The organism is Citrobacter freundii complex sp. CFNIH4, from assembly GCF_002934505.1.
GTDB classification, from domain to species: Bacteria; Pseudomonadota; Gammaproteobacteria; order Enterobacterales; family Enterobacteriaceae; genus Citrobacter; species Citrobacter freundii.
Genome location: NZ_CP026231.1, coordinates 2,628,762 through 3,090,134, shown reverse-complemented (window position 1 = coordinate 3,090,134; position 461,373 = coordinate 2,628,762). Strand labels below are relative to the sequence as shown.

The 461,373-nt window shown below is 52.6% G+C and carries 421 protein-coding genes, 9 tRNA genes, 3 rRNA genes, 16 pseudogenes and 1 other annotated feature (2 of these 450 running past the window's edge); of the genes and pseudogenes, 292 read left to right on the top strand and 157 right to left on the bottom strand.

Annotated elements, in window-relative coordinates:
• On the top strand, positions 1–507 hold the 3' portion of the coding sequence (grpE, locus tag C2U41_RS15850; RefSeq protein WP_003031221.1) for a nucleotide exchange factor GrpE. 87 nt of this gene lie to the left of the window's left edge; the window shows 507 of its 594 coding nt (coding positions 88–594); the start codon falls outside the window, past its left edge; its stop codon occupies positions 505–507.
• A gap of 49 nt (positions 508–556) precedes the next feature.
• Here the strand turns inward: grpE and C2U41_RS15845 are convergent, their stop codons facing one another.
• Positions 557–1,846: an HlyC/CorC family transporter gene (locus C2U41_RS15845; RefSeq protein WP_008324538.1), complete on the bottom strand. Its 1,290-nt coding sequence runs from the start codon at positions 1,844–1,846 to the stop codon at positions 557–559.
• A gap of 18 nt (positions 1,847–1,864) precedes the next feature.
• On the bottom strand, positions 1,865–2,656 hold the full coding sequence (locus C2U41_RS15840; protein ID WP_003031224.1) for a cytochrome C assembly family protein: 792 nt from the start codon (positions 2,654–2,656) through the stop codon (positions 1,865–1,867).
• A gap of 165 nt (positions 2,657–2,821) precedes the next feature.
• On the opposite strand from C2U41_RS15840, the gene ffh reads away from it, so the two are divergent.
• From ffh to rplS, 5 genes are all read left to right on the top strand, one after another.
• The gene (gene ffh / locus C2U41_RS15835) at positions 2,822–4,183 is read left to right on the top strand and encodes a signal recognition particle protein (protein ID WP_003031226.1); all 1,362 of its coding nucleotides are present in this window, start codon (positions 2,822–2,824) and stop codon (positions 4,181–4,183) included.
• Positions 4,184–4,432: 249 nt separating this feature from the next.
• The gene (gene rpsP, locus C2U41_RS15830; protein WP_003031228.1) at positions 4,433–4,681 is read left to right on the top strand and encodes a 30S ribosomal protein S16; all 249 of its coding nucleotides are present in this window, start codon (positions 4,433–4,435) and stop codon (positions 4,679–4,681) included.
• Positions 4,682–4,699: 18 nt separating this feature from the next.
• On the top strand, positions 4,700–5,248 hold the full coding sequence (gene rimM / locus C2U41_RS15825) for a ribosome maturation factor RimM (RefSeq protein ID WP_003031230.1): 549 nt from the start codon (positions 4,700–4,702) through the stop codon (positions 5,246–5,248).
• 44 nt (positions 5,249–5,292) lie between these two features.
• Positions 5,293–6,060: a tRNA (guanosine(37)-N1)-methyltransferase TrmD gene (trmD, locus tag C2U41_RS15820; protein WP_003031232.1), complete on the top strand. Its 768-nt coding sequence runs from the start codon at positions 5,293–5,295 to the stop codon at positions 6,058–6,060.
• Positions 6,061–6,099: 39 nt separating this feature from the next.
• Entirely contained in the window at positions 6,100–6,447 is a 348-nt protein-coding gene (gene rplS, locus C2U41_RS15815; protein ID WP_002914145.1) for a 50S ribosomal protein L19, read from the top strand.
• A gap of 131 nt (positions 6,448–6,578) precedes the next feature.
• Here the strand turns inward: rplS and C2U41_RS15810 are convergent, their stop codons facing one another.
• Positions 6,579–7,061, bottom strand: a complete 483-nt coding sequence (locus tag C2U41_RS15810; RefSeq protein WP_032937964.1) for an OmpA family protein — start codon at positions 7,059–7,061, stop codon at positions 6,579–6,581.
• 12 nt (positions 7,062–7,073) lie between these two features.
• Positions 7,074–8,072: pseudogene (gene dgcN / locus C2U41_RS15805) on the bottom strand (diguanylate cyclase DgcN); the annotation flags it as partial.
• 62 nt (positions 8,073–8,134) lie between these two features.
• Here dgcN and C2U41_RS15800 point away from each other — a divergent pair.
• Positions 8,135–9,282 (top strand): IS3 family transposase gene (locus tag C2U41_RS15800; protein ID WP_103849485.1). Its coding sequence is split into 2 segments (ribosomal slippage): positions 8,135–8,372 and positions 8,372–9,282, totalling 1,149 coding nucleotides; the frame shifts between segments, so codons are not numbered across the junction.
• A gap of 19 nt (positions 9,283–9,301) precedes the next feature.
• Here the strand turns inward: C2U41_RS15800 and C2U41_RS15795 are convergent.
• The 3 genes and pseudogenes from C2U41_RS15795 to C2U41_RS15785 form a co-directional block, all read right to left on the bottom strand.
• Positions 9,302–9,532 (bottom strand): annotated as a pseudogene (locus tag C2U41_RS15795) (CHASE sensor domain-containing protein); the annotation flags it as partial.
• A complete protein-coding gene (locus C2U41_RS15790) occupies positions 9,525–10,043 on the bottom strand; it encodes a YfiR family protein (RefSeq protein ID WP_003839843.1) in 519 nt (172 codons plus the stop codon). The gene C2U41_RS15790 and the pseudogene C2U41_RS15795, both read right to left, overlap by 8 nt.
• Before the next feature lie 158 nt (positions 10,044–10,201).
• Positions 10,202–10,576 (bottom strand): DUF2799 domain-containing protein, encoded by a 375-nt coding sequence (locus C2U41_RS15785; RefSeq protein ID WP_103849241.1) that lies wholly within the window; start codon positions 10,574–10,576, stop codon positions 10,202–10,204.
• Positions 10,577–10,790: 214 nt separating this feature from the next.
• Here C2U41_RS15785 and aroF point away from each other — a divergent pair, with 214 nt between their 5' ends.
• Positions 10,791–11,861, top strand: a complete 1,071-nt coding sequence (gene aroF, locus C2U41_RS15780; protein ID WP_003031241.1) for a 3-deoxy-7-phosphoheptulonate synthase AroF — start codon at positions 10,791–10,793, stop codon at positions 11,859–11,861.
• A 10-nt stretch (positions 11,862–11,871) separates the two neighbouring features.
• Positions 11,872–12,993: a bifunctional chorismate mutase/prephenate dehydrogenase gene (tyrA, locus tag C2U41_RS15775; RefSeq protein ID WP_003031242.1), complete on the top strand. Its 1,122-nt coding sequence runs from the start codon at positions 11,872–11,874 to the stop codon at positions 12,991–12,993.
• Positions 12,994–13,089: 96 nt separating this feature from the next.
• On the opposite strand, the gene pheA is transcribed toward tyrA, so the two are convergent.
• From pheA to bamD, 4 genes are all read right to left on the bottom strand, one after another.
• Complete coding sequence (gene pheA, locus C2U41_RS15770; RefSeq protein ID WP_003845846.1) at positions 13,090–14,250, bottom strand: bifunctional chorismate mutase/prephenate dehydratase; 1,161 nt, start codon at positions 14,248–14,250, stop codon at positions 13,090–13,092.
• Between the two features lie 22 nt (positions 14,251–14,272).
• Positions 14,273–14,398: a sequence feature (Phe leader region), on the bottom strand.
• Complete coding sequence (gene pheL / locus C2U41_RS15765) at positions 14,350–14,397, bottom strand: pheA operon leader peptide PheL (RefSeq protein ID WP_100250063.1); 48 nt, start codon at positions 14,395–14,397, stop codon at positions 14,350–14,352. It overlaps the preceding feature by 48 nt.
• 102 nt (positions 14,399–14,500) lie before the next feature.
• A complete protein-coding gene (raiA, locus tag C2U41_RS15760; protein WP_003031244.1) occupies positions 14,501–14,839 on the bottom strand; it encodes a ribosome-associated translation inhibitor RaiA in 339 nt (112 codons plus the stop codon).
• A 269-nt stretch (positions 14,840–15,108) separates the two neighbouring features.
• Complete coding sequence (gene bamD, locus C2U41_RS15755; RefSeq protein ID WP_003031245.1) at positions 15,109–15,846, bottom strand: outer membrane protein assembly factor BamD; 738 nt, start codon at positions 15,844–15,846, stop codon at positions 15,109–15,111.
• Between the two features lie 131 nt (positions 15,847–15,977).
• Between bamD and rluD the strand changes: the two genes are divergently transcribed.
• The 10 genes and pseudogenes from rluD to C2U41_RS15700 all read left to right on the top strand — a co-directional run.
• Entirely contained in the window at positions 15,978–16,958 is a 981-nt protein-coding gene (rluD, locus tag C2U41_RS15750; protein ID WP_003031246.1) for a 23S rRNA pseudouridine(1911/1915/1917) synthase RluD, read from the top strand.
• Positions 16,955–17,686 (top strand): purine nucleoside phosphorylase YfiH, encoded by a 732-nt coding sequence (gene yfiH / locus C2U41_RS15745; protein ID WP_003845843.1) that lies wholly within the window; start codon positions 16,955–16,957, stop codon positions 17,684–17,686. Before rluD ends, yfiH begins: the two co-directional genes overlap by 4 nt.
• A gap of 129 nt (positions 17,687–17,815) precedes the next feature.
• A complete protein-coding gene (clpB, locus tag C2U41_RS15740) occupies positions 17,816–20,389 on the top strand; it encodes an ATP-dependent chaperone ClpB (RefSeq protein ID WP_003845841.1) in 2,574 nt (857 codons plus the stop codon).
• Between the two features lie 441 nt (positions 20,390–20,830).
• Positions 20,831–22,372: ribosomal RNA gene (locus C2U41_RS15730) — 16S ribosomal RNA — on the top strand.
• 85 nt (positions 22,373–22,457) lie between these two features.
• Positions 22,458–22,533: transfer RNA gene (locus C2U41_RS15725), tRNA-Glu, on the top strand.
• A 221-nt stretch (positions 22,534–22,754) separates the two neighbouring features.
• Positions 22,755–25,661, top strand: a 23S ribosomal RNA gene (locus C2U41_RS15720).
• An 89-nt stretch (positions 25,662–25,750) separates the two neighbouring features.
• Positions 25,751–25,866 (top strand): 5S ribosomal RNA (rrf, locus tag C2U41_RS15715).
• Together the 16S, 23S and 5S rRNA genes with 1 tRNA gene alongside form the textbook arrangement of a ribosomal RNA operon.
• Before the next feature lie 353 nt (positions 25,867–26,219).
• Positions 26,220–26,963, top strand: a pseudogene (locus tag C2U41_RS15710) (MFS transporter); the annotation flags it as partial.
• Between the two features lie 72 nt (positions 26,964–27,035).
• A protein-coding gene (locus C2U41_RS15705; RefSeq protein ID WP_100216202.1) for an IS3 family transposase occupies positions 27,036–28,204 on the top strand; the annotation gives its coding sequence in 2 pieces (ribosomal slippage) (positions 27,036–27,285 and positions 27,285–28,204; 1,170 coding nt in all).
• An 8-nt stretch (positions 28,205–28,212) separates the two neighbouring features.
• Positions 28,213–28,770: pseudogene (locus C2U41_RS15700) on the top strand (MFS transporter); the annotation flags it as partial.
• On the opposite strand, the gene C2U41_RS15695 reads toward C2U41_RS15700, so the two are convergent.
• The 5 genes from C2U41_RS15695 to trxC all read right to left on the bottom strand — a co-directional run bounded on the left by C2U41_RS15695 (position 28,767) and on the right by trxC (position 34,489).
• Positions 28,767–29,090, bottom strand: a complete 324-nt coding sequence (locus C2U41_RS15695) for a YfiM family lipoprotein (protein ID WP_048210876.1) — start codon at positions 29,088–29,090, stop codon at positions 28,767–28,769. The pseudogene C2U41_RS15700 and the gene C2U41_RS15695 sit on opposite strands and share 4 nt — an antisense overlap.
• 44 nt (positions 29,091–29,134) lie before the next feature.
• A complete protein-coding gene (gene pssA / locus C2U41_RS15690; RefSeq protein WP_048210877.1) occupies positions 29,135–30,490 on the bottom strand; it encodes a CDP-diacylglycerol--serine O-phosphatidyltransferase in 1,356 nt (451 codons plus the stop codon).
• A 114-nt stretch (positions 30,491–30,604) separates the two neighbouring features.
• On the bottom strand, positions 30,605–33,265 hold the full coding sequence (locus tag C2U41_RS15685; protein WP_103848606.1) for a bifunctional acetate--CoA ligase family protein/GNAT family N-acetyltransferase: 2,661 nt from the start codon (positions 33,263–33,265) through the stop codon (positions 30,605–30,607).
• 36 nt (positions 33,266–33,301) lie between these two features.
• Complete coding sequence (gene tapT, locus C2U41_RS15680; RefSeq protein WP_003847051.1) at positions 33,302–34,000, bottom strand: tRNA-uridine aminocarboxypropyltransferase; 699 nt, start codon at positions 33,998–34,000, stop codon at positions 33,302–33,304.
• Positions 34,001–34,069: 69 nt separating this feature from the next.
• A complete protein-coding gene (gene trxC, locus C2U41_RS15675) occupies positions 34,070–34,489 on the bottom strand; it encodes a thioredoxin TrxC (protein WP_032937941.1) in 420 nt (139 codons plus the stop codon).
• A gap of 207 nt (positions 34,490–34,696) precedes the next feature.
• Between trxC and C2U41_RS15665 the strand changes: the two genes are divergently transcribed.
• Positions 34,697–35,776 carry a tRNA/rRNA methyltransferase gene (locus C2U41_RS15665; RefSeq protein ID WP_003037560.1) on the top strand — a complete coding sequence of 360 codons (1,080 nt, stop codon included), beginning with the start codon at positions 34,697–34,699 and terminating at the stop codon, positions 35,774–35,776.
• A gap of 33 nt (positions 35,777–35,809) precedes the next feature.
• Here the strand turns inward: C2U41_RS15665 and ung are convergent, their stop codons facing one another.
• A complete protein-coding gene (gene ung / locus C2U41_RS15660; RefSeq protein ID WP_003037561.1) occupies positions 35,810–36,499 on the bottom strand; it encodes a uracil-DNA glycosylase in 690 nt (229 codons plus the stop codon).
• 317 nt (positions 36,500–36,816) lie between these two features.
• Between ung and grcA the strand changes: the two genes are divergently transcribed.
• The gene (gene grcA / locus C2U41_RS15655; protein WP_003037563.1) at positions 36,817–37,200 is read left to right on the top strand and encodes an autonomous glycyl radical cofactor GrcA; all 384 of its coding nucleotides are present in this window, start codon (positions 36,817–36,819) and stop codon (positions 37,198–37,200) included.
• 79 nt (positions 37,201–37,279) lie between these two features.
• Here the strand turns inward: grcA and eamB are convergent.
• Positions 37,280–37,686 (bottom strand): annotated as a pseudogene (gene eamB / locus C2U41_RS15650) (cysteine/O-acetylserine transporter); the annotation flags it as partial.
• Here eamB and C2U41_RS15645 point away from each other — a divergent pair.
• Positions 37,686–38,298: pseudogene (locus C2U41_RS15645) on the top strand (substrate-binding domain-containing protein); the annotation flags it as partial. The pseudogenes eamB and C2U41_RS15645 sit on opposite strands and share 1 nt — an antisense overlap.
• Before the next feature lie 17 nt (positions 38,299–38,315).
• Here the strand turns inward: C2U41_RS15645 and srmB are convergent.
• Complete coding sequence (gene srmB / locus C2U41_RS15640) at positions 38,316–39,644, bottom strand: ATP-dependent RNA helicase SrmB (RefSeq protein ID WP_003037569.1); 1,329 nt, start codon at positions 39,642–39,644, stop codon at positions 38,316–38,318.
• Between the two features lie 130 nt (positions 39,645–39,774).
• Between srmB and trmN the strand changes: the two genes are divergently transcribed.
• Positions 39,775–40,512, top strand: a complete 738-nt coding sequence (trmN, locus tag C2U41_RS15635) for a tRNA(1)(Val) (adenine(37)-N(6))-methyltransferase TrmN (protein ID WP_016150783.1) — start codon at positions 39,775–39,777, stop codon at positions 40,510–40,512.
• Here trmN and nadB read toward each other — a convergent pair.
• A complete protein-coding gene (gene nadB / locus C2U41_RS15630) occupies positions 40,497–42,119 on the bottom strand; it encodes an L-aspartate oxidase (protein ID WP_003037572.1) in 1,623 nt (540 codons plus the stop codon). The two genes, trmN and nadB, sit on opposite strands and share 16 nt — an antisense overlap.
• A gap of 263 nt (positions 42,120–42,382) precedes the next feature.
• Here nadB and rseD point away from each other — a divergent pair, with 263 nt between their 5' ends.
• The 12 genes from rseD to acpS all read left to right on the top strand — a co-directional run bounded on the left by rseD (position 42,383) and on the right by acpS (position 52,009).
• Positions 42,383–42,547, top strand: a complete 165-nt coding sequence (gene rseD / locus C2U41_RS29340; RefSeq protein ID WP_049259737.1) for a rpoE leader peptide RseD — start codon at positions 42,383–42,385, stop codon at positions 42,545–42,547.
• On the top strand, positions 42,544–43,119 hold the full coding sequence (gene rpoE, locus C2U41_RS15625) for an RNA polymerase sigma factor RpoE (RefSeq protein ID WP_003037573.1): 576 nt from the start codon (positions 42,544–42,546) through the stop codon (positions 43,117–43,119). The genes rseD and rpoE overlap by 4 nt, the downstream gene beginning before the upstream one ends.
• A gap of 31 nt (positions 43,120–43,150) precedes the next feature.
• On the top strand, positions 43,151–43,801 hold the full coding sequence (gene rseA / locus C2U41_RS15620) for an anti-sigma-E factor RseA (protein WP_003037574.1): 651 nt from the start codon (positions 43,151–43,153) through the stop codon (positions 43,799–43,801).
• Positions 43,801–44,757, top strand: a complete 957-nt coding sequence (gene rseB, locus C2U41_RS15615) for a sigma-E factor regulatory protein RseB (RefSeq protein WP_003847063.1) — start codon at positions 43,801–43,803, stop codon at positions 44,755–44,757. Before rseA ends, rseB begins: the two co-directional genes overlap by 1 nt.
• Positions 44,754–45,218, top strand: coding sequence for a SoxR-reducing system protein RseC (gene rseC, locus C2U41_RS15610; RefSeq protein WP_003037576.1), 465 nt, complete (start codon positions 44,754–44,756; stop codon positions 45,216–45,218). The genes rseB and rseC overlap by 4 nt, the downstream gene beginning before the upstream one ends.
• Positions 45,219–45,488: 270 nt before the next feature.
• Positions 45,489–47,288, top strand: coding sequence for a translation elongation factor 4 (gene lepA, locus C2U41_RS15605; RefSeq protein ID WP_003037577.1), 1,800 nt, complete (start codon positions 45,489–45,491; stop codon positions 47,286–47,288).
• A 15-nt stretch (positions 47,289–47,303) separates the two neighbouring features.
• Positions 47,304–48,278 (top strand): signal peptidase I, encoded by a 975-nt coding sequence (gene lepB / locus C2U41_RS15600; protein ID WP_003037578.1) that lies wholly within the window; start codon positions 47,304–47,306, stop codon positions 48,276–48,278.
• A 269-nt stretch (positions 48,279–48,547) separates the two neighbouring features.
• A complete protein-coding gene (gene rnc / locus C2U41_RS15590) occupies positions 48,548–49,228 on the top strand; it encodes a ribonuclease III (protein WP_003037579.1) in 681 nt (226 codons plus the stop codon).
• A complete protein-coding gene (gene era, locus C2U41_RS15585) occupies positions 49,225–50,130 on the top strand; it encodes a GTPase Era (RefSeq protein WP_003037581.1) in 906 nt (301 codons plus the stop codon). The genes rnc and era overlap by 4 nt, the downstream gene beginning before the upstream one ends.
• Positions 50,131–50,157: 27 nt before the next feature.
• Positions 50,158–50,886: a DNA repair protein RecO gene (gene recO, locus C2U41_RS15580; RefSeq protein WP_003838382.1), complete on the top strand. Its 729-nt coding sequence runs from the start codon at positions 50,158–50,160 to the stop codon at positions 50,884–50,886.
• Positions 50,887–50,897: 11 nt separating this feature from the next.
• Positions 50,898–51,629, top strand: coding sequence for a pyridoxine 5'-phosphate synthase (pdxJ, locus tag C2U41_RS15575; protein WP_003838383.1), 732 nt, complete (start codon positions 50,898–50,900; stop codon positions 51,627–51,629).
• A complete protein-coding gene (gene acpS, locus C2U41_RS15570; protein ID WP_003037588.1) occupies positions 51,629–52,009 on the top strand; it encodes a holo-ACP synthase in 381 nt (126 codons plus the stop codon). Before pdxJ ends, acpS begins: the two co-directional genes overlap by 1 nt.
• Before the next feature lie 29 nt (positions 52,010–52,038).
• Here the strand turns inward: acpS and C2U41_RS15565 are convergent, their stop codons facing one another.
• Positions 52,039–52,299 (bottom strand): YfhL family 4Fe-4S dicluster ferredoxin, encoded by a 261-nt coding sequence (locus tag C2U41_RS15565; protein WP_096756130.1) that lies wholly within the window; start codon positions 52,297–52,299, stop codon positions 52,039–52,041.
• 55 nt (positions 52,300–52,354) lie between these two features.
• The gene (locus C2U41_RS15560; RefSeq protein ID WP_003037593.1) at positions 52,355–53,203 is read right to left on the bottom strand and encodes a MurR/RpiR family transcriptional regulator; all 849 of its coding nucleotides are present in this window, start codon (positions 53,201–53,203) and stop codon (positions 52,355–52,357) included.
• 117 nt (positions 53,204–53,320) lie between these two features.
• On the opposite strand from C2U41_RS15560, the gene murQ reads away from it, so the two are divergent.
• From murQ to tadA, 4 genes are all read left to right on the top strand, one after another.
• Positions 53,321–54,214: an N-acetylmuramic acid 6-phosphate etherase gene (murQ, locus tag C2U41_RS15555; protein ID WP_103848604.1), complete on the top strand. Its 894-nt coding sequence runs from the start codon at positions 53,321–53,323 to the stop codon at positions 54,212–54,214.
• A gap of 9 nt (positions 54,215–54,223) precedes the next feature.
• Positions 54,224–55,588, top strand: a complete 1,365-nt coding sequence (locus C2U41_RS15550) for a PTS transporter subunit EIIC (RefSeq protein ID WP_049002476.1) — start codon at positions 54,224–54,226, stop codon at positions 55,586–55,588.
• Between the two features lie 3 nt (positions 55,589–55,591).
• Positions 55,592–56,227 (top strand): phosphatidylglycerophosphatase C, encoded by a 636-nt coding sequence (yfhb, locus tag C2U41_RS15545; protein ID WP_003037603.1) that lies wholly within the window; start codon positions 55,592–55,594, stop codon positions 56,225–56,227.
• Between the two features lie 89 nt (positions 56,228–56,316).
• Positions 56,317–56,781, top strand: a complete 465-nt coding sequence (tadA, locus tag C2U41_RS15540) for a tRNA adenosine(34) deaminase TadA (RefSeq protein WP_230320583.1) — start codon at positions 56,317–56,319, stop codon at positions 56,779–56,781.
• Positions 56,782–56,793: 12 nt separating this feature from the next.
• Here the strand turns inward: tadA and mltF are convergent, their stop codons facing one another.
• On the bottom strand, positions 56,794–58,344 hold the full coding sequence (gene mltF / locus C2U41_RS15535; RefSeq protein ID WP_003838390.1) for a membrane-bound lytic murein transglycosylase MltF: 1,551 nt from the start codon (positions 58,342–58,344) through the stop codon (positions 56,794–56,796).
• A gap of 256 nt (positions 58,345–58,600) precedes the next feature.
• Here mltF and purL point away from each other — a divergent pair, with 256 nt between their 5' ends.
• The 5 genes from purL to glnB all read left to right on the top strand — a co-directional run bounded on the left by purL (position 58,601) and on the right by glnB (position 67,053).
• A complete protein-coding gene (gene purL / locus C2U41_RS15530; protein WP_103848603.1) occupies positions 58,601–62,488 on the top strand; it encodes a phosphoribosylformylglycinamidine synthase in 3,888 nt (1,295 codons plus the stop codon).
• Positions 62,489–63,123: 635 nt separating this feature from the next.
• Entirely contained in the window at positions 63,124–64,554 is a 1,431-nt protein-coding gene (qseE, locus tag C2U41_RS15525; protein ID WP_003847077.1) for a two component system sensor histidine kinase QseE/GlrK, read from the top strand.
• A gap of 22 nt (positions 64,555–64,576) precedes the next feature.
• Positions 64,577–65,320 (top strand): two-component system QseEF-associated lipoprotein QseG, encoded by a 744-nt coding sequence (gene qseG / locus C2U41_RS15520; RefSeq protein ID WP_103848602.1) that lies wholly within the window; start codon positions 64,577–64,579, stop codon positions 65,318–65,320.
• Complete coding sequence (glrR, locus tag C2U41_RS15515; protein WP_308457690.1) at positions 65,320–66,654, top strand: two-component system response regulator GlrR; 1,335 nt, start codon at positions 65,320–65,322, stop codon at positions 66,652–66,654. Before qseG ends, glrR begins: the two co-directional genes overlap by 1 nt.
• Before the next feature lie 60 nt (positions 66,655–66,714).
• On the top strand, positions 66,715–67,053 hold the full coding sequence (gene glnB / locus C2U41_RS15510; RefSeq protein WP_002914032.1) for a nitrogen regulatory protein P-II: 339 nt from the start codon (positions 66,715–66,717) through the stop codon (positions 67,051–67,053).
• A gap of 101 nt (positions 67,054–67,154) precedes the next feature.
• Here the strand turns inward: glnB and hmpA are convergent, their stop codons facing one another.
• Positions 67,155–68,345, bottom strand: coding sequence for an NO-inducible flavohemoprotein (hmpA, locus tag C2U41_RS15505; protein WP_049002473.1), 1,191 nt, complete (start codon positions 68,343–68,345; stop codon positions 67,155–67,157).
• Between the two features lie 326 nt (positions 68,346–68,671).
• Between hmpA and glyA the strand changes: the two genes are divergently transcribed.
• Positions 68,672–69,925 carry a serine hydroxymethyltransferase gene (gene glyA, locus C2U41_RS15495; protein WP_003037627.1) on the top strand — a complete coding sequence of 418 codons (1,254 nt, stop codon included), beginning with the start codon at positions 68,672–68,674 and terminating at the stop codon, positions 69,923–69,925.
• Between the two features lie 92 nt (positions 69,926–70,017).
• On the opposite strand, the gene hcaD is transcribed toward glyA, so the two are convergent.
• The 5 genes from hcaD to hcaE are packed head-to-tail and all read right to left on the bottom strand — an operon-like array spanning position 70,018 to position 74,235.
• Positions 70,018–71,220: a phenylpropionate dioxygenase ferredoxin reductase subunit gene (hcaD, locus tag C2U41_RS15490; protein ID WP_103848600.1), complete on the bottom strand. Its 1,203-nt coding sequence runs from the start codon at positions 71,218–71,220 to the stop codon at positions 70,018–70,020.
• Positions 71,221–71,229: 9 nt separating this feature from the next.
• The gene (gene hcaB, locus C2U41_RS15485; RefSeq protein WP_016150771.1) at positions 71,230–72,042 is read right to left on the bottom strand and encodes a 3-phenylpropionate-dihydrodiol/cinnamic acid-dihydrodiol dehydrogenase; all 813 of its coding nucleotides are present in this window, start codon (positions 72,040–72,042) and stop codon (positions 71,230–71,232) included.
• Positions 72,039–72,359: a 3-phenylpropionate/cinnamic acid dioxygenase ferredoxin subunit gene (gene hcaC, locus C2U41_RS15480; protein WP_003838408.1), complete on the bottom strand. Its 321-nt coding sequence runs from the start codon at positions 72,357–72,359 to the stop codon at positions 72,039–72,041. Before hcaC ends, hcaB begins: the two co-directional genes overlap by 4 nt.
• Positions 72,359–72,877 (bottom strand): 3-phenylpropionate/cinnamic acid dioxygenase subunit beta, encoded by a 519-nt coding sequence (hcaF, locus tag C2U41_RS15475; RefSeq protein ID WP_103848599.1) that lies wholly within the window; start codon positions 72,875–72,877, stop codon positions 72,359–72,361. Before hcaF ends, hcaC begins: the two co-directional genes overlap by 1 nt.
• Positions 72,865–74,235 carry a 3-phenylpropionate/cinnamic acid dioxygenase subunit alpha gene (hcaE, locus tag C2U41_RS15470; RefSeq protein ID WP_103848598.1) on the bottom strand — a complete coding sequence of 457 codons (1,371 nt, stop codon included), beginning with the start codon at positions 74,233–74,235 and terminating at the stop codon, positions 72,865–72,867. The genes hcaF and hcaE overlap by 13 nt, the downstream gene beginning before the upstream one ends.
• A 135-nt stretch (positions 74,236–74,370) precedes the next feature.
• Here hcaE and hcaR point away from each other — a divergent pair, with 135 nt between their 5' ends.
• Positions 74,371–75,264, top strand: a complete 894-nt coding sequence (gene hcaR, locus C2U41_RS15465; RefSeq protein ID WP_003037638.1) for a DNA-binding transcriptional regulator HcaR — start codon at positions 74,371–74,373, stop codon at positions 75,262–75,264.
• Positions 75,265–75,267: 3 nt separating this feature from the next.
• Here the strand turns inward: hcaR and C2U41_RS15460 are convergent, their stop codons facing one another.
• Positions 75,268–76,461, bottom strand: a complete 1,194-nt coding sequence (locus tag C2U41_RS15460; protein WP_003847091.1) for an ROK family transcriptional regulator — start codon at positions 76,459–76,461, stop codon at positions 75,268–75,270.
• Between the two features lie 114 nt (positions 76,462–76,575).
• On the opposite strand from C2U41_RS15460, the gene C2U41_RS15455 reads away from it, so the two are divergent.
• The 4 genes from C2U41_RS15455 (at position 76,576) to C2U41_RS15440 (ending at position 83,434) form a co-directional block, all read left to right on the top strand.
• A complete protein-coding gene (locus C2U41_RS15455) occupies positions 76,576–79,842 on the top strand; it encodes a DUF5107 domain-containing protein (RefSeq protein WP_103848597.1) in 3,267 nt (1,088 codons plus the stop codon).
• Positions 79,843–79,915: 73 nt separating this feature from the next.
• Positions 79,916–81,355 carry a sugar porter family MFS transporter gene (locus tag C2U41_RS15450; protein ID WP_003838420.1) on the top strand — a complete coding sequence of 480 codons (1,440 nt, stop codon included), beginning with the start codon at positions 79,916–79,918 and terminating at the stop codon, positions 81,353–81,355.
• A complete protein-coding gene (locus C2U41_RS15445) occupies positions 81,355–82,197 on the top strand; it encodes an aldose 1-epimerase (protein WP_103848596.1) in 843 nt (280 codons plus the stop codon). Before C2U41_RS15450 ends, C2U41_RS15445 begins: the two co-directional genes overlap by 1 nt.
• Positions 82,198–82,285: 88 nt before the next feature.
• The gene (locus C2U41_RS15440) at positions 82,286–83,434 is read left to right on the top strand and encodes a 3-phenylpropionate MFS transporter (RefSeq protein ID WP_003037650.1); all 1,149 of its coding nucleotides are present in this window, start codon (positions 82,286–82,288) and stop codon (positions 83,432–83,434) included.
• Here C2U41_RS15440 and csiE read toward each other — a convergent pair.
• The 7 genes from csiE to C2U41_RS15405 form a co-directional block, all read right to left on the bottom strand.
• Entirely contained in the window at positions 83,429–84,706 is a 1,278-nt protein-coding gene (csiE, locus tag C2U41_RS15435) for a stationary phase inducible protein CsiE (protein ID WP_003037652.1), read from the bottom strand. The genes C2U41_RS15440 and csiE overlap by 6 nt on opposite strands.
• Positions 84,707–85,029: 323 nt before the next feature.
• A complete protein-coding gene (locus C2U41_RS15430; RefSeq protein ID WP_103848595.1) occupies positions 85,030–85,629 on the bottom strand; it encodes a KpsF/GutQ family sugar-phosphate isomerase in 600 nt (199 codons plus the stop codon).
• On the bottom strand, positions 85,626–87,263 hold the full coding sequence (locus C2U41_RS15425; protein WP_003838426.1) for an FGGY-family carbohydrate kinase: 1,638 nt from the start codon (positions 87,261–87,263) through the stop codon (positions 85,626–85,628). The genes C2U41_RS15430 and C2U41_RS15425 overlap by 4 nt, the downstream gene beginning before the upstream one ends.
• 17 nt (positions 87,264–87,280) lie before the next feature.
• Complete coding sequence (locus C2U41_RS15420; RefSeq protein ID WP_003037658.1) at positions 87,281–88,234, bottom strand: ABC transporter permease; 954 nt, start codon at positions 88,232–88,234, stop codon at positions 87,281–87,283.
• 1 nt (position 88,235) lies between these two features.
• Positions 88,236–89,225: an ABC transporter permease gene (locus C2U41_RS15415; RefSeq protein WP_003037661.1), complete on the bottom strand. Its 990-nt coding sequence runs from the start codon at positions 89,223–89,225 to the stop codon at positions 88,236–88,238.
• Positions 89,218–90,726 carry a sugar ABC transporter ATP-binding protein gene (locus C2U41_RS15410; RefSeq protein WP_032937901.1) on the bottom strand — a complete coding sequence of 503 codons (1,509 nt, stop codon included), beginning with the start codon at positions 90,724–90,726 and terminating at the stop codon, positions 89,218–89,220. Before C2U41_RS15410 ends, C2U41_RS15415 begins: the two co-directional genes overlap by 8 nt.
• Before the next feature lie 103 nt (positions 90,727–90,829).
• Positions 90,830–91,813 carry an autoinducer 2 ABC transporter substrate-binding protein gene (locus C2U41_RS15405; RefSeq protein ID WP_003037665.1) on the bottom strand — a complete coding sequence of 328 codons (984 nt, stop codon included), beginning with the start codon at positions 91,811–91,813 and terminating at the stop codon, positions 90,830–90,832.
• 420 nt (positions 91,814–92,233) lie between these two features.
• Here C2U41_RS15405 and C2U41_RS15400 point away from each other — a divergent pair, with 420 nt between their 5' ends.
• Positions 92,234–92,872 (top strand): DUF1007 family protein, encoded by a 639-nt coding sequence (locus C2U41_RS15400; RefSeq protein WP_103848594.1) that lies wholly within the window; start codon positions 92,234–92,236, stop codon positions 92,870–92,872.
• The gene (locus C2U41_RS15395) at positions 92,863–93,843 is read left to right on the top strand and encodes a nickel/cobalt transporter (RefSeq protein ID WP_103848593.1); all 981 of its coding nucleotides are present in this window, start codon (positions 92,863–92,865) and stop codon (positions 93,841–93,843) included. Before C2U41_RS15400 ends, C2U41_RS15395 begins: the two co-directional genes overlap by 10 nt.
• Positions 93,844–93,865: 22 nt before the next feature.
• On the opposite strand, the gene C2U41_RS15390 is transcribed toward C2U41_RS15395, so the two are convergent.
• Together C2U41_RS15390 and suhB are read right to left on the bottom strand one after the other, a co-directional pair.
• Positions 93,866–94,741 (bottom strand): alpha/beta hydrolase, encoded by an 876-nt coding sequence (locus C2U41_RS15390; RefSeq protein WP_032937895.1) that lies wholly within the window; start codon positions 94,739–94,741, stop codon positions 93,866–93,868.
• A gap of 159 nt (positions 94,742–94,900) precedes the next feature.
• Positions 94,901–95,704, bottom strand: coding sequence for an inositol-1-monophosphatase (suhB, locus tag C2U41_RS15385; protein ID WP_003037670.1), 804 nt, complete (start codon positions 95,702–95,704; stop codon positions 94,901–94,903).
• A 118-nt stretch (positions 95,705–95,822) separates the two neighbouring features.
• Between suhB and trmJ the strand changes: the two genes are divergently transcribed.
• From trmJ to sseB, 11 genes are all read left to right on the top strand, one after another.
• Entirely contained in the window at positions 95,823–96,554 is a 732-nt protein-coding gene (gene trmJ / locus C2U41_RS15380) for a tRNA (cytosine(32)/uridine(32)-2'-O)-methyltransferase TrmJ (RefSeq protein WP_032937893.1), read from the top strand.
• 173 nt (positions 96,555–96,727) lie between these two features.
• Positions 96,728–97,219, top strand: a complete 492-nt coding sequence (gene iscR, locus C2U41_RS15375; RefSeq protein ID WP_003037674.1) for a Fe-S cluster assembly transcriptional regulator IscR — start codon at positions 96,728–96,730, stop codon at positions 97,217–97,219.
• Positions 97,220–97,331: 112 nt separating this feature from the next.
• Positions 97,332–98,546, top strand: coding sequence for a cysteine desulfurase (gene iscS / locus C2U41_RS15370; RefSeq protein ID WP_003838433.1), 1,215 nt, complete (start codon positions 97,332–97,334; stop codon positions 98,544–98,546).
• A 25-nt stretch (positions 98,547–98,571) separates the two neighbouring features.
• Positions 98,572–98,958, top strand: a complete 387-nt coding sequence (gene iscU / locus C2U41_RS15365) for a Fe-S cluster assembly scaffold IscU (protein WP_002913991.1) — start codon at positions 98,572–98,574, stop codon at positions 98,956–98,958.
• Positions 98,959–98,978: 20 nt separating this feature from the next.
• Complete coding sequence (iscA, locus tag C2U41_RS15360) at positions 98,979–99,302, top strand: iron-sulfur cluster assembly protein IscA (RefSeq protein WP_003037681.1); 324 nt, start codon at positions 98,979–98,981, stop codon at positions 99,300–99,302.
• A 108-nt stretch (positions 99,303–99,410) separates the two neighbouring features.
• A complete protein-coding gene (hscB, locus tag C2U41_RS15350; RefSeq protein WP_003037683.1) occupies positions 99,411–99,926 on the top strand; it encodes a co-chaperone HscB in 516 nt (171 codons plus the stop codon).
• A 15-nt stretch (positions 99,927–99,941) separates the two neighbouring features.
• Positions 99,942–101,792, top strand: a complete 1,851-nt coding sequence (hscA, locus tag C2U41_RS15345) for a Fe-S protein assembly chaperone HscA (RefSeq protein WP_003037687.1) — start codon at positions 99,942–99,944, stop codon at positions 101,790–101,792.
• Position 101,793: 1 nt separating this feature from the next.
• Entirely contained in the window at positions 101,794–102,129 is a 336-nt protein-coding gene (gene fdx / locus C2U41_RS15340; RefSeq protein WP_103848592.1) for an ISC system 2Fe-2S type ferredoxin, read from the top strand.
• A gap of 11 nt (positions 102,130–102,140) precedes the next feature.
• The gene (gene iscX / locus C2U41_RS15335) at positions 102,141–102,341 is read left to right on the top strand and encodes a Fe-S cluster assembly protein IscX (RefSeq protein ID WP_003037694.1); all 201 of its coding nucleotides are present in this window, start codon (positions 102,141–102,143) and stop codon (positions 102,339–102,341) included.
• Positions 102,342–102,402: 61 nt separating this feature from the next.
• Positions 102,403–103,686, top strand: a complete 1,284-nt coding sequence (gene pepB / locus C2U41_RS15330; RefSeq protein ID WP_016150759.1) for an aminopeptidase PepB — start codon at positions 102,403–102,405, stop codon at positions 103,684–103,686.
• 109 nt (positions 103,687–103,795) lie between these two features.
• Positions 103,796–104,572, top strand: a complete 777-nt coding sequence (gene sseB / locus C2U41_RS15325) for an enhanced serine sensitivity protein SseB (RefSeq protein WP_032937889.1) — start codon at positions 103,796–103,798, stop codon at positions 104,570–104,572.
• 43 nt (positions 104,573–104,615) lie between these two features.
• Here sseB and sseA read toward each other — a convergent pair whose 3' ends face one another.
• A complete protein-coding gene (sseA, locus tag C2U41_RS15320) occupies positions 104,616–105,461 on the bottom strand; it encodes a 3-mercaptopyruvate sulfurtransferase (protein ID WP_032937887.1) in 846 nt (281 codons plus the stop codon).
• A 206-nt stretch (positions 105,462–105,667) separates the two neighbouring features.
• Between sseA and C2U41_RS15315 the strand changes: the two genes are divergently transcribed.
• The 16 genes from C2U41_RS15315 (at position 105,668) to C2U41_RS15240 (ending at position 135,286) form a co-directional block, all read left to right on the top strand.
• Positions 105,668–110,602 carry an alpha-2-macroglobulin family protein gene (locus C2U41_RS15315; RefSeq protein WP_104427103.1) on the top strand — a complete coding sequence of 1,645 codons (4,935 nt, stop codon included), beginning with the start codon at positions 105,668–105,670 and terminating at the stop codon, positions 110,600–110,602.
• Complete coding sequence (pbpC, locus tag C2U41_RS15310) at positions 110,603–112,915, top strand: peptidoglycan glycosyltransferase PbpC (protein ID WP_103848590.1); 2,313 nt, start codon at positions 110,603–110,605, stop codon at positions 112,913–112,915. It begins immediately after the preceding gene.
• A gap of 148 nt (positions 112,916–113,063) precedes the next feature.
• A complete protein-coding gene (gene ndk, locus C2U41_RS15305; RefSeq protein WP_003037710.1) occupies positions 113,064–113,495 on the top strand; it encodes a nucleoside-diphosphate kinase in 432 nt (143 codons plus the stop codon).
• Positions 113,496–113,785: 290 nt separating this feature from the next.
• Complete coding sequence (locus C2U41_RS15300; RefSeq protein ID WP_003037713.1) at positions 113,786–114,952, top strand: bifunctional tRNA (adenosine(37)-C2)-methyltransferase TrmG/ribosomal RNA large subunit methyltransferase RlmN; 1,167 nt, start codon at positions 113,786–113,788, stop codon at positions 114,950–114,952.
• Positions 114,953–115,236: 284 nt separating this feature from the next.
• A complete protein-coding gene (rodZ, locus tag C2U41_RS15295; protein ID WP_003838449.1) occupies positions 115,237–116,229 on the top strand; it encodes a cytoskeleton protein RodZ in 993 nt (330 codons plus the stop codon).
• Between the two features lie 26 nt (positions 116,230–116,255).
• Entirely contained in the window at positions 116,256–117,374 is a 1,119-nt protein-coding gene (gene ispG, locus C2U41_RS15290) for a flavodoxin-dependent (E)-4-hydroxy-3-methylbut-2-enyl-diphosphate synthase (RefSeq protein ID WP_003838451.1), read from the top strand.
• Positions 117,375–117,484: 110 nt separating this feature from the next.
• On the top strand, positions 117,485–118,759 hold the full coding sequence (gene hisS / locus C2U41_RS15285; protein ID WP_032937877.1) for a histidine--tRNA ligase: 1,275 nt from the start codon (positions 117,485–117,487) through the stop codon (positions 118,757–118,759).
• A gap of 13 nt (positions 118,760–118,772) precedes the next feature.
• Entirely contained in the window at positions 118,773–119,393 is a 621-nt protein-coding gene (locus C2U41_RS15280) for a YfgM family protein (protein WP_003037727.1), read from the top strand.
• 10 nt (positions 119,394–119,403) lie between these two features.
• Positions 119,404–120,582, top strand: coding sequence for an outer membrane protein assembly factor BamB (gene bamB / locus C2U41_RS15275; RefSeq protein WP_103848589.1), 1,179 nt, complete (start codon positions 119,404–119,406; stop codon positions 120,580–120,582).
• Positions 120,583–120,699: 117 nt separating this feature from the next.
• Entirely contained in the window at positions 120,700–122,172 is a 1,473-nt protein-coding gene (der, locus tag C2U41_RS15270) for a ribosome biogenesis GTPase Der (protein WP_103848588.1), read from the top strand.
• Positions 122,173–122,471: 299 nt separating this feature from the next.
• Complete coding sequence (locus tag C2U41_RS15265) at positions 122,472–124,013, top strand: peptide MFS transporter (RefSeq protein WP_003037736.1); 1,542 nt, start codon at positions 122,472–122,474, stop codon at positions 124,011–124,013.
• A 63-nt stretch (positions 124,014–124,076) separates the two neighbouring features.
• A complete protein-coding gene (locus C2U41_RS15260; protein ID WP_003838460.1) occupies positions 124,077–125,111 on the top strand; it encodes a Gfo/Idh/MocA family oxidoreductase in 1,035 nt (344 codons plus the stop codon).
• Between the two features lie 53 nt (positions 125,112–125,164).
• Entirely contained in the window at positions 125,165–125,383 is a 219-nt protein-coding gene (locus tag C2U41_RS15255; RefSeq protein WP_003838464.1) for a zinc ribbon domain-containing protein, read from the top strand.
• A 205-nt stretch (positions 125,384–125,588) separates the two neighbouring features.
• Positions 125,589–127,787 (top strand): intimin-like inverse autotransporter SinH, encoded by a 2,199-nt coding sequence (sinH, locus tag C2U41_RS15250; protein ID WP_103848587.1) that lies wholly within the window; start codon positions 125,589–125,591, stop codon positions 127,785–127,787.
• A gap of 58 nt (positions 127,788–127,845) precedes the next feature.
• Complete coding sequence (locus C2U41_RS15245) at positions 127,846–128,802, top strand: SinI family autotransporter-associated protein (RefSeq protein ID WP_103848586.1); 957 nt, start codon at positions 127,846–127,848, stop codon at positions 128,800–128,802.
• A gap of 133 nt (positions 128,803–128,935) precedes the next feature.
• The gene (locus tag C2U41_RS15240; RefSeq protein WP_103848607.1) at positions 128,936–135,286 is read left to right on the top strand and encodes an adhesion domain-containing protein; all 6,351 of its coding nucleotides are present in this window, start codon (positions 128,936–128,938) and stop codon (positions 135,284–135,286) included.
• Positions 135,287–135,317: 31 nt separating this feature from the next.
• Here the strand turns inward: C2U41_RS15240 and xseA are convergent, their stop codons facing one another.
• A complete protein-coding gene (gene xseA, locus C2U41_RS15235; protein WP_060855385.1) occupies positions 135,318–136,685 on the bottom strand; it encodes an exodeoxyribonuclease VII large subunit in 1,368 nt (455 codons plus the stop codon).
• Between the two features lie 160 nt (positions 136,686–136,845).
• Between xseA and guaB the strand changes: the two genes are divergently transcribed.
• Together guaB and guaA are read left to right on the top strand one after the other, a co-directional pair.
• Entirely contained in the window at positions 136,846–138,312 is a 1,467-nt protein-coding gene (gene guaB, locus C2U41_RS15230; protein WP_003037756.1) for an IMP dehydrogenase, read from the top strand.
• 63 nt (positions 138,313–138,375) lie between these two features.
• Positions 138,376–139,953, top strand: coding sequence for a glutamine-hydrolyzing GMP synthase (gene guaA, locus C2U41_RS15225; RefSeq protein WP_003037760.1), 1,578 nt, complete (start codon positions 138,376–138,378; stop codon positions 139,951–139,953).
• A 98-nt stretch (positions 139,954–140,051) separates the two neighbouring features.
• Here guaA and mscS read toward each other — a convergent pair whose 3' ends face one another.
• On the bottom strand, positions 140,052–140,930 hold the full coding sequence (mscS, locus tag C2U41_RS15220) for a small-conductance mechanosensitive channel MscS (RefSeq protein ID WP_103848585.1): 879 nt from the start codon (positions 140,928–140,930) through the stop codon (positions 140,052–140,054).
• Between the two features lie 364 nt (positions 140,931–141,294).
• The gene (locus C2U41_RS15215) at positions 141,295–141,498 is read right to left on the bottom strand and encodes a YfgG family protein (protein ID WP_049002457.1); all 204 of its coding nucleotides are present in this window, start codon (positions 141,496–141,498) and stop codon (positions 141,295–141,297) included.
• A 349-nt stretch (positions 141,499–141,847) separates the two neighbouring features.
• Between C2U41_RS15215 and C2U41_RS15210 the strand changes: the two are divergent.
• Positions 141,848–144,117 (top strand): annotated as a pseudogene (locus tag C2U41_RS15210) (sensor domain-containing phosphodiesterase).
• Here C2U41_RS15210 and ppx read toward each other — a convergent pair.
• From ppx to purM, 4 genes are all read right to left on the bottom strand, one after another.
• Entirely contained in the window at positions 144,097–145,638 is a 1,542-nt protein-coding gene (ppx, locus tag C2U41_RS15205; protein WP_003037914.1) for an exopolyphosphatase, read from the bottom strand. The pseudogene C2U41_RS15210 and the gene ppx overlap by 21 nt on opposite strands.
• A gap of 4 nt (positions 145,639–145,642) precedes the next feature.
• Positions 145,643–147,709, bottom strand: a complete 2,067-nt coding sequence (gene ppk1 / locus C2U41_RS15200) for a polyphosphate kinase 1 (protein WP_003037917.1) — start codon at positions 147,707–147,709, stop codon at positions 145,643–145,645.
• 214 nt (positions 147,710–147,923) lie between these two features.
• Positions 147,924–148,565, bottom strand: coding sequence for a phosphoribosylglycinamide formyltransferase (purN, locus tag C2U41_RS15195; RefSeq protein ID WP_003037920.1), 642 nt, complete (start codon positions 148,563–148,565; stop codon positions 147,924–147,926).
• Positions 148,562–149,599 carry a phosphoribosylformylglycinamidine cyclo-ligase gene (purM, locus tag C2U41_RS15190; protein ID WP_103848584.1) on the bottom strand — a complete coding sequence of 346 codons (1,038 nt, stop codon included), beginning with the start codon at positions 149,597–149,599 and terminating at the stop codon, positions 148,562–148,564. The genes purN and purM overlap by 4 nt, the downstream gene beginning before the upstream one ends.
• 295 nt (positions 149,600–149,894) lie before the next feature.
• On the opposite strand from purM, the gene C2U41_RS15185 reads away from it, so the two are divergent.
• The 4 genes from C2U41_RS15185 (at position 149,895) to C2U41_RS15170 (ending at position 154,318) form a co-directional block, all read left to right on the top strand.
• A complete protein-coding gene (locus tag C2U41_RS15185; protein ID WP_057063103.1) occupies positions 149,895–151,325 on the top strand; it encodes a 6-phospho-beta-glucosidase in 1,431 nt (476 codons plus the stop codon).
• A 183-nt stretch (positions 151,326–151,508) separates the two neighbouring features.
• Entirely contained in the window at positions 151,509–152,135 is a 627-nt protein-coding gene (gene upp / locus C2U41_RS15180) for a uracil phosphoribosyltransferase (RefSeq protein ID WP_003037929.1), read from the top strand.
• 96 nt (positions 152,136–152,231) lie between these two features.
• Positions 152,232–153,521, top strand: coding sequence for a uracil permease (gene uraA, locus C2U41_RS15175; RefSeq protein ID WP_003037932.1), 1,290 nt, complete (start codon positions 152,232–152,234; stop codon positions 153,519–153,521).
• A gap of 95 nt (positions 153,522–153,616) precedes the next feature.
• Entirely contained in the window at positions 153,617–154,318 is a 702-nt protein-coding gene (locus C2U41_RS15170) for a DnaA inactivator Hda (protein WP_211924219.1), read from the top strand.
• 33 nt (positions 154,319–154,351) lie between these two features.
• Here the strand turns inward: C2U41_RS15170 and arsC are convergent, their stop codons facing one another.
• Together arsC and bepA are read right to left on the bottom strand one after the other, a co-directional pair.
• Positions 154,352–154,711 carry an arsenate reductase (glutaredoxin) gene (arsC, locus tag C2U41_RS15165; RefSeq protein ID WP_003037937.1) on the bottom strand — a complete coding sequence of 120 codons (360 nt, stop codon included), beginning with the start codon at positions 154,709–154,711 and terminating at the stop codon, positions 154,352–154,354.
• Positions 154,712–154,834: 123 nt separating this feature from the next.
• A complete protein-coding gene (gene bepA / locus C2U41_RS15160; RefSeq protein ID WP_003037939.1) occupies positions 154,835–156,298 on the bottom strand; it encodes a beta-barrel assembly-enhancing protease in 1,464 nt (487 codons plus the stop codon).
• A 226-nt stretch (positions 156,299–156,524) separates the two neighbouring features.
• On the opposite strand from bepA, the gene C2U41_RS15155 reads away from it, so the two are divergent.
• The 4 genes from C2U41_RS15155 (at position 156,525) to iadA (ending at position 160,053) form a co-directional block, all read left to right on the top strand.
• On the top strand, positions 156,525–157,589 hold the full coding sequence (locus C2U41_RS15155) for an AI-2E family transporter (protein ID WP_003037941.1): 1,065 nt from the start codon (positions 156,525–156,527) through the stop codon (positions 157,587–157,589).
• Positions 157,590–157,755: 166 nt separating this feature from the next.
• On the top strand, positions 157,756–158,415 hold the full coding sequence (locus C2U41_RS15150) for a nucleoside recognition domain-containing protein (RefSeq protein ID WP_003847228.1): 660 nt from the start codon (positions 157,756–157,758) through the stop codon (positions 158,413–158,415).
• Position 158,416: 1 nt separating this feature from the next.
• On the top strand, positions 158,417–158,878 hold the full coding sequence (locus C2U41_RS15145; RefSeq protein WP_003037948.1) for a YjiG family protein: 462 nt from the start codon (positions 158,417–158,419) through the stop codon (positions 158,876–158,878).
• Between the two features lie 11 nt (positions 158,879–158,889).
• On the top strand, positions 158,890–160,053 hold the full coding sequence (iadA, locus tag C2U41_RS15140; RefSeq protein WP_103848583.1) for a beta-aspartyl-peptidase: 1,164 nt from the start codon (positions 158,890–158,892) through the stop codon (positions 160,051–160,053).
• A gap of 153 nt (positions 160,054–160,206) precedes the next feature.
• On the opposite strand, the gene bcp is transcribed toward iadA, so the two are convergent.
• Positions 160,207–160,677 (bottom strand): thioredoxin-dependent thiol peroxidase, encoded by a 471-nt coding sequence (bcp, locus tag C2U41_RS15135; protein ID WP_003037951.1) that lies wholly within the window; start codon positions 160,675–160,677, stop codon positions 160,207–160,209.
• Positions 160,677–161,249, bottom strand: coding sequence for a glycine cleavage system transcriptional repressor (locus tag C2U41_RS15130; RefSeq protein ID WP_003037954.1), 573 nt, complete (start codon positions 161,247–161,249; stop codon positions 160,677–160,679). Before C2U41_RS15130 ends, bcp begins: the two co-directional genes overlap by 1 nt.
• A gap of 145 nt (positions 161,250–161,394) precedes the next feature.
• Between C2U41_RS15130 and dapA the strand changes: the two genes are divergently transcribed.
• The 6 genes from dapA to ypfH all read left to right on the top strand — a co-directional run bounded on the left by dapA (position 161,395) and on the right by ypfH (position 167,947).
• A complete protein-coding gene (gene dapA, locus C2U41_RS15125) occupies positions 161,395–162,273 on the top strand; it encodes a 4-hydroxy-tetrahydrodipicolinate synthase (protein WP_003037957.1) in 879 nt (292 codons plus the stop codon).
• A gap of 16 nt (positions 162,274–162,289) precedes the next feature.
• Complete coding sequence (bamC, locus tag C2U41_RS15120; RefSeq protein ID WP_003037961.1) at positions 162,290–163,324, top strand: outer membrane protein assembly factor BamC; 1,035 nt, start codon at positions 162,290–162,292, stop codon at positions 163,322–163,324.
• Between the two features lie 111 nt (positions 163,325–163,435).
• A complete protein-coding gene (gene purC / locus C2U41_RS15115; RefSeq protein WP_003037964.1) occupies positions 163,436–164,149 on the top strand; it encodes a phosphoribosylaminoimidazolesuccinocarboxamide synthase in 714 nt (237 codons plus the stop codon).
• Between the two features lie 128 nt (positions 164,150–164,277).
• Positions 164,278–165,144, top strand: coding sequence for a KPN_02809 family neutral zinc metallopeptidase (ypfJ, locus tag C2U41_RS15110; protein WP_003037967.1), 867 nt, complete (start codon positions 164,278–164,280; stop codon positions 165,142–165,144).
• Positions 165,145–165,159: 15 nt separating this feature from the next.
• A complete protein-coding gene (locus C2U41_RS15105) occupies positions 165,160–167,175 on the top strand; it encodes a tRNA(Met) cytidine acetyltransferase TmcA (protein ID WP_103848582.1) in 2,016 nt (671 codons plus the stop codon).
• A gap of 73 nt (positions 167,176–167,248) precedes the next feature.
• The gene (ypfH, locus tag C2U41_RS15100; protein ID WP_003037972.1) at positions 167,249–167,947 is read left to right on the top strand and encodes an esterase; all 699 of its coding nucleotides are present in this window, start codon (positions 167,249–167,251) and stop codon (positions 167,945–167,947) included.
• A 103-nt stretch (positions 167,948–168,050) separates the two neighbouring features.
• Here the strand turns inward: ypfH and C2U41_RS15095 are convergent, their stop codons facing one another.
• The 3 genes from C2U41_RS15095 to C2U41_RS15085 are packed head-to-tail and all read right to left on the bottom strand — an operon-like array spanning position 168,051 to position 169,766.
• Complete coding sequence (locus tag C2U41_RS15095; RefSeq protein ID WP_003037974.1) at positions 168,051–168,251, bottom strand: membrane protein; 201 nt, start codon at positions 168,249–168,251, stop codon at positions 168,051–168,053.
• A gap of 27 nt (positions 168,252–168,278) precedes the next feature.
• Complete coding sequence (dapE, locus tag C2U41_RS15090) at positions 168,279–169,406, bottom strand: succinyl-diaminopimelate desuccinylase (protein ID WP_003037976.1); 1,128 nt, start codon at positions 169,404–169,406, stop codon at positions 168,279–168,281.
• Positions 169,407–169,409: 3 nt separating this feature from the next.
• Positions 169,410–169,766, bottom strand: a complete 357-nt coding sequence (locus C2U41_RS15085) for an ArsC family reductase (RefSeq protein ID WP_003835078.1) — start codon at positions 169,764–169,766, stop codon at positions 169,410–169,412.
• A 245-nt stretch (positions 169,767–170,011) separates the two neighbouring features.
• Here C2U41_RS15085 and C2U41_RS15075 point away from each other — a divergent pair.
• Both C2U41_RS15075 and ypfM read left to right on the top strand, forming a co-directional pair.
• Positions 170,012–170,709 (top strand): IS1-like element IS1B family transposase gene (locus C2U41_RS15075; protein ID WP_095033700.1). Its coding sequence is split into 2 segments (ribosomal slippage): positions 170,012–170,261 and positions 170,261–170,709, totalling 699 coding nucleotides; the frame shifts between segments, so codons are not numbered across the junction.
• A gap of 221 nt (positions 170,710–170,930) precedes the next feature.
• A complete protein-coding gene (ypfM, locus tag C2U41_RS15065; RefSeq protein WP_001386977.1) occupies positions 170,931–170,990 on the top strand; it encodes a protein YpfM in 60 nt (19 codons plus the stop codon).
• Positions 170,991–171,065: 75 nt separating this feature from the next.
• On the opposite strand, the gene acrD is transcribed toward ypfM, so the two are convergent.
• Both acrD and narQ read right to left on the bottom strand, forming a co-directional pair.
• Positions 171,066–174,179 carry a multidrug efflux RND transporter permease AcrD gene (gene acrD, locus C2U41_RS15060; protein WP_003838507.1) on the bottom strand — a complete coding sequence of 1,038 codons (3,114 nt, stop codon included), beginning with the start codon at positions 174,177–174,179 and terminating at the stop codon, positions 171,066–171,068.
• 184 nt (positions 174,180–174,363) lie between these two features.
• Complete coding sequence (narQ, locus tag C2U41_RS15055) at positions 174,364–176,061, bottom strand: nitrate/nitrite two-component system sensor histidine kinase NarQ (RefSeq protein ID WP_103849021.1); 1,698 nt, start codon at positions 176,059–176,061, stop codon at positions 174,364–174,366.
• A 260-nt stretch (positions 176,062–176,321) separates the two neighbouring features.
• Here narQ and aegA point away from each other — a divergent pair, with 260 nt between their 5' ends.
• From aegA to C2U41_RS15040, 3 genes are all read left to right on the top strand, one after another.
• A complete protein-coding gene (aegA, locus tag C2U41_RS15050) occupies positions 176,322–178,301 on the top strand; it encodes a formate-dependent uric acid utilization protein AegA (protein WP_103849022.1) in 1,980 nt (659 codons plus the stop codon).
• A gap of 156 nt (positions 178,302–178,457) precedes the next feature.
• The gene (nudK, locus tag C2U41_RS15045; RefSeq protein WP_003838513.1) at positions 178,458–179,033 is read left to right on the top strand and encodes a GDP-mannose pyrophosphatase NudK; all 576 of its coding nucleotides are present in this window, start codon (positions 178,458–178,460) and stop codon (positions 179,031–179,033) included.
• A gap of 123 nt (positions 179,034–179,156) precedes the next feature.
• Positions 179,157–180,200 carry a DUF1176 domain-containing protein gene (locus C2U41_RS15040; RefSeq protein WP_103849038.1) on the top strand — a complete coding sequence of 348 codons (1,044 nt, stop codon included), beginning with the start codon at positions 179,157–179,159 and terminating at the stop codon, positions 180,198–180,200.
• On the opposite strand, the gene tkt is transcribed toward C2U41_RS15040, so the two are convergent.
• A complete protein-coding gene (gene tkt / locus C2U41_RS15035) occupies positions 180,190–182,184 on the bottom strand; it encodes a transketolase (protein WP_103849023.1) in 1,995 nt (664 codons plus the stop codon). The two genes, C2U41_RS15040 and tkt, sit on opposite strands and share 11 nt — an antisense overlap.
• Before the next feature lie 280 nt (positions 182,185–182,464).
• Between tkt and maeB the strand changes: the two genes are divergently transcribed.
• From maeB to eutR, 18 genes are all read left to right on the top strand, one after another.
• Complete coding sequence (maeB, locus tag C2U41_RS15025; RefSeq protein WP_103849024.1) at positions 182,465–184,744, top strand: NADP-dependent oxaloacetate-decarboxylating malate dehydrogenase; 2,280 nt, start codon at positions 182,465–182,467, stop codon at positions 184,742–184,744.
• A 160-nt stretch (positions 184,745–184,904) separates the two neighbouring features.
• On the top strand, positions 184,905–185,240 hold the full coding sequence (gene eutS / locus C2U41_RS15020; protein ID WP_003037995.1) for an ethanolamine utilization microcompartment protein EutS: 336 nt from the start codon (positions 184,905–184,907) through the stop codon (positions 185,238–185,240).
• 12 nt (positions 185,241–185,252) lie between these two features.
• A complete protein-coding gene (gene eutP / locus C2U41_RS15015) occupies positions 185,253–185,732 on the top strand; it encodes an ethanolamine utilization acetate kinase EutP (RefSeq protein ID WP_003037998.1) in 480 nt (159 codons plus the stop codon).
• The gene (gene eutQ, locus C2U41_RS15010) at positions 185,710–186,414 is read left to right on the top strand and encodes an ethanolamine utilization acetate kinase EutQ (RefSeq protein ID WP_003847253.1); all 705 of its coding nucleotides are present in this window, start codon (positions 185,710–185,712) and stop codon (positions 186,412–186,414) included. Before eutP ends, eutQ begins: the two co-directional genes overlap by 23 nt.
• Before the next feature lie 9 nt (positions 186,415–186,423).
• On the top strand, positions 186,424–187,227 hold the full coding sequence (gene eutT, locus C2U41_RS15005) for an ethanolamine utilization cob(I)yrinic acid a,c-diamide adenosyltransferase EutT (RefSeq protein ID WP_003838524.1): 804 nt from the start codon (positions 186,424–186,426) through the stop codon (positions 187,225–187,227).
• On the top strand, positions 187,224–188,240 hold the full coding sequence (gene pta, locus C2U41_RS15000; RefSeq protein WP_016150739.1) for a phosphate acetyltransferase: 1,017 nt from the start codon (positions 187,224–187,226) through the stop codon (positions 188,238–188,240). Before eutT ends, pta (C2U41_RS15000) begins: the two co-directional genes overlap by 4 nt.
• A gap of 37 nt (positions 188,241–188,277) precedes the next feature.
• Positions 188,278–188,571, top strand: coding sequence for an ethanolamine utilization microcompartment protein EutM (eutM, locus tag C2U41_RS14995; protein ID WP_003835054.1), 294 nt, complete (start codon positions 188,278–188,280; stop codon positions 188,569–188,571).
• A 114-nt stretch (positions 188,572–188,685) separates the two neighbouring features.
• Complete coding sequence (gene eutN / locus C2U41_RS14990) at positions 188,686–188,973, top strand: ethanolamine utilization microcompartment protein EutN (RefSeq protein WP_003038011.1); 288 nt, start codon at positions 188,686–188,688, stop codon at positions 188,971–188,973.
• A gap of 11 nt (positions 188,974–188,984) precedes the next feature.
• A complete protein-coding gene (locus C2U41_RS14985; protein WP_032937835.1) occupies positions 188,985–190,388 on the top strand; it encodes an aldehyde dehydrogenase family protein in 1,404 nt (467 codons plus the stop codon).
• Between the two features lie 12 nt (positions 190,389–190,400).
• A complete protein-coding gene (eutJ, locus tag C2U41_RS14980; protein WP_003838530.1) occupies positions 190,401–191,240 on the top strand; it encodes an ethanolamine utilization protein EutJ in 840 nt (279 codons plus the stop codon).
• Complete coding sequence (gene eutG, locus C2U41_RS14975) at positions 191,230–192,417, top strand: ethanolamine utilization ethanol dehydrogenase EutG (RefSeq protein WP_032937832.1); 1,188 nt, start codon at positions 191,230–191,232, stop codon at positions 192,415–192,417. Before eutJ ends, eutG begins: the two co-directional genes overlap by 11 nt.
• Before the next feature lie 119 nt (positions 192,418–192,536).
• Positions 192,537–193,769 (top strand): ethanolamine utilization protein EutH, encoded by a 1,233-nt coding sequence (eutH, locus tag C2U41_RS14970; RefSeq protein ID WP_003038023.1) that lies wholly within the window; start codon positions 192,537–192,539, stop codon positions 193,767–193,769.
• A complete protein-coding gene (eutA, locus tag C2U41_RS14965) occupies positions 193,766–195,169 on the top strand; it encodes an ethanolamine ammonia-lyase reactivating factor EutA (protein WP_032937830.1) in 1,404 nt (467 codons plus the stop codon). The genes eutH and eutA overlap by 4 nt, the downstream gene beginning before the upstream one ends.
• 11 nt (positions 195,170–195,180) lie before the next feature.
• Entirely contained in the window at positions 195,181–196,542 is a 1,362-nt protein-coding gene (gene eutB / locus C2U41_RS14960) for an ethanolamine ammonia-lyase subunit alpha (RefSeq protein ID WP_003038029.1), read from the top strand.
• Between the two features lie 20 nt (positions 196,543–196,562).
• Positions 196,563–197,453, top strand: a complete 891-nt coding sequence (gene eutC / locus C2U41_RS14955) for an ethanolamine ammonia-lyase subunit EutC (protein WP_003038033.1) — start codon at positions 196,563–196,565, stop codon at positions 197,451–197,453.
• A 9-nt stretch (positions 197,454–197,462) separates the two neighbouring features.
• Entirely contained in the window at positions 197,463–198,122 is a 660-nt protein-coding gene (gene eutL, locus C2U41_RS14950) for an ethanolamine utilization microcompartment protein EutL (protein WP_003838537.1), read from the top strand.
• Between the two features lie 11 nt (positions 198,123–198,133).
• Positions 198,134–198,679 (top strand): ethanolamine utilization microcompartment protein EutK, encoded by a 546-nt coding sequence (locus tag C2U41_RS14945; protein WP_003838538.1) that lies wholly within the window; start codon positions 198,134–198,136, stop codon positions 198,677–198,679.
• A gap of 48 nt (positions 198,680–198,727) precedes the next feature.
• A complete protein-coding gene (eutR, locus tag C2U41_RS14940) occupies positions 198,728–199,780 on the top strand; it encodes an HTH-type transcriptional regulator EutR (RefSeq protein ID WP_103849025.1) in 1,053 nt (350 codons plus the stop codon).
• A 122-nt stretch (positions 199,781–199,902) separates the two neighbouring features.
• Here the strand turns inward: eutR and hemF are convergent, their stop codons facing one another.
• The gene (gene hemF, locus C2U41_RS14935) at positions 199,903–200,802 is read right to left on the bottom strand and encodes an oxygen-dependent coproporphyrinogen oxidase (protein WP_048217283.1); all 900 of its coding nucleotides are present in this window, start codon (positions 200,800–200,802) and stop codon (positions 199,903–199,905) included.
• A 2-nt stretch (positions 200,803–200,804) separates the two neighbouring features.
• Entirely contained in the window at positions 200,805–201,674 is an 870-nt protein-coding gene (amiA, locus tag C2U41_RS14930; RefSeq protein ID WP_003038046.1) for an N-acetylmuramoyl-L-alanine amidase AmiA, read from the bottom strand.
• 212 nt (positions 201,675–201,886) lie between these two features.
• On the opposite strand from amiA, the gene C2U41_RS14925 reads away from it, so the two are divergent.
• The 10 genes from C2U41_RS14925 to cysM all read left to right on the top strand — a co-directional run bounded on the left by C2U41_RS14925 (position 201,887) and on the right by cysM (position 210,340).
• Positions 201,887–202,312, top strand: coding sequence for a GNAT family acetyltransferase (locus C2U41_RS14925; RefSeq protein WP_003038048.1), 426 nt, complete (start codon positions 201,887–201,889; stop codon positions 202,310–202,312).
• The gene (locus tag C2U41_RS14920; protein WP_003038050.1) at positions 202,299–202,748 is read left to right on the top strand and encodes a DUF2919 domain-containing protein; all 450 of its coding nucleotides are present in this window, start codon (positions 202,299–202,301) and stop codon (positions 202,746–202,748) included. The genes C2U41_RS14925 and C2U41_RS14920 overlap by 14 nt, the downstream gene beginning before the upstream one ends.
• Before the next feature lie 59 nt (positions 202,749–202,807).
• Complete coding sequence (locus C2U41_RS14915) at positions 202,808–203,383, top strand: RpoE-regulated lipoprotein (protein WP_103849026.1); 576 nt, start codon at positions 202,808–202,810, stop codon at positions 203,381–203,383.
• 93 nt (positions 203,384–203,476) lie between these two features.
• Positions 203,477–204,376: a porphyrinogen peroxidase gene (gene yfeX, locus C2U41_RS14910; RefSeq protein WP_003838547.1), complete on the top strand. Its 900-nt coding sequence runs from the start codon at positions 203,477–203,479 to the stop codon at positions 204,374–204,376.
• A gap of 171 nt (positions 204,377–204,547) precedes the next feature.
• Positions 204,548–205,339 carry an SDR family oxidoreductase UcpA gene (ucpA, locus tag C2U41_RS14905; RefSeq protein ID WP_003038057.1) on the top strand — a complete coding sequence of 264 codons (792 nt, stop codon included), beginning with the start codon at positions 204,548–204,550 and terminating at the stop codon, positions 205,337–205,339.
• 157 nt (positions 205,340–205,496) lie between these two features.
• Positions 205,497–206,513, top strand: a complete 1,017-nt coding sequence (cysP, locus tag C2U41_RS14900; protein WP_003038059.1) for a thiosulfate/sulfate ABC transporter substrate-binding protein CysP — start codon at positions 205,497–205,499, stop codon at positions 206,511–206,513.
• Entirely contained in the window at positions 206,514–207,347 is an 834-nt protein-coding gene (cysT, locus tag C2U41_RS14895) for a sulfate/thiosulfate ABC transporter permease CysT (RefSeq protein WP_103849027.1), read from the top strand.
• The gene (cysW, locus tag C2U41_RS14890) at positions 207,347–208,222 is read left to right on the top strand and encodes a sulfate/thiosulfate ABC transporter permease CysW (protein ID WP_003038064.1); all 876 of its coding nucleotides are present in this window, start codon (positions 207,347–207,349) and stop codon (positions 208,220–208,222) included. Before cysT ends, cysW begins: the two co-directional genes overlap by 1 nt.
• Positions 208,212–209,309, top strand: coding sequence for a sulfate/thiosulfate ABC transporter ATP-binding protein CysA (cysA, locus tag C2U41_RS14885; RefSeq protein ID WP_003847288.1), 1,098 nt, complete (start codon positions 208,212–208,214; stop codon positions 209,307–209,309). Before cysW ends, cysA begins: the two co-directional genes overlap by 11 nt.
• A 119-nt stretch (positions 209,310–209,428) precedes the next feature.
• Positions 209,429–210,340 carry a cysteine synthase CysM gene (gene cysM / locus C2U41_RS14880; protein WP_003838552.1) on the top strand — a complete coding sequence of 304 codons (912 nt, stop codon included), beginning with the start codon at positions 209,429–209,431 and terminating at the stop codon, positions 210,338–210,340.
• 91 nt (positions 210,341–210,431) lie between these two features.
• On the opposite strand, the gene C2U41_RS14875 is transcribed toward cysM, so the two are convergent.
• The gene (locus tag C2U41_RS14875; protein ID WP_032937821.1) at positions 210,432–211,148 is read right to left on the bottom strand and encodes a type 1 glutamine amidotransferase; all 717 of its coding nucleotides are present in this window, start codon (positions 211,146–211,148) and stop codon (positions 210,432–210,434) included.
• Between the two features lie 13 nt (positions 211,149–211,161).
• Positions 211,162–212,454, bottom strand: coding sequence for a MocR-like B6 salvage transcription factor PtsJ (gene ptsJ / locus C2U41_RS14870; protein ID WP_048217284.1), 1,293 nt, complete (start codon positions 212,452–212,454; stop codon positions 211,162–211,164).
• Positions 212,455–212,536: 82 nt separating this feature from the next.
• Here ptsJ and pdxK point away from each other — a divergent pair, with 82 nt between their 5' ends.
• Complete coding sequence (gene pdxK, locus C2U41_RS14865; protein ID WP_103849028.1) at positions 212,537–213,403, top strand: pyridoxine/pyridoxal/pyridoxamine kinase; 867 nt, start codon at positions 212,537–212,539, stop codon at positions 213,401–213,403.
• Complete coding sequence (locus C2U41_RS14860; protein WP_003038077.1) at positions 213,400–213,639, top strand: hypothetical protein; 240 nt, start codon at positions 213,400–213,402, stop codon at positions 213,637–213,639. The genes pdxK and C2U41_RS14860 overlap by 4 nt, the downstream gene beginning before the upstream one ends.
• 61 nt (positions 213,640–213,700) lie before the next feature.
• Here C2U41_RS14860 and crr read toward each other — a convergent pair whose 3' ends face one another.
• The 5 genes from crr to cysZ form a co-directional block, all read right to left on the bottom strand.
• Positions 213,701–214,210, bottom strand: coding sequence for a PTS glucose transporter subunit IIA (gene crr, locus C2U41_RS14855; RefSeq protein ID WP_000522253.1), 510 nt, complete (start codon positions 214,208–214,210; stop codon positions 213,701–213,703).
• Between the two features lie 40 nt (positions 214,211–214,250).
• The gene (ptsI, locus tag C2U41_RS14850) at positions 214,251–215,978 is read right to left on the bottom strand and encodes a phosphoenolpyruvate-protein phosphotransferase PtsI (protein ID WP_003038080.1); all 1,728 of its coding nucleotides are present in this window, start codon (positions 215,976–215,978) and stop codon (positions 214,251–214,253) included.
• A gap of 45 nt (positions 215,979–216,023) precedes the next feature.
• On the bottom strand, positions 216,024–216,281 hold the full coding sequence (gene ptsH / locus C2U41_RS14845; RefSeq protein WP_003038086.1) for a phosphocarrier protein Hpr: 258 nt from the start codon (positions 216,279–216,281) through the stop codon (positions 216,024–216,026).
• A 383-nt stretch (positions 216,282–216,664) separates the two neighbouring features.
• Complete coding sequence (gene cysK, locus C2U41_RS14840; RefSeq protein WP_003038091.1) at positions 216,665–217,636, bottom strand: cysteine synthase A; 972 nt, start codon at positions 217,634–217,636, stop codon at positions 216,665–216,667.
• 163 nt (positions 217,637–217,799) lie between these two features.
• Positions 217,800–218,561 carry a sulfate transporter CysZ gene (cysZ, locus tag C2U41_RS14835; protein ID WP_103849029.1) on the bottom strand — a complete coding sequence of 254 codons (762 nt, stop codon included), beginning with the start codon at positions 218,559–218,561 and terminating at the stop codon, positions 217,800–217,802.
• Between the two features lie 230 nt (positions 218,562–218,791).
• Between cysZ and zipA the strand changes: the two genes are divergently transcribed.
• The 3 genes from zipA (at position 218,792) to C2U41_RS14820 (ending at position 222,106) form a co-directional block, all read left to right on the top strand.
• Positions 218,792–219,799: a cell division protein ZipA gene (gene zipA, locus C2U41_RS14830; RefSeq protein WP_003038097.1), complete on the top strand. Its 1,008-nt coding sequence runs from the start codon at positions 218,792–218,794 to the stop codon at positions 219,797–219,799.
• Positions 219,800–219,870: 71 nt separating this feature from the next.
• Complete coding sequence (gene ligA / locus C2U41_RS14825; protein ID WP_060855395.1) at positions 219,871–221,886, top strand: NAD-dependent DNA ligase LigA; 2,016 nt, start codon at positions 219,871–219,873, stop codon at positions 221,884–221,886.
• A gap of 1 nt (position 221,887) precedes the next feature.
• On the top strand, positions 221,888–222,106 hold the full coding sequence (locus C2U41_RS14820) for a DUF3820 family protein (protein ID WP_003038102.1): 219 nt from the start codon (positions 221,888–221,890) through the stop codon (positions 222,104–222,106).
• On the opposite strand, the gene C2U41_RS14815 is transcribed toward C2U41_RS14820, so the two are convergent.
• Positions 222,103–223,101: a bile acid:sodium symporter family protein gene (locus tag C2U41_RS14815; protein ID WP_003038103.1), complete on the bottom strand. Its 999-nt coding sequence runs from the start codon at positions 223,099–223,101 to the stop codon at positions 222,103–222,105. The two genes, C2U41_RS14820 and C2U41_RS14815, sit on opposite strands and share 4 nt — an antisense overlap.
• 89 nt (positions 223,102–223,190) lie before the next feature.
• Between C2U41_RS14815 and C2U41_RS14810 the strand changes: the two genes are divergently transcribed.
• The gene (locus C2U41_RS14810) at positions 223,191–224,117 is read left to right on the top strand and encodes a LysR family transcriptional regulator (RefSeq protein WP_046670126.1); all 927 of its coding nucleotides are present in this window, start codon (positions 223,191–223,193) and stop codon (positions 224,115–224,117) included.
• Here the strand turns inward: C2U41_RS14810 and C2U41_RS14805 are convergent.
• Positions 224,108–224,449, bottom strand: a complete 342-nt coding sequence (locus C2U41_RS14805) for a FlxA-like family protein (RefSeq protein WP_032937809.1) — start codon at positions 224,447–224,449, stop codon at positions 224,108–224,110. The two genes, C2U41_RS14810 and C2U41_RS14805, sit on opposite strands and share 10 nt — an antisense overlap.
• A gap of 291 nt (positions 224,450–224,740) precedes the next feature.
• Here C2U41_RS14805 and xapA point away from each other — a divergent pair, with 291 nt between their 5' ends.
• The 3 genes from xapA (at position 224,741) to C2U41_RS14790 (ending at position 227,870) form a co-directional block, all read left to right on the top strand.
• Positions 224,741–225,574, top strand: coding sequence for a xanthosine phosphorylase (gene xapA, locus C2U41_RS14800; protein WP_003838576.1), 834 nt, complete (start codon positions 224,741–224,743; stop codon positions 225,572–225,574).
• A 56-nt stretch (positions 225,575–225,630) separates the two neighbouring features.
• Positions 225,631–226,887 (top strand): nucleoside permease, encoded by a 1,257-nt coding sequence (locus tag C2U41_RS14795; protein WP_103849030.1) that lies wholly within the window; start codon positions 225,631–225,633, stop codon positions 226,885–226,887.
• A 98-nt stretch (positions 226,888–226,985) separates the two neighbouring features.
• Positions 226,986–227,870 carry a LysR family transcriptional regulator gene (locus tag C2U41_RS14790; protein WP_003838579.1) on the top strand — a complete coding sequence of 295 codons (885 nt, stop codon included), beginning with the start codon at positions 226,986–226,988 and terminating at the stop codon, positions 227,868–227,870.
• Between the two features lie 138 nt (positions 227,871–228,008).
• On the opposite strand, the gene C2U41_RS14785 is transcribed toward C2U41_RS14790, so the two are convergent.
• From C2U41_RS14785 to C2U41_RS14770, 4 genes are all read right to left on the bottom strand, one after another.
• A tRNA-Lys gene (locus tag C2U41_RS14785) sits at positions 228,009–228,084 on the bottom strand.
• A 4-nt stretch (positions 228,085–228,088) separates the two neighbouring features.
• A tRNA-Val gene (locus C2U41_RS14780) sits at positions 228,089–228,164 on the bottom strand.
• Between the two features lie 47 nt (positions 228,165–228,211).
• Positions 228,212–228,287: transfer RNA gene (locus tag C2U41_RS14775), tRNA-Val, on the bottom strand.
• Between the two features lie 46 nt (positions 228,288–228,333).
• Positions 228,334–228,409 (bottom strand) — tRNA-Val (locus tag C2U41_RS14770).
• Positions 228,410–228,667: 258 nt separating this feature from the next.
• On the opposite strand from C2U41_RS14770, the gene gltX reads away from it, so the two are divergent.
• Entirely contained in the window at positions 228,668–230,083 is a 1,416-nt protein-coding gene (gltX, locus tag C2U41_RS14765; protein WP_103849031.1) for a glutamate--tRNA ligase, read from the top strand.
• A gap of 56 nt (positions 230,084–230,139) precedes the next feature.
• Here gltX and C2U41_RS14760 read toward each other — a convergent pair whose 3' ends face one another.
• Positions 230,140–230,532 carry a MerR family transcriptional regulator gene (locus tag C2U41_RS14760; protein WP_088903207.1) on the bottom strand — a complete coding sequence of 131 codons (393 nt, stop codon included), beginning with the start codon at positions 230,530–230,532 and terminating at the stop codon, positions 230,140–230,142.
• A gap of 1 nt (position 230,533) precedes the next feature.
• Positions 230,534–230,896 carry a YfeC-like transcriptional regulator gene (locus tag C2U41_RS14755; protein WP_003028277.1) on the bottom strand — a complete coding sequence of 121 codons (363 nt, stop codon included), beginning with the start codon at positions 230,894–230,896 and terminating at the stop codon, positions 230,534–230,536.
• 221 nt (positions 230,897–231,117) lie between these two features.
• Here C2U41_RS14755 and C2U41_RS14745 point away from each other — a divergent pair.
• Together C2U41_RS14745 and C2U41_RS14740 are read left to right on the top strand one after the other, a co-directional pair.
• A tRNA-Ala gene (locus C2U41_RS14745) sits at positions 231,118–231,193 on the top strand.
• Positions 231,194–231,235: 42 nt separating this feature from the next.
• Positions 231,236–231,311 (top strand) — tRNA-Ala (locus C2U41_RS14740).
• Between the two features lie 145 nt (positions 231,312–231,456).
• On the opposite strand, the gene nupC is transcribed toward C2U41_RS14740, so the two are convergent.
• Positions 231,457–232,659, bottom strand: coding sequence for a nucleoside permease NupC (nupC, locus tag C2U41_RS14735; protein ID WP_003028275.1), 1,203 nt, complete (start codon positions 232,657–232,659; stop codon positions 231,457–231,459).
• Positions 232,660–232,931: 272 nt separating this feature from the next.
• On the opposite strand from nupC, the gene C2U41_RS30165 reads away from it, so the two are divergent.
• A complete protein-coding gene (locus C2U41_RS30165; protein ID WP_418222155.1) occupies positions 232,932–233,006 on the top strand; it encodes a hypothetical protein in 75 nt (24 codons plus the stop codon).
• A complete protein-coding gene (locus tag C2U41_RS14730) occupies positions 233,003–234,241 on the top strand; it encodes an Nramp family divalent metal transporter (protein WP_103849032.1) in 1,239 nt (412 codons plus the stop codon). Before C2U41_RS30165 ends, C2U41_RS14730 begins: the two co-directional genes overlap by 4 nt.
• Positions 234,242–234,273: 32 nt before the next feature.
• On the opposite strand, the gene ypeC is transcribed toward C2U41_RS14730, so the two are convergent.
• The gene (gene ypeC / locus C2U41_RS14725) at positions 234,274–234,600 is read right to left on the bottom strand and encodes a DUF2502 domain-containing protein YpeC (protein ID WP_003028268.1); all 327 of its coding nucleotides are present in this window, start codon (positions 234,598–234,600) and stop codon (positions 234,274–234,276) included.
• A gap of 136 nt (positions 234,601–234,736) precedes the next feature.
• Entirely contained in the window at positions 234,737–235,726 is a 990-nt protein-coding gene (gene mgrA, locus C2U41_RS14720; RefSeq protein ID WP_103849033.1) for an L-glyceraldehyde 3-phosphate reductase, read from the bottom strand.
• A gap of 181 nt (positions 235,727–235,907) precedes the next feature.
• Here mgrA and C2U41_RS14715 point away from each other — a divergent pair, with 181 nt between their 5' ends.
• Positions 235,908–237,560: an alpha-keto acid decarboxylase family protein gene (locus C2U41_RS14715; RefSeq protein ID WP_103849034.1), complete on the top strand. Its 1,653-nt coding sequence runs from the start codon at positions 235,908–235,910 to the stop codon at positions 237,558–237,560.
• Here C2U41_RS14715 and C2U41_RS14710 read toward each other — a convergent pair whose 3' ends face one another.
• On the bottom strand, positions 237,561–238,796 hold the full coding sequence (locus tag C2U41_RS14710; protein WP_103849035.1) for an ion channel protein: 1,236 nt from the start codon (positions 238,794–238,796) through the stop codon (positions 237,561–237,563).
• 204 nt (positions 238,797–239,000) lie between these two features.
• On the opposite strand from C2U41_RS14710, the gene glk reads away from it, so the two are divergent.
• The 6 genes from glk (at position 239,001) to ptsP (ending at position 246,414) form a co-directional block, all read left to right on the top strand.
• Positions 239,001–239,966, top strand: coding sequence for a glucokinase (gene glk, locus C2U41_RS14705; RefSeq protein WP_046670120.1), 966 nt, complete (start codon positions 239,001–239,003; stop codon positions 239,964–239,966).
• A 191-nt stretch (positions 239,967–240,157) separates the two neighbouring features.
• Complete coding sequence (locus C2U41_RS14700; RefSeq protein WP_003028254.1) at positions 240,158–240,484, top strand: PTS fructose transporter subunit IIB; 327 nt, start codon at positions 240,158–240,160, stop codon at positions 240,482–240,484.
• 20 nt (positions 240,485–240,504) lie between these two features.
• Entirely contained in the window at positions 240,505–241,752 is a 1,248-nt protein-coding gene (locus C2U41_RS14695; protein ID WP_003028252.1) for a PTS fructose transporter subunit IIC, read from the top strand.
• A 17-nt stretch (positions 241,753–241,769) separates the two neighbouring features.
• A complete protein-coding gene (gene ypdF, locus C2U41_RS14690; protein ID WP_103849036.1) occupies positions 241,770–242,855 on the top strand; it encodes an aminopeptidase in 1,086 nt (361 codons plus the stop codon).
• Positions 242,855–243,895 carry an aminopeptidase gene (gene ypdE, locus C2U41_RS14685; RefSeq protein ID WP_103849037.1) on the top strand — a complete coding sequence of 347 codons (1,041 nt, stop codon included), beginning with the start codon at positions 242,855–242,857 and terminating at the stop codon, positions 243,893–243,895. Before ypdF ends, ypdE begins: the two co-directional genes overlap by 1 nt.
• A 23-nt stretch (positions 243,896–243,918) precedes the next feature.
• Positions 243,919–246,414 carry a phosphoenolpyruvate--protein phosphotransferase gene (ptsP, locus tag C2U41_RS14680; RefSeq protein ID WP_048217293.1) on the top strand — a complete coding sequence of 832 codons (2,496 nt, stop codon included), beginning with the start codon at positions 243,919–243,921 and terminating at the stop codon, positions 246,412–246,414.
• 43 nt (positions 246,415–246,457) lie between these two features.
• Here ptsP and C2U41_RS14675 read toward each other — a convergent pair whose 3' ends face one another.
• Positions 246,458–246,637: a hypothetical protein gene (locus C2U41_RS14675; RefSeq protein WP_071524306.1), complete on the bottom strand. Its 180-nt coding sequence runs from the start codon at positions 246,635–246,637 to the stop codon at positions 246,458–246,460.
• Between the two features lie 154 nt (positions 246,638–246,791).
• Between C2U41_RS14675 and C2U41_RS14670 the strand changes: the two genes are divergently transcribed.
• Positions 246,792–247,175 carry a cupin domain-containing protein gene (locus tag C2U41_RS14670; protein ID WP_032936527.1) on the top strand — a complete coding sequence of 128 codons (384 nt, stop codon included), beginning with the start codon at positions 246,792–246,794 and terminating at the stop codon, positions 247,173–247,175.
• A 37-nt stretch (positions 247,176–247,212) separates the two neighbouring features.
• On the opposite strand, the gene C2U41_RS14665 is transcribed toward C2U41_RS14670, so the two are convergent.
• Both C2U41_RS14665 and C2U41_RS30160 read right to left on the bottom strand, forming a co-directional pair.
• Positions 247,213–248,076 carry an AraC family transcriptional regulator gene (locus C2U41_RS14665; protein WP_003839254.1) on the bottom strand — a complete coding sequence of 288 codons (864 nt, stop codon included), beginning with the start codon at positions 248,074–248,076 and terminating at the stop codon, positions 247,213–247,215.
• 15 nt (positions 248,077–248,091) lie between these two features.
• A pseudogene (locus C2U41_RS30160) lies at positions 248,092–248,163 on the bottom strand (hypothetical protein); the annotation flags it as partial.
• Positions 248,164–248,279: 116 nt separating this feature from the next.
• On the opposite strand from C2U41_RS30160, the gene C2U41_RS14655 reads away from it, so the two are divergent.
• Positions 248,280–248,912, top strand: coding sequence for a DUF6904 family protein (locus C2U41_RS14655; protein ID WP_001567369.1), 633 nt, complete (start codon positions 248,280–248,282; stop codon positions 248,910–248,912).
• Between the two features lie 28 nt (positions 248,913–248,940).
• Here the strand turns inward: C2U41_RS14655 and C2U41_RS14650 are convergent, their stop codons facing one another.
• The 3 genes from C2U41_RS14650 to C2U41_RS14640 all read right to left on the bottom strand — a co-directional run bounded on the left by C2U41_RS14650 (position 248,941) and on the right by C2U41_RS14640 (position 252,821).
• Positions 248,941–250,344 (bottom strand): ISNCY-like element ISKpn21 family transposase, encoded by a 1,404-nt coding sequence (locus tag C2U41_RS14650; RefSeq protein WP_001567368.1) that lies wholly within the window; start codon positions 250,342–250,344, stop codon positions 248,941–248,943.
• 81 nt (positions 250,345–250,425) lie between these two features.
• Positions 250,426–251,109, bottom strand: coding sequence for a two-component system response regulator YpdB (ypdB, locus tag C2U41_RS14645; RefSeq protein ID WP_103849239.1), 684 nt, complete (start codon positions 251,107–251,109; stop codon positions 250,426–250,428).
• Positions 251,110–251,123: 14 nt separating this feature from the next.
• Complete coding sequence (locus tag C2U41_RS14640; RefSeq protein WP_003028239.1) at positions 251,124–252,821, bottom strand: sensor histidine kinase; 1,698 nt, start codon at positions 252,819–252,821, stop codon at positions 251,124–251,126.
• Between the two features lie 387 nt (positions 252,822–253,208).
• On the opposite strand from C2U41_RS14640, the gene alaC reads away from it, so the two are divergent.
• On the top strand, positions 253,209–254,447 hold the full coding sequence (gene alaC / locus C2U41_RS14635; RefSeq protein WP_003028236.1) for an alanine transaminase: 1,239 nt from the start codon (positions 253,209–253,211) through the stop codon (positions 254,445–254,447).
• Between the two features lie 65 nt (positions 254,448–254,512).
• On the opposite strand, the gene ypdK is transcribed toward alaC, so the two are convergent.
• Positions 254,513–254,584, bottom strand: coding sequence for a membrane protein YpdK (gene ypdK, locus C2U41_RS14630; protein ID WP_010723117.1), 72 nt, complete (start codon positions 254,582–254,584; stop codon positions 254,513–254,515).
• A gap of 343 nt (positions 254,585–254,927) precedes the next feature.
• Here ypdK and C2U41_RS14625 point away from each other — a divergent pair, with 343 nt between their 5' ends.
• The gene (locus C2U41_RS14625; RefSeq protein ID WP_032936529.1) at positions 254,928–255,545 is read left to right on the top strand and encodes a lysozyme inhibitor LprI family protein; all 618 of its coding nucleotides are present in this window, start codon (positions 254,928–254,930) and stop codon (positions 255,543–255,545) included.
• A 41-nt stretch (positions 255,546–255,586) separates the two neighbouring features.
• Here the strand turns inward: C2U41_RS14625 and lpxP are convergent, their stop codons facing one another.
• A complete protein-coding gene (gene lpxP, locus C2U41_RS14620) occupies positions 255,587–256,507 on the bottom strand; it encodes a kdo(2)-lipid IV(A) palmitoleoyltransferase (RefSeq protein WP_032936530.1) in 921 nt (306 codons plus the stop codon).
• A gap of 440 nt (positions 256,508–256,947) precedes the next feature.
• On the opposite strand from lpxP, the gene C2U41_RS14615 reads away from it, so the two are divergent.
• Positions 256,948–257,190, top strand: a complete 243-nt coding sequence (locus C2U41_RS14615; protein WP_003028231.1) for a YfdY family protein — start codon at positions 256,948–256,950, stop codon at positions 257,188–257,190.
• Between the two features lie 106 nt (positions 257,191–257,296).
• On the opposite strand, the gene pgtP is transcribed toward C2U41_RS14615, so the two are convergent.
• Positions 257,297–258,688, bottom strand: coding sequence for a phosphoglycerate transporter PgtP (pgtP, locus tag C2U41_RS14610; RefSeq protein ID WP_003028229.1), 1,392 nt, complete (start codon positions 258,686–258,688; stop codon positions 257,297–257,299).
• 415 nt (positions 258,689–259,103) lie between these two features.
• Between pgtP and pgtC the strand changes: the two genes are divergently transcribed.
• The 3 genes and pseudogenes from pgtC to C2U41_RS14590 all read left to right on the top strand — a co-directional run.
• Positions 259,104–260,303, top strand: coding sequence for a phosphoglycerate transport regulator PgtC (gene pgtC / locus C2U41_RS14600; RefSeq protein ID WP_103790837.1), 1,200 nt, complete (start codon positions 259,104–259,106; stop codon positions 260,301–260,303).
• Positions 260,304–260,314: 11 nt separating this feature from the next.
• On the top strand, positions 260,315–262,309 hold the full coding sequence (gene pgtB / locus C2U41_RS14595; RefSeq protein ID WP_170973537.1) for a two-component system sensor histidine kinase PgtB: 1,995 nt from the start codon (positions 260,315–260,317) through the stop codon (positions 262,307–262,309).
• Positions 262,299–263,252 (top strand): annotated as a pseudogene (locus tag C2U41_RS14590) (sigma-54-dependent transcriptional regulator); the annotation flags it as partial. The gene pgtB and the pseudogene C2U41_RS14590, both read left to right, overlap by 11 nt.
• Here C2U41_RS14590 and C2U41_RS29980 read toward each other — a convergent pair.
• Positions 263,186–263,416, bottom strand: a complete 231-nt coding sequence (locus C2U41_RS29980; RefSeq protein ID WP_308457701.1) for a hypothetical protein — start codon at positions 263,414–263,416, stop codon at positions 263,186–263,188. The pseudogene C2U41_RS14590 and the gene C2U41_RS29980 sit on opposite strands and share 67 nt — an antisense overlap.
• Positions 263,398–264,378 carry an IS5-like element ISKpn26 family transposase gene (locus C2U41_RS14580; RefSeq protein WP_032170067.1) on the bottom strand — a complete coding sequence of 327 codons (981 nt, stop codon included), beginning with the start codon at positions 264,376–264,378 and terminating at the stop codon, positions 263,398–263,400. The genes C2U41_RS29980 and C2U41_RS14580 overlap by 19 nt, the downstream gene beginning before the upstream one ends.
• 25 nt (positions 264,379–264,403) lie before the next feature.
• On the opposite strand from C2U41_RS14580, the gene C2U41_RS14575 reads away from it, so the two are divergent.
• Both C2U41_RS14575 and C2U41_RS14570 read left to right on the top strand, forming a co-directional pair.
• Positions 264,404–266,050 (top strand): hypothetical protein, encoded by a 1,647-nt coding sequence (locus C2U41_RS14575; protein WP_233901268.1) that lies wholly within the window; start codon positions 264,404–264,406, stop codon positions 266,048–266,050.
• Positions 266,047–267,039 (top strand): hypothetical protein, encoded by a 993-nt coding sequence (locus tag C2U41_RS14570; RefSeq protein ID WP_103849261.1) that lies wholly within the window; start codon positions 266,047–266,049, stop codon positions 267,037–267,039. The genes C2U41_RS14575 and C2U41_RS14570 overlap by 4 nt, the downstream gene beginning before the upstream one ends.
• A 792-nt stretch (positions 267,040–267,831) precedes the next feature.
• On the opposite strand, the pseudogene C2U41_RS30155 reads toward C2U41_RS14570, so the two are convergent.
• The 6 genes and pseudogenes from C2U41_RS30155 to C2U41_RS14545 form a co-directional block, all read right to left on the bottom strand.
• Positions 267,832–267,927 (bottom strand): annotated as a pseudogene (locus tag C2U41_RS30155) (replication protein); the annotation flags it as partial.
• Positions 267,928–267,930: 3 nt separating this feature from the next.
• Positions 267,931–269,099 (bottom strand): IS3 family transposase gene (locus C2U41_RS14565; protein ID WP_100216202.1). Its coding sequence is split into 2 segments (ribosomal slippage): positions 267,931–268,850 and positions 268,850–269,099, totalling 1,170 coding nucleotides; the frame shifts between segments, so codons are not numbered across the junction.
• A 70-nt stretch (positions 269,100–269,169) separates the two neighbouring features.
• Positions 269,170–269,597, bottom strand: a pseudogene (locus C2U41_RS29975) (hypothetical protein); the annotation flags it as partial.
• Positions 269,590–270,876, bottom strand: coding sequence for a tyrosine-type recombinase/integrase (locus tag C2U41_RS14555; RefSeq protein ID WP_001535474.1), 1,287 nt, complete (start codon positions 270,874–270,876; stop codon positions 269,590–269,592). The pseudogene C2U41_RS29975 and the gene C2U41_RS14555, both read right to left, overlap by 8 nt.
• Positions 270,877–271,040: 164 nt before the next feature.
• Positions 271,041–271,115: transfer RNA gene (locus tag C2U41_RS14550), tRNA-Arg, on the bottom strand.
• 75 nt (positions 271,116–271,190) lie between these two features.
• The gene (locus tag C2U41_RS14545) at positions 271,191–272,132 is read right to left on the bottom strand and encodes a formate/nitrite transporter family protein (RefSeq protein ID WP_003839292.1); all 942 of its coding nucleotides are present in this window, start codon (positions 272,130–272,132) and stop codon (positions 271,191–271,193) included.
• Between the two features lie 288 nt (positions 272,133–272,420).
• Between C2U41_RS14545 and mlaA the strand changes: the two genes are divergently transcribed.
• Positions 272,421–273,176 (top strand): phospholipid-binding lipoprotein MlaA, encoded by a 756-nt coding sequence (mlaA, locus tag C2U41_RS14540; protein WP_003028190.1) that lies wholly within the window; start codon positions 272,421–272,423, stop codon positions 273,174–273,176.
• A 59-nt stretch (positions 273,177–273,235) separates the two neighbouring features.
• Here the strand turns inward: mlaA and fadL are convergent, their stop codons facing one another.
• On the bottom strand, positions 273,236–274,516 hold the full coding sequence (gene fadL, locus C2U41_RS14535; RefSeq protein ID WP_103848467.1) for a long-chain fatty acid transporter FadL: 1,281 nt from the start codon (positions 274,514–274,516) through the stop codon (positions 273,236–273,238).
• A gap of 371 nt (positions 274,517–274,887) precedes the next feature.
• On the opposite strand from fadL, the gene C2U41_RS14525 reads away from it, so the two are divergent.
• The 4 genes from C2U41_RS14525 (at position 274,888) to sixA (ending at position 279,501) form a co-directional block, all read left to right on the top strand.
• A complete protein-coding gene (locus C2U41_RS14525; protein WP_003834838.1) occupies positions 274,888–275,172 on the top strand; it encodes a YfcZ/YiiS family protein in 285 nt (94 codons plus the stop codon).
• A 177-nt stretch (positions 275,173–275,349) separates the two neighbouring features.
• Positions 275,350–276,660 carry an acetyl-CoA C-acyltransferase FadI gene (fadI, locus tag C2U41_RS14520; protein WP_003028183.1) on the top strand — a complete coding sequence of 437 codons (1,311 nt, stop codon included), beginning with the start codon at positions 275,350–275,352 and terminating at the stop codon, positions 276,658–276,660.
• Positions 276,660–278,807: a fatty acid oxidation complex subunit alpha FadJ gene (gene fadJ, locus C2U41_RS14515; RefSeq protein ID WP_103848468.1), complete on the top strand. Its 2,148-nt coding sequence runs from the start codon at positions 276,660–276,662 to the stop codon at positions 278,805–278,807. The genes fadI and fadJ overlap by 1 nt, the downstream gene beginning before the upstream one ends.
• 208 nt (positions 278,808–279,015) lie before the next feature.
• Complete coding sequence (sixA, locus tag C2U41_RS14510) at positions 279,016–279,501, top strand: phosphohistidine phosphatase SixA (protein WP_003028179.1); 486 nt, start codon at positions 279,016–279,018, stop codon at positions 279,499–279,501.
• A gap of 80 nt (positions 279,502–279,581) precedes the next feature.
• On the opposite strand, the gene smrB is transcribed toward sixA, so the two are convergent.
• Positions 279,582–280,133 carry an endonuclease SmrB gene (gene smrB, locus C2U41_RS14505; RefSeq protein ID WP_003839296.1) on the bottom strand — a complete coding sequence of 184 codons (552 nt, stop codon included), beginning with the start codon at positions 280,131–280,133 and terminating at the stop codon, positions 279,582–279,584.
• Between the two features lie 166 nt (positions 280,134–280,299).
• Here smrB and prmB point away from each other — a divergent pair, with 166 nt between their 5' ends.
• Genes prmB through C2U41_RS14475 form a run of 6 tightly spaced genes read left to right on the top strand, consistent with a single transcriptional unit; the run spans position 280,300 to position 284,850 of the window.
• A complete protein-coding gene (gene prmB / locus C2U41_RS14500) occupies positions 280,300–281,232 on the top strand; it encodes a 50S ribosomal protein L3 N(5)-glutamine methyltransferase (protein WP_003028173.1) in 933 nt (310 codons plus the stop codon).
• Between the two features lie 39 nt (positions 281,233–281,271).
• Positions 281,272–282,357: a chorismate synthase gene (gene aroC, locus C2U41_RS14495; protein ID WP_003028170.1), complete on the top strand. Its 1,086-nt coding sequence runs from the start codon at positions 281,272–281,274 to the stop codon at positions 282,355–282,357.
• 3 nt (positions 282,358–282,360) lie between these two features.
• Positions 282,361–283,185 (top strand): penicillin-insensitive murein endopeptidase, encoded by an 825-nt coding sequence (mepA, locus tag C2U41_RS14490; protein ID WP_103848469.1) that lies wholly within the window; start codon positions 282,361–282,363, stop codon positions 283,183–283,185.
• On the top strand, positions 283,185–283,994 hold the full coding sequence (locus tag C2U41_RS14485; RefSeq protein ID WP_103848470.1) for a sulfite exporter TauE/SafE family protein: 810 nt from the start codon (positions 283,185–283,187) through the stop codon (positions 283,992–283,994). Before mepA ends, C2U41_RS14485 begins: the two co-directional genes overlap by 1 nt.
• Positions 283,994–284,542: an elongation factor P hydroxylase gene (locus C2U41_RS14480; protein ID WP_003834819.1), complete on the top strand. Its 549-nt coding sequence runs from the start codon at positions 283,994–283,996 to the stop codon at positions 284,540–284,542. The genes C2U41_RS14485 and C2U41_RS14480 overlap by 1 nt, the downstream gene beginning before the upstream one ends.
• A gap of 32 nt (positions 284,543–284,574) precedes the next feature.
• The gene (locus C2U41_RS14475; protein WP_003028163.1) at positions 284,575–284,850 is read left to right on the top strand and encodes a YfcL family protein; all 276 of its coding nucleotides are present in this window, start codon (positions 284,575–284,577) and stop codon (positions 284,848–284,850) included.
• 114 nt (positions 284,851–284,964) lie between these two features.
• On the opposite strand, the gene mnmC is transcribed toward C2U41_RS14475, so the two are convergent.
• Positions 284,965–286,965, bottom strand: a complete 2,001-nt coding sequence (mnmC, locus tag C2U41_RS14470) for a bifunctional tRNA (5-methylaminomethyl-2-thiouridine)(34)-methyltransferase MnmD/FAD-dependent 5-carboxymethylaminomethyl-2-thiouridine(34) oxidoreductase MnmC (RefSeq protein ID WP_048240637.1) — start codon at positions 286,963–286,965, stop codon at positions 284,965–284,967.
• A gap of 159 nt (positions 286,966–287,124) precedes the next feature.
• On the opposite strand from mnmC, the gene fabB reads away from it, so the two are divergent.
• Both fabB and C2U41_RS14460 read left to right on the top strand, forming a co-directional pair.
• On the top strand, positions 287,125–288,339 hold the full coding sequence (gene fabB, locus C2U41_RS14465; protein WP_003834815.1) for a beta-ketoacyl-ACP synthase I: 1,215 nt from the start codon (positions 287,125–287,127) through the stop codon (positions 288,337–288,339).
• A gap of 213 nt (positions 288,340–288,552) precedes the next feature.
• Positions 288,553–289,731: an MFS transporter gene (locus C2U41_RS14460; protein WP_003028149.1), complete on the top strand. Its 1,179-nt coding sequence runs from the start codon at positions 288,553–288,555 to the stop codon at positions 289,729–289,731.
• Here C2U41_RS14460 and flk read toward each other — a convergent pair.
• Positions 289,728–290,723: a flagella biosynthesis regulator Flk gene (gene flk, locus C2U41_RS14455; protein WP_103848499.1), complete on the bottom strand. Its 996-nt coding sequence runs from the start codon at positions 290,721–290,723 to the stop codon at positions 289,728–289,730. The genes C2U41_RS14460 and flk overlap by 4 nt on opposite strands.
• A 108-nt stretch (positions 290,724–290,831) precedes the next feature.
• On the opposite strand from flk, the gene pdxB reads away from it, so the two are divergent.
• The 15 genes from pdxB to hisP all read left to right on the top strand — a co-directional run bounded on the left by pdxB (position 290,832) and on the right by hisP (position 305,113).
• Positions 290,832–291,968, top strand: coding sequence for a 4-phosphoerythronate dehydrogenase PdxB (gene pdxB / locus C2U41_RS14450; protein WP_003028146.1), 1,137 nt, complete (start codon positions 290,832–290,834; stop codon positions 291,966–291,968).
• Positions 291,969–292,036: 68 nt separating this feature from the next.
• Positions 292,037–293,050 (top strand): aspartate-semialdehyde dehydrogenase, encoded by a 1,014-nt coding sequence (locus tag C2U41_RS14445; protein WP_003028144.1) that lies wholly within the window; start codon positions 292,037–292,039, stop codon positions 293,048–293,050.
• The gene (truA, locus tag C2U41_RS14440; RefSeq protein WP_003028142.1) at positions 293,050–293,862 is read left to right on the top strand and encodes a tRNA pseudouridine(38-40) synthase TruA; all 813 of its coding nucleotides are present in this window, start codon (positions 293,050–293,052) and stop codon (positions 293,860–293,862) included. The genes C2U41_RS14445 and truA overlap by 1 nt, the downstream gene beginning before the upstream one ends.
• A 24-nt stretch (positions 293,863–293,886) precedes the next feature.
• On the top strand, positions 293,887–294,546 hold the full coding sequence (locus C2U41_RS14435; RefSeq protein ID WP_003028140.1) for a DedA family protein: 660 nt from the start codon (positions 293,887–293,889) through the stop codon (positions 294,544–294,546).
• A 149-nt stretch (positions 294,547–294,695) separates the two neighbouring features.
• On the top strand, positions 294,696–295,610 hold the full coding sequence (gene accD / locus C2U41_RS14430) for an acetyl-CoA carboxylase, carboxyltransferase subunit beta (protein ID WP_003839317.1): 915 nt from the start codon (positions 294,696–294,698) through the stop codon (positions 295,608–295,610).
• Between the two features lie 192 nt (positions 295,611–295,802).
• On the top strand, positions 295,803–297,071 hold the full coding sequence (gene folC / locus C2U41_RS14420; RefSeq protein WP_003839318.1) for a bifunctional tetrahydrofolate synthase/dihydrofolate synthase: 1,269 nt from the start codon (positions 295,803–295,805) through the stop codon (positions 297,069–297,071).
• Entirely contained in the window at positions 297,061–297,723 is a 663-nt protein-coding gene (dedD, locus tag C2U41_RS14415) for a cell division protein DedD (RefSeq protein WP_103848471.1), read from the top strand. Before folC ends, dedD begins: the two co-directional genes overlap by 11 nt.
• 220 nt (positions 297,724–297,943) lie before the next feature.
• Complete coding sequence (gene cvpA / locus C2U41_RS14410) at positions 297,944–298,432, top strand: colicin V production protein (RefSeq protein ID WP_003028129.1); 489 nt, start codon at positions 297,944–297,946, stop codon at positions 298,430–298,432.
• 33 nt (positions 298,433–298,465) lie between these two features.
• The gene (purF, locus tag C2U41_RS14405; protein WP_003028127.1) at positions 298,466–299,983 is read left to right on the top strand and encodes an amidophosphoribosyltransferase; all 1,518 of its coding nucleotides are present in this window, start codon (positions 298,466–298,468) and stop codon (positions 299,981–299,983) included.
• Positions 299,984–300,079: 96 nt separating this feature from the next.
• A complete protein-coding gene (locus tag C2U41_RS14400; RefSeq protein WP_003028125.1) occupies positions 300,080–300,649 on the top strand; it encodes a UbiX family flavin prenyltransferase in 570 nt (189 codons plus the stop codon).
• Between the two features lie 287 nt (positions 300,650–300,936).
• Positions 300,937–301,719 (top strand): lysine/arginine/ornithine ABC transporter substrate-binding protein ArgT, encoded by a 783-nt coding sequence (gene argT / locus C2U41_RS14395; RefSeq protein WP_003839327.1) that lies wholly within the window; start codon positions 300,937–300,939, stop codon positions 301,717–301,719.
• A 247-nt stretch (positions 301,720–301,966) separates the two neighbouring features.
• A complete protein-coding gene (hisJ, locus tag C2U41_RS14390; RefSeq protein WP_103848472.1) occupies positions 301,967–302,749 on the top strand; it encodes a histidine ABC transporter substrate-binding protein HisJ in 783 nt (260 codons plus the stop codon).
• Positions 302,750–302,935: 186 nt separating this feature from the next.
• Complete coding sequence (locus tag C2U41_RS14385) at positions 302,936–303,622, top strand: histidine ABC transporter permease HisQ (RefSeq protein WP_003028118.1); 687 nt, start codon at positions 302,936–302,938, stop codon at positions 303,620–303,622.
• Positions 303,619–304,326: a histidine ABC transporter permease HisM gene (gene hisM, locus C2U41_RS14380; protein ID WP_003028116.1), complete on the top strand. Its 708-nt coding sequence runs from the start codon at positions 303,619–303,621 to the stop codon at positions 304,324–304,326. The genes C2U41_RS14385 and hisM overlap by 4 nt, the downstream gene beginning before the upstream one ends.
• A 13-nt stretch (positions 304,327–304,339) precedes the next feature.
• Entirely contained in the window at positions 304,340–305,113 is a 774-nt protein-coding gene (hisP, locus tag C2U41_RS14375) for a histidine ABC transporter ATP-binding protein HisP (protein ID WP_032936555.1), read from the top strand.
• A 33-nt stretch (positions 305,114–305,146) separates the two neighbouring features.
• Here hisP and C2U41_RS14370 read toward each other — a convergent pair whose 3' ends face one another.
• From C2U41_RS14370 to yfcG, 4 genes are all read right to left on the bottom strand, one after another.
• On the bottom strand, positions 305,147–305,662 hold the full coding sequence (locus tag C2U41_RS14370) for a GNAT family N-acetyltransferase (RefSeq protein WP_071701067.1): 516 nt from the start codon (positions 305,660–305,662) through the stop codon (positions 305,147–305,149).
• Positions 305,663–305,733: 71 nt separating this feature from the next.
• The gene (locus tag C2U41_RS14365; RefSeq protein ID WP_103848473.1) at positions 305,734–306,627 is read right to left on the bottom strand and encodes a TIGR01777 family oxidoreductase; all 894 of its coding nucleotides are present in this window, start codon (positions 306,625–306,627) and stop codon (positions 305,734–305,736) included.
• A gap of 20 nt (positions 306,628–306,647) precedes the next feature.
• Positions 306,648–307,010, bottom strand: coding sequence for a dihydroneopterin triphosphate 2'-epimerase (gene folX / locus C2U41_RS14360; protein ID WP_003028107.1), 363 nt, complete (start codon positions 307,008–307,010; stop codon positions 306,648–306,650).
• A gap of 54 nt (positions 307,011–307,064) precedes the next feature.
• Complete coding sequence (gene yfcG, locus C2U41_RS14355) at positions 307,065–307,700, bottom strand: GSH-dependent disulfide bond oxidoreductase (protein ID WP_003845076.1); 636 nt, start codon at positions 307,698–307,700, stop codon at positions 307,065–307,067.
• A 134-nt stretch (positions 307,701–307,834) separates the two neighbouring features.
• Between yfcG and yfcF the strand changes: the two genes are divergently transcribed.
• The 3 genes from yfcF to yfcD are packed head-to-tail and all read left to right on the top strand — an operon-like array spanning position 307,835 to position 309,697.
• Entirely contained in the window at positions 307,835–308,479 is a 645-nt protein-coding gene (yfcF, locus tag C2U41_RS14350) for a glutathione transferase (RefSeq protein WP_003839339.1), read from the top strand.
• Positions 308,480–308,534: 55 nt separating this feature from the next.
• Entirely contained in the window at positions 308,535–309,086 is a 552-nt protein-coding gene (gene yfcE, locus C2U41_RS14345) for a phosphodiesterase (RefSeq protein WP_016150705.1), read from the top strand.
• A gap of 56 nt (positions 309,087–309,142) precedes the next feature.
• Complete coding sequence (gene yfcD / locus C2U41_RS14340; RefSeq protein WP_003839343.1) at positions 309,143–309,697, top strand: NUDIX hydrolase YfcD; 555 nt, start codon at positions 309,143–309,145, stop codon at positions 309,695–309,697.
• A gap of 56 nt (positions 309,698–309,753) precedes the next feature.
• Here the strand turns inward: yfcD and yfcC are convergent, their stop codons facing one another.
• From yfcC to ackA, 3 genes are all read right to left on the bottom strand, one after another.
• Positions 309,754–311,274, bottom strand: coding sequence for a putative basic amino acid antiporter YfcC (gene yfcC / locus C2U41_RS14335; protein ID WP_103848474.1), 1,521 nt, complete (start codon positions 311,272–311,274; stop codon positions 309,754–309,756).
• Between the two features lie 198 nt (positions 311,275–311,472).
• Positions 311,473–313,617 carry a phosphate acetyltransferase gene (gene pta / locus C2U41_RS14330; RefSeq protein WP_003028094.1) on the bottom strand — a complete coding sequence of 715 codons (2,145 nt, stop codon included), beginning with the start codon at positions 313,615–313,617 and terminating at the stop codon, positions 311,473–311,475.
• A gap of 76 nt (positions 313,618–313,693) precedes the next feature.
• Positions 313,694–314,896 (bottom strand): acetate kinase, encoded by a 1,203-nt coding sequence (gene ackA, locus C2U41_RS14325; protein WP_003839347.1) that lies wholly within the window; start codon positions 314,894–314,896, stop codon positions 313,694–313,696.
• Between the two features lie 339 nt (positions 314,897–315,235).
• Between ackA and yfbV the strand changes: the two genes are divergently transcribed.
• The 4 genes from yfbV to C2U41_RS14305 all read left to right on the top strand — a co-directional run bounded on the left by yfbV (position 315,236) and on the right by C2U41_RS14305 (position 318,849).
• Complete coding sequence (gene yfbV / locus C2U41_RS14320) at positions 315,236–315,691, top strand: terminus macrodomain insulation protein YfbV (protein ID WP_003028087.1); 456 nt, start codon at positions 315,236–315,238, stop codon at positions 315,689–315,691.
• An 83-nt stretch (positions 315,692–315,774) separates the two neighbouring features.
• A complete protein-coding gene (locus tag C2U41_RS14315; protein ID WP_003028086.1) occupies positions 315,775–316,269 on the top strand; it encodes a YfbU family protein in 495 nt (164 codons plus the stop codon).
• Positions 316,262–316,939 (top strand): sugar phosphatase, encoded by a 678-nt coding sequence (locus C2U41_RS14310; RefSeq protein ID WP_085951580.1) that lies wholly within the window; start codon positions 316,262–316,264, stop codon positions 316,937–316,939. Before C2U41_RS14315 ends, C2U41_RS14310 begins: the two co-directional genes overlap by 8 nt.
• A 77-nt stretch (positions 316,940–317,016) precedes the next feature.
• Positions 317,017–318,849: an SLC13 family permease gene (locus C2U41_RS14305; RefSeq protein ID WP_103848475.1), complete on the top strand. Its 1,833-nt coding sequence runs from the start codon at positions 317,017–317,019 to the stop codon at positions 318,847–318,849.
• Positions 318,850–318,950: 101 nt separating this feature from the next.
• Here C2U41_RS14305 and yfbR read toward each other — a convergent pair whose 3' ends face one another.
• Both yfbR and alaA read right to left on the bottom strand, forming a co-directional pair.
• A complete protein-coding gene (gene yfbR / locus C2U41_RS14300; protein WP_003028083.1) occupies positions 318,951–319,550 on the bottom strand; it encodes a 5'-deoxynucleotidase in 600 nt (199 codons plus the stop codon).
• An 83-nt stretch (positions 319,551–319,633) separates the two neighbouring features.
• The gene (alaA, locus tag C2U41_RS14295; RefSeq protein WP_103848476.1) at positions 319,634–320,851 is read right to left on the bottom strand and encodes an alanine transaminase AlaA; all 1,218 of its coding nucleotides are present in this window, start codon (positions 320,849–320,851) and stop codon (positions 319,634–319,636) included.
• A gap of 927 nt (positions 320,852–321,778) precedes the next feature.
• On the opposite strand from alaA, the gene lrhA reads away from it, so the two are divergent.
• From lrhA to nuoN, 14 genes are all read left to right on the top strand, one after another.
• Positions 321,779–322,717 (top strand): transcriptional regulator LrhA, encoded by a 939-nt coding sequence (gene lrhA / locus C2U41_RS14290; RefSeq protein ID WP_044701192.1) that lies wholly within the window; start codon positions 321,779–321,781, stop codon positions 322,715–322,717.
• Between the two features lie 627 nt (positions 322,718–323,344).
• Positions 323,345–323,788 (top strand): NADH-quinone oxidoreductase subunit NuoA, encoded by a 444-nt coding sequence (nuoA, locus tag C2U41_RS14285; protein ID WP_003028077.1) that lies wholly within the window; start codon positions 323,345–323,347, stop codon positions 323,786–323,788.
• Between the two features lie 15 nt (positions 323,789–323,803).
• Positions 323,804–324,466 (top strand): NADH-quinone oxidoreductase subunit NuoB, encoded by a 663-nt coding sequence (nuoB, locus tag C2U41_RS14280; RefSeq protein WP_003028075.1) that lies wholly within the window; start codon positions 323,804–323,806, stop codon positions 324,464–324,466.
• A gap of 85 nt (positions 324,467–324,551) precedes the next feature.
• Positions 324,552–326,354, top strand: coding sequence for an NADH-quinone oxidoreductase subunit C/D (gene nuoC / locus C2U41_RS14275; protein WP_003028072.1), 1,803 nt, complete (start codon positions 324,552–324,554; stop codon positions 326,352–326,354).
• 2 nt (positions 326,355–326,356) lie between these two features.
• A complete protein-coding gene (nuoE, locus tag C2U41_RS14270) occupies positions 326,357–326,857 on the top strand; it encodes an NADH-quinone oxidoreductase subunit NuoE (protein WP_003028069.1) in 501 nt (166 codons plus the stop codon).
• Entirely contained in the window at positions 326,854–328,191 is a 1,338-nt protein-coding gene (gene nuoF, locus C2U41_RS14265; protein ID WP_003839356.1) for an NADH-quinone oxidoreductase subunit NuoF, read from the top strand. Before nuoE ends, nuoF begins: the two co-directional genes overlap by 4 nt.
• An 80-nt stretch (positions 328,192–328,271) precedes the next feature.
• Entirely contained in the window at positions 328,272–330,998 is a 2,727-nt protein-coding gene (nuoG, locus tag C2U41_RS14260) for an NADH-quinone oxidoreductase subunit NuoG (protein WP_146051399.1), read from the top strand.
• Positions 330,995–331,972, top strand: a complete 978-nt coding sequence (gene nuoH / locus C2U41_RS14255; RefSeq protein WP_003028063.1) for an NADH-quinone oxidoreductase subunit NuoH — start codon at positions 330,995–330,997, stop codon at positions 331,970–331,972. Before nuoG ends, nuoH begins: the two co-directional genes overlap by 4 nt.
• 14 nt (positions 331,973–331,986) lie before the next feature.
• On the top strand, positions 331,987–332,529 hold the full coding sequence (gene nuoI, locus C2U41_RS14250; protein WP_003028062.1) for an NADH-quinone oxidoreductase subunit NuoI: 543 nt from the start codon (positions 331,987–331,989) through the stop codon (positions 332,527–332,529).
• Between the two features lie 11 nt (positions 332,530–332,540).
• Positions 332,541–333,095: an NADH-quinone oxidoreductase subunit J gene (gene nuoJ / locus C2U41_RS14245; protein WP_003028059.1), complete on the top strand. Its 555-nt coding sequence runs from the start codon at positions 332,541–332,543 to the stop codon at positions 333,093–333,095.
• Positions 333,092–333,394 carry an NADH-quinone oxidoreductase subunit NuoK gene (gene nuoK, locus C2U41_RS14240; protein ID WP_000612644.1) on the top strand — a complete coding sequence of 101 codons (303 nt, stop codon included), beginning with the start codon at positions 333,092–333,094 and terminating at the stop codon, positions 333,392–333,394. Before nuoJ ends, nuoK begins: the two co-directional genes overlap by 4 nt.
• The gene (gene nuoL / locus C2U41_RS14235; protein WP_103849459.1) at positions 333,391–335,232 is read left to right on the top strand and encodes an NADH-quinone oxidoreductase subunit L; all 1,842 of its coding nucleotides are present in this window, start codon (positions 333,391–333,393) and stop codon (positions 335,230–335,232) included. Before nuoK ends, nuoL begins: the two co-directional genes overlap by 4 nt.
• 183 nt (positions 335,233–335,415) lie before the next feature.
• Positions 335,416–336,945 (top strand): NADH-quinone oxidoreductase subunit M, encoded by a 1,530-nt coding sequence (nuoM, locus tag C2U41_RS14230; protein WP_003027692.1) that lies wholly within the window; start codon positions 335,416–335,418, stop codon positions 336,943–336,945.
• Between the two features lie 6 nt (positions 336,946–336,951).
• Positions 336,952–338,409 (top strand): NADH-quinone oxidoreductase subunit NuoN, encoded by a 1,458-nt coding sequence (gene nuoN, locus C2U41_RS14225; RefSeq protein ID WP_003027689.1) that lies wholly within the window; start codon positions 336,952–336,954, stop codon positions 338,407–338,409.
• Positions 338,410–338,468: 59 nt separating this feature from the next.
• Here nuoN and C2U41_RS14220 read toward each other — a convergent pair whose 3' ends face one another.
• Together C2U41_RS14220 and rbn are read right to left on the bottom strand one after the other, a co-directional pair.
• Positions 338,469–339,473, bottom strand: a complete 1,005-nt coding sequence (locus tag C2U41_RS14220; RefSeq protein WP_003839364.1) for a chemotaxis protein — start codon at positions 339,471–339,473, stop codon at positions 338,469–338,471.
• Between the two features lie 64 nt (positions 339,474–339,537).
• Complete coding sequence (rbn, locus tag C2U41_RS14215; protein WP_003845091.1) at positions 339,538–340,455, bottom strand: ribonuclease BN; 918 nt, start codon at positions 340,453–340,455, stop codon at positions 339,538–339,540.
• Between the two features lie 67 nt (positions 340,456–340,522).
• Between rbn and C2U41_RS14210 the strand changes: the two genes are divergently transcribed.
• The 9 genes from C2U41_RS14210 to pmrD all read left to right on the top strand — a co-directional run bounded on the left by C2U41_RS14210 (position 340,523) and on the right by pmrD (position 348,880).
• On the top strand, positions 340,523–340,984 hold the full coding sequence (locus C2U41_RS14210) for a GNAT family N-acetyltransferase (protein WP_003027684.1): 462 nt from the start codon (positions 340,523–340,525) through the stop codon (positions 340,982–340,984).
• A gap of 63 nt (positions 340,985–341,047) precedes the next feature.
• Entirely contained in the window at positions 341,048–341,353 is a 306-nt protein-coding gene (gene elaB / locus C2U41_RS14205) for a stress response protein ElaB (RefSeq protein WP_003027683.1), read from the top strand.
• 104 nt (positions 341,354–341,457) lie between these two features.
• The gene (menF, locus tag C2U41_RS14200) at positions 341,458–342,756 is read left to right on the top strand and encodes an isochorismate synthase MenF (protein WP_103848478.1); all 1,299 of its coding nucleotides are present in this window, start codon (positions 341,458–341,460) and stop codon (positions 342,754–342,756) included.
• 84 nt (positions 342,757–342,840) lie between these two features.
• Positions 342,841–344,511, top strand: coding sequence for a 2-succinyl-5-enolpyruvyl-6-hydroxy-3-cyclohexene-1-carboxylic-acid synthase (gene menD / locus C2U41_RS14195; protein WP_103848479.1), 1,671 nt, complete (start codon positions 342,841–342,843; stop codon positions 344,509–344,511).
• Positions 344,508–345,266 carry a 2-succinyl-6-hydroxy-2,4-cyclohexadiene-1-carboxylate synthase gene (gene menH / locus C2U41_RS14190; RefSeq protein WP_003027673.1) on the top strand — a complete coding sequence of 253 codons (759 nt, stop codon included), beginning with the start codon at positions 344,508–344,510 and terminating at the stop codon, positions 345,264–345,266. Before menD ends, menH begins: the two co-directional genes overlap by 4 nt.
• A 14-nt stretch (positions 345,267–345,280) precedes the next feature.
• A complete protein-coding gene (gene menB / locus C2U41_RS14185) occupies positions 345,281–346,138 on the top strand; it encodes a 1,4-dihydroxy-2-naphthoyl-CoA synthase (protein ID WP_003027671.1) in 858 nt (285 codons plus the stop codon).
• Positions 346,138–347,100 (top strand): o-succinylbenzoate synthase, encoded by a 963-nt coding sequence (menC, locus tag C2U41_RS14180; protein ID WP_003027669.1) that lies wholly within the window; start codon positions 346,138–346,140, stop codon positions 347,098–347,100. The genes menB and menC overlap by 1 nt, the downstream gene beginning before the upstream one ends.
• Positions 347,097–348,521 (top strand): o-succinylbenzoate--CoA ligase, encoded by a 1,425-nt coding sequence (menE, locus tag C2U41_RS14175; RefSeq protein WP_049015635.1) that lies wholly within the window; start codon positions 347,097–347,099, stop codon positions 348,519–348,521. The genes menC and menE overlap by 4 nt, the downstream gene beginning before the upstream one ends.
• Before the next feature lie 95 nt (positions 348,522–348,616).
• Positions 348,617–348,880, top strand: coding sequence for a signal transduction protein PmrD (gene pmrD / locus C2U41_RS14170; protein ID WP_003839377.1), 264 nt, complete (start codon positions 348,617–348,619; stop codon positions 348,878–348,880).
• A gap of 2 nt (positions 348,881–348,882) precedes the next feature.
• Here the strand turns inward: pmrD and arnF are convergent, their stop codons facing one another.
• The 8 genes from arnF to nudI all read right to left on the bottom strand — a co-directional run bounded on the left by arnF (position 348,883) and on the right by nudI (position 356,969).
• The gene (gene arnF / locus C2U41_RS14165) at positions 348,883–349,269 is read right to left on the bottom strand and encodes a 4-amino-4-deoxy-L-arabinose-phosphoundecaprenol flippase subunit ArnF (protein ID WP_003845102.1); all 387 of its coding nucleotides are present in this window, start codon (positions 349,267–349,269) and stop codon (positions 348,883–348,885) included.
• Positions 349,269–349,604, bottom strand: coding sequence for a 4-amino-4-deoxy-L-arabinose-phosphoundecaprenol flippase subunit ArnE (gene arnE / locus C2U41_RS14160; RefSeq protein WP_003027661.1), 336 nt, complete (start codon positions 349,602–349,604; stop codon positions 349,269–349,271). The genes arnF and arnE overlap by 1 nt, the downstream gene beginning before the upstream one ends.
• Positions 349,601–351,259, bottom strand: coding sequence for a lipid IV(A) 4-amino-4-deoxy-L-arabinosyltransferase (gene arnT, locus C2U41_RS14155; protein ID WP_044701175.1), 1,659 nt, complete (start codon positions 351,257–351,259; stop codon positions 349,601–349,603). The genes arnE and arnT overlap by 4 nt, the downstream gene beginning before the upstream one ends.
• Positions 351,256–352,158 (bottom strand): 4-deoxy-4-formamido-L-arabinose-phosphoundecaprenol deformylase, encoded by a 903-nt coding sequence (gene arnD / locus C2U41_RS14150; RefSeq protein WP_003027653.1) that lies wholly within the window; start codon positions 352,156–352,158, stop codon positions 351,256–351,258. The genes arnT and arnD overlap by 4 nt, the downstream gene beginning before the upstream one ends.
• Positions 352,155–354,137, bottom strand: a complete 1,983-nt coding sequence (arnA, locus tag C2U41_RS14145) for a bifunctional UDP-4-amino-4-deoxy-L-arabinose formyltransferase/UDP-glucuronic acid oxidase ArnA (RefSeq protein WP_103848480.1) — start codon at positions 354,135–354,137, stop codon at positions 352,155–352,157. Before arnA ends, arnD begins: the two co-directional genes overlap by 4 nt.
• Positions 354,134–355,117, bottom strand: a complete 984-nt coding sequence (gene arnC, locus C2U41_RS14140) for an undecaprenyl-phosphate 4-deoxy-4-formamido-L-arabinose transferase (RefSeq protein WP_003027648.1) — start codon at positions 355,115–355,117, stop codon at positions 354,134–354,136. The genes arnA and arnC overlap by 4 nt, the downstream gene beginning before the upstream one ends.
• Positions 355,118–355,119: 2 nt before the next feature.
• On the bottom strand, positions 355,120–356,259 hold the full coding sequence (gene arnB / locus C2U41_RS14135; RefSeq protein WP_003027645.1) for a UDP-4-amino-4-deoxy-L-arabinose aminotransferase: 1,140 nt from the start codon (positions 356,257–356,259) through the stop codon (positions 355,120–355,122).
• A 284-nt stretch (positions 356,260–356,543) separates the two neighbouring features.
• On the bottom strand, positions 356,544–356,969 hold the full coding sequence (gene nudI, locus C2U41_RS14130; RefSeq protein ID WP_003027643.1) for a nucleoside triphosphatase NudI: 426 nt from the start codon (positions 356,967–356,969) through the stop codon (positions 356,544–356,546).
• A 317-nt stretch (positions 356,970–357,286) separates the two neighbouring features.
• Between nudI and C2U41_RS14125 the strand changes: the two genes are divergently transcribed.
• Both C2U41_RS14125 and C2U41_RS14120 read left to right on the top strand, forming a co-directional pair.
• Positions 357,287–357,829: a YfaZ family protein gene (locus tag C2U41_RS14125; protein WP_032936588.1), complete on the top strand. Its 543-nt coding sequence runs from the start codon at positions 357,287–357,289 to the stop codon at positions 357,827–357,829.
• Between the two features lie 79 nt (positions 357,830–357,908).
• Positions 357,909–359,105, top strand: a complete 1,197-nt coding sequence (locus tag C2U41_RS14120; RefSeq protein ID WP_032936590.1) for a nicotinamide mononucleotide deamidase-related protein YfaY — start codon at positions 357,909–357,911, stop codon at positions 359,103–359,105.
• 38 nt (positions 359,106–359,143) lie between these two features.
• Here the strand turns inward: C2U41_RS14120 and C2U41_RS14115 are convergent, their stop codons facing one another.
• The 4 genes from C2U41_RS14115 to glpA all read right to left on the bottom strand — a co-directional run bounded on the left by C2U41_RS14115 (position 359,144) and on the right by glpA (position 363,728).
• Positions 359,144–359,344 (bottom strand): hypothetical protein, encoded by a 201-nt coding sequence (locus tag C2U41_RS14115; RefSeq protein ID WP_080708713.1) that lies wholly within the window; start codon positions 359,342–359,344, stop codon positions 359,144–359,146.
• A 319-nt stretch (positions 359,345–359,663) separates the two neighbouring features.
• On the bottom strand, positions 359,664–360,854 hold the full coding sequence (glpC, locus tag C2U41_RS14110; protein ID WP_003027620.1) for an anaerobic glycerol-3-phosphate dehydrogenase subunit GlpC: 1,191 nt from the start codon (positions 360,852–360,854) through the stop codon (positions 359,664–359,666).
• Positions 360,851–362,110 (bottom strand): glycerol-3-phosphate dehydrogenase subunit GlpB, encoded by a 1,260-nt coding sequence (gene glpB, locus C2U41_RS14105; protein ID WP_003839405.1) that lies wholly within the window; start codon positions 362,108–362,110, stop codon positions 360,851–360,853. The genes glpC and glpB overlap by 4 nt, the downstream gene beginning before the upstream one ends.
• Positions 362,100–363,728: an anaerobic glycerol-3-phosphate dehydrogenase subunit A gene (gene glpA / locus C2U41_RS14100; protein WP_003845117.1), complete on the bottom strand. Its 1,629-nt coding sequence runs from the start codon at positions 363,726–363,728 to the stop codon at positions 362,100–362,102. Before glpA ends, glpB begins: the two co-directional genes overlap by 11 nt.
• A gap of 270 nt (positions 363,729–363,998) precedes the next feature.
• Here glpA and glpT point away from each other — a divergent pair, with 270 nt between their 5' ends.
• Both glpT and glpQ read left to right on the top strand, forming a co-directional pair.
• The gene (gene glpT, locus C2U41_RS14095) at positions 363,999–365,357 is read left to right on the top strand and encodes a glycerol-3-phosphate transporter (protein WP_044701171.1); all 1,359 of its coding nucleotides are present in this window, start codon (positions 363,999–364,001) and stop codon (positions 365,355–365,357) included.
• 3 nt (positions 365,358–365,360) lie between these two features.
• Positions 365,361–366,428: a glycerophosphodiester phosphodiesterase gene (gene glpQ / locus C2U41_RS14090; RefSeq protein WP_003839410.1), complete on the top strand. Its 1,068-nt coding sequence runs from the start codon at positions 365,361–365,363 to the stop codon at positions 366,426–366,428.
• Positions 366,429–366,490: 62 nt separating this feature from the next.
• Here the strand turns inward: glpQ and C2U41_RS29970 are convergent.
• From C2U41_RS29970 to ubiG, 5 genes and pseudogenes are all read right to left on the bottom strand, one after another.
• A pseudogene (locus C2U41_RS29970) lies at positions 366,491–366,580 on the bottom strand (hypothetical protein); the annotation flags it as partial.
• Between the two features lie 21 nt (positions 366,581–366,601).
• On the bottom strand, positions 366,602–366,856 hold the full coding sequence (gene yfaE / locus C2U41_RS14085) for a ferredoxin-like diferric-tyrosyl radical cofactor maintenance protein YfaE (RefSeq protein ID WP_003027609.1): 255 nt from the start codon (positions 366,854–366,856) through the stop codon (positions 366,602–366,604).
• On the bottom strand, positions 366,856–367,986 hold the full coding sequence (gene nrdB / locus C2U41_RS14080; RefSeq protein ID WP_003027605.1) for a class Ia ribonucleoside-diphosphate reductase subunit beta: 1,131 nt from the start codon (positions 367,984–367,986) through the stop codon (positions 366,856–366,858). Before nrdB ends, yfaE begins: the two co-directional genes overlap by 1 nt.
• 110 nt (positions 367,987–368,096) lie before the next feature.
• Complete coding sequence (nrdA, locus tag C2U41_RS14075; RefSeq protein ID WP_003027604.1) at positions 368,097–370,382, bottom strand: class 1a ribonucleoside-diphosphate reductase subunit alpha; 2,286 nt, start codon at positions 370,380–370,382, stop codon at positions 368,097–368,099.
• A 488-nt stretch (positions 370,383–370,870) separates the two neighbouring features.
• Entirely contained in the window at positions 370,871–371,599 is a 729-nt protein-coding gene (gene ubiG, locus C2U41_RS14070) for a bifunctional 2-polyprenyl-6-hydroxyphenol methylase/3-demethylubiquinol 3-O-methyltransferase UbiG (protein WP_003027601.1), read from the bottom strand.
• Positions 371,600–371,757: 158 nt separating this feature from the next.
• On the opposite strand from ubiG, the gene gyrA reads away from it, so the two are divergent.
• The gene (gene gyrA, locus C2U41_RS14065; protein ID WP_103849460.1) at positions 371,758–374,394 is read left to right on the top strand and encodes a DNA topoisomerase (ATP-hydrolyzing) subunit A; all 2,637 of its coding nucleotides are present in this window, start codon (positions 371,758–371,760) and stop codon (positions 374,392–374,394) included.
• Between the two features lie 121 nt (positions 374,395–374,515).
• Entirely contained in the window at positions 374,516–377,362 is a 2,847-nt protein-coding gene (gene rcsC, locus C2U41_RS14060; protein ID WP_003845133.1) for a two-component system sensor histidine kinase RcsC, read from the top strand.
• A gap of 112 nt (positions 377,363–377,474) precedes the next feature.
• Here the strand turns inward: rcsC and rcsB are convergent, their stop codons facing one another.
• On the bottom strand, positions 377,475–378,125 hold the full coding sequence (rcsB, locus tag C2U41_RS14055) for a response regulator transcription factor RcsB (RefSeq protein ID WP_003027592.1): 651 nt from the start codon (positions 378,123–378,125) through the stop codon (positions 377,475–377,477).
• A gap of 16 nt (positions 378,126–378,141) precedes the next feature.
• Positions 378,142–380,811 carry a phosphotransferase RcsD gene (rcsD, locus tag C2U41_RS14050; protein ID WP_003845134.1) on the bottom strand — a complete coding sequence of 890 codons (2,670 nt, stop codon included), beginning with the start codon at positions 380,809–380,811 and terminating at the stop codon, positions 378,142–378,144.
• A 738-nt stretch (positions 380,812–381,549) separates the two neighbouring features.
• Here rcsD and C2U41_RS14045 point away from each other — a divergent pair.
• From C2U41_RS14045 to mgtE, 6 genes are all read left to right on the top strand, one after another.
• On the top strand, positions 381,550–382,650 hold the full coding sequence (locus C2U41_RS14045) for a porin OmpC (RefSeq protein ID WP_003839420.1): 1,101 nt from the start codon (positions 381,550–381,552) through the stop codon (positions 382,648–382,650).
• Between the two features lie 115 nt (positions 382,651–382,765).
• Positions 382,766–383,818 (top strand): FAD:protein FMN transferase ApbE, encoded by a 1,053-nt coding sequence (gene apbE, locus C2U41_RS14035; RefSeq protein ID WP_103848481.1) that lies wholly within the window; start codon positions 382,766–382,768, stop codon positions 383,816–383,818.
• Positions 383,819–383,897: 79 nt separating this feature from the next.
• Positions 383,898–384,962: a bifunctional DNA-binding transcriptional regulator/O6-methylguanine-DNA methyltransferase Ada gene (gene ada / locus C2U41_RS14030; protein ID WP_103848482.1), complete on the top strand. Its 1,065-nt coding sequence runs from the start codon at positions 383,898–383,900 to the stop codon at positions 384,960–384,962.
• Positions 384,962–385,612 (top strand): DNA oxidative demethylase AlkB, encoded by a 651-nt coding sequence (gene alkB / locus C2U41_RS14025; RefSeq protein WP_003027582.1) that lies wholly within the window; start codon positions 384,962–384,964, stop codon positions 385,610–385,612. Before ada ends, alkB begins: the two co-directional genes overlap by 1 nt.
• A gap of 75 nt (positions 385,613–385,687) precedes the next feature.
• A complete protein-coding gene (locus tag C2U41_RS14020; RefSeq protein ID WP_103848483.1) occupies positions 385,688–387,331 on the top strand; it encodes a multidrug ABC transporter permease/ATP-binding protein in 1,644 nt (547 codons plus the stop codon).
• A 105-nt stretch (positions 387,332–387,436) separates the two neighbouring features.
• Positions 387,437–388,873: a magnesium transporter gene (mgtE, locus tag C2U41_RS14015; protein ID WP_003027576.1), complete on the top strand. Its 1,437-nt coding sequence runs from the start codon at positions 387,437–387,439 to the stop codon at positions 388,871–388,873.
• Here mgtE and C2U41_RS14010 read toward each other — a convergent pair.
• Complete coding sequence (locus C2U41_RS14010; protein ID WP_032950910.1) at positions 388,836–390,083, bottom strand: SulP family inorganic anion transporter; 1,248 nt, start codon at positions 390,081–390,083, stop codon at positions 388,836–388,838. The two genes, mgtE and C2U41_RS14010, sit on opposite strands and share 38 nt — an antisense overlap.
• Positions 390,084–390,361: 278 nt before the next feature.
• Here C2U41_RS14010 and mqo point away from each other — a divergent pair, with 278 nt between their 5' ends.
• Positions 390,362–392,023: a malate dehydrogenase (quinone) gene (gene mqo / locus C2U41_RS14005; RefSeq protein ID WP_103848484.1), complete on the top strand. Its 1,662-nt coding sequence runs from the start codon at positions 390,362–390,364 to the stop codon at positions 392,021–392,023.
• Positions 392,024–392,115: 92 nt separating this feature from the next.
• Here mqo and eco read toward each other — a convergent pair whose 3' ends face one another.
• Positions 392,116–392,613 carry a serine protease inhibitor ecotin gene (gene eco / locus C2U41_RS14000; protein WP_003839433.1) on the bottom strand — a complete coding sequence of 166 codons (498 nt, stop codon included), beginning with the start codon at positions 392,611–392,613 and terminating at the stop codon, positions 392,116–392,118.
• Positions 392,614–393,025: 412 nt separating this feature from the next.
• On the opposite strand from eco, the gene napF reads away from it, so the two are divergent.
• From napF to C2U41_RS13925, 15 genes are all read left to right on the top strand, one after another.
• Positions 393,026–393,517, top strand: coding sequence for a ferredoxin-type protein NapF (gene napF / locus C2U41_RS13995; RefSeq protein ID WP_003027564.1), 492 nt, complete (start codon positions 393,026–393,028; stop codon positions 393,515–393,517).
• Positions 393,507–393,770 (top strand): chaperone NapD, encoded by a 264-nt coding sequence (gene napD, locus C2U41_RS13990; RefSeq protein ID WP_032936605.1) that lies wholly within the window; start codon positions 393,507–393,509, stop codon positions 393,768–393,770. The genes napF and napD overlap by 11 nt, the downstream gene beginning before the upstream one ends.
• A complete protein-coding gene (gene napA / locus C2U41_RS13985) occupies positions 393,767–396,253 on the top strand; it encodes a nitrate reductase catalytic subunit NapA (protein WP_003027558.1) in 2,487 nt (828 codons plus the stop codon). Before napD ends, napA begins: the two co-directional genes overlap by 4 nt.
• A gap of 6 nt (positions 396,254–396,259) precedes the next feature.
• Positions 396,260–396,955, top strand: a complete 696-nt coding sequence (gene napG / locus C2U41_RS13980) for a ferredoxin-type protein NapG (protein WP_003027555.1) — start codon at positions 396,260–396,262, stop codon at positions 396,953–396,955.
• On the top strand, positions 396,942–397,805 hold the full coding sequence (gene napH, locus C2U41_RS13975) for a quinol dehydrogenase ferredoxin subunit NapH (RefSeq protein WP_003027552.1): 864 nt from the start codon (positions 396,942–396,944) through the stop codon (positions 397,803–397,805). The genes napG and napH overlap by 14 nt, the downstream gene beginning before the upstream one ends.
• Entirely contained in the window at positions 397,802–398,251 is a 450-nt protein-coding gene (napB, locus tag C2U41_RS13970) for a nitrate reductase cytochrome c-type subunit (RefSeq protein ID WP_003839442.1), read from the top strand. Before napH ends, napB begins: the two co-directional genes overlap by 4 nt.
• A 9-nt stretch (positions 398,252–398,260) precedes the next feature.
• A complete protein-coding gene (gene napC, locus C2U41_RS13965) occupies positions 398,261–398,863 on the top strand; it encodes a cytochrome c-type protein NapC (protein WP_003027548.1) in 603 nt (200 codons plus the stop codon).
• 20 nt (positions 398,864–398,883) lie between these two features.
• A complete protein-coding gene (ccmA, locus tag C2U41_RS13960) occupies positions 398,884–399,504 on the top strand; it encodes a cytochrome c biogenesis heme-transporting ATPase CcmA (protein WP_003027545.1) in 621 nt (206 codons plus the stop codon).
• A complete protein-coding gene (ccmB, locus tag C2U41_RS13955; protein WP_003027542.1) occupies positions 399,501–400,160 on the top strand; it encodes a heme exporter protein CcmB in 660 nt (219 codons plus the stop codon). The genes ccmA and ccmB overlap by 4 nt, the downstream gene beginning before the upstream one ends.
• A gap of 76 nt (positions 400,161–400,236) precedes the next feature.
• Positions 400,237–400,974, top strand: coding sequence for a heme ABC transporter permease (locus C2U41_RS13950; protein ID WP_003027538.1), 738 nt, complete (start codon positions 400,237–400,239; stop codon positions 400,972–400,974).
• Positions 400,971–401,183 (top strand): heme exporter protein CcmD, encoded by a 213-nt coding sequence (gene ccmD / locus C2U41_RS13945; RefSeq protein WP_003027536.1) that lies wholly within the window; start codon positions 400,971–400,973, stop codon positions 401,181–401,183. Before C2U41_RS13950 ends, ccmD begins: the two co-directional genes overlap by 4 nt.
• On the top strand, positions 401,180–401,659 hold the full coding sequence (ccmE, locus tag C2U41_RS13940; protein WP_003834619.1) for a cytochrome c maturation protein CcmE: 480 nt from the start codon (positions 401,180–401,182) through the stop codon (positions 401,657–401,659). Before ccmD ends, ccmE begins: the two co-directional genes overlap by 4 nt.
• Positions 401,656–403,611 carry a heme lyase CcmF/NrfE family subunit gene (locus tag C2U41_RS13935; protein ID WP_003839444.1) on the top strand — a complete coding sequence of 652 codons (1,956 nt, stop codon included), beginning with the start codon at positions 401,656–401,658 and terminating at the stop codon, positions 403,609–403,611. Before ccmE ends, C2U41_RS13935 begins: the two co-directional genes overlap by 4 nt.
• Positions 403,608–404,165 (top strand): thiol:disulfide interchange protein DsbE, encoded by a 558-nt coding sequence (dsbE, locus tag C2U41_RS13930; protein ID WP_003834613.1) that lies wholly within the window; start codon positions 403,608–403,610, stop codon positions 404,163–404,165. The genes C2U41_RS13935 and dsbE overlap by 4 nt, the downstream gene beginning before the upstream one ends.
• Complete coding sequence (locus tag C2U41_RS13925; protein ID WP_032936615.1) at positions 404,162–405,211, top strand: cytochrome c-type biogenesis protein CcmH; 1,050 nt, start codon at positions 404,162–404,164, stop codon at positions 405,209–405,211. The genes dsbE and C2U41_RS13925 overlap by 4 nt, the downstream gene beginning before the upstream one ends.
• Positions 405,212–405,312: 101 nt before the next feature.
• On the opposite strand, the gene narP is transcribed toward C2U41_RS13925, so the two are convergent.
• The 4 genes from narP to C2U41_RS13895 all read right to left on the bottom strand — a co-directional run bounded on the left by narP (position 405,313) and on the right by C2U41_RS13895 (position 409,081).
• Positions 405,313–405,960, bottom strand: coding sequence for a nitrate/nitrite response regulator protein NarP (gene narP / locus C2U41_RS13920; protein WP_003027518.1), 648 nt, complete (start codon positions 405,958–405,960; stop codon positions 405,313–405,315).
• A 462-nt stretch (positions 405,961–406,422) separates the two neighbouring features.
• Positions 406,423–407,049, bottom strand: a complete 627-nt coding sequence (locus tag C2U41_RS13910) for a hypothetical protein (RefSeq protein WP_044701155.1) — start codon at positions 407,047–407,049, stop codon at positions 406,423–406,425.
• A gap of 447 nt (positions 407,050–407,496) precedes the next feature.
• Positions 407,497–408,354: a protein YibB gene (yibB, locus tag C2U41_RS13900; RefSeq protein WP_032936618.1), complete on the bottom strand. Its 858-nt coding sequence runs from the start codon at positions 408,352–408,354 to the stop codon at positions 407,497–407,499.
• A 484-nt stretch (positions 408,355–408,838) separates the two neighbouring features.
• Complete coding sequence (locus C2U41_RS13895) at positions 408,839–409,081, bottom strand: DinI family protein (RefSeq protein WP_003845150.1); 243 nt, start codon at positions 409,079–409,081, stop codon at positions 408,839–408,841.
• Positions 409,082–409,162: 81 nt separating this feature from the next.
• Between C2U41_RS13895 and C2U41_RS30150 the strand changes: the two are divergent.
• The 4 genes and pseudogenes from C2U41_RS30150 to C2U41_RS13875 all read left to right on the top strand — a co-directional run.
• Positions 409,163–409,327: pseudogene (locus C2U41_RS30150) on the top strand (DNA polymerase V); the annotation flags it as partial.
• A gap of 2 nt (positions 409,328–409,329) precedes the next feature.
• A pseudogene (locus C2U41_RS29745) lies at positions 409,330–409,695 on the top strand (HumD family translesion DNA polymerase); the annotation flags it as partial.
• 530 nt (positions 409,696–410,225) lie between these two features.
• The gene (locus C2U41_RS13880; protein ID WP_103848485.1) at positions 410,226–410,996 is read left to right on the top strand and encodes a hypothetical protein; all 771 of its coding nucleotides are present in this window, start codon (positions 410,226–410,228) and stop codon (positions 410,994–410,996) included.
• On the top strand, positions 410,983–411,369 hold the full coding sequence (locus C2U41_RS13875) for a hypothetical protein (RefSeq protein ID WP_103848486.1): 387 nt from the start codon (positions 410,983–410,985) through the stop codon (positions 411,367–411,369). The genes C2U41_RS13880 and C2U41_RS13875 overlap by 14 nt, the downstream gene beginning before the upstream one ends.
• Before the next feature lie 29 nt (positions 411,370–411,398).
• Here the strand turns inward: C2U41_RS13875 and C2U41_RS13870 are convergent, their stop codons facing one another.
• From C2U41_RS13870 to C2U41_RS13820, 12 genes and pseudogenes are all read right to left on the bottom strand, one after another.
• Positions 411,399–412,586: a phage integrase Arm DNA-binding domain-containing protein gene (locus C2U41_RS13870; protein WP_103848487.1), complete on the bottom strand. Its 1,188-nt coding sequence runs from the start codon at positions 412,584–412,586 to the stop codon at positions 411,399–411,401.
• 2 nt (positions 412,587–412,588) lie between these two features.
• Positions 412,589–412,798 carry a hypothetical protein gene (locus C2U41_RS13865; RefSeq protein ID WP_001096408.1) on the bottom strand — a complete coding sequence of 70 codons (210 nt, stop codon included), beginning with the start codon at positions 412,796–412,798 and terminating at the stop codon, positions 412,589–412,591.
• Positions 412,799–412,848: 50 nt separating this feature from the next.
• Positions 412,849–413,412, bottom strand: a complete 564-nt coding sequence (locus C2U41_RS13860; protein ID WP_103848488.1) for a 3'-5' exonuclease — start codon at positions 413,410–413,412, stop codon at positions 412,849–412,851.
• Positions 413,409–413,969, bottom strand: a pseudogene (locus tag C2U41_RS13855) (DUF550 domain-containing protein); the annotation flags it as partial. The pseudogene C2U41_RS13855 and the gene C2U41_RS13860, both read right to left, overlap by 4 nt.
• 470 nt (positions 413,970–414,439) lie before the next feature.
• On the bottom strand, positions 414,440–414,772 hold the full coding sequence (locus C2U41_RS13850) for a hypothetical protein (RefSeq protein WP_103848489.1): 333 nt from the start codon (positions 414,770–414,772) through the stop codon (positions 414,440–414,442).
• Positions 414,765–415,109, bottom strand: coding sequence for a hypothetical protein (locus C2U41_RS13845; RefSeq protein WP_103848490.1), 345 nt, complete (start codon positions 415,107–415,109; stop codon positions 414,765–414,767). The genes C2U41_RS13850 and C2U41_RS13845 overlap by 8 nt, the downstream gene beginning before the upstream one ends.
• Positions 415,106–415,360: a hypothetical protein gene (locus tag C2U41_RS13840; protein WP_103848491.1), complete on the bottom strand. Its 255-nt coding sequence runs from the start codon at positions 415,358–415,360 to the stop codon at positions 415,106–415,108. The genes C2U41_RS13845 and C2U41_RS13840 overlap by 4 nt, the downstream gene beginning before the upstream one ends.
• Entirely contained in the window at positions 415,357–415,533 is a 177-nt protein-coding gene (locus C2U41_RS29520) for a hypothetical protein (protein ID WP_181013967.1), read from the bottom strand. The genes C2U41_RS13840 and C2U41_RS29520 overlap by 4 nt, the downstream gene beginning before the upstream one ends.
• The gene (locus C2U41_RS13835) at positions 415,521–416,060 is read right to left on the bottom strand and encodes a hypothetical protein (protein WP_046669975.1); all 540 of its coding nucleotides are present in this window, start codon (positions 416,058–416,060) and stop codon (positions 415,521–415,523) included. Before C2U41_RS13835 ends, C2U41_RS29520 begins: the two co-directional genes overlap by 13 nt.
• Before the next feature lie 128 nt (positions 416,061–416,188).
• Positions 416,189–417,016 carry a YfdQ family protein gene (locus C2U41_RS13830; RefSeq protein ID WP_103848492.1) on the bottom strand — a complete coding sequence of 276 codons (828 nt, stop codon included), beginning with the start codon at positions 417,014–417,016 and terminating at the stop codon, positions 416,189–416,191.
• Positions 417,017–417,072: 56 nt separating this feature from the next.
• Positions 417,073–417,444, bottom strand: coding sequence for a hypothetical protein (locus tag C2U41_RS13825; protein ID WP_001515608.1), 372 nt, complete (start codon positions 417,442–417,444; stop codon positions 417,073–417,075).
• Between the two features lie 583 nt (positions 417,445–418,027).
• Entirely contained in the window at positions 418,028–418,702 is a 675-nt protein-coding gene (locus C2U41_RS13820) for a LexA family protein (protein WP_053390032.1), read from the bottom strand.
• Between the two features lie 88 nt (positions 418,703–418,790).
• Between C2U41_RS13820 and C2U41_RS13815 the strand changes: the two genes are divergently transcribed.
• The 9 genes from C2U41_RS13815 (at position 418,791) to C2U41_RS13775 (ending at position 424,676) form a co-directional block, all read left to right on the top strand.
• Complete coding sequence (locus C2U41_RS13815) at positions 418,791–418,991, top strand: YdaS family helix-turn-helix protein (protein WP_053390031.1); 201 nt, start codon at positions 418,791–418,793, stop codon at positions 418,989–418,991.
• A 43-nt stretch (positions 418,992–419,034) separates the two neighbouring features.
• Positions 419,035–419,586 carry a YmfL family putative regulatory protein gene (locus tag C2U41_RS13810; protein WP_003826142.1) on the top strand — a complete coding sequence of 184 codons (552 nt, stop codon included), beginning with the start codon at positions 419,035–419,037 and terminating at the stop codon, positions 419,584–419,586.
• Between the two features lie 172 nt (positions 419,587–419,758).
• On the top strand, positions 419,759–419,938 hold the full coding sequence (locus tag C2U41_RS13805) for a DUF4222 domain-containing protein (protein ID WP_103848493.1): 180 nt from the start codon (positions 419,759–419,761) through the stop codon (positions 419,936–419,938).
• Positions 419,928–420,785 (top strand): conserved phage C-terminal domain-containing protein, encoded by an 858-nt coding sequence (locus tag C2U41_RS13800; RefSeq protein ID WP_103848494.1) that lies wholly within the window; start codon positions 419,928–419,930, stop codon positions 420,783–420,785. Before C2U41_RS13805 ends, C2U41_RS13800 begins: the two co-directional genes overlap by 11 nt.
• On the top strand, positions 420,782–422,104 hold the full coding sequence (locus tag C2U41_RS13795) for a phage N-6-adenine-methyltransferase (RefSeq protein WP_103848495.1): 1,323 nt from the start codon (positions 420,782–420,784) through the stop codon (positions 422,102–422,104). Before C2U41_RS13800 ends, C2U41_RS13795 begins: the two co-directional genes overlap by 4 nt.
• A 114-nt stretch (positions 422,105–422,218) precedes the next feature.
• Entirely contained in the window at positions 422,219–422,605 is a 387-nt protein-coding gene (locus C2U41_RS13790) for a RusA family crossover junction endodeoxyribonuclease (RefSeq protein WP_003839221.1), read from the top strand.
• Between the two features lie 13 nt (positions 422,606–422,618).
• Positions 422,619–423,302, top strand: a complete 684-nt coding sequence (locus tag C2U41_RS13785; RefSeq protein ID WP_001704138.1) for a phage regulatory protein/antirepressor Ant — start codon at positions 422,619–422,621, stop codon at positions 423,300–423,302.
• Positions 423,299–424,294, top strand: a complete 996-nt coding sequence (locus C2U41_RS13780; RefSeq protein ID WP_103848496.1) for a DUF968 domain-containing protein — start codon at positions 423,299–423,301, stop codon at positions 424,292–424,294. The genes C2U41_RS13785 and C2U41_RS13780 overlap by 4 nt, the downstream gene beginning before the upstream one ends.
• Before the next feature lie 16 nt (positions 424,295–424,310).
• A complete protein-coding gene (locus C2U41_RS13775; RefSeq protein WP_103848497.1) occupies positions 424,311–424,676 on the top strand; it encodes an antiterminator Q family protein in 366 nt (121 codons plus the stop codon).
• 38 nt (positions 424,677–424,714) lie between these two features.
• Here the strand turns inward: C2U41_RS13775 and C2U41_RS13770 are convergent, their stop codons facing one another.
• The 3 genes from C2U41_RS13770 to C2U41_RS13760 all read right to left on the bottom strand — a co-directional run bounded on the left by C2U41_RS13770 (position 424,715) and on the right by C2U41_RS13760 (position 427,136).
• On the bottom strand, positions 424,715–425,164 hold the full coding sequence (locus C2U41_RS13770; RefSeq protein WP_103848498.1) for a hypothetical protein: 450 nt from the start codon (positions 425,162–425,164) through the stop codon (positions 424,715–424,717).
• A gap of 18 nt (positions 425,165–425,182) precedes the next feature.
• Positions 425,183–425,986, bottom strand: coding sequence for a hypothetical protein (locus tag C2U41_RS13765; protein WP_233901266.1), 804 nt, complete (start codon positions 425,984–425,986; stop codon positions 425,183–425,185).
• A gap of 29 nt (positions 425,987–426,015) precedes the next feature.
• Positions 426,016–427,136 (bottom strand): IS3-like element ISSen4 family transposase gene (locus C2U41_RS13760; RefSeq protein ID WP_085950818.1). Its coding sequence is split into 2 segments (ribosomal slippage): positions 426,016–426,878 and positions 426,878–427,136, totalling 1,122 coding nucleotides; the frame shifts between segments, so codons are not numbered across the junction.
• 795 nt (positions 427,137–427,931) lie between these two features.
• On the opposite strand from C2U41_RS13760, the gene C2U41_RS13745 reads away from it, so the two are divergent.
• The 29 genes and pseudogenes from C2U41_RS13745 (at position 427,932) to C2U41_RS13600 (ending at position 452,651) form a co-directional block, all read left to right on the top strand.
• A complete protein-coding gene (locus tag C2U41_RS13745; RefSeq protein ID WP_233901265.1) occupies positions 427,932–428,198 on the top strand; it encodes a TrmB family transcriptional regulator in 267 nt (88 codons plus the stop codon).
• Positions 428,199–428,348: 150 nt separating this feature from the next.
• Complete coding sequence (locus C2U41_RS13740) at positions 428,349–429,401, top strand: DNA-methyltransferase (protein WP_103848678.1); 1,053 nt, start codon at positions 428,349–428,351, stop codon at positions 429,399–429,401.
• Between the two features lie 146 nt (positions 429,402–429,547).
• A complete protein-coding gene (locus tag C2U41_RS13735; RefSeq protein WP_065944628.1) occupies positions 429,548–429,934 on the top strand; it encodes a phage holin family protein in 387 nt (128 codons plus the stop codon).
• Positions 429,921–430,202: a phage holin family protein gene (locus C2U41_RS13730; RefSeq protein WP_075206718.1), complete on the top strand. Its 282-nt coding sequence runs from the start codon at positions 429,921–429,923 to the stop codon at positions 430,200–430,202. Before C2U41_RS13735 ends, C2U41_RS13730 begins: the two co-directional genes overlap by 14 nt.
• Positions 430,202–430,819 (top strand): glycoside hydrolase family 19 protein, encoded by a 618-nt coding sequence (locus C2U41_RS13725; protein ID WP_065944629.1) that lies wholly within the window; start codon positions 430,202–430,204, stop codon positions 430,817–430,819. Before C2U41_RS13730 ends, C2U41_RS13725 begins: the two co-directional genes overlap by 1 nt.
• Positions 430,816–431,355 carry a DUF2514 domain-containing protein gene (locus tag C2U41_RS13720; RefSeq protein WP_071681467.1) on the top strand — a complete coding sequence of 180 codons (540 nt, stop codon included), beginning with the start codon at positions 430,816–430,818 and terminating at the stop codon, positions 431,353–431,355. The genes C2U41_RS13725 and C2U41_RS13720 overlap by 4 nt, the downstream gene beginning before the upstream one ends.
• Before the next feature lie 215 nt (positions 431,356–431,570).
• Entirely contained in the window at positions 431,571–432,062 is a 492-nt protein-coding gene (locus tag C2U41_RS13710) for a DUF1441 family protein (RefSeq protein ID WP_103848676.1), read from the top strand.
• Positions 432,062–434,164 carry a phage terminase large subunit family protein gene (locus tag C2U41_RS13705; RefSeq protein WP_103848675.1) on the top strand — a complete coding sequence of 701 codons (2,103 nt, stop codon included), beginning with the start codon at positions 432,062–432,064 and terminating at the stop codon, positions 434,162–434,164. Before C2U41_RS13710 ends, C2U41_RS13705 begins: the two co-directional genes overlap by 1 nt.
• Positions 434,161–434,376: a hypothetical protein gene (locus C2U41_RS13700; protein WP_103848681.1), complete on the top strand. Its 216-nt coding sequence runs from the start codon at positions 434,161–434,163 to the stop codon at positions 434,374–434,376. The genes C2U41_RS13705 and C2U41_RS13700 overlap by 4 nt, the downstream gene beginning before the upstream one ends.
• Entirely contained in the window at positions 434,373–435,881 is a 1,509-nt protein-coding gene (locus C2U41_RS13695; RefSeq protein WP_086504787.1) for a phage portal protein, read from the top strand. The genes C2U41_RS13700 and C2U41_RS13695 overlap by 4 nt, the downstream gene beginning before the upstream one ends.
• Positions 435,826–437,850, top strand: coding sequence for a ClpP-like prohead protease/major capsid protein fusion protein (locus C2U41_RS13690; protein ID WP_103848674.1), 2,025 nt, complete (start codon positions 435,826–435,828; stop codon positions 437,848–437,850). Before C2U41_RS13695 ends, C2U41_RS13690 begins: the two co-directional genes overlap by 56 nt.
• A gap of 91 nt (positions 437,851–437,941) precedes the next feature.
• The gene (locus C2U41_RS13685) at positions 437,942–438,268 is read left to right on the top strand and encodes a DUF2190 family protein (protein ID WP_079226142.1); all 327 of its coding nucleotides are present in this window, start codon (positions 437,942–437,944) and stop codon (positions 438,266–438,268) included.
• The gene (locus tag C2U41_RS13680) at positions 438,261–438,536 is read left to right on the top strand and encodes an ATP-binding protein (protein ID WP_086504789.1); all 276 of its coding nucleotides are present in this window, start codon (positions 438,261–438,263) and stop codon (positions 438,534–438,536) included. Before C2U41_RS13685 ends, C2U41_RS13680 begins: the two co-directional genes overlap by 8 nt.
• Positions 438,537–438,544: 8 nt before the next feature.
• Positions 438,545–439,123 carry a phage tail protein gene (locus C2U41_RS13675; RefSeq protein ID WP_086504790.1) on the top strand — a complete coding sequence of 193 codons (579 nt, stop codon included), beginning with the start codon at positions 438,545–438,547 and terminating at the stop codon, positions 439,121–439,123.
• Complete coding sequence (locus tag C2U41_RS13670) at positions 439,120–439,521, top strand: phage minor tail U family protein (RefSeq protein ID WP_086504791.1); 402 nt, start codon at positions 439,120–439,122, stop codon at positions 439,519–439,521. The genes C2U41_RS13675 and C2U41_RS13670 overlap by 4 nt, the downstream gene beginning before the upstream one ends.
• 9 nt (positions 439,522–439,530) lie before the next feature.
• Positions 439,531–440,274, top strand: a complete 744-nt coding sequence (locus C2U41_RS13665; protein WP_103848673.1) for a phage tail protein — start codon at positions 439,531–439,533, stop codon at positions 440,272–440,274.
• A 10-nt stretch (positions 440,275–440,284) separates the two neighbouring features.
• Positions 440,285–440,716, top strand: a complete 432-nt coding sequence (gpG, locus tag C2U41_RS13660) for a phage tail assembly chaperone G (RefSeq protein ID WP_086504793.1) — start codon at positions 440,285–440,287, stop codon at positions 440,714–440,716.
• Positions 440,713–441,030 (top strand): annotated as a pseudogene (locus tag C2U41_RS13655) (phage tail assembly protein T); the annotation flags it as partial. The gene gpG and the pseudogene C2U41_RS13655, both read left to right, overlap by 4 nt.
• On the top strand, positions 441,023–444,166 hold the full coding sequence (locus C2U41_RS13650; protein ID WP_103848672.1) for a phage tail tape measure protein: 3,144 nt from the start codon (positions 441,023–441,025) through the stop codon (positions 444,164–444,166). The pseudogene C2U41_RS13655 and the gene C2U41_RS13650, both read left to right, overlap by 8 nt.
• A 3-nt stretch (positions 444,167–444,169) precedes the next feature.
• Positions 444,170–444,517, top strand: a complete 348-nt coding sequence (locus C2U41_RS13645) for a phage tail protein (protein ID WP_047499067.1) — start codon at positions 444,170–444,172, stop codon at positions 444,515–444,517.
• A complete protein-coding gene (locus tag C2U41_RS13640; RefSeq protein WP_071681972.1) occupies positions 444,514–445,269 on the top strand; it encodes a phage minor tail protein L in 756 nt (251 codons plus the stop codon). Before C2U41_RS13645 ends, C2U41_RS13640 begins: the two co-directional genes overlap by 4 nt.
• A 1-nt stretch (position 445,270) precedes the next feature.
• Positions 445,271–445,987: a C40 family peptidase gene (locus C2U41_RS13635; RefSeq protein WP_071681974.1), complete on the top strand. Its 717-nt coding sequence runs from the start codon at positions 445,271–445,273 to the stop codon at positions 445,985–445,987.
• A gap of 44 nt (positions 445,988–446,031) precedes the next feature.
• Positions 446,032–446,265, top strand: coding sequence for a hypothetical protein (locus C2U41_RS13630; protein ID WP_139239402.1), 234 nt, complete (start codon positions 446,032–446,034; stop codon positions 446,263–446,265).
• 79 nt (positions 446,266–446,344) lie between these two features.
• Positions 446,345–446,953, top strand: coding sequence for a tail assembly protein (locus tag C2U41_RS13625; RefSeq protein ID WP_071681978.1), 609 nt, complete (start codon positions 446,345–446,347; stop codon positions 446,951–446,953).
• A 55-nt stretch (positions 446,954–447,008) separates the two neighbouring features.
• Entirely contained in the window at positions 447,009–450,185 is a 3,177-nt protein-coding gene (locus C2U41_RS13620) for a host specificity protein J (RefSeq protein WP_233901264.1), read from the top strand.
• Positions 450,178–450,495 (top strand): hypothetical protein, encoded by a 318-nt coding sequence (locus C2U41_RS13615; RefSeq protein WP_103848671.1) that lies wholly within the window; start codon positions 450,178–450,180, stop codon positions 450,493–450,495. Before C2U41_RS13620 ends, C2U41_RS13615 begins: the two co-directional genes overlap by 8 nt.
• Entirely contained in the window at positions 450,496–451,170 is a 675-nt protein-coding gene (locus C2U41_RS13610; protein ID WP_046155111.1) for a hypothetical protein, read from the top strand.
• A gap of 109 nt (positions 451,171–451,279) precedes the next feature.
• Positions 451,280–451,519 (top strand): phage exclusion lipoprotein Cor, encoded by a 240-nt coding sequence (gene cor, locus C2U41_RS29740; protein ID WP_071681336.1) that lies wholly within the window; start codon positions 451,280–451,282, stop codon positions 451,517–451,519.
• Positions 451,520–451,577: 58 nt separating this feature from the next.
• Complete coding sequence (locus C2U41_RS13600) at positions 451,578–452,651, top strand: tail fiber domain-containing protein (RefSeq protein ID WP_103848670.1); 1,074 nt, start codon at positions 451,578–451,580, stop codon at positions 452,649–452,651.
• Between the two features lie 67 nt (positions 452,652–452,718).
• Here C2U41_RS13600 and C2U41_RS13595 read toward each other — a convergent pair whose 3' ends face one another.
• On the bottom strand, positions 452,719–452,961 hold the full coding sequence (locus C2U41_RS13595; protein ID WP_038642073.1) for a DinI family protein: 243 nt from the start codon (positions 452,959–452,961) through the stop codon (positions 452,719–452,721).
• Positions 452,962–453,039: 78 nt separating this feature from the next.
• Between C2U41_RS13595 and C2U41_RS13590 the strand changes: the two genes are divergently transcribed.
• On the top strand, positions 453,040–453,429 hold the full coding sequence (locus C2U41_RS13590) for a HumD family translesion DNA polymerase (RefSeq protein ID WP_103848669.1): 390 nt from the start codon (positions 453,040–453,042) through the stop codon (positions 453,427–453,429).
• Between the two features lie 42 nt (positions 453,430–453,471).
• Here C2U41_RS13590 and C2U41_RS13585 read toward each other — a convergent pair whose 3' ends face one another.
• The 4 genes from C2U41_RS13585 to C2U41_RS13570 all read right to left on the bottom strand — a co-directional run bounded on the left by C2U41_RS13585 (position 453,472) and on the right by C2U41_RS13570 (position 457,001).
• Entirely contained in the window at positions 453,472–454,593 is a 1,122-nt protein-coding gene (locus tag C2U41_RS13585; protein WP_233901263.1) for a hypothetical protein, read from the bottom strand.
• 237 nt (positions 454,594–454,830) lie between these two features.
• A tRNA-Pro gene (locus C2U41_RS13580) sits at positions 454,831–454,907 on the bottom strand.
• Positions 454,908–454,981: 74 nt separating this feature from the next.
• A complete protein-coding gene (gene yejM / locus C2U41_RS13575; RefSeq protein ID WP_016150675.1) occupies positions 454,982–456,742 on the bottom strand; it encodes an LPS biosynthesis-modulating metalloenzyme YejM in 1,761 nt (586 codons plus the stop codon).
• A gap of 31 nt (positions 456,743–456,773) precedes the next feature.
• Positions 456,774–457,001, bottom strand: coding sequence for a YejL family protein (locus C2U41_RS13570; RefSeq protein ID WP_003027506.1), 228 nt, complete (start codon positions 456,999–457,001; stop codon positions 456,774–456,776).
• Between the two features lie 134 nt (positions 457,002–457,135).
• Here C2U41_RS13570 and yejK point away from each other — a divergent pair, with 134 nt between their 5' ends.
• On the top strand, positions 457,136–458,143 hold the full coding sequence (gene yejK / locus C2U41_RS13565) for a nucleoid-associated protein YejK (RefSeq protein ID WP_003027504.1): 1,008 nt from the start codon (positions 457,136–457,138) through the stop codon (positions 458,141–458,143).
• Positions 458,144–458,263: 120 nt separating this feature from the next.
• On the opposite strand, the gene rplY is transcribed toward yejK, so the two are convergent.
• Together rplY and C2U41_RS13555 are read right to left on the bottom strand one after the other, a co-directional pair.
• Positions 458,264–458,548 (bottom strand): 50S ribosomal protein L25, encoded by a 285-nt coding sequence (gene rplY / locus C2U41_RS13560; protein ID WP_003027502.1) that lies wholly within the window; start codon positions 458,546–458,548, stop codon positions 458,264–458,266.
• A gap of 124 nt (positions 458,549–458,672) precedes the next feature.
• A complete protein-coding gene (locus C2U41_RS13555) occupies positions 458,673–460,433 on the bottom strand; it encodes a DEAD/DEAH box helicase (protein ID WP_103848668.1) in 1,761 nt (586 codons plus the stop codon).
• Positions 460,434–460,583: 150 nt separating this feature from the next.
• Here C2U41_RS13555 and rsuA point away from each other — a divergent pair, with 150 nt between their 5' ends.
• Both rsuA and C2U41_RS13545 read left to right on the top strand, forming a co-directional pair.
• A complete protein-coding gene (gene rsuA / locus C2U41_RS13550) occupies positions 460,584–461,291 on the top strand; it encodes a 16S rRNA pseudouridine(516) synthase RsuA (protein ID WP_003027496.1) in 708 nt (235 codons plus the stop codon).
• A 15-nt stretch (positions 461,292–461,306) separates the two neighbouring features.
• Positions 461,307–461,373, top strand: the 5' portion of a protein-coding gene (locus tag C2U41_RS13545) for a Bcr/CflA family multidrug efflux MFS transporter (RefSeq protein ID WP_103848667.1). 1,124 nt of this gene lie beyond the right edge of the window; 67 of the gene's 1,191 nt are visible here — the first part of the coding sequence; the start codon lies at positions 461,307–461,309; its stop codon lies off the right edge, out of view.

Here is a 461,373-nt window from a genome sequence, read left to right as displayed (position 1 = left end):
TCAGACGCTTCTGCTGAGCAGGTGGATCCGCGCGATGAAAAAATTGCGAATCTGGAAGCTCAGCTTGCTGAAGCCGAAACTCGCGAGCGCGACAGCGTGTTGCGTATCAAAGCGGAAATGGAAAACCTGCGTCGTCGTACCGAACTGGACGTAGAAAAAGCGCATAAGTTTGCACTGGAAAAATTCGTCAACGAGCTGCTGCCGGTGCTGGATAGCCTGGACCGTGCGCTGGAAGTGGCGGACAAAGACAATGACGCGATGGCGGCGATGGTTGAAGGTATTGAGCTGACCCGTAAGTCAATGCTGGATGTTGTGGCGAAGTTTGGCGTACAAGTGGTTGCGGATATTGACGTGCCGATGGACCCGAACGTGCATCAGGCGATTGCCATGGTAGAGTCTGACGACGTTGCTGCCGGTAATGTGCTGATGGTTATGCAGAAAGGCTATACCCTGAACGGACGTACCATCCGTGCGGCGATGGTCTCTGTGGCGAAAGCCAAAGGCTAATCAGCCTCAGACCGGGTAATGCTGATGCGCTACCCGGTCTGGATTACTCTCACTGGTCCGATACGCTTTCCCGCAGCGGTTTGACGGGCAACACCTGCACCTGTTTAATCATATTGTCCTGCACGTCGAGAATATCGATATCGTACTGCCCAATACGCACACGTGTTCCGGCAACCGGGATCTCTTCCAGCGCTTCAAGAATAATACCGTTCACGGTACGTGCATCATCTTCCGGCAGGTGCCAGTTAAACGCCTTATTGATTTCACGAACGTTGGCGCTACCGTCAATGATCACCGAACCGTCATTCTGCGGTGTGACTTCTTCGGCAAGCGTCGGTGACATTGAGGTCGTGAAGTCACCAACAATCTCTTCCAGGATATCCTCGACCGTAACCAGTCCCTGAATATCACCATATTCATTGACGACCAGGCCCACTTTCTTCTTATTGCGCTGAAATTTAATGAGCTGGGTGCTGAGTGGCGTGCCTTCCGGAACGTAATAAATTTCGTCGGCGGCGCGTAACATGGTCTCTTTGGTGAACTCTTTTTTCTCGGCCATCAATCGCCAGGCTTCACGTACGCGTAGCATACTGATAGCGTCGTCCAGCGAGTCACGATACAGCACAATACGACCGTGCGGAGAGTGCGAAAGCTGACGCACGATTGATTTCCAGTCATCGTTGATATCAATGCCGATAATTTCATTACGCGGGATCATGATGTCATCGACGCTGACTTTTTCCAGATCCAGCACTGACAGCAGCATATCCTGGTTACGGCGTGAGATTTGCGAGCGCGATTCATTCACCAGCGTTCGCAGTTCATCTTTACTCAGCGAACCGCTCACGACGATATCCGTTTTGATGCCCATCATGCGCATCAGCAGCCGCGTGATGGTGTTGAGTAACCATACCAACGGCATCATCAGAATCTGCAGGGGAGCCAGCAGGACACTGCTCGGATAGGCGACTTTTTCCGGATATAGTGCGGCAATCGTCTTTGGCAGTACTTCGGCAAAAACCAGTACCACAAACGTCAGTACCCCAGTGGCAATGGCGACGCCCGCATCGCCATACAGGCGCATACCGACAATAGTACCGAGCGCGGAGGCCAGAATATTCACCAGATTATTGCCGATGAGCACCAGGCTTATCAGGCGATCCGGCTTGCGAAGTAACTTTTCAACGCGTTTTGCCTGTCGATTTCCCTGCTTGGCCCGATGACGTAGACGATAGCGATTCAGGGTCATCATTCCGGTTTCAGAACCGGAAAAATAGGCGGAAATGACCACCATGATGAGGAGCGTGACAATGAGCGTGGTGGTGGAGATGTGTTCCACGTAGGATTCCTTAAAGATTTAACTCACGAACTGCTGCAGGATACGACTGCCGAAATAGGCCAGTGTCAGAATGCCTGCGCCTGCGACGTTAAACCATACGACGCGACGTCCGCGCCAACCTTCATGGTAATGCCCCCACAACAGAACGATATAGACAAACCATGCCACGATAGAGAGAACGGCTTTATCAATGTTCTCGGTACTGAACAGGTTATGCATGTAAAACAGGCCTGTGCACAGGGTGAGTGTCAGCAGAACCACGCCAATTTGGGTGATATGAAACATTTTCCGCTCAATACTCATCAACGGCGGCATCTCATTGCTGAAAGCCAGTTTTTTGTTTTTCAGTTGGTAGTCAATCCATGCAAGCTGTAGCGCATAGAGTGCGGCGATAATCAGCGTGGCGTAAGCGAAAAGCGAAAGCCCGATATGGATCATCATGCCCGGCGTAGCTTCGAGATGGGTGATGAACTCGTTAGGCATAAACGTGGCGAAGGCCAGGTTTATCAGCGCAAAGGCGTAGACAATGGGCAGCAATAGCCAGCCTCGATTGCGGGAAGCGACAATGGTCATTACCGTACAGATCATCAGGCTCACCAGCGAGCCGACGTTCAACAGACTCAGGTTTTGTCCGCTTTCACCGCCGGGCAGAATACGCGCTTCCAGGGCGATAGCATGGCTTACCAGCGCGACAACCGCAGAGAGAATAGCCATACGCCGCCAGCCGCTGTTTTTTTGCAGCAGAGCGGGAATAATCAGCGCGAGGCTGACTGAGTAGGCGACAAGGGCGAGCAGAGCAAAAACGGGCATATAGGTGTCGACAGTTGGCCAGTGATAAAGAAAAGCAGTATAGCGTTACGTGACCGCTGCTCCAACCGTTGCATAACAACAAAGGCGGCTTCATGTTATACTGCGACAAATTTCTGTTGATGTGTCGCTGTTGCGACCGACCGTTTCCACCCCAGGCGAGAGACAATGTTTGATAATTTAACCGATCGTTTGTCGCGCACGCTGCGCAATATCAGTGGCCGTGGACGCCTTACTGAAGACAACGTTAAAGAGACGCTGCGCGAAGTGCGCATGGCGCTGCTGGAGGCTGACGTAGCGCTGCCGGTAGTGCGTGAGTTTATCAATCGCGTAAAAGAGAAAGCGGTTGGTCATGAAGTTAACAAAAGCCTGACGCCGGGTCAGGAATTCGTCAAGATTGTCCGTAACGAACTGGTTGCGGCAATGGGCGAAGAAAACCAGACCCTGAATCTGGCTGCACAGCCGCCAGCCGTGGTGCTTATGGCGGGCCTGCAGGGTGCGGGTAAAACGACCAGCGTCGGTAAGCTGGGTAAATTCCTGCGCGAGAAGCACAAGAAAAAAGTGCTGGTGGTCTCCGCGGACGTTTATCGCCCGGCGGCGATCAAACAGTTGGAAACTCTGGCCGAGCAGGTCGGCGTGGACTTCTTCCCGTCGGATGTTGGCCAGAAGCCGGTCGATATCGTTAACGCCGCGCTGAAAGAAGCCAAACTCAAATTCTATGACGTGCTGCTGGTGGATACCGCCGGTCGTCTGCACGTTGACGAAGCGATGATGGACGAAATCAAACAGGTCCACGCTTCTATCAAACCGGTAGAAACGCTGTTTGTGGTCGACGCCATGACCGGTCAGGATGCCGCGAATACCGCAAAAGCCTTTAACGAAGCGCTACCGTTAACCGGCGTAGTACTGACAAAAGTTGATGGTGATGCCCGTGGCGGTGCGGCGCTTTCTATTCGTCATATTACCGGTAAGCCAATTAAATTCCTCGGCGTCGGCGAGAAAACCGAAGCGCTGGAGCCGTTCCACCCCGACAGGATTGCTTCGCGTATTCTCGGCATGGGCGACGTGCTGTCGCTGATCGAAGATATCGAAAGCAAGGTTGACCGCGCGCAGGCAGAAAAATTAGCCAGTAAGCTGAAAAAAGGCGATGGCTTCGATCTCAATGATTTCCTTGAACAGCTCAACCAGATGAAAAACATGGGCGGTATGGCAAGCCTGATGGGCAAGCTGCCGGGCATGGGTCAGATCCCTGACAATGTGAAATCGCAGATGGACGATAAAGTTCTGGTGCGTATGGAAGCCATCATCAATTCGATGACGATGAAAGAACGCGCTAAGCCGGAAATTATCAAAGGTTCCCGTAAACGCCGTATCGCTGCCGGTTGCGGTATGCAGGTACAGGACGTAAACCGCCTTCTGAAACAGTTCGACGACATGCAGCGCATGATGAAGAAAATGAAGAAGGGCGGTATGGCGAAGATGATGCGTGGTATGAAGGGGATGATGCCGCCCGGCTTCCCTGGCCGCTAATCGGCCTGGCTTGTTTGCCATTTCGGCACCGGGGTGTGCTCGCCATCCTCACGTACTGCGTGTACGCTCCGGTGGCTGCGCGCACACCGGCACCGAACTGACGGCACCGCCGACGGCCTTTTATAGCAGAGTTATCAACTGCTGATTGCATTTTCCCCAGAAATCAGTAAAATTTTCGGGCTTTTAATATGACACCCGGGCTCCGTTCCTCGATGGGGCCTGGGTGTTTTATTCACACAAGAGGATGTTATGGTTACTATTCGTTTAGCTCGTCACGGCGCTAAAAAGCGTCCGTTCTACCAGGTTGTTGTTACCGACAGCCGTAATGCACGCAACGGTCGCTTCATCGAGCGCGTTGGCTTCTTTAACCCAATCGCTAGCGAAAAAGAAGAAGGCACTCGCCTGGATCTGGATCGCATCGCTCACTGGGTTGGCCAGGGCGCGACTATTTCTGATCGCGTAGCTACGCTGATCAAAGCAGCAAACAAAGCAGCTTAATCTGTCACGGTGGTCATGATGAGCAAGCAACTCGCCGCACAGGCTCCTGTAGAACCCATCGTTTTGGGGAAAATGGGGTCTTCTTACGGTATCCGTGGTTGGCTCAGAGTGTTTTCTTCCACTGAAGACGCCGAAAGCATTTTTGACTATCAGCCCTGGTTTATCCAGAAGGCGGGTCAGTGGCAGCAAGTACAGCTGGAAAGCTGGAAGCACCACAATCAGGATCTGATCATCAAGCTGAAAGGCGTTGACGATCGTGATTCGGCGAATCTACTGACTAATTGCGAAATTGTCGTGGATTCCTCGCAGTTGCCAGCGCTGGAAGATGGTTCCTACTACTGGAAAGACCTTATGGGCTGCCAGGTAGTGACCACTGAAGGCTACGATCTCGGTAAAGTCGTCGATATGATGGAAACCGGTTCGAATGACGTCATCGTCATCAAGGCAAACCTGAAAGATGCGTTTGGTATCAAGGAACGTCTTGTGCCGTTCCTCGATGGGCAGGTTATCAAGAAAGTCGATCTCGCTACTCGTACTATCGAAGTAGATTGGGATCCTGGTTTTTAAACCACCGGATAAACGGTAAAAGTCGGCGTTATGGGGATTGGCTTGTGTTTATAGGTATCGTTAGCCTGTTTCCAGAAATGTTCCGCGCAATTACCGATTACGGGGTAACTGGCCGGGCAGTAAAAAATGGCCTGCTGAACATCCAGAGTTGGAGTCCTCGTGACTTTACTCATGACCGGCACCGTACCGTGGACGATCGTCCGTACGGCGGCGGACCGGGGATGTTAATGATGGTGCAACCTTTACGGGACGCCATTCATGCAGCAAAAGCTGCGGCTGGTGAAGGCGCAAAGGTGATTTATTTGTCACCTCAGGGACGCAAGCTTGATCAAGCGGGCGTTAGCGAACTGGCCACGAATCAAAAGCTGATTCTGGTATGTGGTCGCTATGAAGGAATAGATGAGCGCGTGATTCAAACCGAAATTGACGAAGAATGGTCAATCGGCGATTACGTACTCAGCGGTGGTGAGTTACCGGCAATGACGCTGATCGACTCCGTTTCCCGGTTTATTCCGGGAGTTCTGGGTCATGAAGCTTCAGCAATCGAAGATTCGTTTGCTGATGGATTGCTGGATTGCCCGCACTATACCCGACCTGAAGTGTTAGAGCAGATGGAAGTACCGGCAGTGTTACTGTCAGGAAACCACGCTGAGATACGTCGCTGGCGTTTGAAACAGTCGCTGGGCCGGACCTGGCTTAGAAGACCTGAACTTCTGGAAAACCTGGCTCTGACTGAAGAGCAAGCAAGGTTGCTGGCGGAGTTCAAAAAGGAACACGCACAACAGCAACATAAACATGATGGGCAGGCGTAAGCCCCCAATATCAGTTTACCCAGGATAAGAGATTAAATTATGAGCAACATTATTAAGCAACTTGAACAAGAACAGATGAAGCAGGACGTACCTTCCTTCCGTCCGGGTGATACCGTGGAAGTGAAAGTATGGGTTGTTGAAGGTTCCAAAAAACGTCTGCAGGCATTCGAGGGCGTGGTTATCGCTATTCGTAACCGCGGTCTGCACTCTGCATTCACTGTTCGTAAAATTTCCAACGGCGAAGGCGTTGAGCGTGTCTTCCAGACTCACTCTCCGGTAGTTGACAGCATTGCTGTTAAACGTCGTGGTGCTGTTCGTAAAGCTAAACTGTACTACCTGCGTGAGCGCACTGGTAAGTCTGCTCGTATCAAAGAGCGTCTTAACTAAGATTCGCGCAAGCGACATCCTGTTAGAAAAGGGCTGGCCGAAAGGCTGGCCCTTTTTTTATCCCGACGTTTGCTCTGTTGTTCTTTATGGCAATGGAATGACTGCGCGGCGCGCAGCCAGTAGGAGAGTGATTATGGTGTAGCGATCACGACGGCAACGCGGCGGTTTTCAGCACGACCTTTTGATGTCTGGTTGCTGGCAATGGGATATTTCTTCCCGAGTCCCTGAGTCGTCAGGTTGGTGCGGGGAATGTTGGCGCCCTGCGCCCAGGCATCGGCAACCACATTCGCGCGTTTGAGCGACAGAGCTTCGTTATAGCTGTCTTCACCGTAGTTATCAGTATGACCATCCAGGCGAGCATGATTTAGCCCGGTAGCTGCCAGTTTGGATGCCATTTCCTTGATCTGTTTTTCACTTTCAGGACGGAGTTTATAGTCATTTTTGTCAAACAGGATGTTATCAGACAGGCCCAGAGACCAGTCTCCGGAAGCTTCGGTAAATCCGTACGATTTCATGGCTGCAATTTGCTCTGGGGTAAATTTTCCCTGAGGTGCCTGACAGCCTGCCAGAATCAGTAAAAGCAGAAGAAACGGGGATAATAAACGTTTTAGCATGTGTGTAATTCCTTATTTAATAATAGTGCGTTCAGAACGCAAATTTTTGGCCTGATACATATTTTGATCGGCAAGTTCTTGTAATTTCTCGGCAGAGGCATGTTCCCACGTCAGCGCAAACCCAATGCTGAGTGTCATGCTTGCCAGATGACCATTATGTAGGTCAAAAGGTCGGTTAAACTCTTGTGACAGTGCCGCGCAGATTCGCTGAACCTCATATTCAGAATGAACGCTATACAGCACCATCGCGAACTCGTCGCCGCCAAGTCTGTATGGCGAATGTCGATTACCGCCAAATTCGGACAGCCTTTTAGCGACTTCAATCAGAACCCGATCCCCCGCAGCGTGGCCCCAGGTATCATTGATAAATTTAAAATTATCACCATCAAGGAATAACAAAGCGGAGCTGCTGTGGGCGGCATCGTCATTCATCAGCGCGTTAATACTGCTACGAAAAGCGGCGCGATTTGCCAGGCCCGTCAGAGGATCATGTAGCGCGGTACGCAAAAGTTGAGCGTTCTTTGCCTGCAGCCGAAGTTGCCACTCCTCCATCTCGTCCAGCAGACTATTAAAGTCTTGGGCAAAAAGATGAAACTCTTCAATGCGTTCCTCGGAAACGCGTCGCGAAAAGTTACGGTTGGTACGTACATCATGTACCACCTCGGTTATATTTTGCAGGGCTTCCACGACGCCATTGTGTAAATAGCGGGTGAGCATTAATGCTATGCCTGATGCCAACAAAATGCACCCGGTAAGAACGGCCAGCGACAAATAGATGAAACGGCTGATAACGCTATCGCGTGCAGTCAATCGTACTTCGCCTATGACGTTGCCATTATGCAAAATAGGCTGAGTGACCGGTTGTGGGAACAGCCAGTGGCTGATCAGTCCGCTGATCTTCTCCGTGGTGTCTTGCGCGTTATAGCGCCAGGTGGCGATCACCTTCTGGTGTTTATTACGAACTTCCGCAACGGAAAATTGCCCTTGCTGGCCCAGTGCCGCCAGTGTTTTGAATCGACACGGGTTTAACAGACACCTCAGAGTCATTTAAGATGGCTTAAAGAGAGGTGCCCATGAGCGGTAAGCGTTATCCCGAAGAGTTTAAAATTGAAGCAGTCAAACAGGTTGTTGATCGTGGTTATTCTGTTTCCAGCGTTGCAACACGTCTCGATATCACCACCCACAGCCTTTACGCCTGGATAAAGAAGTACGGGCCGGATTCCTCCACTCATAAAGAACAGTCAGATGCTCAGACCGAGATCCGCCGTCTCCAGAAAGAGCTGAAGCGGGTTACTGACGAACGGGACATATTAAAAAAAGCCGCGGCGTACTTCGCAAAACTGTCCGACTGAGGTACGCCTTTATCCGTGACAACGCCCGTTGCTGGCCTGTTCGCCTGCTCTGTCGGGTGCTGGATGTTCATCCCAGTGGCTTTTACGCATGGCTTCAGCAGCCGCATTCACAACGCCATCGGGCAGACCTGAGACTGACAGGACAGATTAAACAGTTCTGGCTGGAATCGGGATGCGTCTATGGTTATCGCAAGATCCATCTGGATCTGCGGGACAGCGGGCAACAGTGCGGAGTCAACAGAGTCTGGCGACTGATGAAACGTGTCGGGATAAAGGCTCAGGTCGGATACCGGAGCCCGTGGGCACGTAAAGGCGAGGCCAGTATCGTGTCGCCCAACAGGCTCCAGCGACAGTTCAATCCGGATGCTCCGGATGAGCGTTGGGTAACCGACATAACCTATATCAGGACCCACGAAGGCTGGCTGTATCTTGCTGTGGTTGTTGATCTGTTCTCACGCAAAATTATCGGCTGGTCCATGCAATCCCGGATGACAAAGGACATTGTCCTGAACGCACTGCTGATGGCTGTATGGCGGCGTAATCCCCAAAAACAGGTGCTGGTTCATTCGGATCAGGGCAGTCAGTACACAAGCCATGAGTGGCAGTCGTTCCTGAAATCACACGGACTGGAGGGCAGCATGAGCCGTCGCGGTAACTGCCACGATAATGCGGTTGCAGAAAGCTTTTTCCAGTTGTTGAAACGCGAACGGATAAAGAAAAAGATCTACGGAACGCGGGAGGAAGCCCGCAGCGATATTTTTGATTACATCGAAATGTTTTATAACAGTAAGCGTCGGCATGGTTCCAGCGATCAGATGTCACCGACAGAATATGAAAACCAGTATTATCAACGGCTCGGAAGTGTCTAGATTATCCGTGGCGATTCATTTCAGTTGCTGCAACACTATCAGAAAAGACTAATGCAGCTTCAAGCGTGCGGGTCATGGTAGCGGCAGTCAGATCCAGATTCTTTTGCGCATACTGTCTTAAGGCCAGCACGGAAGAAATGCTGAGCAGCAGCCAGATCAACGTCATCGTCACCAGGACGCTGATTATGCTGATACGCCGTAATGTCCGTTTAAACGTTGGGCGTGTTACAGGAGAATGGCCCTTATCCATGCTTATTATTCCGTGCAAGCATCAATACGTCAGGACTTACCCTTACGCCGCTGCGTGAAAGGGAATCCATATTTACGGAAAATCTCACATCTTCATCTTTAATTATGAGGCAAAAGGCGCTGCCAATAACGCATTCGGGATTTTGTTCTGCAATTAATAGCAATGCCTTAGTCGGATATTTATTCTTTAATTCCACCTGATAAGTAGGTGATTCTTTTCCAAAATAAAAACCGTCACATTGCGAAACTAATATTTCTTGTTCCGTACGAATGATGACGGGAAGATAGGGTAATGCCCCAGTACTGGTATCTTCCAGAACACTGGAAAAACGCGATGAAGAGAAAATACACAGTTTGGGTGGCCCGGAAAGTGCTGGCCAGCGTGTATAACTGACGATGCCGGAAACCATAGCACGTACAGATTTTGCTTCTTCTGTAACGCTTTGGGCGTACAGCGGTAACCCGGTCAGGAGCAGTGCCAGTAGAAGTATGAGTCGGTAAGAATAGCTCATGAATAGTTACCTACCAGCGTTTGCCGTAAAGCGTCGAAATACATTCAAGATTGTTTAAGACAAAATAACATTATTTTCCTAAGTCGTCATTATTCCAGGGGTAAAGCTGATGGCGATTTAAGTTAAATCCTAGTTGGCTGTAAAATTTAAGCCATTGTTTAGTTTAATCTTATTGAGGCAGTACCTTCGTTTGCTCCTTTTTTCCAGGCATCGTGTAACTGGTCAATATTTTCGACCGTATCACAACTTGCAGGAAAGGTTTTCCCGGCCAGACCTCTGGCGTAAACAAAATCTTGCTGGCAGATTTTGCGTTGTCCTTCGGCGTAACCCTTAAGATATTTCGTACGATCGACTTCGGGATCATTGAAGTTGTCGGCAAGAGTTTCATTATCTTTAACGGCATAGCCCGAAATGGAATCTTGTATCCCGGCGTCATACCAGTCAGTACCAGTCCAGGTGGGGGCATGGGTATAGGGATCTATCTGACATCCGCTAAGAAGGAATAGAAATAAGATGCTGATGAGTTGCTTCATTGCCTGTGCTCCCTTGTTTTTTTAAGCATAGCGGATCTTAAAATTCGTGATGTAAATATAAGTGTACGTTTATAAGGGCTGTTTTTGCCTTAAAATAACGCCGTGTAAATTAAAATTTACGGATTGTGGATTGAAATCTTTACCTGTTGTGGTATCGTTATTTCCTCCTCGCTGAGGATCAACTATCGCAAACGAGCTAAACAGGATCACCATCATGCAAAAAGACGCGCTGAACAACGTACATATTACCGACGAACAGGTTCTGATGACCCCGGAGCAGCTGAAAGCTGAATTTCCGCTGAGCCAGGAGCAAGAGGCGCAAATCGCCCAGTCGCGTAAAACCATCTCAGATATTATCTCCGGTCGCGATCCGCGCCTGCTGGTCGTATGTGGCCCATGCTCCATTCACGATCCTGAAATGGCTATTGAGTATGCTCGTCGATTTAAAGCCCTTGCCGCAGAGGTCAGCGATAGCCTCTACCTGGTGATGCGCGTCTATTTTGAAAAACCCCGTACCACCGTTGGCTGGAAAGGGTTAATTAACGATCCTCATATGGATGGCTCTTTTGATGTTGAAGCAGGTCTGAAAATTGCGCGCCAGCTGCTGCTTGAACTGGTAAATATGGGACTGCCGCTGGCAACTGAAGCGCTGGATCCAAATAGCCCGCAATACCTGGGCGATCTGTTTAGCTGGTCCGCAATCGGAGCCCGTACCACGGAATCGCAGACACACCGCGAAATGGCTTCCGGTCTTTCGATGCCGGTTGGCTTTAAGAATGGTACTGACGGTAGCCTGGCGACCGCCATTAACGCCATGCGTGCGGCTGCGCAGTCGCACCGCTTTGTTGGTATTAATCAGGCCGGACAGGTTGCGCTGTTGCAAACTCAGGGGAATCCGGACGGCCACGTGATCCTGCGCGGGGGTAAAGCGCCGAACTACAGCCCGGCAGATGTCGCCCAGTGCGAAAAAGAGATGGAGCAGGCGGGACTACGACCTTCTCTGATGGTAGATTGCAGTCATGGTAATTCCAATAAAGATTACCGCCGTCAGCCTGCCGTGGCTGAATCCGTAATTGCACAAATCAAAGATGGCAATCGCTCGATCATTGGTTTGATGATTGAAAGTAATATTCACGAAGGCAACCAGTCTTCTGAACAGCCGCGCAGCGAAATGAAATACGGCGTGTCCGTAACCGATGCCTGCATTAGCTGGGAAATGACGGATGCGCTGCTGCGTGAAATTAGTCAAGATTTAAACGGTCAGCTGTCGGCGCGTGTAGCATAAGAGGTTGGTTATGGTTGCTGAATTGACCGCATTACGCGATCAAATTGATGAAGTCGACAAGGCGCTGCTGGATTTACTGGCACGCCGCCTGGAGCTGGTTGCCGAAGTTGGTGAAGTAAAAAGCCGTTTTGGGTTGCCGATTTACGTGCCGGAACGGGAAGCCTCTATGCTTGCCTCTCGCCGGGCAGAAGCGGAAGCCCTTGGCGTGCCGCCGGACCTGATTGAAGATGTGCTACGCCGCGTTATGCGTGAGTCCTATTCCAGTGAGAACGACAAAGGGTTTAAAACGCTTTGTCCTTCTCTGCGGCCGGTAGTGATCGTCGGTGGCGGCGGTCAGATGGGGCGTCTGTTTGAAAAAATGCTCACCCTGTCAGGTTACCAGGTGCGGATCTTGGAACAGCAGGATTGGGATCGCGCGCCGGAGATCGTCTCTGATGCTGGGATGGTGATCGTCAGTGTGCCGATCCACATCACCGAGCAGGTGATCGCCAAACTACCGCGTCTGCCGTCTGACTGCATCCTGGTGGATCTGGCTTCAGTGAAAAATGGTCCTTTGCAGGCGATGCTGGCTGCACATGATGGCCCGGTGGTGGGGTTACACCCAATGTTTGGTCCGGACAGTGGCAGCCTGGCAAAGCAGGTCGTCGTCTGGTGTGATGGACGTCAGCCGGAAGCCTATCAGTGGTTTCTGGAACAGATTCAGGTATGGGGTGCACGACTACATCGGATCAGCGCCGTTGAACACGATCAGAACATGGCGTTTATTCAGGCATTGCGTCACTTTGCGACCTTTGCTTACGGTCTGCATTTAGCGGAAGAGAATGTTCAACTGGAGCAGCTGCTGGCGCTCTCTTCGCCGATTTACCGTCTTGAACTGGCGATGGTTGGCCGTCTGTTTGCCCAGGATCCGCAGCTCTATGCCGATATTATTATGTCGTCTGAGAGCAACCTTGCGCTGATCAAACGCTACTACCAACGTTTTGGTGAGGCGATCGGTTTACTGGAGCAGGGCGATAAGCAAGCGTTTATCGACAGTTTCCGTAAGGTGGAGCATTGGTTTGGCGATTATGCGAAACGCTTCCAGAGTGAAAGCCGTACTTTGTTACGCCAGGCGAATGACAGCCGTCCTTAATTAAGACGCAGAATGGCGGCTTCGACTTATCCGGCCTACAAAAATCGCATGAATTGTAGGCCGGATAAGCGTAGTGCCATCCGGCATTGTCAAACGTTAGCTCGGATCGACCGGCACCACGTTCTCACTCGGATAGCATCCCAGTACTTTCATCGAACGTGTAATCTCACCCAGCTCTTTCAATGCTTTTTGCATTTGGGGCGATTCCAGGTTGGCCTGGATATCAAGATAAAACATCTCTTCCCACGGATTGCCGTGAATCGGGCGTGACTCCAGTTTAGTCATAATCAGATTATGTTTACGCAGCACCAGCAATGCTTCTACCAGCGCACCGGCCTGTTGTCCTGTTGCCATCAGCAACGTGGTTTTTGCCGGAACCTGGTCGGATACATTGATTGCTTTACGTGCCAGCACCACGAAGCGGGTGATGTTTTGCGACTGGTTAGCCTCAATATGCTCGAGAACCTGCAAACCATACAGTACGCCTCCGGCTTCGCTCCCCAGGGCCGCCACATGCGGTGAGTTAGCCTGCGCAACTTTTTCCATTGCCGCAGAGGTGCTTTCAGTGTACTCAATCTTCCAGTGCGGGTAGCGATTCAGGAACTTGCTGCACTGCTGGAACGGCTGCGGATGGCTGTATACCGTTTCAATGGTCTCAAGATCCGTAGTGCCGGACACCAGTACACAGTGGTCTATCGTAATGGTCATCTCGCCAACAATAGACAGGCTGGTGTGCTGCAGCAGGTCGTAAACGTCGTTAATCCCACCGGAGCTGGTGTTTTCAATCGGAACCACAGCATAGTCAGCCTGTCCGGTTTCGACCTGATTAAAGATATCGGCAAATTTTGCGCAGCCGCTTTCAATAAATTGTTCAAAATGGCGGGCGGCGTACTGACGTGCTGCCAGATGGGAATATGATCCTTTTGGCCCCAGGAAGGCCACGCGCGCGGAGTGTGGGTTAATTTTGTTCAGGTGTTGCTGGAGCAGAGCCTGTTGAGTCAGGACGGAGTCTTCGATTATGAGCTGGAACAGGCGGGTAATGTAGTGAGCATCGAGATGATGTGCTTTGCCCAACTGAATCAGACGGTCCAACAGGTCACGTTCACGGTCGATATCTCGTACCGGACGATGTGAAAGCAGTTTGGCTTTACCAACTTCTACGGCCAGTCCACGTCGCTCAGCCAGCAGGGCCAGTAATTTTTCATCCAGCGTGCTGATCTTATCGCGCAGCGCCAGCAATGGGTTTTCCGATGTCATAGTGTTGCCTTTCTTGTTATCAATAAAAAAGGCCCCCCGTTGTGGGAGGCCTTATTGTTCGTCTTCGCATTCTTTATCACACGACGAAACGCCTCCCATTCAGGGGAAGGTAAAAAAGAATGCGAAGAAGAACGGAACAAGTTTCATGTAATTTTCCTTTGGCTACGTCAGTAAAGTACCCGTACTGTTTTCACCCTGTCAACAAAAAACGCGCCCGAAGGCGCGTTGGCGATACACTCAATGTAAGGGACTACTCTTCTTCTGCTTCGACGAAGTTGGCGTCTTTGACTGAAGTTGTTGCACGACGGGCTTCGCCTTTGTGCTGCACTTTATTGAGCTGCCGTTCCAGCTTGTTGATCAAATCGTTAATTGCGGTGTACATATCCTCGTGTTTTGCGCTGGCGACCAGATGTCCGTTCGGTGTATTGATGGTGGCATCAGCAATGAAACCCTGTGGCTCCTTAGACAGAATGATATGTGGATTAATCAGATGAGTTTGCCATTTTTCAAGTTTGGCGAGACGGTCTGCGACATGCTGGCGAATTGCCGGAGTAATTTCCATTTGTTTACTGGTAATGTTCATTGTCATAAATTTTACCTCTTGTCTTTCCCGTCTTGGTGATTCCAGCATACCGTTCCCAATGTCAAAATGCGTGATGTAAATCACATTTTTTTGTCGCTTTTTGTCAAGAAAACCTTTTTGTGAGGCACCGCAGGAACAGGCGATTTTTTACTTGAGGAATACCTGAAAGCAGGCCATATTTGATGGGATGTGTCGGAGCTAAACCGCTTCAGTTGTAGCGTTAACGGATAAAAAAACGGCAGCCCTTGGGCTGCCGTTTTGCATTCTGAGGCAAATCAGGTATTGCTGCTGTTAGCGGCAATGATTTTCGCTACTTTTTCTGCCTGCGCATTCATCTGCATCTGGCGATAAGCTTTTTCCATTAACGGCAGAGCATCACGTGTTGCCTGAGTATCAGGGTAGTCGCGCAGCATGCCTTCCACACGGTTTACCACGGCAACCCATGCACCGCGGGCAGTGTAGTATTCCGCAACAGAATATTCATACTTCGCCAGACGATCTTTCAGGAACACCAGACGTTTGGTGGCATCAGTGGTGTACTGGCTGTTCGGATAGCCACGTACCAGTTTGGAAAAGTCATTAAACGCAGCTCGGGCGTGTTGGGGATCGCGATCGCTGCGATCAACACCAAAGAATCCTTGCAGTGCGCTATCATCCAACGCCATATTGGTCAGGCCACGCATATACATGACATAATCAATGTTAGGGTGTGTCGGGTTAAGACGGATAAAACGATCGATAGCAGCCTGAGCAAGTGGCAGATCGGCGTTTTTGTAGTAGGCGTAGATGAGATCTAATTGCACCTGCTGAGAATACGGTCCAAATGGATAACGGTTATCCAACGCTTCCAATTGCGTTATTGCCTGTTTCCAGTTACCGTCCTGCAGCTTTTGCTGAGCAGTCGCGTAGATTTCATTTGGCGGATTATCGGGCACCTCTTCCTTTGAACCAGAGCAACCCGCCAAAAACAGGCTCAACGTGGCTGCTGCCACCAGATATTTCATGCGCGTCATGACGTTTTGACTTTCCTCAAAATGTAATACGGGAGATTCTCTGTTCCTGCTCCCGGTTAAGACCAGCTACAATAGCACACTATATTAAACGGCAAAGCCGTAAAACCCAACGTTAAACGAAGAAGCAGTTTATGGCACAACGAGTAGAACTCACCGCAACAGTCTCCGAAAATCAGCTCGGTCAACGCTTAGATCAGGCTTTGGCCGAATTGTTCCCTGATTATTCGCGATCGCGCATAAAAGAATGGATCCTCGACCAGCGCGTGCTGGTAAATGGCAATCTTTGCGATAAACCGAAAGAAAAAGTGTTGGGTGGAGAGCGTGTCTCCATCAATGCAGAAATTGATGAAGAGGTTCGTTTTGAACCTCAGGATATCCCACTGGATATCGTTTATGAAGATGATGATATTCTTGTCATCAACAAACCCCGTGACCTTGTAGTGCATCCGGGCGCCGGAAATCCTGATGGTACGGTATTGAATGCGTTACTGCATTACTACCCGCCAATCGCGGATGTTCCTCGTGCCGGTATCGTACACCGTCTGGATAAAGACACGACCGGATTAATGGTGGTGGCAAAAACGGTTCCGGCACAAACACGTCTGGTTGAGTCATTGCAGCTGCGCGAAATTACCCGTGAGTACGAAGCCGTAGCAATTGGTCACATGACTGCTGGCGGAACCGTTGAGGAACCGATTAGCCGTCACCCGACCAAGCGTACGCACATGGCGGTACACCCAATGGGGAAACCGGCGGTAACGCACTATCGCATTATGGAACACTTCCGTGTGCACACGCGTCTGCGGTTGCGTCTGGAAACCGGACGTACGCACCAGATCCGCGTGCACATGGCACATATCACTCATCCGCTGGTGGGCGATCAGGTCTACGGCGGTCGTCCACGTCCACCGAAAGGCGCTTCTGACGAATTTATCTCCGTACTGCGTAAGTTCGACCGCCAGGCGCTACATGCGACCATGCTGCGTTTGTATCACCCGATTTCCGGTATCGAAATGGAATGGCATGCGCCGATCCCACAAGATATGGTGCAATTGATTGAAGTGATGCGCGCTGATTTCGAAGAACATAAGGATGATATTGCCTGGCTATGAGTAAGCTAATTGTTCCGCAGTGGCCGATACCTCAAGGTGTCGCGGCGTGTAGTTCTACCCGTATTGGCGGAGTCAGTATGCCGCCTTACGATTCGCTGAATCTGGGCGCCCATTGCGGCGATAACCCGGAGCATGTTGAAGAGAACCGCAAACGACTGTTTGCTGCGGGCAATCTGCCGTCAAAGCCGGTCTGGCTGGAGCAGGTCCACGGTAAGGATGTCCTGAAACTGACAGGCGGGCCTTACGCCTCCAAACGCGCAGATGCGTCGTATAGCAACACGCCGGGCACAGTGTGTGCGGTAATGACCGCTGATTGTCTGCCGGTGCTGTTTTGCAATCGCGCCGGGACGGAAGTGGCTGCGGCCCATGCGGGTTGGCGAGGATTATGCGCTGGCGTGCTGGAAGAGACGGTGGCGTGTTTTGCCGACGAACCTGAAAACATTATTGCCTGGCTAGGCCCGGCGATAGGCCCAAACGCCTTTGAAGTGGGAGCAGAAGTTCGCGAGGCATTCATGACGAAAGATCCGCAAGCGGACCTCGCATTTGTACCGCGCGGCGACAAGTATCTGGCGGATATCTACCAGCTTGCCCGTCAGCGGCTGGCAAATGTCGGCGTGGAGAACATCCACGGCGGCGACCGTTGCACCTTTAGTGAAAGTGAGACGTTCTTCTCTTATCGTCGCGACAATACCACGGGTCGTATGGCAAGTTTTATTTGGCTGATATAACCTAAAGAATCAAGACGATCCGGTACGTGTAATTTTCTTTTCACATAATTCAGGTCATTCACCTTGAATAATTGAGGGATGACCTCATTTAATCTCCAGTAGCAATTTTGACCTGTTATGGGAGGAGTTATGCGTCTGGATCGTCTTACCAATAAATTCCAGCTTGCTCTTGCCGATGCCCAGTCACTCGCATTGGGGCACGACAATCAATTCATCGAACCACTTCATCTAATGAGCGCCTTGCTGAATCAGGAAGGGGGATCGGTACGTCCTTTATTAACGTCTGCTGGCATTAATGCTGGCCAGTTACGTACAACCATTGACCAGGCGTTGAGCCGTTTGCCGCAGGTAGAAGGTACCGGCGGTGATGTGCAGCCTTCTCAGGAACTGGTGCGTGTACTGAATCTTTGCGACAAGCTGGCGCAAAAACGTGGGGACAACTTTATTTCGTCAGAACTGTTCGTTCTGGCGGTGCTTGAGTCACGCGGTACGCTGACCGACTTATTAAAATCAGCTGGGGCGACGACCGCCAATATCACTCAGGCAATTGAACAAATGCGTGGAGGTGAAAGCGTGAATGACCAGGGGGCTGAAGACCAACGTCAGGCCTTGAAAAAATATACCGTCGATCTGACTGAACGTGCTGAACAGGGCAAACTCGATCCAGTTATCGGCCGTGATGAAGAAATTCGCCGTACCATTCAGGTGCTGCAACGTCGTACTAAAAATAACCCAGTGTTAATCGGTGAACCCGGTGTCGGTAAAACAGCCATTGTTGAAGGGCTGGCCCAACGCATCATCAATGGTGAAGTGCCGGAGGGCTTAAAAGGCCGTCGTGTACTGGCGCTGGATATGGGCGCGCTGGTGGCTGGGGCCAAATATCGCGGTGAGTTTGAAGAGCGCTTAAAAGGTGTGCTGAACGATCTCTCGAAACAGGAAGGCAACGTCATTCTGTTTATCGACGAATTGCATACCATGGTTGGGGCGGGTAAGGCCGATGGCGCGATGGACGCCGGGAACATGCTGAAACCAGCGCTGGCTCGCGGGGAACTGCACTGCGTAGGTGCCACAACGCTTGATGAATATCGCCAGTACATCGAAAAAGATGCGGCGCTGGAACGTCGTTTCCAGAAAGTGTTTGTGGCTGAACCTTCAGTGGAAGACACCATCGCAATCTTGCGTGGCCTGAAAGAACGTTATGAGCTGCACCATCATGTGCAGATTACTGACCCGGCGATTGTTGCGGCAGCTACGTTGTCTCATCGTTATATTGCCGATCGTCAGTTACCGGATAAAGCTATCGACCTTATTGACGAAGCGGCATCCAGCATTCGTATGCAGATTGACTCCAAGCCGGAGGAACTCGACAGACTCGACCGCCGTATTATCCAGCTCAAACTGGAACAGCAGGCATTAATGAAAGAGTCTGATGAGGCAAGTAAAAAACGTCTCGATATGCTCAACGAAGAGCTGGACGACAAAGAGCGCCAGTATTCTGAGTTAGAGGAAGAGTGGAAAGCTGAAAAAGCCTCCCTCTCGGGAACGCAAACTATCAAGGCTGAGCTGGAGCAGGCAAAAATAGCCATCGAACAGGCGCGCCGCGTTGGCGACCTGGCGCGGATGTCTGAACTGCAGTACGGCAAAATTCCTGAACTGGAAAAACAGCTGGAAGCAGCCACCCAGTCTGAAGGCAAAACCATGCGTCTGCTGCGTAATAAAGTCACGGATGCAGAAATTGCTGAGGTGCTGGCGCGCTGGACCGGGATCCCGGTTGCTCGCATGCTGGAAGGCGAACGGGAAAAACTGTTGCGTATGGAACAGGAGCTGCACAGCCGTGTGATTGGTCAGAACGAAGCGGTGGAAGCCGTTTCTAACGCCATCCGTCGTAGCCGCGCGGGCTTGTCCGATCCGAATCGTCCGATTGGTTCATTCTTGTTCCTTGGTCCAACCGGGGTCGGTAAAACCGAACTGTGCAAAGCGCTGGCAAACTTTATGTTCGACAGTGACGACGCAATGGTGCGTATCGATATGTCCGAGTTTATGGAGAAACACTCGGTGTCTCGCTTGGTTGGGGCACCTCCGGGATATGTCGGTTATGAAGAAGGTGGGTATCTGACGGAAGCAGTACGTCGTCGTCCTTACTCTGTCATCCTGCTGGATGAAGTGGAAAAAGCGCACCCGGATGTGTTCAACATTCTGCTGCAGGTGCTTGACGATGGTCGTCTGACTGACGGACAGGGAAGAACGGTCGACTTCCGTAATACGGTTGTCATCATGACCTCAAACCTGGGGTCTGATCTAATCCAGGAACGCTTTGGTGAGCTGGATTACGGCCACATGAAAGATATGGTGCTGGGCGTCGTGAGCCATAACTTCCGCCCGGAATTCATCAACCGTATAGATGAGGTTGTTGTATTCCATCCGTTGGGTGAGCAGCACATTGCTTCTATTGCTCAGATCCAGCTGCAGCGTCTGTACAAACGTCTGGAAGAGCGTGGCTATGAAATCCATATTTCTGACGAGGCGCTTAAACTGCTGAGTGCGAATGGTTACGATCCGGTGTATGGCGCACGTCCATTGAAACGTGCTATCCAGCAGCAGATCGAAAACCCGCTGGCGCAGCAAATTCTGTCTGGTGAACTGATTCCGGGCAAAACGATTCGTCTGGAAGTGAATGACGATCGCATCGTGGCAGTGCAGTAAGTCACAAAACAACAATAAACGAGCCCTGCGGGGCTCGTTTTTGTTTAAAATTCAGGCGAAAATAGACGTATTGATTGAAAAGTAATCGCTTGATAAGTTTTTTATATTTTTAACTTGTCAGCCCGAAATAACTCCCTATAATGCGCCACCACTGACACGGAACAACGGATTACAAACCGCCGGGTCAGCGGGGTTCCACTGAGAACTCCGGCGAAGAAAGCGAAATTGAATGCTTGACTTCGTAGCGGGATGGCGTAATATGCACACCCCGCGCCGCTGAGAAAAAGCGAAGCGGCACTGCTCTTTAACAATTTATCAGACAATCTGTGTGGGCACTCGAAGATACGGATTCTTAACGTCGCAAGACGAAAAATGAATACCAAGTCTCTTGAGTGAACATACGTAATTCATTACGAAGTTTAATTCACGAGCATCAAACTTAAATTGAAGAGTTTGATCATGGCTCAGATTGAACGCTGGCGGCAGGCCTAACACATGCAAGTCGAACGGTAGCACAGAGGAGCTTGCTCCTTGGGTGACGAGTGGCGGACGGGTGAGTAATGTCTGGGAAACTGCCCGATGGAGGGGGATAACTACTGGAAACGGTAGCTAATACCGCATAACGTCGCAAGACCAAAGAGGGGGACCTTCGGGCCTCTTGCCATCGGATGTGCCCAGATGGGATTAGCTAGTAGGTGGGGTAACGGCTCACCTAGGCGACGATCCCTAGCTGGTCTGAGAGGATGACCAGCCACACTGGAACTGAGACACGGTCCAGACTCCTACGGGAGGCAGCAGTGGGGAATATTGCACAATGGGCGCAAGCCTGATGCAGCCATGCCGCGTGTATGAAGAAGGCCTTCGGGTTGTAAAGTACTTTCAGCGAGGAGGAAGGCGTTGTGGTTAATAACCGCAACGATTGACGTTACTCGCAGAAGAAGCACCGGCTAACTCCGTGCCAGCAGCCGCGGTAATACGGAGGGTGCAAGCGTTAATCGGAATTACTGGGCGTAAAGCGCACGCAGGCGGTCTGTCAAGTCGGATGTGAAATCCCCGGGCTCAACCTGGGAACTGCATCCGAAACTGGCAGGCTAGAGTCTTGTAGAGGGGGGTAGAATTCCAGGTGTAGCGGTGAAATGCGTAGAGATCTGGAGGAATACCGGTGGCGAAGGCGGCCCCCTGGACAAAGACTGACGCTCAGGTGCGAAAGCGTGGGGAGCAAACAGGATTAGATACCCTGGTAGTCCACGCCGTAAACGATGTCGACTTGGAGGTTGTGCCCTTGAGGCGTGGCTTCCGGAGCTAACGCGTTAAGTCGACCGCCTGGGGAGTACGGCCGCAAGGTTAAAACTCAAATGAATTGACGGGGGCCCGCACAAGCGGTGGAGCATGTGGTTTAATTCGATGCAACGCGAAGAACCTTACCTACTCTTGACATCCAGAGAACTTAGCAGAGATGCTTTGGTGCCTTCGGGAACTCTGAGACAGGTGCTGCATGGCTGTCGTCAGCTCGTGTTGTGAAATGTTGGGTTAAGTCCCGCAACGAGCGCAACCCTTATCCTTTGTTGCCAGCGGTCCGGCCGGGAACTCAAAGGAGACTGCCAGTGATAAACTGGAGGAAGGTGGGGATGACGTCAAGTCATCATGGCCCTTACGAGTAGGGCTACACACGTGCTACAATGGCATATACAAAGAGAAGCGACCTCGCGAGAGCAAGCGGACCTCATAAAGTATGTCGTAGTCCGGATTGGAGTCTGCAACTCGACTCCATGAAGTCGGAATCGCTAGTAATCGTGGATCAGAATGCCACGGTGAATACGTTCCCGGGCCTTGTACACACCGCCCGTCACACCATGGGAGTGGGTTGCAAAAGAAGTAGGTAGCTTAACCTTCGGGAGGGCGCTTACCACTTTGTGATTCATGACTGGGGTGAAGTCGTAACAAGGTAACCGTAGGGGAACCTGCGGTTGGATCACCTCCTTACCTTAAAGAAACGTTCTTTGTAGTGCTCACACAGATTGTCTGATGAAAAGTAAATAGCAAGGCGTCTTGCGATTGAGACTTATACGTCCCCTTCGTCTAGAGGCCCAGGACACCGCCCTTTCACGGCGGTAACAGGGGTTCGAATCCCCTAGGGGACGCCACTTGCTGGTATGTGTAAGTGAAAGTCGCCGACCTTAATATCTCAAAACTTACCTTCGGGTGACGTTTGAGATATTTGCTCTTTAAAAATCTGGATCAAGCTGAAAATTGAAACGACACACTGTTTCATTTCTCCGTAATAAGAAATGAAAAGCGGTGTGTTCGAGTCTCTCAAATTTTTGCAAGTCGATGATGAATCGAAAGAAACATCTTCGGGTTGTGAGGTTAAGCGACTAAGCGTACACGGTGGATGCCCTGGCAGTCAGAGGCGATGAAGGACGTGCTAATCTGCGATAAGCGTCGGTAAGGTGATATGAACCGTTATAACCGGCGATTTCCGAATGGGGAAACCCAGTGTGATTCGTCACACTATCATTACGTGAATACATAGCGTAATGAAGCGAACCGGGGGAACTGAAACATCTAAGTACCCCGAGGAAAAGAAATCAACCGAGATTCCCCCAGTAGCGGCGAGCGAACGGGGAGCAGCCCAGAGTCTGAATCAGCTTGTGTGTTAGTGGAACGGTCTGGAAAGTCCGACGGTACAGGGTGATAGTCCCGTACACCAAAATGCACAGGTTGTGAACTCGAAGAGTAGGGCGGGACACGTGGTATCCTGTCTGAATATGGGGGGACCATCCTCCAAGGCTAAATACTCCTGACTGACCGATAGTGAACCAGTACCGTGAGGGAAAGGCGAAAAGAACCCCGGCGAGGGGAGTGAAAAAGAACCTGAAACCGTGTACGTACAAGCAGTGGGAGCCTCTTTATGGGGTGACTGCGTACCTTTTGTATAATGGGTCAGCGACTTATATTCTGTAGCAAGGTTAACCGTATAGGGGAGCCGAAGGGAAACCGAGTCTTAACTGGGCGTTAAGTTGCAGGGTATAGACCCGAAACCCGGTGATCTAGCCATGGGCAGGTTGAAGGTTGGGTAACACTAACTGGAGGACCGAACCGACTAATGTTGAAAAATTAGCGGATGACTTGTGGCTGGGGGTGAAAGGCCAATCAAACCGGGAGATAGCTGGTTCTCCCCGAAAGCTATTTAGGTAGCGCCTCGTGAATTCATCTTCGGGGGTAGAGCACTGTTTCGGCTAGGGGGTCATCCCGACTTACCAACCCGATGCAAACTGCGAATACCGAAGAATGTTATCACGGGAGACACACGGCGGGTGCTAACGTCCGTCGTGAAGAGGGAAACAACCCAGACCGCCAGCTAAGGTCCCAAAGTCATGGTTAAGTGGGAAACGATGTGGGAAGGCACAGACAGCCAGGATGTTGGCTTAGAAGCAGCCATCATTTAAAGAAAGCGTAATAGCTCACTGGTCGAGTCGGCCTGCGCGGAAGATGTAACGGGGCTAAACCATGCACCGAAGCTGCGGCAGCGACACTATGTGTTGTTGGGTAGGGGAGCGTTCTGTAAGCCGTTGAAGGTGTATCGTGAGGTATGCTGGAGGTATCAGAAGTGCGAATGCTGACATAAGTAACGATAATGCGGGTGAAAAACCCGCACGCCGGAAGACCAAGGGTTCCTGTCCAACGTTAATCGGGGCAGGGTGAGTCGACCCCTAAGGCGAGGCCGAAAGGCGTAGTCGATGGGAAACAGGTTAATATTCCTGTACTTGGTGTTACTGCGAAGGGGGGACGGAGAAGGCTATGTTAGCCGGGCGACGGTTGTCCCGGTTTAAGCATGTAGGCGGAGGTTCCAGGTAAATCCGGTACCTTTTTAACGCTGAGGTGTGATGACGAGGCACTACGGTGCTGAAGTAACAAATGCCCTGCTTCCAGGAAAAGCCTCTAAGCATCAGGTAACACGAAATCGTACCCCAAACCGACACAGGTGGTCAGGTAGAGAATACCAAGGCGCTTGAGAGAACTCGGGTGAAGGAACTAGGCAAAATGGTGCCGTAACTTCGGGAGAAGGCACGCTGATATGTAGGTGAAGTGATTTACTCATGGAGCTGAAATCAGTCGAAGATACCAGCTGGCTGCAACTGTTTATTAAAAACACAGCACTGTGCAAACACGAAAGTGGACGTATACGGTGTGACGCCTGCCCGGTGCCGGAAGGTTAATTGATGGGGTTATCCGTAAGGAGAAGCTCTTGATCGAAGCCCCGGTAAACGGCGGCCGTAACTATAACGGTCCTAAGGTAGCGAAATTCCTTGTCGGGTAAGTTCCGACCTGCACGAATGGCGTAATGATGGCCAGGCTGTCTCCACCCGAGACTCAGTGAAATTGAACTCGCTGTGAAGATGCAGTGTACCCGCGGCAAGACGGAAAGACCCCGTGAACCTTTACTATAGCTTGACACTGAACACTGGTCCTTGATGTGTAGGATAGGTGGGAGGCTTTGAAGTGTGGACGCCAGTCTGCATGGAGCCATCCTTGAAATACCACCCTTTAATGGCTGGTGTTCTAACGTGGACCCGTAATCCGGGTTGCGGACAGTGTCTGGTGGGTAGTTTGACTGGGGCGGTCTCCTCCTAAAGAGTAACGGAGGAGCACGAAGGTTAGCTAATCCTGGTCGGACATCAGGAGGTTAGTGCAAAGGCATAAGCTAGCTTGACTGCGAGAGTGACGGCTCGAGCAGGTGCGAAAGCAGGTCTTAGTGATCCGGTGGTTCTGAATGGAAGGGCCATCGCTCAACGGATAAAAGGTACTCCGGGGATAACAGGCTGATACCGCCCAAGAGTTCATATCGACGGCGGTGTTTGGCACCTCGATGTCGGCTCATCACATCCTGGGGCTGAAGTAGGTCCCAAGGGTATGGCTGTTCGCCATTTAAAGTGGTACGCGAGCTGGGTTTAGAACGTCGTGAGACAGTTCGGTCCCTATCTGCCGTGGGCGCTGGAGAATTGAGGGGGGCTGCTCCTAGTACGAGAGGACCGGAGTGGACGCATCACTGGTGTTCGGGTTGTCATGCCAATGGCATTGCCCGGTAGCTAAATGCGGAAGAGATAAGTGCTGAAAGCATCTAAGCACGAAACTTGCCCCGAGATGAGTTCTCCCTGAGACTTTAAGTCTCCTGAAGGAACGTTAAAGACGATGACGTTGATAGGTCGGGTGTGTAAGTGTAGCGATACATTGAGCTAACCGATACTAATGAACCGTGAGGCTTAACCTTACAACGCCGAAGATGTTTTGGCGAAGAGACGACATTCAGCTTGATACAGATTACATCAGAACGCATAAGCGGTCTGATAACAGAATTTGCCTGGCGGCTGTAGCGCGGTGGTCCCACCTGACCCCATGCCGAACTCAGAAGTGAAACGCCGTAGCGCCGATGGTAGTGTGGGGTCTCCCCATGCGAGAGTAGGGAACTGCCAGGCATCAAATAAAGTGAAGAAGCCCATCCTGACGGATGGGCTTTTTTGCGTGTGTGCGGGGTAAAAACCGCCGGGCTGAACGTATTGTGCAGGCCTGATAAGCGCAGCGCATCACGCAATTCCGGCGGCAGATTGCTGGATTCGACGTAACCGCCTTAATCGACTAACAAAAGCACACTGTCTCGATCTACTACACGGATCTCTCCCTCGAACATATCTGAATCCTTTCTCTGCTAATTAAAATCGTGATCTTTCCTGCATAATAATATATAACAATTATATAACATTTAATTCACCAAAAAACACACAACCATCATTGATAAATTCATGCGATCGTTGGCAGGGGTACAATTCTAATGGCTGATAGTAGTGTAACTGAGAACGGGGCGCTGGCAGACGGCGATACCCGCCGTCGTATATGGGCGATTGTCGGAGCATCATCAGGGAATCTGGTCGAATGGTTTGATTTCTATATCTACTCTTTCTGTTCTCTTTATTTTGCTCATATCTTTTTCCCATCAGGAAATACCACCACACAACTCTTACAAACCGCCGGCGTGTTTGCCGCAGGCTTCTTGATGCGACCAATTGGAGGCTGGTTGTTTGGCCGTATTGCGGATAAGCACGGGCGTAAAAAGTCCATGTTGCTGTCCGTTTGTATGATGTGTATGGGATCGTTGGTGATCGCTTGTCTACCGGGATATGAAACTATCGGTACCTGGGCCCCTGCGTTATTACTGCTGGCCAGACTATTCCAGGGGTTATCTGTAGGTGGTGAATACGGAACCAGCGCGACCTATATGAGTGAAGTTGCCGTTGAAGGTAAGAAAGGTTTTTATGCTTCATTCCAGTACGTGACGTTAATCGGCGGACAGTTACTGGCATTGTTGGTTGTGGTCATATTACAGCACACGTTAGAAGACTCTGCGCTCAGAGCGTGGGGGTGGCGTATTCCATTTGCGTTGGGCGCCGTGCTGGCTATTGTTGCGCTATGGCTGCGTCGCCAACTGGATGAAACCTCGAAACAGGACGTTCGCGCGCTGAAAGAAGCGGGTTCCCTGAAAGGTCTGTGGCGTAATCGCAAAGCCTTTGTCATGGTGTGTAGTGGTTTACTGAATTTGGCCACCTGAACAGAGGTGATATGCTCACCTCAGAACATTACAGGTGCCTCAATGAAAAAAAGAAATTTCAGCGCAGAGTTTAAACGTGAATCCGCTCAACTGGTCCTTGATCAGAACTACACCGTTGCAGCTGCGGCCAGTGCTATGGATGTGGGTCTTTCTACCATGACGCGATGGGTAAAGCAGTTGCGGGATGAACGACAGGGCAAAATACCTAAAGCCTCCCCTATAACCCCGGAACAGATTGAAATACGTGAGCTGAAGAAAAAGCTACAACGCATTGAAATGGAAAACGACATATTAAAAAAGGCTACCGCGCTCTTGATGTCAGACTCCCTGAACAATTCTCGTTAATCGGGAAACTCAGAGCGCAGTATCCTGTGGTCACACTCTGCCACGTGTTCGGGGTTCATCGCAGTAGCTACAAATACTGGGAGAAAAGCGCCGAAAAGCCAGACGGCTGGCGAGCTGTGTTACGCAGCCAGGTTCGGGAGCTGCATAACATCAGCCATGGCTCTGCTGGCGCAAGAAGTATCGCCATTATGGCAACCCTGAGAGGCTTCAGAATGGGACGCTGGCTTGCTGGCAGGCTCATGAAAGAACTGGGGCTGGTGAGTTGTCAGCAGCCTACCCACCGGTATAAACGTGTTGGTCATGAACACATCGCTATCCCGAATCGCCTTGAGCGACAGTTCGCAGTGACAGAACCTAACCAGGTGTGGTGCGGCGATGTGACGTACATCTGGACAGGCAAGCGTTGGGCTTACCTTGCAGTTGTTCTCGATCTGTTCGCAAGGAAACCAGTGGGCTGGGCAATGTCATTCTCGCCGGATAGCAAGCTGACCATCAGAGCGCTGGAAATGGCGTGGGAAGCTCGCGGTAAACCAGCCGGAGTGATGTTCCACAGTGACCAGGGTAGCCACTATACAAGCAGGCAGTTCCGGCAGTTACTGTGGCGTTGCCAGATCAGGCAGAGTATGAGCCGACGTGGAAACTGTTGGGACAACAGCCCGATGGAACGCTTCTTCCGTAGTCTGAAAAACGAGTGGGTGCCAGTGACAGGTTATATAAACTTTAGCGATGCTGCTCATGCGATCACAGACTATATCGTCGGGTATTACAGCTCGCTAAGGCCGCATGACTATAACGGTGGGTTGCCCCCAAACGAATCGGAAAACCGATACTGGAAAAACTCTAAAGCCGTGGCCAGTTTTAGTTGACCACTACAGTGCTTGGCTTTACCGCCGCGGGTTCGTTGTGTTTTTACACGTTCACAACCTACATGCAGAAATACCTGGTCAATACAGCTGGTATGCATGCCAACGTAGCCAGCGGGATTATGACGGCGGCACTGTGTGTGTTCATGCTGGTTCAACCGCTGTTCGGCGCTTTGTCAGATAAGATTGGTCGGCGTACTTCAATGCTGTGTTTTGGCGCGTTGGCCGCGATTTTCACTGTTCCCATTTTGACCGCGTTGCAAAGCGTGACGTCTCCTTACATGGCGTTTGCTCTGGTGATGTGTGCCTTGTTGATCGTGAGTTTCTATACGTCAATTAGCGGTATTCTGAAGGCCGAAATGTTCCCGGCGCAGGTGCGTGCTCTGGGGGTTGGGTTATCTTATGCGGTGGCTAATGCTTTGTTTGGTGGTTCAGCCGAATATGTTGCGTTATCCCTGAAGTCTGTCGGCATGGAGACATCATTCTTCTGGTATGTCACCGTGATGGCGGTGGTCGCATTCCTGGTTTCGCTGATGTTACACAGTAAGGGAAAAGGTTTACGCCTCTAATGGTGTGCCAGTTGCCAAACGGTATAGCCGGTTGATGCGCCCGCCACATCCCAGGCAAAGTCTTTCCAGCTCCAGCCGCTCCCAGCGGGGCGGCTATCCCACAGCTCTTTTGATGCACCCAGGCTGACTGAGAACATCAAACCGATAGCTGCGCTACGATCGCGATTGTTTCCCTGATGCTGTGCATACTCGTTCCCCGCTGCGGCAAGCATGGCCGAGGCGATAAAGTGTTGAGCTTTGTCTTGCCCACTCCAGCTGTCGTTAGCCATGTGGCTACAACCGGAAAGAAGCAAAACACTGGCAAGAATACACAGACGCATCGTTGCCTCCATAGGAAAAACCCCGTCGCTGGACGGGGTCTTGATTACAGAATACGGCTGATTAATCTGTCGATTCGAATACGGCGTAATCGACGGATGAGCTTACGTACTTTGACTGGATAGTCGGCAATGCTCTGCAGGTCGCGATAGTGTTTCACGACGGTGGTGTGCGTGCGGATAAGCTCCAGCTCTTTATCACGCTGAGGAGTCAGTTCCTGCTGGGGATCATGGATAAGAATGGCGTTTTCCAAATCCAGCCGCCAGGCTCGGGGGTTAAGATTATTGCCGGTAAGCAGCATCCATTTATCATCAACCCACATGCCTTTCAGATGATAGGTGTTGTCATCATCTTTCCATAAGCGCACGACCAACTGGTCGGTGTTCACGTAATACTGCAGTCTGCTCAGGAAACGGCGCAGATTTATTTCATACAGATAAGGCAGCGCACCGATGATCTTGAATGGCTCATCTTCTGGAATGAAAAAGTCGTTGGCTGTTTTATCACCGACAATGATTTCGACCTTTTTCCCTTCACGCAGCAGTTGAATGATATTGCGCACCAGTATGGCGGGCAGGTTGAAATAAGGGGTACAGATTGTGAGTTTGTGCTCCGCGCAGGGCATAAGATGGAAAATAGTCTTATTTAACAGACTGGATTTTCCAAGGCCTACCAGCGGCGTGACCGAAAGCTGTTCGTTATCCGCATCACCCTGAAAATGGAAGGATGCATCGCGCAGTTCTTGGCGGTACAGGCGGATATCATTTTTAATTTCCGGGCTTTTAGGACGATGGATATCATCGAGACGATTAACGCCGCGCCCATTCATCAGGTTCTGCGTAACCCAATCGTACATGATATCGGCCATCTTCGCGTTGCGAATCAGCTGATAGCGGTCATAGCGGTATTTATCATGTTGGTGTAAGTAAACATCGTTCAGACTGGCCCCGCTATACAGGACGCTATCATCAATGATAAAGCCTTTAAAATGCAGAACACCAAGCGCTTCACGGGTGTTAATTGGCACGCCGTAGACAGGGATATCGATACCAGGATTTTCTTGCGCCATGCGGCAATACCAGTCAGCGTTGGTATTGGATGCCGCAACACCAATGCGTCCACGCTGGGCTCGATGCCAGTCGACAAGCACCCGGATATCCAGTTCAGGACGCTGCCGCTTTGCCGCATAGAGCGCGTCGAGTATGCCTTTACCGCCGTCATCCTGTTCCAGGTACAGCGCAATAATGCAGATCCGTCGCGTCGCGCTGGCTATTTTCTCCAGCAGAGTCTCCCTGAAATTTGCGGGAGCATAAAAGAAATCTACATCATCAACTGACTGAGAAATCTTAGGTAGTTGGGCAAGGTGTTGTTGATGTTTATTACGCTTAAATTTTGACAACATCACAGTGCATTTCTTCTCTGTTCATTGAAGGGTCCTCTGTGCTTTGCAGACGACATAAGCGGGCAATGATACCACCAGTACCCATTAATGTGGTCAACATTTCCAGTACCTTACTCACGATTCCTCATATTGGGCCAGATTCAGCGTTAGCCCAACAATTCCCTCTTCGAGCTGGACATCGACATCAAACCCGAGTTTTCGGGCCAGGGCGACCATCCCCCGATTGTTTGGCATCGTAATACCATTTAAACGTCTAAGTCCGTGATCTCGGGTGTATGCAATCAACTTTTCCATCAACCGACGACCTAAGCCCAGCCCTTTGAGATCAGAACGAACCAGCACGGCAAACTCGGCGTCAACGTTATCAGGATCCGAGATTGCCCTCGTTACGCCGAGGATCTCTTGCTGATTATCTTTACAGCGTACTGCCACAAAGGCCATTTCCCGATCGTAGTCGATCTGTGTCATATTGGCTAAATCTTCGTGGGTAAATTCGTTTATCTCACTGAAATAGCGATAATAAAGATCTTCTTTCGTTACCTGAGATATGAACTGCTGCAGATGAGGCTCGTCCTCCGGCAAAATGGGACGGAACAGGCAGCGATCGCCATTTTTCAACTCCACCCATTCTTCAAGCTGATGGGGATAAGGGCGTACCGCCAGCCTGCTTTCGTTATCGCCCGTGAAAGGGGCAATATCCAGTGTGACGTCCAGTGCAGTAAATTCCCCAGCAGAGGCCAGTAGAGGATGGATATCCAGGCGCTGAATTTCCGGACAATCGACGATCAGGTTGGAGACCTGGACCAACAGTTGGCTTAAACCTGCAATATCTAAGGGCCGTAGTGCGCTGCGAGCGCGGATCTTTTTGTTTTTGATCCCCTGGATCACCAGATAACGCGCCAGATTCATGTTCAATGGCGGCAAGGCCACCACGGCTTGCTCGTCTGGACGCCACTCAACCCCGCCTTCGCCCAGCATAATCAACGGGCCAAACACAGGGTCATGTTCAACGACGACGCGCAGTTCCTGAGCGCCAGCGCGATTTGCCATACTTTGTACTAATAAACCGTGAATGCGCGCCTGCGGCCAGGCCATTTTTACCCGATCAAAAATCGCATTGGCTGCCTGCTGCACCTCTGTTGCCGTACGCAGATAGAGCATTACCCCCTGAACTTCCGATTTATGCGGGATATCAGGAGAACGCAGCTTCAGTGCTACCGGGTAACCGATTTGTTCTGCGATATGTACGGCTTCCGCACTGTCGCTGGCGATCCATGTCGGCAGTGTGTGTAAGCCATAGGCGTGTAAAATCGGCTGCACTTCATGGGTATCCAGCGATGTCGCTCCCTCAGCAATCGCCTGCTGTAACAGACTATGCGCTTCGGCGGTGTTAGTGGTCAGGCTATCGGGTAGGGCTGGTGTTTCTCGCAGTTGCTTCTGGTTACGCCGGTACTCCACCATATGCATAAATGCAGTGATAGTGCCTTCCGGCGTACGATAGGTGGGTAATCCGGCTTCACTAAACAGCCTGCGGGCTTCCTGGGATGAAAACTCGCCGCACCAGTTGGTCAGCAACGAGACGAACTTGCCGCGCGGATGGCGCTTTACCGCTTCGATCAACGCTTGCGCGCTTTCGGTTCCGGGGGCGGCTGCGCTGGGTGAGTGAATCACCATCAGTGCGTCGAAATCCTGACTGGCGAGTAAAATATCCAGTGTCTTGACGTAATGTTCGCTGCTGGCATCATCACGCAGATCCAGTGGGTTGGCGATATCCACGTGAGCAGGTAGGGCATCGCGTAATTTCTGGCAGGTTTCTTCACTCAGCGCGGCCAGCTTACCGTTTCGCGACCACAGTTCATCTAATGCCAGCGCCGCGGGAGCGGCCCCATTGCTGATGATCATCAGCCTGTCGCCACGTAGCGGACGCATGTGGCTCAGGGTTTCGACTGCCGAGAAAAGCTCATGAGTGTCCTGAACGCGCAATAAACCAGCGCGTTGAATCGCCGCATCCCAGGCCGGGTCCATTCCGGCACTGGTATGCAGTAAACGCTGCGCTGCAGGGCTGCGACCGCTTTTAATCACCAGAATAGGTTTATTGCGCGAGGCGCTACGCGCGGCGGAGACAAAACGCCTTGCATCGCTTAAATGTTCGAGGTAGAGCAATATCGCGCTGGTTTTGCTGTCGCGGGCCAGGTAATCCAGCAACTCATCAACGTCGATATCCAGGCTGTCACCCAGCGCGATAAACCAGGAAAAACCCATGTCGCGCTGCTGCGCCCAGTCCAGAATGGTGTTGGAAATCGCCGCCGACTGGGAAATAAATGCCAGCTTGCCGCGCTTGATGGGGACGGGGGAAAAGCTGGCGTTAAGCCCCTGCCAGGGCGCGAGAAGTCCCAGGCTGTTGGGACCCAGAAGACGTATGTTGTAGCGTGATGCGCAGGCCAGCAGCTCCGCGTGCTGCGCCGAGGGAGCTGAGAGAATAATGCAGGTTTTACAGCCTTTCTCGCCAAGCGCTTCGAGTAATGCCAGGTTACGGCTGGCATTGGTGCACAACACGGCGAGATCGGGGCTAAAAGGCAGGCTGTTGATATTGGGCCACGCCAGTACGCCCAACACCGCTTTCCATGCGGGCGTCACCGGTAAAACAGGTCCATTGAAACCGCCAGCAAGCAGGTTACGCATCATCAGGTAACCTGCGCGATTAGGCTTCATTGACGCCCCAATCACCGCAATGGATTTCGGTCGCAATAGTGCTTCCAGACCACGCTGACTCATATCGGCTTCCTTAATGACACCAGTGACCGAATGATTTTAAACGTTTTCTGATGAATCTGCTGTGACGTTTCCCTGATGTTGAGTTTTTCCTGCCAGGTAGCGGGTTTTAAAGCGAGTAAAATGATCGCTTAACCCTTCTGCGGCTTGCGTATCTCCCGCCAGATCCAACAAGGCGATGGCCACCTCGGCTGTGCAATATTGCCCTTCGGCGTGAACGCCACGCAGGTGGTAAGCAGAAAGGCGTGATAAATCAACAGAGATCACCGGCAGGTTATCGAGGTACGGGCTTTTGCGGAACATTTTACGCGCCTCAGGCCAGGTGCCGTCGAGCATGATAAACAATGGGGGCTTACCGGCTGGTGGCGTGAAAATCACTTCACGCTCTTCACCCGCATAGGAGGCCGGGAATACAACCATCGGCTGGTAATCCGGATTTTTTACCAGTTCCAGCAGCGCCTGCGGCGGCTCGGTACGTGACCACTGAAAAGCCGTGGTATCGGGCAGAATATCGGCAATTAAACGCCCCGTGTTGCTGGGCTTCATCGGCTCGGTATCAAACATCACCAGACAAAAGCGACTTTTTGCCTCAGAGGGCGCCAGAGTTGCGCACAAGCAGAGCTTCTGCGGCAGCAGGCAGCGTTGACAGCGGCGAACGCGATTACCTCGGGCAAGGAAAGGACGCGTGGCGCGCGCGAGGCGCTCAGCGCGTAACTGAAGAACAGCGTTATCGGTCATGGGGAAACACGTTGAAAAACGCTATTGTCGCAGAGGTGAAAACGGGGCACAAGATGCGCCCCGTAGAGATTATAATGATTCGTTAAGCCAGTTATCAAACGGGGCTTTTGGTACAGCGCCGTTAAGCATGTCGACGATTTCACCTTTTCTGAAGATCATGATGGTCGGAATGCTGCGGATACCGAAACGGGCGCTGAGTTCACGCTCGGCTTCCGTATTCACTTTAACAAAACGCACTTTGCCGCTACGCTCTTCCGCGACATCTTCAAAAATCGGGGCGAAGTTACGACATGGACCACACCAGGGGGCCCAAAAGTCAACGACCACCGGGAGATCGTCTTTTAACAGTTTATCCAGTGTCTCACCGGTCGCATTGATCACCTCCCCATCAAACAGGTCGTGACCACAGCGTCCGCATTTAGCCGCTTCCTGGACACGATCGTCAGGGATGCGGTTGATAGCCTGGCAGCTGGTACAAACGGTATTCATAACTAACCTCTGGATGAGTGGAGTGGACTTCACGGCATAAACGCCAGTATGTTTCTATTATGTTACATATTATCGGAGAGTCTGTTCTAAACAACAATGCGTTTTATTCAATGAGTACAATAGTCCTTAGCTTTTAAATGAAATAATGGCTAACGACGTGCACATCGGGTAATCTGCGCGCTTCGCGCAGAGCAGGTGGAGAAAAACATGAGCGACGAACTGAAGAACAAAAACGGCAAGGTCAAAGTGATGTACGTCCGCAGTGACGATGACTCGGATAAACGCACCCAAAATCCACGTACTGGCAAAGGCGGCGGTCGCCCCGGTACTTCCCGAGCCGAAGGCGGTCGTCGCCCTGCCCGTGATGAACGAAAGGGTCCGAACAGCGAACGTGGTCGTGAACGCGGGCGTGACCGCGATGTAGAACGCGACCGCAGACGTGAAGATTCACCGTGGCGTACCGTTTCCCGCGCACCGAATGATGACGCAGCGGATAAAGCCGATCACGGCGGTATTAGCGGTAAGAGCTTTATCGATCCTGAAGTATTACGCCGTCAGCGCGCGGAAGAAACCCGCGTTTACGGTGAGAATGCCTGTCAGGCTCTGTTCCAGAGTCGTCCGGACGCTATCGTCCGCGCCTGGTTTGTTCAGAGCGTAACCCCGCGTTTTAAAGAAGCATTACGCTGGATGGCGGCAAACCGCAAAGCCTATCACGTGGTTGACGAAGCCGAGCTGGCGAAAGCCTCAGGCACCGAACACCACGGTGGCGTCTGTTTCCTGATCAAAAAACGTAACGGTACTACCGTTAAGCAGTGGGTCGGTCAGGCAGGGGCGCAGGATTGCGTGCTGGCACTGGAAGATATCGCTAACCCGCATAACCTGGGCGGTATGATGCGTAGCTGCGCGCACTTCGGTGTGAAAGGCGTGGTGGTTCAGGATGCGGCGCTGCTGGAATCGGGGGCGGCTATCCGTACTGCTGAAGGTGGAGCAGAGCATGTTCAGCCGATTACCGGTGACAGCATTGTCGATGTGTTGGACGATTTCCGTAACGCGGGTTACACGGTAGTGATGACCTCAAGCGTGAAAGGTAAACCGCTGTTTACTACCACGCTGCCGGAAAAAATGGTGCTGGTATTAGGGCGTGAGCGTGAAGCTCTGCCAGAAGCAGCATGTTCAGCCGACGACCTGTGCGTGGCGATTGACGGTACCGGCAAGGTAGAAACGCTCAATGTTTCTGTCGCGACCGGCGTTTTGCTCGCGGAGTGGTGGCGTCAGAACAAAGCCTGATAATAAAAATGCCAGCGAATCGCTGGCATTTTTTTACTCGCTTTCTGCGGGTAATACCGGCATCCAGTCAATCGGTTTTTCACCTCGTTGTTCCAGCCATTCATTCGCCAGTACAAAGTGATTGCAACCAAAGAAACCGCGATGCGCAGAGAGTGGTGATGGGTGGGGCGCTTTCAACACATGGTGACGCTGCGCATCAATAATCGCGCCTTTCTTCTGTGCGTGAGAACCCCAGAGCAGGAAAACCACGCCTTCCCGATGTTGGTTAATCAGGCTGATGACTTTATCGGTAAATGTTTCCCATCCAAGGCTGGCGTGAGAATGTGCCTGACCGGCGCGAACGGTGAGTACGGTGTTGAGTAACAGTACCCCCTGGCGTGCCCAGCTTTCCAGATATCCGTGCGTGGGGCGGGTGAAGCCGGGAATTGTTGCTTCCAGCTCTTTGTACATGTTCAGCAACGAAGGCGGAGTGGCAATCCCCGGACGAACAGAGAACGCGAGACCGTGTGCCTGGCCTGGGCCGTGGTAAGGATCCTGACCCAGGATGACAACTTTCACGTCACCAAGCTCGGTAAAACGAAACGCGTTAAACACATCTTTTTGCGGCGGATAAATTGTCATTCCTGACTGACGCTCGCCGGCAACAGTATGCAGTGTGTTAACAAAATAAGGCTGCTGTTTTTCTTCAGCCAGCACATCGTGCCAAGTTAATTCGGTGGCCATCTCGCTCTCCTGCGAATTTTCAATCCCCCTAGCTTAACTGCTTCTTTCGACGTCGCAAAATTCTGTACGTTTCTCAATGGTCTACCCCTTAAAGATAGTTGAAAATTTATGTAAAAAGTTTAGCTGTGCATACGGCGTAAGTTGATGTAAAACAATAAAATCCACCTATCACCACTTTTCATGTGTGGTTTTTATTGATTTAAATCAAAGATTCAAGGGTGTGTGAGGGGTATATATACACTCAAGCAACAATGGTTTTACCAATTGGCCGGATGACGGCCAACCGAGATCAAATAATTTTGCCGGGGAGGCATCAAATGATTACAGGTATCCAGATTACTAAAGCTGCAAACGACGACCTGCTGAACTCTTTCTGGCTGCTGGACAGCGAAAAAGGCGAAGCACGCTGCATCGTTGCGAAAGCAGGTTTCAATGCTGATGAAGTCGTTGCTGTCAGCAAACTGGGCGAAATCGAATACCGTGAAGTACCGGTAGACGTACAGCCGGAAGTCCGCGTGGAAGGTGGTCAGCACCTGAACGTGAACGTTCTGCGTCGCGAAACGCTGGAAGATGCAGTTAAGCATCCGGAAAAATATCCGCAGCTGACCATCCGTGTTTCTGGTTATGCAGTGCGTTTCAACTCTCTGACCCCAGAACAGCAGCGCGACGTTATCGCTCGTACCTTTACTGAGAGCCTGTAAGGCTCACGGGGAATAGCCCCGTTTAGCAAAGAATCAAAAAGCGGAAGATGCCAGTGTGTCTTCCGCTTTTTTGCATCCGTTAGTAAAAGATCCTTACCGCGCAATACACCAACAGCAGCGCCAGAATGATATTCAACTGCCGGCCGTAACGGCGAAAAACGCGCTGAAAAAGATGGCCCGCCAGCGCCCAGCAGGCATTTGTGAAGGTGCCGATCAGCGCCAACAGAATACTCACTCCAATCAGCCAGTGTGCGTCCTGAGTGTACGGTAATACAAACGTGGATAACGCGGTAATGCCGTACAAAATGATTTCACGTTAACAAACTGCAAGCCAAAACTCGCCCAGAAGCTAATCGGCTCTGACCGCAAATCATCGTTTGTAGCCGGGCTGGTGGCGATCTTCAGCGCCAGCCACAGGATATAAGCTGCCCCAGCCCAACTGAGCCAATGGATGATGGCAGGATCCATAACCGCCAGTGAAAATGACGGGCGAAACGCTGCTGGCGTATAAAATGCCGCAGGTTTTACAGCGAGTTAAACAACGTGCGCCCCATGTGCGGTTGTCTTTACAGTCACTCAATTGTTATGTAATTCGCGATGCGTTGCTCAGTGATGAGGTCGATCTGGGGGGGGGGTTATCGGGTGGGTAATGACGATGCCCTTGAGTTGATGCCGCTAGGCGATCAGTCACTGGCATTAGTTGCTTCGCCGCTGCTCCAGCACGTTAATTTTACTCAGTATAACCAGCACATTCCCTGCAGTTTTATCATTAATGAGCCGCAATGTATTTTCAGACAGCGCTTCGAGGGGCTACTGCGTAAACGACAGATTACGCTGGAAAATACCATTGAGTTATGGAGCATTGAAAGCATTAAGCAGTGCGTATCGGCAAATCTTGGGGTCAGCTTTTTGCCGCGTTTTGCCGTTGAGAGGGAGCTACGTTCAGGGGAATTGATTGAATTACCGTACAGTGAACAACCTGAGTTAATTACGGCATTGTGTGGTTATCATGCCGGAAAAGTCGTTAGTCCGGCGATGCGTGTGTTTCTTGAGTGTATTGAAGTGAGTTTTGCATCACGTGAAAAAATGCCGGGCTAAACGGCCCGGCATTCGGTTTACTCTTTGTCGGACTGCTGGGTAGCAGCTCCGCTCGGCTTACGACGTTTGCCGATATTTTTTGCATCGCGGTGACGTTTTTTCACCCGCGGCTTCTCTTTCTCTTTCGCTTTTTTCTCGGCGCGCTTCGCCAGCACTTTCTTGGATGGTTTACCGTTGGATTTCTCACTTGGCGCGCGCGTGGTTGGACGCAGTTCGTCGATGACGCGTGCTTTCAGCGGCTCGTCAATATAGCGGCTCGCTTTGCCGAGAAGCAGATGGTCGTGCGCTTCAACCAAAGAGATCGCAGTACCTTTACGACCTGCGCGACCGGTACGGCCAATGCGGTGCAGATAGGCATCGCCACTGCGCGGCATGTCGAAGTTAAACACATGGCTGACGTCAGGAATATCGATCCCGCGAGCGGCAACGTCGGTGGCTACCAGCACGTTCACGCGACCATCGGTCAGGCGTTTGATCGCTTCATTGCGTTTGTTCTGCACCATCTCGCCTTCGAGATAGCAGTTGTTAATGCCCGCCTGGCGCAGCCAGCCTGCCAGCTCGTGCACACGCTCGCGTTTACGTACGAAGACAATCGAGCGGGTCGCTTCCGGCTGTTTTAACAGATGGATCAGCAGGGCAGTTTTGTGCTCGATGTCATCAGCACGGTAGTAAAACTGATGGATCTTCTTGCGTTCGCGGGTGGACGGATCCGCTGAGACTTCGACCGGATCTTCCAACAGACGCTCGGCAAAATCTTTAATCGCATCGCCTTCCAGCGTGGCGGAGAACAGCATGGTTTGCTTACGCCAGCGGGTTTCACCGGCGATATGTTCGATGTCCTGGGCAAAACCCATGTCCAGCATACGATCTGCTTCATCGAGAATTAGCGTCTCAACCGCATGGCAGTCGAAGTTTTCTTCTTTAATGTATTGCAGCAGACGACCCGTGGTGGCAACCACGATGTCCTGGTTTTCGCTAAAGACTTCCATGTGGTTCATGTAAGCCACGCCGCCGGTAATGGTCGCGATATCCAGATGCGTATTTTTCGCCAGCTCACGGGCGTGTTCAGCAACCTGCATCGCCAGTTCGCGCGTTGGCGTCAGGATTAAAATGCGCGGCGGACCGGATTTCTTGCGTGGGAAGTCGAGCAGGTGCTGCAACGCTGGCAGCAAATATGCCGCCGTTTTACCGGTGCCTGTCGGCGCAGAACCGAGTACATCACGGCCATCGAGCGCAGGCGGAATGGCGGCAGCCTGAATGGCGGTCGGGCGAGTGAAACCTTTTTCCTGGAGGGCATCCAGAAGGCTTTCATCGAGTTCAAGTTCGGAAAAAGTCGTTACAGTCATGTTCTACCTCTGAGTGGGGCGCTGATTATAGACGTTACGGCTGCAATCTTCATCTGTTTGTATGGATATACCTTCTCAGGTATTGTTTTTATCCTATGTTATCGTTTTTTTTCCAGGAAGGTTGTTCTTCATGCCCCAGTCTACATCCGTACTGAAACGTAATGGATTTACTTTTAAGCAGTTTTTTGTGGCACACGATCGCTGTGCAATGAAAGTCGGAACGGACGGCATTTTATTGGGGGCCTGGGCCCCCGTTGCGGGCGTAAAGCGGATCCTGGATATTGGTACCGGGAGCGGCCTGTTGGCGCTGATGCTGGCCCAGCGCACTGATGAAAACGTCATCATTGACGCCGTGGAGCTTGATGTCGACGCCGCGCAGCAGGCGCAGGAGAACATCGCGCACTCTCCGTGGATGCATCGTGTGAGTGTTCATACAGAAGATGCGCAACAGTGGATACCGCGTCAGACCGTGCGTTTTGATTTGATAATCAGCAATCCTCCCTATTATGAACAGGGCGTGGAATGCGCTACACCGCAGCGCGAGCAGGCCCGCTATACCACCTCGCTCGATCACCAGGCGTTGCTTACGCTGGCGGCGGACTGCATTACGGAAGACGGTTTTTTTTGTGTGGTGCTACCGGAGCAGATTGGTAACGCATTTACTCAGCAGGCGCTTAGCATGGGCTGGCATCTGCGATTGCGCACGGATGTAGCAGAAACCGAGGCCCGTCTACCGCATCGGGTATTGCTGGCATTCTCCCCGCAGGCCGGGGAGTGCTTTAGCGACAGGCTGGTGATCCGTGGGCCAGACCAACGTTACTCTGAAGGTTATACGGCGCTGACCCAGGCGTTCTATCTGTTTATGTGATGACTGAGCGGCGAGAGAATTGACGGGCCCGCCTCTGGAAGCTGTTCTGGATAATCCAGCGTGTAGTGCAGGCCCCGACTCTCTTTGCGCATCATCGCGCAGCGGACAATCAGCTCGGCAACCTGCACCAGATTGCGCAGCTCCAGTAGGTTGTTCGACACACGGAAATGGGCGTAATACTCGTCGATTTCCTGTTGCAGCATGGTGATACGGCGCAGGGCGCGTTCCAGACGTTTAGTGGTGCGCACAATACCGACGTAATCCCACATGAACAGCCGCAGCTCATGCCAGTTATGCTGGATAACAACCAATTCATCTGGATTTTCTACCCGGCTTTCATCCCAGCCCGGGAGCGTGCTGACGCCGCGTGCATAAGGCATACGCCTGTCGATATCTTCAGCCGCGGACCAACCGTAAACCAGACACTCCAGCAATGAGTTCGATGCCATCCGGTTGGCGCCATGCAGGCCGGTGTAACTCACTTCGCCGATCGCATACAACCCATCGACATCGGTACGGCCAAAGTCATCAACCATCACGCCGCCGCAGGTATAGTGCGCGGCAGGCACGATGGGAACAGGTTCTTTGGTTAGATCAATGCCCAGTCCCAGCAACTTTTCATAAATCATCGGGAAATGCTGACGAACAAATTCTTCCGGTTTATGACTGATATCGAGGAACATGCAATCTGCACCCAGGCGCTTCATTTCATGATCAATGGCGCGGGCGACAATATCGCGGGGAGCCAGTTCGCCACGCTCGTCAAAATCGGGCATAAAGCGTGAACCGTCCGGGCGTTTCAGGTGCGCGCCTTCGCCGCGCAGCGCTTCGGTCAGCAGAAAATTGCGCGCCTGCGGATGATACAGCGCTGTTGGGTGAAACTGGTTAAACTCCAGGTTGGCGACGCGGCATCCCGCACGCCAGGCCATTGCAATTCCGTCACCCGAGGAAATATCCGGATTGGTGGTGTATTGATATACCTTTGACGCGCCGCCGGTGGCCAGCACTACCGACTTCGCATGGCAGGTTTCTACGGCTTCTTTATTACGATTCCAGATCCAGGCACCGACAACCCGACGCGTTCCCGGCAGACCGATTTTATCGGAGACAATCAGGTCGACAGCATTACTGCGCTCGAGAACCCGGATGTTGGGATGATTTTGTGCCTGGCTGACGAGGGTGGTTTCGACTTCTTTGCCGGTAGCATCCGCAGCGTGCAGGATGCGTCGATGGCTGTGACCGCCTTCACGGGTCAGGTGATAGCTCTCTTCACCGTTAGGCTGAACCTGCGTATCAAATAAGACGCCCTGATCGATAAGCCATTGAACGCAGGTACGCGCATTGCTGGCGACAAATTCCACCGCATGGCGATCGCACAGCCCGGCCCCGGCAATCAGCGTATCTTCAACGTGGGAGTCGATACTGTCGGTTTCATCGAAAACCGCGGCAATACCGCCCTGGGCATAAAATGTCGAGCCTTCGCTGACCGGCCCTTTGCTCAGGACAATAACCTGATGCTTTTCAGCCAGGCGCAGCGCCAGTGAGAGTCCGGCAGCCCCGCTGCCAATGATCAGCACGTCACAGGATAATTCAGGAGTCGTATTCATGATTTTTGTTTAATTTACTAAACAGTGTTTGGTCACCATAGCACCACATTGCGCGATACTGCACGTTTTATTTTTAAACGTGTTGCAATGACTAAACATGAAAGAAAAACATGATGAGGGTGAAATAGGCAAAAATATTTTGTGAAGCAGGCCGTTAGCATCAGATTATGTGATGAAATAAAGTGCCCGTTGGGTTACTCTGCAAGCGGTGAAATGGGCATTTCTGTACAGATAGTGCGTTGATCGGGTTATGTAGACTTATAATGAGAGATAAGACCTGTCTACAACATGACAAACAAAAAACAATGCGTAACGGAACTTTACGAAACTTGAGCACTCTAAGCATTTGCTTGCTCATAGTGAAGCTGATGGAATGGCGTTTCGAAGGCGCGTGGAAATTTGGTTTGGGGAGACTTTACCTCGGATGAGCGAGCAGTTAACGGACCAGGTCCTGGTAGAACGGGTCCAGAAGGGAGATCAGAAAGCCTTTAACCTACTGGTAGTGCGCTATCAGCATAAGGTGGCGAGTCTGGTTTCTCGCTATGTACCGTCGGGTGATGTACCCGATGTAGTACAAGAAGCATTTATCAAAGCCTATCGTGCGCTGGACTCGTTCCGGGGGGATAGTGCTTTTTATACCTGGCTGTATCGTATTGCGGTCAATACAGCGAAGAATTACCTGGTCGCTCAGGGGCGTCGTCCACCTTCCAGTGATATAGATGCGATTGAAGCAGAAAATTACGAAAGTGGCGGTGCGCTGAAAGAAATTTCGAACCCTGAGAACTTAATGTTGTCAGAAGAACTGAGACAGATAGTTTTCCGAACTATTGAGTCCCTCCCGGAAGATTTACGCATGGCAATAACCTTGCGGGAGCTGGATGGCCTGAGCTATGAAGAGATAGCCGCTATCATGGATTGTCCGGTGGGTACGGTGCGTTCACGTATCTTCCGAGCGAGGGAAGCTATTGATAATAAAGTTCAACCGCTTATCAGGCGTTGACGATAGCGGGATACTGGAAAAGGTATTAGGCATGCAGAAAGAAAAACTTTCCGCTTTAATGGATGGCGAAACGCTGGATACTGAGTTGCTCAAAGAGCTGGCTCACGACCCGGAAATGCAAAAAACCTGGGAGAGTTATCACCTGATTCGCGATTCCATGCGAGGTGATACTGCCGACGTTCTCCATTTCGATATTTCCGCCCGCGTAATGGCCGCCATCCAGGATGAGCCGGTACGCCAGACGGCGCCATTGATTCCTGAGGCCCAGCCAGCACCGCACCAGTGGCAGAAAATGCCGTTCTGGAAGAAAATGCGTCCGTGGGCCGCGCAGCTTACTCAAATGGGTGTGGCCGCGTGTGTATCACTTGCAGTTATTGTTGGCGTCCAGCACTATAATGGGCAATCTGAAACGTCCCAGCAGCCCGAAACGCCGGTATTTAATACATTACCGATGATGGGTAAAGCCAGTCCGGTAAGCCTGGGTGTACCTTCTGACGCGACGGCCAGCGGCGGTCAGCAACAGCAGGTACAGGAGCAGCGTCGTCGTATTAATGCCATGTTGCAGGATTACGAACTGCAACGTCGACTGCACTCTGAACAGCTTCAGTTTGAGCAGGCCCAGACACAGCAAGCCGCTGTGCAGGTGCCAGGAATTCAAACTTTAGGAACGCAATCGCAGTAATGAAGCAACTTTGGTTTGCCATGTCACTTGTGGCTGGTAGCCTGTTCTTCTCTGTCAACGCCTCGGCCAATCCTGCGTCCGGGGCGTTGTTGCAGCAGATGAATCTGGCCAGCCAGTCGCTCACCTATGAGCTGTCATTTGTCAGCATCAATAAGCAGGGTGTTGAATCCCTACGTTATCGCCATGCCCGCCTGGATAACCGTCCGCTCGCGCAACTGTTGCAAATGGATGGTCCGCGCCGGGAAGTGGTGCAACGTGGCAACGAAATCAGTTATTTTGAGCCAGGTCTCGAACCGTTCACGCTGAACGGCGACTATATCGTTGACTCACTGCCCTCCCTGATTTACACCGACTTCAAACGTCTTGCTCCCTACTATGATTTTATCTCAGTAGGCCGCACCCGTATTGCCGATAGGCTCTGTGAAGTGATCCGCGTTGTGGCGCGTGACGGCACCCGTTACAGCTATATCGTTTGGATGGACACTGAGACCAAGCTGCCAATGCGTGTTGATCTTCTTGACCGTGATGGCGAAACGCTGGAACAGTTCCGCGTCATCGCGTTTACTGTTAACAACGGTGTCAGCGACAGCATGCAGACGCTGGCGAAAGCCAATCTGCCGCCGTTGTTGTCAGTTCCTGCGGGTGAGAAAACCAACTTCAACTGGAGTCCGTCGTGGTTGCCGCAAGGCTTCAGCGAGGTGTCCAGCAGTCGACGTCCGCTGCCGACGATGGATAACATGCCGATCGAATCACGGCTTTATTCCGATGGTCTGTTCAGTTTCTCCGTGAACGTAAACCGCGCGATGCAAAACAGTGCCGATCAGCTGCTGCGCACTGGACGCCGCACGGTTAGCACCAGCGTGCGAGATAATGCCGAAATCACTATTGTCGGTGAGCTTCCGCCGCAAACGGCGAAGCGTATCGCGGACAATATTAAGTTCAGGGCAGCACAATGATTAAAGAGTGGGCGACGGTCGTCTCCTGGCAAAATGGTCTGGCGACGGTCAGCTGTGATGTTAAAGCATCATGTAGCAGCTGTGCTTCCCGGGCCGGATGCGGGAGCCGCGTGCTGAACAAACTGGGACCTCAGACCACACACACCATCGTGGTGCCCTGCGACGAACCCTTGACCCCTGGTCAAAAAGTTGAACTGGGCATTGCCGAAGGTAGCCTGCTCGGTTCGGCGATGCTGGTCTACATGTCTCCGTTGGCGGGACTGTTTCTTTTCGCGGCGCTATTCCAGGTGCTGTTTGGTTCCGATCTTGCGGCATTAAGCGGAGCAGTGCTGGGGGGCGTGGGCGGATTCCTGATTGCTCGTGGATACTCTCGTAAGCTTGCTGAACGCGAAGCCTGGCAGCCGGTCATTCTGAACGTTGCTCTCCCACCCGATCTTATTCGCGTCGAAACCCAGCAGTGATATCTTTGCCTGATGGCACTGCGCTTATCAGGCCTACAGCGTCCTCAGATGCAGGTGTAGGCCGGATAAGGCGTTTATGTCGCCATCCGACAAAAGTTTCATCGACTTTGCAAAGTTGTTTCCAGTTCCCGCTATCCTTGCTCTATGAACATTTCCTCGCCTCAGCGTTGTAGTGTAGAATGCGGCGTTTCACTTAAACAGACGTTAAGCTCAGAACAGCGACTTCTCAGAGCCTGCTCAGGCGGGCGTAAGGCACAATAATTACACTATATGAAGAACATACGTAACTTTTCAATCATAGCTCACATCGACCACGGTAAATCGACGCTGTCTGACCGTATTATCCAGATCTGCGGTGGCCTGTCTGACCGTGAAATGGAAGCGCAGGTTCTCGACTCGATGGATCTTGAGCGTGAGCGCGGTATTACTATCAAAGCGCAGAGCGTGACGCTCGATTTCAAAGCATCTGATGGTGAAACCTATCAGCTTAACTTTATCGACACCCCGGGCCACGTTGACTTCTCGTATGAAGTTTCCCGCTCGCTTGCCGCCTGTGAAGGTGCACTGCTGGTGGTTGATGCCGGGCAGGGCGTAGAAGCGCAGACCCTGGCTAACTGCTATACCGCCATGGAAATGGATCTGGAAGTGGTGCCGGTTCTGAACAAAATCGACCTACCGGCTGCCGATCCTGAACGCGTAGCGGAAGAGATCGAAGATATCGTCGGTATCGATGCGACAGATGCCGTTCGCTGCTCGGCGAAAACCGGCGTTGGCGTCACTGACGTTCTTGAACGTCTGGTACGCGACATTCCGCCGCCGGAAGGTGATCCGGAAGGCCCATTACAGGCGCTGATCATCGACTCATGGTTCGACAACTACCTTGGCGTGGTGTCGCTGGTACGTATTAAAAACGGCACCATGCGTAAAGGCGACAAAATTAAAGTAATGAGCACCGGTCAGGTCTATAACGCCGACCGCCTGGGGATCTTCACGCCAAAACAGGTTGACCGTACCGAGCTGAAATGCGGCGAGGTAGGTTGGTTGGTTTGTGCGATTAAAGACATCCTCGGCGCGCCGGTTGGCGATACCCTGACGCAGGCGCGTAACCCGGCAGACAAACCGCTGCCAGGCTTTAAAAAAGTGAAGCCACAGGTTTACGCCGGTCTGTTCCCGGTCAGCTCTGACGACTATGAAAACTTCCGTGACGCGCTTGGCAAGCTGAGCCTGAACGACGCCTCCCTGTTCTACGAACCGGAAAGCTCTACCGCGCTGGGCTTCGGCTTCCGTTGTGGCTTCCTTGGTCTGCTGCACATGGAGATCATTCAGGAACGTCTGGAGCGTGAATACGATCTGGATCTGATCACTACCGCGCCGACCGTAGTCTACGAAGTCGAAACCACGGCGAAAGAGACTATCTACGTCGATAGCCCGTCCAAGCTGCCGCCGCTGAACAACATCTACGAACTGCGTGAGCCGATCGCTGAGTGTCACATGCTGCTGCCGCAGGCTTACCTTGGCAACGTCATCACCCTGTGTATCGAGAAGCGTGGCGTCCAGACCAACATGGTTTACCACGGTAACCAGGTGGCGCTGACGTATGAGATTCCGATGGCGGAAGTAGTACTCGATTTCTTCGACCGTCTGAAGTCGACCTCTCGCGGCTATGCGTCGCTGGACTATAACTTCAAACGCTTCCAGGCGTCTGACATGGTGCGCGTTGATGTCCTTATCAACAACGAACGTGTCGATGCGCTGGCGCTGATTACTCACCGCGACAACTCCCAGAGCCGTGGCCGCGAACTGGTTGAGAAGATGAAAGATCTAATCCCTCGCCAGCAGTTTGATATCGCGATCCAGGCGGCCATTGGTACGCACATCATCGCGCGTTCAACCGTGAAGCAGCTGCGTAAAAACGTTCTGGCGAAATGCTACGGCGGTGATATCAGCCGTAAGAAAAAGCTGCTGCAAAAACAGAAAGAGGGTAAAAAGCGCATGAAGCAGATCGGTAACGTCGAACTGCCGCAGGAAGCGTTCCTCGCCATTCTGCATGTCGGTAAAGACAGCAAATAATCTTAAGGAGTTGGCATGGCGAACATGTTTGCCCTGATTCTGGTGATTGCCACACTGGTGACGGGCATTTTATGGTGCGTAGATAAATTCATCTTCGCACCAAAACGCCGGGAGCGTCAGGCAGCAGCGCAAGCTGCTGCAGGTGATTCACTGGATAAAGCAACGCTGAAAAAAGTATCCCCTAAGCCGGGCTGGCTGGAAACCGGGGCATCCGTTTTCCCGGTACTGGCGATTGTGCTGGTGGTACGTTCATTTATTTATGAGCCGTTCCAGATCCCGTCAGGTTCGATGATGCCGACGCTGCTTATCGGTGACTTTATCCTGGTGGAGAAATTCGCCTACGGGATTAAAGATCCGATTTACCAGAAAACGCTGATCGAAACCGGTCATCCGAAACGCGGTGATATCGTGGTGTTTAAATACCCGGAAGATCCGCGCCTGGACTACATTAAACGTGCTGTCGGTTTACCGGGAGACAAAGTAACGTACGATCCAGTGGCGAAAGAGGTGACTATTCAGCCTGGATGCCGTTCCGGTCAGGCGTGTGAAAACGCGCTGCCGGTAACGTATTCGGATGTTCAGCCAAGTGATTTCGTACAGACCTTTGCGCGCCGTAACGGTGGGGAAGCGACCAGTGGCTTCTTTGAAGTTCCGCTGAACGAAACGAAAGAGAACGGTATTCGTCTCTCTGAGCGTAAAGAAACGCTGGGTGAGGTCACGCACCGCATTCTGACTGTGCCAATCGCGCAGGATCAGGTGGGAATGTATTACCGCCAGCCTGGTCAGCAACTGGCAACCTGGATCGTCCCGCCAGGGCACTACTTCATGATGGGTGATAACCGTGACAACAGTGCGGACAGCCGTTACTGGGGATTTGTGCCGGAAGCGAATCTGGTGGGTAAAGCGACCGCTATCTGGATGAGTTTCGATAAGCAAGAAGGTGAATGGCCGACCGGTGTGCGTTTAAGCCGTATTGGTGGCATTCACTAATCGCCGATAATCGTTCACGTTGTCGTCATTACGGCGGCAGCGTGAATTATTTCTCGGATAAATTCCCGCAGACTAACGACATCCCTTGTCGTTGTGTATAGAATATTCCCCCGAAGTTTTAGGTTGGCACCGACAGGTTGCCACGGCACACGAAACAGCGTTGGTTTGTATATAAAAGCATGCAGGCGAAGCCAGATGGCTCCGCAAAGTGTGTATATCAGGTCTGTTTCGTGTGCTGAATTGTTGACGCATTCATTTATTGGTATCGCATGAACCCCATCGTAATTAATCGGCTTCAACGGAAGCTGGGCTACACTTTTAATCATCAGGAGCTGTTGCAGCAGGCATTAACTCACCGGAGCGCCAGCAGCAAACATAACGAGCGTTTAGAATTTCTGGGCGACTCTATTTTGAGCTTTGTTATCGCTAATGCGCTGTATCACCGTTTCCCTCGAGTGGACGAAGGTGACATGAGCCGCATGCGCGCAACGCTGGTTCGCGGCAATACGCTGGCTGAATTAGCCCGTGAGTTTGACCTCGGTGAATGTTTACGTTTGGGGCCTGGTGAGCTGAAAAGCGGCGGCTTCCGTCGTGAATCGATCCTGGCCGATACCGTTGAAGCGTTGATCGGCGGCGTCTTCCTCGACAGCGATATTCAAACCGTTGAGCAATTAATCCTGAACTGGTATCAAACTCGTCTGGATGAAATTAGCCCGGGCGATAAACAAAAAGATCCGAAAACGCGCCTGCAGGAATATTTGCAGGGTCGCCACCTGCCTCTGCCGTCTTATTTGGTGGTGCAGGTCCGTGGTGAAGCACACGATCAAGAATTTACTATCCACTGCCAGGTCAGCGGCCTGAGTGAACCGGTGGTTGGCACAGGTTCGAGCCGTCGTAAGGCTGAGCAGGCTGCCGCCGAACAGGCGTTAAAAAAACTGGAGCTGGAATGAGCGAAGAGAAAACTTACTGCGGATTTATTGCCATCGTCGGTCGCCCGAACGTCGGCAAATCCACCCTGTTGAATAATCTGCTTGGGCAGAAGATTTCTATTACCTCACGTAAGGCTCAGACAACACGTCACCGTATTGTTGGCATCCATACTGAAGGCGCGTATCAGGCGATTTATGTTGATACTCCGGGCCTGCATATGGAAGAAAAACGAGCGATCAACCGCCTGATGAATAAAGCGGCGAGCAGCTCGATCGGTGATGTTGAACTGGTTATTTTCGTTGTGGAAGGCACCCGCTGGACGCCGGACGACGAAATGGTGCTCAACAAGCTGCGTGATGGCAAAGCCCCGGTTATTCTGGCTGTGAACAAAGTAGACAACGTTCAGGAAAAAGCCGATCTGCTGCCGCACCTGCAGTTCCTGGCAAGCCAGATGAACTTCCTTGATATCGTGCCGATTTCTGCCGAAACCGGCTTGAATGTCGATACCGTTGCGGGCATCGTGCGTAAGCATTTGCCGGAAGCTATTCATCACTTCCCGGAAGATTACATCACCGATCGTTCTCAGCGCTTTATGGCCTCAGAAATCATCCGTGAAAAGCTGATGCGTTTTCTGGGTGCTGAATTGCCTTACTCCGTTACCGTGGAAATTGAGCGTTTTATCTCCAATGAGCGCGGTGGTTACGATATTAACGGTCTGATTCTCGTTGAACGTGAAGGGCAGAAGAAGATGGTTATTGGCAACAAAGGGGCCAAAATTAAAACCATCGGCATCGAAGCGCGTAAAGACATGCAGGAGATGTTCGAAGCGCCGGTTCACCTCGAACTGTGGGTGAAGGTGAAGTCCGGCTGGGCCGATGACGAACGCGCGCTGCGTAGCCTCGGTTACGGCGACGACGTGTAAACCCATCTTCTGAAACACGGCGATTATATGGAAGGATGGCAACGAGCCTTTGTCTTGCATAGTCGCCCCTGGAGCGAAACCAGTCTCGTGCTGGACGTCTTCACGGAAGAGTCGGGTCGCGTGCGTCTGGTGGCTAAAGGCGCACGTTCCAAACGTTCTAATCTCAAAGGCGCGCTCCAGCCTTTTACCCCGTTGTTGCTTCGCTTTGGTGGGCGTGGAGAGGTCAAAACCCTACGTAGTGCTGAAGCCGTTTCTCTGGCACTCCCTCTTAGCGGTATCACGCTGTACAGCGGCTTGTATATCAACGAGCTTGTCTCGCGCGTACTCGAGTACGAAACCCGCTTTTCTGAACTCTTTTTCGATTACCTGAACTGTATTCAGGCGCTGGCTGGCGTGACGGGTTCGCCAGAACCTGCATTGCGTCGCTTTGAGCTGGCCTTACTTGGACATCTGGGGTACGGCGTCGATTTTACCCACTGTGCGGGCAGCGGCGAGCCGGTAGACGACACCATGACCTATCGTTACCGGGAAGAAAAAGGGTTTATTGCCAGCGTCGTTATTGATAACAACACCTTTACCGGACGCCATCTCAAAGCACTTGAGTCGCGTGAATTTCCTGATGTCGATACGTTACGCGCCGCGAAACGCTTTACCCGCATGGCGTTAAAGCCGTATCTTGGTGGTAAGCCGTTAAAAAGCCGGGAACTGTTCCGGCAATTTATGCCAAAACGCGCAGTAAAAACAAATAATGATTAACGAGGATTGTCATGGCTGAATTACTGTTAGGCGTCAATATTGACCACATTGCCACGTTACGTAATGCACGCGGTACCGCATATCCGGACCCGGTTCAGGCAGCGTTTATCGTTGAACAGGCGGGCGCGGACGGTATTACCGTACATCTGCGTGAAGACCGTCGCCATATCACCGACCGTGACGTGCGCATTTTGCGCCAGACGCTGGATACGCGCATGAATCTGGAAATGGCAGTCACCGAAGAGATGCTGGCGATTGCCGTTGAGACTAAGCCGCATTTTTGCTGCCTGGTGCCGGAAAAACGTCAGGAAGTTACCACTGAAGGTGGTCTGGACGTCGCCGGTCAGCGTGACAAGATGCGCGATGCCTGCAAACGCCTGGCGGACGCAGGCATTCTGGTTTCGCTGTTTATCGATGCCGACGAAGAACAGATTAAGGCCGCTGCGGAAGTTGGCGCGCCGTTTATTGAAATTCACACCGGCTGTTACGCCGATGCGAAAACCGACGCAGAGCAGGCCAGCGAACTGGCGCGTATTGCCAAAGCGGCAACTTTTGCCGCCAGCCTTGGCCTGAAGGTGAATGCGGGCCACGGCCTGACGTATCACAACGTTAAAGCTATTGCACGGATCCCGGAAATGCATGAGTTGAACATTGGCCATGCCATTATCGGGCGCGCGGTGATGAGCGGTCTGAAAGATGCCGTAGTCGAAATGAAGCGCCTGATGCTGGAAGCGCGTGGCTAATGGCGATTTTGGGATTAGGTACGGATATCGTGGAGATTGCCCGCATCGAAGCGGTAATCTCCCGTTCCGGCGACCGCCTGGCAAGACGTGTGCTCAGCGACAACGAATGGGCAATCTGGGAAACGCATCAGCAGCCGGTGCGTTTTCTGGCGAAGCGTTTTGCAGTCAAAGAGGCGGCAGCAAAAGCCTTTGGCACGGGTATTCGCAATGGGCTGGCGTTTAATCAGTTTGAAGTCTTTAACGACGAACTCGGTAAGCCGCGTCTGCGATTATGGGGAGAGGCGTTAAAACTGGCGGAAAAACTCGGCGTCGCGCATATGCATGTGACGCTGGCCGATGAGCGTCACTATGCCTGCGCCACGGTGATTATCGAGAGTTAGATTCTGCACGTTGCCGGATGGCGACGCGGTTAAAGTTTATCGGCGTGGTGCATCAGCACAAACTTATCCCACAACTGCTCTTCTGTTTCGATATGTGCCGGATCTTTCAAAATAGTATTGGGGATCGGGCACACCTTCTGGCAGGTTGGCGTGTCGTAATGGCCTACGCATTCTGTACACTTGTCGCTGTTAATCTCGTAAATGCTATCACCCATCGAAATCGCCTCATTCGGGCATTCGGGCTCGCACATATCGCAATTGATACACTTTTTAGTGATTAACAGGGCCATCAGGAAACTCTCAAAACATCACAAATCGGGCGGGCATTATACGCGCATTCTTTGCTCAGACCAGTTTTTTTACCAGAGCTTCGCTGTGGCGAATACGTTCCGGAGCATGCTCCAGATCCTGCTGCACCAGCGCCATAAACAGTAAATCAGTGAGCATCATTTGCGCATGAGTGGAGGAAATCGCTGCGCTGCGGGTGGCCTGCTCCTCGGCAATCGTGTACAGACAATGACTTGCCCGTTGCTGCAGGGCGTTCGGTGTAAATCCAGTGATGGCGAGGATTTTCGCGCCGGTGCGCAACGTTTCATCTGCAGCCAGGTTGAGCTCGCGGCGCTCTCCGGTATACGAAATGGCCAGCAGCAGATCGTTGGGCGAAAGGGCTTGCACCGTCGCCAGCAGGGCGTGCATATCGCGTTCCACCACCGCGTTAAAACCAATCTTCAGCAACTTCCAGGCAAAATTCTGTGCCACCAGACCCGATGCGCCAATCCCGGTCACGATAATGCGTCGGGCTGAACGCAGCATTGTGACGCTCTCCATCAGTTTCTCTTCGCTGTTGACGTCCAGCGTCGCATGCATCGCCGCCACGTTCTCCTGAATCAACTTTTCCCCCACCAGACGCATAGGATCGTCACCGCGAATCTGATTATGTACCGGAATGGAATGAGGGTTGGGATTGCTGGCCAGCGCTTCGCTGATCGCCAGTTTGAGTGCAGGAAATCCTTTAAAACCCATCTTTTGCGCGAACTTCACCACGCTGGACTGGCTGACGCCCGCCTCCGCGGCCAACTGCTGCGAACTGAGATGACGCGCAGTATCCGGCTGGGAAAGGAGATAATCCGCCAATTTTTTATCGCTTTGCGCGAGGTCCGGGTAACGCTGACGAATGCGAATTAAACAGTTCATGCTGTCTCCTGGCGAAAACGTGATGGCGATTACAAAACAAAATTTCATTCGCCTGGATGAATATAATATTCCATTATGGCAGATTATTATGAATTAAAAATTCCTAAGGAACAAAAAATGAATCTCGGTGCATTAGTTTCAGAAACCCGCAATCCACAGACCATGGACCTGGATGCGCTCTCCACGCTGGAGTTGGTTCATCGTTTTAATCAACAGGATACGCTGGTAGCCGAAGCAGTAAAAGCAACTCTGCCTCAAGTTGCGTGTGCGGTTGATGCGGCAGCTAACGCACTAAAAGCAGGTGGTCGCATTATTTACATGGGAGCGGGGACCAGCGGGCGTCTCGGGGTACTGGATGCGTCTGAATGCCCACCGACCTTCGGCGTTCCACACGGTCTGGTGGTTGGATTGATTGCCGGGGGACCGGGCGCGCTGCTGAAGGCGGTTGAGGGTGCGGAAGATAACCCACAGTTAGGTGAAGACGATCTACGTGCGCTCAATCTTACCGCGCAGGATCTGGTGGTGGGGCTGGCAGCATCTGGTCGCACGCCGTATGTAATTGGTGGGCTGAAATATGCACGTTCGGTTGGCTGTACGACGGTGGCTATTTCTTGCAATCCGGATTCCCCTATCGCGCATGAAGCGGATATCGCCATTTCTCCGGTAGTGGGGCCAGAGGCGCTGACCGGGTCAACACGACTGAAATCCGGCACCGCGCAAAAGCTGGTGCTCAATATGATCTCCACCGGGGCGATGGTGAAGTTCGGTAAGGTTTATCAGAACCTGATGGTGGACATGCAGGCAACCAACGTCAAACTGATCGATCGGGCGTGCCGCATGGTGGTTGAAGCCACGGGCATTGCGTGTGAACAGGCGCAAGCGCTGCTAAAGCAGACTGATTTTGACGTTAAGCCAGCTATTTTAATGGCGCTCACCGGCCTTGACGCCGCTGCGGCCCGCGAAAAGCTTGCCGCTCACCAGGGTTTTTTACGCGCGGCGTTAGAACACTAAGAGGTGTATATGGATAAGACGGCGGTGCTGGCCAGCGATATTCTACTGGGTGTTGGCGGAGAGAAAAATATTCTGCGCCTGGAAAACTGTATGACCCGCGTCAGGGTTGAAGTTCAGGATGATGGACAGCTCGATATCCCTCGTCTCAAGCAACTGCCCGGTGTCAGCGGCTACGTGAAGCAGGGCGCGCAGCACCAGATTATTGTTGGCCCCGGTAAAGCGGCCAAAGTGGTGGATGCCATGCGTTCCCTGATTGCCGATGGCGGCGAGCGAGCAGGTGCCAATGATATCGAGCGCACAAAGTCAGAGGCCAAAGCGAAGTACAAAGCGCCGATGAGCGATGCGCTGCGCAAGCTGGCAAACGTCTTTATCCCTCTTATTCCGGCGTTTATCGCCTCCGGTTTGATTACCGGCATTATTAACATCCTTAAGCGCCCGGACATCGTGGGGGATTTTGCGACCCACTATCCGAATATGCTGGGGTTGATGGGCATATTTGGCAGCGCCGTGTTTGCCATTATGAATATTCTGGTCGGGGTGAATACCGCCAAAGTTTTCGGTGGTTCCCTGGCGATGGGCGGGGTGATGGCGGGGATCCTCTCCAGTCCGCAACTGGCACAAATCACGCTGTTTGGCGAAGCGTTGCAGCCGGGGCGCGGCGGAGTGATCGCGGTACTGCTGGTGGTGGCGTTGATGTGTTGGATCGAACGCAAATTCCGCGAGCTGTTGCCAGAATCACTGGAGCTTATCCTTAATCCGCTGCTGACTACCATCATTACCGGCGTAATCGCGATTGTGGCGCTGCAACCGCTTGGCGGCTGGATTTCTGAGTCTATTGCTCACGGCGCATCCTGGGCTATCGATCGCGGCGGTTTTCTGGTCGGTGCCGTGCTGGCAGGAACCTTCCTGCCGTTGGTGCTCACTGGACTTCATCAGGGATTGGTGCCCATCCACGTTGAGCTGGTTCAGGCACACGGTTATAACGCGCTCTTTCCGATCCTGGCGATGGCGGGCGTTGGGCAAATAGGTGCTGCAATCGCGGTTCTGATGAAAACCCGAAATGCGCGGTTAAAAAAAGTAATCAAAGGTGCACTGCCTGTCGGACTGCTGGGTATAGGCGAGCCGCTGATTTTTGGCGTAACGCTGCCGTTGGGTAAGCCGTTTATCGGTGCATGTCTTGGCGGCGCGGTAGGTGGAGCGCTGATTAGCTACTGGAAGGTGGCGACGGTCATCACATTTGGCATCTCCGGATTACCGCTGGCACTGACGATTGTTGCCGGAAAAGTGATGTTCTATCTGTTAGGCTATCTGGTAGCAGTTATCGCCGGGTTCCTGTTTACTTGGCTATTGGGATTCACTGATCCAGAGGAATAAGGTTTGACCAATCACCAGCGCCGCGTTGTCTTTTTTGATTTGGATGGCACGTTACACCAGCAGGATATGTTCGGTAGTTTTATTCGTTATCTGCTGCGTCGCCAGCCGCTGAACGCGTTGCTGGTGCTGCCTCTGCTACCGGTTATTGCGCTGGCATTGCTGATACAAGGGCGCGCCGCCCGCTGGCCAATGAGCCTGCTGTTATGGGGATGCACTTTTGGTCGCAGCGAGGCGCGTCTGAAAGCGCATCAGGCCGACTTTGTGCGCTGGTTTCGCAGTAACGTGACGGCGTTTCCGCTCGTTCAGCAGCGCCTGACAACCTACCTGTTAAGCTCTGACGCTGACATCTGGCTTATCACCGGCTCTCCGCAGTCGTTGGTCGAGCAGGTTTACTTTGATACTCCGTGGCTACCGCGAGTCAATCTGATCGCCAGCAAAATGGCGCGGGGATACGGCGGCTGGGTGCTGACTCTGCGCTGTCTGGGCCATGAGAAAGTGACGCAACTGGAGCGGCAGATTGGCGCACCGTTGTCTCTCTACAGCGGCTACAGCGACAGTAAGCAGGATAATCCGTTACTCTCTTTTTGCCAGCATCGCTGGCGCGTCACGCCGCGCGGAGAGCTGCAACAACTCGAATAGAGTAAACGATAGCGTCTGTGTATAATGCGCCCGCTTTTATTGGTGGAGTAACCCCTTTGTCAGATGTTGAATTTAGCCACGAATACTGGATGCGTCATGCTTTAACGCTGGCTAAGCGCGCCTGGGATGAGCGTGAAGTCCCGGTGGGTGCGGTATTGGTACATAACAACCGAGTGATTGGCGAAGGCTGGAACCGCCCGATAGGTCATCATGATCCGACTGCCCACGCTGAGATTATGGCGCTGCGTCAGGGCGGCCTGGTGCTGCAAAACTACCGTCTGTTAGATGCCACGCTGTACGTCACTCTGGAGCCGTGCGTGATGTGCGCAGGCGCGATGGTGCACAGCCGTATCGGCCGAGTGGTTTTTGGTGCACGCGATGCGAAAACGGGCGCTGCCGGGTCATTAATGGATGTGCTGCATCACCCAGGGATGAATCATCGGGTTGAAGTGACAGAGGGGATACTGCGGGATGAATGTGCCACGTTGCTCAGTGATTTCTTTCGCATGCGTCGGCAGGAAATCAAGGCCCTGAAAAAATCCGCTAATCAGTAAATACCAATCAGACTACTGGTCCTCTTTCTTCTGTGCCGAAAATAGCAGGGAAGGGGAGTGCGACAGGTAGTTTGACGACGTCTGAGTCAGAAAGGCTGAAAGCGGAAATTTATCTTTACCCAACAGCTCAGCCGGCGACACCGCCGGGTAATCCTGAGCCAGTTGCTGCGTTTCCTGCGCCTGTTTTTCTTTCTCCTGCAGATACCCCACCAGGCTAATCTGGTACTTACGGATATTTTCCACATAGGCGTAAGCTTCGTGGCCACGCGCATAGCCATAGGTCAGCTTGTTGTAATACGGCTTTTGGCTGAGCAGCGGTAGCCGCTGTTTTACGTCGGACCAACTGTTCGGATTGCCTTTGGTTTTCACCGTTAGCGCCCGCGCATCAAGCATGTGCGCATAACCCATGTTATAGGCTGCAAGGGCAAACCAGATGCGTTCTCCTTCGGGGACGGTATCCGGTACTTTACTCATCATATCCTGCAAGTATCGCGCGCCGCCGCTGATACTCTGTTCGGCATCGGTACGGTCGGTCAGCCCGAGACTTTGAGCAGTATTTTTGGTCAACATCATCAGCCCGCGTACGCCGGTTGGAGAGGTGGCCTGCGCGTCCCAGTGTGACTCCTGATATGAGATAGCAGCCAGCAGTCGCCAGTCTATCTCCTGCGCATACTTCTCAAACAGCGGCTTAAGGTCCGGCAACACGCTGTCTACGGCGCGCAAAAAGGTGCGGGTATCGACATAGTCAAAATCATCGCCATGCCCGAGATATTTCTCTTCCAGCCGTGCCAGAGAACCGTCTTCATTCATGGTGTTAAAGAAATCCAACAAGGCGGCAGACAGCGTGTTGTCATCGTCCAGACGACTAAACCAGGTCACCGGCTGTTCGTCAGAGACGTCCAGCGCCACGGCCAGCTCAGGATGCACGCGTTGATATAAGCTGATGGCGACAGAATCTGCAATGGTGTAATCCAGCTTTCCGGCGATTACATCATCGAGCAATTCGGTGGTGCCCTTTTTGTCATCAACTTTCCAGCTCAGATCGGGAAATTTTTTCTCTTTTAGCTGCTGGAGGTCGTTAACCACCACGTGCCCCGGGGCGATAGTCAGTTGGCTTTCGTTCACGGTGGCAAGCGTGCGCGGGCGATATTGCCCAACCCGGTACACCAGCTGTTGTGAAACCGAATAATAGGTCGGGCCTGGCTGGTAATTTTTCACCCGCTCGCTGTTATAGACCAGGCCTGCGGCTAACAGGTCGGCATTGCCGTTATCCAGGTCGTCAAAAAGCTGGCTGATGTTCTGGCGTACGGTAACTTTTAACTTCACGCCTAAGTAGTCGGCAAATTCCTGGGCCAGTTCATAATCCAGGCCGAATTTTTTGCCGTTGAGGGTCGCGTAAGTTAACGGCGAGTCGATGGTACTGACGCGCAGCTCTCCCCGCGACTGAATGGCGGCGATACGATTTTCGGCTTTACCGAACCAGGGAATAGATGGCCAAAGGGCCGCTGCCAACAACAGCGTCAATATGCCGATGAACAGATAATTAATCTTTAATTTTTTCAATTAGTTAATTCTCTGAACCGTACGTTTTCTCTGCCTGCTGTGGTGCTGATTAAGAAGTGAAGTCGTCATTAATGAACGGCATTTTGCTTAAACTTGCGTCAGTTGGCAACTTATTCAGAAATCTGACCGCATTTGATGATAAGTGACGGTCGTGATTTTATTTCGACGCAAACGGTTTCGTCGGCGCGGTAGATTCTTTATAATGACGCCCGTTTCCCCACTTGGGCACACCGAAAGCTTAGAAGACGAGAGACTTATGATGGAAATTCTGCGTGGTTCACCTGCACTGTCTGCATTCCGTATTAACAAACTGCTGGCACGTTTTCAGGCTGCCAACCTCCAGGTCCACAATATTTACGCCGAGTACGTCCATTTTGCCGATCTGAATGCACCGTTAAATGAAGATGAGCACGCGCAGCTTGCACGCCTGCTGAAATATGGTCCTGCTCTGCAAAGCCACGCCCCGGAAGGAAAACTGCTGCTGGTTACGCCTCGCCCTGGCACCATCTCCCCGTGGTCTTCTAAAGCGACTGATATTGCCCACAACTGCGGTCTGCACCAGATTAGCCGCCTGGAACGTGGCATTGCCTGGTATGTAGAAGCCTCTACACTGACCGCTGAGCAATGGCAGATGGTGGCCGATGAACTGCACGACCGCATGATGGAAACGGTTTTCTCTGCGCTGAACGATGCCGAAAAACTGTTTGTCCATCACCAACCGGCGCCGGTCTCCAGCGTTGATCTACTGGGTGAGGGACGTCAGGCGCTGATCGACGCTAACCTGCGTCTGGGTCTGGCGCTGGCGGAAGACGAAATTGACTATCTGCAGGATGCGTTCACCAAACTGGGGCGCAACCCGAACGACATTGAACTGTACATGTTTGCGCAGGCCAACTCCGAGCACTGCCGCCACAAGATTTTTAACGCCGACTGGGTTATCGACGGTAAACAACAGCCTAAGTCGCTGTTCAAGATGATCAAGAATACCTTCGAAACCACGCCGGACCACGTGCTGTCTGCCTATAAAGACAACGCCGCGGTAATGGAAGGTTCTGAAGTGGGCCGCTATTTTGCCGATCACAAAACCGGCCGCTACGATTTCCATCAGGAACCAGCCCACATCCTGATGAAGGTAGAAACTCATAACCACCCGACGGCTATCTCTCCGTGGCCAGGTGCGGCAACCGGCTCCGGCGGAGAAATCCGCGATGAGGGTGCAACCGGTCGTGGTGCAAAACCGAAAGCCGGGCTGGTAGGCTTCTCCGTCTCCAACCTGCGTATTCCTGGCTTTGAACAGCCTTGGGAAGAGGACTTTGGTAAGCCGGATCGTATTGTCACCGCGCTCGACATCATGACTGAAGGCCCGCTGGGCGGCGCGGCGTTTAACAACGAATTTGGTCGCCCGGCGCTGACCGGCTACTTCCGTACCTATGAAGAAAAGGTCAACAGCCATAACGGCGAAGAGCTGCGCGGTTACCATAAACCGATCATGCTGGCAGGCGGGATCGGTAACATCCGTGCCGATCACGTGCAGAAGGGCGAGATCGTCGTTGGCGCCAAGCTGATCGTCCTCGGCGGCCCGGCGATGAACATTGGCCTTGGCGGCGGGGCAGCCTCCTCTATGGCTTCCGGCCAGTCTGATGCCGATCTTGATTTCGCTTCTGTACAGCGTGATAACCCGGAAATGGAACGTCGTTGCCAGGAAGTTATCGACCGTTGCTGGCAGATGGGTGATGCGAACCCAATTCTGTTTATCCATGACGTTGGCGCGGGTGGCCTGTCTAACGCCATGCCGGAGCTGGTAAGCGATGGCGGTCGCGGCGGTAAGTTCCAGCTGCGCGATATCCTCAGCGATGAGCCGGGTATGAGCCCGCTGGAAATCTGGTGTAACGAGTCACAGGAGCGCTACGTGCTGGCGGTTGCTGCTGACCAGCTTCCGCTGTTCGATGAGCTGTGTAAGCGTGAACGCGCGCCGTACGCGGTCATCGGTGAAGCTACCGAAGAACAGCATCTGACCTTGAGCGACAGTCACTTCGACAACCAGCCGATCGACATGCCACTCGATGTGCTGCTGGGTAAAACACCGAAAATGACCCGCGATGTGCAGACGCTGAAAGCCAAAGGCGATGCACTGGATCGTAGTGAAATCTCGATTGCAGATGCGGTTAACCGCGTGCTGCATCTGCCGACTGTCGCGGAGAAAACGTTCCTCGTGACTATCGGTGACCGTACCGTTACCGGTATGGTGGCGCGTGACCAGATGGTTGGTCCATGGCAGATCCCGGTCGCCAACTGCGCGGTCACTACCGCAAGCCTCGATAGCTACTACGGCGAAGCGATGTCTCTCGGCGAGCGCGCGCCAGTCGCATTGCTCGACTTCTCAGCCTCTGCGCGTCTGGCTGTAGGTGAGGCGCTGACCAACATTGCGGCAACGCAGATTGGCGATATCAAACGCATTAAACTGTCGGCCAACTGGATGGCGGCTGCAGGTCACCCTGGCGAAGACGCCGGACTGTACGAAGCGGTAAAAGCCGTTGGGGAAGAATTATGTCCGGCGCTTGGCCTGACCATTCCGGTGGGCAAAGACTCTATGTCGATGAAAACCCGCTGGCAGGAAGGCAACGAACAGCGTGAAATGACCTCGCCGCTGTCGCTGGTGATCACCGCCTTTGCCCGCGTGGAAGATGTGCGCCACACCATTACCCCGCAGCTTTCTACTGAAGATAACGCCCTGTTGCTGATTGACCTTGGTCTGGGTCACAACGCGCTTGGTGCGACGGCGCTGGCGCAGGTTTACCGTCAACTGGGGGATAAGCCTGCCGATGTGCGTAACGTAGCGCAACTGAAAGGCTTCTACGACGCCATTCAGGCGCTGGTCGCACAACGTAAGCTGCTGGCCTACCACGATCGCTCCGACGGTGGCTTGCTGGTGACGCTGGCGGAAATGGCCTTCACTGGTCACTGCGGTATTGAAGCTGATATCCACTCTCTGGGTGAAGATCGTCTGGCGGCGCTGTTTAACGAAGAGCTGGGCGCGGTGATTCAGGTTCGCGCAGGTGATCGTGAAGCGGTTGAGGCGTTGCTGGCTCAACATGGCCTGGCCGATTGCGTGCACTATCTGGGGAAAGCCGTGCAGGGCGACCGCTTCGTGGTCGAAGCAGATGGTCATGTGGTGTTCAGCGAAAGTCGCACCACGATGCGTATGTGGTGGGCGGAAACCACCTGGCAGATGCAGCGTCTGCGCGATAACCCGGAATGCGCCGATCAGGAACACGACGCTAAAACCAACGATGCCGATCCGGGTCTCAACGTCAAACTGACGTTCGATATTAACGACGATGTTGCCGCGCCGTATATCGCCACCGGGGCGCGTCCGAAAGTGGCCGTGCTGCGCGAGCAGGGCGTGAACTCCCACGTTGAGATGGCAGCAGCTTTCCACCGTGCGGGCTTTGACGCCATCGATGTACACATGAGCGATCTGCTGGGCGGACGCATCGGCCTGGGTAACTTCCAGGCGCTGGTAGCCTGCGGCGGCTTCTCATACGGCGATGTACTCGGCGCAGGGGAAGGTTGGGCGAAGTCAATTTTGTTCAACAACCGCGTGCGTGATGAGTTCGAAACCTTCTTCCATCGCCCGCAAACCCTGGCGCTCGGAGTGTGTAACGGTTGCCAGATGATGTCTAACCTGCGTGAGCTAATCCCCGGAAGCGACCTGTGGCCGCGCTTTGTGCGTAACAACTCCGACCGCTTTGAAGCCCGCTTCAGCCTGGTCGAAGTGACGCAAAGCCCGTCTTTACTGCTTGCCGATATGGTGGGGTCGATGATGCCGATTGCCGTTTCTCACGGTGAAGGTCGTGTGGAAGTGCGTGACGGTGCGCATCTGGCTCAGCTTGAGAGCAAAGGTCTGGTGGCACTGCGCTACGTCGATAATTTCGGTAAGGTGACCGAGGCTTACCCGGCTAACCCGAACGGTTCGCCGAACGGTATTACTGCTGTGACCACTGAAAATGGTCGCGTCACCATTATGATGCCGCACCCGGAACGCGTGTTCCGTACCGTGAGCAACTCCTGGCACCCGGAAAACTGGGGCGAGGACAGCCCGTGGATGCGTATCTTCCGCAACGCGCGTAAACAGCTTGGATAATTAGCCTATGATCATCAAGCCCCTCTTCGTGAGGGGCTTTTTTTGTCTGCCGCCTGATGACGCTACGCTTATCAGGCTTACGGGGAAATGCGGTTGTAGGCCGGATAAGGCGTTCACGCCGCTATCCGGCAATAAACTCAGCGCTTGCACCTAAAAGTAAAGTGTCGGGAAATGCCGACATAGGTAAGGTTACATTGTCGCCAAAAAGAGACATTTAATTATTTGATTTAAAACGAATTTATTTTTAAGTGTTACAGGTGTTGCTGATTGGCGACGGTGTGGGTGAAAAATGGACAATATCATTTCTCATATAAATAATCATATTTTCTATATTTATCATTGTGTTAATAAAGTGTTTTGAATATTGGCACAGATGCTGCATAATATTAACCAGTGGCTCATTCACCTTCTTATGTCAGCCCCTTCGGGACGTGCTACATAAACTTCGAATGACGCACAACAAGGTGCCTGCCGTCCAACATCTGATATTAGCGAAGCTCATATCAACCTCCGGGCGAAACGTCGAGTTAGGCACCGCCTTATTCCACAACAAAGCCGGGTTAATCCCGGCTTTGTTGTATCTGGCGTTCCCCTCAGTTAGCATCAACCTATTCCTGTCCATTGAGAGTAACGCCTTGAAGCGCTGGTCAGTTTTCCCCCGATCTTTACGTCAATTGGTGATGTTGGCATTTTTGCTGATCCTGTTGCCGTTGTTAGTTTTGGCCTGGCAGGCATGGCAAAGTCTGAATGCCCTGAGCGCGCAGGCTGCGCTGACGAACCGCACCACGCTGATTGACGCCAGACGCAGTGAAGCGATGACCAATGCTGCGCTGGAGATGGAGCGCAGCTATCGGCAATACTGTGTGCTTGATGACTCAACGTTGGCCAAGGTCTACCAAAGTCAGCGTAAACGCTACAGTGATATGCTGGATGCGCATGCGGGGGTGTTGCCAGATACCAAGCTCTACCAGGCGTTGCGTCAGGATCTTAACGATCTCGCGCAGTTGCAGTGTAAAAACAGCGGTCCTGACAGTGTGTCGGCTGCACGGCTGGAAGCGTTCGCCAATGCCAATACCGAGATGGTGCAAGCGACGCGTACCGTCGTCTTTTCTCGTGGCCAGCAGTTACAGCAGGAAATAGCCGAACGCGGGCAGTTTTTTGGCTGGCAGGCACTGGTGCTGTTTCTCCTTAGCCTGGCGATGGTGCTGTTGTTTACCCGTATGATTATCGGTCCGGTGAAGGGCATCGAACGGATGATCAACCGTCTGGGAGAAGGGCGCTCGCTGGGCGATAGCGTATTATTAACTGGGCCCCGTGAGCTGCGATCCGTGGGGCAGCGTATTATCTGGTTAAGCGAACGCCTCTCCTGGCTTGAGTCGCAACGGCATCAGTTTTTACGCCATCTTTCTCATGAGCTGAAAACACCGCTGGCGAGTATGCGTGAAGGTACCGAATTGCTGGCCGATCAGGTAGTGGGCCCGTTAACACCGGAGCAAAAAGAGGTGGTCGGCATCCTCGATGACAGCAGCCGCAACTTGCAAAAACTGATTGAGCAACTTCTCGATTACAACCGCAAGCTGGCGGATGATGAGGCTGAGCTTGAAAGTGTGGAAATCGCGCCGCTGGTGGAAAGCGTTGTTTCTGCGCATAGCCTGCCCGCTCGCGCCAAAATGATACATACTGATGTTGCGCTTGCGGTGAACGCCTGCCTGGCGGAACCGATGCTGTTGATGAGCGTGCTGGACAATCTTTATTCCAATGCGGTGCACTACGGCGCTGAATCCGGTAACATTTGGATCCGCAGCAGTTTGCATGGATCAACGGTATACATCGATGTAATGAATACCGGCACACCGATCCCTGAAGCAGAACAGACCATGATCTTCGAGCCTTTTTTCCAGGGTAGCCATCAGCGAAAAGGGGCGGTAAAAGGAAGCGGGTTGGGGCTAAGCATTGCCAGAGATTGCATTCGCCGTATGCGGGGCAAACTGTATCTGGTTGATGACCACGCGCAAAACGTTTGTTTTCGCATAGAACTGCCGCTAGCTGCTGCGAAAAATCACTAAAATAAACCTAAGTCTGGTGAGTATGCCATACGTTGTTGCCCGAATGCTTAAACGACATTTTCTTCATCGCGTCATCCTCGCAAGCCTGCCGTGCCTGGCACTGGTTGGTTGCGTCCCGAACGCGGTGAATCATATTATCGGCGATCCTTCGCAGGAGAAAATTCCGCCTAATCAACTGGCGGACTACCTTGCAACCGACTGTACGGATATCTGGTCGCTGTCTGGCCAGTCCACAGAAACCAACCCGCTGTACTGGCTGCGGGCGATGGACTGTGCCGATCGCATGATGCCGGTACAGGCGCGCAGTGAAGCCAGTGCTCAGCTCACGGATACCTGGCAGGGCGCTTTCAAACGCGGGATCCTGCTTGATAACGCCCGCATTACCCCGCCTGAACGGCGAGAGGCAGTTACGCGTCTCGACGCGTTAAGCCCACAAATTCCAAGTCAGGTTCGACCGCTTTATCAGGCCTGGTTCCGTAATCAAATGTTGCAGTTACAGCTTGCCGAAGAGCGCCTGCGCTACAGTAAGCTCCAGCAGTCGTCAGACAGCGATCTCGATACGCTGCGTCAACAGCAACAACATTTGCAGTCCCAGCTCGATCTCACGACCCGCAAGCTGGAGAATCTGACCGATATTGAGCGCCAGCTTTCAACGCGCAAACCTGCCGGTAGCTACAATCCTGATGCGCCGCACGGGAACGATAAACTCACTACGCCTGATAACGAAGAAGGCGCAGCGCCGTCTGCCGATGAGGTTACGCCATGATAAGCCGTAAGCCCGCGCATCTGCTGTTGGTGGATGACGATCCGGGCCTGTTGAAATTACTTGGAATGCGACTGACCAGCGAAGGCTACAGCGTCGTGACCGCGGAAAGTGGGCTGGAAGGTTTACGGGTACTGAACCGTGAAAAAGTGGATCTGGTTATCAGCGATCTGCGCATGGATGAAATGGACGGCATGCAGCTGTTTACTGAAATCCAGAAAGTGCAGCCGGGCATGCCGGTGATTATCCTGACCGCTCACGGCTCCATCCCGGACGCCGTTGCGGCGACCCAGCAAGGGGTGTTCAGTTTTCTCACTAAGCCAGTCGACAAGGATGCGTTATATCACGCGATTGACGGGGCGCTGGAACAGTCTGCGCCTGCTACTGATGACAGTTGGCGTGAGTCCATTGTCACCCGCAGCCCGCTGATGCTACGTCTGCTGGAACAGGCGCGAATGGTGGCGCAATCGGATGTTAGTGTCTTGATCAACGGCCAAAGCGGAACCGGGAAAGAAGTTTTCGCCCAGGCTATTCACAACGCCAGCCCGCGCAGCCACAAGCCCTTTATTGCCATTAACTGTGGCGCGTTGCCGGAACAACTGCTGGAGTCTGAACTGTTTGGTCATGCGCGCGGCGCTTTTACCGGCGCGGTGAGTAATCGTGAAGGGTTGTTTCAGGCCGCGGAAGGCGGCACGCTTTTTCTCGATGAGATTGGCGATATGCCTGCACCGTTACAGGTGAAACTGCTGCGCGTATTGCAGGAACGAAAAGTCAGACCGTTGGGCAGTAACCGCGATATCGACATTGATGTGCGGATCGTTTCTGCGACCCACCGCGATTTACCCAAAGCGATGGCTCGGGGCGAATTTCGCGAGGATTTGTACTATCGCCTCAACGTGGTGAGCCTGAAGATCCCTGCGCTGGCCGAGCGTACGGAAGATATTCCGCTGCTGGCGAACCATCTGCTACGCCAGTCTGCTGAACGGCACAAACCGTTCGTACGCGCCTTTTCAACCGATGCCATGAAGCGGTTAATGACCGCCAGCTGGCCGGGCAACGTGCGTCAACTGGTCAACGTAATTGAGCAGTGCGTGGCGTTGACCTCTTCGCCAGTGATCAGCGACGCGCTGGTGGAGCAGGCGCTGGAAGGGGAAAACACCGCGCTGCCGACATTTGTTGAGGCGCGTAACCAGTTTGAGCTCAACTATCTGCGTAAGCTGCTGCAAATCACCAAGGGCAATGTGACTCACGCGGCAAGAATGGCGGGGCGCAACCGCACCGAATTCTATAAGTTGCTTTCTCGACACGAGCTGGATGCAAACGATTTCAAAGAATAAATCTGCGGATTATGTTAGCTTTATTCGATCAAAAGACAGGCGACCTTTTCAAGGAATAGCATGAAAAAGATTGATGCGATTATTAAACCCTTCAAGCTGGACGACGTCCGCGAAGCGCTGGCAGAAGTCGGTATCACCGGGATGACGGTAACGGAAGTGAAAGGCTTTGGCCGTCAGAAAGGCCATACCGAGCTGTACCGTGGCGCGGAATATATGGTGGATTTTCTGCCGAAGGTAAAAATTGAAATTGTGGTTACCGACGACATCGTCGATACCTGCGTCGACACCATTATCCGTACTGCCCAGACCGGCAAGATCGGCGACGGTAAGATTTTTGTCTTCGACGTGGCTCGCGTTATTCGTATTCGTACCGGTGAAGAAGACGACGCGGCAATCTAAGCCGCGCCGTTAATTTGTCGGCCTGACAAGCGTAGCGCATCAGGCCGAGTGATTGCCGGATGGCGGCGTAAACGCCTTATCCGGCCTACTCGCGTAATACATTACAAGACTTTATGCGGACCGAAGCATTCGTAATGAATGTTCTCGTTTTTCACGCCCAGGCCGACCAGCTGCTTCGCGGCGAACTGCATGAAACCAACCGGACCGCACAGATAAAACTGCATCGCCGGATCGCTGATTGCGCTTTCCAGCTTGTTCAAATCCATCAGACCTACGCTATCAAACGCACCTTTCGCGCGATCGGCTTCGGTTGGCTCACGATACCAGGTGTGCGCACTAAAGCGTGGCAGCGTTTTGCCGAGTTCATTTACTTCATCAGCGAAGGCATGTACATCGCCATTTTCTGCCGCGTGGAACCAGTTAACCTGCGCCGTATGCTTCGCTTTCGCCAACGTGTCCAGCATCGCCAGCATTGGGGTTTGTCCCACGCCTGCGGAGATCAGAGATACCGGGGTGTCGGTCGCGACGTCCATAAAGAAATCGCCCGCAGGTGCGGCCAGGTGAACAACGTCGCCAACATTCGCATAGTTGTGCAGCCAGGTGGAAACCTGACCACCGTCTTCACGCTTAACGGCAATACGATAGCCTTTGCCATCAGGTTTACGGGTCAGTGAGTACTGACGAATTTCCTGATGCGGGAAACCTTCCGGCTTCAGCCAGACGCCCAGGTATTGTCCCGGATGATATTCAGCTACTGCGCCACCATCGACAGGTTCAAACTCAAAGCTGGTGATCAGTGCACTGCGTGGGGTTTTTGCCACGATGCGGAAAGGACGGGTACCTTCCCAGCCGCCATTTTTATTGGCATTTTCGCTATAGATTTGCGCTTCACGGTTGATGAAAACGTTCGCCAGTACGCCATACGCTTTACCCCACGCATCCAGAACTTCCTGGCCTGGGCTGAACATTTCGTCCAGCGTTGCCAGCAAATGACCACCCACGATGTTGTACTGCTCTGGTTTAATCTGGAAACTGGTATGCTTTTGCGCGATTTTCTCAACCGCTGGCAACAGTGCCGCCAGGTTTTCGATATTGCTGGCATACGCGGCAATCGCGTTAAACAGCGCCTCGCGCTGATCGCCATTCCGCTGGTTACTCATGTTGAAAATTTCTTTCAGCTCTGGGTTATGCGTAAACATGCGATCATAGAAATGTGCGGTCAGCTTCGGACCTGTTTCAACCAGCAGGGGAATGGTGGCTTTCACTGTAGCGATGGTTTGTGCGTCAAGCATACGGTCTTCCTTTATCTGAGACTTTAATGATGTATGTCAAATACATCTTATAAAAAATACCCCTGCATTGTAAATGGTTCTTTGTAACTTTGCGTTGTAAAGGTTACATCGTGAAAAATCTGCATCACAAACCTGAAAAGAAATCCGTTGAAATTCAGCAGACCTTTGTTCTCCAAAGCCTTGCGTGCCGTGAAGGTAATCGTTTGCGTAAAATCCTTTGTCAAGACCTGTTATCGAAGAATGATTCGGTTATACTGTTGGCCGTCGTCCAACGGGACTGCCTTTTTAGGCCGAAATTCTATTGTTAGCTGAGTCAGGAGATGCGGATGTTAAAGCGTGAAATGAACATTGCCGATTATGATGCCGAACTGTGGCAGGCTATGGAGCAGGAAAAAGTACGTCAGGAAGAGCACATCGAACTGATCGCCTCCGAAAACTACACCAGCCCGCGTGTTATGCAGGCGCAGGGTTCTCAGCTGACCAACAAATATGCTGAAGGTTATCCGGGCAAACGCTACTACGGCGGTTGCGAGTACGTTGATATCGTTGAGCAACTGGCTATCGATCGTGCAAAAGAGCTGTTTGGCGCTGACTACGCTAACGTACAGCCGCACTCTGGTTCTCAGGCTAACTTCGCTGTTTACACCGCTCTGCTGCAACCGGGCGATACCGTTCTGGGTATGAACCTGGCACAAGGCGGCCACCTGACTCACGGCTCCCCGGTTAACTTCTCCGGCAAACTGTACAACATCATCCCTTACGGTATTGATGAGTCCGGCAAAATTGACTACGAAGACATGGCGAAGCAGGCCAAAGAGCACAAACCGAAGATGATCATCGGTGGCTTCTCTGCTTACTCCGGCGTTGTTGACTGGGCAAAAATGCGTGAAATCGCTGACAGCATCGGCGCATACCTGTTCGTCGATATGGCGCACGTTGCGGGTCTGATTGCCGCTGGTGTTTATCCGAACCCGGTTCCACACGCACACGTTGTGACCACCACCACCCACAAAACCCTGGCGGGTCCACGCGGTGGCCTGATCCTGGCGAAAGGCGGTGACGAAGAGCTGTACAAAAAACTGAACTCTGCTGTGTTCCCAAGCGCGCAGGGCGGCCCGCTGATGCATGTGATCGCAGCGAAAGCCGTGGCGCTGAAAGAAGCGATGGAGCCTGAGTTCAAGGTTTACCAGCAGCAGGTTGCTAAAAACGCCAAAGCGATGGTGGAAGTGTTCCTGAACCGTGGTTACAAAGTGGTTTCTGGCGGTACTGAAAACCACCTGTTCCTGCTGGATCTGGTTGATAAAAACCTGACCGGTAAAGAAGCTGATGCCGCGCTGGGCCGCGCTAACATCACCGTTAACAAAAACAGCGTACCGAACGATCCGAAGAGCCCGTTTGTGACTTCCGGTATCCGTATCGGTTCTCCGGCAATCACTCGCCGTGGCTTCAAAGAAGCGGAAGCGAAAGAGCTGGCTGGCTGGATGTGTGACGTGCTGGACAACATCAATGACGAAGCCGTAATCGAGCGCGTCAAAGGTAAAGTTCTGGATATCTGCGCACGCTTCCCGGTTTACGCGTAAGCCATACTGATTGCTGGATGGCGGTGTAAACACCTTATCCGGCCTACAGGTAACTCACATGTAGGCCGGATAAACGAAGTGCCATCCGGCAGTTATATTGACTTAAGCAAGATTGTTTCATCGACTAAAGCCGCCATTGGTGGCTTTTTCTTTGCCTGAATCCATTTTCTCAATAAACGTATTTCTCGGCCCTGATTCAACGTTACTGCGCCGACAATCACGCCATTCTGCAGGTTAAACCATATTGCTTTATGCGCATCTGAATGGCCGCGTATGAACCAGTTTTCTCCCTGCATATCGCCAACAAATTGTAGGTTGTCATTAAATTGGTCGGTCCAGAACCAGCCAGGTGTCTTCTCCGGCAACGGCAGATTTAGCATTGCGGCGGCGGCAATCTGTGCCTGAAAATTGGCGTTTTCCCAGCTTTCCATGCGTACTAACGAACCGTCGGGCTTGCGCGTTATCGCTACATCACCGGCGGCGAAAATGTCCGGATCGGAGGTGGTGCAGGCGCTATCAACGATAATGCCGTTCGCCGTCTCCAGCCCCGCTTCGCGGGCCAGCGCATCATTGGCCACGATACCGATGCCGTAAACCATCACATCGGCCAGCAGCGTCTCGCCGTTTTGCAGCGTCAGCGAGAGACACTCTCCCGCTTCGGCGTGTTCAATGGCGCTGTTGAGTAACACCCGCACGCCCGCCTGCTGGTGGCGGGCAAGCAGGTAGTCGCGCACCGGAGCAGGTGCGTTACGGCCCATGACCGTTGGTGCCAGCTCCACCACTGTCACCTGACAGCCTCGTTGAGTCGCGCTGGCCGCCAGTTCCAGACCAATGGTGCCCGCACCGACAATGACAATCGACTTACCCGGCAACAAAGTGCCGCGCAGGCGCTCGGCATCAGCGGCATGACGCAGAGTAAAGCATCGATCGCCCAGCTTATCTAACAGCGGAAGGGGGCGTGCCGCAGCGCCCGTCGCAATCAGTAGCCGATCCCACGGATAACTCTGCCCATCAGCCAGCACCAACTGATGCGTTTGGCGGCCGAGCGTCTGTACAGTAACACCCAGATGCAGCTGTACGTTGTGTTCCCGCCACCAGCCAGCGGGGAGTATCGGCTGAAGTTGCGGATTGTCGTCCAGCAGCATCGCTTTGGAGAGCGGTGGGCGTTCATAGGGCTGATGCTGCTCATCGGAAAACAGGTGTAATTCGCCGTCAAATCCCTGCTGGCGCAGTGCGGCAGCAGCCATAGCAGCAGCCTGGCCGCCGCCGACGATAGCGATAGTTTTTTGGTTCATAACGCCTCCTCAGAGATCCAGTCCGGCGGCAACGTGACGAATACCGCGAATACCCAGACCGGCGTCGGCATTGATCATTACGCCACTTAATGTGCGGTTGTTGCGTTTTGACGCCAGCATCACATACGGACCGGTAAAATCCGCAGGCTCAGGGAAAAACTGTAGCGGCAAAATAGCGGCGATTTTTTCTGGCGTCAGCGACTGCATAATCGATGTATCGTTTTGTCCCAACGCCTGCGGGCCGCGTAGATCTGTCGCCATACCGCACGGACCGACACCGTTAACACGTACCTTTGGCGCCAGCTCGTAGGCCAACTGGCGAATCAGCCCGGTAGCCGCATGTTTAGAGGCGGTATACAACGGCCCGCCGCCGCCGGGATACCACGACGCATTGGACAGGGTAAAGATGATGCTGCCTTCGCTGGCGATAAGTGCCGGGGCGCAGGCTTTCGCCCCCAGCAGATAACCCAGCACGTTGACGTTAAACAGCTCATGAAAGCCGCTCTCCAGTGCGTCTGCAGGCGTATTGACCAGCGAGGCGTTGTGATCCCATATGCCCGCATTACCGATAAAACAGTCCAACGTACCGTAATTCATCAGGATTTGATCCACCGCGCGCTGATAGTCGGCGTAGCAGGTGACGTTGCCTTCCACAGCCAGCACATGTTCGCCAAAGCGCTGACGCAGACTGGCAACTTTAGCTGGCGACAGTTCCAGCGTGGCGACCCGCGCACCTTCTTCGATGAAACGCTCGACCAGCGCCAGGCCAAGACCGGAGCCGCCGCCAGTGATAAAGACCACGTTATCGCGTAAATCGCTCATCTGGCGTCCTCCGGAATATCAACAAACACATCGCTACCGTCCACATATACTGCGTAGGTGGTTAGCGGATCGGTGGCGGGTAAACACAACGCCTTGCCGGTTTTCAGGCAGAAGCTGGCGGCATGCAGTGGGCATTCCACCGTAGCGTCTTCTTCCAGATAGCCTTCCGACATCGAGGCGTTACCGTGGCTACAGCGATCGTTAATGGCATAGAACTCGCCGCCAACGTTGAACAGCGCGATGACGGGCGAGGTATCAAGCCGGAGCGCTTCACCCTCCGGCAAATCCCCTACAGGGCAGGCAAATACACGGCTCATCAGAACAGTACACTCAGGTTATGGGAGGTGATCACCGCTTGATCCAGCACGATCTCACGCGCCAGTAAGCGCCACTCATCGCCGGGCAAACGACGGACTTTGTCCACGCGCGTGCCGACGTAAAACGTCTCGTCCCGCTCTTTTTGCGCGCGATACAGCAGATAGTTGAGGCGCACGGCGAACACGTCGGGCACGTCGGTTTCGCTGATTTGTAAGTTACTAATCAGATGACGGGTACGCGACGGCGGTTCTTCCGCCCAGGCCATGCCGGTTTCCAGCCGCGCGATGCGGCGCTCAAGCTGGTCTTTGTTGTCGTTGAAAATCCAGGTAGTCGGCGGCTGCACGCCTTTGCGACGGTCGCGCGTCTGGGCGTTCACCGTGGTACGCATGGTGTAGCGAATGTCGTCATCCAGCTGCGCCAGCCAGTCGCGAAACTGCCAGTCGTCGAGCATACGCGCTTCTTCATACAGAAACTGGCTGATGCGATGATGCAGTTCGAGAGAAACTAAAGTGCCCATTTCATCACCTCCTGCTGGTAGGCGGCGGTTTTCTCGTGCACTTCCTGCCAGCTTTCGCTGCTGAGCAAATCGGCCCAGCGTTGGTACATGCCACGCGCGGCGGTTTCAGAAAAGATGTAGTTGGTGATCCCCGGAATGCCGTCTTCACGACGTTTCTCCTGGCCAAGCCCCATTTCCAGACACAATTTCGTGTTGCGTGCGCGATGACCTTTCAGCAGTTTTTGAATTTCACACCAGTTTTCCGAGTCGTCCTGCTCCAGGAACCCGGCGGGGCCAAAAGCCCGCGTGGCGCTGTTTTCAAACGCGGCTTTCACTTCATCAGAGGCGGCTTTATCGGTAATACAGAACGCCCACACCTCAACCTGGTCCGGCCCACGCGGGTGCCAGACGCGCAGCGTGGCGGTACCGTTGAGCCAGGAAAGCGTGGGGAAAATGTTGTTGTGACCGGCCAGACGCAGGGCGCGAACTTTACCCAGACGCTGCTCGGCTTCCGCGTAGGTGTCGCGGTAGTAGCTGGAGACCTCACCGTCGACCCAGACGTTGGCATCGGGATTCTCAGTAAAGAAAAATCCGCTGCCGTGCCCATCCTGACCGAACTGTAGCGCGTCTTTGGCAGTTTCCCACACCGGGCGGGCGGTCTGACCATCGCCGAGGCGCTTATCGCTACCGTCGTCTTTCGCTCCCAGCACCTGCACCGCAGAGGCATGGCTGAACAGCGCGTGATACTGGTCGCTGGCAAACTGTTCGGCGGGGAATTTCCAGTTGCAGTCGATGGTCCACTTCTGGACGCCACCGACGATTTCGGTGCCGCCTTCACGACGATCGAGTACGCCGTCGAGATACCAGGCGATGTCGCCGAGATAATCGCCAAGCGCAGGCGCGGAGGTATCCCAGTTACCGAAAATCAGTCCCTTGTAGCTCTCCACGCCAGGCACTTCGTTCAGCCCCCAGTGCGATTTGCATAAACCTTGCGGATAAGCGCGCGGCTCCAGCGGGACGTCGATCAGCTCGCCGTTAATACCGTAAGACCAGCCGTGATACGGGCAGGTGAAGGCGCGGGTATTGCCGCAGTCGGCGTAGCTGACGCGCATCGCACGGTGGCGACACTGGTTGAGAAACGCTTTGATGCTGCCGTCTTTCTGGCGAATCACCACCACCGCATCCTCGCCCATGTAGGTGTTAAAAAAATCACCGGGTTTGGGGATTTGGCTTTCGTGGGCGAGAAATAGCCAGCAGCGTCCGAAGATGCGTTCCAGCTCCAGTTGGTAAATTTCAGGGTCGGTATAAATTCGTGGGGTTACGCGACCGTTTTGCGTGTCGATCAGTTGGTAGATGTCTAAATTTGAGGGTGTGGTCATATTTTTTAATCCTGAAAGCTAAGATGTATTGACCTTCTTTTTTTGTACCCTAAGGATGTTGCTGGTTAGTTATCAATCTGTGAAATAGTAAATTTCTACCAGTTGAGACATTTTTTCGATAACAAGGAGCAGGGCATGGAACTGAGGCACTTACGCTATTTCGTAGCAGTGGCGCAGGCGCTGAATTTCACCCGAGCGGCAGAAAAGCTGCATACCTCTCAGCCGTCGTTAAGCAGCCAGATCCGCGATCTTGAAACCTGCGTGGGCGTTCCGTTGCTGGTGCGGGATAAACGAAAAGTTGCGCTGACGGCGGCCGGTGAGTGCTTTTTACAAGATGCGCTGGCGATCCTCGAACAGGCGGAAAACGCCAAAGTTCGTGCCCGTAGAACGGTGCAGGAAGATAATCATTTCTCCATTGGCTTTGTCCCTTCCGCAGAGGTCAATCTGTTGCCGAAGGTGCTGCCTTTGTTTCGTTTAAAACAACCGGATACGCACATTGAACTGGTGAGTCTGATCACCACCGAGCAGGAAGAGAAGATCCTCAGCGGAGAGCTGGACGTTGGCTTAATGCGCCACCCGGTGTACAGCCCGGATCTCGATTATCTGGAGCTGATTCATGAGCCGTTGGTAGTTGTGTTACCGGTGAATCATCCGTTAGCTGATGAGCAGGCAATCTCCGCAGAACAACTACACGGCGTGAATTTTGTCAGCACCGATCCGGCCTATTCCGGCGCGTTAGCGATGATTGTCAAAAACTGGTTTCAGCAGCAAAAAAGCCAGCCTAACATTGTGCAAGTGGCAACCAACATTCTGGTGACCATGAACCTGGTCGGCATGGGGTTGGGGGTGACTTTGATACCCGGTTATATGAATAATTTTAATACCGGACAGGTGGTTTTTCGGCCAATTATTGGTGATGTCCCAACCATCGCGTTGCTGATGGCGTGGAAAAAAGGATCTCTCAAACCGGCACTGACCGATTTTATCGCCACGGTACATGAACGTTTGGCCGTGAGTCTGACGGTGTAATGGTTACAACTCGCTGAGCTGTGACTCGACATACAGATAGCCAATTCCCATGAGTTGCTGGGCACGATTGAGCTGACCGAAGCTTATCTGAGTCGCTCTGGCGCGCGGGTTATCACCGTGATCAAACGGGTTAAACCCAGTTTGCTGCACCAAGGTATTGAGCCAGCTATCGCCAAAAGCACAGCTACGACCGTACAACCATATCTGATTAATATTCAGTATATTCAGAAAGTTATATAAACTAAGCCCAATGGCGTTGGCTGCATGCTCGGCCCAGGCCTGAATACGAACATCACCGTTCTGCCAGGCAGTAATAAGCTGGTCGGTGGTGAGCGTTTCCGGATCGTAAAGGGACGTCGGCTGCGATTTCATCCACACGCGGGCCTGTTTTTTCAACGCGCTCAATGACGCCACCGTTTCCAGACAGCCATAGCGACCGCAGTCACAGGCAATTCCATCGGGATGAACGATGGTGTGTCCAATCTGGCCGCTGCCATACAGACTACCGCGCCAGATATTGTCGTTAATCACAAACGATGAGCCGATACCGTAATCAACGTTAATCACGCAAAAATCACCGTTAGCCGCTGGGTTTTGCCATTTTTCGGCCAGCGCCAGCATCACGCAGTCATTGTCCAGGCGGACCTGTACGCCGAGCATCTCTTCCAGCAGATATTTTATTTCCACCGGTGTTTTCCACGGGGCCTGGGGCATGGTTTTTGATGCGCCGGTGATCGGATCAACCTGGCCGTGAACGCCGAGCGCCAGATTAATCGTGACCTCGGGAAATTGTCGACGGTATTCCCGCCAGTGTGCAGCCAGGGCTGACAGCAGCGCTTTGGGGGTTTCCGGCTTAATGACTTCATGACGCCAGTCGCCGATGGCAACCAGCCGTGCGTCCGCCAGTTGGCTGGTGATACTGGTAGGGGTGACGTTGATACATAGCGTCCATGCGCCTTTTTCTGGCAAATGATAGCTGCCGCTGCTCAAACCGCGCTGGCTTAAGGTTTTTCGCGAATGACTGATTCTCCCCTCATCCATCAGCTCTTCGAGGATATTGCTGACCGCCGGGATCGACAGGCTGGTGAGCTGCGCCAGCTGTGACTTGCTGAGCTGCTTTTCCCGCCACAGGTGCGACAAAAAGATCTGCTTATTCGCCTGACGAACCCTGGCGTTGTTGAACCCCGAACGCTGCATTCACTTAACTCCCTTAACTATATTGCGTGAGCATTGCGCATTTTAGCGCCACTTAACTGCCGCAGAATAGCATCAAGTTGAATTTTTACTTTTGCTTATTGAGTGGAGAGCGGCATGTACGGTTCAGTTAAAGTCTGGCAAGAAACGATCACCCTCCCAACGTGGACGGCGGGTGAAGAAGATGCCAACCCAATGTTTCTGGAAAAGCGGGTTTACCAGGGATCTTCTGGCGCGGTGTATCCGTATGGCGTGATTGATACGCTGACCGGCAAACGTGAAATGCGCGACTATCAGGCGGTGTGGATGGAGAATGACTTCATTCGCGTCATGCTGTTGCCGGAGTTAGGCGGGCGTATTCATCGAGCGTATGACAAAGTACAGCAACGCGATTTTGTCTACTACAACGAAGTGGTGAAGCCCGCTCTGGTTGGTTTGCTTGGGCCGTGGATCTCTGGTGGCATTGAATTTAACTGGCCGCAGCATCATCGCCCAACCACTTTTATGCCAGTCGATTTTACGCAGCAGCAGGGTGAGCATGGCGAATATACCGTATGGATGGGTGAGGTAGAACCTATGCGCGGTTTACAGGTGATGACCGGATTTACGCTGTATCCGGATCGCGCCCTGATCGAGATAACCGGGAAGGTGTTTAACGGTAACGCTACGCCGCGCCATTTTTTATGGTGGGCGAATCCAGCGGTGAAGGGCGGCGACGATCACCAGAGCGTGTTTCCGCCGGATGTGACCGCAGTATTTGACCACGGTAAGCGTGATGTTTCTGCGTTTCCTATCGCCACCGGCACATACTATAAAGTGGACTACTCGGCTGGCGTGGATATCTCGCGCTACAAAAACGTGCCGGTACCGACCTCCTACATGGCTGAAAAATCAGATTATGATTTTGTTGGCGCATGGCATCACGGTGAGCGAGGCGGGCTGCTACATGTGGCTGACCACCACGTTTCGCCAGGGAAAAAACAGTGGACCTGGGGCTATGGCGACTTTGGCGTTGCCTGGGATCGTAACCTTACCGATGACAACGGTCCTTATATTGAACTGATGACCGGGGTCTTTACCGACAACCAGCCGGATTTCACCTGGCTTGCGCCGTACGAAGAGAAAGTCTTCGTACAAAACTTCCTGCCCTACAGCGAACTGGGCATGGTGCAAAACGCCAGTACGCAGTTGGCGCTTCGTCTGGTACGTGAGAGTAACCAGCTTTCTGTGGGCATTTATGCGATTGCGCCGCTGCACGACGTGCAGATTACCCTTTCTGCCGATGGACAACCGTTCTATGAGCATACGCTGACCCTGGAGCCCGGACAAAGCTGGCTGGCTGATGTGTCTGACGATAATCATGCGCGGGTAACGATGACTGTCACTGGCGCCGATGGCACTACGCTTTTGCAGTACGAAGAGCACATCGCGCAAGAGTTACCACTGCCATCGGCGGCCGTCGCGCCAGCGCTGCCAGAAGCGCTTTCTAATACCGATGAACTCTATTTTATTGGTCAGCATCTGGAGCAGTACAACCATGCCAGCCGCTATGCCGAAGATTATTATCGCCGCGCGCTGGACGTTGATCCGCTGGACTACCGCAATAATGTGGCCCTGGGGACGCTGGCGCTAAACCGCGCGGACTGGGCGCTGGCGGCAAAATGTGCCGGCAAGGCGCTGGAGCGGGCGCATAAGCTCAATAAAAATCCGCGTGATGGCGAGGCGAGTATGCTGCTGGCCGCCGCACAGGAACGTCAGGGCGATGATGACAGCGCGTGGGATAATTATTATAAGGCCAGCTGGAGCGGCAACTGCCGGGATGCGGCTTTCTGGTCGTTAGCGCGTCTGGCGATGAAGCGTCAGGACTACGCTGGCGCATTGGAAAAGGTGGAGCAGAGCCTGCGCTTTAACGGCAGTAATAACCTGGCGATGGGATTGAAAGCGCTGGCGCTGGCAAAGCTTGATCGCAATGCGCAAGCGCTGGACTACATTCGCCAACAGCTGGTGGATTATCCGCTGAGCTATACCCTGCACTATGCGCGCTGGGCTATCTGCCAGGACGAGGCGACAGCGCTTGCGCTGATCTCGATTACCGGGCGTCGCGGGACCAACGCGTGTGAACTGGCAGGCTGGCTGACCTCTTTGGGGCAAAAGGATGCTGCCCGTGGCGTGCTGGAACTGCTCGACAGCCAGGAAACGCTGCCGATGCTGTGGCGCGCCTCGCTGAGCGATAATCCACAACCCTTCATTGAACGTGCTCGTGAGTGTCTGCAAAACCGCGTGCGTTTCCCCAATACGCTGGATGAAGTGCAGATGCTGCAAACTCTTGAGCAAAGCGCTTTTGCCCGCTTTTTACTCGGCTGTTTCTGGTACAGCAAACGGCGTTATGCCGAGGCGGTTTCCTGCTGGCAGTTCACGCTTGCGCAGGAAGCGGATTTCGCTCCGGCGCATCGTTTACTGGGGATTTACGCCTGGAACAAACTGCACGATGCGCAGCAGGCGAAACAGTATCTGTCGCAAGCCGTGGCGCTGGAGCCGCAAAATGCCCGCTTCCTGTTTGAACTCGACTATCTCAACAAGCTGATGGCACAACCGGCTGAACAGCGTCTGCAGCGGCTGGAAGCCAGCAAAGAGATTGTCTTCCAGCGTGATGATCTGACGGTGGAACTGCTCAGCTTGTGGAATGGGTTGGGGCGCTATGACGATGCCGCCGCAGTATTACGTGAGCGGGTGTTCCATCCGTGGGAAGGCGGTGAAGGTAAAGCCACCGGGCAATATCTGCTTAATCAATTACATCGCGCGCTGGCTGCCGTGCAGTCCGGCGACCCGCAAACTGCTATTACGCAACTGCAACAGGCGCTGCACTATCCGCAAAACCTCGGGGAAGGCCGTTTGCCAGGGCAAACGGATAACGACATCTGGTATTTGCTGGGGTATTGCGCGCAGCTGCAAGGCCATTTCGAAGAATCTCAGCGCTACTTCTCCCGTGCGACGCGCGGCGGAAGCTCACTGGATGCCGGACGTTACTACAACGACCAGCCAGTGGACTATCTCTTCTGGCAGGGTATGGCGCAGAGAAAACTTGGCGATGATGCAGAGGCGGACGCTCTGTTCAATAGCTTCCTGCAATGGGTTGAGTCGCATCACGACAACGTGCCGGATGTCGATTTCTTTGCCGTATCGCTACCCGACCTGGTGGTGCTGGATACCTCAGCAGAAGCAAAACACCAGCAACACTGCCTGTTTATCAATGCGCTCGGGCATCTGGGGCTAGGAAATAGCGCCGCCTGTCAGCGTGAACTTGATGAACTCCTGCAACTCAATCCGGCACATGACAAGGCATTACTGCTGCGTCACGCCATTAACGTAAGGCTTTTCCAGTAATACCCTAAACGGGTGGGGGATAACCTCACCCGAAACCTACTGTACCCTGCGTTTCCCTGAAAGAGGAATCATAATGAATAACGCGCAGACACATTTAAAGATTGGTTATGTCTGGACTATCTGCCTGGTTGCGGCCTGCGGAGGTTTACTGTTTGGCTATGACTGGGTGGTGATCGGCGGGGCAAAACCCTTCTATGAAGCATATTTCTCGATTACCGATCCGGCGCAATCCGGCTGGGCGATGAGTTCCGCGCTGGTTGGTTGTATCTTTGGCGCACTGATTTCCGGCTGGTGCGCCGATAAATTTGGCCGAAAAATGCCGCTGATTCTTTCAGCGATCCTCTTTAGCGCTTCTGCCTGGGGAACTGCCGTCGCCAGCAATTTCGACATGTTTATTGTCTATCGCATTGTGGGTGGCGTGGGGATTGGTCTGGCGTCTGCGCTAAGTCCGCTGTATATCGCCGAGGTCAGCCCCGCTGAAAAGCGTGGTCGCTTTGTTGCCGTTAACCAGCTCACCATCGTCATTGGCGTGCTGGCGGCGCAGCTTATCAACCTGATGATTGCCGAACCTGTTGCCACAGGCGCTACGCAGCAGGCAATTGTTGAAAGCTGGAACGGTCAGACAGGCTGGCGCTGGATGTTTGGTGCTGAATTAGTGCCTGCGGTAATTTTCCTGGTGCTGATGTTCTTTGTACCTGAATCGCCGCGCTGGCTGGTGAAAGCGGGCAAAGCCGATCGTGCGCGTGCCATGCTGCAGCGCATTGGTTCGGCGGAATATGCCGGGCAAACGCTGAAAGAGATTGAACATACGCTGCAAAAAGATAATCACAAGGTCGCGTGGTCAACGCTGTTACAACCGCAGATCAAACCGATCGTGATTATTGGCATGGTGCTGGCAGTGTTCCAGCAGTGGTGTGGGATCAACGTTATTTTCAACTATGCGCAGGAGATCTTCGCCTCTGCCGGATTCGACATCAACGGTACGTTAAAATCGATCGTGGCGACAGGGATCATCAATCTGGTCTTTACCCTTGCCGCTCTGCCGTTAGTGGACAAAATTGGCCGTCGTAAACTGATGCTGTTCGGCGCGTCAGGATTGACGGTTATCTACGTACTGATTGCCGGGGCGTACGGGTTGGGCATTATGGGCTGGCCGGTTCTGGTTCTGGTGCTGGCGGCAATCGCGATTTATGCTCTGACGCTGGCGCCGGTGACCTGGGTGCTGCTATCAGAAATTTTTCCCAACCGCGTGCGCGGGCTGGCAATGTCGCTGGGGACGCTGGCGCTGTGGATTGCTTGTTTCCTGCTGACCTATACCTTCCCGCTGCTCAATGCGAGTCTGGGCGCGTCGGGAAGCTTCCTGCTGTACGGTGTGATTTGCGCGATGGGCTTCATCTATGTTCTGCGTAATGTACCGGAAACCAAAGGCGTGACGCTGGAAGCGCTGGAAGAACAGCTGGCGGCGCAGCATACAAAAGTTGGTGCATCAACCCAACCGCGAAGCGCCCGCTAATGGATGGTCTGCTGACGCTACAAAACGCACATCTGCGGATGTGCGTCGATCCGCAGGGCGGTTCTCTATTAAGCCTGGTTTCGTTACAACATCAACAGGCCATTTTACGCGAAGGTCATGGTCAGCAGCCTGGTGATTGCGGCCTGTTCCCGATGCTGCCGGTCGCGAATCGGGTGGCGGGAAATCGTTTTATGCTGCGCGGTGAAGATGTGGTTTTACCTCAGCATCGCGCAGACGACACTTTCTTCCTGCACGGTGACGGCTGGCTGCAACGCTGGCAGATTATTACCGCTACCCAAAGCGGCTGTTTGCTGCAGTTGCGCAGTTGGCACCCCTGCGGCTACGACTATACGGCGCGGCTTTGTTATCAACTGGAAACCTCAAGCCTGCACGCCTCGTTGACGCTCACTCATTGCGGTGAACAGCCAATGATCTATGGCTGCGGGTTCCATCCGTTTTTCGCCTTTGATAAGCGCAGCACGGCGCAGTTCACCGCCGGCGGTTACTGGCCGGAGGGGGAACAGCATCTGCCGCTGGAATGGCAACGCGATATCCCTTCAGCGGCGGATTTCATGCATGCGCAATACGGTGAGGATAGCTGGCTGAATGTCGGATATTCTGGCTGGAGCGGGCGGGCCGTTATTCAGCGAGATGTGATGAAAGTCACGATTTTAGCGCAAACTCCGTGGTTGATGCTGTTCAGAATGTCGGGTGAGGAGTTCCTGTGCCTGGAGCCGCAAACGCATCCGGTGAATGCCCACAACATGCAGGGGCAGCCGGGATTGCAGGTTTTAGCGCAGGGAGAACGCTGCCATTTTGCGATGCAAATTAGCGTCGAATAGGGCAAAAATCATGTTATCTGCCTGTTAATGCTCTCTTGCGCCAGCCTGCGTTTGTCGCCAGACTATCGCCTCCAAACGGGAGGGATTCATGGCTTTGCATTCCACGCGCTGGCTGGCGCTCGGTTATTTCACCTACTTCTTTAGCTACGGTATCTTTCTGCCTTTCTGGAGCGTCTGGCTCGAAGGGTTAGGGCTGACGCCGGAAACCATCGGCTTACTGCTGGGCGCGGGGCTGATTGCCCGTTTTCTCGGTAGCTTGCTGATTGCACCGCGTGTGAGCGATCCCTCTCGGCTGATCTCAGCGTTACGTATTCTGGCCTTGTTGACGTTGGTGTTTGCGCTGGCCTTCTGGGCGGGGACTAACGTGGCGTGGCTGATGGTGGTGATGGTCGGCTTTAACCTGTTTTTCTCGCCGCTGGTGCCGCTGACCGACGCACTGGCCAACACCTGGCAAAAACAGATAACCATGGATTACGGTCGGGTGCGACTGTGGGGATCCGTGGCCTTTGTGATCGGCTCTGCGTTGACCGGCAAACTGGTGAGCCTGTTCGACTATCGGGTGATCCTGGTCCTGTTATCGCTTGGCGCCGCCTCAATGCTGCTGGGCATGATGATTCGCCCGAGCGTGCAACCAGCGGGTGAAAACCGTCAGCAGGAGAGCGCAGGATGGCCCGCCTGGCGCGCGCTAATAACCCAAAGCTGGCGTTTTCTGGCCTGCGTGAGTCTGCTGCAGGGCGCACATGCAGCTTATTACGGTTTCAGCGCCATTTACTGGCAGTCTGCCGGGTATTCCGCTTCGGCGGTGGGCTATTTATGGTCATTAGGCGTGGTGGCGGAAGTGATTATTTTTGCGCTCAGCCACAAGCTGTTCCGCCGCTTTAGCGCTCGCGATCTTCTGCTGCTTTCCGCCGTTTGCGGCGTGGCGCGTTGGGGGCTGATGGGCTGGAGCACAGAGCTGCCATGGCTGATTGTGGTGCAAATCCTGCATTGCGGAACGTTTACCGTCTGCCACCTGGCGGCGATGCGTTACATTGCTGCGCGACAGGGCAGTGAAGTGATTCGTCTGCAGGCGGTATATTCTGCGGTGGCGATGGGCGGCAGTATCGCCATCATGACCGTTTTCGCCGGCTATCTGTACCAGAACCTGGGCAGCGGCGTATTCTGGGTGATGGCGCTGGTGGCGCTACCAGCTATCGTTCTGCGCCCGAAAGTCGTGGCGCAGCCTGCGACGTTATGATTCAAGGATTTTGCGGATTTGCTGCTGCTGGTGAGACGTAAGCGCCAGATCCGCATGAATCAGCGGGGGAGAAAACAGCGGTAGCGGCGTGGTGTACGGTGTAATAATCAGCGTTACGCCACGCGGCGCTCCCTCTTTTTGAAAGTCCTGCATCGGCATGTGTTTTACGTTGAGCGGCAGCAGCGTCAGTTCGCGCAGCTGTTGTTCTATATGCGCTTCAAGTTGTTCGTTACTACCGGTCAGCAGGATAATCTGCTTTTCGTGCAAATCCTTCTCCTGCATCAGCCAGGCGCCGAAAATAACGGCGACCAGGCCGATCTCTTCTTCTGAAAACTGGACATCGTATTCCGCTTCAAAGCCGTGAATCGCCTCGCGGGTAGTTCGAACCAGCCGGGGATAAAGTCGGCTGAACTCCTCCGGTAGCGTGTTATCAATGCCGATGGCAAATACGCTGCGGTTTAGTGCCTGGGCCAGGTGGATATACAACTGGTCATTCAGCCCTTGCTCGTCGCTGAAGCGCACGTTGCCATACTCGCGAAAACGCAACACCAGCCGCGCAATAGCAAGGCGCAAGCGGCGATCCTGCTGGTGATTATCGCGGATCGGGTCGGGGATGCGGATCATTGAGAATAACAACGCCATAAACAGCGATTCGCCCAGCGGCGCACTTTGCATGACGTGGCGCTGCCAGTGGCGGCCAATTTCCTCGGCGAGCGGATACTCCGCGCAGGATTGCGCCCACCGTTGCTGGAGTGGATTAAACTCCGGGGTGATCCCCGCGTGGTGCTGTAGCAGACAATATTGTAAATACAAGCGCAGGAACTGGATGTCACGACACTCAAACGGCTTCTGTAAGCGCCGGGAGCACAGATTGATGAGCGCATGCAGATTGGTGTCGTCATACAGAGTACGTGCGATACCTTGTTGTTTAAGAGCAATTTTTAAAGTGGGCGTGAAATGCTGAGCGATAAAAGTAGGGCAAATCCGCAGGCCACGGCGCAGCCACTGCAACAGACACAGACGCTGATTTAGCGGGGTTCCTTCGATCGCATAGCCACCATTCTGCGCGGTGGCTATCGTGAGCCGGTGATAGCGCTGGATTTCGAGCCCTGCGCCAATAATATCTTCCTGAACCGTGGCATCATCGACACCGTTGAGGCTGCTGAAGGTTTGTGTAGTCGCGATTTGCCCCGGCAGGAAAAGCGTCAGCAGAACCTGGCAACGGCGCTGGGGAGCGGAAAGTACAGATGGCGGAGCAAGCGTTGACATCATCTGTAGGGTCTCCCGTAAGTATGTTTGATAAGAATAGCTAAAGTTTGCTCATAGATTTGAGGAATGGAATACTTTCCACCAGGAATGCTGGAGAGCGTCACAGAATTTTTAACGTGCGGAACAGATAGCGGGAGTGGAACGCAGCGCGTTAATCCGTTTTTTCACTGTTTTATCTTTTTGTTGAGATATAAAAAATGCCAGAGGTGGTAATGCCGGAGGAGGGAGGTATGAACATGCTCTCTCAGAGAAGTGAAAAACCTAAAGTGAACGTAGCAATACGACGGAGGCAACAGATTCATTACCTCCGTAACAGCTGTCTGGCGTTACTTCTCACGACTCAGCGTTAATCCCACATCGCCGCCCGGATGTACCGCCAGCAGCGTTTCCTTTGAGTAGCCGCTCTCGCTCATCAGACAGGCGCAGGCGGCGTCAAAGATAGCCAGCACCAGTAAAATAGAGGTGGTAGCCAACATGTTCAGCGGGTCGGCCTCTTGCTGAACGCCAGTGGAAATCACTAGCTTCGATGCTTTAGCGATGGCCGAATCCGCGTTTTCAGTCACGCTCAGGATGGGCACATTCCTCGCAGCCAGCCCGGGCAGCAGCCGGGTGAGCTCGTCCGAATTACCCCCGCGCGACAGCATAATCACCAGGTCGTCGGCGCGTAAAAAACCGAGATCGCCATGCGCTGCATCCGTCGCGTTGAGGTAAATCGCCGGACGTTCCACGCAGGCAAGCATATGTGCGACTTTACGTGCTGCAATGCCAGAGGTACCGACGCCGGTGACGACGATTTTGCCCTGACAACCGCGCAGCTCCGCCATCAGCGACTGCCAGACAGGTTCAGTCAGATGCTGCCCCAGCCCCGCCAGGGCATCGCTATAGAGCTGGAATACGCCGCTGGCCTGAGACCAGGAGTTACTCATGCGTCCTCCTGCATCAACTGGCGGTATTTCATATGATCCTGATACATCTCGTGGAATACCCGATATTTGCGATCGTAGTACTGCTTAATGCGATTAGTCTGCGGGGTAACCGTTTTACCAATCCGGCTCATCGCTGACATTGCTTCCGGGAAGGTATCGAACACGCCCGCGGCGATAGTTCCCATCATGGCGCCACCCAGCAGCATGGCTTCGCTCTCTTCAGGCAGCAGCATCGCACAGCCGGTGGCGTTGGCATGCTCCTGAACGAAGATCGGGTTTTTCGTCCCGCCGCCGCTGGCCATAATGGTATCGATGGTGTAGCCGCTTTGATTCATCGTTTCAATGATATGACGGGTTCCCAGCGCAATGGACTGGATGGTCGCGAGGTACTGTAAAGCCATATCTTCCGGCGTGCGCGACAGCTTCAGTCCGGTGATTGCGCCTGTGAGCGTTGGGTTGGCGCGAGGTGAACGGTTGCCGTGGAAATAGGGCAGGATGTGCATGTCACGGGTTAAAAATGCGATATCTTCCGGCTCACCGGCCATTTTACGCAGCAGCGCATTCAGCACTTCATAAATGGTCTGCCCTTGAGATTTCGCCTGGGTCAACAAGGTTTCGTAACAAGGATGCGACTGAATAACGTGGTCGATTAACGCCCCGGTTGCCGACTGTCCACCTTCGTTAAGCCAGTATTCTGGCAGCACTGCTGAGTAGTAAGGACCCCAAACGCCGCCGATAAAACGCGGCTCTTTGGAAATCGCCATGTGTCCGGTAGAGGTGCCGCCAATCAGCGCGACGCGGCGGTCAAAATCCGCCACCTCGCCAGAGACACCGCTCGCGCCGAGCGTGCCGAGCGTACCGGCGTGGGCATCGATGATCGAGACGCTGACAGCGGTCCCCGGAATCAGCCCCATTTCGCTGGCGGCGCGCGCAGAAAGGCCATGACCGAGCGGTTCGCCCATGGTTTTCACGTAGCGACCAATTTTGGCAGCATCATGTTCCAGCAAGTCTTCCAGCCCAATCTGGCGGAAATAGCTGTCATCCCATTTGTCTTCATGGCCCATATAGGTCCATTTACACACCGTCGAGCACAGTGAGCGCGTGTCATCGCCCGTTGCGCGCCAGGTCAGGAAATCGGGCAGGTCAAAGTAGTATCCCGCATTGGCCCAGGTGTTGGGCATATGTTGCTTCAACCACAGCAGTTTGGGCGTTTGCATTTCCGGGGAGATAATACCGCCAACGTAGTCCAGCACCCGATGATGCAGGGCGTTAATGCGCTCAGCCTGAGTAATGGCGCGGTGATCCATCCACACAATGATATTCTGTTCGCTGCGCCCGGACGGACTAATGGTCAGCGGTTTACCTTCTTTATCCAACACCACCAGTGAACAGGTCGCGTCAAAGCCCAGACCTTTCACCTGGATAGGGTTGATATCCGACTGGTTAATCGCATCGCGAACCGCGTTACACACCGCCTGCCAGATGTTATCGGAAGACTGCTCAACAAAATCGGCCTGCGGACGGTAAATCTCGATGGCCCGACTGGCCTGGCCGACCATTCTGCCGTTGAGATCAAACACGCCAGCACGGGCGCTTCCGGTTCCGACATCCACACCAATAAAGTAACTTGCCATTATTTTTTCTCCTGAAATCAGGCTTTACGATTCTGTAATGCGATAAAGAGGATCAGCACCGCGCCCCACAGCGCCATCGTCAGATAGCTGCTGACCCCCAGCAAGTTAAGGCCGCTTTCCAGCATTTGCAGCACAATCAGCGCCAGTACCAGGCCGATAATGCGTCCGAAGCCGCCATCCGGATTGATGCCACCGAGTACGGAGGCAAGGATGGTGACCAGCAGGTAGGACTCACCGTATCCGGCTTTTGCCGAGTTGAATTTCGCCATCATAAGAATGGCGGCGACCCAGCCGAGCAGGGCTGAAATCACGTACACGGAAATTTGTACCCGTACGGTATTCACACCACTGTAGCGGGTAGCCTGTTCATTGGAGCCGACGAGATAAAGACTGCGCCCCAGCGTGGTGTGCTCCAGCAGTACCCATAGCAGGATTGCCACCAGGAAAAAGAGCAACAGCGCCACCGGAATACCCGCAATCGTGGCGTTGCCAAGGTACTGAATGGCGGTCGGGAAACCCGAAATCACCGTCCCGTTGGAGAGCAGAATATTCAGCCCGGAGATAAGTGTCATCGTGCCGAGGGTAGCGAGAATCGGTGAGACGCCGACCCAGGCAATCAGCGCGCCGTTGAGCGTACCGATAGCCACCGCCACGGCTGCACCTGCCAGCAGCGCCAGCACCAGAAACAGCGGGTTATCCGGATGGGTAACGATAATCGCTGCCATTACCAGCGAGCAGGCGTTCGCCCCGGCAATAATTGACAGGTTAATGCCGCCGGTCAGCATGGTCATACCCATCCCGAGGGCCAGCATACCGAGGATCGGTAACTGTGAGCCTATCGACTGGAAGTTAGCGACGCTAAAAAAACGGCTGCCGAGCAGGGCTGAGAAAACCAGGGCGACGACCACAATAATGACGCATTGCAGACGAATGATGGCATCACCGGGTAAAAATCTGGCGATTGTTTTCATCTCAAAGCTCCCTTGCCAGTTTGCGTTTTTCGTTCCAGGCCGTGGCACTGATGCTGACCAGGATAATGGCGCCGCTGAATACGGTGTGCCAGTAAGAGGAGACGCTGAGTAGCGTCAGACCATTTTGTAAGAAGGCGAGCAAGACAACGCCGAGCAGGGTTCCGGTCAACGTACCGCGCCCGCCGCTCATGCTGGTTCCGCCGAGTACGACCGCCGCCAGCACCGTCAGCTCAAAGCCGAGCAGCGAATTGGGTGCAACTGACTGGGTGATTTGCGCCTGAACCACGGCGGCAACACCTGCCAGAATGCCCATATAGCCATAGACGTAGAAATGCAGCTTCAGCAGATTCAGCCCCAGGCGTGAGGCCGCGTCGCGGTTGCCGCCCATGGCGTAAACCTGACGGCCAAGACGGGTATAGTTCATCAGCACTGCGGTAAAGACGATCACCGCCGCCAGGCACAGCAGGGGCAGGGTCAGGCCGTAGTCGTAGCCATCTGCCGCGGTGAAGGAGAACCAGTTAATGCCGTTCATAAACCAGTCAGGGAAACCGTACAGCCAGGTACCTTTGGTGGCGTAAACCAGAAGACCGTAGTAGACGTTCAGCGTGGCGATGGTAATGATGATTGCCGGAACGCGCAGCCAGTAGACCAGGAAGCCATTAATCAGTCCAAGCAGCAGGCCCACCGCAATCGCAATGGTTAACGCCAGAGCGAAGTTGCCGCCGTGGCCGATCACCCAACTGGCCATCGCATACTGGGCAATCGCGGTCATCGCCGGAAATGAGATATCGATCCCACCGGAAATCAGCACCACAAACAACCCGCAGGCGAGAATGCCGAGAATCGCGTAGCTGGTGGCCACATCTGTTAGATTGCCGAGCGAGAGGAACTCATCGGTGCTGACACTTAGCCCAACCGCCAGCGCCACGACCAGCAGGCCCAGCCAGAATTCATGTTGCCCGATTAAACGGGACAGATGCATCTTATTCATTGATTACCTCGACCACTTCAGCAATCTCCTCTTCACGGCAGTGATGAGGATTAAATTCCGCCACCAGTCTGCCGCGACGCATCACCAGCACGCGGTGGCTGTTGTAATATGCTTCTGGAATTTCATCGCAAATCATCAGCACCGCCATACCTTGTTCCGCCAAATCGCGGGCTATCTGGTAAATGCCCTCTTTGTTGGCGATATCCACGCCGACGGTAGGCGAGTCGAGGATCAGGATGCGGGGATTGGTCGCCACCCATTTGGCAATGGCGATACGCTGGGCATTGCCGCCGGAAAGGGTTTTGACCGGCAGGTGCGGATCGGACACTTTGATATTCAGTTCGCGGATTAAATCGGCGACCAGCTTTTGCGCTTTACGATGATCGAGCAAGCCGCTACCGGTGTGCAGTTGATCAAACACCGTGACGATGGTGTTGTCGTAAATCGACTGCTCCATGATCAGCCCCTGCGTCAGGCGATCTTCTGAGACGTAACCGATCCCGTGCTTAATGGCGTCGTGGTTATTACGAAGCGTGACCGGCTGACCGTTAATACGCATCTCGCCGCTTTCCGGCTGGGTCATGCCGAACAAACTGAGGCAAAGTTCGGTACGCCCGGCGCCCAACAGGCCGACAATCGAGACAATCTCGCCGCCATGTAGCGACAGATTAATGTTCTGGTATTTGCCTCTGCGGCTGAGGTTGCGCAGCTCCAGCAGGGGTTCTCGATCGTCGAATGATTTCTCCGGCAGCGGGCTGTAGTGGAAGCGTTGTCCGGTCATCAGGAAAGCCAGCTCGTGACTGTCCAGTTCGCTGGCAGGATATGTGCCCACCAGTTTGCCGTCGCGCATGACGCTGATACGGTCTGCCACTTCCATCACTTCATCCAGACGATGGCTGACAAACACCACGCAAATGCTGGCTGCTTTCAGTTCGTTAACCACCTTCAGCAGGCCATTGACCTCCTGGCGGGTTAGCGAGGCGGTGGGCTCGTCCATAATCACCAGACGCGCATCTGCGGCAATTGCCCGGCAAATAGCGACCAGCTGTCGGTCGGCAATCGAGAGTTTTTCTACTTTTTTATCGGGATCGATATTCACCCCGATACGTTTCATGGCTGCCAGCGCCTGCTGTTTCATAGCACCACGACGCACCCAGATATCACCGCCCGGCAGATAGCGGTTGACCGCGATATTTTCTGCGACGCTAAAGTTGGGGAACAGCGACAGGTCCTGATAAATAACCTGAATGCCATAATGGGAAGAGAGCTGCGGCGTCAGGTGATGGAACAATTTTCCGTCGAGTAAAATCTGCGCGCCTTTTTCCGGGTGATAAACCCCGGAGATCACTTTAATAATGGTACTTTTACCACAGCCGTTTTGACCCGCCAGACAGTGAACTTCGCCTTTTCTCAGCGTCAGATTCACGTTATCCAGCGCCAGCACGCCCGGGAATTGTTTGCTGATATTCTCAAGAGTGATAAATGCGGTGGTGTCTGCCATGGACAATACCCCTGCGAGCGCCCTGACGGACGCTGAGTGTTAGTTTGGTTGATAGCGCCGACCAGACGGTCGGCGTTAAGGTTCCCTGGTGTTGGCTAAAGCCTTAGAAACCAAGTGATTGTGCGTTGTCTTTGGTGACTTCGAGGATCTTGTTAAAGCGGATCACTTTCTTCTCCGTGTCGATATCGGCTTTCCCTAAACCGTCGATACTCAGATCTGCATTGACTTCTTTGCCCTGCAACAGCTGATCGGCAACCGTTACCAGCGCATAGCCCGCATCTTTTGGATCCCACAGCAGCGCTTTTTTGATATCTCCACGCATCAGGTAAGGCGCAGCCTGCGCTGGCATGGCGATCCCGACAACGGCGATCTTATCTTTGGCGCGTTTTTTCTGCACAGCCTGACCCGCACCAATTGGACCCAGTGAGCCGAAGCCGATAATGCCCTTCATCTGCGGATAGGTTTTCATCAGATCCAGCGTTGTGGCGTAGGATTTATCAATGCTTTCCGCGACCGGCAGGCGTGAAGTGACCTCGAACATTTCCGGATATTTTTCTTTCTGGTACTTAATTGCATAATCCGCCCACGCGTTATGCAGTGGGACCGTCAGCGAACCAACATAGATTGCATACCCGCCTTTGCCGCCCATATTTTTCGCTAACTCATCGACGTTGGCTTGTGCGTATTTTTCACTATCGATGGTTTCGATATCCCACTGACCGATTTGCTCGTCCGGGGATTCGTGCGTCAGGACCACAATGCCTTTATCGCGCGCTTTTTTCAGTACTGGCTCAAGAACCTTGGCATCGTTCGGTACCACGATGATTGCGTTGACGTTTTTGGCGATCAGATCCTCAATCACTTTGACCTGCTGTGCCGGGTCCGGCGTAGATGGACCGGTCTGGTAAGCGTTCACATCCAGTTTTTTTGCTGCTTCGTTAACGCCGGTTTCCATGCGGTTAAACCAGGGAATACCGGTGACCTTTGCAACCACAGCAATTTCATATTTTTCCGCCGCAAAGGACGTGCCGGACAACATGCATGCAGAAACCAGGGTTGCACTGAGTAATGCGAGTTTGAATTTCATAGTTGTACCTTTCGTAGGGGGCAGGACATGTCACGGCGTGAAGTTAACAACGAATGGAAGAGGGAATGAATCATAAGTTTGGAGAATGTGATATACGCCCACTATTGTGAATTTATAGAAATAAAATGGTTAATAATTAGTTAAATTTGAATGATTTTGCATTCAAGTGTTCAAACTAAGTGTTAACTAAACATTAAAGTGAAACTTTTAATTAACATTTTATTATCATTTGACTTAGGCTTTGACGCCGAAAAGGTGTTTGGGTGGAATTTCCCGAAGAAGAAATTATCGAAATTGAGAACTGAATCGATACCGGAAAAGGGTGCTCATCTTTTTTTCGTTCAATGATATCCTCGGCACACTTGCGCCAAATACGGCATCATTATTTGTGGCGGTGTTGATTTTTATCGTGGAGAACTCATGCAAGGCGTTAAACGTATCTTTATGACGTTGTTTCTCGCTGTCCTGTCTTTTGGCGCAGGTGCGCATCCCCACAGCTTTATTCATCTGAAAACCGAAGTTGTGAGCGAAAATGATCGGTTCGTCGCGCTAAAAATGCGCTGGACGATGGATGAAATCACGTCGGCGGATCTGCTTTACGACGCGGGGGATGCTAAACCTGGTGATGAAATTTGGAAAAAACTGGCGGCGGAAGTGATGGCCAACGTTCTCGGGCAGCACTATTTCACCGAAGTGTGGCACGATGGGAAAAAGGTAAAGTTTAAAAACAGACCGACGGAATATGGCATGGCGCGTGAAGAACACCAGGCGGTGCTGACGTTCGTTCTGCCGCTGGCCGAAGCTCAACCACTGAGCGGTCAAAAATATACTATTTCAACCTTCGATCCGACCTACTACGTCGATATGAGCTATGACAAAGACAGCGACTCCCGACTTTCGCAGACCATAAGCCAGCAATGCCATATTTCAATGCATACGCCGACGCCGAATGAACACATGTTAAGTTTTGCGCAGTCGCTGGATAAAGAAGACGCACCGCCGGAGGATATGGAGTTGGGTAAACAGTTTGCACAGACGGTGACGCTGCAATGTCAGTAGTTTATCAACAACGCGCAGCCAGACGCCGTTGGCTCACGCTATGGCCGCTGGCGGTCTTTTTGTTGCTGGCGACAGGCGGGGGGCTGTGGTTGTGGCAAGCCTGGCCTCAGGTAATGATGCACAGTGTCGTCTGGCAGCGCGACGTTAACCAGCAGATGAGCGGGTTGCTGAAAGCGGTTGCCGCGAACCCCACACGTGCGGGCGGATCTCTGCTGTTGTTTAGCTTTATATATGGGGTATTGCACGCATTGGGGCCGGGGCACGGCAAAATCGTCATCACGACCTGGCTTGCGATGCATCCGTCGAAGCTCAAGTCGAGCATTGGGCTGACGCTGGCGTCTTCCCTATTGCAGGGGCTGGTGGCAATAGGACTGGTGGTTGTAGTGCTCACGGTGCTGCAACTGCCTGCCCGACAGCTGCATATGAGCAGTTTCTGGCTGGAGAAAGGAAGTTATGCGCTGGTTGGCATGTTGGGCGTTTTATTGTGTGTCCGTGCACTAAAGAAATTGCGCCAGCTGCTGATGCGCCCGAAATTCACCGCCTTTACGCCGCACCATGTGCATCACGAGGGCTGCGGCTGCGGGCATCAGCATTTGCCCAAGCCGGAACAACTGCAAAGCGGCGATGACTGGCGCGCCCGGTTGATGATTATTCTCTCTATGGGCATGCGTCCCTGCTCTGGCGCAATTATGGTGCTGCTGTTCAGTAAAGTGGTTGGCGTCTTTAGCTGGGGTATGGCGTCGGCGTTGGCGATGGCGGCAGGAACTTCTTTGACGATTACGTCACTGGCTTTGCTGGTACATAGCTTTCGCTCATTGGCGGTGAAAATTAGCGGGCATAAAGCGCCGGTGCTGTGGCGACAGATTGGCTGGACGACGCTGGCGTTAGCCGGTGGTGCGGTGCTTATTGTTGCTGCGGTAGTGATGTGGATGAGCGCGGTGCCGGTAGGGCGAGGGATAAGACCGTTTTAAATCCCCATCCGTAGCGTAATTGTTATTGCGTCACTGCTTTACGAATAAAATCTATCGCTGCGTCACGATAATCATCGCCGTGGCGGCCAGAGAACGCATCAATATGTTCTCCTTCGGGAATAATGATTAGCTGTTTGGGTTCACGCGCCTGGGAAAACAGTTTTTCACTCTGTTGCCATGGAATGACGTGATCTGCCGTACCGTGGATCAGCAGTAACGGGATCGGCGCAATGCTGCTGATATTACGATCTGCGCTATAGCGATCGTCGAGTAAAAATCCGCTCCCTGGGATCATGTGGTTGGCAATGGCAGAGTACGATGAAAACGTTGAATCGAGGATAATGGCTCGCACGCCCGCGCGATCGCCGTGTTGTTGATTTGCACAATCCATGCAATTGCCCACGGCGGCTAATACATTATTGCCCCCAAGACTTTGCCCCAGCAGCACCAGTCGCTCAGAGTCGACATCGGCGCGATGCCGCACATAGTCCATTGCGCTTTGCGTATCGTCCTGCAGGCCTTTTTGTGATGGCGTGCCCTCTGATTCGCCGAAGCTGCGGTAATCAAACATAAACACGTTAACGTTGCGTTCTGGCAACCAACTGACTAACGGCCAGTGCGCTGACATATTGCCGACGTTTCCATGGGCATGGACGACGGTGGCGATGGCGTTTTCTGCCGGCCCCGTAGCGGAAGGAATAAACCAGCCGTGTAAACGGGTACCGTCTTTGGCGGTAAAGAAAACGGATTCAGCAGTTGTGGGAGTTGGGCCGTATATTTCATTATCGGGATAATAAAAGGTATTGATCGCCACGCGGGGGAGTAAATAAATGCAGGCCAGGACGATAAACAACATAAAGAGATATTTGGCGCTGCGACGGATGCCCGGGATGGTCATGTGACTTCCTTGTTGCTTTCAGACAGTGGTAGTTCTGCCATTGGGTACAAAGAAATATCGTGTTAAAGCGTGAGGGGAAAGTAAAGCAAGAGGACGTTATTTAGGAAAAACGCTCGAGGAAAAGCACGGCGAATGAGAGGTCTCATCCGCCGAAGAGACTTAGCGCTTCAGCGCATCGCTCAGTTCGTCACGCATGTTAGCCAGCATGGCTTTAACAACGCGCGGGTTACCTGCAACGATGTTGCCGGTTGCCAGGTAGTTATGACCACCGGTGAAGTCGCAAACCAGTGCGCCAGCTTCACGTGCAATCAGCTCACCTGCTGCGAAATCCCATGGTTTCAGACCGATTTCGAAGTAACCGTCAACGCGCGCAGCGGCAACGTAAGCCAGATCCAGCGCAGCAGAACCTGTGCGGCGGAAGTCAGCGCACTCGGTAAACATTTTACCAAGAATTTTCATGTAAGAAGCGGCGTGCTGCTTCGCTTTGAACGGGAAACCGGTGGCGATGATGGTGCCGTCCAGATCGCGGGCGGTGCTGCCACGCAGACGATAGCCGTTCAGCTGTGCGCCCTGGCCGCGAGTGGCGGTGAACAGTTCGTTACGCATTGGATCGTAAACAACGGCGACTTCAGTACGGCCTTTAATGCGTACTGCGATAGATACCGCGAAGTGCGGCAGACGTTTTACGAAGTTGGTAGTGCCATCCAGTGGATCGATAACCCATTGAACATCCTGATCTTCACCTGCGTGCTCACCGCTTTCTTCGGTGATGATGGTGTGCTGTGGGTAAGATTTGCGAATAGTTTCGATAATAATCGCTTCGGCGGCTTTATCGACGTTAGTCACGAAATCATTGCTGCCTTTCTGGCTGGTTTCTACAGAGTCTGGGGTTTCGTAGTGTTTGGCAATTACATTACCCGCCTTGCGCGCTGCGCGCACGGCGATGGTCAGCATCGGATGCATCGGTCTCTCTCACTGGATGTTAAAGAACGGGAAAACGGCGCAGAGTATAGCAGCGAGTTCGGAATATGTCTTCGTTTTATGATAATATGCCCGAATAATCTTTAGCCGAAGAAATACAATGCTGCAAAATATTCGAATCGTGCTGGTGGAAACCTCTCACACTGGCAACATGGGCTCTGTAGCCCGCGCAATGAAAACCATGGGTTTAACCAATCTGTGGCTGGTAAATCCACTGGTTAAACCGGACTCTCAGGCCATCGCTCTGGCGGCAGGTGCCAGTGATGTAATCGGCAGCGCGCAGATCGTCGATACTCTTGATGAAGCGCTGGCAGGTTGCAGCCTGGTAGTAGGCACCAGTGCGCGCTCCCGTACGCTACCGTGGCCGATGCTGGATCCGCGTGAATGCGGTTTAAAAAGCGTCTCTGAAGCGACGATTTCGCCCGTAGCGCTGGTGTTTGGTCGTGAACGTGTTGGCCTGACGAATGAAGAACTGCAGAAGTGCCATTACCACGTCGCTATTGCCGCGAACCCGGAATACAGTTCGCTGAACCTGGCGATGGCGGTGCAGGTCATCTCTTATGAAGTGCGCATGGCCTGGCTGGCAACGCAGGAAAGCGAGAAGACCGCAGAATACGAAGAAGCTGAGTATCCGCTGGTCGATGATTTAGAGCGTTTTTACGGTCATCTGGAACAAACGCTGCTGTCGACCGGGTTTATCCGTGAAGGGCATCCGGGACAGGTGATGAACAAGCTGCGCCGTCTGTTTACGCGTGCGCGTCCTGAGAGCCAGGAGCTGAACATTTTGCGCGGAATTTTAGCTTCAATTGAGCAACAGAATAAAGGCAAGTAAACGTAACGCCTCCGGCAAGTAAAAATGGCACTGAAGGTTAAATACCTGACTAAATTAGTCAAGTAAATAGTTGACTGATTTAGTCGGGAATGTCAGACTTGCCCCTGCTATGCAATACCCCCATTTTACAATAAAAAACCCCGGGCAGGGGCGAGTTTGAGGCTAAGTAAGACATGAGACTGACATCAAAAGGGCGTTATGCCGTGACCGCAATGTTGGACGTTGCGCTCAACTCCGAAACGGGCCCGGTACCGTTGGCTGATATTTCTGAACGTCAGGGAATCTCCCTGTCATATCTGGAGCAGCTGTTTTCCCGTTTGCGTAAAAACGGTCTGGTTTCCAGCGTACGTGGACCAGGCGGCGGGTATCTGCTGGGTAAAGATGCCGGCAGCATCGCAGTAGGTGAAGTAATCAGCGCTGTGGACGAGTCTGTAGATGCGACCCGTTGCCAGGGCAAAGGCGGTTGTCAGGGCGGCGATAAATGCCTGACCCACGCGCTGTGGCGCGATCTGAGCGATCGTCTGACCGGTTTCCTCAACAACATTACGTTGGGCGAACTGGTGAATAATCAGGAAGTCCTGGATGTGTCTGGTCGCCAGCACACCCATGACGCTCCACGCACTAATCGTGCACAAGACGCGATCGACGTTAAGTTACGCGCATAATAAAAGTATTTTAGAATCAGGCCGGGGTGCTACACACCCCGTTAACTCGGTCGTACATCCAGCCGGTTGCCTGATTCCTTGCATTGAAGCGATGTACGGAGTTTATAGAGCAATGAAATTACCGATCTATCTCGACTACTCCGCAACCACGCCGGTGGACCCGCGTGTTGCCGAGAAAATGATGCAGTGTCTGACCCTGGACGGAAACTTTGGTAACCCAGCGTCTCGTTCACACCGTTTCGGCTGGCAGGCTGAAGAGGCGGTAGATATCGCCCGTAACCAGATTGCTGACCTCGTGGGCGCTGACCCGCGTGAAATCGTCTTTACTTCCGGTGCGACTGAATCCGATAACCTGGCGATTAAAGGTGCAGCCAACTTTTATCAGAAAAAAGGCAAGCACATCATCACCAGCAAAACCGAACACAAAGCCGTGCTGGACACCTGTCGTCAGCTGGAGCGCGAAGGGTTTGAAGTCACCTACCTCGCCCCGCAGCGTAACGGCATTATCGACCTGAAAGAACTTGAAGCGGCAATGCGTGACGACACTATCCTCGTGTCCATCATGCACGTGAATAACGAAATCGGCGTGGTGCAGGATATCGCGACTATCGGCGAAATGTGCCGTGCGCGCGGCATCATCTATCACGTTGATGCGACCCAGAGCGTGGGCAAACTGCCTATCGATCTGAGCCAACTGAAAGTTGATCTGATGTCCTTCTCCGGCCACAAAATCTATGGTCCGAAAGGTATCGGTGCGCTGTACGTGCGTCGTAAACCGCGTATTCGTATTGAAGCGCAGATGCACGGCGGCGGTCACGAGCGCGGTATGCGTTCCGGTACGCTGCCTGTGCACCAGATCGTCGGCATGGGTGAAGCCTACCGCATTGCCAAAGAAGAGATGGAAACCGAGATGGCGCGCCTGCGCAGTCTGCGTAACCGTCTGTGGGACGGCGTGAAAGATATGGAAGAAGTGTATCTTAACGGCGATCTCGAGCAGGGTGCACCGAACATTCTCAACGTTAGCTTCAACTATGTTGAAGGCGAATCGCTGATTATGGCGCTGAAAGATCTGGCTGTATCCTCCGGTTCTGCATGTACTTCTGCAAGCCTGGAGCCATCCTACGTGCTGCGCGCGCTGGGGATGACCGACGAGCTGGCACATAGCTCAATTCGTTTCTCTTTAGGTCGTTTCACTACCGAAGAAGAGATTGACTACGCCATTAATCTGGTTCGCAACTCCATCGGCCGCCTGCGTGACCTTTCTCCGCTGTGGGAAATGTACAAACAGGGCGTGGATCTGAACAGCATTGAATGGTCACATCACTAATCGGTACCGATAAGGAGAATTCAGCATGGCTTACAGCGAAAAAGTAATCGATCATTATGAGAATCCACGTAACGTGGGTTCTTTTGACAACAGCGACGAGAACGTGGGCAGCGGCATGGTGGGTGCACCAGCCTGTGGCGACGTGATGAAGTTGCAGATTAAAGTCAACAATGAAGGTATCATTGAAGACGCGCGTTTCAAGACTTACGGCTGCGGTTCCGCTATTGCTTCCAGCTCTCTGGTTACCGAATGGGTAAAAGGGAAATCTCTGGACGAAGCACAGGCGATTAAAAACACCGATATCGCCGACGAGCTTGAACTGCCACCGGTGAAAATTCACTGCTCTATTCTGGCTGAAGACGCGATTAAAGCCGCGATTGCGGATTACAAAAGCAAACGTGAAGCAAAATAATTAAGAGTTGAGGTTTTATTATGTCGATTACCTTAAGCGACAGTGCAGCAGCGCGTGTAAATACCTTCCTGGCAAACCGCGGTAAAGGGTTTGGTCTGCGTCTGGGCGTGAGAACCTCCGGCTGCTCAGGTATGGCCTATGTACTGGAATTTGTTGACGAGCCGGCGGCTGAAGATACCGTGTTTGAAGACAAAGGCGTTAAAGTTGTGGTCGACGGTAAGAGCCTGCAATTCCTCGACGGTACGCAGTTAGACTTCGTCAAAGAAGGTCTGAACGAAGGGTTTAAGTTTACTAACCCGAACGTGAAAGACGAATGTGGATGCGGCGAAAGCTTCCACGTGTAACGCGCTTACCGATAACCCCACCGTGGTCGCCTGCGCGTGGGGTTTGTTTTACCTGACTCTCTGGTTTTGCTCCCGTGAACAACAGAGAATCGATGCCCTGAGAATGTTATGGACTACTTCACCCTCTTTGGCTTACCGGCCCGTTATCAGCTCGATACTCAGGCGCTGAGCCTACGTTTTCAGGATCTACAACGTCAGTATCATCCTGATAAATTTGCCAGCAGTTCCCAGGCGGAACAACTTGCTGCGGTTTCGCAGTCCGCCACTATCAACCAGGCCTGGCAAACGCTGCGTCATCCTTTGATGCGCGCCGAATACTTATTGTCTTTACACGGCTTTGACATCCGTAGCGAGCAGCACACGGTGCGCGATACCGCGTTTCTGATGGAACAACTGGAGCTGCGGGAAGAGCTGGACGAAATTGAGCAGGCAAAAGACAGTCAACGTTTAGATGCGTTTATGCAACGCGTCAGCGAAATGTATAACGTTCGTCATCAACTGATGGTGGAACAGCTGGATAGCGAGACGTGGGACGCAGCGGCAGATACCGTGCGTAAGCTGCGTTTTCTCGATAAACTGCGAAGCAGTGCAGAACAACTCGAAGAAAAACTGCTCGATTTTTAATTTCCGGAAGCGAAAATGGCCTTATTACAAATTAGTGAGCCTGGTCTGAGCGCCGCGCCGCACCAGCGTCGTCTGGCGGTAGGTATCGATTTAGGCACCACCAACTCCCTGGTTGCGACCGTACGCAGCGGCCAGGCCGAAACGTTGGCAGACCATGAAGGTCGCCACCTGTTGCCGTCAGTGGTTCACTATCAGCAGCAGGGTTATTCTGTCGGTTACGATGCCCGCGCCAATGCTGCGCTGGATACGGCAAACACCGTCAGTTCGGTAAAACGCATGATGGGCCGCTCTCTGGCGGATATCCAGGCGCGTTACCCGCATCTGCCATATACGTTCCAGGCAAGCGAAAACGGCTTGCCGATGATTGAAACCGCTGCCGGATTGCTTAATCCGGTGCGTGTCTCCGCGGATATTCTGAAAGCGCTGGCCGCGCGGGCAACCGAATCACTGTCCGGCGAACTGGACGGCGTGGTAATCACCGTTCCGGCTTACTTTGACGATGCACAGCGTCAGGGGACCAAAGACGCCGCGCGTCTGGCGGGCCTGCACGTATTGCGTCTGTTGAACGAACCGACCGCAGCTGCGATTGCCTATGGTCTGGACTCCGGTCAGGAAGGCGTGATTGCGGTCTACGATCTTGGCGGCGGTACTTTTGATATTTCTATTCTGCGCCTGAGCCGCGGCGTGTTTGAAGTGCTGGCGACCGGCGGTGATTCCGCGCTCGGCGGCGACGATTTTGACCATCTGCTGGCCGATTATATTCGCGAGCAGGCTGGCGTGGCCGATCGTAGTGATAACCGCGTACAGCGTGAACTGCTGGATGCCGCGATTGCCGCGAAAATCGCGCTTAGTGACGCTGATTCTGTAACGGTTAACGTGGCGGGATGGCAGGGTGAAATCACCCGTGAAACCTTTAATGAACTCATTTCCGCACTGGTCAAGCGTACGCTGCTGGCCTGCCGTCGCGCGCTGAAAGATGCGGGCGTGGAGCCGCAGGATGTGCTGGAAGTGGTGATGGTCGGTGGTTCAACTCGCGTGCCATTGGTGCGTGAACGCGTCGGTGAATTTTTTGGCCGTACGCCGCTGACTTCTATTGACCCGGACAAAGTGGTCGCTATTGGTGCGGCAATCCAGGCAGATATTCTGGTCGGAAATAAACCAGACAGCGAAATGCTGCTGCTGGACGTTATCCCGCTGTCCCTGGGACTGGAAACCATGGGCGGTCTGGTGGAGAAAGTGATCCCACGTAACACCACGATTCCGGTGGCGCGCGCGCAGGACTTTACCACCTTTAAAGATGGCCAAACCGCGATGTCCATTCACGTAATGCAAGGCGAGCGTGAGCTGGTGCAGGACTGCCGTTCACTGGCGCGTTTTGCGCTGCGCGGCATCCCGGCATTGCCAGCTGGCGGCGCACACATCCGCGTGACCTTCCAGGTGGACGCGGATGGCCTGCTGAGCGTCACCGCCATGGAAAAATCCACCGGCGTAGAGTCCTCAATTCAGGTCAAACCGTCCTACGGTCTGACCGACAGTGAAATCGCCTCCATGATTCAGGATTCGATGAGTTTTGCCGAGCAGGACGTTAAAGCCCGTATGCTGGCAGAACAGAAAGTCGAAGCGGCACGCGTACTGGAAAGTTTATCCGGTGCGTTGAACGCTGATGCCGCGCTGTTAAGCGCCGCAGAACGTCAGGCTATCGACACCGCCGCCGCGCATTTGAGCGAGGTTGCACTGGGTGACGATGTTGACGCGATAGAACAAGCCATTAAAAACGTAGACAAACAAACCCAGGAATTCGCCGCTCGCCGCATGGACAAATCCGTCCGTAGCGCGCTGAAAGGCCATTCCGTGGACGAGGTTTAATATGCCAAAGATTGTTATTTTGCCTCATCAGGATCTCTGTCCCGATGGCGCAGTTCTGGAAGCTGAGACCGGCGAAACCATTCTTGACGTTGCCCTGCGTAACGGTATCGAGATTGAACACGCCTGTGAAAAATCCTGTGCCTGCACAACCTGCCACTGCATCGTACATGAAGGTTTTGATTCTTTGCCGGAAAGCACAGAAGAAGAAGACGACATGCTGGATAAAGCCTGGGGACTGGAGCCGGAGAGCCGTTTAAGCTGTCAGGCACGTGTCACCGAGGACGATTTAGTGGTCGAAATCCCACGTTACACAATCAATCATGCACGTGAGCATTAACAGAGGGTAGTATGGGACTGAAGTGGACCGATAGCCGTGAAATCGGCGAGGCGCTGTACGACGCGTTCCCCGATCTCGACCCCAAGACCGTTCGTTTCACCGATCTGCACCAGTGGATCTGTGACCTGGAAGAGTTCGATGATGATCCACAGGCATCGAACGAAAAAATCCTTGAGGCCATTTTGCTGGTCTGGCTGGACGAAGCCGAATAAGTCAACGGGCTGCCCACGGGTGGCCCGTTTTCCTGTATGCGCGAAAATAAGGATAAATAAAATGACAGAAGCCATGAAAATTACGCTTTCCACGCAACCCGCTGATGCCCGCTGGGGTGAAAAGGCGACATACAGCATTAATAATGATGGCATTACCCTGCACCTGAACGGAAAAGATGACCTCGGCCTTATCCAGCGCGCCGCCCGTAAAATTGACGGCCTGGGTATTAAACATGTCCAACTGGACGGTGAAGGCTGGGATACCGAACGTAGCTGGGCGTTCTGGCAGGGCTACAAAGGACCAAAAGGCACCCGTAAAGTTGAGTGGGCCGCTCTGGATGAGGCGCAGTGCAAAGAGCTGGATAACCGCCTGAAAATTATTGACTGGGTGCGCGATACCATTAACGCCCCGGCAGAAGAGCTGGGCCCGGAACAGCTGGCGCAACGCGCAGTAGACCTGCTGTGCTCTGTTGCCTGCGATAACGTCTCTTACCGCATCACTAAAGGCGAAGATCTGCGCGAGCAGAACTACATGGGATTGCATACCGTAGGTCGTGGCTCCGAACGTCCTCCGGTGCTGCTGGCGCTGGATTACAATCCAACTGGCGATAAAGAAGCCCCGGTTTATGCCTGCCTGGTGGGTAAGGGAATTACCTTTGACTCCGGCGGATACAGCATCAAGCAAAGCGCATTTATGGACTCGATGAAGTCTGATATGGGCGGCGCGGCAACGGTGACCGGCGCGCTGGCGTTCGCCATCACCCGTGGTCTGAACAAGCGCGTGAAGCTGTATCTGTGCTGCGCGGATAACCTGATCAGCGGCAACGCCTTTAAGCTCGGCGATATTATTCACTATCGCAATGGTAAAAAAGTTGAAGTGATGAATACCGATGCCGAAGGGCGTCTGGTACTGGCCGATGGACTGATTGACGCCAGCGCGCAAAAACCAGAATTGATCATTGATGCTGCGACGCTGACCGGCGCGGCGAAAACTGCGCTGGGCAACGATTACCATGCGCTGTTTAGCTTTGACGATCAACTGGCTGCCCGTCTACTGGCAAGTGCGGCGCAAGAAAACGAGCCGTTCTGGCGTCTGCCGTTGGCAGAGTTCCACCGTAGCCAACTGCCGTCTAACTTTGCCGAGCTGAATAATACCGGCAGTGCGGCCTATCCGGCGGGTGCTAGCACCGCGGCGGGTTTCCTGTCCCATTTCGTGGAAAACTATCAGCAAGGCTGGTTGCACATCGACTGCTCTGCAACCTATCGCAAAGCGCCAGTTGAGCAGTGGTCTGCGGGCGCAACTGGTCTGGGTGTGCGCACGATTGCAAATCTGCTGATTGCCTGAACGGTGTTTTTGTAGGCCGGGTAAGCGAAGTGCCACCCGGCATTTTGCCTGATGGCGACGCCGTGCGTCTTATCAGGCCTACAACCCATATACATAATTTGTGATCTCTATGTCCGAAACGAAAAACGAATTAGAAACCCTGCTGGAGCAAGCGGCGACAGAGCCTGCGCATCGTCCGGCATTTTTCCGTACTTTACTGGAGTCTACCGTCTGGGTGCCGGGTACAGCCGCAGAAGGCGAGGCGGTGGTTGAAGACAGCGCCCTCGATCTTCAGCACTGGGAAAAAGAAGACGGCACGACCGTGATCCCGTTCTTCACCTCCCTGGAAGCTCTGCAGCAGGCGGTTGAAGATGAGCAGGCATTTGTCGTCATGCCGGTGCGTACATTGTTTGAAATGACGCTCGGCGAAACGCTGTTTCTCAACGCGAAACTGCCGACCGGCAAAGAATTTATGCCGCGTGAAATCAGCCTGCTGATGGGGGAAGAAGGGAATCCGCTCAGCACCCAGGAAGTACTGGAAGGCGGAGAATCGCTGATCCTCTCTGAAGTCGCTGAACCTCCGGCGCAGATGATTGACTCGCTGACTACGCTGTTTAAAACCATTAAGCCGGTAAAACGCGCGTTTCTCTGCTCGATCAAAGAAAGTCCGGATGCCCAACCCAACCTGCTGATTGGCATTGAAGCCGATGGCGATATTGAAGAGATTATTCATGCCACGGGGAGTGTTGCAACGGATACGTTACCGGGTGATGAACCGATTGACATCTGCCAGGTGAGGAAAGGTGAGAAGGGCGTGAGCCACTTTATCACTGAGCATATCGCACCGTTCTACGAACGTCGCTGGGGCGGTTTCCTGCGCGACTTTAAACAGAATCGGATTATCTAAATTGTAAGCCGGATAAGCGAAGCGCTATCCGGCATTTCCAGCTTTATAATACCGGTTCTACCGGTAAATCGTTGCGAGCACCCCACTCGCTCCATGCGCCGTCATACAATGCGACGTTAGAAACGCCCAGCGTGGCAAGTGCCAGCACCACCACGGCAGCCGTTACGCCGGAGCCGCAGCTGGCGATAATCGGGCGGTCAAAGCTCACGCCGTGGCTGAAGAAAATAGCATCCAGTTCGTCGGTAGTTTTCAGCTCGCCGTCACGAACCAATTCTGTCCACGGTACATTAAGCGCACCGGGCACATGACCACGTTTCAGGCCCGGGCGAGGTTCGTCAACTTCTGCGTTAAAACGCGCAGCCGGTCGCGCATCGACAATCTGTGCGGTTTTTTCATGACTGGCCAGCAGTACATCGGTAACACGCACAACAGCGCCAGGCGTAAAGGCCACGTTAAATTCACCTTCAGGTAAATCCTCATCGCCTTCCTTGAGCATTAGATCATCGCGCTTCCAGCCTGCCAGACCGCCCGCCAGAATGGAGACATTTTCGACGCCAAATGTCCGCAGCATCCACCATGCGCGTGGCGCGGAAAACAGATTACCGTCATCGTAGATAACCAGATGCTTATCCTGATCAACGCCCAGTTCGCGCATCGCAACGGCAAAAGCTTCCGGGCGCGGCATCATATGCGGTAGCGGTGAGGTATGATCGGAAAGCGCTTCAATATCAAAAAAGACTGCGCCAGGAATATGGCCCGCACGATACTCCTCGCCAACGTCGCGATCTTCCTGTCCTGGAGGTGCCATTCGGGCATCAAGAATTTGTATTTCCGGGTCGTCAATGTGTTCGGCAAGCCAGTCGGCAGCGACAAAGAAGGCGGTGGTCATAGGCATCTCCATTTTTACCAGGTTTTGGCAAATTGTCGGATGTTTACCGTCAAGCGACAAGTAAAACAGGCTGATTTGTCAGGTGAATCCACATTAATCACTAAAATTAAGACAACGTTGTTCAGTTACTGACTTCCACCGCCGGAAATCTGACGCATAATAGTTGTTCTACGTAGCTAACGGGCCACTACGGCCAGGGATGAAAAATGAAACATTTACGCGTAGCGGCCTGCATGCTGATGCTGGCACTGGTCGGGTGCGATAATAATAACGAAAAATTACCGACGGCTGCGAAGCCTGATGCGCCTGCGCCACAGACAGCGCCAGCAAAAGATAAGGCTCAATTACAAAAACTGATGCAGCAAAGCCAGGGCAAGTCGCTGACGCTGCTGGATGCCTCAGAGGTCCAACTCGACGGTGCGGCAACGCTCGTGTTGACCTTCTCCATTCCCCTCGATCCGGAACAAGATTTTTCCCGCGTCGTGCACGTTGTTGATAAAAAAAGCGGCAAAGTGGATGGTGCCTGGGAGCTGGCGCCAAATCTGAAAGAGCTACGCTTACGCCATCTGGAACCTAACCGGGAACTGGTCGTTACCATTGAGCGTGATTTGCTGGCGCTGAATAAAGCGACGTTCGCTATTGATTATGAAAAAAACATTACCACTCGCGACGTCCAGCCAAGCGTAGGGTTTGCCAGTCGCGGCTCGCTGCTGCCGGGAAAAGTGATTGAAGGGCTGCCGGTGATGGCCCTTAACGTTGATAGCGTAGATGTGAACTTCTTTCGCGTGAAGCCTGAGTCACTCGGTGCGTTTGTCAGCCAGTGGGAATACCGCAATTCGTTGACTAACTGGGAATCTGACAATCTGCTGAAAATGGCGGAACTGGTGTATACCGGACGCTTTGACCTCAATCCTGCGCGCAACACCCGTGAGAAGCTGCTGTTGCCGCTGAGCGATATCAAGCCGTTGCAGCAAGCTGGTGTTTACATCGCGGTGATGAATCAGGCTGGACAATACAACTACAGTAATGCCGCTACGCTGTTCACGCTCAGCGATATTGGTGTGTCTGTACACCGTTACCATAATCAACTGGATGTCTTTACGCAGAGTCTGGAAAACGGCGCCGCGCAGCAGGGGATTGAGGTCACGTTACTCAATGAAAAAGGACAGACGTTGGCGCAGGCTACCAGCGACTCTCAGGGTCATGTCAAACTGGAGACTGATAAAGACGCGGCTTTATTGCTGGCCCGCAAAGACGGGCAAACCACGCTGCTGGATCTGAAGCTCCCGGCGTTGGATCTGGCTGAATTTGATATTGCCGGTGCGCCGGGATACAGCAAGCAGTTCTTTATGTTTGGCCCACGCGATCTCTATCGTCCTGGCGAAACGGTGATCCTCAACGGATTACTGCGTGACAGCGATGGCAAAACGTTGCCCGACCAGCCGGTGAAGCTGGAGGTCGTGAAGCCCGACGGACAAGTGTTACGTTCGGTAGTTAGCCAACCGGAAAACGGCTTGTACCGCTTTAGCTGGCCGCTGGACACCAACGCGCCAACCGGCATGTGGCATATTCGGGCTAATACCGGTGATAACCAGTCGCGGATGTGGGATTTCCACGTCGAAGACTTTATGCCGGAGCGAATGGCGCTCAATCTCTCCGCCAATAAGATCCCGGTGGCACCAACTGATGAAGTGAAGTTTTCGGTAGTGGGCTACTACCTGTACGGCGCGCCCGCTAACGGCAATGCTCTGCAAGGGCAGCTTTTCCTGCGCCCGCTGCGCGAAGCGGTGCAGGCATTGCCGGGGTTCCAGTTTGGTAATATTGCCGAAGAAAATCTTTCCCGCAGCCTCGATGAAGTTCAGCTCACGCTGGATGACCACGGACGCGGCGAAGTGACCACCAACAGCCAGTGGCAGGAGACGCATTCCCCGTTACAGGTGGTTTTGCAAGCCAGTCTGCTGGAGTCGGGGGGCCGCCCGGTGACGCGTCGGGTTGAGCAAGCCATCTGGCCTGCGGATACGCTGCCGGGCATTCGTCCGCAGTTTGCAGCGAAAGCCGTCTATGACTACCGCACCGATACCACCGTGAATCAGCCTATCGTTGATGAAAACAGCAACGCCGCTTTCGACATTGTGTATGCCGATGCGCAAGGCGAGAAAAAAGCGGTGTCCGGTTTGCAGGTGCGTTTGATCCGCGAGCGACGAGATTATTACTGGAACTGGTCTGAAGGCGAGGGCTGGCAATCACAGTTCGATCAAAAGGATCTGGTTGAAGGTGAGCAGACTCTGGATCTTAAGGCCGATGAAACCGGTAAAGTCAGCTTCCCGGTTGAGTGGGGCGCCTATCGTCTGGAAGTGAAAGCTCCGAATGATGCGGTGAGCAGCGTACGCTTCTGGGCCGGTTATAGCTGGCAGGATAACAGCGACGGCAGTGGGGCTGTGCGTCCCGATCGCGTGACGCTGAAACTGGACAAACCCAGCTATCGTCCCGGTGATACCATGAAGCTGCACGTTGCCGCTCCCGCTGCTGGCAAAGGTTATGCGATGGTGGAATCCAGCGAAGGCCCGCTGTGGTGGCAAGAAATAGACGTACCGGCGGATGGTCTCGATATCTCCATCCCAATCGATAAAACCTGGAATCGCCACGATTTGTATCTTAGTGCGCTGGTGGTTCGTCCTGGCGACAAGTCCCGTTCGGCAACGCCAAAACGGGCGGTCGGTTTACTGCATTTGCCGTTAGGTGACGAAAACCGTCGTCTGGCGCTGGCGCTGGAAAACCCGGCGAAAATACGTCCAAACCAGCCGTTGACCGTCAAGATTAAAGCCAGCGTCAAAAATGGCGACGTACCAAAACAGGTTAACGTGCTGGTCTCTGCCGTTGATAGCGGGGTGCTAAACATTACCGATTACGCCACGCCGGATCCGTGGCAGGCGTTTTTCGGGCAAAAACGCTATGGCGCGGATATTTATGATATTTACGGCCAGGTGATCGAAGGGCAAGGACGCCTGGCGGCGCTGCGCTTTGGTGGTGATGGCGATGAATTAAAACGCGGCGGTAAGCCACCGGTTAATCACGTCAATATTGTGGCGCAACAGGCGCTGTCGGTCACGCTTAACGATCAGGGCGAAGGTACGGTGACGTTACCTATCGGTGATTTAAACGGCGAGCTGCGGGTAATGGCGCAGGCCTGGACGACGGATGACTTTGGCAGCAGCGAAAGCAAAGTGATTGTCGCCGCACCAGTAATTGCTGAGCTGAATATGCCGCGCTTTCTGGCGGGGGGAGATACGTCGCGCCTGACGCTGGACGTGACTAACCTGACTGACAAACCGCAAACGCTGAATATTAAGCTCGCGGCCAATGGTTTACTGGAGCTGATGGGGCAAGATCCCGCACCGGTAAATCTGGCGCCAGGCGTAAGGACTACGCTGTTTATTCCGGTGCGCGCGCGGGAAGGGTTTGGCGATGGCGAAATTCAGGCAGAAATTAGCGGTCTGACTTTACCGGGTGAAACGCTGCCTGTTCAGCATAAACAGTGGAAGATTGGCGTGCGTCCGGCGTTCCCGGCGCAAACCGTTAATAATGGTGTCGCACTTCAGCCGGGCGCGACCTGGCAGCTTCCGGGCGAAGAACTGACCAATTTCTCCCCTGTGACGATGCAAGGGCAACTGCTGTTCAGCGGTAAGCCGCCGCTAAACCTGGCGCGCTATATCCGCGAACTGAAAGCGTACCCTTACGGTTGTCTGGAGCAAACGGCGAGCGGGTTGTTCCCATCCTTATACACCAACGCAACGCAATTGAAGGCGTTAGGTATTGTGGGCGACAGCGATGAAAAACGTCGCGCGGCAGTTGATATTGGGATTTCCCGTTTAGTGCAGATGCAGCGTGATAACGGCGGTTTTGCGCTGTGGGATAAAAACGGGTCGGAAGAGTACTGGCTGACCGCGTATGTCATGGATTTCCTCGTCCGGGCAAATGAACAGGGCTACAGTGTCCCGGTAGAGGTGATTAACCGGGGCAACGAGCGGCTACTGCGCTATTTGCAGGATCCGGGCATGATGTCGATTCGCTATACCGACGACTCTTCAGCAAGCCGGTTTGCCGTACAAGCCTACGCCGCGTTGGTTCTGGCACATCAGCAAAAAGCTCCGCTCGGCGCATTGCGTGAGATCTGGGAGCGTCGTGCGCAAGCAGCCTCTGGTTTACCGCTGTTACAACTGGGGATCGCGCTGAAAAATATGGGCGATGCCAACCGCAGTGAACAGGCGTTGACGCTGGCCCTGAATACACCGCGCCGCGATACGCAACAGTGGATGGCGGATTACGGCAGTGCGTTACGGGATAACGCGTTGATGCTGGCCTTGCTCGAAGAGAACAAGATCAAACCTGACGTGCAGAATACGCTGCTGAACACGTTGTCAGAACAGGCCTTTGGACAGCGCTGGCTCTCGACGCAGGAAAATAATGCGTTGTTCCTTGCCGCGCGTACGTTACAGGATTTGCCTGGTACGTGGCAGGCGCAAACGTCACTCTCGGAACAACCATTAGCAGGGGATAAATCGCTAACCCGCAATCTGGATGCCGATGCGCTGTCTACGCTGAGCGTCACCAATACCGGTAATCTACCGCTGTGGTTGCGTCTGGATGTGAGTGGTTATCCACAAACCGCACCGACGCCTGCCAGCAACGTTCTGCATATTGAGCGGCAAATCCTGGGAACTGACGGAAATAGCAAATCGCTGGATTCGCTGCGTAGCGGCGAACTGGTGCTGGTCTGGCTGGAGGTAAAAGCCAGCCAGAACGTGCCGGATGCGCTGGTGGTCGATTTACTGCCAGCAGGACTGGAACTGGAAAACCAGAATCTGGCCAACGGCAGCGCCAGCCTGCAGGATAGCGGCAGCGAAGTGGCGAATCTGCTTAATCAGATGCAGCAGGCAGATATCCAGCACGTTGAGTTCCGTGACGATCGCTTTGTCGCCGCGGTGGCGGTCAACGAAGGACAGCCAGTTACGTTGGTGTATCTGGCGCGGGCGGTAACGCCGGGGACCTACCAGGTTCCTGTCCCGCAGGTGGAATCAATGTATGTTCCGCAGTGGCGCGCGACCGGTGCGACAGAGGGACTTTTGATTGTCAGACCGTAAATGATACGCGGGTTGGGTAAACGCGGCTGCTGGCTCTGGCTGGCAGCCGTTGCACTATTGTTTGTGGCGGCGGTTTGGGCAGCAGATAAAATCTGGCCGCTGCCGCTGCACGAAGTCGATCCGGCGCGGGTCGTGGTGGCGCATGATGGTACGCCGCTGTGGCGCTTCGCCGATGCGGATGGTATCTGGCGGTATCCGGTAACGATTGATGAGGTGTCGCCCCGCTACCTTGAGGCGTTAATTAACTACGAAGACCGCTGGTTCTGGAAGCATCCCGGCGTCAATCCGTTTTCAGTACTGCGCGCGGCATGGCAAGACCTCTCCTCTGGGCGTGTGGTTTCTGGCGGCAGTACGCTCACCATGCAGGTCGCACGATTACTCGATCCCCATCCGCGAACCTTTGGCGGCAAGTTTCGCCAGCTCTGGCGCGCATTGCAGCTGGAATGGCATCTCTCCAAACGCGACATCCTGACACTGTATCTCAACCGCGCGCCGTTTGGCGGTACGCTGCAGGGCGTGGGGGCGGCAAGCTGGGCTTATCTTGGTAAATCACCCGCGCAATTGAGTTACTCCGATGCCGCGCTGCTGGCTGTTTTGCCACAGGCGCCGAGCCGTCTGCGTCCGGATCGCTGGCCGGACCGTGCTGAAGCGGCGCGTAATAAAGTGCTCGAACGTATGGCGACCCAGGGCATTTGGCCTGCCAGACAGGTGCAGGAGTCGCGTGAAGAACCGGTCTGGCTGGCGCCCCGGCAAATGCCGCAGTTAGCACCGTTATTCTCGCGCATGATGTTGGGAAAAAGCCGAAGCGATAAAATCGTGACTACCCTTGATGCCGGATTGCAGCGTCAACTGGAAGAGCTGGCGCAAAACTGGAAGGGGCGCTTACCTGCGCGCAGTTCGCTGGCGATGATCGTGGTCGATCACACCGATATGAGCGTGCGTGGCTGGGTGGGGTCGGTAGATATGAATGACGACTCTCGTTTTGGTCATGTGGATATGGTGAATGCGATCCGTTCGCCTGGCTCGGTGCTGAAGCCGTTTGTTTATGGCCTGGCGCTGGATGACGGACTCATCCATCCCGCTTCGTTATTGCAGGATGTCCCGCGGCGAACCGGGGACTATCGACCGGGGAATTTTGACAGCGGTTTTCATGGCCCGGTGAGCATGAGCGAAGCGCTGGTGCGCTCGCTGAATTTACCCGCCGTGCAGGTACTCGAAGCCTATGGCCCGAAGCGTTTTGCCGCATCGTTACGTAACGTCGGCTTACCGCTGTATCTGCCCGCAGGGGCTACGCCGAATCTGTCGCTGATTTTGGGCGGTGCGGGGGCAAGGTTGGAAGATATGGCTGCAGCGTACAGCGCCTTTGCCCGCCAGGGAAAAGCGGGAAAACTGCGTCTGCAGCCGGGTGACCCACTACTGGAACGTCCGTTGATGTCGGCGGGCGCGGCGTGGATTATTCGCCGCATTATGGCTGACGAAGCGCAACCGCTGCCGGATAACGCGCTGAGCAGAGTGGTCCCTCTGGCGTGGAAAACGGGTACCAGCTATGGCTATCGCGATGTCTGGGCGATTGGCGTTAATGCGCGTTATGTGATCGGTATCTGGACCGGCAGGCCCGACGGTACGCCAGTTGTGGGGCAGTTTGGTTTCGCCAGTGCCGTGCCGTTGCTCAATCAGGTCAACAATCTTTTGCTCTCTCGCGGGACAAATCAGCCGGAAGATCCACGCCCTGAATCCGTGAGTCGTGGTGTGGTGTGCTGGCCGGGCGGGCAATCTCTTGTCTCCGGTGACAGCAACTGCCGTCGCCGTCTGGCAACCTGGTTACTGGATGGCAGTCAGCCGCCAACGTTATTATTGCCCGAGCAGGAAGGGGTTAATGGCATTCGTTTTCCTGTCTGGCTGGATGATGAAGGCAAACGTGTGGCGGCGGATTGCCCGCAGGCGCACGAGCAAACGTTAATCGTTTGGCCGTTGCCGCTGGAGCCATGGCTACCGGAATCAGAACGTCGTGGGGCGAGATTACCGCCAGTTTCTGCCACATGTCCGCCGCTGGGACAAGACGCTTCGCAGCCGTTGCAGTTGACAGGCATTCGTGATGGCGCGATTGTGAAGCGTTTACCCGGTTCTGCTCAAGCCTCATTGCCGGTGCAAACCAGCGGTGGGAGCGGTGAACGCTGGTGGTTTCTTAACGGTGAAAGGCTGGATGAACGCGGACGTCGTCTTACGTTACGGCTGGCGACTAAAGGGGATTATCAACTGCTGGTGATGGATGATGCAGGCCAGGTAGCGACGGTGAGATTTTCGATGCAGTAGACCAGTTAGTGACTGTTTGTTGCTAAAATTCATCTTATTTTAAAGAAATGTTACCTTCATCAATAGTCAATTGCCGGGATGCTCTTTATAATCCGCGCCAGGTCGTACATCTATATAGACAACAACAGAACACATTACAGAGGTTATCATGGCTATTGAACGTACTTTTTCCATCATCAAACCAAACGCGGTGGCAAAAAACGTTATTGGGAGCATCTTTGCGCGCTTTGAAGCAGCAGGGTTCAAAATCGTCGGGACTAAAATGCTGCACCTGACCGTTGAGCAGGCGCGTGGTTTCTACGCTGAGCACGATGGCAAACCGTTCTTTGACGGTCTGGTTGAATTCATGACCTCTGGTCCGATCGTTGTTTCTGTTCTGGAAAGCGAAAATGCCGTACAGCGTCATCGCGATCTGCTGGGCGCAACCAACCCAGCGAATGCGCTGGCCGGTACTCTGCGTGCAGACTATGCTGACAGCTTCACCGAGAACGGTACTCACGGTTCCGACTCCGTTGAGTCAGCGGCGCGCGAAATCGCCTATTTCTTTGGTGAAGGTGAGGTTTGCCCGCGCACTCGCTAATCTCCCGCGTCTTTCACGTCGCAGATGCGTTGGCTGCATTCGTTTACCCCGGTCACATAGTTTTCTATGCTCCCGGGGATGCTTGAACTTGCCGCCTTCCTGCGACGCGAAATCCTTTGGAGATGAATTAGCGATTTACATATTATTTTCGCTAATGCTTCGTGCAAACGTGGCATCCCTGCGCCAGACTTTGTACAATGCAACGCCCCAGAAGAGCAGATCGCTTGCCGGGGCGTTTCTTTTTAACCCTCCACGGGCCACAACGTGTAACAACGAGGCCGGAAAAAATTATGTCTGAATTAGTTAACACCTCTGAAGTCGTCATTCCTGCGGTTCCAAATAAAAATGGAAAAATTAACCTGCTGGATCTGAACCGTCAGCAAATGCGCGAATTCTTCAAAGAGATGGGCGAAAAACCGTTTCGTGCCGATCAGGTCATGAAGTGGATGTACCACTATTGCAGCGACAACTTTGATGACATGACTGACATCAATAAGGTGCTGCGTAACAAGCTGAAAGAAGTGGCTGAAATTCGCGCCCCGGAAGTGGTGGAAGAGCAGCGTTCTTCTGACGGTACGATCAAATGGGCTATCGCTGTTGGCGATCAGCGAGTTGAAACGGTGTATATCCCGGAAGACGATCGTGCGACCCTGTGTGTTTCTTCACAGGTCGGTTGCGCATTAGAGTGTAAATTCTGCTCTACGGCGCAACAGGGCTTTAACCGTAACCTGCGGGTATCGGAGATCATTGGCCAGGTCTGGCGCGCGGCGAAAATCGTCGGCGCGGTCAAAGCAACGGGCGTGCGTCCTATCACCAACGTGGTGATGATGGGGATGGGTGAGCCGCTGCTCAACCTGACCAACGTAGTGCCGGCGATGGAAATCATGCTGGATGACTTCGGTTTTGGGTTGTCCAAGCGTCGCGTCACGCTCTCCACCTCGGGCGTTGTCCCTGCGCTGGATAAGCTAGGTGATATGATTGACGTCGCGCTGGCGATTTCTCTGCATGCGCCGAACGATGAAATTCGTGACGAAATTGTACCGATCAACAAAAAGTACAATATCGAAACATTCCTTGGCGCGGTTCGTCGTTATCTGGAGAAATCCAACGCTAACCAGGGCCGTGTGACCATTGAGTATGTGATGTTAGATCACATCAATGATGGCACTGAACACGCGCATCAGCTGGCAGAACTGCTGAAAGATACGCCGTGTAAGATCAACCTGATCCCGTGGAACCCGTTCCCGGGCGCGCCGTATGGCCGTAGTTCTAACAGCCGTATCGATCGTTTCTCCAAAGTGTTGATGAGCTATGGTTTCACCACCATTGTGCGTAAAACACGTGGCGATGACATCGATGCAGCCTGTGGTCAGTTGGCGGGCGACGTTATCGACCGTACCAAGCGTACTTTGCGTAAGCGTATGCAGGGCGACGCTATCGACATTAAGACCGTTTGATGTTGGCGCACTACGGTATAATTCTTGTACCGTAGTGCAACGTAAGCCATATGAGGTTTTTTGTTGTCGTCGTCAGGTCAATAATAACGGTGCGTTTTTGTCGACTTTAAGGCAGTATGTAACGGCGTAACAAGTGTTTAGCCCTCAGGTTTACGCCGTTTTGTCATTGATAGTCTGACCGTTTTATACTGTCTGACGAAGGTTAACTGACCAGATGTTTCGCGGTGTGGGTGAGCATTGTGGCTCGCCGGCATCAGAACCCAAATATTACGCAGCTGTAGCGAATGAATACTGAAGCCACGCACGACAAAAATGAAACACTATCCACCGGCATTCGTCTGCGCAATGCCCGTGAACAACTCGGATTCAGCCAGCAGGCAGTCGCGGAGCGACTTTGCCTGAAGGTCTCCACGGTACGCGATATTGAAGAAGATAAGGCGCCAGCCGATCTTGCTTCAACATTCCTGCGCGGGTATATCCGTTCTTATGCGCGTCTGGTGCATATTCCTGAAGAAGAACTGTTGCCAGGGCTGGAAAAACAGGCTCCGATTCGTCCTGCCAAAGTCGCACCGATGCAGAGCTTCTCGCTCGGTAAGCGTCGTAAGAAACGCGACGGCTGGTTAATGACCTTTACCTGGCTGGTACTGTTTGTCGTTGTCGGACTGACTGGCGCCTGGTGGTGGCAGAACCATAAAGCGCAGCAGGAAGAGATCACCACCATGGCCGATCAATCCTCCGCTGAGTTGAATGCCGGTAAAGAGGGTGCGCAGAATGTACCGTTAGATACCAGCGCTGCAGCAAGCCAGGATACCACGTCGGCTGCTGAAAATGGCGCGGTAACGGATTCAGCGCCAGCGCAACAAGATACCGCAGCGGCTCAGGCCCCGGCTGCTGATGCGCAACAAAACGCCGTCGTTGCCCCTTCTCAGGCTAACGTCGATACTGCAACCACAGCGCCAGCTACCGCGGCACCGCTGCCGACCGATCAGGCAGGTGTGACTACACCTGCAGCCGATCCTAACGCGCTGGTGATGAACTTTACCGCCGATTGCTGGCTGGAAGTCACCGATGCGACCGGTAAAAAACTGTTCAGCGGGATGCAGCGTAAAGATGGCAATCTGAATTTGACCGGTCAGGCACCGTACAAACTGAAGATTGGTGCTCCGGCGGCAGTGCAGATTCAGTTCCAGGGTAAACCTGTCGATCTGAGTCGTTTTATCAGAACTAACCAGGTTGCGCGTCTGACCGTTAATGCCGAACAATCACCGGCTCAGTAACAGACGGCAATGCGGGAGATTTTTTAATGCATAACCAGGCTCCAATTCAACGTAGAAAATCGACACGCATTTACGTTGGGAACGTGCCGATCGGCGATGGTGCGCCCATCGCCGTACAGTCTATGACTAATACGCGTACCACGGACGTGGAAGCGACGGTTAATCAGATTAAAGCGCTGGAACGCGTAGGCGCAGACATTGTTCGTGTCTCTGTACCGACAATGGATGCCGCAGAAGCGTTCAGGCTTATCAAACAGCAGGTTAACGTCCCGCTGGTTGCCGATATACACTTCGACTATCGTATCGCACTGAAGGTGGCGGAATACGGCGTTGATTGCCTGCGTATTAACCCAGGTAATATCGGCAGTGAAGAGCGTATTCGCATGGTGGTGGATTGCGCTCGTGATAAAAATATTCCTATCCGTATCGGTGTCAACGCCGGATCGCTGGAAAAAGATCTGCAGGAAAAATACGGTGAACCGACGCCTCAGGCGCTGCTGGAATCCGCGATGCGCCACGTGGATCACCTCGATCGTCTGAACTTCGATCAATTCAAAGTTAGTGTTAAAGCGTCTGACGTTTTCCTCGCCGTAGAATCCTATCGCCTGCTGGCGAAACAGATCGATCAACCGTTGCATCTGGGGATCACCGAAGCTGGTGGCCTGCGTAGTGGTTCGGTGAAGTCCGCGATCGGCCTTGGCCTGCTGTTATCTGAAGGGATCGGCGATACGCTGCGTGTTTCTCTGGCGGCCGATCCGGTGGAAGAGATCAAAGTTGGTTTCGATATCCTGAAATCGCTGCGCATTCGCGCGCGCGGGATCAACTTCATCGCTTGCCCAACCTGTTCGCGTCAGGAGTTTGACGTTATCGGTACGGTTAACGCGCTGGAGCAACGCCTGGAGGATATCATTACGCCAATGGACGTTTCGATCATCGGCTGCGTAGTAAACGGCCCTGGTGAAGCGCTGGTTTCTACGCTGGGCGTGACGGGCGGTAACAAGAAAAGCGGCCTGTATGAAGACGGCGTGCGTAAGGACAGACTCGATAACGACGACATGATTACGCAGCTTGAAGCCCGCATTCGTGCCAAAGCAAGTATTCTGGACGAAGCGCGTCGTATCGACGTGCAGCAGCTTGAAAAATAACAACGTGATGGGAAGCGGCATGCTTCCCGTGTATGATTGAACCCGCATGGCGCCCGCATTGTTCGGGTTAGCGCTGAGGGTTCATTTTTATATTCATAAAGAGAATAAACGTGGCAAAAAACATTCAAGCCATTCGCGGCATGAACGATTATCTGCCTGGCGAAACCGCCATCTGGCAGCGCATTGAAGGCACTCTTAAAAACGTGCTCGGCAGCTACGGTTACAGTGAAATCCGCTTGCCGATTGTAGAGCAGACCCCGTTATTCAAACGCGCGATCGGTGAAGTCACCGACGTGGTTGAAAAAGAGATGTATACCTTTGAGGACCGTAATGGCGACAGCCTGACGTTGCGTCCTGAAGGGACTGCGGGCTGCGTACGCGCCGGCATCGAACATGGTCTCCTGTACAATCAGGAACAGCGTCTGTGGTATATCGGGCCGATGTTCCGCCACGAACGTCCGCAGAAAGGACGCTATCGTCAATTCCATCAGCTGGGTGTCGAAGTGTTTGGCCTGCAAGGCCCGGACATCGATGCAGAACTGATTATGCTGACCGCTCGCTGGTGGCGCGCGCTGGGTATTTCTCAGCATGTCAGCCTGGAGCTGAACTCGATCGGTTCGCTTGAAGCCCGCGCTAACTACCGTGATGCGCTGGTTGCCTACCTGGAACTGCACAAAGAGAAACTGGACGAAGACTGCAAGCGCCGTATGTACACCAACCCGCTGCGCGTTCTCGACTCCAAAAACCCGGAAGTACAGGCGCTGCTCAACGACGCGCCTGCACTGGGCGACTATCTGGATGACGACTCGCGCGAGCACTTCGCGGGTTTGTGCAAACTGCTGGAGTCCGCAGGCATTGCCTACACCGTCAATCAGCGTCTGGTTCGTGGTCTTGATTACTACAACCGCACCGTATTTGAGTGGGTCACCAGCAGCCTGGGCTCTCAGGGTACCGTGTGTGCCGGTGGTCGTTACGACGGTCTGGTAGAGCAACTTGGCGGTCGTGCAACGCCTGCCGTGGGCTTTGCTATGGGTCTGGAACGACTTGTTTTGTTAGTTCAGGCAGTTAATCCGGAATTTAACGCAGATCCTGTTGTCGATATATACCTGGTCGCTTCAGGGGCGGACACGCAGTCGGCAGCAATGACGCTTGCAGAACGTCTGCGCGATGAAGTTCCTGGTGTGAAACTGATGACAAACCACGGTGGCGGCAACTTTAAGAAACAGTTTGCCCGTGCCGATAAGTGGGGCGCCCGCGTTGCACTGGTACTGGGCGAGTCCGAAGTGGCTGACGGTACTGTTGTAGTGAAGGATTTGCGCTCTGGTGAGCAAAAAGCAGTAGCGCAGGATAGCGTTGCCGCGCATTTGCGCACTTTACTGGGCTAAGGAGAAGGACAGCGTGGAAATTTACGAGAACGAACACGACCAGGTTGATGCGGTAAAACGCTTCTTTGCTGAAAACGGCAAGGCGCTGGCTGTTGGGATCATTTTAGGGGTTGGCGCGCTGGTTGGTTGGCGTTACTGGACCAGCCATCAGACGGAGTCCGCACGCTCTGCTTCTCTGGCGTATCAAAATACGGTAACTGCGGTTAGCGCGGGTAAACCGGACAGCATTCCTGCCGCTGAGAAATTTGCTGCAGAGAATAAAAATACCTATGGCGCGCTGGCTTCACTGGAACTGGCGCAGCAGTTTGTTGACCAAAATGAACTTGAGAAAGCCGCAAGCCAACTGCAACAAGGCTTGGCTGCGACCAGCGATGAAAATCTCAAAGCAGTGATAAACCTGCGTCTGGCTCGTGTTCAGGTTCAGCTTAAACAGGCTGATACCGCGCTGAAAACACTCGAAACCATTAAAGGTGAAGGGTGGGCGGCCATTGTTGCCGATCTGCGTGGTGAAGCGTTGTTGAGTAAAGGCGACAAACAAGGTGCGCGTAGCGCATGGGAAGCGGGTGTGAAAAGCGATGCCTCTCCTGCTCTGAGCGAAATGATGCAGATGAAAATCAATAATTTGTCCATCTGAGAGGGACCCGATGCAATTGCGTAAATTACTTCTGCCAGGGCTGCTTTCCGTTACCCTATTGAGCGGCTGTTCACTGTTTAGTGGCGAAGAAGATGTCGTTAAGATGTCCCCATTACCGGTGGTTGAAAACCAGTTTACTCCGTCTACGGAATGGAGCACCTCTGTAGGAAACGGTATTGGTGATTTCTATTCCAATCTTCATCCTGCGCTGGCGGATAACGTTGTCTATGCTGCCTCTCGCGCTGGTGTAGTTAAAGCGTTGAACGCAGGCGACGGCAAAGAAGTCTGGTCTGTGAATCTGGGTGAGAAAGATGGCTGGTTCTCCCGTGCATCTGCACAGCTTTCTGGCGGTGTCACCGTGGCCGGCGGTCATGTTTATATCGGCAGTGAAAAAGCACAGGTTTATGCGCTGAACACCAGTGACGGTACTACCGCATGGCAGACGAAAGTCGCTGGTGAAGCGCTGTCTCGTCCTGTTGTGAGCGATGGCGTGGTATTGATCCACACCAGCAACGGTCAGTTGCAGGCCTTAAACGAAGCCGACGGCGCCATCAAATGGACCGTTAACCTCGACATGCCTTCTCTGTCTCTGCGTGGCGAATCCGCTCCGGCAACCGCCTTTGGCGCAGCTATTGTTGGCGGTGATAACGGTCGCGTAAGCGCCGTGCTGATGCAGCAGGGCCAGATGATTTGGCAGCAGCGTATCTCTCAGGCGACAGGCCCAACGGAAATTGATCGTCTGAGCGACGTTGATACCACGCCGGTTATCGTCAATGGCGTTGTTTACGCGCTGGCTTATAATGGTAACCTGACGGCGTTGGATCTGCGCAGTGGTCAGATCATGTGGAAACGCGAACTGGGCTCGGTGAATGATTTCATCGTCGACGGTAACCGTATCTACCTGGTTGACCAGAACGACCGCGTGCTGGCACTGACCACCAATGGCGGCGTGACGCTGTGGACGCAAAGCGATCTGCTGCACCGTCTGCTGACGTCCCCGGTATTGTATAACGGCAATCTGGTCGTCGGTGATAGCGAAGGCTACCTGCACTGGATTAACGTTGACGATGGCCGTTTTGTTGCCCAGCAGAAAGTTGACAGCTCAGGTTTCCTGACCGAGCCGGTCTCTGCTGATGGTAAACTGCTGATCCAGGCGAAAGACGGTACGCTGTACTCTATTACGCGTTAATCGTCGCGGCCGCTCGCTTTGAAAAACGGCTCCTGGTGCAGGGGCCGTTTTACTGTTTTTAACAACGGAGCAAAAATGTGCCCGTTGTCTGATGATTTTTTAAATGAGGCTTTAAACATGGTACCTGTGGTCGCGCTTGTCGGGCGCCCTAACGTTGGCAAATCCACGTTATTTAACCGTCTAACTCGCACCCGAGATGCGCTGGTTGCGGATTTCCCGGGTCTGACTCGTGACCGTAAGTACGGTCGTGCGGAAATTGAAGGCCGCGAGTTTATCTGTATTGATACCGGCGGTATTGATGGCACCGAAGACGGTGTTGAAACCCGTATGGCGGAACAGTCGCTGTTGGCTATCGAAGAAGCGGACGTTGTGCTGTTCATGGTGGACGCGCGTGCTGGCCTGATGCCAGCGGATGCAGCTATTGCGAAACATCTGCGCTCGCGCCAGAAACCGACGTTCCTGGTAGCCAACAAAACTGACGGACTCGATCCTGACCAGGCGGTTGTTGATTTCTACTCTCTGGGTCTGGGTGAAATTTATCCGATCGCGGCGTCCCATGGTCGTGGCGTTCTCAGCCTGCTGGAGCATGTTCTGCTGCCGTGGATGGATGACGTTGCTCCGCAGGAAGAAGTCGACGAAGACGCGGAATACTGGGCGCAGCTGGAAGCCAAAGAAAATGGCGAAGAAGAGCCTGAAGATGATTTCAATCCGCAGGATTTGCCGATCAAACTGGCGATCGTGGGTCGCCCGAACGTAGGTAAGTCCACACTTACTAACCGTATTCTTGGCGAAGATCGTGTGGTGGTTTACGACATGCCGGGGACCACGCGTGACAGTATTTATATTCCGATGCAGCGCGATGAGCGCGAATATGTGCTTATCGATACCGCGGGCGTGCGTAAGCGCGGCAAAATTACCGAAGCGGTAGAAAAATTCTCAGTTATCAAAACGCTGCAGGCGATTGAAGATGCCAACGTGGTGATGCTGGTGATTGACGCGCGCGAAGGGATTTCCGATCAGGACCTGTCGCTGCTGGGCTTTATCCTCAACAGTGGGCGCTCACTTGTTATCGTTGTGAACAAGTGGGATGGTCTGACGCAGGAAGTAAAAGAGCAGGTCAAAGAGACGCTGGACTTCCGTCTGGGCTTTATTGATTTTGCACGCGTACACTTTATCTCTGCGCTGCACGGCAGCGGTGTGGGTAATCTGTTTGAATCGGTCCGTGAAGCGTATGACAGCTCCACCCGTCGCGTGAGCACCGCGATGCTGACGCGCATCATGACCATGGCAGTAGAAGATCATCAGCCGCCACTGGTGCGTGGTCGTCGTGTGAAGCTGAAATACGCCCACGCGGGCGGTTATAACCCGCCAATTGTGGTGATTCACGGTAACCAGGTCAAAGACCTGCCGGATTCCTACAAGCGTTATCTGATGAACTATTTCCGCAAATCTCTGGACGTAATGGGGACGCCGATCCGTATTCAGTTCAAAGAAGGGGAAAACCCGTTTGCCAACAAACGCAATACGCTGACTCCGACTCAGATGCGTAAACGTAAGCGTTTGATTAAACACATTAAAAAAAATAAGTAATCGTTGCTGATGCAGATGAAAACCCGCGCTTGTCGCGGGTTTTTTTCGTTATTCCAACGTCAACCTCAGCCCGCGCAATGTCAATCACTATTCGTTTTTTACCAAGTTTAAATCTAAGAAAGTAGACAATTGTCGAGTTTTCATCTTAAAGTCCCCCGGTTGGTACTAGACAAAACTACTGCCAGGTTATCAAATGGTTAAATAAATCTTCGCCGCATGTAAAAAATCGACCAGCTACGTAACTGGTCGGCGTACATCGCGGTGTTTACACGCACGACGACATAACTTTCGGGAGAATTATGCAATCCTCTGTTAATCAAAAAGAAAGCCGAACTTTCTTCGGTCACCCTTATCCGCTCGGCTCATTGTTCTTTACTGAGATGTGGGAGCGTTTTTCGTTTTATGGCATTCGTCCGTTACTGATCTTGTTTATGGCGGCTACCGTTTATGACGGCGGCATGGGACTGGCGCGTGAAAATGCCTCGGCGATTGTCGGTATCTTTGCCGGTACCATGTATCTTGCTGCGCTGCCAGGTGGCTGGCTGGCGGATAACTGGCTTGGTCAACAAAAAGCGGTATGGTATGGCTCCATCCTGATAGCACTTGGTCACCTGTCGATTGCACTCTCGGCCATCATGGGTGACAACCTGTTTTTTATTGGCCTGATGTTCATTGTGCTCGGTTCTGGCCTGTTCAAAACCTGTATCTCGGTGATGGTGGGTACGCTGTATAAAAAAGGCGATGCGCGCCGTGACGGCGGTTTCTCGCTGTTCTACATGGGTATCAACCTGGGTTCCTTCATCGCGCCATTGATCTCCGGCTGGCTGATTAAAACTCACGGCTGGCACTGGGGTTTTGGTATCGGTGGTATCGGAATGTTGGTGGCATTGCTCATCTTCCGTATCTTTGCCGTTCCGGCGATGAAACGCTACGATAGCGAAGTGGGCCTGGACTCGACCTGGAACAGCCCGGTTGTGAAACGTAATGGTGTAGGCGCGTGGCTGCTGGCGCTGGCAGTTGGTGTAGCAATTGTTGTTACCCTGATTGCGCAGGGAGTGATTGTGATTAACCCGGTCGCGGTTGCCAGCATGCTGGTGTACGTGATTGCCGCGTCAGTTGCGCTTTACTTTATCTATCTGTTCGTCTTTGCGGGGCTGAACCGTAAAGAACGCGCCAGGCTGCTGGTTTGCTTTATCCTGCTGGTTTCCGCTGCGTTCTTCTGGTCTGCCTTTGAGCAGAAACCCACCTCGTTCAACCTGTTCGCCAACGACTACACTAACCGTATGATCGGCGATTTTGAAATCCCGGCAGTATGGTTCCAGTCGATTAACGCTTTGTTCATCATTCTGCTGGCCCCGGTATTCAGCTGGGCATGGCCAAAACTGGCGAGCATGAATATTCGCCCAAGCAGTATCACCAAGTTTGTCATCGGCATTCTCTGCGCAGCGGCGGGCTTTGGCGTGATGATGCTGGCGGCGCAAGACGTGCTGGCAAATGGCGGCGCGGGTGTTTCTCCATTCTGGCTGGTAGGCAGTATCCTGATGCTTACGCTCGGCGAGCTGTGTCTGAGCCCAATTGGTCTGGCGACCATGACGCTGTTGGCACCGGAAAGAATGCGTGGACAGATGATGGGTCTGTGGTTCTGCGCCAGTGCGCTGGGTAACCTGGCCGCGGGTCTGATTGGTGGTCATGTGAAGGCCGACCAACTTGATATGCTGCCAGATCTCTTCGCGCGCTGCTCGATTGCGCTGCTTATCTGCGCCGCGGTACTGATCGTTCTCATTGTTCCGATTCGTCGCATGCTGGAGAATACACAGACTAAACCGGCAACTAGCGCCTGATAGCACCTCGATGATGCCGGGGCAGACGTTATGCCCCGGTAATTCAACTTTTGAGGTGAGAACATGCTGTTAGGGTTTGTTGGGCTGGGCGCAGTCGTTGAAACGGCATACTTGCCCGCATTACGTAGCCTCTTCGGTGATTCATTACGCTGTGTGGGGTTTGATGTTCAACCCACAAAACAGCCAGCAGGCGTGACGCGTTGTACGTCGCTCGAAGAGCTGCTTACTCAGCCTCTTGATACCCTGTTCATCACGACCGCATCCTTGCATCACCTTGAGGTGCTTGAACAGGCCCTGGCCTCTCCCATCGCACGTATCGTGGTTGAAAAACCTATTGTCGCCACGCTCTCCCAAATTGAAAAACTGAAAATGCTGCTGGCTCAACCAGGCGCTGCTGATCGTGTACTGGCACTCGACCACTGGATGGCGCGCATCGAAACGGTGAAACGAGGGTTGGTCAGCACTTTTGCCGAGATTGTGAAAATCGAAGGTTTTTTGCAGGAGCCAAGTGGATTTAACGCTGCAGGGGAGCCGATAGCGCTTAACTTTGCCACCGGTGAACCGGACACGCGTGAACTTCGCCACCCGGATGGCGTGATTCTGGATATCGGTACGCACGTGTTAGCAATGCTGCGGGAAACGGTACGGTATCTGGGAGGGAATAATGAGATGGTGCTGCGGTTAGTGAGTGCTAAAGACCGTCTGGGACGTGATATCCCCCAGAGTGACCTGACCACGGCAGAAGGCGAGGCGCATCTTCAGGGGCAGATTAGCGGCATTCCACTGGATATCTGGCTCAACAAATATGCAGGGCCAGCTGGTGGGCAAAAAGGTCTGCGGCTTTATCTGCATGACGGACGTATTATCAGCCATGACCGACGCGGTACAGAAGATGTACTGGAAGTGATTGACGGCGAGGTGGTACAACGCTGGAGCATTACTGGTACGATTTACGCCCATTGTCTCGCTGAGCAAATTCTGGGAGCGCAAAGTTTGTTTGAACGTTGTCCGCAGGAGGTGAGCCAAACGACACTGCGCAGGCTGGAAGAAGTGGAGTGCCTGTTAACATTGCAGCAGCAGTTACGTGGGCCACATTAAGCGCATGGTGTTAAAATAAAAGCAGCAATACATTTTCTGTATAAGGACACGATATGTCGATTACCTGCCCGGATTGTCATGCAGAGCTGGAGCCGCAAAATGGTGTGGCGCACTGCGAGCATTGTCACAAAGATATTCAACTGGAAGCGCGTTGTCCGGAATGCCATCTGCCACTGCAAGTATTAAAAGCCTGCGGAGCGGTGGATTATTTCTGTCAGAACGGCCATGGCCTTATTTCGAAGAAACGCGTGGAATATAATGTCATAATATAAATTATATTATGAATAATTTTTGCTGATTAATATTTATTATGAATGCTAATCAGCTTTAATCATTATTATTACAAATATTTTATCTTGCTTTGATAATCTGGCTGATTTTTTAGGATTATATTTAGGTTATAAAGGCATTCATTAGGTTGAATCATAAATATAATGTTCCTGTTGTACAGCAACTTTGTTAATACAGGAACATGTTATGGCCCGAAGGGCGCGCTTTGTTATCTTGCTTGTTCTATTCGTTTCTGGTGCAGTTATTGCCGGGGACAATATTGTTGCGCCTGCAGCAACCAATAACATAAGTGAGTCTACGTTGCCCGATCTCGGCAGTGAGTCGGTACTAAAAGAACAGCATAATAACGAAGATCAATCCATTAAAGAGAAAGGTGCCGACTATTTTATTAACTCTGCGACACAAGGCTTTGAAAACCTGACGCCTGACGCGTTGAAATCACAGGCGCAAAGCTATTTGCAAAATCAAATTACCTCCTCCACGCAATCGTATATAGAAGGGTTAATGTCACCGTACGGAAAAGTACGGACAAGTTTATCTGTTGGCGAAGGTGGCGATCTTGATGGTAGCTCTCTCGACTATTTTGTTCCCTTATACGACAACCAATATACATTGATTTTTAGCCAAATCTCCGCGCAGCGTAAAGAGGATCGGACCATTGGAAATATCGGTTTTGGCTTGCGTCAAAATGTGGGGGATTGGTTACTCGGCGGCAACGCTTTTTATGACTACGATTTTACCCGTGGGCACCGTCGCTTAGGTTTGGGCACTGAGGCATGGACAGATTATCTGAAGCTCTCTGGCAACTATTACCATCCACTTTCTGACTGGAAAGAGTCTGAGGATTTCGAGTTTTATGAAGAGCGCCCTGCCCGGGGATGGGATATTCGGGCTGAAAGCTGGCTGTCATTTTATCCACAGATCGGTGGGAAATTAGTCTACGAGCAGTACTATGGCGATGAAGTGGCATTATTTGGTACCGACAATTTACAAAAAAATCCCCATGCGGTAACCGTTGGTCTCAATTACATGCCTGTGCCGATGGTCACGTTGGGTGCAGATTACAAAGCCGGTACCGGAGATAATGCCGACCTTAGCATCAACGCAACCGTCACTTATCAGTTAGGTACGCCCCTGGCGGCTCAGCTTGATCCGGAAAACGTAAAAATTCAGCGCTCTTTAATGGGCAGTCGTACCGATTTTGTCGAGCGTAATAATTTTATCGTTCTTGAATACCGTGAAAAAGATCCCCTTGATGTTGCATTATGGCTCAAAGCCGATGCGACCAATGTCCATCCTGAATGCGTAATTGAAGACACGCCTGAGTCTGCGGTGGGACTGGAGAAATGTAAGTGGACGATCAATGCGCTTGTCTCTCATCACTACAAAATCATCTCCGCCTCCTGGCAGGCAAAAAATAATGCCAATCGCACATTAGTGATGCCAGTAGTAAAAGCTGATGCCCTCACTGAAGGGAATAATAATCGCTGGAATCTGGTCCTCCCTGCGTGGGTCAATGCGGATACAGAAGCACAGCGTACAGAGTTAAATACCTGGAAAGTGCGCATGACCCTGGAAGATGAAAAGGGGAATAAGCAAAACTCGGGTGCTGTGGAAATTACCGTCCAGCAGGATCGTAAAATCGAATTGATTGTCGATAACGTCGCTGACGCCGATCGTACCGATCATAGCCATGAGGCCAGCGCTTTGGCGGATGGCATCGATGGTGTTGTGATGGACCTGGTGCTGACCGATTCATTTGGGGATACGACCGATCGTAACGGTAAAGTGCTGGTGGATGAGGCTATGGCGCCTGAACTCTATGACAGCAATGACAAAAAGGTGTCGCTTTCTTCCACCGCTTGTACCGCCGAATTGCCCTGCGTCTTCATTGCCAGCCGTGACAAAAAGGCGGGAACCGTCACGCTCTCCAGTACGCTTCCTGGTACGTTTCGCTGGAAAGCGAAGGAAGACGCCTACGGCGACAGTAACTATGTTGACGTGACGTTTACCGGTGATGCGTTTGATGCGTTGAATGCGCTCATTTATCAAATGAAAACATTTTCTCCTGTTAATTTGAGCGGCAAACAAGATAGGCATCCTGTCGTTAATAATACCTATCGATTTGTACTGTGGCGTGATGCCAATAAAGACGGCGTTTTCCAGATGTCAGAACAACTGGCAGAAGATGAAATGGCGCTTTATGACTATCAATGGGAATTTACCGGGCAAAGCGTAACGGGAAATACCGGAGCACAAGCCAATACCCGCAATGAAGATCTGGTGTTGCCAGCAACAAATAGAGAGGCTGCGCAAAAATTCGCTGCTCATGAGCAGGATGGTATTCAGGGCTATGGCATACGCGTGGTGTATAGCCAGAAATAGTGTCAGCGTAGTGGCTGACCAGCCAGTCGCTGAATGTTGAAGAAAAAGGAGAGTCTTGATGCAATTAGTATTAAAACGGCGGCTGACGAAGGTCGCACTGGCGTTGGCTGTGGCAGGGTATTGTGCTGTGCCTTCAGTCGCGGCTAATGGGAATCTGAAAGCCGGTCAGTGGCAAAGCGCGACAGAAAGTACCGGTACTATTCAAGGGACTATCCCGTGGATTACACGGGCTGCAGATAAAACGGCGGAAACGGATAAAGCACATGTCACGGTGACGATTGACCGTGGTAGTCGAACCGTGGCAACTGAAGGTGACCGGCAGTTTCACGCTGGCGACAAAGTGAAGGTCAACTGGGCTATCGGCGATACGGAAGGTGACCTGGATGCGGATAACACGGCGACCAAAGCGACTGTGCAGTGGATGAGCTATAGCGATCAGAATGGCGGCGATGCACAAGAGATAGGTACAAAAGGCAGCGACACCTATGAAATTCAGGCTGCGGATGCCGATCGCTACATCGGTATTAAAATTACGCCTACCACAACTACCGGCGATCCGAATGTTGCCACAGAATTGCTGCTAAACGATCTGTCGACCAACGCTGGCGGTGGTTCTGACGATGATGACATTCCGGAAGGTCCGGTGGTCGATGCAAATGTCCACGTCGTCATCTACGAGGCGGGTACAACAACCAATCTGTTGGGCACGAGCACCAAACTTAAAACCAACACCACCTATAAAGTGCTGCTGTGGAAAGATAAAAACGCCAGTCGCTCTTACGATGCAGGTGAAGAAGTTACCAGTGATTACAACTACCGCTGGAAATTCACCGGTAACAGTCTGCAGTTGGGCACTGTGGGTGGGATTGTCAACGCTACCTACAACAATAGCGATCTGGTTATTCCGCTTACCAACGCCGAAGCGAAGGCTGCCTTCGATAATGCCGATGGCGTTACCCTCGGCAACGATGGCGTCCAGGGATATGGCTTGTCTATCGACTACCAACGTAAATAAAACCGTGCAAGACCGCTTCCTTGGGGAGCGGTTTTTCCGCGCCCTTTGTTTAGCTCGGGGTTAAGCAAAGTGTGTTGAAACGCGAACACAGAATAAATGGGTAGTGACTGCTCAAGGATGGGGGATCTGGCAGGTGAATAAAGTTTATCGCTCTTTACTGGCGTTAGCTCTGTTAATGGGTGCAGTGCCGGTACTTTCTGCACTAAAAAGTGGGGCATGGCAGGAGTTGCGCACAGCTACGGATGCGATAAACGGCACCCCGCCGACGGCGGACAGCGCGTTCGTTCCGGTTTATCAGGGCAGCGTTGTGCTCTCTCCCGGTGAAGCGCACGCTGTGGCCTTCAGCGCGATGCCCCGCGACTTCAGCGTTGACGATTCAGCTAGCGCACTGCAGCTGGCTAATCCGCTCGATACCGAGGGCGATCTGTTCGCCATACCGCCGCTGCGCTGGGAAAGCGAACAGACGCCCGCTATCAGTTTAGTCTGGGCAGATGCCGCCACACCGGATGAACCGCTTAACCCGCAGCCGGTCGCCAATAAAACGTTCTGTGCGCAGAATATGGCCGGCGGGCATTACGTGGTCTGGCCGCAGCTGGAAGATAGCAGTGCGCTACCCGCGCTTTACCTCATTACGTCGACGGGAACACCGCACAGCAATACGGTTGCTTTAACCGAACAAAAAGTGGCGATTGACGTAGCTACCGCCGTGGGCGAGCCACTGTCACTCAGCGCCGTGCCGATGAACGACACGTTAAAAGCAGCCAGGGTCAAAGCAGGGGAAAGTATCACGCTGACCGTTACCACCCGCGATTGCGCCGGTAACGTGGTGGGCAATACCGCATTTATTATTACCCGCAGCGATGCGCTTAACCGCCAGAACATCGTCAACAATAATGCACCGGTACACGTTGGTGATACGGAACTGACCACCACGGCGACGGAATACCACGGTGTTACGGGCGCTGACGGCAAAGCGATAGTGACCGTCACCCAGGCAAACGGCCCCGGCGTAAAAACTACCCTGACGGTGATGCCGGCAAACAATATGGCGCTAAAAGACAGCGTCGATGTCATTTTCACCACCCTGACCAGCCCGGACAGCGACAAAGCGGCGATGTGGGGGCATATGGAAGAAAGCGCTACGGCAAACGTCGATGGCGTCACCTATACCTTCACGCGTCCAAAACTGGCGGCGGAAACCAGTGGCACTAGTGCTACTTTTGCTGCCAGCAATGAAAGCTGGGCGCAGTTTACCTGGGATAGCGCGGATAACCACTGTGCCATTTTGCCGGATGCCGAACAGCTGGTGGCGCTGCGGGCCGCCCACAGCACCGCGGCGGCCTATCCCGGTTGGCCAATTGATACCTACTGGTCGTCCACGAAAGATCAGCTCGATATTTATCACTACGCTACCAGTATGGGGAGTGGGGCGGTGATACGAGAAAGCAACAGTACGGCTTTACTGGTGAGCTGCGTGGATAAAGCGCTGCCTTTAGCGTATCCACAAATCACGCTTTCTCCCGATGCGCCATACAAGGCGGAAGTCGGCGAGACGATTGATGTGATAGCCAGCGTGGTTGACCGGAATACCAATAAACCGTTGCCTTATCGTTATCTTGAACTGTTTGTCGACCCCGCCTCTAACCGTAAAGGGGAGCATAAAGATGAGTGGGCTAATCTGCGGGTCGTTGCCCGTAGTGATGATATGCGTGCATCGTCCCCGGAACACTATACCGGGGTAACGGACGCGAACGGTCAGGTACATTTGTCGTTAAGTCATGACAATGGGATAGGGGTAGAAACGCCGATCCGCATTGTGATGGCGGATGATGAAGGCGCAAGCATCACGTTCCCCTTTAATGTGATTTTTACGGTGATAACCAGCCCGGACGTTGACGGGGCGAATATGTATGGCCATATGCAACGGGGTATTGTGGAGAAGGGTAATCTCTACAAGCGTCCGCTATTGGCGTTCGAAACAAGTCATAAAACCGGTCAGCAAAGTGAAAATAGCGAAGAATGGGCCACCTTCGATTCTCTGATCTCTGCCACGAATCAGTGCGGCGCAGGTCAAGTCCCCGACACGGGTTCTCTTGAAACGCTCTACAGTGCACATCCTGATAATAAAATCCTGACAGAACACGGCTGGCCGACGGCGTCTGATGCTTATATGGCCGATGATGCCACGCAGATGGCGTACTTTAATCTGGACGATGGTAGCAAGGGGGTCGGTGGCTCAGCCCACTATCTGACCTGTTCAGCCAATGAAATGGTGGCTCAACTGAGTGTCTATTTCAATGACGATGTCTCGTTACGCCTGCCCGTCGCCAAAACAGGCGAGCAAATCAAAATGAACGTCCATTCACAAAATGCGTTGAACGGAGCAACGATAGCGAATGTGAAGTTTTCAGTCACCATGGGGCTCGGCAAAAATCGCAGCGGGATGACCACCGGCTTTACTGACCCAAGTCAGGGGGAATTGCTATTTGACAGCGTTGCCTATGGCGCGGGTACATCTTCCATGACGTATGAGGGGATGACGGATGCGAACGGTGACGCGCAAATTATTCTTGAGCAGCCACGCGGCGTGGGGTTAATCACACAGCTAAGCGTAGTACCGATTGATTCACTGCTGAACTCGCCTATCTCGCGTAGCGTGAAGTTTACCGTTCCGACAAGCCCGGATACGCCAAAAGCCCATATGTGGGGGCATATGGCGGACGCCGTAACCGTGGATAATCTCACGTTTGAACGCCCGAAACTGGCGGCAGAGTCAGGGGCAACCCGAACCCAGGATGAAGCGAATGAAACCTGGGCTCGCCTCACACATGCCGATGCGCTGGGAAATACCGCAGCCGGGGGATGTGCGCTTAATCGTCTGCCACGTATCGACCAGCTTACCACTTTGTACAATGCCAACAATGACGGCGAGATACATACGGTTGCCGGATGGCCTGTGGGGCTGGACTACTGGTCCGTCACGTACGCCAGCCAGTCCAGCTGGCAACAGATATCGTTGTCGGGTGGTGAGGTGACGGCGGGGGGCGATGTTTCGGATTACGTCAGTTGCCTGACCAGCGATAACCCGGCGGCGGCGTCCATCACCATTGAACCGGTGGATGCGTCGCAGTGGTATGACAACAACGTTAATAGTGTACATGCGGTAAGAGTGAAGAAAGGCGAGACGCTACAACTGAAGGTCACGGTGAAAGATGCCAATGGAAACCCTGTGCCGCAAGCGCCTTTTGTCATGAGCCGTGGTGATGGTTTTACCCGACAGAATGTTAAACATGCCGCTGGCAGCGGTGATGGTATTGTGTCGCCGGTGGTCATTGACGGCGAATCTGTTAACGACACGGCGACGAAAATCGGCGGCCTGACGGGCGTGGACGGCAGCAAAATCATCAATGTGACCCGCCCGGATACGCATGGCACTAAAGTGGCGATAACGGCGGCGCTGTACGGCAATGCCAGCGTGAGTGCCAGCCTCGACACCATCTTTACGGTGGTCACCAGCCCCGACTCGGACAAGGCGACGCTGTGGGGGCATATGACGGACACGCTGACGGCGGCAGACGGTACGAGCTACCACCGGCCGCTGCTGTACGCGGAGCTGAGTAATACCCTCAATGTGATGAGTTATACGGAAGATAACGAGGCGTGGGCCGGGTTCTATGGGCCTGATAGCGGTAAGAGCAATCCGGACAGTTGCGCCAAAGGCTACTATCCCACGGTCAGTTCGCTGGATTCTCTGTACAGTAAATATCCTGACAGAAGTATCAAAACAGTGCAGGGCTGGCCTATTGACCGTTCTTACTGGAGCGGCACCTACAGTAGTTCGTTCTCGACTGAAACGTTCTCACGTTATTCGGCTGTTGACCTGGATGATGGCAGCCATCAGACATTATCCGCGACGGACGCTAACGGGAGACAGTACCAGATTTGTTCGGATACGCAGACGGCGCAGGCGGCATTGATTACGCTCACGTCAACGCTGACGCAGGATGCCACTGCGCAGGCGGTGAAGGTAAAAACGGGCGATACCATTCCACTGCTGATCACCACCACCGATGCCGCTGGCAACCCGGTGGGGAATATCCCATTTACCCTTAAACGTGACAAAGGAACAGCCCGTACCACTACTTATACCACCTGGAGTACGCCAACGATGCAACTGACGCAGAGCGGGCAGGCGTCGCAGAGCTGGAGTTTCAATGGAACATACTACGGCGTGACGGGCGCAGACGGTACGCTGGCTGTCGATTTGGCTGAGAGTAGTGGGCCAGGCGTCAAAAACGTGCTGACCGCCGGTCTATATAACAGCACAACGGTTACTGCGTCGCTACCTGCGGTGTTTACGACAATCACCAGCCCGGACAGCAATAAAGCCAATATGTGGGGCCATATGCCGGAAACCTTCACCGCCAGCAACGGCACTGAATTTATGCGTCCCAGACTTATGGATGAGCTGGATTCAGCCACTGATACGACTGCCGTTATAGAGAATAATGAAAAGTGGTATACGGTGAAAAACATCGAGAAAGGACGTGGCGCCTGCGCAATGAACCGGATGCCGCGAGCCGCTGATTTGACCTCATTGTCTCAAGGTCATCCGAATGGCGCGTTAGCGACAGATTTAGGCCTCCCGATGATAACGTCGAAATCATGGTGGGCGGGTGATATGGCGATAAAAAGTCAAACCTCGCTGGCGTATCAATATATGAGTCTGAAGACGGGTGTTATCAACACGAACTCAGCATCGACCGTAAGTAATGTTGCACAATTGTGTCTGACCACGGCGCATGAGTCGTTCATCTCCCTTGACTCCAGCGCGTGGAATGAAGAAAAACAGGCTTTTGTGGCGAAAAAAGGCGAGGCGATACCGGTAACCGTAACCGTGATGGACGCAGCCGGCAGGCCGCAGGCGAATACGGTTGTGAGGGTGATGCGCGGCTTTTCATCCTCCCGCAGCAATACATCGGTATCCACCAGTGCGGCAACCATGGCGCTCACCCCCACTTCGCCATTGGGGACGGTACTGACCAACTTCACTGGCAACAGTAGCTTGTATGAAGCGACCGGTGAGGATGGTATGTTGCAGTTAACATTAAATCAGGACAATACCACCGGGCTGAGAACGACTATTACTGCCAGCCTGGCAAGTGACAGCCTGGTGAAGGCCAGCAAAGACACCACCTTTACCGTCATTACCAGCCCTGATGTGGCGTCAGCAGATTACTGGGGGCATATGCCGGAGACGGTGCCGGGACCGGATAACGTTGTTTATCAGCGTCCCCACTTGCAGGCAGAAGCACCGTCGGGGGTAGGTTATCTCCTGTACAATAACGAAAAATGGGCCGCGCCGACGCCTGGGCAGGTGCTTTCGACGGATAAATCCGTATGCGGTATTGCGTTTACGCCGATGATGAGCGACCAACAGGCGCTGTATCAGCGTTATCCTCATGGTACGCTGGAAGCGCAGTATGGCTGGCCGGTGAAATCCGATCAGCTCTGGTGGCCGGCTGATTTAAAGTCAGGAAATGCCTATCACACTCTGAACCTGAATACTGGTCAGGTATCCAAGCAGACGAATTCCTCAACGAAAGAGATGCAGGCTTGTCTGGTTGACGCGCGTAATATCCCTGGCTTAATCACGCTGACCTCGACGGTGATGGATGTGGCGAAAGCAGCAGCTGTAGTGAAGAAAGGCGAAGCTATTCCGCTGACGGTGACGGTGAAAGACCGCTCTGGTAATCCAATGCCAAATGAGCCGTTTACCCTGAGTCGATCTGATGCGGAAAGTCGGAACGGTACTGCATACACAGTGAATGGCGCAGACGATTTAACATTGCAGGCGCTGTCTCCTTCGTTGTCAACGACATCAATGACGACAACCAGCGTCGTGTTTAGCGGTGTAACTGGGGCTGACGGTACGGCAACCTTTACGGTGCGCCAGGATGCGAGCCTGGGGTTAAAAACGGCGCTAACGGTTACCGCGACCAATGATGTGTTGCTAGCAACCACCTCAACGCTTGACGTGATATTTACCGTAATAACCAGCCCGGACAGCAACAGCGCCGCTATGTGGGGTCATATGCCGGACACTCTAAGTGTTGATAGCATAACGCTACGCCGGCCGCTGCTGTATAGGGAATCCCCTGGAGCAACGGACCAGAGGACGGATAATTATGAATCATGGGCCGGTGTCTATTCTCGAGATACTGGTACTGGCTATGATATGAGCAATAACTGTGGTGGGGTGGCCTATTTCCCGGAAAAAAGTTTACTGGAGAAAATGAGAGACGAACAGATAGCAACAGCTAACGGATGGCCTGTGTCTGTACTGCGTTATGTGAGCCGTACACCTTCGACGTATAACTATTGCGAGGTTTCGTTAAATGAAGGGGGCATCACAAATTGCCCAACAACCCCGACGGGGTCGAATTCGGGCGGGATAGGCTATGGGGCCTGTTTTGTGCCGTAAATGCTCACATAGAACGAGGCAAGTAAGAACGTTATTGCGACCGGCGTGGCTTTTTAGTTGGGGTAATGTTGTGAACTTCGCTGGTAATCCAGCCGTCCTCCAGTCGGGTGGTCAGTAGATCGCCCGCTTTCACCTGTTTTACTTTTTTCAGCACCTCTCCATTCTGTGCGGTGGAGACGCTATAGCCGCGCGCTAACGTTGCCAGTGGGCTGACGGCTTCCAGATGGGTGACCGCGTTGCCGAAACGCTCGCGCTGCTCGCTTAGCCGCGCACGGATATTTTCCGCCAGTCGATATTCCAGTTGCTGCACCCGTGACTGCGCGCGATGAATGCGCGGCTGTGGGCTCTGCTGGTTCAGCCGCTGCAGCATGCGCTGCTGACGCTGATTGGCCTGTTTAATTTTATTCTCAAGTGCGAAGTTCATTCTCTGACGCAGTCGTTCCAGCACGGTCTGCTGACGGGCCAGACGCAGCTGCGGATGCTGCTGTTGCAAGCGGTGATTAAGCTGGGTAAATCGGCGAGTTCGGTTGGCGAGATAGTAATCCATCGCCATTTCCAGACGTTGCTGACCATGCTGAATTTGACGCAGCAGTTCGAGCTGATTACGGCTGACAATTTCTGCGGCCGCCGACGGCGTTGGCGCGCGCAGGTCGCCGACAAAATCGGCAATGGTCACATCGGTTTCATGGCCGACGGCACTCACCACCGGAATACGGCTGGCAAATATCGCCCGTGCTACGCGCTCGTCGTTAAAGCTCCACAAATCTTCCAGCGAGCCGCCGCCGCGCCCGACAATTAATACGTCACACTCGCCACGGGCGTTTGCCAGCTCAATTGCGCGCACAATCTGCCCCGGCGCATCGTCGCCCTGGACAGCGGTTGGATAGATAATAACGGGCAGGGAAGGGTCACGACGCTTCAGCACGTGGAGAATATCGTGTAGCGCTGCCCCGGTTTTCGAGGTGATCACCCCGACGCAGTGGGCCGGTGAGGGCAGTGTTTTTTTGAACTGCTGATCGAACAGCCCTTCAGCCTGTAGTTTGGCCTTCAGTTGCTCATACTTCTGTTGCAACAGACCTTCACCCGCAGGCTGCATGCTCTCAACAATTATCTGGTAGTCCCCACGCGGCTCATACAATGTAATGTTGGCGCGCACCAGCACCTGTTGCCCGTGCTGCGGGCGGAACGTTACCCGGCGGTTGCTGTTGCGAAACATCGCGCAGCGAACCTGAGCGGTGTCATCTTTGAGCGTGAAGTACCAATGACCCGAGGACGGCTGAGTGAAATTGGAGATTTCACCGCTGATCCACACTTGCCCCATTTCCTGCTCAAGCAGCAAACGAACTGTCTGATTCAGGCGGCTTACGGTAAAAATTGAGGTGGTCTGAGAGGATAACATGTGAGCGGGATCAAATTCTAAATCAGCAGGTTATTCAGTCGAAAGTAACATGCTCACAGAGGAGCGCAAGGTTTTTTTGCAAAAAAGTGTGGATGCAATCGGTTACGCTCTGTATAATGCCGCGGCAATATTTAATAACCTCCCAGGTGAGATATTGCCCATGCTACGTATCGCAAAAGAAGCCCTGACGTTTGACGACGTCCTCCTCGTTCCCGCTCATTCTACCGTTCTGCCGAATACTGCTGACCTCAGCACCCAGTTGACGAAAACCATTCGCCTGAACATTCCTATGCTCTCCGCAGCAATGGACACCGTGACGGAAGCGCGCCTGGCAATTGCCCTGGCCCAGGAAGGCGGCATCGGTTTTATCCACAAAAACATGTCCATCGAGCGCCAGGCTGAAGAAGTTCGCCGCGTGAAGAAACACGAATCTGGCGTGGTAACTGACCCACAGACCGTACTGCCAACCACTACTCTGCGCGAAGTGAAAGAACTGACCGAGCGTAACGGCTTTGCAGGCTACCCGGTGGTGACTGAAGATAACGAACTGGTCGGTATCATCACCGGCCGTGACGTGCGTTTTGTGACTGACCTGAACCAGCCGGTTAGCGTATATATGACGCCAAAAGAGCGTCTGGTGACCGTTCGTGAAGGCGAAGCGCGCGATGTCGTTTTCGCCAAAATGCACGAAAAACGCGTTGAGAAAGCGCTGGTTGTTGATGACAGCTTCCATCTGCTCGGTATGATCACCGTTAAAGATTTCCAGAAAGCTGAACGTAAACCTAACGCCTGTAAAGACGAGCATGGTCGTCTGCGCGTGGGCGCTGCGGTTGGCGCGGGCGCAGGTAACGAAGAGCGTGTTGACGCGCTGGTTGCCGCGGGCGTTGACGTACTGCTGATTGACTCCTCTCACGGCCACTCTGAAGGCGTACTGCAGCGTATTCGTGAAACTCGCGCTAAATATCCTGATCTGCAGATTATCGGCGGGAACGTTGCTACGGGCGCAGGTGCTCGCGCTTTGGCTGAAGCTGGCTGCAGCGCTGTTAAAGTGGGTATCGGCCCTGGCTCCATCTGTACTACCCGTATCGTGACCGGCGTCGGTGTTCCGCAGATCACCGCCGTTTCTGATGCCGTTGAAGCGTTGGAAGGCACTGGTATTCCAGTTATCGCCGATGGCGGTATTCGTTTCTCCGGCGACATCGCTAAAGCGATTGCCGCTGGTGCTGCCGCAGTGATGGTTGGTTCCATGCTGGCGGGTACTGAAGAATCCCCGGGCGAAATCGAACTGTACCAGGGCCGTTCTTACAAATCTTACCGCGGTATGGGTTCTCTGGGCGCGATGTCCAAAGGGTCTTCTGACCGTTACTTCCAGAGCGATAACGCCGCTGACAAACTGGTCCCGGAAGGTATCGAAGGCCGCGTAGCCTATAAAGGCCGCCTGAAAGAGATCATTCACCAGCAGATGGGCGGCCTGCGCTCCTGTATGGGGCTGACCGGCTGTGGTACTATCGACGCGCTGCGAACGAAAGCAGAGTTTGTACGCATCAGCGGTGCGGGTATTCAGGAAAGTCACGTTCACGATGTGACCATCACCAAAGAGTCCCCTAACTACCGCATGGGCTCCTGATAAGTTTCCGCGCCCGGCTATATGCCGGGCGAATTTGTTTCACTTGCCTCGGAATTAGCGTCAATGACAGACAATATTCATAAACATCGCATTCTCATCCTCGATTTCGGCTCGCAGTACACTCAGCTGGTTGCACGTCGCGTACGTGAACTGGGCGTCTACTGTGAACTGTGGGCATGGGATGTTACGGAAGCACAAATTCGCGAATTCAACCCAAGCGGTATTATTCTTTCCGGTGGCCCGGAAAGTACCACCGAAGAAAACAGCCCGCGTGCGCCGGAATACGTTTTCAATGCGGGCGTGCCGGTGTTCGGCGTGTGCTACGGCATGCAGACCATGGCAATGCAGCTCGGTGGTCATGTTGAAGGTTCTAACGAACGTGAATTTGGCTATGCGCAGGTTGAAGTTCAGACCGACAGCGCGCTTGTCCGCGGTATTGAAGACTCCCTGACCGCAGACGGCAAACCGTTGCTGGATGTGTGGATGAGCCACGGCGACAAAGTGACTGCCATTCCGGAAGGTTTCGTGACTGTTGCCAGCACCGACAGCTGCCCGTTTGCTATCATGGCGCACGAAGAAAAACGCTTCTACGGCGTGCAGTTCCACCCGGAAGTTACCCACACCCGTCAGGGCATGCGCATGCTGGAGCGTTTTGTGCGCGATATCTGCCAGTGTGAAGCGCTGTGGACGCCGGCAAAAATTATCGATGACGCCGTTGCCCGCATTCGTGAGCAGGTTGGCAATGACAAAGTTATCCTCGGTCTGTCCGGTGGCGTTGACTCCTCTGTGACTGCGATGCTGCTGCACCGTGCAATCGGAAAAAACCTGACCTGCGTGTTCGTCGACAACGGTCTGCTGCGCCTGAACGAAGCCCAGCAGGTAATGGATATGTTTGGTGACCATTTCGGCCTGAACATCGTTCACGTTGAAGGCGAACAGCGTTTCCTCGACGCGCTGAAAGGCGAGAACGACCCGGAAGCGAAACGTAAGATCATCGGCCGCGTATTCGTTGAAGTGTTCGACGAAGAAGCGCTGAAGCTGGAAGACGTTAAGTGGCTGGCACAGGGCACTATCTATCCGGACGTGATCGAATCCGCGGCATCTGCCACCGGTAAAGCGCACGTTATCAAATCTCACCACAACGTGGGCGGTTTGCCGAAAGAGATGAAGATGGGTCTGGTTGAGCCGCTGCGTGAGCTGTTCAAAGACGAAGTGCGTAAAATCGGTCTGGAGCTGGGCCTGCCGTACGACATGCTGTACCGTCACCCGTTCCCGGGACCGGGGCTGGGGGTACGTGTGCTTGGCGAAGTGAAGAAAGAGTACTGCGACCTGCTGCGTCGCGCGGATGCTATCTTCATTGAAGAACTGCACAAAGCTGACCTGTACAACAAGGTAAGCCAGGCGTTCACCGTGTTCCTGCCGGTACGTTCCGTTGGCGTCATGGGCGATGGCCGTAAGTACGACTGGGTTGTTTCCCTGCGTGCAGTAGAAACCATCGACTTTATGACCGCGCACTGGGCGCACCTGCCGTATGATTTCTTAGGCCGCGTCTCTAACCGCATCATTAACGAAGTGAACGGCATTTCCCGCGTCGTTTATGATATCAGCGGTAAGCCACCGGCTACCATTGAGTGGGAATAATAGCCCTTTCTGTTAGCGGTTTCTGAACCGGTAATATGTAAAAAAAACCCTCTTTTTATAGAGGGTTTTTTATTGCGCTCATACCGAAGCGCTGTGAATTAATCAACCAACTGTAGCTGGGGTTGAGATTGGGGGGCTACGTTCTCAACGCGAATATCCATCTGCGGATACGGCAGGGAGATATGGTTGGCGTCCAGGGCTTCTTTAATGTTTTCCAGCAAATCGTAATAGGTATTCCAGTATTCGATGTTGGGCACCCATACGCGGACGTAAAAATTCAATGCTGAAGCGCCCAGTTCGCCCAGACGAACGGTTACCCCACGTTGCTTATCGATGCGGGTATCCTGAACGATAATATGGTTAATCACGCGCTTAACGTCAGCTATCCGGCTCTGATAGCCGACGCCAATCACCAGATCGATACGGCGGAAAGGGTGGCGGGAATAGTTAATGATATTGTCAGCGATGATCTTACCGTTTGGAATGACCACTTCTTTGCTGTCGGCGGTGAGCAAGGTGATGGAGAAAATATGCACCTTTTCCACCGTTCCGGTGACTGCCCCAATTTGTACCACTTCTCCGGCGCGGAATGGACGCAGGGAGACCAATAGTACGCCAGCGGCAAAGTTGGAAAGCGATCCTTGTAGCGCGAGTCCAATGGCCAACCCGGCAGCACCAATGACGGCAATAATGGAGGATGTTTCGATACCGACGCGACCCAATGCGGCAACAACGGCAAAGGCGAGGGTAATGTAACGTACCAGCGCGGTGAAGAACTGGATAATGGTTCGGTCAACTTTACGTTTTAACATTAATTTTTCCAGACCACTGGAGATCAGGCGAGAGACAAATTTACCGACAAACAGTAAAATTACGGCGGCAACGATATTCCAGCCGAATTGAATAACCGCATCGCTGTGTCCAGCGATCCATTCAAGACCGCTGCTTATTTTCGGAAATAATGAAAAACCACTCATGGTATTACCCTGTAGAATTTAAAATGGTAATGATTCAAATAAGTATTTAATTTCATACATAATATTAATGCTTTCACCTGTGATATTTTCTGGTGATATTAATTGGCGTCTATTTGAACACAGTGTGTCTTTTTATACCCAGTAAATCGGAACGTAAAAATGAGCGCGAATGGTGCAGTGAAGTGAGATTAAAAGATTGTGAATTTGTGCGAAAAACACGGTATGTTATCGGATAACTCCGTGCTTGTGGTGGGTAAGGCAACGTATTTTTTCATCACTCAAATCCCTTACCGGATGGTTAAATGTCAGGCGATTAGCCATCCGGTAAGGAATCTTAATGCTGAGATATTACAGGCGCGAGCGATCAGCGCGCGTCGGTTTGAGCAGGAGATGCCTGTTGCGGCTGGGTGATCTGCTGAGAGTCTTTTTTGTTCTGGTGGTGGTGCCACGCACCTATAGCGGAGTAGACGAAGCGTCCGAAGAAGAAGAGAAAGCTGATAAGCAGTACGATCCGGATCATGCGACTATTAAATCGGTGTCGTTTGCGTAGGCTGGTAACCTGGCTCACAAAAGGTTCCTTGTAGTGTACCCAACTGAGGGCGATACTCACATTAAGGCATACTGTGAGGCAATGGTCAATTTTTCGTTATGTAAAATTGCTTCAGTTGTTTTATCCTCATATGTTATGAAAATTAATATTATTATTTGCATTAATAATGAATTAACGATAAGAAACGATGAAAATAGTAATAATTGATTAATGAGGGGCTTTTTTTTGATATATATCAAACGTCACCCTTTACTGATAACTAAAATCGATGAGACATAGTAATGTATTTAACTTCATCGTTTTAGAGTCAGGTGGGATGCCTGTCTGAATACCCCCTGCAGGATGTGCGGGATTCTACTGAGCATCTATGAAACTCAATAAAAATTATATTTGTATGAGAGATAGATGGTGGGCGTTACCTCTCATCATACCATCTTTGCTGTTGCCTATATTGAGCACTGCCAATACCTATGCCCATATTAGTACTGGGACCGTAATTCTTTTCTACATGCCTTTGGCGTTGATGATTAGCCTGATGCTATTTTTTGGCTGGGCGGCATTGCCGGGAATTATCATTTCCATTATCTGCTACAAATATCCGCAGGTTGGGTTATTTGAAACGCTCTCAATAATTTCGCACTTTATTGTAACGATAGTGCTGAGTTGGGGAGGGTATAAAGTATTTGCACCCCGGCGGAACAACGTGTCTCACGGTGACTCCCACCTGATGTTTCAGCGCATGTTTTGGCAGGTCTTTTGCCCGGCGACGCTGTTTCTGATCCTCTGCCAGTTTGCCGCGTTTGTGGGCGTTTATGAGAGTAAATCCGGCATGGTGGGGGTTATGCCCTTTAATACTGGCACGTTGATCAACTATCAGGCTATGCTGGTCGGGAATCTGATTGGGGTTCCTTTGTGCTACTTTATTATTCGCACGATCCGCAACCCTTTGCATGTCAGAGGCTATTTTTCTCAATTAAAGCAGCAGTTTGATACCAAAGTTACCAAAACTGAGGTTGCGGTCTGGCTGATTATATTGGCTGTACTTATGGCATTGCTGTGTATGCCGTTAAATGAACAAAGCTCAATATTCAGCACAAATTATACTCTGTCGTTGTTGCTACCTGTCATGCTCTGGGGAGCAATGCGTTACGGTTACAGATTTATTTCGCTGATATGGTCTGTCGTACTTATTACCGCAATTCATTATTACCAGCGCTATATGCCCTGGTATTCTGGCTACGATACCCAGCTTGCCATTACCTCATCGAGTTATCTTGTTTTCTCCTTCATCGTGAACTTCATTGCCGTACTGGCAACGCGCCAACGCTTTGTTACCCGGCGCAACCATCGTCTGGCATTCTTTGATCCGATGTGCATCTGCCAAATTTGCGCGCATTGAACCGGGATTTGAAAAAAACGCCATGGTCAGTGCTCTGCTTTTTGCGTGTTCCGGGCATGGAGCTACTGGTAAAAAATTACGGCATTATGCTGCGTATCCAGTACAAGCAAAAACTCTCACAGTGGATAACGCCACTGTTGGCACAGGATGAGCATGTCTATCAGTTATCGGGTAATGACTTAGTTTTGCGTTTTAACACTGAGTCGTATCAGGAGCGCATTGAAGCCCTGGACAGGCATATCAAGCAGTTCCGTTTTATTTGGGATGGCATGCCATTACAGCCGCAGGTGGGGATCAGTTTTTGCTATGTCCGTTCTCCTGTTAACCATATCTATCTGTTACTGGGAGAGTTAAGCACCATTGCCGAGCTTTCTCTGGCGACCAATTCACCAGAGAACTTGCAGCGCCGAGGCGTCATGCACTTGCAACGAGACCTGAAAGATAAGGTTGCGATGATGAATCGTCTGCAGCTGGCGTTGGAGCACAATCGTTTTTTCCTGATGGCGCAGCCGATTTTTGGCGTACGCGGCGACGTTTATCATGAAATCCTGCTGCGCCTTGAGGGAGATGACGGTGAAACCATCCCGCCTGATTGCTTCTTGCCGATCGCACATGAGTTTGGCTTGTCGTCCAGCATCGATATGTGGGTGATTGAAAATACGCTGAAGTTTATGGCACAGAATCGGGAAAAAATGCCCGCCCGTCGGTTTGCCATTAACCTGTCACCCACGTCGATATGTCGCGCCCGACTTCCGCATGACATCAAGCAGCTACTGGTTAAGTACAAGGTTGAAGCGTGGCAGTTGATTTTTGAAGTCACGGAAAGCAACGCCTTAACCAATGCGGAACAGGCACAGGCAACGTTACTGCAGCTGCAATCACTGGGCTGTCAGATTGCGATTGATGATTTTGGGACGGGTTACGCCAGCTATGCGCGGCTGAAGAATGTGAGTGCCGATATCCTGAAAATTGATGGCAGCTTTATTCGCAGTATCGTTTCGAATAGCCTCGACTACCAAATCGTGGCCTCTATTTGCCATCTGGCTCGGATGAAAAGAATGCTGGTGGTTGCAGAGTACGTCGAAAGTGAAGAAATACGCAGTGCGGTAATTTCGCTGGGGATTGACTACATGCAGGGGTACTTGATTGGTAAACCACAGCCATTGCATGAAACGCTGGAAGAACAGGCGCCAGACGCGCTGGCACCTGTTCTGAGTTTATGCGGCGATATCGGGTGAGGTTTCTTCTTCAATTTTGAGACGCCAGCCGGTTACGCCCTCCCAGTATTGCTGCTCTTTTTCCAGATCGAGCAGCACCAGCGCATTTTGGCTAAACCAGTCATGCGGGAAACGTAAGGTCCAGTGGTTGTCGTCGGTTATCAGAGTCAGGGTTGGCGGCGTGGTGGTCGCCTGACGCTGATTATTCAGCAGCACGCCCAGGCGTAACAGTTGAATTAACGGCAGAAACTGTTTTTTCTTGAACAGTGTAAAGCGGGGCAAGTCATCCAGTTTCACCGCTTTGCGATGATAACGAACTAAGGTTGCCATCATCAGTTGTTGTTCCTGATTAAACCCCGGTAAATCGCTGTTTTGTAAGATATAAGCAGAGTGGCGATGTAAGCCGCTGTGGTTGATGTTCAGCCCAACCTCATGCAGCATCGCTGCCCAGCGCAGTAATGCTTCCAGTTGAGGATTGGCCAGTTTGGGCTGTTGCGTATGCCACTGGTCGTACATTTGCATCGTTGTTTCCAGCACGCGCCGGGCCTGTTCACTGTCAATGTTGTACTGGTTCGCCAGACTACTGGCGGTACGGCTGCGAACGTCCTGGTGGCGAAAACGTCCTTCCATCTCGTACAGTACGCCTTCGCGTAGCGCGCCATCAGAAAGGCGAAGTTCGCGGATAGCCAACGCGTCAAAAACGCCGCACAGAATCGCGAGCCCAGGAACAAATACCGCTTTTCGCTCCTCTGACAGCCCCGGCAGGCTGAGCGCATCAAATGACGCATGCTTCAGCACTTCAGATGTCAGTTTGTCCAGGCGTTCGGGGGTGATAAAACCGTCTTTTTCACCCATCTCCAGCAGCACTTCGTGTGCCGCTTTAATCGTGCCTGACGCGCCCATTGCGACGTTCCAGCCCTGAATGCGAAACTGCCACGTTAAGGTTTCAAGCTTTTGCGCTGCCGCCATGCGGGCTCGCTGGAAGTTTTCCCGGCTGATAACACCGCCCGGGAAATACATCTGGGCAAAACTGACGCAGCCCATACGGCGGCTTTCAACCAGCTTGGGTTCGAAATCTTCGCCGATCACCAGTTCTGTTGAGCCACCGCCGATATCGATAACCAGCTTGCGGCCTTTTTCCGGCTGAGTGTGCTCCACGCCCATAAAAATCAGTCGGGCTTCTTCGTTACCGGAGATAATCTCAATCGGGTAGGGGATGACTTTTTCCGCTCGCTTGAGAAAATCGGTCGCATTCAGCGCCTGACGCAAAGTATGGGTTCCCACGATGCATACGCTTGACGGGGGAAAGCCCTGCAGGCGTTCGGCGAACAGCGACAGGCAGCTTAATCCGCGTTCCATTGCCTCTTCGCTCAGCTTGTTATCTTCGCCGAGACCATCCGCCAGATGAACGCGCTGTTTCAGCCGCCCGATAATCTGCATTGCGCCATCTACCACGCGGGCAATGACCATATGGAAACTGTTTGAACCAAGGTCGACCGCAGCAAATTCCTGCGGTCGTGGAGTCTTGTCGTGTATTGGCATAGCGTTAGTCAGGTTGCTCGAGTGATTTGATGTAGTCGTAAATCGCCAATTGTGACTGAACTTTACGGCGGTTTCCGCGTGGTACGTAGCGATTACTGAGTTCTTTATCGATGAAGCGAGCCTTCACCGTGTCGCTGAACAGGATATCGATAATATCCAGCACGCGCTGCTTAAGGCGCGGGTCCAGCAGCGGAGTGGCGACCTCGATACGATAGTCGATATTGCGGGTCATCCAGTCTGCAGAGGAGAGGTATACCTGCTTATCGCCCCCGTTCTCGAAGATGTAGACCCGGTCATGTTCAAGATAGCGGTCGACAATGCTTATCACGCGAATATTGTCGCTAATGCCTTCCAGGTTTGGAATCAGTGAGCACATTCCGCGAATCAACAAATTAACCGGTACGCCTGAGCTTGAGGCCGCATAGAGACGATCAACCAGGCCTTTATCGACCAGGTTGTTCAGTTTTAGCGTGATACCGGAAGGCTGGCCTTGCTGCGCATTGGCGATCTCTTTGTCGATCATCGCGTACAGCAGACGGCGTGAGTTCTGCGGAGAAACCAGCAGATAATCGAACGTCACCGGACGATACGGGTTTTCGATGAAGTTGAACACTCGACGAACCTCGTTGGTGATGCGTGAATCAGCGGTAAGCAACGAGTAGTCGGTGTACAGCCGCGCCGTTTTTTCGTTGAAGTTGCCCGTCCCGATATGCGCATAGCGCACGACTTCATCACCTTCTTTACGCGAGATAAGGAACAGTTTGGCGTGAATTTTCAGACCCGGCGCGGAGAAGATGACGTGAACGCCCGCTTCGGTCAGACGCTTGGCCCAATGAATGTTGGCTTCTTCATCAAAGCGCGCCTGTAATTCCACTACCACGGTGACTTTTTTACTGTTATGCGCGGCATGGATCATCGCGTCGATGATGCGCGAGTCTTTCGCCACACGGTAGATGTTGATCTTTATTGCCAGTACGCTCGGGTCGAAAGACGCCTGGCGCAACAGTTCAAGAACGTGCTCAAAGGTGTGGTACGGGTAATACAGCAGCACATCGCGCTCGCGGATTGCATCAAATCCGTTACGGAATTTCTCATTGTCGAACCAGATGTGGCGCAGACGCGGCAGCGGCTTATTCACCAGGTTGGCTTTGCCAACGTTGGGGAAGTTAATAAAGTCTTTGAAGTTATGGTAACGGCCGCCGGGAACAATCGAGTCGTAGCGAGAAATCGTCAGTTTTTCACGTAGCACCTCGACCAACGCATTGGGCATGTCGCGCTGATAGACGAAACGCACAGGCTCTGCGGTCAGACGCTGTTTCAGGCTGGAGGACATCAGCTCCATCAGGCTCGATTCCATCTCGTGCACCAAATCGTATTCGGCGTCACGGGTCATTTTCATCGAATAGGCGTTAAGTGCGTCGTAATCAAAGAACCCTTTGAAAATATCGTCCAGGCAGTAGCGTAAGATGTTGTCCAGCAGGATCATCGGTTTGCGACGCCGCGGGGTTTCCGGCGGCAAATTCACAAAACGGGGAACCTTGTCGGAAGGGATTTCCAGCAGCGCGTAGCGGATTGTATCGCCGCGGATAATCTCTACCGCCAGATAGGTGTAGTCATCTTTCAAAAACTGGACTAAATCCGTCTCGCGGTTAATCAGGATCGGCGTGATGTGCTGGCGAAGATATTGCTTGAAGTAATGACGCAACCAGCTCTGCTGATTGGCCGATAGCTGACGTTCGTTGATTAAGAAAATCTGATTGCGCGCCATCTCCAGCAGCAACTCGTTGTACAGACCGTCAAATTCCTGATCGGCTTTTAATACGCGGGCCTGGATTTTGCCTAACAGATGGCGGGAGTGAGAGTTTGAACCCTGTTCTTCGCTAATAATGATTCGGCGCTTCAGTTCGGCAAAACGAACCTTATAAAACTCGTCGAGGTTATTGGAATAGATGCCTAAGAAACGCATCCGTTCGATCAACGGGTTTGACTTATCAGCAGCTTCCTGGAGTACGCGTTCGTTGAACGCTAACCAACTGAGTTCTTTCTCGATGTATAGCTTTTCCTGACCCATTACCACTTTTACTCCGTTTCATTCACGGGACACTACCGATTTATTATGGCGAGCATTGCTCTCAGATGTCCAACTGTGCCAGAAAAATATGACAATAAACCGTCTGATAGCAAAGAGAAAGGGGGAGCGTAGATGAATACCGGTGGTATTAACCGGAAAAGGTAGTTATGCCTGTAAGCCGGATGGTGACATGCGGCTTACAGGTTGAATTTTATTATTCGTCGGCGGCGTAGCCTTGCGGCGGCAGACGAACGCCATCCAGCCATGCAGCGTTATCACGCATCTTCAGGCGACCATCAATAAACCAGCTTACCACCAGTGGGTAAATGGTATGTTCCTGAGCCTGAACCCGTGCCGTGACATCATCTTCGCTGTCGCCTTCAAATACCGGAACTTTGGCCTGAAGAATAACCGGTCCGCCGTCCAGTTCATCAGTGACGAAGTGGACTGAGGTACCATGCTCTTCATCGCCGTTTTCCAGTACCTGGCGGTGCGTATGCAGGCCGGGATACTTTGGCAATAAAGACGGGTGGATATTCAGCAATCGTTCAGAATAGTGCGCGACAAACGCCGGGCTGAGAATGCGCATATAACCGGCCAGCACCACGACATCCGGCGCCCAGGCGTCAATTTCTTGTATCAGTTGGCGGTCGAAGGCTTCGCGACTGGCAAACTGGGCGGCTTCCAGCGAGTACGCTGGAATATTCGCTTCGCGTGCGCGTTCAAGGCCGAACGCATCGGCCTTGTTACTGAATACTGCACGTATGGTGCCATTGATTTTTTTCTGTTCGCAGGCGTCTATTATCGCCTGCAAATTGCTTCCGTTACCGGAAATGAGCACCACAATGTTTTTCATTCAATGACCACACGCTGTTCGGAATCAGAAGCTTTGATGATACCGATTTTCCATGCGTTTTCACCTTTCTCATTGAGCAAAGCCAGGGCTTTGTCCACTTCCGAAGCTGGCAGGGCGATAACCATACCTACGCCGCAGTTAAAGGTGCGATACATCTCATGCTGGCTGACGTTACCCGCCGTTTGCAGCCAGTTGAAGACGGCTGGCCACTGCCAGGAAGACTCGTCGATCACGACCTGCGTGTTGTCTGGCAGAACGCGTGGAATATTTTCCCAGAAGCCGCCGCCGGTCAGGTGGGCAATGGCGTGCACATCAACCTTCTCGATCAGTTCCAGAATGGATTTTACGTAAATGCGGGTCGGAGCCAGCAAGTGGTCGGCCAGCGACTTGCCTTCAAGCTCGGTGGTTTCCGGGTCACAACCGCTGACTTCAACGATTTTACGCACCAGAGAGTAACCGTTAGAGTGTGGACCGCTGGAGCCGAGCGCAATCAGTACGTCGCCGTCAGCCACTTTAGAACCGTCGATAATCTCTGATTTCTCGACGACGCCAACACAGAAACCTGCCACGTCGTAATCTTCGCCGTGGTACATCCCCGGCATTTCAGCTGTTTCCCCACCGACCAGCGCACAGCCAGACTGCAGGCAGCCTTCGGCAATCCCGTTAATGACGCTGGCTGCGGTGTCCACATCCAGTTTGCCGGTTGCATAGTAGTCGAGGAAGAACAGCGGCTCAGCGCCCTGAACCACGAGGTCGTTGACGCACATTGCGACGAGGTCAATGCCGATAGCGTCGTGGCGTTTCAGATCCATCGCCAGACGCAGTTTTGTACCAACGCCATCAGTGCCGGAAACCAGTACCGGTTCACGATATTTTTGCGGCAATGCGCACAGCGCACCGAAGCCACCCAGACCACCCATAACTTCCGGACGACGCGTTTTCTTTACTACGCCTTTGATTCGATCAACCAGAGCATTACCTGCATCAATATCAACACCGGCATCTTTGTAGCTAAGAGAGGTTTTATCGGTCACTGCCTGCTTCCCCACATGTTTACTTGCAGTAAAAGTTAAATTCGGCGCAATTCTAACAGGGAAAGCAAACGTTTGCGAGTCTGCTCTGCATCAAGTTTTATCTGCTGGTTTTTTCAGCATTTTACAATCATTTATCTATTTGTTTGAACTGCGCCACGAAAATGAAACCGGGTACAGCCTTGTGCTTGAAACCTGCCAGCCGAATGCACAGTATCGTACTGAAACCGGTTTCTGTTTTCTGTTGCGGGCCTCATTTGGAGCGTTTTGCGCAGAGTCATCACGATAGGGGAAGGGGATGTCAGGATTTAAAGCAGATTTCATGTGGGGTGGCGCTGTCGCCGCTCATCAACTGGAAGGTGGCTGGCAGGAGGGCGGTAAAGGAATTAGCGTTGCCGATGTCATGACGGCGGGGGCGCATGGCGTGGCGCGTGAAATTACTGACGGTGTGATTGCCGGTAAAAACTACCCTAACCACGATGCCATCGATTTTTATCATCGCTATAAAGACGACATCAAGCTGTTTGCCGAAATGGGGTTTAAATGTTTTCGCACTTCTATTGCCTGGACGCGGATTTTCCCTTTAGGTGACGAAGCGCAACCCAATGAAGCTGGCCTGCAGTTCTATGATGATCTGTTCGACGAATGTCTGAGATATGGCATTGAACCGGTGATTACGTTGTCGCACTTCGAGATGCCCTACCATCTGGTGACGGAGTACGGCGGCTGGCGCAACCGTAAGCTTATCGACTTTTTTGTCCGTTTTGCCCGGGTGGTTTTCACTCGTTACCAGCACAAAGTGAAGTACTGGATGACGTTTAATGAGATTAACAATCAGGCAAATTATCACGAAGACTTCGCGCCCTTTACTAACTCTGGCCTGAAATATCTGCCTGGTGAAGACCGCGAGCCGGTCATGTTTCAGGCTGTGCACTACGAGCTGGTGGCAAGCGCGCTGGCGGTGAAGGTCGCGCGTGAAATTAACCCGGCGCTGCAAATTGGCTGCATGATTGCGATGTGCCCAATTTATCCGCTGACCTGTGCGCCGAACGACATGATGATGGCGATGAATGCTATGCACCGGCGTTACTGGTTTACTGACGTCCATGTGCGCGGCAAATACCCGCAGCATCTTCTCAATTACTTTACCCGTCGTGGCTTTGAACTGGATATCACCGAGGAAGACCGTCAGGCGCTGACCGAGGGCTGCGTTGATTACATCGGCTTTAGCTATTATATGTCTTTCGCGACCCAGGCAACGGCGGACAACCCACAGCTGGATTACGACGAGTCGAAAAGCCTGGTTTCTAACCCGTACGTGCAGAAGTCGGACTGGGGCTGGCAGATTGATCCCGTCGGTCTGCGCTATTCGCTGAACTGGTTCTGGGATCATTATCAGTTGCCGCTGTTTATTGTAGAAAACGGCTTTGGGGCGATTGACGTGCAGCAGGCCGACGGTTCGGTGGATGATTCCTATCGTATTGACTATATGGCCGCGCATATCCGCGAAATGAAAAAAGCGGTGGTGGAAGATGGCGTGGATCTGATGGGTTATACCCCGTGGGGCTGTATTGATTTAGTCTCGGCCGGGACGGGGGAGATGAAAAAACGCTACGGCTTTATCTATGTTGATAAAAATAATGACGGGAGTGGGACATTAGCACGCTCGCCGAAGAAATCTTTTTCATGGTATCAAAACGTCATCCAGAGTAATGCTGAAAATCTATAAAATTCATAGCATTGATAACAACCCCCGCACTTATTGTGGGGGTTGTTTTATACTCATCATCCAGACGCAAACGATTTTGGTTGATCCATATCAATCGTATGCAGTGTTGCGCCAGAGACGAAAAGCGGTATAATCCGGCGATTTTTTTTGTGGTTGCCACTCGTCTGAGGAAAGGAGAAGAGTATGAAGATCGTGGAAGTCAAACACCCACTCGTCAAACACAAGCTGGGACTGATGCGTGAAAACGACATCAGCACTAAACGCTTTCGTGAACTCGCCTCGGAAGTTGGCAGCCTGCTGACTTATGAAGCAACCGCCGGTCTGGAAACCGAAAAGGTGACCATCGAAGGCTGGAACGGCCCGGTTGAAGTTGACCAAATCAAAGGTAAAAAAATCACCGTTGTGCCAATCCTGCGTGCGGGCCTGGGCATGATGGAAGGCGTTCTGGAAAACGTTCCGAGCGCGCGTATCAGCGTGGTCGGTATGTACCGTAATGAAGAGACGCTTGAGCCGGTTCCGTACTTCCAGAAGCTGGTTTCTAACATTGATGAGCGTATGGCGCTGATCGTTGACCCGATGCTGGCAACCGGCGGTTCCGTTATCGCTACCATCGACCTGCTGAAAAAAGCAGGCTGCAGCAGCATTAAAGTCCTGGTGCTGGTTGCAGCGCCGGAAGGTATCGCGGCGCTGGAAAAAGCGCACCCGGATGTTGAGCTGTACACTGCCTCCATCGATCAGGGACTGAACGAGCACGGATACATTATTCCGGGGCTCGGCGATGCCGGCGATAAGATTTTTGGTACCAAGTAAACGAATAAGTGAAAAGAAGCCGACTTTAAGAGTCGGCTTTTTTTTGAATAAAACAACCCAATCGCTAATAACAAACAACACTCAGAGGAAAACACTATGACGCGCCGTGCTATCGGGGTGAGTGAAAGACCGCCGCTTTTACAGACAATCCCGCTTAGTTTACAGCACCTGTTCGCCATGTTTGGCGCAACGGTACTGGTGCCAGTCCTGTTTCATATCAACCCAGCTACCGTTCTGCTGTTTAACGGTATTGGTACTTTACTGTATCTCTTTATTTGTAAAGGTAAAATTCCAGCTTACCTCGGTTCAAGCTTTGCGTTTATTTCCCCGGTTCTGCTGCTGCTGCCGCTAGGGTATGAAGTGGCGCTGGGCGGTTTCATTATGTGTGGCATCCTGTTCTGCCTGGTTTCGTTCATCGTTAAGAAAGCCGGTACTGGCTGGCTGGATGTAATGTTCCCGCCTGCGGCGATGGGCGCAATCGTTGCCGTTATCGGTCTGGAGCTGGCGGGTGTCGCTGCGGGTATGGCGGGATTGCTGCCTGCGGAAGGACAAGCGCCAGACTCAACAACCATCATCATCTCAATGGTGACGCTGGCTGTGACGGTATTTGGTTCCGTGCTGTTCCGTGGCTTTATGGCGATTATCCCGATTTTGATTGGGGTGCTGGCCGGGTACGCGCTCTCCTTCGTGATGGGCGTCGTGGACACCACGCCGATAGCGCAGGCCCACTGGTTTGCTCTGCCAACGTTCTACACGCCGCGCTTTGAATGGGTCGCTATTCTGACCATTCTGCCTGCGGCGCTGGTGGTTATTGCTGAACACGTCGGCCACCTGGTGGTAACGGCGAATATCGTGAAAAAAGATTTGATTCGCGATCCTGGCCTGCATCGTTCTATGTTTGCTAACGGCCTGTCGACGGTGATCTCCGGCTTCTTCGGTTCTACGCCGAACACCACGTACGGCGAAAACATCGGCGTCATGGCGATTACCCGCGTTTACAGTACCTGGGTTATTGGCGGTGCGGCGATTTTCGCCATTCTGCTCTCCTGCGTGGGTAAACTGGCTGCGGCGATCCAAATTATTCCACTGCCGGTCATGGGCGGTGTGTCTCTGCTGTTGTACGGCGTGATTGGCGCTTCCGGTATTCGCGTGCTGATCGAGTCAAAAGTTGACTACAACAAAGCACAGAACCTGATCCTGACCTCGGTCATTTTGATCATCGGCGTCAGCGGCGCGAAAGTTCACATCGGTGCTGCTGAGCTGAAAGGCATGGCGCTGGCGACCATTGTGGGTGTCTGTCTGAGCCTGATTTTCAAAGTTATCAGCCTGCTGCGTCCAGAAGAAGTGGTGCTCGACGCCAAAGATGCCGACACTGAGCAACAGTAAACCTTTGACCGGGCGGCGATGCTGCCCGGTTCTATCGCGACGCATTTCTGTGTTAAACTCAACGCGATTTTATGAAATCCTGGGTTGAGGTATCTCTGAACACACCGGCACAGCTCTCTTTGCCACTTTATCTTCCTGACGACGAAACTTTCGCAAGTTTCTGGCCGGGGGATAACTCCTCTTTACTGGCTGCACTGCAAAACGTGCTGCGTCAGGAACATAGCGGGTATATTTATCTCTGGTCGCGTGAAGGCGCTGGCCGTAGTCATTTGCTGCATGCAGCCTGTGCGGAACTGTCCGCGCGCGGCGATGCGGTAGGCTACGTGCCGCTCGACAAACGCACCTGGTTCGTCCCCGAGGTGCTCGACGGGATGGAGCATTTATCGCTGGTATGCATCGATAACATCGAATGTGTGGCTGGTGATTCGCTGTGGGAAATGGCGATCTTTGATCTCTACAACCGTATCCTGGAGTCGGGGAAAACACGCCTGCTGATCACCGGCGATCGTCCACCAAGACAGCTGAATCTGGGATTGCCAGATCTCGCTTCGCGTCTGGACTGGGGGCAAATCTACAAGCTGCAACCACTTTCCGATGAAGATAAGCTGCAGGCGTTGCAATTACGCGCCAGACTTCGCGGATTTGAACTGCCGGAAGATGTGGGCCGCTTTCTGCTTAAGCGTCTGGATCGGGAAATGCGTACGCTGTTTATGACGTTGGATCAGCTTGATCACGCATCGATCACCGCCCAGCGTAAGCTGACCATTCCGTTCGTAAAAGAAATTCTGAAGCTGTAAGCGCCGCAGCCAAATGACTGCGGCAGGTTTCGGTTAACCGACGATTTCCAGTACCTGCTCCGGCGGGCGTCCAATTCGAGCCTGACCTTTGGCAACTACGATTGGGCGCTCCATCAGTTTCGGGTTTTCCACCATTGCCTGAATCAGCGCATCTTCACTCAGATTTTTGTCCGCCAGGTTAAGCGATTTATAGAGATCCTCTTTCTGGCGCATCAGCTCACGCGCGCTGGACATACCCAGCATCTGCAGAAGTTCACGCAGGGTCGCGGCGTCAGCCGGGGTTTCCAGATACAGCACCACTTCCGGGTCCACGCCATTGGACTTCAGTAATTCCAGCGTTTCACGGCTCTTGGAGCAGCGTGGGTTATGGTAGATTTTAATCGCGTCTGACATGACTTCTCCTTGCATAACAATATTGCCGGATGGCGGCCAAAAGACCTTATCCGGCCTACATATCGCGTCTGACGTAGGCCGGATAAGACGCTACAGCGTCGCCATCCGGCAAGTGTTCGATAATTACATCTTCGTGTAGGGTTTAAAGCGTTCTTGCAGCTGGCGTAGCTGGTCGATACGGGCATCGTATCTGGCCTGTTGCTGGCTACCCAGTTTCACCTGAGAGCTTGCGCTGCTGAGCATCGAAATCGCCTGATCCAGACGTCCGGCGAGGGCATACCCCTCCGCCCGCGCCGCCAGCTCCTGATCGCGGTTGTTCAGGTTGGCTTCCGTTTGCGCTAACAGATCCCAGCCGTTAGGGTCGTCCTTATGGTTAAACGTATAGCGATTCAGGATGGTTGCCGCCTCTTTGGCTTGCCCACCCTGTAAATACGCATTCGCCAGGTTGAGCTGCAGTACCGGGTTAGTGCGCAGGTCGCGGGCGTTTTTCAGGCGGTTAATGGCATCACTGGTTTTCTTCTGGCCGAGATCGATATCCGTTGCCAGGTCGAGATACCAGGCATTGTTCGCGTCTGCAGCCAGCAGCGGTTGCAGCGCTTTACGCGCCTCGTCATATTTGCTGGCTTCCATCGCCTGCAATGCCCGACCATATTGCGCCGCACGTTGCTCACGTACGTTGCCTTTCGACCAGTTACTCAGCAGGTCATCGGTCAACTGGTTACGACCAGAGTTGTACATGCCCAAGGTTCGTGCCTTAGCCAGATAAAAATCTTCTGACGACTGGACGACCACCGGACGCATCTGGTTGGCGCGGTTACGGGCATCCGACAGGCGGCTTTCAGGCAGGGGGTGAGTCAGCAAAATTTCCGGCGGACGCGAAGAGTAACGGGCCTGATCGAGCAGTTTTTCGAGGAACGTCGGCATGGCCTGGGGATCGAATCCCGAGCGTTGCAGCACCTGAATACCGATGCGATCTGCTTCCTGTTCGTTTTGTTGCGTAAAGCTAATCATCCCCTGACGTGTTCCCGCCAGCGTACCGGTCAGCGCCGCCATACCCGCCTGCGGGCTAGCCATCGCTAATAAAATTGAACCTAACGCACCTACCCACGTTAGCGGCGCACTGCGTTTCTGATCTTCCATTGCACGCGCCAGGTGGCGCTGAGTGACGTGGGAGATTTCGTGCGCCATGACCGATGCTAACTGGCTTTCGTTGTCGGAATAGCGGAACAATGCGGAGTGCAAGACAACGTTGCCGCCAAAGAAAGCAAAGGCGTTGATTTCATCGTTGTTGATCAAAAAGAATGTGAAGGGTGTTTTTACCGAGTCGGCGTGCGAGACCAGACGCATCCCCAGCGCATTAATGTATTGGGTGAGCAATGGATCATTAATTAATGGAGCACTGCCGCGCAGTTGGCGTACGTAATAATCGCCCATCTGCATTTCCTGTCCTATGGAAAGCGTACTGCCTGCCGACGTTCCCATATCAGGCAGGGTGTCCGCAGTATCAGCAAATGCGGGCGCAACCTGACCGATAGTCAGTGCGGCAATGAGGGTAGCAACCAGGTTTTTTTTCAACTGCCTGAACATAACCTCTGTCCTGTATTCTTTTTTGAGATAGCCATTTGACCAATGCTGTGAAGTATCGTTCACACTCCGCAAGCTTACGGAGTGTAACTGCGAAACCTGACGATGAACACCCAGGAAAAATGTCTTTTCACTTTGCGTAATCAGCCATAAAAAGCGAAGTCTTTTTTGTGACATTTCGATACAATTCGGGATCGCAATCCCGCTATTGGGTTCATGGAAGGGTTTTATGCTCGAAATGTTGATGCAATGGTATCGTCGCCGCTTTAGCGACCCCGAAGCCATCGCCCTGCTGATTATTCTGGTTGCCGGTTTTGGCATCCTGTTCTTTTTTAGCGGTCTTCTGGCGCCGCTACTGGTCGCCATAGTGCTGGCGTACCTGCTTGAATGGCCGACTGTGCGGCTGGAACATATTGGGTGTTCACGGCGTTGGGCGACATCGATTGTGCTGGTGGTGTTTGTCGGTATTTTGCTGCTGATGGCGTTTGTGGTGATGCCCGTTGCATGGCAGCAGGGGATCTATCTGATCCGCGACATGCCTGGCATGCTTAATAAATTGTCTGATTTTGCTGCCACCTTGCCGCGGCGTTATCCGGCGCTGATGGATGCGGGCATCATTGATGCGATGGCGGAAAATATGCGCTCGCGAATGCTCACCATGGGCGATTCGGTGGTGAAATATTCGTTAGCCTCACTGGTTGGATTGCTGACCCTGGCGGTCTATCTGGTTCTCGTCCCGTTGATGGTGTTCTTCCTGATCAAAGATAAAGGACAGATGCTGAACGCCGTGCGCCGGGTGCTGCCGCGTAATCGTGGGCTGGCGGGGCAGGTGTGGAAAGAGATGAACCAGCAAATCACCAACTATATCCGCGGAAAGGTGCTGGAAATGGTGGTGGTCGGCGTGGCGACCTGGCTCGGCTTCCTGCTGTTTGGTCTCAACTATTCGCTGCTGCTGGCGGTGCTGGTAGGGTTCTCTGTGCTGATCCCGTATATCGGCGCTTTTGTGGTGACGATTCCGGTAGTTGGCGTGGCGCTGTTTCAGTTCGGGCTTGGCACCGAGTTCTGGAGCTGTTTTGCCGTGTACCTGATTATCCAGGCGCTGGACGGCAATCTGCTGGTTCCCGTGCTGTTCTCCGAGGCGGTCAATCTGCATCCACTGGTGATTATTCTCTCCGTGGTGATTTTCGGCGGTCTGTGGGGATTCTGGGGCGTATTCTTTGCGATCCCTCTGGCGACGTTAATCAAAGCGGTAATGCACGCCTGGCCGGATGGTCAGGTCGTTGACGAACCCTAATCTGCAAGATCCGGCGATATCATGTCGCCGGATCCGAACTTGTCTGACCTCTATCCACACTTTCTGAATAATCTCTTCTGCTGTCGTTTTTCTCCGCATTTGTCTTTAACTTGACCTGCGTGATGTCTTTCTGTCACGCAAGGAATAAGACCAACAGGAGAACAAAATGGGTCACAACACACACACGCAGCAAAAGGTGGGATGGGGCGGTTATCTCGCTTTTTTTATTACGATTATCCTTTTTTCCGGCATGTTTGCGAAAAGTACCGAATGGTGGCGGGTCTTTGACTTCACCGTCCTCAACGGCGCGTTTGGGCAGATTAATGCCGCAGGCGATACGGCGGTCTCTTTTCGCGGCTCTGGAGGGATGGGAGCCAAAGACGGCTTCTTATTCGCGCTTGAGCTGGCACCTTCCGTCATTCTTTCACTCGGGATTATTTCCGTCACCGAAGGGCTAGGTGGTTTACGTGCGGCACAACAGCTGATGACGCCGGTCCTGCGCCCGTTACTCGGTATTCCGGGAGTTTGTTCGCTGGCGCTGATTGCGAATTTGCAAAATACCGATGCCGCGGCCGGGATGACCAAAGAGATGGCGGAAGAGGGCATTATTACTGAACAGGAGCGTGCCATTTTTGCCTGCTGGCAAACCAGCGGCAGCGCGTGTATTACCAACTATTTTTCCTCTGGCGCTGCGCTGTTTACGGTGGTTACCGTTCCGGTGATTACGCCGCTGGCGGTGATCCTTGTCTTCAAATTTGTGGGTGCGAACCTGCTGCGTTTGTGGATTGCGCAGCTGGAAAATCGCCGTCTGCAGCAGGAGGTCTGAGATGACAACGCAGGTACGTAAAAACGTCATGGATATGTTTATCGATGGCGCGCGGCGCGGGTTTACAATTGCTACTACCAGCCTGTTACCTAACGTGGTGATGGCGTTTGTGATTATTCAGGCGCTGAAGGTGACGGGATTGCTCGAGATTGTCGGGCGGGTGTGCGAACCGGTGATGGCGTTGTGGGGGCTACCAGGGGAATCTGCCACCGTGCTGCTGGCGGCGGTGATGAGTATGGGAGGCGGCGTCGGCGTTTGTGCGAGTCTGGTTGTTGCTGGTACGCTTTCGGGACATGATGCGACTGTATTGCTACCGGCAATCTACCTGATGGGCAATCCGGTGCAAAATGTGGGACGCTGCCTGGGAACTGCGGGGGTCCATCCCCGTTACTACCCGCTGATTATTGCGGTATGCGTCATTAATGCGCTGCTCTCTATTTGGGTTATGCAGGTAATTGCCTGACAAGGAAGGTTATGAACTGTTCAATTCTTAATTTGACGTTGTTCCAGCAGGGACACGTGTACGCACCGGAAGATTTAGGGCGACAGGATATACTGGTCTCCGGCAGTAAAATTGTTGCCATCGCCCCGTCAATTTCTCCTGGAGACTTTCCCGGTTGCGAGTGTATCAATCTTGACGGCGCGATTGTGTGCCCAGGATTTATCGATCAACACGTCCATCTGATTGGCGGAGGCGGGGAAGCAGGGCCGCATACCCGCACGCCGGAAGTACGCTTGTCACGCCTGGTTGAAGCTGGTGTAACTTCGGTGGTGGGTTTGCTGGGTACCGATGGCATTACCCGTCATCCGGAATCGCTGCTGGCAAAAACCCGCGCGCTGGAGTTTGAAGGCATCAGCGCATGGATGCTTACTGGGGCGTATTCTCTGCCTTCCCCGACGATCACCGGCAGCATCGATCGTGACGTGGCGCTGATCGATAAAATCATTGGCGTGAAATGTGCGATTTCGGACCATCGTTCCTCAGCCCCAGATACCTCGGTGCTGGCAAACATGGCAGCGCAGTCGCGCGTCGGTGGATTGTTAGGACGCAAACCGGGGATCAGTGTATTCCATATGGGCGATAGCCCGCGCATGCTGGAACCGTTGTACCAGATCCTCAACTGCTGCGATGTGCCGATTACTAAACTGTTGCCGACACACGTTAACCGTGCGGAACCGTTGTTCCAGGCGGCGCTGGAGTATGCCTGTAAAGGCGGTTATATCGACATTACCAGCAGCATTGAGGAGCCCGTCGACCCCGCCACGGCTATCGCCACGGCGCTGCGGCAGAACGTGCCACTGTCGCGCATTACCCTTAGCTCGGATGGCAACGGCAGCCAGCCGGAATTTGATGAGTTAGGTAATCTCATCGGTATCGGTGTCGCGGGGTTTGAATCACTGGCTGAAACGGTGCGCCAGTTGGTGAAAGTTCATGCTATACCGCTGGAACAGGCGCTCTGTCCGCTGACGCGTACGGTCGCAGAATTTTTGGGGCTCGAACATAAGGGGCGCCTGGCGGTGGGATGCGATGCGGACATTCTGGTGCTTAACGATGCGTTGGAGGTTAATCATCTTTGGGCGAAGGGAAAAGCCGTGGTCAGAGAGAAGAAAGCCTGCGTAAAAGGGACGTTTGAATAAACGTTTATGCGGATGTCAGCCTGAAAAAGTACAGATTCACGTTTATGCCGGGTGGCGGCTACGCCTCACCCGGCCTACAAGTTTCGCAATATTAATAAGCTGCGTAGGCCTGATAAGCGAAGCGCCATCAGGCTTTTTCCAGCAAAACGTAAATCAGGCGTTCTCTTTCAGCCAGTTCAGTACCACGTCGTGGTGATTGCTGGTTTTGAAGTCATCGAACACGTGCTCAATTTTGCCTTCGGCATCAATCAGGAAGCTGATGCGGTGGATGCCATCGTAGGTTTTGCCCATAAATGACTTCTCACCCCAGACGCCGAACTGCTCGCAAACCTGGTGATCTTCATCGGACAGGAGCGTGAAATTCAGGACTTCTTTCTCCGCGAATCGGGAAAGCTTCTCTGGTTTGTCGGTGCTGATCCCCAGCACCTCAACACCAGCTTTTTTTAACTCATCCATGTTATCGCGCAAGCCGCAGGCCTGTACGGTACAGCCGGGTGTCATGGCTTTCGGGTAAAAATAAACCAGAACACGCTGTCCCTGGAAGTCGGTTAAATTTACTTGTTCTCCGTCTTGATCCGGCAAGCTAAATTTCGGTGCGATATCACCGGCTTTCAGTGGGTTCATTACTTAACTCCATCCTGTTCATCATGCTGTGAGTAATTGACGACGTTAATACTGCCTTGCGCATTGAGTTCTGTACAGAGTGCTTTAAACGCATCTTCAATATTTGCCGAATCATGTGACGCAGGACTATGTGCGGTAATTTGAATAAACAACTGCGCCGCCTTTCCATTCTCAGCCGGTTGCGTGCGTGAAACCAGTTCCGCAATATTCATTTGGTGGCTGTCAAACAGTGCGGTGAAGCGTTCAATCAAATGGGGAGAATCAGGGACATCGACCTGCACCCATACCGTAGCAGGCATCGCCGGACGAGGGCGCGCGGTCGTGCGCTTCATCACAATGAGTAAATCCAGCTCTGCGCCTTTTAATGGCAGGGTTGATTCAATCAGGGTGATGGCATTCCAGGTGCCCGACAGCAACATGATAAACGTGAACTCATCACCCAGCATGGCCAGTCGGCTGTCTTCGATATTACAGCCGCAACTGCTGACATGACGTGTGATGGTGTTCACAATTCCTGGGCGGTCGGCACCCAGCGCAGTAATGACCAGATAGTGTTGCGATGACGATGTCAAACCTGTTCTTCCTTTGAGCGGTGAGGTAATCATAAGGAAAGCATAAAAAAAACATGCATACAACAATCAGAACGGCTCTGGTCGCTTGCTTTTATTGTCGTACCAAACGTACCATTGAGACACTTGTTTGCACAGAGGATGGCCCATGTTCACGGGAAGTATTGTCGCGCTTGTTACGCCGATGGATGAGAAAGGTAAAGTCTGCCGGTCGAGCCTGAAAAAACTGATTGATTATCATGTCGCCAGCGGCACCTCGGCGATCGTTTCTGTTGGCACCACCGGTGAGTCCGCCACCCTGAGTCATGATGAACATGGCGATGTGGTGATGATGACGCTGGAGCTGGCTGACGGGCGTATTCCGGTTATTGCCGGAACCGGCGCCAATGCGACCGCGGAAGCCATTAGTCTGACGCAGCGTTTCAACGACAGCGGTGTTGTTGGCTGCCTGACGGTGACGCCTTACTACAACCGCCCAACCCAGGAAGGTTTGTTCCAGCATTTCAAAGCCATCGCTGAGCATACTGACCTGCCGCAAATTCTGTATAATGTGCCGTCCCGTACTGGCTGCGATATGCTGCCGGAAACCGTTGGTCGTCTGGCGAAAGTTAAAAATATTATCGCTATTAAAGAGGCCACGGGGAACTTAAGTCGCGTTCACCAGATCAAAGAGCTGGTTTCGGACGACTTTATTCTGCTCAGCGGTGATGACGCGACCGGACTGGATTTTATGCAGCTCGGTGGTCATGGCGTGATTTCCGTAACGTCTAACGTTGCGGCACGTGATATGGCTGAAATGTGCAAACTGGCGGCAGCCGGGCAATTTGCCGAGGCGCGGGTGATTAACCAGCGTCTGATGCCGTTACACAACAAACTATTTGTCGAACCCAATCCTATTCCCGTGAAATGGGCGTGTAAGGAGTTGGGACTTGTGGCGACCGATACGCTACGTCTGCCGATGACGCCAATCACGGACAATGCTCGTGAAATCGTCAAAGCGGCACTTAAGCATGCCGGTTTGCTGTAAAGTTTAGGGAGATTTGATGGCTTACTCAGTACAAAAGTCGCGCCTGGCCAAGGTTGCGGGTGTTTCGCTTGTTATGTTGCTCGCGGCCTGTAGCTCTGACTCGCGCTATAAGCGCCAGGTGAGCGGTGATGAATCCTATCTGGAGGCCGCACCGCTTGCTGAGCTTCATGCTCCAGCTGGGATGATTTTGCCGGTTATGTCGGGCGACTATAATATCCCAGTAACCAACGGCAGTGGTGCCGTGGGTAAAGCGCTGGATATTCGTCCACCGGCTCAGCCGTTAGCGTTAGTCACTGGCGCTCGCACGCAAATCGCAGGCGATACCTCAACGTTGCTGGTGGAAAATGGTCGTGGCAACACGCTGTGGCCGCAGGTCGTGAGCGTCATTCAGTCTAAAAACTACACGATCACCAAACGTGATGATGCCAGCCAGACGCTGACCACCGACTGGGTTGATTGGAACCGTCTGGATGAAGACGAGCAGTACCGTGGACGTTATCAAATCTCGGTTAAACCGCAGGGCTATCAGCAAGCGGTAACGGTGAAACTGATTAACCTCGAGCAGGCGGGTAAACCCGTAGCCGATGCGGCATCAATGCAGCGTTACAGCGCTGAGATGATGAACGTTATCTCTGCTGGTCTGGATAAGAACGCCACCGACGCCGCGAATGCCGCGCAGAACCGCTCTGCAGCCACCATGGATGTTCAGAGCGCAGCCGATGACACCGGTTTACCAATGCTGGTGGTACGCGGGCCGTTCAACGTGGTGTGGCAGCGTTTGCCAGCAGCGCTTGAGAAAGTGGGGATGAAGGTAACCGACAGCACCCGTTCTCAGGGTAGCATCGCGGTGACCTACAAACCTCTGTCTGATAGCAGCTGGCAGGAGCTGGGCGCAAGTGACCCAGGTCTGGTATCCGGCGACTATAAACTGCAGGTCGGTGATTTAGACAACCGCAGTAGCTTGCAGTTTATCGATCCGAAGGGGCATACCCTGACGCAAAGCCAGAACGACGCGCTGGTCGCTGTCTTTCAGGCAGCGTTCAGTAAGTAAAAATAAAGGGCTGGATAACTCCAGCCCTTTTTTTCTGATATGATACGCAAACGTGTGCGTCGGCAGAAAAACGCAATATTTATCGTTAATTCACACCCAGGAGTAATAAAGATGCAAAAGCAAGCTGAGTTGTATCGTGGTAAAGCGAAGACCGTATACAGCACGGAAAACCCGGACCTGTTGGTGCTCGAATTCCGCAATGATACGTCAGCAGGGGATGGCGCGCGCATTGAACAGTTTGACCGTAAAGGCATGGTGAACAACAAATTCAACCATTTCATTATGACTAAACTGCAAGAAGCGGGTATTCCTACCCAGATGGAGCGACTGCTTTCTGATACCGAATGTCTGGTGAAAAAGCTGGATATGGTACCGGTTGAATGTGTGGTACGTAACCGCGCAGCAGGCTCTCTGGTTAAGCGTTTAGGCGTTGAGGAAGGTATTGAACTGAATCCGCCGCTGTTTGATCTGTTCCTGAAAAACGATGCTATGCACGATCCAATGATTAACGATTCCTATTGCGAAACTTTTGGTTGGGTGAGCAAAGAGAATCTGGCACGTATGAAAGAGCTGACCTACAAAGCTAACGACGTGCTGAAAAAGATGTTTGATGATGCTGGTCTGATTCTGGTCGACTTCAAACTTGAGTTTGGTTTGTATAAAGGTGAAGTCGTCCTGGGTGATGAATTCTCACCGGACGGTAGCCGCCTGTGGGACAAAGAAACGCTGGATAAAATGGACAAAGATCGCTTCCGCCAGAGTCTGGGCGGCCTGATCGAAGCCTATGAAGCTGTCGCGCATCGCCTGGGTGTGAAGTTAGACTAATCTTCCCCTGAGCCGGCGATCGCTCTCCGGCTCATTAACCCCACCTGATTTGATTACTATTTCTTATGGTAATCCTGTTCCGAACCGCCTACGATCATCATCATAATGAATAAAAAGTTGAGGTGATTATGCGCTGGCAAGGGCGTCGTGAAAGTGACAACGTGGAAGACAGACGAAACAGCTCTGGCGGCGGCCCCTCTATGGGTGGGCCTGGTTTTCGTCTGCCCAGTGGTAAAGGCGGTATCATCCTGCTGATTGTGGTGCTGGTGGCGGGTTATTATGGCGTGGATCTCACCGGATTAATGACCGGCCAGCCGGTCTCCCAACAACAATCATCACGCTCCATCAGCCCAAACGATGATGAAGCGGCAAAATTTACCTCGGTGATTCTGGCTACAACAGAAGATACCTGGGGACAGCAGTTTGAAAAAATGGGCCGCACCTACCAACAGCCGAAGCTGGTGATGTACCGGGGCGCGACGCGCACCGGCTGCGGCGCGGGGCAGTCTGTGATGGGGCCGTTTTATTGTCCGGCAGATGGTACGGTATATATCGACCTTTCATTCTATGATGACATGAAAAACAAGCTGGGCGCTGATGGTGATTTTGCGCAGGGCTATGTTATCGCCCATGAAGTGGGTCACCACGTGCAGAAACTGCTGGGTATTGAACCGAAAGTTCGCCAGATGCAACAAAATGCCTCACAGGCAGAAGTGAACCGTCTTTCCGTTCGAATGGAACTGCAGGCAGACTGCTTTGCCGGTGTCTGGGGCCACAGCATGCAGCAGCAGGGCGTGCTGGAGTCTGGTGACCTGGAAGAGGCACTAAACGCCGCACAGGCCATTGGTGACGATCGTCTGCAACAGCAGGGGCAAGGACGCGTCGTACCGGACAGCTTTACTCACGGAACCTCTGAACAGCGTTTTACCTGGTTCAAACGCGGTTTTGATAGCGGCGATCCGGGACAATGTAATACTTTTGGTAAAGGTATTTAAGATACAGAGGCAGGGATGTCCGATAACACGGCGCTGAGGGCGTTAACCGAACAGATGGCTCGTGAGGGGATCCGTCGCTTGCTGATTATCAGCGGCGAGGAGAACTGGTGTCAGGGGCAGGCGTTAGCGCTACGCGACATATTACCCGGCGACTGGTTGTGGGTAGGGGCGAATGCCCCTGCTGAACCGAACTGTACGCCACAGGCGCTGCAAACGTTACTGGGGCGCGAGTTTCGTCATGCAGTTTTCGACGCCGGGCAGGGATTTGACGCTGCGGCGTTTGCCGCCTTAAGCGGTACACTGCTTGCCGGCAGTTGGCTGGTTTTTCTGACCCCACCCTGGCATTCCTGGCACACGCATCCGGACGTGGATTCACTACGCTGGAGCGATTGTGCTGAGCCCATTCCCACACCGCACTTTGTTGAGCACGTCAAACGGGTGATTTCCCTCGATAGACAGGCTCTGCACTGGCAGCAGCATCAACCGGTTTCCTGTCCGCACTTTCCTGCTCGCGCAGCCTGGCTCGCGGCAACCGGCGAACCCCAACCAGAACAGGCGATGATATTAAATCATTTGCTGGCTATGCCTCCCGGTGTGGTTGCGGTGACGGCCGCACGGGGTCGGGGCAAATCCGCTCTGGCAGGGCAACTCATAGCGCGGATTAACGGCACTGCGATTGTGACCGCACCTGCCAAAGCTGCAACGGATGTGCTGGCACAATTTGCCGCAGAGCGTTACCGCTTTATGGCGCCAGATGCACTATTAAGCAGTTCTGAAACCGCAGACTGGCTGATTGTGGATGAAGCCGCCGCGATCCCCGCGCCGCTGCTACACCAACTGGTGGCGCGTTTTCCTCGTACGCTGTTAACCACTACAGTACAAGGCTACGAGGGAACGGGTAGAGGCTTCTTGCTGAAATTCTGCGCCCGCTTCCCTAATCTTCGACGCTATGAGTTGCAACAACCCGTGCGCTGGGCGCAGGGATGTCCGCTGGAGCAAATTGTCAGCGATGCGCTGGTGTTTGATGATGAAACGTTCACGCATGCCCCATTGGGGGAGCTTCACTTCTCGGCATTTGAGCAACAGTCCCGGGATGCTGGCCCGGCGCTGCCGTTAGCGGTATACCAGTTGCTTTCCGGAGCGCATTATCGCACCTCGCCATTAGACCTGCGGCGAATGATGGACGCGCCTGGTCAGCATTTTCTTCAGGCATCAACCGCTGACTCAGTGGTGGGGGCTGTCTGGCTGGTCGATGAAGGGGGACTATCCGCAGAATTAAGCCAGGCCGTCTGGGCCGGATATCGTCGACCGAGGGGGAATTTGGTTGCGCAGTCGCTGGCGGCGCACGGTGGTGACCCGTTGGCGGCGACGCTCGTCGGGAGACGAGTCAGTCGAATTGCGGTTCATCCTGCGCGCCAAAGAGAAGGTATTGGGCAACAGCTGATTGTGCTGGCCCACCACTATTCCACATCGTGTGACTATCTGTCGGTCAGTTTTGGGTATACGGCTGAACTATGGCGTTTCTGGCAGCGCTGCGGTTTTGTGCTGGTGCGAATGGGGAATCACCGGGAAGCCAGCAGCGGCTGTTATACCGCCATGGCGTTGCTGCCGATCAGCGAAGCGGGAAAGCGCCTTGCCGAGCGGGAGCACCAGCATTTGCGGCGTGACGCGGAAATCCTTGCGCGATGGAACGATGAGAGCATTCCGCTGGTCCCGCTGAAAGAGACTACGCTTAATGAGGATGACTGGGCTGAGCTGGCTGGGTTTGCCTTCGCGCATCGGCCATTATTGACGTCGCTAGGCTGTCTGAATCGTCTGCTTGAGCACAGTGAATTACCTCTTCCGGCATTGCGCGGACGTATACAGGCTAAACGCAGCGACGCCGAATTATGCCAACAGCTGAAGATCTCAGGTCGTAAAGCGCTGCTGGTCGTTCAGCGCGCCGAAGCGGCGCAAGCGTTAAATCAGCTGGATGCTGAACGTGAACAGCGGCTACATAATCGCATTATGCAATGGCAATTTTTTCACTAACATCTTCAATTTCCTGGCATGGTCATTGCGGTTAAGCGGCGTAGAATGATTCTCATCAGTTAAGGAGATCGCCATGAAACATGACCATTTTGTTGTTCAAAGTCCCGATAAACCCGCTCAACAGCTACTGCTGCTGTTTCATGGCGTCGGCGATAACCCGGTTGCCATGGGTGAAATTGGCTCCTGGTTTGCGCCGCTGTTTCCGGATGCGTTAATCGTCAGCATTGGCGGGGCAGAGCCTTACGGTACGACTTCCGGACGTCAGTGGTTTTCGGTACAGGGCGTAACGGAAGAGAACCGCCAGGCGCGTATTGACGCGATTATGCCGGTGTTTATCGAAACCGTGCGCTACTGGCAGAAACAAAGCGGCGTTTCACCGCAGGCCACCGCGCTGATTGGTTTTTCTCAGGGTTCGATTATGTCGCTTGAGAGCATCAAAGCCGAGCCGGGGCTGGCGTCGCGGGTCATTGCCTTCAATGGTCGCTATGCCACCTTACCGGAGGTTGCAACTACCGCAACGACGGTGCATTTGATTCACGGTGGTGAAGACCGGGTGATAGAGCTCTCCCATGCCGTTGCCGCGCAGGAGGCATTAATTGCTGCGGGTGGGGATGTGACGCTGGATATCGTCGAAAACCTGGGGCACGCCATTGATGAACGCAGCATGCAGTTTGCGCTCGATCATCTGCGTTTTACCGTACCGAAGCACTATTTTGATGAAGCGCTGAGCGGCGGTAAGCCTCACGATGATGATGTGATTGAGATGATCTGATTGATAACCGTAGGCCGGATAAAACGCGAAGCGTTGCCATCCGGCACTTAACGCCCGGTGGCGCTAACGCTTACCGGGCCTACGTGACTTATCGGCCTGGAAATTATTTCTTCGGTTGATCCTTGTTCGGCCAATCGTCGTCGTCATCCCATTTATCGTTAAAGTCACGATGCGGGGGAAGCTCCGGTTTGTTGGCCAGATATTTCTTTGGATCGACGCGCTTGAGATCTTTGATAACGTTAAGCAGCACGCCTACCAGAAACACCAACACCAGAATCCACCAATATTTTGCTAGCCAGTCCATGTATTTTTCCTCTTGCAGGAACACTCATCAGGCGACGAGTTGCTCCATGATACGTTGATACATACGGGCAAGCAGCTGCAGGTCGGCGGCATTAACACATTCATTTATTTTATGAATAGTGGCGTTGACCGGCCCAAGTTCGACTACCTGTGCCCCCATGCGGGCAATAAAGCGCCCGTCGGACGTCCCGCCTGTAGTCAGTAACTGCGGTTTAATTTCATTATAGTGCTCAATGGCGTTCACTACTGCATCCACCAGTTTACCGCGTTCAGTCAGGAACGGCTGACCGGAAAGCCACCAGTCGACGGTATAGCGCAACTGATGTTTCTCCAGCAGCGCGTGAACCCGTGCTTTAATCATCTCATCGGTCAGCTCAGTGCTGAAACGGAAGTTGAACTGGATAAACAGTTCTCCGGGGATAACGTTGTTGCTGCCGGTACCTGCCTGAATATTGGCAATCTGCATGCTGGTCGCCGGGAAGAACTCGTTACCTTGGTCCCACTCAATCGCCACCAGTTCGTTGAGCATTGGCGCCGCGCGGTGTACCGGGTTATCGGCCAGATGCGGATAGGCTACGTGCCCCTGCACGCCATGAATGGTCAGGTTGCAGGTCAGTGAACCACGACGTCCATTCTTGACCACGTCGCCAACGATTTCCGTGCTGGACGGTTCGCCAACCAGACAATAATCCAGTCGCTCATTACGCGCCATCAGTGCTTCAACCACCTTTACGGTGCCGTTTTTGGCGCTGGCTTCTTCGTCGGACGTTATCAAAAATGCCAGACGACCCTGATGGTTTGGATGCTGGGCGACAAAACGCTCTGCGGCCACGACCATCGCTGCCAGTGAGCCTTTCATATCGGCAGCGCCACGCCCGAACAGCATGCCATCGCGAATGGTCGGTTCGAACGGTGGATTGATCCAACGATCGACATCGCCGGCGGGCACTACGTCGGTGTGACCGGCAAATGCCAGGGTCTCACCTTTACCGCGCCATGCCCAAAAATTCTGTGTGTCACCAAAATCCATACGCTCAACGGTAAAACCTACCGCGCGCAGGCGTTCAATCATTAACGCCTGGCACCCGGCATCATCCGGGCTCAGGGAAGGACGGCGAATAAGCTGCTGTGTCAGCTCAATAACCGGGCACGACATAGACTACACCTCATTAAAAAACAGAGTATAACTGGATTCACTGAAACCAAGCAGCATAGGCTTACCCGGCGCACAGAGCAATGGGCGTTTGATAATTGCTGGCATTTCAATCATCAATGCGGCGGCGGAAGCCGCATCGGTGATTTGACTGCGCGTGGATTCATCGAGTTTACGCCAGGTGGTTCCACGTGTATTGAGCAGCGCTTCCCAACCTAATTCGCTGATAAAGGACTGTAATAGCGTATTGTCAAGACCGTCGACGCGATAATCATGAAAGCGATAGTCAATACCTTGTGCTTCCAACCAGCGTCTGGCTTTTTTAATCGTGTCACAATTCTTAATGCCGTAGAGGGTGATCATTTGAATCCTTATTGACGTAATTTGAATATTTATTCTTTTATTATGTGGCAATGAATAATACATATTGTCATTCAATCGTTATAGAAAAATATAACATTGTTGAACAACAGTGAATAATGATTCCTGAAAGCTCCAAAAATACCGTATAACTAAAAATCAGAATCTGCCTGTTTGCATCAGCCTGTTTTTCGGTGATGCTGCCAACTTACTGATTTAGTGTATGATGGTGTTTTTGAGGTGCTCCAGTGGCTTCTGTTTCTATCAGCTGTCCCTCCTGTTCAGCTACTGACGGGGTGGTGCGTAACGGCAAAAGCACCGCCGGACATCAGCGCTATCTCTGCTCTCACTGCCGTAAAACATGGCAACTGCAGTTCACTTACACCGCTTCTCAACCCGGTACGCACCAGAAAATCATTGATATGGCCATGAATGGCGTTGGATGCCGGGCAACCGCCCGCATTATGGGCGTTGGCCTCAACACGATTTTCCGCCATTTAAAAAACTCAGGCCGCAGTCGGTAACCTCGCGCATACAGCCGGGCAGTGACGTCATCGTCTGCGCGGAAATGGACGAACAGTGGGGATACGTCGGGGCTAAATCGCGCCAGCGCTGGCTGTTTTACGCGTATGACAGGCTCCGGAAGACGGTTGTTGCGCACGTATTCGGTGAACGCACTATGGCGACGCTGGGGCGTCTTATGAGCCTGCTGTCACCCTTTGACGTGGTGATATGGATGACGGATGGCTGGCCGCTGTATGAATCCCGCCTGAAGGGAAAGCTGCACGTAATCAGCAAGCGATATACGCAGCGAATTGAGCGGCATAACCTGAATCTGAGGCAGCACCTGGCACGGCTGGGACGGAAGTCGCTGTCGTTCTCAAAATCGGTGGAGCTGCATGACAAAGTCATCGGGCATTATCTGAACATAAAACACTATCAATAAGTTGGAGTCATTACCTGTTTTTCCATCAGAATTGCAAAAGTAGTAGATGATGTATGAATATTTCAAAATATTGCAATAAGTCACATAAAATTTATGGGTATGGCGCATAGTGATCACATAAACCCCAAACACGGGAGGATGTAATCACAACCATCGGTTAAATGTTCTTCTTTTGATGATGATGATTTTGTAGAATGCTCATAATAATAAGAGAGGTTGTTATGATTGAACGTGAACTGGGGAACTGGAAAGACTTTATCGAAGTGATGCTTCGTAAATAATTTTCTGGAAGAAATTCATATCCTGTAAAGGATAAAAAAAGGCGACTCAACGTAAGTCGCCTTTTTTGTGCCCGATTATTCCGGGCGCGGTTTCAACGGGAAGCGTCTGCGTACCAGCACAAAGAACAGGGGCACGAAGTAAATCGCCAGGATAGTGGCTGAAATCATTCCACCCATTACGCCTGTCCCCACCGCATGTTGACCGCCAGAACCTGCGCCACTGCTGATGGTCATCGGCAGAACCCCAAAGATAAACGCCAGCGAGGTCATCAGAATCGGACGCAAGCGCTGGCGACAGGCGTGGAGCGTGGCATCGAGCAGATCGTGTCCTTTCTCGTTCATCTCATTGGCGAATTCAACAATCAAGATTGCGTTCTTCGCCGATAGCCCGATAACGGTAAGTAACCCGACCTGGAAGTACACGTCGTTTTCCAGACCGCGCATCCAGGTCGCCAGCAGAGCACCAATGACCCCCAGCGGCACAACCAGCATGACGGAGAAGGGAACTGACCAGCTTTCATACAGGGCCGCCAGACACAGGAATACCACCAGCAGAGAAATGGCGTACAGGGCGGGGGCCTGAGAACCCGACAGCCGTTCCTGATAAGACATCGCAGTCCATTCGAGGCCGAATCCGGTCGGCAACTGGCGCACCAGCGATTCCATTATGTCCATCGCTGTACCGGTACTGACGCCGGGCGCGGCTTCTCCGACAATCTCGACCGCGGAGTAGCCGTTGTAGCGTTCCAGACGCGGTGAACCGGTTTCCCAGCGCGACGTGGCAAAGGCCGAGAAAGGCACCATGCCACCGTTGTTATTACGGACGTACCACAAATTGATGTCGTCAGGGAGCATGCGATATTTTGCTGCCGCCTGCACGTAAACCTTCTTCACGCGACCGCGGTCCATAAAGTCATTGACGTAGCTGGAACCCCAGGCCGTTTGCAATGTATCGTTGATGTCGTCGATGGAAACGCCCAGTGCCTGGGCTTTGCGCTGATCGATATCAATTTGCAACTGCGGGCTGTCGTCCAGACCGTTATGACGAACGCGGGTCAGGGAAGAATCCTTCCCGGCCAGCTCAATCAGCTTGTCGCGCGCGGCCATTAACGCGTCATGTCCCGCTCCAGCGTGATCCTGCAGCTCCATATCGAAACCGGCAGAGCTTCCGAGGCCACTGATAGCCGGAGGGCTACTGGCGAAGACGCGGGCTTCTTTAATCTTATTAAAGGCTTTGGTCGCACGTTCAATGATGGCGAAAGAGGTTCCGGTAGTGGTGTCGCGCTCATCCCAGTCTTTTAAACGGACAAACATACGCGCCACGTTTTGACCGTTCCCGCCAGGGCCTGAACCGACCGTGGAAAAGACCGACATAATGTTGTCTTTCTCATGGGTGAAGTAATACTTCTCTACTTCCTCAACCACTTTCAATGTTTGTTGCTGTGTGGAGCCGCTGGGCAGCTGTACCGAGGTGGTAAACATGCCGCGGTCTTCCAGCGGCAGGAAGGAGGTTGGCAGGCGCAGGAACAGGAAAACCATTCCGCCGAGCAGCAGGCCGTAGATCAGTATCCAGCGCAGGCTGCGGTGCAGGATCCTGGCAACGCCTTTTTCGTAGCGCTCGGCGTTGCGATTAAACATTCGGTTAAACCAGCCGAAGAAACCGGTTTGTCCGTGATGCTCGCCCTTATGCAGCGGTTTGAGCAGGGTGGCGCACAGAGCAGGAGTGAGGATCATCGCCACCAGAACAGACAGCACCATTGCGGAGACGATAGTAATCGAGAACTGGCGGTAAATAGCCCCGGTAGTGCCGCCGAAGAAGGCCATCGGGATAAATACCGCCGACAGCACCATGGCAATACCAACCAGCGCGCCCTGGATTTGCCCCATCGATTTCCGCGTCGCTTCCCGCGGTGTGAGCCCTTCCTCACTCATAATACGCTCGACGTTTTCCACTACCACAATGGCGTCATCGACCAGCAGGCCGATCGCCAGCACCATCGCAAACATCGTCAAGGTGTTAACGCTATAGCCAAAGGCGTAAAGCACGGAGAAGGTACCCATCAGGACGACGGGAACGGCGATGGTGGGAATCAGCGTGGCGCGGAAGTTTTGCAGGAACAGGTACATCACGAGGAATACCAGCGCGATCGCTTCCAGCAGGGTTTTTACCACGTCGATGATTGAGGCTTTGACAAAGGAGGTGGTTTCATATGCCACCTTATATTCCAGCCCATGTGGAAAATACTGTGACAGTTCGTCAAGGCGGTTGAGCACCAGCTCTGCCGTTGCCATTTCATTGGCGCCGGAGGCCAGTTTCACGCCCAGACCGGAAGCCGGGTTGCCGTTAAACCGGCTGAGGTAGTCGTACTTCTCGGCCCCCATTTCGACCGTTGCCACATCGCCCAGTTTAACTTCTGAGCCATCCTGGTTGACACGTAGAGTAATGGCGCGGAATTCATCCGGAGTCTGCAGTAGCGACTGGGCGTTGATCGTCGCGTTCAGCGCCTGCTTGTCCACCGAAGGCGTACCGCCAAGTTGTCCGACCGCAATCTGCGCATTCTGTGACTCGATAGCGTCGGTCACATCTTTAGCGGTCATCTGGAAACTGTTCAGTTTGGCCGGGTCAAGCCAGATTCGCATGGAGTACTGTGAGCCGTAAGCGTCAATATCCCCCACGCCGTTAATACGGCTGAGCGGATCCTGAATGTTACTGGCGACATAGTCGGCGATGTCCTGCTTATCCATTGAGCCATCGGTGGAGACAAAGGCGATTGTCAGAATATTGGTGTCCCCGGTCTTACGCACCGTGACCCCCTGATCCTGTACCGCCTGCGGTAGTTTACGCATTGCCGATTGCAGCTGGTTTTGCACCTGCTGGACGGCCTCATCAGGATCGGTTCCGGCGACAAAGCTCAGCGTAACTGATGCCTGACCTGTCCCGCTGCTCTGTGACGACATGTACATCAGGTTATCGAGACCGGTCATGTTCTGCTCGATCACCTGGGTGACGGTGTTTTCCAGAGTCTGAGCCGAGGCGCCAGGATAGTTGGCGGTGACCCGTACATTTGGCGGCGCCAGATCGGGATATTGCTCAACGGGCAGTGAAAAAATAGCCAGGGCTCCTGTCAGGCACAACAGGATAGCTAACACCCAGGCAAAAATGGGGCGATCGATGAAAAAATTCGCCATTAAAAGAGGACCTCGTGTTTCTGCGTATCGTTATGGGTATGGCTTGCTTCACTTTAGCGGCAAGGTACGGGTCAAACGTGGAGAAAAAAAGAAGATAATGTAAATTATCATGCCCGTTTACAGCATACCTTTCGTGCCAACGCCGTCAGGCCAGGATCCAGACCCGACGGCGCTTTGCGGTTCTTTACGTTAGATAACTGTCTGATTCAGCCGATCGGAAACTGATGCTTACCAACGTTCCTCCTCCGGAAGGTTGAGAGAAGGTCAACGTGCCGCTTAGTCTTTCCGCCCGCTCACGCATAATATTTAGTCCATAGTGCCCTGTAGGCTCATGCGGCTCGCCAATGCCGATGCCGTTATCGCGGATATAAACCGTGTGGTTGCCGTCCGGAGCCGTTACGCAACTGACGGCAATTTCGCTCGCACTGGCATGCTTAATGGCGTTCAGCACCGCTTCGCGGATGATCTGCAACAGGTGCACTTGCATTTGCGCATCCAACGCCAGCGTGGGTAACCGACAGTCGAGTGTGAGTTTAGCTGAGGTTTGATTTTGCAGCGTTTCCAGCATTTCATGCAGGGCGGAGGGTAAGTCTGCCTGTTGTAAGGTCAGACGGAAGGTGGTGAGCAGTTCGCGTAGCTGACGGTAGGCATCGTTCAGCGCCTGGGAGAAATCCGCCATGATGCTTTGCGCTGGGGCGTTATCTTCCGGAATTGAACGCTTCAGCAGCGTCAACTGAATGCGTAAATAAGAGAGCACCTGTGCCAGCGAGTCGTGCAGTTCGCGTGCAATCGTCGCTCGCTCCTCCATTAACAACAGTTGCTGAAAATGTTTTTGTGCCTGGTTGAAGTACAACCCGCGTCCCAGCATTGAGGAAACGCTGTTAAGCAGCGGAGTAGAAGCATTGACGTTTGGACTTTGCCAGTGCAGTTCGCCGTAGACGGTTTCCTGCATAGTGACCGGCAGGATCTGCATCGGCAGCTCCAGGCTTTTAGTCCCTTCGCTAATCCGCCAGTTATCACCGACGGTGAGCTCAAGGAAATACGCGGCGTCATGTTCGCGGACGATCTGTAAAATATGGCGGAAGCAGTGCACGTCAATCTGGCTGGTATTTAACGCCTGGGAGCACTGATACAACACCTCCAGACGGCGATTGGCTTCATGGAGATCGTGAGTTTTCTCGGCAACAGACGCTTCCAGCGAGCGATACAGCTTGTGTAATTCACTCGACATCTGGCTAAACGTTTTGCCCAGCAACCCCAGTTCATTGGGCAAACCGGTATCCAGCGGTGGGATATTAAACTGACCGTGTTCAATTTGCTGACTGGCCATCACCAGTTTATTCAGCGGACGCACCACCTGCTGGCGAATGCGCCGCAGGGTAAAGAAGACGAGGGTGAATATGCCGATCCCGCCCGCCAGCGAGATGCCAAATACCAGCATGACTTTACGCTCGGCATAATGTTGCAACGCCAGCACGAAGAGATCGATTTGATCGACGTAGTTGTTGATATTGGCCTGATACCATTTTAAATCGCCGTCGATCAGGCGGGCATTCATTTCCAGCCAGTTAGCATGCAGACGTCCATAGCGGCTTTTTACCGCTTGTGGCACATACCACGCATTCAGATTCTGTAATGCCGGTGCGTTTAGCGCCTGCTGGAAAAGCTGGCGGTGGGCGTTAAGCTGCGAGCTCTGGCTTTGCAGATCGTAACCCAGACGGTAGCTTTGCATGCGCAATGAGCCAGCAACGTTGATGGCTTCGGCATCTCGCAAGCTGCTGGTCAGCGTGAGCAGCGCAATACCTGTTGAGAGAATTGACAGCAGCACTATGTAGAAAAAAGCTTTAGCCAGACTGGCCGAGACCGGACGCTTTACCGTCACTTGTGCATCCTCACACAATACACGTCGCGCCTGAAAACAGCGTGAACGATGCGGTGTATTTGATAAAGGTTAATAAAACGCCATGAAACTGGATGGTAACTGAAACACAATTTCATATGCGATGAAATAAATTGATCTGCCACAGGTTCTGCATAAATAGTTGTGCTTCCTGGGCAAATGAACATTGCCGCTTCCTTCCGTGTCGGTTAATAACACTCTTATAAAGAATAAGGTTTTTGCAACCAAAAAAGAAGGAAGCCATGAATCGTTTTATTATGGTCAATAGCCAGCAGTGCCTGGGATGCCATGCCTGTGAGGTCGCTTGCGTCATGGCTCACAATGGCGAACAGCATGTCCTGAGCCAACGGCATTTTCAGCCCCGAATTACCGTCATTAAACATCAGCAGCAGCGCAGCGCGGTGACCTGTCACCACTGCGAAGATGCACCCTGCGCCAGAAGTTGCCAAAATGGGGCAATTAGCCATGATAACGACAGCGTTCAGGTGAACCCGCAAAAGTGCATTGGCTGTAAATCGTGCGTCGTTGCCTGTCCTTTCGGCACGATGCAGATCGTACTCACTCCCGTCGCCAAAGGGAAGGTGAAAGCCACCGCGCACAAATGCGATCTGTGCCAGGGGCGTGAACAGGGGCCCGCCTGCGTAGAGAACTGCCCGGCGCAGGCGTTACAGTTGGTGACGGAAAATTCGCTTACCGGTCTGTCAAAAGCGCGCAGGCTGCGTACCGCAAGTCTGGAAAGCCAGCCATGGCACGCCAGCACTACCGATTTTGTTCCACATGTCATCACCAAACGTGAGCAAATGCAGGCGACGCCTGCGCGTGGTGAACCGGATAAACTGGCGATTGATGCCCGGAAAACCAGCTTTGAAGAGATCTATCTGCCGTTTCGTACGGCGCAGGCGGAGCGGGAAGCCTCTCGCTGCCTGAAATGCGGCGACCACAGTATTTGCGAATGGACCTGTCCATTGCATAACCACATTCCGCAGTGGATTGAGCTGGTCAAAGCCGGAAACATCGATGCCGCGGTTGAGCTTTCACATCAAACCAACTGCTTGCCGGAGGTGACCGGGCGTGTATGCCCGCAGGATCGACTCTGCGAAGGGGCATGCACGGTGCGTAGTGAGCATGGCGCAGTCACCATCGGTAATATTGAGCGTTACATCTCCGATCGGGCGCTGAGTAAAGGGTGGCGACCGGACTTAAGCCATGTGCAGAAAGTGGACAAGCGTGTTGCCATTATCGGCGCGGGTCCGGCGGGTCTGGCCTGCGCGGATGTGCTGGCGCGTAGCGGTATCAGTGCCACCGTTTACGATCGCCATCCTGAAATTGGCGGTTTGCTGACATTCGGTATTCCGGCCTTCAAACTGGACAAATCGCTGCTGACGCGTCGCCGTGAAATCTTCAGCGCTATGGGGATTCATTTCGAACTTAACTGTGAAGTGGGTAAGGACGTCGCACTTGAAAAGTTGCTGGAGGATTACGATGCCGTGTTCGTGGGGGTGGGAACCTATCGTTCCATGAAGGCGGACCTGCCAAATGAAGACGCGCCAGGCGTGTATGACGCGCTACCGTTCCTGATTGCCAACACCAAGCAGGTGATGGGGCTGGATGAGTTGCCTGAAGAGCCGTTTATCGATACCGCCGGACTGAACGTGGTGGTTCTGGGCGGAGGCGATACGGCCATGGACTGTGTACGTACCGCGCTGCGCCACGGTGCAAGCCAGGTAACCTGCGCCTATCGTCGTGATGAAGCCAACATGCCGGGTTCGAAAAAAGAGGTGAAGAACGCCCGGGAAGAGGGGGCAAACTTCGAGTTTAACGTCCAGCCGGTTGAGCTGGTGTTGCATGCCGATGGGCGAGTCAGCGGCGTGCGTTTCTTACGTACCCAACTTGGCGAACCTGATGCGCAGGGGCGTCGTCGCCCGGTTCCCATCGCCGGGAGTGAGTTTGTGATGCCCGCAGATGCGGTGATCATGGCGTTTGGTTTTCACCCACACGGCATGCCGTGGCTGGAGTCGCATGGCGTTAAGGTCGATAACTGGGGGCGCATTGCCGCCGATGTTGAAAGCGCATACCGTTACCAAACCAGTAACCCGAAAATCTTTGCCGGTGGCGACGCGGTACGCGGTGCGGACCTGGTGGTGACGGCCATGGCGGAAGGGCGGCACGCCGCCCAGGGGATCGTCGACTGGCTGGGCGTAAAATCAGTCAAATCTCACTAATCGGCGTCCAGGCCGGATAAAACGCGTTAGCGTTGCCATCCGGCAATGTGCCGCATGAATGCCTGATGGCGCTTTGCTTATCAGGCCTACATTGTTCCAAGACAAACCCGGTTTCACGGCGTAGTATTATTTCTCACTTCTTGCTGTGGAGCCGGTATGTCGCAAAAAATTACCCTCATCAAAGATAAAGTCCTCTCCGATAACTACTTCATCCTGCGCAATATCACTTATGACCTGACCCGTAGCACTGGGGAGGTGATTCGTCATAAACGCGAGGTTTACGATCGCGGTAACGGTGCCACAATCCTGCTGTATAACCCGGAGAAGAAAACGGTGGTCTTAATTCGCCAGTTCCGCGTCGCCACCTGGGTCAACGGTAATGAAGATGGTCAACTGATTGAAACCTGCGCCGGGCTGTTGGATAACGACGAACCGGAAGCGTGCATTCGCAAAGAGGCCATTGAAGAGACCGGCTTTGAAGTAGGCGAAGTGCGCAAACTGTTTGAGTTATACATGTCGCCGGGCGGCGTGACGGAAATAATCCACTTCTTCATTGCACAATACAGTGACAGCCAGCGAGCAAACGCGGGTGGCGGTGTGGAAGATGAAGATATTGAAGTTCTGGAACTGCCGTTCACCCAGGCGCTGGAAATGATCAAAACGGGTGAGATCCGTGACGGTAAAACGGTGCTATTGTTGAACTATTTGCAGTCGTCCCATCTCATGGACTAATGCGTGGGATTTATATTTCTTTACAAATTTACGGCCAATCCGACAATTCTTATTGAGCCACATCAGTCGCGCAAGGAAGATACCGCTTAGGCTGTGTGTTTTGACTTCGGGGTTGTACCGTCCATGCGCTATCGCGTTATTCTCCTTTTCCTGCTCTGGTTGCTACCAGCCCGATTGCTCTGGGCTGCGCCCGCGCAACAGGCGTTTTCTGACTGGCAGGTGACGTGTAATAACCAAAATTTTTGCGTGGCGCGCAATACCGGAGAGCACCACGGCCTGGTCATGACCTTGAGCCGCAGCGCCGGGGCACATACTGACGCCGTGTTGCGTATTGAGCTGGGCGGGCTGGAATCGTCCAACGTCAAAGAGAGCGATATTGCGCCGCGTCTGTTGTTGGATGGTGTGCCGCTCTCGCTGAGCGGCGAGCACTGGCGTGTTACCCCATGGCAACTGATGACCGATGATCCCGCCACCATTAGCGCATTTTTACAAACCGTACAAGACGCGAAGGCGATTACCCTGCAAAAAGGTGCGCAAAATCTTTCGCTGGTCGGGCTAAAAGCCGCATTGTTGTTTATCGATGCCCAGCAAAAACGGGTTGGCAGCGAAACCGCATGGATCGAAAAAGGTAACGAGCCTCCGCTCAGTGTACCTCCTGCCCCCGCGCTGAAAGGCGTAGCGGTCATTAACCCAACACCAACGCCTCTCACACAGCAAGAGCGCAGTGAACTGCTGGACTATGGTAACTGGCGAATCAACGGTATTCGTTGCTCTATCGATCCGCTGCGTCGCGAGATGCGCGTCACGGCCCTAACGGATGATAAAGCGCTGCTGATGATTGGCTGTGAGGCCGGAGCGTATAACACTATCGATCTGGCGTGGGTGGTTTCACGTACAACCCCGCTGACTTCACGCGCGGTACGGTTAAGCCTGCCTTTTAAAACGGATGCGGAAAGTCGCGATATGGAGCTGACCAACGCTACGTTTGACGAGAAGTCGCGGGAGTTGGTAACCCTCGCCAAAGGACGAGGGATGGCAGATTGCGGGATCCAGACCCGCTGGCGCTACGATGGTCAGCGTTTTCGTCTGGTGCGTTATGCCCAGGAGCCAAGCTGCGATAACTGGCATGGGCCAGACGCCTGGCCCACGCTGTGGATCACACGTTAAGCACCTTGTGTGCTTTGTCGACGATGTTATCTACCGTAAAGCCGAAGAACGGGAACAGCTTGTCTGCCGGTGCCGACTCCCCATAGCCCGTCATCCCAACAATCGCCCCTTTCAGCCCAACATATTTGTACCAGTAGTCGGCAATACCGGCTTCTACCGCCACGCGCGCGCTGACGTTTGCCGGCAGGACCGACTCCCGGTACGTCTCATCCTGGGCGTCGAAGATATCGGTTGAAGGCAGAGAAACTACACGTACGTTACGGCCTTCGCCGGTCAGTTTTTCCGCTGCCAGCAGTGTGATTTCCATTTCTGAACCGGTAGCAATCAGGATAACATCCGGCTTACCGCCGCCGTCCTTCAGCACATAGCCGCCGCGGGCAATTTGCTGCACCTGCTCAGGTGTGCGCTCAACCTGCGCCAGATTCTGCCGCGAGAGGATCAGCGCCGTTGGCCCGTCATGGCGTTCGACCGCCAGCTTCCAGCCTACTGCCGCCTCAACCTGATCGCATGGTCGCCAGGTACTGAAATTAGGCGTCAGGCGCAGGCTGGCGAGTTGTTCGACGGCCTGGTGCGTGGGACCATCTTCCCCCAGGCCAATCGAGTCGTGGGTATAAACCATGATTTGTCGGGCTTTCATCAGCGCCGCCATGCGCGCGGCATTACGGGCATATTCAACAAACATCAGGAACGTTGCGGTGTACGGTACGAAGCCCCCGTGGTGCGCGATACCATTGGCAATGGCGGTCATGCCAAATTCCCGCACGCCGTAGTGGATGTAGTTTCCTGCATGATCCTCTTTAAGAGAGGAGGAGCCTTTCCAGATGGTCAGGTTGCTGGGTGCCAGATCAGCCGAGCCGCCGAGCAGTTCTGGCAGTATCGGCCCATAGGCGTTCAGGGTATTTTGCGAAGCTTTACGGGTGGCTATTTGGGCTGGGTTGGCTTGCAGGTCGGTAATATATTTCTGGGTTGTTGCTTCCCACTCCTTAGGCAGTCCGCCGCTCATCCGGCGAGTAAACTCTGCCGCCAGTTCCGGGTAGGCTTGTTCGTAAGCTGCGAATTTCTCCTTCCAGCCCTGTTGCGCTTTTTCGCCTTTCTCGCGTGCGTCCCACGCCCGGTAAATCTCTTTGGGGATTTCAAAAGCAGGATGATGCCACCCCAGTTTCTGCCGGGTCAGCGCCACCTCTTCTTCGCCCAGCGCAGCGCCGTGCGCTTCCTCTTTCCCGGCTTTATTCGGTGAGCCAAAACCAATCACCGTGCGGCAGATAATCAGCGACGGTTTATCAGTAACAGCCTGCGCTTCCTGAATGGCTTTTTTCACCGCCTCAGGGTCATGACCGTCAATATCGTGCACTACATGCCAGTGGTAAGCCTCAAAGCGTTTTGCAGTATCGTCGGTAAACCAGCCGTCGGTTTCGCCATCAATTGAGATGCCGTTGTGATCGTAGAAGCCGATGAGTTTGCCAAGCCCCAGCGTGCCCGCCAGCGAACAAGCCTCGTGTGAAATACCCTCCATCAGACAGCCGTCGCCCATAAAGACCCAGGTAAAGTGGTTAACAATCTCATGGTCCGGCTGGTTAAACTGCGCTGCCAGCGTGCGCTCGGCAATGGCCATGCCGACGGCGTTGGCCAAACCCTGGCCCAGCGGTCCGGTGGTGGTTTCCACGCCCGGCGTGTAGCCAATTTCCGGGTGACCTGGCGTCTTCGAATGGAGCTGACGGAAGTTCTTTAATTCTTCGATCGGCAGGTCGTAACCGGAAAGATGCAATAGGCTGTAAAGCAGCATTGAGGCGTGGCCGTTGGACAGAATAAACCGGTCACGATCGTACCAGGTGGGATCGGTCGGGTTATGGCGTAGAAAATCGTTCCACAGCACTTCGGCGATATCGGCCATCCCCATTGGTGCTCCTGGGTGGCCGGAGTTAGCTTTTTGGACGGCATCCATACTCAGCGCACGAATGGCATTGGCAAGCTCTTTACGGGTCATAGGAAATACTCCTTGAAAAGTAAAGTGTTAGATGCGTGTTGTGATTCACACTTTTGGGAAAATTGCGGGCGTTGTCAGCAAAAAGCATAGCAGACAGGCATGGTATTGCTGGATTAAGCAGGTAACATGGCTGTTATAAATTGATAACAAATTCTTTCTTTGAATGGTGAGAGTTTGGGGACCTTCAAAGTTTGTGCCGTTGACTGAGGTGATAATGTGCGGCTCAGTAGAATGGTTACCCGCGCCACTTTTTTGATAGATACGTGAAAGGAACAACAAGATGGATGACCAGTTAAAACAAAGCGCCCTCGATTTCCACGAATTTCCGGTACCCGGCAAAATCCAGGTTTCTCCGACCAAGCCTCTGGCAACGCAGCGCGACCTGGCGCTGGCCTACTCGCCGGGCGTGGCTGCACCGTGTCTTGAAATTGAAAAGGACCCGCTGGCAGCCTACAAATACACCGCGCGCGGCAACCTGGTTGCGGTTATTTCCAACGGTACGGCGGTGCTGGGCCTGGGCAATATTGGCGCACTGGCCGGCAAACCGGTGATGGAAGGTAAAGGCGTTCTGTTTAAGAAATTCGCCGGGATCGACGTGTTCGACATTGAAGTCGATGAACTCGATCCGGATAAATTTATCAATGTGGTTGCGGCCCTGGAACCCACGTTTGGCGGTATCAACCTCGAAGATATCAAAGCGCCGGAGTGCTTCTACATTGAGCAAAAGCTGCGCGAACGCATGAATATTCCGGTCTTCCACGATGACCAGCACGGTACAGCAATCATCAGTACTGCCGCAATTCTGAACGGTCTGCGGGTGGTTGAGAAAAATATCTCCGACGTGCGCATGGTGGTGTCTGGCGCAGGCGCGGCGGCGATTGCCTGTATGAACCTGCTGGTAGCGCTGGGTATGCAGAAACACAATATTGTGGTCTGTGACTCCAAAGGCGTGATTTACAAAGACCGCGAACCGAACATGGCGGAAACCAAAGCGGCTTATGCGGTGGTGGATGACGGTAAGCGTACGCTGGATGATGTCATTGACGGCGCAGATATTTTCCTCGGTTGCTCCGGTCCGAAAGTGCTGACGCAGGAAATGGTTAAGAAGATGGCGCGTGCGCCAATGATTCTGGCACTCGCTAACCCGGAACCGGAAATCCTGCCGCCGTTGGCAAAAGAGGTGCGTTCCGACGCAATCATTTGTACTGGCCGTTCAGACTACCCGAACCAGGTTAACAACGTCCTGTGCTTCCCGTTCATCTTCCGCGGTGCGCTGGATGTCGGTGCAACGGCCATCAACGAAGAGATGAAACTGGCGGCGGTGCACGCAATTGCTGAGCTGGCGCATGCCGAGCAGAGTGAAGTGGTGGCCTCTGCTTATGGCGATCAGGACCTGAGCTTCGGCCCGGAATACATCATTCCGAAACCGTTCGACCCGCGTCTGATCGTCAAAATCGCCCCTGCTGTGGCGAAAGCAGCGATGGACTCTGGTGTGGCCACGCGTCCGATTGCCGACTTTGACGCTTACATCGATAAGCTGACTGAATTCGTCTACAAAACCAACCTGTTCATGAAGCCAATTTTCTCCCTGGCACGCAAAGCGCCGAAGCGTGTGGTGCTGACGGAAGGGGAAGAAGCGCGTGTACTGCATGCTACTCAGGAGCTGATTACTTTAGGACTGGCAAAACCAATCCTGATCGGTCGTCCGAGCGTTATTGAAATGCGTATCCAGAAACTGGGGCTGCAGATCAAAGCGGGCGTCGATTTTGAGATCGTCAACAACGAATCCGATCCACGCTTTAAAGAGTACTGGAGCGAGTACTACCAGATTATGAAGCGCCGTGGGATCACCCAGGAGCAGGCGCAGCGTGCGGTGATTGCCAACACTACGGTGATCGGTGCAATCATGGTGCAGCGTGGCGAAGCGGATGCGATGATCTGCGGTACGATTGGTGACTACCATGAGCACTTCAGCGTGGTGAAAGAGGTGTTTGGCCATCGTGACGGCGTGCATACTGCTGGGGCGATGAACGCCTTGCTGCTGCCAAGTGGTAACACTTTTATCGCCGATACTTACGTCAACGACGATCCTACGCCTGAGCAACTGGCGGAAATCGCTGTGATGGCGGCAGAGACTGTGCGTCGCTTTGGTATTGAACCGAAGGTGGCGTTGCTGTCGCACTCCAACTTTGGTTCCTCTGACTGCCCGTCGGCCAGCAAAATGCGCGAAGCGCGGGAGCTGATTAAGGCGCGCGCGCCAGAGTTGATGATTGACGGCGAAATGCACGGCGACGCCGCGCTGGTGGAAAGTATCCGTAATGACCGCATGCCGGACAGTCCGCTGAAAGGCTCAGCGAATATTCTGGTGATGCCGAATATGGAAGCGGCCCGTATTAGTTACAACTTACTACGCGTTTCCAGTTCTGAAGGCGTAACGGTTGGCCCGGTGCTGATGGGGGTTGCGAAACCTGTTCATGTATTAACGCCGATCGCCTCTGTTCGTCGTATCGTTAATATGGTGGCGCTGGCGGTTGTAGAAGCCCAAACGCAGCCGCTGTAATTTCACTTTAATTAATTTCCGGCGCGGGTTTCTCTCGCGCCTTTTTATTTTCCCTTTCTTAGTGATCTACTTCACCTTTTAAACCTGGTTGCCGAATTTTGTTATTTACTCTGACAAAAAATTGCTACGATAAGGGCAGTTTTAGCGGAGGCGGTGAGCAATGGAAAAAGAACGCATTATTCAGGAATTTGTGCCGGGGAAACAGGTCACGCTGGCGCATCTCATTGCGCACCCCGGCGAGGAATTAGCGAAAAAGATCGGCGTTCCCGAAGCGGGCGCTATCGGCATCATGACGCTGACGCCAGGCGAAACCGCGATGATTGCCGGTGACTTAGCCATGAAGGCGGCGGATGTACATATCGGTTTTCTCGATAGATTCAGCGGCGCACTGGTGATCTACGGCTCGGTAGGCGCAGTAGAAGAAGCGTTATTACAGACGGTAAGCGGTCTGGGTCGATTATTAAATTTCACTTTGTGCAACCTGACAAAAAGTTAATCAGAGGCGGCGATGAAACGTATTGCGTTTGTCGGTACGGTGGGGGCGGGGAAAACAACGCTCTTTAATGCGCTACAGGGGAATTATTCCCTCGCCAGAAAAACACAGGCCGTGGAGTTTAATGAAAATGGCGATATCGATACGCCAGGGGAATATTTTAGCCATCCGCGCTGGTATCACGCCTTAATTACCACGCTGCAGGATGTTGATACGTTGATTTATATACACGCGGCAAATGATAAAGAAAGTCGCTTACCTGCCGGGCTGTTGGATATCGGTGCCAGTAAACGACAAATCGCCGTTATCAGTAAAACGGACATGCCGGATGCCGACGTCGCCGCAACGCGACAACTACTTCGCGGGATGGGGTTTCAGGAGCCGATTTTTGAGCTCAATAGCCATGACCCGCGCAGTGTGCAGCACCTGGTGGATTATCTGACTGAGCTCAGCCAAAAGGAGGAAAGGGCAGGTGAAAAAACTCATCACAGCTAACGATATTCGTGCGGCCCACGCACGCGGCGAACAGGAAATGTCGGTTGTTCTGCGCGCCAGCATCATCACCCCGGAGGCGCGCGAAGTTGCGGAGCTGCTGGGCGTTACCATCAGTGAATGCGATGAATCCGCGCCAGGCGCCGTCGCTGCTGCTCCGGCTGCGGTGACTGATGGCAAAACGGAAAGCCAGCGCATTCGCGAAACCATCATTGCGCAGTTACCGGAAGGGCAGTTTACCGAAAGCCTGGTCGCGCAGTTGATGGACAAAGTCATGAAGGAAAAGCAGTCGCTGGAGCAGGGCGGAATGCAGCCGAGCTTTAACTCGGTGACCGGCAAAGGCGGTGTGAAAGTCATCGACGGCAGCAGCGTGAAGTTTGGTCGTTTTGACGGCGCGCAGCCGCACTGCGTGGGCTTAACCGATCTGGTGACCGACCAGGACGGTAGCAGCATGGCCGCCGGGTTTATGCAGTGGGATAACGCCTTTTTCCCATGGACGCTGAACTACGACGAAATCGACATGATTCTGGAAGGAGAGCTGCATGTTCGCCACGAAGGCGAAACCATGATTGCAAAAGCCGGGGACGTGATGTTTATCCCGAAAGGCTCCAGCATCGAATTTGGTACGCCATCGACGGTGAAGTTTCTGTATGTGGCCTGGCCTGCGAACTGGCAGTCCTGCTAAGGCGGATGTATGAAGGATTTCATTACCGAAGCATGGCTCAGAGCGAATCATACGCTCAGCGAAGGGGCTGAAATTCATCTCCCCGCTGACGCTCGCCTGACGCCGTCTGCCCGGGAATTACTGGAAAGCCGACATCTGCGCATTAAGTTTATTGACGAGCAGGGCAGCCTGTTTATTGATGACGAAGAACAGCAGCCGCAGCCGGTGCATGGGTTAACCAGCAGTGATACGCATCCACAGGCCAGCTGCGAACTGTGCCATCAACCGGTGGCGAAGAAACCGGACACCCTGACGCATCTGACGGCGGACAAGATGGTCGCCAAAAGTGACCCTCGGCTGGGATTTCGCGCCGCGCTGGACAGCACCATCGCCCTGGCCGTGTGGTTGCAGATTGAGATGGCAGAACCATGGCAGCCGTGGCTGGCGGATATCCGCTCGCGCCTGGGCAATATTATGCGCGCAGACGCCATGGATGAGCCGCTGGCAGCACAAGCTGTCGTGGGTTTAAGTGACGAAGATTTACACCGTCTTTCGCATCAACCGCTGCGCTATCTGGACCACGACCATCTGGTGCCTGAAGCCAGCCATGGACGTGATTGCGCGTTACTTAATCTGCTGCGTACCAAAGTCCGTGAAACGGAGACGGTGGCGGCCCAGGTATTCATCACTCGCAGTTTTGAGGTTATACGACCGGACATTATGCAGGCGCTCAACCGCCTTTCCAGTACGGTCTACGTGATGATGATTCTGAGTGTTGCAAAGCATCCGCTGACGGTTAGTCAAATTCAACAGAGACTGGGGGAGAAGCAATGATCATTGAACGTGCTCGTCAACTCGCCCAACGCTCACCTGCACGAGTAGTGTTCCCGGATGCGCTGGATGTCCGGGTGCTGAAGGCGGCGAATTACCTGCATCAGCACGGTCTGGCACGCCCCATTCTCGTCGCCAGCCCGTTTGCGCTACGCCAGTTTGCGCTCAGTCATCGCGTAGCCATGGATGGTATTCAGGTTATTGATCCACAAAGCAATGTACAGATGCGTGAAGAGTTTGCCCTGCGCTGGCTGGCGCGTGCGGGTGAAAAAACGCCGCCGGATGCGCGGGAGAAGCTCAACGATCCGCTGATGTTTGCCGCCGCGATGGTCAGTGCCGGTAAAGCCGATGTGTGTATTGCGGGCAACTTGTCATCAACGGCAAACGTGCTGCGTGCAGGATTGCGCATTATTGGATTACAGCCTGGTTGCAAAACGCTGTCGTCAATTTTCCTGATGCTGCCGCAGTATCTCGGGCCGTCATTAGGATTTGCAGACTGTAGCGTTGTGCCGCAGCCCACTGCTGCACAGCTGGCGGATATCGCCATCGCCAGCGCTGAAACCTGGAAGGCGATCACAGGTGAAGAGCCGCGCGTGGCCATGCTGTCGTTTTCAAGTAATGGCAGTGCTCGCCATCCTAACGTCGCTAACGTGCAGCAGGCGACCGAGATCGTTCGTGAGCGTGCCCCGCAGCTTACCGTGGACGGTGAACTGCAATTTGATGCCGCCTTTGTTCCGGATGTCGCTGCGCAAAAAGCGCCAGCAAGTCCGTTAAAGGGCAATGCCAATGTGATGGTCTTCCCATCGCTGGAGGCGGGCAATATTGGCTACAAAATCGCTCAGCGTCTGGGAGGGTATCGCGCAGTAGGGCCATTGATTCAGGGGCTTGCCGCACCGCTTCATGATCTCTCTCGTGGCTGTAGCGTACAGGAAATTATCGAACTGGCGTTGGTGGCAGCAGTGCCGCGCCAGACTGACATGAGTCGTGAAAACGCCTCGCACACACTGGTTGTATAAGGTCCCGTTCAGGACCCCTTAATGAGAGGAAAACACAATGGAAGCATTAGGAATGATTGAAACCCGGGGCCTGGTTGCACTGATTGAGGCTTCTGACGCAATGGTTAAAGCGGCACGTGTGAAACTGGTTGGCGTGAAGCAGATCGGTGGCGGTCTGGTCACTGCCATGGTCCGTGGCGACGTAGCGGCATGTAAAGCTGCAACGGACGCAGGTGCTGCGGCAGCACAGCGTATTGGCGAGCTGGTTTCAGTGCACGTGATCCCGCGTCCGCACGGCGATCTGGAAGAAGTGTTCCCGATCAGCTTTAAAGGCGACAGCAACGACATGTAAGTCGTCCATGTGACGCCACAGACTTCATTGCTGGCGTCACCCTCTCTCCTTTTCACATTACCTTCTGCGGAGGGTAGGGGGAGGTTTTACCTGAAATATGCCACGGAGGCGCGTATGAAACTGGCAATCGTTACAGGACAAATTGTTTGTACCGTACGCCATCAGGGGCTCGCGCACGACAAGTTGCTGATGGTGGAAATGATTGACGCCCAGGGAAATCCCGACGGGCAATGTGCTGTTGCTATCGACAGCATCGGGGCGGGAACCGGAGAGTGGGTGCTGCTGGTCAGCGGAAGCTCCGCCCGTCAGGCGCACCGGAATGAATCATCGCCTGTCGATCTGTGCGTGATTGGCATTGTCGATGAAGTGGTGGCAGGTGGTCAGGTGATCTTCCATAAATAAGGCAGAAAATCATGAATCAACAGGATATTGAACAGGTCGTGAAAGCGGTACTGCTGAAAATGAAAGACAGCAGCCAACCCGTCAGTGCCGTTCAAGAAATGGGCGTTTTTGCCTCCCTGGATGACGCAGTGGCGGCAGCAAAACTGGCCCAGCAGGGGCTGAAAAGCGTCGCTATGCGCCAACTGGCTATCACGGCGCTACGTGAGGCGGGCGAAAAGCACGCCAGAGAATTAGCGGAACTTGCCGTCACTGAAACCGGCATGGGACGCGTCGAAGATAAATTTGCCAAAAACGTGGCGCAGGCGCGCGGCACTCCGGGTGTGGAATGCCTGTCTCCACAGGTTCTGACCGGCGATAACGGTCTGACGCTGATTGAAAACGCGCCGTGGGGCGTGGTGGCCTCGGTAACCCCATCCACCAACCCGGCCGCGACCGTTATTAACAACGCCATCAGCCTGATTGCCGCTGGTAACAGCGTGGTTTTCGCACCGCATCCGGCGGCGAAAAAAGTCTCTCAGCGCGCTATCACTCTGCTTAACCAGGCGGTAGTTGCCGCAGGCGGTCCGGCAAACCTGTTGGTGACGGTTGCCAACCCAGATATCGAGACTGCCCAACGTCTGTTCAAGTACCCTGGTATCGGCCTGCTGGTGGTGACCGGTGGTGAAGCCGTAGTAGATGCCGCGCGTAAGCACACCAACAAACGTTTGATTGCCGCTGGCGCAGGTAATCCGCCGGTGGTGGTTGATGAAACGGCTGACCTGGCACGCGCGGCGCAGTCGGTAGTCAAAGGCGCATCGTTTGACAACAACATCATCTGCGCTGACGAAAAAGTGCTGATCGTGGTCGATAGCGTCGCTGATGAACTGATGCGTCTGATGGAAAGCCAGCATGCGGTGAAACTCACCACGGCCCAGGCAGAACAGCTGCAGCCGGTGCTGCTGAAAAATATCGATGAGCGCGGTAAAGGCACGGTCAGTCGTGACTGGGTAGGTCGTGACGCAGGCAAAATCGCTGCGGCGATTGGTCTGAACGTACCGGATCAAACCCGTCTGTTATTCGTCGAAACCTCCGCGAGGCATCCGTTTGCCGTCACCGAACTGATGATGCCGGTTCTACCAGTCGTGCGGGTCGCTAACGTCGATGAAGCCATTGAACTGGCGGTCAAGCTTGAAGGCGGTTGCCACCATACGGCGGCGATGCACTCGCGCAATATCGACAACATGAACCGTATGGCAAACGCCATTGATACCAGCATCTTCGTTAAGAACGGACCGTGCATTGCCGGTCTTGGACTGGGCGGTGAAGGCTGGACCACGATGACCATTACCACACCAACCGGGGAAGGGGTGACCAGTGCGCGTACGTTTGTGCGTCTGCGTCGCTGTGTGTTGGTAGACGCCTTCAGAATTGTATAAGGAGTAAATGAGATGGCGCACGACGAACAACGTTGGTTGACACCCAGACTGCTAAAAGCGGCAACGCTATGTAACCAGACGCCCACAAAGAGCGATTCACCGCTGTGGTTGGGCATTGATTTGGGAACGTGTGATGTGGTGTCGATGGTTGTGGACAGTGACGGACAGCCGGTCGCGGTTTGCCTGGACTGGGCCGATGTCGTGCGCGATGGCATCGTCTGGGATTTCTTTGGTGCGGTGACCATCGTTCGTCGCCATCTCGATACGCTCGAACAACAGCTGGGTTGCCGCTTTACCCATGCGGCAACCTCATTTCCACCGGGAACTGACCCTCGCATCTCTATTAACGTGCTGGAGTCTGCCGGGCTTGAAGTGAGCCATGTGCTCGACGAACCGACAGCGGTGGCGGATCTGTTGCAGCTCGATAACGCCGGCGTGGTGGATATTGGTGGTGGCACTACCGGGATTGCGATCGTTAAACAAGGCAAGGTGACCTACTCCGCTGATGAAGCAACCGGTGGGCATCATATCTCTCTGACGCTGGCCGGGAACCGTCGTATCCAGTTAGAAGAAGCCGAGCAGTACAAGCGTAGCAATGGCAAAGAAATCTGGCCGGTGGTGAAGCCTGTTTACGAAAAAATGGCGGAAATCGTGGCTCATCATATTGCGGGTCAGGGCGTTACCGATTTATGGCTGGCCGGTGGTTCCTGCATGCAGCCGGGCGTTGATGAGCTGTTCCGTAAGCGTTTCCCGGAACTGCAGGTGCATTTACCCCAGCACAGCCTGTTTATGACCCCGCTGGCGATTGCCAACAGCGGAAAAGAAAAAGCGGAAGGAATCTATGCAAGCTGAATTGCAGACCGCGCTCTTTCAGGCATTCGATACCCTGAATCTGCAACGCGTAAAAACGTTTAGCGTTCCACCGGTCACCCTTTGTGGGCTGGGAGCGCTCAGTACTTGCGGACAGGAAGCACAAACGCGCGGATTGACGCATATGTTCGTCATGGTGGACAGCTTCCTGCATCAGGCGGGGATGACCGCCGCGCTGGAACGCAGTCTGGCGATGAAAGGCGTGGCGATGACGCTGTGGCCATGTCCGGTAGGCGAACCGTGTATTACGGACGTCTGCGCGGCGGTCGCGCAATTGCGTGAATCGAAGTGCGATGGCGTTGTGGCCTTTGGTGGTGGCTCCGTACTGGATGCCGCCAAGGCAGTGGCGTTGCTGGTGACCAACCCCACTCAGACGCTGGCAGACATGGACGAGCGCAGCGCGTTACGCCCACGTCTGCCGCTGATTGCCGTACCGACTACCGCCGGAACGGGCTCAGAAACCACCAACGTCACGGTAATAATCGACGCCGCGACTGGACTCAAAAAAGTGCTGGCCCACGCAACCCTGATGCCGGATGTGGCGATCCTGGACGCTGCATTGACGGAAGGCGTGCCTGCACATGTAACGGCAATGACCGGGATTGATGCACTGACGCACGCCGTTGAAGCGTATAGCGCGCTGAACGCGACGCCATTTACCGACAGTCTGGCGATTGGCGCGATTGCGATGATAGGTAAATCGCTGCCGAAGGCCGTCGGCTACGGTCAGGATCTGGCGGCGCGCGAAAGCATGCTGCTGGCTTCCTGTATGGCCGGGATGGCGTTTTCCAGCGCAGGGCTGGGCCTGTGCCATGCGATGGCGCACCAGCCGGGAGCGACGTTGCATATCCCACACGGACAGGCTAACGCCATGCTGCTTCCTACGGTAATGGGGTTCAACCGCATGGTGTGTCGTGAGCGCTTCAGCCATATCGGACGCGCGTTAACCAACAAGAAATCGGACGATCGTGATGCTATCAACGCGGTCAGCGAGTTGATTAGCGAAGTGGGCCAGACCAAACGACTCTCAGACGTTGGAGCAAAACCCGAGCATTACAGCGCATGGGCACACGCCGCGCTGGAGGATATTTGTATTCGCAGTAACCCACGCATCGCCACGCAGGAACAGATTATCGACCTGTACGCGGCTGCCGGGTAATGCCTGTAGGCCGGATAAGGTGCTTGCACCGCCATCCGGCAATAACACGGCGTTAATGCCGGAGGCGACGTAAACGTCTTATCCGGCCTACAAATCACAAATGACAGGGAGTAGGGGCTATGGGAATTAACGAAATCATCATGTACATCATGATGTTCTTTATGCTGATTGCCGCCGTGGACAGGATCCTGTCGCAGTTCGGCGGTTCGGCGCGCTTCCTCGGTAAGTTCGGTAAGAGCATTGAGGGATCGGGCGGTCAGTTTGAAGAAGGCTTTATGGCAATGGGCGCGCTGGGTCTGGCGATGGTCGGTATGACCGCGCTGGCGCCGGTACTGGCGCATGTGCTCGGGCCGGTAATTATTCCGCTGTATGAAATGCTGGGCGCGAACCCGTCGATGTTTGCCGGAACGCTGCTGGCGTGCGATATGGGCGGCTTCTTCCTGGCGAAAGAGCTGGCGGGCGGCGATGTGGCGGCGTGGTTGTACTCTGGCCTGATTCTCGGCGCGATGATGGGGCCGACGCTGGTGTTCTCCATTCCGGTTGCGCTGGGAATTATTGAACCGTCTGACCGTCGTTATCTGGCGCTGGGCGTGCTGGCCGGTATTGTCACCATTCCGATTGGCTGTATTGCGGGTGGTCTGGTGGCGATGTACTCCGGCGTGGAAATCAACGGTCAGCCTGTGGAGTTCACCTTCGCGCTGATCCTGATGAACATGATCCCGGTGCTGATCGTAGCCGTGCTGGTGGCGCTGGGACTGAAATTCATCCCGGAAAAAATGATCAACGGCTTCCAGATCTTCGCCAAGTTCCTGGTAGCGCTGATCACCCTCGGTCTGGCTGCGGCAGTCATCAAGTTCCTGCTCGGCTGGGAGCTGATCCCAGGTCTTGATCCTATTTTCATGGCGCCAGGCGACAAGCCGGGTGAAGTGATGCGCGCCATCGAAGTTATCGGTTCTATCTCCTGTGTGCTGCTGGGTGCCTACCCGATGGTGCTGCTGCTGACCCGCTGGTTTGAAAAACCGCTGATGAGCGTCGGCAACCTGTTAAAAGTCAATAACATTGCTGCTGCGGGTATGGTGGCAACGCTTGCCAACAACATCCCAATGTTCGGCATGATGAAAAACATGGATACCCGCGGCAAAGTGATCAACTGCGCCTTTGCGGTTTCCGCGGCCTTCGCTCTGGGTGACCACTTAGGTTTCGCCGCTGCCAACATGAACGCCATGATCTTCCCGATGATTGTCGGCAAGCTGATCGGCGGCGTGACGGCGATTGGCGTGGCTATGCTGTTAGTACCGAAAGACGAAGATGTTCCGGCACCAGCAGAAACCAATCCGGAGGCGCAATCGTGAATACTCGCCAGCTACTCAGCGTCGGTATCGATATCGGCACCACCACCACTCAGGTGATCTTCTCACGCCTTGAGCTGGTCAACCGTGCGGCAGTGTCGCAGGTGCCGCGCTACGAATTCATCAAACGCGAAATTAGCTGGCAAAGCCCGGTGTTCTTTACCCCCGTTGATAAGCAGGGCGGGTTGAAAGAGGCCGAACTGAAAGCACTGATCCTCGCCCAGTATCAGGCGGCGGGCATTGCGCCGGAAACGGTTGATTCCGGCGCGATCATCATTACCGGGGAAAGTGCCAAAACGCGCAACGCGCGCCCGGCGGTGATGGCGCTCTCCCAGTCGCTGGGGGATTTCGTGGTTGCCAGCGCCGGTCCGCATCTGGAATCGGTGATTGCTGGTCACGGTGCGGGGGCACAAACCCTGTCCGAGCAGAAGTTGTGCCGCGTACTGAATATCGACATCGGCGGCGGTACGTCGAACTACGTTCTGTTCGATGCCGGAAAAGTCAGCGGATCGGCCTGTCTGAACGTCGGCGGACGGCTACTGGAAACGGACGGTCAGGGGCGCGTGGTGCATGCGCATCAGCCGGGACAAATGATTGTGGATGACGTATTTGGTCCAGGCGCTGATGCCCGAACCCTCAATGCGGCGCAGCTTGTTCAGGTGGCCCGACGGATGGCGGCGCTGATTGTGGAGGTGATTGACGGCACGCTTTCACCGCTGGCACAGGCGCTGATGCAAACCGCTCTGTTACCGGCGGGCGTGAAGCCGGAAGTGATTACGTTGTCCGGCGGGGTGGGCGAGTGCTACCGCAACCAACCTGCCGATCCGTTCTGTTTTTCCGACATTGGGCCGCTGTTAGCGACGGCGCTGCATGAACATCCGCGCCTGCGTGAGATGAACGTGCAGTTCCCGGCGCAAACCGTGCGCGCCACGGTGATTGGCGCCGGTGCGCATACGCTATCGCTTTCGGGCAGCACTATCTGGCTGGAGGGTGTGGCGCTTCCGCTGCGTAATCTGCCAGTGGCGATTCCGGTTGATGAGGCTGATCTGGTGGCCGCCTGGCAACAGGCGCTAATGCAGCTCGATCTGGACCCACAAACGGACGCCTACGTGCTGGCGCTGCCCGCTTCTCTGCCGGTGCGCTACGCCGCGCTGTTAACGGTGATTGATGCGCTGCTGGCCTTTGTCGCGCGCTATCCGAATCCGCATCCCCTGCTGGTGGTAGCCGAGCAGGATTTTGGTAAGGCCCTGGGCATGCTGTTACGCCCACAGTTACAGCAACACCCGCTGGCGGTCATCGATGAGGTGGTTGTCCGGGCGGGGGACTATATCGACATTGGTACGCCTCTTTTTGGCGGATCGGTTGTGCCGGTGACGGTGAAATCACTCGCATTTCCTTCCTGAGGGAACGACTTATGAAACTAAAGACCACATTGTTCGGCAATGTTTATCAGTTTAAGGATGTTAAAGAGGTGCTGGCAAAAGCCAACGAACTGCGTTCGGGGGATGTGCTGGCAGGTGTCGCTGCAACCAGTTCGCAGGAACGCGTGGCGGCCAAGCAGGTGCTGTCGGAAATGACGGTAGCGGATATCCGTAATAACCCGGTGATTTCCTATGAAGAGGACTGCGTGACGCGTCTGATTCAGGATGACGTCAACGAAACGGCCTATAACCGCATCAAAAACTGGAGTATCAGCGAGCTGCGCGAGTACGTGCTGAGCGATGAAACCTCTGTTGATGATATTGCGTTTACGCGTAAAGGGTTAACGTCGGAAGTGGTCGCTGCGGTAGCAAAAATCTGCTCTAACGCGGACCTGATCTACGGCGGTAAGAAAATGCCGGTGATCAAAAAGGCGAACACCACCATCGGTTTACCGGGCACCTTTAGCTGCCGTTTGCAGCCGAACGATACCCGTGACGATGTACAGAGTATTGCGGCGCAAATCTATGAAGGACTGTCCTTCGGAGCGGGCGATGCGGTGATCGGTGTCAACCCGGTCACAGATGACGTGGAAAACTTAAGCCGCGTGCTCGATACCGTGTATGGCGTTATCGACAAGTTCAATATTCCGACCCAGGGCTGCGTACTGGCGCACGTCACCACCCAGATTGAAGCAATTCGTCGCGGTGCGCCGGGCGGGCTGATTTTCCAAAGTATCTGCGGTAGCGAAAAAGGCTTGAAAGAGTTTGGCGTTGAGCTGGCCATGCTGGATGAAGCGCGTGCAGTGGGTGCTGAGTTCAACCGTATCGCCGGGGAAAACTGCCTGTACTTTGAAACCGGGCAAGGGTCTGCGCTCTCCGCTGGCGCTAACTTTGGTGCCGATCAGGTGACGATGGAAGCGCGTAACTACGGGCTGGCGCGTCACTACGATCCGTTCCTGGTGAACACCGTGGTGGGCTTTATCGGGCCGGAATATCTCTACAACGATCGTCAGATTATTCGCGCGGGCTTAGAAGATCACTTCATGGGCAAGCTGAGCGGCATCTCAATGGGCTGCGACTGCTGCTACACCAACCATGCTGATGCTGACCAGAACCTCAACGAAAACCTGATGATTCTGCTCGCCACCGCTGGCTGCAACTACATCATGGGCATGCCGCTCGGTGACGACATCATGCTCAACTACCAGACCACCGCCTTCCACGACACCGCGACCGTGCGCCAGTTGCTGAACCTGCGCCCGTCGCCGGAGTTTGAACGCTGGCTGGAAACCATGGGCATTATGGCAAACGGTCGCCTGACCAAACGGGCGGGCGATCCGTCACTGTTCTTCTGATGACGCGGGGATGACACACGATGGATCAAAAACAGATTGAAGAAATTGTACGCAGCGTAATGGCGTCAATGGGAGAGCCGCAGGTTCAAGCGCCATCAGCGGAAGTGAAATGTAGCACTACGCAGTGCGCCGCGCCGACCGGTGAAAGCTGTGCGATGGACTTAGGTTCAGCTGAAGCGAAAGCGTGGATTGGCGTTGAGAATCCGCATCGTGCAGAGGTATTGACCGAACTGCGCCGTAGCACCGCTGCGCGTGTATGTACCGGTCGTGCCGGTCCACGTCCGCGTACCCAGGCGCTGCTGCGCTTCCTTGCTGACCACTCGCGTTCGAAAGATACGGTATTGAAAGAAGTGCCGGAAGAGTGGGTAAAAGCCCAGGGACTACTGGAAGTGCGCTCGGAAATCAGCGACAAAAACCTGTATCTGACGCGCCCGGACATGGGACGTCGTCTGAGTGCGGAAGCCATTGAAGCACTGAAATCACAGTGTGTAATGAATCCGGATGTGCAGGTGATTATTTCTGATGGCCTGTCTACTGACGCCATCACCGCCAACTACGAAGAGATCCTGCCGCCGCTGTTGTCGGGTTTAAAACAGGCCGGATTGAAGGTCGGGACGCCGTTCTTTGTTCGCTATGGGCGCGTGAAAATTGAAGATCAGATCGGCGAACTGCTGGGTGCAAAAGCGGTGATCCTGCTGGTTGGTGAACGTCCGGGCCTCGGCCAGTCGGAAAGTCTTTCTTGCTACGCCGTCTATTCGCCGCGTGTGGCAACCACCGTTGAGGCTGACCGTACCTGCATCTCGAACATTCACCAGGGCGGTACGCCACCGGTTGAAGCGGCGGCGGTGATTGTGGATTTGGCCAAGCGCATGCTGGAGCAAAAAGCATCCGGCATCAATATGACCCGTTAAGGAGGCATCATGCCAGCATTAGATTTGATTAGACCTTCAGTCACCGCGATGCGTGTGATTGCCTCGGTAAATGACGGTTTTGCCCGCGAACTTAAATTACCGCCACATATACGTAGCCTCGGACTCATCACAGCAGACTCTGATGACGTGGCGTATATTGCCGCAGATGAAGCGACAAAACAGGCGATGGTGGAAGTGGTTTATGGCCGCTCGCTGTATGCCGGTGCGGCGCACAGTCCCTCTCCAACCTCGGGCGAAGTGCTGATTATGCTCGGTGGACCAAACCCGGCCGAAGTTCGCGCGGGTCTGGACGCGATGGTGGCCAATATTGAAAGCGGTGCGGCATTCCAGTGGGCGAATGACGCAGAAGATACCGCCTTCCTGGCGCATGTGGTTTCGCGTACCGGTTCGTATCTTTCCGCGACCGCGGGATGCCGACTGGGCGATCCGATGGCGTATCTGGTAGCACCGCCGCTGGAAGCGACATTTGGTATTGATGCCGCGCTGAAATCTGCCGATGTACAACTGGTAACCTATGTACCACCGCCGTCAGAAACCAACTATTCAGCAGCGTTTTTGACCGGTAGCCAGGCCGCTTGTAAAGCCGCATGTAACGCCTTTGCCGATGCCGTTCTGGATATTGCCCGTAATCCAATCCAGCGCGCGTAAGAGAGGTAGTGATGATCAATGCACTGGGATTACTGGAAGTGGATGGCATGGTGGCTGCCGTGGACGCGGCCGATGCCATGCTGAAAGCCGCGAATGTGCGCCTGCTTAGCCACGAAGTGCTCGATCCTGGTCGGCTGACGCTGGTGGTGGAAGGCGATCTGGCGGCATGCCGAGCAGCGCTGGATGCTGGCAGTGCAGCTGCAGCGCGTACAGGCCGTGTTATCAGCCGTAAGGAAATAGGCCGGCCGGACGATGACACCCAGTGGCTGATCGGCGGTTTTAAACGCCAGCCGAAGAAACCAGAACCGAAGAAACCAGAGCAGAAGCCTGAAGTGAAGTCAGATGTGGCCCCAGAGAAGACGCAGGAAGCACCTGTGTCATCTGAATCCTCTGATGAATTGCTGGCGCTGTTAACATCGGTCCGTCAAGGAATGACGGCAGGGGAAGTGGCTGCCCACTTTGGCTGGTCACTTGATGAAGCCAGAAATGCGCTGGAACAGCTCTTTTCTGACGGAGCGTTGCGTAAACGCAGTAGTCGCTATCGCTTAAAAAATTAACCTGTCGGAGGGCCGGGGGCTTCGTTGAAGCTTCCGGCTTAAAAGATCATGAAAAAGAACCGTACTGCAAACTTGCACCATCTTTATCATGAAGTATTACCCGAAGACGTTAAATTGACGCCGAAAGTGGAAGTGGACAACGTTCATCAACGGCGAACAACGGATGTGTATGAGCACGCGCTGACGATTACAGCCTGGCAGCAGATCTACGACCAGCTGCATCCGGGAAAATTTCATGGCGAGTTCACGGAAATCCTGCTCGATGATATTCAGGTGTTCCGTGAATACACCGGACTGGCGCTGCGTCAGTCATGCCTTGTCTGGCCAAACTCATTTTGGTTTGGCATTCCGGCCACGCGCGGCGAGCAGGGATTTATTGGTACTCAGTGTTTGGGTAACGCTGAAATTGCCACCCGCCCAGGCGGGACGGAGTTTGAACTAAGTACGCCGGATGACTACACCATTCTGGGTGTCGTCATTTCTGAAGAGGCCATTGCTCGTCAGGCCAACTTCCTGCATAACCCGGAAAGGGTGTTGCATATGCTGCGCAACCAGTCGGCGCTGGAAGTGAAAGAACAACACAAAGCCGCGCTATGGGGCTTTGTGCAGCAGGCGCTGGCGACGTTTAGCGAAAACCCGGAAAACCTTCGCCAACCTGCGGTACGCAAAGTGTTGGGCGATAACCTGCTGCTGGCGATGGGGACTATGCTGGAAGAAGCGCAGCCGATTATGACTGCGGAGAGCATCAGCCATCAGAGCTATCGTCGCTTGCTGTCGCGTGCGCGCGAATATGTACTGGAAAATACGTCAGAGCCGCTGACTGTGCTCGACTTATGCAATCAACTGCACGTTAGCCGCCGGACGTTGCAAAACGCCTTTCACGCGATCCTCGGTATTGGCCCCAATGCCTGGTTGAAACGTATTCGCCTGAACGCCGTGCGCCGTGAGTTGATAAGCCCGTGGTCGCAGAGTGCGACGGTGAAAGACGCCGCCATGCAGTGGGGATTCTGGCATTTAGGGCAGTTTGCTACCGACTACCAGCAACTGTTTGCGGAGAAACCGTCGTTGACGCTGCATCAGCGTATGCGCCAGTGGGCGTGATGGTATAGCTTGAGTAGGCCTGATAAGGCGTTAGCCGCCATCAGGCAATTGTGCTTGCTGCGCTGCCGGATGGCGACGCCTTGCGTCTTATCCGGCCTACGAATTGTGTCGCTATCAGGCCATTACACCCAGTCGCGGACCTGAATAAACTCGCTAAGGGCGGCTTCCGGGCTGTTCGCTTCTGGCTGCCAGTCATACTCCCAGCGTACCAGCGGCGGCATCGACATCAGAATCGATTCCGTGCGCCCGCCGGTTTGCAAACCAAATAATGTGCCGCGATCCCACACCAGGTTAAATTCCACATAGCGTCCGCGACGATAAAGCTGAAAATTGCGTTCACGCTCGCCCCAGCTCATTGCTTTGCGGCGCTCGACGATGGGCAAATACGCCTCGGTATAACCCTTTCCAACAGCCTGCATAAAGGCGAAGCAGTGGTCGAAATCTGGCGTATTCAAATCATCGAAGAACAGCCCGCCAATGCCGCGCTGCTCGTTGCGGTGCTTGAGGAAGAAGTAGTCATCGCACCACTTTTTGTAACGGGGATAAATATCTTCGCCGAACGGCTGGCATAGATCCCGCGCCGTGCGGTGCCAGTGAACTGCATCCTCATCAAAGCCGTAGTAGGGAGTTAAGTCAAAGCCGCCGCCAAACCACCACACCGGGTCGGCGTCAGGTTTCTCCGCGATAAAAAAACGTACGTTGGCATGGCTGGTCGGAATGTAAGGATTCTGCGGATGCACCACCAACGAGACGCCCATCGCTTCAAAGCTACGCGCGGCAAGCTCCGGGCGATGCGCAGTAGCCGAGGCCGGCATTGCATCGCCATGGACATGAGAGAAGTTGACGCCTGCTTGCTCGAAAATACCGCCGTTACGCAACACTCGACTGCGCCCGCCGCCGCCCGCTTCGCGTTGCCAGTTATCCTCAACAAATTCGGTGCCGTCTACGGTGGATAACTGCTGACAAATCTCATCCTGCAGGCTGAGCAGGAACTGTTTTACGCGTTGTACATCGGGCTTCATGGTTAACGTTTCTTCGAGTGTGCTTTCTGGTTATCAAACCAGTGGAAGTAGCTGATGATGCCATTGGCGATAGCGGTGGCGATTTTCTGACGAAACGCAGCCGTCCCCAGTAATCGTTCTTCTTCCGGGTTGGTGATGAACGAGGTTTCGACCAGGACCGACGGAATCGAAGGTGATTTTAGCACCACGAAGGCGGCTTGTTCCGTGCTGCGACTATGCAGACGGTGTACCGGCTTGATCTTCTTAAGAATATGCGAGCCTAACGTCAGGCTGTTTTTTATGGTGTCAGTTTGCACCAGATCGAACAGCACCTGCTGCAACAAATGATCTTTGTCGGTGGCCTTCTTCCCGGCGACTTCATCGGCCCGGTTTTCACGATCGGACAGATATTTCGCCATGGCGCTACTGGCACCGCGATTGGATAAGGCAAAGACCGAAGCACCCGCAGCGCTCGGATTGGTAAAACCGTCGGCGTGGATCGACATGAAAAGATCTGCGCCATGTTTGTGGGCGATCTCGACGCGATCGTAGAGCGGAATAAACGTATCGCCGGAGCGGGTCAGGCGTGCATCAATCCCCTGGTTGCGTAGGATTGAGCGCACGTTTTTGGCAATCGCCAGCACCACGTGCTTTTCTTTCGATCCGTTGCGACCAATTGCGCCGGTATCAATCCCGCCGTGCCCCGGATCAAGAACAACAACACGCTTAGCGCCTGATTTTTTCGCTTTCGGTTTGCTGTGTCCATTACTGGTCTTTAGCGCTTCTTCTTTAGCGATGGCTTGCGACATGCCTGACAGCGTCAGGGCGGCCAGCCCGGCTTTCAGCACCTGGCGGCGCGATGTGAGTGTTTTTAGTGGTTTAAAAGTGCTCATACGGCCTGAGTTGTAAAAAAAAGGTTCTAAACGTTATATCGTATCGCGTAGTCCGTTGCGACGGATCGAGATAAGAATTGTTTTACTTTTCATTTCAATACGTGACAATTCCGTATTATGCCATTTTTTCCGCCGCTTCGCGTCAGATATTGGCTAAATCAGCCGTTCGCGCCATAATCGCTTTTTAACGTCCTGAAAAGGTAACCAATACCATGGAAATACGCGTTTTTCGCCAGGAAGATTTCGAAGAGGTGATCACCCTCTGGGAGCGTTGTGATTTGCTGCGTCCATGGAACGACCCTGAAATGGACATCGAACGTAAAGTCAATCATGACGTCAGCTTGTTCCTCGTCGCTGAAGTGAACGGTGAGGTGGTCGGTACGGTGATGGGCGGATACGACGGGCATCGCGGTTCCGCCTATTACCTGGGCGTGCATCCTGAGTTTCGCGGTCGCGGTATCGCTAATGCGCTACTCAACCGGTTGGAGAAAAAGCTCATTGCCCGCGGTTGCCCGAAGATTCAAATCATGGTGCGTGACGATAACGATGTCGTACAGGGCATGTATGAACGTCTGGGCTATGAACATGCGGATGTACTCAATCTGGGCAAGCGTTTGATTGAAGATGAAGAGTACTGAGTTTCATCCGGCCGACTATGACGGTCATGGGCGTCTGCGCCTGCCTTTTCTATTCTGGTGCGTACTGTTGTTACAGGCACGCACCTGGGTTTTGTTTGTGATAGCCGGTTCTTCTCGTGAGCAGGGCAACACGTTGCTGAATCTGTTTTATCCCGATCATGACGCATTCTGGCTGGGTTTGCTCCCCGGCGTTCCCGCCGTGTTGGCGTTTTTACTCAGCGGGCGACGCTTTGCGTTTCCGGTAATCTGGCGCTGGCTGCGCGGATTATTGATTCTCGCTCAACTGGTGCTGCTGTGCTGGCAGCCGGTGATGTGGCTGACAGGCGATCCGCTCAACGGTGTCGGGCTGGCGCTGCTGGTGGCGGATATCGTCGCACTGATCTGGCTGTTAACCAATCAACGTCTGCGCGCCTGTTTTTCCCTTGAGAAAGAATAACGGCACTTTTTGGGGAAACCGGACTCCAAGCAACGTTGATAAATAAGGAAGGAAGTGAAATGAAATCACTGCGTTTGACTTTATGCGCGATGCCGCTGCTACTGGCCGGGTGTTCAACGTTGTCCTCGGTGAACTGGTCTGCCGCCAATCCGTGGAACTGGTTTGGTTCTTCAACGCAGGTCACAGAGCAGGGCGTCGGAGCGTTAACGGGCGCGACACCGCTGGATGAAAAAGCCATTGCTGATGCGCTGGACGGTGATTACCGCCTGCGTAGCGGGATGAAGACTGATAACGGAAATGTGGTGCGCTTCTATGAAGCGATGAAAGACGACAAGCTGGCGATAGTCATCAATGGCAGCCAGGGAACCATTAGTCGTATTGATGTGTTAGACCACGATATTTCGTCAGTCGCGGGTGTCGAAATCGGTACACCGTTTAGCGACCTTTACACTAAAGCTTTCGGTAATTGCCAAAAGGCAACCGGCGATGACAGCGCGGACGTTGAGTGTAAAGCTGAAGGAAGTCAACATATTAGCTATATTTTTTCCGGTGAATGGAGCGGGCCTGAAGATATAATGCCGTCTGACGACATGCTGAAAGCGTGGAAAGTAAGCAAAATTATCTGGCGGCGTTAATTTGCGTCTGAACAAATCGGCTTGTTAAAAAAACAGGTAGAATAGCGCCCATCAATGCCACGATGTCGTGGCATCTTTTTTTCAGGAGGAACAATGTCTCAGGTTCAGAGTGGCATTTTGCCAGAACATTGCCGTGCGGCGATTTGGATTGAAGCCAATGTTAAAGGCGACGTTGAGGCCCTGCGTGCGGCCAGCAAAACCTTCGCCGATAAGCTGGCGACCTTTGAAGCTAAGTTCCCGGATGCGCATCTGGGCGCGGTTGTCGCTTTTGGCAACAACACCTGGCGTGCATTGAGCGGCGGCGTCGGTGCTGAAGAGTTAAAAGACTTTATCCCTTACGGTAAAGGTCTGGCACCAGCAACCCAATATGACGTGTTGATCCATATTCTATCTTTGCGTCATGACGTGAATTTCTCCGTTGCGCAGGCGGCAATGGAAGCATTTGGCGACTGTATTGAAGTCAAAGAAGAAATCCACGGTTTCCGTTGGGTCGAAGAGCGCGATCTCAGCGGCTTTGTTGACGGTACGGAAAACCCGGCAGGCGAAGAAACGCGCCGTGAAGTCGCCGTTATCAAAGATGGTGTGGATGCCGGTGGCAGCTATGTGTTTGTGCAGCGTTGGGAACATAACCTGAAGCAGCTTAATCGCATGAGCATCCATGACCAGGAAATGATGATTGGCCGCACCAAGGAAGCCAACGAAGAGATCGACGGTGATGACCGTCCGGTCACCTCTCACCTGAGCCGTGTTGACCTCAAAGAAGACGGTAAAGGGCTGAAAATTGTGCGCCAGAGCCTGCCATACGGCACTGCCAGCGGCACGCATGGTCTCTATTTCTGCGCCTACTGCGCCCGTCTGCACAACATTGAACAACAGTTGCTGAGCATGTTTGGTGACACCGACGGTAAGCGTGATGCAATGCTGCGCTTCACCAAACCGGTAACCGGCGGCTATTACTTTGCACCGTCGCTGGACCGTTTAATGGCGCTGTAATGGCGATCTGATCCTGTTATCGGCCACGAAATAGACATCCCCGCATCGTCGGGGATTTTTTTACCTGAGATTAACCTGATTTAGTGAGCTATTCCTCAGCACTAATTTGTTATTGCTGTATCTTCTGCGTGAATGAAGCGAAGGCTTCATATTCAAAAGGAGAATATTGAAATGGGAAAACTCACGGGCAAAACAGCATTGATTACGGGCGCATCTCAGGGTATTGGCGAGGGTATCGCCAGAACGTTTGCCCGCCATGGTGCGAACTTAATTCTGCTGGATATCTCCGATGAGATTGAAAAACTGGCGGATGAGTTGGCTGGGCGAGGGCACCGTTGCACAGCCGTTCACGCTGACGTCAGAGATTTTGCGTCGGTCAAGGAAGCGGTGATGCGCGCGAAGCAGATTGAAGGCAAAATCGATATTCTGGTGAACAATGCCGGCGTATGCCGCCTCGGCAACTTCCTTGATATGAGCGATGAAGATCGCGATTTCCACATTGATATCAACATTAAAGGCGTCTGGAATGTGACGAAAGCCGTTCTGCCGGAGATGATTGCGCGCAAAGATGGGCGCATCGTGATGATGTCATCGGTGACCGGCGATATGGTTGCCGACCCGGGCGAAACGGCCTACGCACTGTCGAAAGCCGCAATCATCGGTTTGACCAAATCCCTGGCGGTAGAATATGCGCAGTCAGGCATTCGCGTTAATGCCATTTGCCCAGGCTACGTTCGTACGCCGATGGCGGAAAGCATTGCGCGTCAATCTAACCCGGAAGATCCTGAATCCGTATTAGTCGAAATGGCGAAAGCGATCCCGATGCGTCGTCTGGCCTGTCCGCTTGAGGTCGGTGAACTGGCGGCGTTCCTGGCCTCGGATGAGTCCAGTTACTTAACTGGCACGCAAAACGTGATTGATGGCGGTAGCACCCTGCCAGAAAGCGTTAGCGTCGGCGTCTGATTGATGCCGGTCTCCTCCTCACTCGATGTGGGGAGGGATTCTCTTATTCTCTTTTCAACTTTCAAATCATCAAACGGTATATAAAACCGTTACTCCTTTAGCACTGGTTATAAATATGATGACCATAAGAAAGTCATTAAATTTATAAGGGTGCGCAATGGCCGTTAACTTACTGAAAAAAAGAACACTGACGCTTGCAGCCATGCTGTTGCTGGTGGGGCAGGCGCAGGCAACGGAACTGCTGAACAGTTCATACGATGTTTCCCGTGAGCTTTTTGCCGCCCTTAATCCGCCGTTTGAACAGCAATGGGCGAAGGATAACGGCGGTGACAAACTGACGATTAAACAATCTCATGCCGGGTCATCAAAACAGGCTCTGGCGATTCTGCAGGGGCTGAAAGCCGATGTGGTGACCTATAACCAGGTCACCGACGTGCAGATCCTGCATGACAAAGGCAAACTGATCCCCGCCGACTGGCAAAGCCGCCTGCCGAACAACAGCTCGCCGTTCTATTCCACCATGGGTTTCCTGGTGCGTAAGGGGAACCCGAAAAACATTCATGACTGGAATGACCTTGTGCGTTCTGATGTGAAACTGATTTTCCCGAACCCAAAAACCTCCGGTAACGCGCGCTATACCTATCTGGCGGCGTGGGGTGCTGCGGATAAAGCTGACGGTGGTGATAAAACCAAAACCGAACAGTTCATGACCCAGTTTCTGAAAAACGTCGAAGTGTTTGATACCGGCGGTCGCGGTGCTACCACCACCTTTGCAGAGCGCGGTCTGGGCGATGTGCTGATCAGCTTCGAATCAGAAGTGAACAACATTCGTAAACAGTATGAAGCGCAGGGTTTTGAAGTGGTTATCCCGAAAACCAATATCCTCGCCGAATTCCCGGTGGCCTGGGTAGATAAAAATGTGCAAGCCAACGGTACTGAAAAAGCAGCTAAAGCGTACCTGACCTGGCTGTACAGCCCGCAGGCGCAAACCATTATTACCGATTTCTACTACCGCGTGAATAACCCGCAGGTGATGGACAAACAGCAAGATAAATTCCCGCAGACCGAATTGTTCCGTGTGGAAGATAAGTTTGGTTCGTGGCCTGAAGTGATGAAAACACACTTTGTCAGCGGTGGAGAGCTGGACAAACTGCTGGCGGCGGGGCGTAAGTAAATGTTTGCTGTTTCTTCCCGACGCGTGCTGCCCGGCTTCACCTTAAGCCTGGGCACAAGCTTACTGTTTGTCTGCCTGATATTGCTGCTGCCGCTGAGCGCGCTGGTGATGCAACTGGCGCAAATGAGCTGGGCGCAATACTGGGATGTGATTACCAATCCGCAGGTGGTGGCGGCTTATAAAGTGACGCTGCTGTCGGCGTTTGTCGCGTCGATTTTTAACGGCGTGTTCGGTTTGCTGATGGCGTGGATCTTAACCCGCTATCGCTTTCCGGGCCGTACGCTGTTGGATGCACTGATGGATCTGCCGTTTGCGCTGCCTACAGCGGTGGCGGGTCTGACGCTGGCGTCGCTGTTTTCGGTTAATGGCTTCTACTGCGAGTGGCTGGCGAAGCTGGATATCAAGGTGACCTACACCTGGCTTGGTATCGCGGTGGCGATGGCGTTTACCAGCATTCCGTTTGTAGTGCGTACCGTCCAGCCGGTGCTGGAAGAATTAGGTCCCGAATATGAAGAAGCCGCAGAAACGCTCGGTGCTACGCGCTGGCAGAGTTTCCGTAAAGTGGTGCTGCCGGAGCTGTCCCCCGCGCTGGTGGCGGGCGTTGCGCTTTCGTTTACCCGAAGCCTCGGTGAGTTTGGCGCGGTTATCTTTATCGCTGGGAACATCGCATGGAAAACGGAAGTAACCTCGCTGATGATTTTTGTTCGCTTGCAGGAGTTTGACTACCCGGCCGCCAGCGCGATTGCTTCTGTGATCCTCGGGGCTTCGTTGTTGCTGCTGTTTTCAATTAACACCCTGCAAAGTCGCTTTGGTCGACGTGTGGTAGGTCACTGATGGCAGACATTACCCAATTGAAACGCTATGGCGCACCCCGCATCAACTGGGGTAAATGGTTTCTGATCGGCACGGGCATGCTGGTCTCCGCGTTTATTTTGCTGGTGCCGATGATTTACATCTTCGTGCAGGCGTTCAGCAAGGGATTAATGCCGGTATTACAGAACCTGGCAGACCCGGACATGCTGCATGCCATCTGGCTGACGGTGCTGATTGCGCTGATTGCGGTGCCGGTGAACCTGGTGTTTGGTGTGTTGCTGGCCTGGCTGGTGACCCGTTTTAACTTCCCAGGACGCCAACTTCTGCTGACGTTACTGGATATTCCGTTTGCCGTCTCGCCGGTGGTTGCCGGCCTGGTGTATCTGCTGTTTTACGGCTCTAACGGTCCGCTGGGTGGATGGCTGGATGAGCATAATCTGCAAATTATGTTTGCCTGGCCGGGGATGGTGCTGGTGACGGTATTCGTGACCTGTCCGTTTGTGGTGCGCGAGTTGGTGCCGGTGATGTTAAGCCAGGGCAGTAATGAAGATGAAGCGGCTGTGTTGCTGGGCGCGTCCGGCTGGCAGATGTTCCGCCGCGTTACGCTGCCGAATATTCGTTGGGCGCTGCTGTACGGCGTGGTGTTGACCAACGCCCGTGCGATTGGCGAGTTTGGCGCGGTGTCGGTGGTATCCGGCTCGATTCGCGGCGAAACCCTATCGCTACCGCTACAAATTGAATTACTGGAGCAGGACTACAACACGGTCGGCTCTTTTACCGCCGCGGCGCTATTAACGCTGATGGCGATTATTACCCTGTTTTTGAAGAGCATGTTGCAATGGCGTCTGGAGAACCAGGAGAAACGCGCGCAGCAGGAGGAAAATCATGAGCATTGAGATTGCCAATATTAAGAAGTCTTTTGGTCGCACCCAGGTGCTGAACGATATCTCGCTGGATATTCCTTCAGGTCAGATGGTCGCGCTGCTGGGGCCATCCGGCTCGGGCAAAACCACGCTGCTGCGCATTATTGCCGGGTTGGAGCATCAGTCCAGCGGGCATATCCGTTTTCACGGCACCGACGTCAGTCGTTTGCATGCTCGCGACCGTAAAGTGGGATTCGTATTCCAGCACTATGCGCTGTTTCGTCATATGACCGTTTTCGACAATATCGCGTTTGGTCTGACGGTCCTGCCACGGCGTGAGCGTCCAAATGCGGCGGCCATCAAAGCAAAAGTCACCAAACTGCTGGAGATGGTTCAATTGGCTCATCTGGCGGACCGCTTCCCGGCGCAGCTTTCTGGTGGGCAAAAGCAGCGTGTGGCGTTGGCGCGTGCGCTGGCGGTAGAGCCGCAGATCCTGCTGCTCGATGAGCCGTTTGGCGCGCTCGATGCGCAGGTGCGTAAAGAGCTGCGTCGTTGGCTGCGTCAGCTGCATGAAGAGCTGAAGTTCACCAGCGTGTTTGTTACCCACGACCAGGAAGAAGCGACGGAAGTTGCCGATCGCGTGGTGGTGATGAGTCAGGGTCATATCGAGCAGGCTGATGCACCGGATCAAGTCTGGCGCGAACCGGCTACCCGTTTTGTGCTGGAGTTTATGGGGGAGGTTAACCGCCTGCAGGGGACGATTCGCGGCGGCCAATTCCACGTGGGCGCACACCGCTGGCCACTGGGTTATACGCCTGGTTATCAGGGACCGGTTGATCTGTTCCTGCGTCCGTGGGAAGTGGACGTGAGCCGTCGTACCAGCCTGGATTCGCCGTTGCCGGTACAGGTACTGGAAGCCAGCCCGAAAGGACACTACACCCAATTAGTTGTGCAACCGCTGGGGTGGTATAACGAACCGCTGACGGTCATCATGCAGGGCGATGATTCCCCAAGCCGCGGCGAGCGGCTGTTTGTCGGGCTGCAAAATGCGCGTCTGTATAACGGTGACCAGCGTATTGAAACGCGTGAAGAGGAACTTGCTCTGGCGGAATCTGCCTGATAGGTTAATTTGCAGGTTTATCGCCCGGTGGCGCTATGCTTACCGGGCCTACCGCATATGCCGTGATTTTGTAGGCCGGGTAAGCGCAGCGCCACCCGGCTTTTTATTGGACAGCACTCATGAACACATTAGAACAAACAATTGGCAATACGCCTCTGGTGAAACTACAACGTCTGGCGCCGGATAACGGCAGTGAAATTTGGGTCAAGCTGGAAGGGAATAATCCCGCGGGTTCGGTGAAAGACCGGGCTGCGCTGTCGATGATTGTCGAAGCGGAAAAACGTGGAGAAATTAAGCCTGGTGATGTGCTGATCGAGGCTACCAGCGGTAATACCGGAATTGCTCTGGCAATGATCGCCGCGCTGAAGGGCTACCGCATGAAGCTGCTGATGCCAGACAACATGAGCCAGGAGCGCCGAGCGGCGATGCGTGCTTACGGGGCTGAACTGGTTCTGGTGACCAAAGAGCAGGGGATGGAAGGCGCGCGTGACTTAGCTCTTGAAATGGCGCAGCGCGGAGAAGGTAAACTTCTCGACCAATTTAATAATCCGGATAACCCGTACGCGCATTACACCACCACCGGACCGGAAATCTGGCAGCAGACGTCAGGTCGTATTACCCACTTTGTCTCCAGTATGGGAACAACAGGCACCATTACTGGTGTGTCGCGTTTTCTGCGTGAGCAAGAAAAAGCGGTTACTATCGTTGGCCTGCAGCCGGAAGAGGGCAGTAGTATTCCGGGAATTCGCCGCTGGCCTGCGGAATATATGCCGGGCATTTTTAACGCCTCGCTGGTGGATGAGGTATTGGATATTCATCAGAACGATGCGGAAAACACCATGCGCGCGCTGGCGGTGAAAGAGGGTGTGTTCTGCGGCGTCAGTTCCGGCGGCGCAGTAGCCGGAGCGATTCGCGTGGCCGAACAAAATCCGGGAGCGGTGGTGGTGGCGATCATCTGCGATCGCGGCGATCGCTACCTTTCAACCGGCGTGTTTGGCGAAGAGCACTTTAACCAGGGATCAGGGATTTAGTTTGTAGGCCTGATAAGCATATTGCCATCAGGCAAACGTACGACACGATCGCCGGATGACGACGTAAAGCGTCTTATCCGGCCTGCCATAATCAATCGTTACGTTTTTCCACAAGCTTATCAAGGAATTGCCACAGCTTCTCATTCATCTGCTGATAATCCCATGCGCGCATCTCTTCAACGGAGCGGATGAAGCGCTTGCCTTTAGCTTCCGCCAGTTCTTGTTCGGAGTGTTGAATAAGCCCTTCTATAGCATCAGCCGTAAATTCCATATGGCACTGAAAACCATAGACGAAATTACCGTATTGTACGATTTGTCGCGGGCAGCCCTCGCTTGTGGCGAGAATTGTCGCCTGGTCGGTTAATCCAGGCATATCGTTGTGCCAGTGACCGACGGTAAGCGGTGAACCAAAATGGCTGAACAACGGATGCTGTTGGCCTGCTTCGGTCAGGGTGATCGGGTAGTGACCAATCTCTTTTTCCGGACTCTGGCACACCTTCGCACCCAGCGCTTCGCCGATTAACTGTGAACCCAGGCAGATCCCCACCACAATTTTACGTGCCGCAATCGCCTGATTGATCAGATGCTGCTCGGCCTGAGAATCAAAGTACGGGCACTCTGCCAGCGTGGTCCGGGGGGACTGCGGACCGCCAAACACCACCAACATATCGAAGCCATCCGCGTTCGCAGGGACCGTTTCCCCGGCGTAAACGTGCGACCAGGTGATGGTATAGCCGCGTGATTCAGCCCACGGCAGATACGCGCCAGCAGATTCAAAAGACTCATGAATAACAAAATGAACTCGCACTTTTTCTCTCCTGTTAGCGCTTTAGCGCCTGATGGATATCAGTCGCCAGCTTATCAATGTCGCTGTCTGATAATGTTGACAGCGTAATGCGCAGGCCGTGGGCAGGCGTATTGACGCCAAACACTTCGCCTTCGCGTACCAGCCAGCCGGACTTTGCCAGCGCAAAAGCGATCGCCTGGCTGTTATCTTCCAGCGGTAGCCACATATTCAGACCGTCACCAACGGGCAACTCAATGCCATGTCGCCGCAGAGCTGCCGTCAACTTTTGCTGCTGGGCGGCGTAAAATTGCTGAGTTTGCGCCAGCGTGTGTTGGTAAGTCTCGTCATTCAGGCAGGCGCAGGCCAAATCCTGCAGCAGATGGCTGACCCACTGACTGCCGGAGTTAAGCCTTAAACGTAGCTTCCCTGAAGTGAGCGGATCGCTGGCCACAATGGCCAGGCGTAAATCTGGTCCTAACGTTTTTGACATCGAGCGGACAACCGCCCAGTGCGTGGTTTCCTTCGCAATCACCGGATACCAGTGGCAAGCAGATAGCAGCGCAAAGTGGTCGTCGACAATCACCAGCGTCTGCGGATAGCGGGCCAGAATTTCCTGCAATTGCGCCGCGCGTGAGGCGCTCAGGCTGCATCCTGTCGGGTTATGCGCGCGCGGTGTCAGAATTACTGCCCGCGCGCCTTTCTGTAACGCGAGTTCCAGCTGGCCCGGCAGCATGCCTTCGCGGTCAACGCTGGCCGGGTTTGCTGAGAACCCGGCATAGCGCAGCATGTTGATGCTGCTTAAAAAGCATGGATCTTCTACGACAACGCTATCACCAGGCAGCAAATGGGCGCACAGTAGCCGTTCGATAGCATCAATGGCACCGCTGGTAATATCAATTTCCCCTTTGCCGGGCATTGCATTTTGCATCCATTCTGATGCCCACGCCTTAAGTCCAGGTGACACAGCGGCATCGCCGTACAAGCGCGGACTCTTATTTATCTTCGCAAAATAATTACTCAGGTCAGGAAGTCGCGAGGGCGCTGGATTACCGCCGGAAAGATCGATAAGCGGGGTATCCGGATTACCACCTTCCAGTGCTACGGGGGCAGTAATCCCCTTAATCACCGTACCGTTGCGTCCCAGGCTTTGTGCCAACCCGGAGGTGACCAGGCGTTTGTAAGCCGCCGCGACAGTATTGCGGTTCACGTTTAATTCCGTTGCCAGTTCCCGCACTGGCGGTAACGTTTCACCCACTGCCAGCGTGCCTGTAGTGACATGTTGACGGATACTGTCAAAAATTTCGTTAGCGGTTTTTCCGTCGATCATTATTGACCTATGACAAAATGAATTTTAGCATATGACGATAATAGTGAGGCGTAGTCCCGCTGTCCAGCGAGAGGAGAAATTTATGGAGCAGGAGAGTGATATCCAGTCAGTGCTCTTCGACGACACGCATCGGGCGTTACAGACCGATATCGTCGCCGTTCAGTCACAGGTGGTTTATGGCAGCGTAGGTAACAGCATCGCCGTCCCGGCCATTAAAGCGCAGGGATTACGTGTGACGGCAGTACCTACGGTGCTGTTCAGTAATACTCCGCATTATGAAACCTTCTACGGCGGCGTTATTCCAGCAGACTGGTTTAGCGGTTATCTCCGCGCCTTAAACGAGCGTGATGCCTTGCGCGAGCTAAAGGCGGTGACGACAGGTTACATGGGCAGCGCGGAACAAATCGCCTTGCTGGCACAGTGGCTGAAAACCGTTCTGACCACGCATCCGGACCTGTGCATTTTGGTCGACCCCGTGATTGGCGATACGGATAGCGGTATGTATGTTAAAGCCGAAATTCCGGAGGCTTATCGTCAGCACCTGCTGCCGCTGGCTCAGGGGCTGACTCCAAATGTGTTCGAGCTGCAAATGCTGAGCGGAAAGCCGTGTCGTACGCTTGACGAAGCCATTACGGCGGCACAATCACTGCTCACTGACACCCTGAAATGGGTGGTGATCACCAGTGCGCCGGGGGATACGGAAGAGATTATTCATGTTGCGGTGGTGACGGCTGAAACGGTTGAGGTGTTAGCTCATCCGCGAGTGAAAACGGATCTGAAGGGGACTGGCGATCTGTTCTGTGCCGAGCTGGTGAGCGGCCTTGTGATGGCGAAAGCGCTGACGACCGCGACGCACGATGCTGCACAGCGGGTGCTGGACGTGATGACGTGGACGCACCAGTGCGGTTGTGATGAATTAATTCTGCCACCGGCAGGGGAGGCGCGATGAAGAGTTACCGGCTGGTAGTTCGCCAGAATGGGCGTATGGTTGGACACTTTGATACCTGCGGGACAGCGGCACTGGAAGATATCTGCGTGGCGCGGGCTATGTTCGGCATTGCGGGTGGTTACGACTGTGAGTTGTTAGTGGCGGATTCGGAACGACGGATGCTGGAGAGCGGGCCGGAGGGCATGAAAATCCTGATGCGCGAGGCGTGTTATCGCCCGGTGACTGCACACATTTAATGGCGGATGAAGTGTATAAAAAAATGGCGCCAATCGGCGCCATTTTTCTCTGCGGCAAGAATTACTTCTTGATGCGGATAACCGGGGTTTCACCCACGGTCACGCTACCGGACAGTTTGATCAGTTCTTTGATTTCGTCCATGTTGGAGATAACAACCGGAGTCAGGGTAGACTTGGCTTTTTCTTCCAGCAGCGGCAGATCGAATTCAATAACCGGGTCGCCCACTTTCACGCGCTGACCTTCTTCAGCGATGCGTTTGAAGCCTTCGCCTTTCAGTTCAACGGTATCAATACCGAAGTGAACAAACAGCTCAATGCCGCTGTCGGATTCGATAGAGAAAGCGTGGTTGGTTTCAAAGATTTTGCCGATGGTGCCGTCAACAGGAGCAACCATTTTGTTACCGGTTGGTTTGATAGCGATGCCATCACCAACGATTTTTTCAGCAAAAACTACATCCGGCACGTCTTCGATGTTGACGATCTCGCCAGAGAGCGGAGCAACAATCTCAATAGTTCCGGTGTCTTTCTTATCATCAGAAACCAGAGATTTCAGTTTATCGAACAAACCCATGATCTTCTCCTAAGCAGTAAATTGGGCCGCATCTCGTGGATTAGCAGATTGTTTTTTCTTCAATGAACTTGTTAACCAGCGTCATTAACTCGTCCGTTGTCGGTTGAGCAAGAGCCTGCTCTGCTAACACCTTCGCATCTTCGAAGTTCGTGTTACGGATAATCTTCTTAATGCGCGGGATAGAAATGGCGCTCATAGAGAATTCGTCCAGACCCATCCCCAGCAACAGAAGTGTAGCACGTTCGTCGCCTGCAAGCTCACCACACATGCCAGTCCATTTGCCTTCAGCATGAGAAGCATCAATAACTTGCTTGATCAGCGTCAGCACAGATGGCGACATCGGTTGGTAAAGGTGTGAAATCATATCATTACCACGGTCAACTGCCAGGGTGTACTGCGTTAAATCATTGGTGCCGATACTAAAGAAATCAACTTCTTTGGCTAAATGACGCGCAATTGTTGCCGCAGCCGGTGTTTCCACCATCACGCCAATCTCAATGCTCTCGTCAAATGCTTTACCTTCGTCGCGCAGTTCCTGTTTGTAGATTTCAATCTCTTTGCGCAGTGCACGCACTTCTTCAACAGAGATGATCATTGGGAACATAATGCGCAGTTTACCGAAAGCAGAGGCGCGCAGAATCGCGCGAACCTGGTCACGCAGGATCTCTTTACGATCCATGGCGATACGCACGGCACGCCAGCCCAGGAACGGGTTCTCTTCTTTCGGGAAATTCATGTACGGCAGTTCTTTATCGCCGCCGATGTCCATGGTGCGAACGATGACCGCCTGAGAGCCACAGGCTTCAGCAACGGCTTTATACGCAGCAAACTGTTCTTCTTCAGTTGGCAGCGATTCACGGTCCATGAACAGGAATTCGGTGCGGTACAGACCCACACCTTCAGCGCCGTTACGTTCAGCGCCTTCAACGTCACGAACGGTACCGATATTGGCGCAAACTTCAACCTGATGTCCGTCCAGCGTGATAGCCGGCAGATCTTTCAGCTTAGCGAGTTCCGCTTTCTCGGTTGCAACCTGCTCCTGAACGGCACGCAGTTGCTCGATAACGTCGTTGGTCGGATTGACGTAAACCTGATTGTTTACGGCATCCAGAATCAGATAGTCGTCGTTTTTAACCTGAGAGGTGACGCTACCCGTACCGACGATGGCAGGCAGTTCCAGAGAACGCGCCATGATAGAGGTATGGGAGGTACGTCCGCCCGCGTCAGTAATGAAACCCAGCACCTTGTTCAGGTTCAGCTGTGCGGTTTCTGACGGGGTCAGGTCTGCGGCTACCAGGATAACTTCTTCCTGAATAGCGCTCAGGTCGATAATTGCCAGACCCAGGATGTTACGCAGCAGGCGTTTACCGATGTCACGTACGTCAGCCGCACGTTCTTTCAGGTATTCATCATCCAGCTCTTCCAGGGCTGTGGCCTGACCTTCGATAACTTCATGCGCGGCTGCATCAGCCGTCATGTGCTTATCTTTAATCAGGGCTATGATTTCCTGCTCCAGCTCCTCATCTTCGAGCAGCATGATATGCCCTTCAAAGATGGCTTCTTTTTCTTCACCGAACGTTTCACCAGCTTTGGTTTTGATCGCTTCCAGTTGCGCAGATGCCTTGGCACGACCGCTCAGAAAACGTTCAACTTCCTGATCAACCTTGTCGGCAGAAATTTTTTTCCGGTCAATGACGATTTCGTCTTCTTTCAGTAGCAATGCTTTACCGAAAGCGATACCCGGGGATGCTAAAATGCCTGAAATCATAACCCTACCTTACTTGTGACTGATATTTAAAAGAACTCGTTGAACTTACTCGAGTTCAGCCATCAGTTTAACCAGATGCTCAACTGCTTTCTGCTCGTCTTCACCTTCTGCGGACAGGGTAACAACGGTACCCTGAGTCAGGCCCAGAGTCTGCAGTTTAAACAGGCTTTTGGCGCTAGCGCTTTTGCCGTTGGAAGTCACAGTAATATCAGAAGTAAAGCCTTTTGCTTCTTTAACAAACTGAGCAGCAGGGCGAGTATGCAGACCGTTCGGAGCGGTAATGGTAACTTCTTGCTGGAACATTATATTTCCCCAACTTATAGGTTTAGTGTTGTGGAACTAAAGTCTAGCCTGGCGGTTCAACTTTAGCCTGTATTGTTAGCATCGGCGTAAACTGGACGCGACACAAAAGGAGTTCGGTGCAATCCGTTGCTGGCAACTTCTTGCCGCTGACGTTTCGTTCGTCATTAAACATTATGCCGCGAAAGGAAGAGTTGAACCAAATCATAAAATCGATTCAGCTAGCGCTTTTCCTGTAACGATTAATTTCGCGCATCAAAATAATTAGCTTGGTTAAATACCAGTTCTGGTGGGTTGAATCAATGCCAGGCGAGTTGAAACTTTGAAGCAGGCCACAAAAAAGCACCCAAAAGGGTGCTTTTTTACGCGTTTTTAACATGCTGGCATTACTGTTGCAGTTCTTTCTCTGTGAAAAGATCGGCAAACAGTGCAGTGCTCAGATAACGCTCACCCGATGACGGTAGAATAACCACTATATTCTTATTGGTAAAGGTTTCATCTTCCTGCAGCTTAAGCGCGGCAGCAACAGCAGCGCCGGAAGAAATGCCCGCCAGAATACCTTCTTCTTCCATCAGGCGACGTGCAGTAGAGATTGCTTCATCATTGGTGATGGCGACGACTTTATCGATAAGTTTCAGATCAAGGTTGCCTGGAATGAAACCCGCGCCAATCCCCTGAATTTTATGTGGGCCCGGTTTAAGTTCTTCACCCGCCAGCGCCTGGGCGATAACCGGGGAGTCGGTAGGTTCAACCGCGACGGTGATCAGATCGGTTTTACCTTTAGTGCCTTTGATGTAGCGGGTCACACCAGTCAATGTACCGCCGGTACCGACGCCGGAAATAAAGACATCAACCTGGCCATCGGTATCTTCCCAGATTTCCGGGCCGGTGGTTTTTTCGTGAATTTCCGGGTTCGCCGGGTTGCTGAACTGCTGCAGCAGCAGGAACTTCTCCGGATCGCTGGCGACAATTTCTTCCGCTTTCTGGATTGCACCCTTCATCCCTTTTGCGCCTTCGGTCAGCACCAGATTCGCACCCAGAGCTTTCAACAGCTTGCGGCGCTCAATGCTCATCGTTTCCGGCATGGTCAGAGTCAGTTTGTAACCGCGGGCTGCGGCAACGTAGGCTAGCGCAATCCCCGTGTTGCCGCTGGTCGGTTCTACCAGCTCAACACCCGGTTTAAGTACACCACGTTTTTCGGCATCCCAAATCATATTGGCACCGATACGGCATTTGACGCTAAAGCTCGGGTTACGAGATTCCACCTTCGCCAGAATGCGTCCGTTACCGATACGGTTCAGTCGAACCAGCGGCGTATGACCGATAGTCAGCGAGTTGTCTTCAAAAATCTTACTCATGGCCTGTCCTTAACTGTATGAAATTGGGATACCGCTTCAGCATACCTGTTGAGAAAGTATGGGGAAGTAAGGAAATCGCATATCTATATGCTGATGGGAAATAATGCCTTGCAGTATGGAATAAGAGCGGGCATAAGCCAGCCCGCATTTACACATTTTTGCATTACTTCCATAACGCGTGCTTAGCACGATAGCAGTCTACCCACATCGCCGTGGCACCACAAACCGCGACCGGCATGATGAACAGATTGAGCACCGGAATCATGGTGAACAGGCTGGTCAGCGCGCCGAACTGCATATTGGTGACCTTGCGTGTACGCAGCGCGACGCGCATCTCCTTAAAAGGCACCTTATGGTTATCAAACGGATAATCGCAGTACTGAATGGCCAGCATCCATGCGCTGAACAGGAACCACAGCACCGGGGCGACGGTCTGCCCAATACCCGGAATGAAATAGAGGATCAGCAACACGATGGCGCGCGGGAGATACCACGCCAGCTTTTGCCATTCACGTTTCATAATACGGGGAACATCTTTCATGATGCCGAGAACACCGGTGTCAGGCGGTGTTGCGCCCGTTAAGCGCGCTTCCAGTTGTTCAGCCAGCAGACCGTTAAACGGCGCGGCAATCCAGTTGGCTATGGTGGAAAAGAGGTAGCCGAACACCAGTAGTACGGAGATAGTGACAATCGGCCACAGCAAGTAGCTGAGCCACTGAAGCCAGTCAGGGACGTGACTCATCAGCGCGGGGATCCAGCTATCGAGTTGTGTGAATAGCCACCAGAATGCGCCGCCCATCAGCAGGATATTCACCAGCAAAGGCAGGATGACAAAGCGACGAATGCCCGGTTGGGTGATGAGCCTCCATCCCTGTGAAAAGTAATAAAGGCCGCTGCGAGGTACGACTGCAGATGATGAAACCATGGTCAGGACATACTCCTTGTTATATAAGCTCTGGTAAACTTTGCGTATCTTACCGGGTTGTTGAGCGTTAAGCTGTTCAGAAATGTTCGAAAAAAAAGCAAAAAGCACAATTTTGTTCATCTTTATGCCGTGAAAGCCAAGAGTGCACTTGCACTTGGCGTAATCGACAAATACTCTTAGTGAGTAAATGTTTGCCGTGGTGGCAAGGTGTTAGAACAACAGAGAATATAATGATGCAGGATTTGCGTCTGATATTAATCATTGTTGGCGCGATCGCCATAATCGCTTTACTGGTACATGGTTTTTGGACTAGCCGTAAAGAGCGGTCTTCTATATTCCGCGATCGCCCACTGAAACGCATGAAGTCTAAACGTGAAGACGAGGATTCGTTCGACGACAACGTCGAGGAAGACGAAGGCGTGGGCGAAGTTCGCGTTCATCGTGTGAATCATGCTCCCGGTAACGCGCAGGAACATGGTGTTCCTCCTCAGTCGCCGCAACACCAGTACCAGCCGCCTTATGCGTCGGCTCAGCCGCGTCAACCCGCGCAGCAGCCTGCACAAGCGCCGGTACCGCCGCCGCATGCTCAGCCGCAGCCTGTACAACCGCAGCAGCCGGTGCAACATCAGCCTGTTCAGCAACAACCTGTACAGCAGCCGATGCAGCATCAGCCCGTTGCTCCGCAGGTTCAGCAGCCCGTGCAGCAAGCACCGCAACCTGCGCCGCAGACTTTCCAGCCCGCAGAGCCTGCCGTTGAACATCAACCGCAGCCTGAGCCGGTAGTTGAAGAAGCGCCTGCTGCTGAAAAACCGCAGCGTAAAGAAGCGGTCATTATTATGAACGTTGCGGCGCATCACGGTAGCGAGCTCAACGGTGAAGTGCTGCTCAATAGCATTCAGCAAGCCGGCTTTAAATTTGGCGATATGAATATTTTCCATCGTCATTTGAGCCCGGATGGCAGCGGTCCGTCGCTGTTCAGTCTTGCCAATATGGTTAACCCAGGAACGTTTGACCCCGAAATGACGGGTGATTTCAGCACCCCTGGCGTAACTATTTTTATGCAGGTTCCGTCCTATGGGGACGAGCTGCAAAACTTTAAGCTGATGCTGCAGTCCGCACAGCACATCGCCGATGAAGTGGGTGGTGTGGTGCTTGACGATCAACGTCGCATGATGACGCCGCAGAAACTGCGCGAGTATCAGGACCGCATCCGCGAAGTTAAAGAATCTCGCGCCTGATTCTCCTTTGGCGTGACATCTCCTTGCTAAACCCCCGCCTGTCGGGGGTTTTTTATCATTGATGGTGCGATATGGAATCAATCGAACAACAACTGACAGAACTGCGAACCACGCTTCGCCATCATGAGTATCTCTACCATGTGATGGACGCGCCGGAAATTCCCGATGCGGAATACGATCGTCTGCTGCGCGAACTCCGCGAGCTGGAAGCGCAGCATCCGGACCTTATTACCCCTGACTCGCCAACTCAACGCGTTGGCGCCGCCCCGTTAACGGCGTTCAGTCAGATTCGCCATGAAGTGCCGATGCTGTCGCTGGATAACGTGTTTGATGAAGAGAGTTTTCTCGCCTTTAACAAGCGCGTACAGGACCGACTGAAGAGTACGGACAAACTAACCTGGTGCTGTGAGCTGAAGCTTGACGGGCTGGCGGTGAGTATTCTCTATGAAAACGGCGTGCTGGTTAGCGCCGCAACGCGCGGCGATGGCACCACCGGGGAAGACATTACCTCGAACGTGCGCACCATTCGTGCGATCCCGTTAAAGCTGCGCGGCGATAACATTCCGACGCGTCTGGAAGTGCGCGGCGAGGTGTTCCTGCCGCAGGCCGGGTTTGAAAAAATCAACGAAGAGGCCCGCCGTACTGGCAACAAAGTGTTTGCTAACCCGCGAAATGCGGCGGCTGGGTCATTACGCCAGCTCGATCCGCGTATCACAGCGAAGCGACCGCTTACTTTCTTCTGCTATGGCGTTGGTGTGCTGGAAGGTGGTGTGTTGCCCGATACCCATCTGGGCCGTCTGCTGCAATTTAAAGAGTGGGGATTGCCGGTGAGCGACAGAGTGGCGCTTTGCGACTCTCCGGAGGAAGTACTTGCTTACTATCATAAGGTTGAAGAAGACCGACCGACGCTGGGCTTCGATATCGACGGCGTGGTGATTAAAGTCAACTCCATGGCGTTGCAGGAGCAACTGGGCTTTGTTGCTCGCGCGCCGCGCTGGGCGGTGGCCTTTAAGTTCCCGGCACAGGAGCAGATGACCTTTGTCCGCGATGTTGAGTTTCAGGTAGGACGTACAGGGGCGATTACGCCTGTCGCCCGCCTTGAGCCAGTTCAGGTTGCCGGGGTGTTGGTCAGTAACGCCACCTTGCACAATGCGGATGAAATTGAGCGTCTTGGTTTGCGTATTGGCGATAAAGTCGTCATTCGCCGTGCGGGCGATGTCATCCCGCAGGTAGTGAACGTCGTGATTTCCGAGCGTCCGGACGATACCCGCGAAATCGAGTTTCCCACCCACTGTCCGGTATGCAACTCTGACGTTGAGCGTGTGGTAGGCGAAGCGGTTGCTCGCTGTACCGGAGGTTTAATCTGCGGGGCACAGCGGAAGGAATCATTGAAACACTTCGTTTCCCGCCGTGCGCTGGACGTCGACGGCATGGGCGACAAAATTATCGATCAACTGGTCGAGAAAGAGTATGTCCATACGCCAGCGGATCTCTTCACGCTGACCGCAGGTAAGCTGACCGGTCTTGATCGCATGGGGCCGAAGTCTGCGCAAAACGTAGTGAATGCGCTGGAAAAAGCGAAAGAGACCACGTTTGCCCGTTTCCTCTATGCGCTGGGTATTCGTGAAGTTGGCGAAGCGACGGCTGCAGGTCTGGCTGCATATTTCGGCACGCTCGACGCGCTGGAAGCCGCCTCTGTTGAAGAGCTGCAAAAAGTGCCGGATGTCGGCATCGTGGTGGCGACCCACGTGTTTAATTTCTTTGCCGAAGAGAGTAACCGCGAGGTGATCGTCCAGCTTTTGGAGCAGGGGATTCACTGGCCAGCGCCGGTGGTTATCAACGCTGAAGAAATCGACAGCCCCTTTGCGGGTAAGACGGTGGTGCTGACCGGGAGCCTGAGCCTGATGTCACGCGATGATGCCAAAGCACGACTGACCGAGCTCGGGGCAAAAGTGGCCGGTAGCGTGTCGAAGAAAACCGATCTAGTGATTGCGGGGGAAGCGGCGGGCTCTAAACTGGCAAAAGCGCAGGAGTTGGGCATTGAAGTGATCGACGAAGCTGAAATGATCCGCTTACTGGGTGCCTGAGATGGAAAAAGAGCAGCTGGTTGAAATCGCCAATACCGTGATGCCCTTTGGCAAATATAAAGGGCGTCGGCTGATTGATGTACCGGAAGAGTATCTGCTGTGGTTTGCCCGTAAGGATGAATTCCCGCCGGGCAAGCTCGGCGAACTGATGCAAATCACGCTGCTGATTAAAACTGAAGGGCTGACGCAACTGGTGCAGCCCCTGAAACGCCCGCTTTAAGCCTTTGCGGCGCGGCTTTTCTGCTGCGCCTGCAATGCGTCCGTCTGTTGCTTGTAGCGACGTGCCAGCACGGCACAAACCATCAACTGAATTTGATGGAAGATCATCAGCGGCAGCACCATCATTCCTATCACTGACGTCGGGAACAGAATATTTGCCATTGGGATCCCATTCGCCAGGCTCTTTTTCGATCCGCAAAAGACAATGGTGATCTCATCGGCCTTGTTGAAGCCGCATTTACGCGCAACAAAGACGTTGATGCCAATCACGATTGCCAGCAATACGATGCTGACCACCACGATAAACAGCAGTGAGCCAATCCCCACTTTGTGCCAGATCCCGTTAACCACGGCTTCACTGAAGGCGGAGTAAACCACCAGTAAAATGGATGATTGATCCGTTTTTGCAATCCATTTTTTATGTCGGGACACCCAGTTACCAATCCACGGACGCGAAAGATGTCCCAGTACGAACGGCAGCAGCAGCTGCAGCATGATTTTCCCCACCTGCTCCAGGCTGCCTTCTGCGCCATGCATATTCATGACCAGGCCAACCAGCAACGGCGAGAGAAAAATACCCAGCAGGCTGGAGGCCGAAGCGGAACACACGGCGGCGGCAACGTTCCCCCCCGCCAGCGACGTAAAGGCGATTGCCGACTGCACCGTGGCCGGCAAAATACACAGGTACAGGAAACCGGTGTACAGCATCGGGTCAACATTAACCGGCGCCCACCAGGCGAACAGAACGCCCAGCACCGGGAAAACAACAAACGTGCTGCACATCACCCACAGATGCAAACGCCAGTGACTACCGCCGGCAATAATTGCCTCACGAGAGAGCTTGGCCCCGTGCATAAAAAACAGCAGGGCAATGGCGGCGGTGGTTAAGCCTTCAAAGAAAGGCACAAAGCCACCTTCGGCTGGGAAAAAGGACGCCAGTAATACGACCGTAATCAACGTAATCGTGAACGGATCAAGGATACGAAAAAGTTTCATAAAAGCTCCTGAAATTCAGTAGCAACATTTTGCGTTTTTCCATTTGAGAAATAAAATTGATTTATTGCATCCATATATGAATCGAATAGATGAATTACTCTCTGCGTCAGCTCCGTATCTTTGTTACCGTCGCTCAGGCCAAAAGCTTTAGCCGGGCGGGGGATATTATTGGCTTAAGCCAGTCTGCGGTCAGCCACAGCGTTAAAGAGCTTGAAGCTCAGACGGGGGTGCGGTTGTTAGATAGAACAACGCGGGAAGTGGTGCTGACGGAAGCGGGGCACCAGTTGGCGACGCGCCTGGAACGTATTCTGGATGAACTGCACAGCACGCTGCGTGAAGCAGGCCAGGTGGGGACACAGTTAACCGGAACGGTGCGTGTTGCCGCCAGCCAGACAATCTCTGCTCACCTTATTCCACAGTGTATTGCCCAGAGTAATGAGCTTTATCCTGCGATCGATTTTGTGCTGCACGACAGGCCCCAGCAGTGGGTGCTGGAAAGTATTCGCCAGGGAGAAGTCGATTTTGGCATTGTGATTGATCCCGGAGCGGTGACCGACCTGCAATGTGAAGCCGTACTGTCCGAACCGTTCCTGCTGCTGTGTCGCGAGGATCATCCGTTAGCCCAACGTGAGTGGGTGAACTGGCAGGATTTGTATCACGAACGTTTGGTGTTACAGGATTACGCTTCCGGTAGTCGACCGCTGATCGATGCGGCGTTGGCCCATTTTTCCATTGATGCCAACATCGTTCAGGAGATTGGTCATCCCGCCACGCTGTTCCCGATGGTGGAGGCGGGGATTGGCATCAGTGTGCTGCCCGCGCTGGCGCTCCCCTTACCGCAGGGCAGTCACTTGCAGGTTAAGCGCCTGACGCCGGTAGTTGAACGGCAACTGATGCTGGCTCGACGTAAAAACCGCTCTTTATCAACCGCGGCTCAGGCGCTGTGGGACGTGGTGCGTATGCAGGCCAGTGAATTAACCGCTGGTCGTGCCCGTGATCCGTTGTATCAGATATAAATATCGACCTGACGTTGGTCGGAAGCCGTGTTGATGCCCTCAGCTTTTCTCTGATCGGCGCTTTGCTTTTGCTGTGACTCCTCAGCCTGGCGTCGCAACAGTTGAGCCAGCTGTGCTTGTAACATCTTGATTTGTGTCTGAATAAGTTCCTGCTGTTCGCGCTTCTGCTCAACACTGCCACTACTATTGGGAATATCTTTGAGCTGCTGAGTTAGCTTGGTTATCTTTTGGGTGACTTGTGCAATCTGAGCGGAGATGTCATTCCCGGCTGGGGCTTTTCCACCACCACTACTGCTTTGAACAGTTGGGGTGGAAACGTTAATCGTTGTCATACGGATTCCTCACGCCATAAAACATGAGTATCGGCATTAGTGAACAGAACTTCAGTTACAATATGGCGGAGCGGAGTTTAATAATACAAGTTCCAAATCTTCATGTATCTCTATTCCTGTGCCATTTCTGGCCCGAAAAAAATGTGATTTCAGGCTGGTTTAGTGCGACTCATCGATACCGATTTACTATCGGTTGTCGGGATAAACGGTATTGGTAATCGATTGCGTAGTCTCGCTATAACAGTGCGGTACGCGACATTATTTTCGACTACTCAGTATTAAGGATATCTCATGAGTCACTCTCTTTTCTCGCAAAATCCCTGGTATAGCGCCGACATCATTCGTAGTTACAAACCCGATTTCACCCCGCGCGTAGCCTTTATTCTTGGCTCTGGCCTCGGTGCTCTGGCGGATCAAATCGAGGATGCAGTGGCCATCTCTTACGAGAAATTGCCGGGATTCCCTGTCAGTACTGTACATGGTCATGCCGGTGAGCTGGTGCTGGGAAATCTGGCGGGTATTCCGGTGGCTTGTATGAAAGGGCGTGGGCATTTTTATGAAGGTCGCGGCATGACGGTGATGACCGACGCCATTCGCACCCTGAAGCTGCTGGGCTGCGAACTGTTATTTTGTACTAATGCCGCAGGTTCTTTGCGCCCCGAAGTCGGACCAGGTAGTCTCGTTGCGCTTAGCGATCACATTAATACGATGCCAGGTACACCAATGGTCGGACTAAACGATGAGCGTTTTGGTGAGCGATTCTTTTCGCTGGCGAATGCCTATGATGCTGACTATCGTGCGATCCTGCAAACCGTCGCCGCAGAAGAAGGGTTTCCGCTGAGCGAAGGGGTGTTTGTTTCTTATCCGGGACCGAACTTTGAAACGGCGGCAGAAATCCGCATGATGCAAATTATTGGCGGTGACGTGGTGGGGATGTCGGTGGTGCCTGAAGTTATCTCTGCGCGTCACTGCGGTCTGAAAGTGGTTGCGGTGGCTGCCATCACCAACCTGGCGGAAGGTTTGGGGGATGTGAAGTTATCTCACGCACAGACGTTGGCTGCAGCGGAACTCTCCCGGCAGAACTTCATCAATCTGATCTGTGGCTTCTTGCGCAAACTGGCCTGAATAATTAAAACATGACCCCGCTTGCGGGGTCTTACTTTATGGCAAGGAACGGAAAAATGGGTATCGCATCTCGCTTAAAGCTCATGTCGTTTTTGCAATATTTCATCTGGGGAAGCTGGCTGGTAACCCTGGGTTCTTACATGATTAACACCCTGGATTTTACCGGCGCGAATGTGGGTATGGTCTACAGCTCGAAAGGGCTGGCAGCGATTATTATGCCGGGCATTATGGGGATCATTGCCGATAAGTGGCTGCGTGCCGAGCGCGCTTATATGCTGTGCCATCTGGTGTGTGCTGGCGTGTTGCTGTACGCCACAACCGTTACCGATCCACAGACCATGTTCTGGGTAATGTTGGTTAACGCTATGGCGTATATGCCGACGATTGCGTTATCGAACAGCGTCTCATATTCATGCCTTGCACAATCGGGTCAGGATCCGGTCACCGCGTTCCCGCCAATTCGTGTATTTGGCACGATAGGTTTTATTGTGGCGATGTGGACGGTCAGCTTAATGGGACTGGAACTGAGCAGCGCACAGCTTTATATCGCTTCAGGCGCATCGCTGCTGCTGGCTCTGTATGCGCTGACGTTACCAAAAATACCGGTTGCGGAGAAAAAAGAGTCCGCCACGTTGGCCAGTAAACTGGGGCTGGATGCGTTTGTTTTGTTTAAAAATCCGCGTATGGCAATTTTCTTTTTGTTTGCCATGATGCTGGGGGCGGTGCTGCAAATCACCAACGTCTTTGGCAATCCGTTCCTGCATGATTTTGCCCGTAACCCTGAGTTTGCCAACAGCTTTGTGGTGAAATATCCCTCCATTTTGCTGTCAGTTTCGCAGATGGCGGAAGTGGGTTTTATCCTCACTATTCCATTCTTCCTTAAACGCTTTGGCATTAAAACAGTGATGCTGATGAGTATGCTGGCGTGGACGCTGCGCTTTGGCTTCTTTGCCTTTGGCGATCCATCTCCGTTTGGCTTTGTGCTACTGCTGATGTCGATGATCGTTTACGGCTGCGCGTTTGATTTCTTCAACATCTCCGGATCGGTATTTGTCGAGCAGGAAGTTGACTCAAGCATTCGCGCCAGCGCCCAAGGGTTGTTTATGACGATGGTAAATGGCATTGGCGCGTGGGTGGGTTCAATCCTGAGCGGGATGGCGGTGGACTATTTTTCTGTCGATGGCGTCAAGGATTGGCAAACTATCTGGCTGGTGTTTGCCGCTTACGCGCTGGTCCTGGCGGTTATCTTTGCATTGTTCTTTAAATATAAGCATGAGCCTGAACGACTGGCGCAGAAATCACTGGCACATTAATGCTCCTTTAGCGGCGGGTTCTGATACCCGCCGTTTCATTTTCTGCGATGCAATGTGGTAACTTTGCGCATTAATCTTCACTCAGGAGCGCATTATCCATGGAACGCACGCACCGCATCGATCTGAAGTTACTGCGTTATTTTCTTGCCGTCGCAGAAGAACTGCATTTTGGACGCGCTGCTGCTCGCCTGAATATGTCGCAACCGCCCCTCAGTACGCATATTAAAGAGCTGGAACAACAGCTCGGCACGTTGCTATTTATCCGTCATTCCCGCAGCGTGGCGTTAACCCATGCCGGAAAAATTTTGATGGAAGAATCGCGCAGACTGTTATCCAGTGCTAATCAGGCGCTGGCACGAGTGGAACAGATTGGTCGCGGTGAGGCAGGGCGAATTGAGCTAGGCGTCATTGGTACCGCAATGTGGGGAAAAATGCGTCCGGTGATGCGGCGTTTTCTGAAGGAAAATCCCAACGTTGAGGTGCAGTTTCGCGAGAACATGCCCGCAATGCAGATGACGATGCTGGAAAGACGTGAACTGGATGCGGGGATTTGGCGCATGGCTACTGAACCCTCTCCCGGATTTACCAGCCTGCGCTTACATGAATCCTCATTTTTGGTGGCCATACCGGAAGAACATGCTCTTACCGCCTGTGAATCCGTACCGCTGGAAGCGTTGAGAAATGAATATTTTGTCACGATGCCCTCCATTCATACCGACTGGGCATTTTTGCAGCGAGTTTGCCTGAGCGCTGGATTTTCCCCGATGATTATCCGTGAGGTGAGGGAGCCGCAAACGGTGCTGGCGATGATCAGCATGGGGATTGGTATTACGTTAATTGCTGACAGTTATGCGCAGATGAGTTGGCCAGGCGTGGTATTCCGACCGTTAGAGGAACGTATTCCGGCGGATTTATATATTGTGTATGACCAACAGCAGGCGACACCCGCGCTGGAGAAACTGGTAGCGGCATTGACGATGTGATATCTGTGCCGGATGGCGACTAACGTCTTATCCGGCCTACGAAGGGAGTATTGTCGGTAGGCCTGATAAGCGTAGCGCATCAGGCAGTTGTATAAATCGCAGATAGCAAAAAAGCGCCTTTAGGGCGCTTTTTTACATTGGTGGGTCGTGCAGGATTCGAACCTGCGACCAATTGATTAAAAGTCAACTGCTCTACCAACTGAGCTAACGACCCGAAGTGGTGGGTGATGACGGGATCGAACCGCCGACCCCCTCCTTGTAAGGGAGGTGCTCTCCCAGCTGAGCTAATCACCCACTTCGGTACTTCAATTTTATTGTAAGAAATCCAGCTGGCGAGAAAGTGGTGGGTGATGACGGGATCGAACCGCCGACCCCCTCCTTGTAAGGGAGGTGCTCTCCCAGCTGAGCTAATCACCCACTTCTCAATTTCTTACTCTACACGGCGGAGACTACATAAAGTAGTTGGTGGGTGATGACGGGTTCGAACCGCCGACCCCCTCCTTGTAAGGGAGGTGCTCTCCCAGCTGAGCTAATCACCCCCGCTGTGTGGAGTCGCATTATAGGGAGAGTTGAAAATGAGTCAACGCATTTTCTAAAGAATTTGTTCGTTCGTCGTAAATTTAAACAAAACGATCGCAAATCAATCCATGCGGCATGATTTGTATACGAAAATGGCAAAGCGTGATGTTCCAACCTGAACAACATTGAGGAATCAGACCACAGTGATAGAATACGAGCCTGATAATCTTCCCAGGATTTGCCGGTTGTCGGCATCTTTATAAACGTAAGGCCATTTCATGAAAATCAAAACTCGCTTCGCGCCAAGCCCGACAGGTTACCTGCACGTCGGTGGTGCGCGTACTGCTCTATATTCCTGGCTTTTTGCACGTAACCATGACGGTGAGTTTGTGCTGCGTATTGAAGACACCGATCTCGAACGCTCCACTCCGGAAGCTATTGAAGCCATTATGGATGGCATGAACTGGCTGAATCTGGAATGGGATGAAGGTCCGTACTTCCAGACCAAACGTTTTGATCGCTACAACGCCGTGATTGATGAGATGCTGGAAGCCGGTACTGCGTATAAATGCTACTGCTCCAAAGAACGTCTGGACGCGCTGCGTGAAGAGCAGATGGCAAACGGTGAGAAGCCTCGTTACGACGGTCGCTGCCGCCACGGTCATGAACATCATGCTGCTGATGAACCATGCGTGGTGCGTTTTGCCAACCCGCAGGATGGATCCGTTATTTTTGATGACCAGATCCGTGGGCCGATCGAATTCAGCAACCAGGAGCTGGACGATCTGATCATCCGCCGTACCGACGGTTCCCCGACCTACAACTTCTGTGTGGTGGTCGACGACTGGGATATGGAAATCACTCACGTTATTCGTGGTGAAGACCATATCAACAACACTCCGCGTCAAATAAACATCCTGAAAGCGCTGAATGCGCCGGTGCCGGTTTATGCACACGTGTCGATGATCAACGGCGACGATGGTAAAAAACTTTCTAAACGTCACGGTGCGGTCAGCGTTATGCAGTATCGCGACGACGGTTACCTTCCGGAAGCGCTGCTGAACTATCTGGTGCGTCTGGGCTGGTCCAGCGGCGATCAGGAAATCTTCACCCGTGAAGAGATGATCAAACTGTTCTCCCTTGGTGCGGTGAGCAAGTCTGCCAGTGCGTTCAACACCGAAAAACTGCAGTGGCTGAACCATCACTACATTAATGCGCTGGCACCGGAATATGTGGCAACGCATCTGCAATGGCACATTGAGCAGGAAAATATCGATACTCGCGTCGGCCCGCAGCTGTCGGAGCTGGTTAAACTGCTGGGTGAGCGCTGCAAAACGCTGAAAGAGATGGCGCAGAGCTGCCGTTACTTCTACGAAGATTTTGCTGAGTTCGACGCGGACGCCGCGAAGAAACACCTGCGTCCGGTAGCACGTCAGCCGCTGGAAGTGGTTCGCGATAAACTGGCTGCTATCAGCGAGTGGACGGCAGAAAACGTGCACCACGCGATTCAGGTGACCGCTGATGAGCTGGAAGTGGGTATGGGTAAAGTTGGGATGCCGCTGCGCGTAGCCGTAACCGGTGCGGGTCAGTCTCCGGCGTTAGACGTCACAGTGCATGCGATTGGTAAATCCCGCAGCATTGAGCGTATTAATAAAGCGCTGGCGTTTATTGCTGAGCGTGAAAGCCAGCAGTAAGCTCGGTTGAGCGATGAAACAACGGCAGGAGCGCATCCTGCCGTTTTTTTTGCCTGTTATTCAGACTCATCAATACCCAGACGGGTAAGGAAAGTGCGAATACCTTCGCGAGAAATATACATTGCCAGCTTTTCTTGTTCAGTTGGGGACATGTTGTCCAGTGCGCTAATTATCTGGCGACAGGCGTGGCTACGCACCACGTGGTTGTATTCTGCCAACGGTTCCTCTGCCTGATAAATTTCAGGTACTTTGCGAAAAGCCGGAATATTGAGCAGAAACGTGTGGACGCTGGAGTCGATATGAATCAGCCTTGCACGACCCCCTTTAACGCCGGGAAACTTTTCGGTGGTCCAGTTTTGTTCTCTGATCCAACGATTGACGGTTTGTTTGGCAACTCCGAGACAGTCCGCCAGTTCTTCGGTCGTCATTTTGCTGCGTAATTTTTTCATATTATTTGTTGTCGCGGATCCCTAAGCGTTGTAATAAACCCGTAATGCCTTCACGCAGGATCAGTGACGTAAACATTTTCTGTTCTGACGGAGTCATCTCTTTGGCGAGCCTAATCAGTAGAGCTTCGATAGAGGTATCGCCTGATAACGATAAATTATCTGATAAACCTTCGGCTGAACGCTCAGCGCTGCGAATGTATTCACGAACTTGTTCGGTGACGTGAACCAGACGCGCTTTACCGCCCTGTACGCCTGGTTTTGGTGATGTAGCCCAACCCTCCTTGCGCACCCATTTATTGATGGTCTGTCGGCTGTATCCGGTCAGATTAGCAAGTTCTTCTGGCGTCATCCGTTCCTTGAACATAACGATTCCCTGAATAGTCGTGGGGTTAATTAGTGGCTCATTTTATAGCACCATTTTAGTAGAAACCGTGACGCGTTTAACTACTGAATGCGAGTTGTTACGCAATGTTCTTCATTTGACTGCTTTTTCAGCGATTGAATTCTATGAGTTAATTTTGCCGTTGACACACGCGAAGGGAATTCATATGATGCCGCCCGTCAACTCGACAAGCTTTACGTAATGGGGCTATAGCTCAGCTGGGAGAGCGCTTGCATGGCATGCAAGAGGTCAGCGGTTCGATCCCGCTTAGCTCCACCAAATTTTATCCCAACGAATTTGGTATATACGTAAAAGCATCGTGGGGCTATAGCTCAGCTGGGAGAGCGCTTGCATGGCATGCAAGAGGTCAGCGGTTCGATCCCGCTTAGCTCCACCAAAATTTAAACCCTCGCTGAAAAGCGGGGGTTTTTTGTTTCTGCATCCTGTCGATTCTTACCGGTATCTCTCTGCTCTGCTGAATAGCAGGCATAAAAAAAGCCGGGGAAATTCCCCGGCCTTATCACTACGACGTTGTCTTACGCTTACAGCACTAGTGCTGCGATAGATGCAGACAGTACGCTCACCAGCGTAGAGCCATACACCAGCTTCAGACCAAAGCGGGAAACTACGTTACCTTGCTCTTCGTTCAGGCCTTTAATCGCACCGGCGATAATACCGATAGAAGAGAAGTTAGCGAAGGAGACCAGGAACACAGAGATGATGCCTTCAGCGCGCGGGGAGAGCGTAGAGGCGATTTTCTGCAGGTCCATCATCGCAACGAATTCGTTGGAAACAAGTTTTGTCGCCATGATACTGCCCACCTGCAGCGCTTCGCTGGACGGAACACCCATTACCCATGCAACCGGATAGAAGATGTAACCCAGGATGCCCTGGAAGGAGATGCTGTAGCCAAACCAGCCGGTCACGGTGGCAAACAGTGCGTTCAGGGCAGCAATCAGCGCGATGAAACCAATCAGCATCGCCGCAACGATAATTGCCACTTTGAAACCTGCCAGGATGTATTCACCCAGCATTTCGAAGAAGCTCTGACCTTCATGCAGGTTAGACATCTGGATATTTTCTTCGCTGGCATCAACGCGGTAAGGGTTGATCAGCGACAGCACGATAAAGGTGCTGAACATGTTCAGTACCAGCGCCGCAACAACGTACTTCGGCTCCAGCATGGTCATGTACGCGCCGACGATAGACATGGAAACGGTAGACATCGCCGTTGCAGCCATGGTGTACATACGGTTGCGAGACATTTTGCCGAGAATATCTTTATAGGCGATAAAGTTCTCGGACTGACCCAGGATCAGAGAGCTGACGGCGTTGAAGGATTCCAGCTTGCCCATACCGTTCACTTTGGAAAGCAGGTAACCAATTGCGCGGATAATAACCGGCAGCACACGGATATGCTGAAGGATACCGATCAGGGCGGAGATAAAGACGATAGGGCACAGCACTTTCAGGAAGAAAAATGCCAGGCCTTGATCATTCATGCTGCCGAAGACGAAGTTCGTCCCCTCGTTGGCAAAACCGAGCAGTTTTTCGAACATTTCGGAGAAGCCTTTTACGAAGCCCAGGCCGACGTTGGAGTTCAGGAAGAACCACGCCAGTAACACTTCAATAACAAGCAGTTGAATAACATAACGAATGCGAATCTTTTTACGGTCACTGCTTACCAGCAGCGCAAGGATCGCAACAACGGCCAATGCCAATACAAAATGAAGGACGCGGTCCATATTTGCTCCAAATATGAGGCAGGTTTAGTTTTCGTGCACATTCTATGTAACAACCATAAAGAAAACGAGATCAAACACACACTATAATAAGGACCTGTGACGAGATTCAAAATTAGTGATCGGTGATACACTTCCGTTATGCTTTGTATCGAAGTGAAAAGTTATGTCATTGTGCTAATCTATAACAATAATTAAACATCTTACCGTTTTTCCCAGAATCCTTATCGATCCATAGACAAACACTATCAGAGAAATCAACTTCACCCATCAAAATGAAGTTGATAATCATTCTCAATAGGCGTAGCTTGAAACATAGCAAAGGCTATGTTTCTGAGGCACTAAAATGACTAACGATCGCGTTGAGAGTAGCAGTGGACGGGCAGCGCGCAAGTTGAAGCTCGCATTAATGGGACCTGCGTTCATCGCGGCGATCGGCTATATCGATCCGGGCAACTTCGCCACCAACATCCAGGCAGGGGCCAGCTTTGGCTATAAACTGTTGTGGGTGGTGGTCTGGGCAAACCTGATGGCGATGCTGATCCAGGTGCTATCGGCAAAGCTTGGCATTGCCACGGGTAAAAATCTGGCGGAACAAATTCGCGATCATTATCCGCGTCCGGTGGTGTGGTTTTACTGGGTGCAGGCCGAAATTATCGCCATGGCGACAGACCTTGCCGAGTTTATCGGTGCGGCGATTGGCTTCAAATTGATTCTTGGCGTTTCGCTGCTGCAAGGGGCTGTACTGACCGGGATCGCCACTTTCCTTATTCTGATGCTGCAGCGCCGCGGGCAAAAACCGCTGGAAAAAGTGATTGGCGGCTTGCTGCTGTTTGTGGCTGCGGCTTACATTGTGGAATTGATCTTTTCCCAGCCGAACTTCGCGCAACTTAGCAAGGGGATGGTTATCCCGAGCCTACCTAATTCCGAAGCGGTGTTCCTCGCCGCTGGCGTGCTCGGCGCGACTATCATGCCGCATGTCATTTATCTGCACTCTTCCTTAACCCAGCATCTGCACGGCGGAACACGTCAACAGCGCTATGCGGCCACGAAATGGGATGTGGCTATCGCCATGACGATTGCCGGATTTGTCAATCTGGCGATGATGGCGACGGCTGCCGCTGCATTTCATTTTAGCGGGCATACCGGTATTGCCGATCTCGATCAAGCGTATCTGACCCTTGAACCGCTGATGAGTCACGCTGCGGCGACAGTGTTCGGTTTAAGCCTGGTGGCTGCGGGACTTTCCTCTACCGTGGTCGGTACGCTGGCGGGGCAGGTGGTGATGCAAGGGTTTATCCGTTTTCACATTCCGCTTTGGGTTCGCCGTACGGTCACCATGATGCCATCCTTTATTGTGATTCTGATGGGATTAGATCCAACGCGTATTCTGGTGATGAGCCAGGTGTTGCTCAGTTTTGGTATTGCACTGGCGCTGGTGCCGCTGTTGATCTTCACCAGCAACAGTCAACTGATGGGCGATTTGGTGAATACCCGATGGGTAAAACAGGTAGGCTGGGTGATTGTTGTGCTGGTGGTGACGCTCAATATCTGGCTGTTGGTAGGAACTGCACTCGGTTTGTAAAAACAAAAGGGCCCACAGGCCCTTTTGTTACATTAATGGTGGTGTCCGTGACCACGCCCGCGACCGCGGTGGTCGTCACGGTCATTCCAGCCTTCACGGTAGCCGCGCTCATAAGCTTTGCGTTTATCCCAGCCCCGATGATAGCCATTGTCATGACGCCACCAGCGATTTTTACGCCACTCATAGTTATTGTGCCAGTAATCCCGGTCGCGCCAGCGACCGCCATCCCAGTAGTTACCGTAGTTATCGCGATCGCCAATTTGCAATTTTATTGATGGCAGCAGGGTGATTTCGCCAGCGTTCGCGGCCAGCGGTGTAAAAGCCAATAAGACTGCCGCCAGAATCAGTGACCTGAACATGTTTTCTCTCCTTCACGATCGAGCCGTAGCCGGCCTGTTAACGTAATATTACGGGCAGTAAAGCCCCGTTTCATCGCCTTAACTCTTAAATCGTAAGTGAGAGCACTTTTTGTTAATAAATGTGTCTTTATTTCAATCAACTCAGGATAGCATCAATCTCCGCGCACTCTTCAGACGTAAAGTGACGGTTTGCCAGCATGCCGACAGCGTCTTCAATCTGCGCCGTTTTACTCGCGCCAATCAGCACTGACGTGACTTTGTCATCCCGTAACACCCATGCCAGCGCCATCTGGGAAAGCTTTTGCCCGCGTCGTTCTGCCAGCGCATTCAGCGCCCGCACCTTCTCCAGTTTCTCTGGCGTAATGTGATCCGGGTTCAGGAAACGGCTGCCGCTTGCCGCACGAGAATCCGCAGGAATGCCGTTCAGGTAGCGGTCGGTTAACTGCCCGCCTGCCAGCGGTGAAAAGGCGATACTGCCGACGCCTTTTTCCTGTAACAACGACAGCAGACCGCCTTCGACCCAACGTTCAAACATGGAATATTTGGGCTGGTGAATAAGGCATGGCGTACCTAAATCGTCGAGTATTTCAATCGCCTGCCTGGCAAGATCTGCCGGATAGTTAGACAACCCGACGTACAGGGCTTTGCCCTGACGGACGATGTGATCCAGTGCGCGCATGGTTTCTTTGAGCGGTGTTTCAGGGTCGGGGCGATGGTGGTAGAAAATATCGACATACTCCAGTCCCAGGCGCTTCAGGCTTTGATCGAGACTGGCAATCAGATATTTGCGTGAACCCCAGTCACCGTAGGGACCTTCCCACATGGTGTAGCCCGCTTTAGTGGAGATAATAAGCTCATCTCGCCACGGTAAAAAATCTTCCTGCAGGATCCGACCAAAATTCCGTTCTGCCGAACCCGGCGGTGGACCATAGTTATTTGCCAGATCAAAATGGTTGATCCCCAGATCGAATGCGCGCTGTAATAATGCCCGACTGTTTTCGATCTGTGTGGTATCGCCAAAATTGTGCCACAAACCCAGCGAGACAATCGGCAGTTTAAGGCCGCTCTGACCGCAGCGGCGGTACTCCATTGTCTGATAACGATTTTCATCTGCGTGATAAACCATGTCACCCCCTTCCACAATGCGTGTGTCTTTCAGTGTATACGGTTACACCGTCTATTCTTCAATGAATTTTTACCGCCAAAACTGTAAATCCTGCTTTCCACCCCTTCACAGCGACTTTCCTGGACAGTCATCACAGTTCTTCGATACTCAACATGAGGTTACCGTCAGAAGGATAGCTGTCATGCAAACCCCGTATTCCGTTGCTGATTATCTGCTGGACAGGCTGGCAGGCTGTGGCGTCGGCCATCTCTTTGGTGTGCCTGGCGATTATAATTTGCAGTTTCTTGACCACGTGATTGAACATCCCAACGTATGTTGGGTCGGGTGTGCGAACGAGTTGAATGCGGCTTATGCGGCAGATGGCTATGCACGGGTCTCCGGGGTAGGGGCGCTGCTCACCACGTTTGGTGTGGGCGAGTTAAGTGCGATTAACGGTATTGCAGGAAGTTATGCGGAATATGTTCCTGTTTTGCATATTGTTGGCGCGCCCTGTCGCGGTGCACAGCGTCGTGGGGAGTTGATGCATCACACGCTGGGCGATGGTGACTTTCAACATTTTTACCGTATGCAGCAGGCGGTGACGACGGCGAGCGCGGTACTGGATGAACAAAACGCCTGTTATGAAATTGACCGCGTGTTGCGAGCAATGCTCATCGAACGCAGGCCGGGCTATCTGATGTTACCTGCTGATGTGGCAAAACAGCCCGCCACACCACCGAATGACATCCTGATTGTTCCTCTGAGCGAGCCGGAGAGCAGTGTGGCAGAAGCGTTTCGCTACCATGCCCGTGAACGATTGCTGGACAGCCCGCGCGTCGCGCTGCTCGCGGACTTTCTCGCGCTACGTTTTGGTCTGCAGCCGGTTTTACAGCGCTGGATGGCGGAAACGCCGATGGCCCACGCCACGTTGTTGATGGGCAAAGGGCTGTTCGATGAACGTCATCCGGCGTTTGTTGGCACATACAGTGCCGGAGCCAGTAGCGATTATGTTCGTCTGGCTATCGAAGATGCCGACACGATATTTTGTGTCGGCACACAATTTGTCGACACCCTGACCGCCGGGTTTACGCAACAGCTACCGCAGGAGCGCACCATTGAGGTTCAGCCACATGCCTCACGGATTGGAACCAGCTGGTTTAACATCCCGATGGAGCAGGCGGTCACCACATTGCGGGAGCTGTGTCTGGAAATGTCGTTTTCACTGCCGCCAGAACGTCCGCCAGTTGCGCGCATTCAGGTTGAGAAGGGGCCTCTGACGCAGGAAAACTTCTGGCATACGGTGCAGCAGTATCTGGCGCCTAATGATATTATCCTCGTCGATCAGGGAACCGCCGCCTTTGGCGCGGCTGCGCTCTCATTACCTTGCGGGGCGGAAGTACTGGTTCAACCGTTGTGGGGATCGATTGGCTACGCGCTACCGGCGGCATTCGGCGCGCAAACGGCCTGTCCGGACCGTCGGGTGATCCTGATTATTGGCGATGGCGCGGCGCAGCTCACCATTCAGGAGCTGGGCTCCATGCTCAGAGACGGGCAATCACCCGTTATTTTACTCCTCAACAATGACGGCTATACCGTGGAGCGGGCTATACACGGGGCAAATCAGCGCTATAACGATATCGCCGCCTGGAGCTGGACGTTGGTGCCGCAGGCGTTTAGTCGTGAATGTCAGGCGGAATGCTGGCGGGTGACGCAGGCGGTACAACTGGAGGAAGTTTTGGCCAGGCTGTCCCATCCGCAACGATTGTCGTTAATTGAGGTGGTGCTACCGAAAGCCGATCTTCCTGAATTATTGCGCACGGTGACCCGTGCGCTGGAATCTCGCAACGGCGGATAGCTATTTATCAGAGCGTTCAGCGACCATCAACGGCTTGCCTGCCAGCAGCAGCCAGGCGGGCAGCATAACGATGCACAGCAGCGGCAGCAGGGTGGTATCTGGTACCACCACTGCTGCCATAAACAGACTCAGCCAGGCGTCGCGGGTGACGACCAGCACCAGCCCGAGGATAGAGCAAGAAACCGTGATGGCAGCCGGCACCGCTTCAACATGGGCGTGCAGCATCAGACCCAAGGCGACACCAACGAATACCGCCGGGAAGATTCGCCCTCCGCGAAAACCACTCGCTGCCGCAACTACTAACGCCGCCAGCTTAATTACGGCGAGCATGAAATAATCCGATGTCCCCAGCGTTTGGCTAAACGCCATCTGCTGCATTTCGTCCAGTCCCTTAAACAAGGTAAGCGGCCCGCCGATAACACCCAAAATTCCAAGGATAAAACCGCCTGCCCCGAGGATCAGTACCGGGTGTTTTAATCGATGCATTAAATGGTGCAAACGTGGCAGACACCAGACGGCTACCATTCCGGCAGCAATAGCGATTGCGGCAACAACCGCGCCGCTGAGGATATCGATCAAGTGCATCTGCGTGTAGTGCGCGATGGGCAGTGAAAAATGGGGGTGAAAAAACAGGCTGGTGGTTAGCGAACCCGCGGCCGCGGCCATTAACGGCGCGAACAGGCGATCCCACAAGGGCACATCGTTTGAGCTATTCAGCGTTTGCGAAAATATCAGCGCAGCGGCAACGGGGGTGCCAAATAGCGCGCCGATGGTGCCGGCAGAGGCGAGAATGGTCCAGTCCAGTTTCGCAATGCGGGGAAACATGCGGCTACCAAGTGCCACTGCCAGAGCGATATTTACGGTCATGATGGGGTGTTCCGGACCCAGACTGACGCCACCCGCGAGGCCAAGGATTAGCGCTGCCAGCAGGCCCGGTAGTGCTGACGTTGGCACCGGCATACCAATTAACGGTTCACAGGCCGGATCCGGACCTGCGTGACCATGGCTGTAACGGATAACTAACCCGACCATGATCCCCGTGAGCGTCAGCATACCGATAATCCAGACCGGAGAGTCTTGGGCTATACCGATGCTAACAGGCAGACGTTCCCACAAAAACTGCTGTAAAACGGAAGCCACTTTCATCACAACGATCAACACCAGGCTGGACGCTATGCCAATGATTAGCGCTGGGGTTGATAGCAAGAGCATCGTTCTGGCTCGCGGATGGAGCATTTTCTATTCCTTAAAACAGAGTCATAGCCATAGTTTGCACAGCATGCCTGACGGCATCGCTGCAAATGGTGCTGAAACGATAAAGTAATTGTGTGATCTGGATCGATTTTCCACGGGCATCAGCCTTCAGACCGTTGTTGTTATGTCCCCATGAATTTACAGTGTGGCAAAGATTTAATCTGACTTTAGCGGAGCAGTGGAAGAATGACAAAATATGCTTTAGTAGGGGATGTTGGCGGCACCAACGCGCGTCTTGCTCTGTGCGATATTGCCAGCGGCGAGATTTCGCAGGCAAAAACCTATTCCGGGCTTGATTACCCCAGTCTGGAAGCCGTGGTGCGCGTGTACCTGGATGAGCATAGCGTCAGCGTCGAAGATGGCTGCATTGCCATTGCCTGTCCGATTACTGGCGACTGGGTGGCAATGACCAACCATACCTGGGCATTCTCTATTGCTGAGATGAAAAAAAATCTGGGCTTTAGCCATCTGGAAATCATCAATGATTTCACCGCCGTGTCGATGGCGATCCCGATGCTGAAAAAAGAGCATTTGATCCAGTTTGGTGGCGCGGAACCTATTGAAGGTAAACCGATAGCCGTCTATGGCGCAGGAACCGGGCTCGGTGTGGCGCATCTGGTGCATGTGGACAAACGCTGGGTAAGCCTGCCCGGTGAAGGCGGTCATGTAGATTTTGCGCCTAACAGCGAAGAAGAAGGAATTATCCTTGAAGTCCTGCGCGCCGAAATTGGCCATGTTTCCGCAGAACGTGTGCTGTCTGGTCCGGGGCTGGTGAATCTGTATCGCGCCATCGTCAAATCAGACGGGCGGTTGCCGGAAAATCTGCAGCCGAAGGATATCACCGCACGGGCGCTGGAAGATTCCTGCATTGACTGTCGTCGGGCGCTGTCGCTGTTCTGCGTCATTATGGGGCGTTTTGGTGGCGATCTGGCGTTAACCCTTGGGACGTTTGGCGGTGTGTACATCGCCGGTGGTATCGTACCGCGCTTCCTCGACTTCTTTAAGGCTTCAGGCTTCCGCGGTGGTTTTGAAGATAAAGGCCGTTTTAAAGCCTACGTGCAGGATATTCCGGTGTACCTGATTGTGCACGATAATCCTGGACTACTTGGCGCAGGTGCGCATTTGCGTCAGACGCTGGGCCATATTCTTTAATTCTTCAATCAGAAATCTGCAAAACCGCGTAAATCACGCGGTTTTTTTATGCCTGCCGCCCACCTTTCCGACCTTCGTCACACTTCCTGATTGCTGGATTATTTGTCCAGTAAAAGCATTATTTGTCTGATAACGGTTGTTACTTTCCTCGGACCATAATTTCACTCGTTAACTATTACGAGGAAATAATTATGAGCAAAAAATTAATTGCCGTCTGCGCGTGCCCAATGGGGCTGGCCCACACCTTTATGGCGGCTCAGGCGCTGGAAGAAGCCGCGGTTGAAGCCGGTTATGAAGTGAAAATCGAAACCCAAGGCGCTGACGGAATACAAAATCGCCTGACGGCGCAGGATATTGCTGAGGCGACGTTAATCATCCATTCAGTTGCCGTAACTCCGGAAGATAACGAGCGTTTTGAGTCGCGTGATGTCTACGAAATTACGCTACAGGACGCGATAAAAAATGCTGCCGGCATCATTAAAGAGATCGAAGAGATGGTTGCCGCTGAACAACAATAATCATCGACAGGGAATTACGTATGGCCATTAAAAAACGCAGTGCAACCGTTGTGCCTGGCGCATCTGGTGCGGCAGCGGCAATAAAAAATCCACCGGCCTCCCGCAATAGCTTCTGGGGCGAACTTCCGCAACATGTGATGTCGGGTATTTCACGCATGGTGCCGACGTTAATTATGGGCGGGGTAATTCTCGCCTTCTCGCAACTGATCGCCTATAGCTGGCTCGATATTCCTGCTGACACTGGCATCATGGATGCGCTGAACAGCGGAAAATTTACCGGTTTTAATCTCTCATTACTGAAGTTTGCCTGGCTGTCGCAATCTTTTGGCGGCGTGCTGTTTGGTTTTGCTATTCCGATGTTTGCCGCGTTCGTTGCCAACTCCATAGGCGGCAAGCTGGCGTTTCCGGCGGGGTTCATCGGCGGGCTGATGTCTACTCAGCCGACACAGATACTGAATTTTGACCCATCAACGCTGCAATGGGTAACCAGTGCTCCGGTTCCGTCAACCTTTATTGGTGCGCTGATTATCTCGATTGTCGCCGGGTATCTGGTGAAGTGGATGAACCAAAAAATCCAGCTGCCTGATTTCCTGCTGGCATTCAAAACCACCTTTTTACTGCCCATTCTCTCCGCCATTTTCGTCATGCTGGCGATGTATTACGTGATAACGCCGTTTGGCGGCTGGATTAACGGCGGGATCCGTACTTTGCTGACGGCGGCTGGCGAGAAAGGCACGCTGATGTACGCGATGGGGATTTCCGCGGCAACGGCGATTGACCTCGGCGGCCCGATTAATAAAGCCGCAGGTTTTGTCGCCTTCAGCTTTACTACCGATCACGTTCTGCCGGTCACCGCGCGCTCTATTGCGATTGTCATTCCGCCGATTGGCCTCGGACTGGCCACGCTTATTGACCGTCGCTTAACCGGCAAACGCCTGTTCAGCGCACAGCTTTACCCGCAGGGGAAAACGGCAATGTTCCTCGCATTTATGGGAATCAGCGAAGGGGCGATCCCGTTTGCACTGGAAAGCCCCATCACCGCAATTCCTTCTTATATGGTTGGCGCCATTGTTGGGTCGACGGCTGCCGTCTGGCTGGGGGCCGTGCAGTGGTTCCCGGAATCCGCTATCTGGGCGTGGCCGCTGGTGACTAACCTCGGCGTCTATATGGCGGGGATCCTGTTAGGTGCGGTGATTACGGCGCTGATGGTGGTGTTCCTTCGCCATCTGATGTATCGCAAAGGCAAGTTGCTGATTGAAAGCCTCTGATTAAAAGGATTGTAACTATGAGCTTACTTGCTTCACTTCGCGACTGGTTAACGGCGCAACAACTCGACGCGATGCTGTTGTCATCACGGCAGAACAAACAGCCGCATATGGGGATCTCCAGCAGTTCAGGGTTTGTGTTTATCAGCCATGAAAGTGCGCATATCCTGGTTGATGCCCGTTACTACACCGATATTGCCACGCGTACTCAGGGCTATCAGATCCATCGGCTCGATGGAGCGCAGACGCTGTTTTCGCAGGTGAATCACATTATTGCGCACGAAAAGCTGCAGACGGTGGGATTCGAAGGTGAGCAAGTAAGCTGGGAAACGGCGAACGCGTGGTCGGACAAACTGCGCGCCCGACTGGTGAGCGCCGTACCGGATGTGCTCCGGCAGGTGAAAACGGCGCAGGAAATAGCCTGTATCCGCGAAGCCTGCCGGATAGCTGACCTCAGCGCGGAACATATACGACGCTTTATTCAACCCGGTCTCAGTGAGCGCGAAATTGCCGCTGAACTGGAGTGGTTTATGCGCACGCTCGGCGCAGATAAAGCTTCTTTTGACACCATTGTCGCCAGCGGCTGGCGCGGCGCGCTGCCACACGGCAAAGCCAGCGACAAACGTGTTGAGGCGGGTGAGTTCATCACGCTGGATTTTGGCGCGCTGTATCAGGGTTATTGCTCGGATATGACGCGAACCTTTCGCATCCCCGATGCGAACCAGCCAGCGGAAGAAAACGCGCTGTTTGCCGTGTACCAGATTGTCCTTGCGGCGCAGCGTGCCGCGGTGGCGGCAATTCGACCAGGTGCGCGATGCAATGAGGTAGACGCCGCAGCCAGGCGGGTCATTACCCAGGCGGGCTATGGCGATGCATTTGGTCACAACACCGGACATGCTATCGGCATTGAAGTGCATGAAAATCCACATTTTTCCCCCGCTGACACAACACCTCTGGTCGCTGGCATGCTGCTCACCGTTGAGCCGGGTATTTATCTGCCGGGGCAGGGGGGGGGGCGTATTGAAGATGTTGTGCTGGTTACGCCTGACGGCGGAGAGGTGCTCTATACCATGGCGAAAACATTGCTACACACGGGAGAGGCGTAATGGATTTATCGTTACTAAAGGCGCTGAGCGAGGCGGACGCGATCGCCTCGTCAGAACAGGAAGTGCGGCAGATCCTGCTTGAGGAGGCGGATCGTCTTAATAAAGAGGTGCGCTTTGATGGTCTGGGATCGGTGCTGATCCGTCTCAATGAATCAACCGGTCCGAAGGCGATGATCTGCGCGCATATGGATGAAGTGGGATTTATCGTGCGTAGTATTTCCAGCGAAGGGGCGATCGATGTATTGCCGGTGGGAAATGTGCGTATGGCGGCCCGACAACTGCAGCCGGTGCGGATCACCACCCGTGAAGAGAGCAAAATTCCCGGTCTGCTCGACGGAGAGCGCTGCGGTAATGAGGTCAATACGCTGCGGGTAGATATTGGCGCGCGATCTTATGATGAGGTACTCCAGGCCGGCGTACGCCCCGGCGATCGCGTCACATTCGACACAACCTTTCAGGTCTTGCCGCACCAGCGAATCATGGGCAAAGCCTTTGATGACCGTCTTGGATGTTATTTGCTGGTGGCGCTACTGCGTGAATGGCATAACGCCATCCCTCCTTGCGAGGTCTGGCTGGTGGCCAGTTCCAGTGAAGAAGTGGGACTGCGCGGAGGACAAACGGCTGCACGCGTTGTCGCACCGGATGTGGCATTTGTGCTGGATACCGCCTGCTGGGCCAAAAACTTTGATTACAGTGTGGCCAACCATCGGCAGCTCGGCAAAGGTCCGATGCTGGTGCTGAGCGATAAATCGCTGATTGCACCGCCAAAGCTGACGGTGTGGGTTGAAAGCGTGGCCGCTGACGCGGGTATTTCCCTGCAGCTCGATATGTTCAGTAACGGCGGCACCGACGGCGGGGCGGTGCACGTACGCGGCACAGGGATCCCAACGGTTGTCATGGGACCTGCCACACGGTATGGACATTGCGCGGCGTCGATTGCCGACTGCCGGGACATCATCCAGACGCAGCAGCTGTTGTCGGCTCTTATTTCACATCTTACGTGCGAAACCGTGGCTCATCTGACGGATTTCAGGTGCTGATTTCGCGCTAATCAGGAGTTGTTATGCTAACGATTCAATTTCTTTGCCCGTTACCCAATGGTCTGCATGCGCGTCCGGCGTGGGAGCTGAAAGAACAGTGCAGCCAGTGGCAAAGTGAGGTGGTATTTATTAATCATCGCCAGAATGCGCGGGCGGATGCGAAAAGCTCGCTGGCGCTGATAGGTACCGGAACGCTGTTTAACGACAGTTGCAGCCTGACCATTACTGGTCGCGATGAAGAACAGGCCCGGCGAGCGCTGGAGGAGTACCTGCAGCACCGGTTTATTGACAGCGATAGCGTTCAGCCGACCCCGGCGGAACTGGCGGCGCACCCGTTGCCGCGTTCGCTGATTCGCCTCAACCCGGACCTGCTGTACGGCAGCGTGCTGGCAGGGGGCGTGGGAGCAGGTACGCTCACGCTTTGGCAGAGTGATAACCTGGAAAGTTATCGTGAGATTGCGGCGAGTGCGGAAGACAATACCCGGCTGGAGCATAGTCTGGCGACGCTTGCCGAACAGCTCAATCAGCAGCTGCGCGAGCGCGACGGCGAGAGTAAAACCATCCTTAGCGCGCATCTGTCTCTGATTCAGGATGACGAGTTTGCCGGGAATATTCGCCGCTTAATGCTGGAGCAACATCTGGGGCTAGGGGCGGCAATCATTGCCAATATGGAGCTGGTGTGCGACAAGCTGTCGGCCTCCGGTAGTGATTACCTGCGCGAACGCGTTAGTGATATCCGTGATATCAGCGAACAGTTGCTGCACATCACCTGGCCTGAAAGACGACCGCGCAATACGCTGGTGCTGACTAAACCAACGATTCTGGTTGCTGAGGATCTGACGCCCAGCCAGTTTTTAAGCCTCGATTTGCAGCATCTGTCTGGCATGCTCCTGGAGAAAACGGGGCGCACTTCGCATACTCTGATCCTTGCCCGTGCGTCAGCTATTCCGGTACTTAGCGGCTTGCCGCTGGCGGCCATTAACCGGTATTCCGGGCAGCATGCGGTACTGGATGCCCGATGTGGGGTATTAGCCATCAATCCAGACGATGCCGTTCGCGGCTATTACGCGATTGCGCAGAAGCTGGCCGATGAATGCCAGCGGCGGCAGGCGCTTGATGCCGCCCAGCCTGCGTTGACCAAAGATAATCAGCGTATTGATGTTGCAGCGAATATCGGTACCGCGCTGGAAGCGCCGGGAGCGTTTGCCAATGGTGCGGAAGGGATTGGGCTGTTTCGTACTGAAATGCTGTTTATGGACCGCGACAGCGCACCTGATGAGCAGGAACAGTTTGAAGCCTACCAGCAGGTCTTACTGGCCGCGGGCGACAAGCCGGTTATCTTTCGCACCATGGATATCGGCGGCGATAAGAACATCCGCTATCTTAATATTCCGCAGGAAGAGAATCCGTTCCTGGGCTATCGCGCGGTGCGGATTTATCCGGAGTTTGCCGGGCTTTTTCGCACTCAGTTGCGCGCGATTTTACGGGCGGCGACCTTCGGCAATGCGCAACTGATGATCCCGATGGTGCACAGCCTCGACCAGATTTTATGGGTAAAAAGCGAACTGCAAAAAGCGTTGGTGGCGCTGAAAGCGGACGGCTTACGTCATGCTCCGACAATCTCATTGGGGATTATGGTTGAAGTCCCTTCGGTGTGTTACATCATCGACCATTTCTGTGATGAGGTGGATTTCTTCAGTATTGGCTCAAATGACATGACCCAGTATTTGTACGCCGTTGATCGCAATAACCCGCGCGTTTCGCCGCTGTACAACCCGATTACGCCGTCGTTCCTGCGCATGTTGCAGCAGATTGTTCGCGTGGCGCACGAACGCGGTAAATGGGTGGGTATTTGCGGCGAACTGGGCGGTGAAGGACGTTATTTACCGCTGCTTCTGGGCCTCGGGCTGGACGAGCTGAGCATGAGCAGCCCACGTATTCCGGCGGTAAAAAGCCAGCTTCGTCAACTGGACGGTCGGGCATGTCGTGAGCTCGCCATGCAGGCCTGCGAATGCCGTAGCGCTCAGGAGATAGAAGATCTGCTAAACCAGTTTGCACCGCAGAAAGATGTGCGTCCGCTGCTGGCGCTGGAGAACATCTTTGTCGGCGAATCTCTGAGTAACAAAGAGCAGGTGATCCAGTTCCTGTGCGGCAATCTTGGCGTTAATGGACGGACTGAACATCCGTTTGAACTGGAAGAGGATGTCTGGCAGCGCGAAGAGATCGTCACCACCGCCGTCGGCTTCGGTGTGGCTATTCCGCACACGAAATCCCAGTGGATCCGCCATTCCAGCATCAGCATTGCCCGGCTTCTGCAGCCCGTTGACTGGCAGTCTGATATGGGTGATGTGGAACTGGTGATCATGCTGACGCTGGGTGCTGATGAAGGCATAAACCACGTGAAGGTCTTCTCGCAGCTGGCGCGCAAGCTGGTGAACAAGCAGTTCCGCCAGTCGTTGTTTGCCGCTGAAAATGCTGAGAGCATTCTTGCGCTGCTGGAGGCAGAACTGACGTTTTAAGTTTGACAGCAAGAGTGGATAAGCGGGTCAGAAAGGGAAATTATCAATCAGAGAACGGTAGTTTCCCGGCCCTCAACAGAGTCATCTCTTGCTTGCAGAGCAGAACTACCGCCTGGCGACCTTTAACACGGCGGGAGGTCAGGGCTCTTTTCACGGTCCGACGATCCGCACCTGATTCCAGCATCTGAAAACACATCAGGGAGAGTGCACGTCTGTTCTTCATCGTATATTCACTTTATTGAGTAAGCCTGCAGGGTTTAGCTAAAGGCCGTTATTTTACAACGATCCTGGCTGAGATTACGAATCGTACAATAAATGACCGCTGCTGATATAATTTAAGAGCGGCCATGCGCGTAATCAACCTAAGGAGGTGCGCAATGGACAAAGCAGAAGTGAAGTCATTTGGTCTTCCAGACGAAGTTCGTGAGTTCCCTCACGGGCGACTGGAGCTTCTCGATGTGGGAGGTGCAATCGTCGGCCGTGCGGTCCTGGAACCAGGCTGGCGGTGGTCTACGTCAGTTCAACCTATCGCTGGAACGAAGAGTTGCGAAGCCCCTCATTTTCAGTACCACGTTTCCGGTGTGCTGCGGGTAAAAATGGATGATGGCAGCGAATTTGATTGTAAGCCCGGTGAGCTGTCGCGCATTCCTCCAGGCCATGATGCCTGGGTGGTTGGCGATGAATCCGTGGTGATTGTTGATTTCCAGGGAATGGTCAATTGGGCTAAACACACAGGCATCGGCTGTAACGACTCACCATAAAGCAAAGATGCGGCGGCCCTGGCAGGTGTTGACATAATCAACGCGCTGACTGAAAACGCGCGCCGTACTCTCCCGGCGTCAGGCCAAACTGACGCCGGAACAGGCGGCAGAAATAATCACTGTCATGGTATCCACACCGCTGTGCGACTTCGCTAATCGACAGATGGTATTTCTGCAAGATAATGCGCGCCTTCGCCATTCTTACCCACCGCAGATACTCGACGAACCCCATAGTGCCGTGCTGGGCAAACACTTTTGACAGGTGATTGGGTGTGATATTAAAAAACTGCGCCACGCTTTCGCGAGTCAGCGGCTGGGCATAGTTATCTTGTATCCAATTACACATACTATGATAGAGAAATTCAGCGCGTGGGCGCTCAGTGTCTGGGCGGGTATTCACCACGCTACGACACAGATGCAGCAGACTAAGCACCAACGGCTGAATGATATCCTGGGCCTGAGGAGAGCGGCTTAAATGCGTTAATGCGGTGAGCATCGCCTCGCCTTCGCCGCGCTGTGGATGGGGTAACTCAATACGGCGTACCGGACGAAGCAGCGATGCGGTTCGATTATCGTAAAAAGAGAGTCCCAGCCATGCCGGAGAAAAAACCAGGCTCAGCAGCATCACGGGTTTGTCGCCGCCGGGCAGATTGGCCGCTTTCGCCGGGATAAACAGCATGTCGCCTTCTGCCAGGTTATGCTGCTGTTTTTGCAGTTGGTTGCTGTATTCCCCACGTAGCACGATATCAAGGCGCGGAAGATCAATACATAAACTGCCGGTCGGTAACGTGGTGGGCTGGGTTGCGAACCACACGTGCCCCAGACGCTGTGGGTTTAACACCAGGCCACTGAACAGATCGGCGAAAAACTGTTGGTCTGCGGGAAGGCCTGGCTCTTTCATCGCTCTTTCTCTGCGCTATAAGTGCATTAACTGTCTGAACTCTTTCACTTTACTCCGACTAACCGGGATTTCAAATTCCAGATCTTTTGTCAAGGCTCAATTGAAATGTCCGTTATCCAGCTCAATTAAAATGACCACTTTGATCTCTCATTCTCTTTACTGATAGACTTTCCTCCGACTGAAACAACAGGATGATTGAGCCCATGCTTCGATACGAGTTAACGCCGAACAATGCAGGTTTTATACTGTGGGGAGATTCAGAAGCCCTGAATGAATTACATGAACTCATTCATTACATCGTGGATGAAAGCCCACTGATTAAAGTTAAAGACGGATTTATGTTATCCCTTGCCTATGATATTCGTAAAGCACGGGAAGGTAATCGTCGTGTTGAGCAACATCAGTATGATCAACATGATACATATAAGCTTTATGGTGTTGAGCTTTTATGGCCTCTGGTCCTGGTACAGTCCTCAATACTCAGAAACTCAATGGGTTATATTCAGACAGACAAAAACCAGCTGTCTGTCATGTATGCCTTTGAATACCTGATAGAATCAGCATTAACAGAGTCTGAGAGAACAACGTCGAATGATATTATGCTAACAGTAAAATATGCATCAGACTCTGATTTTAATTTCATTGAGGATAATATTGACAGCAGGTGCTGCTATTTTATCAGCCTATCTCCGGAGCAAAGAAAAAAGCAGTTAATCAGTATTGTTCGTTCTTTTCATTCATTATGGGGTAAGTATGCCCGTGAAAAGCAGGACATAAAGATGCTGAACGAAATGAATAATACATCATGGGTCTGGCCGGACAATATCAACTGGTGAGCAACCACTGTCCGGCCAGTGAGTACCATCAGCGGGCTCTTTTACCAAAAATGTCCTCTGAACGTGACTGAAGCTGTTTGAGTGCTTCGAGCATGTCATCATTATCCAGTGAGCGCTGGGATTTCTTCCCTTCCTGCTTTGGCCGTCGTCGGGAAGGGCCATCTCCAGCGGGAATTGACTGAGAGCGCGTGTTATCCCGCTTGCTCTGCACCAGACTGATAAACTCCAGGGTTCGGCCAAGACGCTTGTTATCGACAATCGCGCCCTGGTCGATTTCTGACAGTCGGTCGTAGGTAGAGTAGGGAAGTAGCGTACCGTTCAGGCGCAGCTCTTTTCTGCCATCAGGATAGTGATACACATCGATATATTTACCTATTGCACGGCGACTCAGTTCGCTGTCTTCAATCAGGTACAACATTTTATCATATTGTATCGTCAACGATTTTGAGACTTTACGTTTTTCACGAACAGTGAAAATAAGCCCCAGGTCCTCATCATGTTCTACAGCACGGTGTACGTCAAAATCATGTCGCGGTACTTTGCCAAAACGGCGGTTATAGTCAGCCATATAGGCCTCAGCGAAGTCATTTGCAGCCTCCATTGAACAAATGCCCTGTAACCGCAGCTCTTTGACCAGACGATCCTGTAAAGTGAGGTGAGCTCGTTCTACACGCCCTTTGGCGGGACTGGTTTCTGCACAGATAGTCTGGATGTTCAGTTCATGCATGGCTCGCCCAAACTGAGTATGCCCGTCTCCGCCTGTGGCGTGTTTATTGTTAACACGAAAAACACCGGCTTTATCGCTGTACAGTGCCAGCGGTTTACCATGCTTATCGATATAGCGCCGCGTGGCTTCGAAGTAAGAAAACGTGGACTCCGATTTAACAAACAACAGTTCCATCAGTTTGCTGGTTGCATCATCAACATAGACCAGCGCGGTGCAGGCCGGGCCACGGCCTTCAAACCAGTCGTGATCACAGCCATCTATTTGTATCAGCTCACCAGTACACGGACGCCGGTACCGTGGTTGAGGGATCCTTGCGGCACGTTGTTTACGGGGAACCCATAAGCCAGCCCGCACCATGATGCGCCGGACAGTTTCTTTGCCAAGAAACAGTCCGTGGAGTTCTTCGAGCTTTTCACGCGCCAGAGTCGGACCGAAATCAGCATAACGCGTCTTGATCAGTTCCAGAGCCTGATCTGCGAGCCCGGGTGGCAACTGGCGGTTACCACGCATGCCACATCGTCTGCTGGCCATACCAAGCGGTCCGCCTTCACGGTAACGGGCAAGAAGTCTGCGGCATTGCCTGTCGCTGATACCGAGGTGCTCGGCCGCACGGCGCGTTGTGATGCGACGTTCAATGACGTCCTGTATAATCTTGATCCGGTTGATCTCTTTCAAAGTAAACACTCCTGAGCTTTCTGCGCTCATGATATGCCTCCCGGTAGTTTAAACGGACCAGTGAAGCTTACCATAGCGCGGACATCTGAATTGAGCCACAGGCGGACATTACTATTGAGCCATTACATCTTTTAAGCGCAAAATATAGGTATTGTTAAACCAGGGTTCGATCTCGCGGATTTTATTCAGATTCACGCAGAACGAGCGGTGGCAGCGGAAGAAATGCGAAGCCGGCAGTTTGCTGCAAAATTCGGTGATGTTCATCGGCATCACGTACGATTCGCGCCGGGTGTAGACAAACGTCATCTTTTCATGGGCTTCTGCGTAGTAGATGTCGTTGATCGGGGTCACGATGATCCGCTCATCTTTGATCAGGTTGATCGTATCGTTTTCGCGGGCCACCGGACTGGCGGGCGAAGTTCCCGTTTGCTGCTGTTGCCAGGCGGCTTCCAGCTTTTGCAGCATGCTGACAATGCGTGATTCCTGGTACGGCTTCAGAATGTAGTCAAAAGCTTCCAGTTCGAAGGCTTCAACGGCGTGCTCTTTCCACGCGGTAATAAACACAATAAAGGGTTTATGCGCGAACTGGCTGATATTTTGTGCCAGTAATACGCCGTCCAGCGAGGGAATATTAATATCCAGAAAAATGGCGTCAACGCGGTTGTGCTGGAGATATTTCAGCACGTCCAGACCATCGTCAAACGTGCCGACAATCTCCATCTGGCTGTGCTCTTTTATCAGCCAGCTCAGTTCCTGTTGGGCCAGGAATTCATCTTCAACAATGATGACTTTCACGACTTCACTCCTGGTTAAAGCAACAATGTGGCCGGTGCGGCTGCGGGCGAATGCTGATTCGGTACATAAAAGGCAATCTCAGTGCCTGGCTCCAGACGGCGGATATGTAATCCCTCACCGTAGAGCAGCTTAACGCGATGGTGCACATTCAACAGACCAATTTTATTGCCCGGCATTTCATTGGATTCGACCCGTTCAATCACTTTTGGATCGATACCGTGGCCCGTATCCCGCACGGCTATCCGTACCCGGTTACCACACTCCGCCACGCTGATGGTGACCACACCTTTCCCTTTGCAGGGCTGAATCCCATGGACGATAGCGTTTTCTACCAGCGGCTGAATCAGCAGGCTGGGAATATAACAGCTTACCTCTTCATCGATATCATAAATAACCGTTAGTTTGTCGCCAAAACGCGCTTGTTCGATGGCGATGTAATCCTTGATTTGATACAGCTCTTTTTTGATGTCGATCTGCTCATCGTCTTTTAATTCGATATTGTAGCGAAGATAACGCGACAAATTAAAAATGAGCTGGCGTGCGGTGTCCGGGTTAAGTCGCACCGACGACGAAATTGCGTTCAGGGCGTTAAACAGGAAATGAGGATTTATTTTACTTTGTAGTGCGCGTAGCTCTGCCTTATTTGCCATTTCACGTAGCTGTTCCGCCCGGGAAACTTCAAGCTGAGTCGAGATAATTTGCGACAGGCCAATAGCCATTTCCTGCAGCGAGGAGGTTATCTGGTGGGCGTGACAGTAGTAGATTTTTAGCGTACCGGTGACAACGCCTTTCTCCCACAGCGGGATCACCAGCATGGAATGTATTTCCGGTGTGCGATGCGCTTCATCATTGTTTTTAATGATGATTTTTCCGTAATTGATCGCCTGCTGAGTGGTAGGACTGACGAAATCATCGTTATCACGGTAGTTAAGTTCCCCCACGCCAACGTAGGCCAGAACGTGCTGGGTATTGGTAATTGCGACGGCGTCCGCATGGATGTCATGGCGAATAATTTCGCATACCTGGCGGAGCGACTCGCTGTTAACCTGCCGAAAAAGCGGCAAGGTTTTGTTGGCAATATCCAGCGCCAGCTTGGCCTGCTTTGCGGCGCTGGCCTCTTTCTCGCCCTCCACGCTTTGCACTAGCATGACGATAAAGCCAATGCAGACGCTGCCCAGGATCATTGGGATACCGATTTTTGAGACAATATCCAGTCCCAGTGCGGTAGAGGGGGCCCAGACGACGACGAGGATCATCGTCAGGGATTCGCACAGCATTCCGCCTAAAATGCCAGCTCGCCAGTGCTGCGCTTTAGGGATCTTACGGTTGATCCACCCGGCAATACAGCCTGCCAGAATACTGGTGATAAAACAGGGCAGGGCGGTGACGCCGCCGATGTCGATCAGATAGCGGTGGGTACCCGCGATGAGGCCTGTAATGATACCGACCCACGGACCAAACAGAATCCCCCCTGACATGACCGCGATAATACGCACGTTAACCAGTGAGCCTTCAACCGGTACGCCGGACCAGGTACTGAACAGGGCAAACATTGAGAAAATCGCGGTAACGGCGAGCAGCTCTTTTGGGGAGTGGGCTGATTTGTGCAACAGTTCGCGGAACAGGCGGATACGAATCAGGAAAAACAGACAGAACAGCATCAGTGCTGCCCGGTCAAATACCGCCAGCAGCATATTGAATATTTCGTGCACGGGTGACTCTTGCGCAAGGGTTAAACCTCTATGATAGGTAACCTGGGCCAGGATGACCAGTGCCCACGCAGCCTGTGCCTAATGAGGAAAAACCATAATATTAAAAGGGGATTGTTGCATGATTGTTGTATTTACAATACCTGTCCTGTCAGCGCTGTGTTCAAGGTAATGTATTTAACAACAAAATGTTAAATGATGGTAATTTTAAGCGGGTTGTGAAAATGAATATTTCCTCATTTTACTATGTTGTTCCTCTTTTTTGTCAGGAAAAAATATTTTGTTTTGCCTCTCGACAGAAGGAAATTATTCAGGCTATTTTCTAAACGTGCCACCATCGTGGCAGCGTCGCTCGGACGGTCCGGGCGCTAACGTTAATCTGAGGATATTATGGCTGACTCCCGCCCTGAACGTCGCTTTACGCGTATTGATCGCCTTCCCCCGTACGTTTTTAACATCACGGCTGAACTGAAGATGGCTGCGCGTCGGCGCGGCGAAGATATTATCGACTTCAGCATGGGGAACCCGGATGGGGCCACGCCTCCTCACATTGTTGAAAAACTGTGTACCGTGGCGCAGCGCCCGGATACGCACGGTTATTCCACCTCTCGCGGTATTCCGCGTCTGCGTCGGGCGATTTCCCGCTGGTACCAGGAACGCTATGACGTTGAGATCGATCCTGAATCCGAAGCCATTGTGACCATCGGTTCCAAAGAGGGACTTGCGCACCTGATGCTGGCAACGCTCGATCACGGTGATACGGTCCTCGTACCCAACCCAAGTTATCCCATCCATATTTATGGCGCGGTGATTGCCGGCGCGCAGGTACGATCTGTGCCGCTGGTCGAAGGCGTCGATTTCTTTAATGAGCTGGAGCGCGCGATTCGCGAAAGCTATCCGAAACCGAAGATGATGATCTTAGGTTTCCCGTCGAACCCGACGGCACAATGCGTCGAGCTGGAGTTTTTCGAAAAAGTTGTGGCTCTGGCTAAACGCTATGACGTGCTGGTGGTTCACGACCTGGCCTACGCTGATATTGTTTATGACGGCTGGAAAGCGCCGTCGATTATGCAGGTACCGGGCGCTCGCGATGTCGCAGTTGAATTTTTCACCCTGTCGAAAAGCTACAACATGGCGGGCTGGCGTATCGGTTTTATGGTGGGCAATAAAACGTTGGTAAACGCGCTGGCGCGAATTAAGAGCTATCACGATTACGGAACCTTTACACCGTTACAGGTTGCGGCCATCGCCGCGCTGGAAGGCGATCAGCAGTGCGTGCGAGATATTGCAGAGCAATATAAACGTCGTCGTGATGTGCTGGTCAAAGGGCTGCATGAAGCTGGCTGGATGGTCGAGGTGCCAAAAGCCTCGATGTACGTTTGGGCGAAAATTCCAGAGCAATACGCCGGGATGGGGTCACTTGAGTTTGCCAAGAAACTGCTGAACGAAGCGAAGGTATGCGTTTCACCGGGGATTGGGTTTGGTGATTATGGTGATACGCATGTGCGTTTTGCGTTGATTGAAAACCGTGACCGTACCCGCCAGGCTATTCGCGGTATCAAAGCAATGTTCCGCGCAGATGGCCTGTTACCGACCAGTGCAAAATCGACTTCTGAAAGTACCGACTGACCGAATGTTCCCCCAAAATGCAAACAGGAGCCTTATGGCTCCTGTTTTTTGCTGCGTCTTTTAATTTAGATCATCAGGGCGAAAGTACCGGCCCAAACGATGACCATAAAAGAAATGCCCATAAAGAAATATTTCACTTTTCATCTCTCCGCATACCTTGGGTATGTCTAAATGAACATATGCTTACCTGACAGAGAGCTGATGCACGCATAAACGAAATGGAGAATTCCCCTCGTTTACTTGGCTGCATCACCTCAGAATTCTGAGCTTTAATGCTCCAGACGGCGCTAATGTACGCCTAAAAATGAGGTGAGACAAGAGGCATTTTTTTATTTAATTTTAATAACTTACAAGTGTCGTGATTCGGCGACAGTTTAATTTCTCTCGGTAATAAATTGCTATTGAGCGACGGAATGCTTACTCGGATAGTTCTCATATCGCCATGATGTTAATGCGGTTAATTTTTCGCGGAATTTAATAATGAAAAGGTTAAAAATGACCAGGTTAATGATGTTAGCACTCGCTCTTACGCCGTTGACGTCGATGGCGGCTTCGCCGCTGGCGTTCAATTTCAGCTGCGCAAGTATTGGTGGTGTGAATAGTGATGGTAAAGGCAATGTCTGGATCGATGGCGCGAAGGCGACGGTGAAGGCTTTCGATGAAAACTATTGGGAGGCGACAAGTGGTAAAAATACCGTTTCTATCTCCCGCAAAGATGACGGAAATCCGGACGTATCCTGGACTGGACCTAATCGTAAGCACGGGGTTTGCCTGCCGGAGGACAATATTGATTACTCTCCAGCGAAAAAATCGACCAACGCTGGTCCGTCTTACTCCTGCTCTGCTGTTCAAAAGGGAAGTGCGGAAGATATTATTTGCCAGAGCCCATCGCTCTCTGCAATGGATCTGAAATTGAACGAAATTTTTAAACAGGCACTGGCTAAATCGAAGAATGATCCGATGTTAAAAGCAGAGCAGCGCGGTTGGATCAAAGGACGCAACGAGTGCTGGAAGGAGAAGGATGATGAGCCAGCCTGCATTGCCCGAAGCTATAGCGAACGAATGACTGAACTCCACAATAAATGGGGCGTGAAGTAATTCAGCCGTAGAAAAAAAGAAAGGCCTTGCGGCCTTTCTTTTCAGATATACAACGAGGCTTCACCCATCGGGCGCGTTTTGAAGCGACGGTGGATCCAGAGATACTGCTCGGGCGCGCGCATGATCTCTTTTTCGATAATTTTATTCATATAGGCCGCTGCCTGGCACTCATCAGCCGGGTAACCTTCCATTTCAGGCGTGATGAACAGGCGATAACCAGAGTTATCTGCTTTTCTCACCATGGTTACGGTCAGCATCGCTGCACCCGACAAACGCGACAGCACGTAGGTACCGTTGGTGGTTGCCACATCTTTGACGGCAAAGAAGGGGGCAAACGAGCTTCCTTTACGACCGTAGTCCTGATCGGGGGCAAACCATACGGCTTCTCCTTTTTTCAGAGCGCCGACAATACCACGCAGATTATTTCTGCCGATCATCGCCTTGTTGGAGCGCATACGACCGCGGGTTTGGATCCACTCCATCAACTTATTGTTGTGCGGGCGATAGGTCGCCATCATTGGCTGACAAAGCCCCATTACGCGGCCACCCAACTCGAGCGACATAAAGTGTACGCCTACAACCATCACGCCACGATTTTGCAACTGGGCGCGTTTCAGGTTGTCCAGTCCTTCTACATCAAACCATTTACGCACCCGACGGTCCGGCCAGAACCAGGCCATACCTGTTTCAAGTAGCCCCATGCCGAGTGAACGGAAATTCTCATCGACCAGTTTGTCTCTTTCTTCCTGCAACAAATTTGGGAAACAGAGTTCGAGATTTTTACGTGCAATAGATTCACGGCGTTTTAAAAATGGACGAGCCAGCGTTCCTGTACGGGTACCAAGAAAACACAATACGGGATAGGGAAGCTGTACCAGTAACCAGAGCACTCCAACACCAAACCACGTGAGCCAGTAGCGCGGATGCAAAAACGCGCGTGAAAATTTACATTGGGGGAACATAAGCACCTGTTGTTGATACGAAATAGATGTATCGCGAAGATTCTTTGTCTTTCGCTTTACCCTCTGTACTGATCGTTAGGCCGCCATGAACGACATTGGTTCCTGTAAAGAGTGTAAAACTGAGTCAGGACAAAACCACGAGGGGGCATGAATGATCGGACGCACAATGTACACCCGAAAATTAATGTCAGCCAGAAATAATTACTCAAGATTCGTAAATGTTTTTAAGGCGATTAAGAACAAAAATTAACCTATATATAATCCGTTGTTTTTATGCAGATTAAATAAATGTCTGCCCGAGAGAGTAATAGTATGCAGGTGAAGGATTTTTGTAACTAAGATGTTGCTGAAATTGCACGAGGATAGGAATTGTCTTAGAATATAAAGTTAAGGGAGTGTAAGGACTTACGTTAAGTTTACGGCAAACAGGAGGTATCGCTATGCTCTATTTCTGGATCTTTCTCGCTCTGAGCATTTTGTGCGTCAGTTGCTATATCTGGCAGGTTATGGGCGCTGCGGCGTCAATCAGCGCTTTTCTCGGCATGGCCATCCTTACGGCATTAATTTACTTTTTTACTATGCGATTGACCAACGGTAACGAAATGGTAACCGGGTTATTCCTGTTTCTTGCTCCTGCTTGCGGTTTGATTATTCGCTTTATGGTGGGTTACGGTAAGCAATAATTTGGAATGTTACGTTTAGCAATAAATTATCACGTTGAGCTTTTTTATTTATCTGAGTTATTGAAGTGCCAGCATCGCTGGCACTTTTTTGTGAGAGCGAAATGAATTACCGGGCATCCGCCAACTGGAGTGAGGCTTCCTCTTGCTGAGCATTTTTTCGCTGCTGTTCGAGCTCCAGCGCGCCACGATGAGAGAGGTAGCAAAACAGGATGCAGCAGACAATCCCACCCATCAACAGATAGAATCCGCCATGCCATCCCATTTTGTCGACCATTACGCCAAACAGGCTGGTTCCCAGCGACGCGCCAAAAATGTAGCTCATAAATCCGCGTAAACCTACCGCTGACCCCACTGCGAAGCTGGGGACGATTTCCATCGTCTGAACAGAAGCGAGGAACTGTGGAACATAGATCAGGCAACCCACAATGGCGGCAAAAATAGTGACCATCAGCAGGGATTCACTTTTCCAGTAGCCGATCAAACAGACGAAAATCAGCGCCATACAAATCATGGCCAGCGGCATGCGACGGCCTTTAAACAGTTTATCGGTAAGCCAACCCGCCAGTAATGTGGAAGGGATTGCCGCCCATTCAAAAAACAGAAAAGCGATGCTCATTTGCTCTTTCGAAAAATGTTTTTCGGTTAACAGATAAATAGGCAACCAGCTAATCATGCCAAAACGCACCATATAGACGAAGACATCTACCAGTGAAACATACCAGGCATTCTTATTACGCAGCACATAAGTGCAGAAGATCTGGAAGGCACTCATATTTTCTGGCGCCTGGACAGCGTGTCGGGAATTTAATACGACTTTTTCTTCCGGCATCATTTGTTCCAGAGCCGGTAAGCCTTCCTGGCGTGGTGAACCTTTCCCCAGCATTAGCACAATAAAAGCGAACAGGACGGCCACACCGGCCGGAACAATATAGCTGGCACTTTGCCAGTGCTCGCTCCCCAAAATGGCAAAGGCGGCACCCACGATCGGGGCAACAATACCACCGCCAACATTGTGAGAGATATTCCAGAATGCGCCAACGCGTCCACGTTCTTTACGCGGAAACCAGTTGGCAATGGTAATAAATGAAGGGCCAACGCCCATACCCTGGAACAAACCATTGAAAACGACCAGAGCGGCAAAAATCCAGAATCCGGTACTGAATCCTAAACCGACGTTTACAATGGCGCACAGAATCAGGCCGCATGCCATAAAGACCTTAGGGCTGGCCTTGTCTGCCAGGCTGCTCATAATGCCTTTACTGATCCCATAAGCAATAAGCATGCAGCTGCTGAGTAGACCAATTTGTGTGGCACTGAGATCCAGATGTTCCTTCAGGTACGGTGTTGAGAGCGTGAAGTTATTGCGCACAATATAGTACGCAAGATAGCCAAGAAATACGCTGAGTAATGCCTGAATGCGGTATCGGCCATAAGTTTCCTGGACTTTCTCCGCCGGGACTTTATTTGCCGCTGGCCCTGCTTTAAATATTGATAACATATCATCACCTAAATTTATATTGATGTGAATATCAGGATTTTTCGCAGTGAAGAGTGAAATAGACGGCAGAGAAACTCAAGTTGATGAAATGAGTCACTATTGACACAATTTGTGGATTGCGTGGCTGATTTTGACTCTTTTTAAATAATGGATTTTAAATTCTATTCTTTTACGGACGTTTTTATCATCAGCGTGTGCGGATATTAACAAATTCAGGCTGCATTTTCGGGTATTCTTTACCGATGCCGTCACTTTCCGTTTGGTTATTCTACGAATAACCTTATTCTTCACTCTGGCAGTGATAAACGGGTAAGTTTTGTCTCAATATTATTTTTTGCACATGTTGGTATTTATGAACGGGATCACAAACAGACTTTTGGACCGGGGGCGTTGTTGGGCGGTCTCGCTCTGTTTTATGTCGCTGTCGGTGAGTTGTCTGGCGCAGGGTAAAGAGCTGGTAATGGCAACAACCTTTTCACCGGGGGCAACGGCCTGGATTATTCAGCGTTGGCAGACGGAACCGGGGTCGGTGATGATTCGCACATTAAACCGGACCAGCAGTTCACTGGAACAACTGCTTGATACTGCCAATGCGGAGAACGTCGATTTGATTTTGACCTCGTCGCCCATGCTGTTGCAGCATCTTCAGGAGCATCAGAAGCTGGCGCCCTTCGATAATGTGCTGCCGGAAAGCCAGCGGCTGGTGCCGGACTCGATTCGTTCTACCTCCGTGGCTGTTGCGATATCTGGTTTTGGCCTATTGATTAACCGTTCTGCGCTGGCGGCGCGTCATTTGTCGCCTCCTGCTGACTGGGGGGATTTAACGCATCCTAAATATCAGAACGCTTTGTTAATGAGTAGCCCGTCGCGTTCCGATACCAACCATCTGATGGTTGAGTCGTTGCTACAGCAAAAAGGGTGGGAAGAGGGCTGGGCGACATTACTGGCGAGTGCTGGAAATCTGGTGACGATTTCATCACGCAGTTTTGGCGTAGCCGACAAAATTAAGAGCGGCCTTGGCGTTGCGGGGCCGGTCATTGATAATTATGCTAACTTGTTGCTTAACGATCCTCACCTGGCGTTTACCTATTTTCCACGCTCGGCAGTATCGCCAACCTATGTTGCTGTTCTCAATAACAGCCAGCACCCCAATGAAGCGCGTCGTTTTATCCGCTATTTGTTAAGCCCGGAGGGACAGCGGATCCTTGCGGATGCTAATACGGGGAAATACCCGGTAACGCAGCTCGCATCTGATAATCCCCGCGCTGCTCAGCAGGCTATTTTAATGAACCAGCCTGCGCTTAATTATCGGCTGATCCTTAAGCGGCAACAGTTGGTGCAGCGGATGTTTGATACCGCAATCAGTTTTCGTCTTGCGCAACTAAAGGATGCATGGCGGGCGCTATACAGTGCGGAAGCTCGCCTGAAACGCCCGCTACCCGAAATCAGAGCCTTACTGACCAGCGTTCCGATAGATGCCAAAAGTAGTGAAGATGAAGCCTGGCTTGCGCAGTTTGATAATAAAAGCGTTGCCGAACAGCAGATGATGGAGTGGCAGCTCTGGTTTCTTAAAAATCAGCGTCAGGCGATATCAAAACTGGAAGAATTAAAATGAAAGGTGGATCGATACTGCACCGTCTGCGTCAGCTCAGCATCAGCAGCAGTCTGCGAGGAGCCTTTCTGACGGGCGCATTACTGACGTTGAGCGTAAGCTGCGTCAGTTTGTACTCCTGGCATGAGCAGAGCTCGCAGATACGCTATTCGCTTGATGATTACTTCCCGCGCGTGCATTCCGCTTTTTTGATTGAAGGGAATCTCAACCTGGTTGTGGACCAGCTTAATGAATTCCTGCTGGCTCCCAATACGACGGTAAGGCTGCAACTGCGCAATCAGATAATCTCGCATCTGGATAAAATCGAAGTGCTGAGCAGGGGGTTACAACCAGCAGAACAGCAGCAGCTGGCGGTGATTTTGCAAGACAGCCGGGCGCTGATGGCAGAACTGGACCGGGTGCTCTACAACATGTTCCTTGTACGCGAAAAAGTGAGCGAACTTTCCGCGCGCATTGATTGGCTACATGATGATTTTACTACTGAGCTGAATTCACTGGTGCAGGATTTTACCTGGCAGCAGGGGACGTTGCTGGATCAAATCGAGGCCAAAAATGGTGATGCGGCGCTGTATCTCAAACGTGCCCGAGAGGTGCAAAACGAGCAGCAGCAGGTTTACACCCTGGCAAGAATTGAAAACCAGATCGTTGATGATTTACGCGACAGGCTTAATGAACTGAAATCGGGCAGCGACGACGGAATGCTGGTGGAGAATCACATCCGCTACCTGGAAAATCTGAAGAAAACGGCGGATGAAAATATCCGTACCCTTGATGACTGGCCCAGCACTATCACACTGCGACAAACTATCGATGAGCTGCTGGAAATCGGGATGATGAAAAATAAAATGCCCGATACCATGCGCGATTATGTCGCCGCGCAAAAAGCGCTCGTTGATGCCAGCCATGCCAGAGAGGCCACACTTGGGCGCTTTCGAACACTGCTTGAAGCGCAACTGGGGAGTAGCCATCAGCAAATGCAGACGTTTAACCAACGGCTGGAACAAATTGTTCGTGTCAGCGGTGGACTTATCCTGCTGGCGACGCTGCTGGCGCTACTTCTCGCCTGGGGGCTTAATCACTACTTCATTCGTTCGCGTCTGGTGAAACGTTTTACTGCGCTCAACCAGGCCGTGGTGCAAATTGGTCTTGGCAGAACGGATGCCACTATCCCGGTATATGGACGCGATGAACTGGGGCGTATCGCAGGCTTGCTGCGCCATACTCTGGGCCAGTTGAGCGCGCAAAAAAATCAGCTGGAGCAGGAAGTGACCGAGCGCAAAGAGATTGAATCCGATCTTCGCGCAACGCAGGATGAGCTGATCCAAACCGCAAAACTGGCGGTGGTCGGCCAGACTATGACCACGCTGGCGCACGAGATTAATCAACCGCTGAATGCGCTGTCGATGTACCTGTTTACGGCGGGGAGGGCAATTGAACAGGGGCAATCCGCTCAGGCCAGAAGCACATTAACCAAAGCGGAGGGACTGATTACTCGCATTGATGCCATTATCCGTTCGCTGCGTCAGTTTGCGCGCCGAGCCGAGCCAGGTACGCCTCTGCATCCGGTCGATCTCCGACAAACGTTCAATGCTGCCTGGGAACTGTTGTCCATGCGGCATAAGCCACAGCAGGGTACGCTGACGCTCCCAGATCGGAGCGTGTGGGTGGCTGGTGATGAAGTGCGTATTCAGCAGGTGCTGGTAAACGTCCTGGCAAATGCGCTGGATGCCTGTCCGGTAGCGGCGAAAATAGATGTTCACTGGCAGGCCGAAGGCAGCCGGTTGTGCGTATTTATCAGCGATAACGGCCCCGGCTGGCCTGGGGCATTATTACCATCACTGTTAAAACCGTTTACCACCAGTAAGGATGTTGGCCTCGGTATTGGCTTATCGATTTGTGTATCGTTAATGATGCAAATGAACGGCGAACTGCGCCTGGCGTCAACCCCGGGGCGCAATGCCTGCGTCGTTCTGCAATTTAATCTGACGGATGTAAACGATGTTGAGTGATGAATATTCTGTTCTGCTTATTGATGATGATGCCGATGTTCTCGACGCTTACACCCTGTTGCTTGAACAGGAGGGATATCATGTATTCGCATGCAGTAACCCTTTTGATGCCCGAAATTGGTTGCAGGCCGACTGGCCAGGGATTGTCCTGAGCGATGTGTGTATGCCTGGCTGTAATGGAATCGACCTGATGACGTTGTTTCATCAGGATGACAATCAGCTTCCGATTCTGTTGATCACCGGGCATGGCGATGTTCCGATGGCGGTGGACGCGGTGAAGAAAGGGGCGTGGGACTTTCTGCAAAAACCGGTTGATCCTGGCAAACTGCTGGTGTTGGTAGAGGATGCATTGCGTCAGAGAAAATCTGTGATTGCACGTCGTCACTATTGCCAGCAAAAGCTACAAGTTGAACTGGTCGGCTACAGTGACTGGGTTAATCAGTATCGCCAGCGTTTACGGCAACTGGCGGAAACGGATATTGCCGTCTGGTTTTATGGCGAGCCGGGAACCGGGCGTATGACCGGGGCCCGTTATTTACATCAACTTGGGCGCAGCGCTGAAAGCGCGTTTATTCGCGGTGAATTGACGCCCGGGAACTCTGAACAACTCAATGACCTTATTGCCCAGGCGCAAGGGGGAACGCTGGTTCTGAGCCATATTGAGTGCCTGACGCGTGAACAGCAGCACCATCTGGTGCATTTGCAAAGCCAGGAGCGACGTCCGTTTCGCCTAATTGGCATTGGCGCCACTTCGTTGGTGGAACTGGCGGCAACCAACCAGATTGTGGCCGAACTCTATTACTGTTTTGCGATGACGCAAATTGGTTGCCAGCCGTTGTCTCAGCGCCCGGATGATGTTGAACCGCTGTTTCGCCATTATCTGCAGAAAGCCTGTCTGCGTCTGAACCATCCTGTACCTGAGATTGACGGGGAATTACTAAGGAAGGTGCGAATAAGCAGGTCATTTCTTCCCAAGCTGACTCGCTGATTAAAATTTCGCGGATCTGGGCCGATTTTTTTCCCGCAAACACATCGAATCAGCCTATTTAGGCTATTTTTTCCACCATTTCTGGCGTTATTTCCGGTTTTTACTGAGATCTCTCCCACTGACGTATCATTTGGTCCACCCGAAACAGGTTGGCCAGGGTGAATAACATCGCCAGTTGGTTATCGTTTTTCAGCAGCCCCTTGTATCTGGCTTTCACGAAGCCGAACTGCCGCTTGATGATGCGAAACGGGTGCTCCACCTTGGCACGGATGCTGGCTTTCATGTATTCGATGTTGATGGCCGTTTTGTTCTTGCGCGGATGCTGCTTCAAGGTTTTTACCTTGCCGGGACGCTCGGCGATCAGCCAGTCAACATCCACCTCGGCCAGCTCCTCGCGCTGTGGCGCTCCTTGGTAGCCGGCATCGGCTGAGACAAATTGCTCCTCTCCATGAAGCAGATTACACAGCTGATTGAGGTCATGCTCGTTGGCCGCGGTGGTAACTAGGCTGTGGGTCAGGCCACTCTTGGCATCGACACCAATGTGGGCCTTCATGCCAAAGTGCCACTGATTGCCTTTCTTGGTCTGATGCATCTCCGGATCGCGTTGCTGCTCTTTGTTCTTGGTAGAGCTGGGTGCCTCAATGATGGTGGCATCCACCAAAGTGCCTTGGGTCATCATGACGCCTGCTTCGGCCAGCCAGCGATTGATGGTCTTGAACAATTGACGGGCCAGTTGATGCTGCTCGAGCAGGTGGCGGAAATTCATGATGGTGGTGCGATCCGGCAGGGCGCTATCCAGGGATAATCGGGCAAACAGGCGCATGGAGGCGATTTCGTACAGGGCATCTTCCATGGCACCGTCGCTCAGGTTGTACCAATGCTGCATGCAGTAAATACGCAGCATGGTCTCCAGCGGATAGGGCCGTCGGCCATTGCCCGCCTTGGGATAAAACGGCTCGATGACAGCGGTCATATTCTGCCATGGCAGAATCTGCTCCATGCGGGAGAGGAAAATCTCTTTTCGGGTCTGACGGCGCTTAGTGCTGAATTCACTATCGGCGAAGGTGAGTTGATGGCTCATGATGTCCCTCTGGGATGCGCTCCGGATGAATATGATGATCTCATATCAGGAACTTGTTCGCACCTTCCCTAGACGAATAAAACATAAGCAATGGTTCTTAGCTGGCGACAGTGTAACATCCATTGCTTTAAAAACAAGGAGCCAATTAACGGTTGAAGAAGAACCAAATTATCTTTGGTTAGAGAATGAAATTATCAATAGGTTGGTAGGCCATATTGAACTTGCATTCAAAGCCGGTGATTTCAAGCTCGGGTTGGATCTCATCAGTCTATTCTCATCTCGTATATTAACTTATGCACAACAGTTTCAGTTCGATATTGGTATACGTGAACTTCGGAAAATGAAGACGATCATTGAAAAAGCCTTTACACCGTCTGATGTCGTTAATTATTTTGAGGAAAAGGTGATAAAAGTTGGAATTGCGGATGCATGGGCTGCATTAGGCAGCAATCTTTGCCTTGAAATGTTACGCCGCATGATTACTTTTGAGAAAGAATTGGAGCAGTTCTTTAAAGATGATATCTGGACAGAGACCTCTCTACACACTTTGCCTGCTTTTCTGCAGGTTGAGTTGGCCTTTATCGTAGAACGTATCGAATTCGAAAAAGAGATTGAAGGACAGAGATTATCCAAACCAAAGTACGTCCAGCAGTTGGCGGTTCAGAAGTTATTACAACAATATTCTAAAATTCTGCCAGAAGTATGCGATTTTCACGTAAACATGGTTCCAGATTTCGTTAACTCACTGATAAAAATGAAGATGCCGGAAGCCGCAACGCAAGTCGTTCTCGCTAGCCTACATAATCATTTGAAGTTTCCCCATTGGTTTAATGAACTTTCTCTGCTCTTGGAGAGATACAGAAAGTACGAGCACTACTCTGAAAAGCTATACGCATTACCAGAAATTAATATTGCTGAAATGCTCAAACAGTTTGTCGTTACACAGGATGAAGCTATAGCTATTCTTGGTAGGGAGGAAATTGTGGGACATATCATTGAACAAGAGCAAGATGATGAACTACCGGATCATTTTGGACAGATATATTTTGAGTTGGCTGAGGAATGTATACATGCGCTTGAACAGAATGATGAAAATAAACTGAGCAAGGTATTCCCTATGTTCATGGTTCTCTCATTGCTGGCATCAGATACCAAATTTGTAGATCCGAAACTCGATATAAACAACGAGTTTCGACTGCATCTCCTTTCATCCGCGATCAACGACCTGATGTCAGTTCTAGGTTTTGCTATCCTTTACAGTGCTTATTTCGATAATGCAAAACTATCTAAAACAGTACTTGATAGGTTTAAGTCTTGGCTCGAGTCTGTTCCCAACAAACAGCAGTATTTGAAGAGAATGATGATTCTTTCAAATCCGCGCAATTTCAGCTTGTGCGCATCACCGAGAGATATGATTCGTCTTAACTGGAAAATGGAATTTGAGCGCCGCGCAAGACATGATGGCTTTAGCGATCAAATGGGTATGAATAGAGGGAAATCTCATACGAACAAAGTTGTCAGAGAGTTCTTAAACTCCCATTCAGATGCATCGCATCTCTTTTGTGCTCTCGAAATTTTCCCGCAACTCGAGCAAATTGACTTCAAGATCGATTACCATGTTAGTGAGTTGGCTCGTCGTTTTGGCGTGGAATACGATAAGGATTTTGAATGAAAATTATCAAGAATATACCCCTTTACGATTATAGCGTCGATCCTGAGCAATTAAGTTTTGTTGATAGACTATTGACCAAGTCTAAGAATGAACGGCCAGGTTTCTATCAAAGGATGTTTTATGAGGATTTTGCTAGAGTTTTTAATTTTGTAAATCACGGTGATACCAATTTGTTTCAAGTCGAAACTAACGACGAAGAACTCACACGTAAAATGTTTGGAAATTTACAAGCTAGATATAGGAAATACTCGGTAGATGAAACAATACGTGAATTGGTGGAGGCAGTAGCGCAATCGTTGATTTGGCAAGGAACGGCATACTATTTTGTTCAAAACGTTCCTGAGCAAGAAAAAATACATATTACTCCTCTCGTTTCTGATAATATATTTTGTTTTTTTTCAGTGTATTTTCAGTATGTGCCGAAACGGTGTGAAAGATATTTAGAACGGGATCATGAGATGCTTCCAAGAGAATTAAGAATCTTGGATAAAAACAAACTAATGCGTTTCGAAATTCCTAGGTCCTTAAGGCGGATGTTGTCTGAACAAAATCGGACTTTAAAGATCATTGACAAGCATCAATTTGGTGTTACTAATTTTTATCCTCAAGCAACATACGAAAATCCTAACCCGAAAAGTCACTTTGATTTTAGCATTTGGAAAAATACGCAAGAGCAAGCATTATTCCGAGCTACGAGGAAAACCGGGTGGAATGGTAGAAATTATGATTCATCAAAATGTTCTGATTTCTTCCATTACTATCGTCTTATTCGATTTAGACGGAATCAACTTATTTTACGTGATTATATATTGTTGCAATTAGGTAAAGAGCTCACAAGGGTAGGTCACCGATATAATGAGGACTTTAATGTTGTGATTTCACCAACAAGTGTTTTGCCTCAAATCGATAAACTAGATGAGATGGAATCATTACTTTCTAGGGAGGAAATAGATTTTACTGAGGTGTCGGATTACTATTACGAACGTTGAGCTTAGAAAAGTAACTATCGAACATTTAACACTATCATTTCGTTTCAATCTGGAGACTTATGGTGAACGTGCCCACATTTCGCTCAGAGCAGACTGTCAGATTCAATCGTACCTTTTAAGTTGATAACGCAATTTTGCGTTATGCTTGTTTTTTGGATGGAGATGTATTTATCTCATTGATTTATATATAAATATAACGTTTATGTTGTTAGTCGTGCACGGTAAAGTTCTAGTATATGTCTCAGAATCTTCTTCAATACCTCAGGTATATTAAATGGTTAAAAGATAAAAAGCCTTTCAGAGTCGTGCTTACGCGCTCAAATTTCATGGTTGGGGATTTATACGTGTATTCAACCCAAAAAGTGACTGAAAAAGTGCTTACAGAGTGACGTTACGTTGACGTTGTTTTCTGGTGATCTTTGCTCAGTAGTTGTTATTATATGTTTGATTATTATATATATTTTTAATATGTTGCTCACTTCAAACTCACGTCAACTCACTCTTATAGAGTGATTAATTTCTATAAGTACTTTATCTCAAAATTTGATTTTTACGGATGGAAGCCCTTCAAAGAAACGTCATTTTTTTCTAAGACTTTGATCTTTCGTTAACGGTGTTAGTGGGGACTTCGGTCATCGAGCGCGATGCGCTCTTCTGACCGTTTCAATGGATAGGTTCGCCTTCTTGCGCCTCTCGCGGCGCTTGCCGCGCTCCGCGCTTTTGGCGATTGGGCAGGGATATTTCTCTTATTATTGGTCGTTTTTTGCTCTGCCTTGTCACGATCTGTCACTACTAGTAGTAATGGTCATAACCTCCGCTTTCTCTTCTGGCTCTGGATGCTCTCACTCGTGCTTTTCTTAACATCCTTAACAGCGGGTGGGTTTGTAGTGGTCAACTAAAACTGGCCACGGCTTTAGAGTTTTTCCAGTATCGGTTTTCCGATTCGTTTGGGGGCAACCCACCGTTATAGTCATGCGGCCTTAGCGAGCTGTAATACCCGACGATATAGTCTGTGATCGCATGAGCAGCATCGCTAAAGTTTATATAACCTGTCACTGGCACCCACTCGTTTTTCAGACTACGGAAGAAGCGTTCCATCGGGCTGTTGTCCCAACAGTTTCCACGTCGGCTCATACTCTGCCTGATCTGGCAACGCCACAGTAACTGCCGGAACTGCCTGCTTGTATAGTGGCTACCCTGGTCACTGTGGAACATCACTCCGGCTGGTTTACCGCGAGCTTCCCACGCCATTTCCAGCGCTCTGATGGTCAGCTTGCTATCCGGCGAGAATGACATTGCCCAGCCTACTGGTTTCCTTGCGAACAGATCGAGAACAACTGCAAGGTAAGCCCAACGCTTGCCTGTCCAGATGTACGTCACATCGCCGCACCACACCTGGTTAGGTTCTGTCACTGCGAACTGTCGCTCAAGGCGATTCGGGATAGCGATGTGTTCATGACCAACACGTTTATACCGGTGGGTAGGCTGCTGACAACTCACCAGCCCCAGTTCTTTCATGAGCCTGCCAGCAAGCCAGCGTCCCATTCTGAAGCCTCTCAGGGTTGCCATAATGGCGATACTTCTTGCGCCAGCAGAGCCATGGCTGATGTTATGCAGCTCCCGAACCTGGCTGCGTAACACAGCTCGCCAGCCGTCTGGCTTTTCGGCGCTTTTCTCCCAGTATTTGTAGCTACTGCGATGAACCCCGAACACGTGGCAGAGTGTGACCACAGGATACTGCGCTCTGAGTTTCCCGATTAACGAGAATTGTTCAGGGAGTCTGACATCAAGAGCGCGGTAGCCTTTTTTAATATGTCGTTTTCCATTTCAATGCGTTGTAGCTTTTTCTTCAGCTCACGTATTTCAATCTGTTCCGGGGTTATAGGGGAGGCTTTAGGTATTTTGCCCTGTCGTTCATCCCGCAACTGCTTTACCCATCGCGTCATGGTAGAAAGACCCACATCCATAGCACTGGCCGCAGCTGCAACGGTGTAGTTCTGATCAAGGACCAGTTGAGCGGATTCACGTTTAAACTCTGCGCTGAAATTTCTTTTTTTCATTGAGGCACCTGTAATGTTCTGAGGTGAGCATATCACCTCTGTTCAGGTGGCCAAATTCAGTAAACCACTACAGTTCTGGGAAGAAGTTCACAACCTCGGAGCGCTTGAAATAAAACGAATCGTAAGACCCATACCAATCATCCTCATCATCGTGATATAAAAAGTCTTCCCCTTTCCTAACGTTGAAAGTCCCTTCTTCCCCCGGTATCGGGCTCTCCCTGTATTCATGCCCCATAGCCAGAAGACCTAAAAACTCCACACACTGCTTTTCAAAGTCTTCATTAGTTGTAAAACCTGATACCCAATCGAACTGATAAAAGCCCAGCCCCCTAAAGTATCTGGTTTAGCTTTGCTCAATCTGTAGTTACTTAAGATAGCGGCAGCGATCATTCTTTCATTTTCATTGTTTAGTCTTGCCAGTTCGCTGATCAGATTACCAAACCAGATTTTATCTTCTGACTCGTTATAAAACGCATCTAGTCCTGTCATCTTAGTCACGGCGTGTTCTCCTTCCGAACTCGTAAGGGCTTATATGTATTTCTCGATTGGCGTCCAGATAATCTGCCCACCATTGAAGCATTAGTTTGCGCTCTTCTAAGTAATCAGCCTTGTGCTTGTAGGCTCTTTTAACGTCTTTATATTCTTTGTGGCTCATCTGGCGCTCTACTGCGTCCTCCTGCCACAAACCGGACTCCATCAGGGAACTACAGGCTGTGGCACGGAATCCATGTCCAGTTACGTCCTCTTGCGTGTTATAGCCCATTAAGCGTAATGCCTTGTTTACCGTGTTTTCACTCATCACGCCTTTGGTGTTTCTTTCATTCGGAAACACAACATCGTAGCTTCCGCTTAGTTCTCTCAACTGCTTTACAATAGAAACAGCCTGACGGCTAAGAAGCACGATATGTTCGTCTTTTCCCGTTTTTGTGCCACGGGTGGAAAACCTCACACCATCGATAGGCTCTCTTTTTTTAGGGATAATCCACTCAGCCCGATCAAGGTCAAACTCTTTCCAACGGGCAAACCTTAACTCGCTTGAACGAACAAATGTCAACATGGTTAGCTCAATGGCAAGGCGGGTAAGAGGATTACCTTTAAAGCTGCCCAATCGAGTGAAAAAGTCTGGTAAATCTCTGGGATGTAGTGCGGCATGATGCTTAGTTTCATATTGCATTAACCGGACATCGAGATCATTCGTGATGATTTCTGTCTTAATGCCGCTCAGACGGGCGCTATGTATGATGTCCTTAACTCGTTGTTTAAGTCGGTTGGCTGTATCGTGTTTCCCGGCGTCATCTACCTTCTTAAACAAAGGTAAAATTGTCATCGCCTCCAGTTTGCGAATATCCGAAGTGCCAATGTGAGGGAAAATATACATTTCAAGGCTTCTAAGTACGCGTTTTCGGTGGTCTTCGTTCCACATCTGGTGGCTTTCAACCCATTGACGTCCTATTGTCTCAAAAGTGAATGCACCTTTTTCTTCTGCTTTTGCTGCTCTTTGCTCTGCTTTGGGATCTATCCCCTTGACTAACAACTTTTTGGCGTTGTCTCGTTTTTCTCTGGCGTCTTGTAAGCTAATGGTTGGATATACACCAAAAGCAAGTCTGTCTTCTTTCTTATCTGATGGGCGGCGATACTTCATTCGCCAATACTTCGACCCGGTCTGGGATACTTCAAGATAAAGACCACCACCATCAGACAATTTATAAGTTTTGTCTCGTGGCTTAGCTGCTTTGCACTGACGGTCTGTTAATTTGTTGAGGGTATTTCTGGACATGTTGGGGGCACATATACAATCGAACCAGCAATGCCCCTAATTATGCCCCATAGATTTACTTGATTTCAATAGACGGAAATGGACGTCATGAGAATAAAATCTCTTTATTTTTATATGTTTACATGGGATTTATAGACAATGGTAGACGTTGGTGTACAGCGGGATGGTGTCCCCTGCAGGAATCGAACCTGCAACTAGCCCTTAGGAGGGGCTCGTTATATCCATTTAACTAAGGGGACGAAGCGGCACGAGTATAGCGTTTTTTACTCACAACGGTAAGTCTCAGGCCGCCCGACTGCTCAAACAGTCACCATTCAGGCCTGTTTTTTCTGGTTTTTCTGCGTTTGCTCATCACGCTTTGCTTGTAACCGGGCTTCTTCCTTGCGTTTGTTGCTCATATCATTGCGGATCTGCGCATGGCTCATCAGCGCGAAAATAAACGTTCCGCCACAGATATTCCCGGCGAGCGTTGGTAGCGCAAAGGGCCAGAAAAAATCACTCCAGTGCAGCGTGCCATTAAAGACCAGATAGAGAATTTCCACCGAGCCAACGACGATATGTGTGGTATCGCCTAACGCAATCAGCCAGGTCATCAGAATAATGACCACAATTTTTGCCGCTCCGGCGGCGGGGAACATCCACACCATCGTGGCAATTAACCAGCCAGAAATGATGGCGTTGGAAAACATCTCCACAGGAGAGTTTTTCATCACATCCATGCCAATTTTGACGAAAGCATCGCGGGTCTCTTCATCAAAAATCGGCATATGTTCAAACGCCCATGCTGCAACCCCGGTGCCAATAATATTACCCAGTAGTACCACGCTCCACAGGCGCATCAACAGGCCAAAATTGCCGAGGGTAGGGTTTTGCATCACCGGCAGTACGGCGGTGACGGTATTTTCGGTAAAGAGTTGTTGGCGGGCCATAATGACAATAATAAAGCCGAAGGTATAACCGAGGTTCTCGAGTAAAAATCCCCCTGGCACACCTTCCAGCTGTACGTGAAAAATCCCTTTAGCCAGTAGCGAGGCACCCATCGACAGTCCTGCTGCGATGGCTGACCACAGCAGGGCCATTGCGTCGCGCTCCATCTCTTTCTCCCCATCCTGGCGAATATGTTCATGGATCGCCATGGCGCGGGAGGGGAGTCTGTCCTCATCAAGCTCTATCTTTTTCCCTGTTAGTTTTTCATCGCTTTCCACTTCGAGTTCGTCGCTGTGTCGATCAATCTTATCTTTCTTGATGTCATTCATGGCCGAATCCTGAATAAGCACGTATTGCTAAAGCGTAGCGGCTTTTCTCTGAAAATCAGCGGGAGAAAGTCTGAGATAGCAAAAATGGTAACGTTTGTTTTTATCGGGTTAGTTAGAATAGAACCGCCGCGGAGTGCGTATTACCAGGCTATGATCAAATCAGTAAGACAGGGTATATAGACATCATTTGACGTGCTGTTACAATCGCTCACATCTAAACAGGCGGATACGTCATCGTTCCGTCATGGATGGCAATCAGCGATAGCCATAAAACACAGGGAGATACTTATGAAGCTTCGCCTGTCGGCGCTTGCGCTGGGAACCACACTTTTGGTGGGGTGTGCGAGCTCCGGTACTGAACAGCAGGGGCGTTCGGACCCATTTGAAGGGTTCAACCGTACCATGTACAACTTCAACTTTAACGTGTTGGATCCCTATGTTGTTCGACCGGTAGCAGTGGCCTGGCGTGATTATGTTCCGCAGCCGGCGCGTAATGGTTTAAGCAACTTTACGGGGAACCTTGAAGAACCGGCCGTCATGGTCAACTATTTCCTGCAAGGCGATCCTTATCAGGGGATGGTGCACTTTACCCGTTTCTTCCTGAATACCCTGTTAGGTATGGGCGGCTTTATCGATGTGGCAGGTATGGCTAATCCGAAGTTGCAGCGCGTTGAACCACACCGCTTTGGCAGTACGTTAGGCCACTATGACGTGGGTTACGGGCCGTATATGCAGCTTCCGTTCTACGGTAGTTTCACACTGCGTGATGACGGCGGCGATATGGTCGATACCCTGTATCCGGTACTGTCCTGGCTGACCTGGCCGTTGTCGATAGGCAAATGGACGGTTGAAGGGATTGAAACTCGCGCGCAATTGCTCGATTCTGACGGTCTGCTGCGTCAGTCTTCTGATCCTTACATTATGGTGCGTGAAGCTTACTTCCAGCGTCATGACTTTATTGCGAATGGTGGGAAACTCAAACCAGAAGAAAACCCGAACGCGAAAGACATTCAGGACGATTTAAAAGAGATCGATTCTGAGTAAGGAATTGGGCAAATAAAAAGGTGAGCTAAAAAGCTCACCTTTTTTACGTCTGAAGAAAATCAGAATGCGTAGTTGAAGTTTGTACCAAACAGCCAGGCTTTACCTTCAGAATCGAAAGTATACGGGCCTTCTTTAACGGTCACTTTCTGGCCGTGCATATAAGAAACGCCGACGTCAATGGATGCGTCATCATTGAATGCGTAAGTCGTACCCGCACTCAGCCACAGACGATCCTGGTCCGGAATGGAGATGGAACGCTTGCTTGCAGGAACCGGGCTATCGTCATAAGCAATACCGGTACGGAACGTCCAGCTTTTATCCATATAGTAAGTTGTACCCAATGCAATGCGGTAAGAATCTTTGAAGCCTTCTTCTTTATAGAACAGTGTCTGTCCATTGGAACCTGTGGCTTTCAGCTCCTGGAACTGACTCCAGCTGGTATAGGCCATGCTGTAGTGGATAGCCCACTGTGGTGCAATACGGTTATAACCTGACAATTCCCACATTTCAGGCAGGTTAAGTGTCAGAGAACCCGGGACGGTGGCATTGGTCGTTCCCCATGGGAATGTAGTGCCAGCGCCAGGTATGGCGTTCGCCTGGGTACGGATGCCACTCTTATAATCGCCATCAAAATCAATTTTAACTTCAGAACGGTACGTTAAACCATAACGGTTATTTTTATCCAGTTCGTACAAAATCCCGGCGTTCCAGCCGTAGCCCCATTCGTCCCCTTTCAGGCTGGCAATTTTGTTGCTGACCTTCGGTAATGCAGCCGTTTGCTCACCAGAATAACGTTCAATTTTTGCATCAGCATAAACGGCGTTAAAACCGAGACCGAAGCTCCAGCTATCATTCAGACGGTAGGCACTGCTCAGGTTAAGGTTGACCGTTTTAAGGTCGGTCTTACCGCCGTATTCACCAACGATGTAGCTGTCGTTAAATTCGGTAGCCAGACCATAGTTTGAGGTAACGGAAGCACCCCAACCAAACTGTTCGTTGATAGGCATCACGAAGTGAGCATTGGGAACCCACGCCGTAGGCGCGATGTTGTCCGCATCAGTGCTGCGTCCGGTGTATGGCGATTTACCGGAAATATTAACGTCTGGATCGATATACACCGCACCTGCTGAGAAAGTAGGGCGATCGAACATCATAATCAGTGCCGGGTTACGACTGGCGTTTCCTGCATCATCCGCAATTGCGCCTTCACCCGAATATGCCCGGCCAAGGCCAGAGGAAGAAAATTCGTTTAACTGAAAGCCTGCAGACCAGGCCTGTGTGGAGATAATTGCCACTGCGACTGCGAGAGCAGACTTTGTAAACAGGGTTTTCTGGCTCATGACCATAACCTCATAGATTTATTTTTATACAAACAATGTTACATACCGTAACAGGAGCGCGAAGTGTAGGGTCTGAGGTACGACTTAGAAATCAGACCAGTGGCGTGAGTATAGGTCGGACCAGCTGGAATGTTGCAAGTATGTTTATAAATATTTTCAAATTTGATCAGAGAAACGCGATCCAGCTGGCAAAATTGCGGAGGTGCGCACTCACCTGTTTGGGCGATTTTTGTTTTAGATCATTTTTAAGTGTGATTTCGGTCACTTATCGCATTTCGTACAATTAACGACTGGAGAGGCGAATAATGGGAGCGTAAAATATCCCCATCGTTTATCTGGCACCTCAGGTGCGAATACAGAGGAAATCTACAATGAGTAAATGCAGTGCTGATGAAACCCCGGTTTGCTGCTGTATGGATGTTGGCACCATCATGGACAACTCCGATTGCACCGCGTCCTACAGCCGTGTGTTCGCGAATCGCGCAGAGGCAGAAGAAACACTGGCCGCTCTGACTGAAAAGGCACGTGGCGTGGAATCTGAGCCTTGCCAAATCACTTCGACCTTTACTGAAGAGTCAGAAGGTGTGCGTCTGGATATCGACTTTGTTTTTGCCTGTGAAGCTGAAACGCTGATTTTCCAGCTGGGCCTGCGTTAATCCCCCTCTGCAAAAGCCCTTGCTATCTGATAGCAAGGGCTTTTTCGTAACTGTCAGTGATTATTCACTGTGTCTTAGCTCCCACTTTCTTTTCTCCCCGCTTGGCTAAATGTAAAAAATTGGTTAAGACTATGATCAGGTCAGACCACTTATTTTATTTTTTTACAGGGGAGTGTTATGAGTCAGGCTTTACCGCTGGTTACCCGCCAGGGCGACCGTATTGCCATTGTAAGTGGATTACGTACGCCATTTGCTCGTCAGGCTACCGCGTTTCATGGCATTCCCGCCGTTGATTTAGGAAAGATGGTCGTCGGTGAGCTGCTGGCGCGCAGCGAAATTCCTGCCGATGTGATCGAGCAACTGGTTTTTGGCCAGGTGGTGCAAATGCCTGAAGCACCAAATATTGCTCGTGAAATTGTGCTGGGAACCGGCATGAATGTACATACCGATGCATACAGCGTGAGCAGGGCCTGCGCGACCAGTTTCCAGGCGGTGGCGAATGTCGCGGAAAGCCTGATGGCGGGGTCTATTCGTGCTGGAATTGCGGGTGGTGCGGACTCCTCGTCAGTCTTGCCTATTGGCGTTAGTAAAAAGCTGGCGCGGGTGCTGGTGGATGTCAATAAGGCCCGGACAACCGGTCAACGCCTTAAACTCTTTTCCCGATTGCGCTTACGTGACCTGATGCCTGTGCCGCCGGCCGTCGCAGAGTATTCCACCGGTTTGCGTATGGGGGATACGGCTGAGCAAATGGCCAAAACCTATGGTATTACCCGAGAGCAGCAGGATGCTCTGGCGCACCGCTCTCATCAGCGTGCCGCTCAGGCATGGGCTGAAGGAAAGCTGGCTGATGAGGTAATGACTACCTACGCGCCACCGTTTAAAGATCCTTTTTCAGAAGATAACAACATTCGCGGTAACTCTACGCTGGCCGATTACGCCAAACTACGTCCGGCGTTTGACCGTAAGCACGGCACCGTCACCGCGGCAAACAGTACCCCGCTAACGGACGGCGCAGCCGCCGTGATCATGATGACGGAGTCGCGTGCGAAAGAGTTGGGGCTGGTGCCGCTGGGGTACTTGCGTAGTTTTGCTTTTACCGCCATCGATGTCTGGCAGGACATGCTGCTGGGACCGGCGTGGTCAACACCGCTTGCCCTGGAGAGAGCCGGTCTGACGATGGCAGATTTAACCCTGATCGATATGCATGAAGCCTTTGCCGCGCAAACGCTGGCGAATCTTCAGCTGTTGGGTAGCGAACGTTTTGCCCGCGACGTGCTGGGCAGGGGGCATGCCACTGGCGAGGTTGATGACAGTAAATTTAACGTGCTGGGTGGATCGATTGCCTATGGACACCCCTTTGCTGCCACCGGTGCGCGCATGATCACTCAAACCCTCCATGAGCTGCGTCGTCGTGGCGGCGGTTTTGGTTTAGTGACAGCCTGTGCAGCTGGTGGTCTGGGTGCGGCAATGGTTCTGGAGGCGGAATAATGGAAATGACATCGGCTTTTACACTAAACGTACGTCTGGATAACGTTGCTGTTGTCACCATTGATGTGCCCGGAGAGAAAATGAACACCCTGAAAGCAGAGTTTGCTTCTCAGGTGCGGGCCATTCTGAAACAAATCCGCGACAACAAAGCATTGCGTGGTGTGGTGTTTATTTCGGCTAAACCCGATAACTTCATTGCCGGGGCGGATATCAACATGATTGGTAGCTGTCGCAGCGCGCAGGAAGCCGAAACGCTGGCCCGTCAGGGGCAGCAGATGATGGCGGAAATTAATGCTTTACCGATCCCGGTTATCGCCGCGATTCATGGTGCATGCCTCGGCGGTGGCCTGGAGATGGCGCTGGCGTGCCACAACCGTATTTGTACCGATGATGCTAAAACCGTACTGGGTTTACCGGAAGTACAACTTGGCTTGTTGCCCGGCTCCGGTGGTACGCAGCGGCTGCCGCGCCTGATTGGCGTCAGTACCGCACTGGATATGATCCTCACCGGAAAACAATTACGCGCAAAACAGGCGCTGAAAGTTGGTTTAGTGGATGAAGTTGTACCGCATTCCATTTTGCTGGAAGCGGCCGTTGAACTGGCTAAAAAGGACAGTTCTGCGCAACGAACACTGCCCGTAAGAGAGCGAGTGTTGGCGGGGCCGCTGGGGCGGGCGCTGTTGTTCCGCATGGCCAGTAAAAAGACGGCGCAAAAAACGCAAGGTAACTACCCTGCAACAGAACGTATCCTTGAGGTCATCGAAACCGGGCTAGCGCAAGGCAGCAGTAGTGGTTACGACGCGGAGGCCCGCGCGTTTGGTGAGCTGGCGATGACATCCCAGTCTCAGGCGCTACGGCACATCTTTTTTGCCAACACCGACGTGAAAAAGGATCCGGGAAGTGATGCGAAACCTGGCCCGCTAAACAGTGTAGGTGTTTTGGGCGGCGGTCTGATGGGCGGCGGTATTGCCTACGTGACGGCCTGTAAAGGTGGCTTGCCTGTGCGCATCAAAGATATAAACGTTAAGGGAATCAACCATGCGCTGAAGTATAGCTGGGATCAGCTTGAAACGAAGGTTCGTCGCCGTCATATCAAAGCCAGCGAACGCGATAAACAACTGGCGCTGATTTCGGGATCGATCGACTACCGTGGCTTTGCGCATCGCGATTTGATTATTGAAGCCGTGTTTGAAGATCTGTCGCTAAAACAACGGATGGTGGCAGAAGTTGAGCAAAATTGCGCACCTCATACCGTTTTTGCTTCTAACACCTCATCTTTGCCCATTGGCGATATTGCTGCGAATGCTACCAGGCCTGAACAAGTGATTGGTTTACACTTTTTTAGTCCGGTGGAAAAAATGCCGTTGGTCGAAGTGATCCCACATGCCACGACCTCCGAGCAGACGATTGCAACTACCGTTAAGTTAGCGAAAAAACAGGGCAAAACGCCGATAGTGGTCAGAGATAAGGCCGGCTTTTACGTTAACCGCATTTTAGCGCCTTACATTAACGAAGCGATTCGTATGTTGACCGAGGGCGAGCGGGTCGAAACCATAGACGCCGCGCTGGTTAAGTTTGGTTTTCCAGTTGGGCCAATCCAACTTTTGGATGAGGTCGGAATTGATACGGGCACTAAAATTATACCAGTGCTTGAGGCTGCATATGGAGAACGTTTTAGCGCGCCTGCAAATGTTGTTGCTTCAATTTTGAATGACGATCGCAAAGGTAGAAAAAATGGTCGGGGTTTCTATCTTTATGGTGTGAAAGGGCGTAAAAGCAAAAAACAGGTCGACCCTGCAATTTATACGCTTATTGGCGTTCAGGGTCAGGGCCGACTTACCGCTGCACAGGTAGCAGAGCGGTGCGTCATGTTAATGCTCAATGAAGCTGCTCGTTGTTTCGACGAGAAGATAGTCCGTAGCGCACGTGATGGCGACATCGGCGCTGTATTTGGTATTGGTTTTCCGCCATTCCTCGGCGGCCCGTTCCGGTATATGGATTCACTTGGCGCGGGAGAAGTGGTTGCGACTCTGCAACGGCTGACCACGCAATACGGCTCGCGGTTTGCGCCGTGTGAACAGTTATTGCAGATGGCGGCACACAGTGAAAAATTCTGGAATATTGGGGAAACTGACCTGAATTCATGAGGTCAAAGGTAGGATGAATCCGCACTGAATGTATGGCTCGCGCTCAAAATGTAAACAGAGATTGACTATACTTACGCCGTTGAGGTAAAAAACAGCGTTTCATTCGGTGAATGGATAAGGCACAATGCCGGCCACCATATCGTTAGCACGGCCAATAGGGGCTGTGAATAAAGGTATTGGTGATTCTGGTTAACAAAAGCGGTGCAATATGCAAGTTTTTATCATGCGTCACGGCGACGCGGCCCTCGATGCCGCCAGTGATTCGGTTCGTCCCTTAACTTCCTGTGGTTGTGACGAATCTCGCCTGATGGCGAACTGGCTGAAAGGTCAAAAAGTGGATATCGAACGTGTTCTGGTGAGCCCGTTCCTACGAGCCGAACAAACGCTGGATGTGGTGGGGGAGTGTATGAACCTGCCAACCGGTGTGGATGTTTTGCCGGAGTTGACTCCTTGCGGCGATGTCGGTCTGGTCAGTGCCTATTTACAGGCTCTGGCCAATGAAGGTATCGCCACGGCACTGGTTATCTCTCACTTGCCTTTAGTGGGGTATCTGGTGTCTGAGCTTTGCCCAGGTGAAACACCGCCGATGTTTACCACATCAGCGATTGCCAGCGTAACGCTTGATGAGAGCGGGAAGGGGACTTTTAACTGGCAGATGAGCCCGTGTAACCTGAAAATGGCAAAAGCGATTTAAAAAGGTTGGTATCGGATAAGGCGCAGCCGTCATCCGAAAATGCAAAGAGCCGCAAACGCGGCTCTTTCTGTTTTTCTGCATCACGGAAGTTCGGGCGGTAGCCACTCTTCTACTTCAATTAGCACCAGCAGCGCGGCGTCGCCACCGTACTCTTTCGGTGCCTGATGAAAAGCCATCACGTGCGGATGCTGGGCCAGCCAAAGCGGCGTTTGCTGTTTCAAAATATGTTTTCCGTGGCCATGCATCACGCAGGCGCAAAATACATGCTCACGACGACAGGCGGCAATCAGCGCGCCTAACTCTTGTTTGGCCTGCTGCTGGGTCAGCCCATGCAGATCGAGAAACAGCTCCGGAGAGTAATCGCCACGGCGCATTTTCTTCAGTTCGAAATGGCTGACGTCGGCACGCAGGTATCTTACCGGGCCGTCCGTATTCAGCAGCGGCTGAAACTCATCCGAGAAATAGTGGCTGGCATCAGCCTGCTCCTGTAGCAGTCTTTTAACCGGAACCTCGGCAATTTTTTTACGTGGAGGTCGGTGAACAATGGTGTCCTGTTTAATTTTACGCGTGCCGGTCATCAGCTGGCGAAACAGCGTCTGATCCTCCTCGCTGAGCGATGTTTTCTTTTTCATTCGAGAGTCTCAACTTTTATTTTCCATTAGTTTAACCCGACTCGGCGGGCATCCGATCGCTTAAAACGCAATTTTCGCGCTCAGGCCCTGTGTGAATGCTGATTTATCGCCGTCTTCGTGGCAAACTAGCCGCCGAAATTAATACGAGCATGCCCTGGAGGAATACGTGGATAAAATTTTCGTCGATGAAGCAGTGAGTGAACTGCATACCATTCAGGACATGTTGCGTTGGGCGGTCAGCCGTTTTAGCGCGGCGAACATCTGGTATGGCCATGGCACGGATAACCCATGGGACGAGGCCGTACAACTGGTGCTGCCGTCACTTTATTTGCCGTTGGATATTCCGGAAGACATGCGTACAGCGCGTCTGACCTCCAGCGAGCGTCATCGTATTGTTGAACGCGTGATTCGCCGCGTCAACGAGCGCATTCCGGTTGCTTATCTGACCAACAAAGCCTGGTTCTGCGGGCATGAGTTTTATGTTGATGAACGCGTGCTGGTTCCGCGTTCACCGATTGGCGAGCTTATCAATAACCGCTTTGCGGGCCTTATTAATGAGCAGCCGCAGCATATCCTCGATATGTGTACCGGCAGCGGTTGTATTGCCATTGCCTGCGCGTATGCCTTCCCGGAAGCCGAAGTTGATGCGGTGGATATCTCCACTGACGCGCTGGCGGTGACCGAACACAATATTGAAGAACACGGCCTGATCCATCACGTCACGCCGATCCGTTCCGATCTGTTCCGCGATCTGCTGAAAGTCCAGTATGACCTGATTGTGACCAACCCGCCGTATGTCGATGCGGAAGATATGTCCGATCTGCCAAACGAATATCGTCACGAACCTGAGCTGGGTCTGGCGTCCGGCAGTGATGGGCTGAAACTTACCCGCCGCATTCTGGGGAACGCCCCAGACTACCTGTCAGATAACGGTATTCTGATTTGTGAAGTCGGAAACAGCATGGTACATCTGATAGAGCAATATCCGGATGTACCGTTCACCTGGCTGGAGTTCGACAACGGCGGTGACGGCGTATTCATGCTGACCAAAGAGCAGTTAGTTGCTGCTCGTGAGCACTTCAGCATTTATAAAGACTAATTACACGCGCACATACACAACACTCATAACGGAGCCGTGATGGCAGGAAACACAATTGGGCAACTCTTTCGCGTAACCACTTTCGGCGAATCACACGGGCTGGCGCTCGGTTGTATTGTCGATGGTGTTCCGCCGGGCATTTCTCTGACAGAAGCTGACCTGCAGCACGATCTCGACAGACGGCGTCCAGGCACATCGCGCTACACTACGCAGCGTCGTGAGCCGGATCAGGTGAAAATCCTCTCCGGGGTGTTCGAGGGCGTTACCACTGGCACCAGCATTGGCCTGCTGATCGAAAATACCGATCAGCGTTCACAGGATTACGGCGCGATTAAGGACGTTTTTCGTCCAGGACACGCCGACTATACCTATGAGCAGAAATATGGCCTGCGCGACTACCGTGGTGGCGGGCGTTCGTCCGCACGTGAAACAGCGATGCGCGTGGCGGCCGGAGCGATTGCCAAAAAATATCTGGCGGAAAAGTTCGGCGTTGAGATTCGCGGTTGCCTGACGCAGATGGGTGATATTCCTTTGGAGATCAAAGACTGGTCCCAGGTGGAACTTAACCCGTTCTTTTGTCCGGACCCGGATAAACTCGAAGCGCTGGACGAACTGATGCGCGGGCTGAAGAAAGAGGGCGACTCCATCGGGGCGAAGGTGACCGTTGTTGCAAGCGGTGTGCCTGCGGGTCTTGGCGAACCTGTATTCGACCGCCTGGATGCCGACATCGCCCATGCGCTGATGAGCATTAACGCCGTTAAGGGCGTTGAGATTGGCGACGGATTTGACGTTGTTGCGCTGCGTGGCAGCCAGAACCGAGATGAAATCACCAAAGAAGGTTTCCAGAGTAACCATGCGGGCGGCATTCTGGGTGGGATCAGCAGCGGGCAACAAATCATTGCTCATATGGCGCTGAAACCGACGTCCAGTATTACCGTTCCAGGGCGCACCATTAACCGCTTTGGTGAAGAAGTCGAAATGATCACTAAAGGTCGTCACGATCCGTGCGTTGGGATCCGCGCCGTACCGATCGCCGAGGCGATGCTGGCGATCGTATTGATGGATCACCTGCTGCGTCAGCGGGCGCAAAATGCGGACGTGAAGACCGATATTCCACGCTGGTAAGAGATGAAAAAAACGGCACTTGCGGCGCTGGCTCTGTTTGCCAGTACCGCCTGTCTGGCGGCGACGCCCTGGCAGAAAATTACCCATCCGGTTGCGGGCAGCGCGCAGTCTATCGGCGCGTTTTCCAATGGCTGTATTGTTGGCGCAGATACGCTGCCTGTACAGTCAGAACATTATCAGGTGATGCGCACCGATCAGCGTCGTTACTTTGGCCATCCGGATCTGGTGAGGTTTATCCAGCGTCTGAGTAATCAGGCTAATAGTCAGGGGCTAGGCACGGTGTTAATCGGCGATATGGGTATGCCGGCCGGTGGGCGATTCAATGGCGGTCACGCCAGCCACCAGACGGGACTGGATGTGGATATTTTCCTGCAACTGCCGAAAACGCGCTGGACCCAGTCGCAACTGCTGCGGCCGCAGGCGTTAGATCTGGTCTCACAGGACGGCAAACGTGTTGTGCCATCACTGTGGAAAACGGAGATTTTTAGCCTGGTAAGGCTGGCTGCAAAAGATAATGAAGTAACGCGTATTTTCGTGAATCCGGCGATTAAGCAACAACTTTGTCTGGATGCAGGGACCGACAGGGACTGGTTGCGTAAAGTGCGGCCATGGTTCCAGCATCGTGCGCATATGCACGTGCGGTTACGTTGCCCTGCCGACAGCCTTGAGTGCGAAGATCAACCGTTACCGCCACCGGGTGACGGCTGTGGCGCAGAGCTGCAAAGCTGGTTCGAACCTCCAAAACCTGGAACCACCAAGCCTGAGAAGAAGACACCGCCGCCGTTGCCGCCTTCCTGCCAGGCGCTACTGGACGAGCATGTACTCTAATGGATCATTTTGCCTCTCTGTTTATGGTGTCGCCACTGCTGTTAGGTGTGCTTTTTTTTGTGGCGATGCTGGCAGGTTTTATTGATTCTCTGGCCGGAGGCGGTGGTCTACTCACCATCCCGGCATTGATGGCGGCCGGGATGCCACCAGCGCAAGCGCTGGCGACCAATAAGTTGCAAGCCTGCGGGGGATCTATCTCTTCCTCCCTCTATTTTATTCGTCGTGGCGCGGTTAATCTGGCGGATCAGAAGCTCAATATCTTCATGACGTTTGTCGGATCAATGAGCGGGGCGCTATTGGTTCAGCACGTGCAGTCAGATGTTCTGCGCCAGATCCTGCCGGTTCTGGTTATCTGTATTGGCCTTTACTTTCTGTTGATGCCGAAAGTGGGGGAAGAGGACCGACAGCGTCGATTGCACGGTTTACCTTTCGCGCTGGTGGCGGGAGGCTGCGTCGGTTTTTACGATGGCTTTTTTGGTCCGGCGGCAGGGTCGTTCTACGCGCTGGCCTTTGTCATGCTGTGCGGATACAACCTGGCGAAATCGACGGCCCACGCCAAAGTATTAAATGCCACATCGAATATCGGTGGGTTGTTGTTGTTTGCCCTCGGCGGCAAAGTGATTTGGGCGACAGGTTTTGTGATGCTCATTGGCCAGTTTATTGGCGCACGGATGGGCTCTCGACTGGTGCTCAGCAAAGGACAAAAACTCATTCGGCCAATGATCGTTATTGTCTCCGCCGTGATGAGCGCCAAGCTACTTTATGATAATCATGGACAGGAGATTCTCCACTGGCTGGGGATGAATTAATGAATAATACGCACCACTACGAACAGTTAATTGAGATTTTTAACGGCTGCTTTGCCGATGAATTTAATACCCGTCTGATTAAAGGCGACGACGAACCGATCTATCTTCCTGCGGATGCGGAATTACCGTATCACCGTATCGTTTTTGCGCATGGTTATTACGCCAGTGCGTTACACGAAATTTCACACTGGTGCATCGCCGGTAAAGCTCGTCGTGAGCTGGTCGATTTTGGTTACTGGTACTGCCCGGACGGACGCGACGCGAAGACACAATGCCAGTTTGAAGATGTGGAAGTGAAGCCGCAGGCGTTTGACTGGTTGTTTTGCATGGCGGCGGGGTACCCGTTTAACGTCAGTTGCGACAACCTCGAAGGGGACTTTGAACCGGACCGCGTGGTATTCCAGCGCCGTGTTCATGCTCAGGTAATGGAGTACCTGGAAAAGGGGATCCCTGAACGTCCGGCGCGTTTTATTAACGCGTTACAGAATTATTATCACACGCCTGAACTTACGGCGGAACAATTCCCGTGGCCCGAAGCGCTCAACTGAAGCCGCTGCCACGTTTACAATGAGGAAAGAAGATGATCGCGGAGTTTGAATCACGCATTCTGGCATTAATCGACGATATGGTAGAGCACGCCAGCGATGATGAGTTGTTTGCCAGTGGCTATTTGCGTGGGCACCTGACGCTGGCTGTGGCTGAGTTGGATGCTGGCGAGGACCATTCCGCTGAGGCATTGTACGCCAATGTGACCAGCAGCCTGGAAAAAGCCATCAGCGCAGGCGAACTCTCGCCGCGTGACCAGGCGTTAGTGAAAGAGATGTGGGACACTTTATTTCAAAAGGCAACGCAATAATAATTGCAGTGGATTGTGCCGGATGGCGACGCGAAGGCGTCTTATCCGGCCTACGTGGACGGGGGTTGTTGGCCTGATAAGCGTAGCGCCATCAGGCAATGATGAGATGGTATCTTATTTCACCGCTTTACCCTTCAATAACTTCCTTACCCACAGACGATTAGGATTCAGCGCAGTCAGCGTGCTGGCATCCATAGGGATAGGTTCATCGCTCATTTGCGATGCCAGAATTTCTGCACACAGCGGGGCAGTACACAGCCCGCGCGAGCCCAGCGCACCCAACATAAATAAATCGGAATAAACCGGGGCGTTTACGGCGTGCTCTCTGTCTTCGGCAAGAGTGGCATACTGGCTGAGCGTGGCGTCATAATCCGCGACGTTGCCGACTATCGGCATGTGATCGCGCGTGGCGCAGCGCACTCCACAACGGGCGGCATTGCCACTAACGTCTACTTCTTTTGCCCACGCGGCATTCGGGAAACAATCTATTAAGCGCTGACGGTTTTGCTGCTGATCGTCAGCACGATACACCGTTTCTTCACTTCCGCGATGATAACTGGCGCCAATGCAGTGCTGCTGATTTTGCGGGTTGTGCGGCGTGAGGTAGCCGTCATAGCACAGCACCTGACGCAGCGCTAAAAGCGAAGGCGTAGTAGGAATGTGACTCACCTGACCGCCTACGGAGTACACCGGTAGCGACTGCGTCTGTTCAACGCTGTTAATGCGATGCCCGTTAGCCAGCACTACCGCAGCGTGAGTGGCGGTTGATCCACTGGCAAACGCCAATTTCCAGTTTTCTGTCTGTCGAGACAGTGAGGCCAGCGTATGTTGATACCGGGTGCGTAATCCCAGCGTTGCGGCATAGTCGAATACGGCGGCGGTTAACTGTGCTGGACACAGCCATCCTCCGGCGGGGTACTGAATCCCGCCGCATCCGGTTTTTACGCCGGTCGTTTGTAAAACCTGCTCTGCGTCAACTCCGACGGCGAGCGCATCGGGCAATTCAAGGGACAACATTTGGTCGATTTTTTGCTGGCTTTTCTCATCCCACGCCAGTTGCGTCACGCCGCACCAGTCATGCGCGAACTCAACGGGGAGGGCGTCATACAGCCGGCGGGCGAAGGTAAACGCGGTGGGGAAAAAGAGATTAATGGCCGCGTCATGTTTGCTCAGTAGCGGATAAAGAGCGCCCTGGCGATTGCCGGATGCACCCCCGGCTGGGTTATCGTCGGCGCAATAGAGCGTGACCTGCCAGCCGCGGCGCAGTAACGCCAACGACAGCAATGCGCTGGCAATCCCCCCGCCAATAATGGCGGCTTCGCGTTTATCTGTTCCGGTACGTGCAAACCAGGGTGCCGAGGAGGGGAGCGCCAGCGTCTTATCCATTACGCCACAAAGCATTTCTCGTTTGCGACCAAAGCCTTTGCATTTTTGCATCGTAAACCCGGCTTCCTGCAATCCCCGACGCACAAAGCCTGCTGAGGTGAAGGTCGCCAGCGTGCCGCCGGGGCGAGCCAGACGGGCCATTGCGTTAAACAGCGTTGGCGTCCACATATCCGGATTTTTTGCCGGCGCGAAACCGTCCAGAAACCAGGCATCCACTTTTTGATTCAGGGAGTCATCCAGCTTGCTGGTCAGTTCGTTAATATCGCCAAACCACAGATCCAGCGTGACGCGTCCTTCATCAAGGAGCAGGCGATGGCATCCCGCCAGCGGCAGCGGCCATTGCTCTTGCAGCGCCGTGGCCCACGGGGCAAGTTCTGGCCAGTGCTGATGGGCTAAGGTCAGATCTTCACGCGTCAGCGGAAATTTTTCAAAACTGATGAAATGTAATCTTTCCAGGGTAGCGTCAGGGTGGGTATCGAGGAATTCGGCAAACGCCTGCCAGAGTGTCAGGAAGTTAAGTCCGGTGCCAAACCCGCTTTCGGCCACCACGAAGAGGGGACGTGAATGCGCAGGGAATCGCTGGGCGAGATGATTCCCGCCGAGAAAGACGTAACGTGTCTCTTCCAGCCCGTTATCATTAGAAAAATAGACATCGTCAAAATCTCGGGAAACAGGTGTACCCTCAGCGTTGAATTCAAGGTTGGCAGGTTGTATAGCGTATTGTTTCACGTAAGTTACTCGTCTGGCAGGCTGTGCCCCGATCTTAGCGATGAGTGCCTGGCTGCGCAAATTTCCACATTAAATGGCTGATCGGACTTGTTCGGCGTACAAGTGTACGCTATTGTGCCACTCGAAACTTTAAAATAGTGCGACTTACAGAGGTATTGAATGAAACGTGCAGTGATTACTGGCTTGGGCATCGTTTCCAGCATCGGTAATAACCAGCAGGAAGTCCTGGCATCTCTGCGTGAAGGACGTTCAGGGATCACTTTCTCTCAGGAGCTGAAGGACTCCGGCATGCGTAGCCACGTTTGGGGCAACGTAAAACTGGATACCACTGGCCTCATTGACCGCAAAGTAGTGCGCTTCATGAGCGACGCATCCATCTATGCATTCCTTTCTATGGAACAGGCAGTGGCTGATGCCGGCCTTGCAGCAGAAGATTACCAGAACAACCCGCGCGTTGGCCTGATTGCAGGTTCCGGCGGCGGCTCCCCGCGTTTTCAGGTGTTCGGTGCTGACGCAATGCGTAGCCCGCGTGGCCTGAAAGCGGTTGGCCCGTATGTGGTCACCAAAGCGATGGCGTCCGGCGTTTCTGCCTGCCTCGCAACGCCGTTCAAAATCCACGGCGTAAACTACTCTATCAGCTCTGCCTGTGCGACATCTGCGCACTGTATCGGCAACGCAGTAGAACAAATTCAGCTGGGCAAACAAGACATCGTTTTCGCTGGCGGCGGCGAAGAGCTGTGCTGGGAAATGGCGTGTGAATTCGACGCCATGGGCGCGCTGTCTACCAAATATAACGACGATCCATCCAAAGCTTCCCGTACCTATGACGCACACCGTGACGGTTTCGTTATTGCTGGCGGCGGCGGTATGGTCGTGGTCGAAGAGCTGGAACACGCTCTGGCACGTGGCGCGCACATCTATGCGGAAATCGTCGGTTATGGCGCAACGTCCGATGGCGCAGACATGGTTGCTCCGTCTGGCGAAGGCGCAGTACGTTGCATGCAGATGGCGATGCACGGCGTAGACACGCCGATCGACTACCTGAACTCCCACGGTACCTCTACTCCGGTAGGCGACGTCAAAGAGCTGGGTGCGATTCGTGAAGTGTTTGGCGACAACAGCCCGGCAATCTCCGCAACCAAAGCGATGACCGGTCACTCACTGGGCGCGGCTGGCGTTCAGGAAGCTATCTACTCTCTGCTGATGCTGGAACACGGTTTTATCGCGCCAAGCATCAACATTGAAGAGCTGGACGAGCAGGCGGCAGGTCTGAACATCGTGACCAAACCGACCGAGCAGGCGCTGACGACTGTAATGTCCAACAGCTTCGGTTTTGGCGGCACCAACGCCACGCTGGTTATGCGTAAGCTGTAAGCGTAAGACTGAAAGATTATGCAAGAGGGGAGCCTGATGGCTCCCTTTTTTATATCGTTGACAACCGCTCTGGTTTACAGGCAGACTCCAGCTTCAACATTATCCTCTTGATAATGCGTAAGCGTTTAACGTTATCCAACGCACCTTAATCCTGATAGTCAGGTAGAGGGGGCGTGGGCATTCCTCGCCTTACTCTGCATTTTGGAGTAACGCATGACAGCTGTAACCCAACAAGAAAAAACACCTTCGGCGAACTTTTCGCTGTTTCGCATCGCTTTTGCGGTTTTCCTGACCTATATGACGGTCGGTTTACCTTTGCCCGTCATTCCTCTGTTTGTGCACCAGGAACTGGGCTATGGCAATACCATGGTCGGCATCGCCGTCGGCGTACAGTTTCTGGCGACGGTATTAACACGCGGCTACGCCGGGCGGTTAGCCGATCAATATGGTGCCAAACGCTCGGCGCTGCAGGGGATGTTTGCCTGTGGGCTGGCGGGTGCGGCGTGGCTGTTAGCCGCGCTATTGCCCGTTTCTGTTCCCGTAAAATTTGCGTTGCTAATCGTCGGTCGTTTGATCCTCGGTTTTGGCGAAAGCCAACTGCTCACCGGAACGCTGACCTGGGGGCTGGGGCTGGTCGGCCCAACACGCTCCGGTAAGGTGATGTCATGGAACGGAATGGCGATTTACGGCGCGCTGGCCGCCGGTGCACCGTTGGGCCTGTTGATCCACAGCCACTTTGGCTTCGCGGCGCTGGCGGGAACCACGATGGTATTACCGCTGCTGGCATGGGTATTCAACGGCACCGTGCGTAAAGTGCCTGCACATGCAGGAGAACGTCCTTCGTTATGGAGCGTGGTAGGGCTTATCTGGAAACCGGGCCTGGGCCTGGCGCTGCAGGGCGTTGGCTTTGCGGTGATCGGTACATTTATTTCACTCTATTTTGTCAGCAACGGCTGGACGATGGCGGGGTTCACCCTGACCGCGTTTGGCGGGGCGTTTGTGCTGATGCGCATTCTGTTTGGCTGGATGCCGGACCGGTTCGGCGGCGTGAAGGTTGCCGTTGTCTCTTTGCTGGTGGAAACCGCAGGACTGATTCTGCTGTGGCAGGCCCCAACAGCCTGGGTTGCACTGCTTGGAGCGGCATTAACCGGGGCCGGGTGTTCGCTTATCTTCCCGGCCTTGGGCGTCGAGGTGGTGAAGCGAGTACCCGCGCAGGTTCGCGGTACGGCGCTGGGCGGGTACGCCGCATTTCAGGATATCTCCTACGGCATAAGCGGGCCGGTCGCCGGGGTGCTGGCCACCGCGTACGGTTATCCCTCAGTGTTCCTTGCCGGGGCGATATCCGCCGTGGTGGGGATTATTGTAACGTTGCTTACGCTGCGTAAAGGTTAAGCGACCAGCCAGAAAATGGCTAACGCAATCATCAATGCAACAAACAACAGTCCCGGTCGTGCCGACAGAGATTTAACCGTTTCAATCATCGGCGCGAACGGGCTGTAAATGGGTTGCAGATGACGCGGATCGCTGAGCTCGCGTTCCACGCGACGCAGGAAAATTTGATTGAGCAAGTCCTGCACCTGCACCGTGGTCAGAATCGATTGTGGTTGGATCTGATACGTCTGCTGCGCGTACTCTTTTATTGCTGTCAGCTCATTCGGCTCTAATGGCAGCTTCAGCGCAGCCTGGAGCGTTTGTAGCGTCGGGGCGCTTTGCAGGCTGAGCGTCTGGCGCGCCTGCAGCCAGGTGACCAGGTGCGTAAACTGTTTGGCAGGGATCAGCTCACCGCTTTTTACGCCAGACAACTCCAGCATCGACTGCCAGATCATCTTCCCGGATTCTCCCGTGGCCGCCGCCAGTTTGGTAACTAACTGGTTTAGCGTATTGTGCTCTGCGGGGAGCAACGGGCGATCGGTTGCCGGGCGCTGCTGCGGCTGTGGTATCGACAGCTGCCCTTGCTGCAGCAGTGTGAGTACGTTCTTCAACTGCTCAGGCGTGAGCTGACTGAGTGCCGTTTGCCCATACTGCTGACGGATAAAATCACTCACCGCCTGGCGATTATTTCCCTGGCTCAGTAATTCAGTGAGCTGCGAAAGCACCTGACGATTAACATGATTTTGCTGAGCAACCCCCAGCCGTTGGTTCAGGTTTTGCTCAGCGGCTGGAAAGTGACGTGACTGCAGCTGCGTATCACTTTTGACGCCCAGATCGTGCTTCATTCCGGCCCACACCTCAGCACTTTGCTGCTGGGTGAGTGAAATCAAACGGGTAATTAGTCGTTCCAACACAGTACGTTGTTGCGTGGATAACGGTTGTTCACCCGCAGCGGAAGGGGCATTTTGGCCTTCGCCGGGAGGGCGTGCGGGCGTACCTGAAATGGGCTGCATCATCTCTGTTCCTTAAATCTGTGCTGACCAGGTCTCGCAGTATGCCTGGCGGCGAGATTATGGCACACTTGCCCGGTTAACTCTCGTTCTCAAACAGGTGCGAAAGACGTGAAAATCCTCGTTGATGAAAATATGCCCTATGCCCGCGAACTGTTCAGTCGTTTGGGGGAGGTCAAAGCGGTTCCAGGTCGTCCGATTCCCGTTGCTGAACTGGATGATGCGGATGCTTTAATGGTGCGCTCGGTGACGAAAGTAAATGAATCACTGCTTGGAGGCAAACCGGTTAAATTTGTCGGTACGGCAACCGCTGGCACAGACCATGTGGATGACGCCTGGCTTGCGCAGGCTGGGATCGGTTTTTCCGCCGCGCCCGGTTGTAACGCGATAGCGGTCGTAGAATATGTTTTTTCAGCGTTGCTGATGCTGGCGGAGCGTGATGGGTTTGCGTTACGCGATCGCACCGTAGGCATTGTGGGTGTGGGCAACGTGGGTGGGCGTTTGCAGGCGCGTCTGGACGCGCTGGGGATCCGCACGCTGCTGTGCGATCCACCGCGAGCCGATCGCGGTGACGAGGGCGATTTCCGCTCGCTGGATGAACTGGTAGAGCAAGCCGATGTGCTGACTTTCCATACGCCACTGTTTAAAGACGGACCCTACAAAACGCTGCACATGGCGGATGATGCGCTGATTAGCCGACTGAAGCCGGGCACTATTCTGATCAACGCCTGCCGTGGGCCGGTCATCGACAATACAGCATTGCTGAACCGGTTGAATGCCGGTCAGTCGCTGAGCGTTGTGCTGGATGTCTGGGAAGGAGAGCCGGATCTCAATGTGGCGTTGCTGGAGAAAGCCGATATCGGCACGGCGCACATTGCCGGGTATACCCTCGAAGGAAAAGCGCGTGGCACCACGCAGGTCTTTGAGGCCTATAGTAAGTTTATTGGTCACGAGCAGCACGTTGCGCTCAGTACCCTGTTACCTGCGCCGGAATTTGGTCGTATCACCCTGCATGGCCCGTTAGATCAGCCAACGCTGAAAAGGCTGGCGCATTTAGTGTATGATGTGCGCCGCGATGATGCGCCGCTGCGTAAAGTCGCTGGAATTCCGGGTGAGTTTGATAAACTGCGTAAAAATTACCTTGAGCGTCGTGAATGGTCGTCTTTATATGTGATGTGTGACGACGCAACGGCTGCTGCCTTATTGTGTAAGCTGGGTTTTAACGCTGTTCATCATCCGGCACATTAATGTCTTCTTAATGCTCCCTGTCGAATAATGCGACAGGGACGCTTACGTATTTCTTGGAGTAAATCACCATGTCTGAAGGCTGGAATATTGCCATTCTGGGCGCAACGGGCGCCGTAGGCGAAGCCCTGCTCGATACGCTGGCTGAACGCCAGTTCCCGGTCGGTGAAATTTATGCGCTGGCGCGTAATGAAAGCGCCGGTGAGCATCTGCGTTTTAACGGTAAATCGGTCATAGTGCAGGACGTTGCAGACTTTGACTGGACGCAGGCACAGTTGGCATTTTTTGTTGCGGGCACTGAAGCCACCGCCGCATGGGTAGAAGAAGCAACAAATGCGGGTTGCCTGGTGATTGACAGTAGCGGTCTGTTCGCGCTTGAGCCAGACGTTCCGCTGGTGGTTCCGGACGTTAACCCGTTCGTGCTGGCGGATTACCGTAACCGCAATGTGATTGCGGTACCAAACAGCCTGACAAGCCAGTTGCTGTCTGCGCTGAAACCATTGATTGATGACGGCGGGCTGTCACGGATTACGGTGACCAATATTATTTCGGCTTCCGCTCACGGCAAAAAAGCCGTAGACGCACTGGCCGGACAAAGCGCGAAATTGCTTAACGGCATCCCGATTGACGAAGATGATTTCTTTGGTCGTCAGCTGGCGTTCAATATGCTGCCGCTGCTGCCCGATCGCGAAGGCAGCGTGCGTGAAGAGCGTCGTATTGTTGATGAAGTGCGCAAAATTATGCAGGATGACGGTCTGCTTATTTCAGCCAGCATCGTGCAGTCCCCGGTATTTTATGGTCACGCGCAGATGGTGAATTTTGAGGCTCTGCGCCCGTTGGCGGCGGAAGAAGCACGTGATGCGTTTTCACGCGGCGAAGACGTGGTGTTGTCGGAAGAAACCGACTTCCCGACCCAGGTTGGCGATGCATCGGGCACGCCGCACCTTTCTATTGGCTGCGTGCATAACGATTACGGTATGCCGGAGCAAGTTCAGTTCTGGTCTGTGGCAGACAACGTACGCTTTGGCGGCGCGTTAATGGCGGTGAAAATTGCGGAAAAACTGGTGCAGGAGTACCTGTACTAATGTCTGACCAGCAACAGCCGTCAACCCATAAAATTGCGCTGGGCATTGAGTATGACGGCAGCAAATATTATGGCTGGCAGCGCCAGAACGAAGTGCGTAGCGTTCAGGAAAAACTGGAAAAAGCGCTTTCTCAGGTGGCGAACGAACGCATTAATGTTTTTTGTGCAGGTCGCACGGATGCGGGCGTTCATGGCACTGGGCAGGTCGTGCATTTTGAAACCACTGCTCAGCGTAAAGATGCGGCCTGGACACTGGGGGTAAATGCGAATTTACCTGGTGACATCGCCGTGCGCTGGGTGAAAGCTGTACCTGATGATTTTCATGCCAGATTTAGCGCTACGGCTCGCCGTTATCGCTACATCATCTACAATCATCGGTTGCGCCCTGCGGTTTTGGGTAAAGGGGTAACCCATTATTATGAACCGCTGGACGCTGAGCGTATGCATCGTGCAGCCCAGTGTCTGATTGGCGAAAATGATTTTACCTCGTTCCGTGCGGTACAGTGCCAGTCGCGCACACCGTGGCGTAACGTGATGCACATTAACGTTGAACGTTTCGGTGCATATGTGGTGGTGGATATTAAAGCGAATGCCTTTGTACATCATATGGTCAGGAATATTGTCGGCAGCCTGATGGAAGTTGGCGCCAACAACCAGCCGGAGAGCTGGATAGCAGAACTGTTAGCGGCAAAGGACAGAACGCTGGCAGCGGCAACGGCGAAAGCGGAAGGACTGTATCTGGTTGCAGTAGATTACCCGGACCGGTTCGACCTGCCAAAACCGCCTATGGGCCCGCTATTTCTGGCGGACTAATTTGAGTCGTATAAAGGCAAAACTATGGACCTGATTTACTTTCTTATCGATTTTATCCTGCACATTGATGTGCACCTGGCGGAGCTGGTTGCGGAATACGGTATCTGGGTATACGCCATTCTGTTTCTGATCCTGTTCTGTGAAACCGGGCTGGTGGTGACACCATTCCTGCCAGGAGACTCGCTGCTGTTTGTTGCTGGTGCGCTTTCTGCGCTGCCGACCAATGATCTCAATGTTCATCTGATGGTGGCACTGATGATTGTGGCGGCGATTGTGGGCGATGCAGTGAACTACACGATTGGCCGATTGTTCGGGGAAAAACTTTTCAGTAACCCGAACTCCAAAATTTTCCGCCGCAGCTACCTGGATAAAACCCATGCGTTCTACGAGCGTCATGGCGGTAAGACGATTATCCTGGCGCGTTTCGTGCCTATCGTGCGCACATTTGCGCCGTTTGTTGCCGGTATGGGACATATGTCCTACCGTCACTTTGCGATGTATAACGTCGTAGGTGCATTGCTGTGGGTATTGTTGTTCACCTACGCAGGCTACCTGTTCGGCGATCTGCCGATTGTCCAGGAAAACCTGAAATTACTGATTGTGGCGATTATCGTCCTTTCCGTATTGCCGGGGGTGATTGAAGTAATTCGCCATAAGCGTGCTGCGTCACGGGCTGCAAAATAGAAAGTAACTCAGCGGTTCGACCACTTTTTTATCCAAAGTTTCGGGCTGTTATGTTTTAATGTGCAACATTCATGGTCTGTTAGGGGCAAAAATGGCATTATGCGCCCCTTATAACAAAGCTGACTAGGGTTCAGGCAGAAAGGTCACCAATGAGCTGGATTGAACGAATTAAAAGCAACATTACTCCCACCCGCAAGGCAAGCATTCCTGAAGGGGTGTGGACCAAGTGTGATAGCTGCGGTCAGGTTTTATACCGTGCTGAGCTGGAACGTAATCTTGAGGTCTGTCCGAAGTGTGACCATCATATGCGCATGTCGGCGCGCAATCGCCTGCATAGCCTGTTAGATGAAGGTTCTCTTGTGGAACTGGGTAGCGAGCTTGAGCCGAAAGACGTGCTGAAGTTTCGTGACTCCAAAAAATACAAAGACAGACTGGCTTCTGCGCAGAAAGAAACCGGCGAGAAAGATGCGCTGGTGGTGATGAAAGGCACGCTGCATGGTATGCCGGTCGTCGCTGCGGCATTCGAGTTCGCGTTTATGGGCGGCTCCATGGGCTCTGTGGTCGGTGCGCGTTTTGTCCGTGCCGTTGAGCAGGCACTGGAAGACAACTGTCCGCTGATCTGCTTCTCCGCTTCTGGCGGGGCGCGTATGCAGGAAGCGCTGATGTCTCTGATGCAGATGGCAAAAACCTCTGCTGCGCTGGCGAAAATGCAGGAACGCGGTTTACCGTATATTTCTGTACTGACCGACCCAACAATGGGTGGTGTTTCCGCAAGCTTCGCGATGCTGGGCGATCTCAACATTGCAGAACCGAAAGCACTGATCGGCTTCGCGGGTCCGCGTGTTATCGAGCAAACCGTACGTGAGAAACTGCCGCCGGGATTCCAGCGCAGCGAGTTCCTGATTGAAAAAGGCGCTATCGATATGATCGTCCGCCGTCCAGAAATGCGCCTGAAACTGGCAAGCATCCTGGCGAAGCTGATGAATCTTCCTGCGCCGAATCCGGATGAGCCGCGTGAAGGCGAGGTGGTATCTCCGGTACCCGATCAGGAATCAGAAGCCTGATAACTTACTCTATGGATTTCGAGTTGCAGGAAGACGGCAAGAGAGTGAACCCCGATGAGCTTGCACGGGCAAGTGATTCGGGTGAGCGAGAGCAGCCAACACACCTGCAGCTTGAAAGACGACGAGTAAAAAAGGGCAGGGCCAACTGGCGCTGCCTTTTGCTTTAATCTACGTAATAAAATTACAGGCATCATGGACAATAAACGTATTCCTCAAGCCGCGTCGCCCCTGGCGTCGTGGCTTTCTTATCTGGAAAACCTGCACAGTAAAACCATCGATCTTGGCCTTGAGCGCGTAAGCCAGGTAGCGCGCAAACTGGGTGTATTGAAACCCGCGCCATTTGTGTTTACGGTGGCAGGAACCAACGGAAAAGGCACGACCTGTCGTACGCTGGAATCTGTGCTGACTGCGGCAGGATATAAAGTTGGGGTATATAGTTCGCCTCATCTGGTGCGCTACACGGAACGCGTACGCGTGCAGGGGGGGGAACTGCCGGAATCAGCCCATACCGCCTCGTTTGCTGAGATTGAAGACGCTCGTGGTGATATTTCCCTGACTTACTTTGAATACGGTACGTTATCGGCACTCTGGCTGTTTAAACAGGCCCAACTGGATGTCGTTATTCTCGAAGTGGGATTAGGCGGCCGCCTTGACGCCACCAATATCGTCGATGCCGATGTCGCTGTAGTCACCAGTATTGCGCTTGACCATACTGACTGGCTGGGCCCGGATCGCGAAAGTATTGGTCGTGAGAAGGCGGGCATTTTCCGTGCAGAGAAACCGGCTATCGTCGGCGAGCCTGAAATGCCTTACACCATCGCGGATGTGGCGCAAGAGTGCGGGGCGATTTTGCAACGCTGCGGCGTAGACTGGCGCTATGCGGTTACTGAGAACGACTGGTCGTTTACGGATGCTCATGGAACGTTGGCGCATTTGCCGTTGCCGCAGGTGCCACAACCTAATGCTGCTACCGCGCTGGCCGCGCTGCGCGCAAGCGGGCTGAACGTTAGCGAGCAGGCGATTCGTGACGGCATCGAACGCGCGATTTTACCGGGGCGCTTCCAGATTGTGAGCGAGTCGCCGCGAGTGATTTTCGATGTTGCCCATAACCCGCATGCGGCAGAGTATCTGACCGGACGTCTGAAAAAGTTAGTGAAAAGCGGGCGTGTACTTGCGGTTATCGGTATGCTACATGATAAAGATATTGCCGGTACGTTAGCCTGGTTAAAAAGCGTGGTTGACGTCTGGTACTGTGCGCCCCTGGAAGGGCCGCGTGGCGCAACGGCAGAACAACTGCTGGAGCACCTGGGCAAAGGCAACGCTTATGACAGCGTGGCGCAGGCATGGTCTGCAGCACTTGCTGAGGCGAAGCCAGAAGATACCGTGTTGGTGTGTGGATCCTTTCACACTGTCGCACATGTCATGGAAGTAATAGACGTGGGGAGAAGCGGTGGCGAGTAAGTTTCAGAATCGATTAGTCGGCACAATTGTGCTAGTCGCGCTCGGGGTAATTGTGCTTCCCGGGCTGCTTGACGGGCAGAAAAAGCATTATCAGGATGAATTTGCAGCGATCCCACTGGTGCCTAAACCCGGTGATCGCGATGAACCAGACATGATGCCTGCAGCAACGCAGGCGCTGCCGACTCAGCCGCCGGAAGGGGCGGCAGAAGAGGTGCGTGCGGGTGATGCTGCCGCGCCATCGTTGGATCCATCACGTTTGACGACGACAAACAGCGCGGAATTAGATCCTGTCCCTGCGCCTGTGGAACCACCGAAACCTAAACCGAAACCGCAGCCTGTTGCCGTCGCTCCGGCGCCGACACCGACTCCTGCGCCGAAACCGGCCGCTGAAGAAGCGCCAGCCCCAACCGGCAAAGCGTACGTTGTACAGCTCGGTGCACTGAAAAATGCGGATAAGGTCAATGAGATCGTGGGTAAACTTCGTGGCGCGGGCTTCCGGGTATATACTTCCCCGTCAACGCCGGTGCAGGGTAAAATAACCCGCATTCTCGTCGGGCCGGACGCCTCCAAAGATAAGCTAAAGAACTCGCTGGGCGAGCTGCAGAAGATCTCTGGTCTGAGTGGCGTCGTGATGGGGTACACCCCTAATTAAGGGATTGCGCTGTTTACGGCGCAGCTCTGATTCAGGCCGGATACGGTGTTTTCACCGCTATCCGGCAGTGCCCGAAGAGGCATAAAACGGTATGGCGTTGAAGATTTTTTCAGCGCCATTTTTATTTACGCGTGGAAAGGAAATCCCTACGCAAACGTTTTCTTTTTCTGTTAGAATGCGCCCCGAACAGGACGACAGGGCGTAAAATCGTGGGACACATATGGTCTGGATTGATTACGCCATTATCGCGGTGATTGGTTTTTCCTGTCTGGTTAGCCTGATCCGTGGCTTTGTTCGTGAAGCATTATCGTTGGTGACTTGGGGTTGTGCTTTCTTTGTCGCCAGCCATTACTACACTTACCTGTCTGTCTGGTTTACGGGCTTTGAAGACGAACTGGTTCGAAATGGGATTGCTATCGCGATACTGTTCATCGCGACACTTATCGTCGGCGCTATCGTTAACTTTGTGATAGGCCAACTGGTAGAGAAAACAGGACTGTCGGGTACCGACAGGGTGTTGGGGATCTGCTTCGGTGCTTTGCGTGGAGCGTTGATCGTTGCCGCCATACTGTTCTTTCTCGATACCTTTACCGGTCTGTCGAAAAGTGAAGACTGGGGTAAGTCGCAGCTGATTCCGCAGTTCAGTTTCATCATCAGATGGTTCTTTGACTATCTGCAAAGCTCGTCAAGTTTCTTGCCCAAAGTATAAACTTTGGGTCGTTGCTGAACGAGGAAAAGACGTATGTGCGGTATTGTCGGTATCGCCGGTGTTATGCCGGTAAACCAGTCGATTTATGACGCGTTAACGGTGCTCCAGCATCGTGGTCAGGATGCTGCGGGCATCATCACCATTGATGCCAACAACTGCTTCCGCTTGCGTAAAGCAAACGGAATGGTGAGCGATATTTTTGAAGCGCGCCATATGCAGCGTTTGCAGGGCAATATGGGCATCGGTCATGTGCGTTACCCAACGGCTGGCAGCTCCAGCGCCTCCGAAGCTCAACCTTTTTACGTCAACTCACCGTATGGCATCACTCTTGCCCATAATGGCAACCTGACCAACGCGCATGAGTTGCGTAAAAAGCTGTTTGAAGAAAAGCGCCGCCACATCAATACCACTTCAGATTCTGAAATTCTGCTGAATATTTTCGCCAGCGAGCTGGATAACTTCCGCCATTACCCGCTGGAGGCCGACAATATTTTTGCTGCCATTGCGGCAACCAACCGCCAGATTCGCGGCGCCTATGCTTGCGTGGCGATGATTATCGGTCACGGTATGGTTGCCTTCCGCGACCCTAACGGTATCCGTCCGCTGGTAATGGGCAAACGCGATATTGGCGATGGCCGTACCGAGTACATGGTGGCGTCTGAGAGCGTAGCGCTGGACACGTTGGGCTTTGAATTCCTGCGCGACGTAGCCCCTGGCGAAGCGGTGTATATCACCGAAAAAGGCCAGCTGTTTACCCGTCAGTGTGCTGATAACCCGGTGAGCAATCCGTGTCTGTTTGAATACGTTTACTTCGCTCGTCCTGACTCCTTTATCGACAAGATTTCCGTCTACAGCGCCCGTGTGAATATGGGGACTAAGCTTGGCGAAAAAATTGCCCGTGAGTGGGAAGATCTGGACATCGACGTAGTAATCCCAATCCCGGAAACCTCCTGCGATATCGCGCTGGAAATTGCCCGTATTCTCGGTAAGCCGTACCGTCAGGGGTTTGTGAAAAACCGCTATGTGGGACGCACCTTTATCATGCCGGGCCAGCAGTTGCGCCGTAAATCAGTGCGCCGTAAGCTGAACGCTAACCGTGCGGAATTCCGTGATAAAAACGTGCTGCTGGTGGATGACTCCATCGTGCGCGGCACCACTTCAGAACAGATTATCGAGATGGCGCGTGAAGCCGGAGCGAAGAAGGTGTATCTGGCCTCTGCCGCCCCGGAAATTCGCTTCCCGAACGTTTATGGCATCGATATGCCTACCGCGACGGAGCTGATTGCGCATGGTCGTGAAGTGGACGAGATTCGCCAGATAATCGGCGCAGATGGTCTGATCTTCCAGGACCTGAACGATCTGATTGAAGCTGTCCGTGCTGAGAATCCGGATATTCAGCAGTTTGAATGTTCAGTGTTTAACGGTGTGTACGTCACCAAAGACGTCGACCAGCAATATCTCGATTTCCTCGACTCCCTGCGTAATGATGATGCCAAAGCGGTATTGCGTCAGAACGAAGCGGAAAACCTTGAAATGCACAACGAAGGTTAATGTTTGCTCGCAAGCAAGGGCGCAACCTGCACCCTTGCTTGCAACTCACCGTAATTTCCTGCAAAGTCGGCCCTGAGCAAGTAAGGGCTATTACACATGAAACGACTCATCATTGGTATTTCTGGCGCAAGCGGGGCAATTTACGGCGTGCGCCTGCTGCAGGTTTTGCGTGACGTTACCGATGTGGAAACCCATCTGGTGATGAGTGCCGCTGCCCGGCAGACGCTGGCACTGGAAACGGACCTCTCTGTGCGCGACGTGCAGGCGCTGGCAAATGTGAATCATGATACGCGCGATATCGCCGCCAGTATCTCCTCCGGCTCTTTTCAGACCGCCGGCATGGTTATCCTGCCGTGTTCAATCAAAACCCTTTCCGGCATTGTCCACAGCTACACTGATGGGTTGCTTACCCGTGCGGCAGATGTGGTGTTGAAAGAACGTCGTCCGCTGGTACTGTGTGTACGCGAAACGCCGCTGCATCTGGGGCATCTGCGCCTCATGACCCAGGCGGCAGAAATTGGCGCAGTGATTATGCCACCAGTCCCGGCGTTCTATCATCGTCCACAAACGCTCGATGATGTGATTAATCAAACGGTTAATCGCGTGCTTGACCAGTTTGATATTACCCTTCCGCAGGACCTGTTCACCCGCTGGCAAGGGGCGTAAGCCGTTCCATCAGCGTGCAAAGAAACATCCGTTGCCCTGTTTCAGGGCAATTTTGTAACCGCGATCATATCCTCAACATTTAATTCGTTAAAACTCAACGAAACGCTGCGGTTCGACCGTCAGACCTGCTATCTTCAAAATCAGGACATTATTGCAACGTTTTATTAACATATTTAACGTCGAATATCCTCATCGACGCGAAAATGGCATAAGACCTGCATGAAAAAGTCTGCAAACACACAACACAACGTAAAACATAATAAAATTACGCCACTTGAGGGTTATGTATGAAGAAGACGGTTCTTGCTTTGTCTTTGCTGGTAGGACTCTCCGCCACCGCGGCCAGCTACGCAGCACTTCCGCAGACGGTTCGTATTGGTACAGATACAACGTACGCACCTTTTTCCTCTAAAGATGCCAAAGGCGACTTTGTCGGCTTTGATATCGATCTGGGAAATGAGATGTGTAAGCGCATGCAGATCAAATGTACCTGGGTTGCCAGCGACTTTGATGCGCTGATCCCGTCGCTGAAAGCGAAAAAAATTGATGCCATTATCTCCTCGCTTTCTATCACCGAGAAGCGTCAGCAAGAGATTGCATTCTCAGACAAACTTTACGCAGCAGACTCACGGCTGATCGCCGCGAAAGGTTCCCCAATTAAACCGACTCTGGACTCCCTCAAGGGTAAACACGTTGGCGTGCTGCAAGGCTCTACTCAGGAAGCCTATGCCAATGACAACTGGCGTAGCAAAGGCGTGGATGTGGTGGCCTATGCGAACCAGGATCTTATCTATTCTGACCTGACGGCGGGTCGTCTCGACGCAGCGCTGCAGGATGAAGTCGCGGCCAGCGAAGGCTTCCTGAAGCAACCTGCCGGTAAGGACTACGACTTTGCAGGTCCTTCGGTGAAAGATAAAAAATACTTTGGCGACGGAACCGGGATTGGTTTGCGCAAAGATGATGCAGAGCTGAAAGCCGCTTTCGACAAAGCGCTGGGTGAACTGCGTAAAGACGGCACCTACGACAAAATGGCGAGCAAATATTTTAATTTTAATGTCTACGGCGATTAATACAGCGGCGTGGGGAATTGACTGCACCATTGCGGGTAACCATTACGGTGCATAATACATTCAGTGCACTGTTTTGGTGCTTTTATCGCTGACTTAATAAGCATGAGTGCATACTTAAGCGCTTTTCATGCAAATAAATACCGCCGGCAGGGTAGAATACTTTGCCTTGTCGGCCTGATTAATGGCACGATAACTGCACCTGGTCCTGTAAAGATCCCCTATAAAAGACAGTCTGTTGAGGATAGTTATGAAAAAACTGGTGTTGTCTCTTTCTCTGGTTCTGGCTTTCTCCAGTGCTACCGCAGCATTTGCAGCCATTCCGCAAAAAATTCGTATCGGTACCGATCCTACTTATGCGCCGTTCGAATCGAAAAATGCACAGGGTGAATTAGTCGGTTTTGATATCGATCTGGCTAAAGAGCTGTGCAAACGTATTAATACGCAATGTACTTTCGTGGAAAACCCGCTGGACGCGCTGATCCCTTCGTTAAAAGCGAAGAAAATCGATGCCATCATGTCCTCGCTTTCCATTACTGAAAAACGTCAGCAGGAAATCGCTTTTACTGACAAGCTTTATGCAGCCGACTCGCGTCTGGTTGTCGCTAAAGATTCAGCTATTCAGCCGACCATTGAGTCGCTGAAAGGTAAACGTGTTGGTGTGCTGCAGGGCACCACCCAGGAAACGTTCGGCAACGAACACTGGGCGCCAAAAGGTATTGAGATTGTCTCTTATCAGGGGCAGGACAATATCTATTCTGACCTGACTGCCGGGCGTATTGACGCCGCGTTCCAGGATGAAGTCGCGGCCAGCGAAGGCTTCCTGAAACAGCCAGTCGGTAAAGATTACAAATTCGGCGGTCCGTCTGTGAAAGACGAGAAGTTGTTCGGCGTGGGTACCGGTATGGGGCTGCGCAAAGACGATAACGAGCTGCGCGAAGCGCTGAACAAAGCCTTTGCCGAAATGCGAGCTGATGGGACTTACGAGAAGCTGGCGAAAAAGTACTTCAATTTTGATGTTTACGGCGGTTAATTACCGCAGGTGCTGATAAAGCCCGTAGATTTTTGACGCGTTGAATTTATGCCTGATGGCGCTGCGCTTATCAGGCCTACGGTGATTTTGTAGGCCGGATAAGGCAAAGCCGCCATCCGGCATTTAACGGTTAGTCTGAAATCAAAAGAGGCTTACTACTCCACCACACACGACAGGACAGGCAGCATGTTGTATGGCTTTTCAGGTGTTATTTTACAGGGCGCAATTGTTACGCTGGAGCTGGCACTCAGCTCGGTGGTACTGGCGGTTCTGATAGGTCTTGTCGGCGCAGCAGCAAAGCTGTCGCAAAGCCGGGCAATGGGGCTTATTTTCGAAGGGTACACAACGCTAATCCGCGGCGTGCCCGATCTGGTCTTAATGCTGCTCATCTTCTACGGATTACAAATCGCGCTGAATACCATTACCGATGCCATCGGTATCGGCCAGATTGATATCGATCCGATGGTTGCGGGCATTATCACCCTTGGATTTATCTACGGTGCCTACTTTACCGAAACTTTTCGCGGTGCGTTTATGGCTGTACCAAAAGGCCATATTGAAGCCGCGACGGCGTTTGGCTTTACCAGCTCACAAATATTTCGTCGCATTATGTTCCCGGCGATGATGCGTTATGCCTTACCGGGAATCGGTAATAACTGGCAGGTTATTCTTAAGGCTACGGCACTGGTGTCGCTGCTCGGCCTGGAAGACGTGGTGAAAGCGACCCAGCTTGCCGGGAAGAGTACCTGGGAGCCGTTCTATTTTGCCGTCGTGTGCGGGGTCATCTATCTGGTGTTTACCACTGTTTCTAATGGTGTGCTGCTGTACCTTGAGCGCCGCTATTCCGTGGGTGTAAAGAGGGCTGACCTGTGATCGAGATTATTCAGGAATACTGGAAGTCCCTGCTGTGGACCGACGGATATCGCTACACTGGCGTCGCTATCACCCTGTGGCTTTTGATTTCGTCAGTAGTGATGGGCGGAATACTTGCGCTCTTTTTGGCTATTGGCCGCGTTTCCAGTAATAAATTTATCCAGTTTCCTATCTGGCTGTTCACCTATATTTTTCGTGGCACGCCGCTGTACGTTCAGCTACTGGTGTTTTATTCCGGGATGTATACGCTGGAGATAGTTAAAGGCACGGACTTCCTCAACGCGTTTTTCCGCAGCGGGCTGAATTGCACCGTGCTGGCACTGACGCTGAATACCTGCGCCTATACCACTGAGATTTTCGCCGGGGCTATCCGTTCCGTGCCTCACGGTGAGATTGAGGCTGCTCGCGCATACGGTTTCTCGTCATTCAAACTGTATCGATGCATTATTTTACCTTCCGCGCTGCGTATTGCGTTGCCGGCTTACAGCAATGAAGTCATTTTAATGCTGCACTCCACGGCGCTGGCGTTTACCGCAACGGTACCAGACCTGTTGAAAATCGCCCGCGATATCAACTCGGCAACGTATCAGCCGTTTACCGCCTTCGGTATTGCCGCTGTACTGTATTTGATTATTTCGTATGTCCTGATCAGTCTGTTCCGTAAAGCGGAAAAACGCTGGTTGCAGCATGTATCCTCTAAATGATTCGAGTAACACGATGTCTGAAAATAAATTAAACGTTATCGATTTACATAAGCACTACGGCGAACATGAAGTGCTGAAAGGGGTGTCGCTGCAGGCCAACGCGGGTGATGTTATCAGTATTATTGGCTCATCAGGTTCCGGTAAAAGTACCTTCCTGCGCTGCATTAACTTTCTTGAGAAACCAAGCGCTGGGTCGATTGTAGTCAGTGGTCAGAATATTGGTCTGGTGCGCGACAAAGACGGTCAGCTCAAGGTTGCGGATAAAAACCAGCTGCGCCTGCTGCGCACGCGTCTGACGATGGTCTTTCAGCACTTTAATCTGTGGAGCCACATGACGGTGCTGGAAAACGTCATGGAAGCGCCGATCCAGGTGTTGGGGCTGAGCAAACAGGAAGCCCGCGACCGTGCGGTGAAGTATCTGGCTAAAGTGGGCATTGATGAGCGCGCGCAGGACAAATATCCGGTGCATCTGTCCGGTGGTCAGCAGCAGCGTGTTTCCATAGCCCGTGCGCTGGCGATGGAGCCGGAAGTGTTGCTCTTTGATGAACCCACGTCGGCACTAGATCCTGAGCTGGTGGGTGAAGTGCTGCGCATTATGCAACAGCTGGCCGAAGAGGGGAAAACCATGGTGGTGGTGACTCACGAAATGGGGTTTGCCCGTCATGTTTCCACGCACGTGATTTTCCTGCATCAGGGGAAAATTGAGGAAGAGGGCGACCCGGAGCAGGTATTCGGTAATCCGCAAAGTCCACGTTTGCAGCAGTTCCTCAAAGGTTCGTTGAAGTAAATCACCTGCCCGGAGGCGTTATGTTTTCCGGGCTTACAATTTTAGCGCGTCGCGCTCCAGCCGAAACACCCAGTCGTCGTAGGCGATGCCATCAATCTCATACGCCTTTTCCAGTACCTGCGTATGCACAAACCCCGTTTTTTCCAGAATACGAACAGAACCCTTATTCTCCGCGAGTGCGTAAGCGTTTATCGCCGTGACGGCCGTGCGCTCGAAAGCGTACTGGCACACTGCCGTCACGGCTTCGCTGGCAATCCCTTTCCCCTGAGCTTCTGGCAAAATGGCGTAGCCGAGGTCGGCCTCGTGTGGATATAAATGGCTGATTTGCAGACCAATATCACCGAGAGGTGTTGATTTGTTATGCTCGCGGATGACAAAAGTATGCTGTGCAGCCAGACGTCTGGCGAATAACAGCCGCGTATCTTTCGCCGGGGCAATATCACCCATATAGCGCATGACTTCCGGGGATTCACGTAATCTCTGGAAAAATGACCAGTCAGAAAATTTAAATAAGGAGAGGGTAAGTCGGGGAGTCGAAATTATCGCCATAACGTCGCCATTGCGGAAATCTGGCCTATAACCTTACCACCACAACAGCGACCGTGAATAGAGCTACGGGATTATCGGATCACATCCGCCAGCGCTTCTTCTAAATCGTACCAGCGAAATGCAAAACCGGACGCTTCCAGGCGTTTGGGTAATGCTCGCTGCCCGCCGAGGACCAGTACTGAAGATTCCCCCATCAGCAGCCGCATAGCGGTGGCGGGAATGCGCAGAATGGCAGGGCGGTTTAGAGCGTGTCCCAGCGCGTGGGTAAACTGCTCATTGTGCACCGGGTATGGCGAAACCATATTGAAGGGACCGCGTAGATCATTATTCAGCAGCCAGATAATTCCGTTGACCATATCATCAACATGGATCCAGGCCATATACTGTCGTCCGTTACCGATTGGGCCGCCTAAGCCAAGACGAAATGGCGGGACCATTTTCGCCAGAATACCGCCAGCAGAGGCTAGTACCACGCCGGTACGCAGCATACACACGCGAGTTTTGTCGCTTTGCGCAGTGCTGGCAATTTGCTCCCAGCGGGCGCACAGCTTATGGGTAAATTCATTATGCGGTGGCTCTTCTTCCGTAACCACAACTTCGCCCAAATCGCCGTAGTAACCGATAGCGGAACCGGAGATTAACACTGAGGGCGGCGTCTCGCTGGCATTGATTAAATCGACCAGTTTCTGCGTAATGCCCCAACGGCTCTGGCACAGGCGTTCCTTTTGCTGTGCGCTCCAGCGCTTATCTGCAATAGGTTCTCCGGCAAGGTTAATCACGGCATCAATGTCATTGAGATGCTGCCGCTCTTCCAGTCCTTTCCATAACGTGACCCGAGAGTCGAGAATCTGACGAGCCTTATCAGGGGTACGTGTCACTACAATTATCTGATGCCCCAGTTCCAGCAGGCAGGGGATCAGATGACGTCCAATCAGGCCAGTACCGCCGGTAATCAGAATCTGCATGTCGCCTCCCGGGTTACGTTTTAGCGCTGCCAGCTCAGCGTCATAGAAACTGAGTCGGCGTAACGCAATGCGTGAAGTTTATCTATCTCCACTTCAGCATAAGTGACCCAGTGATGTTCGCGTGCGATATCGAGCACATCTTGAGTTAATTTTTCTAATAATGAGAAGCGGTTACCCTCCACGTGGGCAATGATGCTTTTGGTGATTGTGCGATAATTCAGCGCGTCGTTGATATCTTCGCTGGTACGGGCTTTGTCTGCCGGATAGTGAATGGCAATGTTGATGACGATATCCTGGCGGTTAAGGATCTCCTCTTCTTTGATGCCGATAAAAGTGCGCAGACGAAGGTTTTTTATACGAATAATAGCGTCAGGTTGTGACATTGCAGGTTTCCTCCATGTATGAACCTTTGCATGATACACGAGAACCGAATTGCGTCATCGCTTCTCGCTTTGTGCGTGCTGCATGGCGCGTTCAGTCGCGGGACGCGTACGGATGCGTTCGTGCCAGTTATTGACCGCCGGATAGTTGTCGAGGTCGATGCGCTGACGCTGATGGGCGTGGATCCACGGCCAGCTGGCAATGTCGGCAATGCTGTAGTGATCGCCTCCCAGCCAGGGTGACGATTCCAGACGTTTATTCATCACGTTGTACAGGCGCTGGGTTTCAACCTGGTATCTTTCAATGGCGTAAGGGATCGTTTGCGGAGCGTAATGACTGAAATGATGATTCTGCCCCAGCATAGGACCCAGACCGCTGACCTGCCAGAACAGCCACTGCAGCGTGGTGTGGCGTTCGCGTAATTCACCGCTGAGCAGCTTACCGCTCTTTTCCGCCAGATAGAGTAAAATTTCTCCGGACTCAAACAAGCTGATGGGCCTTCCGCCGTCCACCGGGGCATGATCGATAATGGCCGGGATTTTATTGTTCGGCGAGATCTGCAGAAAATCGGGGTGAAACTGGCTACCTTTGCTGATATCGACATGAATCAGACGGTATTGCAGCTGCGCCTCTTCAAGAAACAACGTGATTTTGTGACCGTTTGGCGATGGCGTGTAATAGAGATCGATCATTTTCAGCATCCGTTTTGTCATGAACCGGGTCATAACAAGTATAGAGCCTGTTGGCGTGCTTGAGTTTTCATCAAGTGACAGCGAGAGAAAGACTCTATATTTTGAAGGCAAGCTAATACACTTCAGAGGACATTATGAGCAAACCTGCAATTACGCTGTGGTCAGATGCCAATTTTTTCTCCCCTTACGTGCTGTCTGTTTATGTCGCTCTGCAAGAGAAAGGGCTGCCTTTTACGCTGAAAACTGTTGATCTCAACAGTGGCGAACATTTGCAACCTTCATGGCAAGGTTACGCCTTGACGCGCCGCGTGCCGGTTCTTGAGATCGATGGTTTTGAACTGAGCGAATCATCAGCGATTACGGAATTCCTGGAAGAGAGCTTCGCGCCGCCACAGTGGGAGCGTATCTATCCGCACGATGTGCAAAAACGCGCGCGGGCGCGCCAGGTTCAGGCGTGGATCCGCAGCGATTTAATGCCTATCCGTGAAGAACGCTCAACGGATGTCGTTTTTGCTGGCGTGAAGAAAGGACCGTTAAGCGAAGCGGGAAAAGCCAGTGCGGAAAAATTGTTCGCTACTGCCGGCAGTTTACTGAGCCACGGTAAGCAGAATTTATTTGGCGAATGGTGTATCGCTGACTGTGATTTAGCGCTAATGCTTAATCGCCTGGTCCTGAATGGCGATGAGGTTCCGGAAGCGCTTGCGGAATACGCCACCTTCCAGTGGCAGCGCGCTTCAGTACAGCGTTTTATCGCGCTTTCAGCGAAGCGTTCCTGCTGAAAAACGGGCCGTAATCCAGTATCATTACAAGGTACTTTTCAGCGAGGAGTGAGTGATGAAACTGATGTTCGCATCGGACATTCATGGTTCGTTGCCAGCCACGGAACGCGTACTCGAACGGTTTGCTGCAAGCGGTGCGCAATGGCTGGTGATATTGGGTGATGTTTTAAACCACGGGCCGCGTAATGCGCTTCCAGAAGGCTATGCACCTGCGCAGGTTGCAGAACGGCTGAATGAACAGGCATCGCGAATTATTGCGGTGCGTGGTAATTGCGACAGCGAAGTGGATCAGATGCTCTTGCATTTTCCGATGACTGCGCCGTGGCAGCAAATTCTGACAGAAAACCTGCGACTCTTTTTGACGCACGGACATCTTTTTGGCCCGCAAAATATTCCGGCGCTCAATGCGGGCGATGTTCTGGTTTATGGGCATACTCATCTGCCGGTTGCTGAGCTGCGCGAGGATATCTATTATTTCAATCCCGGCTCGGTAAGCATCCCTAAAGGGGGCTTTGCGGCAAGTTACGGGATCCTGGATGATAATGTTCTCAGCGTAATGGCACTCAATGATCAAAGTGTTATTGCACAGGTCGAGATTAATCCGTAATTTACCCCACAAACATAAACGCGCCGTAAGAGCGCCAGAAAAAAGAAGGTTTCCTGATGGTGGAACAGCGTCGTTTGGCAAGTACTGAATGGGTGGATATTGTGAATGAAGACAACGAAGTCATTGCACAGTCCAGCCGGGAACAAATGCGGGCGCAACGCTTACGCCATCGTGCAACGTATATCGTTGTGCATGATGGTATGGGCAAAATTCTGGTTCAACGTCGCACTGAGACAAAAGATTTTTTGCCCGGTATGCTGGATGCCACCGCAGGCGGTGTTGTTCAGGCTGACGAGCAGATGCTGGAATCAGCGCGCCGTGAAGCAGAAGAGGAACTGGGGATTGCGGGCGTGCCGTTTGCCGAGCATGGTCAGTTTTACTTTGAAGACCAGAACTGTCGCGTATGGGGCGGGCTGTTTAGCTGTGTTTCCCACGGACCGTTCGCGCTACAGGAAGAAGAAATTAGCGAAGTTTGCTGGCTGACGCCGGAAGAAATTACCGCGCGTTGCGACGAATTTACACCGGACTCCCTGAAAGCCCTGGCGCTGTGGATGACCCGCAACGCCAAGAATGAAGGGGCGAAAGCCGAAAAGCAGGAAGAAGCTGAGTAACCTCTGTTCATCCGGCCTACTGCGTCGAGAAATCGAGTAGGCCGGACGTGCGCTTTTTAATGGTAACCCATTATCTGCGCACCAATCACCACCACGCTGGACATAATAAACAGCAGCCCCAACAGCGTAGCACCTACCTTCAGCCAGTTACGAAAATCCACCCGACAAACACCTAACGTAGCCATCAGAGATGCCGACGTCGGATAGATAATATGGCTGAATCCGTCGCCAAACTGGAAGGCCAGCACGGTAACCTGACGGTTGACGCCAACCAGATCGCCCAGCGGCGCTAACAGCGGCATAGTCAACGCTGCCTGACCAGAGCCGGAGGTGACGAAGAAATTAAACACCGCCTGGAACAACAGCATAAACCACGCCGCGATGGCGTTATCCAGTCCGCTGATGCCATTGGCAATACTGTGCAGCAGAGTGTTTAACACGCTGGCTTCACCCGCCTCTCCATTACCGACCAGCAGTAAAATGCCCTTGGCAAAACCAACCAGCAGGGCTGGGGCAATCATCATTCGTGCTCCCTCAGTAAATGAGGAGGCCATGATGTTGACCGTCATGCCGTTGAGCCGAAACACGACGCCGATAATGCCAATCAACAGTCCCATGGTGAAGAACTGGCTGGCGATCTCAGGAATGAACCATGCGTGGACGATAACGCCCCAGATGACCCACACGATCACGCCCGTCAGCACCATCAGCACCAGCCAGTCGCCGAGCGTGAAGCGGCGCTCAATGACTTCATCCTGCTGTTCGCGGAAGAAACGGTCTGATTCATGCACGCGCGACAGCTGCGGATTCTTTTTGATGCGCGCCGCATAGGCCAGCGTGAAGGTCAGGCCAATCATTGTGGCAACGACCCACACCACGATACGCAAACCTGAGCCGGAGAGCACCGGAACGCCCGCAATACCCTGCGCGACCACCACGCAAAATGGGTTCATCCATGAGCTGGCGAAACCAATCTGAGTCGCGATATAGGTCACCAGAACGGTGGTGATACTGTCGTAACCTAGCCGGACCATCAGCGGCGCGATGATAATGGCAAAGGCAACCGCCTCTTCCCCCATGCCAAACACCGCGCCGCCTAAGGAGAAGAGAATAAACAGCACTGGGATAAAGAGGACCTCGTTGCCCCGCGTATGGCGGATGAGCGCCAGGATGCCGTTATCAATGGTGCCGGTACGCATAACGATGCCAAATGCGCCGCCAATGACCAGCATAAACATAATGATGCCGACCGCAGTGCCGAATTTCGAGCCGGAGGTTAAGCCTTCGAACGGAAAATTCATCAGGCCTGGGCGCTCATCTCCGGTGGTAAAGAACTTAACTGGGTGATACTGCTCTTCACCAGCTTCATTGGTCAGAATACGAAAGGAATGAGGGTCAACCACCTTACGGGTTTTGGTTTGTCCATCAACCTGATATTGCACTTCCTGGCTGTCGAACAACCCGACGGGAACAACCCATGTCGCCAGACTGGTTAAAATGTCGACGAAAAAAATAATCACCAGCGTGTCGGGCATCGCCCATTTTTTGGCTGGCTGTGATTCTGTTACTGCTGACATGAAAGACTATCCCTGTTGCAACGCAAAGAGGGTAAGTATGCGAACAGAAGAATAGTTATTCATTGATGCAGCGCATTCAGGCAAATATTTCAGATTATGCCAAAGGGGAAACAGACATAAAAAAACCGGAAATATCAGCTATTTCCGGTTTGATAAGTAGATGTGTTGCCGGATAAGAGATCCGGCACACTCGGCAGATTATTGCTGCTGCTGGGAAGACTGGATCGCGGTCAGTGCGATGGTATAGACGATATCGTCTACCAGCGCGCCACGAGACAGGTCGTTCACCGGCTTGCGCATACCCTGCAGCATCGGCCCGATGGAGATCAGGTCGGCAGAACGCTGTACCGCTTTGTAGGTGGTGTTACCGGTGTTCAGATCCGGGAAGATGAACACGGTAGCGCGACCTGCAACCGGAGAGTTCGGCGCTTTGGATTTCGCAACGTCAGCCATAACGGCGGCGTCGTACTGCAGCGGGCCGTCGATCATCAGGTCAGGACGTTTTTCCTGCGCCAGACGAGTCGCTTCACGAACTTTCTCTACGTCGCTACCTGCACCAGAGGTACCGGTGGAGTAGGAGAGCATCGCAACGCGCGGTTCGATACCGAAGGCGATCGCGGATTCAGCGGACTGAATAGCGATTTCTGCCAGCTGTTCTGCGGTTGGATCCGGGTTGATCGCGCAGTCGCCGTAAACGTAAACCTGATCCGGCAGCAGCATGAAGAACACAGAAGACACCAGGGAACTACCCGGTGCAGTTTTGATCAGCTGCAGCGGTGGACGAATGGTGTTCGCAGTAGTGTGAACGGCACCGGAAACCAGACCGTCAACGTCGTCCTGTTCCAGCATCAGGGTACCGAGAACCACGTTGTCTTCCAGCTGTTCGCGGGCAACGGTTTCGGTCATGCCTTTGTTCTTACGCAGTTCGACCAGACGAGCAACGTAGCTTTCGCGAACCACATCTGGATCAACGATTTCTACGCCAGCGCCAAGTTCAACGCCCTGAGAGGCCGCAACGCGGGTGATCTCATCCGGGTTACCCAGCAGTACGCAGGTTGCGATACCACGTTCAGCACAGATGGCTGCCGCTTTAACGGTACGCGGTTCGTCGCCTTCCGGCAGAACAACGCGTTTGCCCGCTTTACGTGCCAGCTCGGTCAACTGATAACGGAACGCTGGTGGAGACAGACGACGGCTGCGCTCAGACGTTGCGGTCAGAGATTCAATCCAGTCAGCGTTGATGAAGTTAGCAACGTATTCCTGAACTTTTTCGATACGCTCGTGATCGTCAACCGGAACTTCCAGGTTGAAGCTCTGCAGGCTCAGAGAGGTCTGCCAGGTGTTGGTGTTTACCATGAATACCGGCAGGCCGGTTTCGAATGCACGTTCGCACAGTTTGGTAATGCGCGCGTCCATTTCGTAGCCGCCGGTCAGCAGCAGGGCGCCAATTTCTACGCCGTTCATGGCCGCCAGGCATGCTGCAACCAGCACGTCAGGACGATCGGCAGATGTTACCAGCAGAGAACCAGCACGGAAGTGCTCGAGCATGTGCGGAATGCTGCGTGCGCAGAAAGTCACAGACTTCACGCGGCGGGTGTTGATATCGCCTTCGTTTACGATGGTGGCGTTCAGGTGACGCGCCATATCGATTGCACGGGTAGCGATCAGATCGAAGCTCCATGGCACCGCGCCCAGAACCGGCAGCGGGCTGGATTCTTGCAGTTTAGCCGGATCAACTTTGATCACTTTCGCTTTGGAAGAGTCGTCGAAAATCTCGGACAGATCCGGGCGAGTACGGCCCTGCTCATCAACCGGTGCGTTCAGTTTGTTAACGATTACGCCGGTGATGTTGGTGTTTTTCGCGCCACCGAAGCTGCTGCGAGTCAGTTCAATACGCTCGTTCAGTTGTTCCGGGGTATCGGTGCCCTGAGACATAACGAAGACGATTTCTGCATTCAGCGTTTTCGCGATTTCGTAGTTCAGAGACTGCGCGAACTGATGTTTACGGGTTGGGACCAGGCCTTCAACCAGGACAACTTCAGCGTCTTTAGTGTTCGCGTGGTAGTTCGCGATGATCTCTTCCATCAGCACATCTTTCTGATTGCTGGACAGCAGAGATTCAACGTGGCTCATCTTCAGCGGCTCAGCGGCTGGCAGAGAAGAGTTAGCACGGACGATGCTGGTAGTCTGGTCTGGCGCATCGCCACCGGCACGCGGTTGAGCGATCGGCTTGAAGACGCTCAGACGAACGCCTTTGCGTTCCATTGCGCGGATCACGCCAAGGCTGACGCTGGTCAGACCGACGCTGGTTCCGGTAGGGATCAGCATAATAATACGGGACACGGTTTATCCTCTTTCGTTACCGCCCGTTTCAGGCGGGTTACAAAACAGCACCGCCAGCTAGGCTGGCGGTGTGAAATCAGGCGGTCAGACGGCTCGCGTCTTGCGCGATAACCAGTTCTTCGTTGGTTGGGATAACCAACGCAGGACGGGTACCTTCTTTGTTGATGAAACCAGATTTGCCGAAACGCGCGGCCAGGTTACGTTCGTGGTCTACTTCAAAGCCCAGAACGCCCAGTTTGCCCAGAGACAGTTCACGAACCATCGCGGCGTTTTCACCGATACCACCGGTGAAGACAACGGCATCCAGACGACCATCCATCAGCGCAGTGTAAGAACCGATGTATTTCGCCAGACGGTGGCAGTAAACGTCCATTGCACGTTTAGCGTCTTCTTTAGTCGCGTAGTTATCTTCAACATAGCGGCAGTCGCTGGTGACTTCGGTCAGACCCAGCAGGCCGGACTCTTTGGTCAGCATTTTGTTGATCTGGTCAACGCTCATGCCCAGGGTGTCGTGCAGGTGGAAGATGATCGCCGGGTCGATGTCGCCGGAACGCGTACCCATCACCAGACCTTCCAGTGGGGTCAGACCCATGGAGGTATCAACACATTTACCGTTACGGATAGCAGATACAGAACCGCCGTTGCCCAGGTGGCAAGTGATGATGTTCAGCTCATCAACCGGTTTGTTCAGCACTTTAGCCGCTTCCTGAGTAACGAAGAAGTGGCTGGTACCGTGCGCGCCGTAACGACGAACGCCATGTTCTTTGTACAGGCTGTACGGCAGGGCGTAGAGGTAAGATTCTTCCGGCATAGTCTGATGGAACGCGGTGTCGAATACGGCCACGTTTTTGTCTTTCAGATTCGGGAAGGATTTCAGCGCTTCAGCGATACCGATCAGGTGTGCAGGGTTGTGCAGCGGTGCAAAAGAGGCTGCATCTTTGATACCCTGAATAACGGAATCGTCGATAACTACAGAGCCGGTGTATTTTTCGCCGCCGTGAACAACACGGTGACCAATCGCAGTCAGCTGAGCAGACAGTTCTGGTTTTTGTGCCAGAATAGTATTAACGATAAAATTCAGCGCTTCACTGTGAGCGGCGCCTGCACCTAAAGCCGCTTCTTGTTTACCGCCATCCATTTTCCATTTGATACGTGCTTCTGGGAGATGGAAACATTCGGCTAAACCAGAAAGGTATTCTTCACCGTTTACTGCATCGATGATGGCAAATTTCAGTGAGGAGCTACCGCAGTTCAGAACCAGTACTAACTTACTCGACATGGAAGTACCTATTTATGATACGTGGCTAAAAAAACGTCAGGGAGTCATAGAGCGTAGCGCATGATGACACCGACGTTTATGATTAACATCATGCGCCATGGTCTTTTTGGGCACGATGGAATAAATACCTTTGAGTCTATGTCATTTTGCGTATTTTTCAGCCAATGGCATACTATGTGTCAATTTGACGACTCAATGATTTTGGACTAAAGGCCTTACAGGCCGGCACAGGATACCTGAATGTGGGTATCAAAGACAAAATGTTTTGAACGATGTCCCTTGTAGTTGTTGTTTTGCACAAATTTTTTAATTTTTATATGTGAAGTTGAGGTAACCGCCATGTCGACACCGGATAATCGTTCCGTCAATTTTTTTAGCTTGTTTCGCCGGGGGCAGCACTACGCGAAGACGTGGCCAATGGAAAAGCGCCTCGCGCCCGTGTTTGTAGAGAACCGCGTGATCCGTATGACACGTTACGCAATCCGTTTTATGCCGCCTATCGCCGTCTTCACCTTATGCTGGCAAATTGCGCTAGGGGGACAGTTGGGACCGGCCGTGGCGACCGCGCTGTTTGCGCTCAGCCTGCCGATGCAAGGCATGTGGTGGCTGGGTAAACGTTCCGTAACGCCGCTGCCGCCTTCAATACTCAACTGGTTCTACGAAGTTCGGGGTAAATTGCAAGAAGCCGGGCAGGCGCTCTCTCCGGTAGAAGGAAAGCCGGATTACCAGGCGCTGGCTGACACGCTTAAGCGCGCCTTCAAACAACTGGATAAAACTTTCCTTGATGATTTGTAATTGACCCCTGATTACGCATATAAAAGAAGGCACAAGATGCCTTCTTTTTTTTCATCGCAGTAGTAGTGATACAGGAGTCCCAAATGGAAATGACCAACGCTCAACGTCTGATTTTGTCGAATCAGTACAAAATGATGACTATGCTCGACCCAACTAACGCCGAGCGTTATCGTCGTTTGCAGACGATTATTGAACGCGGTTACGGCTTGCAGATGCGTGAGCTGGATCGTGAGTTTGGTGAACTGACGGAAGAAACCTGTCGTACGATTATCGATATTATGGAGATGTATCACGCATTACATGTGTCCTGGACTAATCTTAAGGATGCACAGGCTATTGATGAGCGCCGCGTGACTTTCCTCGGTTTTGACGCCGCAACGGAAGCCCGTTTCCTCGGATACGTTCGCTTTATGGTGAATGTGGAAGGTCGCTATACCCACTTTGATGCGGGTACGCATGGCTTCAACGCCCAGACCCCGATGTGGGAAAAATATCAGCGTATGTTGAACGTCTGGCACTCTTGCCCGCGCCAGTATCACCTGAGCGCGAATGAAATTAACCAAATCATTAATGCCTGAGGGGGCGAGCGTGCAGTGCAAAGGTTTTCTGTTTGATCTGGATGGAACGCTGGTCGATTCCTTACCCGCAGTAGAGCGTGCGTGGTGCAACTGGGCCGATCGTTTTGGCCTCGATCACGCCGAGGTGCTCGGCTTTATTCATGGCAAGCAGGCCATTACCTCCCTGCGACACTTTATGGTGGGCAAATCTGAGGCAGAGATCGCCGCGGAGTTTACCCGTCTGGAGCAGATCGAAGCGACGGAAACCGCCGGGATCACTGCGTTGCCTGGGGCTGTTGATTTACTCAACCATCTCAATAAAGCGGGTATTCCATGGGCGATTGTGACCTCCGGCTCTATGCCGGTCGCACGGGCGCGCCATCGTGTTGCTGGGCTTCCTGCTCCTGAAGTGTTTGTCACCGCCGAGCGGGTAAAAAGAGGGAAACCAGAGCCAGACGCGTATCTGTTAGGCGCTCAGCTTCTGGGCCTGGCACCGCAGGAATGTGCCGTGGTGGAAGATGCCCCCGCCGGGGTGCTTTCAGGACTGGCAGCTGGGTGTCATGTCATCGCGGTCAACGCGCCAGCGGATACGCCGCGTCTGAACGAGGTTGATTTTTCGCTGACCAGTCTGGAACATATTTCTGTGACCAAACAACCCAACGGAAATGTGGTCGTTATAAGAAATACCTGATCATGATTTAGCCCCAGATTGTTGGGGCTTTTTTATGGCAGAATCAGTCCATCCCTCTCATTTAACAAGGATATGTTGTGAACGGTGAATTGATATGGGTTCTCTCATTGCTGGCGATTGCCGTCGTCTTGTTTGCAACTGGCAGAGTGCGTATGGACGCGATCGCTTTGCTGATCATTATTGCCTTTGTTCTGAGTGGAACATTGAGCATCACAGAGGCTTTTTCCGGGTTCAGCGATCCTAACGTTATTTTGATAGCGGCTTTATTCATTATCGGTGACGGTCTCGTGCGTACCGGTGTGGCGACAGTAATGGGCGCCTGGCTGGTGAAGGTCGCCGGTAGCAGTGAAGTCAAAATGCTGGTGTTGCTGATGATAACCGTAGCTGGACTCGGTGCATTCATGAGTTCGACCGGTGTGGTCGCCATCTTTATTCCGGTTGTCTTAAGTGTTTCCATGCGCATGGAAATTTCCCCTTCACGCCTGATGATGCCGCTAAGTTTTGCCGGCTTGATAAGCGGCATGATGACGCTGGTGGCAACGCCGCCAAACCTGGTCGTCAACAGTGAGCTGTTACGTGAAGGACTTAATGGTTTTAGCTTTTTTAGCGTAACCCCACTGGGATTGGTGGTGTTGGTACTTGGCATAATTTATATGCTGGTGATGCGTTTTATGCTGAAGGGTGAAGACTCCGGGCAGCCGGGCGACGGCTGGAAGCGCCGGACTTTTCGCGATCTGATTAAAGAATATCGCCTGACCGGGCGCGCGCGTCGCCTGGCGATTCGCCCGGGTTCTCCTATGATAGGCCAGCGTCTGGACGACCTGAAACTGCGTGAGCGCTACGGGGCAAACGTGATTGGCGTGGAGCGCTGGCGTCGCTTTCGTCGCGTGATCGTTGACGTAAACGGGGTTTCTGAGTTTCGTGCTCGTGACGTATTGCTGATTGATATGTCTGCGGCCGATGTCGACCTGCGTGAATTTTGCGCTGAGCAACTGTTGGAACCGATGGTGCTGCGTGGAGAATACTTCTCCGAGCAGGCGCTTGATGTGGGCATGGCCGAAATCTCTCTGATCCCTGAGTCGGAATTGATCGGCAAAACGGTACGGGAAATCGCTTTTCGTACGCGTTACGGGCTGAATGTCGTTGGGCTGAAGCGCGATGGTACGGCGCTGGCCGGGGCGGTGGTTGATGAGCCGCTGTTGATGGGCGATATCATTTTAGTGGTGGGCAACTGGAAGCTGATCACGCTGCTTGGACAAAAAGGGCGCGATTTTGTGGTGCTAAATATGCCTGTGGAAGTCAGTGAAGCTTCTCCGGCGCACAGCCAGGCGCCGCATGCGATTTTCTGTCTGGTACTGATGGTCGCGTTAATGCTCACCGATGAAATCCCTAATACGGTTGCCGCGATTATCGCTTGTTTGCTGATGGGAAAATTCCGCTGCATCGATGCCGAAAGCGCCTACAAAGCCATTCACTGGCCAAGCATTATTTTGATTGTCGGGATGATGCCTTTTGCGCTGGCGTTACAGAAAACGGGCGGCGTCGATCTGGTGGTGAAAGGGCTAATGGACGTTGGTGGTGGGTACGGCCCGTATATGATGCTGGGCTGCCTGTTCGTGCTGTGCGCGACCATTGGGTTATTTATCTCTAACACCGCGACGGCGGTACTGATGGCGCCGATTGCGCTGGCGGCGGCAAAGTCGATGGGCGTTTCGCCGTATCCGTTTGCGATGGTGATTGCGATGGCGGCTTCCGCAGCCTTTATGACGCCAGTGTCTTCACCGGTAAACACACTGGTGCTCGGGCCGGGTAACTACACCTTTAGCGACTTCGTGAAGATTGGCGTACCGTTTACGGTGATTGTCATGGCAGTGTGCGTGGTGATGATCCCGATGCTGTTCCCGTTTTGACCGCCGCAGTAAACGCCTGATGGCGCTGCGCTTATCAGGCCTACGGATATCACGTTACCTGTAGGCCGGATAAGGCGTTAGCCGCCATCTGGCAAAATCATTTAAAGCGGTGAATCCTGGCTGATTTCATCTAATGAAAGGTGAAAGCTTGGGACAAACACGTCCATAAAGTAGTCCATCTCTTCGCTGCGTCGTGACTCCAGCGTTTTTTCCAGACGTGTTTTCGCCAGCAGAAATTCGTTGTTACCGGCGGAGAGTTCTTCCAGGCACTTCAGATACGCGCACAGGGCATCGGCCTGTTTAACAATCGATCTTTCTTCTTCACTTAAGGCATGTTCATCAATGAGCGGTGCAAAAATATCGCGCAACTCATCGGGAACCATATCGACCAGTTTTTGCTGGGCAATTTTCTCTATCGCTTTATATTCCTGAGCAATCTGCGAGTTGAAATATTTCACTGGGGTAGGGAGATCGCCGGTTAACACCTCTGACGCATCGTGGTACATCGCCAGCAGGGCAATACGCTCAGCATTTACCTGACCACCAAATTTACGGTTTTTGATCGCGGCCAGCGCATGAGCAACCATGGCAACCTGCAGACTGTGTTCGGACACGTTTTCGGTGCGCACGTTGCGCATCAGCGGCCAGCGGTTAATGAGTTTCAGACGGGAGAGGTGGGCAAAAAAGTGGCTCTGCTTCATAACGACCCTTACTCAGTGACTTCAGTAACGGTATTTTGCGCAGAGAGTGCTACCGGATGCAAACCCGGTAGCACTTTGCGTGGTTACAGCTGGCGATACCCTGACAGGAAACGCTCAAATTTACTCAACGACATTTCGATATCATCAATTCGCGGCAGCGTAACGATGCGGAAATGATCCGGCCACGGCCAGTTGAATGCTGTCCCCTGGACCAGCAGTACTTTTTCCTGCAACAGGAAATCGAGCACCATCTTCTGGTCGTCATGAATATTGAAGCGCTTGGCGTCAATTTTCGGGAACATATACAGTGCACCGCGCGGTTTTACGCAAGAGACGCCAGGGATATCATTGAGCAGTTCCCAGGCGCGGTTACGTTGCTCATACAGACGTCCGCCAGGCATGATGAATTCGCTGATGCTCTGATATCCACCCAGCGCAGTCTGAATGGCATGTTGTGCAGGGACGTTCGCACACAGGCGCATAGAAGCCAGCATCTCAAGGCCTTCGATATACCCTTTGGCATGTTTCTTCGGTCCGTTCAGTACCATCCAGCCCTGACGGAAACCGGCAACACGATAGGTTTTTGACAGGCCGTTAAAGGTAATAGTCAGCAGATCCGGGGCCATTGCCGCAATCGAGTGGTGCTCGGCGTCATCGTAGAGAATTTTGTCGTAAATCTCATCTGCAAAGATGATGAGGTTGTTCTGGCGAGCAATCTCAACAATCTCCATCAGCAGCTCTTTAGAATAAACAGCGCCGGTTGGGTTGTTGGGGTTGATGATGACGATCCCACGCGTGCGCGGCGTAATTTTGGCGCGGATATCACCCAGGTCCGGGAACCAGTCTGACGATTCATCACACAGGTAGTGCACGGCATTACCACCAGAGAGCGAAACCGCCGCCGTCCACAGTGGATAATCAGGTGCAGGAACCAGCATTTCGTCCCCACTGTTCAGCAATGCCTGCATGGCCTGCACAATCAATTCGGATACGCCGTTACCGATATAGATATCTTCTACGGTTACATCGCGCATCCCGCGGGCCTGGTAATGCTGCATGATTGCTTTGCGGGCTGAATAAAGGCCTTTGGAATCGCAATATCCTTGCGCAGTTGGCAAATTGCGGATCACATCCACTAAAATTTCATCTGGTGCTTCAAACCCGAAAGGCGCAGGGTTGCCGATGTTCAGTTTCAGAACTTTGTTGCCTTCTTCTTCCAGGCGCTTTGCTTCCTTCAGAACCGGGCCGCGAATGTCATAACAGACGTTTTCTAATTTGCTGGATTTTTCAATGGGGGACATGAACGTTGACCTTTTTAGCTGTGAATGCCACTCCCTGCCGTGGAAGTCAGCCCAGCACAATGTACTCCCACGACGGTGAGTTTTGAAGGGTCTTTAGTAGAAGATTTTGGAAAGCAGGAGGACGATAATTAACTTTTAATAACTAAATTATGCAATTATTACAGTGTAATAATCTGGATTGTTGTGTTTTTTATGGTTTATGTTTTGCTTTGTTGGCTTTGGTATGGTGATTTGTCTGGTCGAAAAAAGTTACCCCTATAAAACAAAATGCAGTCGATATCTGTGTGATACGGCGCGATTCGAAAATACTGAGGTTTCATCAACGAATTCTGTTATCGGTCTGATCCCTACGTGATGCGGTGTGAATCCATTGTTAAGCATAATTAATGAATTGAGAGATTCTTAATTAATTATTATTTATTATTTAAACGACATCAAATTGAGTGGGCTAATAATACGAAAACCGTTGCACTGACATAACACCAATTCGCCCGGAATTATTCGCAATAACACTTATAAATATAGTGGTTTTAGGTTAAGATAACTCCTATGAAATGGTTTGTAGTACGAGTTTTACGATAATTCAAATGTTTGTTGGTTGTTCATAACATACTGAAAAGTTAGTTTTTAATGTGTAAATTATTGTTCGTTAACTATTTTTTAAATTTACAAAATTTACATGTTTTCCATTAGTCAGAATCATCCGGCAGCTAAAAATACGGCTCTTTCTCGTTGCTATATTCCGATGAATATCACGGGTTTTAAAATAGCTCAGAAAGAGAATTGTTTCGTTTGTTAAACCAAATACATCCTTATTTTCACTTGGTTACACTAAGCGAAACTGAAGGGAGGCACATTACAAATGGAGTTGTTTGATTCTGAATGCACAGCATTAACCCGGTATGACCCGCGAGTAAGTGAAAAACTATGATAAATGCGAATCGTCCGATAATTAACCTCGACCTCGATCTGCTGAGAACCTTTGTTGCTGTTGCCGACCTAAATACCTTCGCGGCTGCGGCAGCTGCAGTATGTCGAACTCAGTCTGCGGTAAGTCAGCAAATGCAGCGCCTTGAGCAACTTGTGGGGAAAGAGTTGTTCGCGCGTCATGGACGCAACAAACTGCTGACCGAACATGGTATCCAACTGTTGGGTTACGCCAGGAAAATACTGCGATTTAATGATGAGGCATGCTCATCATTGATGTTTAACAATCTTCAGGGGGTGTTAACTATCGGTGCTTCTGATGAATCCGCCGACACCATACTCCCATTTCTGCTTAACCGCATTAGTTCGGTTTATCCGAAACTTGCGCTTGATGTAAGAGTGAAACGCAATGCTTACATGGTGGAGATGCTTAAGTCGCAAGAAGTGGATTTAGTGGTCACCACGAATCGCCCTGACGATTTTGAATGCCTGAATTTGCGGACTTCACCGACGCACTGGTATTGCGCAGCCGAATATATCCTGCAAAAAGGCGAACCGGTGCCGTTAGTTCTGCTGGACGATCCCAGCCCGTTTCGCGATATCGTGCTGGCGACGTTGAATGCCGCACAGATCCCGTGGCGTCTGGCTTATGTCGCTTCAACATTGCCTGCGGTCCGCGCGGCGGTAAAAGCAGGGCTTGGCGTCACTGCGCGTCCTGTAGAAATGATGAGCCCGGATTTACGCGTACTGGGTGCGGCGGACGGATTGCCACCTCTGCCTGATACCGAGTATCTGTTGTGCAGCGATCCGGGCACGCAAAATGAATTAGCTCAGGCTATCTTTAAGTCGATGCAGACATATCAAAATCCTTGGCAATACAATCAGTTTACCCCTGAAGGGGGAGATGACTCGCTGATTGTTGAAGGCGACTTTGAGTAAAGCGTCACAAAAAAACGTTTAAAAATGTAAGTGTAAAAAAGAGCCACTGATGATGAAAAAACATCCAGCGGCTCTTTTTTTATGCAAATATTACTGCTTTCTGTTCATTCATATACTAAAACTTAACAAAATCAGCAGGTAAAAAAACAGACTGACAATAGGGTGAAAAATAATCAGCCGCGTTGCTAAATGTTTCCATGTTAAAAAACTAGAGAAATTGTTGCTGTTTTTTATGGTGAATTAACAAAAGCGTGTCACAGATCAAGAAAATACTCCCATTTAGGGGGAGGCATCTGGGTGAATTCCTGTCAAAATAGACGTGTATTATCTTTTTTACTTCACTACGGACACGATTCAACAACATTAAAAATGACCGATGATGCAATCGAAATGGGTCTAAAGAGCACTTTATGTTAATGAAGTTGGATTAGTGTAAAATAATGTGAGGAAACTTTTGTTAAAGTTGACAAAAGGTTATAGAAAGGAGTAAAAAACCCCATCAATTAGCTGTATAAAATGATTTTTCACAGTGATTGTAAGGTTTTTTTTATTCCTCCCCATGAATCGATGTGGCGTTCATCTGCCGAAAAGAGCAGAGAATTTGGCGCTACTTTTGATGAGTAAGCAATGAGTATGTCAACATCCACTGAAATCATCGCTCATCACTGGGCATTCGCTATCTTTCTTATCGTTGCCATTGGCCTGTGCTGCCTGATGCTCGTCGGCGGCTGGTTTTTAGGGGGTCGCGCACGCGCGAGATCTAAAAACGTGCCGTTTGAATCAGGTATCGACTCGGTCGGCACCGCCCGCCTGCGCCTGTCTGCCAAGTTTTATCTGGTAGCCATGTTCTTCGTTATCTTCGACGTTGAAGCGCTGTATCTGTTCGCATGGTCAACTTCTATCCGTGAAAGCGGTTGGATTGGCTTTGTGGAAGCTGCAATTTTTATTTTTGTGTTACTGGCAGGTCTGGTTTATCTGGTGCGTATTGGCGCGCTGGACTGGACGCCCGCGCGTTCACGCCGCGAGCGTATGAACCCGGAAACGAACAGTATCGCTAATCGTCAACGCTAACCGCGAGGCATTAAGATGGATTATACGCTCACCCGCATAGATCCTAACGGTGAGAACGACCGTTACCCCCTGCAAAAACAGGAGATCGTAACCGACCCCCTGGAACAAGAAGTTAACAAAAACGTGTTCATGGGCAAACTGCATGACATGGTTAACTGGGGCCGTAAAAACTCAATTTGGCCATATAACTTTGGCCTTTCCTGCTGCTACGTTGAGATGGTGACCTCGTTTACCGCCGTGCACGATGTGGCCCGTTTTGGTGCGGAAGTACTGCGTGCATCGCCGCGTCAGGCTGATCTGATGGTCGTAGCCGGAACCTGCTTTACCAAAATGGCGCCAGTTATTCAGCGCCTCTACGATCAGATGCTGGAACCGAAATGGGTTATTTCCATGGGCGCATGCGCCAACTCCGGCGGGATGTACGACATCTATTCTGTGGTGCAGGGCGTTGATAAATTTATTCCGGTCGATGTGTACATCCCGGGATGTCCGCCGCGCCCAGAAGCGTATATGCAGGCTCTGATGCTGCTGCAAGATTCCATTGGCAAAGAACGCCGTCCGCTCTCCTGGGTGGTTGGCGATCAGGGCGTTTATCGCGCCAATATGCAGTCAGAACGCGAGCGTAAACGCGGCGAACGTATTGCTGTAACGAATCTTCGTACACCAGACGAGATTTAATTTGCGCCTGTCGGCAGCAGCACTTCCTTCGCTTATCACTACATAAATAGCGCGAAGCACTGCCGACCACCACGGACCATTTGCAATGGTGAACAATATGACCGACTTAACCGCGCAAGACGCCGCATGGCAAACACGGGATCACCTTGATGACCCGGTCATTGGCGAACTGCGCAACCGTTTTGGGCCGGATGCCTTTACCGTTCAGGCGACTCGCACCGGGGTACCCGTTGTTTGGGTCAAGCGTGAACAACTACTGGAAGTTGGCGATTTCTTAAAGAGACTGCCGAAACCTTACGTCATGCTGTTTGACTTACACGGCATGGACGAACGTCTGCGTACGCACCGCGAAGGGTTACCCGCCGCGGATTTTTCCGTTTTCTATCACCTGATCTCCATTGAACGCAATCGCGATATCATGCTCAAGGTGGCTTTGTCTGAAAACGATCTGCGCGTACCGACTTTCACCAAACTGTTCCCGAACGCCAACTGGTATGAGCGTGAAACCTGGGAAATGTTTGGCATCGACATCGAAGGTCACCCGCACCTGACGCGTCTGCTGATGCCGCATACCTGGGAAGGCCATCCGCTGCGTAAAGACTACCCGGCGCGTGCAACCGAATTCGACCCGTTTGAGCTGACTAAAGCCAAACAGGATCTGGAAATGGAAGCGCTGACCTTCAAACCTGAAGATTGGGGCATGAAGCGTAGCACCGAAAATGAGGACTTCATGTTCCTCAACCTCGGTCCTAACCACCCGTCTTCCCACGGTGCATTCCGTATTGTGCTGCAGCTTGATGGCGAAGAAATCGTCGACTGCGTACCTGACATCGGCTACCACCACCGTGGCGCTGAAAAGATGGGCGAACGTCAGTCCTGGCACAGTTACATTCCGTACACCGACCGTATCGAGTACCTCGGCGGCTGCGTTAACGAAATGCCTTACGTACTGGCGGTTGAGAAACTGGCAGGCATCACCACGCCGGATCGCGTCAACGTGATTCGCGTCATGCTGTCTGAATTGTTCCGTATCAACAGTCATCTGCTGTACATCTCCACGTTCATTCAGGACGTCGGCGCGATGACCCCGGTATTCTTCGCCTTTACTGACCGTCAGAAAATCTACGACGTCGTGGAAGCGATCACCGGTTTCCGTATGCACCCGGCCTGGTTCCGTATCGGCGGTGTGGCACACGATCTGCCGCGCGGTTGGGACAAACTGCTGCGTGATTTCCTCGACTGGATGCCAAAACGTCTGGATTCTTACGAGAAAGCCGCGCTGCGTAACACCATCCTGAAAGGCCGTTCGCAGGGTGTTGCCGCTTACGGTAAGAAAGAAGCGCTGGACTGGGGTTGTACCGGTGCTGCGCTGCGTGCGACCGGTATTGATTTCGACGTGCGTAAAGCGCGTCCGTACTCTGGTTATGAAAACTTTGACTTTGAGGTCCCGGTTGGCGGCGGTGTGTCCGACTGCTATACCCGCGTGATGCTGAAAGTTGAAGAGCTGCGCCAGAGTCTGCGCATCCTTGAGCAGTGCCTCAATAACATGCCGGAAGGCCCGTTCAAAGCGGATCACCCGCTGACGACGCCGCCACCGAAAGAGCGCACGCTGCAACATATCGAAACCCTTATCACCCACTTCCTGCAGGTTTCGTGGGGTCCGGTTATGCCGGCAAACGAGTCCTTCCAGATGGTAGAAGCGACCAAGGGTATCAACAGTTACTACCTGACCAGCGATGGCAGCACCATGAGTTACCGTACCCGTATCCGCACCCCGAGCTATGCACACCTGCAGCAGATCCCGGTAGCGGTACGTGGCAGCCTGGTGTCCGACCTGATCGTCCATCTGGGTAGTATCGATTTTGTTATGTCAGATGTGGACCGCTAATTATGCACGAGAATCAACAACCACAAACCGAGGCTTTTGAGCTGAGTGCGGCTGAGCGTGAAGCGATTGAGCACGAGAAGCACCACTACGAAGACCCGCGTGCGGCGTCCATTGAAGCGCTGAAAATCGTTCAGAAACAGCGTGGCTGGGTGCCGGATGGGGCGATCTATGCGATCGCTGATGTGCTGGGTATTCCGGCAAGCGACGTAGAAGGTGTTGCTACGTTTTATAGCCAGATCTTCCGCCAGCCGGTAGGTCGCCACGTGATCCGCTATTGCGACAGCGTGGTGTGCCATATCAACGGCTACCAGGGGATCCAGGCCGCGCTTGAGAAAAAACTCAACATCAAGCCGGGGCAGACGACTTTTGATGGTCGCTTTACGCTGCTGCCGACCTGTTGCCTGGGGAACTGCGACAAAGGGCCAAACATGATGATCGATGAGGATACTCATGCTCATCTGACCCCGGAAGGCATTCCTGAACTGCTGGAGCGGTATAAATGAAAGACATTATCCGTACTCCCGAAACCCATCCGCTGACCTGGCGTCTGCGTGATGACAAACAGCCAGTCTGGCTGGACGAATACCGTAGCAAGAACGGCTACGAAGGTGCGCGTAAGGCCCTGACCGGGCTGTCACCGGACGAAATCGTTAATCAGGTAAAAGACGCTGGCCTGAAAGGGCGCGGCGGCGCGGGCTTTTCCACCGGTCTGAAGTGGAGCCTGATGCCGAAAGACGAATCCATGAACATCCGTTACCTGCTGTGTAACGCCGATGAAATGGAGCCGGGCACCTATAAAGACCGTCTGCTGATGGAACAGCTGCCGCACCTGCTGGTGGAAGGCATGCTGATTTCCGCGTTTGCGCTGAAAGCGTACCGTGGTTACATCTTCCTGCGCGGTGAATATATCGAAGCAGCCGTGCATCTGCGTCGCGCTATTGCCGAAGCGACCGAAGCCGGTCTGCTTGGCAAAAACATTATGGGCACCGGTTTCGACTTCGAACTGTTTGTCCACACTGGGGCAGGGCGTTACATCTGCGGTGAAGAAACCGCGCTGATCAACTCCCTCGAAGGTCGCCGTGCTAACCCACGCTCCAAGCCGCCGTTCCCGGCAAGCTCTGGCGCATGGGGTAAGCCGACCTGCGTAAACAACGTCGAAACCCTGTGTAACGTACCGGCTATCCTCGCGAACGGCGTGGAGTGGTACCAGAACATTTCGAAGAGCAAAGACGCGGGCACCAAGCTGATGGGCTTCTCCGGTCGTGTGAAGAACCCTGGCCTGTGGGAACTGCCTTTCGGTACCACCGCGCGTGAGATCCTCGAAGATTACGCGGGTGGCATGCGCGATGGCCTGAAGTTCAAAGCCTGGCAACCTGGCGGCGCGGGGACTGACTTCCTGACCGAAGCACACCTCGATCTGCCGATGGAATTCGAAAGCATTGGTAAAGCAGGTAGCCGTCTGGGCACCGCGCTGGCAATGGCTGTCGATCACGAGATTGGCATGGTTCCTCTGGTGCGTAACCTCGAAGAGTTCTTTGCCCGCGAGTCCTGTGGCTGGTGTACGCCGTGCCGTGATGGTCTGCCGTGGAGTGTGAAAATTCTGCGCGCGCTTGAGCGTGGCGAAGGCCAGCCTGGGGATATCGAGACACTTGAGCAACTGTGTCGTTTCCTCGGCCCGGGTAAAACCTTCTGTGCACACGCACCGGGTGCAGTGGAACCGCTGCAGAGCGCCATTAAATATTTCCGCGAAGAATTCGAAGCTGGCATCAAGCAGACCTTCAGCAATACCCACGCTATTGGTGGTATTCAGCCGAACCTGCTGAAAGAGCGCTGGTGATCACAGGGTTAGCCCTGTGTCGCGATAAGAAATTCGATTAACGCTCGGTTACGACCGAGCCAACTGGAAGCATGCTGACTATGGCTACGATTCATGTAGACGGCAAAGAATATGAGGTCAACGGAGCGGACAACCTGCTGGAAGCTTGTCTGTCTCTTGGCCTTGATATTCCGTACTTTTGCTGGCACCCGGCGCTGGGAAGCGTCGGTGCTTGCCGCCAGTGTGCGGTGAAGCAATATCAGAACGCGGAAGACACGCGTGGTCGCCTGGTGATGTCTTGTATGACACCGGCCACCGAAGGCACCTTTATTTCTATTGATGACGAAGAAGCGAAGCAGTTCCGCGAAAGCGTCGTGGAGTGGTTGATGACTAACCACCCGCACGACTGTCCGGTCTGTGAAGAGGGCGGCAACTGCCACCTGCAGGATATGACCGTCATGACCGGTCACAGCTTCCGTCGCTACCGCTTCACGAAGCGTACTCACCGTAACCAGGACCTGGGGCCGTTCATCTCTCACGAAATGAACCGCTGCATCGCCTGCTATCGCTGTGTACGTTACTACAAAGATTACGCCGATGGTGCGGATCTGGGCGTGTATGGCGCACATGACAACGTCTACTTCGGTCGTCCGGAAGACGGTTCGCTCGAAAGCGAATTCTCTGGCAACCTGGTCGAAATTTGTCCAACCGGCGTCTTCACCGATAAAACGCACTCCGAGCGTTATAACCGTAAATGGGACATGCAGTTTGCGCCGAGCATCTGCCAGCAGTGTTCCATCGGCTGTAACACCAGCCCGGGCGAGCGCTACGGTGAACTGCGTCGTATCGAAAACCGTTATAACGGTACCGTTAACCACTACTTCCTCTGCGACCGTGGTCGTTTCGGCTATGGTTACGTGAATCTGAAAGACCGTCCGCGTCAGCCGGTACAGCGTCGTGGCGATGACCTGATCACGCTGAACGCCGAGCAGGCGATGCAGGGCGCGGCAGATATTCTGCGTCAGTCGAAGAAAGTGATTGGTATCGGCTCCCCGCGCGCCAGCGTTGAAAGTAACTTCGCGCTGCGTGAACTGGTCGGTGCGGATAACTTCTATACCGGTATCGCTCAGGGCGAACTGGATCGTCTGCAACTGGCGTTGAGCGTACTGCGTGACGGCGGGATTCATACTCCGGCACTGCGCGAAATCGAATCTTATGATGCGGTTCTGGTGCTGGGCGAAGATGTCACCCAGACCGGCGCACGCGTTGCGCTGGCGGTGCGTCAGGCGGTGAAAGGTAAAGCGCGTGAAATGGCGGCGGCACAGAAAGTGGCTGACTGGCAGATCGCAGCAATCCTTAATATCGGCCAGCGTGCTAAGCATCCGCTATTCGTTACCAACGTCGATAACACCCGTCTGGACGATATCGCCGCTTGGACCTATCGCGCACCGGTTGAAGATCAGGCGCGTTTAGGTTTCGCTATCGCCCACGCGCTGGATAACAACGCGCCGGCGGTTGACGGTATTGACCGTGACCTGCAGAACAAAATTGACGTTATCGTTCAGGCACTAGCCGGGGCGAAGAAACCACTGATTATTTCCGGCACCAACGCCGGTAGCGCCGAAGTGATTCAGGCGGCTGCCAACGTGGCGAAGGCGCTGAAAGGCCGTGGCGCAGAAGTCGGCATCACCATGATTGCTCGCTCTGTTAACAGCATGGGCCTCGGCATGATTGGCGGTGGTTCCCTTGACGATGCGCTGACCGAGCTGGAAACAGGCCGCGCTGACGCCGTTGTGGTGCTGGAAAATGACCTGCATCGCCATGCTTCAGCCGCTCGCGTTGATGCCGCGCTGGCGAAAGCGCCGCTGGTACTGGTCGTTGACCATCAGCGTACGGCAATTATGGAAAACGCCCATCTGGTGCTTTCCGCTGCAAGCTTCGCCGAAAGCGATGGTACGGTGATTAACAACGAAGGCCGCGCCCAGCGTTTCTTCCAGGTCTATGACCCATCCTACTACGACAGCAACACCGTAATGCTGGAAAGCTGGCGCTGGCTGCACTCGCTGCACAGCACCGTGCAGAGCCGTGAAGTGGACTGGACGCAGCTCGACCACGTTATCGACGCAGTCGTTGAGAAGTTGCCGCAGCTGGCGGGCATTAAAGATGCCGCGCCGGACGCAAGCTTCCGTATCCGTGGACAGAAGCTGGCGCGTGAACCGCACCGCTACAGTGGGCGTACCGCAATGCGCGCCAACATCAGCGTACACGAACCGCGTCAACCGCAGGACAAAGACACCATGTTCGCTTTCTCTATGGAAGGGAACAACCAGCCGTCTGCACCGCGTTCACAAATTCCGTTTGCCTGGGCTCCGGGCTGGAACTCCCCACAGGCGTGGAACAAGTTCCAGGATGAAGTGGGCGGTAAACTGCGTCATGGCGATCCGGGCGTGCGCCTGATCGAAGCTTCTGCGGATGGTATGGATTACTTCACTACCGTTCCGGCGAGCTTCCAGGCTCAGGATGGTCAGTGGCGTGTCGCGCCGTACTACCATCTGTTTGGTAGTGACGAAATGTCCCAGCGTGCGCCGGTCTTCCAGACCCGTATGCCGCAGCCGTACATCAAACTCAACCCGGCTGATGCCGCGAAGTTGGGTGTTAATGCCGGTACGCGCGTTTCTTTCAGCTACGATGGCAACACGGTTACGCTGCCGGTTGAAATCGCTGAAGGATTAACGGCAGGGCAGGTTGGTTTGCCGATGGGCATGCCTGGCATCGCGCCGGTTCTGGCAGGTGCGCGTCTTGAGGATCTGCAGGAGGCACAACAATGAGTTGGATTACACCCGATCTGATTGAGATCCTGCTGAGCATTCTCAAAGCGGTGGTGATCCTGCTGGTGGTGGTCACCTGCGGGGCATTCATGAGCTTTGGCGAACGTCGTCTGCTGGGTCTGTTCCAGAACCGTTACGGACCGAACCGTGTTGGCTGGGGCGGTTCGCTCCAGCTGGTTGCGGACATGATCAAGATGTTCTTTAAAGAAGACTGGATCCCGAAATTCTCGGATCGCGTCATCTTTACCCTGGCACCGATGATCGCCTTCACCTCGCTGCTGCTGGCTTTCGCCATCGTGCCGGTGAGTCCGAACTGGGTGGTTGCTGACCTGAACATCGGGATCCTGTTCTTCCTGATGATGGCGGGCCTCGCGGTATACGCAGTGCTGTTCGCCGGCTGGTCCAGTAACAACAAATACTCCCTGCTCGGTGCGATGCGTGCGTCTGCGCAGACCCTAAGCTACGAAGTGTTCCTCGGACTTTCCCTGATGGGCGTGGTGGCGCAGGCCGGTTCATTTAACATGACCGACATCGTCAACAACCAGGCTGATATCTGGAACGTTATTCCGCAGTTCTTTGGTTTTGTCACCTTTGCCATCGCGGGCGTGGCGGTGTGTCACCGTCACCCGTTTGACCAGCCAGAAGCCGAGCAGGAACTGGCCGACGGTTACCACATTGAATATTCCGGTATGAAATTCGGTCTGTTCTTCGTGGGTGAATACATCGGTATCGTCACCATTTCTGCACTGATGGTTACCCTGTTCTTCGGTGGCTGGCATGGCCCGTTCTTACCGCCATTCGTCTGGTTCGCGCTGAAAACCGCGTTCTTCATGATGATGTTCATTTTGATTCGTGCGTCGTTACCGCGTCCTCGTTATGACCAGGTAATGTCCTTCGGCTGGAAAGTCTGTCTGCCGCTGACGCTCGTCAACTTGCTGGTAACTGCGGCTGTCATTCTCTGGCAGGCGCAATAAGGGACACAAAGACCATGACCTTAAAAGAATTGTTCGTAGGTTTCGGCACCCAGGTACGCAGTATCTGGATGATCGGCCTGCATGCGTTCGCGAAACGCGAAACGCAGATGTACCCGGAAGAGCCGGTCTATCTACCGCCCCGTTTTCGTGGTCGTATCGTTCTGACTCGTGATCCAGACGGTGAAGAGCGCTGCGTTGCCTGTAACCTGTGTGCGGTAGCGTGTCCGGTAGGCTGTATCTCTTTGCAAAAAGCAGAGACCAAAGATGGCCGCTGGTATCCGGAGTTTTTCCGCATTAACTTCTCACGCTGCATTTTCTGCGGCCTGTGCGAAGAAGCCTGTCCGACAACGGCTATTCAGCTGACTCCAGATTTCGAGCTGGGTGAGTACAAGCGCCAGGACCTGGTTTACGAGAAAGAGGATCTGCTGATCTCCGGTCCGGGCAAATACCCGGAATATAACTTCTACCGGATGGCAGGTATGGCAATCGACGGCAAAGATAAGGGCGAAGCAGAGAACGAAGCCAAGCCTATCGACGTCAAGAGCCTGTTACCGTAAGGAGAGGGGCAATGGAGTTCGCTTTTTATATCTGTGGCCTGATAGCCATTCTCGCAACCTTGCGGGTGATCACCCACACCAATCCGGTACACGCGCTGCTGTATCTGATTATTTCGCTGCTGGCGATTTCCGGGGTGTTCTTCTCGTTAGGCGCTTACTTCGCCGGTGCGCTGGAAATTATCGTCTACGCGGGCGCTATCATGGTGCTGTTCGTATTCGTGGTAATGATGCTCAACCTCGGTGGTTCTGAAATTGAACAGGAACGCCAGTGGCTGAAACCTCAGGTGTGGATTGGTCCGGCGATTCTGTCGGCCATCATGCTGGTGGTCATTGTTTACGCCATTCTGGGCGTAAACGATCAGGGCATCGACGGGACGCCAATTAGCGCGAAAGCAGTCGGTATTTCCCTGTTCGGACCGTATGTACTGGCGGTCGAACTGGCTTCGATGCTGCTGCTGGCGGGCCTGGTTGTGGCCTTCCACGTGGGGCGCGAAGAGCGTTCAGGTGAAGTGCTGAGCAATCGCACTGATGACCGCGCGAAAAGAAAAACGGAGGAGCACGCATGATCCCCTTACAACATGGACTGATCCTCGCTGCGATTTTATTCGTCCTGGGTTTGACCGGTCTGGTTATCCGTCGCAATCTGCTGTTTATGCTGATCGGGCTGGAAATCATGATTAACGCCTCCGCGCTGGCCTTTGTGGTCGCCGGAAGCTACTGGGGCCAGACCGATGGTCAGGTGATGTACATTCTCGCCATCAGCCTTGCGGCTGCGGAAGCGAGCATTGGACTTGCGCTGTTGCTGCAACTTCATCGCCGTCGCCAGAACCTGAACATCGATTCAGTAAGTGAGATGCGTGGATGAACATGCTTGCCTTAACCATTATTCTGCCATTTATTGGCTTTGTATTACTGGCGTTTTCCCGTGGTCGTTGGTCAGAAAATCTGTCCGCTACCGTGGGTGTCGGGTCGATTGGTCTGGCCGCGCTGGTGACTGCGTTTGTTGGCGTTGATTTCTTTGCCAATGGCCAGCAGGCTTATAGCCAGCCGCTGTGGACCTGGATGTCAGTCGGCGACTTCAACATCGGTTTTAACCTGGTGCTGGATGGCCTGTCGCTGACTATGCTCTCCGTGGTGACCGGCGTTGGTTTCCTGATCCACATGTTCGCCTCCTGGTATATGCGCGGAGAAGAGGGCTATTCTCGTTTCTTCGCCTACACCAACCTGTTTATCGCCAGCATGGTGGTTCTGGTGCTGGCGGATAACCTGCTGCTGATGTACCTCGGCTGGGAAGGCGTGGGCCTGTGCTCCTATCTGCTGATTGGTTTCTACTATACCGATCCGAAGAATGGCGCTGCGGCAATGAAAGCCTTTGTGGTAACCCGTGTTGGTGACGTATTCCTGGCGTTCGCGCTGTTCATCCTCTACAACGAGCTGGGCACGCTGAACTTCCGCGAAATGGTGGAACTGGCGCCTGCGCACTTTGCAGATGGTAACAACATGCTGATGTGGGCAACCCTGATGCTGCTGGGCGGTGCGGTCGGTAAATCTGCGCAGTTGCCGTTGCAAACATGGCTTGCTGATGCGATGGCCGGCCCGACGCCTGTCTCTGCGCTTATCCACGCTGCGACGATGGTTACCGCCGGTGTCTACCTGATTGCACGTACGCACGGCCTGTTCCTGATGACCCCAGAAATCCTGCACCTGGTGGGGATTATCGGTGCCATCACTCTGGTGCTGGCGGGTTTTGCTGCGCTGGTACAGACCGACATCAAACGCGTTCTTGCGTACTCCACCATGAGCCAGATTGGTTATATGTTCCTGGCTCTCGGTGTACAGGCGTGGGATGCGGCGATTTTCCACCTGATGACGCACGCCTTCTTTAAAGCGCTGCTGTTCCTGGCATCCGGCTCGGTTATCCTGGCTTGCCACCACGAACAGAACATCTTCAAGATGGGCGGACTGCGTAAGTCAATTCCGCTGGTGTATCTCTGCTTCCTGATCGGTGGCGCGGCGCTGTCGGCTCTGCCGCTGATTACCGCTGGCTTCTTCAGTAAGGATGAGATTCTGGCCGGTGCAATGGCGAATGGTCATATTAATCTGATGGTTGCAGGTCTGGTCGGTGCGTTCATGACCTCTCTGTACACCTTCCGTATGATTTTCATCGTGTTCCACGGTAAAGAACAAATTCACGCTCATGCAGGGAAGGGGATTACCCATCATCTGCCGCTGATTGTGCTGATGATCCTGTCCACCTTCGTTGGCGCGCTGATTGTGCCACCGCTGCAGGGTGTACTGCCTGCGACGACCGAGCTTGAGCATGGTCGCGTTATGACGCTGGAAATTACCTCCGGTATCGTAGCGATTGCGGGCATCCTGATCGCAGCATGGCTGTGGCTGGGTAAACGCCAGCTTGTGACATCGATTGCCAACAGTGCGCCGGGCCGCCTGCTGGGTACCTGGTGGTATAACGCCTGGGGCTTCGACTGGCTGTACGACAAAGTGTTCGTCAAGCCGTTCCTGGGTGTTGCCTGGTTGCTGAAACGCGATCCGCTCAACTCAATGATGAACATTCCGGCGATCCTTACCCGCTTTGCAGGTAAAGGCCTGCTGTTGAGCGAGAACGGTTATCTGCGCTGGTATGTGGCATCAATGAGCATCGGCGCCGTCGTTGTGCTGGCACTGTTGATGGTACTGCGTTGAGTTTGAGGATTGTGGGGTTGATGTCGGATGGCGCTGGTGCTTATCCGACCTACGGGAATCTGTAGGCCCGGTAAGCGTTCGCGCCACCGGGCAAAAAAAGCCGCAATCCGAAGTGAATTTTCTGTTTGAGAATTCGTTGAAAATCAGGTCCTGATGGGACTTTAACAAGGAATAAAGATCGCCATGTTACTACCCTGGCTAATATTAATTCCCTTTATCGGTGGCTTCCTGTGCTGGCAGACCGAACGCTTTGGCGTGAAGGTGCCGCGCTGGATCGCGCTGATTACCATGGGATTGACGCTGGCGCTTGGCCTGCAACTGTGGTTGCAGGGCGGCTATTCACTGACGCAATCCGCTGGCATTCCGCAGTGGCAGTCTGAGTTTGTCCTGCCGTGGATCCCACGTTTTGGCATCTCTATTCATCTGGCTATCGACGGTCTGTCGCTGCTGATGGTAGTGCTGACCGGTCTGCTCGGTGTTCTGGCGGTACTTTGCTCCTGGAATGAAATCGAAAAATACCAGGGCTTCTTCCATCTGAACCTGATGTGGATCTTAGGCGGCGTGATCGGCGTGTTCCTTGCCATCGACATGTTCCTGTTCTTCTTCTTCTGGGAAATGATGCTGGTGCCGATGTACTTCCTGATCGCGTTGTGGGGGCATAAAGCCTCTGACGGTAAAACGCGTATCACGGCGGCGACCAAGTTCTTCATTTATACCCAGGCGAGTGGTCTGGTGATGTTGATTGCCATCCTGGCGCTGGTGTTTGTGCACTATAAAGCGACCGGTGTGTGGACCTTCAACTATGAAGAGCTGCTGAATACCCCGATGTCCCACGGTGTGGAATATCTGCTGATGCTGGGCTTCTTCATCGCCTTCGCGGTGAAAATGCCGGTGGTTCCGCTGCACGGCTGGTTGCCGGATGCACACTCCCAGGCGCCGACCGCAGGTTCCGTTGATCTGGCGGGGATTTTGCTGAAAACCGCAGCCTACGGTCTGCTGCGCTTCTCCCTGCCGCTGTTCCCGAACGCGTCGGCGGAGTTTGCACCTATCGCAATGTGGCTGGGCGTTATCGGTATCTTCTACGGCGCGTGGATGGCCTTTAATCAGTACGATATCAAACGCCTGATCGCTTACACCTCCGTATCGCACATGGGCTTCGTACTGATTGCTATCTACACCGGCAGCCAGCTGGCGTACCAGGGTGCGGTTATTCAGATGATCGCGCACGGTCTGTCCGCAGCCGGTCTGTTCATTCTGTGTGGTCAGCTGTACGAACGTCTGCACACGCGTGATATGCGTATGATGGGCGGCCTGTGGGGCAAAATGAAATGGTTGCCTGCGCTGTCAATGTTCTTCGCCGTGTGTACGCTGGGTATGCCGGGTACAGGTAACTTCGTTGGCGAATTTATGATTCTGTTCGGCAGCTACCAGGTGGTTCCGGTCATTACCGTGATCTCGACCTTTGGTCTGGTGTTTGCCTCTGTTTACTCGCTGGCGATGTTGCATCGCGCTTACTTCGGTAAAGCGAAGAGCCAGATTGCCAGTGTTGAACTGCCAGGGATGTCGCTGCGTGAGCTGTTTATCATCCTGTTGCTGGTCGTGCTTCTGGTACTGCTTGGCTTCTATCCGCAGCCGATTCTGGATACCTCGCATTCTGCGATGAGCAACATCCAGCAGTGGTTTGTTAATTCCGTTACTACTACAAGGCCGTAAATCGCCATGACAATAACTCCACAACACCTGATTGCGCTGCTACCGCTGCTGATCGTCGGCTTGACGGTGGTGGTTGTGATGCTCTCCATTGCGTGGCGACGCAATCACTTCCTCAATGCCACGTTATCGGTCATTGGGCTTAACGCCGCGCTGGTTTCGCTCTGGTTTGTTGGCCAGGCGGGCGCCATGGACGTTACCCCGCTGATGCGGGTTGACGGTTTCGCCATGCTCTACACCGGACTGGTGCTGCTGGCCAGTCTTGCCACCTGTACCTTTGCTTACCCGTGGCTGGAAGGCTACGACGACAACCGGGAAGAGTTCTACCTGTTGGTGCTGATTGCCGCACTCGGCGGTATTCTGCTGGCTAACGCTAACCATCTGGCGGCGCTGTTCCTTGGTATTGAGCTGATCTCTCTGCCGCTGTTTGGTCTGGTTGGCTATGCGTTCCGTCAGAAACGTTCGCTGGAAGCCAGTATCAAATACACCATTCTGTCTGCCGCAGCGTCTTCCTTCCTGCTGTTCGGTATGGCGCTGGTGTACGCGCAGTCTGGCAATCTGTCGTTTGTTGCGCTCGGTAAGAGCCTCGGCGACGGCATGCTGCACGAACCGCTGCTGCTGGCGGGCTTCGGTCTGATGATTGTTGGCCTCGGCTTTAAACTTTCGCTGGTTCCGTTCCACCTGTGGACGCCAGACGTTTACCAGGGCGCTCCGGCTCCGGTTTCCACCTTCCTGGCGACGGCGAGCAAAATCGCTATCTTCGGCGTGGTGATGCGTCTGTTCCTGTACGCACCGGTAGGGGATAGTGAAGCGGTACGTATTGTACTGGGCGTGATTGCCTTTGCTTCCATCATCTTCGGTAACCTGATGGCGCTGAGCCAGACCAATATTAAACGTCTGCTCGGTTACTCTTCTATCTCTCATCTCGGCTACCTGCTGGTGGCGCTGATTGCTCTGCAGAGCGGCGAGATGTCGATGGAAGCGGTTGGCGTTTACCTGGCCGGTTACCTGTTCAGCAGCCTCGGCGCGTTCGGTGTGGTCAGTCTGATGTCCAGCCCGTACCGCGGCCCGGATGCGGACTCTCTGTTCTCCTACCGTGGTCTGTTCTGGCATCGTCCGATCCTCGCGGCAGTGATGACGGTAATGATGCTGTCTCTGGCCGGTATCCCGATGACGCTGGGCTTTATCGGTAAGTTCTACGTACTGGCAGTCGGTGTGCAGGCTAACCTGTGGTGGCTGGTTGCCGCTGTGGTGGTCGGTTCGGCGATTGGTTTGTACTACTACCTGCGTGTTGCCGTGAGCCTGTACCTGAGCGCACCGCAACAGCTGAACCGCGATGCGCCATCCAACTGGCAGTACAGCGCGGGCGGTATCGTGGTGCTGATTTCTGCCCTGCTGGTACTGGTGCTGGGTATTTACCCGCAACCGCTGATCAGCATTGTGCAGTTAGCGACTCCGCTGATGTAAGGCTACATGCAGTAACGAAAAAACCCGCCTCGGCGGGTTTTTTTATGCGTGAAATACGGTCAGTTCAATAGCTGACGGCTCACCAGCGGACCGCTGATGCCTTTTGCTGTGCGATCCATCACTTCCTGGATCACTGAAGAAAGCTCATTGACTTCGAATTTGGCCACGTAGCCATCCGCTTTTACTCGGCGAACGTGATCTTCGTTCGCACTACCGGAAAGCGAAGAGTGGATAACGACCGGGATTTTCTTCAGGCGTTCGTCGGTTTTTATTTTGCGGGTAAGCGTAAAACCGTCCATCTCCGGCATTTCGAGATCGGTGAGTACCAGGGCGATCTTCTCGCTAATAGGCTTGCCCTCCGCCAGTGCTTCTGCGGAAAGCTGCTGTATTTTTTCCCACGCATCCTGGCCCGTTACATGCATCAGATGCGGGATTTCCATGGCGTTAAGCCCTTTTTCCAGCATTGCGCGGGCCACTTTTGAATCATCTGCCACAATCGCCACCGCACCCGGCGTGATGTTGAATTTATTGGTTTTCAGATCGGTTGCACGCAGGTCGTGGTTCGCCGGTACGATGTCATACAAGATCTGCTCAACGTCGAGCACCAGCGCCAGGTTGTTGGTCTCTTTGTTGTCGTCAAGGCAAGCGATACTGGTGATATAGCGACCATTGACGGCTTTCTCGGCGGTATGCACCTGTTGCCAGTCCAGGCGCATAATGTTTTCCACTGACTCCACCGCAAACGCCTGGACGCTGCGGGCATATTCTGTGATCAACAGGATGTTGAGTCCGGTCTCTGGTTTACAGCCCGCGACGGCGGGCAGGTCAATCACCGGGATCACCTGATCGCGAATATTAACCATACCCAGCAGCGGGGCCTTCATACCAGCCGGACGCGTAAAGGTCGGCATCGGCACGATTTCACGCAGCTTGAATACGTTGATGCCAAATAGCTCTGATTTCTGCTCCTCAACAGATTTGCCGAGGCGAAATAGCAGCAGTTCAAAACGGTTAGACAGGGTTAGGTTTGTCCTGTCATCAATATCTTTCTGGAAATTGTTCATCCTGTCCTCAGTGTGAAAGCCAGCCTTTCCACTGTTATCGGCACTGAGGCGGAAAAATAAAGCGTTAAACGCTGAAAATGGCGAAATCGTGTGCCAGTTCCGTGTCTGGAAAAATCGCTTTGCACTCTTCAAGCAAACGCTGACAGCCTTTTTCATCATAGCGTGAGCTAACGTGGGTCATGATCAGGCGTCCCACTCCGGCATCCAGCGCCAGCTGTGCTGCTTGTCGGGTTGAGCTGTGCCCGCGACTGTTCGCTTTCTCCTCCATTGAGGCATCCAGCGTGGTTTCGTGTACCATGACATCTACACCTCGAGCCAGTTCAATGGCGGACGCGCAGGGTCCTGTGTCACCGAAAATAGCGACTGATTTTCCCCTGGTGGCCGGGGCGAGGAAGTCGGCGCCGTGGATCGTACGTCCATCCTCCAGCACGATAGTTTTCCCGGCTTTCAAATCCTGAAACCACGGGCCCGCTTTAACACCTGCCGCCTTCAGGGCGCTAGCGTCAAGCGCACCGGGTTTGTCATGCTCTTGAATGCGAAAACCGTAGCACTCCAGCGGATGCGCCAGCGGGTACGCCGTGACTTTACGCAGGCCGTCATCGACAATCTCACCTGCGGTGATTTCCACAATTTCCATCGGATAATCGGTCCAGGAGCCGCTCAGACGTAATGCGGTTTCGGTAAACTCTCGCAACCCTTTTGGCCCGTAAAGCGTCAGAGGCTGGACATTGCCGGCCATTGAGCGACTGCACAGTAGTCCCGGTAAACCAAACAGGTGATCGCCGTGCAGATGGCTGATAAAAATACGATCGAGTTTTCCTGGATTGAAAGGAGTGGTGAGCATCTGATGCTGCGTCCCTTCACCGCAATCAAAAAGCCACAGCCCCGCCTGAGTCGGGTGTTGCAGATTCAGTAAAATTGCCGTTACATTGCGTGAGCGAGTGGGGACTCCCGCTGACGTGCCTAAAAATAGTAATTCCATCTTCGCGTTACACTTTTCGCCATCAATAAGGCAGGGTGTTCAGGTTATCACAACATAGGGGCAGACAATGATTCACTGGCAAGATCTCCACCATGCAAAGCTGAGTACCCAACAACTGTACGCACTACTTCAGTTGCGATGCGCGGTGTTTGTAGTTGAGCAACAGTGTCCGTACCAGGATGTGGATGGCGATGACCTGGTTGGAGAGAATCGCCATATTCTGGGCTGGCATAACGATGAGCTAGTGGCGTATGCGAGGATTCTGAAAAGCGATGACGAACTGGAGCCGGTGGTGATTGGTCGGGTGATTGTAAGCGAAGCGCTGCGCGGTGAAAAACTGGGGCAACAGCTGATGGCCCAGACGCTGGCATCCTGCGCGCAACACTGGCCACACAAGGCGTTATATCTGGGCGCGCAGGCGCATCTGCAATCGTTCTATGCGCGCTTTGGCTTTGTTCCGGTAACGGATATCTATGACGAAGACGGTATTCCACACGTCGGAATGGCGCGGGAAGCACATCAGGCGTAAACAGGCACAAACAGTCCAGGTTGTCTATAGTTAGCGGGTACGTCAATTGAAAGGGAGAATATAATGTCTTTTCATTCTTATGAATCACGTATCGATGATGATCTGGAATTATTGAGTGAAACGCTGGAAGAGGTGCTGCGTTCTTCTGGCGACCCAGCAGATCAAAAATACCTTGAGTTAAAAGCGCGGGCAGAGCGGGCGTTAGAAGAGGTGAGAAATCGCGTCAGCCATGCTTCTGATAGCTACTATTACCGTGCGAAAAAAGCTGTTTGTCGGGCGGATGACTATGTGCACGAAAAACCCTGGCGCGGGATCGGTGTTGGCGCCACAGTCGGTTTAGTGATGGGATTATTGTTAGCACGGCGATAAATTCCGTTCTGTCATCGCATTTGTACGTACTCCCTAACTGGGGGTACTGCTTTTTCTGCTCAGTACCCCGTATAATGTGAGGTTTTTAACAGGGAGAGGTCCGCGTGCATTCAATCACTACTGCGCTGGAAAGTCTGATGCGTCATTTGTCGCAAGAGTTACCAGCCGCACCTGGAATTCGTATTTACGACATACCTTTCCCACTGAATGATGCGTTTGACGCTTTAGGATGGCTGGCTAGCCAACCCGTCTGGCCCCAGTTTTACTGGCAGCAGCGTAACGGCGACGAAGAGGCCGCCGTATTAGGGGCCGTCGCCGCATTTTCCTCACTGGAATCAGCTCAGCAGTTTTTACGTCAGCATGATAATCATCCCGACCTGCGCATCTGGGGCCTGAATGCCTTTGAGCCACAGCGTGGCAATTTGCTGCTGCCGCGGCTGGAGTGGCGACGTTGCGCCGGAGTGGCGAGCTTACGCTTACATCTCTACAGCGACGTATCGTTACGTGACGACGCCGCGCAGGCGGTGGCGTTTATCTCATCGCTCGCCAATGTTAAGCCGCTACCAGCGTTGCGTCTCAGTTTGACGGGAGAACAGAACTGGCCAGATAAAGCGGGCTGGACAAATCTGATAAAACTCGCCACGCAAACGATCGCAGGAGAAGACCTCGATAAGGTCGTGCTGGCGCGGGCGACCGACTTACAGTTTTCTCAGTCGGTTAATGCCGCGGCCGTGATGGCTTCCAGCCGTCGCTTAAACCTGAACTGCTACCATTTCTTTATGGCATTCTCTGCCGACTCCGCTTTTCTTGGCTCTTCCCCTGAGCGTCTGTATCGGCGGCGAGACACGGCGCTGCGCACCGAGGCGCTGGCCGGAACCGTTGCTAACCACCCTGAGGATCATCGCGCCTGGCAGTTGGGTGAATGGCTAATGAAAGATGATAAAAACCAGCGTGAGAATATGCTGGTGGTTGAAGATATTTGCCAGCGCCTGCAAGGCTGTACGCAAACTCTTGATGTGCTGCCGCCACAGGTGCTGAGACTGCGTAAAGTGCAGCACCTGCGCCGTTGCATCTGGACGGAACTGAATCAGGCCGACGATACGCTTTGCCTGATGCAACTCCAGCCCACGGCGGCTGTCGCCGGTATTCCGCGAGAGCTGGCACGTGAATTCATCCAACAAAATGAACCCTTTGAACGTGAGTGGTATGCCGGTTCTGCGGGTTATCTTTCACTGCGCCAAAGTGAGTTTTGCGTGTCACTACGTTCGGCGAAAATTAGCGCAAACGTGGTGCGCCTGTATGCCGGAGCAGGGATCGTACGTGGTTCAGATCCTGAGCAGGAATGGCAAGAAATAGACAACAAAGCGGCGGGTTTACGTACTTTATTACAGATGGAAGCCTAATGAGTCACACATTACCGACTCATATCAAAAATCCATTTATTCGATTCTTTATACTGTGTCGCAATATTGATACCGGACAATCTCATGTCAGTAAGCGCATTTAACCGACGCTGGGCGGCGGTCATTCTGGAAGCACTCACTCGCCACGGCGTCAGGCATGTCTGCATTGCCCCTGGCTCTCGTTCTACACCGTTGACGCTGGCGGCAGCGGAAAACCCCGCATTCATCCACCACACCCATTTTGACGAGCGTGGTCTTGGGCATCTGGCCTTAGGTCTTGCAAAAGTTAGCCGTCAGCCTGTCGCCGTGATTGTGACGTCCGGTACCGCGGTGGCGAATTTATATCCCGCGTTGATTGAAGCGGGCCTGACCGGTGAAAAACTAATTTTACTTACGGCAGACCGACCGCCAGAGCTTATCGACTGTGGCGCGAACCAGGCAATTCGTCAGGCCGGAATGTTTGCCTCACATCCATCGCAAACGCTCTCTTTACCGCGTCCGACTCAGGACATTCCGGCAAGCTGGCTGGTGTCCACTATTGATAATGCGTTAGCAACCCTGCATAGCGGGGCGGTTCATATCAATTGCCCGTTTGCGGAACCGCTGTATGGTGATATGGACGAAACGGGGATTGCCTGGCAGCAGCGCCTCGGCGACTGGTGGCAGGACGATAAACCCTGGCTGCGAGAAGCGCGTCGGCTGGAAAGCGACAAACAGCGCGACTGGTTTTTCTGGCGACAAAAACGCGGCGTAGTCATTGCGGGCCGCATGAGCGCTGAAGAAGGTAAGAAGGTTGCGCAGTGGGCGCAGACGTTAGGCTGGCCGCTGATTGGTGATGTTCTGTCGCAAACCGGACAACCGCTGCCGTGCGCCGACCTGTGGCTGGGAAATGCGAAAGCGGTAGCTGAGTTACAGCAGGCGCAGATTGTGGTGCAGCTTGGTAGCAGCCTGACCGGAAAACGACTCCTGCAATGGCAGGCCAACTGCGATCCGCAGGAATACTGGATTGTCGATAATATCGAAGGCCGCCTCGATCCGGCTCACCATCGTGGCCGCAGGCTGGTGGCGAAAGTTGGCGACTGGCTGGAGCTGCATCCGGCGGAGAAACGTCAGCCCTGGTACGTGGAAATCCCTCGCATGGCACAACTGGCCTGGCAGGCGGTAGAAGCCCGTCGTGAGGCGTTCGGTGAAGCGCAATTAGCCCACCGTATTCACGAATACTTGCCGGAGCAGGGGCAGCTGTTCGTGGGTAACAGTCTGGTGGTACGCCTGATTGATGCGCTGTCGCAGCTTCCGGCTGGTTACCCGGTCTATAGCAACCGTGGCGCGAGCGGTATTGACGGCCTGCTGTCTACGGCAGCAGGTGTACAGCGTGCCAGCGCGAAATCGACGCTGGCGATTGTTGGCGATTTATCTGCATTGTATGACCTGAATGCGCTGGCGTTATTGCGTCAGGTTTCTGCACCGTTTGTCCTGATAGTGGTCAACAATAACGGCGGACAGATTTTTTCTCTACTGCCGACGCCAGCCAGCGAACGCGAACGGTTCTATCTGATGCCGCAGAACGTACATTTCGAGCATGCTGCCGCCATGTTTAACCTTAAATACCAGCGCCCGGAAAACTGGGAGCAACTGGAGAGCGCGTTGACTAACGCCTGGCGTACTCCTGCGGCCACGGTGATTGAGCTGGTGGTGAATGAAACTGACGGGGCGCAAACCTTGCAGCAACTGCTGGCGCAGGTAAGTCATCTATGATCCTGCATGCGCAGGCGAAAGAGGGCCAGACGGGATTTCCCTGGCTGGTTTTCCTGCACGGTTTTTCTGGCGATTGTCGGGAATGGCAGACGGTCGGCGAAGCGTTTCAGGATTATTCGCGGCTATACATCGATCTGCCGGGACACGGTGGCTCCGCTGACATCAGCGTGAGCGGATTCGATGACGTAAACGTTTTGCTGCGTAACACTCTGCTTAGTTACAACATACACAACTACTGGCTGGTGGGATACTCTCTTGGTGGCAGAGTCGCGATGATGGCGGCCTGTCAGGAGATGCCTGGGCTTTGTGGTCTGGTGGTTGAAGGTGGACATCCAGGCTTGCAAGGCGAAGAGGCGCGCGTTCAGCGTCGTCTCTCGGATGGCCGCTGGGCTGCGCGTTTTCGCGCAGAGCCGCTACGTGAGGTGTTTAATGACTGGTATCAACAGCCCGTTTTTTCCTCGCTGAACACGGTACAAAGAGAGGCGCTGGTCGCTCTGCGTAGCCAGAATAATGGGCAAACGCTGGCGGCAATGCTGGAGGCCACCTCGCTTGCCGTACAACCTGATTTACGTGCGCAACTCACGACGTGCACATTTCCGTTTTATTATTTATGTGGTGAACGTGACGATAAATTCCGCGCTCTGGCGGCGGAAATATCAGTACCAAACCATGTGATTCGTAATGCCGGACACAACGCGCATCGGGACAACCCCGCGGGTGTAGTGGACTGTCTGGCTCAGATTCTGCGTCGCTGACTATAGGACATTTTATGATCTATCCTGATGAAACAATGCTTTACGCACCGGTAGAATGGCACGATTGCTCTGAAGGCTATACCGACATTCTTTACGAGAAATCCACCGACGGTATCGCAAAAATCACCATTAATCGTCCGCAGGTACGCAATGCCTTCCGTCCGGTCACCGTGAAAGAGATGATCCAGGCGCTGGCGGATGCTCGCTATGATGACAACATCGGCGTAATTATTCTGACCGGTGCGGGCGATAAAGCGTTCTGTGCAGGCGGCGATCAGAAGGTACGTGGCGACTACGGCGGATACCAGGATGACTCCGGTGTGCATCACCTGAACGTACTGGACTTCCAGCGTCAGATTCGTACCTGTCCGAAACCGGTCGTGGCGATGGTTGCAGGTTTCTCCATTGGCGGCGGTCATGTGCTGCACATGATGTGTGACCTGACCATTGCGGCTGAAAACGCCATCTTCGGTCAGACCGGTCCGAAAGTCGGTTCCTTCGACGGCGGTTGGGGCGCTTCCTATATGGCGCGTATCGTCGGTCAGAAAAAGGCGCGTGAAATCTGGTTCCTGTGCCGTCAGTACGATGCGAAACAGGCGCTGGATATGGGGCTGGTCAACACCGTGGTTCCGCTGGCGGATCTGGAAAAAGAGACAGTACGCTGGTGTCGCGAAATGCTGCAAAACAGCCCAATGGCGCTGCGCTGCCTGAAAGCTGCACTGAACGCCGACTGTGATGGTCAGGCAGGTCTGCAGGAGCTGGCAGGTAACGCCACTATGCTGTTCTACATGACGGAAGAAGGTCAGGAAGGCCGTAACGCCTTTAACCAGAAACGTCAGCCTGATTTCAGCAAATTCAAACGGAATCCGTAATGCGTAGCGCGCAGGTATACCGCTGGCAGATCCCCATGGACGCGGGGGTGATTCTGCGCGACAGGCGGTTAAAAACGCGTGACGGGTTATACGTATGTCTTCGTGACGGTGAGCGTGAAGGGTGGGGAGAAATCTCCCCGCTGCCGGGCTTCAGTCAGGAAAGCTGGGAAGAAGCGCAAACCGAGTTGCTGGCCTGGGTGAAAGGCTGGCTGCAAGGGGATGCCTCCTTACCGCAACTGCCTTCAGTCGCCTTTGGCGTAAGCTGTGCGCTGGCCGAACTGGCTGGCGTATTGCCACAGGATGCAGACTATCGTGCTGCACCGCTGTGTACGGGCGATCCTGACGATCTGGTACTGCAACTGGCGGACATGCCGGGCGAAAAAGTGGCGAAGATTAAGGTCGGTTTGTATGAAGCGGTTCGCGACGGCATGGTAGCCAATCTGTTACTTGAGGCGATCCCGGAGCTGCATTTGCGACTTGACGCCAACCGGGCCTGGACGCCGTTGAAAGCTCAGCAGTTCGCGAAATACGTTAATCCGGAGTATCGCGGACGCATTGCCTTCCTCGAAGAACCGTGCAAAACCCGTGATGATTCTCGTGCCTTCGCGCGTGAAACCGGCATTGCCATCGCCTGGGATGAAAGTCTGCGTGAAGCGGATTTCACCTTCGAAGCCGAAGAGGGCGTCAAGGCTGTGGTTATCAAACCTACGCTGACCGGCAGTCTCGATAAAGTCCGTGAACAGGTGGCAGCGGCGCATGCGCTTGGTCTTACTGCCGTTATCAGTTCGTCAATCGAGTCGAGTCTGGGCTTAACCCAGCTGGCGCGAATTGCCGCCTGGTTGACGCCGCAAACCATCCCGGGTCTGGATACCCTGAGCCTGATGCAGTGCCAGCAGGTACGCACCTGGCCCGGTAGCGCATTGCCGTGTATCGACGTTGATGCGCTGGAACGTCTGCTATGACCCAGCAGGAAATGCCCGATAGCGTGAGCTTATCGGGCCTGATACAACCCAGTGACTGGCCGTGGCGTCACTGGCGACAGGTTCGTGCGAAGGCGCCAGCCTTACGCCTCAACGATGAGGCATTAAGCTGGAGCGAGCTCTGCGCGCGCATCGACCATCTGGCCTGCGGTTTTGCCGCTCAGGGCGTGGAAGAAGGCGATGGCGTCCTGCTTCGCGCCTGGAATCATCCGCGCGCTTTGCTGGCCTGGCTCGCGCTGCTGCAGTGTGGGGCGCGGGTTTTACCTGTGAACCCACAGTTGCCTCAGTCGCTGCTTGATGCGCTGGTCCCGGACTTAACGCTACGTTTTGCGCTGGATCTGGAGGCTGCTATCGCACTCCCGGAACTCAGTCCGTTACAGATGCAGTCGTTGCCAGGCGATCACGCCGCCGCATGGTTGCCCGAGCGTTTGAGCACGATGACGTTAACCTCAGGTTCTACCGGATTACCAAAGGCGGCGGTGCATACCTGTCAGGCGCATCTGGCAAGCGCGCAGGGCGTACTGTCATTAATGCCGTTTGGTGCTGAGGATGACTGGCTGCTCTCATTGCCGCTGTTTCATGTTTCCGGGCAGGGCATTTTGTGGCGATGGTTGTTCGCCGGAGCGCGAATGACCGTGCGCGACAAACAGCCGCTGGATCAAATGCTGGCTGGATGCACTCACGCTTCACTGGTGCCCACGCAACTGTGGCGCTTACTTGTTAATAACACGCCAGTCACGCTAAAAGCGGTGCTGCTGGGCGGTGCGGCAATTCCTGTTGAGTTGACGGAACAGGCGCGTGAACAGGGGATTCGTTGCTGGTGCGGTTACGGATTGACGGAGTTTGCTTCTACGGTTTGTGCGAAAGAGGCAGATGGCCTGGCGGATGTGGGCTCTGCTTTACCGGGGCGGGAAGTCAGGATCGTTAATGACGAAGTTTGGCTACGAGCCGCCAGCATGGCGCAAGGTTACTGGCGTAACGGACAGCTTATGCCTTTAGTGAACGCGGAAGGCTGGTTTGCAACCCGCGATCGCGGCGTGTTGAAGGACGGCAAGTTAACCATTGTCGGTCGTATGGACAATCTGTTCTTTAGCGGCGGGGAAGGCATACAGCCGGAAGAGGTGGAACGCGTGATTGTCGCACATCCACATGTTCTGCAGGCCTTTATTGTGCCGATAGAAGACAAAGAATTTGGCCATCGCCCGGTGGCGGTCGTTGAGTATGACGCTAATGCTGGAGAAACTAATCTGGCAGAGTGGGTAAAAGATAAGCTGGCACGCTTTCAGCAACCGGTATGTTGGTTGACATTGCCACCCGAGCTTAAAGCCGGAGGGATTAAAATCTCGCGTCGTGCGTTGTCGGATTGGGTAAGTGCTTCATCATTAACATTAAGAAAGCATTAATTACATTTCTCATTTTTGTCATTCCGCAGCTATTGTCCTTTTGTTTATCTGCTGAAGTGTAACCTATTGTGAAATTTTTTAACAAAAGGTGCGCTATGGAATGGCATGTGAAGAAGTCTTGCTGTCACAAGAAAGCAGAGAGGCTCTATATTGTACTTTGCGATAGTGGTGGTTCGCTTAAGATGCTCGCTGAGGCGCAATCTTTCGAGCGGGTTAAACCTGGCGATCTTCTTTCACCGCTGAAAGATGCGCAGTATTGTGTTAATCGCGATGTATCCCGCGTGATTAAAATAATCGATGCCAGACAGTACATATGTGACGAATGGGAGCGCCTGTTACGACTGTCGGCAGACAAATGAGCTCAGCGCCGGTGCTTGTCTGCAGGCAGAAAAATCGTCATTAAACCCGCCATGATGCACAGTACCCCAACCAGCGCCTTTACTGAAAATGTTCCCTGCCAGCCGGGCAGAATCATTGATGCAACCCAAACCAGCACATAGCTCAGGCTGAGCAGGGCATAAGCTTTGCTCAGCGCGAGCTGGTGCAGGGCTTTATGCCAGCAAATAACCGACAGCAAATAGCCTGCCAGCCCGGCAGATAAAGCAAACGCTCCAATACTGAGAGATAATACGGCGGAGATGAACTCCAGCAGCTGCATCATTGGCGGCAGATTATCCATTGCGAAGCCGAGGCTCAACTGGGCTGCGGAGGTGATAATAACGCTACATAATCCCCAAAAGATGCCCATTACACTGCGCTCCCAAGAATAAAGATGCCGGTAATGATCAGCCCAACCCCCAGCCAGTGGCGTGTAGTGACGGGTTCGCGCCAGATTTTCCACGCGGCCAGCGTCACCCATACAAAGTTAAGACTCAGCATGGGGTAGGCGATGCCGACAGGAATGTTCTGCAGTACCGCCAGCCATAGCAGCATGGCCAGACCGAGGCTTGCCAGAGCAAGCCCAATCCATTGCGTGACGTGGCGTTTTCGCGCACGAACGGACACCGGTCGGGTCGCCTGCTTCTGGCATAGCTGGCCGCAGACGCTGAGCAGGCTGGCGAGAACTAAGGCTATCCAGATCATTTTGGCCGATACTGAATCAGGACCAGTCGCCCCTGATTATCAATGTAATCAGCGGGAGGGATAGCGAGATGATTAATATCTTCATCCTTATCAATCGTGAGCACGAGCGTAATATTTCCTTGCTGACGATGTTGCGCTAACCAGTCGGCAAAGTCTTCCCGACTGACAAAGCGCCCCTGAGCATCCGGGTAGTTGAGGCCATATTTTAACTCGCCCGTTTGGCCGTACATCATGATGTCGTCACGCTTCAGGCTCCAGGCCAGCCCTGCGGCAACGCCAACGTTGTCGGTGAGAATGTAACGGCTCGACTCCAGCGACTCTTTAGTCATCTCGACAAAAAACTGCGGCTGTTTAGACTCCATCACCCGGTCAGGGACTGAGAAACCAAACAACAGCGCGAGTCCCAGCGGGCACAGCGCGGCGAATTTCCAGTTCTTCTCGCGGTTATTTAGCGTATACCAACCGAACAGTGCCCAGGTGATAAAAATGCCCCACGCGCAAAACACCTTATACGTTTCGATATGCGACCAGACTGGCGTCTTTAACGGACCCAATGTGGAAACAATAAATGTGGCGACAATGCCGGTCACGCCGAACAGCACGTTGATCCAGCCATTCACACGCAGTGCGGCGGAGCCTTTTTCCGCGGCCTGCAGGCCGAAACGCGCCGTTAATATCGCCAGCGGGGCGAAGCAAGAAAGAATATAGGTTGGCAGTTTTCCTTTGGCGATGCTGAAAAACAGGATTGGCATGACAATCCAGCTTAACAGGTACAGCGCGCTGCGCGGAACATCCCGCTCACGCCAGCCCGTACGCAGCGCGCCGGGGAGCAGCCCGAGCCATGGTAATGCGCCAGCCACGAATACCGGAATGTAGTACCAGATGGGAGCCTTGTGTTGGGCATCATCCTGTGCGAAGCGTTGAATATGTTCAACCCAGAAGAAGTAATGCCAGAAATCCGGCTCACGCTGGGCAATCGCTATTCCCCACGGCAGCACAATCACGACGCAGCCGATAACCGCCAGCAGACCGTAGAGCATGAGATCTTTCCAGCGCTTTTGCGCGAAAACCCACGGCAGTACGCTGAGCACAGGAACGGCAAGCGCCAGGAAGCCCTTGGTCATCACGCCCATACCGCAGGTTAACCCTAACAGCAAAAAAGCGATGATTTTGCGCGTTCTGGTGGTGGCCTGCATGCCTTCCCAAAAACAGCACATGCCCGCCATCAGCCAAAGCGCAATTATGGGATCAAGTACCGCGTAGGTACCGATGCTGTAAACTGAAAAGAACGTTAAAAAGATAGCAGAAGAGAGTACGGCGGTACGCTTATCCTGCCATAACCGCATGGCAAGCCAGGCTACCAGTAGCGCCGTCAGCAAGGTGGCAAAAATAGCCCCCGCTCTGACGCCAAAATTATTAGCACCAAATAGCCATTGTCCGATGCTGTTTAACCAATATCCGGCAATCGGTTTTTCGAAGTAACGGAGTCCTAAAAAGTGCGGCACGATCCAGTCGCCGGACGTCAGCATTTCCCGACTGATTTCGGCATAGCGCGTTTCATCAGGCTGCCAGAGCAGGCGACTGTTGATAGGGAGAATAAAATACAGCGCAATAAACGCGATACAGGCCAGAGTGTAGCGGGCAGCAGGTTTCATTGTGTCGCACTCACCGGTTGTTGGCAGCCGAGCCATCCCTCTCTGCCCGGTATTTTTCCCCGCACGATCTGCCCTGTTGGCAGCGTGCTGATATCGTCTGGTAACAGCTCGCCAAGCGGGCAAAATGTCATCCCCATGTCGGCGGCGCGAGTAAGCAGCTCGTCAAAATTCTGATGAAAGGCGATGCCTTCAACTTCCGCATGAATGGTGTACACCGGTGTTCCTCTGCTCATCTGGATGTGGGAGAGAATATAAGCGTTGAAGTCCACCGCCTGGACCTCCTGACCAACCACTTCATCCCATGTTGGTAACGTGACGGGAATTTGCGGCGTACCTGTTTTCCCGGACGCCAGTACAGGACGAAATAAAGACGTTCCCCGACAGTCGCTGTTATAGCGTAAATGGAACGTTTCTTTTGCCTCGACGACGCGGTTGTCGGCACGCCATCCGGCAACCGCAGAACAGGTAACCGGTTGTCCGATGATGGCTTCAAGGGCGGTAATGCCTCGTGAAATATCATCAATCAGCTGTTTATCATTCCAGTTTCCGCTTCGCGCTTGCCAGGCATGGTGATCCCAGGCATGCAAACCGGTTTCATGAATCAGGGCGGTTTGCGCAATGATCGCCGCATTGGCCTGGCCAATCTCTTTTCCCGGCCATGCGGTTCCCGCGAGCAATATATCCCATCCGTAGAGCGATGCTGCGTTTGAGCGCAGCATCTTCCACAGAAATTGTGGCTTCACAAGACGCCAGAGATGGCGCCCCATGTTGTCAGGTCCAACGCTAAAGAAAAAACTTGCCCGAACATTATGCCGGTTCAATGTCTCCAACAGGCGGGGCACACCTTCGCGCGTCCCCCGGAAAGTATCGACATCAATGCGCAAGCCTACTTTGGTCATGATGTGTGTTCCGTGATATCCACACTGCGTAAGAAGAAGTCCAGCGTCTCTTCTACCGTTTCCTGCATCTCAATGGTGGGCTCCCAGTTCAGGCAGCGTTTTGCATTACGAATGTTGGGCTTACGATGCTCAACGTCCTGATAACCTTTACCATAGTAGCTGTTGCTTTCGACGTCACGGAAACCGGCAAACGGTGGGAAGTGGTTACGCAATGGATGTTTTTCAAAACAGGTAAGCAGCATTTCTGCCAGTTCCTGAATACTGGCTTCATTCTCCGGGTTACCGATGTTGATAATTTCGCCATCGCAGCGTCCGCCTTCGTTTTCAATGATGCGATACAGGGCTTCGATACCATCGCGAATGTCGGTAAAGCAGCGTTTTTGCTTACCGCCTTCAATCAGCTTAATCGGTGAACCTTCCACCAGATTGAGGATCAATTGAGTAATGGCGCGTGAGCTGCCGATACGCGCGGCGTTAAGGCTGTCCAGACGCGGTCCCATCCAGTTAAACGGACGGAACAGGGTGAAGCGCAATCCCTCTTTTTCGCCGTATGCCCAGATTACGCGGTCCAGCAACTGCTTGGAAACGGAGTAGATCCAGCGTGGTTTATTCACCGGGCCGACGATCAGGTTCGAGCTGTCTTCATCAAAAACTTTGTCGGTACACATGCCGTAGACTTCGGAGGTTGACGGGAAAATGATGCGCTTACGGTATTTCACGCAGTAGCGAATGATTTTCAGGTTCTCTTCAAAATCGAGCTCAAACACGCGCAGCGGGTTGCGGGTATATTCGATTGGCGTGGCGATCGCTACCAGCGGCAGCACGACGTCGCATTTTTTCACATGATATTCAATCCATTCGGAGTGAATGCTGATATCGCCTTCGACGAAATGGAATCGTGGATGCTGCAGAAAACGACTAATGGCGTCGCTGCCAATGTCGAGTCCATACACTTCGTAATTGTCTTCTTGCAACAGGTGTTCGGTCAGATGGTTACCAATGAAGCCATTGACGCCAAGGATCAGCACGCGAGTACGGCGTTTAGCGGTAGTAACTGACTGGCTGTTCAGGCGAGAACCTGGTACCAGGCCCAGAACCTGCGCCAGCTGTGACCCCTGCATGGCAATACCATCGCCAGCTTGCCCGGTAATAATCTCCAGTGCGCCATCAGCGCAGGCGATCAGCAAAGGAGAAACGGAGATGACGGTTCCTGGCTGGGCTGCGCGGTCATTTTTGCAAACACGTGACGACCAGACGGTGAATTTTTGCGTACCAACATAGCTAAATGCGCCCGGCCATGGATCGCTGACGGCACGTACCTGGTTATGCAACTCTGCGGCTGGTTTGTTCCAGTCGAGGAAGCTATCTTCCGGCGTACGGCGACCAAAACAGGTCGCTTCTGCTTCCTGTTGGGGGTGTTCTGCATAATCTCCCGTTTTAATCGCGGGCAGCGCCTCTTCCAGTAACTGACGCGCAGCCTGGCACAACTTATGGTGCAGCGTTAACGCCACATCATCGGGCGAAATAGCAACCCGCTGCTGGGCAACAATGGCACCGGCATCCGCGCGTTTGACCATCCGGTGAAGCGTGACGCCGGTTTCGGTTTCACCATTGACCAGTACCCAGTTCAGCGGCGCGCGGCCACGGTATTTGGGCAGTAGCGAGCCGTGCAGATTAAATGCACCCTTAGGGGCAATGCTGAGGATCTCATCACTCAGTAAATGGCGATAGTAGAACGAGAAGATAACATCAGGTGCCAGTTGGCTAATGCGCTCAATCCACAGGGGATGATTAACCTCGTCCGGGGCGTAAACCGGAATACCGGCGCTGGCCGCGAGGCGGGAAACAGATCCAAAAAACGCTTTTTCACCCGGATTGTCGGTGTGCGTAAAAATGGCAGCGATTTCATAACCTGCATCCAACAAGGCCTGGACACCCTGACATCCCATATCGTGATAGGCAAATACGACGGCTTTCATGCGCGGTTTTCCTCGGTTGACTGCGTGGTTTGTGGGCGGATAACGTGTTGAACAAAATAGCGGGGGCGGGCGCGGACATCGTTATAGATGCGACCGATATATTCGCCGAGTAAACCCATGCCAATAAACTGTGCGCCGATAAAGGTAAACAGGACGGCAAACAGCATGAATACCCCTTCCGCTGCCCACTGTGGGCCGAGCGTCAGGCGCAGAACAACAAGCAAGACTGATAAGGTAAAGCCCGTGGCGGCGATCACGCTGCCCAACAGACTCAGCATGCGAAGCGGTGTTGTGGTAAGGCAAGTCACCAGGTCATACATCAGGTTGATCAGACGCATGAAGCTGTATTTGGAATCACCAAATTCGCGCTCTGCATGATGTACCGGGATCTCCGTCGCGCGACGGGCAAAAATGTTGGCCAGAATCGGGATAAAGGTGCTGCGCTCCTGGCAATGCAGCATGGCATCGACGATGTGACGGCGATAGGCGCGTAGCATGCAACCGTAGTCACCCATCGCTTTTCCGGTGGTGCGCTGAATCAGATGGTTGATCATGCGTGAGGCGGTCTTACGAAATACGCTGTCCTGCCGGTTCTGGCGCACCGTGCCCACCACATCAAACCCCTCATCTGCTGTGGCGACCAACCGAGGGATCTCCTCCGGCGGGTTCTGCAAATCGGCATCCAGTGTGATGATCAAGTCGCCAGTGACATGGCTGAAACCGGCCATAATCGCCGAGTGCTGTCCGTAATTGCGATTCAGCAAAATAGAAACAATATGGCTGTTTGGTGCCTGGGAGGCATTCATCATCAACTGAGCGGAATTGTCACTGCTACCGTCGTCGATTAGCAGAATTTCATAGTCTTTACCCAATTTCTCGCAGGCGGCGCTGGTGCGTCTGATTAACTCTGGCAGGCTTTCCTGTTCATTAAAAACGGGAATGACCACCGAGACTTTTTTGATTGGTGCTGCTTCAAACATGATTATTGTCCTGCAATCTCGCGAAGTGCCGTAATGACCCGCTGGGTATCCGCTTCGGTCATGTCTGGGAATAACGGCAGCGAGCAGATGCGCGCGCTGTTCCATTCAGTATTTGGGAGCGAAAGGGTAGTGAAGCGTTCGCGATAATATTTTTGCGTATGGGCTGCACGAAAATGCAGACCGGTGCCGATATCTTTAGTCTTCAGCGCTTCCATCAGGGCATCTCTGCTCAGCCCGCAGCGGGTTTCGTCAACACGAATGATGAATAAGTGCCAGGCATGAACGTGCGGCCACCGGGGCAGGTCCAGCGGTTGAAATGGCGTATCAGCCAGCGCCTGCTGATATTGCTGGGCAATTTGCGCCCGGCGTGAATTCAGTTGCTCCAGCTTATTCAGCTGTACCAACGCAATAGCGGCATTGATATCCGTCAGGTTGTATTTGTATCCTGGCGCAAGCACTTCGGCCTGCGGTGCCCGGCCATAGGTTTGTCGATCAAAAGCATCAACGCCCAGACCGTGAAACTTCAGGCTGCGAAGCCGCTGGGCAAGCTGGCTGTCGTCGGTAACAATCAGTCCACCTTCTGCGCAGGTGATATTTTTGATGGCGTGAAACGAGAAGATTGCCGTACCGCGCGCCCCGACATGACGGCCCTTATACAATGTCCCTACGGCATGGGCCGCATCTTCTATTACCGGGATGCCATAACGCTCGCCAATGGCATAAATTGCGTCAAGATCGGCGGGGGCGCCTGCGTAATGTACTGGAACAATGGCTTTGGTTCGTGGGGTAATGGCGGCTTCAATTTGCTCAGGTGTGACCATAAGTGTATCGCGGTCGACGTCGACCATGACTGGCGTCGCACCCAGCAAGACAATCATGTTGAGGGTGGAAACCCACGTCATCGACGGCGTAATGACCTCATCGCCTGCACCTATGCCCAACGCCATCAGTGTGATGTGCATACCTGCCGTGGCAGAGCAGACGGCGACAGCGTGTTGATTTCCTGTGAGCTGACAGAAGGCTTCTTCCAGCTGTTGGTTCTTCGGGCCAGTGGTTATCCATCCAGAGTCCAGCACCGCTTTTACAGCGGCAAGCTCTTCAGCACCCATTGCCGGGCGAGAGAAAGGCAAAAAGTCAGACATCATTATTCCTTCAAGCCATTTAACGCTACCGAAGTTTTATTTTTAGGACTAAACAGGGGCGTCGTTAATTATTTCATCAGGCTACAAAGGTTAATGGCCGAAGGTTAATTTATCCTTAAGGGTTTAAGGTTTGGGAGATAATAACAAAGACAGTGGGGAGTGGTTTATTTGTTTGAATATAAAGAGTTTTTAGTCATTATGGCGGTATTGTTCTCTGTTGCTGAATGCTGAGAGCAATACCGCTAATGTGATCATTGTTTATATTACGTTTAAACTCGGGGGACTTACAGTAACCCTTTCAAGGTTAACGTTTTACGTGTGGCGATATTTAAGTCGTAGGTGCCGAGATCTTCCGCTTTAACCCAGGCGAACGCCTGGAACTCTTCGTTAATGTTCACTTCACGATTAGCTGCCACACAATCGAAGATGAGATAAATCATATAAATCTCTTCCTGGCTGCCATCCGCGTACGTTTTAGTACGAATATCGTCACTGAAAGTCCATGGCGTAATTTCTGATAACACCAACTGCTCGCCCAGCTCCTCTCTCACTTCCCGGCGCAAAGCTTCTTCGATGCGCTCACCCGGCTCAACGCCACCGCCAGACAGCGCCCACTGACCGGGAAACACGCCGCGGTCGTCAGCCATTTTGCAGAGTAAATAGCAGCCATCGTTTTGAATTAATGGGCAAACAATTGTTCTTTGGCGCATAGGTCAAGTCCTTGCAGGGGCGGGTATTAAGAATTCCATCATCCACCTATCTTACCTTTTGCTGACTGGAGAAAAAACGCTTCATCGACGATTAAGTCCGTACGGGCGAGGAAAAATTGATTGTTGTTGAAAATGGCGTTCAGGGATGCGAATGATAGATTACATAAAAAAATTTAACCTTATCTAATCTCATTAAGTAGTATTTAGTTACAATATGGTCTTGCATCGCTTTTTTAGCTCATTGATTCCTCGTCATCTGACAGTACAATTCACCGGTTTTGGGGCTATGTTTTGATTCTTGCAGGAAAGGATAGAAAATGAAAATAAGTTTACTGTTGGGTTTTGCCGGAATGCTGTTTGTTTCTGCTTCGGCAAACGCGATTAGCATCAACGGTCAGGCTGGCGAAGACTACACCAACCTTGGATTCGGTATGGGTACTGAGACCACCGGTCTGGCCGTCAGCGGCAACTGGATGCATAATGATGACGACGGCGATGTTGCTGGGCTGGGCCTGGGGCTGAATATCCCGCTGGGTCCACTGTTGGCGACCGTTGGTGGTAAAGGTGTATATACCAATCCAAACGATGGCGATGAAGGTTATGCTGCGGCTGTCGGTGGTGGTTTACAGTGGCCGATCGGCGACAGCATTCGTCTGTTTGGTGAGTACTATTACTCGCCTGATTCGCTTTCCAGCGGTATCGACAGCTATGAAGAAGCAAATGCCGGTGCGCGTTTGACTATTATGCGTCCGCTGAGCATCGAAGCCGGTTATCGTTACCTGAACCTGGCAGGTAAAGACGGTAACCGTGATAACGCAATTGCTGATGGCCCGTACGTTGGGGTTAACGCCAGCTTCTAACATTTCTGGCGCGGCGTTCAGTCGCGCCTTCCCCCCTCCATGCGTTATAGTGTTTTCATCATAAAAGCAGGAGAACACGATGTTAAACGTGGAGATGCTATCCACCGGGGATGAAGTGTTGCACGGACAAATCGTCGACACCAATGCCGCCTGGCTGGCCGATTTTTTCTTTAATCAGGGTTTACCGCTAACACGCCGCAACACGGTAGGTGACAATCTTAACGATTTAGTCTCCGTTTTGCGTGAGCGTAGCGAACACGCCGATATACTGATCGTTAATGGCGGTTTGGGGCCAACCAGCGATGATTTGAGCGCGCTGGCAGCGGCAACGGCAAAAGGCGAAGGGCTGGTGCTGCATGAAGCATGGCTGACCGAGATGGAGCGATATTTCCGCGATCGTGGCCGCGTGATGGCGCCGAGCAACCGCAAACAGGCTGAACTTCCCGCCAGCGCGGAGTTTATCAATAATCCGGTGGGTACCGCGTGCGGGTTCGCCCTGAAGCTTAACCGCTGCCTGATGTTTTTTACACCGGGTGTACCGTCAGAATTCAAAGTCATGGTTGAGCATGAGATTCTGCCGCGTTTGCGTGAGCGTTTCTCTTTGGCTCAGCCCCCGTTATGCCTGCGATTAACCACCTTTGGCCGTTCTGAAAGCGAGCTGGCACAAAGCCTGGATCCGCTAACTTTGCCACCGGGTGTAACAATGGGATATCGCTCCTCAATGCCGATTATTGAGCTGAAGCTGACCGGGCCGGATTCCCAACGCGAAGCGATGCTGGCGCTGTGGCCTGAGGTGAAAAAGGTTGCCGGGCAAAACATGATTTTTGAAGGTACGGAAGGTTTGCCTGCGCAAATCGCCCGCACGTTGCAGGAACGGCAATATAGCCTGACGCTGAGCGAACAATTTACCGGTGGTCTGGTCGCGTTGCAGCTTTCTCGCGCTAATGCTCCGTTGTTGGCGAGCGAAGTTGTTCCGCCTCAGGAAGAAACGCTGGCGCAAACGGCGCATTGGGTAACCGAGCGACGTAGCAAACATTATGCCGGGCTGGCTTTGGCGATATCAGCTTTCGAAAACGAACATATTAACTTTGCGCTGGCCACCCCCAATGGGACATATGGTTTGCGCGTTCGGCTGAACGCTAATCGCTACAGCTTGTCGATTCGTCAGGAAGTGTGCGCAATGATGGCGCTAAATATGCTGCGCCGTTGGCTTAACAATCAGGATCTTGCCAGCGAGCACGGTTGGATCGAAGTGGTTGAGTCGCTCACGATTTAATTATTAACAGGGAAGGTTACAAACCTTCCCAATCTGACTCATTCTGTGACATCGTCAGGCAATAGCCCAGTAATTAACCGAACCAAATCACGATCAATTCGATTTTCCAGCATCATGCGCGCGATACGTAAGGCTTCTTCTTGCGTTCCTTTTTGCACCCCTTTCTCTAACCCTTGTTGTAGCCCTTGTTGTAGCCCATTGTGGTGACCTTCTTGTTTTAGCCTCCCTGCGATTGTCATCAACCTCTCCTTATGATGGGGGGAACGTTCGGCAACTTCATGGATAAATTCGCTGACGTGAGAAACGTCACCGTACCGTAGCAGGTAATTAAATAGCGTTTGTAGCTGGCTGTCATTAGCGGTGCTTGTAACTAATGGTGCTTGTAACTGATAGAGAAGATGGCGTGACGGTATCCACTTTTAATATGCGCTGCATGCGGGAAATGGGGTCTTTGCGTGGATGAATCAGAGATAAATATGTCCGACTGCAACGTATTCAATTAAGCGGAACGGGCTACGCAAAAAAATGCCCGGTAGCAAATACCACCGGGCAACAGGTTTAACCCAACGCTTTGGCAAGCAGGGTGATGGGATGTTCGCAACGCTTACTGGTAGACATCTCAATCTGCCATTTACAGGTTTCGCAGTCGGTGACGACGATATCAGCGCCGCTTTCTTCAATTTGGCGGAATAACGGTGCGCCAATAGACTGTGAAGTCGGATAGTTTTCCTTTTTAAAGCCGTAAGTCCCGGCAATCCCACAACACTGAGAATCCAGCACTGTCAGCTCCAGCCCCGGAATTTGTCGCAGTAGTTCCAGCGTGTAAAGCGTCCAGCCCATTTTCTCCATATGACATGGCGTGTGATAGACCACCTTCAGTGGCAGCGTTTTCAGCGGCAGCGTTTTACCTTCATCCAGCTTGCGCCACAGCCAGCGGGTTGCCAGTTCAATGTGTTCTCGCAGGCCTGAGTTGTCGACATCCAGCACTTCCGGATATTCATCACGTAGCGCAAAGGTACAGGTTGATGAGGTGGCGATCACCGGAATGCCTTTGCCATCAATCGCTTCCCGGAGTGAGGCCACGTTGCTGACCGCCTGTTTACGCGCTTTATCTGTAAATCCGTTAGCAATCAGCGGTACGCCACAGCATTTCTCTTTACTCAGCAGTTGCACGCCGGTTCCCATCGCATTCAACACCTTGATCAGGTCTTTGCCAAGCTGGGGATGGTTGTAATTCACAAAACAGCCGTGGAAAAAGGCGACCTGATCCTGATACTGCGCCTGCTGTGCGGCAATGCTGCGATACCAGCGGCGGAAGGTGCCAAAGGAGTACTTCGGCAGCGTACGGCGATGATCGATTTTTAGCGCGTAATCCAGCAACTGACGTACCGGTTTTAGTGAGGTGGCGGTATTCACTATTGGGGCGAAGGGGGTGGAAACGCTCCCCATTAAATCGGTATGGCTTAAGACGAAGTTACGCAGCGATGGGCGCGTCGTGTCGTATTTGGCGCGCGCGCGCTGGATGATATCGCCGATTTTCACGTCTGACGGACAGGCCACTTCGCAGCGTTTACAGTTGATGCAGTATTTCAGCGCATCGTCATATAGCGCGCCATCTTTCAGGCGCAGACGTTCACCGTCCGGGCCGGCCTGCTTAGGGCCCGGGTAGCTCGGGTTGACGCGGCTTACCGGGCAGGCGGTGGTGCACACCGTACATTTGATACAACTTTCAAAACGTGTGTCGCTCATTGCTGTCCTCCTGCACGTTTCGCAATATGATGTGCGGCATGTAAGGCGCTGACTGCGCACACGCCGCCTCCGCAACCCTGGGCGATAGGGTCGAATCCGCCGAGGACGGAACCGATGGCGTACATGTTCTCTATCGTTTTTCCCGCCAGTGATGGGCGCAATGTGGCATCGGTTGTGACGCCAAACAGTTGCCACGGTTGTGGATCGAAAACGTCACGCTGATACCACTCGGCGCGGGTAGCTGTTTGCTGTACATCCAGTCCCAGGATTGGTTCGTGGATTGCCTCACGCGTGGCGACCAGCCCGCTGCTGAAAAAACTGCCGCTGGCGAGCACGGCGAAACGTGGCCGCAAGGGGATATCGGCATGATTTCGGGTCCAGATTTCGCTGACCACGCCGTCCTGACAGGTGATTTTCTTCACTTCATCACCCGGCATCCACACACCGCCCTGGCGCACAAACTGGCGCTGCAATTTGTTGTGTAAACGCATGCCCAGTACCGAAGGAGGTAGGGTCGGTAACAGTGTCAGCGAGCAGGGGAGGCGCTCGTTAAGCCACTGCCAGAGCCGCTCATCTGCCAGACCAAAGCAGGCCGGCATGATTATCATGTCGCAGGTTTTTGCCATTGGCAGCAATGCGTCATAGAGCAGCGACCATTTATCTTCGTTATCCAGCAGGCGCGCAATATTAACGGCGCGAAACTCGGTTGGGTTATCACGCAGGACATCCAGTTCCGGCAGTTCGATTTCTGCCGTCTCGACGCTGAGATTACGTTGGCGTAATGACGCCGCGGCGAGATGCGCCTGAAAATCCAGTAACCCGCTAATCCCTACAACGCATATACGCTGCGCGGACAGCGGCCAGACCGGCACTTCCGGGGAACTTAACCAGGTTGAGCGCAGGGTGCCCAGCGGGGTAACACGTTGATGTGCCTGATGCACGTTGCCTTGCAAATGCGTTCCGCATTCTTCCAGTAAATTTTGCGCCTGCTGGGCCAGTTCCAGAACGTTCTGCGTTCCGATGGTGCTATACGGATGTGCGGGTGCCTGAGTGTGCAGCGCATTCAAACCCGCTTCTATATCCGTCACCGGTTGACCATCGGGTAAGCTGCTGAGCAAATCCAGTGAGCCGGAGGAAAAATGCAGGGCGCTTTGGCCGCGGGTAACAATCGTGCAGCGCAGTCCGCTTTTTTGCAGTTGCAGGCCGCATAGCAGTCCAGCGAGGCCGCCGCCGATAATGACGGTATCAAATTTCATCCTGGTGCTCCTTTTCCAGACCACACAACCCTTGATAAACCCAGCGAGTGAATTCGCTTTCGCGCAGTGCATCTCCCCAGGCGATAGGCTGCACACCTTTCCAGCGTTCGTTGAGGAAGTCGGAAAGCTGAGTAATGGATTGTGCTGCGGTAGTGACATTAAAACGTTGCAGCAAACCTGCAGCGCGACAGGCACACAATTCGCCCTGGCAGGTCCCCATTCCGACGCGGGTACGGCGACGTAAATCGAGCAGACTGTTGACGGTTAGATTCTCGACGGCGTATTGCACTTCGCCTGCGGTGACCGCTTCGCATTCACAGACCAGGCTGCGATGTTGACGGCCTTCGCTCAGCCACGCTGGGGTACGATCCCCATGGCGATAGACTGCCGAACCGCGTAGCGGCGCAGGTAACGAAATAACGCGTTTAAGCGTATGCTCGGTAGATTCCTGTGAGCCAGGCAACGCGGTGTCTGCGGTTGTGCAAGGCTGGGTATTGCCCAGCTTACGGCAAACAGCATCGGTAGCCCATTCCGCCATTAGGCGGTAAGTCATCAGTTTGCCGCCGGTAATGGTGATAAACCCTTCCAGTCCGTCACGCTCTGCGTGATCGAACAGTACAATCCCACGGCTGACGTTACGACCGGTGGGATCGTCGTCGCTGGCCACCAGCGGACGTACGCCGGAGTAGGCGCGTAAAATGCGCGTTTTCGCCATAATCGGCGCCAGTTTCTCGCCTTCACGCAGCAGAATGTCGACTTCTTCTGCGGTGACGCGGTTGCTGTCGATATCATCGTAATCAATGTGCTGCGAGGTGGTACCGATCAATGAGATGGTATCGCCTGGCACCAGAATATCGGCGTCAGACGGTTTACGGCAGCGGTTGATGACATGCTGGTTAATGCGATGATCCATAATCAGCAACGAACCTTTGGCCGGGAACATACGGATGCTCAGATCGGCATATTCCGCAATGCGTTGACCCCAGATCCCGGCGGCGTTAACGACAACCGGTGCATGCAGGGACTGCATTTCGCCCGTCAGATGATTGCGCACATTAACGCCGCAAACCGTCGCGCCTTCGCGAATCAGCCCTGTCACTTCATGCGCCGTTAAGATAACCGCGCCATGCTCACGCGCATCCAGCATGTTGGCGGCGGTTAAGCGGAAAGGATCAACCGTGCCGTCAGGCACTTTTACCGCACCAATCAGCTGTGGATTCACGGAAGGTTCGATAATACGTGCCTGCTGAGGGTCAATCGCTTCTGCGCGAATCCCTGCTTCTTCACAGGCGCGAATAAAGGTCGCCTGAAAGGAGAGCTCATCCTCCGGCAGGGTAATAAACAGACCGTCCGTTGGCTCAACGCAATGGCGGGCGATACGTTTCAGAATTTGGTTTTCGCTGATGCACTCACGGGCAGATTCAGCATCGGTGACGGCGTAGCGTGCACCGCTGTGCAGCAGGCCGTGGTTGCGCCCGGTCGCACCTGTGGCGATATCGTGGCGTTCCACTAAGATGACGCGCAACCCGCGCAGCGCACAATCGCGTGCGATCCCTGCACCTGTTGCTCCTCCACCAATGATAATCACGTCACTTGTTTGCGAGTCGCGAGTTTTCATTGTTTTTCCTCACAGTTCGTTTTTTATCATTTAGCCACATAAAAAACATGGATTGTTTGATTTCGCGCATAATCGCTCATTATTCGAAAATGAAACGTGATTTCGTGCGCCTTTATGAACATTTGTCATAAATCTGTAACAATATGTGCTGCGTTTCACATTTTTGTTATGTATCTTTCCTTAACATCGCGGCCACACTGGGAGCGGTAGGGTAGTAATGACGAACTGCAGTGTTTACTTCGAATGAAAGACGGCCACGGAGGCTACACTATGTTGAGCATTTTTAAACCAGCGTCACACACGGCGCGTTTGCCTGCAGCGGAGATCGACCCGACATATCGTCGATTACGTTGGCAGATTTTTCTGGGGATTTTCTTTGGTTATGCCGCGTACTATCTGGTACGTAAGAACTTTGCCCTTGCGATGCCGTATCTGGTTGAGCAGGGGTTCTCGCGTGGCGATCTGGGTTTTGCGTTGTCCGGTATCTCCATTGCTTACGGATTTTCGAAATTCATCATGGGGTCCGTTTCGGATCGCTCGAATCCGCGCGTTTTCCTGCCAGCGGGTCTGATACTGGCTGCGGCAGTGATGTTGTTTATGGGCTTTGTGCCGTGGGCGACATCGAGCATCGCGGTAATGTTTGTGCTGCTGTTCCTCTGCGGATGGTTCCAGGGGATGGGCTGGCCGCCGTGTGGTCGTACCATGGTGCACTGGTGGTCGCAGAAAGAGCGTGGCGGCATCGTTTCCGTTTGGAACTGTGCGCATAACGTGGGTGGCGGTCTGCCTCCTCTGTTGTTCCTGCTGGGTATGGCCTGGTTCAATGACTGGAAAGCGGCGCTGTACATGCCTGCTTTCGGTGCGATCGTTGTCGCGCTGTTTGCTTTTGCTTTGATGCGTGATACGCCGCAGTCCTGTGGTCTGCCGCCAATCGAAGAGTACAAGAACGATTATCCGGACGATTACAACGAGAAAGCGGAAGAAGAGCTGACTGCGAAGCAGATCTTCATGCAGTACGTACTGCCGAACAAACTGTTGTGGTACATCGCTATCGCCAACGTGTTTGTTTATCTGCTGCGCTACGGCATCCTGGACTGGTCGCCGACTTACCTGAAAGAAGTGAAGCATTTTGCACTGGATAAATCATCCTGGGCCTACTTCCTGTATGAATATGCGGGTATTCCGGGCACGCTGCTGTGTGGCTGGATGTCGGATAAAGTCTTCCGTGGAAACCGTGGCGCGACCGGCGTGTTCTTTATGACGCTGGTGACGATTGCGACCATCGTTTACTGGATGAACCCGGCAGGCAACCCGAACGTAGATATGGCTTGTATGATTATCATCGGCTTCCTGATCTACGGCCCGGTCATGTTGATTGGTCTGCATGCGCTGGAACTGGCACCGAAAAAAGCGGCAGGTACGGCGGCTGGCTTTACTGGTCTGTTCGGTTATCTCGGCGGTTCTGTGGCTGCGAGCGCCATTGTCGGCTACACCGTTGACTTCTTCGGTTGGGACGGCGGCTTTATGGTGATGATTGGCGGTAGTGTGCTGGCGGTTATTCTGCTGGTAGTCGTCATGATTGGCGAAAAACGCCATCACGAAGAGATCCAGCTCAAGCGTAACGGGGGCTAATAGATGAAAACCACATTGAAAAGTCTCAGCGTGGCGCTGATGCTGGCAGGTATGGTTGTGAGCAGCGCGGCGGTTGCCGCAGATAAAGTCGTGATTGCGCACCGTGGCGCCAGCGGTTATCTACCGGAGCATACGTTACCTGCGAAAGCGATGGCCTATGCTCAGGGAGCGGATTACCTGGAACAGGATTTGGTGATGACTAAGGACGACCATCTGGTCGTCCTGCATGACCACTATCTTGACCGCGTCACCGATGTTGCCGAGCGTTTCCCGGATCGCGCGCGTAAAGATGGGCGTTACTACGCTATCGACTTTACGCTGGATGAGATCAAGTCGCTGAAGTTTACTGAAGGCTTTGATATCGAAAATGGCAAAAAGGTCCAGACCTACCCGGGGCGTTTCCCGATGGGTAAATCTGATTTCCGTGTGCACACTTTCGAAGAAGAAATTGAGTTCGTTCAGGGATTAAATCATTCAACCGGTAAAAACATCGGCATTTACCCGGAAATGAAAGCGCCGTGGTTCCATCATCAGGAAGGGAAGGACATTGCGGCTAAAACGCTGGAAGTACTGAAAAAGTACGGGTACACCGACAAGAACGATAAGGTCTATCTGCAGTGTTTTGATGTCGCAGAGTTAAAGCGCATTAAGAATGAACTGGAACCGAAGATGGGGATGGATCTCAATCTGGTACAGTTGATTGCGTACACTGACTGGAATGAAACTCAGGAGAAAAAGCCAGACGGCAGTTGGGTTAATTACAACTACGACTGGATGTTTAAACCGGGTGCCATGAAGCAGGTTGCGCAGTATGCGGACGGCATTGGGCCGGACTACCACATGCTGATTGATGAGAAGTCGAAGAAGGGCAATATCTCGTTAACTGGCATGGTGCAGGACGCACATCAGAATAAGATGGTGGTGCATCCGTATACCGTTCGCGCCGATCAACTGCCGGATTACACCACTGACGTAAACCAGCTGTATGACATTCTTTATAACAAAGCGGGTGTTGACGGGCTGTTCACCGATTTCCCCGACAAAGCAGTGAAATTCCTGAATAAAGAGTAATGGCATAAGGCCTGTGATGCACCTCCGGTCACAGGCCTTATTGGACGAAACGTGATTAACTGCTAGATAAGGCCGTCTGCTGTTAACGTTTTCCTACATGCCTGCAGGAGAAATAAAGGGCTGCCGTTCATCGGCGGCTCTTTTACCAGTAACAATTTTTATCCCGCCTTGCGTTACAGCTCTATTTCAATATCGCCTTTTGCCCGGCAACAGCAGGGCAATATTTCACCCGGTTGAATGAAGGCCAGAGGTTCGGCAATCCAGTCAACCTGTCCCGCCACCAGGCGGGTACGACAGGAGCCGCAGTAGCCTTCACGACACTGATATTCGACTTCAACATCGTGCGACTCGAGTGCGGCAAGTAGGGAAGGATGTTCATCCTGGCACAGCAGTTGTGTGCCAGAGATGCGCAAAGTCACGCGGCCCATCAGAGCTGGAAGTTACTCAGGTCGTCGGTATCAACTTCCGAATCGATCTGACCGACCAGATAAGAGCTGACTTCCACTTCCTGCGGTGCGACCTGGACGTTATCAGACACCAGCCAGGTATTGATCCACGGGATCGGGTTAGAGCGGGTCTGGAAAGGCAGATCGAGTCCGACAGCCTGCATACGGATGTTGGTGATGTACTCAACGTACTGGCACAGAATGTCTTTGTTCAGGCCAATCATTGAGCCATCACGGAACAGATAATCCGCCCACTCTTTTTCCTGCAGCGCGGCCTGTACGAACAGGTCGTAACATTCTTGTTTGCACTCTTCGGCAATTTCCGCCATCTCCGGATCGTCTACACCGCTGCGCAGAAGGTTCAGCATATGCTGAGTACCGGTCAGATGCAGGGCTTCGTCGCGGGCGATCAGACGAATAATTTTCGCGTTGCCTTCCATCAGTTCACGTTCGGCGAATGCGAAGGAGCAGGCGAAGCTGACATAAAAGCGGATCGCTTCCAGCGCGTTGACGCTCATCAGGCACAGATACAGCTTCTTCTTCAGCTCACGCAGGTTTACGACAACCGTTTTGCCATTAACGGTATGCGTACCTTCACCGAGCAAATGCCAGTAGCTGGTCATCTCGATCAATTCGTCGTAGTAGCTGGAAATACCTTCTGCGCGTTTCTGGATTTGCTCATTAGTGACGATATCGTCAAACACCACCGCCGGATCGTTAACGATATTGCGAATAATATGAGTGTAGGAGCGGGAATGGATTGTTTCAGAAAACGCCCACGTTTCCACCCAGGTTTCCAGTTCAGGGATCGAGATTAACGGCAGCAGCGCGACGTTTGGACTACGTCCCTGAATGGAGTCCAGCAGCGTCTGATACTTCAGGTTGCTGATGAAGATATGTTTTTCATGTTCCGGCAATGCCTGGAAATCGATACGATCGCGAGAAACATCGACCTCTTCCGGACGCCAGAAGAAAGAGAGCTGCTTTTCGATCAGTTTTTCAAAGATGTCATATTTTTGCTGATCGTAGCGGGCGACGTTCACCGGCTGGCCGAAGAACATCGGTTCCAGAAGCTGATCATTTTTCGTCTGTGAAAAAGTGGTGTATGCCATTGATGTGAATCCTGTCTGGAATGTACTGCCGGATGCGCTTTGCTTATCCGGCCTACAATACCGCGAATTAATTTGTAGGCCGGGTAAGCGCTACGCCACCCGGCAAAAGATTAAATCTTACATGCGCCGCTTTCGCAGCCATCGTCCTGAATGGACGGTACCAGATCGTCCTGAGAGTCTTCCGCACCGTCACGGGTGTTCTGATAATACAGCGTTTTGACACCAAATTTGTAGGCGGTGAGCAGGTCTTTCAGCAACTGCTGCATCGGTACTTTTCCGGACGGGAAGCGCGACGGATCGTAGTTGGTGTTGGCAGAAATCGACTGATCGATAAATTTCTGCATGATACCTACCAGCTGCAGGTAGCCGTCGTTGTTCGGCATTTCCCACAGCAGTTCATATGCGTCGTGCAGGTGTTCGTAGTCCGGCACGACCTGACGCAGAATTCCATCTTTCGATGCTTTGATGCTCACGTAACCGCGTGGTGGTTCAATACCGTTGGTGGCGTTGGAGATCTGCGAAGAGGTCTCGGACGGCATCAGAGCGGAGAGCGTGGAGTTACGCAGACCGTGAGTTTTAATTGATTCGCGCAGGCTTTCCCAGTTGTAATGCAGGGATTCGCTGACGATAGCATCCAGGTCTTTTTTATAGGTATCGATCGGCAGAATGCCTTTCGCATAGGTGGTTTCGTTAAACCACGGGCATGCGCCTTGCTCTTTCGCCAGCTCGTTAGACGCTTTCAGCAGGTAATACTGAATCGCTTCAAAGGTTTTGTGAGTCAGGTTATTGGCGCTGCCGTCAGAGTAGCGTTTACCGTTTTTCGCCAGCCAGTAGGCATAGTTGATAACGCCAATACCCAGCGTACGACGCCCCATCGCACCGCGTTTGGCGGCCGGAATCGGATAATCCTGGTAATCGAGCAGCGCATCCAACGCACGTACCGCCAGTACGGCCAGCTCTTCCAGTTCGTCCAGACTTTCGATAGCGCCCAGGTTAAATGCGGACAGCGTACACAGCGCAATTTCGCCGTTTTCATCGTTAACGTCGGTCAGCGGTTTGGTCGGCAGGGCGATTTCCAGGCACAGGTTGGACTGGCGTACCGGCGCGACAACCGGATCAAACGGGCTATGGGTGTTGCAGTGGTCAACGTTCTGAATATAGATACGACCAGTAGAGGCACGTTCCTGCATCATCAGTGAGAACAGCTCAACCGCTTTCACGCGCTGTTTGCGGATGCTGTCGTCGTTTTCATATTGGGTGTACAGACGTTCGAACTCATCCTGATCGGCGAAGAACGCGTCATACAGACCCGGGACGTCGGACGGGCTAAACAGGGTGATGTCGCCGCCTTTCAGCAAACGGGTGTACATCAGTTTGTTGATCTGTACGCCGTAGTCCATGTGACGAACGCGGTTGCCTTCGACGCCACGGTTGTTTTTCAGGACCAGCAGGCTTTCAACTTCCAGGTGCCACATAGGGTAGAACAGCGTGGCTGCACCGCCGCGTACGCCACCCTGAGAGCAGGATTTCACCGCAGTCTGGAAATGCTTGTAGAACGGAATACAGCCGGTGTGGAACGCTTCACCGCCGCGAATCGGGCTACCCAGCGCACGGATGCGACCGGCGTTAATGCCGATACCGGCACGCTGAGAAACGTATTTCACAATCGCGCTGGAGGTTGCGTTGATGGAGTCAAGGCTGTCGCCGCACTCGATCAGTACGCAGGAGCTGAACTGACGCGTTGGGGTACGCACGCCGGACATAATCGGCGTCGGCAGCGAGATTTTGAACGTAGAAACGGCGTCGTAGAAACGTTTTACATATTGCAGACGTGTTTCACGCGGATAGTTAGAAAACAGGCAGGCTGCTACCAGAATGTAGAGGAACTGTGCGCTTTCATAGATCTCACCGGTAACACGGTTTTGCACCAGATATTTGCCTTCTAACTGCTTCACCGCAGCGTAGGAGAAGGTCATATCACGATCGTGTACGATGAACGAGTCCATCTGCTTGAACTCTTCTTCCGTGTAGTCTTCCAGCAGATGATTGTCGTATTTGCCCATTTCAACCATTTTCACGACATGGTCAAACAGTTTTGGCGGTTCAAACTCGCCATAGGCTTTTTTGCGCAGATGGAAAATCGCCAGACGGGCGGCCAGATACTGATAATCCGGCGCTTCGCGGGAGATCAGGTCGGCGGCAGCTTTGATGATTGTTTCATGGATATCGGAGGTCTTGATACCGTCATAAAACTGAATGTGGGAGCGCAGCTCGACCTGAGAGATCGATACGTTATTCAGTCCTTCTGCCGCCCAATCCAGAACTCGGTGGATTTTGTCGAGATTGATGCGCTCTGTACTACCATCACGCTTTGTCACCAGCAGACTCTGATTCATGTGGTTTTTTACCTGTCCGTGAAAGAAAAAATATCCCCCATATTATCCACAGAGTCATGTTGTGACTAAGTCTGTGGATAAATACTATATGTAGGGGTTGTTTGATAAAATAGACGCTATATGGTGAGTATTCTAGTAGGGATTCTTTTCAGCACAAGAGTTGATTTTGAGGTTAAATTGAGGTTGCAAAAGGGTGAGAATCGCTAAGTGCGCGTCTTATAAGGCCTGGCGGGGATGTCAATAATTGAGAAAAAAAATAGAAATTTTGATCGAGTGCTGATTTCTTCATCTAAGGTAAGGAAAGTTCTTATGATCTGGCGCAAAAATTGCTGTACCGGTACTACTCAGGATTGGTAGGCGATGCGTAATAACGTAGGCCTGATAAGCGAAGCGCCATCAGGCGTTAAAGCCCGGAGTCGTGCCGGATGGCGGCGCTGGCGCGCTTTATCCGGCCTACAATCCAGCGTCATAAGGCCATGAGCGCTGGTTTATTCGCTTTTGGCGGTGGTATGCACCATATAGTTCACATCAACGCCCGGACCGAGTTTGAAGGTGTTAGTGATGGGGTTGTAGTGCAGGCCGGTCATATGACGCTCTTTCAGCACGGTCTGATCAACCCACTCTAACAGTTCAGCGGGCTTAATGAATTTTTTCACATCATGCGTGCCTTTCGGCACCATCCGCAGAATATATTCTGCTCCGACCACCGCCATCAGCCAGGATTTGCCGTTGCGGTTAAGCGTGGAAAAAAAGACTTCGCCGCCCGGTTTAACCAGCCTGGCGCAGGCCCTGACCACCGACTGCGGATCTGGTACGTGCTCCAGCATTTCCATGCAGGTCACAACGTCATACTGATGCGCATGCTTATCCGCATGTTCCTCGACAGTTTCTTGTACGTACTCCACCTGGATGCCGCTCTCCAGCGCATGCAGTTTTGCGACCTGTAACGGTTCAAAGCCCATGTCCAGCCCGGTGACGGTTGCGCCTTCGCGCGCCATGCTTTCCGCCAGAATGCCGCCGCCGCAGCCGACGTCGAGAACCTTTTTACCAAACAGGCCGCCTGAGCGTTCAGTAATGTAGCCCAGACGCAGCGGGTTAATACGGTGCAGTGGCTTAAATTCACCCTCAAGATCCCACCAGCGTGACGCGACTGCTTCAAACTTGGCAATTTCTTCATGGTCAACGTTGTGAGTAACCGGGGGTTTTTCGGCATTCATTGGGGCTTCTACTCCTAAATTTGCGATGCAAATGAGTATATCAGCCTGACGGGATGAATAAAGCCTCTGTCAGGGGGAATCCATTTACCTGAATCTTCACGTATGTGTTATAATTTGCGACCTTTGAATCCGGGATACAGTAGAGGGATAGCGGTTAGATGAGCGACCTTGCGAGAGAAATTACACCGGTCAACATTGAGGAAGAGCTGAAGAGCTCCTATCTGGATTATGCGATGTCGGTCATTGTTGGCCGTGCGCTGCCAGACGTCCGAGATGGCCTGAAGCCGGTTCACCGTCGCGTACTTTACGCCATGAACGTATTGGGCAACGACTGGAATAAAGCCTATAAAAAATCTGCCCGTGTCGTTGGTGACGTAATCGGTAAATACCACCCTCATGGTGATACCGCCGTTTACTACACCATTGTTCGTATGGCGCAGCCATTCTCCTTGCGTTACATGCTGGTAGATGGTCAGGGTAACTTTGGTTCTGTCGATGGCGACTCCGCAGCGGCGATGCGTTATACGGAAATCCGTATGTCGAAAATCGCCCATGAGCTGATGGCTGACCTGGAAAAAGAAACGGTTGATTTCGTCGATAACTACGACGGCACCGAACAAATTCCTGACGTCATGCCGACCAAAATTCCTAACCTGCTGGTGAACGGTTCGTCCGGTATCGCGGTAGGTATGGCGACCAACATTCCGCCGCACAACCTGACTGAAGTGATCAACGGCTGTCTGGCATATATTGACGATGAAGACATCAGCATTGAAGGGCTGATGGAACATATTCCGGGTCCGGACTTCCCGACTGCAGCGATCATCAACGGTCGTCGTGGTATCGAAGAAGCCTACCGTACCGGCCGTGGCAAAGTGTACATTCGCGCACGCGCGGAAGTCGAAGCGGATGCCAAAACGGGTCGTGAAACCATCATCGTCCACGAAATTCCGTATCAGGTAAACAAAGCGCGCCTGATTGAGAAAATCGCCGAACTGGTAAAAGACAAACGCGTAGAAGGCATCAGCGCGCTGCGTGACGAGTCTGACAAAGACGGTATGCGCATCGTGATTGAAGTGAAACGCGATGCGGTCGGGGAAGTGGTTCTGAACAACCTTTACTCCCAGACCCAATTGCAGGTTTCCTTCGGTATCAACATGGTTGCATTGCACCATGGCCAGCCGAAGATCATGAACCTGAAAGATATTATTGCCGCGTTCGTTCGTCACCGCCGTGAAGTCGTAACTCGTCGTACTATCTTTGAACTGCGTAAAGCCCGCGACCGTGCGCACATCCTTGAAGCGCTGGCGATTGCGCTGGCGAACATCGATCCGATCATCGAACTGATCCGCCGTGCGCCGACCCCGGCAGAAGCGAAAGCCGCGTTGGTTGCGCGTTCGTGGGAACTGGGCAACGTTTCCGCCATGCTGGAACGTGCTGGTGATGACGCCGCGCGCCCTGAGTGGCTGGAGCCGGAATTTGGCGTGCGTGACGGTCAGTACTACCTGACTGAACAGCAGGCTCAGGCTATTCTGGATCTGCGTTTGCAGAAACTGACCGGCCTTGAGCACGAAAAACTGCTCGACGAATACAAAGAGCTGCTGGAACAGATCGCTGAACTGCTGCACATTCTGGGCAGCGCAGATCGTCTGATGGAAGTTATCCGTGAAGAGATGGAGCTGATTCGTGAACAGTTCGGCGACGCGCGTCGGACCGAAATTACCGCGAACAGCGCTGACATCAACATCGAAGATCTGATTAACCAGGAAGATGTTGTCGTGACCTTGTCTCATCAGGGCTACGTGAAATATCAGCCGTTAACCGATTACGAAGCGCAGCGTCGTGGCGGTAAAGGCAAATCTGCAGCACGCATTAAAGAAGAAGACTTTATCGACCGCCTGCTGGTGGCCAACACCCATGACACGATCCTCTGCTTCTCCAGCCGTGGTCGTCTGTACTGGATGAAGGTTTATCAACTGCCGGAAGCGAGCCGTGGTGCGCGTGGACGTCCAATCGTTAACCTGCTGCCGCTGGAAGCGAACGAACGTATCACCGCAATTCTGCCGGTACGCGAGTACGAAGAGGGCGTCAACGTCTTCATGGCAACCGCCAGCGGTACCGTGAAGAAAACGGCATTGACCGAATTCAGCCGTCCGCGTTCTGCCGGTATTATCGCCGTCAACCTGAACGAAGGCGACGAACTGATTGGCGTTGATCTGACGTCCGGTAATGACGAAGTTATGCTGTTCTCTGCTGCCGGTAAAGTGGTGCGTTTTAAAGAGAACGCAGTTCGCGCGATGGGTCGTACGGCGACCGGTGTTCGCGGGATCAAACTGGCAGGTGAAGACTCCGTTGTTTCCCTGATCGTTCCACGCGGTGAAGGGGCAATCCTGACCGTCACGCAGAACGGTTACGGTAAGCGTACAGCGGAAAGCGAATACCCAACCAAGTCTCGTGGTACGCAGGGTGTTATCTCCATCAAAGTCACCGAGCGTAATGGCTCCGTTGTTGGCGCAGTACAGGTTGAAGATACCGACCAGATTATGATGATCACCGATGCAGGTACGCTGGTACGTACTCGCGTGTCGGAAATCAGCGTGGTAGGGCGTAATACCCAGGGTGTTATCCTTATCCGTACTGCGGAAGACGAAAACGTTGTGGGTCTGCAACGCGTTGCTGAACCGGTTGATGATGAAGAGCTCGACTCCATCGACGGAAGTGCAGCTGAAGGTGACGAGGATATCGCGCCTGAAGCGGAAAGCGATGATGATGCAGCGGATGACGCTGAAGAGTAATTAAAACGTAATAAGAAGGGCCGGAGAACTCCGGCCCTTTTTTTAATGGCATTGCGACAAAAGACATTTACCGCTACCTTAACCACACTCTATTAATGCCCTGAGGCGGAGCTTCGCCCCTTTGAAATACCTTGCTTCCGTTCATTCAACCCTAAAAGTCTCACGCTACCTGTTCAGAGCGCTGGCGCTCGTTATCTGGTGTCTGATTGCGTTTGCCTCCGTGTTCTACATTGTGAATGCGCTGCACCAGCGAGAGTCTGAAATCCATCAGGAGCTTAATCTCAGCTCCGATCAGGCCCAACGTTACATTCAGCGCACCTCTGATGTGATTAAAGAGCTGAAATATATTGCCGAAAATCGCTTAACAGCGGAAAACGGCGTGATGTCGTTGCGGGCGCGAGATGATAAAACCGTCGTGCCTAATTTTGAGCCGCTGTTTGCCGACTCCGATTGTTCCGTAATGGGCAACGCCTGGCGAGGTTCCCTGGAATCACTGGCATGGTTTATGCGCTACTGGCGCGACAACTTTTCCGCCGCTTATGATTTAAATCGAGTGTTCCTGATCGGCAGCGACAACCTCTGTATGGCCAATTTCGGTTTGCGTGATATGCCCGTCGAACGAGACGAGGCCCTGAAGGCTCTGCATGAGCGCATTATTAAGTATCGCAATGCTACGCAAGAAGAAAACGGCAACAACTTGTTCTGGATTAGCCAGGGGCCGCGTCCGGGAGTAGGGTATTTCTATGCACTGACGCCGGTTTACCTCGCCAATCGTCTCCAGGCGCTGTTGGGCGTAGAGCAGCCTATTCGCATGGAGAATTTCTTCACACCGGGTAGTTTACCGATGGGCGTGACCATCCTCGACGAAAATGGCCATGCGCTAATTTCTCTCACCGGCCCTGAAGGGAATATTAAGGCTGAGCCCCACTGGATGCAGGAGCGCTCCTGGTTTGGTTACACGCCAGGTTTCCGCGAGCTGGTACTGAAGAAAAATCTGCCTCCGTCCTCCCTGAGCATCGTGTACTCCGTTCCTGTCGACCTGGTGCTGGAGCGGATCCGCATGATGATCCTGAACGCTATCTTGCTGAACGTGCTGGTCGGGGCGGCATTGTTTATGCTCACGCGCATGTATGAACGGCGCATTTTTATTCCAGCGGAAAGTGATGCTCAGCGGCTGGAAGAACATGAGCAGTTTAACCGTAAAATCGTGGCTTCTGCGCCGGTGGGTATTTGTATTCTGCGCACGATGGATGGCATTAATATCCTGAGTAACGAACTGGCGCACACCTATCTGAACATGCTGACGCATGAAGACCGTCAGCGGTTAACGCAAATTATTTGCGGCCAACAGGTCAATTTTGTTGATGTGCTGACCAGCAACAATACCAATCTGCAAATCAGCTTTGTACACTCGCGCTATCGTAATGAAAACGTGGCAATTTGTGTCCTTGTTGATGTCAGTGCGCGCGTTAAAATGGAAGAGTCGTTGCAGGAGATGGCACAGGCGGCGGAACAGGCTAGCCAGTCAAAATCGATGTTCCTTGCGACGGTGAGCCATGAGCTACGTACACCGCTGTATGGCATTATCGGTAACCTTGATTTGTTGCAAACCAAAGAGTTACCGAGTGGGGTGGATCGTCTGGTAACGGCGATGAATAACTCTTCCAGCCTGCTGCTGAAAATTATCAGCGATATTCTCGACTTCTCAAAGATTGAATCTGAACAACTGAAGATTGAACCGCGAGAGTTTTCACCGCGTGAAGTCATGAACCATATTACGGCTAACTATTTGCCGCTGGTGGTCCGCAAGCAGTTGGGGTTGTACTGCTTTATCGATCCGGATGTGCCTGTGGCGCTGAATGGCGATCCGATGCGTTTACAACAGGTGATTTCTAATCTACTGAGTAACGCAATCAAGTTTACCGATACCGGTTGTATTGTGTTGCACGTGCAGTGCAGCGGCGACTACCTGAGCATTCGAGTGCGTGATACCGGTGTAGGGATCCCAGCCAAAGAGGTGGTTCGGTTGTTCGATCCTTTCTTCCAGGTGGGGACTGGCGTACAGCGTAATTTCCAGGGAACGGGACTTGGTTTGGCGATCTGTGAAAAACTGATCAGCATGATGGATGGGGATATTTCCGTCGATTCCGAGCCGGGAATGGGGAGCCAGTTTACGCTGCGTATTCCGCTTTATGGCGCACAGTATCCGCTGAAAAAGGGTGTTGAAGGATTGGCTGGCACGCGTTGCTGGCTGGCAGTACGTAATGCGTCACTGTACCACTTTCTCGAATCCAGCCTGACGCGTAATGGGATGAAGGTGCTGCGATATGAGGGACAACAGCCCGATGCGGATGACCTGTTGGTGGCCGACGATGTGCTGGAACAGGCCTGGCAGGGGCGAGCAGCGGTGATTTTCTGCCGCCGACATATTGGCATTCCGCTGGAAAGAGAGCCTGGAGAATGGGTACACAGCGTGGCGTCACCGCACGAACTGCCTGCGCTGCTGGCACATATCTACAGTGTAGAGTTGGGGAGTGAAGATCTCTCCACGGCGCTGCCAACCCCGGATAAAGCCGGTGCGACGAACGATGACATGATGATCCTGGTTGTTGACGATCATCCTATAAACCGGCGCTTACTGGCCGATCAATTGGGATCGTTGGGATATCAGTGTAAAACCGCGAATGACGGTGTGGATGCGCTCAATGTGCTCAGCAAAAATCATATCGACATTGTGCTGAGTGACGTCAACATGCCAAACATGGATGGTTATCGCCTGACCCAGCGTATCCGCCAGTTAGGGTTAACGCTGCCGGTTGTCGGCGTGACGGCCAACGCGCTGGCCGAAGAGAAGCAGCGTTGCCTGGAATCGGGTATGGATAGCTGTCTGTCTAAGCCAGTGACGTTGGATGTATTGAAGCAAACGCTGACGGTCTATGCGGAAAGGGTGAGGAAGGCGCGGGAATAACAGATGCCGGATGGCGGCGCTTGCCTTATCCGGCCTACGGAACACGCACCAAGCAGTGTCATTCGTAGGCCTGATAAACGGCGTGCCATCAGGCACTTTGGTGTTAAAAGAATTACTCTTTGTCTGAGGGACTCAGCGTTACGGAAGAGAGGTAATTCAACAGGGCGATATCGTTTTCCACACCGAGTTTCATCATTGCCGACTTTTTCTGGCTGCTGATGGTTTTAATACTACGGTTGAGTTTTTTCGCGATTTCAGTAACCAGGAAACCTTCGGCAAACAGACGCAGAACTTCACTCTCTTTCGGTGACAGACGTTTGTCGCCATAGCCGCTGGCGCTGATTTTTTCCAGCAGACGAGACACGCTTTCCGGGGTGAATTTCTTACCTTTCTGCAGTGCGGCAAGCGCTTTCGGCAGATCGGTTGGCGCACCTTGCTTCAGTACGATCCCTTCAATATCGAGATCCAGTACCGCGCTCAGAATAGCCGGATTGTTGTTCATGGTCAGAACGATAATCGACAGGCTCGGGAAATGACGCTTGATATATTTAATTAACGTGATCCCATCACCGTATTTATCTCCCGGCATGGAGAGGTCGGTAATCAACACATGCGCATCCAACTTAGGCAAATTGTTGATTAGTGCAGTGGAGTCTTCAAATTCGCCGACAACATTTACCCACTCGATTTGCTCAAGTGATTTACGAATACCGAACAGTACAATCGGGTGGTCATCGGCAATAATTACGTTCATAGTGTTCATGTATTGGGCTACCTTGCTACAGCAAGCTCTTGACGTAAACGTCAATGTCGCTGATGTATTTTTCTATACCTGGAGCATCTTTCTCTTGAATAAGATGTTCCAGCGCTTCACATAACTGCTTGCCGGGTACCAGATTAAGCATGGCAAACACGCCTTTCAGGCGATGGGCCGTTTGGGCTAACGCAGCGAAATCGCTGATAGCCGCCTCAGTATACAACCTCTTAACATCATCCGGTACTGTGTCTACAAAGAGAGCGTAGTAACCACTGGCATGAAGTTCGGCGTTTTCATCTCCGCCGAGGGGGAGTTCCTGGAACCCTTCTTGCGCCAGTTGCTCTTCAATCAGCTCAAGGACAGCTTCCTGCATAGCATTGCTCATATTAAAGTTAACGCGCAGTTGGCCAGGGCCAATTTTCCGCACGCCAGACTCATCATCGCTTAAAAGTAGGCCTGAAGCAGTAAGATTAGACGGATTATCCGTTAAAAAGAGATCATATTCTTGACTATTCAACCGTTCATCGGGCGTGATGCAGGTTGCCCCCCAGTTTTCCAGCTGACGTAATACAATGCTACGTACGTCATTTGAGGTGACATCAACCATTACGCAGACGTCATCCAACAGGCGCTCTTCACTATCAGCATGTTGATCGTGCAGCGGCATTTTAACATGGACGATATAACGTGTTCCAAGTTCTTCCCGCGCTTTGATATTCAGGTGTCCGCCAAGCTTACGGGCTAACTGATCGCACAACCAGAACGTCAGAGGGTTGGCTTTGCCATACCGATCGCCCTGCGTGTCATTGATGAACGGGAAATGGAGATTATCAACTTCATTCAATGTGACGCCTTGCCCGGTATCCAGAATGCGGAAGGTCAGGCGTTCAGCCTCTGACTCATCCTGGTCGACTTCCAGCGTTATTTTACCAATCTGCGTGGTGGTTACCGCATATTGGATCAATAGCAGCAAAATACGGCGCAAGGCATCGCGATCGCCACGGCGTTCATCATGGGCGCTAAGGTGATTTTTAATCAGTAGCTGCAGCCCCTTACGCTTAATGGCTGGCAGAACCTCCGGAACTACGTCGTCAATTAATGCCTGCACGGAAAACAGTGTGGATTCACCTTTCCAGGCATCGTTCTCCAGCAGGTTGGCTAGCTGGATTTCGTCCACCATTCGCACCAGAACGTCGGCCTGATTTGCCAGTTTCTGGCTGTCCGGTGTATTGAGCGCGGCGGCATTGGCAGCCAACGTTTTCGCGGGGTCTTTCAGCGCGCTGCCAATATTCTGCATAAAGGCCGCGCGGGCCTGCTGATTTTTCTCATACAGCCGCTGCGCTTGTTTCAGCTTCTTATTGACCAGCACTTCGCGGTCCTGGTCACGAATGATAAAGATCTGCGTTCTCGGGGAGATCTGGCTGCGAAACAGTCTGATTTCATACAGTTCATTATTGATGGTGGCTTGAATGATTCCCTGATGCTGCTCTGCCATGTTGGTAATGTTTTGCAGATTTAAATGCGGCAGCAGGTGATCGGCAATTTTGTTGCTGATAACCGTACGATTTGCTTCCTGATCGTGCACCAGTAATCCCAGTGGCAGAAGGGAAACAATCTCTTCATTGATTGCGCGAAGAACGCGCAGTTCATTATTTGCCGCAAGGTTTGGCGCCACTTGGGTGGAACGGACTGGGAGGTGGCGAAAAGTGGTATAGCCAAATAGCGCCAGGGCCAGCAACGCAATGTTCAGCAAAAGCGGTAGCAGAATGCTTTGCAATGTATCGAGCAGCAATGAGCCAAACGGAACCTGCCATACCAGCCGCATATCCGTTGAGTTTAGCGCCGAAGAGATCTCAATTTTACTGTTGTTGAAATTAATGCTGACGCTGTCAGGCGACTCTTTTTCATTCAGGTGCTCGGTCGTTGAGGTGGCATCTGGTTCCAGATAGAAACTGTCCAGCGGCATACCGGGCGGGATCAAGTCATTAATCGGCAGGTCAAAGGCGACAACCGTTGCCAGATGTCCTGGCTGATTAAAGGTCGTGCGTAGCGTGAAGTAATGCCCGTTCTGCCAGGCCAGACGGCGCAGTGAAGAGAAGCTTTCACGTTCATCTAGCGCATTAGCCTGTTGCAGCATCTCAGCGCGCCGGGAATCGACAATATTCCCAATCGTCGATTCTTTAAAACCGGAGGTAAGATCTTTCAGCGGTAACGTCGAGATTAGGATCAGACTGTTGTCCTGACCATTCAGGTAATACATTGACCATGGGACATTCTCTGCGCCCCACAACGTATCCAGATATGTTGAAATGCGCTGGGTCATTTCCAATGTAGAACTGTCATGCGAGCCGAAAATCAGCGCCTCGGTCTTTCTGCGCGGCTTCTCAAGATAATAGACGTCTTGTTTCAGACGCGTTTCCTGCAGCCCTTCTGCACCCGGCGAACTGGTTGAGGCGGCAATGTTGTCATAGATTTGCCAGGTCACGTATCGCCAGGTATCGACCCTTTTATGAATGGCATGGGTAATATCGACGATCTGATAGCTCTTATCTTTTAACCAGGTGTTGACGGCGCTCTGGACCATAACACCCATCATCACCAACAGCACAACGATCAGTAATAAGAAGAAACGGGTAATACTTCCTGGCAACAGGGAGAATCGGGTGGAAACCGTTGTGTCAGACTGACTCATTCGTGTTTATGACCTGTTAAACGACGCGAAAGATGAAGGGGCAGTATAAAGGGTAATGTATGAATTACCACACTTACACCGCGCGGCAGAGGTTGCATTTTTTACGCCTCATTTGGTTGCACCCGTGACGGTGCAAAGGTGTACAGTGGATAACGGCGGGTACAAATATTCGTACGGAAAGTATACATTTAGCATTAAATAACAATCAATTATTTGTCAGGCTTATATCTGAGCGCAGTGCTATGAGATAGTTAATAGTCGTTATAGTTTTGCATCGGTAGCACAGAAAGGTAAGTTTTGTGTAAAGAAGGGTAAAAAAAAACCGAACGCTGAGCATTCGGCTGAAATAGGGGTAAACAGACATTCATAAATGAATGACGGTAATAAATAAAGTTAATGATGATAGCGGGTCTATTTTAGTTGCGAGTGAAGATTTTTTTTTGTCATTCAGTGCTATAAGAATTTTTCGTGTAATCTGTTGATTTTAAAGATTATTGATATGATTCTTGATTATTTGTGCTTATTTTGCTTATTTTTTGATTTTAAAAAAGTTCCCTTTCATTAATATTTTGAAACATCTATGCAGATAAATGAAACACCTTAAAAGTTTTAGTATCATATTCGTGTTGGATTATTCTGTGTTTTTGCGGAGAATGAAGTTGCCGACTGGTTAATGACCTTAATCAGTATGCAGTGTCATAAAAAAGCAATAAAGGCATATAACAGAGGGTTAATAACATGAAAGTTAAAGTACTGTCCCTCCTGGTACCAGCACTGCTGGTAGCAGGCGCAGCGAATGCGGCTGAAATTTATAACAAAGACGGCAACAAATTAGACCTGTACGGCAAAGTCGACGGTCTGCACTATTTCTCCGATGACAAAAGCGCTGATGGTGACCAAACCTATATGCGTATCGGCTTCAAAGGCGAAACTCAGGTTAATGACCAACTGACCGGTTACGGCCAGTGGGAATACCAGATTCAGGGTAACGCGCCTGAATCTCAGAACAACTCCTGGACGCGTGTGGCGTTTGCGGGTCTGAAATTCGCAGACGTGGGTTCTTTCGACTACGGTCGTAACTACGGCGTAGTTTACGATGTAACGTCCTGGACCGACGTTCTGCCGGAATTCGGCGGCGACACCTACGGTTCTGACAACTTCATGCAGCAGCGTGGTAACGGTTTCGCGACCTACCGTAACACCGACTTCTTCGGCCTGGTTGATGGCCTGAACTTTGCCCTGCAGTATCAGGGTAAAAACGGTAGCCCGGAAGGCGAAGGCATGACCGGCGTGACCAACAACGGTCGTGAAGCACTGCGTCAGAATGGCGACGGCGTTGGCGGATCTATCACTTATGATATCGGCGAAGGCTTCTCCCTGGGTACTGCAGTCACCAGTTCCAAACGTACCGACGAACAGAACCGTTTGAACTTCGGTACCGGCGATCGTGCTGAAACCTATACCGGTGGTATTAAATACGACGCGAACAACTTCTACTTTGCAACTCAGTACACTCAGACCTACAACGCAACGCGTGCAGGCTCCCTGGGTTGGGCTAACAAAGCGCAGAACTTCGAAGCGGTTGCTCAGTACCAGTTCGACTTCGGTCTGCGTCCGTCCGTGGCTTACCTGCAGTCTAAAGGTAAAGACCTGGGCCGTGGCTATGGCGACGAAGACATCGTGAAATATGTTGATGTTGGCGCGACTTACTACTTCAACAAAAACATGTCCACCTATGTTGATTACAAAATCAACCTGCTGGATGACAATCAGTTCACCCGTGACGCAGGTATCGGTACCGATGATATCGTAGCGCTGGGTCTGGTTTACCAGTTCTAATCTACATTTATTGTTATCAAAGGCCCTGCGGGGCCTTTTTTAATGCTGTTTTTCCGCCGTACAAACAACGATTTTTGGTGTACTCTTGCGCGCGTTCGCATGAGGATAATTACGTATGGAAATGAAATTTTATCGCGCAGCGCTGCTGGCGGTGACGATTTTTTTTGTCGGGTGCGATGAAGCCCCGAAACCTGCTCAGACCACAACGCCAGCCACCGTTCTGGAAGGTAAAACCATGGGCACTTTCTGGCGGGTCAGTGTCGTGGGCGTCGATGCAAAACGCGCCGCAGAACTACAGGTGAAGATCCAGACTCAGCTTGATGCCGATGATCAACTGCTCTCCACCTATAAAAATGACTCTGCATTGATGCGCTTTAACTTATCGAATAGTTTGTCACCATGGCCGGTTAGCGACGCCATGGCGGATATCGCGACCTCGGCGCTACGCATTGGCGCAAAAACCGATGGGGCTATGGATATCACCGTGGGGCCGTTAGTCAATCTGTGGGGCTTTGGCCCGGATCAGCAACCGTTGCATATTCCCACCCAAGAGCAAATTGACGCTGCAAAAGCGCAAACCGGACTTTCACATCTGAAGGTCGTGAATGAAGCGCATCAGAATTACCTGCAAAAAGACTTGCCGGATCTGTATGTGGATCTCTCTACCGTTGGCGAAGGGTACGCCGCCGATCATCTGGCACGATTAATGGAGCAGGAAGGGATCGCCCGTTATCTGGTTTCCGTTGGTGGTGCGCTAAACAGCCGCGGTATGAATGCTGAAGGGCATCCGTGGCGTGTCGCAATTCAGAAACCGACCGATCGTGAAAACGCGGTGCAGGCGATTGTAGACATTAACGGGCATGGCATTAGCACCTCCGGCAGCTACCGTAACTATTATGAGCTGGATGGCAAGCGTCTTTCCCATGTTATCGATCCGCAAACCGGTCGTCCGATTGAACACAACCTGGTGTCCGTAACGGTCATTGCACCAACGGCGCTGGAAGCTGACGGCTGGGATACTGGATTGATGGTGCTCGGCCCGGAAAAGGCCAAAGAAGTTGTGCGTCGTGAAGGGCTGGCGGTCTATATGATTATGAAAGAGGGCGAGGGGTTTAACACCTGGATGTCGCCGCAGTTCAAAAGCTTTCTGGTCAGCGAAAAAAATTAAAAAGCAAGATTGCGGGTTTTTGTATCCGGCTATGGGGACACACTGAGGCTAAGCGCTATGCTTAACAAAGGAGTCCGAAATGAAAAATCGTTTACGCATCACTGACGATGACCGTTGGCAGTCCGTTTTGGCTCGTGACGCCGACGCCGACGGTCATTTTGTTTTTGCCGTCCAGACCACCGGTATTTTCTGCCGTCCGTCCTGTCGGGCAAAACATGCGCTGCGCAAAAATGTCTGCTTTTTCTCTGATGCTCAGCAGGCGCAGGCTGCCGGGTTTCGCCCCTGTAAGCGCTGCCAGCCGGATAAAGACAGCGCGCAACAGCATCGACTGGACAAAATTGCCCGCGCCTGCCAGTTGTTGGAGCAAGAGTCACCTCTTACGCTGGACGAGTTGGCACAACAGGTGGCAATGAGCCCGTATCACTTACATCGCTTGTTCAAAGCTACGACAGGCATGACCCCGAAAGCGTGGCAGCAGTCCTGGCGTGCCCGCCGTCTGCGCGATGCTCTGGCGAAAGGTGTTCCGGTTACGCAGGCGATTCTCAACGCCGGATTCCCCGACAGCAGCAGCTATTACCGCAAAGCGGATCAGACATTAGGCATGACCGCAAAGCAATTTCGTAAAGGTGGCGACAACGTTTCTGTACGCTATACCCTCGCAGATTGCGCTCTGGGTCGTTGTCTGGTGGCAGAAAGCGAGCGGGGTATCTGTGCGATCTTACTTGGTGATGATGACGCCACGTTAGTTGCGGATCTGCATGAGCTGTTTCCCGCCGCGCAGGATGTTCCTGCAGATGCCGATTTTCAGCAGCGCGTGCGCGAAGTGATCGCCGCGATCAACTCGCGTGACGCGTCGCTATCGCTACCCCTGGATATCCGGGGCACCGCATTTCAGCAGCAGGTGTGGCAGGCGCTGCGCGCAATTCCGTGTGGCGAAACAATGAGCTACCAACAGCTGGCCAGCGCCATCGGCAAACCGAAGGCGGTACGCGCGGTGGCCAGTGCCTGTGGGGCCAACAAACTGGCGGTTGTTATTCCGTGTCACCGGGTGATCCGTGGTGATGGCGCACTTTCGGGCTACCGATGGGGTATTGCGCGCAAGGCGCAGTTACTGCAACGGGAAACTACTGGCGAGGAAACATAATGCTCGATCTTTTTGCGGATGCTAAACCCTGGCAGGAGCCGCTGGCTTCAGGTGCGGTTATTCTGCGACGTTTCGCTTTTGACTCTGCACCCACTTTACTGCAGGCGATAGCGGCTGTCGCCAGACAGTCGCCATTTCGTCAGATGGTAACGCCCGGCGGCTATACGATGTCGGTGGCAATGACCAACTGCGGCCATCTGGGCTGGACGACGGATCAGCATGGCTATCTTTATTCTCCGTTTGATCCACTCACCGGCGTGCACTGGCCGCCGCTGCCGGATGCATTTGCTGACCTGTGTCAACAGGCGGCGACGGCGGCGGGCTATGCTGATTTTCAACCCGATGCCTGCCTGATTAACCGCTACACGCCAGGGGCAAAACTGTCCTTACATCAGGATAAAGACGAGCCCGACCTGCGGGCGCCGATTGTCTCTGTATCGCTGGGGCTACCGGCCATCTTTCAATTTGGCGGATTGCGCCGTAATGACCCTTTAAAGCGTTTGCTGCTGGAACATGGCGATGTCGTGGTGTGGGGCGGTAATTCGCGGCTGTTTTATCATGGGATCCAGCCGCTTAAAACGGGGTATCATCCGTTGACCGGAGACTGTCGTTACAATCTGACGTTTCGTCAGGCAGGTAAAAAAGAATAAAAATAAGAATTATTATTGCTGTCAGCGAAGAGATGTTTAAACTGCGGGCTGTTATTACTTGTCCGGGTTGTGTGCATGGAACTTTTACTTCTTGTCTGGCGGCAGTATCGCTGGCCATTTATCAGCGTGATGGCGCTCAGCCTCGCCAGCGCCGCGTTGGGGATTGGGCTGATTGCGTTTATCAACCAGCGTCTGATTGAAACGGTCGACACCACGCTGATGGTGCTACCGGAGTTTCTTTGCCTGCTGCTGTTATTGATGGCCGTCACCCTCGGTTCACAACTGGCGCTCACCACGCTGGGACACCACTTTGTCTACCGACTGCGTAGCGAATTTATCAAACGGATTCTGGACACCCACGTCGAGCGCATCGAACAGCTTGGCAGCGCCTCGTTGCTGGCGGGTTTAACCAGTGATATCCGCAACATCACCATCGCCTTTGTTCGTCTGCCTGAGCTGGTACAGGGGATTATCCTGACAGTCGGATCGGCGGCGTATCTGGCGATGCTGTCGACTAAAATGCTGCTGGTGACAGCAATCTGGATGGCAATCACCATCTGGGGCGGATTTGTGCTGGTGGCGCGGGTGTATAAACACATGGCCACCTTGCGCGAAACTGAAGATAAGTTGTACAACGATTATCAAACGGTGCTGGAAGGGCGCAAAGAGCTGACGCTCAACCGTGAACGTGCCGAGCATATCTTTAATCAGATGTACGTCCCGGATGCCAAAGAGTACCGTCACCATATTATTCGCGCCGATACTTTCCACCTGAGCGCAGTCAACTGGTCGAACATTATGATGCTGGGCGCCATTGGTTTGGTGTTCTGGATGGCCAACAGTCTGGGCTGGGCGGATACCGCCGTGGCGGCGACCTATTCGCTGACGCTGCTATTTTTGCGCACGCCGCTGCTCTCTGCCGTTGGCGCGCTACCGACGCTGCTCACCGCGCAGGTAGCGTTCAACAAGCTGAACAGGTTTGCCCTTGCGCCCTTTAAGGCCGAATTCCCACGTCCAAATGCGTTTCCGAACTGGCAGACGTTGGAGTTACGTAACGTGGTTTTCCACTATCAGGATAACGCCTTCTCCGTTGGACCCGTGAATCTGACGATTCATCGCGGTGAACTGATCTTTCTGATTGGCGGTAACGGTAGCGGGAAATCTACGCTGGCGATGTTACTGACTGGTCTATACCAGCCGCAGTCAGGCGAAATATTGCTTGATGGTAAGGCCGTTGCCGTTGAAAAACCGGAAGACTACCGCAAGCTATTCTCCGCCGTGTTTACCGACGTCTGGCTGTTCGACAAACTGCTGGGGCCGGAAGGTAAAGAGGCTAAACCGCAGCTGGTCGCGAAGTGGCTGGAACATCTGAATATGGGGCACAAGCTGGAGCTGAGCGATGGCCGTATCCTCAATCTGAAACTGTCGAAAGGGCAGAAGAAACGCGTGGCGCTGCTGCTGGCTCTGGCGGAGGAGCGCGACATCATTCTGCTGGATGAATGGGCTGCCGATCAGGATCCCCATTTCCGCCGGGAGTTCTATCAGGTGCTATTGCCTTTGATGCAGGAAATGGGCAAAACCATTTTCGCCATTAGCCACGACGATCACTATTTTATTCATGCCGACAGGCTGCTGGAAATGCGTAACGGACAGTTGAGTGAACTGCTGGGCGATGAACGTGAAGCCGCCTCGCGTGACGCGGTGGCTCGCACAGCCTGATCCTACGTGCCGCCGGTTTTTTAGCCACCCGGCGGCACTGTTTATTGTTATTTACATAAATCGGCATCATGATTAATGATATTTCATATCATGGATTTATGATTAATGTCCGTAATAAACAAAAACAGCGCCAGGCTGCGTGATGAAGAGCGTGCGCGCCTTATCTGGCTGCTGACCACTGATAAAGCCATTATTTCAACACTGTTGGGCAAGCTTACCCTGGCTGAGCAATATGACGTCGGTACGTTAGCCGACGATATTGCTGAGGTAGGGGCGCTGGTCGCCCACCTGCCGCCTCCCGATTTAGCCGATACCCTCGAAGCATTACCTTCAGAAGAGCGTCACGCCCTGTGGCGACTGGTCGAAAGTGAAAAGCGTGGTAACGTCCTGCTTGAGGCGTCTGAAAACGTCTGGGACGACCTGATCGATGAGATGAGTGACCGCGAAATACTGGATGCGCTGCAATATCTCGATATCGATGAACAGATTTATCTGGTGCAGCATCTCCCGCGTAACCTCACTGGACGGTTGCTGGCGACGTTACCAGCCGAAGAGCGGGCGCGTGTCCGCCAGGTAATGCATTACGAGAAGAATCGCGTCGGCGCGATTATGGAGTTCGAAGTCATCACCGTGCGTCCGGACGTGACGCTGGAAGTGGTGCAACGCTACCTGCGACGGTTGGGCAAAATGCCGGAGAACACCGATAAACTCTTCGTGACCGATCGCAATAAAGTGCTGGTTGGAGAACTGACGCTAACCTGCATTCTGCTCAATGATGTGCAACGCAAAGTCAGCGAGGTGATGGAAGATGACCCGCTCACCTTTTCTCCGGACGATATCGCTGAAAACGCTGCACGTACCTTCGAACGTGACGACCTGGTCAGTGCTGCAGTCGTTGATCCTTCAGGTAAGCTGATGGGCCGCTTAACTATCGATGAGATCGTCGATGTGGTTTATGAAGAAACTGATACCGATTTGCGTCGAATGGGGGGCTTAAGCGCCGGAGAGGATGTGTTTGCGCCCGTTACCAAAGCGGTAAAAACCCGTTGGGCATGGCTGGCCGTTAACCTCTGTACCGCCTTTATCGCCTCGCGGGTGATCGACGGTTTTGAACATACGATTTCGCAACTGGTGGCACTGGCCTCGCTGATGCCAATTGTGGCGGGAATTGGCGGCAATACCGGGAATCAAACCATCACCATGATCGTCCGCGCGCTGGCGCTACAAAATATTCAGCCGGGGAATCTGACGTTTTTGATCCTGCGCGAAATGGGCGTTGCAGTGATTAATGGCCTCGTATGGGGCGGAATTATGGGCGGTATTACCTGGTGGCTGTACGATGACATGGCGCTTGGCGGAGTAATGACCCTGGCGATGATGCTTAATTTGTTGATGGCGGCATTAATGGGGGTCATCATTCCGATGACGATGGTAAAGCTCGGGCGCGACCCGGCGGTCGGCTCGAGCGTCATGATTACGGCTATTACCGATACCGGCGGTTTCTTTATTTTTCTCGGTCTGGCAACGCTGTTTCTGATGTAGCTGCGCGTTTGTTTCTGACGATACGCGGCAGAATGAGCATCGCCATTACCCCGGCAACCACGCCAATCGCCAGGTTGCCGGTGGACACCGTGGCAGCGACGGTCACCAGCATCACCAGCGTTTCAGTGACGGGGAGTTTCCTCAGCGTGGTGGGCTGAATGCTGTGCCAACTGAAGGTTTTTACCGCCACAATCGCCATAATTCCCGCCAGCACCGACATGGGTATTTCTGCCATCACTTCGCTTAATCCAGTGACTAACAGTAGTAATACCAGTCCGGCGGCAACCGTCGAGACGCGGCTGCGTCCTTTGCCCATCTCGACGTTAACGATGGTTTGACCAATCATCGCGCACCCGGCGATGCCGCCATAAAATCCGGCCAGAATATTGGCTATCCCCAGCCCAGCACTCTCGCGATTCTTATTCGACGGCGTCACCGTCAGGTCATCCACCAGACGGGCAGTTAACAGCGACTCCATCAAACCAACAAAAGCGATGCTCAGCGCGCAGGGCCAGATAATCGCCAGCGTTTGCAGGTTGAGCGGAACCAACAACTGGGTGAAACCCGGCAGGCCGCCGCTCATCGAACCTTCGTCACCGACGGTCGGTAACAGTTGCCCGCTGGTGACAGTGAATAAGGTCAGTAGCACGATGGCGATAAGCGGTGCGGGGATAGCTTTAATAAACCGCGGAACCCACAGCACAATCAGCAGCGTCAGGACAAACAGCCCCCAGATGAGCGGGCTTTTCCCCCAGAAATGAGGGACCTGGGCAAAGAAAATCAAAATACCTAGTGCGTTGACAAATCCGGTCATCACGGCCGTAGGGATGAATCGCATCAGACGTGCCATTCCCAATACACCAAACAGGATCTGAATCATCCCGGCCAGCACCACTGCAGGCAGGATGTATTGCACGCCGTGTTGATGCACCATCGGACCAATCACCAGCGCAACCGATCCTGCAGCGGCGGTAACCATTGCGGGACGACCACCTAAAAAGGACATCGCCAGGCACAGTACGACGGAGGCGATCAGACTGACTTTAGGATCAACGCCTGCGATAACGGAAAACGAGATCACTTCCGGGATCAGCGCCAGGGCGGTTACCACACCGGCCAGTGTTTCGCGAACCAGCAGACGGGGTTGGCGGAGCACGGCACGGGTCGCGTTTTCCGCGACTGCGACAGAGGAATGTTGAGTTGCAGACATAGTTACACTCAGGTCAAAAATGGCCTGATACAGCAGACCGACAGGCATCCGTGCGGTGAATAGCAAAGCGCAGCATAGTACCCGTCTGCCGGGCCGGTTTCCAGAAATGATTGCCAATAACCCTATAAAATATCAACGTATTTATAACATTTTTAAAAATTAAATATAATTTATAAACAATATTTAATTATTTTTACTTAAGTGTTACCGTTGATGCCGCTCGATTTTCACCTGCATTAAAAGCAAAAAAGCGATACTAAAAGTAAGGCATTAACATTATGAAAAAAGTGACTGCCATGCTCTTCACCATGGCTGTAGGGCTGAATGTTGTCTCGATGGCGGCAAAAGCGAAAGCGGCGGAAGAGCAGGAAACGGATGTACTGTTGATTGGCGGCGGCATCATGAGCGCCACGCTGGGAACCTATTTACAGGAGCTGGAGCCGCAATGGTCAATGACCATGGTTGAACGACTGGATGGTGTAGCGCAGGAAAGCTCAAATGGCTGGAATAACGCCGGAACGGGACACTCCGCACTGATGGAGCTGAACTACACGCCTAAAAAGGCAGACGGTAGCATCAGCATTGAAAAGGCAGTCGACATTAACGAAGCCTTCCAGATTTCCCGCCAGTTTTGGGCATATCAGGTTAATAATGGCGTGATGCATGAACCACGCTCGTTTATCACTACCGTTCCGCACATGAGTTTTGTCTGGGGTGACGAGAACGTCAACTTCCTGCGTGCCCGTTACGCCGCATTGCAACAGAGCACGTTATTCCGCGGTATGCGTTATTCTGAAGATCACGCGCAGATTAAAGAGTGGGCGCCGCTGGTCATGGAAGGTCGTGATCCAAAACAGAAAGTCGCAGCAACGCGTACCGAGATTGGTACTGACGTGAACTACGGCGAAATCACGCGCCAGTTGATTACCTCATTGCAGAAAAAGCCCAACTTTGCGCTGCAGTTGAGCACCGAAGTGCGCGGTTTTAAGCGTAATGCCGACAATAGCTGGACGGTCACGGTCGCCGATCTGAAAAATAACGAAACGGAACATGATATCAAGGCGAAGTTTGTCTTTATCGGTGCCGGTGGCGCTGCGCTGAAGCTGTTGCAGGAAACCGACATTCCGGAAGCGAAAGGCTATGCCGGATTCCCGGTGGGCGGGCAGTTCCTGGTTGCGGACAATCCGGACGTAGTCAACCGCCACCTGGCGAAAGTGTACGGTCAGGCCTCCGTTGGCGCGCCGCCGATGTCCGTACCGCACATCGACACGCGTATCCTTGATGGCAAGCGCGTTGTGCTGTTTGGGCCATTCGCGACATTCTCCACCAAGTTCCTGAAAAACGGTTCATTGTGGGATCTGCTCAGCTCGACCACCACGTCGAACTTTATGCCGATGGTCAACGTGGGTCTGGATAACTTCGATCTGGTGAAATATCTGGTGAGCCAGGTGATGCTCAGCGACGACGACCGTTTTGCTGCGCTGCAAGAGTACTATCCGCAGGCGAAAAAAGAAGACTGGCGTTTATGGCAGGCGGGCCAGCGTGTGCAGATCATCAAAAGCGATGCGGAGAAGGGCGGCGTGTTGCGTCTGGGTACTGAAGTCGTCAGCGATAAAGAAGGCACGATTGCTGCGCTGCTGGGAGCTTCTCCGGGCGCATCAACCGCGGCACCGATCATGCTGCATCTGATGGAAAAAGTGTTTAAAGATAAAGTGGCCAGCTCCGAGTGGCAGGCGAAGCTGAAAACCATCATTCCGTCTTATGGTACTAAGCTGAACGGTAACGTTGAGGCTACGGAACAAGAGTTGCAGTACACCAGTGAGGTTCTGGGTCTGAAATATGACAAGCCGCAGGTTGCTGATGAGGCACCGAAACCACAGCTGAAACCTCAGGCACAACCGCAGCCTGAACAGAAAGCCGTCGCGGATATCGCACTGTAAATACAATGCCGGATGGCGCTGCGCTTATCCGGCCTGTTTTATGCGTCTGTATGCCGGATAAGGCGGTACGCCGCCATCCGGCACATCCTGACTTAGCGCGCGACTGCGTCTTGAATTTTATCTTCTGCTTTCCAGATACGGTATTTAACGTCCACGTTTTCCGGGGTGTAGACCACAATCGGCAGCTTGCTGTTGTAACGGAGCATGCCGTCATCACCCAGATACGCAGTAATGAATTTCTTCTCTTTCTTACCGTCCGGGCAGGCCATCATGGTTGAAACCGGAGATGTGACTTTGTCGAAGACGTAGTAGTCATATCCCCAACCTTCCAGCGTTTTGCTGTCCAGTTCGCCACCCAGGCGGTGTTGGTTGCAGTCAACTTCCAGCGTTTGTCCGATCAGCAGTTCTACTTTCAGAGTAGATTCATCTTTCTCTGGGGTAAGCTGGATAACCTGGCGCTTCATACCCTTTTCCGCCTTAGGATAAGGGGCGACTTTTTCCAGCGGCTGAGCGGCGCTATCGTTACTGGCAGCCAATGCAGAAGTGCTGGTAAAGGCGGCGAAAAGTACGGCAGGGACAATTGTCTTCATCTTATTGTTCACAGTGTTTCCTTTCTTCTGTCTTTTGAACGAGTCAGGGGCAGGTTAACATATTCGCATCATCAATTAATCTGTATTTACTTATATTTTAAGTGTATCCAGCAATGGTTTACGTTCAATGTAGCGATATATTCTAAGAATCATCTTAAACATGAGATTATTATCTTAATATTGAATCGCTATATACGTGGCTATATAACTCATTGAAATGTGAGCAAAAGCGCATTTTTTCCCGCCAACTCAACACTCCTTTGATCCGGCAACAGCATTTACCCCAATTGGGGTATGCACCTCTAACACATCCTGAAATATCTTACGGCTAAAAATAACTACTCATAAATAGTGCAGTTTTTTATGTCGTTCAACCCGCCGAGGGAGGGCGTCATTATGGAAGGACAATGTCATGGTTGATTTATCCCGTCGAGGCATGTTGACAGGCAGTTGGCGAAACGCCAGCGCAGGGATCCGTCCGCCGTGGAGCAAGGAAGACTCTCACTTTCTGGCCCATTGCCTCCGTTGTGACGCCTGCATCCAGGCGTGCGAAACCGACATCCTGCAGCGAGGCCAGGGTGGTTACCCGAGCGTAAATTTCAAACACGGCGAGTGCAGCTTTTGCTATGCCTGCGCAGAAGCCTGTCCCGAATCACTTTTTCTTCCGCGCCACACCAGGGCATGGGATCTGAACTTTACGATTGGGGAAAACTGTCTCGCACATCAGTCCGTTGAATGTCACCGCTGTCAGGATAGCTGTGAGCCCATGGCAATAACCTTTCGCCCCACGCTGTCCGGCATTTATCAGCCGCAGCTCGACAATCAGGACTGTAACGGATGTGGCGCCTGTGTCGCTATCTGCCCGGTATCAGCCATTAACGCGGAGTACAACCATGGACAATAACTGGCAGGTCTGCAGCCTGGTCGTTCAGGCCAAAAGCCAGCATATCAACGATATCGCCACGCAGTTGCGTTCCTTTCCCGGTTGCGAAGTTGCCCTCAGCGATGTGGAAAGTGGTCAGTTGATTGTGGTGGTGGAAGCTGATCAAAGTGAAACGCTAATGAAAACAATTGAGTCAGTGCGCAACGTTGCGGGCGTGCTGGCGGTGTCGCTGGTTTATCACCAGCAGGATGAGCAAGGTGAGGAAACACCATGAAACTCAGTCGTCGTAGCTTTATGAAAGCTAACGCCGTTGCGGCCGCTGCGGCGGCTGCCGGGTTAAGCGTGCCGGGCGTTGCCCGCGCGGTAGTCGGTCAGCAAGAAGCCATCAAATGGGACAAAGCCCCGTGCCGTTTTTGCGGGACGGGCTGCGGCGTATTGGTCGGAACGCAGCAAGGGCGTGTTGTGGCATGCCAGGGCGATCCGGATGCGCCGGTTAACCGTGGGCTTAACTGCATCAAAGGTTATTTCCTGCCGAAAATCATGTACGGAAAAGACCGTTTAACGCAGCCGATGCTGCGCATGAAAGACGGCAAATATCACAAAGAAGGCGAGTTCACCCCGATTAGCTGGGACCAGGCTTTTGACGTGATGGAAGAGAAATTCAAAACGTCGATGAAAGAGAAAGGCCCGGAATCTATCGGCATGTTCGGCTCTGGCCAGTGGACGATTTGGGAAGGTTATGCTGCTGCCAAATTGTTTAAAGCGGGTTTCCGTTCCAATAACATCGACCCGAACGCACGTCACTGCATGGCCTCAGCGGTAGTCGGCTTTATGCGTACCTTCGGTATGGATGAACCGATGGGCTGCTATGACGATATCGAACATGCAGACGCCTTCGTCCTGTGGGGCGCGAATATGGCAGAGATGCACCCGATCCTGTGGTCGCGCATCACCAACCGTCGTCTGTCCGATCCTAACGTCAACGTCGCGGTTCTCTCCACTTTCCAGCACCGCAGCTTTGAGCTGGCGGATAACGGTATGGTCTTCACGCCGCAAACCGATCTGGTGATCCTCAACTACATCGCGAACTACATCATTCAAAACAATGCGATTAACCAGGATTTCTTTAGCAAGCACGTTAACCTGCGTAAAGGCGTGACAGACATCGGCTACGGTCTGCGTCCGACCCATCCGCTGGAAAAAGCGGCGAAAAACCCGGGATCCGATGCCTCTGAACCGATGAGCTTTGAGGATTACAAAGCCTTCGTTGCTGAGTACACGCTGGATAAAACCGCCGAAATGACCGGCGTACCAAAAGATCAGCTGGAACAACTGGCGCAGCTGTATGCCGATCCGAAGAAAAAAGTCATCTCCTACTGGACGATGGGCTTTAACCAGCACACCCGCGGTGTATGGGCCAACAACCTGGTCTATAACCTGCACTTGCTGACTGGCAAAATCTCCCAGCCAGGCTGTGGCCCGTTCTCTCTGACCGGCCAGCCTTCCGCATGCGGCACCGCGCGTGAAGTCGGTACATTCTCCCATCGTCTGCCTGCGGACATGGTGGTGACAAACGAAAAACACCGCGATATCTGCGAGAAGCACTGGAATATTCCGTCAGGGACCATTCCGGCAAAAATCGGTCTGCACGCCGTGGCACAAGACCGCGCGCTGAAAGATGGCAAGCTCAATGTCTACTGGGCGATGTGTACCAACAACATGCAGGCTGGTCCGAACATCAATGAGGAGCGTATGCCGGGCTGGCGCGATCCGCGCAACTTCATCATTGTCTCCGATCCGTACCCGACGGTCAGCGCCTTGTCTGCTGACCTGATCCTGCCGACTGCGATGTGGGTAGAGAAAGAAGGTGCCTACGGTAACGCTGAACGCCGTACACAGTTCTGGCGTCAGCAGATTAAAGCACCGGGCGAATCGAAGTCGGATCTGTGGCAACTGGTGCAGTTCTCTCGTCGCTTCAAAACAGAAGAAGTGTGGCCCGAAGAGCTGTTGGCACAAAAACCGGAGCTGCGTGGCAAAACGCTGTATGACGTGCTGTTTGCCACGCCAGCAGTGACAAAATTCCCGGTGACTGAACTGGCTGAAGATCAACTGAATGATGAATCCCGCGAGCTGGGCTTCTATCTGCAAAAAGGGTTGTTCGAAGAGTACGCCTGGTTTGGTCGCGGTCACGGGCATGACCTTGCGCCATTTGACGATTACCACAAAGCCCGCGGTTTACGCTGGCCGGTCGTCGAAGGCAAAGAGACCCAGTGGCGCTACAGCGAAGGCAACGACCCTTACGTGAAAGCAGGTGAAAGCTACAAGTTCTACGGTAAACCGGACGGTAAAGCGGTTATCTTCGCGCTGCCGTTTGAGCCTGCTGCTGAAGCGCCGGATAAAGAATATGACCTGTGGCTATCCACCGGACGTGTTCTGGAACACTGGCATACCGGCAGTATGACGCGTCGTGTGCCTGAACTGCACCGCGCTTTCCCGGAAGCCGTGCTGTTTATCCACCCGCTGGATGCAAAAGCACGCGATCTGCGTCGTGGCGATAAGGTCAAAGTGATTTCCCGTCGTGGCGAAGTGATTTCGATTGTTGAAACACGCGGTCGTAACCGTCCGCCGCAGGGGCTGGTGTACATGCCGTTCTTCGACGCCGCACAGCTGGTGAACAACCTGACGCTGGATGCGACGGATCCGCTCTCCAAAGAGACGGATTTCAAGAAGTGCGCCGTGAAACTGGCGAAGGTGTAACGCGTTATGTCCCGGTCAGCAAAACCCCAAAATGGCCGCCGCCGCTTTCTGCGCGATATGGTTCGCGCAGCGGGCGGGCTGGCCGTCGTTGGCGTGGCGCTGGGGTTGCAACAACAAACCGCACGCGCAACCGGCGTGCGGTTGCGCCCGCCAGGTGCACTGAGCGAGGAGGCATTTGCCAGCGCTTGCGTACGTTGCGGTCAGTGCGTTCAGGCATGTCCGTATGACACGCTGAAGCTGGCGACGCTGGCCTCCGGGCTGGCGGCTGGTACGCCATATTTTATCGCCCGTGATATTCCCTGCGAAATGTGTGAGGACATTCCATGCGCCAAAGTCTGCCCCAGCGGTGCGTTGGACAGAGAAATTGAATCCATTGACGATTCGCGTATGGGGCTGGCGGTACTGCTGGATCACGAAAACTGCCTCAACTATCAGGGATTACGCTGTGACGTTTGCTATCGCGAGTGCCCGAAAATCGATGAGGCGATCACCCTGGAGCTGGACCGTAACATGCGTACCGGCAAGCATGCGCGGTTTATTCCTACCGTGCACAGCGATGCCTGTACCGGCTGTGGGAAATGCGAAAAAGTCTGCGTACTGGAGCAGCCAGCAATAAAAGTGCTGCCGTTGTCGCTGGCGAAAGGGGAGTTAGGACACCATTACCGCTTCGGTTGGCTGGAGGGGAACAATGGCAAATCGTAAACGTGATGCCGGGCGTGAAGCGCAGGCAAAAAAAGGATGGTGGAAGAGTCATCGTTGGCTGCTGCTGCGTCGTCTGAGTCAGTTTCTGATACTGGCGATGTTCCTTAGCGGCCCGTGGCTTGGTGTTTGGATTCTGCATGGCAACTACAGTAGCAGCCTGTTGCTGGACGCTATCCCGTTCACCGATCCGCTGATTACTCTGCAAAGCCTGGCCAGCGGGCATCTGCCAGCGACGGTGGCGTTAACGGGGGCAGCCATCATTACGGTGCTGTATGCCCTGGCCGGTAAGCGACTGTTTTGCAGTTGGGTTTGTCCTATGAACCCGGTCACCGATTTAGCCAGCTGGTTGCGCAGAAGGTTTGACCTGAATCAGTCTGCGACCCTGCCGCGCCATATACGGTACGTCCTGCTGGTGGTCATTCTGGTCGGTTCAGCGCTGACTGGTACGCTGCTGTGGGAGTGGATAAACCCGGTTTCTTTGCTGGGACGTAGCCTGGTAATGGGATTCGGTAGCGGAGCGTTGCTGATCCTCGCGCTGTTTTTATTTGATTTACTGGTCGTTGAGCATGGCTGGTGCGGGCATCTCTGCCCACTGGGTGCGCTGTATAGCGTGGTGGGAAGTAAAGGTGCATTAACCGTTTCGGCAAAAGAACGTAACAGATGTAACCGCTGTATGGATTGTTTTCATGTTTGCCCGGAACCGCATGTGCTACGTGCGCCGGTGCTGGATGAGCAAAGTCCGGTGCAGGTAACCAGTCGCGATTGCATGGCCTGCGGTCGCTGTGTGGATGTCTGTTCTGAGGATGTTTTTACAATAACAACACGATGGAGTTCGGGAGCGAAATCATGAAAAGCCATGACCTGATTAAAGCGCTGAGTCAATGGATGGCCGCGCTGGCCTTGCTAGTCAGTGGGGCAGTTTGGGCTGCAAACGGAGTGGATCTGAGCCAGTCACCTGAAGTCTCAGGAACACAGGAAGGGGCGATTCGCATGCCGAAAGAGCAAGTGCGTATGCCGCTGAACTATGTGAATCAGCCGCCGATGGTTCCGCACAGCGTTGAAGGATATCAGGTGACGACTAACACCAACCGCTGCCTGCAATGCCACGGTGTGGAAAGCTATCGTACCACCGGTGCGCCGCGCATCAGTCCGACGCACTTTATGGATAGCGACGGCAAGGTATTGGCTGAAGTCGCGCCGCGTCGTTATTTCTGTCTGCAATGTCACGTTCCGCAGGCTGACGCCGCGCCGATTGTTGAAAATACCTTCACCCCCTCGAAAGGTTACGGGAAATAAGAGGTCATTATGGAAAATTCTAACCGTAAACCAGGCTGGATTAAGCGCGTCTGGCAATGGTGGCGTCGCCCCAGCCGTCTGGCGCTCGGCACGCTGTTGTTAATCGGCTTTGTGGGCGGCATTATTTTCTGGGGCGGCTTTAATACCGGTATGGAAAAGGCCAATACAGAAGAGTTCTGCATTAGCTGTCACGAAATGCGCAATACGGTGTACCAGGAATACATGGAAACCGTACACTACAACAACCGCAGTGGTGTGCGAGCGACTTGCCCTGATTGCCACGTCCCACACGAGTGGGGCCCGAAAATGATCCGTAAGATCAAGGCCAGTAAAGAGCTGTACGCGAAAGCACTGGGGTTAATAGATACACCGCAGAAATTTGAAGATCATCGTTTAACGATGGCGCAAAATGAGTGGCGGCGTATGAAAGATAACAATTCGCAAGAGTGTCGAAACTGTCACAACTTCGAGTTTATGGATTTAACCGCCCAGAAAGGCGTCGCGGCCAAAATGCACGACCAGGCCGTGAAAGACGGGCAAACCTGTATTGACTGCCATAAAGGGATAGCGCACAAACTGCCTGATATGCGCGAAGTCAAACCGGGCTTTTAACAGGATGTAGATAACCAGGTATGCTTGAAGCCAGAGAATTACTTTGCGAGCGGGATGACAGAATACTGTTCAGCGAGTTGTCATTTCGCGTCAACGCAGGGGAATGGGTACAAATTACCGGCAGCAACGGCGCAGGGAAAACCACTCTGCTGCGGTTGCTTACCGGGCTGGCGCGTCCCGACGCAGGGGAGGTTTGCTGGCAAGAGCAACCGCTGCATCACGTGCGGGACAGCTACCATCAGCAACTACTGTGGATTGGACATCAGCCGGGGATAAAAACCCGGCTTTCGGCGTTGGAGAACCTGCGTTTCTTCCATCATGACGGCGACATCGCGCAGTGTCTGGCTGCGCTGGCGCAGGCGGGACTTGCCGGATATGAAGATATCCCAGTGAACCAACTTTCCGCCGGACAACAGCGGCGCGTGGCGCTGGCCCGTTTGTGGTTGACCCGCGCCCGACTGTGGATCCTCGATGAACCCTTTACCGCCATTGATGTGAACGGCGTTGAGCGACTGACTCAGCGTATGGCGCAGCATACGGAGCAGGGCGGTATTGTTATTCTCACCACCCACCAACCGCTCAATGTTGAAACCGATAAAGTGCGACGTATTGCGCTGACCAGTGAGAGGGCAACGCAATGATGTGGCGAATCTTTCGTTTAGAACTGCGAGTTGCGTTTCGTCATAGTGCGGAAATTGCTAATCCTTTATGGTTCTTCCTGATTGTTATTACGCTGTTCCCCCTGAGTATTGGGCCGGAGCCACAGCTGCTGGCGCGCATAGCGCCGGGCATCATCTGGGTTGCGGCGCTACTGGCGTCATTGCTGGCGCTGGAACGGCTATTTCGTGATGACTTACAGGATGGCAGCCTTGAGCAACTGATGCTGCTGCCGTTACCGCTACCGGCCGTGGTGCTGGCGAAAGTGATGGCGCACTGGGTCGTGACAGGTCTGCCGCTGCTGATCCTCTCGCCGCTGGTGGCGCTGTTGCTGGGCATGGATATGTACGGCTGGAAAATTATGGCGCTGACCTTGTTACTCGGAACGCCGACGCTGGGTTTTCTCGGCGCGCCGGGCGTGGGGTTGACGGTGGGCTTAAAGCGCGGCGGCGTGCTGTTAAGCGTGCTGGTACTCCCGCTCACCATACCCTTACTGATTTTTGCGACCGCCGCGATGGATGCGGCTTCTATGCACTTACCGGTTGAAGGGTACATGGCGATTCTGGGGGCGTTGCTGGTCGGCAGCGCCACGTTAAGCCCGTTTGCCACAGCCGCGGCGTTACGGATAAGCGTGCAGTAACGAGAATTAGATGTGCAGGCCGGGCAAGGCGCTCCGGCACAACGGATTTTAATTTATGGAGTCTGGTGACTGAACTATGTGGAAAACACTTCATCAATTGGCGATGCCCCCTCGGCTCTATCAGATCTGTGGCTGGTTTATCCCGTGGCTGGCGATTGCCAGCGCGGTGGTACTGATAACGGGATGGGTCTGGGGCTTTGGTTTTGCGCCTGCAGACTATCAGCAGGGGCAGAGCTATCGCATTATTTATCTGCACGTTCCGGCGGCAATCTGGTCGATGGGCATTTACGCCTCGATGGCCGTTGCCGCGTTTATCGGCCTGGTCTGGCAGATGAAAATGGCCAATCTGGCGCTGGCTGCGATGGCGCCGATTGGTGCAGTGTTTACCTTTATTGCGCTGGTGACAGGTTCCGCATGGGGCAAACCGATGTGGGGAACCTGGTGGGTTTGGGATGCCCGACTCACCTCTGAACTGGTGCTGCTGTTTCTCTACGTTGGCGCCATTGCGCTGTGGCATGCCTTTGATGACCGCCGTCTGGCAGGTCGTGCCGCCGGTATTCTGGTGCTGATTGGCGTGGTCAACTTACCGATTATCCACTACTCGGTTGAGTGGTGGAATACGCTGCATCAGGGTTCTACCCGCATGCAGCAAAGCATCGATCCGGCGATGCGTACGCCGCTGCGTCTGGCGATCGTCGGCTACCTGTTACTGTTTGTCACGCTGGCGCTGATGCGCATGCGTAACCTGATTTTGATGATGGAAAAACGCCGCCCGTGGGTGAGCGAACTGATCTTAAAAAGAGGCCGCCAATGACCCCTGCATTTGCATCATGGAGTGATTTTTTCGCGATGGGCGGCTACGCCTTGTATGTCTGGCTTGCCGTAGCGATGAGCGTTATCCCGCTGGTGGTGCTGGTAGTGCATTCCACGTTACAGCATCGCGCAATTTTACGCGGTGTAGCGCAGCAGCGGGCGAGAGAAGCACGTATGCGTGCGGCGCAAGTGCAACGGGAGGCGGCGTGAATATTCGACGTAAAAATCGGTTATGGATAGCCTGTGCGGTACTGGCGGGTCTGGCTTTGACCATTACGCTGGTGCTTTATGCGCTGCGTTCCAATATTGACCTGTTCTATACGCCGGGAGAGATACTCTACGGTAAGCGCGAAACGCAGCAGATGCCTGAAGTCGGTCAGCGCCTGCGCGTGGGCGGTATGGTGATGCCCGGTAGCGTAAAGCGCGATCCGCAGTCATTGAAAGTGAATTTCAGCATCTATGACGCCGAAGGTGTGGTGGATGTAACCTATGAAGGTATTCTGCCGGATCTGTTCCGCGAAGGGCAGGGTGTTGTTGTTCAGGGCGAACTGGACGAGGGAAATCATGTACAGGCCAAAGAGGTTCTGGCCAAACATGATGAAAATTACACCCCGCCGGAAGTTGAAAAAGCGATGCAGGAAAACCATCGTCGTCCGGAAAGCGTGTATAAGGATAAAACGTCATGATGCCTGAAATTGGCAATGCGCTGTTGTGCCTTGCGCTAGGCGTGGCGTTACTGCTGTCGGTCTATCCGCTGTGGGGCGTAGCGCGCGGCGATGTGCGGATGATGGCTTCCGCGCGGCCCTTTGCCTGGGTGTTGTTTATCTGTGTGATGGGTGCATTCCTGATTCTGGTCAACGCCTTCGTGGTTAATGACTTTACCGTCACCTACGTTGCCAGCAACTCCAATACCCAGCTTCCGGTCTGGTATCGGGTGGCAGCAACCTGGGGCGCGCATGAAGGCTCTCTGCTGCTGTGGGTACTGCTGATGAGCGGCTGGACGTTCGCCGTTGCGGCATTCAGCCAGCGTATGCCGCTGGACATCGTCGCCCGCGTGCTGGCGGTGATGGGGATGGTCAGCGTTGGCTTTCTGCTGTTTATTCTGTTTACCTCCAATCCATTTGCCCGTACGTTGCCCAACTTCCCTATTGAAGGGCGCGACCTGAACCCGCTGTTGCAGGATCCGGGGCTGATTTTCCATCCGCCGTTGCTGTACATGGGGTATGTCGGTTTCTCCGTGGCCTTTGCGTTTGCGATTGCCGCGTTGATGAGTGGCCGTCTGGACAGTACCTTCGCCCGTTTTTCGCGTCCGTGGACGCTGGCGGCGTGGGTGTTCCTGACGCTGGGTATTGTGCTCGGTTCCGCCTGGGCCTATTACGAGCTGGGCTGGGGCGGCTGGTGGTTCTGGGATCCAGTTGAAAATGCCTCGTTTATGCCATGGCTGGTGGGAACGGCGCTGATGCACTCGTTGTCGGTCACCGAACAGCGTGCCAGCTTTAAAGCCTGGACGCTGCTGCTGTCAATCTGCGCATTCTCGCTTTGCCTGTTGGGGACTTTCCTGGTGCGCTCCGGCGTGCTGGTGTCGGTGCATGCTTTTGCCTCCGATCCGTCGCGCGGGATGTTTATTCTCGCCTTTATGGTATTAGTGATTGGCGGCTCCCTGCTGCTGTTTGCGGTTCGCGGTCACAAGGTCCGCTCGCGGGTAAATAACGCGCTGTGGTCGCGTGAATCTCTGCTGTTGGGCAACAACGTTCTGCTTATTGCCGCCATGCTGGTGGTGCTATTGGGTACGCTGCTGCCGTTGGTGCACAAACAGCTGGGGCTGGGCAGCATTTCGATTGGCGAGCCGTTCTTCAACACCATGTTTACCTGGCTGATGGCACCGTTCGCGCTGTTGCTGGGAATAGGGCCATTAGTGCGCTGGGGCCGTGACCGACCGCGTAAACTGAAAACGTTACTGATTATCGCGTTTGTCACCACGCTTGTTATGTCGCTGCTGCTGCCGTGGCTGTTTGAGGATCGCATTGCCGCTATGACGGTGGTGGGTCTGGCGATGGCATGCTGGATATTCGTGCTGGCGGTGTCCGAAGCGTTCCTGCGTGTTTCCCGCGGAACGAAGTTAACACCAAGCTATTGGGGCATGGTGTCGGGCCACGTTGGGCTGGCGATTACTATTGTCGGTATTGCCTTTAGCCAGAACTACAGTGTTGAACGCGATGTGCGCATGAAGGCAGGTGATAGCGTCAGTATCCATAACTATCAGTTCACGTTCCGCGAAGTGAAAGATATTACCGGACCTAACTACCGGGGCGGTGTCGCCATTATTGGCGTTACCCGAGATGGTAAACCAGAAGCCACGCTGCATGCGGAAAAACGCTTCTATAACAGCACCAGTTCGATGATGACTGAAGCGGCAATTGACGGCGGATTCACACGCGATCTGTACGCTGCGCTGGGTGAAGAACTGGATAACGGCGCATGGGCTGTGCGTCTGTACTACAAACCGTTTATTCGCTGGATTTGGGCCGGAGGATTGCTGATGGCGCTGGGCGGATTGTTCTGCCTGTTTGATCCACGCTATCGTCAGCGCACGCGTCCTCGCGCCGCGGTGCAAAAAAATGCGTCGGAGGCTGTATGAAGCGCAACGCACTGTTAATTCCGTTTATTATTTTTCTGATCATTGCGGCGGCGCTGCTGTGGCAACTGGCGCGTAACGCTCAGGGGGACGATCCCACTAATCTGGAGTCGGCGCTGATCGGCAAACCCGTTCCGACATTCCGCCTGGAGTCGCTGGAAAATCCGGGGCAGCATTATCAGGCCGATGTGCTGACCCAGGGCAAACCGGTACTGCTGAACGTCTGGGCGACCTGGTGTCCGACCTGTCGCGCCGAACATCAGTACCTGAATCAGCTGTCTGCGCAGGGCGTGCGGGTGGTGGGGCTGAACTATAAAGACGATCGTCAGAAAGCCATTGTCTGGCTGAAAGAGCTGGGCAATCCTTACTCATTAAGCCTGTTTGACGGCGACGGTATGCTTGGTCTGGATCTTGGCGTGTACGGTGCGCCGGAGACGTTCCTGATCGACGGGAAAGGTATTATTCGCTATCGCCATGCCGGCGATTTGAATGCCAGGGTGTGGGAGAGCGAGATCAAACCGTTGTGGGATAAGTACAGTAAGGAGGCTGCGCAATGAGATTTTTACTGGGCCTGCTGATGCTGGTTATCTCTGGATCCGCGCTTGCGACCATCGATGTGATGCAGTTTAAGGATGAAGCGCAGGAGCAGCAGTTCCGTCAGCTTACCGAACAGTTGCGCTGTCCTAAATGTCAGAACAACAGTATTGCCGATTCTAACTCGATGATTGCCACCGACCTGCGTCAGAAAGTGTACGAACTGATGCAGGAAGGAAAAAGTCAGAAAGAGATTGTCGACTACATGGTGGCCCGCTACGGCAACTTCGTCACTTACGATCCGCCGTTGACGCCGCTTACTATACTTTTGTGGGTGATGCCGGTGGTTGCGATTGGTCTGGGTGGCTGGATTATTTTCGCCCGTACTCGCCGACGTGTCCGGGTAAAACAGGAAGAGTTTCCTGATGACGTTATCCCGGATGGCAAACGCGGTGGGTTCGGGTTGTTTGTGCCCGGCATCGTGGTGGCGCTGGGGGTTGGCGCAGTGAGCTATTATGAAACCGGCAACTATAAGCAGGTTCAGGTCTGGCAACAGGCCACCGCTCAGGCACCTATGCTGCTGGAGCGGGCGTTGGATCCAAAAGCTGATCCGCTCAATGAAGAAGATATGACGCGTCTGGCGTTGGGTCTGCGCACTCGCTTACAAGCCGATCCTACCAACGTTGAAGGTTGGATCATGCTTGGGCGAATTGGCATGGTACTTGGTAACGCCAGTACGGCCACTGAAGCCTATGCCAATGCTTATCGACTGGATCCGAAAAACAGTGATGCTGCGCTGGGCTATGCGGAAGCGCTGACCCGTTCTTCCGATCCTGATGATAACCGTCGGGGAGGGGAGCTGCTACGCCAGTTGGTACGCGGCGAACATGCCAACGTGCGGGTTCTCAGCATGTATGCGTTTAACGCTTTTGAACAGCAGCGCTTTGGCGAGGCGGTTGCGGCGTGGGAGATGATGCTGAAATTATTACCGGCCAATGATACCCGTCGGGCGGTGATAGAACGCAGCATTAAGCAGGCGATGGAGCAGCTAACGCCGCAGGAGAAGTAAGAGTGAAAGATGCCGGATGGCGACGCAAAGCGTCTTATCCGGCCTACTGATGCACGTGACTTGTTGGCCCGATAAGCGTAGCGCCATCGGGCAATATCTGATTACTGCATGCCGCGTGTTTGTAAAAATAGAATGGTGGCAGCTACACGAGAACGCACGTTGAGTTTGCGCAGCAGATTGCGAATATGCACCTTCACCGTCTGTTCAGAAATATTCAGCACTGATGCAATCTGTTTGTTCGATAGCCCCTGAGCAAGTTCATGTAACACATCCAGTTCGCGTTCGGTGAGAACGCTGAATGGGTCTTCCTGGGCGCCAAACAGGTCGCGCTCGCGCAAATATTCGCTGACGCGGGTACTAAAGGCTTTACCACCTTTGGCACCACTGCGAATAGCCTCCAGCAGGACTTCAGGATCGCTGTCTTTAAGTAAATAACCATCCGCGCCGGCATCAATTAGAGCGTACACATCGTTGGCGGCATCCGATACGGTAAGAATAATAATTTGCGCGGTGACGCCGTCCCGACGCAGCGCATTCAGTGTATCCAGTCCGCTCATCCCTTTCATATTGAGATCCAGTAGGATCACATCAAGGTCCAGGCGGTTTGCCAGGTCGATAGCGCTGGCACCATCACCCGCTTCCGCGACTACGTTAAAGGCGGGATCAAGTTGCAATAATTGACTAATTCCTCGCCGCATCAGTGGGTGGTCGTCAACAATCAGCACCCGAAAAGGCGTTGCTTCAGGCATACTATTCTCCTGAGTTTTTATTAGTATCATTATTGTTTTCAGCGCATCAATCGTCCAGATTCATCACGCTGATGAGAGGATAAATTTTACCCCAATTTGTGCATGGGTAAGTAGTAAAACCTGTACTGAAAGCCGTAGTAATACTCAGGAATGATGAATCTCAGACATAAAAAAACCAACCCTAAGGTTGGTTTTTTTGGGATTTTTGGTCGGCACGAGAGGATTTGAACCTCCGACCCCCGACACCCCATGACACCGCTTATGAAACACTGAGAGCCGCGCCATTGCTGGTTCTAATTGCTATTTGCATGTGTAAACAAACAGTGCTTTTATGACAAAATCTGCTCTATATACATCAATAGGTTAGGGGACGTTTCTCCCATGTTGTTTAGATGCTTTAGATCAGATTAGACCTTTATGTTTCTAAAAAGGAGCTTAATAACATTGAAACTATAACCTTCCTTATAACAAAGTCATGTCTGGAAATGGTGCATTTGGTGGGTTAGCAAGCACTTTACCAATGGCATTTAAGACGGGAATCAAGGTATAGATCATATTTGAGTCTTTTGGAACACCATAGATGAATTCTTGGAATTCATAACGCTTATCAACAAAGTAGTTCCTAATAGTGTCAAGGAATTGCAATAGATCCGTAGCGGTCTGGATCGTGTTACATGTTTGCAAAATCTCTTGTGTGACACATTTTTTTTGTGTGTCGCTAAGTGCATTGAAAAGCTTTTTTAAGTTGTGCGTTTTATGTTCTTCAAGAAGATCTAGGCGTGAATGCCAATTAGTCGCGCGGTTTTCATCATCGAATTCAGCTTTTGTAGCCTGGCCATTTTCGATGGTGAAATCGTAAGGTGCAGGAATTCTTTTGACCAAGAATGCTTTAAAATAAAGCTCAATTGCTAAAGTTGCGTTGGTATAAAGGACATTCCGTCTAACATCGTGTACGTCTAGATAGCCGTTATTAAGGCTATTTACCACTTCACGAAATGCATTGGCTGTATTGGCAATTTGCTGCGGTTCAACAAAGATTGTTGAGTCAAGACCGGGATTTTCGTAAATTTTAGACTTACGTTTAGACATTTAACTTTAGCTCCGTGTGAAAAAAATGAAAAAAAGTCAATATCATCATATATATGCACTTCCCTTAATATAGTGATGTCGGTCTTAAACGACGCAGATCATCGTTGAGAAGTAAATATTGATATGTACACTGTCTACTCCCTGCACCATAAATTAAATTTAGTTATGTGTGATAGCCTTACTCAGACTTGGTCTGAGTAACATAAATGAGTGGCTCACAACTTTTAACCGGCTCTAATTTCCCCATGTGGGTTGAGACGCTGGGGTCCCTGCCTGATAATGTTGTATCAGTGGCTCCCGAAGGGGGATACGTTAAATGGGACGGCACACAATAGGTTCATGATGCAGAGGCGGAAAAAGCATTTTTTCAGGGACAGGCTGCGCAGGAAAAAGCAAAACAATGCCGGGGCTGGTTAGAATCGGCATTGTTCATACCTCAATTAAAAATTATTTACCTATAAGAGAGACCTTTAATCTTCTTAATAAAGTAATTAAATCTTTTCTTCCGAATAGTTTAAATAGATTAAACCAGCGGTTCTTACCCAGGTAATTTAGTTTTATTAATTTAGGGTTGTAATAATAGCACATTATAAAAACACCCTGATCGTCATCAACTATATTATTTCTGAGTGTTTTTATTTGGCACTGACAAACCAGTTTGTAAAACTCTTTCCATTTCTTTTGTGTTGCTACAATTGCCCCACCAATAATATAGGAACGATTGTTAATCATGTGGTCAAAAACCTGATGGATAGTTTTGACGGTCAAACCTTTTTTAACTGTAAAGAAATTTACTTTGTTGCGGTCAAAAGGATAGTCCCATCGAGATAACCCTCTGGTTACGTCTGCACTACGACAGTAACCAAAGTCAACCCATGCAACCATATCATCATTCACAAGATTTAACTCTATAGCTCTGTTTACAAAATATGTTTTTAGATTGCAAACCAGTGCATAGTCTGGGGACCAGTATTCGGGATTTATCAACTGGCGAGTTTCAAGTTTGCTTATGAACTCATTATCTTTTTGAATTCGTGCAATTCTTTTTTTTATGCTTTGAAATTTCTTATTAATATCTAAAGCCACTACAACAGTGTTTTTCCCATTTCTAATTGCTTCAATTTTGGGTTTAAGTTCACTGGATGTAAAAATGACCATGTCATTATCCAATTTAGACAGATTTTCAAAGTACTGAATATAGGTATCAGCTGTTCTCTCTAAGTGAGGAGAGAAACCTTTATTACTCGTCCAGTCTCCTCGTCCTATATCGAAAAATGCTGTAACAATGGTAATAGAAGAGTTCATTTTTAAGCAATCCGTGTTTTATACCTATCCAATAACTACAAGAATGTTGAATACATATTTTTTGATATCAGTCACATGGAAACATTCTATCAGTATCAACATGAGGCGGGAAGGATCATGTGATATTAAAACTGATAAGCAACGGATATACAAAATAACTGGTTGTTGCAAAGGATTGTTCAATGGTGAATAATTTTCATTGATATTATTTTTTTTGAAATTGTCGTTTTGTTCCAATATATGATAACCATAGGTTACTGAATCATATCAAGCAGTGTTCCTTTGCCGATATTTGGCGTAATAACGGAAATCATTAAAGATGACCTGGCTGGCCAATTGATGGTGAACTGTAACAAGAGTTGCCGCAACCACACCGTATGCAAGAGCATTATTGCGGCCGACTGGCGAACGTTCGATAGTGCGAGTATTGAATGATTGCCAGTCACGGCGGATTGTACTTAAGCAATATGACGGTTCAAGGCGTTTAATCTGAAACTAGCCACATATCAGCCTCTTCAAACATTTCCTGAACAGTACGGCTTATCTGCTCCTTCTCATGTTTGCTGGCGTCAGTGTTGATCGCCGGTAGTGTCATCATCGGTTTAACCCGAACATCAGCATCGGGGAAGATCCGCTGAACCCTCTTCGTCAATTCTCCCAGAATGATATCTTTTGCTCCGGGCAAACCATCAAAATTCCTTTTGTCATAAACGAGTTCCACGAACATTGCTTGTAGCCTTTTGCTGGATGTATATACAGTATTTATACTGTGTTTTTATCCGGTATTCAAGAGGGGTTAATTGATGCCACCACACAGCGGTTTGTCCAGGAACTGAGCAAGGTTAACTGGAACTGGACGATGAAGCAGCCTAACGAATGGATCGAGTGGTATGTGACAACATTCCGCGATGTATCAACGCAGGAAGGGGAGAACCGTACCTTTCAGCTGTTCAATCCAAACGGAGGACTATAGCCATGGGCTTCCCTTCACCTGTCAATGATTACGTTGAAACAAGGATCTCCCTCGATCAGCAGCTAATCAGCCAGCCCGCAGCGACTTATTTCATACGGGCATCGCGTTCACATTTCAGGGAAGGGATAATCCAGGGGGCGCTACTTGTTGTGGATGCGTCGCTTTCAGCCTGTGATGGTTCGCTGCTGATATGCGCGATAGATGGGGAATTCAGGATCAAGTGATACCGAACTCACCCTCAGCCCCACCTGGTTAATCTGGAGAACGGGAGAAGGGAAGCGCTGTCAGAAGATGGTGATGGCTACAATTCCTCACACGCAATATTTGGAGTTATCACGTACATCATTAATGATGCCAGGAACGCGGAGCGCTCAGAAAACAGGCATAAAAAAACAGCCGTAACAGGCTGTTTTTTTGGGGATTTTTGGTCGGCACGAGAGGATTTGAACCTCCGACCCCCGACACCCCATGACACCGACTATAAAACGCTGTAAGCCGCACCGTTGCTGGTGGTAGGTACTATTCGTATGTATAAACAATCAGTGCTTTTTTAGCAAAATCTGCTCTATATACATCAATTACTTAGGTAGTAGTTTCTCCCCATGGTATTTAGGTTTCATGGCTTATAAGAAAAGTTAAAAGGGCATTTTTTTGTGTTGTACTTATAAATTCACTTGTGGATAAAATAGAGTTATCCACAAAGTTGCCCCCTGTTTTAGTGCTTAAATTTATTGGTGATTTAATAAATTAGCACTAATCTATAAGTCAATGCTTGACATGTGAAAAAAGGTAGTTTTCACATTGGAAATTACAGTGGCGGTGCTGTAATCTTACCCGACAAATGAAGATTGCTTGTACCAAAGCGACTGTGTAAACGACTAGTTCGAAGGAAAACTTGATGCCTAAGGCTGTACCTAAATCCTTAGAGATTTCAATTCAACTGATTGATTATCTGCGACTTAGAAAGAAATTGGATGATTTCAACTTTCGTAGGTATATCCGTCAGATTGAAGGGTTGAATGATCGATTTTCCCAAGATTACCTTTTGGCGTTAGCTTATGCTGCTAATGGCCGTAAGGATGAGGCTGTTTCGTTTTTCGAAGAGTCCTTGAAGGTTGGCGTTGATACTTATGCGCTAAACTATGCCGTTTACCTTGAAGAATATGGACTTCACCGGGAGCTTTATGAGGTTGTTAATCGACTGATTTCTCGGTATGGATGCAAATCTATGCTTAGGTTCGGTTGGGAAACTAATCTGTTCACAGGCAAAATTGATGCAGCTTTGTTTTATGCTGAACGTTTCATTACAGCAGCAAAAGGAAAGGAAGCTGAAGAGATGGCTGACGATGCAAGCGGCATTATTCGTGACACAAAAAGATTTAAAGAATGTACGGGACTTACTGATGATGAATACATCGATATGGCGCAACGTATTGTTGATGTCGCTGACAGCTATGGTGTTCGTCCCGCAGCTATAGAATTTATCTTTGTTCCTGAAGAAAAATCAGCATCTTACATTATGAGAGTGAAAACTGAAGATGTTGATATTCTCTCAGATATGAATATTGATATTGCATTTTCTCTTGCGGAAAATGATTCTCTTGCTGGTAAAAAACTAGGTGTTTGGTATCGGGGTTATAGCGAGGAAGCTAGCAATGCCTGTAACTAGTTCTGACTTTATAGAATTAGCAAAGTTCTGCGCATCACGTAAAGATGAAATTGGTTACAGGAATGCTGTAGCTAGGGCGTACTATGGTGCTTATCATCATGTACTACCTCACTTGGAGCATGGTCCGAAGGATAATCACCAGGGATTGATTGATTATCTAACTACAATGGCCTGGAGAGGGGATGCTGAACCTTATCCTAAAAAAACTCTAGTTGCTTTAGGTATCGCATTACAGTCCTTGAAGGATCAGCGAATAATAAGCGATTATAAATTGGATGCGACAATTTCAGAGCTTGATTCAAATGTTGCCATCAAAACAGCTGAAAAATTATTACTGAAATGTAACGAGATGGCCAAAGCTAAAGCATCTTGAACAAAGGGACCTGAGAGGTCCCTTTTTCGTTACCTACCCAAGCTGTATATAATCTCTCCATGAGGTACCACAACCCAATCGATATGGTTTTGGGTGTATATCTTTGTCGACTTCGCATCGCTATGTGCCATTCGCCCTTGTGGATCGATTCCCTGCTGATCGAAAAGATGCGCTGCCAGCGCTCTGATTTCGTGAAAGGTTGGTCTTTCGTCCATCGGTAGATTGTCGTATAAACCTAGCTTGTCACGAGTAGCTGAAAACGACCGACTCAAATAATCCGGTGCAACTTGAGTGGGATGTGAAACCTCTTTGCTGCGTTTAACCTGCCGTTCCGGGAGCCTGTGAACTATAAACGGACTGGCCACATTATCGCGGCTATCGTCAATTATTCGTTTCAACTCTTCCCCAATAGGTATTGCAACATGTGATGCCTCTTTTTTTTGCACCTTCTGCCTGTGGATATAGAGAGTCCCATATATGCCATTTTCTGGCTGTTCTAACCAAACGCACCCGCATACTCCGTCTTTGGGTTCTTTGATGGAGTAGCGGATCCTTGATACCTCCAGTCGCGCGTGTGTAGTTTGCAATGCCAAATCCATCGCGGTTCGTAACCATGGTTCGGCTGCACGCCTGATAGCTTTAAAGTTATCAAGTGAGAGACGCTGGCGTTTCTTCTCTTCTGTCCTACGCATTTTTTTACGGGTTGCCGGGTTATCGAACATTAGCGATTCATCGACCGCATATGAGAATAGTTTTTTAAGAAAGCTGACTTTCCTGTTTTGTACGTTTGCTGAAGCTTCGGCATGGTAGTGGTTTATATAGGCATTCACATGCTCCAGCTCAATATCGCAAGCTGGTGTGCTGATGAAGAATTCTTTCACCCTCAGAGCATCGTTGTTCCAATCGTCGAGTGTATTCTGTGAGGGGCGCTCATTCTCAATCGCCCGCTCCATAATATGATCTACGTGTTCAGTAAATGGTTTTGCTTCCCCCGTTACACCGCCAGATTCACGGACAAGTATTTCTACTGATGGTACGTTTGTAGGTCTCATTCTTAGGTTGTATTCACGGGCTATAGCGATCGCTACAGCCCTGTCTTTACCAATATTCTTTTTTTTCCCAGTTATGAGCGTAAATTTATAAACGCCGCGATCTTTATCGAATATTAGATATTCGGGTAGATGGCGGTATTCTCTTTTTCTTGGCCTGGCTGCCATGGTTAACCCTCACTGATAAGCTGGCGAACCGTATGATTAACCATTGAGTCGACCCCCCATTTTTCAGACTCGCAGACCCAAACAGAACCGTCTACGATTTTGCCTGTGAGAAGTCCGTTTTCAACCCAACGTTTAATGGTCCGATTATCCGGGATCGAGTCTTTGGTAAATTCGCGTTTACCCCACTGACTCGCCTTCATAAGTTTTGCCATGACAGATTCTCCATACAGCCCGGCTGCACCCGGGCTTACATATTTATAAATTATTGCTGGTGGGGCAGTAGACGTTGCCAAATTGCTGAAACGTATTTGGCCTGGTGGCGGGCATCGGCCAGTGCGTTATGTGCAACCCCATCGAATGGCATATCTCGCTTTGGATCGAAACCCACAACTCTGCCTAATGTGACGATGGTTCTGACGTCGTGATCGTTCCAAAATTGCCACGGGCAAACCTGGCCGGCGCGCTCATATGCGCCGCGCAATATAACGTTGTCGAAAGTAGCTCCATTGCCCCAAACTTTTAAATATTTCGGATTATCAGAATGCCGGTTAATGAAATGGCTCAGTTCAGATAGGGCAGACGATATCGGCATCGCATCATCAACACAGATTGCTGATCGTGCTTCTGAGCTTTGTCTTAACCACCACAGAATAGTGTCACCATCCGGCACAGCTCCTTGTTCCATAGAACTTTCAAGGCTAACAGCGGTGTAAAACTCCTGACCCAGTTCACCGTTTTGCGGATCGAAGAACACGGCACCAATTGAGACAATAGGGGCATTCGGTTTTTTGCCCATGGACTCGAGGTCGATCATTAAATTGTTCATGCTATTTTATCCTGAGTTTGTCCAGTTGGCAGCGCGCACACTTCAACTGCTCTGCGGTAGATTTCTTTAATAGTTGTCCAGTCGATAGCCTGGTCCTCGTACCAATCGCCTCTTCCGTCGCAATCACTGCAACCATCACCTTCACACTCAGGACAGGTAACTTCGCGTGCGGTACTGAACTCACCAGACAAGGCCCATTTCGCGCCATTTTTGGCAGTCAGCGCTACAGGCATGATGCAGTAACCATCTGGCACAACCGGCGCAGGCTGCTCTTTGATATGCAGTCGCGGCTCACCATCTTTCGGCTCAGGCCATTTGCGCTGTTTGTTAACCGCCAGCTTTTCTACCATCGCCTGGGTAATCTGCTCATCACTGATACCGGTTCGACGTTGCGCATCCCATAACAGGAATTGCATGTCAGCCCATTCGCTAAGGTCGCCGGGTTCAGCAGCAGCCTCGAGCGCTTCTTTGGAAAGGTGCTTCAGCGGACCAACTGGACCGACATTACCGAAGGTGTCCTGTGACCACTTCGCATGCTCCCTGCGTACCTGTTCGCGGTCATTGACGCTATCGGCGATAGCGAATACTTCGCGGACCTCACAACCCTCACGAACGGCTTGATTTTTCCCGTGTTCGTCAATAAGTCCCAGCCAGTCACCGTTTACTGATTTGAATTGCCAGCCTGCCAATTCAAGTCTTTTTGCTGGCTGCGGGACGCGATATTTATCAACGATTCGAGCCAGCGAGTTGAAGTTGATAAAAGGAACAGCCTGGTGCCCCTTATAAATATCACCCCATTCCATTGCTGGCCCGCCAGAAACTTCAGCGACGGCATCACGTAGAGCATCAAAAGGCACAGGCTCCGCACCAAACGCTGCAATAGCCCCATCAATCACCTTCACAGCATCAGCCATTGCGTAGCCGAGATTACCGCCGTCGCTTTGTGCGGATGCTTTGCTGAGAATTCCGTGTATCTGGTGCAGGCGCTCGAGTGATACAGGACCGTTCGCCGGGTGGTTGTTAGTTGTCATGCTGCCCACCCCCTACGTTGATGGCCCAGTGCGTAACGCGCTTCTATCGGGTCCTCTTCTTCGTATTCACCATTGACGCTTTTCACCATCGCCACGCAACATTCGTTGCAGCACCGATAGGACATAAGTTCGCCGTCGAATTTCCACGTCGTACTACGATGGTTTTCACCCTTCAAAATTTCGCCAGCGCAAATGTGGCATTTGTATTCACCTCGAGAGGTAACGATTTTGTTCGATAGTTCTGTATCGCATGGCGTACCGAAATCACCTTCGAAAAGATCAAAGTCCAGTGCGTTGTCTAAATCCTGTTTGTTGAGTGGGTTAGTCATTCCAGGCCTCCAGCTCGTTCTGTATTTCCTCGTCGATCTCGTCATTGGTGGCGTTCTTATTGAGTGTGCGCCGGGCTTCTTTCAGATATGACTCACGGCGTTCATCGTACCAGGCTGAGAATTCAGGCGACCAGCCGTACATGTACCCGAAAAAAGCAACCCTGGCATTGTCCTCAGCTGTGCGCTCTACCATGCAATCAGCTGTAGTCAGTGCAGCCTCACGGATGTAACCGCGCAAGTCACGCTTGCGCCAATACGGGCTATGTTTCGAGTCGCAGCGGTCTTTAAATTCGACGGTCCAGCGACGGATGCAACGTGCGTTCAGTGATTTACTCATTGTGCAGCTCCCTGTCTGGCTCTATTTAATAGCTGGTTAAACATCATGGTTAGTCTGTTACTGCAACCGAACGGCATATCGTTAACACGGTATGTTGGTATGCCCTTGCGAACACCAGACTTCACGATCCGGCCTGTGCCATAGAGTTGCGATAATGCTCCGGCGACCGCGGGTGTCTTTTTGTTCATACCTTTGGCGATTTCACCGCTGGTGGTATTCGGATGAGCCTGGAGATATTCAAATACGGTCATGGCGTTTTACCTTTGCGTTCCTGTTCCAGTTGCATCAGAGACTCTTTTAATGCTGCGAACGTAGCGTCCAGTCTGGTGGCGACTTCACGCATAAGCAGTGCATGTTTTGGTGTTAATTCATCAACGGAGGCAAAAGCCTCCGCTACGAGCTCTTTTACCTTCATGCGGCGCATTGGCGCAGCTCCACCAGTTCGTTAAAGCGGTTCATGAAAAGACCATAGGCTTGACCAGGACGGAGAGGGATAACCTGAACGAGATCAGAACAGGGAATACCTTCGAGAATTTCCCACTTCGAACCGTCATCGATTTCCAGATCACGGCGCTCGGTAGCTAACATGGTTAGATCGGCATATTTCACGACAGCAGCTTGTTCAAGAGAGATACCGAATTTAAAGCGGATAAGACCATCAATATAAGTTTCCATGCGCTGGTAGTCAGGCAGCAAGGCTTTGAGCGGGGCTGGAATATCCTGGCAATATGCCTCCGCAGCGTCGTGCATCAGCGCTTCAAAGGCGAACTCTGGCGGCACAATCTGGCTTACAAGCACAGAGTGCTGGGCCACGCTGTAGAACTCTGGGAGATGCCCAGCGAATCGACAGATGTTGGAAAGAGCCGTCGCGATATCCTCAACATCGATATCGTCGATTGTGGCGGTCAGGTAGTTAAATTTTTTACCGGATAATGTCTGAATGTAGCTCATGTCTTTCTCCATATTGGCGCGCTGCACCGCGCAGATTTTGGTTGCACGAATCCCTCGCCGGGTGGCGATAATTAATGGAATTACGCTTCAATAAATCCCCGCGGCGCCGGGGATTTAATGCAGAGCAATTAGGCTTTAAAATTACCGATGAAAGTTTCCACTGATTCACCTTCGAACTTGCTGATCAGCAAATCGCGGAATTCGTTGGCGATCGCTTCTTCCTGGGCTTCAAGTTGGACAATGCGCAGAACAAAGCAGGGTTCATCGCTGGTCAGCAGACTGTTACGCAAGCTAAAGCGGCGTTCGCCCAGGCCTTCATACGGCATACATTTGAACTCGAACGCCACAGGCATTACGTCTTTGCTGCTAGCTTCAACGCTTTGCATCAGGGATTTTTTACCAGCGAAATCTCCAGTTTCATGGTCCTGCTGGGTTGCTTGTTGAATAGTGATACGACGTACAGCCTGAGCCGCCTGGGAAATCTGCATCGTATTGCCATCAGCATCAAACGCCAGAAGGTAATCGCTCCAGTCTTCAAGCCATTCGGCGATTTGCTTTTGCTTCAGACGTTGACCGTCGATCTGCAGTAACGCGCGGAACGGGGCTGTTTTCTTCAGGGTGATTGAAGCCACGTTATCGGCGTGACCGGGATTATCCAGGGTGCCGATGTTGAACACTGAACGGGCGGTCATGTTGTCAGCGTCAATGAAGCAACGAGCTGGCTCACTGTCGCTGGCGTAACCTTTAGAATAACGTGTGAAGTCGTCAATACTGGTTGTGGTCATTGCGCCACGAAAGCGGAAACGCTCCAGAGAAAAGCGCTCGAGGCTTTCAACGCCAGTACCCTCTGGCAGTAATGCGGTCGGGCAAGCCAGGCCATGAATATCATTCAGGTGATAACCGGAAAGAACCAGGTCTTTGACCTGCTTGAAGGTACCGCTGTCTAACTGAGACATAAAAATTCCTTATTAACTGATGATCAAAGTGGTATCAGTGAGTTTGTTGTTGCGGATCACTGAGCCGCTTTAAGCTTTCCATCCACCGCGCCAGTGATCCCGAACAGCTGACCCTGATCTTCCTGCAGGATGGTGAGCTTCCCGCCTTTGTTGACCCACATCGGGGTTTCGGTTGTGTCCTCCTCGGAGGCTTTACCACGCGGTGTCGGGGTGCTGTAGTTCAGCTTGTGCTTGATCTTGACGCGCTTCTCTTCAACGGAATTACCCATGCGCTCAAAATCAAATGTGAGGACTACTTTGCCTTTGTTGCCGTTATTCAGAACGCCAAGCGCGGTGGTATTAAGTGCTGCCGCGATTTTGTTCATGAACACGCCGGCATCCAGTTCGCCAAGAAAATCTGGCACTACGGTCATGCGGTCATTACTCATGGTTTTACCCTCGTTAAGGCGGCTGCAACCGCCGAACTTTCTCCATACACAATAGAAAGAGCACTCCGATCTTCTACCAACGCCCCGTCATAGCTTTTCGGCGCATCCACTTGGCGCTTGGGTTTCAGCCTCGTGTGGCGGGAATGCTCTTACTTGTTGTGCCCTGAAAAAGGCTGGCGGTTACCGGACAAGTGGGAAAACACCGGGCCGCCAGAACAGGGAGTTACTTGTTATTGCTTTGGCCTGCTTTTAACCACATCAGGCGCGGTGGTAGGTATCTTCTGGCGGGGTGCTAAGGGGGTGATTAGCCCTTGCCCTTAACACTCCTGCTGGTTTTGGTATTCCTGGCTTGGGTATCGCCACCAGCTATAGGAATTTGACTACGAGTTGCGGTTAATCAGACCGCGTCTCTGTTACCCCTCCCGAAGACACCTGTCAGCGAATCATCCGGTTATTCATATGCCACCGGCGGCTACTTCGTGGGCGTCATGCCTGTTCGCTGTTTCGTATAGGTACATTATGTACCTTGAGGGTACATTGTCAAGGATAAAAAAACCTGCCGAAGCAGGTTTGTGATGATGGGTTAAGGCTTATGCCTGTGCCGTCGTGGTTTTCCTGAGAAAACAACGGTGCCAATAATCGAGCAATTACCATTGATCCTAATATATGGCTCTGGCCAGTTGGCGTTTAAAGCTTTAAGAAACTTTTCGCCACTATCTTCTATTAATCGTTTAAACGTCGTTTCGCCAGAATCATGCATTAAAGCAATAACATCATCGCCATGAGAAGCTGCAACCTCTGGATCTACAAAAATCATATCGCCAGGACGATACTCATCGATCATTGAATCACCAATGACGCGTAAGATATAAGTCATTGGCCCGCACGGAACGGGACAAGGATATGTTTCTACACTACTCAAATCTACCTCTGCATAACCAGCATCCGTCCATGCTCCGGCTTGCACCCAGGATATAACCGGGACCATCGTAATTGATCTATTAACGTCTGAAACGTCGGGTGATTTAGCAATGTTGGTAGTTTGATGTTCGGTATCTAGCCAACCTTGAGGCAAGTCAAAACATTTTTCGATATGCCTTGCCATAGCGTCACCAATACCTTTGGTGGCACCTTCACCCATAAACCGGCTGGTTTGTGTAGGTTCACGATCGATCATGTTAGCGAAGTAGCTATTACCCCCAACACCATCTCTCAATTTTCGGGCGTTTAATCGCCTGATTTCCTGGATAGTTTTCATCAGCAAATTAAACAATGTGTACCTCTATGGTACAAGTACCTTGTGGGTTCATTTCTTTCGTGTAATATGTACACAGGAGGTACATATTATGAAAGAGTATTGGGACTCTTTAACTAAAGAGCAGCAAGGCGAATTAGCTGGAAGCGTAGGTTCCACGCCTGGCTACCTGCGTTTAGTTTTCAATGGCTACAAAAAGGCAGGTTTTTCCTTGGCTAAAAAGCTGGAGGAAACAACTGCTGGGATTATCAGCAAATCTGATCTTCGTCCTGACATTTACCCTAAACAGTAGCAGACGAGCTGATTTTTATAACCACAGAATTAAGGGGTTAACCGTGGGTAACGAACCTATTTGGAAAGTCGAACGTCAGCCAGCCTGGCTGGTGGCGGCGATAAAAAAAACGATCACCGATCTACCTGGTGGTTATGCCGAGGCGGCGGAATGGTTGGGCGTGACAGAGAACGCATTGTTTAACCGCCTTCGTGTTGACGGCGATCAGATCTTCCCGCTGGGCTGGGCAATGGTTTTACAACGTGCTGGTGGTTCAACTCATATCGCTGATGCCGTTGCGCGCCATTCTCAGGGCGTATTTGTACCGCTGGCAGATGTTGATGATCTGGATAACGCCGATATCAACCAGCGTCTGATGGAGTCCATTGAGTGGATAGGCCGTCATTCTAATTTTGTACGTAAAGCCACGGCTGATGGGGTAATTGACGCAGATGAGCGTGCTCAGATTGAGGAAAACAGCTATCAGGTTATCGCGAAGTTCCAGGAGCACGTAACGCTTCTTTATCGAGTTTTTTGTGTCGCTGAAAAGAGTGACGCCCGCGAGTGTGCAGCTCCGGGCGCCTTGGCGAACAACTCTTCGAGTATGGAGAAATAATCCGCATGAACAGTTTAACGGCTTTTAACCGTCTACCGCAACTCAGGATGATCCCGGTGCCGGGTCTTCCGCTGTTTCGGTATGAATGCAAAGTATCAAATCACTGGGTGTCATGTAACCACAGCCAGGCTGCCGTAATTGTGGGGGTCTACTATCGGAGGGCAAAACGCCTGTGCGCGAACTTAACCGAAGGTTCAAAGATCACCGTGGAGTGCCAGTCCGTGTTATCCGCTGGGAGCCAGAAACACAGCGTGTTATCTACCTGCGCGATGGCTACCCACACGAATGTTTCAGGCCGCTTGAGCAGTTCAGGCAAAAGTTCAGGGAGATAACGGACGATCATGAGCACTAAATTAACCGGCTACGTATGGGATGGTTGCGCGGCGTCGGGCATGAAGTTGTCTAGTGTCGCGATCATGGCTCGCCTTGCTGATTTCAGCAGCGATGAGGGGGTGTGCTGGCCGTCCATTGAAACTATCGCTCGCCAGCTTGGCGCAGGGCCGAGCACTATCAGAACGGCAATCGCTAAGCTTGAAAAAGATGGCTGGCTCACGCGTACACAGCGCCGTAATGGTAACCGTAATGCTTCGAACGTTTACCGCCTGAATGTGGCGAAACTTCAGGCTGCCGCATTTTCTCAACTGTCAGATTCTGACACGTCAAAATCTGACGCATCAAAATTTGACGTCTCAAAAACTGACCCGTCGAAATCTGGCAAAAACGGCGGTTTTGACCCGTCAGAATCTGGCGGGGATCCGTCAGTAAAATCAAAACAAGATCCACAAGTAACTTCAAAACCCTCTTGTCCGGTTGCGGCGCAACCAGACCCTGAAGTCGTGATTACTGATCAGGCAATTTTGGTTCTGACCCATTTGAACCAGATCAGCGGATCCCGGTATCAGAAATCAAAAACATCCCTGGAGAACATCCGTGCCCGACTGCGTGAGGGATACAGCGTTGCAGACCTGCAACTTGTTATCGACCTGAAGCATGAGCACTGGCACGAGAACGACGAGCAGTACCAGTACATGCGCCCGGAAACGCTGTTCGGCCCGAAGAAATTCGAGAGCTATCTGCAAAGCGCTACCCGCTGGGAGCAGAAGGGACGGCCTAAACGGGCTGACTGGGGCGCGAAAAAGCGCGATGTGATGGCTTTTGGTCCGGTTGAAACAACGATTCCAGAGGGGTTCAGAGGATGACGTTAAACAAATATTGCCAGGCGCTGGTGGCACTACGTAGCCAACCAGCCCACGAATTGAGAGAAGTTGGCGATCAGTGGCGGACACCGGATCTGCTTTTCTGGGGTATCAACGCGCTATTTGGGCCATTAGTTCTGGACTTGTTTGCTGACGACGACAACGCGAAGTGCCCGGCATGGTACACCGCCGAAGATAATGCGCTGACGCAGGACTGGTCTGAACGTCTTACAGAACTGGGTGGCGCTGGTTATGGCAACCCACCGTATAGCCGTTCGCAGTATCACGAGAAACAGGCGATCACCGGCATGACGCACATCATGAACTACGCAGCAGCCCAGCGCGAAAAGGGCGGTCGCTATGTATTCCTGATAAAAGCTGCGCCGAGCGAAACGTGGTGGCCGGAAGATGCCGATCACATTGTATTCATCCGCGGGCGCATTGGGTTCGATCTGCCAGTGTGGTTTGTACCTGCTGACGAAAAACAAAAACCCACCAGCGCGTTTTTTGCCGGTGCCATAGCTGTATTCGATAAGTCATGGCGTGGCGAGCGTTTCAGCTATATCAACCGTACAGAACTGGAGGCAAAAGGGCGTGCGTTTATGGCTTTGGCACAATTTGCCACCAGCAAACCTCAACCAGCAACGGCCACACCAACAGTAGCTGGTAAGCCAGAAACAGAGTTGCCACTCACCCAGAAAGATATTTTTGATATCAGCGGTGTCGAAGCGTGGGCATGTGTTAGAGCTGCGTTCGGCGATAAAGAAGAATACACATTCAGTGAATCGAAGTTTGGGCATACCTGGGCGGCGGATTCTGTCGAAGCACCGGAATTCACTCAGGTATCACCATTAACGATCGACAAAGCGAAGCTGCTTGTTCGTGAGAGTATTTTGTTCGGTGTGGATGAGTGGTTGTTGTCGATAAAATGCGATGACGCTGCTGCGCGCCTGGATATGTCGGAACGTATTCGCACTGTTGCCCTTGAAGCATCTGGTGAATATGGCATGAACAGTACTGATTTCATTGCAGCTATGGGAAGCCTGGATGTTTCCAGTTGGTCCAATATTCGCCAGATCCGCATGCACATCCGTGATAAAGCTAAACCAGTAGCGGATCCGCTTCCCGAGTCCCGTATCTGGCCGCTGGAGGTTGGAATTGTATTCGACCAGGTAGACGGCGCTGACATGCTGGATGAATCACAGCAGAACAAGCTGAAAGCCAATATCAATCAACTATGGCTGGAACGAACGGCCACCAGCGAAATCATCACAATTGCGCAAGGTCTTGTCGACAGCATGCGGGGGGTAACTCATGCGTGAAACAGTCTTTTATCTCCATGCTGGCATAGCGCCTATTTCGGATGTTGTTCAACGTGTTCGTCACTATAGCGGGAAAGTTGAGGTATGTTTCAGGAATTATGACGGAGGCTTTTAATGAGGCTCATACTCCCATTTCCACCCAGCGTGAACACCTACTGGCGCGCCCCTAACAAGGGGCCGCTGGCCGGTCGTCACCTCATTAGCGCTGATGGCCGTAAATACCAGAGCGCTGCCTGCGTGGCAATCATTGAGCAATTACGACGCCTCCCGAAGCCGTCGACTGAACTTGCAGCGGTAGAAATCACGCTGTACCCGCCGGATGCGCGCCGCCGGGACATCGATAATTACAACAAAGCTCTGTTTGACGCACTGACGCATGCGGGTGTCTGGGAAGACGACAGCCAGATTAAGCGCATGCTGGTGGAATGGGGACCCGTTGTGCCGAAAGGTCGGGTAGAGATAACGATCAGCAGATATGAACCGGCGGGTGCAGCCGCCTGATATGGAGAAAAGTATGAGCCAGTTAGCAACAACAGCATTAACCATGTCCAGCAGTGATATTGCTGAGCTGGTGGAATCACGACATGACCATGTTAAACGGTCCATTGAACGCCTGGCAGAGCGCGGTGTTATTGAACTCCCCCCAATGGGGGAAGTTAAAAATCACCTCAATCAGTCGGTATCGGTTTATCTGATAGGGAAGCGGGACAGTTATATCGTTGTCGCGCAGCTGTCGCCGGAGTTTACCGCGCGTCTGGTTGATCGCTGGCAGGAGCTTGAGCAGGCACAGCAGCAGACGATTCCTCAATCATTCTCTGAAGCCCTACGTCTTGCAGCTGACCTTGCAGAACAAAAACAGCAGTTGACTAACGAACTGGCTGCCGCGGCGCCGAAGGTAGCGTTTGTTGATCGGTACTGTACAGCCAGTGGGTCAATGTCATTCCGCCAGGTAGCAAAACTGCTTAAGGCCAAAGAGCCAGATCTGCGGTTATTCCTCCTTGAGAACGACATCATGTATCGCCTTGGCGGAACGATGACCCCACGGCATCAGCATATTGATGCGGGCCGTTTTGAAGTGAAAACCGGCACATCCGTAACCTCAAATCATGCATTCAGCCAGGCTCGTTTCACGGCGAAAGGCGTGCGCTGGATTGGTGGACTGTGGGCAGAACACATTGCCAGGGGGCAGGTCGCGTGAGAGCTCTGCTTACCCCCGAGATCGCCCATCGTATGGGGATTGTGCTGTTCCGTCCCGGTGCGGAACTGATGCACCTCTTCATGCGTGGTCGCGTTCTGCTCGAGCCTGAACCAGAAGAAATGGCGTCATTCAGTACCGGGGCTGTTCCGGCAGCCATTCAGCCGCTGGCTGATGATCCGGTAATGCGCCAGGTCTTCGGGAATGAGAGGGTTATTCAGCGTGCCGGTGGGCTTCCTTCCCTTGAGCAATGGCTGAGTAATCGGTTTGAATGCCAGTGGTCACATTCAACGTGGCACGACAAGAACTTCACAACAATGCGGCACCCACCAGGATGCATTCGCCTGTGCTGGCATTGCGATCACACTTTGTCGGGGCAGCATACCGAACAGCTTGCAGGTATAGCGGCCGGAAACCTGGTATCCTGGATTCTGGAAGTCATTCGGCGTGATTCTGGTTTTCCCGAGTCGCATATCCTGACGCTTCCGGAACTGTGCTGGTGGATGGTCAGAAACGACCTGGCTGATGTTATTCCGGAAAGCGTTGCGCACAAAGGGCTGCGCCTTCCGGATGAGAAGATCCGTTCTGTCATGAGGGAAAGCGACATAGTGCCTTCCTCGTCAGCAACCAGACTCGTGCAGGAGAAGGCGAAGAAGATCCTCACGCTCTCTGTTGATCCAGAGTCGCCAGAGTCTTTTATGCTCAGGCCAAAACGTCGCCGCTGGATAAATGAGACGTACACCCGCTGGGTTAAAACACAACCCTGTGAGTGTTGCCGACGGCCAGCAGATGATCCGCACCATATCGTAGGGCACGGTATGGGGGGGACAGCAACAAAAGCCCATGACCTCTTCGTGATCCCTCTGTGCAGAGAGTGCCACGACGAGTTACACGCCGATGTACCGGCATTCGAGCAGAAGCATGGTACGCAGCTTGAGTTGCTACTGCGTTTTATTGATCGGGCGCTGGCGATCGGCGTAATTGCGAAAGCTTAAGTGTATGGAGAAAAAAATGCGTGATATTCAAATGCTGCTTGAAAGATGGGGAGGGTGGGCTGCCAGTGACAGTTCTGGCGTGGACTATTCTCCTATTGCTGCAGGATTTAAGGGACTGTTGCCGCAAACAGGTAGAGCCAGACCGTCATGTACTGACGATGATGCTCTGATCATTGAAGGTTGCTTGGCGCGGTTGAAAAGCCGGAAACCATATGAGCATTCACTGCTTGTAGCTCACTATCTGTATGGAATATCCAAGAGGAAGATCGCAAAAGTGCGTAAAAAAGATGAGAAATTGATACGGATCGAGATACAGATGGCAGAGGGGTTTATTGATGGCTGCCTTTCAATGTTGGATGTAAGGCTTGATATGGATGAATAACTAATTGTTAACATTATGCCCCGTGTAGGGGCCTAATGTTACAAGTGAGGGAAAATTCTACGCAGCACTAACCAACACCTACCAAATGTACAAAGTGAAAGGAGCAGCGAAGACAATCCTAACAGGAGAAATAAAAAATCAATTGGTTGAGCAAAGACTTTAACATCCTCTGGTAAGAACATAGCGATCAGTGGAAACAAGCAGGCCACAATCAGCGTCAACCCTGTTGATAGCAAGCGATTTATCAATGTTGGTAATATGTTATTCCTTTTGAGGGCGTTAATGGCCCCATCTTTGTCACTATCTGCGCTACTGAATATAGATATAGCGGCGAGAACAAACCCAAAAAGAATTCCTGAAATTGTCGAAAGCACACCTGCTGTAGTTAACACATCAGCATGTTTCATAGGCTTAAACAGTTTTGTCGCTGCATAAGTAATCAGAACTAAGAGGACCACTTTCCAAAAAAGAGTTAGAAATTCTCTCATTTTGTCCTCCCTTTTGCGTTACTGGTTTTTTTTTGCAAGCTCATACTGTGCAAGGTAATTTGCATTATCAATTTTAGCAGATATCATCGCCGTCCTGATATCAGAATCAGAAGGATAGCCGCTTTTTACTACTATAGTTTTCGAGCCTATGAGCACTTGATCAAGTAGGCTTTTTGGCGCTGTATCTGATGGTTCTGTTACATCAATTTTCTTGATTTTTAGCCCGCCAGAGCCTTTGGGGAATAGTTCAAGCAGTTCTTTAATAGCATCAGTAACTGATGATTTAAGATAGTTGAAACCTGCTCTTTTGGGACGAATGCGACCGCGCATGTTGAGTCTCAGATGTGAGCCGCCCATACCAACCACCATATCAATGATGTCATTAGTAAGGTCATTCTTAATCTGATAATTAGCTTTATTGAAATTTCTTGGCGCTGCGACAGTGAGGTCAAAACTGCGAAGGATGTTCCCATCTTCAAGAAGTTCCTTCATGCTCTCGTGCTTCCAGATAGCCTCGAATGTAACATTTTTCATTTGTGTCTTGTTGTACAAAATGAAAGATAAATCATTCACTTTGGGGCCTAAATGGTTGAGAGTCATTGCTAGTAAATCTGTTTCAAAGTAGTAAATAAAATATGTCCGTTCTACTACTGAATCTTTATCGCTAAGCGGTATCGTTCGCTCGCTTCCTGTGGTGCCATCCTCGATAAAAGGTAAGAGACAATCACGCCTCCACGAGACATACCCAAAATAACTCTGCTGCTTATCATCCTTTTCAAGAATGACAAGTTTTAAACCACGGTTTTGGGTTTCTGCTGTCACTGACCTGCCCCCACGATTAGATACAACACTCAGTTAGTAACGTCGGAATCTTCATTCTCAGAATGACCCTTTCTCCAGCCCGCTGCAAATTCAGACGGTGTCTGATAATTCAGCGTGGAGTGCGGGCGGCATTCGTTATAATCCTGCCGCCAGTCATTAATAATTTTCCTGGCATGAACGATATCGCTGAACCAGTGCTCATTCAAACATTCATCGCGAAATCGTCCGTTAAAGCTCTCAATAAATCCGTTCTGCGTTGGCTTGCCCGGCTGGATTAAGCGCAACTCAACACCATGCTCAAAGGCCCATTGATCCAGTGCACGGCAAGTGAACTCCGGCCCCTGGTCAGTTCTTATCGTCGCCGGATAGCCTCGAAACAGTGCAATGCTGTCCAGAATACGCGTGACCTGAACGCCTGAAATCCCAAAGGCAACAGTGACCGTCAGGCATTCCTTTGTGAAATCATCGACGCAGGTAAGACACTTGATCCTGCGACCGGTGGAAAGTGCGTCCATGACGAAATCCATCGACCAGGTCAGATTGGGCGCCGCCGGACGGAGCAGCGGCAGACGTTCTGTTGCCAGCCCTTTACGACGTCTTCTGCGTTTTACGCCCAGGCCACTGAGGTGATAAAGCCGGTACACGCGCTTATGATTAACATGAAGCCCTTCACGGCGCAGCAACTGCCAAATACGACGGTAGCCAAAACGCCTGCGCTCCAGTGCCAGCTCAGTGATGCGCCCTGATAAATGCGCATCAGCAGCCGGACGGTGAGCCTCATAGCGGCAGGTCGACAGGGATAAACCTGTAAGCCTGCAGGCACGACGTTGCGACAGACCGGTCGCATCACACATCAACATCACGGCTTCCCGCTTCTGGTCTGTCGTCAGTACTTTCGCCCAAGAGCCACCTGAAGCGCCTCTTTATCCAGCATGGCTTCGGCAAGCAGCTTCTTGAGTCTGGTGTTCTCTTCCTCAAGCGACTTCAGGCGCTTAACTTCAGGCACCTCCATACCGCCATACTTCTTACGCCAGGTGTAAAACGTGGCATCGGAAATGGCATGCTTGCGGCAGAGTTCACGGGCGGGTACCCCAGCTTCGGCTTCGCGGAGAATACTGATGATCTGTTCGTCGGAAAAACGCTTCTTCATGGGGATGTCCTCATGTGGCTTATGAAGACATTACTAACATCGGGGTGTACTAATCAACGGGGAGCAGGTCATCACCACTAAAGGGAATGTAATCGGAGTCGTGTTTGTCATTTGCTCGAATGCAAGTTTTGCTGTAGACAGACCGTCTTTTTTACTTCCATTTCCAGTGAAAAAGCCAACTCTTACGCGACGAGTTTTCTTCTTATCTTCTGTAGTCATTATCAATCCGATGAGAATTTCTGATAAACGGATGAAAAATACTATAAATAATTGAGAAGATCATTAGCGCGGTCCGCAAAAAGTGATGTAACGTGTTAAGAGTGGTTACTTGGTCACATTGCTTAATCATCAAATTCAGCTTCTGAGTTTTGTTTTAACGATGCTGGATTGTGCGACTTATCTCTCTGAAACTTATCTTTTTTTCCTTGACTATGAATTTTCTATCTAAGGAGGTTCTATGTTGGGAGTGTGTTCTTGTGGTGGTAGGCTTGATGAGTCGCAGTATTCCACCGATAGCCTAGGTAATACGTTTAAATCTTGTCCAAGATGTTCGCAGATTTCCGGGCATCACGTTTTCTATCTTATTGAGGAGTTTGGCGAGAGGGATATGGGGGATGGTAGAGTTATAGTGCAACCATATTGCCCATCGTGCAGAAACTACCAAGAAAGATCATTAGTTCCTGCGTTTGAATGCAGTGGTTCATAATCACAACATTCAATATAAGACCACCTTCGGGTGGTTTTTTTATGACAAATCAGACATGCGCTGCGCATAAAGGCGCTGGTGGTCGCAGAATGGAATTCTTCTCTTGCTGGTGCAGCCAACCAGAGTTATCTGTATGTCACTCTATTTATTTAAGGGTAAAAGGCATGCTAAATCAGCAAGATATGACAGAAACCGCGAAGGCTGTTTTCAATGAGTTAAGCGATAAACCAGCAACGGCTGGGGAGATTGCACAGAATACCCACCTCAGCCGCGAACGTTGCCAGCTCATACTTACGCAACTGGTGATGGCGGGGTTATCTGATTACCAGTTCGGATGTTATAAACGTCTCCAGTAATGGGGGCTTTCTGCTGTGGAAATGGGCGGCTGGTGGGTGTTAGCGCACCCGGCCAGCCATCAGCTCATGCTTTCAGGTCACAAGCTAACCAAGGCCCACTGCTTTAGCGCAAAAGCAACGTGAGCCTATCAGAGTTACGCTTACTGATCTATGAAAAATACTGTAAAAATAAACAGTGTTGAGTTAATCAACGCTGATAGCCTGCATTACGTCGCCACCCTCCCGGATAACTCTATTGATCTGATAGTTACGGATCCGCCGTACTTCAAAGTGAAGCCCAACGGCTGGGACAACCAATGGAAGGGGGACGAGGACTACTTACGCTGGCTTGATAGCTGTCTGGCTGAGTATGCTCGCGTTCTTAAACCTGCTGGCAGCATTTACCTGTTTTGCGGTCACCGACTGGCCTCAGATATAGAGATTATGATGCGTGCCCGATTCAACGTTTTGAATCACATCATTTGGGCAAAACCATCGGGCCGCTGGAATGGATGTAATAAAGAAAGCCTGCGTGCGTACTTTCCATCTACGGAACGGATTTTGTTTGCTGAGCACTATCTTGGGCCGTACTCTGGTAAAGAGGATGTTTACGAAAGGAAAAGCACAGAGCTAAAGCAGCACATTATGACGCCGCTGATTGACTACTTCCGTAATGCCCGTGAATCACTGGGTGTTAGCTCGAAAGAAATAGCTGAGGCAACCGGAAAGAAAAACATGGCGTCACACTGGTTTGGTGCAAGCCAATGGCAACTACCAAATGAAGTGGACTATCGAAAATTGCAGGAACTGTTCACGCGGATCGCTATCGATAAGCACATTCAGCAGAAGCTTGAACATCCTCACCACCAGCTGGTGGCTACCTATCAGTCATTAAACCGCAAGTATTCAGAATTGCTGGAGGAATACAAAACCCTCCGGCGCTGCTTCTCTGTTTCCGCTCTTGTTCCGTATACCGACGTATGGACGCATAAGCCTGTTCAGTTTTATCCGGGCAAACATCCATGCGAAAAACCTGCCGACATGCTGAAGCAGATCATTAGCGCCAGCAGCAGACCAGGGGATATCGTTGCCGATTTCTTTATGGGCTCTGGTTCAACTGTGAAAGCTGCAATAGAACTTGGTCGTCGGGCGATCGGGGTAGAACTGGAAGCTGACAGATTTATTCAGACCACCGAAGAGGTGGAAAAACTGAACAAAACATAACGATCATCACACCCCTGTGGATGTGGCGATTACCATTTTCAGGCACCGGGAATCATCCTTACTTTTATTTGAACAAAAGAGCCCGGTTGCCTGATTCCACATCCCCTCATTTCTGAGAGGAATCACAGCAATTAAGAGGGGGCTAAATGTCCGATCCGATTTCCGGTACTGGGCTGGCTGGTGGTGTCCTGACGGGGGCCAGCGTCTATGGATTTCTGTCCGGAACCGATTACGGCGTGGTGTTTGGCGCGTTTGCCGGAGCTGTATTTTACATTGCAACCACAGCGGACCTGAGTGCAGCGCGCCGACTGGCATATTTTCTGGTTTCGTATATCGCGGGGATCCTTTGTTCCGGGCTGGTGGGTTCAAAGCTGGCTCAGGCTACCGGCTACAGTGATAAACCACTGGATGCCATTGGCGCCGTAATCGTTTCTGCTTTAGCCGTCAAAATCCTGACGTTCCTGAATAATCAGGATGTCGGCTCGCTGGTGGCGCTGATAACGCGCCGGGGAGGTTCAGGTGGTACAAAATGACCCATCGGCAACTTTTAATGCATTGCTTTGTGCTGGGGTAGTGTTAACCCTGATGTTTTACCGTCGCGGCGACTCGCGACATCGACCGTGGATATCTCGTTTAGCGTGGCTGCTTACGGTTATCTACAGCGCCGTTCCGCTGGCGTATCTGTGCGGTATTTACCCGTACTCATCATGGGCCACTATCGGGGCCAACATTATTTTCCTGTCCGTGCTGGTCGCCGTAAGAGGCAACGTGGCACGTCTGGTTGATCATCTGAGGCACTAATGAACCAATCACAATTTCAGCAGGCGGCTGGTATCAGCGCCGGGCTTTCTGCGCGCTGGTTTCCGCACATTGATGCGGCAATGAAAGAGTTTGGCATTACAGCTACGAACGATCTGGCTATGTTCATCGCCCAGGTTGGGCATGAGTCTGCGGGTTTTACCTCGCTGGTGGAAAGCTTCAACTACTCGGTAGAGGGGCTGAAGAAAACCTTTGGTAAACGCCTTACTCCTTATCAGTGTGAAATGCTGGGTCGTGTCGATGGTAAGCAGGTGGCCCACCAGCCGCAAATAGCCAATCTGGTGTACGGTGACCGCATGGGGAATAACAGCCAGGGTGATGGCTGGAAATATCGCGGTCGTGGCCTGCTTCAAATCACTGGCCGCGAGAACTACGTTAAATGCGGTGCGGCGTTGAAGCTCGATCTGATCAGCACACCAGAGTTGCTGACACAGGAGAAGCATGCAGCCCGTTCTGCTGCCTGGTATTTCACGTTACGTGGTTGCCTGATGTATTCAGGTGATGTTGTACGTGTCACGCAGATCATTAACGGTGGCCAGAATGGACTGGCTGACAGAAATAGTCGTTATAACAAAGCGCGGGCGGCGTTGCTGGTATGACAGCGATCTTTGCTTTAGTTAAGGCCCGGTGGAAAACAATCATTGTATTGTTGCTGATGGCTGGTGCGTTTCTTGCCGGGAATGTCTGGAGTGAGCGGGGCTGGCAAAAGAAGTGGGCTGACCGCAATAGCGTGGAATCTTCACAGGAAGCGAACGCGCAGACTGCCGCCCGCTGGATTGAACAAGGGCGCATAATTGCCCGTGATGAGGCTGTAAAAGATGCACAAGCACAAGCTGCTAAATCTGCTGCCACTGCTGCTGGCCTGTCTGCCACTGTTAGCCAGTTGCGCACAGAAGCAACAAAGCTTGCCGCCCGTCTGGACGCCGCAAAGCACACCGCAGATCTTACCGCTGCCGTCAGAAGCAAAACAGCCGGAGCCGACGCCGCAGTGCTCGCCGACATGCTCGGAGATATTGCAGCAGAAGCTAAGCGATATGCTGGAATCGCTGACGAACGCTACACCGCCGGGATGACGTGTGAACGTATTTACGATTCGGTGAGAGAGTCAAACAACAACCCCATAGCCTCGCAATAGCGGGGCTGTTTTATGATCGCTGCCCATCATGAAAATGATAACTATTACCATTTTGGCGGGTCCTCCTGGCGGGGCGGCCTGCCACGGGGCGGCGTGCTCGCGGGAATCGGCTAGTTTTTGCGATCTATGGTCATCATCATCATTCGCGCAATCCATTGATTTTTCAAACCCCGATTTTTCAATGATGTCGAATCGTTCAAAAAGTGTTCACCATCATGGACCAGGAAATTGCTTCGTTAAAACTCAACATTAACCAGCTGGCTGGCATCACTGGCGTGCATCGGCAGACCGTTGCCGCCAGGCTAAAAAATGTTGAACCTGCCGCCGGTAGTAACAGCAAACTCAAGCTGTATCTCGTCACCGATATTTTGAGTGAACTGATGATTCCGACAGTCTCAACGTCCAACGTAGAGGAAATGGAACCATCGAACAGGCTCGCGCACTGGAAGGCCGAGAACGAGCGGCTGAAATTTGAGGTAGATACGAAGCAGCTCATTCCCGCTGAAGACGTTGCCAGAGAATTTTCACTGATGGCGAAAGCTGTTGTAACGGTGCTTGAAACTCTACCGGACATTCTTGAGCGCGACTGCGCACTGACACCAGCCGCTGTCTCGCGTGTGCAAGACGTGATTGATGATTTGCGTGATCAGGTTGCACAAAAAGTAATGGACGCCGAACAAGAGGAGGAAGAGCCAGAGGAGGACTGATGGCAAAACGGGCATCAGCCAGAGGTATCCGCCGGGATATCTCCGGTATTTTACGTGCCCCGCGTCGTATGAAGGTAGCTGATGCGGTTCGCGATTTCATGCGTGTCCCTATCGGTGCGGGTAACTCTGTTAAGTGGGATCCAAATCTGGCCCCTTACATCATCGAGCCGATGAATAGCCTGGCTTCAAGAGAATACGATGCTGTGGTGTTTGTAGGACCTGCCCGAACAGGGAAAACGATTGGTCTGATTGATGGCTGGATTGTCTATAACATCGTTTGTGATCCCGCGGATATGCTGGTCATACAGGTATCCGAAGAAAAAGCGCGTGAGCACTCAAAGAAACGCCTCGATCGCACATTCCGCTGTAGTCCTGATGTGAAATCACGACTCAGCCCGCGCAGGAACGATAATAACGTCCACGACCGTACATTTCGTGCAGGGAATTATCTAAAGATTGGCTGGCCGTCGGTGAATATCATGTCCTCGTCAGACTATAAAAGTGTAGCGCTGACTGACTACGATCGTTTCCCTGAGGATATCGACGGCGAGGGTGATGCGTTTTCTCTTGGTTCGAAACGAACCACCACATTTATGTCCAGCGGGATGACGCTTGTCGAAAGTTCTCCCGGTCGCGAGATCCGTGACACCAAATGGCGACCAACCAGCGCGCATGAAGCTCCCCCGACAACAGGAATATTATCGCTATTTAATAAAGGCGATCGGCGACGGCTTTACTGGCCATGCCCGCATTGCGGGGAATATTTTCAGCCGGAAATCGCCAATATGACAGGATTCCGTGAGACGCCTGACCCCGTTGTAGCAAGTGAATCTGCCTACCTCCAGTGCCCAGCATGCAAAGGCAAAATTACGCCCGAGATGAAACGTGACCTGAATATTCGCCATGTCTGGTTGCGTGATGGGGAAAAAATGGACCGGGACGGCAAGCGATATGGTGAACCCCGCCGATCTCGTATCGCCTCGTTCTGGATGGAAGGCCCGGCAGCTGCTTATCAGACCTGGGCGCAGATGATGTACAAATTCCTGACTGCTGAGCAGGAATATGAGGCCACCCAGAGCGAAGAAACGCTCAAAACAGTTGTAAACACCGACTTTGGGCGACCCTATTTGCCCCGCGCCAATCTGGAGCAGCGTAAAAGCGAACTGCTGGAGCAACGTGCCGAAGATGTACCAAAGCGATCGGTTCCAGATGGTGTGCTGTTTATGACTGCAACGGTCGATGTTCAGGGCGGCAAATCCCGGCGTTTCGTGGTGCAGGTCACTGGCTACGGTGCACAGGGTGAACGTTGGGTTGTGGACCGCTACAACATCCGGCAGTCATTAAGGGCCAATGAGCACGGCGAGTGTTATCCCATAGACCCGGCAAGTTATCCGGAAGACTGGGATTTGTTGCTGTCAGACGTGTTCGAAAAGTCATGGGCATTAGCAAGTGACCCGTCGAAACGTATGCGCCTTATGGCGATGGCTGTCGATTCCGGCGGGGAAGATGGCGTCACCGACAACGCTTACAAATTCTGGCGCAAATGTCGTCGTGAAGGGCTGGGCAAAAAGATTTATCTCTTTAAGGGGGACAGCGTACACCGCTCGAAACTCATCACCCGTACTTTCCCTGACAACACTGATAGATCCACACGACGTGCAAAAGCCGCCGGTGATGTGCCGCTTTATCTTCTCCAGACCGACGCACTTAAAGACCAGGTGAATAACGCTTTGTGGCGTGATTCGCCTGGCCCGAATTACGTGCATTTCCCTGACTGGCTCGGCAGCTGGTTTTACGATGAACTGACCTATGAGGAGCGATCGACCGATGGCAAATGGAGTAAGCCGGGACGTGGTGCAAACGAAGCATTTGACCTGCTGGTCTACGCTGATGCGCTCGCCATCCTCCACGGCTACGAGAAAATCAAATGGCCCGCTGCTCCTGAGTGGGCGAGGCGGGAAACCTGGCTGGAGAACGCGCCGCCGGAAGCTGGCGAAGCGGTATCCCAGACACCAGAACCAGTACCCACCAAAAAACGGAAGCGGAAAAAGCCCGTAACCGATGATTCTAACCCCTGGAGTACATCAGGAGGATGGTTGTGAACCGTGTTGATATTGAAGCCATGATCCAGCGATATACCGAAGCCGAAATGGCGGTGCTGGAAGGCAAAACTATCCGTTTCAATGGGCAGGAAATGACGATGGAGAACCTGTCTGAAATCCGAAAAGGGCGTCAGGAGTGGGAGCGTCGGCTCTCTTCTCTTATTTCTCATCGCCGCGGGCGACCCGGTTACCGACTGGCGAGGTTTGAATGAGCCGTTTAGATGATGCGATTGGGGTCTTTTCGCCAGGCTGGAAAGCAGCCCGTCTGCAGGCGCGCGCGAAAATCAGGGCATATGAAGCCGTTACCCCGACCAGAACGCACAAAGGGCGCCGTGAAAATCGTTCAGCTGATCAGCTCAGCAAAATGGGGGCGGTATCACTGCGGGAGCAGGCCAGGTGGCTCGATAACAATCACGATCTGGTGATTGGGGTGTTCGATAAGCTGGAAGAGCGGGTGGTTGGGAAAGCCGGAATTATTGTTGAACCCCATCCCAAACTGATGAACGGTAAAATCGCCAAAAAGCTGGCAGATCAGATCCGTAATAAATGGGCAGAATGGTCTGTCAGGCCTGATGTCACGAACCAGTTTACCCGCCCGATGCTTGAGCGCCTGATGTTGCGCACCTGGCTGCGGGATGGCGAAGTGTTTGCCCAGCTTGTCAGTGGAACCGGGAATGGTCTTACGCCAGCAGCCGGTATCCCTTTCTGGCTTGAAGCGCTTGAACCAGATTTTATTCCCATGAACAGCGATGCTGCCAGCCAGCTTAATCAGGGGGTATTCGTCGACAACTGGGGCAGACCAAGGAAATATCAGGTTTATAAAAGCCTGCCCGTTTCAGGCCGTCAGCTTGATACCAAAGAAGTGGATGCGGAAAACATGCTGCATCTTAAATTTGTCCGCCGTCTGCACCAGACCCGGGGCGTATCGATGCTATCCGGTGTACTGATGCGTCTGAGCGCACTTAAAGAGTATGAAGATGCTGAGCTCACCGCCGCACGTATTGCTGCTGCGCTGGGTATGTACATCAAAAAGGGAGACGGGCAAAGCTTCGAAGAGAGTAACAGTTCTTCCGATGATGATGATCGGGAAGTGATGATTCAGCCAGGCATCATTTATGACGATCTGAAGCCTGGTGAAGATATCGGCATGGTGAAATCTGACCGGCCCAATCCTAACCTTGAAACCTTCCGTAATGGGCAACTTCGCGCTGTCGCAGCAGGCAGCCGACTCAGCTTTTCAAGCACAGCCAGAAACTACAACGGCACCTACAGCGCGCAGCGGCAGGAACTGGTGGAATCAACAGATGGCTATCTCATTTTACAGGACTGGTTTATTGGCGCGGTGACCCGGCCAATGTACCGCACCTGGCTGAAAATGGCGGTGGCCGCTGGCGAGATTAAATTACCCCGCGGTCTGGATATGGAGTCGCTGTACTCGGCGGTGTATTCCGGCCCTGTTATGCCGTGGATCGATCCGGTTAAAGAGGCCAATGCCTGGAAGTTACAGATCCGGGGCGGAGCGGCAACGGAATCCGACTGGGTCCGCGCCAGCGGACGTAACCCGAACGATGTGAAGGCGCGCCGGAAGGCAGAGATCGACGAAAACAAAGAGATGGGGCTGGTGTTTGACACTGACCCTGCCAATGACAAAGGAGGCACAAGTGCCGAAGCCAAAGAACCGGGCGCACCACCGTCCGAAAGCCAGCGCAAAAAGTAATTCCTGGTTCCGTATGCAGGCCAGCGCCGACAACGAAGCGGATATTTATATCTACGACGAGATCGGCTACTGGGGGGTGACGGCGCGCCAGTTTGTGAATGACCTGAAGGCGCTGGGCGACATTACCCATATCAACCTTCATATCAATTCGCCCGGTGGCGATGTCTTTGATGGCATCGCCATTTTTAATTCCCTGAAGCATCACGGCGCGGCGATCACCGTTCACATTGATGGTCTGGCAGCTTCTATGGCTTCGGTGATTGCGATGGTTGGCAACCCGGTCATTATGCCGGAAAACACGATGATGATGATCCACAAACCATGGGGATTCGCAGGTGGCGATGCCAACGACATGCGGGATTATGCCGATCTGCTGGATAAGGTCGAGTCTGTCCTGATCCCGGCGTACGCGGAGAAAACAGGAAAAACGACCGATGAAATCGCCGCCATGCTGGACGATGAAACCTGGATGGATGGTAAAGAATGCTTAGCGCATGGCTTTGCCGATCAGGTCACTACATCTCTGCAGGCGATGGCCTGTATTCAATCAAAACGTATTGAGGACTTTGAAAAGATGCCAAACAGCATTCGTAACATGATCACCCCGCCGCGCAATACTACCCAGCGCGAACCGCAGCAACCGCAACCACAGGTGGCGGCAACGACACCCCCAGCGCCAGCGTCCACTTCTGATGAAGCCACTATCCGTGCACAGGTGCTTGCCGAGCAAAAGAACCGTGTTAACGCAATTAACGATCTCTTTGCGATGTTCGGTGGCAAGCATCATGAGCTGCAGAATAAATGCATCGCGGATCCGGAATGCACAGTGGCTCAGGCTAAAGATGAATTGCTGGCGGCGCTGGGCAAAAATTCCACACCGTCGAATAAAACCACGGATGCGCACATTTACGCCGGGAACGGTAACTTTGTTGGCGACGGAGTTCGCCAGGCACTGATGGCGCGCGCTGGCTTCGAGAGCCTGGAGCGGGACAACGTCTATAACGGCATGACGCTGCGCGAATATGCCCGTATGGCACTGACCGAACGCGGCATCGGCGTTTCCAGCTATAACCCGATGCAGATGGTCGGTATGGCACTGACGCACAGCACGTCTGACTTCGGTAATATCCTGCTCGACGTTGCTAATAAAGCGTTACTGCAGGGCTGGGAGGAAGCGGCAGAAACTTTTGAGCAGTGGACCAAGAAAGGCCAGTTGTCTGACTTTAAAACGGCGCATCGTGTCGGTCTGGGCGGCTTCTCATCCCTGCGTCAGGTACGCGAAGGTGCTGAATATAAGTATGTGACCACCAAAGATAAAGGTGAAAGCATCGCGCTGGCCACCTACGGTGAAATCTTCTCTATTACCCGTCAGGCGATCATCAACGACGATCTGAATCAGTTAACCGATGTACCTATGAAGATGGGCCGTGCAGCAAAAGGGACGATTGGCGACCTGGTGTATGCCGTTCTGACCGAAAACGCGAAATTGTCTGATGGTAAGCCGCTGTTCCATGCTGATCACGGTAATATTTCCGCAGGCGCGATTTCTGTAGCCAGCCTTGATGAAGCGCGCAAGATGATGCGTCTGCAGAAAGAGGGTGAGCGTCCCCTGAATATTCGCCCGGCATTCATGCTGGTGCCAGTCGCGCTCGAAACCCTGGCAAACCAGACGATCAAGTCTGCCAGTGTGAAAGGGGCGGATATCAACGCCGGTATCATGAACCCAATTCAGAATTTTGCTGAAGTTATCGCGGAGCCGCGTCTTGACGCCAAAGACACCAGCGCCTGGTATCTGGCCGCCGCTAAGGGCACGGACACCATCGAAGTGGCTTACCTGAACGGCGTTGATACTCCGTATATCGATCAGCAGGAAGGCTTCACGACCGACGGTATTGCCACCAAAGTGCGCATCGATGCCGGTGTATCTCCTCTGGATTATCGCGGCCTGGCGAAATCAACCGGGAAATAATCCCTTCCACTCAAGCAGCACATCACAGCCCATCAGGGCTTTTTTTGTATCTGAATTCGGCCCCGTATGGGGCTGGATGGAGACTGAATTTATGGCGAAGAATTTTGTACAGCATGGCAAAACTATTGAGATTGCCAACACGGGCAGCGTTGCGATCCTGAGTGGTTCGCCGGTGATGGTGGGGAAAGTCGTGGCGATTGCCATTACTGATATTGCGGCAGGCCAGACAGGAGACGGTTTTGCCGAAGGTGTTTTCCTGCTGCCTAAGCTGACTACCGATGCGATCACCATCGGTGAGCAGGTTCATATCAAAGATGGCAAAGTGCAGAACGACGCGACAGGTGCCGATCTGGCCGGGGTTGCCTGGGAAGATGCAGCTGCCAGTTCCGCAATTGTAGCCGTGAAAATCAATGCCTAATCCCTTTGACAGACTTGTCAGCCGCATGGATGCGGTCACGGTGAACAAAATGGGAAAGCCAGCGATCATCAACGGGGATCCCATGATTGTTATTCCGGCTGAGTTTCTGGAAGAAATGGGGCCTTTAAGCGGAACAGGGCGGTCGCTGGTGGTGTTTACCGCTGGCTACCAGCCTCGCCGTAATGATGTGGTGATTTTTGAGGGGGAGGAATTCCATCTGACCCGTCACGAGCGCTTTAACGGTAAGCCGCGCATCTTTATCGAATAGGAGGGGGGATGTCGGTTAAAGGCCTGGAAAGGGCTATTCAGAATCTCAACAGCCTCAGCCGGTTAATCGTTCCTGAGGCAACTGCGAAAGCACTTAACCGTGTGGCCAGCAGAACGATAAGTCAGGGCAGCAAAACTGTAGCGAAAGAGGCAAAGGTGGATGATAACCGGAAAACGGGGCTTCCGGTTCGTCTGGTCCGGCAGCGTTCCCGTTTACGCAAGGCCCGCCACGATCGTCCAGTCGCGTCAATAAAAATCAACCGCGGTAATCTTCCCGCGATAAAGCTTGGTACTGCTCGCGTCCGGCTGTCGCGTAAAAAAGGGGCCAGAAACGGATCGGGCAGCGTCCTTAAAATCGGACCCTATACCTTTCGCAATGCGTTTATTCAACAACTGGCGAGCGGGCGCTGGCAGGTCATGCGGCGCGTAGGTAAAGCCCGTTATCCCATTGATGTGGTCAAAGTTCCTCTTGAGACACCGCTGACAGTAGCTTTCACCTCGATTTCAAAACGCCTTATTGAAAGCGACATGCCCAAAGAACTTTCCGCAGCACTGAAAAACCAACTGAGGATCCACCTGAAGCGATGAACAGACACAGCGCTATACGTGCAGCCATTCTGGCGAAACTGAAAGCTGATATCACCGATACCGTTACCTGGTTTGACGGGCGTCCCGTGTTTCTGGAGGAGCAGGATCTGCCTGCGGTGGCGGTGTATATCTCTGATGCGGAGTACACCGGTGATTCGCTCGATGAAGATTCGTGGCAGGCCGTTCTCCATATCGAGGTGTTTCTTAAGGCTTCCAGCCCTGACACAGCGCTGGATTCCTGGATGGAAGAGAAAATATATCCAGCGATGGAGGGCATCCCGGGTCTTGACGCATTAATCGAAACAATGACTCCCCAGGGCTATGACTACCAGCGGGATGATGAAATGGCCACGTGGGGTTCCGTCGATTTCACGTACACATTAACGTATTCAATGTAAGAGGTATTTATGCCTACACCCAATCCACTGGCGCCCGTAAAAGGCGCCGGTACCACACTCTGGCTTTACACAGGAACGGGTAACGCTTTCGCTAACCCACTCTCGGATATCGACTGGAACCGTCTGGCGAAAATTAAAGAGCTGACGCCGGGCGAAATGACCGCCGAATCGTATGACGACACCTACCTTGATGATGAGGACGCCGACTGGAACGCGACCGCTCAGGGGGCAAAATCGGCAGGGGATACATCACTTACGCTTGCCTGGAAGCCGGGAGAACAGGGACAGAAAGAACTGGTCACCTGGTTTAACGATGGTTCTGTCCGGGTGTACAAGATTAAATATCCGAATGGTACCGTCGACGTTTTCCGCGGCTGGTGCAGCAGCCTGGGTAAAGCTATCCCGGCAAAAGAGGTCATTACCCGCACAGCGAAAATCACCAATACCGGCAAGCCCGAACTGGCTGAAGAAAGTGGTTCTGCGCCCATTGCTGTTACAGGTGTTACGCTGGATAAATCCACGGCAAGCGTCGCCGTTGCAGCGACCACCGCGCTCAATGTGACGGTTAATCCTGCCAGTGCATCGGATCCTTCGTTCCGCGTGGCAACCTCTGATGGGGCAAAAGCGACGGTATCTGTAAGCGGCAACACGATCACCGTAACGGGTGTGGCAGCCGGTAACGCTGACATTATTGTTATGACCAGCGACGGCAATTTCGTTGCAGTCTGCAAAGTCACTGTCACCGTTTCCTGAGGAGGGGGATATGTTCCTCAAAAAAGAACCATTTAACTACCTTGGCGAATCCACCACGCTGAATGAACTGTCAGCGCTTCAGCGTATTGAGTACCTTGAATTTCTGGCTGCGGAAGAAAAGACACTTGGCCATGAAAGCGACAGTATCAGCGATCAGGAAATGACTGCCCGTCTGGTGGGTTCAAACATCCGCTGCGGTGCGCGCGTGATCGCACTTTCTCTCTGGCATAATGACCCCGCAGGTCCCGACGAAGAAGCACTTTACCAGCAGGTTCTCAAAGGCTGGCCGCCGGAAGCGATCGGCAAGGCTGAAATGCAGGTTAAGTTGCTCTCCGGCATGCTCGTTCCGGTTGAGGATGGCAACGATGCCGATCCGGAAGCCCCATTGGAGGTTGAAGGCGCTGAAGACGTTACGGCGGAAAAGCCCTTGCCAGCGAGCTGAAATTTGTCCTGAATCTGGCGCGCGAATTCGGGCGACCCGACTGGCGCGCCATGCTGGCTGGAATGACTTCTGGTGAGCTGGGCGACTGGCACCAGTTCTACCGGGAGCATTATTTTCAGGACGCGCAGCTCGATGCGCATTTTTCCGGGCTGCTTTATTCCATCTCTTCTCTTTTCTTCCGCGATCCGGAACTTACCCCCGCACATTTCAGCCTGCTTTCTCCTTCCGGTAGCGTCATCAGTGATGACGAACCGGATGATGACACGCTGATGGCCGCAGCTGAGGGGATCACAGGAGGTATCCGATATGGCCCAGCAGATTAGCGATCTGGTCATCAACCTTGATGTCGACAGCGCCACGTTCAGCGAACAGGTTGCCCGTATAAAGGGCCAACTCACAGGGATGGCTGATGACTCTGAAAAAGTCCAGACGCGAATGCAGCGCGCCTCAGAGCGACAGGTTGCAGCATTAAAAAGTGTGGGGGATACAGGTGCTTCTGCTGCGGCGGAAATCAAATCCCGCCAGGCAGACGCCACGGAAGGGTTGGCTCAAAACTGGCAAAAAGTATCTAAATCCGTTGATGAAACACACCGCCGGGTGTCAGACCTCAGCCAGCGCATGCGTGAGAATGACGGCCAGGCGGCAGTGCTCGCCAGACGGCAGGATGAACTTGCTGCATCTTTTTTTCGCCAGATAGACAGTGTTCGCCAGTTGAACGGAGAAACACAATCTCTCGCTAATGTGCAGGCACGCTTTCGTGCCGCAAGGGCTCAGGGAAATATTACACAGCAGGATTACCTTGCGTTGATATCTCATACGACAGCCCGACAGAAAGAGCTTCAGATTGTCGAAGAGAAAGCAGGGATTGCACGGGCACGTTTTCTCCGTCAACTGAAGTCTCAGGTTGTGGAGCAAAAGCTCTCCGGTACCGAACTGCTGCGAATGAAGGCTGCACAGGTTGGAGCCAGTGATGCCGCAGAAGTTTATATCCGTAAGCTTGAAGCGGCTAAAGTCGCCACGCACGGGCTGGGTCTGCAAAGTGCTGCGGCGCGTAGGGAACTTGGCGTTCTGATGGGCGAAGTCATGCGCGGTAACTTTGGTGCCCTTCGTGGTTCCGGTATTACGCTGGCCAACCGCGCCGGATGGATAGATCAGCTGATGACTTTACGCGGGCTGGGCATGGCCGGCATGGTCGGGGGGATTGCTGCAGCGGTTGTTGGGTTGGGTAAAGCCTGGTATGACGGCAGCAAAGAGTCTGAGGAATTTAATAAACAGCTAATCCTGACCGGGAACTACGCGGGTAAAACATCCGGTCAGCTTCAGGCGCTGGCGCGCTCGCTGGCCGGTAATGGTATCACTCAGCATGCCGCTGCAGGCGTGCTGGCGCAGGTCGTTGGAAGCGGCGCGTTCAGCGGTAATGACGTCAGCATGGTCAGCAATGTCGCCGCCAGGCTGCAGCAGGCTACCGGGCAGGCCGTCGACGAAACCATAAATCAGTTTAAACGCCTGAAGGATGATCCGGTTAACGCGGTCGCGACGCTCAATGATTCCCTGCATTTTCTGACGGCCACCCAGTATGAACAGATTTCCTCTGCTCAGGCGCTGGGGGATTCGCAGAAAGCAGCCGAGCTGGCAATGCGGGCATATTCTGACTCCGTTATACAACGAGCGGGGGCTGTAGAGGACAATCTTGGCTCTCTCGAAAAAGCGTGGAACTGGGTGAAGAATGCTGCTTCCGGGGCGTGGGATGCGATGCTGGGCGTAGGGCGTAATCCTGACACCGCGATGAAGCGCCAGGACTCTTTCGCTGAATGGCAGGCAGCAGAGAAAGAGTACCGCGCGCTGTCCAGCAATCTTAAAATCGACCCAGATTATGCCGGTAACAACGTTCTGCAGAAAGCTGATGCGGAAAGGCTGAGAAACGCGCGCCAGCAGGTGGAGCTTAAAAAGCAGGCTTATGATCTGGCTGATCAGCAATATGCCCAGGAAGGACTGACAGCCGCGCGGGAAAAAATGCGGACGGATCAGCAAACTCAGGCAATCCGCAGCCAGCAGCAGTTTAACCAGTTGGTGGAATCCGGCGCGACAGCGGCAGAAAAGCGGGCTTCAGCAGAGAAAAAGCTCAGTCAGCTTATTGAGAAAAACCGTCAGGATGCGAAAGACGGTATCGCCACGCTGTGGACTGACAAGGACATTGCTGCAGCGCGGGCAGGGATCGAAAAGCAGTTTAAGGACGCCAAAACCCCAAAAGGCAAAAGCTATTCAACGCCAGCCGGGGACAAAGCAGAGGAAAAGGCGCAGGCCGAACTTCTCACCCTTCAGGCCCAGCTTAAAACGCTTGAGCAGCATACCAGCGTAAACGACGTCATAAGCAAACAGCGTCAGGACCTCTGGCAGACTGAAAATCAGTTCACCGTTCTGCAGGAGGCTGCTGGTCGTCGTCAGCTTACGGCGCAGGAAAAATCCCTGCTGGCGCACAAGGAAGAAACGCTCGAGTACAAGCGGCAGTTGGCCGACCTGGGCGATAAGGTCGCTCAACAGCAAAAGCTCAATCAGCTTGCCGACCAGGCGGCTAAATTCCATCAGCAGCAGAGTGCGGCAAGGGCCGGTCTTCAGGCACAGTCAGAGGGGGTATCCAGCCGGCAGGCTGGGAGAAAATCAACCCTGAAGCGTCTCAGCGAAAGCTATGCCTATAATCCGGCAGAGCAGCGAAAGGTTCTTGAAGATCAAAGGGCGACATTCGAGGCTGAAGATGCCCTGCGCGCAAACTGGCTGGCAGGTGCCAAACAGGGTTGGGCTGAATATCAGGATTCAGCGACAAACGTCTTCAGCTCGGTTCAGCAGATTTCACAGGCAACGTTCAGCGGGCTGGCGGGCCAGCTTACCAGCCTGGTGACAACCGGCAAAGCCAGCTTTAAGGACTTCACCAGTTCGATCCTCAAAATGATTGTGTCCGTTATCAACCAACTGCTGGTGGCCTACACCATCCAGAGCGCGATGGGCTGGGTGAGTGGTGGTGCTAAAGCGCCAGCGTCAGGCCAGTCTTTTGCGGTACCGTCTTTCCGCCCCTCGGGCTATGACGTAGGTGGTTATACCGGGCACGGTGGCAAATATGAGCCTGCCGGTATTGTTCACCGCGGCGAGTTTGTTTTCACCAAAGAATCTACCAGCCGTATCGGCGTGTCCAACCTGTACCGACTTATGCGTGGGTATGCCTCTGGCGGTCTTGTCGGTGGTGGTAAGGTCCCCTCGACTGGCATCGGTGGGGTTAGCGTTTACGCACCTGTTTCAGTCGCTACTGCTCAGCCCGGCGATCAGAAACAACAGCAGGGCAGTGGTGATGCGCTGACTAAGGCATATCAGAAAGTGATCGACCGTTCCATTCGTGATGGTATCGCCAGGGAGATTCGTCCGGGGGGAATCATCTGGAGCGCCAACAAACAGAGGTAAGTGATGGCTGTAGAACACTTTACCTGGCGTATTCAGGCTGCGAGCCAACCCACTCTCAGCAGCAAGGATACTGTCAGAACAGCTCAGTTCGGTGATGGATACAAGCAGATTAGTGGTTCTGGCCTGAACGATGAGGTTCTAAATTATGCCTTTTCTTTTACTGGTGATCCGGTAATAGCCAGAGAGATTCATTCATTTTTACGGAGGCATAAAACCAAGTCTTTCACATTCACTCCACCTGGTGGTGATTTAGCCCTCTGGCGTGTTGAGGCAAACAGTCTGCAGCGAGTCACCCTGAATAAAAAAGTGGAAACCGTAACTGCAACGTTTGAACAGGCATTTGCACCATGAGCTTAAACAGTGATTATCAGAAACTTGAGCCGGGCAACGTTGTCCGGCTTTTTGATGTCGATGGCACCGCATTTGGTGTTTCCGACGTTCTCCGCTTCCACGCCCACAATATTGCCCACACTCCCGATGAAATTGCAGCTGCTGGTGGAGATGAAAATAAGCTACCGGCGAAATCGATCTGGTGGCAGGGGCAGGAATATAAAGCCTGGCCCTGCCAGATCGAGGGTATTGAAGCATCAACCAATGGGGGAGGTGCTCAGCCAAAGTTATCTGTAGCGAACCTCGATGGTTCCATTACGGCGCTGTGTCTTGCTTACGATGACCTGCTGCAGGCGAAGGTCACCATTCATGACACGCTGGCGCAGTATCTGGATGCGAAAAACTATCCGGAGGGCAACCCGTCGGCGGATCCTCAGCAGGAAAAGCTGAAGGTATTTTATATTGATGCCAAGAGCACTGAAATCAACGAGGTGGTTGAGTTCACGTTGTCCAGCCCGATGGATCTGCAGGGGCTGATGATCCCGACACGCCAGCTACATTCGCTTTGTACCTGGTGCATCCGGAACAAATACCGTTCCGGTGATGGATGCGACTATGCCGGGACGCGTTATTTCGACAGGCACAACAACCCGGTTAACGATTCGTCGCTCGATGAATGCCCCGGTACACTCACTGCGTGCAAGTTGCGACATGGCGAGGGGAACGAGTTGCCGTTCGGTGGTTTCCCTGGCACATCCCTGATCAGGAGTTGATATGCGTCAGAAAATTATCGACGCCATTATGGCGCATGCTGCTGCTGAATATCCGCGGGAGTGCTGCGGGCTGATAGTGCAGAAAAGCAGGGTGCAGAGATACATTCCCTGCCGCAATCTGGCAGCCGATCCGACAGAGCATTTCCTCCTGTCACCGGAGGATTACGCCGCTGCCGAAGACTGGGGTACGGTGATTGCCATTGTCCACAGTCACCCGGATGCAACGACACAGCCAAGCGAACTGGATAAAGCGCAATGCGATGCAACGCTCTTACCCTGGCACATTGTAAGCTGGCCGGAGGGGGATCTGCGTACCATCCAGCCGCGGGGAGAACTGCCGCTACTGGAGCGCCCATTTGTGCTCGGTCACTTCGATTGCTGGGGGCTGGTGATGAGTTACTTCAGGCAAACGCATGGTATTGAACTGAAGGATTACCGCGTCGATTATCCCTGGTGGGAGGACAGTTACCCCGAAAACTTCTACCACGATTGCTGGTATGAATGCGGCTTCCGTGAATTCATCGGCGTGCCGCAGCCTGGTGATATGGTGATCATGCAGGTCCAGGCTAATAAGTGGAATCACGCGGGAATTATACTGGAAGGTAACATGCTGTTGCATCACCTGTATGGGCACCTCAGCCAGCGTGTTCCGTATGGTGGCTACTGGCAGGAGCGGACGATGAAGATTGTGAGGTATAACTCACTGGTTTCCATGTAAATCAGTGATAAAATATTGTAAAGCTTAAACTTGGGGATAGGGATGTGAAGAAGTTTTTATTGATCATGGTTGTTCTGGTTATTGCTTTTTTGGGATGGGGCGCTTATTTGAATGAAACTCCAGAGGGGAAAGAAAAAGGTAGAGCCCGGGATGCAATAAAACTCTGTTGGTCTGAGCAAAGTAAAAAATCGAATAGCGCTGAGCAGGGGCGGTTTATAGCTAGTGCTTGTGAGTTAATGGAGAAAGAGTTTCGCGCTAAGTTTGGAGTTAATCCTTAGTCATTTAACCAAATGAAATGCAAATTAAAGAAATAAAATCAACCTCGTTTCGGCGAGGTTTTTTATTATTGGAGGTTACATGCAAGAAGTTATGGCACAAATAGAACTTGGAGGTATTCTTGGGAAAACTTTTGGTAAAACACATTATCGTTTAATTAGTACAGTACAGGAAGCACCTCGCGCACTTGCTAAAACTATTTCTGGTTTTGAAAAGTTTATGATTACTAGTGACCGCCGCGGTCTAACTTATGCTGTATTTAAAGGAAAGAAAAATATAGGTAAAGATGACCTTGGTTTTCCTGCGACAGAGGATGTTATTCGTATTTCTCCTGTCGTGATCGGCAGTAAAAAGGCTGGTCTATTACAAACTATACTGGGGGCAGTACTTATTACTGTAGCTGTCTTAACCGGTCCAGGCGGTATTGGTGCTGCGTTTACAGCTGGTGGATTAACTGGTTTTGCTGCAGCAACTGGTGCTTCGTTAGTTCTTGGCGGAATTGTTCAAATGCTATCACCTCAACCATCAGGTCTTGCTAGTAAGCAAAGTGCAGATAACCGCGCTTCGTACGCGTTCGGCGGGGTAACCAATACAGCGGCGCAAGGTTACCCAGTACCGTTGCTTTACGGACGCAGGCGCATTGGCGGGGCGATAATCTCTGCTGGTATATACGTCGAAGACCAGCAATAACCAAAGCAATCTTCCTTTCAGGCTACCATATGGTGGCTTTTTTTATGGGCGCAATATGGCTACAACAACCCAGATTAAAGGCCGCAAGGGCGGCAGTTCCAGTTCAAGAACCCCTACCGAACAGCCTGATGATCTGCAATCTGTAGCGAAGGCCAAAATCCTCGTTGCACTTGGGGAAGGGGAATTTGCAGGTCAATTAACCGGAAAAAATATCTACCTGGACGGCACGGCGTTGGAAAACTCCGACGGCTCCCAAAACTTTAGCGGCGTCACGTGGGAGTTTCGCGCGGGAACGCAGGCACAAAATTACATTCAGGGTATTCCCGGTACCGAAAACGAAATCAGCGTAGGAACCGAGGTATCAAGCGCCACAGCCTGGACGCGCACGTTCACCAATACGCAGCTTTCAGCAGTTCGCCTGCGTCTGAAATGGCCATCGCTTTTCAAACAGGAGGACGACGGCGATCTGGTGGGTTACTCGGTCAATTATGCTATTGACCTGCAGACGGACGGCGGCGCATGGCAGACGGTACTCAATACCAGCGTAACCGGCAAAACGACGTCTGGTTATGAGCGCAGCCACCGTATTGATTTACCGCAGGCTGGCAGCACCTGGACAATCCGACTGCGTAAGATCACCACTGATGCAAACAGCGCGAAGATCGGCGACACGATGACGCTGCAGAGTTTTACCGAGGTGATTGATGCCAAGCTGCGCTACCCGAATACCGCGCTGCTGTACATCGAATTCGACTCGAGTCAGTTTAACGGTTCAATACCGCAGATCTCCTGTGAGCCTCGCGGGCGCGTGATCCGTGTTCCTGATAATTACGACCCTGAAACGAGGGCTTACAGCGGTACATGGCAGGGCGCGTTTAAGTGGGCCTGGACCGATAACCCGGCGTGGATATTTTACGATCTGGTGATTACCGATCGCTTTGGTCTGGGTAATCGTCTGACTGCAGCCAACATCGATAAATGGACGTTGTACCAGGTATCGCAGTATTGCGATCAGCCAGTACCGGATGGAAAAGGTGGAAGCGGGAAAGAACCACGCTATACCTGTAACGTGTACGTTCAGGAGAGGAATGACGCTTACACTGTGCTGCGTGACTTTGCGGCTATATTCCGGGGGATGACGTACTGGGGCGGTGATCAGATTGTTGCGCTTGCCGATATGCCGAGAGATGTGGATTACGCTTACACCCGCGCTAACGTTATCGACGGACGCTTTACCTATTCCAGCAGTACGACAAAAACGCGGTATACCACGGCGCTGGTTTCCTGGTCTGATCCGGGTAACGCCTATGCGGATGCGATGGAGCCAGTGTTCGAGCAGCCTCTGGTGGCCCGGTACGGATTTAATCAGCTGGAAATGACAGCCATCGGCTGTACCAGGCAATCAGAAGCGAACCGAAAGGGGCGCTGGGGTATTCTCACCAACAACAAGGATCGCGTTGTTTCGTTTGATGTTGGCCTGGACGGAAACATTCCGCAGCCGGGCTACATCATCGCCGTGTCAGACGAGCTTTTGTCCGGCAAAGTTATGGGCGGCCGCATCAGTGCTGTTAACGGTCGCGTGATTAAACTTGACCGCGTATCTGATGCAGCAGCAGGCGATCGCCTTATTCTCAATCTTCCCTCCGGTGCGTCGCAGAGCAGGACCATTCAGGCCGTGAACGGGGAATCAGTCACAGTCACCACTGCGTACAGTGAGACGCCGCAGGCCGAAGCTGTTTGGGTGGTTGAATCGGACGAGCTCTACGCGCAACAGTATCGTGTTGTCAGCGTCTCCGATAATGGAGATGACACTTTTTCGATTACCGGGGCATGGCACGATCCGGATAAATATGCCCGTATCGATACCGGGGCCATCATTGACCAGCGGCCAGTGAGCGTGATCCCGCCGGGTAACCAGTCGCCGCCAGCCAACATCGTGATCAGTTCGTTTTCAGTGGTTCAGCAGAATATCAGCGTCGAAACCATGCGGGTGAGCTGGGACCAGGCGCAGAACGCTATCGCCTATGAAGCGCAATGGCGCCGCAATGACGGGAACTGGGTTAACGTGCCGCGCAGCTCCACCACGTCATTTGATGTATCGGGTATTTATGCAGGACGCTACCTCGTGCGTGTGCGCGCTATTAATGCCTCTGAAATTTCCTCTGGCTGGGGCTACTCCGAAGAGAAAACGCTGACGGGCAAGGTGGGAAATCCGCCGAAACCTGTCGGCTTTGCGACAACGCCGATCAACTGGGGGATTCGCCTGAACTGGGGATTCCCGGCTAACACCGGGGACACGCTGAAAACGGAAATTCAGTACACCGCGAACAGTGATTTCTCGAATCCTCTCTTGCTGTCGGATGTGCCTTATCCGTCTGCCGAATACACCCAACTTGGTTTAAAAGCGGGGCAGGAATTCTGGTACCGCGCGCAACTGGTGGATAGAACGGGTAATGAATCCGGCTGGACCGACTGGGTTCGTGGTGAATCTAATGCGAATGCTGACGACTACCTGGGCGATATTGCAGATGACTTCCTGACGTCTGCTGACGGTGACCGCCTGACAAGCGACATTGATACTAACCTGGAGGCCGCATTGCAGAATGCGCTGGCCAACCATGGAACAGTTGAGCACCAGTGGGCGCAGTACGGCGAGGTGCGCGCGGATATTCTGGTGGTTAAAACGACCATTGCACAGGTCGATAAAGCCATGGCTGAAATGTCCACGCAGGTGCAGGCGCAGTTCAATGATGTGACTGCCGCGCTGGAAGATAAGCTCACCGCCGTGGTTGATGCGACCGGGGCATCTGCAATTTACACCCTTAAAACCGGAGTTCGAATAAACGGTGTGATGTATAACGCCGGGATGTCGATCGCGGTTCTGGCGGAAGCGGGTAAGCCGGTAGTCACCCGCGTCGGGTTTAACGCAAACCAGTTCGTCCTGATGAGTGGCAGCGGTGATACGCAATATTCACCCTTTGCTGTTGTTAATGGTCAGGTGTTTATCAGCGATGCGTTTATTCAGAATGGAAGTATAACAAGTGCCAAAATTGCTAACGCCGCAATCACCAATGCGAAAATATCAGGTTCGATCTGGTCGGAAGGTTACAAAGTCGCTAATCAAGGGGGCTGGTGCCTTTCTAAAGCTGACAACAACCTTTCTTTTACGGGGCCAGAAGGTCGTTTGCTTGTTCAGGTTGGTAAAATAACAGGAGTAGCTCCCAATGTCTGAGTATGGATTTGCCACATGGGATACCAGTGGAAAACCCAACAATTACGGCATTAAACCCGTAACCGTGGTTGGTATCATCGATCTTGCCCTGGGTCAAAAAACTGGAAGCTACCAGTTCAACCTCGAGCCCGGTTTAAAGGTCGGTTTTGCGGTTGGTACTCTGGAAGATAAAGGGACGATCAGTTACACAGACAAAAGAAGCATTATTGCATCTGGAAACACCATAACAATACAGCCTTCAGGTAGTGATGGGATTAATGATTACCCGGCAGTCAAAGTGCAGTTAATCGTTTTTGCGGAGACTGCGTAGATGGCTAAATATGGCGCATTAATTTCATTATCTAACGGAAACCCTTTTATTACGCCAGATTCCACACCAATGACGCTTTACCGAAAAGTAACTGTAAACTCAACTTTTGGGGGGGATTTTAACAGTGCTTCGGCGTCAGTGACTATCGACGGTCAGAAGGGAGGGATTGCATTTGCAAGAACCAGCGCCCCAGCGAAAATATCAGCTTCAAAAAGTGGTAACACGTTCAGTGTTGATGCGTCTAATTACAAAGGTTCGGCTTTCGTTCTGGAGGCCTATTTTTTTGCCATATATCCGCTTACGCTTCCGGCCTGGGGTGTGGCTATATGGGATGCCGAAGGGACACTGGTACTTACGAATGAGTCCCGGGTATTAAGCGACCTTACAACTATAGGTTCACCTGGCGCTGCAACGGGTGGGCTTAACATCGATACATACATGACAGGCAAATGGGCTGTAAATCCGATGGGGCTGGGGTCTGTTCTTCTGCATGCTGGTTCAGCACCTGGCGGACAACCAATAATCCAGCCTGTGGATGTGGGAACGGGGTGCTTCAATGAAGGTGCGGGAACAAGAATAAAAGGACTTTCATCAACAACAGCAAGTGGTTCTTCAGTCGGAACGACGAATAGCGGGATTGTGATAACGGCGATAAACACAGCCGCATATGATTAAACCGATCGATTTAAACGATCAATTTAAGAATATTGATCTATTAAAACTATTTTTATTATTCAACGCCATTGGTTATTTTTTTGTTTAAATAATTAACTCTGGTGTCGAAATGAAAAATATAATTATTCCCGTTATTGCCTGTCTGGTGCTTTCTGCATGTTCAGGACCTGTTCTGGAGAAACAGAAACCGGTTTGTCAGGCTGAGATAGTGGCTGGTGGACTGCCCCAGTCAGTGCAGATTTACGGTGTGCGAAAAGTTGCTAATCAGACTGAGTACAGGGCCGGTTATCCCTTTAACTGGCGATGGGTGAATAAAAATAACTTCACCAGTTCGAATTGCCCTCAATGAAACACCAAAAATAACCCGCTCCGGCGGGTTTTTTATTATCTGAATTCTGGAGGTATTCATGTCAGCAGGAACTTTAACCCTGACGCATAACTCTGATGCGGTCGCTGGTAGCGGGACCGCATTTACCACCGAGGTGGCGGCAGGCGATTTTATTGTTGTCACTGTCGGAGGCGTTCCCTATACGCTCCCGATTAAGTCCGTGGAAAGCGGTACAGCGTTGACGCTGGTCAGCGATTTCACCGGGCCAACACAATCTGGTGCGGCCTGGTCAGCTGTTCCTCGTGTGGCGCTGAACATGGTCACCGCGGCGCTGGTGGCTCAGAGCACAGAAGCGCTTCGAGGCCTGAACTACGATAAACAGAACTGGCAGCAGTTCTTCACCGCTACCGGCGATGTAACCATCACGCTTCCAGACAACAGCCAGATGACAGGGCCATCAGCGAAAAAATTAATCAATAGTGTGGGTGACAAAGCTGATAAAACAGATCTGAATAAAAAGGCAGACTCACATTTTCCGAGTTTTACCGGGATAATGAATTTTGATGGAGGTGCCGCATCAATATACCAGTCATCATATGTGATGATTATGAGGACTGCCGGCGTTGATCGCTTGCAGCTGAGCTCGAATGGAATTTATTTAGTCAGCGTCATGGATGCGGCGGGGGGGTATCGTTCACGTCAGGGGCAAAGTGGGGCGACAACATCAAACGTCTGGAATTTTCACTGGAACGGCTCACTCAATGCATGGGTTGATTCGTCTAACGTCGGTCAGGTGTCACTTGTCAATACATCAGATAAATTTCTGAAGAAAGACATAATTTATCAGTCAGATGAATCGCCAATATTTTACAACCAATGCCTTGATGAGGTATTGCGCTGGAAACCTGCATTATTCAAATATAAAGAGCGCGGGGTTATTCCGGAATCTGATGAGAAGCTCGGGTTTATTGCAAACGACCTTGTTGAAGTATCACCCGAGTGTGTTACCGGAGATGGTTTGAAAGAAGACTTTGATCCACTCAACCCAGTCGGGGCGTATAGTCTGAACGAAGTCGCAATGCTTGCAAAACTGACCGGAGCAATTCAGGCATTGCAGAAACAGATTACTGAACTTCAGGGCAGTAGTGTGTGATGTCTTTCTTGTTATATGAATTGCCGCAGTCACGTCGTATACAGAACGGACTGCGGCAGACCGTCACTTAATCTGAAACCAGCCACATATCAGCCTCTTCAAACATTTCCTGCACCGTTCGGCTTATCTGTTCTTTCTCATGCTTGCTGGCGTCAGTGTTGATCGCCGGCAGTGTCATCATCGGTTTAACCCGGACATCAGCATCCGGGAAAATCCGGTGAACTCTCTTACTCAGTTCGCCGAGAATGATGTCTTTTGCACCGGGCAGACCATCAAAATTCCTTTTGTCATAAACGAGTTCCACGAACATTGCTTATCGCCTCTTTACTGGATGGATATACAGTATTTATACTGTGTTTTTATCCGGTATTCAAGAGAGGGTATAAACATGGGCTTTCCTTCACCTGCTGCAGATTATGTTGAAACACGAATCTCCCTCGATCAGCAGCTAATCAGACAGCCAGCAGCGACTTATTTCATGCGGGCATCGCGTTCACATTTCAGGGAAGGAATACTCCAGGGGGCGCTGCTTGTTGTTGATGCGTCACTATCTCCCTGTGATGGCTCGCTTCTGATATGCGCGATAGACGGGGAATTCAGGATAAAGCGATATCGGACTCATCCTCAGCCCCACCTGGTTAATCTGGAGAACGGGAGAAGGGAGGCGCTGCCAGCAGATGATGAAGGTTACAGCTCTGCACCCGCTATATTCGGGGTGATCACGTACATCATTAATGATGCTAGGAACGCGGAGTTTGATGATTGCCCGGTGATTTAAACGAGGAGGGGCCACGAATCGTTAGATGGGTGGCCCATGTGTTTATTTTTTAGTTATTTTTACTTCATCTACTTCTGACTCAATATCTCCCTTAATAGCTACAGGAGAGTAGTTTGTGTCATTCATTACTTCGGAAGGTTGAATTATGTTAATTAATTGACCGGCTGATACGTGCCCATTTTCAGTTACTTCTAGATAAGAAATTTCCAGCGGAGATTCAGTAGCTACCGCGTTAGATAAGACTAAAAGCTCATCAGTAGAAGTGATCTCAGCAGATGTTTTGATTGTAAAACCTTCGCTATTCGAAGCTCGGATTACAGAGATGCTGATATCTTGATTTGTTGCACCAGTGCGAGTGATGCCGCGGATGTAGAACTCATCCTGGCGGGTGTCCTTTTTGCGGTCAACTGACTGTCGTTGATTATAAGTGTTAAGCTGTTGTCGGTTAATGACTTGTTCACCAAGTTTGACCGTCGATACCTTTGGGTCTTGAGCAATGCTTTTTAGAAACTTGCTACGTCCGTCTTCACCGTGAGCCAGAACTTCACGACTGACAGTCGTTTGACCAGTTTTTAAAAGCTCTAAGGTAGCATTTTGCGATTGAAGAACGGCATTAGTAGATTCTTTTACGAGCAAAATTTGATCAGACGATGATTGGCGTTGGGTTTCCCAATACTCATCAGCAACCTTCCAGCCAACTGTGCCGGCGGCAATAACAATAGCAACCAGCGCACAAAGCGCTTGTCTACCATTCATTTTACCGATCGCTTCTTTGATCACCGATACTGCTCCGTTCACTATTGCATCAGAATCACCATCAGCTTGGCTCGAACCCTCACTGATATGATAAACGATATCAAGCAAATGTTTATCTGAGTTAGTTAGTTTTTGCCTGTTGTGAGTGTCATGCCTGATGACAGTAAATGCTTTTTGGATCTCGTTGGTTAGTTCTGCCATCCCGAATAGCATGGAGGCTGTTAACGATGAGCTGTATCTTTTTTTATCACCTTTGACATTGATACTAATCGTTGGCCAACCTTTAAACTCTAAGTCCGGAAAACAGAACTCATCCGAGTCTAGATCCTTACGCCCCATCATTTTAGCGATGAAGGCTTCAAATTCACTTTCGTTTGTTATTAAAAATTTCTCAACTACGGCAGTCATGCAACCCTCTTAAAAACTCAGAAGAAACCCCAGATCAGAAGGGGATTAAAGAGGTAATCATATCTGCCCCGTATAAATTATTATATATGTTAATATTCTCAGGTGTTTGCAGGGTAAGTATAGGTAAGTATTGATTTTTAAAACGTGAGTAATTCCCCAGTTATTCCCCATTGCTTCCCCGTTCAGAAAACAGGCATAAAAAAACCAGCCGTAACAGGCTTGTTTTTAAGGGATTTTTGGTCGGCACGAGAGGATTTGAACCTCCGACCCCCGACACCCCATGACGGTGCGCTACCAGGCTGCGCTACGTGCCGACGCTATGGCTGCTAATACTACTGCTTTCCGCTACGAATGCAAGAGCATGTCTCGCTAACTGATTTATAATTAATCAGTTAGCAATAAATCGCTTCTCATCCGTCAGAACCTGTAACAGCAGACTTAGCTGCGGTTTCTGATCTTTTATTTTCTCGCCGCGCAAATTATAGGTCTGATAATTACCGTTGTTGTTCAGCACCAGCGTCATCTCGGGTGTGGTAACGGCCATCGTGCTGCCGTCAGCGGCAGTAACCCAGTAATGGCGGCGGGTTGCATTGAACAGATCCTGCCCCTGTGAGTATTCGTTAGCAGGTGTACTGACGTGCAGTAGGCGCTGCATCAGCGTTGTCATCAGGTCCGTATGATCGGTCAGACTATTGATGCGCTGTGCTGGCGTTCCCGGCCAGTGAATAACCAGAGGAACCTGCAGATGGCCTCGCGACCAGGCAAAGCTGTTCTCTTCCTGCGTCAGCGGCACGCCCCGACCAGCGGTAATAATCACCACCGTATTGTTCAGTTTGCCGGAGTCGCGCAGGGCGCTCAGAATGCGGTTAATGTTGGCATCCACATCCTGAGCGGCGCTGGCATAGCGTTTGGCAAAATTCTTCTGGTTACTCTCATCAAGGTTGGTCCCGTTAAAGGAGACCCACGAGAACCAGCGGTTATCTTCCTGCGCGTAGCGTCCCAGCCAGTTAATCCACTGGCTTGCGGTTTGGTCGTCAGATTGCGTCTGCACGCTTGGCATGGAGAAATCTGACAGCAGCGCCTGGCGATAAAGCGGGCTGGTAAAGCCATCCGAGGAGAATAGCCCTAACTGATAGCCCTGCTGGTTCAGCGCGGAAATCAACGCCGCAGGCGTTCGGGTCGATAAAATCCCATCCATGTAGCTTGGTGAGACGCCGTAAAACAGGCCAAAAATCCCGTTATCCGTGGTGTTGCCAGTGCTCATGTGACGCGTAAAGGAGATATTCTGCCCGGCGAATTCAGCCAGCGCAGGCATCTGCTTTTCAAAGCGTGAATAGTTCAGGCCGTCGACTGTGATCAGCAGGACGTTCTGGCCGGTGCCCATATCGCGATAGCGCAGTTCGCTCAGCGGGTACTGCACGGAAACTGCTTCCGGATTCCCCTGCTCGATCAGGCGACGCTGATACTCTTGCGCATCCAGCAGACCATGTTTTTCCAGGAACTTACGCGCCGTCATCGGGTAGGAGAGCGGCAGATTCGCGCGCTGCATGGTAATCGGGCGATAGAAATTGGCATCCGCCCAGATATACACCACGTGCGAGGCGATAAAGCAAATGAAGAAGAATGCGGCTAACGGTTTGGCGAAGTGGCGACGACGCGTCAGGCTACGCAGCTTTTGCCAACTCCAGGTCGCAAACAGCATTTCAATTAACAGAATCACTGGCACGCTGATAAACATCAGTTGCCAGTCACGCGCCGCTTCATTCTGGTCAGGGTTGATGACCAGTTCCCAGACGATCGGGTTGAGGTGCAAATGAAAGCGGGTGAAAACTTCGCTGTCGATTAGCAACAGCGTCATGCCCACCGTCGCCAGAATAGCTGATAAGAATCGCATCAGCCTCTGGGACATGACGATAAACGTCAGGGGAAACAGGATTAGCAGATAGGTGGCAAACACCAGAAAACTAAAATGTCCGACCAGGCTTACATAGGAATAAATACGACCTGCAAGCGTTGTCGGCCAGTCGGCGACAAACAGGTAACGGCTACCGAGTACCACGGCCAACAGAATGTTGAACAAGGCAAACCAGTGCCCCCAGCTAACCATCTGGGAGACTTTCTCACGGTAGCGCTGACGATGAGTTACCATAAACTGTTGTTCGTTTCCCCGGAGCAGGCTCTTAATGCGCTTGGTCGTCGTTTACCGAAGACTGTAATGCGCGGGCAAAAGAGTTGGCAATCGCCTGGCGCTGGGCCGGTGCGATGCTTGTATTGATAAGGTTAGTCACCATATTTCCCAGTACCATCAGGGAAAGGTCGGTCGGCGCCTTATGTTTTTCCAGTACGTTGAGCATCTCATTCAGCAGTTGTTCAACGTGTTCGTCACTATAGCGGGAAATTTGTGGCATAAATCGAAATCAGTCTGTTCATGAAAGGGCAACATATTACCGTACAGACAGTTTTTTTTCTGCTTTTTTATCTTCTATTGCGTCACTGCCCGGCAGGTGGTTGAATACCGCCCGGTCTAAAAGGAGAGTTTATCATGAGTCTGGATATCAACCAGATTGCCCTGCACCAGCTTATCAAACGTGACGAGCAGAACCTTGAGCTGGTCTTGCGCGATTCATTACTGGAACCGACAGCGACGGTTGTCGATATGATGGCTGAGCTGCATCGGGTATATAGCGCCAAGAATAAAGCTTATGGCCTGTTTAGCGAAGAGAGTGAACTGGCACAAACGCTGCGTTTACAGCGTCAGGGCGAAGAGGATTTTCTGGCATTTAGTCGTGCCGCGACCGGACGCTTGCGGGACGAGCTGGCGAAATATCCTTTTGCCGACGGCGGCATTGTCCTGTTCTGCCATTACCGCTATCTGGCGGTAGAGTATCTATTGGTCGCCGTGCTGAACAATTTAAGCAGCATGCGCGTCAATGAAAATCTGGATATCAATCCGACGCACTATCTGGACATCAATCATGCGGATATTGTGGCGCGTATTGATTTAACCGAATGGGAAACCAATCCGGAGTCCACGCGCTATCTGACGTTCCTGAAAGGGCGGGTAGGGCGCAAAGTCGCCGATTTCTTTATGGATTTCCTCGGTGCCAGCGAAGGTCTGAACGCCAAAGCGCAAAACCGTGGCCTGCTGCAGGCGGTCGATGACTTTACTGCCGAGGCGCAGCTCGATAAAGCTGAACGCCAGAACGTGCGTCAGCAGGTGTACAGCTACTGCAACGAACAGCTACAAGCCGGTGAAGAGATCGAGCTGGAGTCGCTGTCCAAAGAGCTTTCCGGCGTCAGTGAAGTTAGCTTCAGCGAATTTACCGCTGATAAAGGCTACGAGCTGGAAGAGAGTTTCCCGGCGGATCGCAGTACGCTGCGTCAGTTAACCAAATTTGCCGGAAGCGGCGGTGGGTTAACCATCAACTTCGACGCCATGCTACTGGGTGAACGTATTTTCTGGGATCCGGCTACAGATACTTTGACCATCAAAGGTACGCCGCCGAACCTGCGCGACCAGCTGCAGCGTCGCACGTCGGGCGGGAAATAAAACCGTTTGCCGGGTGAGAGCGTAAACGCCTTATCCGGTCGACGAGAACCATCAGTATCGATTACAAAATCCCATAAAAAAACCCCGCCTTGGCGGGGTTTTTCTTCAACTTGTTTGCGATTACGCGCGAACGAAGTCGATGTGAGACAGCTTCGGCTTGAACGGGTGACGCTGTACAGCCTGAGCTTTAACTTTAACTTCTTTACCGTCAACAACGATGGTCAGAACTTCGCTGTAGAATTCAGCTTTAGCTTGCATGTTCATAACTGCATCGTGATCCAGTTCGATAGCAATCGGGGCTTCTGCGCCACCGTAGATGATTGCCGGGAACTTGTTAGCGGCACGCAGGCGGCGGCTCGCACCCTTACCCTGCTCTTTACGTACTTCAGCGTTGATAGTAAACATTTAAATCTCTCTTTAATAATTCCTGCTACAGGCGACCCAGCAACAGGTAAGTGATCTGCTTTGCGTATGCAAAAGCGGGCGAGATTCTATACTCAAACGGCTGGTACATCAATCAAAAGTACGATTAACCGCGTAATTCATGTGCCCGACGAAAGCGTCCTTCATAATCGAAGACCTTTTCACGGACCTGCCAGTACTGACCTTTCATGCGCGCGACCACGAAATCAGGATGACGTAACAGCGCCTGCTGGGCGAGGATATCGGCGGCGGTTATCCAGCGTAAGGGAATGCCGGGCGTTCGGGTGTGCGGGCGAATAAACAGTTGCTCGAAGGCCGTTTGCTGCGCGGGAGTATGCAGGCGAAAGCGTTCGCTGACGTCGGCGCCATCTTCATCGTAATAGGTAATTTTCAGCCATTCGCCTTTTTCATCCTGCCCATTTTGTAGCGCCATCCCGCTGCAGCGCAGAACCAGCGCATCTTTAAGCCTGAGCGCGGCTTTCAGCATGTCATCCGGGTCAACCAGTACTGCGTCGCACTCCCTACAACGGCGGGCGGCGATGTCATTTTCCGCGTTGCACTGCGGGCAGTTTTTAAAACGAAAACGAAAATCGCACTGTTCGCGATGGCCGTCATCATCTTCAAACCATCCCTGACAGCGGCGGCCAAAGTGCTCAATCAGCGTGCCGTCGGCCGTTGTTTTGCCCCAGAAGGTGTTGGCAAAGCCGCAGGCTGGGCAGAACACCTGTACCGGAACGTTGTCGCTTTTCCCTTTCGGTGCGCCGACTTCTGGCGCGTACAGGTCGTGCGGATTGCCAGCGTAATCGAGGATCAGACAGTCGGTTTTACCCGGCGCCAGGCGCAGCCCACGACCGACAATTTGTTGGTAAAGGCTAACTGACTCGGTCGGGCGCAGAATGGCGATAAGGTCGACGTGCGGGGCATCGAAGCCAGTGGTCAGGACCGACACATTCACCAGATAGCGAAAACGTTGGGCTTTGAACTCTTCAATCAGCACGTCGCGTTCGGCGCCAGGCGTGTCTCCGGTGATAAGTGCGGCGTCGTCAGCAGGCAGCAGACCCAGAATTTCTTTGGCGTGTTCAACTGTGGCGGCGAAAATCATCACCCCTTTACGCGTCTGGGCAAACTCGACAATCTGGCTGATGATATGCGGCGTTATTCGCTGCTGCTTTTTCAGTTCCTGATTCAGGTCCGCTTCGCTAAACAGGCCGTTACTTTGCGCCTGCAGGCGGCTGAAGTCATATTGCACTACCGGCATGTCGAGGCGTTCTGGCGGTGTCAGGTAGCCGTGTTTAATCATGTAGCGCAGCGGTAATTCATAAATGCAGTCGCGAAACAGTGCTTTTTCATCGCCGCGCACCATTCCGTGATAATGAAAATGATAAATCCAGCCTTTGCCCAAACGAAAAGGTGTGGCGGTAAGTCCGAGCAGGCGTAAGTGAGGATTTACTTTGGTCAGGTGAGTGAGGATTTGCTGATACTGACTCTCTTCATCATCGCCAATGCGATGGCATTCATCGACGATAAGCAGGGAGAATTCTCCCTGAAAGGCGTCCAGATTACGCGCTACCGACTGTACGCTGCCAAATACCACTTTCCCGTGGCTCTCTTTACGCTTCAGGCCTGCGGCAAAAATATCGGCTTCCAGCCCCAGCGCACAATATTTCGCATGGTTTTGTGCGACCAGTTCTTTGACGTGCGCCAGTACCAGTACGCGACCACGCGCCACGCGGGCCAGCTCGGCAATCACCAGACTTTTGCCCGCGCCGGTTGGCAGGACGATAACCGCCGGGGTGCGGTGGTGGCGAAAATGGTTGAGCGTGGCGTCCACGGCTTCTTTTTGGTACGGGCGAAGAGTAAAAATCATGGGCTCACTATAATAAACAATAACAAGGAGTAGTATGCCATGAATCATTTCTCTTGAGGGATGGTGTAACGCCGCTATACTGGGCGGATAACGGTCCCACTTTTCGGGCGTAAACCCGATTCTCGTATTTTTACAGGCAAAATCACACACATGCGACTTGATAAATTTATCGCTCAGCAACTCGGCGTCAGCCGCGCTATTGCCGGGCGTGAGATCCGTGCTAACCGCGTTACCGTCGACGGTGAAATCGTCAGAAATAGCGCTTTTAAGCTGCTGCCAGAACACGACGTAGAATATGACGGTAATTCCCTGGTTCAACAAAATGGCCCGCGCTATTTTATGCTGAATAAGCCTCAGGGTTATGTTTGCTCAACGGATGATCCCGATCACCCGACGGTGCTCTATTTCCTTGATGAACCGGTTGCCTACAAACTGCATGCGGCAGGGCGTCTGGATATCGACACCACTGGACTGGTGCTGATGACCGATGACGGACAGTGGTCGCATCGCATCACCTCTCCTCGTCACCATTGTGAGAAAACCTATCTGGTGACGCTGGAGTCGCCAGTGGCAGATGATACCGCCGAACAGTTTGCCCATGGCGTACAGTTGCACAATGAGAAAGACCTGACCAAACCGGCCGTGCTGGAAGTGATTACGCCAACTCAGGTGCGCTTGACCATCAGCGAAGGGCGCTATCATCAGGTTAAACGTATGTTTGCCGCAGTGGGTAACCACGTTGTGGAACTGCACCGTGAACGGATTGGTGACATCAGGCTTGATGAGGATCTGGCGCCAGGTGAATACCGTCCTTTGACTGAAGAAGAAATCGCCAGCGTTAACTTAACCCCGCGTTAATTTCAGGAGCTAAATGTGACCACCCGGCAGAACTCGTCAATTGCCATTGTCTTTATCCTTGGCTTGTTAGCCATGTTGATGC

What these genes read in the sequence shown, in the direction of transcription:
- C2U41_RS15840 (WP_003031224.1), bottom strand. Translation starts at nt 2,656, where the DNA reads ATGCCCGTTTTTGCTCTGCTCGCCCTTGTCGCCTACTCAGTCAGCCTC.
- ffh (WP_003031226.1), top strand. Translation starts at nt 2,822, where the DNA reads ATGTTTGATAATTTAACCGATCGTTTGTCGCGCACGCTGCGCAATATC.
- rpsP (WP_003031228.1), top strand. Translation starts at nt 4,433, where the DNA reads ATGGTTACTATTCGTTTAGCTCGTCACGGCGCTAAAAAGCGTCCGTTC.
- rimM (WP_003031230.1), top strand. Translation starts at nt 4,700, where the DNA reads ATGAGCAAGCAACTCGCCGCACAGGCTCCTGTAGAACCCATCGTTTTG.
- rplS (WP_002914145.1), top strand. Translation starts at nt 6,100, where the DNA reads ATGAGCAACATTATTAAGCAACTTGAACAAGAACAGATGAAGCAGGAC.
- C2U41_RS15810 (WP_032937964.1), bottom strand. Translation starts at nt 7,061, where the DNA reads ATGCTAAAACGTTTATTATCCCCGTTTCTTCTGCTTTTACTGATTCTG.
- C2U41_RS15790 (WP_003839843.1), bottom strand. Translation starts at nt 10,043, where the DNA reads ATGAGCTATTCTTACCGACTCATACTTCTACTGGCACTGCTCCTGACC.
- C2U41_RS15785 (WP_103849241.1), bottom strand. Translation starts at nt 10,576, where the DNA reads ATGAAGCAACTCATCAGCATCTTATTTCTATTCCTTCTTAGCGGATGT.
- aroF (WP_003031241.1), top strand. Translation starts at nt 10,791, where the DNA reads ATGCAAAAAGACGCGCTGAACAACGTACATATTACCGACGAACAGGTT.
- tyrA (WP_003031242.1), top strand. Translation starts at nt 11,872, where the DNA reads ATGGTTGCTGAATTGACCGCATTACGCGATCAAATTGATGAAGTCGAC.
- pheA (WP_003845846.1), bottom strand. Translation starts at nt 14,250, where the DNA reads ATGACATCGGAAAACCCATTGCTGGCGCTGCGCGATAAGATCAGCACG.
- raiA (WP_003031244.1), bottom strand. Translation starts at nt 14,839, where the DNA reads ATGACAATGAACATTACCAGTAAACAAATGGAAATTACTCCGGCAATT.
- bamD (WP_003031245.1), bottom strand. Translation starts at nt 15,846, where the DNA reads ATGACGCGCATGAAATATCTGGTGGCAGCAGCCACGTTGAGCCTGTTT.
- rluD (WP_003031246.1), top strand. Translation starts at nt 15,978, where the DNA reads ATGGCACAACGAGTAGAACTCACCGCAACAGTCTCCGAAAATCAGCTC.
- yfiH (WP_003845843.1), top strand. Translation starts at nt 16,955, where the DNA reads ATGAGTAAGCTAATTGTTCCGCAGTGGCCGATACCTCAAGGTGTCGCG.
- clpB (WP_003845841.1), top strand. Translation starts at nt 17,816, where the DNA reads ATGCGTCTGGATCGTCTTACCAATAAATTCCAGCTTGCTCTTGCCGAT.
- C2U41_RS15695 (WP_048210876.1), bottom strand. Translation starts at nt 29,090, where the DNA reads ATGCGTCTGTGTATTCTTGCCAGTGTTTTGCTTCTTTCCGGTTGTAGC.
- pssA (WP_048210877.1), bottom strand. Translation starts at nt 30,490, where the DNA reads ATGTTGTCAAAATTTAAGCGTAATAAACATCAACAACACCTTGCCCAA.
- C2U41_RS15685 (WP_103848606.1), bottom strand. Translation starts at nt 33,265, where the DNA reads ATGAGTCAGCGTGGTCTGGAAGCACTATTGCGACCGAAATCCATTGCG.
- tapT (WP_003847051.1), bottom strand. Translation starts at nt 34,000, where the DNA reads ATGACCGATAACGCTGTTCTTCAGTTACGCGCTGAGCGCCTCGCGCGC.
- trxC (WP_032937941.1), bottom strand. Translation starts at nt 34,489, where the DNA reads ATGAATACCGTTTGTACCAGCTGCCAGGCTATCAACCGCATCCCTGAC.
- C2U41_RS15665 (WP_003037560.1), top strand. Translation starts at nt 34,697, where the DNA reads ATGAGCGACGAACTGAAGAACAAAAACGGCAAGGTCAAAGTGATGTAC.
- ung (WP_003037561.1), bottom strand. Translation starts at nt 36,499, where the DNA reads ATGGCCACCGAATTAACTTGGCACGATGTGCTGGCTGAAGAAAAACAG.
- grcA (WP_003037563.1), top strand. Translation starts at nt 36,817, where the DNA reads ATGATTACAGGTATCCAGATTACTAAAGCTGCAAACGACGACCTGCTG.
- srmB (WP_003037569.1), bottom strand. Translation starts at nt 39,644, where the DNA reads ATGACTGTAACGACTTTTTCCGAACTTGAACTCGATGAAAGCCTTCTG.
- trmN (WP_016150783.1), top strand. Translation starts at nt 39,775, where the DNA reads ATGCCCCAGTCTACATCCGTACTGAAACGTAATGGATTTACTTTTAAG.
- nadB (WP_003037572.1), bottom strand. Translation starts at nt 42,119, where the DNA reads ATGAATACGACTCCTGAATTATCCTGTGACGTGCTGATCATTGGCAGC.
- rseD (WP_049259737.1), top strand. Translation starts at nt 42,383, where the DNA reads ATGAGAGATAAGACCTGTCTACAACATGACAAACAAAAAACAATGCGT.
- rpoE (WP_003037573.1), top strand. Translation starts at nt 42,544, where the DNA reads ATGAGCGAGCAGTTAACGGACCAGGTCCTGGTAGAACGGGTCCAGAAG.
- rseA (WP_003037574.1), top strand. Translation starts at nt 43,151, where the DNA reads ATGCAGAAAGAAAAACTTTCCGCTTTAATGGATGGCGAAACGCTGGAT.
- rseB (WP_003847063.1), top strand. Translation starts at nt 43,801, where the DNA reads ATGAAGCAACTTTGGTTTGCCATGTCACTTGTGGCTGGTAGCCTGTTC.
- rseC (WP_003037576.1), top strand. Translation starts at nt 44,754, where the DNA reads ATGATTAAAGAGTGGGCGACGGTCGTCTCCTGGCAAAATGGTCTGGCG.
- lepA (WP_003037577.1), top strand. Translation starts at nt 45,489, where the DNA reads ATGAAGAACATACGTAACTTTTCAATCATAGCTCACATCGACCACGGT.
- lepB (WP_003037578.1), top strand. Translation starts at nt 47,304, where the DNA reads ATGGCGAACATGTTTGCCCTGATTCTGGTGATTGCCACACTGGTGACG.
- rnc (WP_003037579.1), top strand. Translation starts at nt 48,548, where the DNA reads ATGAACCCCATCGTAATTAATCGGCTTCAACGGAAGCTGGGCTACACT.
- era (WP_003037581.1), top strand. Translation starts at nt 49,225, where the DNA reads ATGAGCGAAGAGAAAACTTACTGCGGATTTATTGCCATCGTCGGTCGC.
- recO (WP_003838382.1), top strand. Translation starts at nt 50,158, where the DNA reads ATGGAAGGATGGCAACGAGCCTTTGTCTTGCATAGTCGCCCCTGGAGC.
- pdxJ (WP_003838383.1), top strand. Translation starts at nt 50,898, where the DNA reads ATGGCTGAATTACTGTTAGGCGTCAATATTGACCACATTGCCACGTTA.
- acpS (WP_003037588.1), top strand. Translation starts at nt 51,629, where the DNA reads ATGGCGATTTTGGGATTAGGTACGGATATCGTGGAGATTGCCCGCATC.
- C2U41_RS15565 (WP_096756130.1), bottom strand. Translation starts at nt 52,299, where the DNA reads ATGGCCCTGTTAATCACTAAAAAGTGTATCAATTGCGATATGTGCGAG.
- C2U41_RS15560 (WP_003037593.1), bottom strand. Translation starts at nt 53,203, where the DNA reads ATGAACTGTTTAATTCGCATTCGTCAGCGTTACCCGGACCTCGCGCAA.
- murQ (WP_103848604.1), top strand. Translation starts at nt 53,321, where the DNA reads ATGAATCTCGGTGCATTAGTTTCAGAAACCCGCAATCCACAGACCATG.
- C2U41_RS15550 (WP_049002476.1), top strand. Translation starts at nt 54,224, where the DNA reads ATGGATAAGACGGCGGTGCTGGCCAGCGATATTCTACTGGGTGTTGGC.
- tadA (WP_230320583.1), top strand. Translation starts at nt 56,317, where the DNA reads ATGCGTCATGCTTTAACGCTGGCTAAGCGCGCCTGGGATGAGCGTGAA.
- purL (WP_103848603.1), top strand. Translation starts at nt 58,601, where the DNA reads ATGATGGAAATTCTGCGTGGTTCACCTGCACTGTCTGCATTCCGTATT.
- qseG (WP_103848602.1), top strand. Translation starts at nt 64,577, where the DNA reads ATGCCATACGTTGTTGCCCGAATGCTTAAACGACATTTTCTTCATCGC.
- glnB (WP_002914032.1), top strand. Translation starts at nt 66,715, where the DNA reads ATGAAAAAGATTGATGCGATTATTAAACCCTTCAAGCTGGACGACGTC.
- hmpA (WP_049002473.1), bottom strand. Translation starts at nt 68,345, where the DNA reads ATGCTTGACGCACAAACCATCGCTACAGTGAAAGCCACCATTCCCCTG.
- glyA (WP_003037627.1), top strand. Translation starts at nt 68,672, where the DNA reads ATGTTAAAGCGTGAAATGAACATTGCCGATTATGATGCCGAACTGTGG.
- hcaD (WP_103848600.1), bottom strand. Translation starts at nt 71,220, where the DNA reads ATGAACCAAAAAACTATCGCTATCGTCGGCGGCGGCCAGGCTGCTGCT.
- hcaB (WP_016150771.1), bottom strand. Translation starts at nt 72,042, where the DNA reads ATGAGCGATTTACGCGATAACGTGGTCTTTATCACTGGCGGCGGCTCC.
- hcaC (WP_003838408.1), bottom strand. Translation starts at nt 72,359, where the DNA reads ATGAGCCGTGTATTTGCCTGCCCTGTAGGGGATTTGCCGGAGGGTGAA.
- hcaF (WP_103848599.1), bottom strand. Translation starts at nt 72,877, where the DNA reads ATGGGCACTTTAGTTTCTCTCGAACTGCATCATCGCATCAGCCAGTTT.
- hcaE (WP_103848598.1), bottom strand. Translation starts at nt 74,235, where the DNA reads ATGACCACACCCTCAAATTTAGACATCTACCAACTGATCGACACGCAA.
- hcaR (WP_003037638.1), top strand. Translation starts at nt 74,371, where the DNA reads ATGGAACTGAGGCACTTACGCTATTTCGTAGCAGTGGCGCAGGCGCTG.
- C2U41_RS15460 (WP_003847091.1), bottom strand. Translation starts at nt 76,461, where the DNA reads ATGCAGCGTTCGGGGTTCAACAACGCCAGGGTTCGTCAGGCGAATAAG.
- C2U41_RS15455 (WP_103848597.1), top strand. Translation starts at nt 76,576, where the DNA reads ATGTACGGTTCAGTTAAAGTCTGGCAAGAAACGATCACCCTCCCAACG.
- C2U41_RS15450 (WP_003838420.1), top strand. Translation starts at nt 79,916, where the DNA reads ATGAATAACGCGCAGACACATTTAAAGATTGGTTATGTCTGGACTATC.
- C2U41_RS15445 (WP_103848596.1), top strand. Translation starts at nt 81,355, where the DNA reads ATGGATGGTCTGCTGACGCTACAAAACGCACATCTGCGGATGTGCGTC.
- C2U41_RS15440 (WP_003037650.1), top strand. Translation starts at nt 82,286, where the DNA reads ATGGCTTTGCATTCCACGCGCTGGCTGGCGCTCGGTTATTTCACCTAC.
- csiE (WP_003037652.1), bottom strand. Translation starts at nt 84,706, where the DNA reads ATGATGTCAACGCTTGCTCCGCCATCTGTACTTTCCGCTCCCCAGCGC.
- C2U41_RS15430 (WP_103848595.1), bottom strand. Translation starts at nt 85,629, where the DNA reads ATGAGTAACTCCTGGTCTCAGGCCAGCGGCGTATTCCAGCTCTATAGC.
- C2U41_RS15425 (WP_003838426.1), bottom strand. Translation starts at nt 87,263, where the DNA reads ATGGCAAGTTACTTTATTGGTGTGGATGTCGGAACCGGAAGCGCCCGT.
- C2U41_RS15420 (WP_003037658.1), bottom strand. Translation starts at nt 88,234, where the DNA reads ATGAAAACAATCGCCAGATTTTTACCCGGTGATGCCATCATTCGTCTG.
- C2U41_RS15415 (WP_003037661.1), bottom strand. Translation starts at nt 89,225, where the DNA reads ATGAATAAGATGCATCTGTCCCGTTTAATCGGGCAACATGAATTCTGG.
- C2U41_RS15410 (WP_032937901.1), bottom strand. Translation starts at nt 90,726, where the DNA reads ATGGCAGACACCACCGCATTTATCACTCTTGAGAATATCAGCAAACAA.
- C2U41_RS15405 (WP_003037665.1), bottom strand. Translation starts at nt 91,813, where the DNA reads ATGAAATTCAAACTCGCATTACTCAGTGCAACCCTGGTTTCTGCATGC.
- C2U41_RS15400 (WP_103848594.1), top strand. Translation starts at nt 92,234, where the DNA reads ATGCAAGGCGTTAAACGTATCTTTATGACGTTGTTTCTCGCTGTCCTG.
- C2U41_RS15395 (WP_103848593.1), top strand. Translation starts at nt 92,863, where the DNA reads ATGTCAGTAGTTTATCAACAACGCGCAGCCAGACGCCGTTGGCTCACG.
- C2U41_RS15390 (WP_032937895.1), bottom strand. Translation starts at nt 94,741, where the DNA reads ATGACCATCCCGGGCATCCGTCGCAGCGCCAAATATCTCTTTATGTTG.
- suhB (WP_003037670.1), bottom strand. Translation starts at nt 95,704, where the DNA reads ATGCATCCGATGCTGACCATCGCCGTGCGCGCAGCGCGCAAGGCGGGT.
- trmJ (WP_032937893.1), top strand. Translation starts at nt 95,823, where the DNA reads ATGCTGCAAAATATTCGAATCGTGCTGGTGGAAACCTCTCACACTGGC.
- iscR (WP_003037674.1), top strand. Translation starts at nt 96,728, where the DNA reads ATGAGACTGACATCAAAAGGGCGTTATGCCGTGACCGCAATGTTGGAC.
- iscS (WP_003838433.1), top strand. Translation starts at nt 97,332, where the DNA reads ATGAAATTACCGATCTATCTCGACTACTCCGCAACCACGCCGGTGGAC.
- iscU (WP_002913991.1), top strand. Translation starts at nt 98,572, where the DNA reads ATGGCTTACAGCGAAAAAGTAATCGATCATTATGAGAATCCACGTAAC.
- iscA (WP_003037681.1), top strand. Translation starts at nt 98,979, where the DNA reads ATGTCGATTACCTTAAGCGACAGTGCAGCAGCGCGTGTAAATACCTTC.
- hscB (WP_003037683.1), top strand. Translation starts at nt 99,411, where the DNA reads ATGGACTACTTCACCCTCTTTGGCTTACCGGCCCGTTATCAGCTCGAT.
- hscA (WP_003037687.1), top strand. Translation starts at nt 99,942, where the DNA reads ATGGCCTTATTACAAATTAGTGAGCCTGGTCTGAGCGCCGCGCCGCAC.
- fdx (WP_103848592.1), top strand. Translation starts at nt 101,794, where the DNA reads ATGCCAAAGATTGTTATTTTGCCTCATCAGGATCTCTGTCCCGATGGC.
- iscX (WP_003037694.1), top strand. Translation starts at nt 102,141, where the DNA reads ATGGGACTGAAGTGGACCGATAGCCGTGAAATCGGCGAGGCGCTGTAC.
- pepB (WP_016150759.1), top strand. Translation starts at nt 102,403, where the DNA reads ATGACAGAAGCCATGAAAATTACGCTTTCCACGCAACCCGCTGATGCC.
- sseB (WP_032937889.1), top strand. Translation starts at nt 103,796, where the DNA reads ATGTCCGAAACGAAAAACGAATTAGAAACCCTGCTGGAGCAAGCGGCG.
- sseA (WP_032937887.1), bottom strand. Translation starts at nt 105,461, where the DNA reads ATGACCACCGCCTTCTTTGTCGCTGCCGACTGGCTTGCCGAACACATT.
- C2U41_RS15315 (WP_104427103.1), top strand. Translation starts at nt 105,668, where the DNA reads ATGAAACATTTACGCGTAGCGGCCTGCATGCTGATGCTGGCACTGGTC.
- pbpC (WP_103848590.1), top strand. Translation starts at nt 110,603, where the DNA reads ATGATACGCGGGTTGGGTAAACGCGGCTGCTGGCTCTGGCTGGCAGCC.
- ndk (WP_003037710.1), top strand. Translation starts at nt 113,064, where the DNA reads ATGGCTATTGAACGTACTTTTTCCATCATCAAACCAAACGCGGTGGCA.
- C2U41_RS15300 (WP_003037713.1), top strand. Translation starts at nt 113,786, where the DNA reads ATGTCTGAATTAGTTAACACCTCTGAAGTCGTCATTCCTGCGGTTCCA.
- rodZ (WP_003838449.1), top strand. Translation starts at nt 115,237, where the DNA reads ATGAATACTGAAGCCACGCACGACAAAAATGAAACACTATCCACCGGC.
- ispG (WP_003838451.1), top strand. Translation starts at nt 116,256, where the DNA reads ATGCATAACCAGGCTCCAATTCAACGTAGAAAATCGACACGCATTTAC.
- bamB (WP_103848589.1), top strand. Translation starts at nt 119,404, where the DNA reads ATGCAATTGCGTAAATTACTTCTGCCAGGGCTGCTTTCCGTTACCCTA.
- der (WP_103848588.1), top strand. Translation starts at nt 120,700, where the DNA reads ATGGTACCTGTGGTCGCGCTTGTCGGGCGCCCTAACGTTGGCAAATCC.
- C2U41_RS15265 (WP_003037736.1), top strand. Translation starts at nt 122,472, where the DNA reads ATGCAATCCTCTGTTAATCAAAAAGAAAGCCGAACTTTCTTCGGTCAC.
- C2U41_RS15260 (WP_003838460.1), top strand. Translation starts at nt 124,077, where the DNA reads ATGCTGTTAGGGTTTGTTGGGCTGGGCGCAGTCGTTGAAACGGCATAC.
- C2U41_RS15255 (WP_003838464.1), top strand. Translation starts at nt 125,165, where the DNA reads ATGTCGATTACCTGCCCGGATTGTCATGCAGAGCTGGAGCCGCAAAAT.
- sinH (WP_103848587.1), top strand. Translation starts at nt 125,589, where the DNA reads ATGGCCCGAAGGGCGCGCTTTGTTATCTTGCTTGTTCTATTCGTTTCT.
- C2U41_RS15245 (WP_103848586.1), top strand. Translation starts at nt 127,846, where the DNA reads ATGCAATTAGTATTAAAACGGCGGCTGACGAAGGTCGCACTGGCGTTG.
- xseA (WP_060855385.1), bottom strand. Translation starts at nt 136,685, where the DNA reads ATGTTATCCTCTCAGACCACCTCAATTTTTACCGTAAGCCGCCTGAAT.
- guaB (WP_003037756.1), top strand. Translation starts at nt 136,846, where the DNA reads ATGCTACGTATCGCAAAAGAAGCCCTGACGTTTGACGACGTCCTCCTC.
- guaA (WP_003037760.1), top strand. Translation starts at nt 138,376, where the DNA reads ATGACAGACAATATTCATAAACATCGCATTCTCATCCTCGATTTCGGC.
- mscS (WP_103848585.1), bottom strand. Translation starts at nt 140,930, where the DNA reads ATGAGTGGTTTTTCATTATTTCCGAAAATAAGCAGCGGTCTTGAATGG.
- ppx (WP_003037914.1), bottom strand. Translation starts at nt 145,638, where the DNA reads ATGCCAATACACGACAAGACTCCACGACCGCAGGAATTTGCTGCGGTC.
- ppk1 (WP_003037917.1), bottom strand. Translation starts at nt 147,709, where the DNA reads ATGGGTCAGGAAAAGCTATACATCGAGAAAGAACTCAGTTGGTTAGCG.
- purN (WP_003037920.1), bottom strand. Translation starts at nt 148,565, where the DNA reads ATGAAAAACATTGTGGTGCTCATTTCCGGTAACGGAAGCAATTTGCAG.
- C2U41_RS15185 (WP_057063103.1), top strand. Translation starts at nt 149,895, where the DNA reads ATGTCAGGATTTAAAGCAGATTTCATGTGGGGTGGCGCTGTCGCCGCT.
- upp (WP_003037929.1), top strand. Translation starts at nt 151,509, where the DNA reads ATGAAGATCGTGGAAGTCAAACACCCACTCGTCAAACACAAGCTGGGA.
- uraA (WP_003037932.1), top strand. Translation starts at nt 152,232, where the DNA reads ATGACGCGCCGTGCTATCGGGGTGAGTGAAAGACCGCCGCTTTTACAG.
- arsC (WP_003037937.1), bottom strand. Translation starts at nt 154,711, where the DNA reads ATGTCAGACGCGATTAAAATCTACCATAACCCACGCTGCTCCAAGAGC.
- bepA (WP_003037939.1), bottom strand. Translation starts at nt 156,298, where the DNA reads ATGTTCAGGCAGTTGAAAAAAAACCTGGTTGCTACCCTCATTGCCGCA.
- C2U41_RS15155 (WP_003037941.1), top strand. Translation starts at nt 156,525, where the DNA reads ATGCTCGAAATGTTGATGCAATGGTATCGTCGCCGCTTTAGCGACCCC.
- C2U41_RS15150 (WP_003847228.1), top strand. Translation starts at nt 157,756, where the DNA reads ATGGGTCACAACACACACACGCAGCAAAAGGTGGGATGGGGCGGTTAT.
- C2U41_RS15145 (WP_003037948.1), top strand. Translation starts at nt 158,417, where the DNA reads ATGACAACGCAGGTACGTAAAAACGTCATGGATATGTTTATCGATGGC.
- iadA (WP_103848583.1), top strand. Translation starts at nt 158,890, where the DNA reads ATGAACTGTTCAATTCTTAATTTGACGTTGTTCCAGCAGGGACACGTG.
- bcp (WP_003037951.1), bottom strand. Translation starts at nt 160,677, where the DNA reads ATGAACCCACTGAAAGCCGGTGATATCGCACCGAAATTTAGCTTGCCG.
- dapA (WP_003037957.1), top strand. Translation starts at nt 161,395, where the DNA reads ATGTTCACGGGAAGTATTGTCGCGCTTGTTACGCCGATGGATGAGAAA.
- bamC (WP_003037961.1), top strand. Translation starts at nt 162,290, where the DNA reads ATGGCTTACTCAGTACAAAAGTCGCGCCTGGCCAAGGTTGCGGGTGTT.
- purC (WP_003037964.1), top strand. Translation starts at nt 163,436, where the DNA reads ATGCAAAAGCAAGCTGAGTTGTATCGTGGTAAAGCGAAGACCGTATAC.
- ypfJ (WP_003037967.1), top strand. Translation starts at nt 164,278, where the DNA reads ATGCGCTGGCAAGGGCGTCGTGAAAGTGACAACGTGGAAGACAGACGA.
- C2U41_RS15105 (WP_103848582.1), top strand. Translation starts at nt 165,160, where the DNA reads ATGTCCGATAACACGGCGCTGAGGGCGTTAACCGAACAGATGGCTCGT.
- ypfH (WP_003037972.1), top strand. Translation starts at nt 167,249, where the DNA reads ATGAAACATGACCATTTTGTTGTTCAAAGTCCCGATAAACCCGCTCAA.
- C2U41_RS15095 (WP_003037974.1), bottom strand. Translation starts at nt 168,251, where the DNA reads ATGGACTGGCTAGCAAAATATTGGTGGATTCTGGTGTTGGTGTTTCTG.
- dapE (WP_003037976.1), bottom strand. Translation starts at nt 169,406, where the DNA reads ATGTCGTGCCCGGTTATTGAGCTGACACAGCAGCTTATTCGCCGTCCT.
- C2U41_RS15085 (WP_003835078.1), bottom strand. Translation starts at nt 169,766, where the DNA reads ATGATCACCCTCTACGGCATTAAGAATTGTGACACGATTAAAAAAGCC.
- acrD (WP_003838507.1), bottom strand. Translation starts at nt 174,179, where the DNA reads ATGGCGAATTTTTTCATCGATCGCCCCATTTTTGCCTGGGTGTTAGCT.
- aegA (WP_103849022.1), top strand. Translation starts at nt 176,322, where the DNA reads ATGAATCGTTTTATTATGGTCAATAGCCAGCAGTGCCTGGGATGCCAT.
- nudK (WP_003838513.1), top strand. Translation starts at nt 178,458, where the DNA reads ATGTCGCAAAAAATTACCCTCATCAAAGATAAAGTCCTCTCCGATAAC.
- C2U41_RS15040 (WP_103849038.1), top strand. Translation starts at nt 179,157, where the DNA reads ATGCGCTATCGCGTTATTCTCCTTTTCCTGCTCTGGTTGCTACCAGCC.
- tkt (WP_103849023.1), bottom strand. Translation starts at nt 182,184, where the DNA reads ATGACCCGTAAAGAGCTTGCCAATGCCATTCGTGCGCTGAGTATGGAT.
- maeB (WP_103849024.1), top strand. Translation starts at nt 182,465, where the DNA reads ATGGATGACCAGTTAAAACAAAGCGCCCTCGATTTCCACGAATTTCCG.
- eutS (WP_003037995.1), top strand. Translation starts at nt 184,905, where the DNA reads ATGGAAAAAGAACGCATTATTCAGGAATTTGTGCCGGGGAAACAGGTC.
- eutP (WP_003037998.1), top strand. Translation starts at nt 185,253, where the DNA reads ATGAAACGTATTGCGTTTGTCGGTACGGTGGGGGCGGGGAAAACAACG.
- eutT (WP_003838524.1), top strand. Translation starts at nt 186,424, where the DNA reads ATGAAGGATTTCATTACCGAAGCATGGCTCAGAGCGAATCATACGCTC.
- pta (WP_016150739.1), top strand. Translation starts at nt 187,224, where the DNA reads ATGATCATTGAACGTGCTCGTCAACTCGCCCAACGCTCACCTGCACGA.
- eutM (WP_003835054.1), top strand. Translation starts at nt 188,278, where the DNA reads ATGGAAGCATTAGGAATGATTGAAACCCGGGGCCTGGTTGCACTGATT.
- eutN (WP_003038011.1), top strand. Translation starts at nt 188,686, where the DNA reads ATGAAACTGGCAATCGTTACAGGACAAATTGTTTGTACCGTACGCCAT.
- C2U41_RS14985 (WP_032937835.1), top strand. Translation starts at nt 188,985, where the DNA reads ATGAATCAACAGGATATTGAACAGGTCGTGAAAGCGGTACTGCTGAAA.
- eutJ (WP_003838530.1), top strand. Translation starts at nt 190,401, where the DNA reads ATGGCGCACGACGAACAACGTTGGTTGACACCCAGACTGCTAAAAGCG.
- eutG (WP_032937832.1), top strand. Translation starts at nt 191,230, where the DNA reads ATGCAAGCTGAATTGCAGACCGCGCTCTTTCAGGCATTCGATACCCTG.
- eutH (WP_003038023.1), top strand. Translation starts at nt 192,537, where the DNA reads ATGGGAATTAACGAAATCATCATGTACATCATGATGTTCTTTATGCTG.
- eutB (WP_003038029.1), top strand. Translation starts at nt 195,181, where the DNA reads ATGAAACTAAAGACCACATTGTTCGGCAATGTTTATCAGTTTAAGGAT.
- eutC (WP_003038033.1), top strand. Translation starts at nt 196,563, where the DNA reads ATGGATCAAAAACAGATTGAAGAAATTGTACGCAGCGTAATGGCGTCA.
- eutL (WP_003838537.1), top strand. Translation starts at nt 197,463, where the DNA reads ATGCCAGCATTAGATTTGATTAGACCTTCAGTCACCGCGATGCGTGTG.
- C2U41_RS14945 (WP_003838538.1), top strand. Translation starts at nt 198,134, where the DNA reads ATGATCAATGCACTGGGATTACTGGAAGTGGATGGCATGGTGGCTGCC.
- eutR (WP_103849025.1), top strand. Translation starts at nt 198,728, where the DNA reads ATGAAAAAGAACCGTACTGCAAACTTGCACCATCTTTATCATGAAGTA.
- hemF (WP_048217283.1), bottom strand. Translation starts at nt 200,802, where the DNA reads ATGAAGCCCGATGTACAACGCGTAAAACAGTTCCTGCTCAGCCTGCAG.
- amiA (WP_003038046.1), bottom strand. Translation starts at nt 201,674, where the DNA reads ATGAGCACTTTTAAACCACTAAAAACACTCACATCGCGCCGCCAGGTG.
- C2U41_RS14925 (WP_003038048.1), top strand. Translation starts at nt 201,887, where the DNA reads ATGGAAATACGCGTTTTTCGCCAGGAAGATTTCGAAGAGGTGATCACC.
- C2U41_RS14920 (WP_003038050.1), top strand. Translation starts at nt 202,299, where the DNA reads ATGAAGAGTACTGAGTTTCATCCGGCCGACTATGACGGTCATGGGCGT.
- C2U41_RS14915 (WP_103849026.1), top strand. Translation starts at nt 202,808, where the DNA reads ATGAAATCACTGCGTTTGACTTTATGCGCGATGCCGCTGCTACTGGCC.
- yfeX (WP_003838547.1), top strand. Translation starts at nt 203,477, where the DNA reads ATGTCTCAGGTTCAGAGTGGCATTTTGCCAGAACATTGCCGTGCGGCG.
- ucpA (WP_003038057.1), top strand. Translation starts at nt 204,548, where the DNA reads ATGGGAAAACTCACGGGCAAAACAGCATTGATTACGGGCGCATCTCAG.
- cysP (WP_003038059.1), top strand. Translation starts at nt 205,497, where the DNA reads ATGGCCGTTAACTTACTGAAAAAAAGAACACTGACGCTTGCAGCCATG.
- cysT (WP_103849027.1), top strand. Translation starts at nt 206,514, where the DNA reads ATGTTTGCTGTTTCTTCCCGACGCGTGCTGCCCGGCTTCACCTTAAGC.
- cysW (WP_003038064.1), top strand. Translation starts at nt 207,347, where the DNA reads ATGGCAGACATTACCCAATTGAAACGCTATGGCGCACCCCGCATCAAC.
- cysA (WP_003847288.1), top strand. Translation starts at nt 208,212, where the DNA reads ATGAGCATTGAGATTGCCAATATTAAGAAGTCTTTTGGTCGCACCCAG.
- cysM (WP_003838552.1), top strand. Translation starts at nt 209,429, where the DNA reads ATGAACACATTAGAACAAACAATTGGCAATACGCCTCTGGTGAAACTA.
- ptsJ (WP_048217284.1), bottom strand. Translation starts at nt 212,454, where the DNA reads ATGATCGACGGAAAAACCGCTAACGAAATTTTTGACAGTATCCGTCAA.
- pdxK (WP_103849028.1), top strand. Translation starts at nt 212,537, where the DNA reads ATGGAGCAGGAGAGTGATATCCAGTCAGTGCTCTTCGACGACACGCAT.
- C2U41_RS14860 (WP_003038077.1), top strand. Translation starts at nt 213,400, where the DNA reads ATGAAGAGTTACCGGCTGGTAGTTCGCCAGAATGGGCGTATGGTTGGA.
- crr (WP_000522253.1), bottom strand. Translation starts at nt 214,210, where the DNA reads ATGGGTTTGTTCGATAAACTGAAATCTCTGGTTTCTGATGATAAGAAA.
- ptsI (WP_003038080.1), bottom strand. Translation starts at nt 215,978, where the DNA reads ATGATTTCAGGCATTTTAGCATCCCCGGGTATCGCTTTCGGTAAAGCA.
- ptsH (WP_003038086.1), bottom strand. Translation starts at nt 216,281, where the DNA reads ATGTTCCAGCAAGAAGTTACCATTACCGCTCCGAACGGTCTGCATACT.
- cysK (WP_003038091.1), bottom strand. Translation starts at nt 217,636, where the DNA reads ATGAGTAAGATTTTTGAAGACAACTCGCTGACTATCGGTCATACGCCG.
- cysZ (WP_103849029.1), bottom strand. Translation starts at nt 218,561, where the DNA reads ATGGTTTCATCATCTGCAGTCGTACCTCGCAGCGGCCTTTATTACTTT.
- zipA (WP_003038097.1), top strand. Translation starts at nt 218,792, where the DNA reads ATGATGCAGGATTTGCGTCTGATATTAATCATTGTTGGCGCGATCGCC.
- ligA (WP_060855395.1), top strand. Translation starts at nt 219,871, where the DNA reads ATGGAATCAATCGAACAACAACTGACAGAACTGCGAACCACGCTTCGC.
- C2U41_RS14820 (WP_003038102.1), top strand. Translation starts at nt 221,888, where the DNA reads ATGGAAAAAGAGCAGCTGGTTGAAATCGCCAATACCGTGATGCCCTTT.
- C2U41_RS14815 (WP_003038103.1), bottom strand. Translation starts at nt 223,101, where the DNA reads ATGAAACTTTTTCGTATCCTTGATCCGTTCACGATTACGTTGATTACG.
- C2U41_RS14810 (WP_046670126.1), top strand. Translation starts at nt 223,191, where the DNA reads ATGAATTACTCTCTGCGTCAGCTCCGTATCTTTGTTACCGTCGCTCAG.
- C2U41_RS14805 (WP_032937809.1), bottom strand. Translation starts at nt 224,449, where the DNA reads ATGACAACGATTAACGTTTCCACCCCAACTGTTCAAAGCAGTAGTGGT.
- xapA (WP_003838576.1), top strand. Translation starts at nt 224,741, where the DNA reads ATGAGTCACTCTCTTTTCTCGCAAAATCCCTGGTATAGCGCCGACATC.
- C2U41_RS14795 (WP_103849030.1), top strand. Translation starts at nt 225,631, where the DNA reads ATGGGTATCGCATCTCGCTTAAAGCTCATGTCGTTTTTGCAATATTTC.
- C2U41_RS14790 (WP_003838579.1), top strand. Translation starts at nt 226,986, where the DNA reads ATGGAACGCACGCACCGCATCGATCTGAAGTTACTGCGTTATTTTCTT.
- gltX (WP_103849031.1), top strand. Translation starts at nt 228,668, where the DNA reads ATGAAAATCAAAACTCGCTTCGCGCCAAGCCCGACAGGTTACCTGCAC.
- C2U41_RS14760 (WP_088903207.1), bottom strand. Translation starts at nt 230,532, where the DNA reads ATGAAAAAATTACGCAGCAAAATGACGACCGAAGAACTGGCGGACTGT.
- C2U41_RS14755 (WP_003028277.1), bottom strand. Translation starts at nt 230,896, where the DNA reads ATGTTCAAGGAACGGATGACGCCAGAAGAACTTGCTAATCTGACCGGA.
- nupC (WP_003028275.1), bottom strand. Translation starts at nt 232,659, where the DNA reads ATGGACCGCGTCCTTCATTTTGTATTGGCATTGGCCGTTGTTGCGATC.
- C2U41_RS14730 (WP_103849032.1), top strand. Translation starts at nt 233,003, where the DNA reads ATGACTAACGATCGCGTTGAGAGTAGCAGTGGACGGGCAGCGCGCAAG.
- ypeC (WP_003028268.1), bottom strand. Translation starts at nt 234,600, where the DNA reads ATGTTCAGGTCACTGATTCTGGCGGCAGTCTTATTGGCTTTTACACCG.
- mgrA (WP_103849033.1), bottom strand. Translation starts at nt 235,726, where the DNA reads ATGGTTTATCACGCAGATGAAAATCGTTATCAGACAATGGAGTACCGC.
- C2U41_RS14715 (WP_103849034.1), top strand. Translation starts at nt 235,908, where the DNA reads ATGCAAACCCCGTATTCCGTTGCTGATTATCTGCTGGACAGGCTGGCA.
- C2U41_RS14710 (WP_103849035.1), bottom strand. Translation starts at nt 238,796, where the DNA reads ATGCTCCATCCGCGAGCCAGAACGATGCTCTTGCTATCAACCCCAGCG.
- glk (WP_046670120.1), top strand. Translation starts at nt 239,001, where the DNA reads ATGACAAAATATGCTTTAGTAGGGGATGTTGGCGGCACCAACGCGCGT.
- C2U41_RS14700 (WP_003028254.1), top strand. Translation starts at nt 240,158, where the DNA reads ATGAGCAAAAAATTAATTGCCGTCTGCGCGTGCCCAATGGGGCTGGCC.
- C2U41_RS14695 (WP_003028252.1), top strand. Translation starts at nt 240,505, where the DNA reads ATGGCCATTAAAAAACGCAGTGCAACCGTTGTGCCTGGCGCATCTGGT.
- ypdF (WP_103849036.1), top strand. Translation starts at nt 241,770, where the DNA reads ATGAGCTTACTTGCTTCACTTCGCGACTGGTTAACGGCGCAACAACTC.
- ypdE (WP_103849037.1), top strand. Translation starts at nt 242,855, where the DNA reads ATGGATTTATCGTTACTAAAGGCGCTGAGCGAGGCGGACGCGATCGCC.
- ptsP (WP_048217293.1), top strand. Translation starts at nt 243,919, where the DNA reads ATGCTAACGATTCAATTTCTTTGCCCGTTACCCAATGGTCTGCATGCG.
- C2U41_RS14675 (WP_071524306.1), bottom strand. Translation starts at nt 246,637, where the DNA reads ATGAAGAACAGACGTGCACTCTCCCTGATGTGTTTTCAGATGCTGGAA.
- C2U41_RS14670 (WP_032936527.1), top strand. Translation starts at nt 246,792, where the DNA reads ATGGACAAAGCAGAAGTGAAGTCATTTGGTCTTCCAGACGAAGTTCGT.
- C2U41_RS14665 (WP_003839254.1), bottom strand. Translation starts at nt 248,076, where the DNA reads ATGAAAGAGCCAGGCCTTCCCGCAGACCAACAGTTTTTCGCCGATCTG.
- C2U41_RS14655 (WP_001567369.1), top strand. Translation starts at nt 248,280, where the DNA reads ATGCTTCGATACGAGTTAACGCCGAACAATGCAGGTTTTATACTGTGG.
- C2U41_RS14650 (WP_001567368.1), bottom strand. Translation starts at nt 250,344, where the DNA reads ATGAGCGCAGAAAGCTCAGGAGTGTTTACTTTGAAAGAGATCAACCGG.
- alaC (WP_003028236.1), top strand. Translation starts at nt 253,209, where the DNA reads ATGGCTGACTCCCGCCCTGAACGTCGCTTTACGCGTATTGATCGCCTT.
- C2U41_RS14625 (WP_032936529.1), top strand. Translation starts at nt 254,928, where the DNA reads ATGAAAAGGTTAAAAATGACCAGGTTAATGATGTTAGCACTCGCTCTT.
- lpxP (WP_032936530.1), bottom strand. Translation starts at nt 256,507, where the DNA reads ATGTTCCCCCAATGTAAATTTTCACGCGCGTTTTTGCATCCGCGCTAC.
- C2U41_RS14615 (WP_003028231.1), top strand. Translation starts at nt 256,948, where the DNA reads ATGCTCTATTTCTGGATCTTTCTCGCTCTGAGCATTTTGTGCGTCAGT.
- pgtP (WP_003028229.1), bottom strand. Translation starts at nt 258,688, where the DNA reads ATGTTATCAATATTTAAAGCAGGGCCAGCGGCAAATAAAGTCCCGGCG.
- pgtC (WP_103790837.1), top strand. Translation starts at nt 259,104, where the DNA reads ATGTCGCTGTCGGTGAGTTGTCTGGCGCAGGGTAAAGAGCTGGTAATG.
- C2U41_RS14580 (WP_032170067.1), bottom strand. Translation starts at nt 264,378, where the DNA reads ATGAGCCATCAACTCACCTTCGCCGATAGTGAATTCAGCACTAAGCGC.
- C2U41_RS14575 (WP_233901268.1), top strand. Translation starts at nt 264,404, where the DNA reads ATGAATATGATGATCTCATATCAGGAACTTGTTCGCACCTTCCCTAGA.
- C2U41_RS14570 (WP_103849261.1), top strand. Translation starts at nt 266,047, where the DNA reads ATGAAAATTATCAAGAATATACCCCTTTACGATTATAGCGTCGATCCT.
- C2U41_RS14555 (WP_001535474.1), bottom strand. Translation starts at nt 270,876, where the DNA reads ATGTCCAGAAATACCCTCAACAAATTAACAGACCGTCAGTGCAAAGCA.
- C2U41_RS14545 (WP_003839292.1), bottom strand. Translation starts at nt 272,132, where the DNA reads ATGAATGACATCAAGAAAGATAAGATTGATCGACACAGCGACGAACTC.
- mlaA (WP_003028190.1), top strand. Translation starts at nt 272,421, where the DNA reads ATGAAGCTTCGCCTGTCGGCGCTTGCGCTGGGAACCACACTTTTGGTG.
- fadL (WP_103848467.1), bottom strand. Translation starts at nt 274,516, where the DNA reads ATGAGCCAGAAAACCCTGTTTACAAAGTCTGCTCTCGCAGTCGCAGTG.
- C2U41_RS14525 (WP_003834838.1), top strand. Translation starts at nt 274,888, where the DNA reads ATGAGTAAATGCAGTGCTGATGAAACCCCGGTTTGCTGCTGTATGGAT.
- fadI (WP_003028183.1), top strand. Translation starts at nt 275,350, where the DNA reads ATGAGTCAGGCTTTACCGCTGGTTACCCGCCAGGGCGACCGTATTGCC.
- fadJ (WP_103848468.1), top strand. Translation starts at nt 276,660, where the DNA reads ATGGAAATGACATCGGCTTTTACACTAAACGTACGTCTGGATAACGTT.
- sixA (WP_003028179.1), top strand. Translation starts at nt 279,016, where the DNA reads ATGCAAGTTTTTATCATGCGTCACGGCGACGCGGCCCTCGATGCCGCC.
- smrB (WP_003839296.1), bottom strand. Translation starts at nt 280,133, where the DNA reads ATGAAAAAGAAAACATCGCTCAGCGAGGAGGATCAGACGCTGTTTCGC.
- aroC (WP_003028170.1), top strand. Translation starts at nt 281,272, where the DNA reads ATGGCAGGAAACACAATTGGGCAACTCTTTCGCGTAACCACTTTCGGC.
- mepA (WP_103848469.1), top strand. Translation starts at nt 282,361, where the DNA reads ATGAAAAAAACGGCACTTGCGGCGCTGGCTCTGTTTGCCAGTACCGCC.
- C2U41_RS14485 (WP_103848470.1), top strand. Translation starts at nt 283,185, where the DNA reads ATGGATCATTTTGCCTCTCTGTTTATGGTGTCGCCACTGCTGTTAGGT.
- C2U41_RS14480 (WP_003834819.1), top strand. Translation starts at nt 283,994, where the DNA reads ATGAATAATACGCACCACTACGAACAGTTAATTGAGATTTTTAACGGC.
- C2U41_RS14475 (WP_003028163.1), top strand. Translation starts at nt 284,575, where the DNA reads ATGATCGCGGAGTTTGAATCACGCATTCTGGCATTAATCGACGATATG.
- fabB (WP_003834815.1), top strand. Translation starts at nt 287,125, where the DNA reads ATGAAACGTGCAGTGATTACTGGCTTGGGCATCGTTTCCAGCATCGGT.
- C2U41_RS14460 (WP_003028149.1), top strand. Translation starts at nt 288,553, where the DNA reads ATGACAGCTGTAACCCAACAAGAAAAAACACCTTCGGCGAACTTTTCG.
- flk (WP_103848499.1), bottom strand. Translation starts at nt 290,723, where the DNA reads ATGCAGCCCATTTCAGGTACGCCCGCACGCCCTCCCGGCGAAGGCCAA.
- C2U41_RS14445 (WP_003028144.1), top strand. Translation starts at nt 292,037, where the DNA reads ATGTCTGAAGGCTGGAATATTGCCATTCTGGGCGCAACGGGCGCCGTA.
- truA (WP_003028142.1), top strand. Translation starts at nt 293,050, where the DNA reads ATGTCTGACCAGCAACAGCCGTCAACCCATAAAATTGCGCTGGGCATT.
- C2U41_RS14435 (WP_003028140.1), top strand. Translation starts at nt 293,887, where the DNA reads ATGGACCTGATTTACTTTCTTATCGATTTTATCCTGCACATTGATGTG.
- accD (WP_003839317.1), top strand. Translation starts at nt 294,696, where the DNA reads ATGAGCTGGATTGAACGAATTAAAAGCAACATTACTCCCACCCGCAAG.
- folC (WP_003839318.1), top strand. Translation starts at nt 295,803, where the DNA reads ATGGACAATAAACGTATTCCTCAAGCCGCGTCGCCCCTGGCGTCGTGG.
- cvpA (WP_003028129.1), top strand. Translation starts at nt 297,944, where the DNA reads ATGGTCTGGATTGATTACGCCATTATCGCGGTGATTGGTTTTTCCTGT.
- purF (WP_003028127.1), top strand. Translation starts at nt 298,466, where the DNA reads ATGTGCGGTATTGTCGGTATCGCCGGTGTTATGCCGGTAAACCAGTCG.
- C2U41_RS14400 (WP_003028125.1), top strand. Translation starts at nt 300,080, where the DNA reads ATGAAACGACTCATCATTGGTATTTCTGGCGCAAGCGGGGCAATTTAC.
- argT (WP_003839327.1), top strand. Translation starts at nt 300,937, where the DNA reads ATGAAGAAGACGGTTCTTGCTTTGTCTTTGCTGGTAGGACTCTCCGCC.
- hisJ (WP_103848472.1), top strand. Translation starts at nt 301,967, where the DNA reads ATGAAAAAACTGGTGTTGTCTCTTTCTCTGGTTCTGGCTTTCTCCAGT.
- C2U41_RS14385 (WP_003028118.1), top strand. Translation starts at nt 302,936, where the DNA reads ATGTTGTATGGCTTTTCAGGTGTTATTTTACAGGGCGCAATTGTTACG.
- hisP (WP_032936555.1), top strand. Translation starts at nt 304,340, where the DNA reads ATGTCTGAAAATAAATTAAACGTTATCGATTTACATAAGCACTACGGC.
- C2U41_RS14370 (WP_071701067.1), bottom strand. Translation starts at nt 305,662, where the DNA reads ATGGCGATAATTTCGACTCCCCGACTTACCCTCTCCTTATTTAAATTT.
- C2U41_RS14365 (WP_103848473.1), bottom strand. Translation starts at nt 306,627, where the DNA reads ATGCAGATTCTGATTACCGGCGGTACTGGCCTGATTGGACGTCATCTG.
- folX (WP_003028107.1), bottom strand. Translation starts at nt 307,010, where the DNA reads ATGTCACAACCTGACGCTATTATTCGTATAAAAAACCTTCGTCTGCGC.
- yfcG (WP_003845076.1), bottom strand. Translation starts at nt 307,700, where the DNA reads ATGATCGATCTCTATTACACGCCATCGCCAAACGGTCACAAAATCACG.
- yfcF (WP_003839339.1), top strand. Translation starts at nt 307,835, where the DNA reads ATGAGCAAACCTGCAATTACGCTGTGGTCAGATGCCAATTTTTTCTCC.
- yfcE (WP_016150705.1), top strand. Translation starts at nt 308,535, where the DNA reads ATGAAACTGATGTTCGCATCGGACATTCATGGTTCGTTGCCAGCCACG.
- yfcD (WP_003839343.1), top strand. Translation starts at nt 309,143, where the DNA reads ATGGTGGAACAGCGTCGTTTGGCAAGTACTGAATGGGTGGATATTGTG.
- yfcC (WP_103848474.1), bottom strand. Translation starts at nt 311,274, where the DNA reads ATGTCAGCAGTAACAGAATCACAGCCAGCCAAAAAATGGGCGATGCCC.
- ackA (WP_003839347.1), bottom strand. Translation starts at nt 314,896, where the DNA reads ATGTCGAGTAAGTTAGTACTGGTTCTGAACTGCGGTAGCTCCTCACTG.
- yfbV (WP_003028087.1), top strand. Translation starts at nt 315,236, where the DNA reads ATGTCGACACCGGATAATCGTTCCGTCAATTTTTTTAGCTTGTTTCGC.
- C2U41_RS14315 (WP_003028086.1), top strand. Translation starts at nt 315,775, where the DNA reads ATGGAAATGACCAACGCTCAACGTCTGATTTTGTCGAATCAGTACAAA.
- C2U41_RS14310 (WP_085951580.1), top strand. Translation starts at nt 316,262, where the DNA reads ATGCCTGAGGGGGCGAGCGTGCAGTGCAAAGGTTTTCTGTTTGATCTG.
- yfbR (WP_003028083.1), bottom strand. Translation starts at nt 319,550, where the DNA reads ATGAAGCAGAGCCACTTTTTTGCCCACCTCTCCCGTCTGAAACTCATT.
- alaA (WP_103848476.1), bottom strand. Translation starts at nt 320,851, where the DNA reads ATGTCCCCCATTGAAAAATCCAGCAAATTAGAAAACGTCTGTTATGAC.
- lrhA (WP_044701192.1), top strand. Translation starts at nt 321,779, where the DNA reads ATGATAAATGCGAATCGTCCGATAATTAACCTCGACCTCGATCTGCTG.
- nuoA (WP_003028077.1), top strand. Translation starts at nt 323,345, where the DNA reads ATGAGTATGTCAACATCCACTGAAATCATCGCTCATCACTGGGCATTC.
- nuoB (WP_003028075.1), top strand. Translation starts at nt 323,804, where the DNA reads ATGGATTATACGCTCACCCGCATAGATCCTAACGGTGAGAACGACCGT.
- nuoC (WP_003028072.1), top strand. Translation starts at nt 324,552, where the DNA reads ATGGTGAACAATATGACCGACTTAACCGCGCAAGACGCCGCATGGCAA.
- nuoE (WP_003028069.1), top strand. Translation starts at nt 326,357, where the DNA reads ATGCACGAGAATCAACAACCACAAACCGAGGCTTTTGAGCTGAGTGCG.
- nuoF (WP_003839356.1), top strand. Translation starts at nt 326,854, where the DNA reads ATGAAAGACATTATCCGTACTCCCGAAACCCATCCGCTGACCTGGCGT.
- nuoG (WP_146051399.1), top strand. Translation starts at nt 328,272, where the DNA reads ATGGCTACGATTCATGTAGACGGCAAAGAATATGAGGTCAACGGAGCG.
- nuoH (WP_003028063.1), top strand. Translation starts at nt 330,995, where the DNA reads ATGAGTTGGATTACACCCGATCTGATTGAGATCCTGCTGAGCATTCTC.
- nuoI (WP_003028062.1), top strand. Translation starts at nt 331,987, where the DNA reads ATGACCTTAAAAGAATTGTTCGTAGGTTTCGGCACCCAGGTACGCAGT.
- nuoJ (WP_003028059.1), top strand. Translation starts at nt 332,541, where the DNA reads ATGGAGTTCGCTTTTTATATCTGTGGCCTGATAGCCATTCTCGCAACC.
- nuoK (WP_000612644.1), top strand. Translation starts at nt 333,092, where the DNA reads ATGATCCCCTTACAACATGGACTGATCCTCGCTGCGATTTTATTCGTC.
- nuoL (WP_103849459.1), top strand. Translation starts at nt 333,391, where the DNA reads ATGAACATGCTTGCCTTAACCATTATTCTGCCATTTATTGGCTTTGTA.
- nuoM (WP_003027692.1), top strand. Translation starts at nt 335,416, where the DNA reads ATGTTACTACCCTGGCTAATATTAATTCCCTTTATCGGTGGCTTCCTG.
- nuoN (WP_003027689.1), top strand. Translation starts at nt 336,952, where the DNA reads ATGACAATAACTCCACAACACCTGATTGCGCTGCTACCGCTGCTGATC.
- C2U41_RS14220 (WP_003839364.1), bottom strand. Translation starts at nt 339,473, where the DNA reads ATGAACAATTTCCAGAAAGATATTGATGACAGGACAAACCTAACCCTG.
- rbn (WP_003845091.1), bottom strand. Translation starts at nt 340,455, where the DNA reads ATGGAATTACTATTTTTAGGCACGTCAGCGGGAGTCCCCACTCGCTCA.
- C2U41_RS14210 (WP_003027684.1), top strand. Translation starts at nt 340,523, where the DNA reads ATGATTCACTGGCAAGATCTCCACCATGCAAAGCTGAGTACCCAACAA.
- elaB (WP_003027683.1), top strand. Translation starts at nt 341,048, where the DNA reads ATGTCTTTTCATTCTTATGAATCACGTATCGATGATGATCTGGAATTA.
- menD (WP_103848479.1), top strand. Translation starts at nt 342,841, where the DNA reads ATGTCAGTAAGCGCATTTAACCGACGCTGGGCGGCGGTCATTCTGGAA.
- menH (WP_003027673.1), top strand. Translation starts at nt 344,508, where the DNA reads ATGATCCTGCATGCGCAGGCGAAAGAGGGCCAGACGGGATTTCCCTGG.
- menB (WP_003027671.1), top strand. Translation starts at nt 345,281, where the DNA reads ATGATCTATCCTGATGAAACAATGCTTTACGCACCGGTAGAATGGCAC.
- menC (WP_003027669.1), top strand. Translation starts at nt 346,138, where the DNA reads ATGCGTAGCGCGCAGGTATACCGCTGGCAGATCCCCATGGACGCGGGG.
- menE (WP_049015635.1), top strand. Translation starts at nt 347,097, where the DNA reads ATGACCCAGCAGGAAATGCCCGATAGCGTGAGCTTATCGGGCCTGATA.
- pmrD (WP_003839377.1), top strand. Translation starts at nt 348,617, where the DNA reads ATGGAATGGCATGTGAAGAAGTCTTGCTGTCACAAGAAAGCAGAGAGG.
- arnF (WP_003845102.1), bottom strand. Translation starts at nt 349,269, where the DNA reads ATGGGCATCTTTTGGGGATTATGTAGCGTTATTATCACCTCCGCAGCC.
- arnE (WP_003027661.1), bottom strand. Translation starts at nt 349,604, where the DNA reads ATGATCTGGATAGCCTTAGTTCTCGCCAGCCTGCTCAGCGTCTGCGGC.
- arnT (WP_044701175.1), bottom strand. Translation starts at nt 351,259, where the DNA reads ATGAAACCTGCTGCCCGCTACACTCTGGCCTGTATCGCGTTTATTGCG.
- arnD (WP_003027653.1), bottom strand. Translation starts at nt 352,158, where the DNA reads ATGACCAAAGTAGGCTTGCGCATTGATGTCGATACTTTCCGGGGGACG.
- arnA (WP_103848480.1), bottom strand. Translation starts at nt 354,137, where the DNA reads ATGAAAGCCGTCGTATTTGCCTATCACGATATGGGATGTCAGGGTGTC.
- arnC (WP_003027648.1), bottom strand. Translation starts at nt 355,117, where the DNA reads ATGTTTGAAGCAGCACCAATCAAAAAAGTCTCGGTGGTCATTCCCGTT.
- arnB (WP_003027645.1), bottom strand. Translation starts at nt 356,259, where the DNA reads ATGTCTGACTTTTTGCCTTTCTCTCGCCCGGCAATGGGTGCTGAAGAG.
- nudI (WP_003027643.1), bottom strand. Translation starts at nt 356,969, where the DNA reads ATGCGCCAAAGAACAATTGTTTGCCCATTAATTCAAAACGATGGCTGC.
- C2U41_RS14125 (WP_032936588.1), top strand. Translation starts at nt 357,287, where the DNA reads ATGAAAATAAGTTTACTGTTGGGTTTTGCCGGAATGCTGTTTGTTTCT.
- C2U41_RS14120 (WP_032936590.1), top strand. Translation starts at nt 357,909, where the DNA reads ATGTTAAACGTGGAGATGCTATCCACCGGGGATGAAGTGTTGCACGGA.
- C2U41_RS14115 (WP_080708713.1), bottom strand. Translation starts at nt 359,344, where the DNA reads ATGACAATCGCAGGGAGGCTAAAACAAGAAGGTCACCACAATGGGCTA.
- glpC (WP_003027620.1), bottom strand. Translation starts at nt 360,854, where the DNA reads ATGAGCGACACACGTTTTGAAAGTTGTATCAAATGTACGGTGTGCACC.
- glpB (WP_003839405.1), bottom strand. Translation starts at nt 362,110, where the DNA reads ATGAAATTTGATACCGTCATTATCGGCGGCGGCCTCGCTGGACTGCTA.
- glpA (WP_003845117.1), bottom strand. Translation starts at nt 363,728, where the DNA reads ATGAAAACTCGCGACTCGCAAACAAGTGACGTGATTATCATTGGTGGA.
- glpT (WP_044701171.1), top strand. Translation starts at nt 363,999, where the DNA reads ATGTTGAGCATTTTTAAACCAGCGTCACACACGGCGCGTTTGCCTGCA.
- glpQ (WP_003839410.1), top strand. Translation starts at nt 365,361, where the DNA reads ATGAAAACCACATTGAAAAGTCTCAGCGTGGCGCTGATGCTGGCAGGT.
- yfaE (WP_003027609.1), bottom strand. Translation starts at nt 366,856, where the DNA reads ATGGGCCGCGTGACTTTGCGCATCTCTGGCACACAACTGCTGTGCCAG.
- nrdB (WP_003027605.1), bottom strand. Translation starts at nt 367,986, where the DNA reads ATGGCATACACCACTTTTTCACAGACGAAAAATGATCAGCTTCTGGAA.
- nrdA (WP_003027604.1), bottom strand. Translation starts at nt 370,382, where the DNA reads ATGAATCAGAGTCTGCTGGTGACAAAGCGTGATGGTAGTACAGAGCGC.
- ubiG (WP_003027601.1), bottom strand. Translation starts at nt 371,599, where the DNA reads ATGAATGCCGAAAAACCCCCGGTTACTCACAACGTTGACCATGAAGAA.
- gyrA (WP_103849460.1), top strand. Translation starts at nt 371,758, where the DNA reads ATGAGCGACCTTGCGAGAGAAATTACACCGGTCAACATTGAGGAAGAG.
- rcsB (WP_003027592.1), bottom strand. Translation starts at nt 378,125, where the DNA reads ATGAACACTATGAACGTAATTATTGCCGATGACCACCCGATTGTACTG.
- rcsD (WP_003845134.1), bottom strand. Translation starts at nt 380,811, where the DNA reads ATGAGTCAGTCTGACACAACGGTTTCCACCCGATTCTCCCTGTTGCCA.
- C2U41_RS14045 (WP_003839420.1), top strand. Translation starts at nt 381,550, where the DNA reads ATGAAAGTTAAAGTACTGTCCCTCCTGGTACCAGCACTGCTGGTAGCA.
- apbE (WP_103848481.1), top strand. Translation starts at nt 382,766, where the DNA reads ATGGAAATGAAATTTTATCGCGCAGCGCTGCTGGCGGTGACGATTTTT.
- ada (WP_103848482.1), top strand. Translation starts at nt 383,898, where the DNA reads ATGAAAAATCGTTTACGCATCACTGACGATGACCGTTGGCAGTCCGTT.
- alkB (WP_003027582.1), top strand. Translation starts at nt 384,962, where the DNA reads ATGCTCGATCTTTTTGCGGATGCTAAACCCTGGCAGGAGCCGCTGGCT.
- C2U41_RS14020 (WP_103848483.1), top strand. Translation starts at nt 385,688, where the DNA reads ATGGAACTTTTACTTCTTGTCTGGCGGCAGTATCGCTGGCCATTTATC.
- mgtE (WP_003027576.1), top strand. Translation starts at nt 387,437, where the DNA reads ATGTCCGTAATAAACAAAAACAGCGCCAGGCTGCGTGATGAAGAGCGT.
- C2U41_RS14010 (WP_032950910.1), bottom strand. Translation starts at nt 390,083, where the DNA reads ATGTCTGCAACTCAACATTCCTCTGTCGCAGTCGCGGAAAACGCGACC.
- mqo (WP_103848484.1), top strand. Translation starts at nt 390,362, where the DNA reads ATGAAAAAAGTGACTGCCATGCTCTTCACCATGGCTGTAGGGCTGAAT.
- eco (WP_003839433.1), bottom strand. Translation starts at nt 392,613, where the DNA reads ATGAAGACAATTGTCCCTGCCGTACTTTTCGCCGCCTTTACCAGCACT.
- napF (WP_003027564.1), top strand. Translation starts at nt 393,026, where the DNA reads ATGGTTGATTTATCCCGTCGAGGCATGTTGACAGGCAGTTGGCGAAAC.
- napD (WP_032936605.1), top strand. Translation starts at nt 393,507, where the DNA reads ATGGACAATAACTGGCAGGTCTGCAGCCTGGTCGTTCAGGCCAAAAGC.
- napA (WP_003027558.1), top strand. Translation starts at nt 393,767, where the DNA reads ATGAAACTCAGTCGTCGTAGCTTTATGAAAGCTAACGCCGTTGCGGCC.
- napG (WP_003027555.1), top strand. Translation starts at nt 396,260, where the DNA reads ATGTCCCGGTCAGCAAAACCCCAAAATGGCCGCCGCCGCTTTCTGCGC.
- napH (WP_003027552.1), top strand. Translation starts at nt 396,942, where the DNA reads ATGGCAAATCGTAAACGTGATGCCGGGCGTGAAGCGCAGGCAAAAAAA.
- napB (WP_003839442.1), top strand. Translation starts at nt 397,802, where the DNA reads ATGAAAAGCCATGACCTGATTAAAGCGCTGAGTCAATGGATGGCCGCG.
- napC (WP_003027548.1), top strand. Translation starts at nt 398,261, where the DNA reads ATGGAAAATTCTAACCGTAAACCAGGCTGGATTAAGCGCGTCTGGCAA.
- ccmA (WP_003027545.1), top strand. Translation starts at nt 398,884, where the DNA reads ATGCTTGAAGCCAGAGAATTACTTTGCGAGCGGGATGACAGAATACTG.
- ccmB (WP_003027542.1), top strand. Translation starts at nt 399,501, where the DNA reads ATGATGTGGCGAATCTTTCGTTTAGAACTGCGAGTTGCGTTTCGTCAT.
- C2U41_RS13950 (WP_003027538.1), top strand. Translation starts at nt 400,237, where the DNA reads ATGTGGAAAACACTTCATCAATTGGCGATGCCCCCTCGGCTCTATCAG.
- ccmD (WP_003027536.1), top strand. Translation starts at nt 400,971, where the DNA reads ATGACCCCTGCATTTGCATCATGGAGTGATTTTTTCGCGATGGGCGGC.
- C2U41_RS13935 (WP_003839444.1), top strand. Translation starts at nt 401,656, where the DNA reads ATGATGCCTGAAATTGGCAATGCGCTGTTGTGCCTTGCGCTAGGCGTG.
- dsbE (WP_003834613.1), top strand. Translation starts at nt 403,608, where the DNA reads ATGAAGCGCAACGCACTGTTAATTCCGTTTATTATTTTTCTGATCATT.
- C2U41_RS13925 (WP_032936615.1), top strand. Translation starts at nt 404,162, where the DNA reads ATGAGATTTTTACTGGGCCTGCTGATGCTGGTTATCTCTGGATCCGCG.
- narP (WP_003027518.1), bottom strand. Translation starts at nt 405,960, where the DNA reads ATGCCTGAAGCAACGCCTTTTCGGGTGCTGATTGTTGACGACCACCCA.
- C2U41_RS13910 (WP_044701155.1), bottom strand. Translation starts at nt 407,049, where the DNA reads ATGTCTAAACGTAAGTCTAAAATTTACGAAAATCCCGGTCTTGACTCA.
- yibB (WP_032936618.1), bottom strand. Translation starts at nt 408,354, where the DNA reads ATGAACTCTTCTATTACCATTGTTACAGCATTTTTCGATATAGGACGA.
- C2U41_RS13895 (WP_003845150.1), bottom strand. Translation starts at nt 409,081, where the DNA reads ATGTTCGTGGAACTCGTTTATGACAAAAGGAATTTTGATGGTTTGCCC.
- C2U41_RS13880 (WP_103848485.1), top strand. Translation starts at nt 410,226, where the DNA reads ATGCCTAAGGCTGTACCTAAATCCTTAGAGATTTCAATTCAACTGATT.
- C2U41_RS13875 (WP_103848486.1), top strand. Translation starts at nt 410,983, where the DNA reads ATGCCTGTAACTAGTTCTGACTTTATAGAATTAGCAAAGTTCTGCGCA.
- C2U41_RS13870 (WP_103848487.1), bottom strand. Translation starts at nt 412,586, where the DNA reads ATGGCAGCCAGGCCAAGAAAAAGAGAATACCGCCATCTACCCGAATAT.
- C2U41_RS13865 (WP_001096408.1), bottom strand. Translation starts at nt 412,798, where the DNA reads ATGGCAAAACTTATGAAGGCGAGTCAGTGGGGTAAACGCGAATTTACC.
- C2U41_RS13860 (WP_103848488.1), bottom strand. Translation starts at nt 413,412, where the DNA reads ATGAACAATTTAATGATCGACCTCGAGTCCATGGGCAAAAAACCGAAT.
- C2U41_RS13850 (WP_103848489.1), bottom strand. Translation starts at nt 414,772, where the DNA reads ATGACTAACCCACTCAACAAACAGGATTTAGACAACGCACTGGACTTT.
- C2U41_RS13845 (WP_103848490.1), bottom strand. Translation starts at nt 415,109, where the DNA reads ATGAGTAAATCACTGAACGCACGTTGCATCCGTCGCTGGACCGTCGAA.
- C2U41_RS13840 (WP_103848491.1), bottom strand. Translation starts at nt 415,360, where the DNA reads ATGACCGTATTTGAATATCTCCAGGCTCATCCGAATACCACCAGCGGT.
- C2U41_RS29520 (WP_181013967.1), bottom strand. Translation starts at nt 415,533, where the DNA reads ATGCGCCGCATGAAGGTAAAAGAGCTCGTAGCGGAGGCTTTTGCCTCC.
- C2U41_RS13835 (WP_046669975.1), bottom strand. Translation starts at nt 416,060, where the DNA reads ATGAGCTACATTCAGACATTATCCGGTAAAAAATTTAACTACCTGACC.
- C2U41_RS13830 (WP_103848492.1), bottom strand. Translation starts at nt 417,016, where the DNA reads ATGTCTCAGTTAGACAGCGGTACCTTCAAGCAGGTCAAAGACCTGGTT.
- C2U41_RS13825 (WP_001515608.1), bottom strand. Translation starts at nt 417,444, where the DNA reads ATGAGTAATGACCGCATGACCGTAGTGCCAGATTTTCTTGGCGAACTG.
- C2U41_RS13820 (WP_053390032.1), bottom strand. Translation starts at nt 418,702, where the DNA reads ATGAAAACTATCCAGGAAATCAGGCGATTAAACGCCCGAAAATTGAGA.
- C2U41_RS13815 (WP_053390031.1), top strand. Translation starts at nt 418,791, where the DNA reads ATGAAAGAGTATTGGGACTCTTTAACTAAAGAGCAGCAAGGCGAATTA.
- C2U41_RS13800 (WP_103848494.1), top strand. Translation starts at nt 419,928, where the DNA reads ATGAGCACTAAATTAACCGGCTACGTATGGGATGGTTGCGCGGCGTCG.
- C2U41_RS13795 (WP_103848495.1), top strand. Translation starts at nt 420,782, where the DNA reads ATGACGTTAAACAAATATTGCCAGGCGCTGGTGGCACTACGTAGCCAA.
- C2U41_RS13790 (WP_003839221.1), top strand. Translation starts at nt 422,219, where the DNA reads ATGAGGCTCATACTCCCATTTCCACCCAGCGTGAACACCTACTGGCGC.
- C2U41_RS13785 (WP_001704138.1), top strand. Translation starts at nt 422,619, where the DNA reads ATGAGCCAGTTAGCAACAACAGCATTAACCATGTCCAGCAGTGATATT.
- C2U41_RS13775 (WP_103848497.1), top strand. Translation starts at nt 424,311, where the DNA reads ATGCGTGATATTCAAATGCTGCTTGAAAGATGGGGAGGGTGGGCTGCC.
- C2U41_RS13770 (WP_103848498.1), bottom strand. Translation starts at nt 425,164, where the DNA reads ATGAGAGAATTTCTAACTCTTTTTTGGAAAGTGGTCCTCTTAGTTCTG.
- C2U41_RS13745 (WP_233901265.1), top strand. Translation starts at nt 427,932, where the DNA reads ATGGAATTCTTCTCTTGCTGGTGCAGCCAACCAGAGTTATCTGTATGT.
- C2U41_RS13740 (WP_103848678.1), top strand. Translation starts at nt 428,349, where the DNA reads ATGAAAAATACTGTAAAAATAAACAGTGTTGAGTTAATCAACGCTGAT.
- C2U41_RS13735 (WP_065944628.1), top strand. Translation starts at nt 429,548, where the DNA reads ATGTCCGATCCGATTTCCGGTACTGGGCTGGCTGGTGGTGTCCTGACG.
- C2U41_RS13725 (WP_065944629.1), top strand. Translation starts at nt 430,202, where the DNA reads ATGAACCAATCACAATTTCAGCAGGCGGCTGGTATCAGCGCCGGGCTT.
- C2U41_RS13720 (WP_071681467.1), top strand. Translation starts at nt 430,816, where the DNA reads ATGACAGCGATCTTTGCTTTAGTTAAGGCCCGGTGGAAAACAATCATT.
- C2U41_RS13710 (WP_103848676.1), top strand. Translation starts at nt 431,571, where the DNA reads ATGGACCAGGAAATTGCTTCGTTAAAACTCAACATTAACCAGCTGGCT.
- C2U41_RS13705 (WP_103848675.1), top strand. Translation starts at nt 432,062, where the DNA reads ATGGCAAAACGGGCATCAGCCAGAGGTATCCGCCGGGATATCTCCGGT.
- C2U41_RS13695 (WP_086504787.1), top strand. Translation starts at nt 434,373, where the DNA reads ATGAGCCGTTTAGATGATGCGATTGGGGTCTTTTCGCCAGGCTGGAAA.
- C2U41_RS13685 (WP_079226142.1), top strand. Translation starts at nt 437,942, where the DNA reads ATGGCGAAGAATTTTGTACAGCATGGCAAAACTATTGAGATTGCCAAC.
- C2U41_RS13680 (WP_086504789.1), top strand. Translation starts at nt 438,261, where the DNA reads ATGCCTAATCCCTTTGACAGACTTGTCAGCCGCATGGATGCGGTCACG.
- C2U41_RS13675 (WP_086504790.1), top strand. Translation starts at nt 438,545, where the DNA reads ATGTCGGTTAAAGGCCTGGAAAGGGCTATTCAGAATCTCAACAGCCTC.
- C2U41_RS13670 (WP_086504791.1), top strand. Translation starts at nt 439,120, where the DNA reads ATGAACAGACACAGCGCTATACGTGCAGCCATTCTGGCGAAACTGAAA.
- C2U41_RS13665 (WP_103848673.1), top strand. Translation starts at nt 439,531, where the DNA reads ATGCCTACACCCAATCCACTGGCGCCCGTAAAAGGCGCCGGTACCACA.
- gpG (WP_086504793.1), top strand. Translation starts at nt 440,285, where the DNA reads ATGTTCCTCAAAAAAGAACCATTTAACTACCTTGGCGAATCCACCACG.
- C2U41_RS13650 (WP_103848672.1), top strand. Translation starts at nt 441,023, where the DNA reads ATGGCCCAGCAGATTAGCGATCTGGTCATCAACCTTGATGTCGACAGC.
- C2U41_RS13645 (WP_047499067.1), top strand. Translation starts at nt 444,170, where the DNA reads ATGGCTGTAGAACACTTTACCTGGCGTATTCAGGCTGCGAGCCAACCC.
- C2U41_RS13640 (WP_071681972.1), top strand. Translation starts at nt 444,514, where the DNA reads ATGAGCTTAAACAGTGATTATCAGAAACTTGAGCCGGGCAACGTTGTC.
- C2U41_RS13635 (WP_071681974.1), top strand. Translation starts at nt 445,271, where the DNA reads ATGCGTCAGAAAATTATCGACGCCATTATGGCGCATGCTGCTGCTGAA.
- C2U41_RS13625 (WP_071681978.1), top strand. Translation starts at nt 446,345, where the DNA reads ATGCAAGAAGTTATGGCACAAATAGAACTTGGAGGTATTCTTGGGAAA.
- C2U41_RS13620 (WP_233901264.1), top strand. Translation starts at nt 447,009, where the DNA reads ATGGCTACAACAACCCAGATTAAAGGCCGCAAGGGCGGCAGTTCCAGT.
- C2U41_RS13615 (WP_103848671.1), top strand. Translation starts at nt 450,178, where the DNA reads ATGTCTGAGTATGGATTTGCCACATGGGATACCAGTGGAAAACCCAAC.
- C2U41_RS13610 (WP_046155111.1), top strand. Translation starts at nt 450,496, where the DNA reads ATGGCTAAATATGGCGCATTAATTTCATTATCTAACGGAAACCCTTTT.
- cor (WP_071681336.1), top strand. Translation starts at nt 451,280, where the DNA reads ATGAAAAATATAATTATTCCCGTTATTGCCTGTCTGGTGCTTTCTGCA.
- C2U41_RS13600 (WP_103848670.1), top strand. Translation starts at nt 451,578, where the DNA reads ATGTCAGCAGGAACTTTAACCCTGACGCATAACTCTGATGCGGTCGCT.
- C2U41_RS13595 (WP_038642073.1), bottom strand. Translation starts at nt 452,961, where the DNA reads ATGTTCGTGGAACTCGTTTATGACAAAAGGAATTTTGATGGTCTGCCC.
- C2U41_RS13590 (WP_103848669.1), top strand. Translation starts at nt 453,040, where the DNA reads ATGGGCTTTCCTTCACCTGCTGCAGATTATGTTGAAACACGAATCTCC.
- C2U41_RS13585 (WP_233901263.1), bottom strand. Translation starts at nt 454,593, where the DNA reads ATGACTGCCGTAGTTGAGAAATTTTTAATAACAAACGAAAGTGAATTT.
- yejM (WP_016150675.1), bottom strand. Translation starts at nt 456,742, where the DNA reads ATGGTAACTCATCGTCAGCGCTACCGTGAGAAAGTCTCCCAGATGGTT.
- C2U41_RS13570 (WP_003027506.1), bottom strand. Translation starts at nt 457,001, where the DNA reads ATGCCACAAATTTCCCGCTATAGTGACGAACACGTTGAACAACTGCTG.
- yejK (WP_003027504.1), top strand. Translation starts at nt 457,136, where the DNA reads ATGAGTCTGGATATCAACCAGATTGCCCTGCACCAGCTTATCAAACGT.
- rplY (WP_003027502.1), bottom strand. Translation starts at nt 458,548, where the DNA reads ATGTTTACTATCAACGCTGAAGTACGTAAAGAGCAGGGTAAGGGTGCG.
- C2U41_RS13555 (WP_103848668.1), bottom strand. Translation starts at nt 460,433, where the DNA reads ATGATTTTTACTCTTCGCCCGTACCAAAAAGAAGCCGTGGACGCCACG.
- rsuA (WP_003027496.1), top strand. Translation starts at nt 460,584, where the DNA reads ATGCGACTTGATAAATTTATCGCTCAGCAACTCGGCGTCAGCCGCGCT.